Genomic DNA, 461,373 nt, shown 5'->3' on the forward strand with positions numbered 1-461,373 from the left:
TTCACACCATCATCAAGAAGCGTCAGTAACAGCGGGATCTGAGCGTCCGGAATCATCACTCGTCGGTGTCGATATCGGTGAACTATGTGGTGAAGGCAAATTTGATGTCGTTCTCACGGATGATCTTGCTAAAGACGTGGATAACTTTGATGTCATTATCGACTTTACTGCACCGGTAAGCACTTTGGCTAACCTTGAGCTTTGCAAACAGTATGGCAAAAGCATGGTGATTGGCACCACTGGTTTTAGTGATGAAGAACGTGCGCTTATTGATGAAGCGGCAAAGCAAGTCCCTGTGGTAATGGCTCCTAACTACTCTGTTGGTGTTAACCTAGTCTTCAAGCTGCTGGAAAAAGCAGCCAAAGTCATGGGTGACTACTGCGATATCGAGATTGTTGAAGCACATCATCGCCATAAAGTGGATGCACCATCAGGTACTGCCATTGGTATGGGAGAAGCGATTGCAGGAGCGATGGGTAACAATCTTAATGACGTAGCGGTGTATGCTCGTGAAGGCATTACGGGTGAGCGTACTAAAGATGAGATTGGTTTTGCCACTATTCGTGCTGGTGACATTGTTGGTGAACACACGGCGATGTTTGCTGATATTGGCGAGCGCGTTGAAATTACACACAAAGCAACGGATCGCATGACCTTTGCTAACGGTGCGGTGAAGGCTGCGGTTTGGTTGAGTGCTAAACCTGCAGGTTTTTATACCATGACCGATGTACTGGGTTTGAATGAACTCTAATTACATAATTATTCGCCGGCGTAAGCCGGCTTTTTTATATCTCTAGGTATAGATGTAAAATAAATGATTTAATAACGCTACTATTCTCACGTTAGTTTAGTTGTGTTTTTGGCAGTTTTGTTGTCTATGCTGTCTATATGGCTTAAAAAGTATAGTTATTTTTGGTTGGTTAACGTTTGCGTAAAAATCTCATCTGATTTTGTGATCTGTATAAAGTTCAAATTTGTAAAATTCACAAAAAAGTCATCCCTTCCCATGTAGAGATGTCTAAAACTTGTTGTTTTGGGGGTTATTCTACCTAAACGTCCTTACTTGCTAGAAAAGCATAATTTATTTTTAATTGCTTGTTGACAGGTTTCCTGTCCGTCTTTAGAATACCGCCAATTTGTCTGAAGTACCTATTTATGTAGATTTTATAGGTAAAGGAAGGCATGTTTGCACTTTGATTTATTTTTTTTGCATTTTTATTCTGGAGGTTGTCTTGGGTAAATTAGCACTGTTAGTCCTAGAAGATGGGACAGTGTTCCGCGGAGTGTCCATTGGGGCAGATGGCGTATCCGTCGGTGAAGTCGTTTTCAATACCTCTATGACGGGGTATCAAGAAATCCTCACTGATCCTTCCTATTCTCAGCAAATCGTTACTCTTACTTATCCTCACATTGGCAATACCGGAACCACTTCCGAAGATGAAGAATCCTCTTCTATTCATGCACAAGGCCTTGTGATTCGCGATCTTCCTCTTATCGCTTCTAACTTCCGTAATGAACAATCTCTTTCTGACTACCTTAAATCACAAAATATTGTTGGCATCGCTGACATTGATACGCGCAAACTGACTCGTATCTTGCGTGAGAAAGGTGCGCAGAATGGTTGTATTGTTGCAGGTGACAGCTTAGATGAAGCTTTGGCACTGGCGAAAGCAAAAGAATTCCCGGGTCTGAAAGGAATGGATCTTGCGAAAGTTGTGACAACAAAAGAAGCGTACCAGTGGAAGCAAGGCTCGTGGACGCTTGAAGGTGGACTGCCTGAAGCGAAAGATGACAGCGAGTTGCCATACCACGTTGTAGCATACGACTTTGGCGCAAAGCGAAACATCCTACGCATGTTGGTTGACCGTGGTTGCCGCTTGACGGTTGTACCTGCTGAAACTTCAGCAGAAGAAGTACTGGCTCTAAATCCAGATGGCGTTTTCCTATCAAACGGCCCTGGTGACCCAGAACCATGTACTTACGCGATTGAAGCAACAAAAGTGTTCCTAGAAAAAGGTTTACCTATCTTTGGTATCTGTCTGGGTCACCAAATCCTGGCGCTAGCGTCTGGTGCACAAACTGTGAAAATGAAGTTTGGTCACCACGGTGCGAACCACCCAGTTAAAGATTTAGATCGTAACGTTGTAATGATTACCTCTCAAAACCACGGTTTTGCAGCGGACGAAGCAACGCTACCGGAAAACCTACGTGCAACTCACGTATCTCTATTTGATGGCTCTCTGCAAGGTATCCACCGTACAGATAAGCCAGCATTTAGCTTCCAAGGTCACCCAGAAGCGAGCCCAGGTCCACATGACGCAGCACCGCTTTTTGACCACTTTATCGAACTAATCAAACAACACAGCGCTTAATTCGGAGTAGTAGATAATGCCAAAACGTACTGACATTCAAAGTATTCTAATTCTTGGTGCTGGTCCGATTGTTATCGGTCAGGCATGTGAGTTTGACTACTCTGGCGCACAAGCGTGTAAAGCCCTTCGTGAAGAAGGCTACCGAGTTATTCTGGTTAACTCGAACCCTGCGACAATCATGACTGACCCAGAGATGGCAGATGCGACTTACATCGAGCCAATCCAATGGGAAGTGGTACGCAAGATCATCGAAAAAGAGCGTCCAGATGCGGTTCTACCGACAATGGGTGGTCAGACTGCGCTTAACTGTGCTCTAGACCTAGAGAAGCACGGCGTTCTTGAAGAGTTCGGCGTAGAAATGATTGGTGCAACCGCTGACGCGATTGATAAAGCGGAAGACCGTTCTCGTTTCGATAAAGCAATGAAGTCTATCGGCCTTGAGTGTCCTCGCGCAGATACTGCGAAGAGCATGGAAGAAGCTTACAAAGTTTTAGACATGGTTGGCTTCCCTTGTATCATCCGTCCATCATTTACGATGGGTGGTACTGGTGGCGGTATCGCTTACAACAAAGAAGAATTCGAAGAAATCTGTCGTCGTGGTCTGGATCTTTCTCCGACTAACGAACTGCTTATCGATGAATCTCTAATCGGTTGGAAAGAGTACGAAATGGAAGTAGTTCGCGACAAAGCGGACAACTGTATCATCGTATGTTCAATCGAAAACTTCGACCCAATGGGCATCCACACGGGTGACTCAATCACTGTAGCTCCAGCACAAACACTGACTGACAAAGAATACCAGCTAATGCGTAACGCATCGCTAGCAGTTCTGCGTGAAATCGGTGTGGAAACAGGTGGTTCAAACGTACAGTTTGGTATCAACCCGAAAGATGGCCGTATGGTTATCATCGAGATGAACCCACGTGTATCTCGTTCTTCTGCTCTAGCGTCGAAAGCAACGGGTTTCCCAATCGCTAAGATTGCAGCGAAACTGGCTGTTGGCTTTACTCTGGACGAGCTACAAAACGACATCACTGGTGGTGCAACTCCAGCATCATTCGAACCAACTATCGACTACGTAGTAACTAAGATTCCTCGCTTTAACTTCGAGAAATTTGCAGGTGCTAACGACCGTCTGACAACACAGATGAAGTCAGTTGGTGAGGTGATGGCGATTGGTCGTAACCAACAAGAATCTCTTCACAAAGCTCTACGTGGCCTAGAAGTTGGCGCGACTGGCTTTGATGAGATGGTTGATCTAGAAGCGCCAGACGCACTGACTAAGATTCGTCACGAGCTGAAAGAAGCTGGTGCTGAGCGTATCTGGTACATTGCTGACGCATTCCGTGCGGGCATGTCTGTTGATGGTGTTTTCAATCTGACTAACATCGACCGCTGGTTCCTGGTTCAAATTGAAGAACTAGTGAAACTAGAAGAAGAAGTGAAAGCAGGCGGTTACGCTGGCTTGACCAAAGACGTTCTTCGTCAACTTAAGCGCAAAGGCTTCTCTGATGCTCGCCTGTCTAAATTACTTGGTGTTGCTGAAAGCGAAATTCGTCGCGCTCGTGAACAGTTCGACATTCACCCGGTTTACAAACGTGTGGACACGTGTGCAGCAGAATTCTCTTCTGACACGGCTTACATGTACTCATCTTACGATGAAGAGTGTGAAGCAAACCCAACAGACAAAGACAAGATCATGGTTCTTGGCGGCGGTCCAAACCGTATCGGCCAAGGTATAGAATTCGATTACTGTTGTGTACACGCATCGCTAGCACTGCGCGAAGACGGTTACGAAACCATTATGGTTAACTGTAACCCAGAAACGGTATCTACTGACTACGATACGTCTGACCGTTTGTACTTCGAACCAGTAACGCTGGAAGACGTATTGTCTATCGCTCGCGTTGAAAAGCCAAAAGGTGTGATTGTTCAGTACGGTGGTCAAACGCCACTTAAACTGGCTCGCGCACTAGAAGCTGCAGGCGTGCCAATCATTGGTACTAGCCCAGATGCAATCGACCGCGCAGAAGACCGTGAGCGTTTCCAAGCTGCTGTTGAGCGTCTAGGCCTTCTTCAACCACAAAACGCTACCGTTACAACGATGGAGCAAGCGGTTGAGAAGTCTAAAGAAATCGGCTTCCCATTGGTTGTTCGTCCATCTTACGTACTAGGTGGCCGTGCGATGGAAATCGTATACGACGAGCAAGACTTACGTCGCTACTTCAACGAAGCTGTAAGCGTATCGAACGAGTCTCCAGTTCTACTAGACCGTTTCCTTGATGATGCAACTGAAGTTGATATCGACGCTATCTGTGATGGTGAGCGTGTTGTTATCGGCGGTATCATGGAGCACATCGAGCAAGCAGGTGTTCACTCAGGTGACTCAGCATGTTCACTTCCAGCTTACACGCTAAGCCAGGAAATCCAGGATAAGATGCGTGAGCAAGTTGAGAAGTTAGCATTTGAACTAGGTGTACGCGGTCTGATGAACACTCAGTTTGCAGTGAAAGGCAACGACGTTTACCTAATCGAAGTTAACCCTCGTGCTGCGCGTACGGTACCATTCGTTTCGAAAGCTACAGGCGCACCACTAGCGAAAATCGCTGCACGTGTAATGGCGGGTCAATCTCTAGAGTCGCAAGGCTTTACTAAAGAGATTATTCCTCCTTACTACTCAGTGAAAGAAGTGGTTCTACCGTTCAACAAATTCCCTGGTGTTGACCCACTATTGGGCCCAGAAATGCGCTCAACAGGTGAAGTAATGGGTGTTGGTGCAACGTTTGCAGAAGCTTATGCAAAAGCAGAACTAGGCTGTGGCAGCGTTTACCCTGAAGGTGGCCGTGCGCTACTATCAGTACGTGAAGGCGATAAAGAGCGTGTGGTTGACCTGGCTTCTAAGCTAGTGAAACTAGGCTACCAGTTGGATGCGACACACGGTACAGCTGTAATTCTAGGTGAAGCGGGTATCAACCCTCGTCTAGTAAACAAAGTACACGAAGGTCGTCCTCACATTCTTGACCGTATTAAGAACAACGAATACACCTACATCGTGAACACGGCGGCAGGTCGTCAAGCGATTGAAGATTCGAAAGTTCTACGCCGTGGCGCATTGGCAGAGAAAGTGAACTACACAACAACGCTAAACGCAGCGTTCGCTACGTGTATGTCTCACACAGCTGATGCAAAAGCGTCTGTGACTTCTGTTCAAGAGCTACACGCTAAAGTGAAAGCGAGTCTAGAAGCGTAATAGATAAAAAATCAGTAAGCTCGTTAATGAGAGCTTATATGACAACCTCATTGCCCGCTCATTAGAGCGGGCTTTTTTATTTTTGACGTACGCAATTACAATTGATGAAAATCTGGAATAGGTTGGTGTCTTGCCTTTCCTTTTGCGCTTAGTCTGATTAATGCTACCGTTGCCTTCCTTTTGGTATCTCATTGACAAGGAAGCATAAGTGGAAATCACGTTTGAGGTTTTAGTCGCACTGTTTGTTGTAGCATCTGCAGCAGGCTTTATTGATGCTATGGCGGGTGGAGGCGGTTTGTTGACACTTCCTGCGTTACTGGCTGCAGGGCTTAGCCCGACTCAGGCGTTGGCAACGAACAAACTGCAAAGCTCATTCGGTAGTTTTTCCGCGAGTTGGTATTTTGTGCGCAATGGCATCGTCAGCCTAAAAGAGATGCGCATTGCTATCTTGTGTACTTTTGTTGGTTCTGCAATTGGCGCTGAGGCGGTGCAATTTGTCGATGCCGGCGTGCTGACCAGCTTAATTCCGGTCCTTCTCATTGCTATTTCACTCTATTTTTTACTTGCGCCAACAACGAAAAAAACAGGCGGCGAACCAAGGATTTCAGAGGCAATGTTTGCGCTTTGTATCGGTGGTGGCGTAGGTTTTTATGACGGATTTTTTGGCCCTGGAACCGGGTCTATCTTTACGGTTTGTTTTGTTGTTCTCGGCCATTTCTCTTTAGTTGATGCTACCGCACGGACCAAGATCCTCAACTTCACTTCTAATATTGCAGCACTGTTGTTTTTTGTACTAGCTGGTCTGCCCGTATGGGAGATAGGCTTAACTATGGCTGTTGGTGGTTTTATTGGTGCTCAACTTGGGGCAAAGGTGGTGGTGACGAAGGGACAAAAGTGGATTCGTCCCCTAGTGATCACCATGTCGATGTTGATGGCACTAAAACTTCTTTGGCAACAACATCAGCAATGGATTCTATCAGTGTTTTAACCCGTTGATTACGACAGGTGTTATGGCGCAGGCAAACGTGAATTGGGCGGATAAGGTGCGCTAGCTGTTCGAACTCAAAGCGGTATTTTTCGTCGATTTTGAGTGTGTTGATGATGGATTTTGGAATCAAAGCGGGTGCCATACCCGCTAATGCTAATTGTGCCGCCGCGGTATAGGAGTCCATTTCCATGATGGGTTCAATATTGTACTTAGACAGAATTGCTTGCTGATAAGTATTGGCCGGATTACTCAAATCATTAGTCAGCACTGCTGTTGGTAACGTGGTCAGTGGATGTTTACTAATGATCGAGAAGGGTTCATCGGCGAGGTGAAAACTCATCAGACCGTGATGAGGAGGCAAATAGCCGGCACAGAACCCAAGCGTTGCTTTGCCTGACTTTACATTTTCTATGATTCTTGGCGTATGGTTGGTAGAGATGCGCAGATAGGGATCGTCTGAAAATCGTTCTTCCATGATCAAACTCAGATAGCCCGCAACTAACGTTTCAGAGCAATCTAGCTTAATCAGCGACGTATCTTCGAGCACTTGTTGATCGTGGATTTGACCGATTAACTCATTGAAGGTTGGTTCAATGGTAGCAATGAGTGCAAGTGCGTCTGAGGTCAGTTTGATGTGCCTGCCGCTTGGCTCAATTAGCTTTTTCCCGATTTTCTTTTCCAGGTTGGCAATACGTTTACTCACCGCAGACTGGCTAATGTACAACTGACTGCCAGTTCGGCTCATGGTTTTTTCTCTACTCAGAACAAGTAACGTCTCAATGCCTTCTAGTAACATACCAATTGATGAAAATGAGGAATAGTAGAGCTAATTTAACCAAATATAGAACAGTAAGCGAGCATAACAGGACAAATAAAAAGAGCCGATGTTACGACCGGCTCTTAAAAGTGTTCTTGGTGAAGGGGAGTTAACGATTGATGGCGAACGTAGGCAAAGACAAGTGCCAGCGGATCGCACCAAGACGGATTATCAATGTTGAGCTTACACAAGCGATCAGCGCTGTTGAGTGGTCATAGCCCATTGCAATCGCGGTTGTATGGAATATCCCGCCAATAATACAGGCTGTTGCATACACTTCACTTCTTAGTACCATCGGTACCTCTCGCGCCAGTACATCACGTATGATGCCACCACCACATCCGGTTATCACGCCCATAATCACAGCGACCATTCCTGAAGCATTATAAGTCAGGGCTTTTTCTACTCCGATACCGACGAAGACAGCAAGACCAATAGCATCGCAAACGGGCAAAACCCACCAAGGAAGGCGCTTGGGACGGCGGACTATCAACATGGTTAATAGACAGGTGATAAAGATAACCCAGAGGTAGGTCGGGTCAGTGACCCAAAATACAGGTGTGGCACCCAGTGCCATATCTCGGATTGTTCCACCACCAATAGCGGTGACGCTACCGAGCACAATCACGCCGAATGGATCCATCTTTAACCGGCCAGCCAGTAATACACCTGAAATGGCGAATATAGCAGTGCCGAATAAGTCGATCATGTAAAGCAGCATGGAGTCCATGTTACTTGGTACCTTTAAGCAAAGTGATAAAAAATGGGCGCAAATTGTACGGTATTTGCCACGAAAACGTTAGCGTTTTTGGCGTACGCTTTCAAAGTAATCACACACTTCTGTGATGGCGTTAAGTGTTCTCGGTGTCGGACGGTTAATCCAGTCAGCATTCAATGACCAAATATGTCCATCTTTTAAAGCAGGCGCTTCATTCTTCCATTCAGACCACATCCCGTCACTACTCATGGCATGACGCGAAGTAAAAATGACGTCTGGTTGGCGAGTGATGATTTGCTCGATGCTGACCTGAGGGTAGGGAGAACCCGCACTGTAAAATATGTTTTCGCCGCCACAAAAGCTAAACACTTCACTCGGCCAGTTTTTTCCTGCGACCGTGATGATTGGTTTTTCACTGAGCTGGTAAAAATAACGGACCTTGTCTTCGGTGTTGTATTTGTCTTGCAAGACTTTCAACTGGGTTCGAAAGTCATCAGCGGCTTTCTGGCCTATTTGTGGATTTTCGCTGTACTGACTCAATTGTTCGATGTTGTTGGCGATGTCCATCAGTGAGCTGGAAGTAGAGTAATAAATGGGTACATCAAACTGAGCGAGCTTTTCCAATTCTTTGGCTGGATTACCTGAAGGCCAGGCAATGACCAAATCCGGACGCAGCGCAATGATACGTTCGAGCTTTATTCCCTGGTAATTAGAGACTTTCTCCAGCTTATTCGCTTGTTCAGGATAATCACTCATTTCGCTCACTGCGATTAATTTGTCCCCAAGCCCTGCGGCATAGGCAATCTCGGTTGCGTGTGGAGCTAAGCTAATTACACGTTGCGCTGGCTCGTTAGCCAGTACGATTGATGAAAACAAAATTGAAATTGATACGGCAATTTTAGACATCATAATCCTTGATAAATCAGTCCTAGAAGAAGGCTTTGGATAACAATCCAAGCAAAAATACGCCAAACCAAGAGAGCTTGGATCTGCGCGAGATGTATAGCAGACGGCGCAATACGCCCACCTATTTTAGCTCGCTCTGCTCGTGTTCCCTGGTAAAGAGCTGGGCCACCCAAAGAGAGTTGTAACTTGTTCCCGACACTACACAGTAACCACGCTGGTCCGGGTAACGGCCAGGATTGTGCTTGTTGGCTTATTCCGCTAATCACAGCCGACAAACTCTTCCCAGATGCGATAAACAGAGCGAACAAGCGCAACGGGATGATTTCAAGTGCAGCGAGAAGTTGAATGGCGGGTTTGCCAAATGGTGAGTATTGTTTTCGGCTCGGTGACCAGGTACGTGCAAGCTCTGCGATAAGTCGGTAGAGGAAAGCACCAATACCACCTGCAAGTGCGTACCAGAAGAGAACGCAGACAACATTTCGGCCGTAGCCCATTATGATCGTTTCCGCTCCCGCTTTTCCTATCCCTAACAGAGAAAGGCTGTTTGTATCACGATTGAGGTACGGTCTTAATCGTTGGCGACATAAAGGTTTGTCCTCATTGGACATAGCGCTAACGAGCTGTTTGGTTAACCTCTCGCTGCTTCGCCAATCTAACGCGAGCAGCAATAATGCTAACTCGTATAGTGGCGCTTTCCATACCAGAGGCTTTAAGGCAATCAATAGCACCAAACAAGGCAATATCATGATGAGAATGGAAAGGATGCCTGCCAGTATGCTTTGCGAATAGCTATGGTGTCGGTTCACCTTTATGGTCAGCTGCTCTGCTATTTTTCGCCATAAAGTGAAAGGATGAGCGGAGTTAGGGATAGGTAAAACGAGATGAAACAACAGTGCGCCCCACATTACAAGGAGCGCACCATTGGCGTAAAGTTGCTGAAAAGTTTCTTCCATGAATGGTTCGATTTATTTAACCGACTCGACTTACTTTACTAGCTCTAGCATTTTGAACACCATTTCTGAGGAGCTTTTCGCCGCTAACGGTAAAAACTCTTCGAAGCTCATTGGTGATTCTTTGTCTGCTACGTCTGAAATGGCACGTACCACCACAAATGGCGTATTGAACTGGTGGCAAGTCTGAGCAATTGCTGATGCTTCCATCTCTACTGCGATCACAGATGGGAAGTGCTCGCGGATAAATGCTTGACGTTCAGCGGTGCAAACGAAAGCATCACCAGTACAAATAAGGCCGCGTACCGCGTGTTTGTTTTCCATCTTAGCTAATGCTTTTTCTGCCAGCTCCATCAGCTTTTCGTCCGCTTTGAATGCCGCAGGTTGGCCAGCCATTTGGCCTATTTCGTAGCCGAATGCTGTTACGTCTGCATCGTGGTGACGAACTTCAGTTGAGATGACCACATCACCTAGGTTCAGGCTGGAGTCGAAACCACCAGCAGAGCCCGTGTTGATTACAACGTCAGGTTGGTATTCATCAAGTAAGATAGTCGTACCCACAGCAGCGGCTACTTTACCGATGCCCGATTGCAGAAGTACTACATCTACACCGTTAATTTGACCAGAGAAATACGTACAGCCTGCTTTGTTAACCGTCTGGCAGTTTGTCATTGCTTCTTTCAGGATGGTCACTTCTTGTTCCATCGCGCCGATGATACCAACTTTCATAACACTCTCTTTGGGTAATAAAATATTCATTCGGGCGAGAGTATAACACTCACCAGAGTCAGTTTTCTATTTGATGAGCCCTGCGTCAGAGAGTTCAGTGCGTAATTGTTTTGCTCGCTTTCTGTTGACGCCAAAATCGGAGTATCCAATACGCGATTCAGAGCGAACGATGAGCTTATCGTCACTGATTTTTAGCTCAAGATCATCAACAAAGCGCATGATTTTGGAAGTACATTCAATACGTAGGTAATCGCCTTCTTTTACCGCCGTTTTTGCCCCCGGCAGTTTGAGAGCCGCTTGCTCAATCGCATCGAGTGTTGCGGACTCTGTCAGCAGGAAAGGTTCAAGGTAGTGCTCTTCACGAGAATCTTGGGTTGATACGCAATTTGGCTTATTACCACATGGTGTTTGCGAGCGATCGGTCATGGTTGGTACTCCTTGGCTGCACGCAGTTAAGCTGAAAAGAACGATAGAAAGGAGAGCGAATTTTTTCATGGTATTGATTCCTTGTGGTAGGAATTTAGTCGTGCAAATTTTTTGTTATGTAATTATATGTAATAAAAGAAAAAAGGACCCAATAATCGGGTCCTTTTGAGAGATTTAACGTGTTGAACGTTAGACGTCCAGGTAGTCGAGGATACCTTCGGCTGCTTTTCGACCTTCGTCAATCGCGGTTACCACTAAGTCTGAGCCGCGTACCGCATCGCCACCAGCAAAGATTTTTTCGTTACTGGTTTGGTACTGAAACTCTTGCTTCAGAGGCGCTTTAATTCGGCCCCACTGGTCAAGATCAACATTGAAAGGTGTTAACCAATCCATTTGATGCGGTTGGAAACCAAATGCCATGATCACAGCGTCAGCAGCTAAAACATGCTCACTACCTTCAACAGGCTCAGGACGACGTCGGCCTGCTTCATCTGGTTCACCAAGTGCTGTTTTCACCACTTTCACGCCAGTTACATTACCCGATGCGTTGACTTCTAATCCCAAAGGTTGAAGGTTGAACATGAATTTCACGCCTTCTTCTTTGGCATTTTTGACTTCTCGGCGTGAGCCCGGCATGTTGGCTTCGTCACGACGATACGCACAGATTACGTTGGATGCACCCTGACGGATAGAAGTACGTACACAGTCCATTGCGGTATCACCACCACCAAGTACCACGACTTTTTTACCAGCCATATCGATATAAGGCTGGCTATTTTTCAGGTTCATCACTTTATAGGTGTTGGAAATCAAAAATGGCAGAGCGTCATAAACACCTGGTGCATCTTCATTTTCCAAACCCGCACGCATGTTTTTGTAGGTACCCACACCAAGGAAAACGGCATCGTAATCATCGATAAGTTCTTGCATCTGCACGTCTTTACCGACTTCTACGTTCATGCGGAACTCGACGCCCATCTCAGTGAAAACGCGGCGGCGATTTTCCATCACCCCTTTTTCGAGTTTGAAAGAAGGGATACCGAAGGTCAGCAGACCGCCAATCTCTGGATAACGGTCAAACACCACAGGCTTTACACCGTTACGGACTAAAATATCGGCAGCCGCCAAACCTGCTGGCCCAGCACCGATGATGGCGACTTTTTTGTCGGTCCATTCGACTTTAGACATATCCGGCTTCCAGCCCATTTCAAAGGCTTTGTCGGTGATGTACTTTTCTATGTTACCGATGGTTACCGCACCAAAGTCATCATTCAGTGTACAGGACCCTTCACACAAGCGGTCTTGTGGACAAACACGTCCACACACTTCTGGCAAACTATTGGTTTGATGTGACAGCTCTGCCGCTTCCAGAATACGTCCTTCGTTGGCCAGTTTTAGCCATTGAGGAATGTAGTTGTGTACCGGACATTTCCATTCACAGTATGGGTTACCGCAATCCAGACAACGGTCAGCTTGTGCCGTTGCCTGTTGTTTAGTAAACGGTTCGTAGATTTCGACAAACTCAATCTTACGAATTTTAATTGGCTTTTTCGCCGGATCTACGCGTTGAACATCGATAAATTGATAAACGTTCTGGCTCATGATTCAAACATCCTCCATGATTTATTGGGCTTGAACGCGCAGTTCAGCAGCGCTACGACTTTGGTGACCTAGCAGGGTATTCAAATCTGCCGCTTGAGGTTTCACCAAGTAGAACTTCGGAATCCATTCGTCAAAGTTCGCCAAAATATGCTCTGCATGGCTAGAGCCGGTTTCTTCTAAATGCTCTGCAATCAGACCGCGAAGATGTTCTTGATGTATATACAAGTCAGACAGCGAAATGGCTTCAACCGACTCGTTGTTTACACGGCCTTGGAAGCTTTGGTTTTCATCCAGCACATAGGCAAAGCCGCCTGTCATACCCGCACCAAAGTTCACGCCTGTCGCACCAAGAATCGCGACAATACCACCTGTCATGTATTCACAGGCGTTATCACCTGCACCTTCAATGACCGCGATGGTGCCAGAGTTACGGACACCAAAGCGTTCACCCGCTTTACCCGCCGCAAACAGTTTTCCGCCCGTTGCGCCATACAAACAGGTGTTACCGATGATGGTCGCTTCATTACATTTGAACGCAGTACCTAAGTGTGGCTTGATAGCAATCTTGCCTCCCGCCATACCTTTACCGACGTAGTCGTTGGCATCACCAGTAAGGTAAAGTTCTACACCACCAGCGTTCCATACACCAAATGACTGGCCTGCAGTGCCATCGAGATGCAGCTTAATCGGTGAGGCCGCCAGCCCTTGGTTACCGTAGCGTTTTGCAATTTCACCTGACAGGCGCGCGCCTACTGAGCGGTCGGTGTTGATCACATTGTAGTAGAAGCTGGCTGAACGGCCTTCTTCGACAGCATTAATAGCGTCATCAACGATGCGTTGGTTCAGCTCTGCTCTGTCAAATGGTGCATTTGGCTCGGTCCAGAACAGCGGATGTCCTTCTGGAGAAACTGGTGCTTCGAGAATATTGGACAGATCCAGTTTGGTTTGTTTTGCGGTGAAACCTTCAACAGCTTCAAGTAGGTCAGTACGACCAATCAAGTCAGTCAGCTTCTCGACGCCAAGCTCTGCAAGCAGACCACGTACTTCTTCAGCCAAACCGGTGAAGTAATTTATTACCATTTCAGGTAAGCCTTTGAAGTACTCTTTACGCAGGGTTTCATCCTGAGTTGCAACACCTGTCGCACAGTTGTTTAGGTGACAGATACGCAAGAATTTACAGCCCATTGCTACCATTGGCGCGGTACCAAAACCAAAGCTCTCAGCACCTAGAATAGCGGCTTTAACCACGTCTAAACCAGTTTTCAGACCACCGTCAACCTGCAAGCGAATTTTGTGACGCAGACCGTTGGCAACCAGAGCTTGTTGAGTTTCAGCTAGGCCTAGCTCCCAAGGGCTACCAGCGTATTTCACCGAGGTTAGTGGGCTTGCCGCTGTACCACCGTCATAACCAGAGATAGTGATAAGGTCAGCATAGGCTTTTGCCACACCTGTAGCGATAGTGCCAACGCCTGGTTCAGATACAAGCTTCACCGAAACCAATGCTTTCGGGTTAACTTGTTTCAGGTCGAAGATCAGCTGCGCCAAGTCCTCAATCGAGTAAATATCGTGGTGAGGAGGAGGGGAGATCAGCGTCACGCCTTGCACGGAATAACGCAACTTAGCGATTTCCGCCGTGACTTTATGTCCAGGAAGCTGGCCACCTTCACCCGGTTTTGCGCCTTGAGCTACTTTGATTTGCAGCACATCCGCGTTAGTTAAGTAATGTGGCGTTACACCAAAGCGACCCGAGGCAATCTGTTTAATACGCGAGTTACGCTCGGTACCAAAACGGCGAGGATCTTCACCACCTTCACCAGAGTTTGAGTAACCACCGAGTCGGTTCATCGCGGTTGCAAGTGCTTCGTGTGCTTCTGGACTCAATGCACCGATAGACATCGCAGCAGAGTCGAAACGTTTGAACAGGTCGTTTTTCGGTTCCACTTTATCCAGTGATAACGGGGTATCGGCTTTCTTCAGTGTCATTAAGTCACGCAGCATCGCAACCGGACGTTGGTTTACCTGCTTCGCGTAACTATGATAGTCATTGATATCGCCTGATTTCACTGCAGTTTGCAGCGTACCGACAACATCTGGGTTGTAGGCATGGTATTCACCATCGTGTACGTATTTCAGCAAGCCACCTTGTTCGAGTGATTTACGTTTCGTCCAAGCTTTACGGGAAAGGTTAGTCAGATCTTGCTGGAAGTCTTCAAAGTTCGCCCCGGCAATTCGAGTGGTCACACCTTTAAAGCACAGGTCTACGACTTGCTGGCTCAAACCTACAGCTTCAAAAAGCTGCGAGCAACGGTATGAGGCGATGGTCGAGATGCCCATTTTCGACATGATTTTGTACAGACCTTTATTGATGCCGTACTGGTAGTTCTGCATCACGTCGCGGTAGTCTTTGTTTAGTACGCCATCATCAACCAGCTTACCTAGCGCTTCATAAGCTAAGTATGGATAAACCGCCGTGGCACCGAAGCCAAGCAGTACTGCAAATTGATGTGGATCTCGTGCCGTTGCTGTTTCGACGACAATGTTTGCATCACAGCGCAAATTGGCATTAGCGAGGCGAGTTTGTACTGCCCCTACCGCCATTGCCGCAGGAATTGGTAGTCTGCCTTTTACTAAGGCGCGATCAGATAGGACGACCAGAACGGTACCTTCACGAACCACTTGCTCCGCTTGATCACACAGGAAATTGATGGCTTGTTCGAGGTCTCTTTCTTCCGGATCGTAATTGATATCGAGAATCGTATTGCGATAGTGATCGTCACTCAATCCCAGCAGTTGCTGCATATCCGAATAGAGCAGAACGGGTGAATCGAACGTCACACGATGTGCGTGCCCGTCGGTTTCACAGAAGACGTTCATCTCCTGACCGATGCTGGTTGCCAGCGACATGACGTGTTGCTCGCGTAGAGGATCGATTGGTGGGTTGGTGACCTGAGCAAATTTCTGACGGAAGTAATCGGTCACTAGACGCTCTTTTGACGACAGCACGGCCATCGGTGTGTCATCACCCATCGAGCCAACCGCTTCTTGTCCCATTTCACCAAGAACACGCAGTACTTGGTCGACTTCTTCGTTGGTCATGGCGAATTGCTTTTGATAAGTCTTAAGCAAGTCTTCATCAAAATTACGTTCACCAACCTGATCTTCAGACAGTTCTGAAAACGGCGTTAATTTGCGGACGTTGTTTGCCATCCATTCACGGTACGGGTGACGGCTTTTCAGATCGTTGTCGATCTCGCTTGATTGCCACAATTTACCTTTGCGGGTATCGACAACCAGCAGCTCACCCGGACCTACACGACCTTTTTGCGCCACTTCATCTGGCGCGTAATTCCAAATACCAACCTCTGAGGCAAGCGTGATCAACTTGTCTTTGGTGATCACATAACGAGCCGGACGCAAGCCGTTTCTATCTAAGTTACATGCAGCGTAACGGCCATCAGATAATACGATGCCCGCAGGGCCGTCCCATGGTTCCATGTGCTTCGAGTTGAAATCGTAGAAAGCACGCAGATCCTGATCCATATCTGGGTGATTCTGCCATGCTGGCGGCACAAGCATGCGCATCGCACGGAAGATATCCATACCACCTGCCAGGAATAGGTCCAGCATGTTATCTAAGCTGGAAGAATCTGAGCCTGTTTCATTAACAAATGGTGCAGCAGTTTGCAGATCGGGTAACAGCGGAGATGAGAATTTGTAAGCACGAGCTCTCGCCCACTGACGGTTACCTTCAATGGTATTGATCTCACCGTTATGTGCCAGATAGCGGAACGGTTGGGCTAATGGCCAACGAGGTTGCGTGTTAGTAGAAAAACGCTGGTGGAACAGACAAATCGCAGATTCCATACGAAGATCAGCAAGATCCAGATAGAAGCGCGGTAGATCCGCTGGCATGCAAAGTCCTTTATAGACTAACACTTGGGTTGATAAGCTACAGATATAAAAGTCAGGATCTTCCGTGATCTGCTTTTCAATGCGACGTCGAGCTATATATAGACGGCGTTCAATATCTCGCTCGCGCCATCCCGCTGGTGCGGAGATAAATACCTGTTGGATGTTTGGCACTGAGTGAAGGGCAATCGGGCCCAGCACTTCGGAATTTGTTGGTACTTCTCGCCAACCCGCAACAGTCAGAGTTTCTTGAGCGAGTTCTTTGTTAACGATTTCTCGCGCTTGCTGAGCTTTGATAGGATCTTGGCTAAAGAAAATCATCCCCACGGCATATTGCTTACCAAGGTTAAAACCATTTTCTTCGGCGACTAGGCGTAAGTAGGAATCGGGCTTTTGTAGTAGAAGACCACAACCATCACCAGTTTTACCATCGGCGGCAATACCACCACGGTGGGTCATACGGTCAAGCGCAGAAATTGCTGTACGAACCAGCTTGTGACTTTGCTCGCCTTCCATATGAGCGATCAAGCCAAATCCACAGTTGTCTTTCTCAAGACTTGGATCATAAAGAGCCATTGCAATTCTCCCTTTGCTTATCTGTCATCCCGACAGATACATCAACACTGCTTATGTTGATAGTGATGACTAACTATGCGTCATTTTTTTGTTTTTATGTATATTTATTCAATAAAAGGCGTGAAATATTTAACAATTTTAGACTGTTTTATTTTCATCAACTTCACAAGCTATAGGTTATTGTAAAAAAGGTCAAGTTATTAGTGGATAATCACGCTAATCAGGGATTTACCATTTAATTTGCTGAAATTATTCAATGATTTCAATTAGATATAAATTTGATTGTTACAATAAAGTAACATTTACTACTGGCTGGAATAAAAAAGACCAGCATAAAATGCTGGTCAAAATAAAAAGACTGGAAGGAATTGTTTTCTTTCTTGTTGAACAGCCAACAATATAATTATTGGCTGCTCGCACTCAGAAAGAGGGAGGAGTGTATCTCCTCCTATTATGCTGAAAGCATCAGCGAGTTTGCTTTTGCTTCTAGGTGTGTTCCGCCCATCAGGTATTCATCGATAGAGCGAGCACACTCACGGCCTTCGTTGATACAACGAACGACAAGTGATTGACCTGTACGCATATCGCCTGCAGCGAAAACACCTTCTTGGTTAGTCGCAAAGCCCTGAGTTGCTACATTGCCACGATCATCAAGAGCGATGTCTAGCTGAGCCAGCACACCTGTTGGTTCAGGGTGTAAGAAGCCCATTGCTAGGAAAGCCATGTCACATGGAATTACTCGCTCACTGCCTTCGACTTCTTTGAAGCTTGGGCGCTCGCCAGGTTTTGCATCTTCCCATACGATGTCAGCAATACGCAGACCCGTTACTTCACCTTTATCGTTACCAATGAACTCTTTAGTAAGGATGTTCCAGTGACGATCTACCCCTTCTTCGTGAGAAGTTGAAGTACGAAGGATCATTGGGTACTGAGGCCACGGCATATTCGCAGGGCGTTTTTCTGGTGGAATTGGCATGATCTCAACTTGAGTCACACTCGCTGCACCGTGACGGTTTGAGGTACCAACACAGTCAGAACCTGTATCACCACCACCGATAACTACCACATGCTTGCCTGCTGCGTGAATTTCTTCAGTTTTCAGGTCCATGTTGTTTGCACGGCGGTTGTTTTGACCAAGGAACTGCATTGCGAAGTAAACGCCGTTTAGTTCACGTCCTGGTACCGGAAGGTCACGAGGAACGGTCGAACCACCAGTCAGTAGTACCACATCGTATTCTTGACGTAACTGCTGAGCGTTCACGTCAACACCAACGTGTTGGTTCACTTTAAATTCAACACCCGCTTCAGCCATCAGGTTGATCTTACGATCAATCACTTCCATGCTGAGCTTAAAGTCAGGGATACCAAAACGTAGCAGACCACCGACTTTTTCGTCTCGTTCAAATACCGTCACTGAGTGACCCGCGCTGTTTAGCTGTTCAGCAGCAGCCAGACCCGCAGGGCCTGAACCGATGATTGCAACGGTTTTACCTGTACGAGAGCGTGGCGTTTTTGGCTTGGCGTATCCTTCACGATACGCCGTTTCCACGATGGTTTTCTCAATGTTACAAATGGTGATTGGGTCTTGGTTAATACCAAGTACACAAGAACTTTCACAAGGTGCAGGACATACACGACCCGTAAATTCAGGGAAGTTGTTGGTCGAGCTCAGAATGTTCCATGCTTCTTCCCAGCTATCGCGGTAAACCGCATCGTTAAATTCTGGGATGATGTTACCAATCGGGCAGCCGTTATGACAAAACGGCACGCCACAGTCCATACAGCGAGAAGCCTGAGTATTGATCTTGCTACCAAACTCCTCGTTCAGAACGAACTCTTTGTTGTTCTTGATACGTTCAGCGGGATCGATCTTCTGTGGAAGTTCACGACCATGCTCTAAAAATCCAGTAGGCTTACCCATTACACTGCCTCCGCTTCAGTTTGTTGTGCCTCAGCTTTACGCTTTTGAAGTACCGCTTTGTAATCGCGCGGCATGACCTTAACCATAGAGGCTAGGCTAGCTTCAAAGTTGTCTAGGAAAGACTGAGCAACTTCACTTCCTGTGAATTGAACATGCTTAGTTAACATGTCTAGTAACAGATCTTTGTCTTCTTGTTCGATAGGATCCAAGTCAACGAGTTCTGGGTTCAGTTTGGACTCGAAGTCACCTGATTTATCCCATACGTACGCTACACCACCACTCATACCAGCAGCAAAGTTGCGACCTGTTGAACCTAGGATGATAGCTGCACCACCAGTCATGTATTCACAGCCGTGGTCACCCACGCCTTCAACCACAACTTTCGCGCCAGAGTTACGAACACAGAAACGCTCACCAGCCATACCGCGGATGAAAGATTCACCAGACGTTGCACCATAGAAACATACGTTACCTACGATGATGTTGTCTTCAGCAACAATGCTAGAGTTCGCATCTGGGTACAATACTAAGGTACCGCCAGACAAGCCTTTACCCCAGTAATCGTTCGCGTCACCTTCAACTTCGAACTTCACACCTTTCGCAAGGAATGCACCGAAAGACTGACCAGCAGAGCCTTTGAACTTCACGTTCATTGGCTGTGGCAGACCTTGGTCTTTGTACACTTTCGAGATCTCGTTCGACAGCATAGTACCCGCAGAGCGGTCAGTGTTGACGATAGGGAACTCAGCGTTCACTGCTTCACCTTTCTCAAGCGCCGGAATAGCGGCTTGGATAAGTTTACGGTCTAGTACTGATTCAAGGTTGTGGTTCTGCACGGTTTGGTTGTAAACACCGTCGGCTTCACGTGGTTGCTCGATGTGTAGAACAGGAGACAGATCCAGGTTCTTGTATTTCCAGTGAGAAATGTCTTGGCGAACACGCAGTTTCTGGCCTTGGCCAACCATTTCATCGATAGTACGGAAACCAAGTTCCGCCATGATTTCGCGCAGACCCTGAGCCATGTACTGGAAGAAAGTGACTACGTCTTCTACGCGGCCATCAAAGCGCTCACGCAGAGTTTTGTTCTGAGTTGCGATACCAACAGGACAGGTGTTCTTATGACACTTACGCATCATTATACAGCCTTCAACAACCAATGCTGCTGTTGCCACGCCCCATTCTTCCGCACCTAGTAGAGTCGCGATTGCAAGGTCACGAGGTGTTTTCATCTGGCCGTCAGCCTGAACAACGATACGGTTACGCAGACCATTCTTCAGAAGTGTTTGGTGTGTTTCTGCCAAACCTAGTTCCCAAGGAAGACCAGTGTGACGAATCGAAGAAATTGGCGATGCACCTGTACCGCCATCGAAACCAGCGATCAGTACAACGTCTGCTTTTGCTTTCGCTACACCTGATGCGATGGTACCAACGCCTGCTTCAGATACCAGTTTCACGTTTACACGACCCGCACGGTTCGCGTTTTTCAAGTCGTAGATAAGCTGAGCCAAATCTTCGATTGAGTAGATATCGTGGTGTGGCGGTGGAGAAATCAAACCGACGCCCGGAGTTGAGTGACGAGTCGCACCGATCCAGTCATCGACTTTATCGCCAGGTAGCTGACCACCTTCACCTGGTTTCGCACCTTGAGCCATCTTGATTTGAAGCTCTTCTGCGTTAGTCAGGTAGTAAGACGTCACACCGAAACGACCTGATGCAACCTGTTTGATTGCAGAGCGTTCCCAGTCGCCGTTTTCTTTACGCTCGAAGCGAATTGGATCTTCACCACCTTCACCTGAGTTGGATTTTGCGCCTAAGCGGTTCATCGCAACAGCCAGTGTGGAGTGTGCTTCGTGAGAGATCGAGCCAAATGACATTGCACCCGTTGCAAAGCGTTTTACGATGCTCTCAATTGGTTCAACTTCGTCGATAGAGATAGAACCTGCTGGGTTCTTAATGAACTCAAGTTGGCTACGAAGCGTAACAGCATTGTCGCCTTGCTTATCTACTGCGCTCGCGTACTGCTTGAACTGAGAGTAGTCTTTGTTACGAGTCGATTGCTGAAGCAGAGAAATCGTTTCTGGGTTGAACAGGTGTTTCTCACCACGTTGTTTCCATTGGTAAACACCGCCAACATCAAGCATTTGAATTGGGATTTCACGTTGTGGGTAGCCAATACGGTGACGAACCACGACTTCTTTTGCGATGTCATCCAGAGTCAGACCCTGAATACGAGAAACCGTACCAGTAAAGTATTTGTCTACAACGGATTTGTGAATACCAAGCGCTTCGAAGATCTGTGCGCCGTGGTAAGACTGCAGCGTTGAGATACCCATCTTAGAGAAGATCTTCAGCAGACCACCGTTAACGGCTTTACGGTAGTTGTTGAACAAATCGCTTGGATTTGCTTCAGGATCGAGCTTTTTCGTACGCTGTAGTTCGATGATGCTTTCGATTACCAAGTAAGGGTTAACCGCGTTTGCACCATAACCAAGTAGAGTCGCGAAGTGGTGAGTTTCACGCGCGTCACCCGTCTCTACCACGATGTCACACTTAGCACGCAGACCTTTACGGATCAGGTGATGGTGAACTGCGCCAACCGCCAGCATTGCTGGGATAGCCGCGTGGTTAGAGTTTACTGCACGGTCTGTCAGTAGGATGATTGAGTAGCCGTCGATCACTGCGTCTTCTGCGTATTGGCAGATACGTTTAAGTGCGCGCTCAAGTTTTCCTTTTTCTTCGCTTGCCTGGAATACGATGTCCAGTGTCTTAGCTTGTAAGTGCTCGTTATCGATAGCACGTAGCTTCTCAAGCTCAGAGTTAGCCAGTACTGGAGATTCCAGTTCTACCTTTTGACAGTGAAGTGGTGTTTCTGTCAGTAGGTTTTGGTCTTTACCCAAGTAGGTGTTCAGGGACATAACCATACGCTCACGGATCGGGTCGATCGGCGGGTTAGTTACCTGAGCAAACAGCTGCTTGAAGTAGTTTGATAAATGCTGTGATTGGTGAGACAGAACGGCTAGCGGCCAGTCAGCACCCATTGCAGATAGTGGCTCTTTGCCATCGTTTGCCATTGGAACGATGATTTCGTTCACTTCTTCTGAGCTTACGCCAAATGCTTGTTGGCGGTGTAACAAACGCTCTGGAGAAGGTTGGCTAAACTGGTTACTTGCATCTGGCAAGTTTTTCAGACTGAGAAGGTTATCTTCAACCCATTTTTCGTATGGCTGAGAGGTAGCAATGGTATCTTTCACTTCTTCATCAGAAATGATACGACCTTGCTCTAGGTCAGCAACAAAGATACGACCAGGCTGTAGACGACCACGGAACTCAACGTTTTCTGGTGCAATGTCGACTACGCCAGACTCTGATGCCATAACCAGGAAGTTGTCTTTCGTTACTGTGTAGCGAGAAGGGCGCAGACCGTTACGGTCAAGCGTTGCACCTACTTGAACACCATCAGTAAAACATACAGAGGCAGGGCCATCCCATGGTTCCATAATGTTTGCGTGGTACTGATAGAATGCACGACGCTTAGGATCCATGTTTTTGTTTTCTTGCCATGCTTCAGGAATCATCATCATCAGCGCGTGAGGCAGGGTACGACCAGAAAGAACCAGCAGTTCCAGAGCCATATCAAAGTTTGCTGAGTCAGACATGCCTTCTTGACAGATAGGCAGCAGCATATCGATCTCAGCCTGCGTGAACAGGTCTGATTCAATAATCGCTTCACGGGCTTTCATCCAGTTCAGGTTACCGCGAACTGTATTGATTTCACCGTTGTGAGCAATGTAGCGGAAAGGCTGAGCCAGACGCCATCTTGGGAATGTATTGGTAGAGAAACGAGAGTGTACCAGTGCCAGTGCAGTCACCATGGTTGGGTTCTGCAGGTCAAGGAAGTACTGTGGTACCTGTTCTGTCGTCAGCTGGCCTTTATATACCAGAGTCTTGTACGACATAGAGTTAATATAAAACTCGTCTTTGATATTCGATACGCTTTCCAGGCAGACACGTACAGTGTAGTTACGCAGAACGTACAGTTTACGTTCCAGTTCCTCAGGTGTAACACCCGGGCCACCAGAGATAAATACGTGTTCGAATTGCGGCTCTGTGCTAAGCGGGTCGGCACCAAGCATAGAGTTATCTACTGGAAGTACGCGGTAGCCAATAACTTCAAGATCCAGGCGCTTGGCATTGCGCTCTAGAATGTCACGGCACTGTTCACGTTTGTATTCGTCTTTCGGGAAAAGAACGACACCAACACCATATTTTTCGAACGAAGGCAGTTTAATGCCCTGTTTAACGGCTTCTTCCAATAGAAATTCATGAGGTTTCTGCAGCAAGATACCAGCGCCGTCACCGCTACATGGGTCACAACCTTGACCACCACGGTGTTCCATACGCGCCAGCATATCCAATGCTTGCGTTACTACTTCATGAGATTTACGGTTTTTAAGGTGAGCAACAAAACCGATACCACAAGCGTCATGCTCCAGCTCTGGAGTGTACAGACCCTGTGAATTGTGCTCTCTATCTACCATAGATACATCCTTCCAGTTCAATGTAGACGCGAAAACCCCAGACAGACTAAGCCTGTCTAGCGAAATTTAATTTGCGTCTTGTCCTTTATATTTATGATTCGCCACCGGTCGAGGTTGACCAGTCTTGATTCCTTTCCGTATCTCGCAGGAAAAGTGTTGCGAGAAAAACATTCCTTGGTGTTATCTCTTTATTATTTGCCACTTATTGGTGACTTATATAGGTAGGAGTGGGATAACACCGATAATCCCCGCAGTCCGTGTTGTAATCAAAATGACAAAAACCACGTGGATACGTAAGTATCCTACAATTTTGTTACTTCGGAATGCAACGAAAAGTCGACGTTGTGACCCATTTTTTTTGTTTAATTATGCATATTTTGTTTAACAATTACGTAACATTGCCAGTTTTTGTATGTATTTATGCAGGTTTATTGATTTTGACTAGTCTGTGACTCGTTTGGATTGATTAAGATTCTGTGATTTTTCTTGCAGGGATGTAATTTATTTACACTAATCGTAGTGATATTGATTACGATTTTGGTTTGGTGGAATTTTATGCAGTTACATGAGTTGGTCAACACATTAGGCCAGGATCTTCAGCGCCGATATGGTGAAAAAGTTCATAAATTAACATTGCATGGTGGATTTAGCTGCCCAAACAGAGACGGTACGATCGGACGTGGAGGGTGCACATTCTGTAATGTTGCGTCTTTTTCTGACGAGGAAGTACAGGTTAAAAGCATTCATGAGCAACTGAACGATCGTGCCGGGGAGATCCAACGCGCGAAAAAGTATTTAGCCTATTTTCAGGCGTACACCAGTACTTATGCCGAAGTTCAAGTTCTCAAGAATATGTATGAAGAGACACTTAAAGCGGCGGATATCGTAGGTTTATGTGTCGGTACCCGACCTGACTGCGTTCCTGATGCCGTACTGGACTTACTCTCTGATTACGTCAAGCAAGGTTACGAAATCTGGTTAGAACTCGGTTTACAAACGGCTCATGACGACACGCTGAAGCGAATTAACCGCGGCCATAATTTCGAATGTTATGCGGAGATCACCAAGCGCGCGCGTGCTTTAGGTATTAAGGTGTGCACGCATTTGATCGTTGGTTTACCTAAAGAAACGCGCCAACATAACGTGGAAACCATGAGTAAAGTTCTTGAAGTGGGGACGGATGGCATCAAATTGCATGGTTTGCACATTGTTGAAGGCAGCACTATGGCTAAAGCGTGGCGAGCCGGGAAGCTGGAAGCACCTGAGCTAGAAGAGTATGTCGCCATTGCCAGTGAATTAATCCGCATGACGCCGGAGGAGATTGTTTATCACAGGGTTTCTTCTGCGGCACGTCGCCCGACGCTGTTGTCGCCACTCTGGTGTGAAAATCGCTGGTTGGCGATGACAGAGATTGGTCGTGCATTGGACATAGAAGGTGCTCAGGGGAGTTTAACCGGTAAGCCGTTTATCTATAAAAAGCCTGAGCTTAAACTTAAAGCATCTACTCATCTCTGATTTCTTACTGCTAGCATAAAATTCTACAGGCCCAAGTATTTTATTCCTACTTGGGTCTGTGGTTTACCATTCTACCCTTAGCGCTTCTCATCGCTTTTTAAGTCTTTTCCAATGTCTGTTTCATCGTTCATTATTAAACATACGAACGATGAAAGAGAAGTTATTGCCAACGCTTTGTGACCTCTTGCTCTAAGTTGATAGTGAGAAGTTTAAATCACCGTATCAAACACGTTAAACTGCTGGTACTTGGTGTTTTTCCATTATTACCCTGAAGTTGTATACCAAGGTTCATGTCTAATGTTCAGGGATGATATCTAGCTTTACGCCGTGGAGTCGTGAATGAAACCGATGAAAAATCTTGCCCAGTATTATGTCGACCTTCTGGTGAAACTGGGGATTGTCCGTTTTTCAATTTTGCTAGCACTTGCGCTGGTGGCGTTAGCTGTCGTGGTACAAGTTGGTATTACCTTGGCACTTAAGGGGCGAGTTGACGATATTGATATCGTACGCTCTGTGTTCTTTGGTCTGCTGATTACTCCTTGGGCGGTGTATTTTCTGTCGGTGGTGGTTGATCAGTTGGAAGAGTCTCGCCAAAGGTTAACTAAGCTGGTTTCCAAGCTGAAAGACATGCGCTCGCGCGACCAAGAACTGAACTTCCAGTTGCAACAGAATATTGAAAAGCTCAATCAAGAGATTGAAGAGCGTATTAAAGCCGAAGAAGCTCGCGAAGAAGCGATGAAGGATCTGGAAAATGAGGTCTTTCAGCGTGAACGCACACAGTTAGAGCTCGCGGAGAGAACCGCCTTATTGCGCTCCTTCATTGATGCGTCTCCGGATCTGATTTACTACCGAAATGCGGATGGTGTGTTCTCCGGTTGTAACCGAGCAATGGAAGAGCTGACGGGTAAGAAAGAGCATCAGTTGGTGGGCTTGAGCCCTTGGGATGTCTACAGCAAAGAAATCGCACAGCCAATCGTTGATACGGACCAGAAGGTTTTCACTGATAATCAAGCCATTACCTATGAGCAATGGCTGGAATACCCGGATGGTCGTAAACACTACTTCGAACTGCGTAAAGTTCCTTTTTACAGTAAGGACGGCCGTCATCTGGGCCTAGTTGGTTTTGGTCGTGATATCACCGAACGTAAACGCCATGAGGAGTCTCTGGAAAAAGCCAGCCGAGACAAAACCACCTTCATTTCTACCATCAGTCATGAACTTCGTACTCCACTCAACGGTATCGTCGGGTTGAGCCGAATGCTGCTTGATACTCAACTGACCGAAGAGCAGCGTAAGTACATGCAAACCATCAATGTCAGCGCGATTACGCTTGGAAATATTTTCAACGATATTATCGACATGGATAAGTTTGACCGTCGTAAACTAGAGTTATTACCTGAGCCACTTAATTTCGAAGACTTTGTCGCAGAAATAGAGAGTATCTCTGCGTTGATGGCTGAGCAGAAAGGTTTGCGCTTTGACTTAGAACGCTTGAGCGATTTACCGAAAGCGATTGAAGTTGATGCCACCCGTTTACGTCAGGTTATCTGGAACCTGGTCAACAACGCCATGAAGTTCACCAAAGAAGGCGGTGTGGTAATGACGGTGAGTGCGGATGTCGAAGATGATTTCGCGACGATTATTATCGAAGTGGAAGATACCGGTATCGGTATTCCTGAAGAAGAGCTGAATAAGATTTTTGCCATGTATTATCAAGTGAAGTCAGGCAAAGATAACTTGCATGCAGTTGGTACTGGCATTGGACTGGCTGTATCTAAACAGCTGATTAATATGATGGATGGTGATATTTCCGTAGCGAGTGAAGAGGGCTACGGCAGTACATTTACCGTTTCTATTCATGTTCCAGTCGTGGCTCTAGAAGAACCTATTATCGACGCGCAACGCGATAATGTTCACTTAAATATCTTTATGGTTGAAGATATCGAACTGAACGTGACCGTGGCGAAATCGCTATTGGAAAGCTTAGGCCATTCAGTCACAGTTGCCATGACGGGACAAGAGGCATTAGTCAATTTCGTGCCGGATCAGTATGACTTAGTCTTATTGGATATTCAGTTGCCTGATATGACTGGCTTCGATGTGGCGAAATACTACCGAGAGCACTACGACAACTTGCCACCGTTAGTCGCGTTGACGGCAAACGTACTGAAAGATCGTAGAGAATATCTGCAAAACGGCATGGATGATGCGATCAGTAAGCCGTTGGCTGTGCATGCTATTCAGTCTGTGATTGATAAGTTTTTTGTGCATAGAGTGGAAAAACCACAGCCGGTTGAGGTGCTTGAAGTTAAGGAAGAACCTGCGCCATCACCTGTGATTGAGACGCATCTGCTTGACCTCGATATGCTGGAGTCTTACGTTGATATTGTGGGGGCGAAGCCCGTTTATGACAGCATCAAAATGTTTGAAGATATGATGCCAGATTATATTGAAGTACTGGACTCCAATATGATCGCGAAAGATAAAGATGGCATCGTCTCTGAAGCGCACAAGATCAAAGGTGCAGCAGGTTCCATCGGTTTGAAACGTATCCAAAGTGTCGCGCAGAAAGCCCAGTCTCCGGATATGCCTGCCTGGTGGGAGAATATTTCAGATTGGGTTGAAGAAATAAAAAATGAATACCTCAACGATATCCAAGTACTAAAAAGTTGGTTAGAACAAAGGAAATAACATGAAGAAACTTGCATCAGTGGCCATTGCTACTGCACTGCTGTCGGGTTGTAGTGCTGTTCCTGAAGTGAACTGGAAACAAGACAGCCAGATAACAATTAATCAAGTCAATATTGAACTCAAGAGTAACCTGTGGGTAAATCTGATGCCGACAATAGGTGAGTCTCAGGAACCTAACCTTCACGGCTCTCTCTCTTTGGAAAGTGATACGGAGTTACCGGCCAATCTGACAGTAGAAGCTTTGATAATTAAACAAGGTGACGAGCAATGGATGCTGGACGAAGACGCTTTAGAAACTCGGACGCATAGCGAAAACCAGTGGGAAGTCGCGTTTACCTGGCAAAATCAACTTAACACTGAAAAGTGGGTTGAGCTGGCAATACTGCTGGATGATGCCGGTAAAAAACGTTGGCTGGTAGAAAAGTATGTAAAGGTAAACAAGGTCTACTAGCGCTTATTTTGCCTAAAAAAGCGGTATAGAAAAAGGGCTTGCTCCAATGAGCAAGCCCTTCATGTTTCTCGTGGAATGAAGAATTAGTCTTCTAAATCACCACAGAAGCGGTAACCTTCACCATGAATCGTTGCGATGATTTCTGGTGTACCTGATACAGATTCGAAGTGTTTACGAATACGACGAATGGTTACGTCAACAGTACGGTCGTGTGGTTTAAGTTCACGGCCTGTCATCTTCTTCAGAAGATCGGCACGTGTTTGGATTTTGCCTGGGTTCTCACAGAAGTGCAGTAGCGCACGGAATTCAGAACGAGGCAGTTTGTAGCTATCACCTGACGGGCTCACCAGTGAACGGCTATTGATATCTAGCACCCAACCGTTGAACTCGTATTTTTCTACCGAGCGTTTTTCTTCTTGAACAGCACTTGCGCTCATTGAGCGACTCAACAAGTTGCGCGCACGGATAGTCAACTCACGTGGGTTGAATGGTTTAGTGATGTAATCATCAGCACCAATCTCAAGGCCTAGAATCTTGTCCACTTCATTGTCACGGCCAGTCAAAAACATCAGTGCGATGTTTGCTTGTTCGCGCAATTCACGTGCAAGTAGAAGACCATTCTTGCCTGGAAGGTTAATGTCCATAATGACCAAGTTGACAGAGTTGTCTGATAATACTTGGTGCATCTCTTCACCGTCACTGGCTTCAAAAACAGCGTATCCCTCTGCTTCAAAAATACTCTTAAGAGTGTTACGAGTTACTTGCTCATCTTCAACGATCAGAATCTGCGGGGTTTGCATTGGCGGTACCTAAATTTGTGACAAAATTGTGCTAATAGAATAAATTCTAGGCAAAAATATAACATACAGGTAATGAAATTTTGATAATAAATCAAGTTAATCAAAATTACACTTCTTTCAGTTATCCGCCTTCCATGGAGATTTACCAGCTCACCTACATCCCGTGGCGACTTTTATTCTAATGGGATATTTACCTTTCATTTCCAGTTTCTTATTGGGGGAGGAAACGTAAACACCCTAGATATGGGGCGAATTTTATATTGTTAACAGCATGCTAACAATGCTCAAATGTTAATTCCATGCAGTTTGTTGATTTACATCAATTGATGAAATTTAACTGTTATTAATCATTTAAGAGTTATGATAGAAAAAAATAATACGAACATCGACGCATCGTTATGGAATGCTTATGCAAATTCTTTTTTTCGCTTTGAAACGAAATGGAATGTTTTGAGCTATGTTGTGATAACTGCTTGGAACCCATACAGTAATTTGCGGTCAAAAGAAGATAACTGCATAATTAATCAAAAGCTAGAAAAGCGTCTAAAACACGTTAACTATGTGCCAGTTACTGTAGGTGACCGTACCTTTGAATGGTACGAAGAGAGTTTTGCGGCGGAGATCTCAATAGATGACGCGATTACATTGGCAAACGAGTTTCAGCAGAATGCGATTTATTATATCTCTCATGACGACATCTACCTTATTGTCTGCGGTGATCCGAGCAATCGACACAAAGTAGCTAAAATGAGTGAGCGACTCGTATAACGAAAACAGGATACTACTCGTTGGAGCGTACTCGGACGAGAAAATTCACGGAGGAAATATGAACGATATAACACCAGATATATGTGACCAATTTGAAGACCAAGTAACGTTACTGAATCTGCCACTACAGAATTTTGGACAACGTTCCGCGTTTTTTGGCGAAATTGTCACAGTGCGCTGTTATCACGACAACTCCAAGGTAAGAGAAGTGCTTGGGCAGGACGGCACAGGAAAAGTGTTAATTGTTGATGGCCATGGTTCATGTCAAAAAGCGCTGCTCGGTGATCAATTGGCCATCCTTGGTATTGAGAATGGATGGGAAGGCATTATTGTCTATGGTGCGGTGCGTGATGTGGCGCAAATGTCACAAATGGATATTGGCATTCAAGCGCTTGGCACATGTCCGTTTAAAACAGAAAAGCGAGGCCTGGGTGAGGTCAATGTGACAGTAACGATGCAAAATCAGTTAGTGCAGCCGAAGCATTATGTTTATGCAGACTGGAATGGGGTGTTGATCTCAAAAGAGAAACTGGATTTTTAGAAGCGAAACCCTAACCCAACTTCAAAGCCTTGTTGCCAATCTTGATAATCTAACGTTGCGTGAATATCTAACTTGTCAGTAATTTTCACACGACTAGACACCTCGGCAGCAAGGCCCGTATCTTCTTCATCAACACGCTCGTTGGTGTCAGCTTTGTAAGAACGCAGCGTACTCTTAACAGTGACACGATCATTAAAGTGGTAGCTAACGCCACTTAAAAAGCCGCTTTGATTTTGGACTGGGGAGTTGTTGACGCGTGCACCAACATAGAGATCAACCGAATCAAATAACTCGTACGAATAGCCGCCGTCGATGTTCCATACATCGAAGCTATCAGTTTGATAACTGTCACTTGAGATAAATAACTTGTGTGGGGAAGTTATTGCTGCTCCAGGAAGGGTAGGTAGCTCAGTCGCTAAAGAAACACCAGGCATGACAAAAAGTAACAGAAAAAGCCATTTTTTCATGCTCACCACTCCTTGTGTTTCAGAACTTTTTATTGGTATGTGCTCAACGCTTCCCAATATTAAAGCATATAATATGAAATGCAGCTCATTTATTTCCCAAATAATTAACTCTCGTGGAGTGTGATCACACTTAAATTGTTGTGCAAGAGTGGTTGCTCTGCATTTTCTTTGATCTTTGCCGTTTTAGCCAAGATCGCCATGAATGTGGGTGGAATGTAACTTTTTCTATGCAAAGCTATTTCGGGAATGAAATACTAAGATAAATTTATTAAAAATTGAGTTTTAATTTATTTCTTTATTTTCAGTGATATATAGCAGGATTTATCTCTGTAAGACTGGGAAATAAACAATTTTTTTGTTGACTCTGTTACAGAAACTCGGTAAACGTAGAGTTAAGCAAACACACAATTCGTAGAATATTAATTTATGCCAGTTAACAGCCTCGTTGTAATGACCACCACCATTATTATTACCGACATTACAATTGTTGGGGCAGGCTGCTGAGCGAAAGAAATTCACAAGAAAGGCCTGTATCCAACAAGATACAGGCCTTTTTTTATGCTTTCTTAATACAAAATTTAGACAAGTTTAAGAAGATACACTGGAGGAAGGGATGCGAGTATTGAAGTTTGGCGGTTCATCATTGGCTGATGCAGATCGCTTTTTAAGAGCAGCAGATATCATTGCGAATAATGCTCAACAGGAAGAAGTCGCAGTCGTGCTTTCTGCACCGGGTAAAACAACTAATAAACTGGTTGCTGTGATTGAAGGCGCTTTACGAAATGGTGAAGCAGAATTACAAATTAACGAGTTAGAAGAATCGTTTAAAACGCTTTTTGCCGATATCCAAGCCTTGGTTCCTAATCTGGATGGGACTGGCTACGACAATCAAGTTAAAACCTCGCTCTCTCAATTACGTCAATTTGTCCATGGCATCAACCTGTTAGGCATGTGTCCAAACAATGTGAATGCGCGCATCATCAGTAAAGGTGAACGTGTTTCTATTCAACTAATGAAAGCGGTACTTGAAGCAAAAGGTCAAAAAGCCAGCCTAATTGATCCGGTTGAATACCTTTATGCTCAAGGCGATCATCTTGAAGCGATGGTTGATGTTGATATTTCTACACAAAACTTCCGCCAAAAGCCTCTTCCTCAAGGCCATGTCAACATCATGCCTGGTTTTACTGCCGGTAATGAGAAAGGAGAACTGGTTACTTTAGGTCGTAATGGTTCAGACTATTCGGCTGCGGTTTTGGCTGCTTGTCTTCGCGCCGATTGTTGTGAAATCTGGACTGACGTTGATGGCGTATACAACTGTGATCCTCGCTTGGTAGAAGATGCACGACTATTAAAATCACTGAGCTATCAGGAAGCGATGGAGTTGTCTTACTTCGGTGCGTCCGTTCTGCACCCGAAAACCATCGCTCCAATTGCTCAATTCCACATTCCATGCTTAATCAAGAACAGTTTTAACCCGCAAGGTGCAGGTACGCTGATTGGCCAAGATACCGGTGAAGATAACCTGGCTATCAAAGGTATTACTACACTGAATGACCTGACCATGGTGAACGTCTCTGGCCCAGGTATGAAAGGCATGGTTGGCATGGCGAGCCGTGTATTTGGGGCTATGTCTTCAGCGGGTGTTTCAATCGTACTGATCACTCAGTCATCATCAGAATACAGCATCAGCTTCTGTATCGAAGCTGAAGATAAAGCAAAAGCGCAGCAGACACTGGCAGAAGCATTTGAGCTGGAACTGAAAGACGGTCTGCTGGAACCAGTAGAGTTTATCGATGATGTCGCTATCGTGACATTGGTTGGTGATGGTATGCGTACATCTCGTGGTGTTGCGTCACGTTTCTTCTCATCTCTTGCTGAAGTGAACGTGAATATTGTTGCAATCGCACAGGGTTCTTCAGAGCGCGCTATCTCAGCGGTTATCCCTGAAGATAAGATCTCTGAGGCGATCAAAGCCTGTCACATGAACCTGTTCAATTCTAAACACTTCCTTGATGTTTTCGTCGTAGGCATCGGTGGTGTTGGTGGTGAGCTGGTGGATCAGATTGAACGTCAACAAGCCAAACTGGCTGAAAAAGGCATCATCATTCGCGTATGTGGTCTGGCAAACAGTAAGGGTCTGCTACTCGATAGTGAAGGGCTGCCACTGGAACACTGGCGTGACCGCATGTCTTCAGCTACTGAAGAGTTCAGCCTAGCGCGCCTGATTGCACTTGTGCAACGTAACCACATCATCAACCCTGTTTTGGTTGATTGTACTTCGAGCGAAGCCATTGCTAACCAGTACGCTGATTTCTTGGCGGCAGGTTTCCACGTTGTTACTCCAAATAAGAAAGCCAATACAGCAAGCATGGCGTACTACCATCAGCTTCGCGATGTGGCGCGCAACTCACGTCGTAAATTGATGTACGAGACGACAGTTGGTGCTGGTCTGCCGGTTATTGAAAACTTGCAGAACCTTATTTCGGCAGGTGATGAACTGGAGCGATTCAGCGGCATTCTGTCAGGTTCACTATCATACATCTTCGGTAAACTAGACGAAGGTATGAGCTTGAGCGAAGCGACAAACATCGCGAAAGAAAACGGCTTCACTGAACCAGATCCACGTGATGATCTATCGGGTATGGATGTGGCTCGTAAGCTTCTTATCTTAGCTCGTGAAGCAGGGATGTCGCTAGAGTTAGAAGACGTGGTGGTTGATCAGGCGCTACCACCAGGCTTTGATGATTCAGGCAGTGTTGATGAGTTTATGGCGAGACTACCTGAAGCCGATGCGTACTTTAAAGAGCAGGTCGCAAAAGCCGCTGAAGAGGGTAAAGTTTTGCGTTACGTTGGTGAAATCAGCGACGGCAAGTGCAAGGTAAGCATTGCAAGTGTTGATGAAAATGATCCGATGTTCAAAATTAAAGATGGTGAGAATGCACTGGCGTTTTACAGCCGTTACTACCAGCCAATCCCATTGGTACTACGTGGTTACGGTGCAGGTACTGAAGTTACCGCAGCAGGCGTATTTTCAGACGTAATGCGTACTTTAGGTTGGAAACTAGGGGTATAACAGTAATGAGTTCAAGTGATATGGATGTAGTGGTTTATGCCCCAGCATCAATTGGTAATGTAAGCGTAGGTTTTGATGTTTTGGGAGCGGCTGTCTCTCCTATCGATGGCACCTTATTGGGTGACCGAGTACAAGTGAAAGCGGGTTCTGAACCATTCAGCTTGAAAACAGCAGGTAACTTCGTCTCGAAGTTACCTACAGAACCAAAAGAGAACATCGTTTACGACTGTTGGGTTGTCTTTGCTCGCGAGTTGGACAGAAAAGGTGTAGCGCTGAAACCACTGGAAATGACGCTTGAGAAGAACATGCCGATTGGCTCAGGCTTAGGTTCCAGTGCTTGTTCTATCGTTGCAGCGTTAGACGCTTTGAACCGTTTCCATGGTCAACCTCTGAATGAAACTGAGCTATTAGCGCTAATGGGCGAAATGGAAGGTAAGATTTCGGGTGGTATCCATTATGACAATGTTGCGCCTTGTTACTTAGGTGGCGTGCAGTTAATGCTTGAAGAGCTAGGCATTATTAGCCAGGAAGTACCATGTTTTGATGAGTGGTACTGGGTAATGGCTTACCCGGGAATCAAAGTGTCTACTGCGGAAGCTCGAGAGATCCTACCATCTCAGTACCGCCGACAGGATATCATAGCTCATGGTCGCCACCTTGCAGGCTTTATTCACGCGTGTCATTCTGGTCAGCCAGAACTGGCGGCAAAAATGATCAAAGACGTGATCGCAGAACCGTATCGTGAGAAACTGCTGCCAGGTTTTGCGAACGCACGCCAGTACGCAGCATCTGCTGGTGCGCTATCTACCGGTATTTCTGGCAGTGGTCCGACACTGTTCAGTATTTGCAAAGAGAAAGATGTCGCTGAACGAGTTGCGCGTTGGTTAGAACAAAATTACGTACAAAATGAAGAAGGATTCGTCCACGTTTGTCGACTGGATAAGCAAGGTTCGAAAGTAACAGGAAGTGAGCTATGAAGCTTTACAATATAAAAGAAAATGATGAACAAGTTTCCTTTGGCCAAGCCGTTCGCCAAGGATTAGGTCGTAACCAAGGCCTGTTTTTTCCATCGGAATTACCAAAATTTGATGATATTGATGCGCTGCTAGAAGAAGACTTTGTCTCGCGTAGTACAAAAATTCTTTCTGCATTGATTGGTGATGAGCTGACAGAAGACCAAGTGAACTCTATGGTTGATGCGGCTTTCCAATTCCCAGCGCCTATCAAACAAGTAAAAGATGGCGTTTATGCGTTAGAGCTTTTCCATGGTCCGACACTGGCGTTTAAAGACTTCGGTGGTCGTTTTATGGCGCAATCACTGGCTGCGGTATCTACTGGCGGTAAGATCACGATTCTTACAGCAACATCCGGTGATACAGGTGCTGCGGTTGCACATGCTTTCTACGGTATGGAAGACATCAACGTTGTGATTCTTTACCCTAAAGGCAAAATCAGCCCGCTACAAGAAAAGCTGTTCTGTACGCTAGGTAAGAACATCCATACAGTAGCAATTAACGGTGACTTCGATGCTTGTCAGGCACTTGTTAAGCAGGCATTTGATGATGCCGCTCTGCGTGAAGAAATCGGACTAAACTCAGCGAACTCAATCAACATCAGCCGTTTGATGGCGCAAATCTGCTACTACTTTGAAGCAGCAGCGCAAATGAGTAAACAAGAGCGTGAGAACCTGGTTATCTCTGTACCAAGTGGTAACTTCGGTAACCTAACCGCTGGTTTGCTGGCAAAAGCGCTTGGTTTACCAATTAAACGTTTTATTGCCGCAACAAATGCGAACGATACAGTACCTCGCTACCTAGAAACAGGACAGTGGGATCCAAAACCAACGGTTGCAACGACATCTAACGCGATGGACGTAAGCCAACCAAACAACTGGCCACGTATCGAAGAGCTTTGCCGCGTAAAAGAGTGGGGCTTGGAAACGCTGGGTAAAGGTGCAGTTTCTGATGAGCAAAGTGCCGAGTCAGTAAAAGAGCTGAACTCACTGGGTTACCTATGCGAGCCGCATGGTGCAATCGCTTATCGCGTACTGGACGAGCAACTTCAAGCTGGTGAGACTGGTTTGTTCCTATGTACTGCTCACCCTGCGAAGTTCAAAGAAGTGGTGGATGATATCTTAGAATCTGATATCGACCTACCAGCACCACTGGCTAAGCATGCTGTAATGGACCTATTGTCTGAAGATTTAGATGCGGATTTTGATGCACTAAAAACAGTACTGCGTCGCGTGCAATAAGCTAAATACAAGCTAAATGAGAAGGTGGAGCTTAGTCTCCACCTTTTTTATTTTATAGAGGCAATAAAAAACGACGCTCAATGAGCGCCGCTTTCAAAACTTACCGGAGTGTGTCTCTCTTATAGAGACTCAGTAAACGTACGTGCGATTACATCACGTTGCTGTTCTGGAGTTAGTGAGTTGAAACGCACTGCGTAGCCAGAAACACGAATGGTTAGCTGAGGGTATTTTTCAGGGTTAGCGACTGCATCTTCTAGTGTTTCACGCTTAAGCACGTTCACGTTTAAGTGCTGACCACCTTCAATTTTAGGTGCCGTTTCGATTGCTACTTCGCGGCTTTCGTATTCACCTAGGTCGCTGATTGCAATAACTTGGTCAGCTTCATAGCCTGCTGATGCTGCAATACAACGAGCTTCGTTTTTTTCACCATCTAGTAGCCAGATAGAGTTTAGTAGTTCGTCATTCGCTGCTTTAGTAATTTGGATACCTTGGATCATCACTGTCTCCTAGTCCACTTACGTGGTGTTTATTGGTGTTAGTTTTCAAACTTTTATTGAGCTGAGTATTATATAGCTAATAACCACTATTTTAATATTGATTTAAGTCAAAAAACAACCAAAAACATTAATTTTATTAAGGTTGTTTTGTTGAGGTAAATCAATAAAGTGTTTAAAAACATACTGATTACACTATTTTTGATAAGATAAAAAATATTTTAAATGCAATTATGTTGTTAATTTACTACATATTGTTGATTTGAATTTAACCTGTGATGTGTAACTAATTGTATTTAGGTACGCACACTGAAAGTCTGAAGTGATTAAATGACAAACATGAAAAACAAGTTTGGTAACAAGATGATCGGTGCTCACGTCTCTGCGGCTGGTGGTGTCGATCAGGCCCCGTTACGTGCGCGTGAGATTGGCGCTAATGCTTTTGCTTTATTTACCAAAAACCAGCGTCAGTGGGTGGCAAAACCTCTTGAAGCTAAAACCATCAGTGCATTTAAAGCCAATTGCAAAATGCTCGGGTTTGGTACTGAAAGCATTTTACCGCATGACTCCTACCTGATTAACTTAGGTGCACCAGAAGAAGAGAAGCTTGATAAATCTCGAGCGGCATTCATCGATGAAATGGAGCGTTGTAATCAGCTTGGTCTGACACTTTTGAACTTTCACCCAGGAAGTCACTTAAAGAAAGTATCTGAACAAGAGTGTTTAGCGACGATTGCAGAATCAATTAATCTTGCGCATAAAGCAGTACCAGATGTTATTGCTGTTATTGAGAACACGGCGGGTCAGGGTACCAACCTAGGCTGGAAGTTTGAGCATCTCGCTGAAATCATTGATCAAGTGGACAATAAAGAGCGCGTGGGTGTGTGCATCGATACTTGTCATACTTTTACCGCAGGCTACGATTTAAGAACGAAAGAAGATTGCCAACACACGTTTGCGGAATTCGACCGTATCGTTGGTATGCACTATTTAAGGGCGATGCATTTAAATGATTCAAAAGTCGAATTTGCTAGTAGGGTTGATCGTCATCATTCTCTAGGGAAGGGTGAAATCGGTTGGGATTGTTTTGAGTATATTGCTCGCGACTCTCGTTTTGATGGTATCCCTCTGATTTTAGAGACAATTGACCCTGACATTTGGCATCGAGAAATTGATACTCTTCGTGGTTACCATTTGGAAGAATTCAACAAAAATTAATGCCGTTGTCATAGTTGGCACTTTTCTTTCTTAGTGGTTACTGGGGCCATACAAAGAAGGATTGCATTATGTCTCGACCAAACACTTTTACTCCTTTTTCACATACCAGACGTTCGGTTCGTTTACCTGCACCTAACCGTCATATCACGGGCCAAGGTCACTTCCGAACGCCGCAGAAACACTAAATTCGAATTACCGCTCTCAAGTTGGGGGAAGTTTTTGTCTGTTTAAGTGTTGCTGGTTAGAATAGAGCAACACTTTCGGACAGGAACTTTCTATGAATCAGTCACCGACATGGCACGATGTGATCGGCGAAGAAAAAAAACTCAGCTACTTTGTCGACACCTTAAACTTTGTTGAATCGGAACGTTCGGCGGGGAAAACGATCTATCCGCCAAGCAAAGATGTGTTTAATGCGTTTCGCTATACCGAGTTTAGCGATGTTAAGGTGGTGATTTTAGGCCAAGATCCTTATCACGGTCCGAATCAGGCGCACGGGTTGTGCTTTTCGGTTTTGCCAGGCGTGAGAACCCCGCCCTCATTGGTGAACATATACAAAGAGCTCGCTCAGGATATCGACGGTTTTGAAATCCCTCAACATGGATTCTTGCAAAGCTGGGCCGAGCAAGGTGTATTACTGCTTAATACCGTGCTGACGGTTGAGCAGGGCAAAGCACATTCACATTCGAAAACGGGATGGGAAGCGTTCACTGATAAAGTGATTGAAGCGATAAACATGCATCAGCAGGGGGTTGTGTTCCTGTTATGGGGCGCGCACGCGCAGAAAAAGGGAAGATTTATTGATCGTTCCAAGCATCATGTCCTTACTGCTCCTCATCCTTCTCCGCTCTCTGCTCATCGAGGCTTCCTAGGGTGTAAGCACTTCTCTCAAGCAAACCAACTACTTACAGCCCAAGGTAAAGAGCCGATCAATTGGCATTTGCCGATGACGGTGTAAAGCTAACAACAGCGATTAAGGTTTTCTTATCGCTGTTTTTTTGAGCAGGCTCAAGCTGGTAATGCATTTCTCATGTACACTTATTAGAAGCAGGTGTTAAGGAGAGACGCTATGATGATCGAAAGAATTCGACGCGAACACGGCTACATGGTTCGCCTGTTGGCTATATTGCGCCACAAACTTAATGAAATAAAACAAGAACATGCCATTAACTATGCGTTAGTGGGGGAGATTGTTGACTACCTCTCTACTCATTCAGAACAAGTTCACCATCCAAAAGAGGACATCCTCTACCATCACTTTCTAGAACATTATGGTAAGCAACGAACCATGGAGAACCTAGAGCAGGAACATAAAGATCTCGCCGAAAAGACCAAAGAATTCTCAACGGTGATCGAGATGATTCTGCAAGATGCTGTGGTACCTCAAGATGTGTTTATCTCACATTTAGAAGATTTCATTGATTCACAGAAACGCCACCTCGAACTTGAAGAGCGGAAGATCCTGCCGTTAATAGAAGAGCTGTTTACGACTGAAGACTGGCAGTACGTAGAAAGTCTCTGGAGTGAAAATGAGGATGATCCGGTATTTGGCGATACCATTGCTGACCGCTATAAACAGTTGGCGGAGCGTGTGCGTCAGAGCGATATGGAATACATCTAAAGTAACATTCGCCCGGGCAAATGTGGAATCTGCTCGGGTTTTCTCACCACTTTTCTTATTTAATAAGAATTAACGAGAAATAAAGTTAAGCCTGAATATGGGTTTAACGTGCTCAAAATTCTCAATAGATGAGAACGAAGGCCGAGTGCATTCTAAGTGCTCTTAGCCCCCTTGATGAATCACTCTTTTCTAAATAACAAAAGGCACCCGTAAGGTGCCTTTTGTTCGAATTAGAGTTTGATGTCGTCTAGGTTGTAATCGTTACAGACATCAAGTTCACGCAGCTCTTTTAATAAATTGCGTCTGTCGTTCATCTCTTCAATTTCTCGCCATTTACGTTTCATTGGTTTGGCACGAGATTTGGTTGTTGAGGTAGTATCCAGATTAAAAATGTCATCTAGTTGAAAGCCGTCCATAAGCCACCTTACCTTGTTTATCTAAACTGTTGTAACCAGTCCTTGTGGAGATTTTTAATTACCACAATAATTGTGAGAATAGCCATGACATATTTCGAATTTGTGTCTTTATCATGACATTTTCGTGCAAAAACACTTCCACAATCACACTTTAGTTTGTCTTTCCTGCATAAAAAATGCCCAAACGAGCCAGTGAAAACGATTAAATGAAGAGATTTTCTGTGTTAACGAGAAGGCTGGAATTAGAGCATAAAGCCAAGGTAAAAGTTGCATAAAACCACTTTGGTTAAATAGTGGTCGACTAACGATTTTATTAAGGAGGTAACTTTCTGTTACACCTTATGAATACTAGCCTTAAACCGAAAACATGGACTGAAACTCTATTGGTTATAAATTGAATATCATTGTTATCTTTAGGTAAGAGATATGTTGCGTTATGTGATGGTTGAGTCTTCTATTTATGTTATTTTTTGGTGACTTTATAGTGAAATATAACAATATTAAGCGTTAAGTTTCATATTGATTTTTGTGTCTCTAGGTTGCATTATCCGCCCGTCAAAAAATACGCTGGTACGTAAAATGGATGCATGAAGCGACATTTACGATTCTAGATTGCCCTTAAAAACAAACACTACTTAATTAGCTAAGCACACTTTGACACTTAGCAGGCAATCTGGTGGATGGCTAGGATGCATAGACCGGCGCAACTCACTTTGAGGTACGCATGACAGACTTAATCAATTTGATGAACGATCTCCTTTGGGGTTCGATTCTGGTTTATCTTCTTGTTGGTGTAGGTATTTACTTCACCTTTCGATTGGGATTCATCCAGTTCCGCCACTTCGGGCACATGTTTTCGGTTCTAAAGAACAGTCGCAAAGCAGACAAAGCTGGTATTTCTTCTTTCCAAGCACTTTGTACCAGTCTCGCAGCACGTGTTGGTACCGGTAATATGGCCGGTGTGGCAGTTGCGCTAACAGCGGGCGGACCAGGCGCTATCTTCTGGATGTGGCTGATCGCGATGCTTGGTATGGCAACATCGTTTGCAGAGAGTACTCTGGCACAGCTATACAAAACCAAAGATGATGATGGCAACTACCGTGGTGGTCCTGCTTACTACATGGAAAAAGGTTTGGGCATGCGCTGGATGGGCGTCTTGTTCTCGGTTTTCCTAATCATCGCTTTTGGTTTGGTATTCAATGCCGTTCAAGCTAACTCTATTGCTAATGCGATGAGTACGGCATTTGGCTGGAACTCTTTATACGTTGGTATTGGTGTTGTTGCCTTGTCTGCTGCGGTTATCTTTGGTGGTATCAAGCGTATCGCTAAAGTCGCGGAAATGATTGTTCCACTTATGGCACTGCTTTACCTTGCGCTCGCGCTAGTGGTTGTGTTTGCCAACATCGAGAAGCTTCCTGCGGTACTTGCTCTGATTGTTAAGAGTGCCTTTGGTCTGCAAGAAGCAGCGGCTGGTGGTTTAGGTTACGCTATCGCACAAGCGATGATTAACGGTGTAAAACGCGGCCTATTCTCGAACGAAGCTGGTATGGGTTCTGCGCCTAACGCAGCGGCATCTGCAACGCCGTACCCGCCGCATCCTGCGTCTCAGGGTTACGTTCAGATGCTGGGTGTGTTTATGGATACAATCGTGATCTGTTCTTCTACGGTAGCGATCATCCTGATGTCTGGTGAATACGTAGGTCAGGCGACAGAGGTTACCGGTATCGAACTGACACAGCGCGCATTGAGCTCGCAAGTGGGCGACTGGGGTGGCATTTTTGTTGCTGTCGCAATCTTCTTCTTCGCGTTTACTTCGATCATTGCAAACTACTCATACGCTGAGACTAACTTAGTCTTCCTTGAGCATAACCATAAAGCGGGTATCGGTATTTTCCGAATCATCTTCCTGGGTATGGTGATGTTTGGCGCGGTAGCTTCGTTACCAATGGTCTGGTCGTTGGCTGATGTGTCAATGGGTCTAATGGCGATTGTGAACTTGGTGGCAATTATTCTGCTATCGGGCATCGTTATCAAGCTGGCTAAAGACTACAACCGTCAGCTAGACGCTGGTAAGGTACCAACATTTGATGCTAACGATTTCCCAGAGCTGAAATCTCAGCTGGAAGAAGGCATCTGGTACAACGACAAAAAAGACTGAGTGTCATAGTTAAAAGCTATTAGCACGATTTATAAAGCCATGCAGACAATGCATGGCTTTTTTTGTACCCTTAACGGTATATAAAATTAAAAGGATAGAGTCAAAGTCATGCTTATCGTAGTTTCTCCTGCCAAGACACTGGATTATGAGTCTCCGTTAGCAACGGAAAAGTTTACTCAACCTGAGTTGATTGAATTCTCCAAAGAGCTGATCGAAGTTTGCCGTAAATTGACGCCTGCTGATGTTGCGTCGTTAATGAAGGTGAGCGACAAAATTGCAGATCTGAACGTAGGGCGATTCCAAGAGTGGAGTGAAACCTTCACGACTGAAAATTCACGTCAGGCGATCCTCGCGTTTAAAGGGGACGTTTATACGGGTCTTGAAGCGGAAACCTTGTCTGAAGCTGACTTTGATTACGCTCAGGATCATCTGCGTATGCTATCTGGCCTTTACGGTTTGTTGAAGCCATTGGATTTGATGCAGCCATACCGTCTGGAAATGGGTACTAAGCTTGTGAACGACAAGGGCACTAACTTGTACCAGTTCTGGGGCAATATCATCACTGACAAGCTTAATGAGGCGATTTCAGCGCAAGGTGACAATGTGCTTATTAACCTTGCATCAAATGAATACTTTAAAGCGGTGAAACCTAAGAACCTTGACGCTCAGGTTATTACGCCAATTTTTAAAGATTGTAAGAATGGCCAATACAAAGTGATCAGCTTCTACGCGAAAAAAGCGCGTGGCATGATGGCGCGTTACATTATCGAAAATCGTATTGAGAGTGTGGCTGACCTGACCAAGTTTGATACGGCGGGTTACTATTTTGTTGAAGAAGAGTCGACGCCAACTGAGTTGGTCTTCAAACGAGAAGAGCAGAACTAAGCTCAAACTCCGGACACAAAAAAGGGTTGGCATTGCCAACCCTTTCGCTATTTTAGACTTACAAGCTTACTTCTTTTTAGCGACTTTCTTTTTCGCAGTTTTCTTCTTATCGTCTTTTTTCTTTTTCTTCTTAAACACTGGTTTTTTGTGCTTTGGACGCATCTCTTTGATGAAGCGCTCTTTGATGTCTTCTTTAACGTAACGAGCGACGCGATCCATCATTGGCTGGTCGTGCGCTTCTACAATTGAGATAGCATTACCTTTTTTACCAGCACGAGCGGTACGGCCAATTCGGTGCAGGTAAACATCTGCTGTACGTGGCAAGTCGTAGTTGATCACGTGTGACACATCAGGAAGGTCGATACCACGAGCTGCAACGTCTGTTGCCAGTAGAACGTTAACTGTTCCATCACGGAAACGTGAAATCGCGTTGTTACGGCGGTCTTGTGGCATTTCACCTTGAATCCATGAACATGGAATCTGTGCGCTTTCAAGCTGGCTACGCAGTTCAGCCAGACGTTCACGCGTTTTCAGGAAGACGATTGTACGTTCTGCTTGCTCCGTGATGATGTGCTTGAGTAGCGCGAGTTTATGCTCTGCGTCGTCCGCTCGGTGATACCACTGTGCGATCTTCTTACGTTCGCGTAGCGGTGACTTCGCATCGATCTCTGCAGGTTCATTCAGCAGGTCCGCAGTAAAGCCTTCAACGCCTCTGCCTTCTAATGTTGCAGAGAACAGAAGGGTTTGCTTACGCCAGCGACACTCGTTCGATAGACGATCGACTGTTGGCGCAAAGCCCATGTCTAGCATGCGGTCAGCTTCGTCTAGGATTAACCATTCAATCGCACGACAATCAAAGCGCTCAGCTTCAATGTATTCGCGCAGACGACCTGGTGTCGCAACAACGATGTCTTGCGTGGTAGCAAGAATGTCAGCGTGCTCTTGGTACTGAACGCCACCGGTGATGGTAAAAATATTGAGCTTAGTATTTTTCGCCAGTGCACGGGCTTGATCCGCAACCTGCATCGCCAACTCACGCGTTGGGGTTAGGATAAGGATACGCGCAGGTCCAGGTTTACGACGTGGAAAATCCTGTAGGTATTGCAGAGCAGGCAATACGAATGCTGCTGTTTTACCTGTGCCAGTCGGTGCTGACGCTAGAATGTCACGACCATCCAACGCTTGTGGGATTGCTTCTGCCTGGACTTTTGTTGGGCGTTCGAAGCCCATTTCTTCAATGGCATCAAGTAAGTTTGAGTCTAGATCAAGTTCAGCAAAGGTTCTGATCACAATGAGTTCTCCACAAGCAAGGCTTGGTTAATGGTTCGCCGCAACAGCTTAAAATACGAAAAGGTCGCACATTATAAAGTGATTGGTGATAAGGATCACATGTTATTTCACATCTTAAGATAAAACTCACGGGTTAGCCGGACAAAATCGTCGCTGTACCCGCCTGATGAGTGAATGATCAAGTGAGATATTTGAGTGTCACAAGGCTGCTTCGCTAACTCAAACAGCACACGATGAACTGGCTTTCTCTCTGATGGCTGCACACGGCAAAGACGAGATAAATACCAGCCCTGTTGTAATGCTAACTCGATAAACTGCTCACCTTCGGTGACAGGTAACACAAAGCTGGCTTTTCCATCCTCTTCTAACAGTTGGTAACAACGATGCAGCAAGGCGTCATGGCGCAGAGAGTCTGTGTGTCTTGCTGTCGCTCGCTGACTCTGTTTGGATTGCTCGCCACTATTGAAATAGGGCGGGTTACAAATGATTCTCTGGAATAACTGAGATGGTGTGAAGGTCAGCACATCGGCATGAAAAACAGATAACCTTTCTTGCCATGAAGAGTGGGTAAAGTTTTTCTGAGCGGCATCGATTGCTGTGGCTTCAATATCTAAGGCCGTTATCTTCGCTCGGCTAAAGCGTTGGGCACACATTAATGCCAACAAACCTGTGCCTGTGCCTATATCGAGTATCTCAGCATCTTCAGGGCTTTCAACCCAGGCTCCTAGCATCACGCCATCTGTACTGACCGGCATGCCACTTTCACCACCTTCGATGAAAAACTGCTTAAACTTGAAGCTCTTAGTTTTATGTTTTTCGTTATTCATGTTTATTTTATATATGCTCTATATTTCAGTTCTTTCATCTAATGTTTATTAATTGTGTGGTTTGTTGTGTTGTAGGTTAGTAAATTGTATCGTTGTTTGATCGAGATAAATTTCTAGATTTTTGTTTTATATTGGTTAGATTAACTGGTTTTTAATTCTATATATAAATTAATATGGTGTTTTTTTCTCATAGGTTGCCAAATGATGATTCTTTCGTCATTATGCGGCGCTATTTTATAGATTGAACCACGAGTACTTGTTAATAACAAAGACTCCAAAAGTGGTCGATGCATAACACAACATTCACACATTTTTTAGACAAGGGTTATCTGTGAAACAGACATTAAAACTAACAGATATTATCGCAGTAGGCTTTATGCTGTTTGCGTTCTTTTTAGGTGCTGGCAACATCATCTTTCCACCGTTGGCTGGCCAATTGGCTGGTGAAAACCTAATGCCAGCGATGTTCGGTTTCTTGCTAACAGCGGTAGGTCTACCTCTTATTACTATCGTTGCTATCGCTGTAGCTGGCGGAACTTGGGATCATCTAACGCAAGATCTACCGAAAAAAGCAGCGGTTGTGATGGCAGCGTTGATCTTCATTATTATTGGCCCTGCATTTGCGGCTCCTCGTACAGGCCTTGTGGCCTACGAAATGGCTGTTAAACCATTTTTTATTGAAGCGTCTCAAACAAACCTGACGGCATTCTCAGTGCTGTTCTTTGTTGTCGCGATGCTATTCTCATGGTTCCAGGGACGTTTGATCGACCTGATTGGTAAGGTGCTGACTCCTGTCCTGTTCCTTGGTTTGATTGTTCTTGCTCTTGCAGTATTTATTGATCCTCAAGGTGAAATGATCGGTGCAACAGGCGAGTACTTAACTCAACCGCTAACGAAAGGCTTCCTAGAAGGTTACAACACCATGGATACCTTCGCGTCACTGATGTTCGGTATGCTGATGGTGGATGCGCTTCGTGGTAAAGGTATTACTGAGCGCGCGGCAACGACAAAATACCTGATTTTTGCTGGCTGTATTGCAGCAGCGGGTCTGGCGTTCGTATACATTTCGCTGTTCTACTTAGGCGCAACAAGTGCAACAGTAGCAGCGGGTGCTGATAATGGCGGTTTGGTTCTGAGCCAATACGTTCAGGCACTGTTTGGTCCTTACGGTCAAATCGTTCTTTCAGTGATCGTATTACTGGCATGTTTGACCACAGCGATCGGTCTTATCTCTGCGTGTTCTGATTTCTTCAGTTCTAAAACGTCGCTGTCTTACAAACACTGGGTTCTGATTAACGGTTCTGTGTGTGCGTTGGTTGCTAACGTTGGTCTTGCGCAGTTGATTTCTCTGTCTGTTCCAGTGTTGTTCGCACTGTACCCTGTAGCAATTGCATTGGTAGCGTTAACGTTTGTGCGTAGCAAACTGCCTAACACTCGCTTTGCTTACCGTGCAGTACTGCTTGTTTCTTTATTGTTTGCGTTACTAGATGCAGCAAAAGTAGCAGGTATGGATGTATCGGCTTTCAATATGCTGCCTCTGTTTGAAATCGGTATGGGTTGGGTTCTGCCAACGCTGGCTGCGATCATTTGTATGTTCTTCATTTCTAAGCCTCAGAATGAGCTGCTAGAAGAAACGGCGTAAGTTTATATAACGACGAATAACAAAAAGCCCGATGAAGTGATTCATCGGGCTTTTTATTTTGGAGTGGAAACGAATAGCGATTAAAGCGTATCGTGGAATTCGACCAGCACTTGTTCACACCACTTCTCAATGCGTTCGTCACTCAAGTCGTACTGAGAATCTTCATCTAGTGCCAGGCCTACAAATTGGCTGCCATCTTCAGTGAGTGCTTTAGAGGCTTCGAATTCATAGCCTTCATTAGGCCAGTAACCAATAAATTGTGCGCCAGTTTCTTTCAGCTCGTCATGGAGCAGGCCCATAGCATCCAGATACCATTCACCGTAGCCTTCTTGATCGCCCAAACCAAATAATGCGACCACTTTTCCTTTTAATGGCGTCGTTGCGATGTCTTGCCAAATAGCGCTCCAGTCCTCTTGGATTTCACCAAAGTCCCAGGTAGAAATACCAATGAGCAATAAATCGTAGTCAGCCATCAAAGCTAGCGGTGTCTCTTTCACATTGTGAATGTCGACAAGATCTTCTCCAATGATGGAACGAATTTTCTCTGCTGCCATTTCGGTATAGCAGGTCGTAGAGCCGTAAAAGAGTCCGATTTTCATTATATTCGTCGTGTTTTATGTTGCTGTTATAGAGGATTTTAACCTTAAACTGCCTGCGAATGCAGCGAATATCGTTAGATTAGCGCACGAAGCTATTTTTTTATGGCATTCAAACAGGGGCTGTCTTACCCTCAGAGGTTAATTACAAAAACAAAAAAGGAAGCGCGAATGACAGCACAGCTGCCTGTCAATCAACAAGATTTTGCTTTTGTGGAGCAATTCTTAGACGCGATGTGGATGGAGCGAGGACTGTCTGAGAACACGCTAGCTTCATACCGAAATGATCTAATTAAACTTCTTACCTGGATGGAGCAACAGCGTTACCGTCTCGATTTTATAAGCTTAGCTGGCCTTCAAGAGTATCAAAGCTACTTGGTCGATTTAGATTACAAACAGACTTCCCGTGCACGAATGTTATCGGCGATTCGCCGTCTGTTTCAGTATCTTCATCGCGAAAAAGTACGTGCCGATGACCCTAGTGCATTATTAGTCAGCCCTAAGCTACCACAGCGTTTACCGAAAGACATCAGCGAAGAGCAAGTCGATGCTTTGCTGGATGCGCCTGATCCTAATGACCCGGTAGAATTGCGCGACAAAGCGATGTTAGAGTTACTTTACGCGACAGGGCTTCGTGTTACTGAACTGGTAAGCCTGACGATGGAAAACGTCAGTTTGCGTCAGGGCGTGGTCCGAGTGACGGGTAAAGGCGGCAAAGAGCGCTTGGTACCGATGGGTGAGAACGCCGTGGACTGGATTGAAACTTTTATTCAGCAAGGTCGGCCAGCACTGCTGGGAGAGACCTCTTCGGATGTGGTGTTCCCAAGTAAACGCGCACGGCAAATGACTCGTCAGACGTTCTGGCATCGTATTAAATACTATGCTGTGATAGCGGGAATCGATACCGATCAATTATCGCCGCATGTGTTACGTCACGCTTTTGCAACACATTTACTGAACTATGGCGCAGATCTCAGGGTCGTACAGATGCTACTAGGGCATAGTGACTTATCGACCACGCAAATTTATACTCACGTGGCGACTGAACGACTGAAGCAGATCCACAGTCAACACCACCCAAGAGCATAGTGATGGTTTATTCATCCCTTCTCATTGGACGAAAGAACGTATTTTTAAGGTGATTTTAATGAGCGTATTACGCCGACTAACTCTGCTGACTTTACCATTTTTTGTTACCGCTTGTGGGGCGGAAGAAAGTCAGGCTAAAACGGAAACTCCAGCACAACAAGTTGCCCCAATGGCGCAACAACACTTTGATGAAGCAGCATTAAAAGCAAAGTTTTCAAAACTTGGCTTATCCATTGTGGATATCAAACCATCAGACGTCACAGGTTTGTTAGAAATCCAAACCAATGGTGGCATTTTATTCGCGTCTAATGATGGCAATCACTTTATCGCTGGCACCTTGTATGCGATTGATGAAAATGGTGGTTATAAAGATGTGCTGGCCGAGCGTCAGGCACCACTCAATGCTGCGAAGATTGCAGAATTTTCTGACAGCATGATTGAGTTCAAGGCTGATAATGAAAAGTATGCAGTGACCGTATTTACCGACATTACATGTGGTTACTGCGTGCGTCTGCATAACCAAATGCAGGGCTACAATGATTTAGGTATTACCGTCCGCTACATGGCTTACCCACGCCAAGGCGCGACGGGGCCAGTTGCTGATCAAATGGCAACAATTTGGTGTGCAGATGATCCGAAAGCCGCTATCCACAATGCGAAAGTAAATCGTACTTTTGACAACCCTGCGAAGGACTTGAATCAGTGTAAAGAAACGGTTCAGGCACATTACAATGTAGGTCGACAGCTTGGTATTTCTGGTACGCCAGCAATCTTCCTACCTGGCGGTGAAATGGTAGGTGGCTATCTGCCTCCTGCTGATCTACTAAACCGTTTAGAGCAACAATAATCCTTTAGGAGCAGAGCCAGCCGCACCGCTGGCTCTTTTCAAGCATGATAGAAATTCAACGACGTCCGGAACCGAATCTTTCCCTTCTGCCGGATTCCATCCCCCCGATTTTGAAGCGCATCTATATCAATCGTGGCATCACGGATATGGCTCAGCTGGAAACCTCAGCGCGTGGTTTACACTCGTATCAAAAACTGGGCGGTATTGATCAGGCGGTTGCACTTTTGTTCCAGGCCATTAAAGAACAAAAGCGCATTATCGTCGTAGGGGACTTTGATGCCGATGGCGCGACCAGTTCCGCATTGTCAGTGATGGCGTTACGCATGCTGGGTAGTGCCAATGTGGATTACTTGGTGCCAAACCGTTTTGAAGACGGTTACGGCCTTAGTCCGGAAGTGGTTGATCAAGCTCTGGAGCTTGGCGCTGAGATGATCATGACCGTGGACAATGGTGTCTCTTCGATTGAAGGGGTTCGCTATGCCAAAGAAAATGGCATCACGGTACTCGTCACTGACCACCACTTGCCAGGGCAAGTTCTTCCTGACGTGGATGCTATGGTCAACCCAAACTTGGAAAGCTGCGCGTTCCCATCTAAAGCGTTGGCAGGAGTTGGGGTTGCGTTCTATCTGATGATGGCGCTGTGCGTTCACATGCGCAAACTGAACTGGTTTGCCGAGCAAGGGATGCAAGAGCCTAAACTGATGGAACTGATTGATCTTGTTGCGTTAGGCACGGTGGCGGATGTTGTGCCACTGGATGAAAACAACCGCATTCTGGTTCATCAAGGTCTGCAACGCATTCGTGCTGGTAAAGCTCGTCCGGGAATTCAAGCGCTGATTGAAGTGGCTAAACGCGACGCCCGTCGTCTGGTTGCGTCGGATTTTGGATTTGCTCTTGGCCCGCGGATTAACGCGGCTGGTCGTTTGGACGACATGTCTTTCGGGGTCGAGCTGCTGATGTGTAACAACATCCATGCCGCACGCCGAATGGCTAGTGAACTTGATGGACTCAACCAAACCCGTAAAGAGATCGAAGAAGGAATGAAGCAGGAGGCGATGGCCTTTTGTGAGCGCCTGCAGTTTGGTGAAAACAGTGAGTTACCTTATGGCTTGGCTCTGTTTCAGCGCGACTGGCATCAGGGTGTGATTGGTATTCTTGCCTCGCGTATTAAAGAAAAATTCCATCGCCCAGTGATTGCCTTTGCCGACGGTGGTGAAGGGACGATCAAAGGGTCTTGCCGTTCGATCCCTGGTCTGCACATGCGTGATGCGCTCGATTTTATCGATACACAAAATCCGGGGTTGATCATCAAGTTCGGTGGCCATGCGATGGCGGCTGGATTAACCATTAAAGAGCAGGACTTTGAGCGCTTTAGCCGTTTATTCGATGAAGTGGTTAAGAAAGAGCTTGATGACGCCGCGTTAAAAGGCGTGATCCTTTCTGACGGCGAACTTAAGCCGGAAGAATTTTCGATGCATGTTGCTGAGCTTCTGCGCGCTGGTGGCCCGTTTGGACAGGCGTTCCCTGAACCGGTTTTTGATGGTGAGTTTAAGGTATTACATCAAAAGCTGGTGGGAGAAAAACACCTGAAATTAATGTTAGAGCCACTGCATAAAGGTCATCCAACCAACGTGATGATTGATGGAATCGCGTTCAATGTCGATTTGCGTCGCTGGCCGGATGCGTCGGTAAAAACGGTGCGTTTAGCATACAAATTGGATGTGAACGAATTCCGTGGAAATCAATCTCTGCAACTTATGATTGATCACATTGAAGCTAAGTAAGAACTAAGTTCTTCTCAGATATCGAGTACGGTCTCCTTTACGCGCGGGACCGTACTTTTTCTTGACTTAATCTGCCTTTCCATTCGAAATTTTCCTGTATCTCCGTCACATTTTTCAGTAGAATTCCTCGGTTAAATTCTATTCTAAAATGTTGAGTAAACATGTTTGAAATCAATCCAATTAAAAACCGTCTACAGGACGTGTCTGAGCGCACAAATGTCCTGAGGGGGTATCTTTGACTATGACGCTAAGAAAGAGCGTCTAGAAGAAGTAAACGCAGAACTAGAACAACCAGATGTATGGAACGAGCCTGAACGTGCGCAAGCACTAGGTAAAGAGCGTGCATCGCTAGAAGCGGTTGTTGAAACCATTGATCAACTTGAGCAAGGTGTCGAAGACGTTGAAGGTCTTCTGGAGCTGGCTGTTGAAGAAGAAGATCAAGAAACGTTTGACGAAATCGAACCAGAACTTGCTGAGCTAGAAGAGAAGCTAGAGCAGCTTGAGTTCCGTCGTATGTTCGCAGGCGATCACGACAGCTCTGATTGTTACATCGACTTGCAAGCTGGCTCGGGCGGTACAGAAGCTCAAGACTGGACCAACATGATGCTACGTATGTACTTACGTTGGGCTGAAGCAAAAGGCTTTAAAGCGGAAGTGATCGAAGTATCTGAAGGTGAAGTTGCGGGTCTGAAGTCAGCAACGGTTCGTATCTCTGGTGAGTACGCTTACGGTTGGTTACGCACAGAAACGGGCGTTCACCGTTTGGTTCGTAAATCGCCATTTGATTCAGGCGGCCGTCGTCATACATCATTTGCTTCTGCGTTTGTTTACCCAGAGATTGATGACAACATTGATATCGACATTAACCCGTCCGATCTACGTATCGACGTTTACCGAGCGTCTGGTGCGGGTGGTCAGCACGTTAACACCACAGAATCTGCGGTACGTATTACGCACGTTCCAACCAACACTGTGGTTCAGTGTCAGAATGACCGTTCTCAGCATAAGAACAAAGATCAAGCAATGAAGCAGCTTCGTGCAAAACTGTTTGAACTTGAACTTCAAAAACAGAATGCCGAGAAGCAAGCAAATGAAGATGCGAAATCTGACATCGGTTGGGGCAGCCAGATCCGTTCTTACGTACTGGATGACTCGCGTATCAAAGATTTACGCACAGGCGTTGAAAACCGTAACACTCAGGCGGTTCTTGACGGCGACCTAGACAAATTTATTGAAGCTAGCCTGAAGTCAGGTCTTTAAGCTTTTCACCGACACTCAAATCGAAACAGGATACATCGAAAAATGACTGATGCTGTTCAAAACGACAACGTACAAGAAGAAAACAAGCTGATTGCTGAACGCCGCGCGAAACTGGACGAGATTCGTAAGAGCTGCAAAGCAAACGGCCACCCAAACGACTTCCGTCGTGACGCACTAGCGGGCGACCTTCAAAAAGAGTTCGGTGAGAAGACTAAGGAAGAGCTAGAAGAGCTTAACCACGTTGTTGCAATCGCTGGCCGTATCATGGCGAAACGTGGTCCTTTCCTAGTAATTCAAGAGACTTCTGGCCGTATTCAAGCGTACGCTGCAAAAGACGTACAGAAAGAGCTTAAAGCTAAATACCAAGGTTTAGACATCGGTGACATCATCGGTGTGAAAGGTGCGCTGCACAAGTCTGGTAAAGGCGACCTATACGTAAACATGGAAGAGTACGAACTGCTAACTAAAGCGCTGCGTCCTCTACCAGAAAAATTCCACGGTCTGACTGACCAGGAAATGCGTTACCGTCAGCGTTACGTAGATCTAATCGTGAACGAAGATTCACGTAAAGCGTTCATCATTCGCTCTAAGCTAGTGTCTGCGATTCGTAACTTCATGAGCTCAAAAGGCTACCTAGAAGTGGAAACGCCGATGATGCACGTGATCCCTGGTGGTGCGACTGCGCGTCCATTCATTACTCACCACAACGCTCTGGACATCGACATGTTCCTACGTGTTGCTCCTGAGCTGTACCTGAAGCGTCTGGTTGTTGGTGGTTTTGATCGTGTATTCGAAATCAACCGTAACTTCCGTAACGAAGGTCTTTCTCCTCGTCACAACCCAGAATTCACAATGATGGAATTCTACCAAGCTTACGCTGACTACAAAGATCTGATGGATCTGACTGAAGAGATGCTAAGCACAGTGGCGATGGAAGTTCTGGGTTCAACATCAATGCCTTACGGCGAAGAGACTGTTGAATTTGGCGGTACTTACGCGCGCATGAGCATGTTTGAAGCAATCAAACACTACAACCCTGAGCATGCAGAAATCCAAGCACTAACAGAAGCGGATCTACAAGACCGTGAGAAGATGGTTGCGATTGCGAAATCAGTACACGTTGAAGTGGAAACATTCTGGACATGTGGTCAGCTTCTTGAAGAAATTTTTGGTGAAACGGCTGAGCCTCAACTGATTCAACCGACTTTCATCACTGGCTACCCAGCGGATATTTCTCCACTGGCACGTCGTAGCGATGACAACCCATTCTTCACTGACCGTTTCGAGTTCTTTATCGGTGGTCGTGAAGTGGCGAACGGTTTCTCTGAGCTTAACGATGCTGAAGACCAAGACGCACGCTTTAAAGCACAAGTTGACGCGAAAGACGCGGGCGATGACGAAGCAATGTTCTACGATGCAGACTACATCACTGCACTTGAGCACGGCCTTCCGCCAACAGCTGGTCAAGGTATCGGTATTGACCGTCTGGCAATGCTATTTACTAACACGCACACTATCCGTGACGTGATTTTATTCCCAGCGATGCGCCCACAAGCGTAATTGATTGAGAAATAAAATAAAAACCACCTTAGGGTGGTTTTTTTTTGCCTTTAATTTAAACAAAATCAGACAATTGCATTAAATTCTTTACAGGATATGCAAATAAACATTCGCCAAAACTCAATCTATTGCATAGTCTTAATATTGAGACAGACTTGAGCGATCGGAGTCTCGATAATGTTACCCGTTCGCACAGATGGGCTTTTCACAAATATTTTATCAACAATAAATAATAAGGGTTAGAGAATGGCTGGGCAGTTTAAGATGGATTCCATTCCGGGGTCGCTTGTCGTCGTCGGCGGCACGTATGAGCCTTGGTTATCAGTATTAGAGCAAGTTGGCTGGAAGTGTCACCAGGTAGGTGATTTACGTAAAGCTAATGCGTTGTTGGAAGATATTGGTCCCTGTATTGGTATCGTAGACCTTAGCCATGATGAGTTCAGCTTAAACGGTTTGGCTAACTTGGTGAGTTCTCATAAGCACGTGCGTTGGCTGGCATTTATCAGAGAGTCGCAGCTGGGGGCTGATACGATCTGCCAGTTTATCGTCAACTTTTGTATCGACTTCTTCACTGCTCCAATTCCTGACGCGCAACTATTAAGCACCATCGGTCACCAGCTTGGTATGCTGAAATTAGAAAAGAAAGTGTGGCCAAGTTTTGGTAACAGTCTTGATATGGGCCTGTTGGGAGAATCAATCCCAATGAAACGTTTGAGAGATCAGGTGAAGCGTATCGGTCCAACAGACGTCAGTATCCTTATTTCTGGAGAAAGCGGTACCGGAAAAGAAGCGGTCGCCCGAGCGATTCATAAGGTCTCTTCCCGTTCTCACAAACCGTTTATGTCGATTAATTGTCGAGCTTTGAACGAGCAGAGATTCCAAGCGGAAGTGTTTGGTATGGCAGCGAACAGTTCAATAGGTCCAAGCTTACTGGAACAGGCTGATGGTGGTACCGTTCTTTTTAATGACGTGCTTACCATCTCTAAGCAACAACAAATGAACTTGTTGAGGTTTTTGCAAGAAGGCACTGTCGAAACCGCTGACGGTGTGAAAAGTGTTAACGTTCGTATTCTTGCTGCGAACTCATCTGATGTAGAGAAAGCGCTGATTAACGGTGACTTCAACGAAGAGCTTTATCACTACATTAACGTGTTGCGAATTAGTGTTCCTAGCCTTAAAGAGCGTGCCAGCGACATTGCGTTATTGGCGCGTTTCTACTTGCAAGAGTTTTCAAAAGAGTACAACTCACAGGCGAAAAGCTTCTCAGAAGATGCCCTAAAAGCTCTGACGCGTTACTACTGGCCTGGCAATGTGCGCGAGCTAATGAATCAAGTCAAACGTGCAGTATTAATGTCTGACAGCGTTGTGATTGACGAGCATCATTTAGATCTGCCTCAACGCAATGACTCCAAACGAAGCCTGAAATCGATTCGCGAAAAGAGCGAACGTGATGCATTGCTTGTAGTTTTGGAGTCGCACTCAGGCCAAGTGTCGAATGCTGCTAAAGAGCTGGGTGTCTCGCGTGCAACCATGTACCGCCTTCTCAACAAGCATAATTTAATTTCAGACCAAACTATCTAAGCCATATGTCTTCATTGATTCGGAATAGATTGAAATAACAAGAGCGGCCAATGGTCGCTTTTGTTTTTCTATATTTATGATTTATAAAATTCGATGATTTATATATTCCCTAGATGAATATGTTATTCAAAAAAACATATGCAACTTGATTTCAGGTTATTGGTTTGTTTTTTATCGAGACGGCAAAAATTGTTTGATAAATAAACACCAGAGCTTACAATTTAACCGTAACTCAAAGAGTTATATCACTTCATAAACGGATTAATTTTTAGCTAGGAGGCGCAAGATGAAACATTACGTTGATAACACCATGACTTGCGCTGATTGTATTTCTATCGCACCGACACCTCTAAAATCGGCAGATATCAATACTACCACTGGCTCACGAGATAAAAATTAACCCGTAACCTATCTTATTTTTTACTAGGCTGCGGAAAAATGGCGGCTTAGTACCACAGTTCAATCTGTTTCTCTGCGCACTATTTTTCCCAGTCGACCTATATCGATACTTGGAGAAAATATTATGCGTCACTCTATTTACTTGAAACTTGCCACTCTACTTTTGAAAGCAGACTTAAGACGTGAAGAAAAGGAATGGCAACGCAAAGTTCGCCGCTCTGCTCATGATATTCCGTGGACTAATGTGCACTTATTGAAGGATATTGGTCTGGACCCAGAAGGTCGCTCTACACGCGTAAGTGTTCCTGACATTGTTATGGTTGAGCGTCGAGTTCGTCATCTTCGTCGTGTTTTAACTGCGCGAATACCGACATAATTTATAGCGTGTTGGGCTTTGTCTGTTGCTATCTATGAGACGTAAGTTCGGCACGCTATAAATACATAACTTTGAAAGAGTTAATCCAAATAGAACGAAACAGGCTGACCTTAGTGGTCAGCCTGTTTGCATTTATGGACAAGGGTTGGAATAGGTTGTGCCTATGGTTTGAATCTCAGTTAGCAGCTCTTCACTGAGTTGGAGATCAATACTATCAATGTTGGCTTTTAGCTGATCTAGGTTAGTGGCACCAATAATATTTGAAGCGACAAACGGACGCTGATTCACGAATGCTAATGCCATTTGAGCCGGATCTAAACCGTGCTCTCTCGCCAAATTCACATACGCTTCGGTTGCTTTGACGCCCTGAGGCGTAAAGTAACGAGCAAAGCGCTCCCATTTAGTACAGCGGGCGCCTTCTGGTTTCGCTCCGTTGAGATATTTACCGCTCAGACAACCAAATGCGAGAGGGGAATAGGCCAGTAGTTGGACGCCTTCGTAGTGGCTAATTTCGGATAAGCCCACTTCAAAGCTGCGGTTGAGTAAGTTATACGGGTTTTGAATGGATACGATACGTGGCAAGTCGTGCTTTTCTGCTAAGCGTAGCAACGACATTACGCCCCAAGGTGTTTCATTTGATACGCCGATATAGCGAACCTTACCCGCGTTGACCAGCTCGGTTAATGCTTCTAGTGTTTCGATTAAGGTCACTTCTTCTTGTTTGTCTGGGTAAGGGTAATTCAGTTGTCCGAAGCAGTTAGTTTGACGTTGTGGCCAGTGCAATTGGTATAGATCAACGTAATCCGTTTGTAGTCGTTCCAGGCTTGTATCAATGGCATCGTGAATATTACGACGATTCAGGCTCATGTTGTCGCGAATATAGGGAACGCTTCTCGGTCCGGCGACTTTTGTTGCCAGTACGACTTTTTCTCGTTTGCCTGATTTTGCTAGCCAGTTTCCAATGTATTGTTCGGTCAGTCCTTGTGTCGATGCTTGTGGTGGCACAGGGTACATCTCAGCGGTATCGATGAAGTTCACCCCATGATCCAGGGCGAAGTCGAGCTGCTCAAACGCTTCTTTTTCTGTATTTTGTTCACCGAACGTCATGGTCCCAAGACAAATCTTACTTATCTCGAGCGATGAGTGCGGTAGTTTGGTGTATTGCATTTCACTTCCTTGAGTTACCGACTTAATAAGTTCTTCCAATATAGGGGATTTTTAGGCGCTCTCGCAAATGATTTACGTTTAACCATATCGATGACTCGAAAGCTATTCATACCGTAACTACACTTAGAGCAAGTGGTAAAGGAGGTGAATCATGCAGAAGCATCAATTGGACATGTGGTTACATGGTCAGCACAAAGACAGCTATAAAATGCCTAAGGTCTTTGTGATAGGTTGCTCTGATGTCTCTGACTATTTGCTAGCAGTGGAATACAAACACCAACTGGAACCGATCAAAGATGGCGAAGAACCTATTCATTTCGGATCGTTAGAATTGGTGAAAGAAGAGCTGCTCAGGTTGGGGTTCGACAAAGCATATTTGAGGTTGCACAATGCGTACGACGAATGCGGCAGTGATGAGGTCGCTTCATATTGTGATATTGAATTGTCACTCATCACGCACTAAATGTCGGTAGCTGCCTTACTCCGATTGGGCGTTGATATAGTGCTTCAACAAAATCTGCTCGGTAAATTGTGTTCTGAGGTAGAAACCTCGGGGCAGAGTTTTTATCGGCTTGCCATTTGAGCTGTAAGCTTCTGTTTGGGCTTTGGCATTGGCGGCTTTTGGTCTCAGATGCAGTGCCTCTCCGTGTCTGGCGGATATTTGATCAAATTTGCCCAGTACGATCATTTCCATCAATTCTTCCCAGTCGCAACGTAAAATGCGCTCTTCTTCTTCATCGGGCGACCAAATCAGAGGGCTGCCGACACGACGCTCAGCAAGAGGAATTTCTCGCTCTCCTTCAACGGGCACCCAAAGTACACGAGAGAGCTTGTTTCGTACGTGGCTTGTTTCCCATGTCAGGCCTTGCACGCCAGTTAGGGGGGCGACACAGACGAACGTGGTTTCTAACGGTCTGCCTGAATAACCAATTGGAATACTTTTGAGTTCGATCCCCAGTTTGGAAAAGTCTTGTTGGGGTTTACTGCCCGCTGGTGCGCCTAAATGCCATTCAAGTAACTGACCCACCCAGCCTTTGTCCCTCTTTAAATTCTCAGGAACGATCATATCGGCTTCTGCTGCAAGTTCCTCAAAGCTGAGACCGGCGATATCGTGAGCACGCTCCATAAGCTCTGATTCTGTTTGTGGTTCTGGTTTCATAATGAATGGGGGTTATCTCAAAACATACAGTCTAACAAATTCCGAAAAAAAGCTCTGTTTAAGATTTCATCGAGGTGGATTAAGAATGATCAATTCATAACTTATCCACAGGTAGGTGGGGTGGTGATTGGATCTAAGCCGGTGCTGGATGAATTAACAGGGGTTTTAAACGGTTTTTAGGCTTGATTTTATTAGGATGTCGTGAAGCTACGCTGGATAAGTGTGGATAAATTGCAGGTTGGTGGATCTTTGACCGATCTGTTTTTGATGAAAAGATCATCAGTTGGTTTTTGATCATTTAATCATCGAGTTTGGATTTAAAGTGAAATTAATCAAGTGTTTATTTTTAGTTGTCATTAATATTAACCAAGTGGTTTGCGAATGTTTTGAACAGAAATACTTTTTGCTATCGAATTCTTCACAAAGTTATTCACAGAAAAGGTGAATAAATGTGGGCAATGTCTCACTCTTGTGTTGATAAAGTATTTTATGGCTAAAAGATATCCAATGATGGTGGAAAAGTAATAAATCTTGCTCATATCACATCAGTAAGTTTGCTAGTCATGGGGATATGTGGAAAAATCACGGTAATAAAAAATTATTCATAGAGGTTAGCCAGTGATAGATGGCGATGGTTACCGACTGAATGTTGGTATTGTGATATGTAATAACCATGGTCAGGTCTTCTGGGCTAAACGATACGGGCAACACTCATGGCAATTTCCACAAGGTGGAATTGACGAAGGTGAAACACCTGAGCAAGCAATGTTCAGGGAGTTATATGAAGAAGTCGGTTTAACGAAAAAAGACGTTAAAATCATTGCAACAAGTCGTCATTGGTTAAGATATAAGCTACCAAAGCGACTGGTGCGTTGGGACTCCAAGCCTGTTTGTATCGGCCAAAAACAGAAATGGTTTCTGTTGCGATTGGAATGCGATGAATCTCGCATTAATATGCAACGTGGGAAATCCCCTGAATTTGATGGTTGGCGGTGGGTAAGTTATTGGTACCCGGTTAGGCAAGTTGTTTCTTTCAAGCGAGACGTTTACCGTCGAGCAATGAAAGAGTTTGCTTCTTTAGCCATGCCTTTTCGAGAAAGAAAAGCGAAAGGGAAAAGAAAAAAGCAACGTAGAGGATAGTCATGCTCAGCCAGCTAAGGGAAATAGTTGAAAAAGTCTCCAGAGTCGACGATGTCCATCTGGCTCTCGATATATTGGTTAAAGAGACTTGTGCTGCCCTTCGCACAGAGTGTTGTACTATTTATCTTGCTAATGAAGAGATGCAGCGCCTTGAGTTAATGGCAACTCAAGGCCTGACTTTTGAAGGTGATAGCATCCATATCAACTTCGATGAAGGCTTGGTCGGGTTAGTAAAACGTAGCGCTGAGCCGCTCAACCTTGCTGAAGCGTCTAAACATCCCGAGTTTAAATTTTTCCCTCAGCTCGGAGAACAAATTTTCCACTCTTTCCTAGCCACTCCTATTATCCATCGCAAACAAGTTCTGGGTGTTTTAGTTATTCAACAGAAAACGCCGCGTTTGTTCAGCGAGATGGAAGAGTCATTCCTCGTGACGCTCTCCGCTCAGTTAGCGGTATTGATTGCTCATGCACAAAGTCTTGGTCATTGGCAGTTAGCTTCTAAACCTACTGTTCTGAAAGGCGTACCAGCGTCTACTGGCGTGGCGATTGGCGAGTTCTGGTTTGATAATACTCAACCTAGCTTGTCCGATGTTTTTCCTGCCTCTACGTTAGACAAAGAGCGAGAATATGAACTCTTGCTGGTGGCGATCGAACGCGCCTTAAATGACTTCCGCCGAATGCGTAAGAAGCTGGATAGTGAAATCAATAAAGACGCGTTAGCTATCTTCGATCTGTTTACTCACTTGTTGAACGATCCGATGTTGCGCGGTGATCTCAAGAAACAAATTGAGAAAGGCGACAGAGCTGATTGGGCATTGCGCCAAGTGGTGGAGTCGTATTCAAATCGATTTGCCCGAATGTCTGATGTGTATATGCGCGAGCGAGCGCAGGACATCAGAGAGTTGGGCCAAAGATTGCTTTATTTCTTGCACAATAGTGAGCAAGAGAATTCTGCCATTGACCGACCAGTCATTATGGTGGCGAATGAGCTTACCGCAACCTTACTTGCGTCGGTTCCTAAAGAACACTTATTGGCGGTGGTTTCGCTAGAAGGGGGAGCAAACTCTCACGCGGCGATTCTATCTCGCGCACTAGGTGTGCCTGCTGTTATGGGCGCAAACATCAACACAGAAGTGGTCAATGGTAAGTTGGGCATTGTTGATGGTTATACCGGAGAGATTTTCCTCGAGCCAAACCGTCAGTTATTACGTGAATACCGCAGTTTAGTCAGCGAAGAGACTGAGCTCGCCGCAATGGTGAACAAAGATCTCGCACTACCTGCGATTACGCAAGATAACCACCAGATTGAAGTGATGCTCAATGCGGGTCTTAGCGCGGACAGCAATATTGCGATCAACACAGGTGTGGATGGGGTAGGGTTATATCGAACTGAAATTGCATTTTTACTTCAGCATCACTTTCCATCTGAAGATGAGCAGTATCATCAATACAAAGCGATACTAAACAGTTACGCACATCAGCGTGTGGTAATGCGTACATTAGATATCGGTGGGGATAAACCACTGCCGTATTTACCTATCGATGAAGATAACCCATTTTTAGGTTGGCGCGGTATTCGCTTTACCTTAGATCACCCGGATATTTTTCTTATCCAGTTACGCGCGATGTTAAGAGCAAGCGCTGATAGCGGTAACTTAAGTATTTTGTTGCCAATGGTCTCTGGTGTGAAAGAGTTGGATGATGCGATTACTTTAATTAATCAGGCATATACTGAAGCCGTGTTGATTGATGAGCGTATTCAGGCACCGAAAGTCGGGGTTATGATCGAAGTGCCATCGATGGTGTACTTATTACCGACCATCGCACATCGCGTTGATTTCGTTTCCGTGGGTACCAACGACTTAACCCAGTATTTATTAGCCGTGGACCGGAACAATTCCCGTGTTTCTGATGTCTATGAATCCATGCACCCAGCCGTGTTGCTGGCGCTAAAGCAGATTCATGACGTTTGTCAGCAATATCACGTACCGGTTTGCATCTGTGGTGAGTTAGCTGGTGATCCGTTTGGTTCGCTCTTGTTATTGGGCTTAGGCTATACATGTCTGAGCATGAACACGTCTAACGTCGCTAAGGTTAAGTATTTGATTCGTCACAGCCAACAAGAAGAACTTAAAAAATTAGCGGAACAAGCTATGACACTTTCATATGGAGAAGAAATTCATCAAATGATGCATGATTTCTTTATCCAACAAGGATTCGCTGGCTTTATTAGGGCAGGCAAAAAGTAGTAGGTAATCGTGACTGTCTCTTTATTTTTGTTATTGCTGGCATTGGGCGCGTTTGTCGGTGTCATGGCGGGTCTGTTAGGTATCGGCGGCGGGTTAATTGTGGTACCTGCCTTGCTGTATCTTCTTCCTTTTGCGGGTATTTCGCCTGAGCTGAGTATGCATATTGCGCTGGCGACTTCACTGGCGAGCATTATTATTACCTCTGGCTCATCGGCCATGCATCATCTCAAACTCGGTAATGTCGATATGTTTGTGGTCAAGTGGTTGATGCCAGGAGTGGTAATTGGTGGTTTTGTCGGTGCCAGTTTAGCTGAATTAATTCCCACGCATTATTTGCCAAAGCTCTTTGGTGTGATTGTGCTGCTTCTTGCGGTACAAATGTTCCGCTCTATTAAAGTACTTAAATCCAAACCCATGCCGAGTAGCCCGGTTACCGTAATGTATGGCGCAGGCATTGGTGTCGTGTCCAGTTTGGCTGGGATTGGTGGTGGTTCGCTGTCCGTTCCTTTCCTCAACAAACATGGTGTTGAAATGCGAAAAGCGGTGGGCTCGTCTTCGGTGTGCGGCTGCGTCATCGCTATTTCAGGTATGATCGGTTTTATCTTGCACGGCTACAAAGCTGAGAATTTACCTGCGTACAGTATTGGGTATGTTTATCTTCCGGCTTTATTAGCGATTGCCATGACCTCTATGCTCACCACCAAAGTTGGCGCGAAGCTGGCGACCCGTCTTCCTACAGCAGTATTAAAAAGAGTTTTTGCCGTATTTTTGATTATCATTGCGGCGACCATGTTACTGTAAATTTTATCCGTTTTATTTGTATTAAGAAGAGAATGATTTATGTCTCAGGGATTCATCGAATTTCCCAATATTGATCCGGTTTTAATCTCTATTGGTCCTGTCTCAATCCGCTGGTACGGCTTAATGTATCTGGTTGGCTTTATCTTTGCCCTATGGCTGGCGAACCGCCGTGCTGATAAACCGAACAGTGGCTGGACGAGAGAGCAGGTGTCCGATCTATTGTTTGCGGGCTTTCTCGGCGTAGTGATTGGTGGCCGAGTGGGTTACGTGATTTTCTACAATTTTGAGTTGTTCTTGGCAGATCCTTTATACCTGTTTAAAGTCTGGACGGGTGGCATGTCATTCCATGGCGGCTTACTCGGCGTGATTACAGCAATGTTCTGGTACGCACGCAAAAACGGCCGTACTTTCTTTGGTGTGGCCGATTTTATTGCTCCACTTGTGCCGTTTGGTTTAGGAATGGGGCGTCTGGGTAACTTCATGAACAGTGAGCTGTGGGGGCGTGTCACCGATGTACCTTGGGCGATTATTTTCCCGAACGGTGGTCCTCTACCTCGTCACCCTTCCCAGTTGTATGAAATGGCGCTGGAAGGCGTGGTTCTATTCTTCATTTTGAACTGTTTTATCAAAAAGCCGCGTCCTCTCGGTTCAGTATCAGGGCTATTTTTAGCTGGATATGGTACATTCCGCTTCCTAGTAGAGTTTGTACGTGAACCGGATGCTCAGCTTGGTCTGTTTGGTGACTTTATTTCGATGGGACAAATCCTGTCTACGCCGATGATCGTGCTGGGAATCCTGATGATGGTTTGGGCGTACAAACGTGGTCTTTACCAAGATAAAGCTCCAGTTAAAACGAAGTAAGGTATTGGTGTGAAACAGTATTTAGATTTGTGTCAGCGTATCGTTGACCAAGGTGTTTGGGTTGAAAATGAGCGTACAGGCAAGCGTTGTCTGACGGTGATCAACGCGGATTTGACCTACGATGTTGCGAACAACCAATTTCCTTTAGTGACGACACGTAAAAGCTTCTGGAAAGCGGCTGTTGCTGAGCTACTGGGTTACATCCGTGGTTATGACAACGCAGAAGACTTTCGCAAATTAGGCACCAAAACCTGGGATGCAAATGCTAACCAGAATGACGCATGGCTGAATAACCCTTACCGTAAAGGTGAAGACGACATGGGCCGTGTATACGGCGTTCAAGGTCGTGCATGGGCTAAGCCTGATGGCGGCCACATTGACCAACTGCGTAAGATTGTTGATGATTTAACGCGCGGCATAGACGACCGTGGTGAGATCCTTAACTTTTACAACCCAGGTGAATTTCACATGGGTTGTTTACGTCCATGTATGTACAGCCATCACTTTTCACTTCTCGGTGACACGTTGTACCTCAACAGCACACAACGCTCATGTGATGTGCCGTTGGGGCTGAACTTCAACATGGTTCAGGTTTATGTTTTCCTGGCTATCATGGCGCAAATTACCGGTAAGAAGCCGGGTCAGGCGTATCATAAGATTGTGAATGCACATATTTATGAAGATCAGCTGGAGTTGATGCGTGATGTGCAACTAAAACGTGAACCACTTAAAGCACCAACTTTCCACATCAACCCTGAAATCAAATCTCTGGAAGATTTGGAAACTTGGGTCACGCTGGATGACTTCTGGGTCGAAGGCTACGAATATCATGACGCAATTCGCTACCCATTCTCTGTGTAGTCTGCTCTGTTGGTCATAAGATGAAAAAGCTCCGAATGGAGCTTTTTTCGTTTACGGCAATTATTTTAGCGCGCTGACTATATACCGGTGTATTGGGTCAGTTTGCTGAGGATGAGACAGTGCAGGGCTGATGAATTCTGGTTGGGCAAAGATGCCTTTGTTAACCAGTGAGCGAATCATATCGAAGTATTTCAGCTCTGTTTTACCACACAAGAGTAATGAGAAATCGTTCCCCAGATTATCGTAAGCGTTGAGCACTTCTCGAAACCCGCGTAGGTATAAGTAATCTTTCGTCAGGCCACCACCGCGGTAAACACGAGCGGTAATCGTGAAGGCTTGTGTATCTGAAGTATGATATTGCTCTTTAAGCAGCCTGAAGGTTTGGCGGAAATCACGTTCTTTGATCATTGATTCAACCGCTAACACACGCAGAGCCAGTGTACGTAATCGCTTGATGCTAAAGTGTCCGGAAAGGTACTCACATAAAATCGCTAAACCTTCCTGCGTATTGGTATTGGCAGGGCAACCTAAACTTAAGACGTTAAGAGGTTGTCTACGACCGTTAATGGTTGTCAGTAAATGGACCCCCATCTCGTGATGTGCCAATGCTTCTAGCTCATCAGTCGTGATGTACGCAGCACTGTTTATTTTTACGCGTAAGCCAGAAACAAGGGCATTTGCTAGCATGCCATCAAGCACCTGTATTTCACAGTCATAGCCATGTCTATCTGCAAAGCTCCCCATGAACTGAGCGATGGAATGGCTGTCATGCTCTGGTTGGCTTTCTTCTTCCGTTGGTAAGTGCAAAATGAAGTGCGCATTGGCGATATCCTTTGCACTCGGCTCACCGTAGTAACGCAACGAGTTATACAGAAAATCTTGGGTACCAATGGTATCTACCTGATCTAGCTTATCGGCATAGGATTGAATCACATCCGCATAAAGTTTTTGCAGTTGTGTATCCTTGATATTTTCTAATGGTAATTCATACAAAAGACGTTTGGATTGGTGGGTGATAAGAGGCGTCTTTTGGTATTCAAAGTTCGGCTCTTGAGAATACTTGTTGTTGATGAAGCTTTCTCTTTCTAATGCGTAATTGAGAGGGTTTACGCTACTGAGGATATCAATATCACTAACCAGTTGGGTTAGTTGTTCGTCTATTGCTAATAGCTGGCTGGAAATCGGTTCGTGAGCTTGAGCCATACTGTTTAACTCCGTGTAAAGGCAACACCAACCGTCATCGTGATTGATTCGAGTGGTAAGGCTCAAATTATCACCAGGCACGTGACTTGAACAACAAATATTTGTTGTTCATCCTCTTTAACGTTGAACAATACTTGTGAAAATGGCGGATACAAAAAAGGCTCCACGATGTGGAGCCTAAAGTAAAGCGATGGTAATTCGGTATTATTATGCTGTTAGAGCAAGAATCGCACCTGGCAAAATAATGAATACTGACATCAAGTAGCCACCAACAACGGCTTTGTTCTTAATTGCCATCTCTGAAATCATTTCAGCGCCTTTCAGTGGTAGTTCACGTAGGAACGGAATACCGAAGATAAGTAGCGTTGCTGCAATATTGAATACTAGGTGTACCAGAGCGATTTGTAGTGCAAATACTGCGAACTCACCAGATACAGCCGTTGCTGCCAGTAGAGCTGTGATACATGTACCAATGTTAGCACCTAGTGTAAATGGGTAGATATCACGTACTTTTAGTACGCCAGTACCCACTAGTGGAACCATCAAACTCGTGGTTGTTGAAGATGATTGCACAAGAACAGTAACGATAGAACCAGAAAGGATACCGTGGATTGGACCACGACCAATTGCGTTCTTAAGAATGTCACGAGCTCGGCCAACCATCAGGCTCTTCATCAGTTTACCCATCACAGTGATAGCAACGAAGATAGTTGCAATACCAAGGATGATAAGCATCACGCCACCAACTGTGTCACCGAATGTTGAAAGAGGCTCTTTGATTGCACTCACAACAGGTTTCGTCATTGGTTTAATGAAGTTAAAGCCTTTAATGCTCATGTCGCCAGTTGCAAGTAACGGCGAAACAAGCCAATGAGAAATCTTCTCTAAGATGCCGAACATCATTTCCAAAGGAAGGAAAATCGCCACAGCAAGTAAGTTGAAGAAGTCATGGATCGTTGCACTAGCAAATGCACGCTTGAACTCTTCTTTACAACGTACGTGACCTAGAGAAACAAGTGTATTAGTAACCGTTGTACCAATGTTGGCACCCATTACCATAGGAATCGCCGTCTCTACAGGCAAACCGCCCGCAACTAAGCCCACAATAATAGAAGTTACAGTACTAGAAGATTGGATTAGGGCTGTCGCTACCAGACCGATCATAAGACCAGCTACAGGGTGCGATGCAAATTCAAACAGTACTTTTGCTTGATCGCCAGTGGCCCATTTAAAGCCGCTACCAACCATAGATACTGCTAGAAGAAGCAGGTATAGCATGAATGCCAAGTTAGCCCAGCGTAACCAGCGAGTCGTACTCGAGATCGGCGCCGCTGTTGAAGTAGCTTGGTTCATCATAATTTTCTCCGTGACCTTTCAGTTCTTTCTTGGTCTTTAGTTGAAACTGAGGGCGATGTTAGAGAAGAAATATTTCAGTAATATTACAGATTGATGGCGGTTTGGATTTTTTATTGTCATTTTTGACAGTTGCAAGTTTGTGGTTGTTTTTGTTCTTTTAAGTTGCTGTTTTTAGATGGTTTTTATTTTTGATTTCTGGTGCCGTTATACGGGGTGAATTTCTTAAAAATGGGTTTTATCGCAAGTTTTATGACAATGTGAATATTACATATTCGGTAAAACCTGAGTTTAAATGATTATTTTGTCGGTTTTGCCGAGTTAATTGTCTATCCCTGTCACATTTGATATAAAAACATCACCATCATTTCGGGAAATGGGTATGTCACATCTAAATTATAATCATCTTTACTACTTCTGGATGGTCTGTAAACAAGGCTCTGTTACTAAAGCAGCAGATGCGCTCTTCCTCACACCGCAAACGGTGACCGGACAAATTAAAGCGTTCGAAGAGCGAATGAAAGGGAAGCTGACAAAGCGCAATGGGCGAACCGTTGAGCCCACAGAATTAGGACAGCTCGTGTTTAAATACGCCGACCGAATGTTCGGTTTGAGCTATGAGATGCTAGATATCGTGAATTATAGCCAGCACTCCAATATTTTGTTTGAGGTCGGTGTGGCTGATGCATTGTCAAAGCGTCTGGTTAGTAAAGTACTCATGACAACCGTTCCTGAAGATAACAGCATCCATTTGCGCTGTTATGAATCGACCCATGAACTCTTATTAGAAAGATTATCTCAACACAAACTGGATATGATCTTATCTGATTGCCCGGTCGACTCAACTCAAAGCCCAGGCCTCTATAGTAAGAAACTCGGGGAAAGCCGCATGAGTTTCTTTGCCTCGTTTGAAATTGGAGAGGTAAATTTCCCCGAAATATTGGAACAGAAAAAGCTGTTGATACCAGCTAGTCGCACAGCAATGGGGCGCAAAGTCATTCAGTGGTTTGACCGACAAGGTTTACAGCCTGATATTTTAGGCGAATTTGACGATGTTGCCTTGATGAAAGCCTTCGCACGATACCATGATGATGTGATATTTCTGGCTCCGACCATGTACATGTCCGAAATTGAAGACGACCGAAAGTTACAACTAATCGGTCATGTGGATGATTTAAAAGAAGAGTATTATGTTATTTTTGCGGAGCGGATGATCCAGCATCCCGCAGTAAAGAATGTTTGTGACGCTGATTTTAGCCAAATGTTTGAATAAACACGTATCGTTGCGCAAATAAATAGATTACTATCGACAAAAATATAAACCTAAATCTAAATGAGACTTAAATAACTTCGACTGGTTTTTTGAACGTGCAAATGGCGTATCGAGATAGGGTGAATTAACGCTGGTGGTTAAGACTTACTAGCTTTACCTACAATCGAGAACCTAGGTTAAAGTTATCAATATTGAGACTCTGATTATTTATCTGGATGTCACGAGAAAATTTTTGTATCACAACTAGCTAGCCCGAGTTGGAATGAGTAAGTTGTAGCTAGAGGTCCAACACATGAATTTACAAGACATGGAGAAAAACTCCGCTAAAGCTGTCGTATTGCTTAAAGCGATGGCGAACGAAAGACGCTTACAAATTCTTTGTATGCTGCATAACCAAGAGCTTTCTGTTGGAGAGCTGTGTGCAAAATTGGAGCTAAGCCAGTCGGCGTTGTCACAGCACCTTGCTTGGCTACGACGTGATGAGTTAGTCGCAACAAGAAAAGAAGCGCAAACGGTGTATTACACCTTGAAGAGTGACGAGGTCAAAACACTGATCAAAACGCTTCACGGCCTATACTGTGCCAATTAATCATTTTGATTAAAGAATGTGACATGGTGATTTCAGGCTGGCAGCGTTGAGAAGCCACTAGATTGGTCATCAGAAAAAGAAAAGCTGGCAGTGCCAGCTTTTTTTATCTTGATATCGATTTTGACGAATTTCAGATATAAAAAAACCGACATAAAGTCGGTTTTTTCTTCACTTTAAAATCAGGACTCTATTAAAGAGCTTTGATTTGTGCAGTGAAACGAGACTTATGGCGAGCTGCTTTATTCTTGTGAATAAGGCCTTTAGTTGCCATGCGGTCTAGGATAGGTGTAACTACAGCGAATGCAGCAGTTGCAGCTTCTTTGTCGCCTGCTTCGATAGCAGCAACAGTTTTCTTCATGTAAGTACGCATCATTGAGCGACGGCTAGCATTGTGCTGACGACGTTTCTCAGCTTGGATAGCGCGCTTCTTAGCAGATTTACTATTTGCCAAGGGTCTAACTCCCAAAAACTTAGTTCTGTGACAATTTAAGGGCGAGGAATATCCCTCATTTGCGCTTAAATGTCAAATGATTTGTGCAAAAACCGTTCTAAACCAAAACAAGTTTTGGTAAGAGAGGTCATCGCGGTTAAGATGGCGGGGATTCTAACAGCATTTTTATACCAATGCTAATAATTATCCACTCAGAACTAACAATAGGTGGATAAATTTTTGACGTCTATTTAGAGCCTCCACAAGCTTAACGGTATAGGGTTGGCTGTCTTATAGTGATATTCCGAGGTTACAGTGAGTAAACGACTACTCAAGTCAGGCATGATCGTCAGTGCTATGACTCTTATTTCGCGCGTTTTAGGCTTAGTCCGTGATGTGGTAGTGGCGAATTTAATGGGGGCAGGAGCAAGCGCAGACGTCTTTTTCTTTGCTAATAAAATTCCAAACTTCTTACGTCGTTTGTTTGCAGAAGGTGCATTTTCTCAAGCATTTGTACCAGTACTAACCGAAAGCCATGCTCAAGGCGATATGGACAAAACACGGGAGCTCATCGCCCGAGCCGCGGGGACTCTAGGGGTCATCGTTTCGGTAGTGACCCTGTTTGGCGTACTTGGCTCTGGCGTTGTCACCGCACTATTCGGCTTCGGCTGGTTTTTAGATTGGATGAACGGCGGGCCATCTGCCGAAAAGTTTGAGCTCGCTAGTATGATGCTCAAAATTACGTTCCCCTATTTATGGTTCATTACTTTCGTCGCACTGTCTGGCGCGATCCTCAATACACTCGGTAAGTTTGCCGTTTCGTCATTTACCCCCGTATTTTTGAACGTCATGATCATACTGTCGGCTTGGTTTATTTCGCCGCAGATGTCACAGCCTGAGATTGGCCTTGCGATTGGTGTTTTCTTAGGTGGCTTAGTTCAGTTCCTGTTTCAAATTCCTTTCCTTATTAAAGCAGGCGTGATGGTCAAACCTAAATGGGGTTGGCGCGATCCGGGGGTAGTAAAGATACGTACCTTGATGATCCCTGCTTTGTTTGGTGTTTCAGTCAGCCAGATCAACTTATTATTTGATACCTTTATTGCCAGTTTTCTACAAACAGGGTCAATCAGCTGGCTGTATTACTCAGACCGCTTGCTGGAGTTTCCTCTTGGGCTCTTTGGTATTGCTATTGCGACCGTGATTCTACCGGCACTTTCTCGTAAGCACGTTGATGCCCACAGCGAAGGATTTGCTCATACTATGGACTGGGGTGTACGCATGGTTACGCTACTCGGTATTCCAGCCATGTTGGGGTTGATGGTGTTGGCGAAACCAATGCTGATGGTGCTATTTATGCGTGGTGAGTTTTCGCCGCAGGACGTACACCAAGCTTCACTTTCTCTGTTAGCCTACGCATCTGGCTTACTGAACTTTATGTTGATCAAGGTACTCGCACCGGGCTACTACTCGCGTCAGGATACTAAAACGCCGGTGAAATACGGCATCATAGCTATGGTGACGAATATGGTATTTAATGCCATTTTCGCTTATTTCTATGGCTATGTTGGTTTGGCTATCGCAACCGCGTTATCTGCTCTCGTCAATATGGTGCTGCTATACCGAGGTTTGCACTTAGCTGAGGTTTATCAGATAACTAAGCGCACTATCTTCTTTATTCTACGCTTGGTGATTGCCGGGGCTGCGATGGTTGCAGCGATTTTGTGGCAATTGGAAGATATGTCTGTCTGGCTCGAGTGGAGTTTTGCATACCGTAGCGGTGTATTAGGAATGTTGATCGCGTTGGGAGCGGCGGTTTACCTTGTCGTTCTATTTTTAACAGGTGTGCGCTTAAAAGACCTAAAAGCTGGGACAGAGTAAGGGTGATTAGTATATAATCCGTCAGTTTCACACAGTGCAAAGTAAAAACAGAGGCAAAAAGCAGTATCCAATGGAACTGATCAGAGGCATTCACAATATCACATCGCGTCACTATGGGTGTGTTCTGACTATTGGCAATTTCGATGGTGTCCACAGAGGACATCAGCAAGTGTTGCAACAAGTGTCTGAACAGGCAAAGGAACTTTCGTTACCTTCGGTTGTGATGACCTTTGAACCTCAGCCAATGGAGCTGTTTGCTAAAGGCAAGGCACCAGCAAGGTTGACACGACTGCGCGATAAGTTTGTCCAGTTAAGTAAACTAGACATTGATCGATTGCTGTGTGTCAATTTTAATCGACATTTTGCCAACTTGACGGCGGAAGAGTTTATCCGTGACTTGTTGGTAGAGCGATTGGGTGTTAAGTTTCTTGTCGTTGGTGATGACTTCTGCTTTGGTAAAGGCCGCAGCGGGAGCTTTGCCATGTTGCAGGAAGCAGGGGAAAAGTACGGCTTTGAAGTCGTCAGTACCCAAAGCTTTTGTTTACAACGATTACGAGTGAGCAGTACCGCTATTCGGGAAGCCCTGGCTCGTGATGACTTGCATTCCGCACATGAGATGCTGGGAAGAAATTACAGCATCAGCGGTCGTGTTTCTCATGGAAGAAAGCTAGGCAGAACCATTGGTTTTCCTACTGCGAATATTCCTTTGAAACGCTGTGTATCTCCGGTATCCGGAGTCTTTGTTGTTCAAGCGCTAGGCATTGGTGATAAGCCAATTGGTGGCGTGGCTAACATTGGCCAAAGACCAACGGTAAATGGCGTTCGCCAACAGTTAGAAGTACACTTATTTGACTTTCATGCCAATTTGTATGGCAAGCAATTAGAAGTGGAACTTTTGCACAAACTTCGAGATGAGCAAAAGTTTGAGTCGTTTGAAGCACTTAAACAACAAATCGAATTGGATGCTGAAGCAGCAAGGGTGTGGCTGCGTCAGCTTAAGAGTTGAGCGGTTTATTCCACCGTTCAACATAATGTCTAATTTTCGCCCAATATAACGGAATTAAGAATCGATGAGTGAGTATAAAGATACCCTGAACTTACCTGAAACAGGGTTTCCAATGCGCGGCAACCTGGCCAATCGTGAGCCAGAAATGCTTAAGCGTTGGTACAAAGAAGATCTTTACGGTGAAATCCGTAAAGCTAAGAAAGGCAAAAAGTCATTCGTACTGCACGATGGCCCTCCTTACGCAAATGGTGACATTCACATTGGTCACGCACTAAACAAGATTCTTAAAGACATTATTATTAAATCCAAAACACTTTCAGGTTTTGACGCACCTTACATCCCAGGCTGGGACTGCCACGGTCTACCTATCGAATTGATGGTAGAGAAGAAAGTGGGCAAACCAGGCCAAAAAGTGACTGCAGCTGAATTCCGCGAAAAATGTCGTGAATACGCAGCAGGCCAGGTTGAAGGTCAAAAAGAGAGCTTCAAGCGTCTTGGTATCTTGGGTGAGTGGGATAAGCCATACCGCACTATGGATTTTGATACTGAAGCGAACATCATTCGTGCGCTTGGTAAAATCGCGAGCAAAGGTCACCTGCTAAAAGGTTTCAAACCGGTTCACTGGTGTACAGATTGTGGTTCTGCTCTTGCTGAAGCAGAAGTGGAATACAAAGATAAAGTTTCTCCGTCTATCGACGTACGTTTTAAAACTGCGGACGAAGCGGCACTTTTATCTAAGTTTGAGCTGACTGAAGGTCATGAAGGTAAAGGTGACATCTCTATTGTTATCTGGACGACAACACCTTGGACTCTGCCAGCAAACCGCGCTGTATGTCTACGTGATGATCTTGAGTACGTGCTAATCCAAGTTGAAGGTGACAACCCTGAGCGTATCATCGTTGCCGCTGAACTTGCGAAAGATGTCATGGATCGCGCTGGTATCGAGCATTTCCACAACCTTGGCTTTGCTAAAGGTGCGGATTTAGAGCTTTCTCAGTTCCAACACCCATTCTACGATTTCACTGTACCGGCGATCCTAGGCGATCACGTTACAACTGACTCAGGTACGGGTGTTGTTCACACTGCGCCTGGCCACGGTCAGGAAGACTTCGCAGTTGGTCAAAAATACGACCTAGAAGTAGCAAACCCAGTGGGCTCAAACGGCGTTTACCTGCCAGACACTGAGCTATTTGCTGGCCAGCACGTATTTAAAGCGAACGATGCTGTGGTTGAAACGCTAAAAGAAAAAGGCGCGCTACTGCATCACCACGCTTACGAGCACAGCTACCCACACTGCTGGCGTCATAAGACTCCAATCATTTTCCGTGCAACACCTCAATGGTTCGTTTCTATGGATCAGGCTGGTCTACGTGCAAAAGCACTAGAAGCAATCAAAGGCGTGCAATGGATGCCTGAATGGGGTCAAAGCCGTATTGAAGGTATGATCGAAGGTCGCCCTGAGTGGTGTATCTCTCGTCAACGTACCTGGGGTGTGCCAATCGCTCTGTTTGTACATAAAGAGACAGCAGAACTTCATCCAAACACGCTTGAGCTGATCGAAAAAGTAGCGAAGCTGGTTGAAGAAAAAGGCATTCAGGCATGGTGGGATGTAGACGCAGCAGAACTATTAGGCGACGAAGCAGAGCAGTACGAAAAAGTACTGGATACGCTAGACGTTTGGTTTGACTCTGGTGTTACGCACTTCTCAGTTGTTGATGCTCGTGAAGAGTACAACGGCCACAGTGCTGACCTATACCTAGAAGGTTCTGACCAACACCGTGGTTGGTTCCAGTCTTCTCTGATTTCATCTATCGCGATGAAAGACGAAGCGCCGTACAAACAAGTACTGACTCACGGTTTCGTTGTTGATGGCCATGGCCGCAAGATGTCGAAATCTATCGGTAACGTTGTTGCGCCAAAAGACGTAACTAACAAGCTAGGTGCAGATATCCTGCGTCTATGGGTTGCTTCTACAGACTACACTGGTGAAGTTGCGGTTTCTGATGAAATCCTAAAACGTAGTGCAGATGCGTACCGTCGTATCCGTAACACGTCACGTTTCTTCCTTGCTAACCTAAACGGCTTTAACCCAGAAACAGACATCGTTCCTGCAGAAGAGATGGTTGCGTTGGATCGTTGGGCTGTAGGTCGTGCACTTGCTGCTCAAGAAGAGATCGTAAAAGCGTACGGCGAGTACAACACGCATGCGGTAATGCAGCGTCTAATGCACTTCTGTTCAATCGAAATGGGTTCTTTCTACCTAGACGTTATTAAAGACCGTCAGTACACAGCAAAACGTGGCGGTCACGCTCAACGTAGCTGTCAGACTGCGCTTTACTACATCGTAGAAGCTTTGGTTCGCTGGATGGCGCCTATCATGTCGTTTACTGCTGACGAAATCTGGAACGAAATGCCAGGTAAGCGTGAGAAGTTTGTACTTTGCGATGAATGGTACGAAGGCTTGTTTGGTCTGAATGAAGGTGAAGAGCTAAACAACGACTTCTGGACTGAAATCCAGAAAGTTCGTGGTGCGGTAAACAAACTTCTAGAAGCAGCACGTGCAGAGAAAACCATCGGTGGTGCACTGCAAGCTGAGTTGACGCTGTTTGCTGATGACGCGCTAGAAGCGAAAATCAATAAGCTGGACGATGAACTACGTTTCGTACTACTAACTTCTGCAGCAACAGTGAAACCACTAAGCGAGAAGTCAGACGCAGCACAAGCGACGGATATCGAAGGCCTGTTCGTTGAAGTGAAAGCAACAGAGTCTGAGAAATGTGACCGTTGTTGGCACCACACTCCAGACGTAGGCACAATCGCTGGTCACGAGAAAATCTGTGGCCGTTGTGTATCGAACGTTGAAGGTGAAGGCGAAGTACGTAAGTTTGCATAATTAGCAAAGTAACGACTGAATTTTTTCACAATTTTATAGCCCCAGTATCTACTGGGGTTATTTTTATTGCCCAATTTCGCATTATCCTTGCAAGAGGATAACCAGCGAATTAAAACTCTTTGGTATTAGTGACGGATTAGGTTCCTTATCGTACTCGTTCTCTATTTAGGGGATGGTCTGAGTGCAATGGGTTAGTTGATTGAGATAGGGATAGAAATGAGTCATATTCCATTAAAGCAATCTGGTGTACGTTGGCTATGGCTGGCGATTGTGATTTTTTTAGCTGATATTGGCATCAAGTACGTTGTGATGAACAACATGGGGTTCGGTTGGGCAAACCGCATTGAAATTTTGCCTTTCTTTAACCTTCTATATGTCCATAACTATGGTGCAGCATTTAGCTTCTTGAGTGATCAAGCTGGCTGGCAACGTTGGTTCTTCACTGGCATTGCCTTCATCGTGTCAGGTCTGTTGACCTACTGGATGAGCAAGTTACCAGCGAATGAAAAGTGGAATAATATTGCGTATGCCATGATTATTGGTGGCGCGGTAGGCAATGTCTTCGACCGAGTGATTCATGGCTTTGTGGTTGATTATCTAGATTTCTACTGGGGTAATTACCATTGGCCAGCATTCAACCTTGCAGACATGGCGATCTGTATGGGGGCTGCGATGATCATTCTTGATGGTTTTCGTAAAAAAGATGCTGAGAAGTAACGCTTGCCGACAATATTAAAATAACCCTAAGCGTCGCCCGTTGATTCGAGCGGCGCTTTTTATTATGTTGGAGCGCAAACTAGCGCACCTTAATAAATAAAGTGAAAAGCGCTTAAACCGATCACAGTAAATAAGTGACCAGTTGTTTACCGTGGATTGGTATTATCCAAGAAAAAGGAAGCAGTAACGTGACAACAATTACTAAAGAATCTGTAGTAACTCTACACTTCACCATTAAAATGAAAGATGGTTCAGTTGCAGACAGCACCCATAACATGGGTAAGCCCGCTAAATTTGTAATGGGTGATGGTAGCCTGAGCGAAAACTTTGAACAATGTCTGGTTGGCCTGCAGTCTGGTGAGCAAAAAGCGATTGAACTAAAAGCGCAAGATGCGTTTGGTATGCCAAACCCAGATCATATCCACCACATGGATCGCACCAAATTTGTCGGTGACGCAGAAGTGGAAGTGGGTACCATCATGGCATTTAGTGGCCCTGATGGTATGGAAATCCCAGGCATCATCACTGAAATTGCAGGTGATTCAGTAACGGTTGACTTCAACCACCCTCTGGCAGGGCAAGACGTGACTTTCGAAGTTGAGATTTTGTCAGTAGAATAGCGAACCCAAGTAAAGATAACTTCCATGAGCAATGAAATGAAAATCCTATTAGCTAACCCACGCGGTTTTTGTGCTGGCGTTGACCGTGCGATTAGCATCGTAGAGCGTGCGCTTGAAATGTATCAGCCACCGATTTATGTCCGTCATGAAGTGGTGCACAACCGTTTTGTCGTTGAAGGGCTAAAACAACGTGGTGCGATCTTCGTAGAAGAGTTGCATGAAGTGCCTGATAACAACATTGTGATTTTTTCTGCTCATGGTGTATCGCAAGCGGTTCGCCAAGAAGCCAAACAACGTGACCTTACTGTGTTTGATGCAACGTGTCCGTTGGTGACTAAAGTTCATATGGAAGTGGCTCGCGCCAGCCGTCGTAATATGGAAGTGGTACTGATCGGCCACGCCGGTCACCCTGAAGTGGAAGGCACGATGGGTCAGTACGCGAGTGAAACTGGCGGTATGTACTTAGTGGAAACACCTGCTGATGTAGAGAAGCTAAAAGCGATCGTTAAAGATCCTTCCGATCTGCATTACGTAAGCCAAACCACGCTTTCTGTTGATGAGACGGCAGACGTGATTGAAGAGCTGCGCCGCGTATTTCCTGATATTCAGGGGCCGCGAAAAGATGACATCTGCTACGCGACTCAAAACCGTCAGGATGCCGTTCGAGAAATGGCAAGTGAAGTGGATGTGATGGTCGTCGTGGGTTCCAAGAACTCATCAAATTCGACCCGTCTAAAAGAACTGGCAGAGAAACTGGGTACACCAGGCTATTTGACGGATTGCCCTGAAGACATTAAACCTGAATGGTTTGATGGCAAAACGAAAGTCGGTGTTACTGCTGGTGCTTCAGCGCCTGAGGAACTGGTTAACCAAATCCTTGAGCGTATTAAAGAGATGGTCGGTGCGCGCGCTGTGGACGAGGTTTTAGGCCGCGAAGAGAACATGTTCTTTGAAGTACCAAAAGAGCTACAAATCAAGCAAGTAGACTGATATCCAGTTTTCGAATAGGCAAAAGGCGACCTCAGGGTCGCCTTTTTTGATTCAATAGCTTGGTGCTTAATGGCTGATACCGAGCATCTCTTTGAGTACTTTTAGATAGCGACGACTCACTGGGATCTCAAAGCCAGTTTTAGTGATGATTTCCGCTAAGCCATTTTCTAATAATTTTATTTCGCTAATCGCTTTGATACTGACTAGGTACTGACGGTGACATCGCACCAGTGGCGTTTTTTCTTCAATTGTTTTCAGTGTTAACTGCGTACTGGCAGTTTGGTTAATTGAGCGAACGTGTACACCGCTGATATCACTATAGGCGCATTCCACTGTGTCAGTTGCCATGATCACAATGCGGTTGTGACCAATACAAGGTATTTGGTCTAACGTATCAGGCGTTATCGCGGAGAGCTGTTGAGTCAGTGTCGACTGGCTAATGGTCTTATGCAGACGCTTCACTGTCTTGTTGAGTCGCTCCGGATCGACGGGTTTCAGCAAATAATCAAACGCGTTGTCTTCAAAAGCCTGAATAGCATACTGGTCATAAGCGGTCACAAAGACCACGTAGGGCATGGTTTCCGGATCAAGCATACCAAGCAGCTCAATGCCCGTGACTTGTGGCATTTGAATATCCAGGAACACCACGTCAGGTTTAAGCTCATTGATTTTCTTCAGGCCAAGAATGGCGTTTGAGGCATCACCTATCACCTCTACCTGGCCTGTTTCGGACAACAATTCGGCTAATTCTTCACGAGCAAATTGTTCATCATCAATGACGAGTGCGGTTAACATCCATTCTTACCTTGTAGTATTGCGACTGACCTTTACGAAGTTGTGGGAATAATAAAACTCATTTTAGTAAATTGATGCTTCTCGCACGCAATTTTTAGCGCTGAATCACGCCCAAACTGATTTGTGAGACGTTTGTCGACAATTTCCATACCTAAACCAGAGTGGTTATCTTTAGGTGGCTCAAAACTGCCTGCATTGTCTTCCACGGTAATCAGATGACCTTGTGGATGCGCTTGGCTGTATATTCTCACCTTGCCGCCTTCCAGCATATTAGAGACGCCGTGTTTAATGGCATTTTCTACCAAAGGCTGGAGTGTAAAGCTTGGTAACTTGATGTCCAGTAATTCTGGTTCAATATCTATCTCGACTTCGAGTCGGTCAGTAAAACGAGCCTTTTCAATACTTAGGTAAGAATTCACATGAGCAAGCTCTTCTTTTAGCGTGACCGTGTTGATGTTCTGTTTTAAGTTACTGCGGAAGAAGTGCGATAAGTTTTGGATCAGTTCACGAGCTTTATCCGGGTCACGTCGCGTAATCGCGCTGATAGTATTGAGCGCATTAAACAAGAAATGTGGATTAACCTGCGCGTGTAGCAATTTGATTTCTGCCTGAGCTAACAAGGTTTGTTGTTGCTGGTAGTCGCCATATAAAATCTGGCTGGATAACAGTTGTGCAATCCCTTCTGCCATCGACATGTTTGCCGTGGAAAACAGTTTTCGCTTTGGCTCGTAGAGTTTGATAGTACCGATTACTTCTTTACCCGCTCTTAGAGGAATAATAAGCGCTGAACCCAGTTTACAGTCTTTCGCAATGGAGCACTGATAAGGGCGCTCGGAGCCATCGAGATAAATAATGTCGTTCTTTTCCATCGAGTCTAAGGTACTTTGCGATGAAATCGGGGTGTTGGGTTTGTGGTGATCATCACCGATACCAACAAAGGCGAGGATTTTTTCCTGATCGGTAATCGCGACCGCGCCTACTTTTGTCTCTTCATAAATGATACGGGCGATTTTTTCTGCGTTTTCAGTGTTAAAACCGTTACTTAAAATGCCCACTGAGCGGTCGGCAATGGTTAACGCTCGGCGTGAAAAGGTTGCCGAGTACTTTTCAAAAATGGTTTTTCGGTCTTGAAGAATGCTCATGAACAGAGCAGCACCAAACGAGTTGGCAATGATCATCGGAGCAGCAATCGCTGATACCAGTTCATAAGCCTGGTCGAACGGTTTTGCGACCGCGAGCAGTAAGATCATTTGTACAACTTCAGCCACAAAAGTCACGCTGAACACGACGCTTGGGTTAAATAGCAGGGCACCTTTGTTGCGCTTGATTAGGTATACGTGAAGCAGGCCACCGATAACCCCTTCAGCCGTGGTTGAGATTGCACAAGCCAGATCGGTAAAACCACCGAGTGTGTAGCGGTGAATACCACCAGTAAGCCCTACCGCGAAACCAACCACGGGGCCACCAAATAGCCCCCCCATGACTGCACCGATAGCGCGAGTGTTAGCAATTGCATCGTTAATATGCAGACCAAAATAGGTGCCGAGAATACAGAAGCCCGAGAAAAGTACGTAACAAATTAAGCGATGGCTTAAGCGAGAAGAGATGCTCAACAGAGGCAATATAATGGGTGTTTTACTCAGCATGTACGCCAGTACTAAGTAAACACACATTTGCTGTAATAGAGAAATAACCAGTTCCATAGCGAACCTAACCTGAAATCAATGTTGTTATTGTATACCTAAGTAACCTCAAGATGCTTGGTTCAGCGACAATGCTCTAAGCCAGTATGTTGAAGTCACTTGGGTATAAAACAAAAAGAGCCTGCATTGGGCAGGCTCTCTATCTTAATCAGTCGATGAAAATGCGCTGATATTAAGCAGTTTCAGATACCGCTTGTGGTTTCTCTTCGTCAGCCAGTTCAGTTTCGCCTTTACCTTTAGAGGTTTTGATAACGTAACCCGTAACAACTAGTGAGAAGATGATACCTGCGATAGTCGACACTTGCATTGGCAGACCGAAACCTAGTGAGCTGTTGTTCAGAATGAACGTTACACACACCGTTGTCATGAACATTGCAGGGATAGTGGTAATCCAGTGCAGTTTGTTGTGACGTAGTAGGTAAGCCGACGCAGTCCAAAGCATCATTACTGCTGTAGTTTGGTTTGCGAAACCGAAGTAACGCCAGATGATACCGAAGTCAACTTGAGTCAGGATACCACCGATAACGAACAGTGGAAGCGCCATTAGTAGACGGTTGCGCAGTGTTTTCTGTTCCATGTTGAAGTATTCAGCAAGGATCAGACGGCTTGAACGGAACGCTGTGTCACCTGAAGTAATAGGTAGGATAACCACACCTAGGAACGCGATGATACCGCCGAACACACCTAGTAGACCAAATGATGCGCTGTAAACTACGTTACCTGGGCCGCCGTTCTTCACTGCTTCTGACAGTGCGTCTAGAGAGCCGAAGAAAGACAGTGCGATAGCACACCAGATTAGTGCGATAACACCTTCACCGATCATTGCGCCGTAGAATACGAAGCGACCGTTTTTCTCGTTTTCCATACAACGTGCCATCAGTGGAGACTGAGTCGCGTGGAAGCCAGAGATTGCACCACATGCGATAGTGATGAACAGTGCTGGCCATAGAGGCATGTCATTCGGGTTTAGGTTGCTGAACATGTCCGATACTTGGAAGTCACCCATTACTGTGTGCTCGCTAGAGAATGCTACAGCAGTCATCAGGCCAACAGACATGAAAATCAGTAGTGCGCCAAACAGTGGGTAGAAACGGCCGATGATCTTATCAACAGGAACGATAGTCGCAATGATGTAGTACGCAAAAATTGCGATAACCATTGTTGTCATGCTTACGTTTAGGCTTGTTTGATCGTTGATTAGGTTTGTGATCATGCCAGCTGGTGCTGATACGAATACCACACCAACAAGAAGCAGTAAGACAATGGCAAAAATGTTCATAAAGTGTTTTGCGCCATTACCCAGGTAACGTCCAGTAATGGTTGGTACAGAAGCACCGCCGTTACGAACAGATAGCATACCTGAGAAGTAATCGTGTACCGCACCTGCAAAAATACAGCCGATAACAATCCATAACATTGCCGCTGGGCCGTATAGCGCACCCATGATTGGGCCAAAGATAGGACCTACGCCAGCGATGTTAAGTAGCTGAACTAGGTAAACTTTCTTGGTTGACATTGGAACATAGTCAACACCATCTGCTTTAGTGTGAGCAGGCGTTTGGCGTTTTTCATTGATGCCGAAAATTTTCTCGACGAAAGCGCCGTAGATGAAGTATCCGCCGATTAGGGCTGCGACACAGGTTAGAAACCACATCATAACTATTGTCCTTGGTTAGTAGGATAGGGTAATTGTTTTAATTTCAGGATGCATGTTAAGGGCTGCTTTTGTTAATTGCATTCGCTTAGTCGGTAAGTGGTCGAATAGGACTACGAGTGGTCGATATGGCCTTTGAGTGGTTTTGGGCACCGCTCAGTGGTTGCTCTGAGCCGTGAATGGTATTTGGCTGGAATGAGTGGTTCTGATTTCACGTTTAGCGGTTGCTTACCACTGTCAGGGGTTAAATACGCAGATAAACGGTCAAAGTGAGAATTTAGTGGTAAGCTTATTTTGAAAACAAATTTTTAAAACAAAGAGTTAAGGGGAAATATGAAAAAGGCAACGTTAGGGTTAGCGCTGGCTTTACTGGCAGGGTGTTCCGCTACTACAGAAGATCTCGCTCAGTCAGGCGACTGGTATCAAATCGGTTATCAGGATGGCATCGCGGGTCATACATCACGCACAGTGAAAGAGCTAAGCGCAATGGGCAATGTAAAACAAGGAGATTACGACCAAGGTTATCTCGAAGGTTTGTCTGAATACTGTAACCCTGATTTTGCGTATCAGATTGGACTATCTGGTCAGTATTACGAAGGGGTATGCGAAGGGACTAAACAGGCCCAAAAATTCCGAATGGAATGGCAGCGTGGCTGGAACGAATACAGTAACTAACGCAGTTTCATAATCAAGACGACAGTCTGACTTGTTAATCTTCTGACAAATGGGGAGGGTTTGTTTGGTTTACTTTTGCCATTGAATTTTAATTCAGAGTGATTCCGACGATGAAAAAGTACCTCCTGCTCACCTTAGTTTTATTGCCGCTGACCGCCAGTGCATCTAATGCGCTAAAGGATACCATTAAAGCTAAACGTAAATACGAGCATAGCAAAAGCCATATTACTAATACGCTTGATAACACTAAGCGTGATATCGAAGAGATCACCAGTGGCACCTACGTCCAGAATCAGGCCAAACGTGAGGCCAAGAAAGCGACGAGCAAGTACACCAATAAAGTGGAAAACGTCAAAAACGCCACCGACCCCGAACATATTAAACGTAAAGCGAATAATGAGCTCAATCGCCAGTTTGATGAATGGCTCTATGAAGATTAATCAACGTTAAATAGACGAGTAAAGGTGACACGAAGTCACCTTTTTTATGCTTACCTGTTTGTGATTATTTCGGCTGGTGGTTTTCTACCGCTTTACGCAGGAAACCATCCTGATGCGCCAGCTGCTGGCGGGCTGAATCGATATCCAGATCTGTGAGGATCATTAATATCGCCAATTTTACCTCATAGTCTGTTTGTTTGAGCACGGCTGTTGCCTGCTCTTTACTGCAGTCCGTCGCTTGCATCACGATACGAGCGGCGCGTGCGACCAGTTTGTCATTGGTGGCTTTAACATCCACCATTAAGTTTTGGTAGCTCTTACCAATGCGGATCATGCTTGCTGTTGTCAGCATGTTCAGCACCAGTTTCTGTGCCGTTCCTGACTTAAGACGGGTAGAGCCTGTTAATGCTTCCGGACCGACAACCGGGCTGATCGCGATATCAGCGATGTCGGCAATAGGAGAGTCTGGGTTACAAGACAGTGCTACTGTTGTTGCGCCAATCTCATTGGCATACTCTAATCCACCAATCACATAAGGCGTTCTGCCACTTGCTGCGATGCCGACAACCACATCACTTTTATTGAAGTTGATATTCTTTAAATCTTGCTCGCCGAGCAAAGGAGAATCTTCAGCACCTTCTTTCGCTTTGAGGATAGCTTCTGGTCCGCCTGCTATTAAGCCAATGACCATTTTGTCTGATACCCCAAACGTTGGCGGGCACTCTGATGCATCCAAAACGCCTAAACGACCACTGGTACCAGCACCCATATAAACCAGCCTGCCACCCGCTTTAAATGCTGCTGTGATCTTATCGACCGCCAATGCTATCTCAGGAAGGACCTTTTCTACGGCAAGAGGAACCAGTTTGTCTTGCTGATTAATGCGCTGCACAATATCCAGTGAAGGCAGCAAGTCGATGTCCATTGTTTCTGGGTTACGACCTTCAGAAACGAGCTGTGATAAAGCAGCAATAAGTGCGTCGTTTGTCATAATTAAGCCTTCATTATTAATTTTTTGCATACAGTACACCGAGTGAAGCCAGTCGACTTGCTCCGGTGACTTCCGGTAAATTGCTCGGCAAACCGTGAATATGGCGCTGAGCTAACCACGCAAACGCCATTGCTTCCATATAGTCGCCATCAACGCCTTTTTCGTTGGTTGTGGTCACTTGCCATTGAGGCATTAATTCGCTTAAGCGTTGCATCAACAGTGGGTTTCTCGCTCCGCCACCACAAACCAGCAGTAGCGGAGATTTGCCGTAAGTAAATTTCTCTACTTCACTGGCGATGGTGACGGCGGAGTACTCACATAATGTGCGCTGAACATCTTCTGCAGAGAGTGAATGCCCAGTCAGTTGGGATTGTAACCAGTTGATATTGAACAGTTCGCGGCCGGTACTTTTGGGTGCTGCGCGTGTTAAATAAGGCTCTTGAAGTAATTGATTGAGCAGTGCCGGATTGACTGTACCTTGCAGTGCAAATTGTGCGTCTTTATCGAACCCTTGCGTCGTATGCTTCTCACACCAGGCATCCATCAACATATTACCAGGCCCTGTATCGTAACCAATCACCGGTTGCTGTGGGTGCAAAACGGAAACATTCGCAATGCCACCGATGTTTAAAACCACGGTTGTCGAGTCTTGCATCGCGAAGATACTTTTGTGGAAAGCTGGTACAAGAGGCGCGCCTTGACCGCCGAGTGCCATGTCCTTACGACGAAAATCCGCCACGGTGTCGATACCGGTTTTCACCGCGATAATATTGGCATCACCCAATTGAGTGGTAAATGGATACTCGCCAGTTGGCTGGTGGAAAACGGTTTGACCATGATTGCCAATAGCGCGGACTTGCTCAGCGGAATAGCCAGATTTATCCAACAGCTGGAGAACGGCATCGGCAAACAGGTTACCAAGCTGGTGGTCGAGTTCACCAATGGTTTTCAGGTTCGTCTCCTGACCAGTGCATACGGACAATAAAGCCTGTTTCAGCTGGGCAGGCATTGGATAATCATCGTGGGCAATAAGCTGAACGTGGTTTCCTTTAATCTCAACCAAAGCCGTATCGACACCATCCATACTCGTGCCAGACATCACGCCAATGTAAAGTTCGTTAAAATTCACAGCCGATCTCGTCAATTCTTCATTCGCTTATTGTAAAGCAAATCTGAAGCGAATAACCTCATTTGGTACCAGATATTTGAGGAGAAAACATGGGTCCGTTATGGGTTGACGTTGCAGGCTATGAGCTGACTGCTGAAGACAAAGAAATTTTGGAGCATCCAACGGTTGGTGGCTTGATTCTGTTTACACGGAATTATCATGATAGCGAGCAACTTCAGGCGCTTACCCAGTCTATCCGCAAAGCGGCGAAACGTCCGCTACTGATTGGTGTCGATCAGGAAGGAGGGCGAGTACAGCGATTTCGTGAGGGCTTTTCTCTTATCCCTGCTGCTGATGAATATGCAAAACATCAAAACAGTGAAGAGCTTGCTCGAATGGGCGGCTGGCTTATGGCTGCGGAGCTGATTGCTCATGACATTGATTTGAGCTTCGCCCCTGTATTGGATAAAGGCCATCAGTGCAAAGCGATTGGTAGCCGAGCCTTTGGGGAAGACGCCAATACCATCCTTCGTCATAGCACTGCCTACATGCAAGGGATGAAAAGCATCGGCATGGCGACAACAGGCAAACACTTTCCCGGACATGGTGGCGTGATTGCTGACTCTCATCTGGAAACGCCCTATGACGAGCGCAGTGATATTTTTGAGCAAGACATGGCGATTTTCAAAGCTCAAATCGAGGCGGGTATTTTGGATGCCATGATGCCAGCCCACGTCATTTTTCCGAACTACGACTCTCAACCTGCCAGCGGTTCCGAATATTGGCTGAAAACAATTCTGCGTCAGCAACTTGGTTTCAAAGGCTTGATCTTCTCTGATGATTTAACCATGGAAGGCGCAGTTATCATGGGCGGTCCTGCAGAACGCTCCATTCAGGCTTTGAATGCAGGGTGCGATATGCTGTTGATGTGCAATAAAAGAGAGGCTCAGGTCGAAGCTCTGGATAACTTACCTATCACGAGTGTGCCGCAAGCCAGCGCGTTACTGAAAAAACAGAGCTTTTCTCTGAGTGAGCTCAAGTTGTCACAAGAGTGGAAACAAGCCAGCGAAGCGATGAAGCGTTTAACTCCATAAACTTCAATACTTGTAAGCACGTAAACTGCTAAAAACACCGAACTCAAGCCAAACTTAAGTTAAGTTTGGCTTTTATTTTTTGTAAAATTATATTTACAGTAAATGTTTTTTAAAATGTACACTTGTTTTTATCGTTTAGCCTGTTATCTTGTCGTTAAAGCTTAGTTGTCTCACCAAGGATTTGGTTGGGTGTAAAAAATAATATACAGGTCAAGGTTATGAAAAAAAGTGAATTGAGCGACATTAACATCGTCGAAGAACAGGTTCTTATCACTCCAGATGAGTTAAAAGCGAAATTGCCTCTGAGTGACAAAGCACGCCGCTTTATCCAAGAATCTCGTCAAACTATTGCTGACATCATTCATAAGAAAGATCACCGTTTGCTTGTTGTGTGTGGACCTTGTTCTATCCACGATATTGATGCGGCGAAAGATTACGCAAAACGTCTTAAAGCGCTTTCAGAACAACTAAGTGACCAACTGTATATTGTAATGCGTGTTTACTTTGAAAAGCCTCGTACTACCGTTGGCTGGAAAGGTTTAGTTAACGACCCGCATCTGGATGGCAGTTTTGATATCGAACATGGTCTGCATGTTGGCCGTGAACTGCTGGTTGACCTGGCAGAGATGGAAATTCCGCTAGCGACAGAAGCTCTTGACCCAATCAGCCCGCAGTACATCGCAGATACCTTTAGTTGGGCTGCAATTGGTGCGCGTACTACCGAATCGCAAACTCACCGTGAAATGGCGAGTGGCTTGTCTATGCCAATTGGTTTTAAAAACGGTACTGATGGTAGCTTGGCGACAGCAATCAATGCGATGCAAGCAGCATCATCTAGCCACCGCTTCATGGGAATTAACCGTGAAGGACAAGTTGCACTGCTCACGACTCAGGGCAACGCGAATGGTCATGTGATTCTTCGTGGTGGTAAGCAGACGAACTACGATTCAGTATCCGTGACTGAGTGTGAACAAGAAATGGCGAAGTCAGGTCTTGACGCTTCACTGATGGTGGACTGTAGCCACGCGAACTCACGTAAAGACTACCGCCGTCAGCCACTGGTCGCTGAAGACGTGATCCATCAAATTCGTGAAGGCAACAAGTCTATTATCGGCCTGATGATTGAAAGCCACATCAACGAAGGCAATCAGTCTTCTGACCTGAAACTTGAAGAGATGGAATACGGTGTATCTATCACCGATGCATGTATCAATTGGGAGTCAACTGAGGCACTATTACGTCATGCACACGAAGAGCTGGTGCCTTTCTTAGAGAATCGCCTAAAAGGCTAAAAAACGGAACTTATTTAAAGGAACATCAATGGCAGTTGAACTTAACGCATTACGCGATCAGATTGATGCAGTCGACAAGCAAATGCTTGAGCTTCTAGCCCAGCGTTTATCGCTGGTAGAAAAAGTGGGTGAAGTAAAAAGCGAACACGGTTTGCCAATTTATGCCCCCGACCGAGAGGCCGCGATGTTAGCGTCTCGTCGAGCTGAAGCTGAAAAAATTGGGGTACCCCCACAGCTAATCGAAGACATTCTTCGTCGTACTATGCGTGAGTCTTATGCCAGTGAGAAAGATTCCGGATTTAAGTGCTTGAACCCAGAATTACGCTCAGTTGTGATTATCGGTGGTAATGGTCAACTGGGCGGTCTGTTTGGCCGCATGTTCAAATTGTCGGGCTACCAGGTCAAAGTTCTGGGCAGTAAAGATTGGGATCGTGCGGATGAAATCCTGGACAACGCGGGTTTAGTCGTGGTCACGGTACCGATTCATCTGACGGAAGGGGTTATCGAGAAGCTGGGTAACTTACCAGAAGATTGCATTTTGTGTGATTTAACCTCGATTAAGTCGAAGCCACTGCAAGCGATGCTCAAGGTGCACGCTGGCCCGGTTGTCGGTCTTCACCCGATGTTTGGCCCTGATGTTCCTAGCCTTGCGAAGCAGGTGATTGTGTACTGTGATGGCCGTGGTAACGAGCATTACCAATGGCTACTCCAACAATTTGGTATTTGGGGCGCAAGTTTGTGTCAGATTGACGCAGAAGAGCATGATCATGGCATGACACTGATTCAGGCTCTGAGACACTTTACGTCGTTTGCTTACGGCATGCACTTAAGTAAAGAGAACCCGAATATCGATCAGTTGCTGAAACTAAGCTCGCCAATCTACCGCCTTGAATTGGCGATGGTTGGACGACTGTTTGGTCAGGACCCGAATTTGTACGGTGATATCATTTTCTCTTCTCAAGAGAATATCGACATGATCAAGCGATTCCATCAGCGTTTGGGTGATGCGGTGGCGATCCTGGATAGCAAAGACAAAGCGCGATTCATCGAAAGTTTCAAGCAGGTGAGTGATTGGTTTGGTACTTACTCTCAACAATTTATGAATGAGAGCCAGAACCTGCTCAAGCAAGCCAATGATAATATTCATCGTGGCTAACAGCCTGATATAAAAAAGAGCAGCTTTGGCTGCTCTTTTTTTATTTGAAGAAAATCAGTTAACGGCTGTCTCGTTACCTTCTTCACTGGACACGGTGTTGATGCTGGTGTCTCGGTAAGGCGAATTAGTTAAGTTGATTTGCAGACGAACAACGTTGTCAATCAACTGAACTAATGGACCCCATTTGACTTTATTTTCTTTTTCAAACACGTAGTTGAAGTTCTCTGGCGTCCAGTCCATTAAGTATTGAGGGTTCAATGCTCGCCCGAGGAAGCGCACTTCATAATGCAGGTGAGGTCCGGTCGAATTACCAGAGTTACCACATTGAGCAATAACATCCCCTTTACTGACAAATTCCCCGCTTTTCACTTTGAATTTTTGCAGGTGCGCATAAGAACTCATAAAACCAAACGAATGGCGTAAAGTCAGGTAGTTGCCATAGCCTCGATTACCCGGACGAACCGTCTCTACAACCCCATCGGCAGGAGCCAGTACTTCTTCACCACGCTTACAGGTTAGGTCGATACCAGTATGAACGTGTTTCTTCCCTGAAATTGGGTTGATTCGAGTGCCATAAGAGGATGAGATGCGCTGATAAGTGATTGGGCTGTCGTTAGGAATAAGGCGGAACATGGTTGCACGTACGGCAGAATCTATTGCCGCAGCGTCAATTCTCTCTTCCAGTGCCAAATTGTTTTCATCAAGCATCAGCTCTTCGTCGGCTAATCCAAGTACCGACTCGACATCGAATACACGTTTACCCAGCAGCTGAATTTGGTTATTTCTGTCAGTCAAAGATTGAGACAACGAGTGGTTGGTATCAAGCTGTTCTTCGTAAAGTGCGGTGATTTCGTTTTTCTCACTCTCCAGTTTAGCGACGGCTTGAACCAGTACATCTTGATCATAGCGCTGTTGCTGGTTCATATACCATGCACCACCAATAACGGCAGGTAACGCGATGACCGAAGCCAACACGGTGACGACCGAAATGCGGCCAAAGTAAAATTGCTGATCGCCGTTTTTTGTCGGGATCTGAATGATGATTTTTTTAGACATAGTGATAGTTACTTAAGTAGGCATTTGTTTATTTATTTCCTAAAGCGAAAGCAGCGTTAACTTTCGTATGGAAGTTCGTTATTGCCTACATTCAATTCTGAAAATTACTTTTGTTGGCTGTACTTTCAATGAGCATCAGCCTAATTAGTTGGTTCGATGGGCAGAGGAGTTTGGTCGACAATTGATGAAAAAAGTCGTCTCCCCACTTTATTATTTTTCTTACCAATGACTCGAACGGACTGAATCATATATCAAAAAGCACAAAAAGTGTGCGAATATTATCTGAAAGTGTCGGGATGGCTAAAAAGTGATGTTGGTTCAGCCTTCAGAAAACGAAAGGCCGCTATGATAGCGGCCTTTGTTCAAATTACAATCGGACTTTCCTGACTGTGTCAGGTAGCGACCATGATTCTGGAGAGATTACTTCGCGATACGTTTGTATTTGATGCGATGAGGTTCTGCAGCTTCAGGACCAAGCGTCTTCTTCAACCAGTCCATGTACTCGGTGTAGTTACCTTCGTAGAAGTTAACCTGACCTTCGTCACGGTAGTCGATGATGTGCGTTGCGATACGGTCAAGGAACCAACGGTCGTGCGAGATAACCATTGCACAGCCTGGGAATTCAAGTAGCGCTTCTTCTAGTGCACGTAGCGTTTCAACGTCAAGGTCGTTGGTTGGTTCATCGAGTAACAGTACGTTGCCGCCCGCTTTCAGTAGTTTCGCAAGGTGTACACGGTTACGCTCACCACCAGATAGCTCACCGATTACTTTCTGTTGATCAGAGCCTTTGAAGTTGAAACGTGAACAGTATGCACGTGCAGGGATTTCGAAGTTGTTGATCTTAATGATATCAGCGCCTTCAGAAATCTCTTGGAATACAGTGTTCTTGTCGTTCATTGAGTCACGGAACTGCTCAACCGATGCCAGTTTCACAGTATCACCCAGTTCGATAGTGCCTGAATCTGGTTGCTCTGTGCCGCTTAGCATTTTGAATAGCGTTGACTTACCTGCACCGTTGGCACCGATAATACCGACGATTGCACCTTTAGGGATGCTGAATGACAAGTCATCAATCAGTACACGGCCGTCGAACGATTTCGTCAGGTTATTCACTTCGATAACCTTGTCACCTAAGCGCTCACCTGGTGGGATAAATAGTTCGTTGGTCTCGTTACGTTTTTGATGGTCAGTGTTTTGAAGCTCTTCAAAACGAGCCATACGCGCTTTCGATTTCGCCTGACGACCTTTAGGGTTTTTGCGTACCCACTCAAGTTCTTTCTCGATGGTCTTTTGACGAGCACTTTCTTGTGATGCTTCTTGCTGTAGACGTGCATCTTTTTGCTCTAGCCAAGAGGTGTAGTTACCTTCCCATGGAATACCTTCACCACGGTCAAGTTCAAGAATCCAGCCAGCAGCGTTATCAAGGAAGTAACGGTCGTGGGTAATCGCTACAACAGTACCTGTGTAATCAACCAGGAAGCGTTCTAGCCAAGCAACAGACTCAGCATCCAAGTGGTTGGTTGGTTCGTCGAGAAGAAGCATGTCTGGCTTTTCTAGTAGAAGACGACAAATAGCGACACGACGACGCTCACCACCTGACAGATGGGCAATCTTTTGATCCCACTCAGGAAGACGCAAAGCATCCGCTGCACGTTCCAGAGCATTATCAAGATTATGGCCATCTTTCGCTTGAATCAGAGCTTCCAGTTCGCCTTGTTCTTTTGCCAGAGCATCGAAATCCGCATCTGGTTCAGCGTATGCTGCATATACCGCGTCCAAACGTTGAAGCGCGCCTGCAACGTCTGATACCGCTTCTTCTACAATCTCACGAACGGTTTTTGATTCATCAAGTACTGGCTCCTGTGGAAGGTAGCCAACATTAAGCCCTGGTTGTGGGCGTGCTTCACCGTCGATATCCGTGTCGATACCCGCCATGATACGTAGCAGAGTTGATTTACCTGCACCGTTCAGACCTAAAACACCGATTTTCGCACCAGGGAAGAAGCTCAGAGAGATGTCTTTAAGAATTTGACGCTTAGGTGGCACAATTTTGCTCACCCGCGACATGGTATATACGTATTCAGCCATTGCCGATCGTTCCTAAATTAACTGTTATTCAAACCCACTATTTTATACCAACTGCCTGATATACCCAAATGACTTCAGGATACCCAATTCAGAGCCTTGTCACTGACTGGCATAAATCGTTTACCTGGGGCTATTTGTTACCGCGCTGCAAGAATTTTACCTGTTATACGATTTCTTATTCTCAGCTGACCGGAAACTTACATGGTTACGGTATACACTTTTGTTATTCGCTTGAAGTGAAGAATGGATTTCTTTGCACATTATGAACTTCTCGTCCTCATTGCTGCAAAAGTTAACGAGTATAAATTTTAATACATCAATTCACTTTACATTGGTTGCATATTTCTGTGTAAATGTATGCATATACTTAAAGTGCCTTTGAAACATAAACTCTAAGAAAACTAGGCTTTGAGGCAATAAATGTCTGGGGAAAAATATACAAATGAGATTCAACGTTACGGAATTGGCTAAAAGTGTATGCTGTGCTGCTGCTTTATGTGCGGTTAGTCTGACAGCGAACGCCGCGCTTAGCTTAGAAAAACAGCGCGAAGTGTATGAGCAGGCCCAAAATCTATTAGATAAAAATGACATCAACGGGTACTTAGTGATCCGTCCCAAAATTGCGGACTATCCGCTGACACCTTATGTGGACTACCGTACTTTCATTCGACAGTTACCGAGTAAGTCCCCAAAACAAGTTAATGACTTTATCTCCGAGTACGAGACTTTTCCCTTTTCTCGCCGTGTTAGCGCTCCTTATCTGAATCATCTCTACAAAGAGAAAGATTGGAAGGCCATTACTGAGTTTCAAAAAGTGATACCCAGTGGCGAGCGTTACCAGTGCATTTTTTACCAGGCGAATTTGAAGCAGGGTAAACAAGTTGCGGCGTTTAAAGGCGCGGAAGATATGTGGTTAAGCGGTTCAAGTATCGCTTCTGAGTGTGACCCACTATTTTCTGCCTGGGATAAAGCGGGCGGAAGAACTGACGATTTGATATTACAGCGAATGTTACTGGCGTTTGATGCACGTAACGGCAGCCTGATGAGTTATCTGCAAAAGCTACCAAAGTCGGCCAAAGCGAAACAACAAGCCCAAGATATGAAGGCGTTGTTTGATAAGCCTGCCTCGGTCGCTGAATTTGCCAAGAAAAAGCCCGCGAACGATATTAATCGTGCTCAGAGTCAATATGCATTAGAAAAGTTAGCTCGTATGAATATCGAGCAGGCACAACAAGCGTATGACTCGGTGGTAAAAGGGCAGAAATTCTCTCCTGAAAAAGCTCAGTCATTGGCAGATTACATTGCATTTAGGCTGACGCGTACAGAGTCGGCCAGTCTGGCTAAATGGCGAGATGACAAGACAAAAACCAGTCAGGACTTGCCACTCATCGAGACTCGTATTCGTCTCGCGGTGCAAAATGCAGACTGGAAAGGGGTTCAGGAGTGGATTGCGGTTCTTAACAAAGAAGAGCAGGCGACGCTGCGATGGCAATATTGGTTGGGCCGAAGTGAGATTGCACTCGGAGATGACATTGCGGGTAAGAAGCGTTTAGCAACATTGGTTGGAGAGCGTAACTTTTATAGTGTCGCAGCCGCAAACGCGATAGGGCAGTCGATCAAATATCCAAGTCACCGAATCAAATTAGACAGTAAGGCTGTTCAGCCTTATCACGATGCTTTGGCGCGTATTTCGGAGATGATTGCGACAGACAAGATTTCTGCAGCAAAGAGCGAGTGGGCGCATTTGCTCCGTCGGGTGAATAAAGACGACAAAGCCATGCTAGCGGCTTATGCCTCCTCGAAGCATTGGCATCACCTGACTGTTACCGCAAGTATTCAAGCTCAGATGTGGGACAATATTGAATTACGGTTCCCTGTTGCGCATCAATGGTGGTTTAATTTTTATGCGAAGAAGCATGATATCGACCCGGTTACCATGATGTCTTTGGCAAGGCAAGAAAGTGCGTTGGATGTAGAGGCTCGTTCACCCGTTGGTGCTCGCGGTATCATGCAGATAATGCCTGAAACTGCAAAATACACCGCACGTAAGTACAAGTTAAAGTATCAAGGGACTGAAGAGTTGTATAACGTCGGCAAAAATATCGAAATTGGCAGCCATTACCTGCAAGGTTTATTGGAGGATTACGATAATAATCGTATTTTTGCTCTAGCGGCTTATAATGCTGGCCCTAACAGAGTGAAAACGTGGCGAGAGCGAACCCAGGGAAAAGTGGATGCTTATGCCTTTATCGAGGCGATTCCATTTAAAGAAACACGTGGTTATGTTCAGAACATCTTAATGTTTGAAACTTACTACCGTGATCTTTTGGGTATCGATGGCGCGTTCTTGAATCAACATGAGATCAATACCAAGTATTGAGTGAGGTAACTTGATGTCACACGAACCCGAGTACACAGACTGGCAGCAGATTCTTGAGCTAATTCGAACAAGTGTCGATAGTCAGCAGCATGAAATGTTTTTAACGATGCTGATGACACCTGATGAACGAGATTCATTAATTGCCCGAGTGAACATTCTTAATGAACTGCTCAAAGGCGAGTTATCTCAACGTCAGATTAGCCAGATGCTGGGCGTGGGCATTGCAACCATCACACGTGGCTCAAATGAGTTGAAATCCAAATCGGATGAAGAGAAAGACCAGCTCAAGGCATTATTAGAGCCAACAGAGTAAAACAAAAGGGCGGAGATTCCGCCCTTTTTTATTATCACTAGAATAGGAACGTGAGCTTTAAAGATTCGCTGGAAAGTGCTCTGTGTTGGTAAAAGGAATCAAAGCCAGAATTAAGGCTTGATGATATACCGAGCTGCGCGTCAATTGGTTTTGGGTCAATAGACTGATTGCGCCACCTTTCTGTTTAATATTTTCTGTGCCAAACACACTGTCCATGACATCACCAAGTTCATTGGCATGTTCAAGTTGCGCCAACACTTCTGGCGGTAACATCAAACTTGCTGAGCGGGATTCGCCACGATGAGTCTGCGACTCGATCACCATCCAGGCGAAGGTAACATTGCCTTCGATACCAGCTTCTAGTCCAACATAAAAATCCCCGCCTAGAGCGTCGACTTTGGCATTTTTTACTCTATTCAATGCGCCTGTATACGTTTCTTCGTTGCTCATCGGCTGATCCGCAACTTCGCTGGGTACACTCACTCCCTCAAACTCAAAATCCTGATTTGGAAATGCACTTTGAAACGCACTCTTAACCGCATTGATTTTTGCTGGATTTAAAGAGGCAATAACGACTTTTTGGGTTGCCATGATCTTTTTGCTCACAGGTGTCTATTAACTCAATTTAACTTGGGTTGGTTTTACGTTTTCGCTAGGGTAACAACCTAGTACTTTCAGGTGCTTAGTGATCTTAGTGAGTTCTTGCAACGCTTGCTGCATCTCTTGCGAATCCAAATGAGATTCTAGGTCAACGTAGAACATTTCTTCCCATGGATTGCCCATAATAGGACGCGACTCAAGCTTAGTCATATTGATGCCATAGCGTTGCAGTACCAGTAGTGTTTCAACCAGTGAACCCGCTTGTTGAGACGTGGACATAATCAGCGTCGTCTTGGCTGGTATTTGCGTAGAAACCTCAACTGGTTTACGAGCTACTACGATAAAGCGAGTATGGTTTTCTGTTTGATTAGCGATATTGCCTTGAATCGCTTGTAGGCCGTACAACTTACCGCTTGATGCATTACCGATAGCCGCTACATCATCACGATTCAGTTCTTGGACTTTTTGCATAGCGTCGGCAGTGCTGGCGCAAGATTCCAGTTTTACGCCTTTCATGCGGCTTAGGAACTCACTGCATTGCTGATGAGGCTGAGGGTGAGAGTAAAGCGTTTTAATGTTTTCAAGACGAATGTCTTTTGTCGCTACCAGACAATGCTCAATCGGTTGTGTCAGCTCACCAACGATGTACAACGTGGTGTGTTGCAGCAAGTCATACACTTCGTTAATAGAGCCAGAACTCGTGTTTTCAATTGGTAGGACACCGTAGTCGGCGTGACCTGATTCTACCGTCTGAGTTACTTCCCTGAAGTGTTCACAGTTCAGTTCAATCAGTTCAGTATTTTTACGGCTAAAATATTCGCGGCTGGCCAGATGTGAATATGAGCCTTTCGCACCAAGGAAAGCAACACGTGCGAGAGGTTTACGGCTTTGTTGTGGATTAACTAGATTCTGGAGATAACTTTGCTGCAGAAGAACGGAGTCTTCAATAATTGTGTGGAAAAGTTTGGTGATGTACTGAGCGTCTAAATCATATTTTTCGCGGCCATTAGAAATGAGCTTCACCAATAACTGTTGTTCACGGACAGCATCGCGAACAGGCTTTGAGGTTTGTACTTTGCTCTTGGCGACTTCAATGCTGAGTCTGCGGCGTTCAGACAACAAGCTAAGTAGCTCGTCATCAAGTTCGTTTAAACGTACACGAATATCTTCCAGAGAAATGGGTTGGTCAGTCATCAATTCTTTCCTTATAAAAAAGCCTCCCGGTTTGGGAGGCTTTCTGTTTGTTTTTGACTTTTCTTTCACAAACGAGTTCGCCCCTCCATCTATGGGAGGAAAAAGAAGTCAAAAATAAACAGAGGGGTTAAATGCATAATTAGTGCGCAATTTATGAGTGTTTAAACACAATAAGCAAGCAGGCGTAGAGCGTCAAGCAAAAAAATAGCGCCTTACGGCGCTATTTCCTCAATCTGGTCTATTTACTCTTCTTCTACTTCAAGCTCTGGCTTGGTAGCTCTGCGAGCTTCAGGCTTGTGGGTCAGCTTATTCAATTGTCGTTCTAGTTTTTGCTCCACTTCGTTGATAGCTGCGTAAAGATCTTCGTGAGTCGCTGAGGCGATAAGTTGTCCTTTTGGAACCTTGATAACCGCTTCGAATTTTTTCTGTTTATTTGGTTCCTCACTGAAAGTTGCTTGGCATCCAATTAGGTCGACTTGCCATTTCTCCAGTTTTTTAAATTTGCTCTCAATATGAGCTCGGATTGCAGAGGTGATTTCGATGTTTTTGCCAGTGATATTCATTGTCATAAGTGTTTTTCCTCTGTTGCATCCCTCATGGGTTAAGTTCAGATTACTGCTTTATGGATAAATAAATGTGATCTATATCACCATTTGGTTCGAGGTTTTTAAAAGGAAAAATGAATGTGATCTCACTCAAGAAGTATCGAGATTTATCGTTAAATAGCTTGTTATCGGTTAGCAAATCATTAGATTGGATAGAGTACTCAGCTGAAAACCACCTCGTTTTTAGGGGCGTTGTACAGCCCATAATTTAGTTTGGTCAAAAATTAACTGAACAAAATACGTGATTGAAATCACGCTAGAGTATGTAATCAAAGAGAGTTTTGAAAAGCCGCTTAGTTAACAAGCGGCTTTTTGTTTTCTGGTGTTTGACTCACCTTGAGTAATGGGGTCATGAAAACCGGATCGTCCGGAGCCAACAAAACATTCTTTAACGATTTAGCGTGGTCCAAACTCTCTAATTGTTTGTATATGACGTAGTAACGGTTGATGGTGGTGACATAACCGACGGTTGCGCTGATGTTCTTTCTCATCACGACTTCAACATTATTGAACCACACATTTGGGTTATAGCCTTGTCTGGCGGCGAGCTTACGCATTCTCTCGACATTGCCCGGCCCAGCGTTATAGGCGGCCAAAGTGAAATAGATTTTGTTTTCGGCGGATATGGCTTTGTCGTTGAAGTATTGTCGCCGTAAAAACGCCATGTACTTCACGCCCGCATGAACGTTGTTTTCCAATTGTCGAACATTTTTGATGTTGATATTCGGATCTTGTGCGGTACTGGGTAGGATTTGCATAATGCCCACGGCGCCTCGACTGCCGACCAGGTTATTATTAAAGCCCGATTCTTTATAAGCGACGGCCGCTATCAGCAGATAATCAAAGTTGTACTTCTCCCCATAGCGCGAAAACAACGCGGACAGTTTTTCTAACTGAGCAATTTTTTTCGGGTTGAGCGCTTTGTTTAGCCAGTTGGTATTGTCAATGTACTTGCCGTAGATGACGTTTCCGAGCAGGGTGCCAGAGCGTGATTTCTTGATGAACTTATTGACCACAGCTTTCAGTTGCGGGCTGTCTTTACGCATTGCCCAGCCGATTTTGCCACTTTTACGCAGTGGAACCTTTTTGTGTACCCGAATGTCATCCATTACCTTGAGCCACAGGCTTGCTTTGTGGCTATCTAAAACGATGGCTTTGACATAGCCATTATTCAGCATGCCAACCAGTTCGTAGTCTTGGAGGGTTTCTTCAACGAAGTGGACAATGACCGGTGGTAAGCCTTTCTTGTTTAATGTTTTATTAAGATATTGAATGCTTTCAAAATAACTGGAGCTAGCTCGGACCCATATCTCTTTACCGCTCAGTTGCTCTAGCTTTGTGATGGCAGGTGTTTTTTTGTTGGTGACGATCCACTCTTGAATTCCCGAGATTATTGGGGAACTAAAATCGACTTTTTCTTTACGGCTATCAGTAATCGTCAGGTTTGCGACAATTAAGTCGCCAGAGCCTTTGTTTAGAGAGGGAATCAACTGGTCACGAGCAAGAGGGATAATTTGTACGTTTAGTTTCGGTTTGATTTTGCGTAAATCTTTCTCGAAATGAGCCAGAAGCTCTGCACCAATTCCTTTAGGAGTCCCGCCTTCAATGTAGTAAAAACCCAGGTCAGCAGAGACAAGCACGCGTAGTAAGTTCTTCTCTTTTATGACGTCTAAATCACCGGTATACGGTGGCTGTTTCAACGGTGAAATTTGTAATGCGCAAACGGATGCTGACAGCAGGATCAGTAATATTGCCCATAGCTTAGATAATCTCACGTTCACGTCCAGGTTAATGGTGGGAGAGCTTTAAGCATATATTGTGCTCAAAAAACCATCAAGTTAGGCGCGGGGAAGATGCTTTGATAGAAAAACGCCACAGTTGTTGAGACTGTGGCGAGAAGTTTTGCGGCAGTTTGCTTTAATCGACTGGATTAAGCTTAATCAACTCTTCCGTTCTGGCGATAGAGTCTTCCAGACCAAGCTGCTTGTAAGCTTCTAGCTGTATATCAAGCGACTTACGCGCTGCTTCTGTATCAGGGAAGGTCTTTTGCAGTTCTTGGCTGCGGTTGATCGCGGCAATCCACGCTTCACGGCGTAGGTAGAAATCTGCCGTTGCCAGATCATAATTGGCCAAACGGTTTTTCAAGGCTATCATGCGTTTTTGCGAATCTTCCGCATAATGGCTGTTTGGGTAACGTTGAAGTAGCTTTTTGAAATCATCAAAGGCTTGTTTAACTGGCTCTGGATCTCGGTCGCTACGATCAATATTAAACAGATCGTGCATAAAGTTACGATCTTGCGCCATATGAGTTAGGCCGCGCATGTACAACACCCAGTCCATTTTTTCGTGAGTTGGGTTTAGGCGCATAAAGCGTGAGATGGTTGCCAAACCAAGTGCTAGGTCGTCGTTTTTGTAGTACGCGTAAATGAGATCAAGTTGTACCTGCTCGGAGTACGCACCAAATGGGTAGCGTGAGTCTAATGCTTCCAGTTTTTCAATCGCAGTAAGCCAGTTGCCGGTTTGAAGCGAGGTTTGTGCGTCTGCATACAGTTCCGAAGGTGGCACATCAGGAACGATTTCTTCTTTGCTTGCACATCCAAACAGAAGGGATACCGCTAAAAGGCCTGTTAAAGTCTGACGTTTCATATCAGGAGTCTGTTCCTTGAATCTAAATATTTCTTAAGCTGCCGTTACTTTCTTTCCAGTAACAGATACAATGACGTAATAGTCTATTTTTCCACAGTCGTGAGCATTAGTCTCACAGTTTTTAAAAAAGTTCGATATGGCTCAGCAGATAGTATTAACAAATACCGTAAAAGATAGTCAATTAGGTCAGCGTTTAGACCAAGCTATCGCAGAATTATTCGCGGACTTCTCTCGCTCTCGCCTGAAAGAATGGCTTGTTGAGGGGAAAGTTCAAGTGAATGGTGAAGTTGTCACCAAACCTCGCACCAAAGTCATGGGCGGCGAGGAAATTACATTGCAAGCCGAGCTGGAAGATGAAGAACGCTGGGAAGCGCAAGATATCCCGCTAGATATCGTCTACGAAGATGATGACATCATCGTAATCAATAAGCCTCGTGATTTTGTCGTACACCCAGGTGCAGGTACGCCTGATGGTACGGTGCTAAATGCATTACTACATCATTACCCGGATATTGCTGAAGTACCGCGTGCAGGTATTGTTCACCGTCTCGATAAAGACACGACCGGTTTGATGGTGGTAGCGAAAACGGTACCAGCGCAAACGCGTTTAGTTCGTGCACTTCAAAAGCGTAATATCACTCGTGAATACGAGGCGATTGCTATTGGCCGTATGACAGCAGGTGGTAAAGTCGATCAACCGATTGGCCGTCACTCGACCAAGCGTACATTAATGGCTGTGGCTCCAATGGGTAAACCAGCGGTTACTCACTACCGTGTTGCAGAACACTTCCGTGAGCACACGCGCATTCGCCTGCGTCTTGAGACGGGTCGTACTCACCAGATCCGTGTTCATATGTCTTACCTGCAGCACCCACTGTTGGGCGATACGGCTTACGGTGGTCGCGCACGTATTCCTACTGGAGCATCGCAAGAGCTGACAGATATGATTCGTGGCTTTGATCGTCAAGCGCTTCACGCTGTGATGTTGCGTTTCGAACACCCTATCACTGGTGAAGAGCTGGAATTCCATGCTCCAGTGCCAGACGATATGGTGGCAATGACCGAAGCACTGCGTAAAGATACTGAAGAACACGGTTTACCGGACGAATTCTAATATGAAGATCATTGTTCCTAACTGGCCAGCGCCTAAAAATGTAAAAGCGTTTGCTTCCACGCGAGTGGGAGGCGTTTCGACGGGAGCCTATCAAGGGCTTAATCTTGGCGCTCACGTTGGGGACGATTTGTCATTAGTAGAACAAAACCGTGACTGGTTGATGAAGCAGGCCGAAATGCCAAGTGCGCCGGTTTGGTTGAATCAGACTCACTCTACCGTTGTCACTCAGGTTTCAGAGCCAACGTCTAAAGTGCTCGATGCCGATGGTGTGTTCACCAATTCTGGCTACGTTGTATGTTCTGCGATGACAGCAGATTGTCTGCCGGTGATTTTAACCAATAGCCAAGGCACACAAGTTGCGGCAGTCCATGCTGGCTGGCGAGGTTTAGCTAATGGCATTGTCGAAAATGCTTTAGAGATGTTTTCTGGTGAAGTGATGGCATGGCTTGGACCTGCTATCGGTCCAGAAGCATTTGAAGTCGGTGAAGATGTTCTGCAAGCTTTTGTTGATTTTGATCCTAAGGCTGAGCAAGCGTTTATTCCGCGAGACATTCAAGGCAAGTGGTTTGCTGATATGTCCAAGCTCGCAACGCAGCGTCTAAACAAAGCTGGAGTCTCCCAAGTGTTTGACTCGGGTTTGTGTACATACCAAAACGGTGATGATTTTTACTCTTATCGTCGTGACGGAGTGACCGGGCGCCAAGCGACCTTTATCTGGCTGGAAGATTAGGTTTTAACCAGTAATTAAAATGGGTGATGCATTCCCTGAGTTTGCATCACTGTTTATATTTATTTACATCCTCCCTTGAAATTCCCCTACTGAGTATCCATCTTTCTACTGTTATTAGTATTCTCTTATATGAGGTTAGGAAGGTCGATATGCGTCTTGATAGATTCACAAGTAAGTTTCAAATCGCTATCTCTGATGCTCAATCATTAGCGTTGGGGCGCGATCATCAATATATAGAGCCAGTTCACCTGATGGTGGCTTTGCTTGATCAAAATGGCAGTCCAATTCGTCCATTGCTGACAATGTTGGATGTGGACGTGACACATTTACGCTCTAAGTTGAGCGAAATCCTTGATCGATTACCAAAAGTCAGCGGCATTGGTGGTGATGTGCAGCTTTCGGGTGCAATGGGGACTTTGTTCAATCTTTGTGACAAAGTCGCTCAAAAACGCCAGGACTCGTATATTTCGTCTGAAATCTTCCTCCTAGCCGCCATTGAAGATAAAGGTCCGCTTGGTCAATTATTGAAAGAAGTCGGTTTAACCGAGCAGAAAGTAAGCCAGGCGATCGAAAAGATCAGAGGTGGTCAAAAGGTCGATGATCCGAATGCGGAAGAGCTTCGTCAGGCTTTGGAAAAGTTCACCATAGACCTTACCGAAAGAGCAGAGCAGGGTAAGTTGGATCCGGTGATTGGCCGTGATGATGAAATCCGTCGTACGATCCAAGTTCTGCAACGTCGCACCAAGAATAACCCGGTTATCATTGGTGAACCTGGTGTGGGTAAAACAGCGATCGTTGAAGGTCTGGCACAGCGCATTATTAACAATGAAGTGCCAGAAGGTTTACGTGGTCGTCGAGTGCTCGCGTTAGATATGGGCGCACTGGTTGCCGGTGCAAAATACCGAGGTGAGTTCGAAGAGCGCTTGAAATCAGTATTGAATGAGTTAGCCAAAGAAGAAGGCAACATCATTCTGTTTATTGATGAGCTGCATACCATGGTGGGCGCGGGTAAAGGTGAAGGGTCTATGGATGCGGGTAACATGCTGAAACCAGCATTGGCTCGCGGTGAACTTCACTGTGTTGGTGCGACAACATTGGACGAATACCGTAAGTACATTGAGAAAGACGCGGCATTAGAGCGTCGTTTCCAAAAAGTGCTGGTGGATGAGCCAACCGTTGAAGATACGGTCGCCATTTTACGTGGTTTGAAAGAGCGTTATGAGCTGCATCACCATGTAGAAATTACTGACCCGGCTATCGTTGCGGCAGCAAGTTTGTCACATCGATACGTTTCTGATCGTCAATTACCTGATAAGGCGATCGACTTAATCGATGAGGCGGCATCAAGCATTCGTCTGCAAATCGATTCGAAACCAGAGTCTTTGGATAAGCTTGAGCGTAAAATCATTCAGTTAAAAATTGAGCAGCAAGCGTTAAGTAACGAGCATGATGAAGCGAGTGAAAAGCGTCTGACGACTTTAAATGAAGAGTTGACTGAGAAAGAGCGCGAATATGCTGAGTTAGAAGAGGTATGGAATACAGAAAAAGCCGCACTATCGGGTACGCAACACATTAAATCCGAGCTTGAGCAAGCACGTATGGATATGGAGTTTGCTCGCCGTGCTGGTGATCTAAACCGTATGTCTGAGTTGCAATACGGTCGTATTCCTGAGTTGGAAAAACAGTTGGACTTGGCTGCACAAGCCGAAATGCAAGAGATGACGTTGTTGCGTAACAAAGTTACTGATAACGAAATCGCGGAAGTGCTGTCCAAACAAACGGGCATTCCGGTCTCGAAGATGCTCGAAGCAGAGAAAGAAAAACTGCTTCGCATGGAAGATGTATTGCATCAACGTGTTATTGGCCAGGTGGAAGCGGTTGAAGTGGTTGCGAATGCGATTCGCCGTAGCCGCGCCGGGTTGTCGGATCCAAACCGACCAATTGGCTCTTTCTTGTTCTTAGGTCCAACGGGTGTGGGTAAAACCGAGTTGTGTAAAACACTGGCAAACTTCATGTTTGATAGTGAAGACGCAATGGTGCGTATTGATATGTCTGAGTTTATGGAGAAACACTCTGTGGCGAGACTGGTTGGTGCGCCTCCGGGTTACGTTGGCTATGAAGAGGGCGGTTATCTGACAGAAGCGGTTCGTCGCAAACCTTATTCGGTCATTCTATTGGATGAGGTAGAAAAAGCGCACCCAGATGTGTTCAACATTCTGCTTCAAGTGCTGGATGACGGGCGTCTGACTGATGGCCAAGGTCGTACGGTTGATTTCCGTAACACTGTGGTGATCATGACTTCAAACTTAGGCTCTTCGAGAATTCAGGAAAACTTCGCAATACTGGATTATCAAGGCATTAAGAATGAAGTTATGGAAGTGGTCAGCAAACACTTCCGCCCTGAGTTCTTGAACCGTGTTGATGAAACCGTGGTATTCCATCCACTTGGTAAAGAGCACATTAAGTCGATTGCTTCCATTCAGTTGGAACGTCTGCATAAACGTCTGGCTGAGAAAGACTACGATCTGGAAGTCGGTGACGAGGCGTTAGAGTTGATCGCACAAGTCGGCTTTGACCCGGTGTATGGCGCACGTCCTTTGAAACGTGCAATTCAACAAAATGTTGAAAACCCACTAGCGAAATCGATTCTCTCTGGGCAGTTCTTGCCAGGAAAACCGATTGTGCTGGGTGTCAAAGACGGCAATATCATCGCCAACCAATAGTTTTTCACCAATAGAACCAAATAAAAGCCATGCATCTGCATGGCTTTTTCGTCTTCGGAGTATTGGAATTACAGGGCTCGAACTGTTATTCCAATTGCCGAACTCTTTAAGAGAAGTTCGCGTTAATGCGCATCTTTAAGTAGTCCTCAGCCGTAATCGGCTCGTAAACCTTCAGTGGACCCTGAATGATTTGGTCTCGGTTTGCTTGGCAGAAAAACGCCATGCTATAACGAGAGTCTTGGTTCTCTTCTTCTGTCGGCATACGCACGCGGTGCAGGGTTGATTTTAATAAGTCGTCACTCCAGCGCATCAGCATGTCGCCAATGTTGCAAGTGATGACACCTGCTTTTGGTTCAACCGTGCTCCACACCAAATTGTCTTTGGCGTCTTTCCCGGCAGCAGCTTGCAGACCACCCTGATTTTCCTGCTGGAATACCATCGTCAAGCAATCGAAATCGGTGTGTGCACCCGCACGCCAAAAAGAGCCTGTCTCTGGCACTTCTTTCATCGGCAGGTAATGCAACATACGTAAGGTGCTCAAATAGTTTTCTGACTCTCTTTGGTGTGCTTTAGTAAAAAAGTCACGTTCAAACCCCAACTTATCGGCAAAGCAGGAAAGAATCTTCATCCCGAGCTGCCACGCATGATGCTCGAATGACAACAAATGCGATTCAAAGTCTTCTACTTGATAGTTGCTTGGCCATAAGTCATCCATATGAGGAAGGGTAATTTGATACGACTCTTTTTGATCCGCTGTGCCAGTGGATGGGCGAACTTGTTGTTTAAACTCCCAGCCTGCGTTTAAGCCTTCTTTCAACGAAAAGTTTTGCTTTGTTTCCATTGGCAGGGCAAAGAATTGCTCACTGAGCTTAAAGGACTTTTCAATGTCCGCTAAGCTGATCCCGTGATCAGCCAGCTGGAAAAAACCGACTTGAGTGGCTGCCTCCCAGAGTTGTTCTGTGATCTCTTCGCGACGGTTTTCAAAATCGTGTAAGTTGATCAAAGGGATCGCGGTATCGTTTGATTCTAAACCTTGTCCACCAATGGTTGTTTCAAAGTTAAGCTCATCTAAAAGGTATGATTGAGTCATTGTTTTTCTCCAATTAACAATTAAATACGTGCTTGTTATTGGAGCAATGTCCAGCAATAGCTTGAGACTCTCAATGGCTCGCTATTACAGACCGCTTCTACTCCTAGTTAAGTTAACCTCAATGAACTCAACCCCTAAGCTGGAGTGAGTTCACCTTGTTCAATTTCTTATTAAACGCTGTCTTGTTTCCTCGCCTGGTGATTGTGAAAGCTCTTGCGTTACTAATTACGGTTTTCTATCTTTGCTTTTCTTCTTCGGTCAGGCTCCACGAGAAGCAAGCTCGTTGCACCCAGCTAACGGCTTTAAACAGCAACATACTCACCAGAGACAAGAACACCAGTGCAGCAAAAGCTTGAGGGATCTTGAAATACGACGTAGAGAATTGAACCAGATAGCCTAAGCCTTTTTCCGCAGCGACGAATTCAGCAATCACAGAGCCAATCACGGCTAAAGTAATAGCGACCTTTACACCACTGAAGATATGGGGAATGGCGTAAGGAAGGCGAATTTGCCAAATTGTTTTGCTGTTTTTTACGCTTAGCGAGCGAGATAGCTCAATCAACTCCGGTGGGGTTGCCAGCATTCCGGTTGTCGCGGATACCACAAGAGGAAAGAACGTGATCAGGCAGGTAATGGTGAGACGCGGCGCATCACCGGTCCCCAAAATAACAATCAACAGTGGAGCAATTGCCACTACGGGTGTTGACTGGATAACAACTAATATTGGAAACAGCGCTTTAGTGAGAAATTTAGAGTTCACCATCATGATGGCCAAAGGAATACTCACTAAAAATGAAATTCCAAAACCAAGCAGGGCGATGCGTAGTGTTGCCCATAAATTGTCTAACCACCTTTCCATCGGAACTTGGCTGAAAGCCAGTGCAATATCTGATGGCGCGGGGAGTATAAATGTTGGTACCGAGAAGATCCGGCACGTCGCTTCCCACATAGGAATGAGTGCTAGTATCGCGACGAGCGGAAGCCAGTTTTGTGACCATTGTGACAAATACTGTTTCATATCTATTCCTTTAGATAAATTCGATTACGCAACCGTTCTGCGTATTGGTTCAACGTTGCCTGTATCCTTGCTATCCGCCTCATTCTTTTTCTCTGAACGATAAAAGTATTCGCGGATTTTGTTGGTATAAGAGCCAAACGTTGGATCTTGCAGTGTGTGAATGTCACGTGGGCGAGGCAAGTCAATGTTGATTTCCTCTAACACCGTACTTGGTCGTGGGCCCATGACTAATACTTTATCGGCGAGTAGCACCGCTTCGGAGATCGAGTGAGTAATGAATAAAACGGTTTTCGGTTTCTCGATCCAAATTTTTTGCAATTCAAAGCCCATCTCTTCTCGGGTTAATGCATCAAGGGCGGAGAACGGCTCATCCATGATCAAAATATCCGGATTAAGTAGCAAAGCTCTGGCAATCCCGACTCGTTGTTGCATCCCCCCTGAAAGCTGGTTTGGCATGCTGTTTTCAAAGCCAGCCAGACCTACCGTGTCTAAAAGAACTTCGGCATGCTGCTTTTCTTTTTGACTGACATAATTGAACTTGTGCTTGAGCGGAAACAACACATTGTCGAGGATGTTTTTCCAAGGTAATAGCGTTGGCTTTTGAAACACGATGCCGATATCTTCTCTTGGCTCTGTCACTGGCTGACCAAAAACGGAAATCTCACCTTGGGTTGGCAATATCAGGCCTGACAGCAGGCGCAGCAAGGTAGACTTGCCGCAACCTGAAGGACCAACGATGGCAACAAATTCATGCTTATTAACATTGAAGTTGACATCGTTGAGAACCGTAACCGAATGTTTGTCAGAGTGATAGGTATGCCCTATGTTCTTGAACGAAACAAATGGCTGCATTAGTTCACCTCTTGGAAAAATTGACGAGCAACGGCGCTTTCAGGGTCTAACTTACCAATATCAAGGCCTTGAGCTTCCGCTGTCCACGCCCATGTTTCACTCAGGCGATCTGGAGTAAATACACCCACGCCATCTTTTTCCGAAACTTCGTTCATCACTAAACCACGAATGGATTTAATCGTATCGGTCGCTTGGGCAGCATCGACATCTGGAACGATTTTGTTAACGGCAGCGCCACTTTGCTCTGGATTTGCCCAGGTGTATTCAACGGCTTTCGCGTAAGCTTTTACGAATCGCTTCACCACGTCAGGACTTTGAGACATGAACTTATCGCTGGCGATAATAGATGATGAATAGAACTCAAGACCGGCGTCATACCAAGGCAGTACATTCAGCTTTTTACCCGCTTGTTCTGCCTGCTCCGTATTTTTCACTCGATCTGTCATCCAGGAAATCATCACATCGGACTGCCCCGTAATTAGCATTGGATTGAGTGCGCCTGGATCTGCTTTGAGGACTTTTACACTGTTTTCATCGATGCCATTTTTCTTAAGCATGATTGGCAGGAAAACGTTCGCAGAAGTGAAGGGAGAGGTGACGATGGTTTTGCCTGCGACGTCTTTAACCGACTCAACACCAGAATCATCCAGTGCGTAGAAAGCATAAGGTGCTTTATTGAAAATTGAGTAAATGGCTTTTACCGGCACATTATCATTCGCTTTTGCAACCATCAGAGCAACAATATCAGCCGAGCCAATGTCGGCGGTACCCGTCGCTACTTTGGTTATTGCATCTGTAGAACCTTTACCGCCAAGAATGGTGACATCCAGATCTTCTGCTGCAAAAAATCCTTGTTCAACCCCAACGAATACAGGTGCTTTGTCTCCCCCAGGTAACCAGTCGAGCTGGAAAGTTACTTTATCTGCTGCAAGGCTACTTCCTGAAGCGCATAACAAAGATAACGAAAGGGCAAGTTTGTTGAATTTTGAAATAGTTTTCATAGTTACTCCGTGTCTTCCTTTTCACTTCCCTAAAGATGCGACCGTATTGTTGGTTACACAGCTTTAGGTTAACTATGAGCAATGTCCCGACACCTTATGTTTAGGTATCTAACCGCTTCTACTCACGCTTTCAATTAACATTTAGCAAACACTGTGCCATTCGTTGATAACCTGTCATCTCATATGATGTAACCTGTAAGTAACGAATGATTAACCTTGGGTTTGAGTGAGAAATTACAAAATCAGTGTTGTATACAATAAATGCTAATCCGAGGGGGTGATATGGACTATGTTGCACTAAAGGTGTGCATTTTGGCCTCAAAAAAAATATTTTGGTGCATTTAAACGGTGCTAAACATTGAGGATTACATATTCTGAATATGGTTCAGTTATTGCATTGTATACAGAGTAGGGGGAGTGAGTTCTCATACCCTCATTATTAGTTGAGTAGAAGCGGTTAAGAGTTGAATCTCTGGGACATTGCTCAAAGGTTAATCCATTCTAGTTGTTTGAACTTAGATACCGATTGTTCATTAAAAAGGATCTTTATATGAACTACTTAATTAAAAATGCCAATAGTGTGTTTTCTCCTCAACAAAGTGTAAAAGACATTCGAATTCAGAATGGTGTCATTACTGAGCTGGGACAGAACTTACTTCCTAATGAAAGCGAAAAATTGGTCGATGCGACAAATTGTGTTGTTTACCCGGGTATGGTTAATACGCATCACCATATCGCTCAATCTATATTAAAAGGGATCCCAGCAGGCATTAATCATGGCTTAGGTGATTGGCTAGCGAGCGTTCCATATCGCTATTGGCCTCAAATTACACCGGAGATCATGTATTCCGCTGCTAAGTTGGGCTTCTATGAGTTACTTCGCTCTGGAGCAACAACCTGTGCTGACCACCACTATCTTTATCATGCGAGCTCAAGCCAAGAGTTAGAAGATGTTCTTTGGCAGGCAGCTGACGAAATGGGAATACGTTTGGTCTTATGTCGGGGAGGGGCAACAGTTAAAGGCACGCACAAAGGGTTAGCGAAAGCTGGTGTTGTTCCAGAATCTGCAGAGCAAATGATTTCACGTTTAGAGCATACTCGTAGTCGTTACCATCAAGAAGGTGGATCTGCGATGCGTAAGCTGGTGGTTGCACCAACCACAATCGCTCATTCTGCAACGCCTAGCGATCTCAAATTAATGGCTGAGTATGCCAGAAGTCAAAAATTGAGAATGCACTCCCATCTTCTAGAAGTGGACTTTGATAATGAGCAAGCATTCGCTAAGTACGGAATGAGTGCGGTTGAGTTTGCACAGAGCTGTGACTGGCTGGGTGATGATGTATGGTTTGCTCATTTGGTCCAAGCGAGTGAGGCTGATATTCAGCGGTTAGCGGAGGCGAAAACGGGAATCGCTCATTGCCCAACATCTAACTGCCGTCTGGGGAGTGGGATTGCACCAGTCATTGATATGGCCAAAGCGGGCATGCCTATTTCTCTGGGAGTGGATGGCTCCGCGTCTGCTGAATCAGGATCGATGCTGCAAGAGCTCAACCTGACTTGGTTAATACACAGAGCGCAACATGGACCAGATGCGACAACATTGGAACAAGTTCTGGAATGGGGGAGTAAAGGAGGCGCTGATATCTTAGGTCTTACCGATGTGGGGGAAATAAAAGAAGGTTACGCGGCAGACCTCGTCCTTTATGATCTCAATCAGCCTCGTTTGTCAGGCTGTCACTCTTCACTAATGGCTCCAATTATGTGCGGTGAACCTGCGTCGGTTAAAGTGAGCTTTGTAAATGGACGCATTGTCTATCAGCAAGAGCAAGATGCGCAGTACGGCTATTTAGTCGACGAAGTAAGAAATTCGATCGCTGAACTCAATCAACGAGTGGCGAAATTAGAGTCATAAGCCTATTAATCGGCTATACAATCCTCAAATTGATGCTTATTTAAACGTTCAGTCTAAAAATGTCTTTTTTAGGCTGAATTCCCCTTGCCAAGTTAAATTTTCTCCCTATAATTCGCCTCCGTTGTCTAGCAAAGCAATGCGAGATAACAAGACGGTTGAGTTAAAAAATAACTCACAGAGAAATAACTGAAAAAAGTGTTTGACACCAAAAGTTATCTCGCTAAAATGGCCGTCCGATTTGAGCAAGCCTCAGTCGAAACGCTCTTTAAAAATAAGAACCTATCAATCTGTGTGGGCACTCGTTGATGATAATCCAATTAGATACCTCGGTATCAAATTAGGTTTCAATGATACGAAGTGACCATTGAATCTTCGGATTCAGCACAGTCAATTCAAACATTACTTTATGTAATGTTCAGTATTCATTGAGCCGAACAAAATCTTAAATTGAAGAGTTTGATCATGGCTCAGATTGAACGCTGGCGGCAGGCCTAACACATGCAAGTCGAGCGGAAACGAGTTAACTGAACCTTCGGGGGACGTTAACGGCGTCGAGCGGCGGACGGGTGAGTAATGCCTAGGAAATTGCCCTGATGTGGGGGATAACCATTGGAAACGATGGCTAATACCGCATGATGCCTACGGGCCAAAGAGGGGGACCTTCGGGCCTCTCGCGTCAGGATATGCCTAGGTGGGATTAGCTAGTTGGTGAGGTAAGGGCTCACCAAGGCGACGATCCCTAGCTGGTCTGAGAGGATGATCAGCCACACTGGAACTGAGACACGGTCCAGACTCCTACGGGAGGCAGCAGTGGGGAATATTGCACAATGGGCGCAAGCCTGATGCAGCCATGCCGCGTGTGTGAAGAAGGCCTTCGGGTTGTAAAGCACTTTCAGTCGTGAGGAAGGTTTATACGTTAATAGCGTATAGATTTGACGTTAGCGACAGAAGAAGCACCGGCTAACTCCGTGCCAGCAGCCGCGGTAATACGGAGGGTGCGAGCGTTAATCGGAATTACTGGGCGTAAAGCGCATGCAGGTGGTTTGTTAAGTCAGATGTGAAAGCCCGGGGCTCAACCTCGGAATAGCATTTGAAACTGGCAGACTAGAGTACTGTAGAGGGGGGTAGAATTTCAGGTGTAGCGGTGAAATGCGTAGAGATCTGAAGGAATACCGGTGGCGAAGGCGGCCCCCTGGACAGATACTGACACTCAGATGCGAAAGCGTGGGGAGCAAACAGGATTAGATACCCTGGTAGTCCACGCCGTAAACGATGTCTACTTGGAGGTTGTGGCCTTGAGCCGTGGCTTTCGGAGCTAACGCGTTAAGTAGACCGCCTGGGGAGTACGGTCGCAAGATTAAAACTCAAATGAATTGACGGGGGCCCGCACAAGCGGTGGAGCATGTGGTTTAATTCGATGCAACGCGAAGAACCTTACCTACTCTTGACATCCAGAGAACTTTTCAGAGATGAATTGGTGCCTTCGGGAACTCTGAGACAGGTGCTGCATGGCTGTCGTCAGCTCGTGTTGTGAAATGTTGGGTTAAGTCCCGCAACGAGCGCAACCCTTATCCTTGTTTGCCAGCGAGTAATGTCGGGAACTCCAGGGAGACTGCCGGTGATAAACCGGAGGAAGGTGGGGACGACGTCAAGTCATCATGGCCCTTACGAGTAGGGCTACACACGTGCTACAATGGCGCATACAGAGGGCGGCCAACTTGCGAAAGTGAGCGAATCCCAAAAAGTGCGTCGTAGTCCGGATTGGAGTCTGCAACTCGACTCCATGAAGTCGGAATCGCTAGTAATCGTGGATCAGAATGCCACGGTGAATACGTTCCCGGGCCTTGTACACACCGCCCGTCACACCATGGGAGTGGGCTGCAAAAGAAGTAGGTAGTTTAACCTTCGGGGGGACGCTTACCACTTTGTGGTTCATGACTGGGGTGAAGTCGTAACAAGGTAGCGCTAGGGGAACCTGGCGCTGGATCACCTCCTTATACGATGATTACTCACGATGAGTGTCCACACAGATTGATATGGTTTTAATTCAGAGCAAAAAATTGGTTCTGCATAAAATGCAAAGCAATTTTATGTGGGGCTATAGCTCAGCTGGGAGAGCGCTTCGCTGGCAGCGAAGAGGTCATCGGTTCGATCCCGATTAGCTCCACCACTGACTTTCTGTGTCCCGTTCGTCTAGAGGCCTAGGACACCGCCCTTTCACGGCGGTAACAGGGGTTCGACTCCCCTACGGGATACCATCTTTAAGCGCATTTGCGATAGTGCTTTTAAAAATGGTTTTCATCAGAAAATCTAGCTCTTTAACAATTTGGAAAGCTGACAAAATAATCTTTAAGATTATTTGTAAAGTTCTCAAAGTATTCATGAATTTGAATACAACTAAAACACATTCAAGTGTTCTTGGCTTTTTGTTTTCACTTTTTATAAAAAAGTAAAATAAAAAGATATTTGAGTCCGGCAAAATCGAATGTCTCTCGCTCATTCAAATAATGAGAGACAACTTTGGTTGTTTAACATCAATTCGAAACTCCTTCGGGTTGTATGGTTAAGTGACTAAGCGTACACGGTGGATGCCTTGGCAGTCAGAGGCGATGAAGGACGTATTAACTTGCGATAAGCCCAGATTAGGCAGTAAAAGCCACTTGAGTCTGGGATTTCCGAATGGGGAAACCCACTTACATAAGTAAGTATCCTGTTGTGAATACATAGCAACAGGAGGCGAACCGGGGGAACTGAAACATCTAAGTACCCCGAGGAAAAGAAATCAACCGAGATTCCGAAAGTAGCGGCGAGCGAAATTGGACTAGCCCTTAAGCTTTACACACGTTAGACGAACGGTCTGGAAAGGCCGACGATACAGGGTGATAGTCCCGTAGTTGACGATGTGTGTTCAGTGAAATCGAGTAGGGCGGGACACGTGATATCCTGTCTGAATATGGGGGGACCATCCTCCAAGGCTAAATACTACTGACTGACCGATAGTGAACCAGTACCGTGAGGGAAAGGCGAAAAGAACCCCTGTGAGGGGAGTGAAATAGAACCTGAAACCGTGTACGTACAAGCAGTAGGAGCAGGCTTTGTCCTGTGACTGCGTACCTTTTGTATAATGGGTCAGCGACTTATATTCAGTGGCAAGGTTAACCATCTAGGGGAGCCGTAGGGAAACCGAGTCTTAACTGGGCGTTCAGTCTCTGGATATAGACCCGAAACCAGGTGATCTAGCCATGGGCAGGTTGAAGGTTGAGTAACATCAACTGGAGGACCGAACCGACTAATGTTGAAAAATTAGCGGATGACTTGTGGCTAGGGGTGAAAGGCCAATCAAACCTGGAGATAGCTGGTTCTCCCCGAAAGCTATTTAGGTAGCGCCTCGGACGAATACTACTGGGGGTAGAGCACTGTTAAGGCTAGGGGGTCATCCCGACTTACCAACCCTTTGCAAACTCCGAATACCAGTAAGTACTATCCGGGAGACACACGGCGGGTGCTAACGTCCGTCGTGGAGAGGGAAACAACCCAGACCGCCAGCTAAGGTCCCAAATTACTACTAAGTGGGAAACGATGTGGGAAGGCTCAGACAGCCAGGATGTTGGCTTAGAAGCAGCCATCATTTAAAGAAAGCGTAATAGCTCACTGGTCGAGTCGGCCTGCGCGGAAGATGTAACGGGGCTAAGTAGTAAACCGAAGCTGCGGCAATACTCTTTGAGTATTGGGTAGGGGAGCGTTCTGTAAGCGGTTGAAGGTGTGTGGTAACGCATGCTGGACGTATCAGAAGTGCGAATGCTGACATGAGTAACGATAAAGGGGGTGAAAAACCTCCTCGCCGGAAGACCAAGGGTTCCTGTCCAACGTTAATCGGGGCAGGGTAAGTCGACCCCTAAGGCGAGGCCGAAAGGCGTAGTCGATGGGAAACGGGTTAATATTCCCGTACTTCTTACAATTGCGATGGGGGGACGGAGAAGGCTAGGTGGGCCTGGCGACGGTTGTCCAGGTTCAAGTGCGTAGGCTTGAGAGTTAGGTAAATCCGGCTCTCTTTAAGGCTGAGACACGACGTCGAGCATCTACGGATGTGAAGTCATTGATGCCATGCTTCCAGGAAAAGCCTCTAAGCTTCAGATTGTAAGGAATCGTACCCCAAACCGACACAGGTGGTCGGGTAGAGAATACCAAGGCGCTTGAGAGAACTCGGGTGAAGGAACTAGGCAAAATGGTACCGTAACTTCGGGAGAAGGTACGCTCTCGACGGTGAAGTCCCTCGCGGATGGAGCTATTGAGAGTCGCAGATACCAGGTGGCTGCAACTGTTTATTAAAAACACAGCACTGTGCAAAATCGTAAGATGACGTATACGGTGTGACGCCTGCCCGGTGCCGGAAGGTTAATTGATGGGGTTAGACTTCGGTCGAAGCTCTTGATCGAAGCCCCGGTAAACGGCGGCCGTAACTATAACGGTCCTAAGGTAGCGAAATTCCTTGTCGGGTAAGTTCCGACCTGCACGAATGGCGTAATGATGGCCACGCTGTCTCCACCCGAGACTCAGTGAAATTGAAATCGCTGTGAAGATGCAGTGTACCCGCGGCTAGACGGAAAGACCCCGTGAACCTTTACTACAGCTTGGCACTGAACATTGACCCTACATGTGTAGGATAGGTGGGAGGCTTTGAAACGAGTACGCCAGTATTCGTGGAGCCGTCCTTGAAATACCACCCTTGTAGTGTTGATGTTCTAACGTCGACCCCTTATCGGGGTTGCGGACAGTGCCTGGTGGGTAGTTTGACTGGGGCGGTCTCCTCCCAAAGCGTAACGGAGGAGCACGAAGGTGGGCTAATCACGGTTGGACATCGTGAGGTTAGTGCAATGGCATAAGCCCGCTTGACTGCGAGAATGACAATTCGAGCAGGTGCGAAAGCAGGTCATAGTGATCCGGTGGTTCTGAATGGAAGGGCCATCGCTCAACGGATAAAAGGTACTCCGGGGATAACAGGCTGATACCGCCCAAGAGTTCATATCGACGGCGGTGTTTGGCACCTCGATGTCGGCTCATCACATCCTGGGGCTGAAGTCGGTCCCAAGGGTATGGCTGTTCGCCATTTAAAGTGGTACGCGAGCTGGGTTTAGAACGTCGTGAGACAGTTCGGTCCCTATCTGCCGTGGGCGTTGGAGAATTGAAAGGGGCTGCTCCTAGTACGAGAGGACCGGAGTGGACGAACCTCTGGTGTTCGGGTTGTGTCGCCAGACGCATTGCCCGGTAGCTAAGTTCGGGATCGATAACCGCTGAAAGCATCTAAGCGGGAAGCGAGCCTTGAGATGAGTTCTCCCTGATACTTTAAGTATCCTAAAGGGTTGTCGTAGACTACGACGTTGATAGGCAGGGTGTGTAAGCGTTGTGAGGCGTTGAGCTAACCTGTACTAATTGCCCGTGAGGCTTAACCATACAACACCCAAGGGGTTTTGATGGACTCAATGTAAGAACGTTGAATGTGTAAAAACGAGAATTAAGAAACAGCTTTCCAAGTTTTCTCTAGAAATAGAGAGTAAGAATTTGCTTGGCGACCATAGCGTTTTGGACCCACCTGACTTCCATTCCGAACTCAGAAGTGAAACGAAATAGCGCCGATGGTAGTGTGGGGTTTCCCCATGTGAGAGTAGGACATCGCCAGGCTTTAAATTTTGGACGTTCGCTTTAAAGCGGATGATACCACTGCGGAGTGGTAGTTCAGTTGGTTAGAATACCGGCCTGTCACGCCGGGGGTCGCGGGTTCGAGTCCCGTCCACTCCGCCACTTATTTGAAGGTTTCGACCTTCGGTCGAATGAGTCCCGCTTGAACGCAAGCCCGGCCATTCCGCCACTTATTTGAGAGTCGTCTCATTAAACACGAACTACAGGGGTGTAGCTCCAATTGGCAGAGCAGCGGATTCCAAATCCGCGTGTTGGGAGTTCGAATCTCTCCACCCCTGCCATTATTAAGAAGCCTCGTTCGAAAGAACGGGGCTTTTTTGCATCTGTAGTTTGGAGATTGTAGAGTCGCTCTAATTGGCAGAGTAGCGGATTCCGCTAATACCAAAAGATCAGCGCGTGTTGGGAGCTTGGAGGCAAGTCCCATCGAATCTCTCCACCCCTGCCATTATTAAGAGCCTCAGACTGGGCTTTTTACGTTTGTAGGTTGGGGATGTAGAGTCACTTACTGGGATGTCGAATATAGCTATTGTCAGAGCACTATTTCCCGACTAGCTGAACCAGGTATTACCGACAGTGTCCGAGCGGTTTAATCTCAACCTTTCTTCCTTTTGTTCTTCGCCATACTATCGATACCACGGTGGTTTCATTTCCCCTTTACCTAAATAGTTCTAAACTTAGTCTATTCCTTGCTCTACTTGGAGCTTGAATGAGACCATAGTGTGTGCCGGGTGATAAAAAACGGACTTCTTGTTATGATCACGGCTTAATTCTAATAATGGAAAGTACGTTTATGCCACATTTTCGATTTCGTGCTGTAGAGCCTCAGACGGTTCAGGCTCTATCAAAACCACTCACTGATGAACTGCAACCTCTGATGGAATGTCCACGTGAGGACTTTACTTTTGAATACATCTATACGACGTTTTTTAGTGAGGGAGAAGTTAGCGCGGCATACCCTTTTGTAGAAGTCCTTTGGTTTGACCGTGGCCAGAATGTTCAGGATAAAGTTGCTAAAACCATTACTCAGCAAGTCAGAGGTATCGTGGGTGAAGATATTGATGTCGCAGTGATATTTACAGCACTCTCTCCTAAGGCTTACTATGATAATGGTGAGCACTATTAAGGAGTGAGTTCCATGAAGCTGAGAGTTTTTTCCTGTTTGAGTTTGATTTTCTCAGCATCACTATATGCAACTCCGTGGGAGCGGGTGTCGACTCCCACTCATAATTCCTCTTCTGCTATAGGCAGCTATGCTAATGGCTGTTTGGATGGTGCCTATCCCTTACCTCTAGAGGGAACCGGGTATCAAGTCCTGCGCAGTAGAACGAACCGCTATTATGGTCATCCTAACACGATCTCATTTATTGAAAGCCTCGCCTTGAAAGCGAATAAAGAGTTAAACACTAATTTGTTGATCGGTGATTTATCGCTACCCCGAGGAGGGCGTTTCTCTTCTGGCCACTCTAGCCATCAAACTGGCTTAGATATTGATATATGGCTTCGTTTAGCCGACCAGCCGCTTTCTTATAATGAATTACAACTTCCCAAGCCAATGAGTGTGGTAGACCTTCAAGGGTACTCGATACTTGATCATCGCTGGGATGAACGACATTTTGAACTTATTCGTTATGCGGCTCAGAGTAAAGGCGTTGCACGTATCTTTGTACACCCTGTCATTAAAGAGCAACTATGTTCGCAGGAAGAGGGTAAAGATCGCTCTTGGCTGCGCAAGGTTCGCCCTTGGTGGGGGCACCACTATCACTTTCATGTCAGATTATCTTGCCCGGACTCCAGTCGAAACTGCGTTGACCAAGCTCCTCCGCCAGCTGGCGATGGTTGTGGCTATGAGTTAGCGAGCTGGAAACCTAAAGCGGTAGTGCCTGCAAAACCTTCGGCTAAAAATGTGGTGGTAAAGCCAAAACGTGAGAAAGTGATTCCATCGCAATGTCAGCCACTTATTCGCACTAATTAAAAGACTGTTTAGCTTCTTATGACCTTGAGCGAATCTCCGTTATGAAACTGGAGAAACATCATACTTTTGTCTACAGTGAATAATACGAATACAAAAATTAACCTAATTAGTTTGGGTGGCATGTTATAGGAATCTCGAATAAACAAAGGGTTATGGCTTTTACTAGTACCTCTGTTTTTTTAAGTTCTTTTGTCGCGATACTCTGATTTCTGTTCAATATGTCTGTCGCTGGTAAAACGAAAAATAGCAACGCAGACAATTGTATTGAGGTGGGCCTAGTGGTGTTACCCACCAATAGAGTTAATCAAGGATAAAACCATGACTATGATTTGTGCAAAAGAGTTTGCAGAGTGGTTAAGACACAGATTTAGCAGTGAGACCAAGGGAGTCTTCTTGACTCGAGAGGATTTGAATCACCTGACAGGACGTCAGCGTCTTGATCCGGGGTTTGTTAATGATGTGCATTACGAACTGATGCAATACGGGATGGCTTTCGTTACCGATACGAGCCGAGAGAATTTCTATTTAGTTCCGGTATCTCAAGCGGAAAACTGGCGTGAGAGGCTAGAGTATCATTTTGAGAAAGAGTTATTCTGCAATATCTATCCCATCGAAAAATCGGGCTAAAATTAAGGTTCAACTTTGAGAGCAAAGTTGAACCTTATTGATTTATGCCAACCCTTGGATAATCACGAACTTCTCTAACAATTGCTCTTCTGTTTCAACGTGATTCGGATCGGTGATAATGCATTTTGTTATAGGACAAACGGACTGACACGTCGGCTTATCATAATGACCCTTACACTCAGTGCATAAATCCGGGTCGATTTCGAAGATGCTGTCTCCCATGCTGATCGCGCCGTTTGGGCATTCTGGATCACACATGTCACAGTTAATGCATTTATCTGTAATGAGTAATGCCATGATTACTTACCAGTTGGGTTACGGGTATCCTGACCAGAGTTTAGGTTACGCATTAACAGGCCGTATTCTAAGTCCATATCTTCTGGTACTGGGATAAATACAAAGTGGCCGTTACCTTTTGCGTCTTCGATTGATTGTGACTTACGGTTTTCCATTGCTTCCAGAGTGAAAACAACGTTACCTTTTGGCGTCATTAGCTCAAGGCTATCACCAACAAGGAACTTGTTCTTCACTTCTACTTCAGCCATGTCGCCACGACGCTTACCTGTAAACTCACCAACAAACTGCTGAGCATCAGACACTGAGTAGCCGTAGTCGTAGTTTTGGTATGTGTCATGAGTATGACGGCGAAGGAAGCCTTCTGTGTAGCCGCGGTGAGCCAGGCTTTCTAGCGTGCCCATTAGGCTTTCATCGAATGGTTTGCCTGCAACAGCGTCATCAATGGCTTTACGGTAAACCTGAGCGGTACGAGCGCAGTAGTAGAACGATTTAGTACGGCCTTCAATCTTAAGAGAATGAACTCCCATCTTAGTCAGACGCTCAACGTGCTGGATGGCACGAAGGTCTTTAGAGTTCATGATGTAAGTGCCGTGCTCGTCTTCGTAAGCGGCCATTTTTTCTTCTGGGCGGTGAGCTTCAGAAAGAAGAACCACTTCGTCAGTTGGTTTACCACGACCGATCGTGGTTTCAGGGCGTTCGTCTTGAACTTCTACAGGCTGCGCTTCAGACGGATCAAATTTCTCAACGATATCGCCAGTGTCGTTTTCTTTGCCTTCTTCAACTTTGTACTCCCAACGACATGCATTAGTGCAAGTGCCTTGGTTCGGGTCACGTTTGTTGATGTAACCAGAAAGTAGACAACGGCCAGAGTAAGCCATACATAGCGCGCCGTGCACGAATACTTCGAGTTCAGTTTCAGGGCAGTGCTCACGAATTTCTTCGATTTCTTCCAGAGAAAGCTCACGAGATACAATTACGCGCTCTACGCCGTTTGCTGCCCAAAACTTAACCGTTGCCCAGTTAACTGCGTTAGCCTGAACTGAAAGGTGAATTGGCATTTCTGGGAAAGCTTCACGAACCATCATAATTAGACCAGGATCAGACATGATGAGTGCATCTGGGCCCATTTCTACGACTGGTTTTAGATCGCGAATGAAAGTTTTTAGCTTCGAGTTGTGCGGCTGAATGTTACATACCACGTAAAGCTTTTTGCCTAGGGCATGCGCTTCATCAATACCGATTTTTAGGTTGTCGTGGTTAAACTCGTTATTACGTACACGAAGGCTGTAGCGAGGTTGGCCAGCGTATACAGCATCAGCGCCATAGGCGAACGCGTAACGCATGTTTTTAAGGCTGCCCGCAGGAGACAGTAGCTCGGGTACGAATGCTTTCTCAGTTGTCATTGCTCAATTCTCTTATATCTGATCACAAGTCAGGCCAATTCCACCTTATGGAAATGGGGCGCAAATTTTACGTCAAAATGTGAACTGTGACTAGGGGAATTGTGCTTTTGGTGAACAAACGCCCCATAAAAAGTAGGGGCGTAGCGAGTGAAAAGTAGGGTTATTTTAGGCGTTCGGGTTTGGTAGTCCGCCTAGTGCGTCATACAGACTTGGTAGGAACGCACTGAATTCACCGCACATCAGTGAAAAGTCGGCATCGAATCGAGCGGCTTGATCTTCACGTGGGATGTCATCATTTTGGTCTTTCAACTCATCGGAGAATTTCAGACGTTTGATGCCTGAATCTTCTGCCATGATGAATTCGATTCGATCTTGCCAGTTAAGTGCAAGCTTAGTGACCACTTTGTCGGCTGCAATGTGATTGCGGATCTCATCCGTGGTTAGCTCTTGTTTCTTACAACGGATCACGCCGCCTTCTTCTAATACGGATTTCAGCTCTGCCTCGTCCATCATAGTGATGCCTTGTGGCGTATCACCGGTTTTCACCCATTCAGTCAATGTTGTTTCAATTGCTACTTCTGGAATAGCAGGAACAACTGGCAAGCTGCCCATGGTTTTACGTAGCAGTGCAAGAACATCTTCTGCTTTCTTGTAGCTGCTAGCATCAACAAGAATAAAACCTTCCTTTGGCATGATTAACACATGAGTGTGGCTGCTGCGGCTAAATGCACGAGGCAGTAAATCCATCACGATGTCATCTTTGAGGTTGTCTTTCTCTTTTTTCTTTAGCGGGCGACCTTCTTGCGCTTCCATCGCCTCTACTTTCGCATTCAAAGAATCTTTGATCACAGATGCTGGCAGCATCTTTTCTTCTTTCTTGGCGCAAATCAGAATGCGGTTTTCTGATACGTGAGTCATCATGTCGCCATGTCTACCCATTGCGCTGACCCAGCCAAACTTCTGCTTATCCTGGCTGCCACAAGGGGTGAATTGAAACTCAGCAAGTTGAGTTTCTAGTTGATCTGCATTGAAGTTAATCTCGCGGTTAACGCGGTATACCAGACAGTTTTTAAACCACATAAATCTTCTCTAGGCTTGATGACAAGGGACTAATCATAGGGAATTTTTTTGCTGATGTCTTAATAGAAATGAAAAATATCAGGATGAACCCCAAAAGAAAGTTATATGAAAATTTGTTTTCAAAGGTCACAAAAGTGTCATAATTGGTAGTGATAATGCTTATGCATCGAGGGGCGCTTTGTCTCTTAAAATTCATTAGCTCAACAAACATAAGGTTATTCAATTATGTCTAGAAGGATTCTGGTTGTTGAAGACGAAGCTCCGATTCGTGAAATGCTCTGCTTCGTACTTGAACAGAAAGGTTACCAAGCGGTGGAAGCAGAAGATTACGACACTGCAGTAACCAAACTGGCTGAACCCTTCCCTGATTTAGTTTTACTGGATTGGATGCTACCAGGCGGTAGCGGTATTAACTTTATCAAGCACATGAAACGTGAAGAGCTGACGCGCAATATTCCTGTAGTCATGCTGACGGCGCGTGGCGAAGAAGAAGACAAGGTTCGTGGTTTAGAAGTGGGCGCAGATGATTACATCACCAAGCCTTTCTCGCCTAAAGAGCTGGTCGCTCGTTTGAAAGCTGTCATCCGCCGTGTCACTCCAACTGCACTAGAAGACGTAATTGACGTACAAGGCTTGAAGCTTGATCCTGTATCACACCGTGTGACTGCTAATGACGGTGCTGTTGATATGGGTCCGACTGAATTCAAAATGTTGCACTTCTTCATGACACACCAAGAGCGTGTTTACAGTCGCGAACAGCTACTGAACAACGTATGGGGCACTAACGTGTATGTTGAAGATCGTACTGTTGATGTGCACATCCGTCGTCTACGTAAAGCTTTAGAAGCCGCAGGCCATGATAAATTGATTCAAACGGTTCGTGGTGCGGGTTACCGTTTCTCGACTAAGGCATAAGTTGGTAGTCAGCTGATCGGTCCCATTTTTGGAGTAATGAGTGGTTGAAAGATTAACGTGGAAAAAGCTGGCCTGGGAGCTGGCTTTTTTTTACACCCCCTGGGTGATAGTAGGTTGGATATTCGGTTATATGCCGTGGTTGCTATTAGCAGCGACGGCGTTGCAGCTTGTGTGGCATTTACATAATCAAGTTCGGTTGTCCTCTTGGTTATGGGACGAAAAGCGTCTTACGCCTCCTTCTGGTAGTGGCAATTGGGAGTCGCTCTTTAATGGCTTATACCGTTTGCAACAACGTCAACGCCGTAAGCGCAAAGAGCTAACTAACCTCATTCGTCGTTTTAGAAATGGTGCAGAATCACTGCCGGATGCTGTGGTGGTATTCCGTGCGGAAGGCAATATTGTCTGGTGTAACAAACTTGCACAGCACCTTTTGGGTTTTCACTGGCCAGAAGACTCCGGTCAACCGATTTCAAACCTGATTCGCACGCCCGACTTCATTAAGTACCTCAATAAACAAGATTTCTCTGATCCTCTAGAAATGCGTTCACCTATCAATGTGGAGCGTATGCTAGAGCTGCGTATCGTACCTTACACTGAAGGCGAGCACCTGATGGTCGTGCGTGATGTCAGTCAGTTAAAACAACTGGAAGGCATGCGCCGCAACTTTTTTGCCAATGTTTCTCATGAACTGCGCACGCCAATGACGGTTCTGCAAGGTTATCTGGAGATGACGGAAGATCCAGATATGATCGTAGGTCCAATGTGGACCAAAGCTCACGGTGTTATGACCGAACAGCTTAACCGCATGAACGCATTGGTTAATCAATTACTAACGTTATCGAAAATCGAAGCAGCACCGATGCATGAACTCGAAGATATCGTCAATGTTCCTGCAATGCTCGAAGTACTGGAAAAAGAAGCGGCAAGCTTAAGTGGCGACGATCATCATAAACTGAAGTTCGATGTAGACGAAAGCCTGCGCGTGTTCGGGGATGACGACCAGCTTCGCAGTGCAATTTCTAACTTAGTGTATAACGCCGTGAAATATACCCCTCCAGGCGCCAATATTAATGTGCGTTGGTATCAGAATGCTCAAGGAGCGTGTCTGGAAGTGGAAGACAGTGGTGATGGTATCGAGCCTCAACACTTACACCGACTGACGGAACGTTTTTATCGCGTAGACAAGGCCCGATCGCGTGATACGGGTGGCAGTGGTCTGGGCTTGGCGATTGTGAAGCATGCTCTCAGCCATCATGACTCTCATTTAGAAATCCAGAGTGAGATCGGCGTAGGGAGTAAGTTCTCGTTTGTACTTCCTGGCCGTTTGGTGGCGAAGTAATGGTATACCGAGTGAGTAAATTAGTACTTGTGGCGTTAATTGCATTGATGAGTTCAGGTGCGTCTTTAGCAAAAGATAAGCCGTTGCCTAGTTACCAGAAAACAACGGGTATTGTCGGCAATTTGCTGTCTGTTGGATCCGATACATTAGCGGGCATGACGACGCTTTGGGTCGAAGAGTTCAAGTCTATTTATCCAAACATTAATGCCCAGGTTCAAGCTTCAGGATCGTCAACTGCGCCACCCGCGTTAGCAGAACAAACTGCCCAGTTTGGGCCGATGAGTCGTCCTATGCGCTTAAGAGAAATTGAAGCGTTTGAAAGTGGGCACGGTTACAAGCCGACGGCTTTGCGTGTTGCGATTGACGCTATTGGTATCTTTGTCCATCAGGATAACCCAATATCGGGGCTGAACTTTAAGCAGCTGGATGCGATGTTTTCAGCAACGTTGCGTTGTGGTGAAAGCCAATTCATCACTAACTGGCAACAACTCGGAGTACAGGCGGAATGGGCCAAGCGTAATGTGCAACTATTTGGTCGTAACTCGGTGTCGGGTACTTATGGCTACTTTAAAAGTAACGCCTTGTGTGGTGGTGACTTTAAAACCCGTGTTAATGAGCAGCCAGGCTCTGCTTCTGTAGTGCAGTCTGTGGCATCCACAATAAGTGGCGTCGGTTATTCTGGTGTTGGATACCGAGTATCGGGAGTACGTCTGATACCTATCGCTAAAACGGGTACAGACTACATCAGTCCAACTCGGGATAACATCGTGACGGGTAAGTACCCACTTTCGCGCTTTCTCTATGTCTACGTAAACAAGCATCCGGATTTTCCGCTCTCACCTATCGAAGCAGAATTCATCCGGTTTATCTTCTCTGCTCAAGGGCAGGCGTTAGTTGAGAAAGATGGTTACGTGCCAATCACGGCTGATTTTGCAAAAGAAGAGTTAAAAAAAGTCGGCTTATAAGCCGACTTTTTAGTGATGAACTTTTTTTGTTTTAAAAGGTGAGTACCCACTTCGCATTTTCCCAACGCTGCTGCTCTTCCTGTAAGTCTGCATGAAGCAACTTGTTGTTTTCCAGCCACTCTTCATCCGTACAGGTTAACGTCCAGACATCATCTTTGATCGACAGAGTGATGTCGGGCAGTGGCTCGTCGTTGCGTTGGCCATTTAGCACGATAGAAATCCGCAGGATTTTAATCAAGCTAAGCACATCACTCTGTTTGTAAAGGTTAAACTCAGGCAATTCATTGAGCTTTAAAGCTTTGCGCTGAAAGCGAGCCAGCGTTGCTAACACCAACTGCTGCTCTCGGTTAAAGCCCTGCAGCGTCGAGTGCAAGAGAATATAAAAGGAGTGGCGATGAAAACTGCGTAGGTTAATACTCAGGCCGACTTCGTGTAGCAATGCTGCCCACTCTAACAAGTCAAACAGATCACTTTTCTTCTTAATACCCAGCTCGGAATGAACGTGCTCTAACATGTCTCTGGCATGGCCTTTAACACGTGCCGCATGTTCAAGGTCGACTCGATGTTTCTGAGCTAAGTTTTCAGTGGTGCGCATGCGAATGTCTGAACGGGCAAAGCGTTCTTCCATCTCATACAACAATCCTTCTCTTAGTGCCCCATCGGAAAAGAACATCTGTTCGATTTTTAATGCCTGAAAAATGGCGGTAAGAATCGCGACACCAGCTGCAAAAACGGGCTTACGCTCGTCAGTTAATCCGGTGAGTTCAATGTCGTCAATCGAGGAAAAGGCGCATAAAGCCTCAATAAGCTTGTTGAGGCGTTTTAACGTAATTAGGCCGTCTTCATAGCCCATACCAATCAATACTTCTTGAATGGCTTTTATCGTCCCCGATGAACCAAGCGCAATGTCCCAGCCTTTTTTGCGATACTTACTCGCGATAGATTCGAGCTTTTGTTCAGCAGCCAGCATGGCTTTGCTAAAGTTTTTCCCCGATAACTTACCGTTTTTGAAGAACTGTTCAGTAAAGCTGACACAGCCCATTTGTTTACTGTTGAGCAGCTCAGGTTCAAAGCCCTGACCGATGATCATCTCGGTACTGCCGCCACCGATATCAACAACGAGTTTAGAATTTGACTCGACCTGAGTATGTGCCACGCCTAAATAAATCAGGCGTGCTTCTTCCTCTCCCGGGATGATTTCAATCGGGAATGGCATCACCTCTTTGGCGCGGTTGATAAACAAGTGTGCGTTTTTGGCTCTTCTAAGCGTATGCGTCGCGGCAATACGCACGTTAGACTCGTCAAAGCCTTGCAGACGTTCGGCAAACATAGCCAGGCACTCAAGAGCGCGCTCCATCGATGCATGGCTTAAGTTCAGCTCACTGTCCAGGCCCGAAGCCATACGAACTCGTTGTTTGTGGCGGCTGACTAATTGCAGGTCAGTACCGACAACTTTTGCCACCACCATGTGGAAACTATTCGAGCCGAGATCAATCGCGGCAATATAACGTTCATCTTGTTCAAGTATCTGAGACATCTGGCCTTTGTCTTCTGGTTTGCTTTTCTATATTTTTAAGATAGTCATAGATGGCAACTTGTGAGCGAACTTTTTTGCGGTTACCGCGAGGTACGTAGCTATTGCTCATCTCTTTATCTATCAAGCGTGCCTTTACGGTATCAGTAAAGTGAATGTTAATTATATCAATAATTCTTTGTTTCAAGCGAGGATCGCGGATTGGGGTCGTGACCTCGATGCGGTGATCGATGTTACGAGTCATCCAGTCTGCCGACGAGATGTAAACCTGAGGATCACCATCGTTGTGGGCGATGATCACCCTTGGGTGTTCCAAAAAGCGGTCCACGATACTGATGATGCGGATATTATCACTCACTCCTTCGAGCCCCGGTACCAGAGAACACATGCCACGAATGATCATATTTATTTTTACGCCAGCATTACTTGCCGCATAAAGTCGGGTGACGATGCCCTTGTCGACTAGGTTGTTAATTTTGATCGTCAGGCTGGATTTTTTCCCTGCTTTTGCATTGGCGATTTCACCATCGATGAGACGATAAATTTGTGAACGCGAGTTTCGTGGAGACACCATCAGATGATTGAATTTTACCGGACGATACGGGTTCTCTATATAACCAAATACATTACGAACTTCTGTGGTGAGTTCTTGGTCAGCGGTAAGTAGCGCGAAGTCGGTATAAATTCGCGCCGTTTTTTCGTGGAAGTTACCCGTACCGATGTGTGCATAGCGAACGATGTCGTCATCTTCACGACGGCTGATGAGCAATAACTTAGAGTGTATCTTCAGGCCCGGAGCGCCAAAGATAACGTGCACGCCGGCTTCTGTGAGCACTTTAGACCATTCAATGTTGGCCTCTTCATCAAACCTTGCTTGCAGCTCAACAACCACGGTAACGTTCTTTCCGTTATGTACGGCGTCGATCAATGAGTTCATTAATCGTGAATCTTTAGCGACACGATACACATTGATTTTGATGCCAATGACTTTCGGATCGAACGATGCTTGGCGAACCAGTTCCGTGATGTGGTCGAAAGTATGATACGGGTAGTAAAGCAGAATATCTTTGGCTTTAATCGCCTCGAAACTGTTGGGATAACCTTCGAAATCAGCACACTTCATTGGCGGCATGGGTTTGTTTTCTAAGTAGTCACGTCCAACGTTAGGGAAGGATATAAAGTCTTTGAAGTTCTGGTAACGGCTGCCAGGAATAAGGTTATCGTAGCTCGAAATTCTCATCTTACTGCACAAAAAGTCGAGCATATTCTGGGGCATTTCCCGCTCATAGACAAAACGCACTGGCATTGCAGTAAGGCGCTGATTCACACCTTCTGACATCTGTTCCAGCAAGCTGTATTCGATCTCATTACGTAAGTCATACTCCGCATCCCGTGTCATCTTCATGGCATAGCCACTCAACTCGTCATAGTCGAAGAAGCCCTTAAACAGTTCGTCTAAGCAGTAGCGAATAATGTTATCGAGTAAAATGATGGTCTTACGGCGTTTGCCTTTTTGCTCAGGAACCATCACGAAGCGAGGCAAGTGATCGGTTGGAATTTCGATCAGTGCGTACTGTGAATGTTGTTCTTTGCGCAACTCTACGGCGATATAAGCGTATTCGTCCTTGAGGAATTGCAGGACGTCGATTTCGTCTTTCATCAGAAGCGGCGTAATATGTGGCATAACTTCGTTACGGAAGTATTTGGTTATCCACTTTTGTTGCACTTCATCAAGTTGCTGTTCGTTCACCAAGAAAATGCGACGTCGAGCCATTTCTCGTATTAAGTCACTGTAAAGTTCGTCGAATTTTTCGTTAAGCTTGAAGGCTTTCGCTTGCATCCTTGACAGCAGTCGTTTGGAACTGTCATTTCCTCCACGCTCCTGATTGATTAAGATCCTGCGTTTTACGTCCGCAAAACGGACTTTATAGAATTCATCAAGGTTGTTGGAAAAGATCCCCAGAAATCGAATTCGCTCGATCAATGGAACCGTTTTGTCTGCGGCTTCTTGCAATACTCGTTCATTAAAAGACAACCAACTAAGCTCTTTTTCTACATATAGTTTTTCAGTGCTCATTATCTTACCTAGCCAAAAGGTGAAATTTGCATATTCATCAAGGAAAATATAGTTGAATGAGAACATTATGAGATTTTTGTTACAGTTTTATTTCAACATGCTTGTTGGGTTCCAGAGTTGTTTTCTTTTCAGTTGGTTAATGTGATCTGTAATATAATTGTCATCTAAAAGACATATTCTGGTACTGAGTAAAAAAAGGTAGAGAGATAAATGGCACAAGCCGAGTTTTCATTGCAGGAAAAAGATAAGAAGCGACTGATTAAAGATCGTTTGGTCAGGCTTGCAGTGACGACAGGTGGAGTGGGCGTACTGGCTGCGCTGATTTTGATTTTTGTTTATCTCGCTATGGTTATTATTCCTCTGTTTTCGGATGCGAAAATAGAGACAAATCAAGCGTCCAGAAGCGTTCAGGTAGGTAAGCCGTTAGCGATTTCTGTTGATGATTATGCCCAACTGGCTTTTGTTCTTTCCGATGATGGTGTGGCTCAATTCCTCTCTATGGATGAGACTGCATCGTATCCAGTGTATTCGAAGAAACTCGTCACTCATCCTAATTCTTTTTCTCAATCAGCGCCGGGCCGAGGTTGGTACGGTCTGGTCGATGAAGAAGGGCAAGCACATATATTCAAACCTGAGTTTAATGCGACTTTAAAAGAGAATGCGCGTCCACCAGAGATCGTCGCGTTCCACACCAGTATGAATCTGGCTTTAACCGACGCCTCCGATCCAGTGGTTCAGTTTGCTTTCAGTGCTTCCGAACAAGCACCAACGATTGTCTGGCAAACACAAAGTGGCCAGGTTCACGCGCGTTGGCAGTTCTCATCTTCTTTGTTGGGTGACGAGCCAACTACGATTGATTTTACCTTTTCTGCCGGCTTCAACTCTCCCGATCAAATCTTGCTAACCCCAGGAGGGGAGACGCTGTATCTGCGAGATGGTTCAGAGCTGATCATTTTGAAGAAAGAAAAGTTCACGTTTGTAGTACGTGAGGTCATTGACCTGACACAAGGCGATAGCAAGCATTCGGTACGAAATATCGATTTGTTATCTGGCGCCTATTCTCTGCTCGTCACTCACAATGATGGCACGGTTTCTCAGTGGTTCGATACGCTTCAGGGAGACAATCGAACGCTGACTTACATTCGTAGTTTTAAGCTGGCTTCAGAACTCAAGTATTTGTTACCAGACTCTCACCGCAAAGGGTTCTATAGCTTTTACACCAATGGCACCGTGCAAAGTCATTACACCACCAGTGAAAAATTGGTGTTATTTAAGCGCGCCTACCAGCAAGCGCCCGCTTTAGCCGCGATGTCGAGTAATGAACGTTACTTAATTACTTGGCAAGATGATGAGCTTGATATTGCCGTTGTAGACAACCCATATCCGGAAGTGTCGCTCTCTTCTCTATGGCAAGAGGTGTGGTATGAAGGGTATCCCGAACCGGAATTTGTCTGGCAATCGACGTCGGCAAGTGATGACTTTGAAGCGAAGTTCAGTTTAGTACCCATCGCGTTTGGTACAATTAAAGCAGCGATGTTTGCCATGTTGTTCTCAGTGCCGCTGGCGGTATTAGGGGCAATTTATACCGCTTACTTTATGTCACCGCGCATGCGAAGAGTGGTTAAGCCGTCGATAGAACTAATGGAAGCGCTTCCGACCGTGATCATCGGTTTCCTTGCCGGACTCTGGTTTGCTCCAATTGTCGAAGACCATTTGATTACGGTTGTGGTGATGCTCTTTATATTGCCGCTGAGTACTATGATCATGGGTGGGCTTTGGGCTTTACTCCCGCAGTCGCTAAGAAACAGGCTGCCAAATGGTTGGCATGCTTTAGTACTGATGCCAGTATTGTTAGTGCTGATTGTATTGGGAGTATGGCTATCTCCAACTATCGAGCAGAGTTTCTTCGGTGGTGATATGCGCTTGTTCTTGACGGAGCATGGTATTGGTTTTGATCAGCGTAATGCATTGGTCGTCGGGCTTGCGATGGGGTTTGCGGTTATACCAACGATTTTCACTATTGCTGAGGATGCGATTTTCTCGGTGCCAAAGCACTTGTCGGATGGCTCTTTAGCCTTGGGAGCAACACCATGGCAGACCCTGATTTATGTGGTTCTGCTGACAGCGAGTCCTGGTATTTTCTCTGCCATTATGATGGGGTTAGGGCGTGCTGTAGGTGAAACCATGATCGTGCTAATGGCGACGGGCAACACACCACTAATGGATTGGAACATCTTAGAGGGAATGCGCAGCTTGTCGGCAACGATTGCGGTTGAGTTGCCAGAATCAGAAGTAGGCAGTACGCATTTCCGCCTGCTGTTCCTTGCAGCATTAATATTGTTTTTATTTACTTTTGCGGTGAATGCGCTTGCCGAGTTTGTCCGCCAAAGATTGAGAGATAAGTACCGTGCGTTGTAATAGTAGTTTGAACAAAGAGCGAGTAATCGCGTGTTAAATTGGATTCGTTCAGGCGCACCTTGGATATGGCTAACGGGTGGAGCGGTGAGTATCAGTTTGCTCTCCGTTTTAGGTTTGCTCCTGCTTATAGGCTGGAAAGGGTTAACCTTTTTCTGGCCTGCCCCCTTGTATCAATGGAATGTGGCGGCGCTGACACCTGTGCAGGGTGAAGTGCTGCAGGAAAACAGTAAACTCATTGGTCAGGTTTACGAGCGAAGCTTTGTTCCCAAAAGTTACCTACCAGAAGAGGCCGCGCAGAAACTCGATGAAGATGAGGATTTTGCCACTCGTCTGAGTATTAAAATTGCCAACCGAGAGCTTTATCCAGCGGACTTCATTTCAGTGTTACAAATGCAGTTGGATGAACCGACCACACCTGAAGAGTTAGCGGTTATCGAACGCAGCAGCGGGGGATATTTCTTTGGCAAAATGCTTGCCTTCCAGGATGGAGACAAGCGATATGACAAAGATATTCGGACGATACTTGACGAAAAGATAGATGACGCGGAAACATTGCGTCATGAGATTGATTCGCTGGTGGTCAATCAACTTCAGGATCTCGGCTGGCAGTTGGAACAATTACGCCTGAACAAGCGTAAGCATGAACTGAACAACTCTATTACCGATGCGTTTTTAGCGGATAACCAGAAGCAAAAGGAACAAATAGAGCAAGAGCTGGCTAGTCTGGACTTGCAGCTTGATGGTCTTCGTTTACAGCTATCTGGCTATGCTCTGATTGTCGAAGACATGACTGGTGAACAGGTCTCGATTCCACTCGAAGATATTCTGGACTACTGGTATCCAAACCAAATGTCGCTGCCAGGAAAAGTTGCGCACTGGGGCAAGCAGGTTTGGAAGTTTTTATCGGACGATCCGCGCGAGTCTAATTCGGAAGGCGGTGTTTTCCCTGCAATTTTTGGCACGGTTTTCTTAGTGCTCATTATGTCGATCATCGTTATGCCGTTGGGCGTGATTGCGGCGATCTACCTGCATGAATACGCCAAGAAAAATGCGTTGACACGAGTCATTCGGATTGCGGTTATTAACCTGGCTGGTGTTCCGTCGATTGTTTATGGCGTCTTTGGTTTAGGATTTTTCGTTTACACCATCGGTGGTTCGATCGATAACCTGTTCTATAGTGAGAAGTTACCAGCACCGACCTTTGGTACGCCAGGCTTGTTGTGGTCTGCGTTAACCTTAGCCGTATTAACGCTTCCAGTCGTGATTGTGACGACAGAAGAAGGATTAACTCGGATTCCAAGCTCTGTTCGTCATGGTTCATTAGCGCTAGGGGCAACCCAATTTGAAACGCTTTGGCGTGTGATTTTACCGATGGCGACGCCGGCGATTATTACCGGACTCATACTGGCAATCGCTCGTGCAGCGGGTGAGGTAGCACCATTGATGCTGGTGGGGGTCGTGAAGTTAGCGTCGAGCTTACCCGTTGATGGACAGTTTCCGTATGTACACTTAGACCGAAAGTTCATGCACTTGGGCTTCCATATTTATGATGTCGGCTTCCAGACCTCCAATATTGAAGCAGCGCGTCCGCTGGTGTACGCCACCTCTTTCCTGCTCATTACTGTGATTGTCGGACTAAACTTAACAGCAATCAGTATTCGTAATGACTTGCGTGAAAAATACAGAACGTTAGGACAAGATTAAGTATGTTTAATTTTGATAATACATTGGGTTATGAGCCACCGTTAGACGTGCATAACCTGACGGATGAACAGACAGCCATCTCAATAGAGAACCTTAATCTTTTCTACGGACAAACGCAGGCGTTACATGATATCTCAATGCGCATTCCTAAAGGCAGAGTAACGGCGTTTATCGGACCATCAGGCTGTGGTAAATCGACTCTGTTGCGTTGTATTAACCGCATGAACGATTTAGTTGAAGGTTGTAAGGTCACTGGAGAAGTGCGTCTGCATGGCAAGAATGTCTATCATCCTAATGTTGATGTAGCAACGCTCAGACGCCGCGTTGGTATGGTCTTCCAGCGACCAAATCCATTTCCTAAATCGATCTACGAAAATGTGGTCTATGGACTTCGCTTACAAGGAGTGAAGAATAGCCGCTCTTTGGATGACGCGGTTGAACGTTCTTTGCGTTCAGCGGCTTTGTGGGATGAAGTGAAAGACCGTTTGCATGAGAACGCATTTGGTTTGTCAGGCGGTCAGCAGCAACGTTTGGTCATCGCTCGTGCAATCGCGATTGAGCCAGAAGTCCTTTTATTGGATGAACCGACATCAGCACTTGATCCAATCTCCACTTTGACTATTGAGGAGCTTATCAATGAGCTAAAAACTCAATATACTGTGGTTATTGTTACCCACAACATGCAGCAAGCGGCGCGAGTTAGCGACCATACAGCATTCATTCACATGGGTAAGCTAATAGAGTATTCCGATGCCGACTCAATCTTCACGTCACCGGTCAAGACTCAGACTGAAGATTATATTACCGGTCGTTACGGCTAAGGCCTGCGACGAGATTAAACAGAAGGACAATTATGCACTTTGGACGTCATATTTCAGGACAATTTAACGTAGAGCTAGAATCGATTCGTACTCATGTTTTAACTATGGGTGGTTTGGTTGAGCAGCAGCTGTCGTATGCTGTTCAAGCCTTAAATAAAGAAGATATCGAGCTTGCGCGAAAGGTTGTGCGTGATGACCACAAAGTGAATGCGATGGAAGTGTCTATCGATGATGCGTGTACTCGTATTATCGCCAAACGTCAGCCGACAGCGAAAGACTTGCGCTTAATCATGGCCATCATCAAAACGATCACCGATTTAGAGCGCATTGGGGATGTAGCAACGCGCATTGCTTATGTCGCGATAGAAAGCCCTTCATCTAAAGAACGCCAGTTCCAGGTGTCGTTAGAGCCACTTTGCCGTCAGGCGATTCAAATGCTGCATCAGGTACTTGATGCGTTTGCACGTATGGATGTGGAAGCGGCAGCCGAAGTACACAAGCAGGATGATAAACTCGATGCGGAATATGAAGCGGTAATCCGTCAGTTAATGACTTATATGATGGAAGATCCAAAAAACATCCCACATATTCTGCAGGTGATGTGGTCAGCACGAGCTATCGAGCGAGTGGGAGACCGCTGTCAGAACATCTGTGAATACATCATCTACTTCGTAAAAGGTAAAGATGTGAGACACCTTGGTGATCAGAGCATTGATGATGTTTTGAAGTAAATGAAATCGAATCAACAAAAAGACCAGCATAGCGCTGGTCTTTTTTATCTTAACTGAAAGACTAATACTTATCTGGCACAAAGGTTTGATCGTCGATTGGCGCTCTGACGTAACCTTCTTTGTTGAGCTCTGGAAGCTCAACAGGTGGATATTCAAGTGATTTGTAATCGATCTGACTCAAAAGATGGCTGATGCAATTTAGCCGAGCTTTCTTTTTAGAATCCGACGGCACAACCCACCAAGGACAGTTTTTGGTGTCGGTATAGGCAAACATCTTATCTTTCGCTTCTGAGTATTCGGCCCAGCGGTGGCGGGATTCTAAATCCATCGGGCTGAACTTCCAGCGTTTTATCGGCGTGTTAATACGCCCAAGGAATCGCTTCTCCTGCTCTTCATCTGATACGGAGAACCAATATTTGATCAAGATGATGCCTGAGCGCTGCAGCATACGCTCAAACTCAGGACAGGAACGCAGGAATTCTTCGTATTCATCCGCAGAGCAAAAGCCCATTACTTTTTCAACGCCAGCGCGGTTATACCAACTGCGGTCAAATAAGACGATCTCCCCGGCGCAAGGCAAATGCGTGACATAACGTTGAAAATACCACTGTGTTTTTTCTTTCTCTGTTGGAGCAGGCAGAGCGACGACGCGACATACACGCGGGTTGAGCTTCTCGGTAATTCGCTTGATGACTCCACCTTTTCCCGCTGCATCTCGACCTTCGAACAGGACAACGACTTTTAATCCTTTGTGTTTCACCCATTCCTGAAGCTTAACCAGTTCGATTTGCAGCTTTTTGAGCTCTTTTTCGTATTCCTTGTTTTTCAGCTTAGACATAATTCATTCCTCAATCCTTGATTATCAATATGTTAGCATTCAATTGCGGGTGGTGGAGTATCTAGGCTTTTATTTGAGAGCTGAGACCACGCTGGCAATGGCGCCTACACTGGTAACAGGAATCGTAAAGTCATCAACATCGGATGCGCCCATTTTGCTCTGATCGGCGATAAAGTTCATCTCACTTGGGCGTGTACTCTTGCCTGAAAGGTGCACTTCTTGTACGAGAGTCCTCTCTACTAAAGCGCGTACGTTATCAGCATTAATGCCAGCGCCCGCCATGATATGAATACGTCCATTCGCTTGTCGTACTAATGATTTAATCACTTCGCTGCCTGCAGGCGCTGATGGTGCCAGCCCAGATGTCAATATACGCTCACAACCTAAGCTTATGACATCCTCCAGAGCTTGCTCTGCGTTACGGCACTGATCAAAAGCTCGGTGGAATGTAACGCCTAGTCCCAGTGCCCGCGCAAATTCACACAAAGCTGTCGCATACTGAATATGAATATCACCGTCTTGAGTCAGTACGCCGAGAACCACCCCGTTTAAGCCTGCCTGGTATGCCGCTTCGATATCCCAACGCATCATTTCGATTTCTTGTTGGTTATAGAGAAAGTCTCCCTGACGCGGGCGAATCATGGCGTAGACGGGAACCGTGGAAAGCTTTGCTGCTTGCTGCATAAAACCGCAACTCGGGGTTAGTCCGCCTAAAGCAAGTGAGGAGCAGAGTTCAATACGCGTAGCACCGCCAGAAATGGCATGGTGAAGAGATTCAATGTTGTCGATACAGACTTCTAATTGAGTAATCATGTGGTTTTCTCAAATGCATGTTCTCGATAAATAGTAACAAGGACAAGAGCGAGAATCTGTACGGTCGCTTCGGGAAATAGAGGTAAAGTTAGCGCTAGGGTATTACCTCGTTTGTGTTTATAAAGTGAAAAAAGAAAGCCCAGAGCAGATGCCCTGGGCTTTTATAAGACTTTACTTAGACTGATTGGCGTTTGCGGTTTTCCGCTATAGCTTTTGCTTTATATATATCCAACCATTTCACCCGTTGAGCTTGGGTGAGGTCTAGTTGATTACGCTAGGTCACCAGCGTACTCAGATAGGAACGCTGCAACACCTTTTGGAGATGCGTCCATACCTGCTTTACCTTCTTCCCACTGTGCAGGACATACTTCGCCGTGCTTCTGGTGGAAGTTAAGAGCGTCAACCATACGTAGCATTTCGTCGATGTTACGGCCTAGTGGTAGGTCGTTAACTACTTGGTGACGTACAGTACCTTCTTCGTCGATTAGGAAAGAACCACGGAAAGCAACGCCTGCTTCTGGGTGCTCAACGTCGTAAGCTTTACAGATTTCGTGCTTAACGTCAGCAACTAGTGGGTACTTAACTTGACCGATACCGCCATCTGCGATTGCAGTGTTACGCCATGCGTTGTGAGAGAACTGAGAATCGATAGAAACGCCGATTACTTCAACGCCTTTAGCTTGGAAATCAGCTAGACGGTTGTCGAATGCGATTAGCTCAGATGGGCAAACGAAAGTGAAATCTAGTGGGTAGAAGAACACAACGGCTTTCTTACCTTTAGTGAATTCTGCAAAGTTGAAGTTATCAACGATTTCACCGTTACCTAGAACAGCTGCAGCAGTAAAATCAGGGGCTTGACGACCTACTAGTACCATTTTTTTGCTCCTAAAAAGTATGGTTTGTTCCAAGACGAATAGAGTTATGCCGTCCTGGTCCGTATTAAATCGAGACAAACTATAGTACAGATTGTAGTATTGAAAAAAGCGAATTAAATAGATTGAGTTAATCGAAAAAAGCGATAATCACAAAACTCTTAACTTGATCACTTCCGTAGTGGTAGGTAGTAATAAAATTATGAATAAGTGGCCTAGTTTAAAGCAGCTGTATTATCTGGTGACATTACATGAAACACGTCATTTTAGCGATGCGGCTGTTCGTTGTTTTGTCAGCCAGTCTACCCTGAGTAAAGGCATTCAGAATCTAGAAGATTTGATTGGCTGTCCTTTATATGAAAAGAAAGATAAAAAAAGCCCGTTGGTTTTCACTCAAACCGGTGAAATGGTCGTGAAGCGCGGTCGTGAACTGTTGGCGAAAGGACAGGACTTAGTTGAGCTAGGACGGATGTGCCAGGGCGATGATATGCAGGGGCAGCTAAAAGTCGGTTGCATCCCAACCATTGCTCCCTTTTTGCTGAGTGATCTGGTTCAGGAAGTTAATTATCGTTTCCCACAACTCAACCTGTTACTGAGAGAAGATACGACAAGCAACTTGTTACAGGCCCTCAGGCATGGAGAGTTGGATGTGCTGATATTGGCGTTACCAGTAGAAATTGAGGGAATGGAAAGCCGAGTGGTCGGTAAAGACCCATTCAGAATGGTGATCAGTGCAAGCCAAGCGTCGTCAGTACCGGTACCTATTCGTTATGCGGATCTGCCAGATGAGTCGGTATTTCTTCTAGAGAAAGAACACTGTCTCACGGAACATGCGGTCTCTGCGTGTAAATTAACGGACAAAGAAAAAATCAATCCATTCACGGCGACAAGTCTACATACCTTGGTACAAATGGTGGCTAACGGTCTGGGGACGACTTTTATTCCTCAGATGGCCATTGAGCACGGACTGCTACATAACCAAAATTTAGTGGTTATCGACCCTCCAGGTACACAAGCCTATCGAGAAATTGGTTTGGTCTGGCGTCCAAGTTCGTCACGTACGAACACCTTTAATCAGCTTGCAGATGTCGTTTCTGAACTGCTTTAGCTATTAGTATTAGCCTAATCTGTCCTGATATCCTTCCAAAAGCACACTGTAAATGGTGTGCTTTTTAGCATTTTATTCTGTTCGTAAACTTTGACTTGTAAAATTTTACAGCTTTTCTTTGATGAAGATTTCATAAAATAGTGAAATTTTACAATGTTAATTTTACACATCTACTTATGCATAGTGTTTAATCTTTGTTTGAATTCTTAGCGCCCACCCTTGTGAATACAAGGATCTCCTCCCTACCAAACTATTCATACACCTGTTTGAAGTGACATTTGTATCAAAAAAATCATGTAATTTAATTACGTAATAACTTACAAAATACCATCAAAAATCAACCGTTTGATCCGCGCCGAATAAAACTTCGAATTTCAACTTTTGTTTATCTTGGGGGTTCCTCTAAACCCTTTGTTGATATAGCTTAATTAACGGCCAGTAAGACTTATGTCTAGATTGCAAACGCACTATTTTTTACGCAATCTCTAGACACGGCCTCAAGAGATGAACACAAATATTCAGGATGTAGTTTGTTGTTCGTAACTTACAAATGTAGCTTTTCGCTGACTGCCCAAGATTGATAAAGCACGTTAAGGATGAATGATTATGCTTGCTCAGACAGAACAAAAAACACAACCAACGAAGCAGACCCAAGGCATGCTTGAGGTTACTGGTGCACTTGCTCCGGAACATCAGGCAATTTTCCCTTCAGAGGCCCAAACCTTCTTATCACTGCTTTGTGAAAAATATGCCGGACGTGTAGAACAACTGCTGCAAGCTCGAGAAGAAAAACAAGCACGCATCGATGCGGGTGAACTGCCAGACTTTTTGCCAGAAACACAAGACATTCGCGAAGGAAGCTGGAAGATCTTAGGGATTCCGCAAGATCTGCAAGATCGCCGAGTAGAAATCACAGGTCCAACGGATCGTAAAATGGTGATTAACGCTCTGAATGCGAACGTAAAAGTATTTATGGCAGACTTCGAAGACTCGATGTCTCCAGCTTGGACCAAGGTATTGGATGGTCAGGTGAACCTGCGTGATGCCGTAAATGGCACCATCAGTTACACCAATCCTGGCAACGGTAAGCATTATCAGCTGGCAGACGACCCTGCGGTGTTGATCTGCCGTGTACGCGGCCTTCATTTAAAAGAAAAACACGTTACGTGGCACGGTCAGATCATTCCAGGCGCACTGTTTGACTTCGCGTTGTACTTCTACAACAACTACAAAGCGCTACTGCAAAAAGGCAGCGGCCCTTACTTCTACATTCCTAAGCTGCAATCTCACCACGAAGCGAAGTGGTGGAGTGAAGTGTTCCATTTCACCGAAGAATACTTTGGTCTAGAAACCGGAACGATCAAAGCGACGGTGCTTATCGAGACACTGCCTGCTGTGTTTGAAATGGATGAGATTCTGTTCTCGCTTAAAGAGCATATCGTAGGTCTGAACTGTGGCCGCTGGGATTACATTTTCAGCTACATCAAAACATTAAAGAACCACCCAGACCGCGTACTCCCAGACCGTCAGGTTGTGACGATGGATAAGCCGTTCCTAAATGCTTACTCACGACTACTGGTACGTACTTGTCATAAACGCGGTGCGTTTGCGATGGGCGGTATGGCAGCTTTCATTCCTGCAAAAGACCAGGAAGAGAACCAGAAGGTTCTGGATAAGATTCATAACGATAAGTCATTAGAAGCGAACAATGGCCACGACGGAACTTGGGTTGCTCACCCAGGCCTGGCAGATACTGCAATGGAAGTATTCAGCAATATCCTTGGCGAGCGTTCAAATCAGCTGGAAGTCAGCCGCTCTGAAGACGCGCCTATTACCGCTGCTGAATTGCTTGAGCCTTGTGAAGGCGAGCGTACAGAACAGGGCATGCGTCATAACATCCGTGTTGCGCTTCAGTACATCGAAGCTTGGATTTCAGGCAATGGTTGTGTGCCAATCTACGGCTTGATGGAAGATGCCGCTACCGCAGAGATTTCTCGCGCTTCGATCTGGCAGTGGATTCAACATGGTAAGTCGCTGGATAACGGCCAGCAAGTTACAAAAGAGCTGTTCGAATCCTACTTGAAAGAAGAAGTAGAAGTTGTGAAACAAGAAATCGGAGAAGAGCGTTATCAAGCCGGTCGCTTTGAGGAAGCTGCGCAATTGATGGCGAAGCTGACAACCAGTGATGAGCTAACGAACTTCTTAACCATTCCAGGTTATGACTACTTGGACTAAGAATACGAATACCAGAAAACAATACAAAACCAATAACGTGAAGAAATTTGACGGCAGATAAGGATGTACTGCCTGAGAACGAGAACTCAACGCACATACAAAAAGTGCAAATTATAAAGAGGGATAGACCAATGACATTAACTCGCCGCCAACAAATTGAAGCTCTAGAAAAAGACTGGGCAACGAATCCACGCTGGAAAAACGTGAAACGTACTTACACTGCTGAAGAAGTTGTTGAACTTCGTGGCTCTATGGTTCCTGCAAACACAATTGCACAGCGTGGTGCAGACAAATTGTGGTCACTGGTCAACGGTAGCGCGAAAAAGGGCTACGTAAACTGTCTGGGCGCGCTAACTGGCGGCCAAGCGGTTCAACAAGCAAAAGCAGGTATCGAAGCGATTTACCTTTCTGGCTGGCAGGTTGCTGCAGATAACAACACTGCATCGACAATGTACCCAGACCAATCGCTATACCCAGTAGATTCAGTGCCTTCTGTTGTTAAGCGTATCAACAACTCTTTCCGTCGTGCTGACCAAATCCAGTGGGCGGGCGGCAAGTCTCCAGAAGACGAAGGTGGTATCGATTACTTCCTACCTATCGTAGCGGATGCTGAAGCGGGCTTTGGTGGTGTACTAAATGCTTACGAACTGATGAAATCTATGATTGAAGCAGGTGCGGCGGGCGTTCACTTCGAAGACCAACTTGCTTCAGTGAAGAAGTGTGGTCACATGGGCGGTAAAGTACTGGTTCCGACTCAAGAAGCGGTTCAAAAACTGGTTGCGGCTCGTCTGGCTGCAGACGTAGCGGGTACAACAACACTCGTTATCGCTCGTACTGATGCGAACGCAGCTGACCTACTAACGTCAGATTGCGACCCATACGATAAAGACTTTATCGAAGGTGAGCGTACTCAAGAAGGTTTCTACCGTGTACGTGCTGGTATTGACCAAGCAATCTCTCGTGGTCTTGCTTACGCACCATACGCAGATTTGATCTGGTGTGAAACAGCAACACCTTGTCTGGAAGAAGCGCGTAAATTTGCAGAAGCGATTCACGCAGAGTACCCAGATCAGCTGCTAGCTTACAACTGTTCGCCATCGTTCAACTGGGAGAAAAACCTGGATGCAGAGACAATTGCTAAATTCCAGCAAGAGCTTGCAGACATGGGCTACAAGTACCAGTTCATTACTCTAGCGGGCATTCACAACATGTGGTTCAACATGTTTGAACTGGCACATGCTTATGCTCAAGGTGAAGGTATGCGTCACTACGTTGAGAAAGTACAGCGCCCAGAGTTCCAGGCTGCAGAAAAAGGTTACACTTTCGTAGCTCACCAGCAAGAAGTTGGTACAGGTTACTTCGACAGAATGACCAATACGATCCAAGGTGGTAACTCATCAGTTACGGCACTAACGGGTTCGACTGAAGAAGACCAATTTTAATTAGTTAGGCAAATTTCTTACTTAGGCAAAATTTCGATTTCCCAAAACGACGCCAGTAGTGGCATATTGAGCGGCATTAATTGCCGCTCTTTTTTTTAATTTATGAGCGGATCGATTCTCAGCCCCACCAACTTAGACACAATGCAGGTGTTATTGTGTTTCTTCGTCTGGCTCGATTTCTTCTGGTTCAACTTCTTCTTGAAGTTCGAGCAAATTAATTGCAATGGTCACAAAATCACTGTCTGTGATAATGCCGACTAATTGCCCTTTATTCACAACAGGTAAACAGCCAACTTTGTGCTTTTGCATATAGATAGCACTCTCTTTTAAACCGGCACGCGGTTCAGCAGTCATGATATTGGTGTGCATCATTTTTTCGAGAGGCGTATCGAGGGTAAAAGATTGTTCAGCCTGATCCGGGTGTAAACTAGATTCTTGAGCCGCAAGAATATCGCGTTGAGTTACCAAGCCTTGTAAATGTGTATTGGCATCAACAACCGGAATGTGTCGAATATCAAGCGCCTCCATCATCTCTTTTGCGTCACGCAAGGTATGCGCTTTCGACAGGGTATGAGGGTGGCGAGTCATCATGTCTTCAACCTTGATCATAGAAACCTCCAGCAGCATTGTCCTTACTTAAATATAGAGAATATTTTGCTGTATATCTGAGAGCCACCCCGTTTTTTATCAATTAAATAGAACGATGAAATAACATCATATTTTGGCTAAGCAATGGACGAATTATCTATAATTTTGTCACTTGCCGTTGGTTGATTTCTGTGCGACCGAGTTTGCATTTCTACCTGATATTGAATGTGCGGAAAATGTAATCCAATGAATTGAATCGCACATTTTTATTTGTCCGATGTTCCCTGTTAGGTCTGTCGAAGAAGATAAGCTCAGGCTTACTAAATTGAAGACGACTATGTACAAAAAACTATTAGCGATAGTGGCTACTGCACTAAGTGTGCAATCGGCGCATGCCATTATTCTGGGGCAAGAGGAAACCAATCCGGCTGATCGAGTGTCAATTCGCGCCAGCAATATGGCTGAGTTTCCGATTTGTGGTGGCACCCTGTTAACCGAGCAATGGGTGTTGACTGCAGCGCACTGCGTGGTGATGGGGGAGGGAGCCAACGAAGCGAGCTACTACGTTACTCAGCCAGGAGAACTCGCCGTTACCGCGAAGGTCCATGATCTAAACGACACCAGTATCGATAACTATTACTCGGTTTCTCACGTAGTCGTGCATCCCAAATACACTCGTATAGCGAAAGCTGAAATAGACAGTGATGGTGACACCAAACCTATTCAGACCGCATTAGACAGCGATATTGCGTTGTTGTATCTGACTCGTCCCGTTAACAACGCCACCTTTGCGAACTTGGCGACCAAAGAAGATATGGTCGACATAGAAGCTCGGCTTACGGCCGATTGGAACGACAACTATGAAACCAATCAGCGAACCGCCAATGTGCAAGTTTTTGGCTGGGGGGCGACAACGCCAATGGCAGATGAAGCTTCAATAACATTGAAAAAGACGGCGATTGGCTTTTTGCCAATGGATAAATGCTATGAACGTTTGGAAATTGGCAGCAGCTTCCCTGGGACCATTAACTCCCGCAAAAACGTTACAAAAATCTGTACGCTGCCCACTTTCAATACCGTTCTGGAAGAGGAGAGCCGTACTCAATATGGAAATTCGGCGTGTAAAGGGGATAGCGGCGGTCCGCTTGTGGATATTACAACTGGAAAACAAATTGGCATTGTGAGCGGTGCGCCGTTGATTTTGCCGACCTGTGGCTCACTGACTATTCCGAGCTTTTATACCAAAGTCAGTCAGTATTATGACTGGGTGCAGTCATACATTACGGCTGATGGCCCACCAAGCCGTTACATTATTGAACCTGAGTTTATTACTGATATGGAAGACGGTAATACCGATGACTGTAACGACGGTATTGCGACCAATAATTGTAACTTCAGAGACACGAGTGACGGCGGTGGTAGTCTCAACTTTGGCTTCTTATCCTTGTTGGGGCTGCTAGCATGGCGTAGAAAACAAAACACCTAAAGCTTGTTCTTCAAGCTTCAATAGAAAAGCAGCGATGAACGCTGCTTTTTTATTGCCTGCATACCTTCTAATTTCACTGTTTATTACACTCTTTAAGGCAGCTTTTACAGCGATATTCTGGGGATTCACTTGCTATTGCAGCATCTAACCATATACTAGTCTGCTGCGAAAAACTCGTCGCAATTTTATCGTCGTATTAGACGTGATTTGACCAATATATAAGACAAGTAACATGCAAGTATCAGATTTCCATTTCGACCTTCCAGATGAACTCATCGCTCGCTACCCACAGCCGGAGCGTACTGCCAGCCGACTACTACAAATGGACGGCAATACTGGTGAGATTGTTGATGGCACATTTACCGATGTGTTGGATCAAGTTCAACCGGGTGACCTAGTGGTTTTCAATAATACCCGTGTTATTCCTGCACGTATGTTTGGCCGTAAAGAGTCTGGCGGTAAGCTAGAGGTGCTGGTGGAGCGTATGCTGGATGAAAAGAGCATCTTAGCGCATGTTCGCTGCTCAAAGTCACCAAAGCCAGGCACAACCATTATTGTTGGCGAGAACGATGAATATGCTGCTGAAATGGTGGCTCGTCACGACGCACTATTTGAGCTGAAGTTTAACTCTGATAAGACGGTTCTGGAGATTCTGGAAGAAATCGGCCACATGCCGCTTCCACCGTACATCGACCGCCCAGATGAAGACGCCGATAAAGAACGCTACCAAACGGTTTATAACCAAAAGCCGGGTGCAGTAGCTGCGCCAACTGCAGGTCTACACTTTGATGATGTGCTTTTAGACAAAATCAAAGCAAAAGGTGCCGAGTTTGCGTATGTTACCTTGCATGTCGGTGCAGGTACGTTCCAGCCAGTTAAAGTCGACAATATCAATGATCACCACATGCATGCCGAGTATGTAGAAGTACCACAAGAAGTGGTGGATGCGATTCATGCAACTAAGGCTCGTGGCGGTCGCATCATTGCAGTGGGTACGACTTCAGTTCGCTCGCTAGAGAGTGCGGCGCAAGATGCGCTGAAAAAGGGTACCGAACTGGTTCCGTTCTTTGGTGATACCGAGATCTTTATCTACCCAGGTTACGAATACCAGCTGGTGGATTGTCTGATCACTAACTTCCACCTACCAGAATCAACCTTGATCATGTTGGTGAGTGCGTTTGCAGGCTATGACAACACCATGAATGCCTATAAGCATGCGGTAGAAAATAAATATCGCTTTTTCTCATACGGTGACTCAATGTTCATCAAGAAGAAAACTGCATAGTTAAAAATAGATTTACGAGTGCTAGCAGTAGGCTAGGAAATAAAGCAGAACATCTGCTTTGTCTCTCGCAAGGAAAGGCGACCGCTCCTTAGTGGGGATTACCCCGAAAATATCGTCAGACTGTTTCTCTGACATCCGGAGGCATCGTGAAATTAAAATTCGATCTTAAAAAGAAAAACGGCACTGCTCGTCGTGGTCAATTGACTTTCGAACGTGGCACTGTGCAAACTCCAGCGTTTATGCCAGTAGGTACATACGGTACCGTTAAAGGTATGACGCCTGAAGAAGTAAAAGGTACAGGCGCAGAAATTCTGCTAGGTAACACATTCCACTTATGGCTACGTCCTGGTCAAGAAGTAATGAAAATGCACGGTGACCTGCATGATTTCATGAACTGGCATGGTCCTATTCTTACTGATTCAGGCGGTTTCCAGGTATTCAGTCTGGGTAAAATGCGTACCATCACTGAACAAGGTGTGCATTTCCGTAACCCGGTAAACGGTGACAAAATTTTCATGGACGCAGAAAAGTCGATGGAAATCCAAAAAGACCTGGGCTCTGATATCGTGATGATCTTCGATGAGTGTACGCCATACCCAGCGACACACGACGAAGCGAAAAAATCGATGGAAATGTCACTTCGTTGGGCTCAACGTTCACGCGACCATTTCGATAAGCTAGAAAACCCGAATAACCTGTTCGGTATTGTTCAGGGCGGTGTTTACGAAGATTTGCGCGATGTTTCTGTAAAAGGCTTAACAGAAATCGGTTTTGATGGTTATGCGGTTGGTGGTCTTGCCGTTGGTGAGCCGAAAGAAGACATGCACCGTATTCTTGAGCATACTTGCCCACAATTGCCAGAAGACAAACCTCGTTACTTAATGGGTGTTGGCAAACCAGAAGATTTAGTAGAAGGTGTACGCCGCGGTATCGACATGTTTGACTGTGTAATGCCAACGCGTAACGCGCGTAATGGTCACCTGTTTGTGACTGGTGGTGTGATCAAGATCCGTAATGCGAAACATAAAACGGATACAACACCGCTAGATCCGCACTGTGACTGTTACACTTGTCAAAACTACAGCAAGTCGTATCTTCACCATCTGGAGCGTTGTAATGAAATTCTGGGTGCTCGTCTGAATACCATTCACAACCTGCGCTACTACCAGCGCTTGATGGAAAGTATTCGTAAGGCGATTGATGAAGATCGTTTCGATGAGTTCGTTGAAGAGTTTTACGCTCGTCGTGACCGTGAAGTTCCACCACTAAGCAAAGCTTAAAAGAATTAAAGCCTTTGGCATGTCGCCAAAGGCTTTTGCTAATAAAGTAGGCTAACGCACGTTATTTTTGAGAGAGTGATCTCTATTAGTCACTTTCAGACTTGAATCTTAACTGCGAAAGCCCAATTTGTTGGATTATCAATAAAATATAATGAGGATGTATTAATGTTTATTTCTCAGGCTCACGCAGCAGCAGAAGGCGCACCAGCAGGCGGCGGTTTTGAAATGCTAATCATGCTTGGCATGTTCGCAGTGATCTTTTACTTCATGATTTACCGCCCACAAAGCAAGCGTGTAAAAGAACACAAGAACCTAATGTCTTCAATGGGCAAAGGTGACGAAGTCCTAACAAGCGGTGGTCTAGTAGGTAAAATTACTAAGATTGCTGAAGACAATGATTTCATTTCAATCGAGCTTAATGCAAACAATGAAGTTGTAATCAAAAAAGACTTCGTAACTGCAGTGCTGCCTAAAGGTACGCTTAAGTCTCTATAAAACAGCTAAAGGGTCCTCGCTGTGCTAAACCGTTACCCATTATGGAAGTATTTGATGGTGTTTTTTGCCATCATTACCGCTGCATTATATGCACTTCCAAATATCTACGGTGAAGATCCGGCTATTCAAGTTACAGGGGCGCGTGGCGCCTCTGTAGATATGTCAACGCTGGATGCTGTCACTACTGCTCTTGATAAAGAGCAACTCTCTCATAAATCCATTGCTCTAGAGAATGGATCAATTCTTGTCCGTTTTACCGACACTGATACTCAGATTAGTGCCCGTGATGTCATCAGCGAAGCGCTTGGCAAAGACAAAATTGTTGCACTTAACCTTGCTCCTTCTACTCCAGACTGGTTAGAAGCGATTGGCGCGTCTCCACTGAAACTGGGTCTTGACCTGCGTGGTGGTGTTCACTTCTTAATGGAAGTGGATATGGATGCCGCTATGGAAAAACTGGTTGGTCAGCAAGAAGAAGCGTTTCGTAGCGAACTTCGCGATGCCAAGATTCGTTACCGTGCTATTCGCCCTTCAGGAAATGAATCAGTTGAAGTACTACTTCGTAATGAAGAGCAATTGGCTGAAGCGAAAAGTACATTAGAAAAGAATCACCCTGACATGAACTTTGTCGATTCTGATTCTAATGGTCGTTTTGCACTTGTCGCTACTTTCACTGAGCAACGTCTACAAGAGATTCGTAACTACGCAGTAGAACAAAACATTACTATTCTACGTAACCGTGTAAACGAACTCGGTGTTGCGGAGCCACTTGTTCAACGTCAAGGCGCAAGCCGTATCGTGGTTGAGCTTCCTGGTGTTCAGGATACCGCTCGTGCGAAAGAAATCTTGGGTGCGACTGCAACACTGGAATTCCGCGAAGTTGATGATAAAGCCGATTTATCAGCGGCAGCCAATGGTCGTGCGCCAGCTGGCAGCGAAATCAAACAAGATCGCGATGGTCGTCCTGTTGTATTGAAAAAGCGCGTTATCCTGGGTGGTTCAAGCATCACGGATGCAAGCTCAAGTGTTGATGAATATGGTCGTCCTCAAGTTAACATCTCGCTAGACAGCGAAGGTGGTAACAAGATGTCTGCGTTCTCGAAAAAGAACATCGGTAAGCTGATGGCTACCGTGTTTGCTGAGTACAAAGACAGCGGCCGTAAGACGCCTGAAGGCAAAGTGATCCTGACTAAGCACGAAGAAGTCATCAACCAGGCGACGATTCAGTCTGCGCTTGGCCGTAACTTCCGTATTACCGGTATCGACTCTGCGGCAGAAGCTCACAACCTTGCGCTACTACTGCGTGCAGGTGCTCTAATCGCACCTATTTCTATCGTTGAAGAGCGCACCATTGGTCCATCAATGGGTCAGCAAAACATCGATATGGGTATTCAGGCATGTATCTGGGGTATGGTAGCGGTAATGCTATTTACTCTGCTTTACTACCGTGGTTTTGGTCTGATTGCCAACATCGCACTGATGGCGAACTTAGTCCTAATTATCGGTGTGATGTCGATGATTCCAGGTGCGACCATGACCTTACCTGGTATCGCCGGTATCGTATTAACCGTTGGTATGGCTGTCGATGCAAACGTGCTGATCTTTGAACGTATCCGGGAAGAGATTCGCGATGGCCGCAATCCGCAGCAAGCGATTCACCAAGGTTACGCGAACGCGTTCAGTACCATTGCCGATGCGAACATCACGACACTTATAACTGCAATCATATTGTTTGCCGTCGGTACAGGTGCAGTGAAAGGTTTCGCGGTAACACTATCCATCGGTATCTTAACTTCAATGTTCACCGCTATCATTGGTACACGTTGTATCGTGAACCTACTGTATGGTGGCAAACGCGTTGATAAACTGTCGATCTAAGGCTGGGAATTAATATGTTTCAAATTCTAAAAGCAGAGAAGACGATCGGCTTTATGCGTTGGTCGAAAGTAGCCTTCGTATTCTCAATCTTTATGATTGCTGCTTCTATCTTCACGTTGTCAACCAAATGGCTGAACTGGGGTCTGGACTTCACAGGCGGTACGCTGATTGAAGTTGGTTTTGAAAAGCCAGCTAATCTGGAAAAAATCCGTACGGCTTTGGATGCACAAGGTTTCGGTGACGCAACAGTACAGAACTTTGGTAGTGCACGCGATGTGATGGTTCGTCTTCGTCCTCGTGATGATGTATCTGGTGAAACACTGGGTAACCAAATCATTGGTGCAATCAAAGATGGTACTGGTGAAAGCGTAGAGATGCGCCGAATTGAGTTCGTCGGTCCAAACGTTGGTGATGAGCTGACAGAAGCTGGTGGTCTGGCAATACTTGTGTCGCTGATCTGTATTCTGATCTACGTATCAATGCGTTTTGAATGGCGTCTAGCGGCGGGTGCAGTATTGGCACTGGCGCACGATATCATTATTACGCTTGGTGTGTTCTCGTTCATGCAAATCGAAGTTGACCTGACTATCGTTGCAGCACTACTAACGGTTGTCGGTTACTCGCTCAACGATACCATTGTTGTATTTGACCGTATTCGTGAGAACTTCCGCAAAATGCGTAAGGGTGAACCAGCTGACATTATGGACGCTTCCATCACCCAAACATTGAGCCGTACATTGATTACTTCTGGTACTACGTTGTTCGTAGTTATCGCACTGTTCGTTCAGGGCGGCGCTATGATTCACGGTTTCGCAACCGCATTGCTACTTGGTATCACGGTAGGTACTTACTCTTCTATCTACGTTGCATCGGCACTAGCGCTAAAACTGGGCATCCAGAAAGAGCACTTAATGCCACCTCAAGTAGAAAAAGAAGGTGCAGAGTTCGACGAAATGCCATAAGGCAGATTAAGAATCGAAGTTTAAAAACCGCTGAGCAATCAGCGGTTTTTTTATACTTAAAGGAAAAACTATTGGGGAAGCTTTTAGATGGCCAGCCCTAAATAGTGATATTCAGGTATAAAAAAGCCCCGCTCAAAGAGCAGGGCTATTCAAAGTCATCAGCGTGACGGGCTAGTATGACTTCAAAATCTATTACTTAAGGATCGCGCTGTTACCGTTTTCGCGAATGTGCTTAAGGATAGATTTCACGCCACGAGCGCTAGAAGCAACAATGTTGCCAGACTTCATGTAGTCAGTACCGCCAGAGAAGTCAGTTAGGATTGCACCAGCTTCACGAGCAATAAGCTCACCAGCAGCCATATCCCAAGGTTTTAGACCTAGCTCGAAGTAACCATCAACACGGCCAGCAGCCACGTAACATAGGTCAAGTGCAGCAGAGCCGCTACGACGGAAATCAGAACACTCAGTGAATAGAGAGCCAATGATCTTGATGAAAGACTCAGAGTGTTGCTTCTGCTTGAATGGGAAACCAGTTGCTAAAACAGTACCTTGAAGGTCTTTTAGCGGAGTAACACGGATACGTGCGCTGTTTAGCTGTGCACCAGCACCGCGTTGAGCCGTGAATAGCTCGTTTTGCATTGGATCGTATACACAAGCAACTTCAGTTTTGCCTTTGATACGAACTGCAATAGAAACAGCGAAGTGTGGGTAACCTTTTACAAAGTTATTAGTGCCATCCAGTGGGTCGATGATCCATTGTACGTCTTTATCTTTACCTTCGATAAGACCTTGTTCTTCAGCAACGATACAGTGCTCAGGGTAAGACTGCTTGATTGTATCGATGATGATGTATTCTGCTTCTTTGTCTACGTTAGTGACAAAGTCATTAGTGCCTTTAAGTGTAGATTCTACTTTATCTGTGTTTTCTAATGATTTAGCAATATGATTGCCTGCCTTTCGCGCAGCGCGAATAGCAATGTTTAGCATTGGATGCATACGAATTTCCCAACGGATGTTAAAGAACGAATAAAAGCGGCGGCGAGTATACCAAAGATAAACGAAAAAGGAAGTGGTTATTTTTTGCGCTAAAAAGCAACAGGGAAGAGTTGTTATTGTTTGGTATACGACATCAATTAACGAGAATGCGAATAGGGCACGGCTTCGCCCTAGGGTGTGTTAAAAAATTATGTTAATATCCTGCGGTTTTTAATTAGGTAGCAAACACAGATGTTGGATCAAGTAAAAATCGTACTCGTAGGTACCTCTCATTCAGGCAATATTGGCTCTGCAGCCCGTGCAATGAAAGTCATGGGGTTAAGCCAGCTTGTATTGGTTGATCCACAATGTGAAGTGGATGAACAAGCGTTGGCGTTAGCGGCCGGAGCCGGTGATATCGCTCAAAATGCGACGATTGTCAGCTCGCTGGATGAAGCCGTTCAAGATTGTGGACTGGTCGTAGGATCAAGTGCGCGCTCACGTACCTTAGAGTGGCCAATGTTGGAGCCGCGAGAGTGTGGTGAGATGTTCGCTATTGAAGGTCAAAAGCACCCAGTAGCGCTGGTATTTGGGCGTGAGAGAACAGGCTTGACCAACGAAGAGTTACAGAAATGTCACTATCATGTTTGCATTCCAGCTAATCCGGAATACAGTTCCTTGAACTTAGCTATGGCGGTGCAAACCCTCAGCTATGAAGTTCGCGTTGCTCATCTTAATCTGGAAAAAAGTCAGTTTTCTCCGGCTGAGCAAGAAGAGTACCCACGTCATAAAGAACTAGAAATGTTCTTTGAACACCTTGAAAAGGTGATCGTGGAAACCCAGTTTATTAGTAAAGAACAGCCGGGGCAGGTGATGAATAAACTGCGTCGCTTGTTCAATCGAGCTCGACCTGAAGCTCAAGAGCTTAATATTCTTCGAGGCATCCTGACCTCAATAGAGAAGAAGCGCTGAGTAAAAAATAGCCACCTATAGTGTAAGGGTAAATACCTGAGTAAAATGGTCAGATAAATACTTGACTAAAACACTCGGGTATGGAAAAATCATAATCATTACAAACCATGTGGATACGGTGTGGTATGAAACTTACATCTAAAGGAAGATATGCGGTGACAGCCATGCTGGATGTGGCACTGCATTCGCAACAAAACCCTGTACCTCTTGCTGATATTTCAGAACGTCAGGGGATCTCGCTCTCTTACTTAGAGCAGCTGTTTTCGAAATTGCGTAAAGCGGGCCTTGTTGCCAGTGTTCGCGGTCCTGGTGGTGGTTATCGACTTGGTACTGACGCAAACGACATCGCAATTGGTACTGTGATTGCAGCTGTAGATGAGTCAGTCGATGCAACTAAATGCCAAGGTAAAGGAGACTGCCAAGGCGGTACTCGTTGCCTTACTCATACACTTTGGCGTGACTTAAGCTCTCGTATCAGTGACTTCTTGAATAACATCACGCTCGGCGAGTTGATGAAAGACAACGAAGTACTAGAAATTTCTGATCGTCAGGATATTGATCTGGCGGTGACTAATGGGCTTTCCAACAAAAATACAACTACCGCGCCCATCGGTATCAACGTCCGCTCTTAGCGGTCAGCATTTTACATTGGAGTAGAGAATGAAACTGCCGATTTATCTTGATTATTCCGCTACATGTCCAGTTGATCCACGTGTTGCTGAAAAAATGGTTCAGTACATGACAATGGATGGCACATTTGGCAACCCAGCGTCTCGTTCGCACCGTTACGGCTGGCAGGCAGAAGAAGCAGTGGATACTGCTCGTGAGCAAATTGCTGACCTTCTAAATGCAGATCCACGCGAAATCGTATTCACATCTGGTGCGACTGAGTCTGATAACCTTGCAATCAAAGGTGCAGCTCACTTTTACTCTAAAAAGGGTAAGCACGTAATCACTTGTAAAACAGAACACAAAGCCGTTCTTGACCCATGTCGTCAACTAGAGCGCGAAGGTTTTGAAGTGACTTACCTAGAGCCAGAATCAAACGGCCTAATCGATCTAGAAAAACTTAAAGCAGCAATGCGTGATGACACCGTACTGGTTTCTATCATGCACGTGAACAACGAAATCGGCGTTATTCAAGACATCACTACCATCGGTGAGCTATGTCGTGAGCGTAAAATCGTATTCCACGTCGATGCGGCTCAATCTGCTGGTAAATTGCCAATCGACGTTCAAGAAATGAAAGTTGATTTGATTTCACTATCAGCTCACAAAATTTACGGCCCTAAAGGTATTGGTGCGCTTTACGTACGTCGTAAGCCACGTATTCGCCTTGAAGCGCAAATGCACGGTGGTGGTCACGAGCGTGGTTTCCGCTCTGGTACACTTGCGACTCACCAAATTGTTGGTATGGGTGAAGCTTTCCGCATTGCAAAAGAAGAAATGCAGAAAGACTACGATCACGCACTTGCACTTCGCAACCGTCTTCTGAATGGTGTGAAAGATCTAGAAGCTGTGACTGTGAACGGCGACCTAGAGCAACGTGTACCACAAAACCTGAACATCAGTTTTGCTTTCGTAGAAGGTGAATCACTGCTTATGTCGCTAAAAGATCTAGCGGTATCTTCTGGTAGTGCTTGTACTTCTGCGAGTCTAGAGCCATCTTACGTTCTACGTGCCCTGGGCATGGACGACGAATTGGCTCACAGCTCGGTTCGTTTCTCATTCGGTCGTTTCACGACGGAAGAAGAAATTGATTACGCAATTGAACAGATCCGCGTTGCAGTGACTAAGCTACGCGACATGTCTCCTCTATGGGATATGTACAAGGAAGGGGTTGATTTGAGCACAGTTGAATGGGCTCACCATTAATCTCAGGGATAGATAGAGGATTCGAGGTAATTTATCATGGCATACAGCGAAAAAGTAATTGATCACTACGAGAACCCACGTAACGTTGGTTCATTTGACAAAGAAGACCCATCAGTAGGTAGCGGCATGGTTGGCGCTCCAGCTTGTGGTGACGTGATGAAACTGCAAATCAAAGTGACACCAGAAGGTATCATTGAAGATGCGAAGTTCAAAACATACGGTTGTGGTAGTGCAATCGCATCAAGCTCACTAGTAACTGAATGGGTTAAAGGTAAGTCTGTTGATGAAGCAGCTGCAATCAAAAACTCTGAAATTGCAGAAGAGCTAGAACTTCCACCTGTGAAAGTTCACTGTTCAATTCTTGCTGAAGATGCAATCAAAGCAGCGGTTGCAGACTACAAGAAAAAACACCAACAATAATTATTCCGTAATATAATGGGAGCCTTTAACGCTCCCATTCCAATCGAAATTTAGACAGACTAAGGTGCAGTATGGCCATCACAATGACAGAAACAGCGGCAAGTCGCGTAAAAGCATTCCTGGATAACCGAGGTAAAGGTATCGGTTTACGTCTTGGAGTGAAGACGACTGGTTGTTCCGGTATGGCGTATGTGCTTGAGTTTGTTGACGAGCTTAATGCTGAAGAAGATGAAGTATTTGACCTCTCAGGGGTAAAGATCATCATCGACAAAAAGAGCTTAGTGTACCTAGACGGTACCGAATTGGATTACGTGAAAGAAGGGTTGAATGAAGGTTTTGAGTTCAACAACCCTAACGCGAAAAGTGAATGTGGTTGTGGTGAAAGCTTCAACGTCTAATTGATTGTCCTTCTGGGCAAACGAGTCCGGAAGGCTTTACTAGGACCCGAACTTAATGAATCACTTTGAATTATTTGGGCTACCAAGTCAGTTTAAGCTGGATGGTAGCCTTCTTTCTTCTCAGTTCCGAGAACTACAAAAACGTTTCCACCCGGATAACTTTGCTACTGCGTCTGAGCGTGATCGCTTGATGGCCGTGCAAAAAGCGGCGCAGATTAACGATGCGTACCAAGTCCTGAAAAACCCAATTTCTCGAGCGGAGTACATCTTGGCTGAGCAGGGTACGGAAATTCGTGGCGAACAACAAACCATGCAAGATCCTATGTTCTTAATGGAGCAAATGGAACTGCGTGAAGAACTGGAAGATATTGCTGGCGGCTCTGATCCTGAATCAGCGCTCTTTGACTTCGATTCTAAGGTCAGCAAAATGTACAAACAGCATTTGGCAAGCGTCGAGCAAGAGCTCAATGACGGTCTTTGGGCAGAAGCCGCAGACCGCGTCCGTAAGCTGAAATTCATTGCCAAACTAAAGAACGAAATTGAGCTGGCTGAAGAGAGACTCCTCGGCTAGTTAGTGTGACAAGGACCAATCATGGCACTACTTCAAATCGCAGAACCGGGCCAAAGCTCGGCACCTCATGAGCATAAGTTAGCTGCAGGTATCGACTTAGGCACGACCAACTCATTGGTTGCTTCCGTGCGCAGTGGCGATGCAACGACTTTACAGGATGAGCAGGGCCGCAGCATTCTGCCGTCCGTGGTGAACTACTCAGCAGAAGCGACCATCGTAGGTGATGACGCAAAATCGAAGGCAGAGTTTGAACCAGAAAATACCATTATCTCGGTAAAACGTTTAATCGGCCGTTCATTGAAAGACATTCAATCTCGTTACCCGTCGTTACCTTACCAGTTTAAAGAGAGCGATAACGGTCTACCAGTTCTACAAACGCCTCAAGGTGATAAAAACCCGATTGAAGTCTCTGCTGATATCCTAAAAGTTCTTGGTAAACGTGCTGAAGAATCATTAGGCGGTGAACTTGCTGGCGTGGTGATCACAGTGCCAGCATACTTTGATGATGCGCAGCGCGCGGGTACCAAAGATGCCGCTAAATTGGCTGGTCTGCACGTTCTTCGTCTTCTTAACGAACCAACCGCAGCAGCAATCGCCTACGGTCTCGACTCGGGTCAGGAAGGCGTGATTGCGGTTTACGATTTGGGTGGTGGTACCTTTGATATCTCTATCCTGCGTCTGTCTAAAGGTGTCTTTGAAGTATTGGCAACTGGTGGTGATTCAGCGCTAGGCGGTGATGACTTTGACCATCTGTTTGCTGACTTCCTAATGGAGCAAGCTGGTCTTGAAGCGCCTCTTTCTGCAGAGAAAAACCGCACACTGCTGAACATCGCAACCGCAACTAAAATTGCATTTTCCGAGCAAGACAGCGTAGAAGTTGATGTATTTGGCTGGAAAGGTACAGTGACTCGTGAGCAATTCGAAGAGCTGATCCGTCCGCTAGTGAAGAAGACACTCATGTCTTGCCGCCGTGCACTGAAAGATGCTGACGTTGATGCCGACGAAGTACTTGAAGTAGTCATGGTTGGTGGTTCAACTCGTACCCTATTGGTTCGCGATATGGTTGGCGAATTCTTTGGCCGTACACCTCTGACAAGCATTAACCCGGATGAAGTAGTCGCAATTGGCGCAGGTATTCAAGCGGATATTTTGGCAGGTAACAAGCCAGATTCTGAAATGCTGCTGCTGGACGTGATTCCATTGTCATTGGGCATTGAAACCATGGGCGGTTTGGTTGAAAAAATCATTCCTCGCAACACCACGATTCCTGTTGCACGCGCACAAGAATTTACCACATTCAAAGACGGTCAAACGGCAATGAGTGTGCATGTTGTGCAAGGTGAGCGTGAAATGGTTGATGATTGTCGTTCACTGGCTCGTTTCTCGCTTAAGGGCATTCCACCAATGGCGGCAGGTGCGGCGCACATCCGTGTAACCTACCAAGTCGACGCCGATGGCCTTCTTTCTGTTACGGCAATGGAAAAGAGCACTGGTGTACAATCTGAAATTCAAGTGAAGCCTTCATACGGCTTGAGCGACACAGAAGTGGCTAACATGTTGCGAGACTCAATGAGTCATGCGAAAGAAGACATGCAAGCACGTGCGTTAGCAGAGCAGCGCGTCGAAGCTGACCGCGTTATTGAAGGTCTGATCGCTGCAATGCAAGCTGATGGTGATGAACTACTATCAGAGCAAGAGAAACAAGATCTAATAAAAGCCATTGAAGCACTGATTGAGCTGCGCAATGGTGATAGTGCTGATGCGATAGAGCAGGGCATTAAAGACACCGATAAAGCGAGCCAAGACTTTGCATCGCGTCGTATGGATAAATCGATTCGAGCTGCGTTGTCAGGTCAATCAGTAGACGATATATAAGAGATAAGTAGTTATGCCTAAGATTATTGTATTACCACACGAAGATTTGTGCCCAGAGGGTGCTGTGCTGGAAGCTAATACTGGTGAAACGGTTCTAGACGTAGCGTTAAAGAATGGTATCGGTATTGAACACGCGTGTGAAAAATCCTGTGCTTGTACCACTTGCCACGTGATCATTCGTGAAGGTTTTGATTCTCTTGAAGAGAGTGAAGAGCTAGAAGATGACATGCTAGATAAAGCATGGGGTCTTGAGCCTGAATCTCGTCTTGGTTGTCAGGCGAGAATTGCGGATGAAGACTTAGTTGTAGAGATTCCTAAATACACGCTAAACCACGCGTCAGAAGATCACTAAAAACTATCCCTTAAGTTATAAGGGAAAGAAAAGGAAGATGAGCATGAAATGGACAGATTCTCGCGATATCGCGATTGAGCTTTGTGACAAGTTTCCAGATGTGGACCCACAAACCGTACGTTTTACCGACCTTCATCAATGGATCATGGAGCTGGATGAGTTTGAGGATGACCCAAACCATTGCAACGAAAAGATTCTGGAAGCCGTTATTATGTGCTGGATGGATGAAGCTGACTGATGCTCAATTCGGCGGTAAAACGCAGCCGAGTTAACAAATTTTACTAAAAAAAGCGGACCCTTCGGTCCGTTTTTTTATCATTTTGACATTTTTGCCCTACATAATGCTAACATCCGTGAGTTACTAAAAAACAAGCGGCGTAGGCAACGCCGTTATAAGACAAGGAGAAACCATGTCTACACAGATGTCTGTATTTTTAAGCCAAGATTCTGCAGCTCCACATTGGGGTGAAAAGGCCCTGCTTTCGTTCGCCGAGACTGGCGCGACTATTCATTTAGGTGAAGGCCATGATCTTGGTGCAATTCAACGCGCAGCTCGTCAGCTTGATGGTCAGGGAATTCATTCGATTCTACTTTCTGGTGACAACTGGGATCTGGAGAGTATCTGGGCTTTCCATCAAGGCTACCGTAACCCGAAAAAACACGGCTCTCTAGAGTGGGTTGCTTTATCTGAAGACGATCAAGCTGAACTTCAGGGGCGTATTACCGCTACTGATTTCACTCGCGATATCATCAACAAAACAGCCGAAGAGGTTGCACCTCGTCAACTTGCGACCATGGCGGCGGAATTTATTAAATCTGTCGCGCCAGAAGGCACCGTTACCGCACGTATCGTTAAAGACAAAGATCTTCTAGCAGAAGGCTGGGAAGGTATTTATGCCGTTGGCCGTGGCTCTGAGCGCACTTCTGCAATGCTACAGTTGGACTACAACCCAACTGGCGATGAAAACGCACCAGTATTCGCATGTTTAGTTGGTAAAGGCATCACTTTTGATTCGGGCGGCTACAGCCTGAAGCCTTCTAACTTTATGAGCGCAATGAAAGCGGATATGGGCGGCTCTGGTACCATCACCGGTGGTTTAGGCCTAGCGATTCTGCGTGGTTTGAATAAACGTGTGAAACTGATCCTTTGCTGTGCGGAAAACATGGTATCAGGTCGTGCCCTTAAACTGGGTGACATCATTACCTACAAAAATGGTAAAACCGTTGAGATCATGAATACCGATGCGGAAGGTCGTTTGGTGTTGGCGGATGGTCTAATCTACGCAAGCGAGCAGAACCCTGAACTAATTATTGACTGCGCAACATTGACTGGCGCGGCGAAAAACGCACTGGGTAATGATTACCACGCGCTAATGAGTTTTGATGACGAGCTGTCTCATCAAGCTCTGACGGCGGCAAATCAAGAGAAAGAAGGCTTATGGCCACTGCCTCTGGCTGATTTCCACCGTGGTATGCTGCCATCAAACTTCGCGGATTTATCAAACATCAGCTCTGGTGATTACTCACCTGGCGCAAGTACCGCTGCGGCATTCCTGTCTTACTTTGTTGAAGATTACAAGAAAGGCTGGCTGCACTTTGACTGCGCGGGTACGTACCGCAAATCAGCGTCTGAAAAATGGGCTGCTGGTGCAACTGGTATGGGTGTTCGCACTCTTGCTCGCCTTCTTAACGAGCAAGCTGACAAGTAATTAATGTGCGGCATTGGGCTTTCCGATGCCGCATTAATCAGTCACTTTGATACAAAACTATTATTACAAGTACAAAAAAGGAAACTTTATGGCTCTAGAAAGAACGTTTTCAATTGTTAAGCCTGACGCTGTGGAACGAAATCTAATCGGTGAAATCTACAACCGTATTGAAAAAGCGGGTCTGCGTATTGTGGCTGCAAAGATGGTTCATCTGACTGAAGAGCAGGCGAGCGGTTTTTACGCAGAACATGAAGGCAAAGAATTTTTCCCTCCTCTGAAAGAGTTTATGACCTCTGGTCCTATTATGGTTCAGGTTCTAGAAGGCGAAAATGCAATTGCACGTTACCGTGAACTGATGGGCAAAACTAACCCAGAAGAAGCGGCTGCTGGCACACTTCGTTGTGATTACGCGCTAAGCATGCGCCACAACTCAGTACATGGCTCTGATAGCCCTGAGTCGGCGGCTCGTGAGATCGAGTTCTTCTTCCCTGAGTCGGAGATTTGCCCACGTTAATCTTGGATTAACCTGTGCTCGTAAAGATAGTAAGCCTCGGATAATTCCGGGGCTTTTTAGTTTATGAAGGAAGACTCGCTCCAACAGTAAAGTTGTTTAAATTTTAATCAGAATAATTTTAATGCCTTAGCAAACTCAGGGTTTTAGACCCCTTGTTGTAGCTGCATAAAGGCTGTACAATTCGCGCCCTTATTCTTGTTTCAGTCATTGAGAGGCAACATGACTACTGAAAAAATTAATCTACTCGACTTTGATCGCAAAGGCATGCGTCAATTTTTCGCGGAAGAACTAGGCGAGAAAGCGTTTCGTGCTGATCAGGTTATGAAGTGGATCTACCATTTCGGTGTTGATGACTTCGACAACATGACGAACATCAACAAGAAACTACGTGAAAAACTGCAGCACAAGTGTGAAATCAAAGCACCAACTGTAGCTGAAGCGCAACACTCTTCTGATGGCACTATTAAATGGGCTATGAAGGTTGGCGATCAAGACGTAGAAACGGTTTACATCCCTGAAGATGATCGCGCTACATTGTGTGTGTCTTCTCAGGTTGGTTGTGCACTGGAATGTAAGTTCTGTTCAACGGCTCAACAAGGCTTTAACCGTAACCTTAAAGTGTCTGAAATCATTGGTCAGGTGTGGCGTGCTGCACGTGAAGTTGGCCTTGAGAAGGAAACAGGACGTCGTCCAATTACCAACGTGGTAATGATGGGCATGGGCGAGCCTCTTCTGAACATGAAGAACTTGATCCCTGCGCTGGAAATCATGTTGGATGACTTAGGCTTCGGTTTATCTAAGCGCCGTGTGACGGTATCGACATCGGGTGTTGTATCTGGTCTTGATCAGATGACAGGTAAAATCGATGTTGCATTGGCAATCTCTCTTCATGCGCCGAACGATAAGTTGCGCAGTGAAATCATGCCAATCAACGATCGTTGGGATATTCAAGATTTCTTAGCCTCTGTGCGTCGTTACATCGCTTCGTCTAACGCGAACCGTGGCAAAGTGACGGTAGAATACGTATTGCTTGATCATGTCAATGACGACATGGACCACGCGCGTGAGCTTGCTGAACTGATGAAAGACACGCCATGTAAGATCAACTTGATTCCGTTTAACCCGTACCCAGGTTCACCGTATAAGAAGCCAAGCAACTCTCGTATTGACCGCTTCCAAAAGACTCTGATGCAGTACGAGCATACTGTTACCATTCGTAAGACTCGTGGTGACGATATCGATGCGGCATGTGGTCAGCTTGTTGGTGACGTTATTGACCGTACCAAGCGTACCGCTGCGTTAAAAGCGGCACGTGGCGCGGATACCATTGAAGTCAAAGCAGTATAAGCTGTGTGAATTTTAAAATAGCCAGAGCCTTTTGCTCTGGCTATTTTGTTTAGAGAGATTGCGATAAGCAAATGGCTGTCATGAGAGGTGATGCATAGTTTTTTCAACTACATTGATAGTGGGAAAATAACGATGCTGAGGCGGTTACTGAAGGTTGTTTCGCATCATAACCCTGTGCTTAGAGTGGAATTGCGTATAATTTCCAATTACAGTGTCAAAGTTTGGACAAAAGCTTGAGCAATCTGTTAGTTTGAGTGGAAAGAGTTTTTGTCTTTGTTATACATTGTCTTATCATATTGTATAGCATTTACGACAGCATCGGGAAATCTCGGCTTATTCTCTCATACGTTTTGCAGATATCGGCAGGGCGAGTATTCACATTCAAAGCTCAGAGAATTTCTTAAAATTATTACTTTGGTTAACACGATTAGGCTGGCTATCTTTAAGCGAGTCTTAAGAAAAACAACGAAAATAAATAACAGTGTTAGCCACTAAAACAGACTAAAAACCATCATTATGACAGAACACGAAAACACAAATGAAGTACCGCTTTCCATTGAAGCGGGCACACTATTGAAAAACAAACGCGAATCTTTAGGAATGACACAAAAGCAAGTTGCTGATCGCCTGAGACTTCGCGTTTCTGTTATTGAAGATATTGAAAACAATCGATTTGAATCACAACAAGTAGCGACCTTTACTCGTGGTTACTTGCGCTCGTATGCCAAAGTGGTTGGTCTTGATGAAAAAGTAGTACTAACAGCACTAGAGCAAACCGCCGATATCCAGCCGAAAGATCAAGAAATCGAAATGCAGAGCTTTTCTCGCAAAACTAAGCATGAAAAGCACAACAGCCGCATTATGTTCCTGACCTGGGTTATCGCCATTGTGATTACCGGGATCTCTGCTGCCTGGTGGTGGCAGAACCAACAAGATAATAGCCTGACTCAGGTTGTGACGGATTCCAGTGTAGAAGGGCCAGAGCCTAGCGCACAAGAGTTGGCGGACATTGATCAGATGAGTGCCGATGAATTAATCGCAAGCGCTCCCGCTGATATTACAGTTTCCGCTGAACAGCCTGTAGCAGCAGATGAAGCGTTAAGTTCTGCTGAAGCAACGGACGTATTGCCTAGTGATCAACTGGCAAGTACAGATATTGAAGAGCCTGTAGCAGTGCTCGAAGAGGCTGAGGTCGTTGAAGAGCCAGCTATCATCGTGCCGGAGGGAATGAGCCTTCTCACTATGACATTTAAAGCAGACTGCTGGATTCAGGTGAAAGATACCAATGGCAAAACTCTGGTGAGCGGCACCCATAAACCAGGTCAGGATGTAGAACTTACCGGAAAAGCACCATTTAAAGTGATTTTGGGCGCACCGGAAGGGGTTACAATGACATTTGCGAGTGAACCTGTCGACCTTTCTGGGTATACTTCAGGCAAAGTCGCTAGATTCACTTTACCGTTATAAAAAATTATGCAACACGAATCTCCTATTATTCGTCGTAAATCGACGCGTATTTATGTGGGTGATGTGCCAATTGGTGATGGTGCTCCAATTGCTGTACAGTCAATGACCAACACTCGCACGACTGACGTGGAAGCGACAGTCGCACAAATCCGAGCACTAGAAAAAGTGGGCGCAGACATCGTCCGTGTTTCTGTACCTACAATGGATGCAGCTGAAGCCTTCAAACTGATCAAACAGCAAGTGTCTGTTCCGTTGGTTGCTGATATTCATTTCGATTATCGTATTGCGCTTAAAGTAGCAGAGTACGGTGTTGACTGTCTGCGTATCAACCCAGGTAACATCGGCAACGAAGAGCGTATTCGCGCCGTAGTTGATTGTGCCCGTGACAAAAACATTCCAATCCGTATCGGTGTCAACGGTGGTTCTTTAGAAAAAGATCTGCAGATGAAGTACGGTGAACCAACGCCAGAAGCGTTGGTTGAGTCGGCAATGCGTCATGTGGATCACCTAGATCGTCTTAACTTTGATCAATTCAAAGTGAGCGTGAAAGCATCCGATGTTTTCCTTGCGGTAGATTCATACCGTCTGTTAGCGAAGAAAATTGACCAACCACTGCACTTAGGCATTACCGAAGCCGGTGGTGCACGTGCAGGTGCCGTGAAGTCTTCTGTAGGCTTGGGCATGCTGCTGGCTGAAGGTATTGGCGATACTTTGCGTATCTCTCTTGCTGCAGATCCCGTCGAAGAAATCAAAGTTGGTTTCGATATTCTGAAGTCCCTACGCATTCGCTCACGTGGAATCAACTTCATTGCGTGTCCGAGTTGTTCTCGTCAGGAATTTGATGTTATCGGGACTGTGAACGCACTTGAAGAGCGTTTAGAAGATATCATCACCCCAATGGATGTTTCGATTATCGGTTGTGTCGTCAATGGCCCTGGTGAAGCGGAAGTTTCTCATTTAGGCTTGGCGGGTAGTAACAAGAAGAGTGCTTTTTATGAAGATGGTAAACGTCAGAAAGAGCGCTTTGATAACAACGACCTTGTGGATCAGCTAGAAGCTAAAATCCGTGCGAAAGCGTCTATGATGGACAGCGAAAGTCGCATCGAAGTAAAAGTACAAGATTAATCTCAACGAGAATTACGGTAAGTATTGTGGCAAAAACAATTCAAGCAATTCGAGGCATGAACGACTGCCTCCCAACTCAATCACCGCTGTGGCAAAAGCTAGAAAACACAGTGAAAAATGTAATTAGCGCGTACGGTTACAACGAAATGCGCATGCCAATCGTTGAGATGACCCATCTGTTCAGCCGCGCTGTTGGCGAAGAGACAGACGTGGTTTCGAAAGAGATGTACACGTTCGAAGATCGCAATGGCGATAGCCTGACGCTTCGTCCGGAAGGTACTGCAGGTTGTGTACGTGCTGGGATCGAAAACGGTCTACTGTACAATCAAGAACAACGCGTTTGGTACATGGGTCCAATGTTCCGTCACGAGCGTCCTCAAAAAGGTCGTTACCGTCAGTTCCACCAATGTGGCGTGGAAGTATTTGGCCTGAATGGACCTGATGTAGATGCTGAACTTATTATGATGACCGCTCGTCTGTGGCGTGAACTTAGCATCGACAAGCACGTTCGTCTTGAGCTGAACTCTATTGGTTCGCCTGAAGCTCGTGCAAACTACAATGAAGCTTTAGTGGCGTTTCTGGAACAACATATCGATGTACTGGATGACGATTGCAAACGTCGTATGCACACTAACCCTCTTCGTGTTCTTGATTCTAAAAACCCTGATGTTCAGGCTATTTTAGGTGACGCTCCTCGTCTTTCTGAGCACTTAGACGAAGAATCTAAGCAACATTTTGCAGGTCTGTGTGAACTTCTTGATGCTGCAGGCATCGAATACACTGTTAACGAACGTCTTGTTCGTGGTCTGGACTACTACAACCGTACTGTTTTCGAGTGGATCACTGAAAGCTTAGGTGCACAAGGTACAGTATGTGGTGGTGGTCGTTATGACGGTCTGGTTGAACAGCTAGGTGGTAAAGCAACGCCAGCAGTTGGTTTTGCTATGGGCCTTGAGCGCTTAGTGCTTATGCTGGAAACACTAGAGTTAACGGAAGTACGTCGTAGCGTTGACGTATACGTTGTGACCGCGGGCGAAGGTACCATGATGGCAGGGATGAAACTTGCCGAGCAGCTTCGTGAAGAAGTACCTGGCGTACGTGTGATGAATCACTTTGGTGGCGGTAACTTCAAGAAACAGTTTAAACGCGCAGATAAAGTTGGTGCTGTAGTAGCATTGGTTCTGGGTGAGAATGAAGTTGCGGATAACACCGTAGTATTGAAAGACTTGGCTGGTGGTGAGCAACACACTTACAACCAAGCAGAAGTTGCTGAAAAGATCGCAGCACTGATTTAAGTCTTTTAGTAAGCTAGTAATTTTATCCTGGTTCGTTATTTGAGGCTCCCACATGTGGAGCCTTTAAACGAGATGGGAACAATGGCAGCTTTGCTGCCATTTACATGTTTTAAGAGGACAGGAAGTGGAACTTTACGATACTGAAGAACAACAAGTTGAAGCCATTAAAGACTGGTGGAAAGAGAACGGTAAAGCCGTCATCATCGGTGCTGTTGTTGGTTTAGGTGGTCTATTTGGTTGGCGTTACTACCAGGATTCAGTGATTCAGGCGAGTGAAGCAGCTTCACAGAGCTACACAACAGCGATTAGTGCATTGCAAGAAAAAGGTGTTGATGCACAGGCTGAAGTTCAGGCATTCATCGATTCAAGCGAAGTAAAAGAATATTCAGTATTGGCCGCTCTGCAACTCGCGAAATCACAAGTTGAAGCACAGGATCTTTCTGCTGCGCTTGAGCAACTAAAGTGGGCACAAAGCAGCACTAAAGATGCAGCATTGTCACCACTTATCAGTTACCGCATTGCTCGTATTGAAGCGGAACTGGGTAACTTTGATGCAGCAACGTCTGAACTAAGCAAAGTAACCGATGCCGCATGGAATGGTCGTATTGCGGAGCTTCGAGGTGATATCGCGCTTCGTCAAGGTGACGAAGATGCCGCTTATGCCGCTTATACTGAAGCGCAGCAAGCGACAGATGCAAGCCCGACACTGCAAATGAAATTGGACGATCTGGCGAAATAAGGACCGCATTGGATGAAAAGAGTCTTTAAAAAAGCCTTGTTAGGCGCGTTAACGATGGGCATCCTCGCAGGTTGTGCGAGTGAAGAAGATACCATTGTTATGGCGCCGCTACCTCAAGTCGATAGTGAGTTTACGACTCATACAGAATGGAGCACGTCGGTGGGTGATGGCGTTGGTCATTACTTCTCTAAACTGTCTCCAGTTTATGCCAACGGCACTTTATTTGTTGCAAGTCGTGACGGTGTTGTCAAAGCGCTGGATCCAGAAAACGGCAAGCCGCTTTGGGAAGTTGATCTAGAAGAGAGCGTTGTAGCTCGTCTATCTGGAGGTATCACAGCCGCTTACGGAAGCCTATACATAGGTTCTGACAACGGTGATGTTATTGCACTTTCCCAAGAGACTGGTGAAGTGAACTGGCGTGTTAAGGTCGGCGGAGAAGTACTCGCAAAGCCGGTTGCTGACTCTGGTTTGATCATCATTAATACCAGCCGAGGCACGCTTGTAGCTCTTAACGAAAGCACTGGTGAGCAACGCTGGGCATTGAGCACTGAAGTTCCTAACCTGACTCTACGTGGTGACAGTACACCTGTGGCGATTGGTGGTGGTGTTTTCTGGGGCACGGCAAATGGCCGATTGGCAGCAGCGATTGTGGAACGTGGTCAGCTTATTTGGCAACAACCAATCGGTACGCCAAAAGGTGCAACGGAAATCGACCGTTTGGTTGACGTTGACGCTTCACCAATCGTACTTGGCGGCACTCTTTTCACCATCGGTTTTAATGGCCAGCTAGTTGCGGTTGACTTACGCTCTGCAAACCCGATTTGGAAGCGTAATTACTCATCGGCGAATGACATGGCAACGGATGGTAGCCGTCTGTTTGTCATTACTGAAAAAGATCATGTTGTTGCCGTTGATGCGCGAAGTGGCACTGAGTTGTGGGAAAACAGCTTGCTTGAGCACCGTCAACTGACGGCGCCGGTTGTGATAGGTAACTATCTGGTTGTTGGTGACACATTGGGTTACCTGCACTGGATGGATCGCTCAACTGGTGAATTCGTAGCACAGCAATATATTGACGACAGTGGTTTTGCTGTTGGTCCAACGTTGCTGTCTGATGGTTATGTCCTTACTACTCGCAACGGCGATGTAAAGAAACTAACCATTAACGAATAATATCGTGATATAATTCACATTCGGCTCCTGGCTGGTGACAGTTAGGAGCCGTTTTGTTGTTTGAAATTATTGTTTATTTATTAAAAGTTATTCCTGACGTGGTTATAGGTAAAACCTGGTTTGATTTGGCATTGGGCAAGTCGTTACCTATAACTACAGAAGAAAGATTATTGTAGAGGTTGTTATGGTACCTGTTGTGGCCCTAGTCGGGCGTCCGAATGTAGGTAAATCTACACTATTTAACCGATTGACACGCACTCGTGACGCTTTGGTTGCGGACTTTCCTGGCCTGACGCGAGACCGTAAATATGGCCAAGCTAAACTTGGTGAAGAGCACGAATTCATCGTCATTGATACTGGTGGTATTGATGGTACGGAAGAAGGCGTTGAAACAAAGATGGCCGAGCAGTCTTTAGCGGCCATTGATGAAGCTGACGTTGTGCTATTCCTAGTTGACGGTCGTGCTGGTCTTACGCCTTCTGATGAAGCGATTGCGGCGCACCTGCGTAAAATTGAAAAGCCAGCCATGCTGGTAGTAAACAAAATTGACGGTATTGATGCCGATGCTGCTTGTGCCGATTTCTGGCAGTTGGGTGTCGACGACATGTACCAGATCGCTGCCGCTCATGGCCGTGGTGTGACTGCGCTTCTTGAACGAGCTTTAGCGCCGTTCTTTGATGACTTGCTGGGCAGCGAGTCAGAAGAAGGTGAGATTGAAGATCTGACTGAATTTGAAGATGCGGAAATCCTAGAAGAAGAGTACAGCGAAGAAGAAGCGGAACAAGAGTTTCAACGTTTGCAAGATCAGCCAATCAAGCTTGCAATCATTGGCCGTCCAAACGTTGGTAAATCAACGTTGACCAACCGTATTTTGGGTGAAGAGCGTGTTGTTGTTTACGATATGCCAGGCACCACACGTGACTCTATCTACATTCCAATGGAACGTGATGGTCGTGAATACGTACTTATTGATACAGCGGGCGTACGTCGTCGTGGTCGTATCAATGAAACGGTTGAGAAATTCTCAGTAGTTAAAACGTTGAAAGCTGTAGAAGATGCCAACGTGGTTCTGCTGGTTATCGACGCGCGTGAAAACATTTCGGATCAAGACTTGAGCCTGCTTGGTTTTGCTCTGAACGCGGGTCGTTCTATCGTACTTGCTGTAAACAAGTGGGATGGTCTGGATAACGACGTGAAAGAGAACGTGAAGAAAGAGCTAGACCGTCGTCTGGGCTTTGTAGACTTCGCTCGTATTCACTTCATCTCAGCGTTGCACGGTACTGGTGTTGGTCACTTGTTTGAGTCAATTCAGGAAGCCTATAAATCGGCAACGACACGTGTCGGTACTTCAGTGCTGACTCGTATCATGAAAATGGCCGTTGATGATCACCAACCACCTATGATTCGCGGTCGCCGTATTAAATTGAAATACGCGCACGCTGGTGGTTATAACCCACCAATCGTGGTCATTCACGGTAATATGGTTCGTGAGCTACCAGATTCGTACAAGCGCTATCTGATGAACTATTTCCGCAAGTCTCTGGAAATCATGGGTACACCAATCCGTATTAACTTCCAGAACAGTGAGAACCCATTTGAGAACCGTACCAACAAACTTACTCTTTCTCAGGAACGTAAGCGCAAGCGTATGATGTCTGCGGTTAAAAACCGTAACAAATAATCGAGTTCAAAAATACCCAAGTTTTGCTTGGGTATTTTTTTATCTTCAAAACACAGAACAACAACTATGACGATTACTGCGACTAAAATTCGCTTCTGTCATCAGACATGGCAGCTAGAATCCTCTGTACAACTCATCGAGCATAACGATGATGTAAGCTATCTGGTGACTGAGACCACTCCTTTTCACCCCGTAAGCCACATTTGGCCCGATCACCCCGCTGATAAAGGCTCGATTGAGATAGACGGAACGTTATTCACGGTTCTCGACTGTCAGGTAGGTGCGGTAGAGCAAGCCACAAACATACTGTATGTTGGAACTGCAATTCCTGTAAAACGAGATACAGCAGGCTGGACGTTTGTTGTCGTGCATGTGCTACCAAAAGTCGACTCACTTGAGTCAGATATGATGGTCGCTTTGCAAGTGGATAAATCCTATCAGCTTTCTCTGAGTCGTGGCCACAGTGCCGGACATCTGGCTTACTTAGCATTAAATAAAGTTCTGGCCGATGGTTATTGGCGTAAAGACGCTGACCGTAAAGACCCTCATGGTTATTATGATTTTAACAGCTATGCTCAGGAGACAAGCTTCGTTACGCCGGACAAGTGCGTGGATACGTATCGTTTAGGTAAAACACTCCGAAAAAGAGGGCTAAACAGCGCAGATATGCTGTCGGACCTTAGTGACATAGAACATAAGGTCAATGCTCAGTTGTCAGAATGGCTTCAGCGCAAAGAGACGATCATTATAGAGTGTCATGGTGATAATCTTACCGATTCTCGCTATTGGAAGTGTGATCTGGGAGAAGGGGAAATCGCTGTGATCCCTTGTGGTGGAACGCATGCCAGTCATTTAAATGAGTTTGCCTCAATACAAGTAACCTTAATAGAATGTGACCCACAAACCATTGAAATGCACACCGAAGTAAAAGCGTTTTCAGATAATTAGATCTTTTTATTAAATTCTGTTTGTCTGGTGTTTTTACGTTACCTTTGGTTTTTTAATCTAATTTAAATTGAAATACAGAATATGTAACTTATGCTTTCGGTGTGTGGTTATATAAATATTCTTTTAGGGGGTGATCGCTGATCAAGTGGGTAATATCCGACGATCAGAATAAGATCTTTATATGTCCGAGCGAATGACGCATCAATCCGAGATCTCAAAAGCAGTGACGGCGATCATTGTTTAGCGTGGCAAATTTTGAATAATGAGATTAAGAAATGAGTAAGGTAAAGGCGTATGCAGCAGAATATTTGTCCGACTTGTGATGTTGAATTAGAGTGGACGGGTCAGTATCACTGTAACCAGTGTGAGTCCGATTTCAAAAAGGTAGGGTTTTGTCCCGATTGTGACGCTGAACTGGAAAAGCTTCAGGCTTGTGGTGCGGCGAATTACTTCTGTAATACTTGTAATGAACTCAAATCGAAATCTCGAGTTCGATTTGAGTTTCAAAAGATTGACTAACCCTAAACTGGGTTAGTTGACGGTCGAGCGAATCTCGCCATTTGCTAAACGGGTGACCAGACGGTCGCCCGTTTTCACATCTTCAGCTTGTGTAATCACCTTGCCTTGCTCTGTTTGCGTGATGGAATAGCCACGTTTGAGGGTTGCAAGTGGGCTCACTGCCTCCAGCTTTTCTGCAGCCATTGCCAATTGATGGCGCACAGTCAGTAATTTGCGATCCATGGCATCCAACAGCTTTTGCTCGACACGGTCTAGTCTCGATTTTTGCTGAGCTAAGTGTCTGACAGGAGAATTCAATTGCAGACGGTGGTGTTTACGCTCAATCGCTTGCTGACGAGTATCGATGAAGCGTTGCATTGCTCTGCGCAGTCGTACATCCAGTTCATCTAATTGCTGCGATTGACGCTGCAACTGATAGCTGGGATGTTGGCGCTCTAAACGGTGGAGAAGTTGCGCTGCTTGCTGCTTTTGTTCCGCCAAATAATAACGCATTGCGCTCGCCAATTTATGTTGACAAGTAATGAGGGCTTGACCTTTATGACTATTATCGCGACTCACCAGCTCCGCAGCTGCCGACGGCGTTGGTGCTCGAACGTCGGCAACAAAGTCAGCAATCGTTACATCGACTTCGTGGCCTACGGCACTAATGATTGGGATTTGGCTGGCCGAGATCGTACGCGCAAGGATCTCGTTGTTAAAGCACCATAAATCTTCTAATGAACCACCACCACGGCCAACAATAAGCACATCACACTCATTGCGGCTGTTTGCACGACCAATTGCTTGTGCGATTTGAATAGCGGCTTCTTCTCCCTGAACCATGGTCGGATAAATTACAACGGGAAGAGAAGGGTCACGGCGTTTTAATACATCGAGGATATCGTAAAGTGCCGCACCGGTTTTAGAGGTGATTACGCCCACGCGTTTTGGGTGCTCTGGCAAAATCTGTTTGTTCGTTTGGGCAAACAAACCTTCTGCTGCCAGTTTCATCTTGAGTTCTTCAAACTCTTGCTGCAGACGGCCATCGCCTTCTGGCTGCATACTTTCGATGATAAGTTGGTAGTCGCCACGAGGCTCATACAGAGACAGGCGTGCTTTTACTAATACTTGGTTACCGTTTGCAGGCTTGAAAGTCACACGACGATTGTTGCCACGAAACATGGCGCATTTAACTTGAGCGCGAGAGTCTTTTAGCGTGAGGTACCAATGACCAGAGACAGGGGCTGAGAAGTTTGAAATCTCTCCGACAAGCCAGACGATCCCCATTTCATTTTCCAACAGGAGGCGGACTTCTGCATTAAGACGAGAAACGGTGAAAATGTTTTGATTGGTCTGGGAGAGCACAGCTAATCTCGTAGACGTGAGTATGGAAATTAGCGGCAATATAATACATAGCAAGGGGGTAATTGCAAGAAAAAAATTAAAAAACTTGTAGTCAATCGATTGTCTTGAACGTATAATCCCTCCGCAATATCTAATCCAAATGTAACTCGTTGACCAAAACGGTTACCCTCATTATGCGAAACGATGAGACTTTGGATTGTTTTTTTTACTCCTCTAATTGTGAGATATTGCAAATGCTAAGAATTGCCAAAGAAGCGCTGACATTCGACGACGTACTGCTAGTGCCAGCACACTCCACCGTTCTCCCAAACACAGCTGATCTTCGCACTCAGCTAACGAAAAATATTGCTCTGAATATTCCAATGATTTCTGCGTCTATGGATACCGTGACGGAAGCTCGTCTCGCTATTGCACTTGCGCAGGAAGGTGGCATTGGCTTTATCCACAAAAACATGTCTATTGAGCAGCAGGCAGCTGAAGTTCGTAAAGTTAAAAAATTCGAATCAGGTGTTGTTACAGACCCTGTGACAGTAAACCCTGATGCAACCATCGCTGACGTAGTCGCACTGACTGAAAAACACGGTTTTGCTGGCTTCCCTGTTGTCACTGAGCACAATGAACTTGTTGGTATCATCACTGGCCGTGACGTTCGCTTTGTTACTGACCTTTCTAAGAAAGTATCTTCTGTTATGACGCCAAAAGAAAAATTGGCGGCTGTAGAAGAAGGTGCGACTCGTGAAGAAGTGCAGGAAAAAATGCACGAAGCACGTGTAGAGAAAGTACTGGTTGTAAATGATGATTTCAAACTGACTGGTATGATCACAGCGAAAGACTTCCACAAAGCAGAACGTAAACCAAATGCATGTAAAGATGGACGTGGTCGTCTACGCGTTGGTGCAGCAGTTGGTGCTGGTGCAGGTAACGAAGAACGTGTTGCTGCACTAGTTGAAGCTGGTGTTGACGTACTGCTAATCGACTCTTCTCACGGTCACTCTGAAGGCGTTCTACAACGTATTCGTGATACTCGTGCTGCTTACCCAGATCTAGATATCATCGGCGGTAACGTTGCAACAGGTGCTGGTGCGAAAGCTCTTATCGAAGCTGGCGTAAGCGCAGTAAAAGTTGGTATCGGCCCTGGTTCTATCTGTACGACTCGTATCGTAACTGGTGTTGGTGTTCCTCAAATTACAGCAATCGCAGATGCGGCTGAAGTAGCGAATGAATACGGTGTTCCTGTTATCGCAGATGGCGGTATCCGTTTCTCAGGTGACATCTGTAAAGCAATCGTAGCTGGCGCATCATGTGTGATGGTTGGTTCTATGTTTGCAGGTACAGAAGAAGCACCGGGCGAAGTGATTCTTTACAACGGCCGTTCTTACAAAGCTTACCGCGGCATGGGTTCTTTGGGTGCAATGTCTCAAGGTTCTTCTGACCGTTACTTCCAGTCTGACAACGCTGCAGACAAGCTTGTACCTGAAGGTATCGAAGGTCGTATCGCATACAAAGGTCGTCTGAAAGAGATCGTACACCAGCAAATGGGTGGTCTACGTTCAAGCATGGGGCTAACGGGTTCTGCAACTATCGAAGATATGCGTACTAAAGCTGAATTTGTACGTATCTCTGGTGCAGGTATGCAAGAGTCTCATGTACATGACGTTCAGATTACTAAGGAAGCGCCAAACTACCGCCTAGGTAACTAATTGCCTAGAGTAAACGTTTGCTTTTTCCTTGAAGCATTAAGAAGAGGCGAGTACACTCGCCTCGGTTTTAATCACTTAGCCTAAAAAGACTGCTCAAAATGACTAAAAATATCCATGACCAACGTATTCTGATCTTGGACTTCGGTTCTCAGTACACTCAATTAGTTGCTCGTCGCGTACGTGAAATCGGCGTTTACTGTGAACTATGGAGCTGGGACGTAGAAGAAGCGGATATTCGCGAATTCAACCCAGACGGCATCATCCTATCTGGCGGCCCTGAAAGCGTAACGGAAGAAAACTCTCCACGCGCTCCTCAATATGTATTTGACTCAGGTGTTCCTGTTCTTGGTGTATGTTACGGCATGCAGACCATGGCAGAGCAGCTAGGTGGTAAAGTCGCAGGCTCAAACGAGCGTGAGTTTGGCTACGCACAAGTTAAAGTTTCTGGCGAATCTGCACTATTCAAAGATCTTGAAGCAACTCAAGACGTATGGATGAGCCACGGTGACAAAGTAGTAGAAATCCCAGCAGACTTCGTAAAAGTAGGTGAGACAGATACATGTCCTTACGCTGCGATGGCGAATGAAGAGAAGAAATACTACGGCGTTCAGTTCCACCCAGAAGTAACGCACACAAAACAAGGCCTACAAATTCTAGAGAACTTTGTTCTTGGTGTATGTGGTTGTGAGCGTCTTTGGACTTCTGAATCTATCATCGAAGACGCAGTCGCTCGCATTAAAGAGCAAGTAGGTGACGACGAAGTTATCCTGGGTCTGTCTGGTGGTGTGGATTCATCGGTTGTTGCTATGTTGGTTCACCGCGCGATTGGCGATAAGCTAACGTGTGTATTCGTTGACAACGGTCTGCTTCGTCTAAACGAAGGTCAGCAAGTAATGGATATGTTTGGCGACAAGTTCGGTCTAAACATCATCAAAGTTGACGCAGAAGATCGTTTCCTTGACGCGCTAAAAGGCAAGTCTGACCCAGAAGATAAGCGTAAGACAATCGGTCACGTATTCGTAGACGTATTCGATGAAGAGTCTAAGAAACTGGCTAATGCAAAATGGCTAGCTCAGGGTACTATCTACCCAGACGTAATCGAATCAGCAGCTTCTAAAACTGGTAAAGCGCACGTGATTAAATCACACCACAACGTGGGCGGCCTACCAGAAGATATGGAAATGGGTCTGGTTGAACCTCTACGTGAGCTATTTAAAGATGAAGTTCGTAAGATTGGCCTTGAGTTAGGTCTTCCTTACAACATGCTTTACCGCCACCCATTCCCGGGTCCTGGTCTAGGTGTTCGTGTTCTTGGCGAGATCAAGAAAGAGTACTGTGATTTGCTACGTCGCGCTGACGCTATCTTTATTGAAGAGCTTCACGCAGCAGACCTATACAACAAAGTGTCTCAAGCGTTCACGGTATTCCTACCTGTACGTTCAGTTGGCGTAATGGGCGATGGCCGTAAGTACGATTGGGTTGTATCTCTGCGTGCAGTAGAAACCATCGACTTTATGACAGCGCATTGGGCACATTTACCATACGACTTCCTAGGTAAGGTTTCTAACCGTATTATCAACGAAGTTGATGGCATTTCACGTGTTGTTTACGACATTTCTGGTAAGCCACCAGCGACAATCGAGTGGGAATAATTCCCAAAGATTTTGTTTGATAGAACCAGCCTTCGGGCTGGTTTTTTTATATCTAAAATCTTCGAATCGAAATCGTCAGTTTTTTCTTAGCGATTATATACACCTAGTTAAAATGAATGTATATTCATATTTATTGTTTAATTATATGAATGGTATTGCTATGGAACAGGCTGAATTTACCTCTCTCATTCCCATCCTTATTACTCTTTTTCTCGCTCTGACTACGCGAAATGTTGTCGTTGGTTTATTCGCGGGTGTGGTTAGCGGTGTCGCTATGCTTGAAGGCACATTTGTTGAAAAAGGGCCGCTAGAATCGTTTAGTGCATTGATGAAAAGTTACCTACTCCCGCAACTTACCGACAGCTATAACGCTGGTGTGATTTTGTTATTAGTCTTTATCGGTGGTTTCGTCGCTTTAATGGAAAAGTCTGGCGGTGGTGTTGCCTTTGCTAAAAAGGTAACGCAATGGGTGGCGAGTAAATGCCAAGCTCAGATCTCTGCATGGTTTGGCGGTGTAGTAATATTCTTCTCAGACCTTGGTACGCCCTTGATTGTTGGCCCAGTGTTCCGACCTTTATTTGATAAGCTAAAAGTATCACGTCAAAAATTAGCTTTTATTATCGATTCCACTTCCTCTCCCGTCGCAATCTTGATTCCTTTTATCGGGTGGGGCGTTTACATCATGGGCTTAATCCAAAAAGAGTTCACTGCACTGAATGTGAGTATGAGTGATTGGGATGCTTTCATTGGAGCAATTCCTTACCAGTTTTATGCGTTCTTAGCGATTGCTATCGTACCCATCGTTTCCTTTTTTAAACTCGACTTCGGACCAATGGCCAAAGCAGAAAAACTCGCAGAGCAGGGCGATGATTTTGGGAAAGTTCAAGAGTCACTAAATGTGTTTACGCATAAAAATGCAAAATCTAGCTTTGTGTGGGCTCCACTCTTGGTGATGTTGCTTGTTCTGTGCACTATTCTCGTACCGCATGGTTTCCCTTTGCAAAAGGTAGCGGGTTCGACATTCCGTGCCGCGCTTTCATCAGCCTACTTTTTTGCCGCATTTACTCTTATTGCACTGATGGCACTTTATGGCGTTAGAAAGTTATCAGATGGCATTCAGGTGTACTTAAAAGGTATGTCGAACATGATGTCGGTTGCGGTAATACTAGTATTAGCATGGTCACTAAGCTCTGTTGGCAAAGAGCTTGGGGCTGCTGCTTATATTGCCGAGCAGGCACAAACGGGCTTTCCTAATTGGTTGCTACCTGCTGTTGCCTTCCTATTAGCGGGAATTATTTCATTTGCGACAGGTTCATCATGGGGAACATTTGCGATTATGATGCCTTTGGTGATTCCTACAGCCATCGCTATTGATGCCCCATTGTTAGTTTGTATTGGTGCAGTACTCTCTGGGGGCTTGTTTGGTGATCATTGCTCCCCAATATCTGAGACCACCATTCTATCTTCTACAGGGGCTGGATGTGAGCAATATGAGCACTTTAGAACTCAACTACCATACGCTTTATTGAATGGTGCTGTAGCGCTGGTGTGTTTTCTTATCGCAGGAATGGCCGCATCACCGATTATTGTATTGCTGGCAGTTGCTGCGCAATTTGCTATTTACTTTATCATCTCAAAACAGAATCAACACAGGGAAGCCGAGCCGCTTACCTCAGAGAGCTAGCGCAAAAGTCACCATAAATCGGGAGCTATCAAGCTCCCGCTTTTTTAGCCAACGATAAAGAAAGTTGAGCACGCTAACTTGAACCTTCAGTAACTCCCCCAGTAAACCTGTAGATGGTGGTTTCGTCTTTGTTATTAGGTTGTTTCTTAATCAGTGGGTGGTTATTTGTGAAATCTAAGTTTCCAGTAACGGCTTTTCTCTTTTGTGACTGCCTCCATTAAAATTTGCGCGCATTTTTTATCAACTTTTTTTAAAGGTATTTGTACATGTCGACAAAACTGGCTAACCCAGCACCGCTAGGTCTAATGGGTTTCGGTATGACCACGATTCTGCTAAACATTCATAATGCAGGATTTTTCCCACTGGACTCAATGATTCTAGCGATGGGCATCTTTTATGGTGGCCTTAGTCAAGTTATCGTTGGCATCATGTGCTTTAAGCGCGGTGACACGTTCGGTACAACTGCATTTACATCTTACGGCCTATTCTGGCTGACTCTAGTAGGTCTGATTGTTATGCCTCACATGGGACTACCAGCAAGCCCAGCGAGCTTCATGGGTTGGTACCTGGCACTATGGGGTATCTTTACTGGCTTTATGTTCATTGGCTCTCTTTGCTACCCAACAGCGAAACAGGTTGTGTTTGGTTCTCTGACTATTCTGTTCTTCTTGCTTGCTGCGCGCGATTTCACTGGTAGCGAGCTGATCGGTACAATTGCTGGCTTTGAAGGCATTTTCTGTGGTGCTAGTGCGGTTTACTTCGCAATGGCTCAAGTACTAAACAATGAGTTTGGGCGTGAAGTTCTACCTGTTGGCAAAGCTAAAATCGCTCGTAAAGTTGAAGCGGTTGCAATGGCTTAAACGCTATATTTTGCAGATTTCAAAAGCGGACCTCAGGTCCGCTTTTTTATTATCTGAACTTAACTGCATCACGTGAGAATTGTCTGATTTATATATTGTTGTGACATTACGCGAGCTTTTTCTCAAAGAATAATTCATTATTTACGTATCCATATACAACGAGTTACATTCTATGAAAAAGCATTTGTCAGTTATTCTCACATTCGCCTTTGCGGTGATCTCATCTCCACTCTTAGCTCAGAGTGGCGATCCATTACCTTCTTGGAATGAAGGCGAAACAAAACAAGCTATCATCCAATTTGTTAGCGAGGTTACCGACTCAGATTCTGCTAATTTTGTTGCTCCAGCGGATCGCATTGCTACGTTTGATAACGATGGAACGCTATGGTCCGAAAAGCCGATGTACTTCCAGGTACTGTTTGCTCTGGACCAAATTAAAGCACAAGCTGCGGACCATCCAGAGTGGAAAACCACTACGCCTTACTCCCTCGTATTGAACGACCAGTTGGATAAATTGACTGCAGACGATCTCATCAAATTAGTGCTGCAAACTCATACAGGTGTGATCAGTGATGAATTTACCGCTATGGTTAAAAGCTGGATCAATATGGCAAAACACCCAGTAACAGGCGCGCCATACACCGACATGGTTTTCCAGCCGATGTTAGAGCTTTTAGATTTCTTGGAAGATAATGGATTCAAAAACTTTATCGTTTCCGGCGGAGGAAATGCTTTTATGCGCGCTTGGGCTTCCGATGTCTATAACATTCCGTCGGAGCGAATTATTGGGACCCAACTTGCAACTGAGTTTGTGAATGTGGACGGAAGCTATCAAGTTAAGCGAATGCCGGGCGTTGTGGTGAATAATGACAAAGTAGAAAAACCACTGCAGATTTATCAACACATCGGTAAGCGTCCAATTGCTTCATTTGGCAACTCGGATGGTGACCTGCAAATGCTGCAGTGGACCACCTCTGGTCCGGGACCGCGTCTTGCAATGTATGTTCACCATACTGATGAGAAACGAGAGTGGAAGTACGATCGTGAGTCCAGCGTAGGCAAACTCGATAAGGGTCTCGACGAAGCAAAAGAGAAAGGCTGGTTAGTTGCGGATATGAAAAATGATTGGGTACAAATATATCCGTCGAAATAGCTTGTGCTATCTCTGTATAAGAAAGGGGTTATCCATAGGGTAACCCCTTTCTTTTTTTTATCAGTATGAGTTTTAGTTAATCTACTGCACTTTAGTTTTTATTTTGTGTTTTTGTTTATTTTGCTGTTTTTATTTTGCTTACACAGATTTTTCTTCTGTTGCTCTATTGGGTTTGCACCGTTCAAGAGCGCATGATCACTGAGCGATCATTTAGAAGAGTGTTTGTTTTTTATGTTTGGTTATGAGGATAACTTTTGGTTTGTGGTGAGGCTTCTTGTCTTGGCTATTATCTAGACAGTCAATGTCGAATGAGTCGCCATTAGTACAAGGAAGGGAAACCATGAGTAGCACACTATCAAGTTCACTAGAACCAGAATTGACCACCGTGGCTGGTCAAGCCGATAAGTCTTCTTCAGAACCTCGTAAAGCGATCTTTGCCATCTCACTTGGCAATGGATTAGAGATGTATGACTTTACGGTCTACAGCTTTTTTGCCGTCATTATTGGCGAGTTATTTTTTAACGTCGGTGGTGCAGCAGCCGGGTTATTGTTATCACTGGCTACGTTTGGCGTTGGGTTTGTTATGCGTCCACTCGGTGCGGTACTGATTGGTAACTATGCGGATAAACATGGACGCAAAGCCGCTCTGACCCTCACGATTGCTTTAATGACGATCGGTACTGGCATGATTGCACTGACGCCTACCTATGAAAGTATCGGTATAGCCGCAACCATTATTTTGGTGGTTGGACGCCTGTTACAGGGCTTGTCTGCTGGTGGTGAAATTGGCGCTGCGTCTGCGGCATTGATGGAGTCAAACAACTACAAGCGCCGTTGTTACATGGTGAGTTGGCAGCTTGCAAGCCAAGGTGCAGCTGCGCTGTTTGGTGCACTCGTTGCTTTTGCGGTAAATGGTCTGCTCACACCCGAGGACGTGCATAGCTGGGGTTGGCGTATTCCATTTATCCTTGGTTTATTGATCGGTCCTGTAGGTTGGTACATCCGTCGTCATCTAAAAGAGTCACATCAGGCAGATTCCCACGCGAAAGATACTCCATTTAAAACCGTTCTGCGTAAACAAGGCCGCACGATCTTAACTGGCATGTTAATGATTTGGGGTGGTACTGCATGTATGTATATTGAAGTGTTCTACATGCCAACTTACCTGATTAAAGAGTTGGGCTACGCGCCGACGACGGCTTTTGCGGTCGCGGTGATGGCGGGTTTTATGTTGATGATGCTGATGCCTTTATTTGGTAAATGGGCGGATCGTTTGCAAAGTCGTAAAACCTTGCCGCTGGTTGGTATGTTCGGTGCTTTTGTCTGTATTTATCCTGCGTTCGCGTTGCTTGGTGGTGAAGCCTCTCTACCTAAAGCATTACTGATCATCGGTGGTTTAATCACGTTATTTGCTCTGGCTAATGCATCGTTACTGGTGCTGATTATGGAAGCCTTTACTCAGCAGTACCGCGCGAGTGGCATCTCAATGATTTATGGCTTTGGCGTGACCGTTTTTGGTGGCTTCACTCCACTGTTAGTCGCTACTTTGATCGAGTTTAGCGGCAATAAAATGGCCCCTGCGTTTTATCTGATGACTGCGATTGTGGTGAGCTCTCTGGCCATGTGGCGTTTCCCTGCGAAAGCGCCTCAATAACCCTCTCTGCTAAAAGAACCGAATTAATAAAAGGAATTGATGATGACATTACCTGAATTATCGCTACTCAAAAACGCCGATTTTGTTGCCAGTTGTGAGCCATTTATTCAGACTCGCCATGCCATTCATGCCCATCCAGAGCTGGGAGCAGAAGTGCCTAACACGGCTAAGCTGGTGGCGGAACTGTTAACAGAGTGGGGCTATGAAACTCATACTGGTATTGGCGGATATGGTGTGGTCGGTGTGCTAAAGCAGGGCACTTCGCAACGCTGTATTGGTATCCGTGCGGATATGGATGCTCTGCCTATTCAGGAAGAAACAGGGTTACCTTACGCCAGTAAGATAGATGGACACATGCACGCTTGTGGTCATGATGGTCATACCGCAATCTTGCTGGCTGCGGCCCATTATATCGCGAAGCATGTTTCTTTTGACGGCACGATTAACCTCATCTTCCAGCCTGATGAAGAAGGGTTATCGGGAGCAAAAGCGATGATTGACGATGGTTTGTTTGATCGCTTCCCTTGTGATGCGGTTTTCGCTTTGCACAATATGCCGGGCAACGAGGTCGGGCAGGCAACCGTACGCAGTGGAGCATCATTAGCATCGTCAGATAAAGTCACCATTCGTCTGACAGGGAAAGGTGGTCATGCAGCAATGCCCCACCTATCAAATGATGTCACCATTGCCATTGGTCATATCATTCTTGGGCTGCAAAGTATTGTGTCGCGCAATATAAATCCGGCTGACCAAAGTATTATCAGTATTGGTCAGATTGAGGCAGGAAAAACAGCGAATGTGATTCCAAATGATGCGTTAATGAAGCTTTCAGTACGTAACTTCAGTGAAGCGAATCAGGATTTGATTGAGCAGCGAATTCGTGAGGTAGTGGCTGGACAGTGTCAGGCGTTTGGTATCCAGGGAGAAGTTGAATACCTACGTCAGGTGCCGTCAGTGTTCAATTCATCAGAGGAAACTCTGAGAGCTCGCAAAGTGGTCAAGGCTGTGCTTGGTGAAGACAATGTTGCTGGCGATGAATCACCAGTTGTTCCGGGCAGTGAAGATTTTGCCTGGATGCTGAAAGAACGTCCGGGATGTTATTTCTTCCTCGCTAATGGGGTAGGCGACTGGCATGGCTGTTCTGTACACAACCCTGGCTATGATTTTAATGATCAGCTAGTTACGATTGGTGCGGCTTGCTGGGTTGAGCTGGTGAGTGAATACCTGAGCACTGAATAAGTGGTGTAGAATGGCTTTGATTAAGGACAATGAGGGTATATAACAGATGAAGTTACATCAAGTTAGAGCATTTCTGGCTGTGAGTCAGGCGGGGAGCCTGAAAGCAGCAGCAGAACAACTGCATCTGACGCAGCCCGCCCTAAGCAAAGCCATTAAAGAACTGGAACAGCAATATGGTGTTGCTCTATTCGAGCGTTCTGCTGGTGGGTTAACTCTCACGCCATATGGTGAGCGCTTGATGGGATACGCACGTTTAATGAACGAAACCGCCCGACGAGCCAAGCAAGAGATTGACACCATGCGCGGGGTTCCCAACGGCAGCGTGACTATAGGAGTGACACCCGTTGCTTCACTACTTAAATCATTGGCTTCCAGTCTGAACACGTTCATGCAGCGTTATCCGGAAGTTTCTCTACGTATCGTAGAGTTGCGTCCTGCTCCTCTACTGACACATTTGCGTCAGGGAGAAGTGGATTTTGCTATCACATCGCAAATACCGGTGATTGATAGTGCGCTGGAGTGGCAAGCGGTTTGTCGTATCCCTAATGTCGTGGTGACCCGTAAGTCCCATCCGCTGTGTAATACTCGGTCGTTGAGGACATTACATCAGAGTGACTGGCTGACGCTGGACTCTCCCGATGATCCGAGTACCTATTTTTACCAGTTGTTTTCCGTTAATGGTCTACCATTGCCATCTCGTATTCGTGAATGTACTTCGATGACGTTAGCCCGTTCACTGATTCAAAACGCCGATTTTGCTGCCCTATTTTCTACGGAATCGCTTGATTTGGATTACATCAAAAATGAATTTGCGGCAGTGCCATTGCTGGATAATATCCCAGATAGCGTCATCTCAGTCGTACGTCCGAAGAGGGATATTATGACGCAGAGCGCGACAGCACTGTTTGATGGCATATTGCAGGATATGCGAGACATCTACCCCGACTTCTAGTCTGCCGTTTCTGATGAAGAAAATAAAAGGGCCAGCGAATTGCTGGCCCTTGTTGTTGTGTAATGCTGTATTTATTTTTGTAAATTTATAGAGACGTTTCTTCTGCTGTTTTTTGTGTCGCTTCAACAGCGGCAGTGTGAGCAGATTTACCTGTCTTACGTTTGTATTTCTCTTCCCAGTAATCAGCACCTTTGATACCAAGCGCTACTGGGTTGAACGTGTATTCAGTCACGCCTTCTTTCTGTTGTCTTTCGTAATCGGTCAGCGCTTTAAGTGCTGGCTTAGACATGAAGAAGATAATCAGAATACCGACGATGTTTAACCATGCCATCAAGCCTACGCCTACGTCACCCATCGCCCATGCCAGGTTTGCGGTTTTCACTGTTCCGTAGAATACCGCTGACAGAAGGATTAGCTTCAGAACAAACATTAGACCATCCACTTTAAACGTGCGGCGAATGTAAGCGATGTTTGTTTCTGCTATGTAGTAGTACGCCAGAATCGTTGTAAATGCGAAGAAGAACAGAGCAACAGCAATAAATGATTTGCCCACGCCCGGAAGCGCACTTTCAATCGCCATCTGAGTAAATACAGGACCGTTAGCGCCAATATCTGCTGGTAGGTTTTGTACCAGGAATGCACCTTCCACTGCACCGTGAACGTTGTAAGCACCAGTGATAAGAATCATGAATGCTGTTGCCGAACAAACAAGCAGTGTATCGATGTAGATAGAGAACGACTGAACAAGACCTTGTTGAGCTGGGTGCTCTACGCTTGCTGCTGCCGCTGCATGAGGACCAGTACCTTGACCAGCTTCGTTAGAGTAAACACCACGTTTTACACCCCAACCGATAGCTGCACCGATACCTGCCATTGGTGTGAACGCGTCACCAATGATCATACCGAAGATGCGTGGAACCTCACCGATGTTCAGAAGAATAATAACAAAGGCAGTAACGATGTAAGCCAGTGCCATAAACGGAACAACGATTTGAGTAAAGTTTGCAATACGTTTTACACCACCAAAGATGATGAAAGCAAGAATGACACAGACAACCGTACCAGTTAAAATTTTAGCAAAACTGATGGTACCGATAGCGGTTTCGATCATGTCACCAGTGCCGAATGCTGCTTCTACTGCGTTACCAATGCTGTTCGATTGAACGCCTGGAAGTAGAACACCACACGCAAAGATAGTCGAGATTGCGAAGATCCAAGCGTACCATTTTTGTCCCATTGCTTTTTCAATGTAGTAAGCAGGGCCACCACGGAATTCGCCTTCGTCTTCTTCTTTATAAATTTGAGCTAGTGTTGATTCTGCGTAAGCAGTTGCAGCACCGAAGAACGCAACTACCCACATCCAGAATACGGCACCTGGGCCACCAAAACCGATAGCGGCTGCAACACCGGCAATGTTACCTGTACCTACACGGCCAGATAGCGATACGGCAAGTGCCTGAAATGATGAAATCCCCTTTGTTGAACTCTTTCCTGATAACAATAAACGCCACATTTCGAAGAAATGACGAACTTGAACGAAACGAGTCATGATTGAATAGAATAAACCAGCACCAAGGCACAAGTAGATAAGTACTGGGCTCCAGATAATTCCATTCAGAAAATCAACTAATGACTGCATGAGTATTTTCCCTGTTAGTTGTGTTTGCGGTTATTTTCCCAACAACACATTACCTTTTTTTGTAACGTAATTGTTAACCTTTTTAGCTTAAAATCCTTGATAGCGTGACGGTGAACACAGAATGATAGACTACCATTCATATCTGGTTACCATTGCTTATTCAATGTATTTCCTAGCTAAGATTCCTTGTTTGACTAAGTATGCAGTATATCTTTATTAAAATTTACTCAAAAATGCAAAAGTTAATTATGCTAACGTAAATGCATATTGTGGTTTAATAGGCTATTTATTAATCAGGCGTAACGGAATAAGTTAAGCTCTGATTGTTCAATAACCTTGGAGTTTTCTTTCGTCATTATGCTTGCTAAAAGCTGGCCTGAACCACATGCCATTGTCCAGCCTAACGTACCATGTCCGGTATTCGTAAACAGGTTCTCGTACGGCGTTGCTCCAATGATTGGCGTGCCATCTGGTGTCATCGGTCTGAAACCTGTCCAGAATTCAGCTTGGCTAAAGTCTCCGCTACGAGGGAATAGATCACGAATGACCATTTCAATCGTGTTCTTTCTTTTCTGTGGGATAGAGCCATCAAAACCAGCAAGTTCTGCAGTGCCTGCAACACGAATTCTATCGTCAAAACGTGTCATAGCGACTTTGTACGTTTCATCCATTACCGTAGAGCGAGGTGCGTATTGCTCGTTTTCGATTGGAACCGTCAGTGAATAACCTTTGACTGGGTAAACCGGAATATTCACATCTAGCTGTTTAAGCAACGCTGTTGAATAGCTTCCTGAAGCCACGACAAATTGGTCCGCTTTGAACAGGCCACGGTTCGTTTGGACACCTGTGATCTTTTTGCCTTCAGTAACCCAATTGCTCACTTCAGTATTGAATTCAAATCTAACACCATGTGCTTTTGCCAGCTCAGTAAGCTGTTGGCAGAACTGGAAGCAGTCACCCGTCTCATCATCAGGAAGGTACAAACCACCCACGATCTTCTCTTGCACTAGAGCAAGCCCAGGTTCTTGTTTGATGCACTGTTCAACGTCCATCAACTGGAAACGTGTGCCGCTTTGCTCAAGTAGTTTCAGGTCTTTTTCAATAGCTTTTAGCTGCTGCTCTGTACGGAATACTTGTAGAGTACCGAACTGGCGACCTTGGTATTCAATTGCATGGTCTTTACGTAGCTGCTCAAGACAAGCGCGGCTGTGATTCGCGATAGAAAGCATACGCGCTTTGTTAACTTGATAACGTGGCAAAGTGCAGTTAGCGACCATTTTTGATGCCCAGCTGATCATGTCCGAGTTTAGCGTTGGCTTTATTTTCAGCGGAGCATGCTCTTCCATTAGCCATTTGATCGCTTTAAGCGGAATACCCGGCGCAGCCCAAGGCGAAGAGTAGCCATAAGAAATTTGCCCAGCGTTAGCAAAGCTGGTTTCCATAGCACTGCTTGCTTGACGGTCAATGACAGTTACTTGGTAACCTGCCTGAGATAAATACCAAGCCGATGTTAAACCGATAACGCCGCTGCCTAATACGATGACTTCCATTTTGCACTCCACACACAATAATTATTTGTCGCTAGTTTCTTTTGCTTACCTTTTGTTAACAATCGATATAAATTACATATAGAGTTTAGAAAAACTATAGGGTTGTGTATGAGAGGTAATCTAGTAAGCGGTTTGTGGTTATTTAGTCAAGTTGCTGAACATAGCAGTTTTACTGGTGCTGCAAAGTCTTTGCACCTGACGACGGGGGCAATTAGTCAACAAATTATTCACTTAGAAGAGACATTAGGTTTTAATCTATTTGAACGCCACTCTCGTGGTATCCGCTTAACGGCAAAGGGAGTTCAGTTGCAACAAGCGGCTCAGTTTCACTTTAATGAGCTGGGAAAACTGCTTGATGAGTTGAAAGTCGACAAGCAAAACAATGAAATTAAACTCAAACTGACGCCGTCGTTTGCCTTCAAATGGCTGGTGCCAAAGCTAGAGAGTTTCCATCTGGAACACCCAGATATCCAAGTGCAGATCTTTGCAGAAGTGGCATTGGTTAACAGCGATTTGAAAGATTACGACGTCGCTATCGATTACGGGTTACACCCTTACCGACATAAAGACGCTGAATTGCTTTTAGACGAACAGTTATTGCCAGTGATGAGCCCTAAATACCTTGAGGATCATGCATGGCTGAAAGCTACGTCAGATAAAAATAATGCTTTAGCTTCAAGTGCTCAGTGGAAAGAGGCGACGTTATTGCATGATGCTCTGCCGTGGGACAAGGCGACCCGTGATTATGAGTGGCTTTATTGGGCTTCGGCAATGGGGCTCGATTTTAAAACCGATGTCGGACACTTTTTTAACCGTACTGACATGGCCATGTCTGCGGCTGAAGCGGGGGTGGGAATCGCAATGGCAAGGATGGCGCTAATCGAAGATGAACTGGACACTCGACGCTTGGTATCGCCTTTTGACCCAATACCTGCCAACGCCGGTTACTATTTGATCACCAATACCAAAAATGACTCGACAGAAAAGTTTCGTCATTGGCTACTACAGCAAGTGGCTACTGGGTAAGTGATTTTCTGCCGCCCATTACCATAACAGTGACAGGGTTAATGATATGCATTGTGACCAATAGCGAGGTTCTTTGAGCGAAAAATAGGCATGATAAATACCGCTATTTTTAGAGATAACGCACAAGGAAGAACATGAAAGACGAAACGCTATCGATCCATTTTGGTTATGAAACGGATCCTACCACTAAGTCCGTGGCGACCCCAATTTACCAGACCGTCGCTTACGAATTTGATAACGCTCAGCATGGTGCGGATCTTTTTAACCTGGCAGTACCGGGCAATATTTACACGCGTATTATGAACCCAACCAATGATGTTCTGGAAAAGCGTATGGCCGCTTTGGAAGGTGGTATTGCAGGTTTGGTTGTGAGCGCAGGCAGTGCAGCGATTAACTATGCGATTCTGACCTTGGCACAGGCGGGCGATAACATCGTATCGACTCCGCAACTTTACGGTGGCACTTACACCTTGTTCGCTCACATGTTGCCTAATCAGGGCATCCAAGTGAAGTTTGCCAAAGACGACAAACCGGAAAGTCTGGCTGAACTTATCGATGAAAATACCAAAGCTGTGTACTGCGAAAGCATTGGTAACCCTGCTGGTAACATCATTGATTTAGAGCGCGTTGCCGATCTTGCTCACGCACAGGGTGTACCTGTGATAGTGGACAACACCGTTGCAACGCCGGTTCTGTGTAAGCCAATCGAATTTGGAGCCGATATTGTGGTGCACTCTTTGACCAAATATGTCGGTGGTCATGGTACGACATTAGGTGGAGTGATTGTCGATTCGGGTAGGTTCCCTTGGGCACTGCACAGCAACCGCTTCCCGGTGTTTAATCAACCTGAACCGTCCTATCATGGTGTGGTGTATACCGAAGCATTTGGTGATGCGGCCTTTATCGGTCGCGCGCGAACCGTTCCGTTACGAAATACGGGGTCGGCGCTTTCGCCAATGAATGCGTTTATGTTAATGCAGGGATTAGAAACCTTATCTTTACGTATGGAGCGCCACACCGAAAACGCGCTGAAAGTGGCGGAATATCTCAACCAGCATGAGAAAGTCAGTTGGGTCAGCTACGCAGGTTTGCCAGAATCAGAGCACCATGAATTAGCGCAGAAATATATGAAAGGCAAGCCTTCAGCGATTTTGTCGTTCGGGCTCAAAGACGGCTACGAAGCGGGTGTTCGTTTTTATGATGCACTAAAAATCTTTAAGCGCTTGGTCAATATCGGTGATGCCAAATCACTGGCTTGTCATCCGGCATCTACGACTCACCGCCAATTAAGCGAAGCAGAACAAAAGCAAGCCGGCGTGTCGCCAGAGATGATTCGCCTGTCAGTGGGTATTGAGCATATTGATGATATCTTGGCCGATTTAGAGCAGGCACTAAACGCCTAATATCGTACCTGAACAGAGCTTTTAGTCACCCATAGGCCAGCCTTTAGTAAAGCTGGCCTTTTTTTATTTTTATTTTTATTTTCAATGAATTAATGGCTTTTGGTTTCCTGTATTCCAAAAGCTCATGCCGGTCGAATTTTATTCCCTTGTGAGAATCTCGTTTGTTCAAGATGATGTGACGAGACGGCATTCACTTGAAGGAACTCACATGTCTTATGTTTTTCATCGTCATTGTCACAATACGTTGCCAGTAATCGACCGCGGAGAAGGGGTGTACTTGTTTGATAAACAAGGTAAACAATATTTAGATGCGTGTGGCGGCGCTGCGGTATCGAACCTCGGTCACAGCCATCAAGCGGTTAAACAAGCGATGCTAGCGCAGATAGAGCGAGTTCCTTTTGCTCATACGGGCTTTTTTACCAGCGAAAGCGGAGAGCAGCTTGCTGAGTTAATTTGCCAGCACATGCCAGAACAATTCAACCATGTTTACCTTGTTAGTGGTGGTTCTGAAGCGGTTGAATCGGCGCTAAAAATGGCGCGCCAGTACTTTGTCGAATCCGGCAAGCCAGAGAAAAAATATTTCATTGCCCGCCAACAGAGTTACCACGGCAATACCCTCGGGGCATTGTCGGTAGGAGGGAATGAGTGGCGACGTGAACCGTTTAGGCCAATTCTTCACTCTGGCCAACATATTGCGCCTTGTTACGCTTACCGCTATCAGAAAGCGGATGAGTCAGAGCTGGAATATTCACTGCGCGCTGCGAACGAGTTAGAAGTCAAAATTCTTCAACTGGGCGCGGAAAATGTGATGGCGTTTATCGCTGAGCCAATCGTGGGGGCGACTGCCGGGGCGGTACCTGCAACCGACGGTTACTTCAAACGTATTCGAGAAATCTGCGACCAATATGATGTGCTTCTGATCATGGATGAAGTCATGTGTGGCGTTGGTCGTAGTGGTAGCTTCTTCGCTTTTGAACAAGAGCAAGCCGAGCCAGATCTAGTCTGCATGGCAAAAGGGTTAGGTGCGGGCTATCAACCAATTGGTGCCGTTGTGGCTAACGACAGAGTGTACCGGGCGATTGAATCGGGGAGTGGTTTTTTCCAACACGGTCATACTTTTATGGCTCATCCCGTTGCTTGTGCCGCAGCAGTTGCGACGGTCAAAACGATCTTCGAGGAAGATCTATTAACAGCCGTGAATCGACAAGGTGCGTTATTGCGAAATGAGCTCAGCTTAGCGCTTTCTGAGTTGCCTTTTATCGGTGATATTCGAGGCAAAGGTCTATTCTTAGGGATTGAGCTGGTGGCGGATAAAGAGAGCAAAGCACCTTTAAACAAAGCCACGATGGCAGATAAGCGTATTAAACAGCGAGCGATGGAAAATGGCTTAATGTGCTATCCCATGGGCGGCACTATTGACGGCGTAAACGGACACCATATTTTGCTCGCTCCGGCTTTCATTTTTCAGCCAGCTCATGTCGATGAACTGATAGAAAAACTGACCCGCACGTTGAATGAGGTATCAAGTACATGGCTATAGATTCAGCACCTCATCGAGAGGCCGTCGCGATAATAGTTGCACCTAATGGCGCGAGAAAGACCAAGCAAGATCATGCCAGTTTGCCGATGACCACTGAGGAGTCGATTACTGAAGCGCGAGCCTGTCAGTCGGCAGGAGCTGCGATGATCCATTTGCATGCGCGTGATGGCCACGGCAAGCACTCGCTAGACATTGACGATAATGAGCCCCTTTATCACGCCGTGAAAGAAGCGGTTGGTGAGAACATGCTGGTTCAGTTAACCACAGAAGCGGTCGGTCAGTATTCCCCAAAGCAGCAGATAGCGTTGATTAAAGCGGTGCAGCCGGAAGCAGCTTCATTTGCATTAAGAGAGTTGTTTCCTGACAAGCAGAGTGAAAGAGAAGGAAGTGCCTTTTTCCACTGGGTTGCTGAGCAAAATATACTCGGCCAAATCATTCTCTACGATGAGGCGGATATTGAACGTTACTTTCACCTACGTAAATTGGGCGCATTGCCTAATTTTAATCAACATGCGCTTGTTGTACTGGGTCGGTACCATAAACAGCAACAGTCTTCACCGTGGGATTTACGAGGACTGAATTTAGAGCGATTTAAACAAGAGAGCATTCGCTGCGCCGTTTGTGCTTTTGGGGCAAAAGAGTTGGATTGTTTGACGTCTGCGATGCTGCTTGGTCTCGATGTTCGGGTTGGTTTTGAGAATAACCATCTCGACGCTAATGGAAGATTGGCCGAGAGTAATGCGGCTCAAGTCAGCCTGCTCAGCGAACTAAGCCAACACTTGAATATTCCTTTGGAAGATGCCTTTAGTTTGAGATCTTCTATCTGCAGTTAGGCAAAGATATTCTATCAGAATGAAAAAAGGCTCCTGTTGGAGCCTCTTCTGAATTTGTCGTTATTGTTCGGTTTGCGCTTCTGGCTGTCGAGCTTTGTGCTTAACAAATACTGCAGCAATAGCGGCAATGGCCAGTGCAAAACAGTAGTAAGAATTCGCTACCACTTCCAGCGGTGACAAATTAAATACTGAGCCTAGCAGCAGCACCTGCGCACCGTAAGGTAAGACACCTTGCACAACACACGAGAAAATATCCAACAAGCTTGCTGAGCGGCGAGGAGAGACATTGTTCTCTTCGGCTAACTGACGTGCAACGCTACCCGATACAATAATCGCCACCGTGTTGTTCGCGGTACAACCGTTAACCAGAGAAACCAGTCCAGCGATACCCAGTTCACTTGCACGGCTGTTTGCATGCTTAGAGTGGCTTGAACCAAAAGTCTTGATCATGCTGCTTACTAAGTTAGTCAAGAATGCAAGACCGCCTTGGCGACGCATCAGTTCACTCAGGCCACCAATAAGCATCGACAACAGGAAGATCTCCTGCATATTGCCGAAGCCAGTGTAAACATCTTGCGCCATATTCGTCAGGCCATAACCATCGATAGAGATAAGGCCAACACCACCCGCCAGTAAAATGCCGATAGTCAGAACCACAAATACATTCAGGCCAGATACCGCTAACACCAAAATAGTGACGTATGGCAGCACTTTCAGCCACTCAATTGGTCCCGCTTCTGGTACTTGTGTTGCTGTGCTGTTGTAAGCAAAAATCGCAATCGCAACCAGTGCCGCAGGCAGGGCAATACGGATGTTCTCTCTGAACTTGTCTTTCATTTCACAGCCTTGAGAGCGCGTTGCTGCAATAGTGGTATCAGAAATGATCGACAAGTTGTCACCAAACATAGCGCCACTGAGTACGACACCTGCCGTTAATGGCAAGCTCATTCCCGCCGATTCCGCAATACCTAACGCAACCGGAGCCACTGCCGCAATTGTACCCATCGAAGTACCCATTGACGTCGCAATGAATGCCGAGATCAGGAACAGACCCGGCAAGATCATGCTGGTCGGAATCGCTGACAAGCCCAGATTCACTGTTGCATCAACACCACCAGAGGCTTTAGCTACCGCCGCAAATGCGCCCGCAAGCAGGTAGATCATGCACATAGCAATGATGTCTTGGTGACCTATGCCACGCATAAAGTGTTCGATAGAGCGATTGAGCTTATCTTTACTCAACAAAAAGGCGATGATGATCGCTGGCAACACAGCGATTGGCGCTGGTAGTTGGTAGAACGCAAATTCTACGCCTTGTAGCGATAGGTAGGTACCTACACCAATAAATAGAGCAAGAAAGACAATAAGTGGAATGAGTGCGACCGCAGAAGGTGCAACTGCTTTAGTAGTGTGCTGAGAACCGGACATGTAAACGACAAATCTTAAAACGAGAAAGGCGTGAAGACTAATCTCACAGCCAAGAGAAGTCAACGTCTAGACGTCTAAATGGCTGGGTAAATGTGTGCTCCGAGAGAATAGAACATAAAGATTTGGGTTTTATCTTATTGATACTATTCGTTTTAATTATGAGTCTAATTATTCAACAGTTTTTGATTTTTTTCGTTTGATAATCCAGAGTACCATCCATACAAATAAGGCAGCAGTTATTACCCAGACAAAGTACTTGTATTGAGTATAAAGATGGCTGAGTGAACTCATGTGCTCAAACGCAAAGTGCGCAAGCAAGCTAAATACCATGACCCAAATGGTGGCTGCGAGTGCATTGCCAAGCAAGAACTCTTTACGGGGCATTTTGGCGATACCACAAGCCAACGGCATAAACTGCTTCATACCTTCAATAAATCGGCTGACGACCAGACAAGCAGGCCCGTATTTTAGTATCGCTCCCTCAAGTTTCTGCATTTTTGGCCCAGAGATGTAGCCTTTTTCATCTAACCAGCCTTCAAAGTAGTAGCCAATTAAGTAACCACAGGTATTACCGATAAAGCAGCTCAGCCAGGATACCGCCATCACTAAAGTGAGGTTCATCACTTGTTCTGAAGAGAGAATCGAAGCCGCGACCATGAGCGACTGACCGGGCATAGGAATTCCGATACCTTCAAGGAAAATACTGACAGAAAGCGCTAAGTAACCATACTGCTCAAGCAGGGGCTTCATAGAGATGAGTAGTTCGTTAATCTGTTCCAAAAGCTTTCCCGTACTGTCTCGGAATAAAGACAAAGGCCGCGAAGCCTTAGCGTCTGGTTGTCATAGTGTGTTGGCTTCGCGTCTCGAAGACAGGCCGATAAAGTTTGCAGAGAATATTCGCCAGCCGCTTTAAGTAAAAGAAGCTGGCGTAAGTTTGTTATTGATCTTTTGCTTTGGTAAAACCACCGTACAAATCCAGTCGGCGATGACGTAAGTTCGTCACTGAGCCTTCCGTATTGAGTTGCTTCAGCTTAGTTAAGTCTACATCTGCGAAAATGATCATTTCGGTATTCGCGCTTGCTTCTGTCAACGTTGCATCGTGTGGGAAGTAAATGTCAGAAGGTGAAAATACGGCTGACTGGGCGTATTGAATATCCACGTTGTCGACGCGAGGCAAATTACCCACACTGCCGCCAATCGCCACATAACACTCGTTTTCGATCGCACGAGACTGAGAACAAATTCGTACGCGCTGATAGCCGTTTTTGGTATCCGTCCAAAATGGCACAAATACGATTTGAGCGCCTTGCTCGGCCAACATTCGACCCAATTCCGGGAACTCACTGTCGTAGCAAATCAGAATGCCGACTTTACCTGCATCGGTTTCAAATACCTGAACATTGTCACCCCCGTCGATGACCCAGTCTTTTTGCTCGTGGGGGGTGATGTGAATTTTGTACTGGGCGTTTATCTCACCGTCGCGCTGAAGCAGGTAGGCGACATTGTAGAGTTTTCCGTCCTCTTCAATTACCGGCATGCTTCCCGCAATGATGTTGATGTTGTAGGTGACCGCCATTTGTGAGAAGCGATTTTTAATTTCTTCTGTGAAGCTGGCGAGAAAACGGATTGCCTCGACGGAGTTTTGATCTTTTTGTAGTCCCATCAGCGGAGCGTTAAAGAACTCCGGGAACAGTGCAAAGTCAGCTTTGTAATTAGCCAAAGAAGAGATGAAGAATTCCGCTTGATCCAGCAAATCTTCCAAATCGTTCATTGCGCGCATTTGCCATTGCACAACACCAATACGAATCAGCGTTTTTTCGACATCGTGGACAGACTGAATATCCTCTTCGTAGAAAAAGTTGTCCCATTCAAGTAGCGTTGCGTAGCCCATGGACGCATCGTCCTCCGGCAGATAACCACGCATAATACGCTTTACATCAAAATCGTTGGCCAGTTGGAATGACAGAATCGGATCGTGAAGTTCACGTCGCTTAACTTTATCGATGTACTCGGCAACGCTGAGTTCATCCGCGTATTTATGGTAATTAGGGATACGCCCACCGGCTAAAATTGCTTTAAAGTTTTTACTGCGACACAACTCTTTACGCGCATCATACAGACGGCGTCCTAAGCGCAATCCGCGATAATCCGGATGGACAAACACATCAAGCCCGTACATGGCATCGCCAGTGACTTTGTTTTGAATGACGTTGTTTTCAGTGATGATGTCACTGTAAAGGTGAGGGAGTGAGATTCGATTGTAATCGACTTTCATCGTCAGCGCTGCACCGACAATCTTACCGTTATCTTCAATACAAATTTGCCCATCAGGAAACTGATGAATAAGATCCATGATGGTCAGACGCGGCCACGATCCTCCAACATCCGGAAATACCAGGTCCATCAATTCCGCGAGCTCTGGGTAGTCCGTAGGCTCAATGGTGCGTAAAGAGAGTTTCGGCGTATTGCTGTCCATATACTACTTTCCATTTATCCTTTTCAAACTGTATGGATGAGAATGCCATATTTTTAACCATACATACACCCGACCACGGTTAAGGTTATGTAATCACTGCCTTCGCTTTTAGGCGTTGTGCATCAATTTACTTTTTAGCCATTCGTAGAACAGCGACACTTTTCTGGTGTTTAAGCGGTAACTTGGAATGACCACATAATAGCCGTACCCGCTTTGCAGGGTCATGTTCTGGATATGCTGAATGTCGCCGCGATGAATAGAAAATTGCGCCATAAAATCAGGCAACAGTGCCAGGCCTTTTTCCATCCTTACGGCTTCACAAGCTAAATAGAAATGCTCAAATCCGACCGAATGATAGGTAATCGGGTTTTCTAGTGCGTGTTCAATCTTGAATTGTTCCCAAAGCTGAGGGCGAGTGGTTTGGGGGATAAACGGATAATCACTTACCGCTTGTTGGCTTGGCAACGGTGGCATGTTGGTACTGCCAACCAGCAGTAAGGTTTCTTCACACAATAAGTAGCTGTAGTCATAGTGTGTTGAAAGCGGTAGGCACCTCACGTTGAGATCGCTGTCATTGTTGAGATTCGTGATGGCACCATCACCCGTGCGAATTTTGACTCTTATATTCGGATGTTGCTGGTGGAAGTCGTCAATGTTGGGTACGAGCCACAAACTGGCAAAAGAAGGCGTAACATCAACCGTCAACAGCTCCTGTTCCGTATTGAACTGAATAAGGCTTGCAGTGGCATGCTGAATGATCTCCAGCGCTTCCGTTATCTGTGGTAAGTACCGTTTACCTTCAGCAGTGAGTTCCACGCCACTCAGACCACGTTTGATCAATGGTAATCCCACGAGTTGTTCTAACGAGGCGATCTGTTTGCTTACCGCACCTTGTGTCAAACACAGTTCATCTGCAGCTTTGGAAAAGCTCAGGTGGTTAGCGACGGCAATAAAAGCTCTTAATGCTCGGATGGAAGGGTACTCACTGCCTTTTAACATGCCTTCAGGTCCATTGAGAGGTAATTATTCACAGAGTAGAGGATTTGTCTGTTGAAGCAAAGTAACTGAATCAGACATTGGAGTGTCAGTAGAGGTAAATAATGAGGGAGGCTAAAAAGCAAAGGTCTGGATAAATACCAGACCTTGCCCCCTACGCTTCAACGGATGTTGATGGTTTGCTCTTTGTGCCCCTTACATCACCAAGAGCCAACCTTTACACCTTATAGGTTGAATTCTTGCTTCAGGATTTCCATGTTTTCTTTAGTGACACCTTCTGGCTCATAACCTGCTGAGGTACACATCAGGTACAGCTTGGCACCTTTGTTTGCTACATCAATGTAATCAAATGCTTGTAGAACATCTGCGCCAGAAGCGGTTGCACCGTGTTTTTCCCAGATAGCGACATCATGTTCTTGCAGTGACGCGGTTGTGCCATCTGCCATCTCTTCTGAAGAAGGCAGGCAGTATGGAATCATACCGATACCACGAGGTACGAATGCACGTACTTCTGGCAGCATTTTCCAGCAGGTATGCGTGAACAGTTCGCTGCTCTTAGAGATATCTGGATGATGAGACAGGGCAATCAGTTCTAGTGGGTGAGTGTGAACCACTGATCTGTGGTCAGAGCCTGCTTTGATTTTATCAACCAAGATCTTGATGTGACTGATGAACTCAGAGGTCGGTGCGAAATCATCACTCGCTTTACCACCCCAAAGAATTTGGTAGCCGTTAGCTGCTGAGTTGATCTTAAGAACACAACCAGCATAGGCAGGATCACGTAATTCACGAATACGCTGACCGGTACCTTTTACGTAGTAAATGCGGTTCGCACTTTCGATTGGCAATTGCAGAGGCAGTGCTTTTTCTTGCACGTCTACTTGAGGAATTTCATCGAACAGATCAGTCACATCAACAGAGATATTACCACCGTTGCGCTCTGCCCATTCACGTTGCCAAAGGTATTGAGAAACTTCGCTGACTTTCTCTATTTCGAGCATTACTGCATCGTTTAATTGAATCATAGTATTAGCCTTTTATATCTAGTTAACCAAACAAGCCAGATAGTGAATCTGACTTGTTTGTTGTTGAGCGATTTGAATTAACGTGTTTCCAGAATGGTTGCTTCGTAGTCTTTCACGTCGTTGATCCAATCAAAGCCAACAGGGACTTCGTTTTGCAGGCAGTGGTAGTTCCATACTGCTGCCCATGGTAGAGAGTGTGTTTCTTCGATTAGACCCAAACGAGTGGTGTAGTCGAATGACTCTTCTGCCGCTTTTAATTGCGCTACTGGTTCTAGCAGGGCTTTTAGCAAAGCTTTTTGCGCGTTACGGGTGCCGATAACCCAAGCAGCGACGCGGTTGATTGATGCATCAAAGAAGTCCAGGCCGATAGCGACGCGGTCGAGCAGGTTGTTACGTACGATTTCACGCATAATCGCCTGAGTTTCGTCGTCGAAAGAAACTACGTGGTCTGAGTCCCAGCGTACCGGACGCGTAACGTGCAGTTGCAGGTCGTTTACGTACAGTGAACATGCGCTGATTTTGTCACTGATGACTTCTGTTGGGTGGAAGTGGCCCGCATCCAGACATAGAGCCGTTCCGCGAGTTGCTGCGTATGCTAAGTAGAACTCGTTGCTACCAACCGTATACGCTTCTGCGCCTATGCCGAACAGTTTGCTTTCTACTGCATCTTTATGGAATGCCGTGTCGATTTTCTCAGCCAGTGCTTTATCCAGAGAGTCTTGTAGACGAGCACGTGGAGACAGGCGGTCAACTGGTTGATCTTTCATGCCATCAGGAATCCAGATGTTCATGAATGATGCAGAGCCAAGCTCACGACCGAAGTATTCAGAAATCTTACGGCTCGCTTTTACGTGGTCGATCCAGAACTGACGGATCTCTTCATCTGGGTGAGACAGCGTCAGGCCGTCATCCGCTTTCGGGTGAGAGAACAAAGTCGGGTTAAAGTCCAGGCCAAGATCTTTCTCTTTTGCCCACTCAACCCAACGTGCAAAGTGTTCAGGTTTGATTTGATCACGTTCTACGTATTCATCAGCGTCGATGTAGATAGCGTGCAGGTTGACACGTTTTTTACCCGGAATCAGCGAGAAGGCTTTTTCCATATCTGCACGTAGTTGTGCAGGCGTTTTTGCCGCGCCAGGGTAGTTACCTGTTGCTTGGATACCGCCACTTAATGCCGTATCTGGAGATTCAAAACCACGTACATCGTCGCCTTGCCAGCAGTGCATAGAGATTGGCGTTTGGTTAAGTAGTTCTAGTGCTTTGTCTGTATCCACACCGTACTTTTCGAAAACCGCTTTTGCTTGCTCGTAAGCTGAAATGATCTGCTCTTTGCTCATGGTCAGGTACCTTATTTAGTAATTTGTTGGAATTGGGATTTGATTTGTTCCAATCCCTCAATATTGTTTGCAGTAAAGTTCTTCACATCAGAAGAGGCATCGATAATTTGGCGGCCTTCTTCCAGCGAGGTAATAATGTCGGACGCGATAAATTGGTTAATCACGTTGCCTAATGCGGAGGCTTCTGTCGGTTCGGTCGAAACCTTGATTTGACACACATCCGCACAAAGTTGGTTAAGGAACTGGTCTTGCGTGCCACCACCGACAATGCGCAATTCAGTAATTGGTTTGCCGGTGACTTCTGATAACTCAGTCAGTACCCTGTCGTACGCCAGAACTAAGCTGTCGTAGATACAGCGAATGACTTCGGACAGGGTTTCTGGCGCTTCAAGGTCACGTTTTTTAAACCAGTTTTTAATCGCTTGCGTCATGGATGACGGGTTTAAGAAATCGTTGTCATTAGGGTTCACGATGTACTTAAAGGGCTCGGCTTGACGTGCAAGACTGGCAATATCAGGAAAAGTCAGTGATGGGTTTTCTGCTTTAATACGCTGAATCAGCCATAAACCCATGATGTTCTTCAGCACGCGATAACGACCGTCGACACCACCTTCATTAGTCAGGTTGTATTGGTATGCGAGCTCACCGGTGTACGGTTCGAAGCTTTCAATACCCACCAGTGACCATGTACCTGAGCTCAGGTAGGCCATGGTGTCATGTGCGATAGGGGTCGCTGCTACCGCTGAAGCGGTGTCGTGACTTGCCACCGAACACACAGGGATTTGTACGTCGCCTACATGGTATTGGCCGATAATGCGGTTAGGCATTTTAGGTGGCAGGAACCACTCCATCTTCGCGCCACAAGCATCCAGTAATGGTTTGTTCCAGATCTTATCTTTGCATTCCAGTAATTGGCTGGTGGACGCATTGGTATACTCACAATGCTTAACGCCACTGAGCTTGTAGTTCAGATAATCTGGAATAAATAGCAACGTATCGATTTCTGAGAACCATTCCGGTTGCTGGTCAGCAATCGCTTTTAACTGGTAAAGTGTGTTGAACGGTAAAAACTGAATCCCAGTTTGCTGATAGATTTGCTCACGGGTAAGTTGACTGTCTTCAAGTAGTTTCTCTAACGTACCTTCAGTTCGTGCATCACGGTAGCTGACGAACTCGCCAAGGTGGCGGCCAAACTTGTCCAGCAAGACAAAATCTACGCCCCAGGTATCAATGCCCAGAGAAGTTATTTCTACACCCGTCGCGAGTACTTTATTGATGCCTACTTTAATCTCTTCCAAGATTGAGTAGAGATCCCAGCACGACTCATTACCATGCATCACTTGCTGGTTTTGAAAACGGTGAAACTCTTCGAGTTCGATTTTTCCGTTGTTCAGATAACCGACCATGACGCGTCCACTTGACGCCCCAAGGTCTATTGCAATCACAGCCTTCATCATGATTAACACCTCTTGTTCTTTAGAGGTATTACACCGTTTTTCCGCACTAAATAACTTCAAAAATCCCCCTGAAAAAACGTATTCGATGCGTTTTTCTCAAGAAGCTCTTGCGGTAATTCAAACTTTTGACAACTCGTGCGTTGAGGCCAGATAAAACCTGGGTTTAAGTGAAGTGGAGTAGGCGTGTAAAAGGTGTGGTTTTTCTTATTTATTCAAGCTATTTACTGTTTTAAATTACGGGGAGGGCGTAACATTTGGCTGGCTAAAAATAATAAGCCCCGCGAATTGCGGGGCTTGGTTATTAGAGTGTGTCTCAGGCAAGATAGAAAACGGAATCTAACTCAATCGATTGAGGAGAGTTGTCTGGGTTGGTTGCCATAATGTCCTGCATAAAGGACCACCATTTTTGACAGGCTTCTGTTTCGGCAACTTGCTGCCAGCGTTCCTCGTTCTCGATTTCGACATAGCCAAACAGTTGGTTGGTATCTTCATGGAGAAAGATGGAGTAATTGTGACCACCGTGACTTTTTAATACATCCACCAACTCTGGCCAGATCTCGTCATGTCTCTTTTTGTATTCCGCCTTACAGCCTTCATTTAACTGCATGACAAAGGCTTTTCGAATCAGATTTTCCACTAGCTGAGTCTCCTATGCTTTATCACGTAGCGTGATCCAGGTGGTTGCGGTGATAAAGTAAATGATGGTCGGGTAAATCGCGAAAGATTTAAAGGATTCGAAGGCGACTTGATAGTCAGCGCCAGCTCCCCACACGTTCAGCGCAGAAATCACGATGGCCGCCAAGGAAGCCAGAGCAACTGCGCCAGATACCTTCTCCAGCATACTGGCTGGTTTCGCTTCTGTTTGCTGTGCTTCTTCGCGTTTCGCTAGTTCCGCATGGTATGTTTCACGCTGTTTTAGCTCTTCTTGGTACTCCGCCTCCTGCTGAGTGTAGTCATCGCCTGCGCCCATTGATTTTGCTAGCATGATGTAGATCGCCATCGATAGCAGGTAAGTTGGGACGAATAGGAAGAACAGGTGCAAGAAGCCTAACTGTTCACAAGTCACGGCGAAGACGACGCCAATTGCCCAAGTGATAAGAGCGGCTTTGTTTAGGTCGTTACCTTGGTATTTTGACCATAGTGGCGTCAGACCAATTTTCTTAAATACCCAATGCTCCGAAACGATGATCGCGCCAACCGGTGCAAGCAATAAGCCCATGTAACCAACAAAGTCTAGTAGGCGAGTAAATACAAATGGGAAGCAAGCAATCACAGCGGTAACCACACCAACGATAGTCGTGATGTATGCACGCGATTTATTCGGGAAGATACTTTGAATTGCTAAGCCTGCACGATAGATAGTTGGGTTTGATGTTGTCCAGCCTGCGATAATTACAGCAATAATACCCGTTGAACCAAGCACAGCGTACGCGATACCGCCTGCGTCTAAGTTAGACATGCTGGTTTGCATCAGTAGCATGGCACCTGCGCCCATTACACCAGCACAAATCCATGCAATGTAGTGGCCGAAGAACATACCAAATGCTGAGAAGTAACCGTATTTTGCGCTTTTCGCAAAACGTAGCAGCGCCATATCACCCAGAGAACCGTGCATTGCCAGGTTACATACCCAAGCGAAAGCTGCGATCTGCCAGAACGTCATTGATGGTGAGCCATCTGGTGTTTGTCCTGTCCAGATGTATTGATCCGCCAGAGAAAGGAACTGACCAAACCCAGTAAAGGTTTCACCATTGCCAACGTTGCTCAGTGCTGGAAGGGCGACCATGCCACCAGTCACAAAGATAATCAGCAGCCAAGGTGAACAAACCGTTGCGAACTGAGCACATTTTTGAAAACCCAGTACCGCAATGGCGACAACGATGGCACCCACAGCGAGTGCAACTGCAATAAACGCAGCACTATTTGGATACCAGTGAGTTTGCGCTGGAATATCAAATAAAATACGTACTGCAGAGGCTGACACGGTAATCATTGCCCCGCCTAATGCACAGAACAACACGGCGTTGACCACGTTGTAGACTTTGTTAAATCCAGGGCCTGCCACTCTGCGCAGATATTCGTAAACTGTTAATCGAGATTGGGTTGCGATAGGCGCGGTGATCAATGCCCAGGTAAGTACTGCCATTAGGTTACCAACCAGCAGACCCATAAGGATATCAAAGGTACTTGCTCCCCATGCGACAAAAGCGGCACCGATAACAAATTCGGTACCCGCTACGTGTTCGCCGGAATAAGAGCCGAGAAAGTGCCGCCAACCAAGCAGTTTATGTTTGGGCACTCGCTCTTGTTCATATTCATTTAAGGCAGCTTCTGTTTCTTGTGTTTGTGTAGAGGTAATAGTTTCAGACATGATTGTCTCCTTGCTATTCGTAAGCTTTTGTTTCTTATGTCTTTATATTTATTGTTTAAACTTTTATTTTACGTTTCCCTCTGAAATGCTGACGTTCGTAATGTTTGTCATCAGAAGGATTAAGGTCAGCTTACAAACCTGGCAAATTTTAACCTTGGAGAATTAACATAGATAAGAGGGTATTTTGGTGAGTTTTTTAAGGTGAGCAACTTTGCCTTCACACTTTTGAAAATATCAATAAAAGAGTGAGCAAAAGTGAGATATTCGACTAGGTAAACAGAAGTCTAAGCCTCTACATTTAGCCCGTAGAATAAAGAGGTGTAAAATGATCTATCTTAAATCGAGAGAGTTCTTTATGAACTCAAATAGTCCGGTCACTACCGAGCTTAGAGCTCCTCAGGAACCTTATCCTGAGCATGCGCACTCCTTTGAAGAAATCATTATTGTTTCAGAGGGTTGTGGTACACATGTCATGAATGATGTGCCTATGAATCTGAGCAAAAATTACGTCTGCTTTGTTAAGAAAGAAGACCGTCACCTATTTGATTCAGTCGATGATCTTTATTTAAGTAATATCCTGTTTGAAAAGGAGAAACTCCAAGTTTGCTCGGAGCTTAAGCGATTTATGCCTAGTGAATCAGATAAAGAAACGGGCTGGTTTATTAATCAAAAGACGGCACAGCAAGTGAGCCAACTAATAGATCGATTGCATATTGAGTCTCATATTAATAGTGAAGAGTCGAGAATGATTGCTCAATTCATTTTCCAGCAGATTATTGTTGAGCTTTGGCGAGGAAAAATAAAAGACGTCGATCTGTTAAATAACAATGATAAAGTGATTTATGCTTTGTCCCATATTCAACAGCATTACGCTGGAGTGAATGAAATAGAAGAAGTAGCGGATGCCGTTAAGCTTTCATCGCGTCAATTAACAAACAGTATAAAAAAACTGACAGGGATGAACTTTAATCAGTACTTACATTATACGCGAACCAGCAAAGCGTTTTCAGATATTCTATACACTGATCAATCTATTACAGATATTGCTTTTGGGGTTGGGTATCAGGACAGTAATTACTTCTCGACTAAATTCAAGCAAGTCTTTAATCAGACACCACGAGAAGCACGAATGCGCCATTCCGGTAATTAATCTTTTATCCTAGCCTCTAATTGCATGGGCTTAATTATAAAATCCGGATGTAAGACAATGAACAAATAAAAAGACCACCCTAGGATGGTCTTTAGTTTATGTGGGCTAAATAATTGGAGCGGATTGTGATAGCCGGGGTAACTATCAAATGAAAATAGAATTGAGCGTCATTGCCTGACGCTCAGGTATCTTTACTCAAATGAGACACTTGACGGATTTGAACAGTTACCGCTTGATTGGTCACATACTTTATATGTGTACATGCCGAAGGCGTCACTTGTTAATGTATCTGTAAATGAACCATCATTACCAGTTGTAGATACAATCACACCGTTGCGGTAAACGTCTACTTTACGTGCTGTAGCGTTTGACCATTCTAGGTTAACTTTCTGACCCTGTTTTGCAGTGTAAGTTGACGTAGCCAGTTCAATGTACGCTGCTGCCTGTTGATCACAGCCATTCGCTAACAAGTATTCGTTAGCATCAGCAACTTTCACAATGCCATAACCGAAGTAGTTATCTCGGCCTGACGCACCTGCATCAAACGCAGTTTGTTTTAGTGCATCACGGATTTGAGTACCAGTACATTCCTGATGATTTGACCAAAGTAACGCAGCCATACCCGCTACGCCAGGTGTCGCCATTGACGTACCGCTCATAAAGCCGTAATCAGAAGTGCTAACCTCAACACCAATAGTCGAAGATGCATGCAATAGAGCGCGATCTTTTAGGTCGGTACCCACAGCTGGAATAGAGGTCGTGGTTGCCTCACCCAATGTACCGTTAAGCATGCCATCAACATTGTTTACTACAACGGCACCAATACCACCTGAGTTTTCACAGTTAAGTACTTTTTCATCAAAGGTGATTTCACCACGGTCCATCAAACAAATCTTGCCGTTAGCGTCGGTATCAACCGCGTTGCCTAGCCCCATGTAGTGAACTTCACCTGAAACATCACCCTGACCTGAAAAGGTAAAACTAGAGGAAGCAATGATTTGCTCACCCGCCGCTAAGACTGATGTAGAGGCCATGTTTGCCGGGTAAGTTGAAAGTGTGTTCACGCCGCCTGCTGTGACTTCAACACAGGTAGAATCAATGATTTCCTGGCTGTTTTTGCCTTTCTTGCCGTTGTACACGATGGTACATTCAGGGAACTGAGAAAATGCCGCGATTTGATCATTATTGTCGTTTGCACCGACCATCATGACTGACTGGTATCCTGCCGGGAATGAAAGAACATCATTACCAGAGTTACCTGCTGCTGCGAGTACTAAACCGCCGTCGTTAGTGAAGGCTTTGAACGCATTCTCTTCTGCCGTTGTTGGCGCACCGCCACCCAAACTCATGTTGATGATATTCGAACCAGCATCCGCACATTTTTCTGCGGCGTACGCCAGATCTGAAGAGTATCCCCAACCATCAGAGTTAAAGACTTTAACGATATGCATTGGTACGCCTGGTGCCATACCAATAATACCAAAGCCGTTGTCTGCCGCACCAATAGTACCAGCTACGTGCGTGCCGTGTGGACCGCCGTTTTCATCCCAGTTACCAGTGCCAGAGTCGTTGTCGCCAGTAATATTTGTCCACTCAAAGTCATTGTTTGAACGGTCTAAGCCCGAGTCAATAACACAAACTTTAATGAAGTCATTAGGCTGTAAAGTGAGTTGATCAGCTTGAGATTGGTATACGGCATATGGTGTTAGCTGAGTTTCACGTGCGTCACCGATGTCATCGCTGTAGCTAAGCAGCTTACGCTTAGCGTCTTCTTCGATAAGTTGGATATGTGGGTTGTTAAGCAGCCCTTTAACGGTTTCTAAGTCTTTGCCAGTGAAGGTAGCGGCAAAAAACTCTTCACCTTCGACATTGATATCTGCACCCAGTTTTTTGGCCAGGTTTTTAACAACGCCTTTATTTGCGCTATCAACTTGAATGATATAACGGTCATCGGCTGCATGCGCGCTAAAAGATAAACAAATACCCATTGCAATTAGCGACTTATTTAATATTTTCATAATCATCCCTAAAGATTGTAACGTCCAGTTATCCACTTGATCTTTAATCAAAGCGGTTTGGTGTGTTTCTTCTATTCATTACTCCTTTTCTAAGGAGTAATAAGGTGTCCGTCGAAATTATTTCTTTTGAAAAAGGTGGCTATCAATCTGTTAGCCACCTTGCTATTTCATCGTAAAATTAATCGTTTAGATGCTCACAGCGGCCAAATTCCGCGCCAGAGTTCATCTTGTTAATTAATCCGTTCGGGAAGCCTGTTTTGACAGAAGCACCGTTTTCACAAACGTATACGTGAGACATATCGACATGGAAAGCGACAGAATAACCAGTTACACCACCTGTCATTTTTGCGCCAGAGCCAGAAAGTGACATAGGGTTATCCATGTAGGCGTCTTGAGCTTCTAATACACCTTGTTTTGCGTAGAACTCATCCAGTTTCATCCAGCCTAGGCCTTTGATATAGATTGCACCTGTGAATCCAGTACGGATATCACCAGCACGGCCGATGATTACGTCGCCGTTGTCGCTCATGTCAGCAGGCATTAATCCAGTGTATTTACCAATCGCAGCATGAACCCAATCAATACCTCGCGTTTCACAGAAGTCACTGCCTAGCATGACTAGCGGTACATCTTTACACCATTCTAAGCCGCCAATATCAGTAAATGCTGCATCGCCTTCTTTAGTGTGATCCCACAACAGAACGTTACCTGTTCTCGTTTGTAGTGCTACTTGCTTGCCATCGTGAGAAGAGGTGTACGCGCCCATTGCACCAACAGCGTCATAAAGGTTGATCATTTCACCTTCATTGACCCATGCTACCGCTTTGTAGCCGCCAAGAGCGCCCATTACCACTTCACCGTTACCTGAAACAGCATGTGCACGAGCCCAAGCTGCATTTGACCAGTCAACATTTCTGGTATCTAGTTCGCGCATGCCTTCCTTAGGTGTCCAGATGAACGGCACAACATCACCGGTAAAGTAAGTAGTACAGGTTCCATTACCATCAGCATCTTTATAAGCGGTACCAACTACCGTATTTCCTGATGCATCAATATCCCAACCTGTTGCTGCTGATTTACCTTGCTCACTTGAACCACCACACGCATTGCCCGTAAGGTCACCTAATGGCATTACACCATTTGCATCCGTCCAGATAACTGGTGCGTTAATCCCGTTTCTGTCGTGATCAGAGTTGACCAGAAGTTTGTTACCATTCGCGCTCATTTTGGCTGAGCCAGTGCTTAGATAATCAGGAAGAAGCTTAAAGCCTTTACTTTCATCCCAAATAAATGGAGTACTGCCTGCCATACCTATTGAAGACTTACCATTTTTTGCTAAGTCACTTAGGTGTGCATAAACCACTTGTTTGAAGTCAACACCATCTTGATAGCCGTTAAACACTAAATCCGCTGTTTTGGTTTGGCCTGCTTCCGCAACGATTGGTGTTACGTCACATGGATCATCAGACGCTGGGTTGCTGCTTTCGTTGTCGTTCCAGTATTCCGCGACCGATAGGATCTCAGATGTAGCGGTAGGATAAGCACCGCTGTTGATTTCTTCGGTGTAAAGCACATAGCTTTGGCCTGGAGTCAGACCATTAATTTTAAAGTAGCCATCAGGACCGACTTTACCTTGTGTCAAGTTGCCTGACTGTGCTGATACCGCATCAAATAAAGGATCATCGATGTTACGAGCGATGATATTTACACCGCTGTATTCAGTAGAGCCGTCTTTTAAGCGAAGTGTACCTTCAATAGAGCCAAATTGGCTCAAGTACTCTTGAGTAGGGTAAAGGTTAGAGATCGCCACGCGATCATCAGTGATGTTAACGGTACTTTGTGCTACCGCTCCTGCACCGTGGTGACCGATGAACGGGTACATAGTCTCAATCACTTCTGGGTCGGCGCGGTTAATCTCACCTAAATACCAGTTACCCGTATCATGCGCATGAACTGCTTCTACGTTACAGCCTTTCACACCTGGGAATAATGGTGTAGAAGGGTTACTTCTGTAACCAATATGGCCATTCGTTTGAGAGTGAGATAAGTTAATTGCGTGCCCGATTTCATGAGTGAACACGCCAGCAATTTGGAGACCCGCATTATCGTTGGCGTACACGTTCCAGCCATTGATTACCGCTGTTGCTTCGATAATCACGTTGTTTCCGTCCGCAATCTCAGGGAAGGCGATACCCAGTACTGCTGTTTTAGGAACACCGAACACGTTTTCTAGGATGCTGCCATCTGTATCGTAAAGCATCCAGAAGCCGTAGCCATTCTGCTGAGTATAAAACTGAAGGGCGTTAGAGCCATCTACGTCAGCGATACCCGTTTGTTCTTCAATGGTGCCCGCTACATCTGCTTGGAATGTAGAAGTTTTAACATTATTCCATTGACTGAAAGCAAATTGAGTTATTTGCTGTGCTCGCTCAATCGATAAAAATACTGAACCGTCGTAGTCGTAAGTAAAAGCGTCGCCGCCGTCAACATAGACTGGAATAGAGCCATTAGACGTGTCCCATAGGAAAGGTGTCGGGTTACCATCCTCGGTCGTATATAGTGGACCACCTGCTTGAACGGCACCTGCAGAGAGTAGAGCGGCAATCCCAACTGTTAATGTACTGTGTTTCATTATTTCATCTTCCCATTGCTGATCCATTGCTCTGACACTGCTTTACCTAGCAGGCTCATGAAAGCCACTGCGTTGTAAGCACCTTCTGTATTCACCATTTGTTGCTCAGATGGAGCAAGCGCGCCTTCAGCAAACTCTAGGTTTTCGAAAATGCCTTGGTTATCAAACTCGTTTGATACTTTGCCACCTTGGATGACGAATTTACCGTTAGCCATGCCTGCCGTTGTTTGAAGACCAGTCAGTGATGCTGGTTTATGCATAAATACGACAACGACTTCATCTTGGTTCCAGCGAGGGAAGCCTTCTGGCGCTACCGCTAGCATTTGGTTGCCATTTGGCAGAGTACGAGGCTTTAGTAAGCCAAATTGACGAAACGTGTATTCAGAACCTTCGGCGTGTTTACCTAATGCCGCGTCGCTAACTTTGATAGTAACTTCTGTGTACGGTAAGCCCTGCTCAGAAATGCCATCAGTGACGGTTTGAACCTGACCTGAAATAATGCTTTCAGATTCGGCAATGAGTTGCTTAAGGTTTTGCGATTGGAGTTGGGCTGCTTGTGCGATAGGTGCAAACAGCGTAAACGCTGATAGCAGCACAGCCATCTTTGATCTGAGTTTCATTAGTTATCCTTGACTATATATTTTTTAGCAATTTATTCAGGTAGATCCTCTACCATCGAATCAAAATAGCGAATGGTATTAAATTGCGATATCAGGGATTCCCTGATTTTTTAAAAACTACAAAACCATGATGGCTTTATTTACAAAGGGATTGTTTGAAGGGGGGATGGGAATATTACGGGCTACATATGCACTGTTATTAGATATATGCTTGTTTTTGAAAGGGATAACCGTTATGGTGAATTTTCTCCTCTTTTTATCTGCTTTTTAAGGCTAGAGCTCTTGCTCAGATTTTACTCTACGCAAGTGTTGACCTTGCTTCCATAAAATAGCGATTACCAATTGAAATTTGAGTGTTATAAATATCTATTTTTCTCCCTATAATTAGTTGGAATTATCAAAAATTATTTATTTCAGGGAATAGTAGTTCGATAAAAATAGATTTATCACTACTTATTGCTGTGACAATAATGGTTCTTCTTCTATTTATTTAAGTTGATGTAAAAAAATAATGGTGTTATTCAAATGTTAATCAATGCATTAAAGGATTAATGCATCACTCTATAGATACATATAATTTGTAAGTGTACTAGCGCACTAGTTTAATAGAGTGTTAAGTTTTTTGCTAGTAAAATGGTTCTATGAATCGGGGTAAGAGCCACATGGATTGTGTAAGTTTTGAAGATCCAGATAGATGGATACGTTTTCTTAATCAAAAATTACAAAACAGTAAGGAGGAAGAAAGAGCAAGTATATCTAGGGAACTGCATGACGATCTCGGGCAGATATTAACCGCTATTCAAATCAACTTACAATTGCACCGGAAGGAGTGTTGTAATCGTAGTGACCGCGTCAATGACTCAATAGAGTTAATTGAAGACATTATAGAGAAAGTTCGCCATAAATCTGCCGAGTTAAGACCCGGTGTTATTAGTGAGCTATGTTTTATTGATGCAATTAAACGTCTTCTTGAAAAAATGTCTATATCTCAAGAGAATAAAATAGATTTTAAATATAGAAATAACTTCCCTGATGTCAGTCAACAATTAAAGGTTGACGTGTTCAGAATAATCCAAGAAGCCGTAAATAATGCAATCCGCCACGCTAACGCGACCAACATCTTCGTTAATTTAGACTTTGACAGAGAAAAAGTAACAGTATCTATCTCGGATAATGGTAATGGTTTTGAAATAACCAAAATAAAACGCAAAGTAAACACCAACCTACACCTAGGATTGCTGGGTATGGAGGAAAGGGCTGGGCGTCATAACGGAAAAATCCATATCCAATCAGAGTTAAATACTGGAACAAGAATATTGGCGGAATTTAAATATGATCTATAAGAGTAGAGTATTTATTGTTGATGACCATGATATCGTCAGAGCGGGTATATGCAGTATTTTAAACACCTTATCAAGTGTTGAAGTGGTTGGTGAAAGTGGAACGGGGCTCAACTTGATCCCAAATCTGAAAAAGTCTAAACCAGACCTACTTATTCTGGATGTCTCAATTAAAGGGATTAATGGAATAGAGCTGGTTAGCATGATCCGAAAGCACAAGATACCGATTAACATCCTTATGCTATCGATGCATAAAAATATTGAGTATGTTGCAAGGTGCTTAAGAAATGGTGCTCAAGGTTATTTACTTAAAGATTCTGCAGTGGAAGAGCTGGAGCTAGCGGTTGGATCCGTTATGAGTGGTGGAAGCTATATCAGCCAAAAAATCGACAAGCCTATGCTGAAGGACTTGCTAGGAAAAACGCAAGATGCAGTACCTTTGGATTTACTGACAAGCAGACAGCGGCAAATACTTCAGCTAATCGTCGAAGGGTATTCCACAAACAAAATAGCTGACGATACATGCATTAGTATCAAAACCGTTGAAACACACAGATCCAACATCATGAAGAAGTTGAATATTAAAGATATTCCAAATCTTGTTCGCTTTGCCATTGAGAACAAACTCTTGGTTCCAACAACGTGAGTACCAGGCTGTGAATCATTCCTCCTAATGCAAAGAGTATGATGCTTTTGGTAATAGAGGGAATGTTAAGAACAACAACGAAAAGGGCGCTACTGAGAGCAACGCTGCCACCCAGTGGATGCAGAGTATTTCGGTAACCCTTTTAGTTCAGTTGGCACAAAACAATAATAAAAAAACAAAAAGGGCGATAACTCTATGAGTTATCGCCCTTTCCAAACGTTTGGTGGAGCTGGGGGGAGTTGAACCCCCGTCCGAAAACCTTTCATCATTGGTACTACATGCTTAGTCGATCTTTAAATTCACCACCCACCTGCGAACCGACACGCTAATGAATGACTATCCTGAATTATAATTCGCCGTTCATCTCTCAGGCGGGAGAATCCGGGCTAGCTAGTTTGGGTTTGACTCTTTGTAATTCCCCGTCTTACAAGCGGAAGCTAGGGCAAAGAGGCTCTGAGCAGGGTATTAAGCTGCTAGTGCGTAGTTTTCGTCGTTTGCGACTATTTTTTTGCGGTTTGTTAACGAGGCCTACCGCACCTCGGCATGCACCTCAGACTTCTGAATTCCCGTCGAATCCTAAATCAGCCCCAAGGTATTGTTCGCATAGTAACAGAAAAGTATTAGCTGTCCAGCACTATGCGTTTAAGTGGTCAAGATTAACGCAGTGAACTCTTCATTACGCGCGCTTTTTCTCTTGCCCAATCTTTTTCTTTTAAATCCGTACGTTTATCGTGCAGCTTTTTACCTTTTGCTACGCCGATTTTTAGTTTCACCCAAGAGCGAGACCAGTACAGAGAGAGTGCCGTTAACGTCATACCTTCACGGTTAACACGTCCGAGTAGGTTATCAAGTTCGCGACGACTCATGAGTAGTTTACGCACACGAGTAGGGTTCGCCACTACGTGTGTCGATGCCTGATTCAAAGGAGTGATTGTCATGCCACTCACAAAGGCTTCACCGTCACGCATAAATACGTAACTTTCAGAAATATTGGCTTTACCTTGGCGAAGGGCTTTCACTTCCCAACCTTGGAGCTCCATGCCAGCTTCGATTTCATCTTCGATAAAATATTCGTGGCGAGCTTTTTTGTTCAGCGCGATAGTGTTACTACCCGCTTTTTGTTTTGATTTTTTCTTTGCCATAATGGCGTCATTATACGGCCTGGATATCGGTTAGGAAATCCTTTTATTTGCGCAATCGCGGAATAAAAGTAAAATTGGGGCTCGCTTTTCATCTGGACATGTATCGATAGGAGTAAGTATGAAGCAAATCAGCCGTTCTGCGTTGGTGTCGTTTAGTGCAGAGCAGATGTTTGATCTGGTCAATGATGTTGCTAAGTACCCAGAGTTTCTGCCTGGTTGTTCAGGTTCCAGAATCATTGACGCTTCTGGCGATGGTATGGTGGCTTCTGTGGATGTCGCGAAAGCTGGGATCAGTAAAACCTTTACCACGTCTAATGAACTTATTCCTGGTCAGTCCATTATGATGAATCTGGTCGATGGTCCTTTTAAGACGCTACGTGGTGGCTGGTTTTTTACTGCACTAGATGAGCAAGCATGTAAGGTTGAACTTAAGCTTGAATTTGAATTCTCTAGTAAAATGATTGAAATGGCTTTTGGTAAGATTTTTAATGAGTTAACCAGTAACATGGTCAATGCTTTTACAAAACGCGCGAAACAGGTATACGAGTGTTATGAGTATTGAATCAGACATGATTCATGTTGAGGTCGTTTACGCCTTACCGCATGAGCAACGTGTTTTCAATTTAGTTGTGAACAAACACGAAACGGTGGAAGAGATTATTAGTCAATCTGGCGTACTTGAGTTGTACCCTGAGATTGATTTATCGAAGAATAAAGTTGGTGTCTTTAGCCGAAATGTAAAATTGGATGCTACTGTACGCGACAGAGACCGTATAGAGATTTATCGTCCGCTTCTCGCCGATCCCAAAGAGATTCGCCGTAAACGTGCTGAACAAGCTAAAGCCGCAGGTAATGCTGATCCCGTTACAGGTGGCAAGCCTAACGCTATGCGTAAAAGCGATTAACTTGTAAATGCCAAACATTAAAAAACCTCCCAGATGGGAGGTTTTTTTGTATAAAGGTTTTGTTATTGAATTTGCTCGTAAAACGCGTCACTTTTCGGGAAGTCGCCAGCAATATCAGCAAGTGTGCCTTGATCATCAAAATTAACAACAAGGTCTTTTTGCACTGGATCGCCATGGCCCGGAGTATGGTGGTATATGTAATACCATGTGTTTGGATAGCCGTTTTCGATAAGCATTGGTGAGCCAAGTACGAAGCGAACTTGTGCTTTAGTCATCCCAAACTTTAATTTATCTACCGCACTTTGTTCTACATAGTTGCCTTGGTTGATATCAATGCGATAAACCAGTTTTTCTACTACCGAACATCCTGTAAGCAATGTCATTGCTAATGGTACGGCAACTAACCACTTCTTTAATTGCATAATAATTTCTTACTAACCTTTAAAATACTGCGCTGATAATAAACAAGCTCGACGCAGATGTAAAAAGCTATGCGTCGTATGGTAGGGAATCTGACAACGAATTTTGAGTTGAGTTGCATTTATTGGCAGATATTCATTTGTGTCTATTCTGTCAGATAACTTTGAATGCAAGACCAAACCAAAGTTCAAAGTGAGTAGAAAGCAAAAAGCCATGGATGTTTTCTCCATGGCTCCTGGGAATGTTTTTTAAGCGGCGATAAGTAGCTCTTTAGCATTTGCAAGGGTGGAGTCGGTGATCTGGCTGCCACCTAGCAGTCTGGCTAATTCTGCCACGCGTTGTTGTTCATCCAGAGCGTGCATCTGGGTTTCCGTCTGACCTTTTTTAGTCTGCTTCGCTACAAACATTTGCTGATGTCCACAGCCTGCCACTTGAGGAAGGTGAGTGACACACAGTACCTGAGTTGACTCTCCCAATTTACGCAGCATTTTACCTACTACGGCGGCGGTCGGGCCACTGATACCTACATCGACTTCATCGAAGATGAGGCTTGGAGTATCGACTTTCTGAGCGGTGATAACCTGAATCGCTAACGATATGCGTGATAGCTCACCACCGGACGCGACTTTAGCGATTGGTTGCAGTGGCTGGCCCGGGTTTGTTGAAACTAGGAAACAAACGCTGTCCATACCCAATGGAGAAGGATGGGCATTATCGTTATTGACTGCAATGCTGAACACGGCTTTTTCCATGCTTAGTTCGTGCATGCTTTGGCTAATTAGTTTATTCAGTTCTTTGGCGTAACGACTGCGTGATTTATGTAACTTTTCCGCTGCAGTTAAGAAGTTTTGATACTTTTGTTCCACTTCCTGTGCGAGTTCATCCAATCTTTCATCAGAACAATCTAAGGCTTCTATTTGGGCCAGAAGGTCTTGATGATGCTGGTAAAGTTCCTCTGGCATAACATGATGTTTACGTGCCATAGACATGACTTTGGAGAAACGTTCTTCCACATAAGCCATGCGACCCGGATCGACATCAATGCCGTCAAGGTAGCTGCGGAGTTCGTTTTTGGTTTCTTCCAACTGAATCATGGCTTCTGCCAGCATATTTGGCAGTTCTGCTAATTTTTCATCTAACTCAGCTAATTGAATCAGGGAGTGATTGGCCGATTGCAAAATACCAAGCGCATTGACTTCTTCACCTTCGTAAATAAGTTCGATGGCTTGCTGACAGGTAGCGGCGAGTTCACCGCTATTGGACAGTCGTTTGTGCTCTTGTTCGAGTTCTGCAAATTCTTCTTCACCTAGCGATAACTCATTCAGTTCTTTGATTTGGTATTCAAGCAACTGCTTTTGTGCCTGATTCTGTTGGCTGTTTTCCTTTAGTTGCTTGAGGTTGTTGTCAGCCTGACGCCAGTGCTGATAGGCACTGCGAGTACTTTTTAGTAGATTAAGGTGACCCGCATATTGATCCAGCATGGCCATTTGATGATCACTTTTCATCAACTGGTGATGGGCATGTTGACCATGAATATTGATCAGAAGCTGTCCGAGAGATTTGAGTTGTGAAAGTGGTACCGGACTGCCATTAATGAAGGCTCTTGAACGGCCTTCTTTTGTAATGATGCGACGTAAAATACACTCACTGCCATCGAGCAGATCATTATCTTCTAGCCAACGCGTTGCATGTAAGTTGTTATCCAGTAAAAAAGCGGCACTCACTTCGGTTTTTTCTTCACCTTGTCGAACCATGCCTGCATCAGCACGCCCACCTAAGCAGAGACCGAGCGCATCAATAGCAATAGATTTACCCGCACCCGTCTCACCCGTAATGGTGGTCATGCCCTTAGACAGCTCGAGTTGTAAAGACTTAACAATCGCAAAATTATTAACACTTAGATGAGCCAGCATTTTTATTTACCTGTATAACTGAACAATACTGTATAAGAAAACAGTATATACTGTTTGTTCATACAGTAAAGGTGGTCTTTAAATTTTTTGTTGGTGAAATGGATTTTTGTGATGGATTAGGAAAAACGAGTCGATGAGAGGCAACGACTTATTTAAATTGAAAGAGTTAGGGGGATATTGAATAAAAGGACTTCGGAAGATAGCCGACGGTAATTGGAAGGTTTTAATGCTTTCTAACTACAGAGATTAAAACGCAGGCATGTGGATACCTGCGTTTGTAAATAGAATAACAGGGGTTAAAAGAGCTTGCTCGACCAGCCTAGTTTGTTTCTCAGAACGTGGTAGTAACTGTAGTCTTTTGGATGAACAAGTTTTAGCACATTAGGGCTCTGGTAAATGTGGATCTCGTCGCCCGGAGAAACAGGCAAAGATACCTGGCCATCACAACTGACTTCTTGCGTGCCACGATTTTCTGGAGATACCAGCAGTTTGATACGGCGGTTACCATCGACGACCAAAGGTCGGCTGGAAAGTGTGTGCGGGAACATCGGTACCAAAGAGATCGCGTTCAAGCTTGGTGAAAGAATTGGACCTCCACCAGAAAGCGAGTAGGCGGTAGAACCTGTCGGAGTCGATACGATCAAACCATCTGCACGCAATGAAAAAGCGAAGCTTTCATCGATATAAACTTCAAATTCAATCATATGTGCGATTTGGCCAGGGTGGAGTACAGCTTCGTTTAAAGCGGCGTTGTGACTTTTAATTTGGCCATGTCGATGCACTTCAGCTTCAAGTAGAAAGCGCTCTTCTTCAATATACTCACCGTCCAGTACAGCTTTAAGGGCGGCTTGGAAATCATCTGGATTTAAATCCGTCAGAAAGCCTAAGTTACCTCTGTTGACACCAATTACGGGAACGTCAAAACGAGATAAAATTCGTGCGGCTCCGAGCATATTACCATCACCACCGACCACAATCGCCAGATCTGCGTTTTGTCCTAGCTCAACTAAGCTCGCAAACTGCTTTGGCGGGATCTCGTCTAAAATTGCAGTAAGACGATCGTCAATAAATACTTGGTAACCTTCTGATGTCAGCCATTGGTACAGCTCACTATGAGTCTGAATAGCTTGTTGATCTCTAGGTTTACCGATAATCGCGATCACGTTACATGGATTTTTCATAGCATTTCCGCATTAAAGAGGCTTGAATCAGGAATCTTCATCCCCATAATAATGGCAAGTTACCTAAATATGCGAATTTTTATGTGTTTAAAGCCCGCAAAAAACGCATGGCTTGAAGGGCATTACGTTGAATTCTGGAGATATCATGAGCAACGAAGAAAACAAAGTTACAGAAGAAGAGCTTGATCAAATCATCGAAGAGGCTGAGAAAGTGGAAGCAGCAGCTCAAGAAGCTGAAGCGGAGCTGGAAGAAGTTGGTGACGAGAAAGACGCTAAAATTGCTCAACTAGAAGCAGCACTACTGTCTAGCGAGACAAAAGTGAAAGATCAGCAAGACGCGGTTCTGCGTGCAAAAGCTGATGTCGAGAACATGCGTCGTCGTACTGAGCAAGAGATCGATAAAGCGCGTAAATACGCTCTGAACAAGTTCGCAGAGGAACTGCTTCCTGTTATTGACAACTTAGAGCGCGCAATTCAGGCGGCAGACACAGAAAATGAGGTCATTAAGCCGATCCTTGAAGGTGTGGAACTGACTCACAAAACCTTCGTTGATGTGGTTTCTAAATTTGGCCTGAAGGAAATTAATCCAGAAGGCGAGGCATTCAACCCTGAATTCCATCAGGCTATGTCTATCCAAGAGAGCCCGGATCACGAATCAAACACGGTTATGTTCGTTATGCAAAAAGGCTACGAACTAAACGGCCGTGTTGTTCGTCCAGCAATGGTTATGGTTGCTAAGTAAGCTTTAATACCGCTGAAAACAATTTGAAAATGCCCATCACATTAGTGATGGGCATTTTTTATTCCATCAATTGCACTATTTTGTTATTCACCCTAGAAATTGAAAGTTGATCTTCTTCAAATATTTTCTTATTGGGGATTATTTCTCTTATAGTGAAAAATTGTTCAGTTTTTATTCTGCGTTTCGAACTCAAGCTTCATAACTTCCTGTAATTACTTACTTTGTGAAAGCTTGTGCTGGATGTTGGGGAGGTATCTAGTGATTTTTGCTGATATTCAGTGTTAACAAATTTGTAAACTTTCACTTTATTTTGTAACTTCTCTGTGTATGATTTGCGACGAATGCTTTAAAAGTAAGCATATATAACTACAAAAGCGTTAATAGCAAACACAACATATCGGAGATTTACGATGGATAAATCGCTTTCTAGTAAGATTTTTGTCGGCTTGTTTGCCGGCCTCATTTTGGGAACTGCAATCCAATACTTGTTTAACGGTGTTGCGATTTTTGACACTTACTTACTTGGAACGGCAGAAGGTGTGGGCGGCATGTTCGTCTCGCTGATTAAATTGTTAGTTGTTCCTTTGGTTTATGTCTCAATCGTATGTGGCATTGTTGATCTTAAAGATATCAGCGCGTTTGGTCGCCTTGGTGGTAAAACCTTTGCGCTTTATATCGTTAACACAATTATTGCGATTACAGCTGCTTTGACAGTCGGCCTTATTTTCCAACCAGGTGCAGGTGCTAATTTAGCCGGTACCGTTGCTGAAACCGTTAAACTGACCACAACTGAAACGCCAGATATCTTTTCACTCGTAGTTAACATTGTTCCTAGCAATCCAGTTCAGGCATTTGCTAATGGCGACATGCTACAAATCATTTTTATGGCAATTCTGACCGGTTTGGCGATTCAAGCTTTGGATTCTCGTGGTGGTCCTGCTATCCGTACCTTTAAGATGGCTAATGAGATCATGATGAAGCTTGTTGGGTTGGTGATGAGCCTTGCGCCTTACGGTGTATTCGCACTGATGATTCAATTAGGTGCGACTCTGGATGCAAACACGCTAATGTCCGTTGCAGGTTATGTTGCTTTGGTTGTGACTATGCTTGTGTTCTGGATTTTCGTTTTCTATCCAATGGCGGTAGGTCTTGCTACAGGCACGTCTCCGAAGACATTTCTTCGTGCGACTCGCGAGCAGATTCTATTTTCTCTATCCACGGCAAGCTCAAACGCGACCATTCCTGTAACTATGCGTACTCTGACAGATAAGCTACAGGTGTCTAAATCAGTTGCTGGTTTTGGTGTGCCACTAGGCGCGACAATGAACATGTCAGGTGTGTCTATCTATATTGCTCTGGCTACATTGTTTGTCGCGAACGCTTTTGGTCAGCCTATTAATACTTCGGACATTTTCACCCTAGGCTTGACGATTCTTCTGTTATCGATTGGTGCAGGTGGCGTTCCTGGCGGTGGTGTTGTGATGGTTGGGGTTCTGCTTCACCAACTTGGTTTGCCACCAGAAGGCCTGGCAATTATTGCCGCGGTTGACCGTATTAATGACATGTTCTGTACCTCATCAAACGTGGTGGGTGATACCGCAGTCAACACTATTGTTGCAAAAACAGAAGGTGAGATTGGTAAAGAGGAGAGCGTTGATGCTGAGCCAGTACAGGCAAATGCATAGCAACGTTACTCAATAAACAAGAAAGCGAGCTATTACGGCTCGCTTTCTTGTTTTCTGGGCCATGAGTGCCCATTTTCTCTTGGTTAGTGTTGCTTTATTGAACGACAGTGATGTGACCTAATCCTAACTAATCAGAAAGAAAGCGATTAAATCAGAAAAAAAACGCTTTTTTTCAATTCTGCCCTTGAAAAGCATTTTACCGCCCTTATCTATGTGGCATAGAGAAGCAAACATTGATTATTTTTGTTTGTGAGCAAGGGTTGAAACCCGATTCTCCTCCCCCCACATTGGGGTTATAACCAAACGAAAATAGAATTTATTCGGAGATAGCCAGATGGGTAAAATCATTGGTATTGACTTAGGTACTACTAACTCATGTGTTGCTGTATTAGACGGCGACAAACCTCGTGTAATTGAAAACGCAGAGGGTGAACGTACTACTGCATCGGTTATTGCTTACACTGATGGTGAGACACTAGTAGGTCAGCCAGCAAAACGTCAAGCAGTAACTAACCCTGAAAACACGCTATTTGCAATTAAGCGTCTAATCGGTCGTCGTTTTGAAGACGAAGAAGTTCAGCGTGACATCGAAATCATGCCTTACAAAATCGTTAAGGCTGACAACGGTGACGCTTGGGTAGAAGCGAAAGGCCAAAAAATGGCTGCTCCTCAGGTTTCTGCTGAAGTTCTTAAGAAAATGAAGAAAACTGCTGAAGACTTCCTAGGTGAGGAAGTAACTGGCGCAGTTATCACAGTACCTGCTTACTTCAACGATGCTCAGCGTCAAGCAACAAAAGATGCGGGCCGTATCGCAGGTCTAGAAGTTAAACGTATCATCAACGAACCAACTGCAGCAGCGCTAGCTTACGGTCTAGACAAGAAAGGCGGTGACCGCACTATCGCTGTTTACGACCTTGGTGGTGGTACATTCGATATCTCAATCATCGAAATCGATGAAGTTGAAGGCGAGAAAACGTTCGAAGTTCTAGCAACTAACGGTGACACTCACCTAGGTGGTGAAGACTTTGATAACCGTCTGATCAACTACTTAGTTGACGAGTTCAACAAAGAGCAAGGTATCAACCTTAAGAACGATCCACTAGCAATGCAGCGTGTTAAAGAAGCAGCAGAAAAAGCGAAAATCGAGCTTTCTTCTACTACTCAAACTGACGTAAACCTACCTTACGTTACTGCAGATGCGACTGGTCCTAAGCACATGAACATCAAAGTGACTCGTGCGAAACTAGAATCTCTAGTTGAAGACCTAGTACAACGTTCTCTTGAGCCTCTAAAAGTAGCTCTAGCTGACGCTGACCTATCAGTAAGCGAAATCACTGACGTAATCCTAGTTGGTGGTCAGACTCGTATGCCTATGGTTCAAGCGAAAGTGGCTGAGTTCTTTGGTAAAGAAGCTCGCCGTGACGTGAACCCTGATGAAGCGGTAGCGATGGGTGCTGCAGTTCAAGGTGGTGTACTTGCTGGTGACGTTAAAGACGTACTGCTTCTAGACGTAACTCCACTGTCTCTAGGTATCGAGACAATGGGTGGCGTAATGACTAAGCTAGTTGAGAAGAACACAACTATCCCAACTAAAGCAAACCAAGTCTTCTCTACAGCAGAAGACAACCAGAGCGCGGTAACTATCCACGTTCTACAAGGTGAGCGTAAGCAAGCGATGTACAACAAGTCTCTAGGTCAATTCAACCTAGAAGGCATCCAGCCTGCACCACGTGGTATGCCACAAATCGAAGTAACTTTCGACCTTGATGCGGACGGTATCCTACACGTATCAGCGAAAGACAAGCAGACTGGTAAAGAGCAGAAGATCACTATTCAGGCTTCTGGCGGTCTAAGCGACGAAGACATCGAGAAAATGGTACAAGAAGCAGAAGCTAACAAAGAAGCGGACAAAAAGTTCGAAGAGCTAGCAACTGCACGTAACCAAGCAGACCAAATGATTCACGGTACTCGTAAGCAAGTGGAAGAAGCGGGTGAAGCACTTCCAGCTGAAGAGAAAGAGAAGATTGAAGCTGCAATTTCTGAGCTAGAAGAAGCGCGTAAAGGCGAAGATAAAGAAGCTATCGACGCTAAAGTTCAAGCGCTAATGACTGCTGCTCAAAAACTGATGGAAATCGCTCAGCAACAAGCTCAAGCACAACAAGGTGCTGAAGCTGGCGCTCAAAAGTCTGCAGATGACGATGTTGTAGATGCAGAGTTCGAAGAAGTTAAAGACGATAAGAAGTAATTCAACATTAGGGTAATTTGATACTCTGGTAGAAAATTACCATGTTGGAAACACTTATTGGAATCTTTGCGGGCGTTTGAGGTGACTCTAACGCCCGCATGTTTGTAAATAGCCCAGTCTTTCTAGCTAAGCGCTTTTCAGAGAAAGCTTTTATCTAAAACGATATTAACACCAAGCGGCAGCGGCCGTTTGCAGTACTACATTGGTGACGAAGAACATGTCAAAACGTGATTTTTACGAAGTATTAGGCGTAAGCCGTGATGCATCAGAACGTGATATCAAAAAGGCGTATAAGCGTCTTGCAATGAAATTCCACCCAGACCGTAATCAGGGTGATGATTCTGCTGCGGATAAGTTTAAAGAAGTAAAAGAAGCGTACGAAATTCTCACTGATCCTCAGAAGAAAGCGGCTTACGACCAGTACGGTCATGCTGCTTTTGAACAAGGCGGCGGTTTCGGTGGCGGCGGCTTTGGTGGCGGCGGTGCTGATTTCGGCGACATCTTTGGCGATGTATTCGGTGATATCTTTGGTGGCGGTCGCCGTGGTGGTGGCGGTGGTCATCGTGCACAACGTGGTGCTGACCTTCGTTACAACATGGAACTGACTCTAGAAGAAGCCGTTCGCGGTGTAACAAAAGAAATCGAAGTTCCAACACTGGTTCACTGTGATACTTGTGATGGTAGCGGCGCGAAAAAAGGCACGTCAGCTGAAACCTGTGGTACTTGTCATGGCCACGGCCAAGTACAAATGCGTCAAGGTTTCTTCGCGGTTCAGCAAACCTGTCCAACCTGTCATGGTAAAGGTAAGATCATCAAAGACCCTTGTAACGAGTGTCATGGTCAGGGCCGCAAACAGAAAACCAAAACACTTAACGTTAAGATCCCTGCCGGTGTGGATACGGGTGATCGCATTCGTCTGTCTGGCGAAGGTGAAGCGGGAGAAATGGGCGCACCAGCAGGTGACCTATATGTTCAGGTACACGTAAAAGACCACCATATTTTTGAGCGCGATGGCAACAATCTATACTGTGAAGTACCAGTAAGTTTTGCCATGGCAGCACTAGGTGGTGAAGTAGAAGTACCAACATTGGATGGCCGAGTTAGCCTGAAAGTACCATCAGAAACGCAAACTGGCCGTATGTTCCGTATGCGCGGTAAAGGTGTGAAAGGTGTTCGTGGCGGTGGTATCGGTGATCTCATCGTTAAGTTGGTTGTAGAAACCCCGGTGAACCTAAGTTCACGTCAGAAAGAGTTGCTAAAAGAGTTTGAAGAATCTTGTGGTGGCGAAGCGGCGACAAAACACAAGCCTAAGTCAGAAGGTTTCTTCAATGGCGTTAAAAAGTTCTTCGATGATCTGACGAGCTAAAGCGACCCACAATTCAAAATCACAAAGGCCTGCAGAGATGCAGGCCTTTTTGTTTTTAGACGAAGCTCAGTTCCAGCATGTACTTGGTGACTCAACATTGGTTGCAGTAAGTTTGAGTGCATTGATTCCTGAGGGGAAGCAACTGTCCTCATCTTGGCCAAGATCGGATTTCGCTGTTGCCGTGATGGTATAAGCCGTGGTTGCGGAACTCACGATAGAAAAAGTAAAGCGATCATTTGCAGAATCACAGATCGAGCAATTGCCTCCCGAAATAATAGAGCTCCAGTCATACCCTCCATCATAAGAGGTTTCCAAAGCCAGTTGGATACGGCTGATATCGCTCAGTGCCACCGTTCGGTGCGACTTAATGACATGATTTGTGTACGAGGGATAAGCGATAGCAGAAATGATCCCGACAATCACGACGGCTATCAGTAATTCGATCAATGTCATCCCGCTTAATCTTATTTTGTCTCTGTTACAACAATATATTCGAATCATTACGAGTAGTTCCCTTTTCACTTTTACGGCTATTTTTCGCAGGTGATAGCATCTGTGCAAGATGAATTACAGTTGACTAGATGTTTGCATAGGAATTTGGGAAATGCCTCGCGGGTTTACGTTATTGGAGCTACTTATTACGGTATCGGTGCTGAGTATTTTATTGGCAGTTGCGGCACCAAGATTTAGTCGTGTTTCACAAACAGTACAGATGCAAGGTCTTGCAACAGAACTCTTTGGTTTTCTGAATCAAAGTAGGTCAGAAGCGGTAATGAGAAATGAAAAGTTGTATGTACATTTTTCGATGGATAAAGGTAACACCATTAATAAAGGAAATTGGTCACTTAACTTGACGGATTCCTCCGTTGCTGGCGGAACGAGCATTTTACATTTATCCGGTTCACCTTATTCAGAGCTATCGATAAATCATAACTATGACGCGAAATATATAAGCTTTGAAGAAGTAAGAGGACGGCCGAACTCTGGGAATATAGAGTTCTTTTCGACTAACAATCAGAATTCCAAACTGAAAATCAAACTTTCTAACCCTCCTGGTCGTATTAAAGTTTGCAGTATGTCGGGAGCAAAATTATATGACTACTCTAAATGTTAGGCTGCGCTATCAAAGAGGCAGCTCTTTAATCGAGTTAATGATCAGTTCTTTAATTGGTTTAATTCTATTAGGTGTGATTGGCTCGGTCTTTCTTAGCTTGCAAAAAACAGCAAGAGATAAAAGTTTGGAGTTGCATCTCCTACAGGGGATTAACCTTACTTTTGCAATGATGAAAGAAGATATTCAACGAGCTGGTTACGATGGCGGAAACGGTAATTCGCTCAAGGTATCTGGCTCTATAAATACAATAACGTTGAGCGGCGCTTCTTCTGTTGGTTTTGTTTATTTCAAACAAGGCTCTCCGGATAACAAAGACTATCGAAATATTAAGTATGAGAAGCGCGATACTCGACTTTTAATATGCGAAAAAGGTGTGGTTTCACAAGCTCAAATATTAACTTTTGATGGTATAGATTTTTGTCGATCTTTATTTGATGAAGATATTTTGCACGTCACTCAATTTTCAGTGAGTTCAGGAACCGTTACGAATGGAAAAACGACAAGTGCATTAACCGACATCCAATTAGGTTTACAAACGGTTGATGGCTCTTTTAGCAAAGTGGAAACAGTCTCAATTAAGCAAAGGAACTGGCAATGAAATTTAAGTCTAATCAATCAGGCTATGTCGCACTGCTGGTGACTTCCATTCTTTTGCTGCTTGCTTTGATTGTGGTTCTTGCTTCATCAAAAGGTATCTTTTTTCAAATCAAAGTTGCTCAGAATGAGTTAAGAGCTCGACAGGCGCATTGGAAAGCTGAGGGTGGGCTGGAATGTGCATTTTCTAAAGCTAAACTAGAGAAAAAGATACCCGCCACGGTAGATGATTGTAAAACTGCAATGGAACTCAATGGATTAACTTTTTCTGCTGGAGAATTTAGTGTCGTTACTTCTGAATTAGAAAACGCAAGGCTTCGGAAAATCATCAAGTTTCCAGCTGTTGGCGGGGCTGGGGCTATAAAATCTACTTCTGATCTTGTTATTAATGGTTCCTATACGAGTTCTGCTGATCCCGGAAAAAGTCTCGGAAATAATTTATGGGAATGCACGTCGGTTCTCTACTCCAATTATTTCTATGCTACAAGCGTGAGCACACGTCATCCCTATCAAATGTCTAAAAAGCCTTACGCAAAATTTCCAGATAGCAATCCTGGACAATTGCAAGAATGTGCAACAACTCATTACAGTTGGGCAAAGAGTGTTGCTAACTCTGAAGATGACTATCGAAAATCTTCAAGCATGGATCCTTTTAAGGATGTATTTGATGTGCCACGAAGCGAATGGTTTGATGTGATGTCTAACAACTCGCTGTTTGGTTATGTGCCACTCTCATTAAACCCTGGCACTTTGGACTCTGAGAAAGATTTACCTAAGCCTAGTTTCAACGACAAGTGTGCGGAAAATATCGTAGACAACATTAAAACCGGCAAAGATCTGGTTTGGGTCTATGGCGGATGTGAAATAAATACGGCGGGCTTTTCCAGCATCAAATCTGCTATTGATAAACACTTAAGTGGTAGTGGCATTATTTTAGTCGTTCAAGACGGGATTTTATCTACGAGAGGAACTCAGGACTTTACTGGCATGCTCTATCACTTTATTTCCCCCCTATATGCTGATCCGAAGGGGGTTGTTCCGGACTTTGCTGGTTGGGATAAACTTGAGAACCATAAAGATTTAAAAGGGGTGATTTCTGCACTTGCTGCTACCGTACCAATGAAAAAGGAAAGAGTCGGCTACTTCCAACATGGCTCTTTTAACCCTCTAGGAGGTTTTGTAATGGATGCACCTGGCACTTTCGCTCTTTTCAACGCCGCATTAGATTTTCAGTACAATCGTGATGTGATTGATGAACCGTTGAAAAAGATCAAAAAAGTATATTGGAAAAAAGGCTCCTGGAATGATCTCTAAACAGCAAGGATTTAGTTTACTCGAAGTCTTGATTGCTTTTCTGCTTCTCGGAGTAGGAGCATTAGGTTTAACAAAGCTAAATGTGTACTTAGAGCGCGAATCGGACTATGCGATTCAAAGTATCGAGGCTCTTCGTCTGGCCGAAAACAAACTCGAATGGTTCCGCACCCGAGGTGCATCTTCTGCCGTTTCTGTAATACCTATCGCCGATTTCGATTCTATCGCGACTGGCTCTTCAATTTCAGGCGCTTACAGTCTTCAATGGCAGGTGCCTCCCGCAACGATCTCTGGGTCGCTTAAAACGATTACTGTTACTTCAAGCTGGGAAGACAGGATGGGGCAGACCCAGTCTGTTCAGTTGAAAACGATGATTTCTCGTTATAGTGAATTTGATAAGTAACGCTTCTCCAGTGCGTCATTATTGCTTTAAAAAGCATCGTCGCTTTTTTCCTACGTCCTTTTCAGGTTTATTTCCATCAGTTAATGGAGGGTTTTAGAACTGTTAACGTGAATGATGTGCTGCTGTTTTTATTATGTTTCATCCGGTTGCCATTTTTGCAAAATGTGTCTCCAAATATGAAAAAATACTAGCATCTTGTACTTTTTATCTTGGTTTTAACTAGAATACTTGGCTGAAAACAGGCCGCAATAAATTATTCCAAAAGGCCATAGCACCAACATCATTCATTATGGAGTTACCATGAGTAACCAAGCAATTAATAAGGCGCCATCTTCTAAGCCGAGTGGGATGGATCGCTTTCTAAACTTTATTGAGCGTGCAGGTAATAAAATTCCTGATCCTGCAATTTTGTTCTTTTGGGCACTAGTCATTACCTGGGCGGCATCTGCACTTTTATCGAATGTCTCTTTCGATCTTGTAAACCCTAGAACTGGTGAAACTTTAATCATCACTAACTTGTTGACAGGGGAAGCGTTGGCTAGCTTCCTTGCAAATATGGTGACGACATTCACTGGCTTTGCACCACTAGGTATCGTATTGGTCGCTATGTTAGGCGTAGGTGTTGCTGACTCTTCGGGCTTTATCACCACGGGCCTTAAGAAGATGCTGAGCTTTACACCTGCGAAGCTTCTTACTCCAATGCTTATTCTGGTTGCTATTGTATCGCATACTGCTGCAGATGCTGGCTACGTTCTGGTTATCCCTCTGGGTGGTATTATTTTCCATGCAGCAGGCCGTCATCCTCTAGCGGGTATTGCGGCAGCGTTCGCGGGTGTATCAGGTGGTTTCTCTGCAAACTTTATTCCTTCTGGTATCGACCCACTGTTGGCTGGTTTCACGCAAACAGCAGCACAAGTTCTCGATCCTGAATACGTTGTTAACCCTCTAGCAAACATCTTCTTTACTGGTATCTCATCAGTAATCATTGTGGCTATCGGTTGGTACGTTACTGAGAAAATTATTGAGCCACGTTTAGCGAAAACCCCAGTAGATGAAGATGCAGAAGCCGCTCCTGACCTAGGTTCATTCTCTGAAATTGAATCAAAAGCATTCCGCTACGCGGGTTGGTCGATGCTGGCTGGTATTGCTCTTCTTGTTGTGGCGTTAATTCCTGAAACCTCAGCATTACGCTCACCTGAAGGCGAGATTACTGCATTCTCAGCACCAATCATGAAGTCGATCGTTCCACTGATCTTCATTCTGTTTATCATCCCTGGTTACGTATACGGTAAAGTTTCTGGCACATTCAAATCCAGCAACGACATCATTAAGGCGATGGCAGACACCATGTCGACGATGGGTGCTTACATCGTTATGTCTTTCTTCTGTGCTCAGTTCCTATCAGCATTTGCTCAGTCAAACATTGGTACGATGCTGGCGCTATACGGCGCTGAAGGTCTGAAAGCAATGAACCTTCCGGGTGAAGCTACGATCATTGGTATGATTTTGCTAACGGCTTCGGTAAACCTGCTTATTGGTTCTGCGTCTGCGAAATGGGCTCTAATTGGTCCAATTCTGGTTCCTATGCTAATGGCGGTTGGCATCTCTCCTGAGTTGTCTCAGGCGGCATACCGTGTTGGTGACTCTGTATCGAACATCATTTCACCTCTGATGGTATTCTTCCCACTAGTGGTGGTGTACTGTCAGCGTTACGTGAAGTCGACCGGTATTGGTACGCTTGCATCACTGATGATGCCATTCTCGATCGCTATGCTGATCGGCTGGTCAATCTTCCTAATTGTTTACTGGATGATTGGTATTCCTCTAGGTATTCAAGCGCCGTACACTTACACCATGTAAGTCGTAACAGCTTAAATTTGAAAGCGCAGATCGCAAGGTCTGCGCTTTTTTTGTTCTTTCTTTTGGTTAGGAGACGGTAATCTCTAACGTGACTGTAGCGTGTCGAAAGTTAGTGGTAATATTGGCCCGTCGCACATTCACTAATCTGGAGTCCCTTTGTCAGACCTTCAATTTACTCCCCAAGACGAACAATTTATGCGTAGAGCCATCGAATTGGCTGAGCTGGCTGAAGCGGAAGGAGAGGTGCCTGTTGGAGCCGTCTTAGTAAAAGATGGAGAGGTTATTGCAGAGGGCTGGAACCGCTCTATTTGTACTCATGACGCGACTGCCCATGCAGAAATTCAGACTCTGCGCAAAGCGGGACAAGTATTAGAGAACTATCGTTTATTGGATACTACGCTTTATGTGACATTAGAACCTTGCCCGATGTGTGCTGGAGCGCTGTTACACAGCCGTGTTAAGAGAGTGGTATTCGGTGCGCCGGACCTGAAAGCCGGGGCTGCAGGGACAGTGTTAAACCTGTTCGAAAGTCAGGCAGCATACCATTATGCAATGGTTGAAAAAGGGCTGTTAGAAGCCGAGTGCCGAGATCAGCTCCAAGCTTTTTTTAAACGCCGCCGTAAAGAGATTAAGGCAAAGAAACAGGCTGAAAAAGCGTTACAGAGTGATCAGACAAAGAATGGGAATTGAGGAAGAGAGATTCAGCAAACATCTACGTTCGGGTAGATGTTTGCTTCTTGTATCAGTGATTCACTAAGTGAATGAAAACACGATGGCGTTCACTGATTTTCTTTTTCATGCTCGTCAGTTTGCGCTTACGACGAATTGCCGCCACTGTATTATGCAAACGCTTTGACTGAACCTTACGTCTTCTCATATTCTAAACCTCTAGCAGACAAGACTACGAACACCCTCAAGTAGACACTGATTGTGTCTAACTAACCTAAACTCATCGTTATCACGTCCAACAATTCACTTTTTCATGCACAACGTAATCAACCCCACTTACACAAAACGTGGTGTGTAGTCGGCGTCCAGTTAGGCATGGGAAATTGCAACACTGATAATGGGCCGAGCGTCATCGATGAAATTTTCAATCGCAAAGACGTTCATATCCCGACCTCAGATTAGTGGACAACCATTAGATGACATTCTAATAATCAGCGTCATGTTTAATCGGGAGAGGGTAGCCAGCCGAGTATATTGCGCTCAAAATATCTAACTAACGTTTTAATATTAAGGGGTTACAATATTGGTCATTAAGTTTGTTTGCACTTACTTTATGATGCTGACCGAACTCGGAAAGATCGATTCTAGATAAGTTTGTTCAAAGACTCAACAAAAAATGACGAGCTATTCACTCGCCATTTTTAATTCGATATTTGAGCCTTATTCGGGAATGACTTCTGACGTTGTTTGGTTTTCTTCTGTCGTACCAGAAGCGCCTGAAACCTCGGGTTTTTCATCCTCTATCTGCTCTGTTGTTGGTTCCGATACACTCTCAACTGCGCCCGATACTGTCTCAGCGATACTTTCTACTGCACCTGACGTGAGGGTGTCGGGATTAAGCGGTGGGATGACTTGCAGATCTTCAGTGCTTTCATCGGTAGCTGGCTTCTGACTGACGTGGCCGATAATTGACTGATAGTAACGACGAATATTTTCAACGTAATTACGCGCCTCATCTCCTCGGGCATAACCGTAACGCGTTTGGCTGTAGAAACGCTTTTGACGCAGTAATGGTAGCCTGTCTTTTACGTCCGCCCACGCATTTGGATCGCCGCCCTGAGCTTTTGTCAGGCGTCGAGCGTCCAGCATATGACCATAACCAATGTTATAAGACGCCAGTGCGAACCAAATCTTTTCGTGATCACTGATCGTTTCGGGTACGCGAGCGACAATCCGGCGCAGGTACTCGACACCACCACGGATAGACTGCTCAGGATCGAGACGGTTGGTCACGCCGACGCTTTTCGCCGTAGGTAAGGTGAGCATCATCATGCCGCGCACGCCAGTTGGAGACTTCGCTTTCGGTTTCCAGTGAGATTCTTGATAAGCCAACGCTGCGATTAAGCGCCAATCAAACTCTTCGCTGTACTTTTGGAATAGGGGAGACCATTTAGGGAGTTTGTCATCCAGTGCACGAATGAAGGCCCGAGTATCCACATAATCAAACGCTTCGATATGGCCGATGTACTTCTCTTCTAAGGAGGCGAGTTCACCCGACTGCTTGATGTTGCCGAAAAACTCTATCAGCATCGCGTATAAGCTTTCATCTTCGGAACGGCGGGTAAACCAAGACACCGGTTGGTCTTCCGTTAACTCAAATGCTAAAGCTAAATCTGGGTAAAGGCGCTGGGCCAGTGAAAGCTCAACTGAGTCCGTCACCGTGAAGCGCAATTCGCCTGTGGATACGCGATTCAGCAAATCTCTGGTATCTGCATTGCCAACGATTTCAAACTGTAGCTCAGGATACTGCTTTTTTAATGCCGTCAGTGTCGGAACATATTGTGATTGCTCGACGATTTGCAGTGTATTAGCTGCCGCGTTGCTATCGGCATCGGCTTCGTCAGCCTGAGTCGCTTGATATTTTATCAATCGCTCAATACTACGAGGCCTCAGCTGCCCCTTTTTATACACGACTTGCTGGCTGACATAGTAGTAGGCAGGGCCAGGTCGAAAACGCTTTACCGCTTGAGAAGTCTGGTTCAAACCTGTGGCAATAATATCAATGTCGCCTTTCTTGAGTGCCGGAAAAAGATCGGCTTGGCGAAAAGCGGGTTTAATTTCTAGCTTTACGCCGAGTTCTTCTGCGAACTGACGTGCAAGTTCATAGTCCAGGCCCGCAGGGCCATCAGGACCAATGTAATAAGAGAGCTGGTTATTCAGTGTGCCAACTCGAAGAACGCCACGTTCCTGGATTTTTTGGAATTCACTTTTTGGGGTCGACTCAATTTGGCAGGCAGAAAGTAGTAGCACAGAAGCGAAAAGTAGGACGCTGCGCTTAAGTCGGTTGAGCTGGCTAATTTGCATTAATTGGTACTTCTCGAGAAATTTCTAACTACCTTTATATCAAAGGGAAGTGGTGGGGCAAAGGGAATCGCACACATAGAGTGCGACATTGCGTGTTTTATCGACATTTTGGTTATAATTCAAATTTGATAAAAAAATTGACGCAAACGGTTGCTTTTGGTGTTACATCACAAAAACAATTGCTATATAATGCGCTCGCAAAGGAGAGGTGGAATCGGTATAAGTTCGGGTTTTTACGCCTAAGTGGCTGAATTTATTCCAATATCACCTTAATCAATTGCATAAGAGACCTAAGCACATGAGAATTTTGCGTGGCTCCCCAGCTCTTTCTGAGTTCCGTGTTAACAAACTATTGGAACTTTGTCGTGAACAAGATCTGCCTGTAACCGGCATTTACGCCGAGTTTATGCACTTTGCGGATCTAAAATCTGACCTTGATGACCAAGAGTTAGAAAAGCTTGAAAAGTTGCTGACTTACGGTCCAACGATCGAAGAGCACGAGCCTGAAGGTCTTCTACTTCTTGTTACGCCTCGTCCTGGCACTATTTCGCCTTGGTCTTCTAAATCTACCGATATTGCTATCAACTGTGGTCTGGACAATGTTAAGCGTCTGGAGCGTGGTACAGCGTACTACGTAGAAACGTCTGCGACACTTTCTGATGCTCAAATCGACACAGTTAAAGCCCTAATCCACGACCGCATGATGGAAACGGTGTTTACCGAGCTTGAAGCCGCTTCTGCACTATTTACTGTGGCAGAGCCAGCTCCAGTGGCGCACGTTGATATCTTAGCTGGTGGTCGTCTTGCGCTTGAAGAAGCAAACGTTTCACTTGGCTTAGCGCTAGCAGAAGATGAAATTGATTACTTAGTGGAGAACTTCACTAAGTTAGGTCGTAATCCAAACGACATCGAGCTGATGATGTTTGCTCAGGCGAACTCAGAGCACTGTCGTCATAAGATCTTTAATGCAGACTGGACTATCGATGGCGTAGACCAAGAGAAGTCTCTGTTTAAGATGATCAAAAACACATTTGAAACGACGCCAGACCACGTTCTGTCTGCTTACAAAGATAACGCAGCGGTAATGACAGGTTCTAAAGTGGGTCGTTTCTTCCCAGATCCTAAATCTCGTCAATACACTTACCACCATGAAGATGCGCACATCTTGATGAAGGTAGAGACGCACAACCACCCAACGGCTATCTCTCCATGGCCAGGCGCATCAACCGGTTCAGGTGGTGAAATCCGTGACGAAGGCGCGACAGGTATCGGTGGTAAGCCTAAAGCGGGTCTGGTTGGTTTTACAACGTCTAACTTGCGTATTCCTGGTTTTGAACAGCCTTGGGAAACAGACTTCGGTAAGCCGGGTCGTATCGTAAACGCGTTAGATATCATGCTTGAAGGCCCTCTGGGTGGCGCGGCATTCAACAACGAATTTGGTCGTCCAAACCTATTAGGTTACTTCCGTACTTACGAAGAGAAAGTGACTTCTCACGCAGGTGAAGAAATTCGTGGTTACCACAAGCCAATCATGATTGCTGGTGGTATGGGTAATATCCGTGACGAACACGTACAGAAGAAAGAGATCCCAGTAGGTGCGAGCCTAATCGTACTTGGTGGTCCGGCAATGAACATCGGTCTTGGTGGCGGCGCTGCGTCTTCAATGGCGTCTGGTCAGTCAGCAGAAGATCTGGACTTTGCTTCAGTACAGCGTGAAAACCCAGAGATGGAACGTCGTTGTCAGGAAGTTATCGACCGTTGTTGGCAGCTAGGTGAAGAGAACCCAATCGCATTTATCCACGATGTGGGCGCGGGCGGTATCTCTAACGCACTTCCTGAGCTTTGTGACGATGGCGAGCGTGGCGGTAAGTTCCAGCTACGTGATGTACCAAATGATGAATTGAGCATGAGCCCGCTGGAAATCTGGTGTAACGAATCTCAGGAACGTTACGTTCTTGCAGTTGCGCCAGAACATATGGAAGCATTCGATGCAATCTGTAAGCGTGAGCGTGCACCTTACGCAGTGGTTGGTGTGGCAACAGAAGAACGTCATCTGACACTAGAAGACTCTCACTTCGACAACACGCCAATTGATATGCCAATGGATATCTTGCTTGGTAAAACACCGAAGATGCACCGTGAAGCAACGACATTGAAAGTAGATAGCCCAGCGATTGCACGTGACGGTATTGAAATCAACGAAGCGGCAGATCGCGTTCTTCGTCTTCCAACTGTAGCTGAGAAAACGTTCCTGATTACTATCGGTGACCGCTCAGTAACAGGTTTGGTCGCTCGTGACCAGATGGTTGGTCCTTGGCAGGTTCCTGTAGCGAACTGTGCAGTTACGGCGGCAAGTTACGACACATACCACGGTGAAGCGATGTCGATGGGTGAGCGTACTCCGGTTGCTCTACTAGACTTCGGCGCGTCTGCTCGTCTGGCTGTTGGTGAGTCACTAACTAACATCGCGGCGACTGACATCGGTGATATCAAGCGCATTAAACTCTCTGCGAACTGGATGTCTCCAGCGGGTCACCCAGGTGAAGACGCAGGTCTTTACGAAGCAGTGAAAGCTGTGGGCGAAGAGCTATGTCCGGCGCTAGGTTTGACTATCCCTGTTGGTAAAGACTCAATGTCAATGAAGACCAAGTGGGAAGAAAATGGTGAAAGCAAAGAAGTGACTTCGCCACTATCGCTAGTAATCACTGCGTTTGGCCGTGTTGAAGACGTGCGTAAGACAGTAACGCCTCAGCTGCGTACTGACAAAGGTGATTCTTCACTTGTTCTTGTTGACCTGGGTAACGGCAAAAACCGTCTGGGTGCAACAGCACTGGCACAGGTTTACAAGCAGCTTGGTGACAAGCCGGCAGACGTAGACAACGCAGAACAGCTAAAAGGCTTCTTCGATGCAATGCAAACACTGGTTCGTGATGACAAGCTTGTTGCTTACCACGATAAAGGTGACGGCGGTCTGTTTGTAACACTTGCTGAGATGGCATTCGCTGGTCACTGTGGTGTGAAAGCGAACATCGAAGGTCTGGGCGAAGATGCGCTGGCAGTTCTATTTAACGAAGAGCTAGGTGCAGTTGTTCAGGTTAAGAACGAAGAGCTGGATTCAGTTCTGTCTACGCTAGCAGCGAATGGCTTAGAAGCATGTTCACATGTGATTGGTTCTGTTGAAGCTTCAGACGACTTTGTTATCACGTCTGGTGATGCAGTTGTACTTGAGCGTTCACGTACTGAACTACGTGTTATCTGGGCAGAAACAACGCACAAAATGCAGGCTCTACGTGATAACCCAGCATGTGCAGACCAAGAATTTGAAGCGAAGAAAGACAACACGGACCCAGGTCTGAACGTATCTCTAAGCTTTGATGTGAATGAAGATATCGCAGCACCTTACATTGCGAAAGGCGCGAAACCTAAGATGGCGATTCTTCGTGAGCAAGGTGTTAACTCTCACGTTGAAATGGCAGCAGCCTTTGACCGTGCTGGTTTTGAAGCAACTGATATTCACATGAGCGACATTCTGACAGGCCAAGCGGCACTGGATGAATACCAAGGTCTGGTAGCTTGTGGTGGTTTCTCTTACGGTGACGTACTAGGTGCGGGTGAAGGTTGGGCGAAGTCTATCCTGTTTAACGCACAAGCTCGTGAGCAGTTCCAAGCGTTCTTCAACCGTGAAGAGACATTCTCTCTAGGTGTGTGTAACGGCTGTCAGATGCTTTCTAACCTGAAAGAGCTTATCCCGGGTGCAGACTTGTGGCCACGTTTTGTTCGCAACGAATCTGAGCGTTTTGAAGCACGCTTTAGCCTGGTTGAAGTACAGAAGTCTGATTCTGTGTTCTTCGATGGCATGGCTGGCTCACGCATGCCTATCGCGGTTTCTCACGGTGAAGGTCGTGTAGAAGTACGTGACGGTGAGCACCTAAACGCAATTGAAGCGTCAGGTACTGTAGCACTACGTTACGTTGATAATAACGGTAACCCAACGCAACAATACCCGAACAACCCGAATGGTTCGCCAAATGCGATTACCGGTCTGACTACAGCAGATGGCCGTGTAACCATTATGATGCCTCACCCAGAGCGTGTATTCCGTACGGTTGCAAACTCTTGGTCTCCAGAAGGCTGGGGTGAAAACGGCGCTTGGATGCGTATGTTCCAAAACGCACGTAAGAACATCGGTTAATTCTGTTTTTTATATAAACAATAAACAAACCGTAAAGCGCAGATCGAAAGGTCTGCGCTTTTTGTTTTTACCAACCAAACTCTCACCAAGAGTATGCTCGATAGTGTCTTTGAAATTTTGATGGTGATGACTTCTGCTTCTGGGTATGAGTGACTGGTTTACAGCGTATTTTCTAGTTGTTACGCAATAAAAAATGCCAGTAAGCAATTGCTTACTGGCATTTAAACGCGGCTGTTAGCTAAATGGAGCGAAGGAAATCTAAGAGTAACTGTTTGTCTTCTTCAGTAAGCTCTATAAACGCTTGTTTAGCGGATTGCGCTTCTCCGCCATGCCACAAAATAGCACTTTGCAGATCTTCGGCGCGACCATCATGTAAAAATCGGCTCTGACCATCACCTTCGATAAGACCAAGTCCCCATAAGGGTGGGGTTTTCCATTCTGCTGGTTCTGCACTGCCTTCTTTCACACCATCGCTTAAGTCAGCTCCCATATCGTGCAATAACAAATCTGTATATGGATAGAAGGTTTGATTGCTTAAAATAGGGAAACGAGTGACTTCACCTGTCGTCAGTGACTCTCGATGGCAAGCGTTGCAGCCTACATCCATAAACAGCTTTCGACCTTGCTGGAAAGCAATGCTGCTTCCGTTGCGTCGTTCAGGCACTGCAAGAATGGTCAGGAAGTCATTAATTGCTTCGAGTGAAGCATCGGATACTTCCGGCGAACCGCCAGATGGCATCAATTCGCAAACCTCTTGTTGTTCAGTACAAGGCTCTGCAGGGTTGTAGCTGGATGTGAGTCCCATATCCTGATGGAAAGCACCTGCTACTTGGCTTTCTAAAGTACAGTGAACGCCTTTCCAGCCGAAACGTCCGATACATGTTTCTAGCTGATGTGCCCGTCCTGAAATACCATCAGAGTTACTGTCTTCGATATCTTGATAGTCAAGAATGACTGATTCTGGAACCAAATCCAGCAACCCCATGCCAATCAGCTGTGGTGAGAGGCGAGGCCCTAAAGACACCCCTTCCGCGAGAGGATTCATTGCATCATTTAGATGAAAGAGAATTTCGTCACTGCTGCCTTTAGTCCAAGTCACGGAGCCTTCTGGAGACCCATCGGCAGAAAAAGTTTGCAACTGTCCACCAAGGAATGGGTCGACGGCACCGTTTTTATCCGCCAAGCGGAATAAAATGCCGTCTCCTGTACTGCCATCACTTTTCAGTGATTCAGCTCTGGCTGATGTTTCATGACAACCTGTACATGAATCCGTTATTGCCAAAGGGCCGAAACCATCGAGCAGTTCACGGCTTCCGGGAGCAGGAAGCCATGTAGCGATGAACAGCTCCCTGCCTTGAGAGGCTCCGTGATAGTCTTGAATGTCCAATTCAGGAATAAATTGCAAAAAGCCGTTGTTTGCATCATAGCTAACAGTGGCTACGCCACCTGCAGGCCCAAGTTCAACGTATGCTGGCTGATCTTCTGATTGTGACGATGAACCGTCACAACCAAAAAGCCAAATACTGCACAGAAATAATAAAGACTTTTTCATCATTTCACTTTCTGTGGCAAAGAGTAGCCCCAAGCATTAATTGGATCAGGGATCCCTAATGACCCTTCAAAGCTCCAGCCCCAAGTGAACAATACGCTGTCGAACCTTAGAGCCACGGTGTGTAATGCGCCAGCACCGATGTCTAATACCGAAGACAGGTCTGTAATTGCAACCGTCGGAGCGATAGGGCTTTCATCAGTTTCTAGTCCTAATGTACCCATACCATTGTTACCCCACGGGTATATTTGGCCATCTGATCTTTCAACAAAGCTTTGGTTGCCGTTTGCCCAAACCATGACGCCATCTTCAACCCAAGGTAATACTGTTGCTTCATAAAGCTCTCTTGGCCATGATTCGTCCTCATCATTACCTAATTGATTGCTTGCGTTCAGACCCCAACCATAAAGCTGACCACTTGCCCCAATTGCAATGACATGTGCTTTACCCGCTGAAAATGAGGTGATTTTCTCAGGTAAGTTAATCAGAGTAGGGATAAGGATATCTTCAACATAGTCTTGTCCTTGTGCGAGCTGACCATTGTTGTTTTGCCCCCATCCGTATAGGTTGCCGTTAATATCCAGTGCGTAAGTACTATCTGATCCAGCTTCAATTTGAATAATATCTGATATCTCAACTTTTACCGGGAAGTCGGAGTCCTCTAGCGAGTTGTTACCTAATTGTCCTTTGTCGTTTTCACCAAAGGTATACACTTGGCCTAGTTCGTCGAGAACTACAGTGTGGTCATATCCACGAGCGACAGAAATAATATTCTCCAAAGAGGATATTTTTTGCGGACTTAATACATCTTCTTCGCTCAATATGTCATCGTCTTCACCCAAACCAAGTTGGCCTCCGTCGCCGTCACCCCAAGCCCAAACCTGACCTGTGCTATCAAGTGCAATAGAGGCATTTTGGTTGAATGCCAGTGATACAAATGAGACGGCTTGTTCCTCACTAATAACGGTCAGTTCCGTTGGAGTAGTTGGGTGGTTTTCTTCTTCAAGAGTACTGACATACCCGTGACCAGTTTGTCCTTTGTTATTACGACCCCAAGTCCATAGTTTTCCATCTAAGATAGCGCCACTATGAGCGCCGCCAGCAGATACTTGATGACCGAAATAGACTTGATCTTCCAATGACGTTTGATTGCCTAGCGAATCCGTTGCCGTCACGGTGTAGTTATTTAAGCCCGGTACCAAGTTGATCTTCAGTGAAAAGTTTTGGCCATCGAAGTCAGCATAATGAACAGTACCATTGATTGAAACGGTCACTGACTCCACACCGTCAGTGTCGCTACTGGTCCCGGAAACGGTTGTCTCCGAAGCATAGGTACTATGGGCATCCCACGATTTGGTTAGTTGAGTATCTGGTCCAGAGTTAGCAGTGGTCGCTTCGTCATTAGAATCGCAACCTGCAAGGGCAGTAACGAGTACTGCCAAAAGTGTCTTTGTTAATTTCATTTGATAATCTAACTGAGAATTGTTTTTATTACGGCTGGTTATATATGTTTTTTAGAGTAATTAATCCATATGGATGATGGTTTATTGTGTTTCTCTTCACATTTTTAACCTGCTCTTAACTCGGTTGGGTTAAATTTAACCGTGTCAGTCTTACTCGTATCTGCATATATTCCCTTGATTGCATCACTGCACTTGTATGGACACTGAGAATTTAAAGTGGTCAAAGTGAAATTACTTTGTGGGTTTTAAGCGGGGCGTATACGGAATTGCGGAGTGGCGTATTTCTTTGAAAAAATCAAATGAGCTTGAGTCGCGTTGTTATCATGGCTATTCCCCATGAATCGCTGAAGTTAAAAAAGTAAGGAAAAAATTTGCAGCCAACAACGGTGATTTATGCTCTAATACCGCGCTTACCAAGGGATGGTGTTAAACAGCTCAGCTTAGATGGAGTTATCAAGTTGACCGAATCCCTGATTAATCCCTTAGGAAATGAATTAAATGTCAAAAAATCAAAAATTTGCTATCCGCGTAACTGAAAAACGTAACGGCTGGAGCGCAGAGATCACTCGCCAAGTAACTTCTCGTAAAACTGTAGTATCAAAGCGTGAAACTGGTTTTGAAAGTGAAGAGAAAGCTCAAGCTTGGGCTGAACAAGAGCTGGCTGGTTTTGTTCAAAACCAAGTAGTTCGCAACGAACGTAAAGCAGCGCAACGTCAAGAGCGTGAAGCTGAGCAACTTGCAGCTAAAGTTCGTAAAGAAGAAGCTCGTAAAGCGCGTGATGCTGAAGCAGAAGCTGACGAAGAATAAGACTTCGATTTAGACAAGTTAACTTGTGATGTTAAAAAGCCCTGACGTATTGTTCAGGGCTTTTTTATAGGTGTTATGTTAGTCAAAAACAGTCCGATGAGATTGAAAGGCTGATTGAACCTTCTGATGGTGTCGAGAACTGCTGGTTGCCTGGCAATAAATTTGGCGAATTGGCATAAACGCGATGCGATACTTTTACATTGGGTGAATGTACTGGCGGTAAATCGAAATGATGTAAGCCATCGGACAGATCGGTCGCTTCACCGTAGTCAAAATTACCTGTAGCTGCAGGTCGGTTTTTAACATATTGACAGTGATCTGGTTTGCCATCTTCGCGCCAGATTACCCCTGTGGATTTAGCCTCTGTATCTAACTGCGCTGCAACGGGATGGGCGTAGTGATCGTCATAAGATGACTGCTGGTTTTGTTCTTGTAAGTATTGGGCAATAAGATCTGATGACTGGGCAAAACTGTACGTAGAGAATACGAAACTCATCAGAGTAATAGAAAAGGTTTTGTACATAGTATGAATGCAAGCAAAAGCAGGTATCATACAAATAAATAAAACACTGTGCAATTGTGTTTGTTTGTGGTGAGTAATCTCAGTCGGGAGTTGAGACCTAGTCAGAGGCTAACCTTCGTTTTAATAGCTTGGCAATCTGATGAGGAAGCATAGTTTTACTTTTGGGAGGGAAAAGCCCAGCGTTAACACAACTAGGCTTCGATTTTCTAACTTTGTACTTTACTGAACGTCGAGTGGGATTTGACCAGTCGTGACTTGTTCAACATCATACTCGTTCAGCTCTTCAATATAGTTTTCCACGGCTTGACCAACTTCATCGTCACCATGCTTGAAGTAAGACAGATGGAAAATAGCATCACCTTCATTTACTAAAGGTAGTGTGTGTTGGCCAATGACCAGACCGCTTTTAGGCGCAGTGAGTTCAAGCTCAATATGCCCGAGGGGAGAACTGATATAGGCGAGAGTTTCACCTTGTTCAACTTTATCTCCCAAATTCACCACAGTACGCAAAATGCCATTTCCTGGTGAACGAACCCAACTGGTGGATTTCGCGATCACTGGCTCTGGGAATTTTTTACGGCTTGCGCGCAACATACCTATTGCCTGCATGACACGGCGAATACCCAACACACCTGCACTGATTGAGAGTGGATCAAAGCGTAACGCTTCGCCCGCTTCGTAGGTGAGAACCGGAATATCACATTTTTCCGCTTCACTGCGCAAAGATCCGTCGCGCAATGCTGAGTCGATGATGACTGGAGTGGAAAAGGCTTTCGCTATTCGTAATGTTTCCGGGTTACTAAGATTCGCCCGTACTTGTGGCAGGTTGGTACGATGGATAGCACCAGTGTGTAAATCAATAATATAGTTGCAACGTTTCGCGATGTTATTAAAGAAGCCATATGCCATTCTCGATGCGAGCGCACCTTTCTCACTACCTGGAAAGCAACGGTTGAGATCGCGTCTGTCTGGTAAGTAACGAGACTTATGGATAAATCCGAATACGTTCACTATTGGAACAGCGATGACTGTGCCTTTCAGCTTCTGTGGATCTAATTGGTTAATCATCTGACGTACTATTTCAACGCCGTTGAGCTCATCGCCATGAATGGCAGCGTTAACCATCAGTACTGGGCCGTCTTGTTTTCCGTGGATGATTTCTACGGGAATCGACAAAGGAGAGTGCGTATAAAGCTGTGCGGCTTCGAATTCGATCTCTAATCGCTGACCTGGTTGTACTTGATATCCGAGGAGCTCAAAGGTTTTGCTTCTTTTACTTCTAACCATAAAACCATCTCTTTCCAATAGTTTTTCAACAATGTAACAATCGCGTCATAATCAAACTAATCATTTTGATTAAGGATACGACAAATTATTTTAATTAACGCGAGTAATCACTCTTGTGTGAGATTTATGTTGTAAATATGACGCCAGTTATAACGGTTTTATCTTGTTATTTCTATATATTGGCAGGTAACTATTTAGCCTCTAACTAATTGAGTCTTAAAAGTAATAATAAAACTTTTAGTGACAAAATATGGCTTTTTTCCTCATTTTTATTTAGCTAATATCCGCGCCGGATTTTGACCGAATAAACTCTACTCTGAGGTTTTGATGAAAAAGGCAATAGCTAAAATTGGCGTAATGACTGCTGTGGCAGTTGCGCTTTCAGGTTGTGTGGGCAGTAATGCAGTGACTGGTTATGTTATGGGCTTTAACTTAAAAGCTGTCGATAACCGTTATGCTCGTGGTGGTCTGAACATGCTTATGGCACCCGTTTATGGTGTAGCGATCGCAGCTGATTATATCGTATTTAACTCATTGGAATTTTGGACAGGTAAAAACCCGTTAAACGGTAAGCCGCATATTTTTGATTCTAAGGTGGACACTTACATTGATGTAAACCACCAATTAGATAAGTCTCTGACTACTGCTCCAATTAGCCCTCTTGCGAATAATCGCGTGATTGAGCAAGGCCAAATGGAACAAATCGACGAAAACACCATTCAAATGGACATTACTTACAGTAACGGTGACAAAGCTTTGTTGACTGGCGTACGTGAAGGCGACTTTGTTACTTACTACATTGATGGTGAAGTGGTAGCTAAGACTTCAATGGATGAGTTGGCAGCCTACGCACAAACGCGTGTGTAATCAGCTAGCATTATCTGCCATAAAAAAGGGTGCGATTGCACCCTTTTTTGACTTTATCTTATTTTCACGCAATAAGTGATTATGCTTTTTCAGGAATCGCTTCCAAAAGAGCGACCATTTGATCCCAAAATAGCTGAACGGTATCGATCTTCACTTTTTCGTCAGGAGAGTGAGGGAATTTGATCGTAGGACCAAAAGATACCATGTCCATATTAGGGTAAGGCTCTTTAAATAGGCCACACTCTAGACCTGCATGGATCACCATGATGTTTGGTTTGTGACCGTAGATACCTTCGTACATATCGCGGAAGATTGCCATGATCTCTGAATCCGCATCTGGTTTCCAGCCAGGGTAGGCACCTGAGAACTCGATTTGAGCGCCAGCCAGTTCCGCAACGGAATGCAACATACCAACCACTTGGCTACGGCCAGAATCAATCAAAGAACGGATTAGGCAAAGTACGGTTACTTTGTTCTCTTCGGTGGTGATGACACCAACGTTCAAAGAGGTTTCTACGACACCTTCGATCTCGTCACTCATACGAATAACGCCGTTTGGACATGCATTAAGCGCCGCGATGAAGCGCTGTTGGTCTGCAGAAGCAAACGCTTGAGCGTCGGTTGCAATCTCTTCGTTGAAAGTAACAATACCTGTTTCTACTTTACCTAGTTCAGCTTTCAGTAGCTCAGTGTAGTAGTTGAATAACTCTGCAAGCTTGTCTTGGTTTTCTGTTGGAAGTGCAACAGTAACGAATGCTTCACGAGGAATCGCATTACGCAAGCTACCACCGCGGAATTCAACCAAGCGAAGGTCTAATTCACGAGCGTGACCTGCCAGGAAGCGACCCAGTAATTTGTTGGCATTGCCGCGACCCGTGTGAATATCACAACCAGAGTGGCCGCCTTTTAAGCCTTTTAGTGTTAGTTGGCGAGTGACAAAGCCTGCTGGGATCGCATCACGAGTAATATCGAATGTCATTGCACCGTCGATACCGCCAGCACAACCCATGTAGACTTCACCTTCTTGCTCAGAGTCGGTGTTTAGCAGGATTTCACCTTCTAACCAGCCAGACTCAAGTCCGAATGCGCCTGTCATGCCTGCTTCTTCATCAATGGTCAGCAGCACTTCAATCGGGCCATGCTTAATGTCGGTAGAAGCAAGAACCGTAAGACAAGATGCCATACCGATGCCGTTGTCAGCACCGAGAGTAGTGCCTTTTGCGGTTACCCATTCACCATCGATGTATGGTTGAATTGGATCTTTAGTAAAGTCGTGGTCAGTGTCTTCGTTCTTTTGCGGCACCATGTCGATGTGTGCTTGAAGAACCACACCTTTTTTGTTTTCCATACCTGGAGTGGCTGGCTTTTTGATGAAGACGTTACCAGTAGGATCACGGCGTACGTCAAATCCTTGCTCTGTTGCCCAACCGATAATGTATTGTGCCAGTGCTTCCTCATGCTTCGATGGATGAGGGATAGAACAAATCTTATCGAAAAAGCGCCAAAGTGGAGTGGGTGACAAGGTACTGATTTCAGAATGGAATTCAGACACGGAAAGCTCCTTTTTATCTATATTTCCAGATATGCATTGTGAAAATTACATATGGTTAGCATAAACTGCTAGTGCCATCTGGCTTGAATAGCCCAAGGATACCACCTGAAGAACGCGACTAGTAGTCGGTGACCGCACGATTTCTTTCAGTATTGTCACAGTTTATGAATGAGAATCACGACACAATGAGATTTTTGTCATATTTCCTCACACGTTTATTTATAGAAGTGTAATTTAGTTACATTAATCGCAATTTACCTGTGTGTTGGACTAGTTTTTGTGATTTGAGTCACTAAAAGTCTTGTAATAAAATTTCTTGGTGGTATATTTATAACCATCTTCAGAGAGAAGAATAAAATGCTCAAAGGATGAGTCCGTTAATCGCCTCCAAGGAACTGAGAATCAACGACTGCATTAATTGATTAAGAAGGTGATAGTTATGAAAGGTTTACCAAGTACAATGTTCTGGAATAGCAAATCTGTATATACCGGTAACTTTGTATACCCAACAAGCTTTGGCTACTAAGTAAGTTGTCAACGCATGTGACTTGAACAGTTTGTTCACCCCTATAATTTGGAATTTTTTTTCAGTAATAGTTCTGACATGATTCGCCGCCACTCATTTTGAGTGGCGTTTTTTTATGTTCTTTTTCGTGGCTTGTCTAAAAATTCATCACTAAGTGCCAATTCCCTTATCGCTTGTCCTGTCTAATGCGATATCTTCACGCAATACGCTCTAAAAGCTAACTAGAAATCGAGCTTTCCTTTTGAAAGTTTAGAACATTGTTCAGTTTGTATTCTTTGTACGTTTTGTGTCCTAACTCGCTAGTCATTGTTTATTAAGTCTTAATTTTTTTTCGTGTGAGGAATCCTAGCGAATGGGTTTCATATCCTGCAAAAAAATCCATTTAGAGTGAAGATTCTATCTAGAATTTGCTATTTGATAACTTTATAATTCACACAATCGATTACGCAACCGTTTACTTTTTACCTTTAACAGGATTCGATCATGCTCGAAAGGCTCTTTAAGCTCAGTGAAAATGGCACAAATGTGCGCACTGAGATCATCGCAGGTGTTACTACCTTCCTGACCATGGCTTACATCATCTTTGTAAACCCAGCTATCCTATCTGATACAGGCATGGATCGTGGCGCTATTTTTGTAGCAACCTGTCTTGCTGCGGCCATTGGCTGTTTCATTATGGGTTTGGTAGCAAACTACCCAATCGCACAGGCTCCGGGTATGGGGCTTAACGCGTTCTTTACCTACTCTGTAGTATTGGGAATGGGTTACACATGGCAAGTGGCACTGGCTGCCGTATTTGTCTCTGGTGTTTTGTTCATTCTATTAAGTGTGTTCAAGATCCGCGAATGGATCATCAACTCAATTCCTCACTCTCTACGTACCGGTATTTCAGCGGGTATCGGTCTGTTCCTTGCGTTTATTGCACTAAAAAATGCAGGTATCGTAGTTGATAACCCAGCGACACTGGTTTCGATGGGTAATATTACGTCGTTACCATCAGTACTTGCTGCAATCGGCTTCTTCCTGACTATTTCGCTTGTTCACCGTGGTGTGAAAGGTGCGGTAATGATTGCCATTCTTGGTGTGACTGCATTAGGCCTACTTTTCGGTGACGTTCAGTGGGGCGGTGTGATGTCGACACCACCAAGTATTGCTCCTACGTTTTTACAACTAGACTTCTCTGGCTTGTTTGAAGTTGGCATGATCTCCGTTGTATTTGCTTTCCTATTCGTTGACTTGTTCGACACTGCAGGTACGCTGGTTGGCGTTTCTCAAAAAGCAGGTCTAACCGACGAAAACGGTAACATTCCTCGCCTGAATAAAGCTTTGCTTGCTGATTCAACTGCAACTTCGGTAGGTGCTCTACTGGGTACATCAAACACCACTTCTTACATTGAGAGTGTTGCGGGTGTAGCTGCGGGTGGTCGTACTGGTCTGACGGCTGTGGTCGTTGGCGTATTATTCCTACTGGCTCTATTCTTTTCACCTCTTGCAGGTATGATTCCAGCATACGCAACATCAGGCGCTCTATTTTACGTAGCGATCCTAATGCTGTCTGGCTTAGTAAGTATCGATTGGCGTGACCTGACTGAAGCGTCACCAGTGGTTGTTACTTGTCTGGTTATGCCACTGACTTTCTCAATTGCTGAAGGTATCACTCTAGGCTTTATCGCTTACTCTGCTATCAAGCTATTTAGTGGTAAAGGCCGTGATGTATCGCTAAGTGTTTGGGTGATGTCAGCCATCTTTATCGTGAAATACCTTGTAGGTTAATTCTATTTGGTTCCAAGCCAGTGAGGACATCTGTTCTTACTGGCTTTTTATTTTGATTTTGTTCACCGAAATCTATGTTTCTGCGCTCTATGTGGAGAAATTTGATATCACCATTGGTATTAATATTAGCTTTCGGTAGAATAATCGTTTGCGCTGCTTTAAGCCCCGCCTCAAATTTAGTTTGAGAGCTTAGTGAATATGTCGTTTATCCGCCTTTTTCACTGAATATTGGGGATACATATTTTTAAATTATTAGGTTATTACAATGAGTAAAAAATTCATTATCACTTGGGATGCGATGCAGACTTACTGTCGTGAACTGGCTGAAAAGCAAATGCCAGCTGAGCAGTGGAAAGGTATCTGGGCAGTAAGCCGTGGCGGTCTGGTTCCTGGTGCAATTCTGGCTCGCGAACTGGGCATTCGTTACGTTGATACTATCTGTATTTCAAGCTACGACCATGACCATCAGCGTGATATGTCTGTGCTTAAAGCACCAGAAGGTGACGGTGAAGGTTACCTAATCGTTGAAGACCTAGTAGATAGCGGTGATACAGCACGTCAATTGCGTGAAATGTACCCTAAAGCAAAAATGATTGCAGTATGCGCTAAGCCATCAGGTAAAGAGCTTCTTGATGACTACGTTGTTGATATTGAGCAAGATACTTGGATCGAGCAGCCGTGGGATATGTCTATCCAGTACGTTGAGCCGGTAAACCGCAAGCAAAAATAATTGCAGTCAAAGAATATTGAGAAATGCCCCTGTTTAGGGGCATTTTTTTTATTATCATTGTAAATATTGCAAATAGTCTAGAGCGCTTCGTATGCCGGAAGATATCAGTAAAAACCTATCCGAAACTTTGTTTGTCAAACACAAGCAAGCCAAAGAAACCTCGGCATTGACTCAGTACATGCCAACTAGCCAGAAAATCCTCGATGAAAGAGAAGAGCAGGGAGATAGTGCTTGGTATCGTCATTTACTCCGTCTGCAATGGGCATGGCAAGGTGTACCTCCTATCGATATAGAATCGGTATTATCTAAAATAGCGTCATCAAAGCACTCTCGTACTAAAGATGAATGGTTAGATACCGTTATGGGTTACCACAGTGGAAACTGGACGTTCGAGTGGATCAAGTTGGGCATGGAGCATCAAAAGCGCTCTGAAAATTTGCAAGGAGAAGCAGCTGCTGATGAGCTTTTTACTGCCTCTTTGTGTTTCAGTATCGCTGGCTACCCGCATTTAAAGAACGATAATTTAGCGTTGCAGGCTCAAGTACTGGCCAACAAAGCGTATTCGGAAGGGGCAGAGAAAACCCAATACACGATCAAACAAATCGAAGTGCCGTACCAGAATCGAAAAATTATCGCGAATTTACATCTGCCTAGAACGGATAAACAATTGCCTGTGGTGATGGTTAGTGCGGGGTTGGATAGTCTGCAAACTGACATGTGGCAACTGTTCCGTCATCATTTTGCGCCGAAAGATATTGCGATGCTAACGGTTGATATGCCTTCGATTGGACACAGTTCACACTGGCCTCTGACTGAAGACACGAGCTGTATCCATCAGGCAGTCCTGAATGAGCTCTATTCGATTCCTTACGTTGATCACCATAAAGTGGGTTTAGTTGGATTTCGCTTTGGCGGCAATGCAATGGTTCGTCTCTCATTTCTTGAGCAGGAAAAGATCAAAGCCTGCGTTGCGATGGGCGCGCCTGTACACGATCTTTTTACCTCGTCTCAAAAATTACAGCAGATGCCGAAAATGTACCTGGATTTATTGGCATCACGATTAGGCAAGAGTGCGGTAGATATCAACAGCATGGCAGGGCAAATGAAAGCTTGGTCGTTGAAAGTTCAGGGCTTTCTAACCAACCGTAGAACGAAGGTGCCAATTCTGGCATTGGGCTTGGAAGGCGATCCGGTCTCTCCACATAGTGATAACCAGTTAGTTGCACTGTTTAGTCAGTATGGACAGGCGAAAAAAATCAGCGCTAAGTCTATTTCAAAAGGTTATGAGCAATCCCTCGATTTGGCCATAAAGTGGTTGGAAGATGAATTATTAAGATGACAAACCTTCCCATTGAGTTAAAGTGAATACCTGAGCAAAAATTAAGCTCATGATAATCAAATAATAATCATTCTTGAGTATTCACTTTTTATTATGGAAACGGAGATTCATATGCCAGAGACGACTCAGGGGCCAACTCACTTTCGCTTGATGTCTAAGTTAAAGGCGATAGGGCCTTATCTACGAGAACCGCAATCAGAAGAAGGTCGTTACTATTTTGATTGTTTGTCGGTGTGCGTCGACGATAAGAAATCACCAGAAAAACGAGAGTTTTGGGGCTGGTGGATGGACTTAGAGGCCATCGAAGGGGGCTTTACTGCCAAATACCACATTGGCAAATACAATAAAGAAGGGCAATGGGACTCGGAAGCGTTGCCTAAAAAATCGGTAGAGGAAGTTTACTTAACACAAAGTACCTTCCATCAGAAACTGGTCGATACCCTCGAAGAGCATTTCAAATTAGAGGTTGAATACCATACAGAGTCGTTTGACTTTGCTTGATTCAGCCCTTTTTCTTCGCTGAAAAACAAAAAGGTGCGTTTTCGCACCTTTTCTCTTGTTAAATCCCAATTTGATTGTTAAAACTCTCCTTTAATTTGTTTTTCACTTCAGAAGACATCATGACAACGAATCAACAAAATGCAGTCGTTTCACATCCAAAAACCGTCGTTGTGAAACTGGGTACAAGTGTGCTTACAGGCGGGACACTCGCGCTAGACCGTGCTCATATGGTTGAGCTGGCGCGCCAGTGTGCTGAACTTAAGAAACAAGGCCATTCAGTGGTAATGGTTTCGTCTGGTGCAATTGCAGCAGGCCGTGAGCATCTTGGATACCCCGCATTGCCCAACGAAATGGCGAGTAAACAATTACTTGCTGCAGTAGGGCAAACTCGTTTGATTCAAACGTGGGAGTCTCTGTTTAGTATTTACGATATCAAGATCGGCCAAATGCTACTGACTCGTGCAGATCTGGAAGATCGTGAGCGCTTTCTAAACGCGCGCGATACGATTAACGCTTTAGTCGCAAACGATATCGTTCCGATCGTTAATGAAAATGACGCCGTAGCGACAAGCGAAATTAAAGTCGGAGATAACGACAACTTGTCGGCTCTAGTGGGAATTTTATGTGGTGCAGATAAATTACTGCTCCTTACAGACCAAAAAGGACTGTTTACTGCCGACCCACGTAAAGACCCAAATGCAGAGCTGATCAAAGAAGTTAAGACGATTGATGACACGCTACGCAAAATTGCGGGTGGCAGTGGCACGACGCTGGGTACTGGTGGTATGGCGACTAAGCTTCAAGCGGCAGATATCGCTCGTCGCGCAGGGATTGAAGTTATCATTGCTGCGGGTAGTGCCGTTAACGTGATTTTTGATTCATTGAGCCCACAGCCACATGGCACACGTTTCTTACCTTGTTCTGAAGCTCTGGAAAACCGTAAGCGTTGGATCTTGGCTGGTCCTGCTGCATCAGGCGATATTATTATCGATGATGGTGCAGTAAACGCAGTGATTGGCACAGGCAGCAGCTTGTTAGCCAAAGGGGTGACTAAGGTCAGTGGCGATTTTGCCCGTGGTGAGGTGGTACGTGTTACCAATACTCATGGTAAGTTAGTGGCTCGTGGTATTAGTGCTTACTCAAGCGAGGATTTAACTAAAATTTCTGGTAAGCACAGCAAAGATATCATCACTGTCTTGGGGCACGATTACGGCTCAGAAGTCATTCACCGCGATGATCTTGTCGTCATTCAGGAATAGAAATTAAGGGAAGCACAGTGGATTTAACGAACATGGGTAAAGCTGCTAAAGATGCAGCTTTTGAATTGGCGACAGCGTCAACATCACAGAAAAACCAAGCTCTAGCTATCATTGCCGATGAGCTGGAAGCAAACTCAGCGGCTATTCTGGCTGCGAATGCAAAAGACATCGAACTTGGCCGTGAAGCAGGTCTGACGGATGCATTACTGGACCGTCTGCTGCTGAATGAAGAGCGCTTAACGGGTATCGCGAATGACGTACGTAACGTGATCAGCCTTAACGATCCTGTTGGTAGCGAAATCGACAGTAAAGTGCTAGAAAATGGCATGTCTTTGGCTCGTCGCCGCGTTCCTCTTGGTGTGGTGGGTGTGATTTACGAAGCGCGTCCGAACGTAACGATTGATATCGCAGCCTTGTGTTTGAAAACCGGAAACGCAAGTATTTTGCGTGGCGGTAAAGAGACCTTCTTCTCTAACATGGAGCTGGTCAAAGTTATCCAGTCTGCATTAGCTAAAGCGAACCTGCCTGCGGCTTCCGTTCAATACATTGAAAAGCCAGACCGTGAGCTAGTTTCTCAATTGCTAAAATTGGACGACTACGTGGATATGATCATTCCACGTGGTGGTGCTGGCCTACACAAAATGTGTAAAGAAAACAGTACCATTCCCGTTATTATCGGTGGTTTTGGCATCAGCCATATTTTTGTTGATGAATCAGCGGATCTTGAGAAGTCACTTAATGTGGTTGAAAACTCAAAGGTACAGCGTCCATCGGCATGTAACTCACTTGATACCTTATTAGTGCACAAAAACGTGGCGGCTGAATTCTTGGCCTTGCTGGTTGAGCGCATGAACGAGAAGGTTACTTTTGTTGCTGAACCAAAAGCCAAAGCGCTGATGGCAAACGCGCAGCAAATTCGCGATGCGGGCGAAGGTGATTTTGATACAGAATGGTTGAGCTACACGCTTGGTGTGAAAGTCGTTGATGATGTAAAAGATGCCATTGACCACATGCGAGTACATAACGCCAGCCACTCAGATGCGATCATGACTAACAGCTTAGAAAATGCAGAGCTGTTCATCAACTCTGTGGGTTCTGCGGCAGTATACGTTAACGCGGCAACACGCTTTACCGATGGTGCACAATTTGGTCTCGGCGCTGAAGTTGCCGTTTCTACTCAGAAGCTTCATGCGCGTGGTCCAATGGGCTTAGAAGAGCTGACCAGCTACAAATGGGTAGGTAAAGCCAACTACTTAGTACGTAGTTAACATATTCCACTCGATATTGATTGAAAAAGGGGGCGATAAAGCCCCTTTTTGTTTTCTCTCGCATACCAATTCCGCTACACTAGTTTGGCTTTTAAGAGCGCATTGATTGGAGGTGATATGCATTGTCCTTTTTGTTCGGAAAACGAAACAAAAGTTATTGATTCTCGCTTGGTTGCAGATGGCCATCAGGTTCGTCGTCGTCGCCAGTGTTTGACTTGTAGTGAACGCTTTACGACGTTTGAAACCGCTGAGCTGGTGATGCCTAAGGTGATTAAATCCAATGGCAACCGCGAACCGTTTGACGAAGATAAAATGGTCGGTGGCATTCAGCGTGCATTAGAAAAACGTCCGGTCAGCGCTGATGCAATTGAGCTGGCGATCAGTATGATTAAATCCCAGCTACGCGCTACGGGTGAGCGTGAAGTACCAAGTGAGATGATTGGCAACTTGGTGATGGATCAGCTGAAAGAACTGGACAAAGTGGCTTACATCCGTTTTGCGTCTGTTTATCGCAGTTTCGAAGATATCCGCGAATTTGGCGAAGAGATTGCCCGTCTGGAAGACTGATTAAACATGGATCAAAACACGCCTCAAATTACCTTCTCCCCTCAAGATTTCTCAATGATGTCGCGCGCCATCAGGCTCGCTAAGCGCGGCATCTATACCACGGCTCCTAATCCAAATGTTGGTTGCGTCATCGTTCGTGATGGACAGATAGTCGGAGAAGGTTATCATCTCCGAGCCGGAGAACCACATGCCGAAGTCCATGCCCTGCGAATGGCTGAAGGTAAAGCCGAAGGCGCGACTGCCTACGTTACTCTCGAGCCTTGTTCTCACCATGGGCGAACGCCTCCTTGTGCTGAAGGGCTGATTAAAGCGAAGGTGGCGAGAGTTGTTTGCGCGATGCAAGACCCGAACCCCAAAGTCGCAGGGCGAGGTATTCAAATGCTTCGCGATGCAGGAATCGAGGTTCAGGTTGGCTTACTGGAAAGCGACGCTCTCGAGTTGAATCGAGGATTCATCAAATTTATGCAGACGGGTATGCCTTTCATCCAATTAAAGATGGCGGCCAGTCTCGATGGTCAAACCGCACTCAGTAATGGACAGAGCCAGTGGATTACCTCCCCACGGGCTCGTCAGGATGTTCAGCGTTATCGTGCTATGAGTGGTGGGATTTTATCGACCAGCAAAACGGTGATTGACGATAATGCCTCATTGAATGTTCGCTGGGACGATTTGCCTCAAACGATACGAGAGCAGTATCAACCCGAAGCAGTACGTCAGCCAGTACGCATCATTTTAGATCGCCAATGCCAGCTGACAGATGATCTCAAGTTGTTTAATACCGATGGTGAGCGCATCATTGTCAGTCAAGACGGTGATATCGCCCCTCAATTGAATGAAGATGGCCAGATTGACCTCGCGACGACGTTGAAAGCCGTTGCCAATCAGCATCAAGTCAATCATTTATGGGTTGAAGCGGGAGCGACGCTCGCGAGTGCACTCGTACAGGCTAATCTTGTAGATGAACTGATCGTTTATCTTGCTCCAAAGTTGATGGGCAGTGATGGTCGCGGGCTGATTGGGGCACTTGGTTTAACGTCGATGGATCACGTTATCGATCTGAACATTACCGATGCTCGTATGGTTGGGGTAGATATTCGAATTACCGCAACGCTTATACGAAAATAGATAGAAAAGAAGCAATTATGTTTACAGGCATTGTAGAAGCAGTAGGTAAACTTACTGCGATTACGCCGAAAGGCGAAGACATCACCGTAACCGTCGAAACGGGCAATTTAGATATGTCTGACGTTAAGTTAGGCGACAGTATCGCGACTAATGGCGTTTGCTTGACGGTTATTGATTTTGGCAGCAATTATTACAGTGCGGATCTGTCGTTAGAGACACTGAAAATGACGGGTTTTGCACAATATCAAGTCGGTGACAAGGTTAATCTAGAAAAAGCCATGCTGCCCACCACGCGCTTTGGTGGACATATCGTGTCTGGTCATGTTGACGGTGTTGGCGAAATTGTAGAACGTAATCAAGTTGGTCGAGCAATCGAGTTTTGGGTGGCGATGCCTGCCGAAATCAGCAAATATGTCGCAGGAAAAGGCTCGATCACCGTAGACGGTATTAGTCTTACGGTAAATGACTTACGTAAAAATGCATTCAAGTTAACGATTGTTCCTCACACGAGCGAAGAAACCACGATTGATCAATTTCAGGTCGGTCGCAAAGTTAACTTAGAAGTGGATGTATTAGCTCGTTATATGGAGCGATTACTTCAGGGGCAGCAAGAAGAGAAGCAAGAGTCGCGTATTACTATGGATTTCTTGCAGCAGAACGGATTCGCCTAAGACAGTATTCACAGAACATCCGTGGGGCAATTGACTTACCGTTTGTAAAGCTCAAACTATTGCCGTAAGTCTGCTTGTACTCAAGCCCCAACAAATTGTTGCCGAAAATAAATTTAGAATAACGGGAAACAGAATATGCCAATCAGTACACCACAAGAAATTATTGATGACATTCGCGCAGGTAAAATGGTCGTCTTGATGGATGACGAAGACCGCGAGAATGAGGGTGATTTGATCATGGCTGCCGAGCATATCACGCCGGAAGCGATCAATTTTATGGCTACCCATGGACGTGGCTTGATTTGTCTTACTATGACTAAGGAGCGTTGCTCAAGTCTTGGTTTGCCGCCAATGGTGCAAGACAATAACGCGCAATATACGACAAACTTTACGGTTTCTATTGAAGCAGCAGAAGGGGTAACAACGGGTATCTCAGCTGCGGATCGAGCACGCACTGTTCAAGCGGCTGTAGCGCCAAATGCAAAAGCAGCGGATTTAGTTCAACCAGGCCATATCTTCCCACTAGCGGCTCAAGACGGTGGTGTGTTAACTCGCGCTGGCCACACTGAGGCTGGTTGTGATTTAGCTCGTCTTGCTGGTCTGGAACCTGCGTCGGTTATTGTTGAGATTCTAAATGATGACGGCACGATGGCTCGCCGACCAGATCTTGAGATCTTCTGTGAAAAACACGGTATCAAGCTGGGTACGATCGCTGACTTAATCGAATACCGCAACAATACTGAGACAACCATTGAGCGCGTTGCTGAATGTAAGCTGCCGACCGAGTTTGGTGAGTTTAATCTGGTGACTTACAAAGACACGATTGATAACCAAGTCCATTACGCGATGTGTAAAGGCGATTTGAAAGCAAATACACCATTAGTTCGCGTACATCTTCAAGATGTGTTTACCGACTTACTTCGCAGTGACCGCAATGCTGAACGCAGCTGGACACTGGATAAAGCGATGAAGCGCATCGGCGAAGAAGGCGGTGTTTTAGTTGTGCTTGGTCATGAAGACTCCAGTGAGCTTCTTATCCATCGCGTGAAAATGTTTGAAGCGCAAGATAAAGGTGAAGCTCCGACGCTTGCGAAGAAACAAGGCACTTCTCGTCGTGTAGGGGTAGGTTCTCAAATTCTTGCTGACCTTGGCGTGAATGACATGCGTCTGTTATCGTCAAGCAATAAAAAATACCATGCGTTAGGCGGTTTTGGCCTAAACGTCGTTGAATACGTCTGTGAGTAACGACTGAACGATAAGTAACTGGTCTTGAATAGTCTTAGGCTGTCCTAGGCCAGTAACTCGTTGCTCCCGCCAATTTCCATTAGATATTGCTCACACAATTGTGCTAGAATCCGGCGATTCTCACTTGATGAACATATTTCACTTAAAAATAGAGTTAAAGGAAAGCTTATGAAAGTGATCGAGGGTGGCTTCCCAGCGCCAAATGCAAAAATTGCTATCGTTATTTCTCGTTTCAACAGTTTTATTAACGAAAGCCTACTTTCTGGTGCGATCGATACACTAAAGCGTCACGGGCAAGTAAGCGATGACAACATTACCGTTGTTCGTTGTCCAGGTGCCGTAGAACTACCTCTAGTAGCTCAACGTGTTGCTAAAACCGGTAAATTCGACGCTATCGTATCTTTAGGGTCAGTTATTCGCGGTGGAACGCCTCACTTTGACTATGTTTGTAGTGAAATGAACAAAGGTCTGGCACAAGTGTCTATGGAATACAGCATTCCAGTCGCATTTGGTGTTTTGACTGTTGATACTATCGATCAAGCGATTGAACGCGCAGGAACCAAGGCTGGTAATAAAGGTGCAGAGGCTGCACTAAGCGCACTTGAAATGATTAATGTACTATCTGAAATTGATTCCTAATGGGGGCCAGTGTGAAACCAGCCGCACGTCGTAATGCACGTCAATTCGCTCTACAAGCGATCTACTCATGGCAAATTACTAAAGAGAATGTTGCCAAGATTGAAGAACAGTTTTTGTCTGGTGACAAATACGATGAAGAAGAACTTCATGCATCAGAGCCAGCTCTAGCAGCGCCAGAAACTGACGTAGAGTACTTTCGTGAACTACTAGGCGGTGTTGTACTTAGCCACGCTGAGCTAGATAGTAAAATTCGTCCATACATTTCACGTCCAATGCAGGATCTGGATATGATGGAACTTGCTCTTCTTCGCCTTGCTATGTACGAGATGACTCGTCGCGAAGATGTGCCTTACAAAGTCGTGATCAACGAAGCGATTGAACTTGCAAAAGTGTTCGCTGCGGAAGACAGTCACAAGTTTGTGAATGGTGTGCTGGATAAAGCAGCACCTCACGTACGTAAGAAATAACGATTTCTTCAGTAAAAAGGTCAGCATATGCTGACCTTTTTTATATCAAAAGCGTTTATATAAAAAGAAAAACAAATTATGTCTGGTGAATTTAGCTTAATAGACAAGTACTTTGTTGGTCGTCAAAACCAACGAAAAGATGTTCACCTTGCTGCAGGGGATGATTGTGCACTGGTCAAAGCACCAGATAATGTGCATATTGCGATCAGCACCGATACCTTAGTTGCGGGGACACACTTTCTTCCTGACGCGAACCCTGCTTGGGTCGCGCACAAAGCACTCGCTTCAAACATCAGCGACTTAGCCGCGATGGGCGCGACGCCTGCGTGGGTGAGTTTTGCGTTAACGATGCCGGAGCCTGACGAAGAGTGGCTTGCGCCTTTCTGTGATGCCTTCTTTGAACTTGCTGATTATTTTGGTATTCAACTTATCGGCGGGGATACCACCAAAGGGCCTTTGAGTTTAACATTGACTGTGCAGGGATTTGTCCCGCAAGGAAAAGCGTTAACTCGTTCTGGGGCGAAAGTAGGCGACTGGGTTTATGTAACAGGCTGTCTTGGCGATGCGAAAGCTGGACTGGATGTTATCTTAGACAACTCTCTTCGTACTCGCGTAGGTGCGGAGAGTTTGGAAAAAGCGCATTACTTGAGTACGCCACGTGTTTTAGCGGGACAAGCACTAGTTGGTCTTGCATCTTCTGCTATCGATATCTCTGATGGCTTGATATCCGATATCAAGCACATACTGAAGCGGTCACAGGTCGGTGTCAGTATCGATGTCTCTCAATTGCCTATATCTTCGGATCTGGCGCAGTTTTTAGATGATAAGGTCAGCGCACAGCAGTATGCTTTATCGAGTGGTGAAGAATACGAGTTGTGTTTTACCGTCTCAGAGCAAAACCATGGCTCGTTACAAAGTACTCTGTCCCATATTGGCTGTAAGGTGACATGCATTGGTCAGATTCGACCGAATGGTACTTTTGAGCTTCACGATAACAATCAACCTCTTGACTGGGACTTAAGCGGTTTTGACCACTTTAAGTAACCACGATTGAAACCAAACTAGCAGTTATAGGTTTAAGGATATGACCAACCCTCTTTCTCTTATTTCGTTAAAGAATCCGTGGCATTTATTGGCAACAGGGTTTGGTAGCGGTTTATCGCCTGTTGTTCCGGGAACAATGGGGACATTAGCTGCGGTACCTTTCTTTTTGTTGTTAGCTCAACTGCCGTTTTCTGCTTATGTCGTCGTGGTACTCATATCATGCGTAATTGGCGTGAAAATCTGTCAGGTGACGTCTGATGACATGAAAGTTCACGATCATGGTTCGATCGTCTGGGATGAATTCGCTGGCTTTTGGATTACGATGAGTATTATGCCGGCACTGAATATTCCAATAACTGAATGGAAATGGCTGCTGACTGGTTTTATCTTGTTCCGTTTCTTCGACATGGTTAAGCCTTGGCCTATCGGCTGGCTCGATAAGCGAGTGCATGGTGGCTTAGGCATCATGATCGATGACATTGTCGCGGGAATTATGGCGGGTATTGTACTGTTTTTAGTTGCCCACTACGCAGGCTGGATGAACTAAAAAGCTTTAAACTACATCTGAGCAAAATAAAAAGGGATGCCATCATGCATCCCTTTTTAGTATCAGTAGGTTCACGTTAGTGAAGATTACTTCGCCAGATAATCGTTGATGGATTGTTCAATTCCTTTCGCATCCAGACCAAGCTCTTCATGCAGCTCATCCTGAGTGCCTTGATGAACAAACTTATCAGGTAAGCCAAGGTTGAGTACTGGCTTGATGATTTTTTCTTTCATCATGAATTCAAGAACACCTGCACCGGCACCGCCAGCAATCGCATTCTCTTCCAGTGTCACGAGTACATCGTGTTCGCTCGCTAGCTGACGAATCAACGTTTCATCTAGTGGCTTAACAAAGCGCATGTCAGCAACCGTTGCATTAAGGTTTTCAGCGGCTTCTAACGCATTCCCCAGGAAGGTACCAAAGCTCAGGATCGCGACTTTTTCGCCTTGACGTACAATTCGGCCTTTACCGATCTCAAGTGCGGTAAATTCACTTTCGATGTCGGTTCCCATACCGTTTCCACGAGGGTAACGAACTGCGCTCGGACCCGTGTGCTTGTGACCAGTGTATAGCATTTGACGACATTCATTCTCGTCGCTTGGTGCCATGATCACCATGTTTGGAATGCAGCGCATAAAGCTCAAGTCAAACGCACCTTGGTGAGTCTGACCATCAGCACCAACCAAACCTGCTCGGTCGATAGCGAACATGACTGGCAAATCCATAATTGCGATGTCGTGGATGAGCTGATCATAACCGCGTTGTAAGAAGGTCGAGTAAATGGCAACGATTGGGTTATTGCCAGCAATCGCCATACCGGTAGCGAGCGTCACTGCATGCTGCTCAGCGATAGCAACATCGAAATATTGTTCTGGGAACTCTTTCGAGAAACGCACCATGCCAGAACCTTCACGCATTGCTGGCGTAATCGCCATCAGCTTAGGATCTTGCGCGGCCATATCGCATAGGAAGTCACCAAAGATCTTTGAGAACGTTGGTTTACCACCGCTGCTCTTTGGCAAGCTGTTATTTGATGGTGCGAACTTTGGTACAGCATGGTAACCGATAGGGTCTTTCTCTGCTGGCTCATAACCTTTGCCTTTTTTGGTCATGATGTGCAGGAATTGAGGGCCTTTCAACTCACGCATGTTCTTCAGAGTCTGAACCAGTTCATTGACATCATGCCCATCAATTGGGCCGATGTAGTTAAATCCGAACTCTTCGAATAGTGTGCCAGGGACGACCATGCCTTTGAGGTGTTCTTCTGTACGACGAACCAGCTCTTTGATCGGCGGAACGCCAGAAAGCACTTTTTTACCGCCTTCGCGAATCGACGTATACAGGCTACCAGACAGTAATTTCGCTAAGTGGTTGTTTAGCGCACCAACGTTTTCTGAAATCGACATTTCGTTATCGTTCAGAATCACCAGCATATCTGGATGAACATCGCCAGCGTGGTTCATTGCTTCGAATGCCATACCCGCGGTAATGGCGCCGTCACCAATAACACTCACGACCTTACGCCCTTTACCTTCTTTCTGTGCACTGATGGCCATGCCAAGTCCAGCACTGATTGAAGTGGAAGAGTGACCAACCGACAGCGTGTCGTATTCGCTCTCTGAGCGCCAAGGGAATGGGTGAAGCCCACCTTTCTGACGGATGGTCGGCATTTTGTCACGACGTCCGGTCAGGATTTTATGTGGGTAAGCCTGATGACCAACATCCCAGATTAACTGGTCTACTGGTGTGTTATATACATAATGCAGGGCAACTGTGAGCTCTACTGTGCCTAAGCCAGACGCTAAGTGTCCGCTTGATTGGCTCACTGAATTTAGCAGATACGTTCGAAGCTCATCACACAGAGCAGGTAATGTTTCTTTAGGAAGAAGACGCAACTCTTCCGGTGTATTTGCTAACGCCAGTGTTGGGTACTTTGAAATATCAAGAGTCATATAAATGCGCGCTTATAGTGTTAATTTTTGCGCTCGATGACATATCGGGCGAACTCTTCAAGTAACTGAGTATTGTATGGGATAGCTTCCAATGCTTGAAGTGCTTCCTGTAACAGAGAGTGAGCTTTCTCTATCGCTCCCTCTAAACCCAGCAGGGAAGGGTAAGTGCTCTTATTGAGTTCTTGATCAGAACCCTGAGGCTTACCCAATGTTTCTGTGTCACTAATGATATCAAGAATATCGTCTTGAACCTGAAACGCCAAACCAATTGCTTTCGAATAGCGCTCTAAATGAGGTAAAACTGCGATACCCTTATCACCAGCGGCCAAAGCGCCTAATTTAACCGCACAGTCAATTAGGGCTCCGGTCTTTTTACGATGGATTTCTTCCATTTCTTCGAGAGAAATTTGACGATTCTCTGCACTTAAATCCAGTGCTTGTCCGACACACATGCCGTTAGAGCCAGACGAATGAGCCAGAGCTTTTATCATATTGATACGCTGGCTTTCAGCTTCTGGATTTAAAGAACCATCTGCCAAAATAGTAAAGGCGAGCGTTTGTAGAGCGTCACCAGTCAGTATTGCGGTCGCTTCATCGAACTTAATATGGCAAGTCGGTTGACCACGGCGTAACTCATCGTCATCCATCGCTGGCAGGTCATCATGAATAAGTGAGTAAGCGTGAATGCATTCAATCGCTGCGGCTGGTGTGTCCAGATCTTCAGGTTTACAACCGAACATTTGGCCTGTGATGTAAACAAGAAAAGGGCGAACGCGTTTCCCGCCTAGCAAAAGGCCATATTTCATTGCATCAATCAATGGAAGTTCTTGATAAGGAAGCTGTTCTAGCCACAAGTTTAATTGTTGATTGTTTCTTTGTTGGAAAGAAGTCAATGTCTGTTGCATCACATCGCTCACTACTAATAATTATTCTGAATCTGGATTGAAGTCACTCAGTGGTGCTTCATCATCTTCGCTGAGAAGAATACTTACGCGTTGTTCAGCGTCGCTTAGCTTTGTTTGGCCAGCACGAGCTAAGGCAATACCTCGTTCAAATTTACGTAAGGCATCATCTAGAGCAAGATCGCCATTTTCTAATTGATCAACCAAGCTATCAAGCTCTTCAATGGTTGCTTCGAAGGTCATGTTTTCTGGTTTCTTAACCGCCATCTCTTCTCTGCCTTAATTCAGCCTCTCATAAGATGCACGAAAGTTACCTTAGCCTAGTAACTTGGTCAAATTTAACCTTACATAATTGTCACAAAATTGGCTCTAAATGTGTCTAAGCGACGAAAGTACCCATTTTACTAAAGATTACTGGTATCAATTTGTGATCTGCTAGCTAAGATTTTTCTAAAAGTTCTCCGCAAGTTGTCGATACAAGGAGTAATTCGTTAGCAATAGATAAAAAGAGCGAGAGGAGTGCTTTGTGGATTTAGCAACCCTAATAGGTTTGATAGGCGGTATTGCATTCGTTGTGATGGCGATGGTGCTCGGTGGCAGCATCGGTATGTTCGTCGATGTGACATCAATCCTTATCGTTGTTGGCGGCTCTACCTTTGTCGTGCTGATGAAGTTCACCATCGGGCAGTTCTTTGGGGCGGCAAAAATTGCGGGTAAAGCATTTCTTTTCAAGGCGGACGAGCCAGAAGACTTGATTGCGAAAATTGTAGAGATGGCTGATGCGGCACGTAAAGGTGGCTTTCTCGCATTAGAAGAGATGGAAATAAATAACAGCTTTATGCAAAAAGGCATCGACCTGTTGGTGGATGGTCACGATGCTGACGTTGTTCGTGCTGCTTTAAAAAAAGATATTGCGCTGACTGGTGAGCGACACACACAAGGTACTGGCGTATTCCGTGCATTTGGTGATGTTACGCCAGCGATGGGAATGATTGGTACGTTAGTGGGTCTGGTAGCAATGCTTTCGAATATGGATGACCCTAAATCCATTGGACCCGCGATGGCCGTTGCGCTTTTGACCACGCTTTATGGCGCTATCTTATCCAACATGGTGTTTTTCCCGATAGCTGACAAACTCTCTTTACGACGTGACCAAGAAACGTTGAATCGTCGTCTTATTATGGATGGTGTTCTCGCCATACAGGACGGTCAGAACCCGCGAGTCATCGACAGTTACCTGAAGAACTATCTCAATGAAGGCAAGCGCGCCCTAGAGATAGGTGAGTAATCAGGAGCGTTGTGATGGATGATGAAGATAATAAATGTGATTGTCCGCCACCTGGGCTTCCCTTGTGGATGGGGACATTTGCTGACTTAATGTCACTATTGATGTGCTTCTTTGTACTGCTACTCTCGTTCTCAGAGATGGATGTGCTCAAATTTAAGCAGATTGCAGGCTCAATGAAATTCGCCTTTGGTGTACAAAGTCAGCTCGAAGTAAAAGATATCCCAAAAGGAACCAGCATTATTGCTCAGGAGTTCAGACCGGGACGTCCAGAACCAACGCCGATCGACGTGATTATGCAGCAAACCATGGACATCACGCAGCAAACATTGGAATTCCATGAAGGTGAATCGGATCGTTCAGGTGGAAGTAAGCGTGACCAAGGAAAATTAACCGGTGGCCAGTCACCGGAGACATCGACAAGAGACAACCAGGCGGCAGAATCTGACGTGCAACAGCAGCAGTCGCAAATGATGTCGCAAGAGATGGAAACCTTGATGGAGAGCATCAAGAAAGCGCTAGAGCGAGAGATCGATCAGGGGGCTATCGAAGTCGAAAACTTAGGTCAACAGATCGTTATTCGTATGCGTGAAAAGGGCGCTTTCCCAGAAGGTTCCGCGTTCTTACAGCCTAAATTCCGTCCTTTGGTACGCCAGATTGCTGAACTGGTTAAAGACGTGCCTGGCATAGTGAGAATCTCTGGCCACACTGATAACCAGGTGTTGGATTCTGAACTGTACCGCTCTAACTGGGATCTCTCCTCTCAGCGTGCAGTCTCTGTCGCGCAGGAGATGGAGAAGGTGAGAGGGTTTTCTCATCAACGTTTACGAGTGCGAGGAATGGCTGACACTGAACCGCTGGTTCCAAATGACTCCGATGATAATCGTGCCCTTAACCGTCGTGTGGAAATCAGTATTATGCAGGGTGAACCACTCTACAGCGATGAAGTGCCAGTTATTCAATAACTCGGCTTGGGTTTAAAGTCAGCAGAGAGATAAGAAAGCGAGCAGATTGCTCGCTTTTTTTGTCTTTCCAATCCGCTTGGATGTATACCCAAATGGCTTCAAGATACAGGTTTCAGAGCGTTGTCACTGACTCAAGTTCAAGGAAAATAACGCAGTGGAATAGCGAGCTCTTTCCTAGTTATTTGACACAGAAATTGTGTCCGTGACACGCTCCCGAAGGGCGAGCTGACTAGGTCCACAGACTTTGTTAACGCTTTTTGATTTAGAACCACTAGATCTTCAAATCGTTGCCGCGCCTGAGAACCAAGTCAATCTCGCTGAACCTAGCATCTTGAGGCTATTTGGGTATATAATCTTGCGCCTTTGAAGTGAGCTCAGACAATCTTTTGTGACCAAGACGTGGTTTTGCTGCGTATGAAGTATCGAAGTTGAGTATCACTCTCTGTTGATTGCGAAACTAACCTGCGAACAAGACTATGAAATTTATTGTAAAGCCCCATCCAGAAATTTTTGTAAAAAGTGAATCTGTGCGTAAGCGCTTCACAAAGATTTTAGAGTGTAACATTCGTAATATCGTCAAGAGCCGTACGGAATCTGTCGCAGTATTTAACCGTCGCGATCACATTGAAGTGACCTCTGAGAGCAACAAATACTACGCGGAAGTGCTAGAAATTCTGACTCACACTCCGGGCATTCACCATGTGCTGGAAGTAAAGCAGTCTGAGTTTAAAGATCTGCACGATATCTTTGAGCAAGTGCTTGAGCTAAGCCGTCCTCTGATTGAAAACAAAACCTTCGTGGTTCGCGCTAAGCGTCGTGGTAAACATGACTTTACCTCGATTGAGTTGGAACGTTACGTTGGTGGTGGTTTGAACCAAGCTGTCGAAAGCGCGAGCGTGAAACTGCGCAACCCAGACGTAACCGTGAAGGTTGAAGTGTCGGGTGACAAACTGAACCAGGTTCTTGCGCGTCATAAAGGTCTTGGTGGTTTCCCGCTAGGTACACAAGAAGATGTGTTAAGCCTGATCTCGGGTGGTTTTGACTCAGGCGTATCAAGCTACCTGCACATTAAGCGTGGCTCAAAAGTACATTACTGCTTCTTTAACTTAGGTGGTCCTGCGCACGAAATCGGTGTTAAACAGGTTTCTTACTACCTATGGAATAAGTACGGTTCTTCAGCAAAAGTTCGCTTTATCTCGATTGATTTCGAACCTGTTGTGGCTGAGATTCTTGAGAAAGTAGATGATGGCCAAATGGGCGTCATTCTGAAGCGTATGTTCATGCGTGCCGCAGGTATGGTTGCTCAGAAATTCAAGATTGAAGCTCTGGTAACAGGTGAAGCATTGGGTCAGGTTTCTAGCCAAACGCTAACTAACCTTCGCCACATTGATAACGTGACAGACACTCTGATTCTGCGTCCTCTGATTAACTGGGACAAAGAAGACATCATCAACCTTGCGCGTGAAATTGGTACTGAAGACTTCGCGAAGACGATGCCTGAATACTGTGGTGTCATTTCTAAGAAGCCGACAGTTAAAGCAGTCAAAGCGAAGCTGGAAGCGGAAGAAGCGAATTTTGATTTCACCATTTTGGAAAATGTGGTGAAAGAAGCGCGTGTTATGGATATTCGTGATATCGCGAAAGAATCTGAAAAAGCGGCACCAGAAGTCGAACAGGTTCAGGCTGTTGAAGAACATGCGATTGTTCTTGATATCCGTAGCCCTGAAGAGGAAGACGATAACCCTCTAGAAATTGACGGCGTTGATATCAAACACATCCCGTTCTACAAGCTGGGTACGCAATTTGGTGACTTGGACCAAGCTAAGACTTACCTGTTGTACTGTGACCGTGGTGTGATGAGCCGACTGCAAGCGCTTTACTTGCAAGAGCAGGGCTTTAACAACGTGAAGGTTTATCGCCCATAGTAAGGCGAAATCAAGAAGACTTTCTAAACGCAAACTGAGTGATCAGTTTGCGTTTTTTTATGTCTTTTATTCAGTCTTTGGAAAGGTTTCCGAGTCGTTAAATTGAAGTGACTCGCAATCTTTATGATGACTACTGATATAACGTTAATTAATCCGAACAGAGCGAAAAACGATGAGCTCTATTCCAAGGATGAAGTCGAGAGATTTTTATCTAGGTAGTAGAGATGCTAGGTTGTTCAGTATCTATCACAATGCTAGTTAGTGTAATGACGCTGTGGGGATAGTTGAAGTGTCACTAAGGCAGCCTTGCAAGGTTGAGTTGACCCGGCAGTGAATCAAACTGACATTATTTTATGGATTAGTTTGTTATTTTGTTAAACTTAGATAATTCAGATAAAAAAACACCGCCTAAACAGGCGGTGTAAGAAATTTGACAGACAGGTCAAAAATAAATACAGGAAGTATTGTTTTGTCCCAGGGATAGTAGACAAAACATTTTGGTAGAAATCTACCTAACTCGAAAAACGAGTTTGCAAACACAACATCGCAACAACGAAGCCAATTGATTTATAGAGAAATCAAGCCGTTCAGGCCCGTGTTGCGGGGTGAAATATAGAATTTATCTGGCTGTTCGGCAACGGAGATTTTATAATGTTTCAGATAAAAAAAACTAATCCTATTTGAGGTTCCTTATGTCTCGCAGATTGCCTCCTTTGAATTCTCTTCGAGTATTTGAAGCAGCAGCACGTCATCTTAGTTTTACTCGTGCGGCCGAAGAGCTTTTCGTCACCCAAGCTGCAGTGAGTCACCAGATCAAAGCGCTGGAAGAGTTTCTATCACTCAAGCTATTTCGCCGCAGAAACCGCTCTTTGCTACTCACGGAAGAAGGTCAAAGTTACTTTTTAGACATCAAGGATATTTTTACTTCTATTGCAGAAGCGACCGATAAAGTATTGGAACGCAGTGAAAAAGGTGCTTTGACGATCAGTTTGCCGCCAAGTTTTGCTATTCAGTGGCTCGTGCCACGGTTGGCCGACTTTAACGCTCAGGAGCCAGACATTGATGTCAGGATTAAAGCGGTAGACATGGATGAAGGCTCACTGACCGACGACGTCGATGTCGCTATCTATTACGGACGTGGTAACTGGCCTGGTTTACGTGCAGACAAGTTGTATCAAGAATTTTTGATTCCGCTTTGTTCGCCTTCATTACTATTGGGGACGAAGCCGTTAGAATCTCTCAATGACCTTAGATTACACACTTTGTTACATGATACTTCGCGTAAAGATTGGAAGCAGTTTACTCGCCACTACAACATCGAAGGCATCAATGTAAATCATGGCCCTATTTTTAGCCATTCAACAATGGTGTTACAGGCGGCTGTGCATGGACAAGGTGTTGCGCTAGGAAATAACGTGTTAGCTCAGCCAGAAATGGAAGCAGGACGACTTATCGCACCATTTGATGAGGTGTTGATATCGAAGAATGCGTTCTACGTGGTTTGTCATGAGCAGCAAGCGGACATGGGGCGTATCGCAACGTTCCGTGACTGGATGCTTGCAACAGCGAGAAAAGAACAAGAGGAAGTATTGGATGAGCCAGTGGATAGTTGAGGGGCCGGAAAGCGGACCGTTATTTATTTTTGCCCATGGCGCTGGGGCAGGGATGGAGCACGACTTCATGGCCGCAGTTGCTAAAGGATTAGTCGAACAGGGCATTCGTGTCGTCCGATTTAATTTCCCTTACATGATGAAACGTGCCGAAGATGGCAAAAAGCGTCCGCCAGATCGTGCGCCAAAGCTGATCGAAGCCTACGAAGAAGTGATCACTCACTTTGCGAGTACACCAGTTGTAATTGGCGGTAAATCTATGGGCGGGCGTATGTCGAGTTTGTTGGCTGAAAATACGCTGGTGGCGGGCATTGCCTGTTTAGGTTTTCCTTTTCACCCACCGGGCAAGCCAGAAAACTACAAAGGTGAACATCTGGCAACGCTTGAGAAACCAACACTGATTCTACAAGGCGAGCGGGATACCTTTGGAAAGCGTGAAGAGTTTGAAAACTTCACGTTATCTGAGCAGGTGTCAGTCACTTTTGTACCAGATGGTGACCACAGTTTTAAACCACGCAAGCGCTCGGGGTATACCGAAGAGGGCAATATTGCTTTAGCGGTTGAACACTTAGCGCGTTTTATTAACGAGGTGTACAGTGAAAAGTAAGTGGTTACTCTCCTTTACGGGTTTGTCTGGGTTAGTTTCTGTTGCGCTAGGGGCATTCGCTGCCCACGGTTTAAAAGCGACACTTGCGCCGTATCTTCTTGATGTATTTCAAACGGGTGTGCTGTATCAGTTCATCCATACTTTAGCGATCGCATTTTGTGCCATTCTACTGTTGGTGAATTTAGAACAAAAAGCGCAAAAGTATTTTTTCATCGCTGCAATTTGCTTTATCATCGGCATCTTTTGTTTTAGCGGCAGTCTATACGCGCTGGCGCTGACAGGCATTAAATGGTTTGGACCGATTACTCCGCTGGGAGGATTGATGTTCATGATCGGCTGGTGTTTGTTCTTTTTTGCTGCGTTTAATATCAAAGAGGTCTCCAAGTGAAACAACTAATGCTCTATTGCCGTTCAGGCTTTGAGAAAGAGTGTGCTGGTGAAATTCAGGACAAAGCGACACAGTTGGAAGTGTACGGCTTCCCTCGTGTGAAGAAAAACTCAGGTTATGTTGTCTTCGAGTGTTACCAGGATGGAGACGCAGACAAACTGGTAAAAGGTCTCGACTTCAGTTCGTTGATCTTTGCTCGCCAAATGTTTGCTGTTGCAGCCGAATGTGAATCATTGCCAAGCGAAGATCGTATCAGTCCAATTCTTGAGGCGTTGTCTGAAGTCGAAGACTTCCCTCGTTGTGGTGATCTGCGTATTGAAACGCCGGACACCAATGAAGCGAAAGAGTTACTGAAATTCTGCCGTAAGTTTACTGTGCCGATGCGTCAGGCTATGCGTGGAAAAGGCCTGATGTGGGATAAAGACAACGCTAAGAAGCCAGTATTACATATTTGCTTTGTTGCACCGGGTCATTGTTACGTGGGTTACTCATTCCCGGGTAATAACTCACAATTCTTCATGGGGATTCCTCGTCTGAAGTTCCCAGCAGATGCACCAAGCCGTTCAACGTTAAAGCTTGAAGAAGCCTTCCATGTATTTATTCCACGTGAAGAGTGGGATGAGCGTTTGGCTCCGGGCATGTGGGGTGTAGACTTAGGTGCGTGTCCGGGTGGCTGGACTTACCAACTGGTGAAGCGTTCGATGTTTGTGCACTGTGTTGATAATGGCATGATGGCAGACAGTCTGATGGAAACTGGCCAGATCAAACACCACATGGTGGATGGCTTTAAGTTTGAACCAGACCGCAAGAATGTCACTTGGATTGTATGTGACATGGTTGAGAAACCGGCGCGCGTGGCACATCTTATGGGACAGTGGTTACTAAAAGGTTGGGCAAAAGAAGCCATCTTTAACCTCAAGCTGCCAATGAAAGGTCGTTATGACGAGGTTTTGCAAGATCTTGAAAACCTGAAAATGTTCCTGATTGAGAACAAGGTGAAGTTCAAGCTGCAAGCTAAGCACCTGTACCATGACCGTGAAGAGATCACCATTCACATCCAGTGCTTATCGAACATCTCGCCATACTAATTAAGCGAGTTGAACAGATATTAAAAAAGCTCCTATTTTCAGGAGCTTTTTTATTGGCTGGAACAATTTTATTCGGCTTTGTTTGGCCCGGTAAAGCGAATATCTTGCAGATTGAAGCCAAGCTCAATATCGCATTTTAGTGCTGCGATCTTCTTACATAGGCGGGCCGACTCGATATGCTCGTCCAGTTTTTTTCGATACTTTGGTACTAATTCGTCACTGGCGTAAGCTGCTTCAATATCGTCGAATTGGGTCAGAATTTCTTTTGCGGCTTTAGGTCCGATACCCGGAATGCCCGGAACCTGACTAGAGCTGATGCCAGCCAGCCCCCAGTAATCAGCCAACTGACTTGGTTTAACCCCAAACTCTTTTTCAATGAATGGCTCATCTAACCAACGGTGCTGGAAGTAATCACGGATTTGTAATGTCGGAGAAAGCAGTTGGCAGTAGCCTTTGTCGGTCGAAACAATGGTGACCTTTTCTCCATGCCCAGCGACTTTGGTTGCCAGTGTTGCTACTAAGTCATCGGCTTCATCGCCGTCAGACAACAATGAGTCAATACCTTGTTCCCACCAAGCTTGCTGAATCGCATCGAGGCCCTGCATTAACGGCTCCGGCATTGGCTTACGGTTTTGTTTGTAGTCCGGCAGTATCTCGGCACGCCAACCTCGGTCTTGCTCATGATGATCAAATACCGCAATGATATGGGTTGGCTGCGCCTCAGACAGGATCCGAGTCAGCGTTCTTTGGGTAGTGGTAATGGTTCTTGCTATGTCAGTGGGATCGGGTTGAGCGGAGTGCACTCGACGGATCAGATTTAGGGCATCAATAATAACAAGATGAATAGACATAATGACTTAGCAATAAAAAAGGGGCGTAATGCCCCTAGTGTAACGAATGCTAGCCTGACTATCGACCATCATTTTCAGGATGAGCGATTCGGTAGCAAGGTTCATAATCGGTACCACCAGGTAATTTCATCCGATGTTGATCGACGAAGTCTTGCAGTAATTTGTCGAGCTTCTTCATCAGTATGGGTTCGCCATGGATGGTGAACGGACCTTTAGCTTCGATTTCTTTAATGCCTTCCGCTTTCACGTTACCTGCAACAATGCCTGAAAACGCCTGACGTAAGTTTGCTGCGAGAACTTGAGGTTCCTGATCCATATGCAGATCCAATTGCTCCATTGCGTCATGATTTGGCTCAAATGGTAACTGGAAGTGCGGCTCGATTTTTAGTGACCAGTTGAAACTGTAGGCATCGCCTTTTTCTTTTCTATGTGTGCGAACATCATCCATGCCGCGCTTCATAATCCGGGCAACTTCTGACGGATTATCAATCACGATCTGGTAATGTTTACGACCTTCTTCTCCAAGCGTGTCACGAATAAATTCATCGATCGCAAGGAAGTAGTCCTCACTTTCCTTAGGACCAGTCAGTACGATTGGCATTGGTTGATCGGCATTTTCTGGGTGCATCATAATACCCAGAATGTAGAGCAGCTCCTCTGCGGTTCCAGGACCACCCGGAAATATCACAATGCCATGTGCCATACGGACAAAGGCTTCCAGACGTTTTTCAATGTCTGGCATGATCACCAATTCATTCACGATCGGATTTGGCGGTTCAGCCGCGATGATAGACGGCTCGGTCAGGCCTAAGTAGCGCTGGTCGGTATAACGCTGTTTAGCATGGCCGATGGCTGCCCCTTTCATTGGGCCTTCCATCGCACCGGGTCCACAACCGGTACAAATATTCAGTTCTCGTAGGCCTAACTCGTTACCCACTTCTCGGGTGTATTGATACTCTACTGCGTTGATAGAGTGTCCACCCCAGCAAACCACCAGATTAGGGGCGATTCCGGGCGTAAGTGCTCTGGCATTGCGTAAGATACCAAATACCAGGTTAGTAATATGAACAGGATTCGTCAGGTTTAAACGTTGGCTATCAGCCAGGTGCATATTCACATACACGATATCGCGTAAGACTGAAAACAGATGCTCCTGTATCCCCTTAATCATTTCACCATCGACAAAAGCGTGCTCTGGTGGATCGGTCAACTCTAATTTGATGCCACGTTCACGGCGAAGCACATCAACATCAAAGGATTGGTATCGGTCTAGCAGCTCTTTTGAGTTATCGGTATGGCTGCCTGAGTTCAAGACCGCTAATGTACAGTTTCGGTAAAGTTGGTAAAGATCACTCGATGCGGTCTTTTTTAAACGCTCAACTTCCAGTTGGGATAGCAAATCCATGCTACCTGCGGGGCTGATATGGGTAATCATAGCGCCTCCTTGTTGTGATTATATTTGAGGTAAAGTACTCCATCACCTTTGGTTTATACGTGTCGTTTGTGAGTGGTGATTGGAAGGCTGGATAATTGAAGCTTAGCAGACTGGAATGGAAGAAATGTGATAACTCGTTGAAAAATGGTGGATATAAGTAAACTTAAGGGATGAAATCTGTTTGTTTGCTTATATTTTGAACGATTTAGCTCCAGTTGAGTTGGTTTTTTCCAAGCTTTTTAGTTTCGCGTACCATTTTTCCGAGACGACCGAGTACCTGCTCCGGAGAGTCAGACTCTCTAAATGAAGTAGAAACCGCGGTTAGGGTGATCATGATGCTTTGCTCTCGGAACTTAAACGGCAGCTGGCCGATTTCACGCTGGATGCTTTTCATTAATTCTAATGTGTACTCTTCCGACTGCTCCGGAATAAGCAAGATAAACTCTTCTCCGCCGAAGCGAGCAACCGTCTCTAATTCGGAGACTCGTTTACTGATGGTACGGGCAATGATTTTGAGTGCTTTGTCGCCGGCGGTATAGCCATAGCTATCGTTTACGGCTTTAAAGTTGTCGACATCAAACATGACCAGACGTAAGTTTCTTTGAGAACGTACCCAGCGTCGGTATTCCAGTTCGAGGCGATCGTTAAATGCGGTGCGGTTGTATACCTTAGTCAATGGATCAAGCAGCAGGCGCTGAGTTTGGTCATCCAAGCGGCGGCGGTAGTCTTGTGTGGTTTCAAAGACGGCTTCCAGCTGGTTTTTGCTGTAAGTCATTCGCTCTTGCAATGCTTGTTCACGAGCTTCCGTCATCTCCAAACGTTCTGACAGTGACGCCATTTTAGCCAGCAGTGGTGCCATCTCTTTCTTGAGCTCGGATAAATCCTGAGCTTGATTCAATGAGCGTTGACTGCGCTCAACCAAGTTATTCATTTCCGAGTTTAGCTCGTGACGGTGCTCAAAATAGGTTTGATGCTGATCGGCGTTTTGATGGATGGTTTTCAGGTTACTTGCAAGGGCTGTATTGAGTTGGTCGAGAAATTGACTGGAGGTTTCTCGTTCAAATTTAGTGGCTTCTACCACTAACTTTAACGTTACTAGGGTTAGTTCCACTAAAGACTCTGCATTCACTCCCATCAGGAGCTTAGCGCGGATATCGAGTAGTTTTTCGCCACACTCACCCTCAAAATCCAGTTCCGTAATGGTGTGCTGCAGATCGCTCGCAAGAGACTCAAGCTGAGACTTCTCTGGAGTATTCTCAAACTCAGTTAAATGCAAACGTGAGTTAGAAGCGATGATTTTCAGCGCACGTTCATAAATACTGAGCAGTTTGGTCGCTTGATCGACATTGGTCACAGAGTTCGCTTCAGAAAAGCTCATCAGATTACGCAGTTCGCGCTTTAGTTGGGCGGGTAAACCGGTCACTCGTTGCAGCGTTTCACCACTACGTTTGATTTGTTCGTCGAGATGGTCGCTCTGTTTTTCCATGGCTCTGGATTGCTGTTTAAGCTTTCTCTCTAATATCGCCAAACGAGGGATTAACGCACTGATATCCGTTTTATGCTGTAGCTCTTGCTGAATTTCTGATAAGTAGCTGGATAGTTGCGCATCAGAACCGGGACATGCAGACGACAAAGACGCCAGAACGCGTTTAAGGATTTGTTGCTCACGTTTAAACTTCAGCGAACTATCGCGATGTGTCAGTTTAAGTTGATCAAGTTGACAACTTAACTGATGCAGCTGTGCCTGAATATCGGATTCCAAGATTCCCATGAAACGACTACGTTTAAATCCATGTGAGATGACGGTCACTTGATAATAACAAAAAACCTTATAGCGTCATCAGTTATTAATCCTAAGTGGCGCTTAATTATCCATTTTTTAATATTTTCTTGATGTCATCCTCATTCTTGTATGAAGAGTGAATCTTGATTAACCCTTGATTGATAGCGTGCTGACACGCTTTTCTTATGTCGCCGGTTGCAAAGCTTGCTGCTGGCGCGTTATCAATGGCTTTGAGGAATACCCAATGGCTTTGTTTATCTTGCAAGCTGATTTCTCGCGCAATATGCGTTGCGAGTAGGAGTAAATCCAGCAGCTCTGCATCATTAATTGCCGTGTAGGCTCGTGGCAGGAACGGGTAGTCACTGATTCCCATGCGAATAGTACGATTAACATTATGCTGATTCGCAAAGTCATCCACCCAAGCCTGAAACTTATCAAACATCATTTCTGCTGACGCATCTCTATCAGCGTTGGGTTCGATGTAAAGCAAGTTCGCATCTGAGAAGTGATACAAACGAGCGGGCTTTTTGATCTTTTCTGCCAGGAACTCACCAAACGCTCGCTCTAACTCCAGCCCTGCTTTGTAACCATTTTGAACGTACATACTGCGTAAGAAAGGCAGGTCGATCATCACAAAGCGCAGACGGTCATTGAGAGGCTCGTGGATTAACTCACCAAGCTGCCACTGTTCGAAGGTGTCACTCGATTTCTTCAAAGAGCGCGACAGTTTTACATTCAACATGCGCAAGTTATTCAGGCGAGAGCGTGAGTGGGTGAACAGGTCATTTCGTAGTTTATCTATCTGACCTGACTGGCGCTGAATGATGACGCCACGGCGCATGATGAACAAAAACATCACTAAGACGGTAATAAATAGAGCGAAAGAGATTTTTTGGAATTTACGGTGCTCTCCTTCGACTTGTGCCAAGCGTTCAGTTAGTCCTACATAGTGAATAGTCTGCTCTGCGAACTCTTTTTGCTGACGGAATGCATCTTCGCTGATCTGGTTTAACTGCACCTGTTCTAGTTTTACTAAGTTGGTGTATTTTTTATACGCCTGTAGCGAAAGCTGGTATTCACCGGCTTGTTCATAACCGAGTCCAAGATAACGGTAAGACTGCTGCTTGATAAAGTTATTTCCTGTAGCCGTCGCATCAATGAACATGAGCGCTTTTTGCGCGTTTTCAATTACGCTTTTACTGTCATTCTGATGATAAGCAAGGCCAGAGTGAAGTAGGGCAGCTTTGGCCTTAAGCGCTGGAATGTCGGCATACTCGAGCAGTTCAGTCGAGCTATCCAGATATTGCCCCGCCAGAGCGTAGTTATAGAGTTGAAGGTAAGTCGCGGCAAGGCTCAGACGAATATTGATCATACGGTTGATACTTTTACTCGTGCTCTCGTGATCCAATACATTGAAGTAGTGGACCAGTGCCAAGTTAAATTTGCCCTGATAAAAGTAAATGTCACCCATCTGCTCAAGCACATCCGCCAGGATTGGTGAATTTGGGTAAGAGTCGTAAAAGTCTGCAGCCTGAGATAAGTACTCGACCGCTTTATCGTATACGCGTCGTTCTTGGAATAGTCTTGCCAGTAATCGGTTTACCTTGGCCAGTCGGGCACCACTATCGCTTTCAATCGATTGCCAGTAACCGTATAAAAGCTCAGAAAGCGCAAGGTTGTATTTTTTCTCGTTGAGGTAAAACTCGCCAACCGTGGTGTAGTAATCGATGAGTGCCAAGCTGGAGCGAGTTTGTTCCAGCATCTCTTTTGCTTCGGCATAATAACTTTCTGCTTTGACACTATCACCACGATAGGACGCTAAAAGCGCACGTTGCATGACCAAGCGATAACGAATGCTATCAGCACGCTGTAAAACGGCATCCTCTTGATTAAGCGTATTCTCTATTTGGTCCAGAGCTTCTTCCGCAGCAGCGTAATTTTTATTTCCAGTCCAGATCATCTGGTTTCGGATCAGTTGCACATCCAGATACAGGTATGGAAGCTCGTATTTTTGTGCCAGAGTTTGCGCTTCATTGAGGCTTTTGATTGCTGCACTGACATCCCCCAAAGCGAAGTTTGCTTGGGCAATAATTTTATGTGCTTCGATGGTGCTGTTTGGGGTTCGGATGCTACGGTCGGTTTCTTCACGGGACATGGCAGAAGGACCATCACTTTCACTGCGTTCTATCAACTCTCGCTGCAAAAGGTAGTTGGTTGCTGCTTGTCTTGCTTGTGAGGGATCGATTTCCGCCAGTTGTTGGGCTTCATTAAGTAAAGTTGAAGATAAAATGGTCGCGTGAAGCGGCTGTGCCAGCAGTAAGCAGAAAAAGCCAATCAATTTGAATAGACGCGATCTGTCCCAAAACATCCTTTCGTTCCCTCGAACTGGTTTAGATTTTTTGATAATACCATGCTTAGGTATTAAAAACGTTCGGCAATCCAATAGATTGCCGAACTTGTTTTTACCACTGAATAATTACTGACGAGCCATGCGGTGGTTGTGCTCTGGCTTGGCGTTCTCGGTGGAGCGGTAAGGGTTGATATCCAAACCACCACGGCGAGTATAGCGAGCAAACACGGTCAGTTTGCTTGGGTGACAATATTTCATCAGGTCAGTGAAAATACGCTCGACACATTGCTCATGAAACTCATTGTGCTCACGGAAAGAAACGAGGTAGCGCAGCAGCTTCTCACGGTCTAGCTTCGCACCCTGATAGCGAATTTCAACGCTGCCCCAGTCTGGCTGGTTGGTGATCAGGCAGTTTGATTTCAGCAAGTGGCTATGTAGCGTCTCTTCGACTTGCTCTTCACCAGCAGCGCCTTCCAGTAAGGATGCATCAAAATCGTAGCTGTTGATTTCGATGTCTTGATCATCAATACATTCACCGTCCATCGTGACGATAGGCTGATTGGTGTAATGAGTAACCGGATTTACTTCAACGATGACTTGTTCACCAGCGCAAGCCGAAAGATCCTGTACTAAACGCTCGGTCACGTCTTGCCAACTTGCAAAACGGGTTTGGTTGTAACTGTTCAGGTACAGCTTAAATGACTTGGACTCAATTAAGTTAGCGCTGGTCGCAGGAATGTACACTTCTGCAACGGCCACTTGTGGCAGGCCTTTGCTATTGAGCCACGACAGTTCATACAAGGTCCAGATGTCATGACCCATAAACGGCAGCGCTTCACCTAATTCAAGGTCATCGCGGTTAAGGCTACGCGGCACAGGTTGCAGCAAGCTCGCGTCATATTGGTTCGCGTACTCGGTCTTTTTACCCAGAGTCAGCCCTGCAAGCTCTTTAGCGTTGGAATATTTGCTCATACTTTGTGGTCGTTTTCGATTAGAATGGAGAGAATTTTACTGAATCCGCTGATTAATTGCTATCTGGCAAATATTGCAGGCAGATAAACAAGGAATAGGAGACCTTCATGACCCAAACCGTTACTCAGGCGCTACAAGATTTTAGCCTACGCTATCAACAAGCTTGGCAAAATAAGCACAATGAATTGCCACGCAGTGAAGAGCTTGCTGATCTTGTATCTCCATGTGTTGAAGAGAAACGAGATGGGGCGGTCTTATGGAAAGCGTGTCTGCGTGAAGAGCATGCGGATTTCACCAACGTGGAAAATGCGATTGAACTGACGTTGCATGATGACATTAAAGCTTTTTATGGTTCGCAATACAGCGCAGACATGGAAGCGACCTGGAAGGGTAACGAACTGACATTGTTGCAGGTGTGGAGCGATGATGATTTTGATCGTCTGCAAGAAAATATTCTTGGTCATCTGGTGACTCAGCGTCGTCTCAAGCTTAAACCAACCGTTTTTATTGCTGCAACAGACGCAGAGCTGGATGTTATTTCTATCTGTAACTTGACGGGCAATGTCATTCTTGAGCGTCTGGGTACTTCTCAGCGTGATGTTCTTGCCGATAATGTCAGTGAGTTCCTGACCAATTTAGAAGCTGCGGTGTAAACATGTACGTTGTTGAATTGCAGTTTGAGTGTTTTGATAACACTACCGTAAGCGCGGTTGATAAGGCGATTAATGGGTTAATGGACGCACTGCGTTATAACGGCCAGGTACTTGGTCGTGAGTTTCCTATTGTGATGGGCGATGGCGAGTTTTTTGTACGTGTGGTTTGCCCGGAGCAGGACAGCCTACACCCGCGTTACCATTCAGACTTTGTCAAAGTGTGTATGAATCGTTTGTCGGAAGCCTCTTTGCTCGCGCCGAAAATGCGCTTGCTTGGTCGTGATCTGAACTCTGAACAAGCAGCAGAAGATGAGACACCAAGCTGGCAGGTGCTTTATACCACTTACGTACATACTTGTTCGCCACTGCGAAGCGGTGAAACCTTATTACCAATCCCTTTGTACCGCAATGATCCAACACTAAACGGTGACCATAAAGCGGTCATTAAGTGGCAAACGGAATGGCAAGCGTGTGATGAAATCCAAATGGCGGGCGGATGCCGTGCTGAGCATGCCGCGCTGCACGAGATATGTGATGCTGACAGTGTCCTGTTTCGCCGTGGTTGGGATTTACGTGGCCGTATTGAATACATCACTAAAATTCCAACCTACTACTACCAATACCGCGTTGGTGGCCAGTCACTTGAAAGTGAAAAAGCGCGTAAGTGTCCTAAGTGTGGTGGTGACTGGCTATTAGACGAGCCCTTGCATGACATCTTCTACTTTAAGTGCGATGACTGCAGAATTGTTTCGAATATCTCTTGGGACCATCTCAAGTAACAGGTTTGTATCTCCTGCCGAATAGCAAAGAAAAAGGGCTGATGTTTTCACATCAGCCCTTTTTGCAATGGTCAGCAGAGATGTTTGCTAAGACGGGTGATATTACCAGCCTTTTACAACGCCGCCTTTGAATAGCTCTTTCGCTGCTTCGTAAACTTCTTCAGTTTGGTAAGCTTTAACGAAGTTTTGTACGTTCTCAGCGTTAACGTTCTCTTCACGTGCTACAACTAGGTTTACGTATGGAGATTCTTTGTCTTCAACGAACACACCGTCACGCTCTGGAGACAGATCGATAGAGCTTGCGTATGTTGTGTTGATGATAGATAGCGTTACATCGTCTAGTGAACGTGGAAGTTGTGGCGCTTCAAGTTCGATGATTTCGATGTTTTTAGGGTTGCCAACGATGTCACGTACCGTTGCAAGCAGACCAACGCCGTCACGTAGTTCAATCAAACCTTGTTGTTGTAGAAGGATCAGTGCGCGACCTAGGTTAGTTGGGTCGTTTGGTACTGCGATACGCGCGCCATCTTGGATTTCATCAACAGATTTAACTTGCTTTGAGTAACCAGCGATTGGGTAAACGAATGTGTTACCTGCGATAGCCAGTTTGTAGCCACGGTCTTTAATCTGTTGATCAAGGTATGGCTTGTGTTGGAATGCGTTAGCGTCAACTGAACCGTCGTCTAGCGCTGCGTTTGGTGTAACGTAATCAGTAAAAGTCACCAGCTCAACGTCTAGGTTGTACTTCTCTTTTGCGATTTTAGCTGCAACTTCCGCAACCTGTGCTTCAGCGCCAGCAATAACACCCACTTTTACTTTGTTCACATCAACTTCTTTATCACCACAACCCGTAAGTGCTAGAGCAGAAGCGGCTGTTATGACAGTCAAAAGACCTTTAAGGCTAAATTTCATCGGTATCTCCTTATAATTTATGTAATTTGATGCTTATCTGTGATCCACGCGGCGTACCACTGCGTCGCCGATAGACTGAATAATTTGTACTAGAACAATGAGCATGACGACGGTAACAGCCATGATTGTCACATCGTAACGGTGGAAACCGTAACGGATTGCAACGTCGCCCAGACCACCGCCGCCAACGGTACCTGCCATTGCAGAGTAGCTGACCAAGGTTACGAGTGTAATTGTCACTGAGTTAACAATAGTCGGCATTGCTTCAGGTAGCAGAACTTTTGTAATGATTTGTACAGGTGTTGCGCCCATAGATTGTGCCGCTTCAACTAAGCCAGTTGGTACCTCAAGTAGAGCACCTTCGATAAGGCGCGCAACAAACGGAATGGCACCAATGGTGAGCGGTACGATTGCTGCGGTTGTACCAATAAAGGTGCCGACCAGCATTTTAGTCACTGGGATAATCGCAACCATCAGTACAAGGAATGGCACAGAACGGCCCACGTTAACAATCGCGCCTAGAATGCTATTAAGCTTAGTATTCTCTAGCAGACCACCTTTTTTAGTGATGTGCAAAATAACGCCTAAAGGAATACCAATAGCAAAGCCGACAATACCCGCAACTGCAACCATGTATACCGTTTCCCAGGTTGCCCCAAGAAGTAGATTGCTATTTAGGCTCAGCCATTCAGAAGCCGTATTAAAGGACATAACCAAGTACCTCTACTTTCACGTTGTGTTCACGCAGGTATTCGATTGCTGCGTTGTCATCTTGTTCATTACCAAACAGTTCAGCGACCATCATGCCGAATTTCACGCCACCGGCGTAATCAAGATCTGAACTTAGGATACTCACATCAATATTGTATTTGCGTGAAATCTGAGACATCAATGGAGCGTCAACCGTTGCGCCAGTGAACTCCATACGGACTAGCGGGTAGCTGCCCTCAACACGGCTTGATTGAAGTCGAGCCTGGTAATCTTCAGGAATAGACAGATCCAGAGTCGAGCGAATGAACTCGTGCGCCAGTTCTGTTTTCGGGTGAGCAAAAATTTCACCCACGGTGCCTTTCTCAACCAGTTCGCCACCACCGATGATCGCCACTTCGTGACAGATGCTTTTAACCACTTCCATTTCATGAGTGATCAGCAAAATAGTGATGTTGAGTTTACGGTTGATCTTCTTTAATAACTCAAGGATTGATTGAGTCGTTGCCGGATCCAATGCGCTGGTGGCTTCGTCACAAAGTAGAACGCTTGGAGCAGAGGCTAATGCACGAGCAATGGCTACACGCTGCTTTTGGCCGCCACTTAAGTTCGCTGGGTAGCTTTCATGTTTGTCTTCTAATCCTACTAGTTTCAGTAGTTCAGTGACTTTCGCATTGATATGCGATTTATCTTTACCTGCGAGTTCAAGAGGTAGTGCAACGTTATCGAAAACGGTACGAGACGACAGCAGGTTAAAGTGCTGGAAAATCATGCCGATGTTACGACGTGTTTCTACTAGTTGTGTTTTGCTTAGTTTGGTCAGGTCAACGCCATCTACGATGATGGAGCCAGAGGTCGGAGCCTCTAACATGTTCACACAGCGAATCAGAGTACTTTTACCAGCACCTGACGAGCCGATCACCCCAAAGATGGTGCCCTTGGCGATATGTAGGTTAATGTCTTTCAGAGCCAGAATTTCTTTGCTGCCCTGGTAGAACACTTTATTGACGTTTTCTATTTCTATCATGTTTCAACCTGCATAGAGATATGGGGAACTTCGTTGTCAAAAACGGCTTTTGACAGAACTTAATTTTGAGCTCTATCTCAATTTTCAGTTGATGCTATGGGTTAAGAAGATTTAAGTCAATAGATATTTTTACGTCTAGACGTCTAAATGTGCAAACGTTCTGATATCGGAACTTGGTTCTGTCAGAGGTGTATTTTCGAACATAAGATGAAAGCCCCCGAGATTCAACGATTCTTGAGACGTAGCGTGCTGATTTGTCTCAATGTCAATCTAAATAGATAGTGTTGAAGCTTATAAGGTATGTAATAATCTGCTTAAACCGAGCTAATAGAGAAATACGTTTTGGCAAAACCTGCTGTTTTTATCGACCGTGATGGCGTGATTAACGTCGATCATGGTTACGTTCATGACGAACATGATTTTGAGTACATTGACGGTGTGTTTGAAGCGACGAAAGCGCTGAAAGACCAAGGTTACATGTTGGTTCTTGTGACGAATCAATCTGGTATCGCACGCGGTAAATTCAGTGAAGACCGATTTTTATCTCTGACTCAATGGATGGATTGGAACTTTGTTGATCACGGCGTTGAGTTTGACGGCTTCTATTACTGCCCGCATCACCCTGAAGAGGGGATTGGCGAATACAAGCAAGATTGCGACTGCCGTAAGCCAAAGCCGGGTATGTTCATTTCTGCACGTGACTTCCTGAAGATTGACATGGAAAAGTCGGTCATGATTGGCGATAAAGCGGAAGACATGATGGCAGCAGAAGCGGCTGGCGTAGGGACCAAGATTCTTGTACGTACCGGCAAACCAATTACTGAGCAGGGTGAAGCGCTAGCGACGGTAGTATTGGATAGCATTGCGGACGTTCCTGCATATTTAAACAAATAACATCATCGCTATATTTTTAGAGGGAAGCACTGGCTTCCCTTTTCTCTATTTGTTGTTAAAGTTCATTTACCTAAGTTTCTACCCACTTTAGTTTGATCACCTATGAACAAAAAACTCACCATTCTTGATATCGCAAAACTGGCTGGCGTTGGTAAGTCGACGGTAAGTCGTGTGCTCACGAACGATCCCAAGGTAAAGCCAGAAACGCGTGAGAAGGTTGAAAAAATCATTCGTGATTCAGGTTATGTTCCTTCCAAATCCGCTCAGTCGATGCGTGGAGGAAGTCAAAAGGTGGTGGGCGTGATCATTTCTCGTTTAGATTCACCATCAGAAAACCAAGCCGTAGGCACCATGCTTCGTGAGTTATATTCTGCTGGTTATGATGTGGTGATCATGGAAAGCCAGTTTGATCGCCAAAAAACCATTGAGCATCTTGAGGTTCTTAGACGTCGCAATGTAGATGGCGTGATTGTATTTGGTTTTACAGGTTGCGATGAGAAGGCCCTCGCTGAGTGGGGCAGTCGTATTGTGGTGATTGCCATGGATACGAATGAGGTTTCCTCTATTAATTATGATAACCAGGGCATTATCGATATGGCGCTTTCTCACTTAGAGCAGCAATCGCTTTCTCGTATTGCCTATATCGGTGTGGATTCTGATGACAGAACCACGGGGTTTGCCCGTTTGAATGCTTACCAGTTGTGGTGCCAGAGCAGAAATATCCTGCCATGCTTTAAGACCGGAGCTCTTAGCCATGAGAGTGCTTATCAGTTGGTCGATCACGTATTACAACAAGACACCCAAGCCATTGTTTGTGCCAGTGACACGCTTGCACTTGGGGTTATTAAACGTCTACAAGAGTTAGGGCGCGAAGATGTTGTCGTCACTGGCGTGGGCGGCAATGAACTCCTTTCTTTTCTTTTCCCGAATATCTTCAGTGTCGATCCTGGTTATACGCATGCAGGCAAAAAAGCCGCTAACATGCTGATTAATCAGTTGAGCGGCAATGACTCTTTACTCCACTTCACCCAGAAACCTGTCAGCCACCACGGTTAGATATATATGCCATAGTCGCATAATGAGTGTTCTGCTCTAGACTTAGTTTGTGATCCTTTTCAATTAATGGGACTGTTCCCATTTTGTTTTTTATCTTCAGGTGGCAATATAAAACCACTTCGTGGGAATGTTCCCACTAATAATAAATACAAAGAAAAGTTAAACATATCCAATACAGGGTGGGCAAAGTTATGAGTAAGATTGCGCGTCAAGATGTACAGCATCTTATTGAGCTGGTCGGTGGGCCAGACAATATTGCAAGTGTGAGTCACTGCTTAACTCGTTTACGTTTTGTACTTAATAATACTGAGCAAGCTGACATCAAGCAGTTAGAAGCTCTGTCTATAGTAAAAGGCTGTTTTACCAACGCAGGTCAATTCCAGGTCGTTATCGGTACTGAAGTCGATGAAGTGTACAAGGTGCTGATCGAGATGACGGGTAAAAGCGAAGCCAGCAAAGACGAATCGAAAAATGCCGCGCGTCAGAACATGAACATCGTTGAGCGTGGTATCTCTCACCTTGCTGAAATCTTCGTGCCTCTGCTACCAGCTATCATCACTGGTGGTCTGATTCTTGGTTTCCGTAATGTGATTGGCGATATCAAGATGTTTGATGGCCAAACGCTGACCGAAATCAGTCAGTTCTGGGCGACAGTCCATTCATTCCTATGGCTGATTGGTGAAGCGATCTTCTTCTTCCTGCCTGTTGGCGTCTGTTGGTCAACAGTGAGAAAGCTCGGTGGTACGCCGATTCTGGGGATCACGCTCGGTGTGACTCTGGTCTCTCCGCAGTTAATGAACGCCTATTTGATTGGTAAACAAGTACCGGAAGTGTGGGATTTCGGTTGGTTTGTGATTGAAAAAGTGGGTTATCAGGCACAGGTGATTCCTGCCATGCTCGCGGGTATCGCACTGGCGTATATCGAAAAATACCTTAAACGTATCACTCCGTCTTACTTGTATCTGGTTGTGGTGCCATTTGTTTCCATCATTATTTCGGTGATTCTTGCACACTCTATCATCGGTCCATTTGGCCGCATGTTAGGTAATGGTGTGGCATTCGCTGCCAAGGCTGCCATGACGGGAGACTTTGCCATCATTGGCTCGACAGTCTTCGGTTTCTTGTACGCGCCATTGGTTATCACCGGTATTCACCACACCACCAACGCCGTGGATTTACAGTTAATGCAAGAGCTTGGCGGCACCCCAATCTGGCCTTTGATTGCACTTTCAAACATTGCTCAGGCATCAGCAGTGGTTGGCATCATTATCATCAGTAAAAAACAAGATGAGCGTGAAATCTCCGTTCCGGCGGCAATCTCTGCTTATCTGGGTGTGACTGAGCCTGCAATGTACGGCATCAACCTGAAATACAAATTCCCAATGCTAAGCGCAATGATTGGTAGTGCTTGTGCGGCGGCAGTTTGTGGTAGCGCCGGCGTAATGGCGAACGGTATCGGTGTGGGTGGTTTGCCGGGCATCTTATCTATTCAGCCTCAGTTCTGGGGTGTGTTCGCATTAGCAATGTTGGTGGCGATAGTGGTTCCAGCTGGTTTGACGCTGATTCTTTATAAGCGCGCAAAAGCGAAAGGTGAACTTGAAACGGCAAACGCATAACAAACTTAAATCAGCGATGGCAATGGAGAATGTCATGCCATCGCTTGTTTCCCAATTTAAAACAGCCATTCCTGACTACGTCATTTTGAGCTCAGGAGTGCTTGAACTTTAACCATGATTGTCATGGTGACTTTTTAATTTAATGGTAAGTGGGTGTTAGAAATGGCAATGACCAAGCAAGATAACAGCTGGTGGAAAACCGCAACAATCTACCAAATTTACCCGAAGAGTTTTTGCGATAGTGACAGCAAAGGTACGGGTGATATCAAAGGGATCATTTCTAAACTGGATTATTTAAAGCACCTTGGTGTGGATGCGATTTGGCTAACGCCTGTGTATGCATCGCCAATGATCGACAACGGCTACGATATATCCGATTACTACTCGATCAATCCTGACTTCGGCACAATGGCTGACTTTGATGAGTTACTGGTGGAAGCGCACCAGCTGGGTATCCGAATTATCATGGATATCGTCGTCAATCATACCTCGACTGAGCACAAATGGTTCCAGTCTGCGCTGGGTGATAAAAACAGCCCATATCGTGATTATTACATCTGGAAAGATCCGGTAGAGGGGGCAGAGCCCAACAATTGGCAATCCAAGTTTGGTGGTAACGCATGGGAGCTGGATGAAGCAACTGGTCAGTACTACTTGCACCTGTTTGCCAAGGAGCAAGCGGATTTAAACTGGGAAAACCCAGTAGTGCGTGAAGAAGTCAAAGACGTGATCAGCTTTTGGGCAGAGAAGGGCGTGGATGGTTTCCGTCTTGATGTCATTAACCTGATATCTAAACAGCAAGACTTCCCGAATGATGAGCGTGGCGATGGACGTCGTTTTTATACCGATGGTCCACGAGTGCATGAGTATTTACAGGAAATCAGCCAAGCGGTATTTCAAAAGTACGGCAGTGTAACGGTTGGAGAAATGTCTTCGACAACCCTTGAGCACTGTCAGCAATACTCCTCTTTAGACGGCAAAGAGCTTTCTATGGTGTTCAATTTCCATCATTTGAAAGTAGATTACCCTAACGGTGAAAAGTGGACCAAAGCACCGTTTGACTTTCTTCAGCTCAAACAAATCTTTAATCACTGGCAGACAGGGTTAAACGGTAAAGGTTGGGGAGCGCTGTTCTGGTGTAACCACGATCAACCACGTGTGGTCAGCCGACTTGGTGATGATCAGCACTACCGTGTTGAATCGGCGAAGATGCTGGCTGCGTCTGTTCACATGATGCAGGGCACACCTTATGTTTATCAGGGTGAAGAGATTGGCATGACCAATCCGGGTTATACCGAGATCAGTCAATATCGCGATGTTGAAAGTACCAACATGTACGACATCATGGTGAATCGTGATGGTGTTCCACACCAAGAAATGATGGCTATTCTGGCTCAGAAGTCTCGTGATAACTCGCGAACACCTATGCAATGGAATGGCCAACCGCATGCTGGCTTCACCAAAGGAACGCCTTGGCTCGAGGTCGCGCAGAATTATCCGCAAATCAATGCCGAGTCTGCTGTAGCAGATTTAAACTCCGTATTTTATTTCTACAAGCGCTTGATTGAACTGCGCAAACAGATCCCGGTCATCACGGACGGCAGCTATGAAGATTTGCTGCCAGAGCATTTGCGTATTTTTGCTTACGCTCGCCAGAATGAATCCCAGACGTTGTTGTGTATCAATAATTACTATGGGGAAGAGGTGGAATGTGTCTTGCCAGAGCGTTTTGAGATGGCGAAAGCGAAGTGTTTGTTGTCCAACTACCATAATTCGGTAAGTTCGGTTGCCTCTCGACATCAGACACTGCGTCCGTATGAAACACGAATTTTATTGATTGAAGAGTAATTTAACTTTTCCTGAGATTATCTCCCCCACTAAAGGCTTTGGAATGCTCCCCAAAGCCTTTTTTCGTAGAGGTTACTGAGAGCCGTAGGTGACAGAGTATCGATGTGGTTTGTGGTTCATGGCGAGTACCAGATTGAGCGCAAACGCCCCTAAGGCTGACAAAGCGATAACCCAAGGTGAGACGAAGAACATCGACGCCAATACAATACACACATCAATCGCCATCTGGCTCTTGCCGACAGAAATGCCAAATTTATCCTGGATAAACAAACACAAAACATTAAAGCCGCCCAGGCTAGAGCGATGACGAAACAAGATTAGCATGCCTAACCCCATCAGTAGCCCACCCGCGACAGCACAATAGATTTCATTGACTGACTCTAATGAAATCAGTAAATAAAGATGATCGGCAAAAATTGAAACTAAAGCACCAGAAATAACACTATTGATGGCAAAGTGACGTCCAAAGCGTTTCCAAGCTAACAGATAAAAAGGGCAGTTAGTTAAAAAGTACAGCACACCAAAGGTAAAAGGTGTAAATTGGCTAATAAGCAAAGCCAACCCGGTGGTTCCTCCAGTAAGGAGTTGCGCGGATTGGAGAAAGAAAACGCCTTGAGCAACCAAAAAGGTACCTGTAAGAATTGCTATCCAGTCTTCTTTTAACGAGTGTTTTTCCATCAATTTGCAGTCATAGGTGAGAAATAAGGCTGGCATCATAGTAAAAAGATGATCTTTTCGGTAGCTAGAGGCTAAAATTTACGGTAAACCTATGTAATTGCTGTTTTACAGGGTGTAAAGCACAAAATTGACAGTAATGACTGTTGTTTAAATGATTGCAACATCGACATGATATTTATTACTTGTCATCATGAAGAAACTGCATGAGAAAAATTTAAATTTTCTCTTTATGACCCAGATCAAATTATGTAGAATGCGCGCCATTAGGGTGACGGAAACGTTTGCGCTCGGTCATTAAACAGTTTTTTTGCCAATTTCAGTACTAATCTGAGTCAGGAGATACAGATGCTTAAGCGTGATATGAACATCGCAGATTACGATGCGGAACTGTTCGCAGCTATCCAGGAAGAAACTCTTCGCCAGGAAGAACACATTGAACTTATCGCTTCTGAAAACTACACAAGCCCACGTGTAATGGAAGCTCAAGGTTCTCAGCTAACGAACAAATACGCTGAAGGCTACCCAGGCAAGCGTTACTACGGCGGTTGTGAGTACGTAGATAAAGCGGAACAATTAGCAATCGATCGTGCATGTGAACTATTCGGTTGTGAATACGCAAACGTACAGCCTCACTCTGGTTCTCAAGCAAACAGCGCAGTATACATGGCGCTTCTGAACCCAGGCGATACAGTATTAGGCATGAGCCTAGCACACGGTGGTCACCTGACTCACGGTTCACCAGTAAACTTCTCTGGTAAGCACTACAACGTTATCCCTTACGGTATCGACGAAGCTGGTCAAATCAACTACGACGAGATGGAAGCGCTTGCGATTGAGCACAAGCCTAAGATGATCATCGGTGGTTTCTCAGCTTACTCTCAAATCGTTGATTGGAAACGCATGCGTGAAATCGCAGACAAAGTTGATGCTTACCTATTCGTAGATATGGCTCACGTTGCTGGTCTTATCGCAGCAGGCGTTTACCCAACACCAGTACCATACGCACACGTTGTAACAACAACGACGCACAAAACACTAGCAGGTCCACGTGGTGGTCTTATCCTGTCTAACGCTGGCGAAGACATGTACAAAAAGCTGAACTCAGCTGTTTTCCCTGGTGGTCAAGGTGGCCCTCTAATGCACGTTATCGCTGGTAAAGCAGTAGCGTTCAAAGAAGCTATGGAACCTGAATTTAAAGCATACCAAGCTCGCGTAGTTGAAAACGCGAAAGCAATGGTTGCTCAGTTCCAAGAGCGCGGTTACAAAATCGTTTCTAATGGTACAGAAAACCACCTGTTCCTAGTTGATCTAATCGACAAGAACATTACTGGTAAAGAAGCTGACGCAGCACTAGGCGCAGCGAACATCACAGTAAACAAAAACTCAGTACCAAATGACCCACGTAGCCCATTCGTAACGTCTGGTATCCGTGTAGGTACGCCAGCAATCACTCGCCGTGGCTTCACAGTAGAAGACGCAAAAGAGCTAGCGAACTGGATGTGTGACGTTCTTGATAGCATCGACAACGAAGAAGTTATCGAAGCGACAAAACAGAAAGTGCTTGATATTTGTAAGCGTCTACCAGTTTACGCATAATTGTTCTTCATAGAGTGAGCCGATTTCGGTGTCGAACATACTCATTTGCTCGCGCAAACTCCGTGTGTTCTCCTAGAACTCGACTCATCTACTTTGAACATTGATATATTAAAGGTCCTCAATTTGAGGGCCTTTTTGTTTGTCTGGCGTTTGGAATGACTTTTTAGCATCATTTGCTAGATACAAAAAATGCCAGACACAAAAAAAGGTTGGCGAAGTGCCAACCTTTTTAACTCTCAGAATCAATGGATTACTTGATTTCGATACCTTGAGCCTGCATATCGGCATGGTATGAAGAGCGAACAAATGGACCACACGCTGCGTGTGTAAAACCAAGTTCCAGTGCGATCTCTTTAAGCTCATCAAACTCTGATGGTGGAACGTAACGTTCTACTGGCAGGTGGTGACGGCTTGGCGCTAGGTACTGACCAAGCGTTAGCATCGTTACGCCGTGTTCGCGAAGATCTTTCAGTACTTCGACGATCTCTTCTTTAGTCTCGCCAAGACCCATCATCAGACCTGACTTAGTCGGTACATCTGGGTGCTGTTCTTTGAATTTCTTCAACAGTTGTAGAGACCACTTGTAGTTTGCACCAGGACGAGCTTTGCGGTAAAGACGTGGCGCAGTTTCCAAGTTGTGGTTGAAAACATCTGGCGGGTTATCTTTCATCAGATCAAGAGCTACGTCCATACGACCACGGAAGTCAGGAACCAAAGTTTCAATCTTGATGTTAGGGTTCAACGCACGGATCTCGCGGTTACAGTCAGCGAAGTGTTGTGCACCACCGTCACGCAGATCATCACGGTCTACAGAAGTGATTACAACATACTTCAGCTTCATATCAGCGATGGTTTTCGCCAGCTTTTGTGGCTCTTCCGCTTCTGGTGGTAATGGACGGCCATGAGCAACATCACAGAAAGGACAGCGACGAGTACAGATTGCGCCCAGAATCATAAAGGTCGCAGTACCGTGGTTAAAACATTCAGCCAGGTTCGGGCAAGATGCTTCTTCACATACAGAGTGAAGCTTGTTCTTACGCATTGCTGCTTTGATGTCTTGGATTCGCTGGCTATCGGCTGGTAGCTTGATCTTCATCCAATCAGGCTTACGCAGCACTTGTTTCTGCTCTGTAGGCATGTTTTTTACTGGAATCAATGCCATTTTGTCGGCGTCACGATATTTAACGCCTTTTTCCATCTGGATTGGTTTGCTCATGCTTTATTACCTTGAGAAGGTGCTTCTGTGCTGAATTCCACTTGCTCGTAATCGAGCAAAGTAACGAGTTCTTCTATTAGTTGCTTTTCTACAGCTTCCACATCGTCCGGTCCACCAAATTGGCTTACCTGAACCATTTCCATGCCTTGATACCCGCAAGGGTTAATACGCAGGAATGGTGTTAAATCCATATTGACGTTTAAGGCGAGGCCATGAAAGGAACAGCCTTTACGAATACGTAAGCCGAGAGAGCATATTTTTTTACTATCGACGTAGACACCAGGAGCGTCTGGTCTTGCTGCAGAGTCGATATTGTATGCTTTTAGCGTGTTGATCACGAGGTTCTCTATGTTGGTAACGAGATCTCGTACTCCTAATTTTTTGCGACGCAGGTTAATCAGGAAGTATGCGACTAACTGGCCCGGACCATGGTAAGTCACTTGACCGCCGCGGTCGCTTTGCACGACAGGAATATCACCAGTGTTGATCAGATGCTCGGCTTTACCTGCCTGACCTTGAGTAAATACTGGGTTATGTTCTACCAACCAAACTTCATCAGGTGTTTCTTCTGTACGTTGGTCTGTGAACTCATGCATTGCCTTCCATACGGGCTCATAGTCCTGGCGGCCAAGTCGTTTTACAACAAGTTGGTGTTGCATGTCATTTCCTGTCGCGATTATATAAAGTGTTTGGATTATAAACTGGATAATCCTTCTACTCTACCATTGAGTAACAGTTTTTTAACTCAAAGGTAAGTGTTTTTCTACTATCTTGTTGATATGTAAAAATAAAGCAGCCGAAGCTGCTTTCAAAAAAAATTTAATTTATCAAATTTTTATAGAACCATACGAACGATGTCGATTTCGCCCAGTTCTTTATATAGGACTTCAACCTGCTCGATTGAGGTCGCTGTGATATTGATAGACACCGAGTGGTAGTTGCCCTTCGCACTAGGTTTTACTGTTGGGCTGTAGTCACCAGGTGCATGGCGCTGAATCACTTCAAGAACAAGTTCTGGAAGCTCAGGCTTTGCATGACCCATTACCTTGTAAGTAAAAGAACAAGGGAACTCAAGCAGGTCTTTTAATTTAGCATCAGAGTTGATGGTTAGCATATCGGTAACTCCAGTTGGTATTCGTTGCGGTGCGAAATAGTACAGTCAATTTAAGGTGAACTCAAGGCAAGGATTATTGACTTAAAAAGCCGCCATAATCGGCGGCTTAATGAATCGGTTTGTTAATCTTTAGCTGTCTTTAGAAGAAGCTCTTAACTAACAATACGATGTAATCCCACATACGGCTGAATAGGCTGCCTTGTTCTACGGTTTCCAGTGCCATTAGCGGGTATTCGGCAATATCTTCACCATCGATTTGATAGTATAGCTTACCAACTACATCACCTTTATTAATTGGGGCTTCTAGCTCTTTTTCAAGTACGAAGCTTGCTTTTAGATTCTTCGCTTCACCACGTGGAAGGGTTACGTAAGTATCTTTATCCAGGCCAAGTGCAACCGTGTCTTTGTTACCCATCCATACTTTTTCTTCTACGAACGTTTCGCCCGCTTTGTGTGGCGCAACAGTTTCGAAGAAGCGGAAGCCGTAACTTAGCAGCTTTTTACTCTCTGATTTACGAGCGTTAGCATCTTTAGTGCCCATCACTACCGCAACCAGACGCATTTGGCCTTCAGTTGCAGAGCTTACCAAGCTGTAACCAGCGTTACTTGTGTGGCCTGTCTTGATACCGTCAACGTTCATGCTCTTATCCCAAAGCAAGCCGTTACGGTTGTATTGGGTAATGCCGTTGTAGGTGAACTTCTTCTCAGCGTAAACGCGGTACTCGTTTGGTACATCACGGATAAGCGCTTTACCTAGCAGTGCCATGTCGTATGGCGTTGAGTAAAGTTCTGGGTTATCTAAACCGTGCACGTTGGCAAAATGAGAGTTACTCATACCCAGCGTGTTTGCCCATGCGTTCATTAGATCAACGAAAGCATCTTCCGAACCAGCGATGTGCTCTGCCATTGCCACACATGCATCGTTACCTGATTGGATGATAATGCCACGGTTCAGGTCTTTTACTTTTACAGTGGTGCCAACTTCGACGAACATCTTTGAAGAGTCCGGGAAGTTTTTCGCCCATGCGTTTTTACTGATGGTTACATCATCATCTTCTGAAATATTACCACGCGCTAGCTCTTGGCCAATAACGTAGCTGGTCATCATTTTGGTCAGACTAGCAGGAGACAACTTTGTGTTCATCTCTTTCTCTGCCAGTACTTTACCTGAATGGTAATCCATCAGTACGTAGCCTTTCGCTGCGATTTGAGGAGAGTCTGGTACCACGATCGGTGCGGCAAGAGCTGATTGAGCAAAGGTTGCTGAAAGAACAACGGATGAGACGAGAATAGATTTCACAAACTTATTTTTATTCATGGTAATTCAAATTTTTGGGTTTAACTGCGGACATCTTATCAGAATCCCCAGCGATAATCAGAGGGGATTCAATGAGAAATCCATGAACCTACGTCATTTTACAGTGTTGTGTTTTTTAATAAATGCAGACGAATAGCCGAGCAATTTTACTTTATCCAGTGTGGCTTGCGTCAGGGAATAGTCACTAAACGGGCCTAATAACAAGCGATACGACTCTTTCGCATTTTCAAGGAAAGTATCCGTATCCAGCTTTTGACCGAGTTCTGAGCCTAAAGTTCGGGCGCGATTTTCATTTTTTGAAGATGCGACCTGAATTACGTATTTAGGATGCTCGTCCAAAGACTTTTTGTCAGTCGGTTTATCTACGCTGATGACTTCAATTTTGACATTCGCGGTGCCAGTTTTAAGTACATCTAACTTATGTGCCGCCGCGTAGCTTAAATCAATAATTCGGCCATCATGGAATGGACCTCGGTCATTCACGCGTACTACCGTTGTTTTGCCGTTATCGGTGTTGGTCACTTTGACGTAGCTCGGCAGAGGCAGTGTTTTGTGTGCCGCTGTCATTGAGTACATGTCGTAGATCTCACCGTTGGACGTCAGATGACCCTGAAACTTCTTACCATACCAGGACGCTCGTCCTTGTTCGGTAAAGCCTTTCGCGTCGCGAACTATTTGGTAGTTCTTACCGAGGAGATGGTAGTCTCTGTTGCCGCCTAAGCTGTATGGTTCGTACTTAGGGTAGGCGTCTTCAATATGATCCACTGAAAGTGGTGTGTCTGGCGCGACATCAGACTCAAGTTCGTAGCGGCCATCTTGCTGAGTTTTCTGGCTGGTTGATGAACATCCAGCCAAAATAACTGCAGAAAAAACTAAGGAATATAAAGCGCGTTTTTGCATGTCTAGGTCGCCTTAGAGAATGCTTTTCTGTGCGTATGAATTGACATTAAAATACCAAAGCCAGCCATCAAGGTCACCATTGAAGTGCCACCGTAACTGATGAGAGGTAACGGTACGCCTACGACGGGCAGGATGCCACTTACCATGCCGATATTTACGAAAATATACACAAAAAAGCTAAGTACAATACTGCCTGCCATCATTCGTCCAAATGCAGTTTGCGCTTGGCTGGCAAGGTACAGACCTCGACCAATAATGAAGAGATAGATGGCTAATAAGCAAAGAAAACCAATCATACCCCATTCTTCAGCAATTACTGCAAAGATAAAGTCAGTGTGTCGCTCTGGCAAAAATTCCAGCTGAGATTGTGTCCCGTGTAACCAGCCCTTACCTGAAATACCACCAGAACCAATTGCAATTTTACTCTGGATGATATGATAGCCCGCACCTAAGGGGTCAGATTCTGGGTTAAACAAGGTTCGTACACGCGTTTTCTGATACTCACGCATCAGGAAGAACCACAGAATTGGAATAAAGCCACCTAGAGCAACAGCCGCTGCAGCAATGATTCTCCAACTGATCCCCGCAAGGAAGATAACGAAAATACCGGATGCCGCGATCAGGATCGAGGTGCCTAAATCAGGCTGTTTCGCAATCAATATGGTCGGCACACACACCATGACTAAGGCAACCATCAAGGTTTTGAAGGTTGGCGGAAGTGGCTGACGACCAATATAACGGGCCACCATTAGCGGCACGGCTAGCTTGAGTAATTCAGATGGCTGGAATCGGACGAAACCAAGGTTTAGCCAACGTTGGGCACCTTTGGACGCTTCACCAAAAAACAGCACGCCAAAAAGCAGGATGACTCCTGACGCAAACATCAAGGGCGCGAGACTCTCGTAGGTGCGTGGAGAAAGTTGTGCAAGCACTACCATCACCACAAGAGAGAGCATCATACGCATGGCCTGACGATCCATCATCGCTAGGCTTTGGCCGCTCGCGCTGTACATGATCACCAAGCCAAATGCCATCAACGCTAAAATACCGAGTAAGAGTGGCAAGTCGATATGGAAGCGTTCAAACAGGGCTCGGTTTTTACCTGTAGAGGGATCCATTTTCATTATTGCGTTGCCTCTTGCTTAACGTTGTTTTCATCTTCTTCAGGCTCGATTTTTTCCGGGCCAAGTACGACACGGTCAAAGATTTTTCTTGCTACAGGCGCACCATTACTTGAGCCGCCACCCGCGTTTTCAAGAACCACAGTCACGACCACTTTTGGATCATCAAACGGTGCAAAGCCAGTAAATAAGGCGTGGTCACGCAAATGTTCGGCGACTTCATCTGCCTTGTACTCTTCATCTTCTGCCAGTCCGAATACCTGTGCGGTACCGGATTTACCTGCGGTTTCGTAGCTCATGTCGTAAAACGAACGACGAGCTGTGCCTCGAACCCCATGGTTTACACGGCGCATGCCTTCTTTCGCCATATCCCAGTACTTTTTCGGTACGTCTTTAATCGGCGGATAACTCAGGTATTCCTCTGAGTGCTGCTCGTCGAAATCGCCACCATTGTTGATGGAAGCTTTAAGCAAGTGTGGGGCGGTAACGGCCCCGTCGTTGACCAGCACTGAGGTCGCTTTAGCGATTTGCATCGGCGTTGCAGTCCAGTAACCCTGACCAATACCTACCGGGATCGTATCGCCTTTATACCAAGGTGTTCTGTGGCGAGACATTTTCCACTCACGTGTCGGCATGTTGGCTTTACTTTCTTCGTAAATATCAATTCCGGTGTAATCACCAAAGCCAAACATCATCATCCAGCTGGAAATGCGATCGATGCCCATGTCGTAAGCCACTTGGTAGAAGAAGGTATCCACTGACTCTTCAATTGATTTGATGATATCAACACGGCCATGCCCCCAACGCAGCCAGTCACGGAAAGGGCGAGTGTCGGAATTTGGAATACGCCAGTAGCCTGGATCATTACGGGTTGTTTGTGGGGTCACAACACCTTCTTGCAGCGCGGCAACGGCCATAAATGGTTTGATGGTTGACGCTGGTGGATAAATACCTAATGTCGTTCGGTTTACCAGAGGTCGGTTTTTATCGTTAAGTAGCGCACGATAAGCCTTACCAGAAATACCATGAACGAAGGCATTAGGATCGTAGCTCGGGCTAGATACCATCGCTAGCACACCGTTATCTCTTGGGTCGATAACCACGGCACTGCCGCGACGACCATCAAGCAACTGGTGCACATAAAGCTGCAGATTAATGTCCAGGTTCAATACAATATCTTTGCCAGGAACGGGTGGGACATATTTCAGTGTGCGGATCACCCGACCACGACTGTTCACCTCTACCTCTTGATAGCCAGCAGTACCATGGAGTATATCTTCGTAATATTTCTCAATGCCGAGCTTGCCGATGTCACGGGTCGCTTGATAGTTCGAGGCTTTTTCTTCACGAATCAGGCGTTGTATGTCTCGATCGTTGATGCGAGAAACATAGCCAATCACGTGGGTAAGCACTTCACTAAATGGGTAGTAACGTTTTAGGGTCGCACTGATTTCTACGCCGGGAAAGCGATATTGGTTGACTGAAAATACGGCAACCTGCTTTTCATCCAGCTGAGTGAGAAGAGGAACAGATTTAAAGCGACGGGTACGCTTTCGCTCACGATGAAAGCGTTCAATTTGCTCTGGTGTGATTTCCAGAATAGTTTGCAGCTCTTTGATGGTCTCATCAATGTCTTTCACTTTTTCTGGAGTCAGCTCCAGGTTAAAGACAGGGCGGTTTTCCGCCAGTAACACACCGTTGCGATCGTAAATAAGCCCGCGGTTGGGCGCAATTGGTACGATTTTAATACGGTTGTCGTTAGAGCGAGTTTGGTAATCTTGGAACTGGTTCACCTGAATGTTGTACATGTTGGCGACCAGGGCTCCCATCAAAATGACGATACCGATAAATGCAACGATAGCGCGGCTGGCAAACAGGCGCGCTTCGGCTTGATAATCTCGAATTTGACTGCGGCGTCTATGAATCATTAACGCTTGGCTCTAAAGTTAAACAGCGATTATTCGCGATGGTAAGGGTGGTTAGCGGTAATGCTCCACGCTCGGTATAAGCTTTCAGCCATAACAATACGTACCAGAGGGTGTGGTAACGTTAAGGCTGATAATGACCAGCTTTGGTCTGCGGCTGCTTTACATGCTGGAGCCAGACCTTCAGGGCCGCCGATTAAAATCGATACGTCACGCCCATCGAGTTTCCAGGCTTCTAGTTGTTCAGCCAGTTGTGGGGTGTCCCACTTTTTGCCAGGGATATCAAGAGTGACGATACGGCTCCCTTTTGGCACTGCGGCCAGCATTGCTTCGCCTTCTTTTTGCAGAATGCGCGCTATGTCGGCGTTCTTGCCACGTTTTCCGGCAGGAATCTCCACGAGTTCAAGTGGCATATCGTGCGGGAAACGACGGCGATACTCTTGAAAGCCTTCCTCGACCCACTTTGGCATTTTTGTACCAACAGCAATGAGTTGAATTTTCAAAAGATTAACCCCAGAGTTTTTCTAGTTGGTACAGCTCGCGGTGTTCTTCTTGCATCACGTGCAGCATGGCATCGCCCATATCCAGAACCACCCATTCACCTTCGTTCTCACCTTCCATGCCTAAAGGTTCAAGACCTGCTTTTTTTACTTCAGTCGCAACGTGATCAGCGATGGATGAAACGTGGCGTTTAGATGTGCCCGTGCAGATGATCATGTAATCTGTCACGCTTGATTTGCCTTCCACATTCAGGATGATGATATCTTCCGCTTTCATATCGTCGGCTTTATCAGCTAGAAAGTCTTTCAGTTCTTCGCGAAGCACTCGGTTTTCCTCGGTTTGTCTCTTATCTCTAAATAGTTTTGCGCTAATCTGGCAAAACGGGTCGCGCACTATATCACGCTTTGGTTTTTAAATTGCCAGCTTAATATCAGGAGAGCAGGTTTCCAGGCTCAATTGATGCATAGTTGGCCAGACGGATTCGTCATATTGGGTTTTCGCTTTTATCTCTGCCTGAGTAAGAAGAGACACAAGCTTAAAGATTTTTCTGGCTGAAAGACGAGTCAAGGCTGCGTTATACAAAGGGCGTTTATTTTGCCACACACGGTATTTTTCAAACACTTGGTTTATGTTCATCTTGGCCAAATCCTGATGCATGCTCAGCAGTTGGTTGAACTCTTTTTGCACGCTACGAATAAGAATCACCGCCTCCACGCCTTCAGCTTCAAGCTGACGTAAGATACGTTGGGCACGGTTAGCTTTTCCGGCCAGCAAAGCATCAATCCAGTTGAACGTTGTAAAATGGTTGTGCCGACTTAACGCTTCCTCTAAACGCACGGTGGTGAGTTCGCCATCAGGGTAAAGTAGAGCGAGTTTCTCTAAGCTTTGCGACAGTGCAAACAGGTTGCCCTCATGCCACTGAGCGAGCATTTGCAGCGATTGCTGGTCTGGTTTTAATCCAAGTTTGCGACAACGAGCCTGAATGAACATTGGCAGGCGCTGGAGGTCTGGTGTCAGGCAACTTACCCAGTCACCTTTCGCGCTAAGCGATTTAAACCATTTACTGTTTTCCTGCGCCTTAGTCAGCTTACTGCCGATGATGACCAGCATGATGTCGTTATGCATCATGTCTGACAGTGCCTGCAGTTCTTTGCTTATTGCGGTGTTGATGCCACTTTCTGGTATTTCGAGCTCAATGAGTTGGCGACTGGAGAATAGACTAAGCGCCTGAAAGCAGTCATAAACCTGGTTCCAATCTAAGCTCGCATCAACCGCAAAGCGATGCTTTTCTTCAAAACCGTGTTGGAATGCGGTTTTTTGGATTGCTTGACGGCTTTCTTGAATTAATAGTGGTTCATTACCAAAGATCAGGTAAATCGGCTTGATGTGCTTGGCTAAATGATCCGCCAGCTTGTCAGCATATACTCGCATGTTACTTAAGAGTTCGTGTTCGCAGTTGGCTGATTAATTTCTCCAGACTCGTATTCAGCACGTACTCGTCCTAACTGACGCATCATTTGCTTGGCAGCTTGCAAGTGCATTTCATCTTTAATCACGTCGCGTTCAACCGACTTAGCCAAGGCTGTCAGTGGGTTATCCAGATAGTTGCGATTGACTGTAGTGGTGTAGTTCTTCGTGCCATAACCCGGGATCGTGACACGGTATTGTACAACGTAAGTCAGTTCTTTCTCTGCCGCACGGCTGTTTTGGTAAAGCGATAGCGTGCGCTCTTCAAGGCTTGTCTCAATCAGATGTAAGTTTGGTACGCTTGACGATGGTTGAACTAATTCTACTTTATTCAGCGTGAGCTGAGATTTCACGTAGCGGGTTAGCTGGTTGTATTCATCGTAACTGGTGAATGACATGGTGTGCAGCTCTTCCGGTACAGAGTATTCGCCGCGAAGGTGAAAACCACAGGCAGAGAGAAGTCCGGCTAATACCAATACCACAGGTAGTTTAATCAAAGAGAAAAAGCGCATTGATTGTATTCATCCTAAATTGCATAAGGGGGATATTTACCTTAAACCACTCAGTGGGAATGGTTTGAGGTAAATAAACAGGGTAGAGGACTACCCTGTTTAATGACTCTTGGTTAGCGAATAAGTTCGCTAAGCTGAGAGAAATTGCAGACTATGATTAGTTTGCAACGATGTTCAGAAGTTTACCCGGAACGTAAATGACTTTACGGATGGTTTTGTCTTCGGTGAACTTAGTTACGTTCTCATCGTTCAGACCAAGCTCTTCAACTTGCTCTTTAGTTGCGTCTGCTGCAACAGTCAGCTTCGCACGTAGCTTACCGTTAACTTGAACAACGATCGTTTTTTCGTCTTCAACCAGTGCTTTCTCATCGAAAGTTGGCCAAGCCGCGTTGTCGATGTCAGTCTCACCCAGTGCAGCCCATAGCTCGTATGAAATGTGCGGAGTGATAGGGTAAAGCATTGCAACTACTGCTTTCAGTGCTTCATCAAGGATAGCACGGTCTTGTGCTGATTCTTGAGGCGCTTTCGCTAGCTTGTTCATCAGTTCCATGATTGCTGCGATAGCCGTGTTGAATGTCTGGCGACGAGCCACATCATCGGTTACTTTCGCAATGGTCTTGTGAACGTCACGACGTAGTGCTTTTTGATCACCAGAAAGTGCATCTGCGTTAACCGCTTCTGCTGCACCTTTTGCTGTGTGCTCTTTCACTAGTTTCCAAACACGTTTCAGGAAGCGGTTTGCACCTTCTACGCCAGACTCTTGCCACTCAAGCGTCATGTCTGCTGGAGAAGCGAACATCATGAACAGACGTACTGTGTCAGCACCGTACTTGTCTACCATCTCTTGAGGGTCGATACCGTTGTTCTTCGACTTAGACATTTTGATCATGCCTGAGTGCTCAACGTTGCGACCTTCGTTATCGGTAGCTGAGGTGATACGGCCTTTACCGTCACGCTCAACTTTCACGTCTGTTGGTGCAACCCACTCTTTGCCGCCTTTTTCGTTCTCGAAGTAGAACGCGTCTGCCAGCACCATGCCTTGACATAGTAGCTGCTTGAACGGCTCATCAGACGTTACGTAGCCCGCATCACGCAGAAGCTTGTGGAAGAAGCGTGAGTACAATAGGTGCATACAAGCGTGCTCGATACCACCGATGTACTGGTCTACTGGTAGCCAGTAGTTTGCTTTTTCTGGATCCAGGATGTCGTCTGCTTGTGGTGAACAGTAACGCGCGTAGTACCAAGAAGATTCCATGAACGTATCGAACGTGTCAGTCTCACGTAGAGCTGGTTCGCCGTTGAATGTAGTCTTCGCCCATTCTTTGTCTGCTTTGATTGGGCTCGTTACGCCGTCCATCACCACGTCTTCTGGAAGAATCACTGGTAGTTGGTCAGCTGGTACTGGGTGAACTTCACCGTCTTCAGTCGTTACCATTGGGATTGGTGCACCCCAGTAGCGTTGACGAGATACACCCCAGTCACGTAGACGGAAGTTAACAGTCTTAGTGCCTTTACCTTCTGCTTCTAGTTTCGCTGCGATTGCATCGAATGCCGCTTGGAATTCAAGACCGTCGAACTCACCAGAATCGAACAGAACGCCTTTCTCTGTGTATGCTGCTTCAGAAACATCTAGCTCGCTACCGTCAACTGGTTTGATGACAGGAACGATGTCTAGGCCGTATTTGGTTGCAAATTCGTAGTCACGTTGGTCGTGAGCAGGTACAGCCATAACCGCGCCTGTGCCGTAGTCCATCAGTACGAAGTTTGCTACATATACTGGTACTTCACGGCCGTTCAATGGATGAATCGCAGTAAGGCCAGTCGCCATACCTTTCTTCTCCATTGTCGCTAGCTCAGCTTCAGCAACTTTGTTGTTCTTACATTCGTCGATAAATGCTGCAAGCTCTGGGTTGTTCTCTGCTGCTAATGCTGCAAGAGGATGGCCTGCTGCGATACCCACGTAAGTCACACCCATAAGTGTGTCAGGACGAGTTGTGTAAACTTCTAGATCTTGAGCTTGGTCTTTCACTTGGAACTTAAGCTCAACGCCTTCAGAGCGGCCAATCCAGTTACGCTGCATGGTTTTCACCATTTCAGGCCAGCCGTCAAGGTTGTCTAGATCATCCAGTAGCTCTTGTGCGTATTCAGTGATCTTAATGAACCACTGAGGGATCTCTTTTTGCTCTACAGGCGTGTCACAACGCCAGCAGCAGCCATCTTCAACCTGTTCATTCGCTAGAACGGTTTGGTCGTTTGGACACCAGTTCACTGATGAGGTCTTCTTGTAAACCAGGCCTTTTTCGTAAAGCTTAGTGAAGAACTCTTGTTCCCAACGGTAGTATTCTGGCGTACAGGTCGCGAATTCGCGGTTCCAGTCGTAACCAAAGCCTAGAAGCTTAAGCTGGTTCTTCATGTACTCAATGTTTTCGTAAGTCCATGGCGCTGGTGCGGTCTTGTTTTTTACTGCTGCGTTTTCTGCAGGCAGACCGAATGCATCCCAACCGATAGGTTGCATCACGTTTTTGCCTTGTAGGCGTTGGAAACGAGATACTACGTCACCGATGGTGTAGTTACGCACGTGACCCATGTGCAGTCGACCACTTGGGTAAGGGAACATAGATAGACAGTAGAATTTTTCTTTATTTGGGTCTTCACTTACAACAAAGGTCTTGTTGTCATCCCAGTGCTTTTGAACTTTCTGTTCAATGTCTTGTGGGTTGTATTGCTCTTGCATCGATGATATCCGGTTATCTTGGAATTTGTGAGTTCGGTTAGAACAGACTTAAATAGATCGTCATAGAATACCTAAAGCTAGGGATCACAACAATAGCCAATCTGTACCCTTGCGTACTCAAGTCACGCAGGTAGGAGAAAGATGGAGGTCAGTTATGCCTAAACGTAAAACAGGTTATGAGGAAATGCTCGAGGATGTGATCGAAACCTTGAAGCACAGTCCTGAAGAAGTTAACAAAGCGATAGAGACGTCAGGCAAAGTGGTGGAAGCCGCGAATGACCTGACCAAAGATGAGTTGGCTTTGATTAAAGCGTACGTCAAATCTGACTTAAAAGAGTTTTCAGAAAATTACGAAGACAGTAAAAGTGGTCCTTTTTACCTAACGATTGCAGATTCAATCTGGCAAGGATTGTTAGAAATTACTGACCGAACCAAGGTTGAATGGGTTGAGTTATTTGATGACCTCGAGCATCAAGGCCTGTATGAAGCTGGTGATGTGATTGGTTTGGGTACTTTAGTGTGTGATGAGTGTGGTCATAAAACCACGTATAACCATCCAACCGTTATTATTCCGTGTATCAAATGTGGTCATACTGGCTTTAGTCGCCGGTCTTTAAAACCTTAACAAGTATGAAAAAAGAGGCCGTTTGGCCTCTTTTTAGTTGATTAGTTTTTCTTTCTTGGTATCCACCAAGCGAGCATCAAACTTAATGCTACCCAAATATACAATGGCCAGGTGCCAACGAGTCGATAGGGCGTTTTCCCATCGGTTGGAGTCAGTTCTGCACGCAGCACTGCCGTTTTAAACTGCGGTACCTGCTCGATAATCTTACCTTTGTGGTCGGTGACGGCAGTTAATCCGTTATTCGTTGAGCGGATCAGAGGCTTGCCTAGCTCCAGTGCACGCATACGGGCGATTTCCATATGCTGAAGTGGACCAATCGAATGCCCAAACCACGCATCGTTAGAAAGCGTGAGGATGAAATCTGTTTCGTCGTTGACGTTTTGACGAACCTGCTCGTTAAAAATGATTTCATAACACAGCGCAGGTGCCATATGCATGCCATTAGCGACGATGTTTGGCTGCACAAAATCCCCACGACTGAATGAAGACATCGGCAAATTAAAGAAAGGCGCAAGTGGGCGTAAGATGTCCTCAAACGGCACAAACTCACCAAATGGCAGCAAATGATGCTTATGGTAACGTTCTGTTAAGTCAAAGCTGTAATCGCCATATGGCGTCGCTCCGAGAGAAAGAATGCTATTGTAGAACTGTCGGTCTTCGTCCTGATTCACCACACCAGTGATAATGGCGCTGTTATTCATTTTCGCAGCACTGTCTAAGTTCTGTAGAAATGAAGGCACTTCAATCTCAAACGCCGGAATCGCGGCTTCTGGCCAGACAATGATGTCCGCATCCCAGTTTTCACGAGTCAAATCGGTGTACTTCATAATGGTTGGCCAGCGCTGTGTTGGCAGCCATTTCAGTTTTTGGTCGACATTGCCTTGGATCAGCGCGACTTTGGTGACGTCCTGAGAACGAGGCGTCACCCAATCATACTGACGGATACCAAAACCTGTGCTCAAAAGTACAGCCGGTATTACCACCACTAGCCACTGTTTATTTAACCAAGCGTATGCCAATGCGCCAGCAGATATGATAATAAACAGAGTGAGAAGCTCTACACCGCCAATTGGAGCAAAGCTCGCCAGCGGGGCGTCAATCTGGCTGTATCCGAGCCATAGCCATGGGAAACCTGTCATTACCCAGCCACGTAGCCAATCGGTAATCAGCCAGAGAGCAGGCGCAGCGAGCAGTGCGGTAGTTAAGGTGAATTGAGGAAAGAACTTGTTTTTCAGCCAGGCAAACAGACCCGAGTAGATCGCCAGATAGGCAACTAACAGACCCATTAAGAATAGATTGGCAATCAGCGGCATACCGCCAAAGCCAGCAATACTGACGTATACCCAGCTGACGCCGGTAGCAAATTGACCAAGGCCCCATGAATAACCAATCCAAAGTGCGCGTTTAGGCGTTTGGTTGGCAAGAAGGATAAGCAGTATCGCAGGGCTAAGAATAGCGATAGGCCATAGTTGGTAAGGAGCAAAAGCCAGTGTTGTGGAAGCGCCAACAAAAGCGGCCACTAAAGGCCGCTTGAGGCGATGAAAGAGTACATTCATCATTATATTTTTCTGATATTCCCGGTAGGGTATCGCGTTACTCTTGAGTGGCTTCAACCAGTGTTTCTTCGTCTGGAATCGTCACTTGGAGTTGAATGACACGACGGTTATCGGCAGCGGTGACTTTGAAGTTATAGCCTTCAATTTCAACCAGTTCACCACGAGAAGGCAGGTGACCAAAGGCAGTCATTACCATACCACCAACGGTATCCACCTCTTCATCGCTGAAGTTGGTGCCGAATGTCTCATTAAACTCTTCAATCGTTGTCAGAGCTCTGACAGCAAACGTATGTTTGCTTAGCTTACGAATGTCAGTCTCTTCCGACTCGTCAAACTCATCTTCGATATCACCAACAATTTCTTCAAGGATATCTTCAATGGTTACGAGGCCTGAAACGCCGCCGAATTCATCGACAACAATCGCCATATGATAGCGTTCTTCGCGGAACTCTTTTAGCAGGCGGTCGACCCGTTTGCTTTCCGGAACCACGACTGCAGGTCGAATTACTTCTTCAATATCAAATGGGTTGCTGCCTGAGCCTAAGTATTTGAGTAAGTCCTTCGCAAGTAGAATGCCTTCCACATGGTCTTTATCCTCGCTGATAACAGGGTAACGCGAGTGTTGAGCATCCGTGATTAGCGCGATTAGCGTATCTAAATCGTAAGTGCGCTCAACAGTAACCATTTGCGAACGCGGGATCATAATGTCACGCACGCGCATTTCGGAGATTTCCATAACACCTTCGAGCATATCGCGGGTGTCGTGGTCAATCAGGTCATTTTCTTCTGAGTCGCGGATAACATCCACAAGCTCTTGGCGGTCTTTAGGATCGCCCTGGAAAAGTTGACCTAGACGTTCAAAGAAGGACTTTCTACTCGGACCTTCTGCCTTTTCTTTCTTACCTTCGCTAGAAGAGGGAGAATTATCTTCGTTCATTGTTTCTCAATTAAGTAACGCTATCAGAAGTGTGATAGCTCACGTAGAAAGGCGAACACGAGGGTAATGTAGGTGATTCGCCTTTCCCTGTTGAGCAACCGAGGTTACTCTTTTTCAGCAATGTAAGGGTCTTCATAACCCATACCCTGCATGATTTCTGTTTCGAGGGACTCCATCTCTTCGGCTTCGTCATCCTCGATATGATCATAACCTAGCAGATGCAAGCTGCCATGTACAACCATATGCGCCCAATGTGCTAACAGAGGTTTATTCTGTTCTATCGCCTCTTTTTCAACTACTTGACGACAAATAATCAAGTCACCAAGCAGATCCATTTCCATACCCGGAGGTACTTCAAATGGGAAAGATAGCACATTAGTCGGTTTATCTTTACCACGATAGTCGTGATTTAAAGTGTGACTCTCTTGCTCATCGACGATACGAATGGTGACTTCTGCCTGCGGCTGAAACAGAGGAATGGTCTTATCCAGCCACAGTTGAAAGTCTTCCTGAGAAGGCAAGCCTTCTTCGTTTTCGACTGCCAGTTGAAGATCAAGTTCAATCGCCATCTTTATTCCTTAGTCGCAGTAACTTGAGCGCTTAGCTCAGCTTTTGCCGCTTCAAGCAGTTTGGCATCACGCTCTTCACGGCGACGCTTTTCAAACTCTTTACGCTCTTTCTGGTCTTGCGCTTCCCATTTCTCGTACGCGTTAACAATACGAGCCACAACAGGGTGACGCACAACGTCATCTGCCTGGAAGAAGTTAAAGCTGATGTCGTCGACTTCACTCAGTACTTCGATTGCGTGACGAAGACCTGATTTTGCACCGCGCGGCAAGTCAATCTGAGTCACGTCACCAGTGATGACTGCACGTGAGTTAAAGCCAATACGCGTCAGGAACATTTTCATTTGTTCTACGGTAGTGTTTTGGCTTTCATCCAGAATGATAAAGGCATCATTCAGGGTACGACCACGCATGTAAGCCAGTGGTGCAACTTCAATCACGTTACGCTCAATCAGTTTTTCCACGCGCTCAAAGCCTAGCATCTCGAACAGTGCGTCGTACAGTGGACGAAGGTATGGGTCAACCTTTTGGCTGAGATCGCCAGGCAGGAAGCCCAGTTTCTCACCCGCTTCAACCGCTGGACGAGTCAAAAGAATACGACGGATTTCTTGACGCTCTAAAGCATCAACCGCTGCCGCTACTGCAAGGTAAGTCTTACCTGTACCTGCCGGGCCAATACCAAACGAGATATCGTGAGTCACCATGTTAACCAAGTATTGAGCCTGGTTAGGAGTACGTGGTTTGATCACACCTTTTTTGGTTCTCACGAACACTTCTTTACCGTGTTCAATGTTTGATTCAGTGTTTTGTTCTAAAACGCCTGATTCTTTAATCGATAAATGGATCTGCTCAGGTTCGATGTCTGGGATCTCGCCACGCACAGGTGCGGTATCGACATAAAGTGATTTCAGGATATCCAGTGCAGCAGCAGAAGTGTGTGGTTTACCAACAATGGTAAAGTGGTCACTACGGTGGTTGATTTCAACGCCCAGACGGCGTTCTAAATGCTTGATGTTGTCATCGAAAGGACCGCACAGGCTAGCTAGTCGGCGGTTGTCTGAAGGTTCTAGGTTGATTTCTAGAGTTACTATTTTATTGCTCAATGTTGCCTCTCATTTTTGCCATTTACTGAGAGCCTGATAACGACCAGGCTCTCCATGGCTATTTGTACGAGCTTAAGGCGTAAAAGTAGCTACACCCAGCTCATCTTCGCGACGTGTTTTCGCCATCATTTGCGTTGGTGAAATCACACTACGAAGGTCCATGTCTTTTTCAGTACGTACTAGCTCACCACGCAATGAGTTTGCAAATACGTCTACAATTTTCACGTCTACGAACTGACCAATTAGGTCGGCGTTACCTTCAAAGTTTACTACACGGTTGTTTTCTGTACGAGCGCGCAGTTCCATTAGGTTTTTCTTAGAAGGGCCTTCAACCAGTACACGCTGCTCTGTACCAAGCATTAAGCGAGAGTAACGCATAGCTTGTTGGTTAATCGTTTGTTGAAGTTCGTATAGACGCTCTTTCTTCTCTTGTTCAGATACATCACATGGGTAATCCGCTGCTGGTGTACCAGGACGTGGAGAGAAGATAAAGCTGAAGCTCATGTCAAAGTCTACGTCTTTGATCAGCTTCATTGTGTCTTGGAAGTCTTTGTCTGTTTCACCAGGGAAACCAACGATAAAGTCAGAACTGATCTGAATATCAGGACGCGCTTTACGCAATTTACGGATGATAGACTTGTACTCGATGCTTGTATGTGGACGCTTCATCATGGTTAGGATACGGTCACTACCACTTTGTACTGGCAAGTGCAGGAAGCTTACTAGCTCTGGTGTATCTTCATAAACAGCAATGATGTCGTCTGTAAACTCTAGCGGGTGGCTAGTTGTGAAACGAATACGGTCGATACCATCGATAGATGCAACCAGACGAAGCAGTTCAGCGAATGAACAAATCTCACCGTCGTGCATTGGGCCGCGGTATGCGTTTACGTTTTGACCTAGTAGGTTAACTTCACGTACGCCTTGTTCCGCTAACTGAGCGATCTCGAACAATACGTCATCCATCGGACGGCTAACTTCCTCACCACGTGTGTATGGTACTACGCAGTAAGTACAGTACTTAGAACAGCCTTCCATAATTGAAACGAATGCCGTTGCACCTTCCGCGCGTGGCTCAGGCAGGCGGTCGAACTTCTCAATTTCTGGGAAAGAAATGTCCATGACTGGAGCATCGTCAGATTGAGACTGTTTGATCATCTCTGGCAGGCGGTGCAGAGTTTGTGGACCAAAAATAACGTCAACGTACGGTGCACGTTCACGAATGTGGTCGCCTTCTTGTGTTGCTACACAACCACCCACGCCGATGACTACGCCAGGTTTTTTATCTTTTAGTGTTTTCCAACGGCCAAGCTGGTGGAAAACTTTTTCTTGCGCTTTTTCACGGATCGAACAGGTGTTAAGTAGAAGTACGTCTGCTTCCTCTGGCTCTTCCGTCAGCTCATAGCCGTTTGCAGCATTAAGCAGGTCGGCCATTTTTGATGAATCGTATTCGTTCATCTGGCAGCCCCAGGTTTTAATTAGCAGTTTCTTACTCATCTCACTTTCGCTCGTTCAGTTGTACTTAAATCGGAGAGCTATTGCTCAAATTATAGCCGCCATCACGGCGGTAAGCGGCGTATTGTACTGCTTTAAAAAGCACCTGACTAGTGATCTGGCTAATTCTCTGCAAAGCCTGATGAAATCTAGGCTTTTGCCTTATATCGAACAAGGTTTTTTAGCTCGCAAATCAGGCAGAAACACTCGGTTTACAAATGGGTAAATTTACGCAGAGCCCGCATCTTTAGGAAGAGGGAAAATAAACCGTTTTGTAAATGGATTGGCTGAAAGTACAATTGAAAAGGCAATTTAATCAAGATAATGAAGAACAAAAAATGAACAGATATGACATCGCCGTAATCGGTGGAGGCATGGTTGGAGCGGCAATCGCGATAGGGTTCGCACAGCAGGGCAGAAGTGTTGTTGTCGTCGAAGGCTCAGAGCCAAAGGCGTTTGAACCGTCACAAGCGATGGACATTCGTGTATCCGCCATCTCACACCAATCCGTTAAGTTGCTTGAATCACTAGGTGCATGGGCATCGATCCAAGCGATGCGTGTCTGTCCTTACCGTCGTTTGGAAACATGGGAGCATCCAGAGTGCCGCACGCGATTCCATTCCGATGAACTGTCTCTAGAGCAACTTGGTTATATTGTTGAAAACCGCCTGATTCAGTTAGGTTTATGGCAAGCCTTCGATAACCATGACAACCTCACTGTAGAGTGTCCTGAACGCCTAAAAACAATCGAATTTGGTGACGTTAATCGAGTGACTTTAGAGAGTGGTAAGCAATTTGAGGCCCAATGGGTGATTGGCGCCGATGGTGCTAACTCAAAAGTGCGTCAGCTTGCCGGAATCGGGATCACGGCTTGGGATTATCGCCAACACTGTATGCTGATCAACGTAAAGACCGAGTTGCCTCAACAAGATATTACCTGGCAACAGTTTACGCCAAGTGGTCCTCGCTCTTTCTTACCTTTATGTTCACTTACTGAAGATGGTCAGGAAGTAGGGCAAGGATCTCTGGTTTGGTATGATTCGCCAAAACGCATCAAGCAACTTGGTGCCATGACCAAGCCACAATTAAAAAACGAAATTATAAGTTACTTCCCGAAAGAGTTAGGGGATATAGAGGTTCTGCAGTTTGGTTCATTCCCTTTAACTCGCCGTCATGCTCAGTCATATTCGAATAGAGGCTGTGTACTCGTCGGAGATTCCGCTCATACCATTAACCCGTTAGCTGGGCAGGGTGTGAACCTAGGCTTTAAAGATGTTGATGTGTTGCTGTCGGTTACACAAGGTCAGGAAGAACTCACTGAGCCGCTTTTGGCCAAATATGAGCGAGCACGTCGTCCTGATAATCTGTTAATGCAAACGGGTATGGACTTTTTCTACAAAGGCTTTAGCAATGATTTAGGGCCTTTGAAGCTTGCACGCAATGCGGCATTAAAGTTGGCTGAACATTCAGGGCCAATTAAAGCGCAAGTGTTGAAATACGCGTTGGGTATGTGATCAGAAATAAATAGCAGATAGAAAAAAAGCGAGCCAAGAGCTCGCTTTTTTAATTCGACAAATCAGAGATTCATCGAGTCCAGAAACAGAAAAAAGAAAAAACCCAGCAAACTAATGCTGGGTTTTCCGATAATGGTGCGGAAGGAGAGACTTGAACTCTCACACCTTGCGGCGCCAGAACCTAAATCTGGTGCGTCTACCAATTCCGCCACTTCCGCAACTTAATCTGTAGATATCAAGATAATTGGTAAAATCTCAATATCATTTTGTATGGCAGGGCTACCTGGATTCGAACCAGGGAATGGCGGCATCAAAAGCCGCTGCCTTACCGCTTGGCGATAGCCCTACAGGTATAGTCATGAGACTATGTCTTTCTAAAAAGAAAGAATGGTGCGGAAGGAGAGACTTGAACTCTCACACCTTACGGCGCCAGAACCTAAATCTGGTGCGTCTACCAATTCCGCCACTTCCGCATATTTTGATATTGTAGATGAGTTTAAGATGGTGCGGAAGGAGAGACTTGAACTCTCACACCTTGCGGCGCCAGAACCTAAATCTGGTGCGTCTACCAATTCCGCCACTTCCGCATCTTAAATCTACATGACTGTAAGCTTAGGCTTTCAATCTAATCAATGGTGGCTACGACGGGATTCGAACCTGTGACCCCATCATTATGAGTGATGTGCTCTAACCAGCTGAGCTACGTAGCCATCTCAAATTGTTTAATCAAGAATGGTGCGGAAGGAGAGACTTGAACTCTCACACCTTGCGGCGCCAGAACCTAAATCTGGTGCGTCTACCAATTCCGCCACTTCCGCATCTTGATCTTTAGATATTCAGATAATTGGTAAAATCTCAATATCATTCCTGTATTTCAAGGAAAATAATGGCAGGGCTACCTGGATTCGAACCAGGGAATGGCGGCATCAAAAGCCGCTGCCTTACCGCTTGGCGATAGCCCTACAAATAAATAGTCAAAAACTACTTATTATGAATAAATGGTGCGGAAGGAGAGACTTGAACTCTCACACCTTGCGGCGCCAGAACCTAAATCTGGTGCGTCTACCAATTCCGCCACTTCCGCAACTTATTCTGTAGTTATAAAGGTAATTGGTAAAACCTAAATAACGTTATAAATGGTGGCTACGACGGGATTCGAACCTGTGACCCCATCATTATGAGTGATGTGCTCTAACCAGCTGAGCTACGTAGCCATCTCAAATTGTTTAATCAAGAATGGTGCGGAAGGAGAGACTTGAACTCTCACACCTTGCGGCGCCAGAACCTAAATCTGGTGCGTCTACCAATTCCGCCACTTCCGCATCTTGATCTTTAGATATTCAGATAATTGGTAAAATCTCAATATCGTTTTGTATGGCAGGGCTACCTGGATTCGAACCAGGGAATGGCGGCATCAAAAGCCGCTGCCTTACCGCTTGGCGATAGCCCTACAGGCAGTAGTTTTCACTACTTAAAATATGGTGCGGAAGGAGAGACTTGAACTCTCACACCTTACGGCGCCAGAACCTAAATCTGGTGCGTCTACCAATTCCGCCACTTCCGCAACTTAATCTATAGACATCAAGATAATTGGTAAAATCTCAACGTCGTTGTATATGGCAGGGCTACCTGGATTCGAACCAGGGAATGGCGGCATCAAAAGCCGCTGCCTTACCGCTTGGCGATAGCCCTACAGGCAGTAGTTTTCACTACTTAAAATATGGTGCGGAAGGAGAGACTTGAACTCTCACACCTTACGGCGCCAGAACCTAAATCTGGTGCGTCTACCAATTCCGCCACTTCCGCATAATTACTGAGAAAACTCAATAATTTAAATAGTGGCAGGTCTACCTGGATTCGAACCAGGGAATGGCGGCATCAAAAGCCGCTGCCTTACCGCTTGGCGATAGACCTGCAGGCAGTAGTTTTACAACTACTTAAAATATGGTGCGGAAAGAGAGACTTGAACTCTCACACCTTGCGGCGCCAGAACCTAAATCTGGTGCGTCTACCAATTCCGCCATTTCCGCATATATTCTTTAATAGAGTTAAATCAAGATGGTGCGGAAGGAGAGACTTGAACTCTCACACCTTGCGGCGCCAGAACCTAAATCTGGTGCGTCTACCAATTCCGCCACTTCCGCGTCTTGAACTCTATAAACCATCAGTTAATTGGTAAAAACTAATAGTTGTTTTTCTTTATCACAAAGATAGTTCTTTCAAAAAGAAAGAATGGTGGCTACGACGGGATTCGAACCTGTGACCCCATCATTATGAGTGATGTGCTCTAACCAGCTGAGCTACGTAGCCATCTTTTTGAGCGAGACAATATAAACCTTCGCGCTCTAAGTGACAACCCCTTTATCAAGGAATCTCCACTTTGAATAGTGGCAGGTCTACCTGGATTCGAACCAGGGAATGGCGGCATCAAAAGCCGCTGCCTTACCGCTTGGCGATAGACCTGCAGGCAGTAGTCTTACAACTACTTAAAATATGGTGCGGAAGGAGAGACTTGAACTCTCACACCTTGCGGCGCCAGAACCTAAATCTGGTGCGTCTACCAATTCCGCCACTTCCGCATCTATTCCTAATCACTCTTTCAAAGAGCATTTAGAAATGGTGGCTACGACGGGATTCGAACCTGTGACCCCATCATTATGAGTGATGTGCTCTAACCAGCTGAGCTACGTAGCCAAAACCATATTTTTCGTTCTCAACACTTCGTTGCCTTGTTGTCGGGAACGGCGCGCATTATGCGAAGTTGAGTAAGATCCGTCAACAGTTTTTTTAAATAAATCTCGGAAAAAACCTCGTTCGCTTCCTTTTTAAACAAAGAGGCGTGTTTATGATCTAAAACTGGAAAAAAAATCGCTTGCAGCTAGGTAGTTAACTTCAGGTCTTTTGTTGAAGGGATAAAAAAAGCCAGCAATCATGCTGGCTTTTTATGTAAATGAAGTGTTTAAAATTCATTCATTTAATTAAACGTTGAAGCGGAAGTGAATAACATCACCGTCTTTTACGATGTATTCTTTACCTTCTAGACGCCATTTACCTGCGTCTTTCGCACCACTTTCACCGTTGAATTCGATGAAGTCGTCGTAACCAACAACTTCCGCACGGATGAAGCCTTTTTCAAAGTCAGTGTGGATCTTCGCTGCTGCTTTTGGCGCGGTTGCACCGACAGGGATTGTCCATGCACGAACTTCTTTTACGCCAGCGGTAAAGTAAGTTTGTAGGTTTAGCAGTTCGTAACCTGCGCGAATCACGCGGTTCAGACCTGGCTCTTCGATGCCTAGGTCTGCCAGGAACTCTTCACGCTCGTCATCTTCTAGCTCAGCCATTTCTGACTCGATAGCCGCACATACAGGAACAACAACGTTGTTTTCTTTTGCTGCAAATTCACGTACAGCATCTAGGTATGCGTTGTCTTCAAAACCATCTTCGTTCACGTTAGCGATGTACATGGTTGGCTTTAGCGTTAGGAAGTTTAGGTAGCCAATTGCAGCTAGTTCTTCTTTAGCAAGCTCAACGGTACGTGCTGAACCGCCTTCTGTTAGCACTGGAAGAAGCTTTTCAAGCACAGTTAGCTCGAATTTCGCGTCTTTATCACCGCCTTTTGCTTTCTTTGCGTTACGCTGGATCGCGCGCTCACAAGAATCAAGGTCAGCCATTGCTAGCTCAAGGTTGATAACTTCAATATCTTCAATTGGAGATACTTTACCTGCTACGTGAACGATGTTGTCGTTTTCGAAACAACGTACAACGTGGCCGATCGCGTCAGTTTCACGGATGTTTGCCAGGAATTTGTTACCTAGACCTTCACCACGTGATGCACCCGCTACCAGACCGGCGATGTCGACGAATTCCATTGTAGTAGGCAGCACTTTCTGTGGGTTAACGATCTTTGCTAGTGCATCTAGACGTAGATCTGGCACAGGAACTACACCAGTGTTTGGTTCGATCGTACAGAACGGGAAGTTTGCTGCTTCGATGCCTGCTTTAGTTAGTGCGTTAAACAGAGTTGATTTACCAACGTTAGGTAGACCAACGATGCCACATTTAAAACCCATGATAGTAACCTTATTCAGCTTTGAACGTGTGGAGGCGATTTTGTGCTTTTGATAGGCCATCCTTGATCAGAATGTCTAGACAACGTACCGATTCATCGGTCGCGGCGTCCAAAAGCTCTTGTTCTTTAGCTGGAGCTTTACCTAGTACAAAACCTGCCACTTTATCTTTGTGTCCCGGATGGCCAATGCCGATACGAAGACGATAAAAATCTTTGTTGTTGCTTAATTTGCTTATTGTGTCACGCAGGCCATTGTGACCACCGTGACCGCCACCTTTTTTAAACTTAGCGACACCTGGCGGTAAGTCTAGCTCGTCATGAGCAACCATGATCTCTTCTGGTTTTATTTGGTAAAACTTCGCCATCGCGGCGATGGATTTTCCCGAAAGATTCATGAAAGTGGTTGGGATAAGCAAACGGAGATCCTGTCCGTTGACCATGATACGTCCGGTCAATCCGAAGAACTTTGGTTCGTTCTTCAGCGTAATGTTGTGAACGCGTGCTAATTCTTCTACAACCCAAGCGCCCGCATTATGGCGAGTTTTGGCGTATTCTGGTCCCGGATTAGCAAGACCAACGAGAAGTTTGATTGGTTGACTCAAGGTTAGGATCTCTCTGGAATCTCAAAAAGCGCAGTATGATAGCACAGAAAACTGACAGTGGGGGAACTCGGTTGAGATTGATCATTTCCTCAATGTGCCACCATTGGCTGTGTCCTGCGCACAAATAAAAAACACCCCAAAAGGGGTGTTTTAAAAATCAGTGTAACTGAAATGTCCGAATTAGTTGAACATTGCAGAAATTGACTCTTCGTTGCTGATACGACGAATCGCTTCAGCCAGCATGCGAGATAGGCTTAGTGTAGTTACTTTACCTGTCGCTTCCATCTCTTTAGACATAGTGATTGAGTCGGTTACGATCACTTGGTCTAGTACAGAGTTGCCGATGTTTTGTGCCGCGTTACCTGAGAATACAGCGTGAGTTGCGTAAGCGAATACACGCTTAGCACCGCGCTCTTTCAGCGCTTCTGCTGCTTTACATAGTGTGCCGCCAGTGTCGATCATGTCATCAACGATCACGCAGTCGCGACCTTCAACATCACCGATTAGGTTCATCACTTCAGAAACGTTTGCACGTGGACGACGCTTATCAACGATAGCGATATCGATATCACCTAGCGCTTTTGCCGTTGCACGAGCACGGACAACACCACCAAGGTCAGGAGAAACCACTACAGGGTTTTCCAGGCCACGAGCTTGCATGTCTTCTAGTAGTACTGGAGTACCGAAGATGTTGTCTACAGGTACATCGAAGAAGCCTTGAATCTGCTCTGCGTGTAGGTCGATAGTCAGAACGCGGTCAACACCAACGTTAGATAGGAAATCAGCAACAACTTTTGCAGTAATTGGCACACGAGAAGAACGTACACGACGGTCTTGACGAGCGTAACCAAAGTAAGGGATAACTGCAGTGATACGGCCTGCTGAAGCACGGCGCATTGCATCAATCATAACAACCAATTCCATTAGGTTGTCGTTAGTCGGTGCACAAGTGGATTGAATGATGAAAACATCGCTACCACGAACATTCTCATTGATTTGAACTGCAACTTCGCCATCAGAAAAGCGAGAAACAGATGCATCACCAAGAGAGATGTAAAGACGATCAGCAATACGTTGGGCTAGTTCAGGTGTTGCATTACCAGCAAATAGCTTCATATCAGGCACGGTGGAAACCTCGGGTTTGCGTCCAGTTTTAATTAGGTCGGTGTGTGGCTGATTGGTATTCAGCCAGAGTCTCTTTTAATGGCGAAATATTGCGCCCTTGAGCGACAAATGCCGAGACATCATCAGAGAGTTGCGCAAGGAGAGTTTCTGCTTCTGATTTGCTCGAAAATTCAGCAAAAACGCAAGATCCTGTCCCAGTCAATCTTGACGGCGCGTATTGTAGCAGCCAAGAAAGTTGCTTATCAACCTCCGGATAGAGCATTCGGACAATTTTTTCGCAATCGTTTACGTTTGGTGTGTCCAAAAGTGTGGCTAGATCTCGTTTTGCGGTGTTTCGTGTTAAATCTGGGTGACGAAATACGTCAACGGTCGCGATCGAGACGTTAGGTCTTACGACGAGGTACCACTTTTCTTCTGGATAAGCCGGAGAAAGCTTTTCTCCGACACCTTCAGCAAAGGCAGCAAACCCACGTACAAATACTGGCACGTCAGCGCCAAGTTTCAAGCCAATTTGAGCAAGTTCATCATCACTGAGATTCAGTTGCCAAAGGTAGTTAAGTGCCACCAGAGTTGTCGCGGCGTTCGATGATCCGCCACCAATCCCACCGCCCATCGGCAAAACTTTTTTAAGATCAATGTGCGCACCTAAATGACATTGTGCGTATTCTTGCAGCGCAGTCGCGGCCTTCCAAATCAAATTATCTTGAAGAGGAACACCTTCAATTTCCGGAGTTAGGGTGATGTTTCCAGTCTTATTGGCTTGAATGGTGAGTTCGTCACCATGATCCACGAATTGGAAAAGCGTTTGGAGTTCGTGATAACCGTTTTCGGTTCGGCCATTGATGTAAAGAAAGAGATTCAATTTCGCCGGTGAAGGCCAGCGGGTTGAAATGTCGATCATTGGGTGATGTTCCATTTGGTGATCAGGAGGTTTATTTTAACGTCCGACGTAGTCAGCTTTAATCGGTTTGGTAGCGGCAGTGCTTGCTCATGCCATTTTACATCGCTGTAGCGTTGGTAATCGATGTTCCAGTCGTTTAAGCCAATCTGCTTATTCAAGGCTTGCAGTGTATTGGTTGAGGAGAGTTTGAACGTGTCTGCGTTGGTTGGTAAACCGAGTAGCCAGTCAGGCATATGCTCTACCGGCATCATTAATCCGGTCAATTGGAATATTAGTTGGTTGGCATGACGCGCAGAAAGCACCTGGTCATCGTAAGTCTCTACCGTAGCACCGTCTGGAGTGATGGTTAGGTTTAATGCGGTTTGACCAAGAATCGTCGTCAAACGCAGTTGACTGAGTGCCGTTGAGTGTTTCCAGAAGAAATTAAGATTTTGTCTTTGGTCTGGCCCAATATAGCCAAGTTTGCCAGTTACTTGAAAATCATGAATCGCTTCAAGTTTTTTTTCGTGTGTTTGCCATTCCACGCTGGTGATACTTTCCGGAACAGAGCCACAGCCAGCGAGTATCAGACTCGACAAGACAAATATTATAAAGGGGCGTAAGGTCATGTTTGATGGCTTATTAATCAGTTTCATCGGTATTCGCTCACAACTATAGCATTGAAAAGTCGCAGTTAGGAAAACAAATCCGGCTTGCCCTTTCAATAAATGCGTGCTTACAGTAAAATTCTGAACCTATTTCATAATCGATCTCAGAGATACCACGTTAGATGTCCTTGCTTGCTATTGGAATTAATCACAATACAGCGTCTGTCGACTTGCGCGAGAAGGTGGCGTTTGGACCGGATAAACTCGGCCCGGCCCTCGAGCAACTTAGAAAGCACGAAGCGGTAAACGGCAGTGTTATTATTTCAACCTGTAACCGAACCGAGTTGTATTGCGACGTAAAGCAAGGGGCACGTAACAAGCTAATCGATTGGCTGGTTGAGTTTCATGACGTGAGCCGGGAAGAGCTGATGCCGAGTTTGTATGTGCATGAAGAGCAATCTGCTATCAAGCACTTAATGCGCGTCTCATGCGGTCTCGATTCTCTGGTATTGGGTGAGCCGCAGATTTTAGGACAAGTGAAGCAATCTTTTTCCGACTCGCGTGAACACCAAACGGTTGATGCGTCGATTGATAAGCTTTTCCAAAAAACTTTTTCTGTTGCGAAACGTGTGCGTACAGAGACGGATATTGGTGGCAATGCCGTGTCGGTGGCCTATGCGGCATGTACACTGGCGAAACATATTTTTGAATCACTGTCTGACTCTACGGTTCTTTTGGTTGGTGCGGGAGAAACCATTGAACTGGTTGCCAAACACTTAGCCTCTAACGGCTGCTCTAAAATGATTGTGGCTAACCGCACCAAAGAGCGCGCACAAGGATTAGCGGACCAGTTTGGAGCAGAGGTGATCAGCTTAAACGAAATTCCTGATCACCTTGCCAGAGCAGATATTGTTATTAGTTCTACGGCAAGCCCGCTGCCTATTATTGGCAAAGGTATGGTCGAAACGGCGCTGAAAAAACGTCGTCATCAACCTATCTTACTGGTTGATATCGCGGTACCGCGCGACGTAGAGCCTCAAGTTGGTGAGCTTAATGACGCTTACCTGTACTCTGTTGATGACCTGCAGTCGATTATTGACAGCAATATTGAGCAGAGAAAAGTAGAAGCCATTCAGGCAGAAGCGATTGTGAGTGAGGAAAGTGCTGCGTTTATGACGTGGTTGCGTTCACTACAAGCGGTCGACAGTATTCGCGATTATCGCGAGTCAGCAAACAATATACGTGAAGATTTATTGAGCAAAAGCTTGCAATCATTGGCGGCTGGCACAGACCCGGAAAAAGTTCTGCGCGAGCTCAGTAATAAACTCACCAATAAACTGATTCACGCCCCAACTCGAGCACTTCAGAGTGCAGCGGAGCAAGGCGAACCAGCAAAATTAACGATTATCCGCCAAACACTCGGTTTGGATGATCTATAACTCACGCTTTTTATTAAGAAAACGACACTATGAAAGCCTCTATTCTGACTAAGCTAGAAACGCTAGTAGAACGTTACGAAGAAGTTCAACATCTTCTTGGTGATCCTGACGTAATTGGAGATCAGGATAAATTCCGTGCTCTATCTAAAGAGTACTCTCAGCTAGAAGAAGTAACTAAGTGCTTCCAGGCTTATCAACAAGCGCAAGATGATCTTATCGCCGCTGAAGAGATGGCTAACGAAGACGACGAAGAAATGCGTGAAATGGCGCAAGAAGAGATCAAAGAAGCGAAAGCTACTATCGAGCGCCTTGCTGATGAACTGCAAATTCTTCTTCTGCCAAAAGATCCAAACGACGATCGCAACTGTTTCCTGGAAATTCGTGCAGGTGCCGGTGGTGATGAAGCGGGTATTTTCGCGGGTGATCTATTCCGTATGTACAGCAAGTACGCGGAGAAAAAAGGCTGGCGCATTGAAGTGATGTCTTCAAATGAAGCTGAGCACGGCGGTTACAAAGAGATGATTGCCAAAGTAAGCGGCGATGGTGCTTACGGTGTATTGAAATTTGAGTCAGGCGGCCACCGTGTACAGCGTGTTCCAGCAACTGAATCTCAAGGCCGAGTGCATACTTCTGCTTGTACCGTTGCGGTTATGGCTGAAATTCCTGAAGCTGAAATCCCAGAGATTAAAGCAGCAGACCTTAAAATCGATACTTTCCGTGCTTCTGGCGCGGGTGGTCAGCACGTTAACACCACCGATTCTGCAATCCGTATTACCCACTTACCAACGGGTACCGTGGTAGAGTGTCAGGACGAGCGTTCACAGCACAAAAACAAAGCGAAAGCGATGGCCGTTCTTGCTGCACGTATTATTCAGGCTGAAGAAGCGAAGCGCGCGGCTGAAGTGTCAGACACTCGTCGTAACTTGCTAGGTTCTGGTGACCGTAGTGACCGTATTCGCACTTACAACTACCCTCAAGGTCGCGTTTCAGACCATCGCATCAACCTGACGGTTTACCGTTTGAATGAAGTGATGGAAGGTGACCTGCAAAGCTTGATCGACCCTGTTGTTCAAGAGCACCAAGCAGACCAACTAGCGGCGCTAGCTGAGAACGCTTAATCGATGACTCAAGTTCAATCTATTGAGCAAGCACTGAAAAGTGCCACAGCAAAACTGACAGAGGGCGGCAAAGAGTCGCCTTCTCTCGATGCGGCAGTCCTGCTTTGTCATGTCCTTGGCAAACCAAGAAGTTATCTACTTACCTGGCCTGAACGAATCCTAGAAGCTGAACAACAAGTGCAGTTTGATGCTTTGCTTGAGAGACGTTTAGCGGGTGAACCGGTTGCCTATATTATTGGTGAGCGTGAGTTCTGGTCTTTGCCACTGAAAGTTTCCCCTTCTACTTTGATTCCAAGACCGGATACCGAGCGCTTGGTGGAAGTTGCCTTAGATAAAACCTTTGAGCAGAGTGGTTCTATCCTAGATTTGGGTACTGGAACGGGTGCTATCGCTTTAGCTTTGGCTTCTGAGATGCCGAATCGTCAGGTGATGGGTGTCGATCTTAAGCAAGAAGCGAAAGAGTTGGCCGAGTACAATGCTGAGCAACTCAATATCAAAAATGTGACGTTTGCTCAGGGAAGTTGGTTCGAACCTGTTGCTCCGGGAACAAAGTTTGCTCTTATTGTTTCTAATCCCCCGTATATCGATGAGAAAGATCCGCACTTAGCTCAAGGTGATGTGCGTTTTGAACCCAAATCTGCACTTGTGGCTGATGAAGGCGGGTTGGCGGATATTCGTCATATCTCTGATGCTGCTCGTCAGTACCTTGAAGAGGGCGGTTGGCTTGTTTTCGAGCACGGCTACGATCAGGGGCAAGCGGTGAGAGACATCATGTGTAGCTTTGGCTATCAACAAGTCGTTACTGAACAAGATTACGCTGGCAATGACCGGGTGACCCTTGGTTGTTTTGCCGCTGAACAATAACGAGAAAGTCAGCAAATTTAAACTAAGAGAAGAAAAATGTACGTAGCTCTAAAACATATTCACCTCGTGACCATTGCACTTAGTGCGACATTGTTGTCGATTCGCTTTGTGTTAATGATGATGAACTCGCCAAAACGTAACAACCGTTTTTTGAAAGTGTTCCCGCATATTGTTGATACTGCGCTACTCGTATCTGGTATCGCTCTGATCTTCGTAACAGGCTTCATTCCATTCACTGACGCAGCGCCTTGGTTAACCAACAAGATCACTTGCGTGTTAGCGTACATTGCTCTGGGCTTCTTCGCTTTGAAGTTAGCCAAAAACAAACTACTACAAATTTTCGGTTTCTTCGGCGCATTAGGCTGGTTAGTGATGGCCGCTAATATTGCAGTGTCTAAGAGTCCGACTTTATTTGGGTAACAGTCATGGTTGAGTTTTTTGACGAAGATTTTGACAATATGGCGTTGGTGGAAGGCGCGTTAGAGCTTAACAAGTCTGTCGATCCTGAGACGAATGTACATTGGGCAAAACAAGAGCTGGAACGCCTATACCAAGAAGCTGAAGTGGCTTTGGTTCATGAAACGAATGAAGAGCAGCGCTTCGATTCGTTTTTACGCCTATTCTTCCAGGAGTGGGGCTTTAAAGGCGATGACCAAGAGTATTTTAACTCTGATAACAGCTTTATCGATAAAGTGTTAGAGCGTAAAAAAGGCATTCCAGTCAGTTTGGGCTCGATTTTATTGTATCTGGGTAACAAGCTCGGTTTCCCGTTAAAAGGCATTACTTTTCCAACGCAGTTTTTGCTGAAAATTGATTGGATGCACAAGACGCCAGATTACATTAATCCGTTTAACGGCGAATACGTAGGCGAACGAATTCTTCAGGCTTGGTTAATTGGCCAAGACGGCCCACTAGCACAGCTCAAGCCGGAGCATTTCGAAGAAGCGGACAATCCGACAGTTATTGGCCGTTGGCTTGCGCTGATCAAAAGTGCCATGCTACGTGAAGAGCGCTACACGTTGGCACTACGTTGTACCAACCTCGCACTGACGTTTGTACCAGATGACCCATATGAGATTCGAGATCGCGGGTTTATCTTTCAGCAGTTAGAGTGCCATCAGGTCGCGGCGTCTGATTTCCAGTACTTTATTGACCAGTGCCCGGATGATCCGGCTTCAGAGCTACTAAAATCACAAGTAAACGTGATGACTGAGAAGCACACCACACTACACTAATGTTACCGATAGGCGCTCTGAAGCTTATCGTGAATAGAAAAAGAGAATCAAAATGGAACAGAAAATCGTTAATATTGGCGACATTCAGGTTGCTAACGACAAGCCATTCACCCTATTTGCAGGTATGAACGTTCTCGAGTCTCGTGATCTTGCGATGCAGATCTGTGAGCACTACGTAAAAGTAACTGAAAAACTGGGTATTCCTTACGTATTTAAGGCGTCGTTCGACAAAGCAAACCGCAGTTCTGTTCACTCATACCGTGGCCCTGGCCTTGAAGAAGGTATGAAGATCTTCCAGGAGCTTAAAGACACCTTTGGCGTGAAAATTATCACGGATGTTCACACTGAAGCTCAGGCACAGCCAGTTGCAGACGTAGTGGATGTTATTCAGCTTCCTGCGTTCCTAGCACGTCAAACTGACCTTGTTGAAGCGATGGCGAAAACAGGCGCGGTTATCAACGTGAAAAAACCTCAGTTTATGAGCCCTGGTCAGGTGGGTAACATCGTAGAGAAGTTTGCAGAGTGTGGTAACGATAAAATCATTCTATGTGAACGCGGTTCATGCCATGGTTACGACAACCTAGTGGTAGACATGCTTGGTTTTGGCGTTATGAAAAACGCTTCAAAAGGCAGCCCAATTATTTTTGACGTGACGCACTCTCTACAAATGCGTGACCCATCAGGCGCGGCATCTGGCGGTCGTCGTGAACAGACGGTTGAATTGGCAAAAGCAGGCCTTGCAACAGGCATTGCGGGCTTATTCATCGAAGCCCACCCGAACCCAGATCAAGCACGTTGTGATGGTCCTTCTGCGCTGCCACTGGACAAGCTAGAACCATTCTTGGCGCAAATGAAGTCACTTGACGACCTTATCAAGAGCTTTGCGGACATCGACATTAAATAAGTAATGTTACCAAACGAGAAAATAGCCAGCTCTATGTTGGCTATTTTTTTGTCTGGAATAACCGAAGTCTCAAACTGTCATTGTTAAATTTGAGATCAGATGACAATTGGCCATAATTAAAAATCAATACGTTAGAATAGCCCACTTGTCGTTTCGTACTTTCGTGAAGTGGCCGATAAACGTATTTAATAAAGTACAACAGCAGTGGATTCAGAAAAGAAAAGGTAAAACAATGAAGCAGCGTCTGATGGTAAAAACCGCCTTGAGTGCGGTCATTCTGGCTACTCTTGCCGGATGTGCAACCCAACCCGCCCATGAATGGAAAACAGATACCACTTACCGGTTAACGGTACTGCATACTAACGATCACCATGGTCGTTTTTGGCAGAACAAATATGCCGAATACGGTATGGCAGCACGTAAAACACTGATTGATGATTTACGTGAAGAGGTAGAAGCGGAGGGGGGAAGTCTTTTGCTTCTCTCTGGTGGTGATATCAACACGGGTGTTCCTGAGTCAGATTTACAAGATGCGGAACCTGACTTTAAAGGCATGAGCAAAATTGGCTATGATGCGATGGCACTCGGCAATCATGAGTTTGATAATCCGTTAGACGTTTTGTTTAAGCAGCAGGAATGGGCGACTTTCCCAATGTTGTCCGCCAATATCTATTCGAAAGAAACTGGTAAACGGATGTTCCAGCCTTATGCAATGTTCAATAAGCAAGGCATTAAGATCGCCGTTATTGGCCTGACAACAGAAGATACTGCGAAGTTAGGTAACCCTGAATACATAGGTCAAGTGGACTTCCGTGATCCAAAAGAGGAAGCGAAAAAACTGATCGCTGAGCTGAAAAAGACCGAATATCCTGATTTGATCTTTGCTGTCACTCATATGGGACACTATGAAAACGGCAACCGTGGCATTAATGCGCCGGGTGATGTAGCGTTAGCGCGTTATTTAAGTGAAGGTGATTTGGACATGATTGTCGGCGGCCACTCGCAAGAGCCTGTTTGTATGGAAGGCCCAAATGTCATGAAGCAAAACTTCAAGCCGGGTGATGAGTGCCAGCCAGATCAACAAAACGGGACTTACATCGTTCAAGCCTATGAGTGGGGTAAGTATGTCGGTCGTGCAGATTACGAGTTTCGTAACGGTGAGCTTTCGATGGTGAGTTACGACCTTATTCCGGTCAACTTGAAGAAGAAAGTGGAAATTAATGGGCAATCAGAGCGCGTTCTGGTTGAAGATGAAATTGCTCAGGATGAATCGATGCTGGAGTTCCTGCGTCCTTATCAAGAGAAAGGTCAGGGGCAGCTGAATGTAAAAATTGCGGAGTCAAATGGCAAGCTGGAAGGTGATCGTGATGTGGTGCGATTTAAGCAAACCAATCTTGGCCGTCTGATTGCAACTGCTCATATGGAACGCGCCAAAGCAGACTTTGCGGTGATGAACTCGGGTGGTGTTCGCGATTCGATTGAGAAAGGGGACATTACCTATAAAGACGTCCTGACGGTTCAACCATTCGGCAATATGGTGACTTACGTAGACATGTCGGGCCAAGAAGTTCTGGACTATCTGAATGTTGTCGCGACCAAACCTGTTGACTCGGGCGCATATGCTCAGTTTGCGGGCATCGCTTTAACTATTGAAAATGGCGAGGTGACCAACGTCTTTATTGGTGACCAACAGCTTCGCTTGGATGGCAACTATCGTTTTACGGTACCAAGTTATAACGCGGCGGGTGGTGATGGTTATCCGAAAATTGATAACCATGCAGGCTACGTGAATACGGGCTTTACCGATGCTGAAGTATTAAAATATTATCTCGAGTCTCACAGTCCGATCGATGTCAACCGTTACGCACCTACCGGGCAAATCAAATACGCAACTGACAATGTTATTTATCAATAACGCCAGATAGCGAAAAAGCGATTGACTCAAAATCGCTGATATCATTAACTAAAAACGCAGCTTCATTTATCGCAAGCTGCGTTTTTTATTTTGATAAGGAGAATCTTGATGACTCCGGCCATTAATCTTGCGAAAAAGAAAAAAGTGCCACATACCATACATCAGTATGAACATGATCCAAGAGCCGATAGCTACGGCTTGGAAGCTGCTGAAGTATTGGGACAAGATCCAAAAAAAGTATTTAAAACCTTGCTGTTTTGTTTAAACGGCGAGCCTAGAAATCTTGCAGTAGCCATCATTCCCGTTGACCAGAAATTGAATCTTAAGCTGGCAGCTAAAGCGGCAAAGGGAAAGAAGGCGGACATGGCAGACCCAGACATCGCTCAGAAAACAACGGGCTATGTGGTGGGCGGTATTAGCCCGCTTGGACAAAAGAAAGCGCTCCCCACTTTTTTACACGAAAGCGCCAAAGAGCAAGAAACCGTTTGTGTGAGTGCTGGTAAGCGTGGGTTGGAAATAGAGCTGACCCCACAAGATTTGCTGACCTTAACTCGTGGTCAATTTGCACCTTTGTGTTTATAAGTGGCAACCTAAGAGTGACAGATAAATAAAAAGGACGCACTGGCGTCCTTTCTGTTCTACATGCTGCGATAAATTATTTTTTCAAGCTTAATGTATTGCCACTACGTTTTACTGGTTGAGATGGCTTAGCCGCGTTTGGATTGTCGTAACGCACTTTTTGTTTCGTCGGTTTACGATCGGAGTCCTGCGCTTTCGCTTTAAAGCTCTCTTTGTTTGGACGAGAATGGTCATTGTCCGGACGTCGTCTTTGTTGACCTTTCTTAGAGTTAGGTGCATGACGGAACTCATCGGCATTGTTGCCACGGAAGGTACGCGGCTTTTGGTTACGACGAGCGGTTGAATCTTGGTTTTCGTCACGACTATCAAACAGTTTAGCGTCTGTTGCTTTTCGAATGTTACGCCCTTTAGAATCCACTTTAGAGGCTTCTTCAGTACCAACCGAACCATCACACATCGCCATGATTTCAGCGACTTCCGCATCTGTAAGGTAACGCCATTTACCGTTCGGAATACCATCTAGGGAGATATTCATAATACGCACGCGACGTAGTTTGTATACCTCATAACCCAGAGCTTCACACATACGGCGGATCTGACGGTTCAAACCCTGAGTCAGCACAATTCGAAACGAGAACTTGGTTTCTTTGGTCACTTTACAAGGAAGCGTTACCGTATCGAGGATTTTCACACCGCTCGACATCTGTTTAAGAAACTCACCAGTGATTGGTTTATCGACGCGCACCACGTACTCTTTTTCGTGGTTGTTACCTGCACGAAGAATTTTGTTAACGATGTCACCGTCGTTAGTCAAAAAGATCAGACCGTCAGACGGTTTATCTAGGCGACCAATAGGGAAAATGCGTTTTTTATGTCCAATAAAGTCGACAATGTTGCCCGGTACATCACGTTCTGTAGTACAGGTAATGCCGGTCGGTTTGTTTAACGCGATATAAACAGGTTTCTCTTTTGCAGCGACAGGTTTGCCATCGACACAAACATCATCGCCTGGTAAGACTTTTGTGCCCATTTCTGGTTGCTTACCATTAATCGTGACACGACCTTGCTCTATCAGTCTGTCAGCCTCTCGGCGTGAACAATAGCCTGTTTCACTAATAAACTTATTTAAGCGTTTAGAATTATCTTGTGACATGTTGTACTCCTAACGTTTCACAACGGCGGTGAATAAAGTATCCCAGCTAATGCTAGCGAAGGGGAAAATAAGGTCGGGCATTCTAGCACCGACAAGAAACTTAGCCTAACCGTTTTTGATGGCGTTCTCGGTTTTCCAGCTTCTTATCTGGACTCTTTCTTAACAACACGTAGACGGCTCCGCTACCACCGTGAAAGCGCTGCGCACTGTGAACACACTGCACTTCTTTAATTTGCTGTAGCCAACTGCTGACGAAGCTCTTCATTAACGCTGGTGGATTAGACCGTTCACCTCGACCATGAACAATGACAACCGTGCGAATGTCCATTGATATACATTGTTTCAGGAATTTTACGACTTCATCACGTGCTTCTTTCAGTGTTTTTCTGTGTAAGTCTAAACGTGCCTGAATCGGATACTTGCCTAAGCGTAGTTTGCGGTATACGCCGTCTTGCACACCATCACGTTTGAACTCGACAAAGTCGTCGGGCTTGAGCATTTCGGCATGATCGAGAGAGAGATACTCTGGGTCGTCCTCTGTTAACCATATAGCCGCTTCTCGCTTAGCAAGGTGTGCATCGGTTACTTGGTGAACTTTCTTGTGCTCTGCGGTGTCTTGAGTGATTGGCTTTACATCACCCATCATTTGTTGGAACAACTCAAAATCGTCATCGTGAGACATAGTGGCGATCTCATAAAGAACAGGATAGGTACAGGTGATTATATCAATGAGATGAGGGAAAAGATCAATAAAAAACCGGAGTAGGCAAGTAACCGACTCCGGTGCAAAGCGTTTATAGGGCTAAGCGAGATCTAGTGAGGAGATTTATCGTTCATGATCTTGTACATGAAGAAACCGCCATAAAACAACATTAGACCGATCGCTCCGAAGATTACTATCATCGATGATAGACCTACTGCATTACCAAATAGGAGATCAAGCCAAAAGTCCATATGTTTCCTCCAAGATATTCCCGATAGACACAAATTAATTGTTGGTGTTTTTTCGCACACTGATCTGGATCAATTATGTTGCTGAGGTTAATGAACTGTATTTTATTGTGGGTTGTCAGTCACATTTTGCGTGCTTGTGTTCAGTTATTCACCAAACGGATTAAGACATTACGTTTTTTTAGAAAAAGCACTTGCGTCTCGGATCAGAATCCGTAATATACCACCTCGTTGACGGGGACAAGTCCTCAGTTAAACATCTCGGTGAATAGCGCAGCTTGGTAGCGCATCTGGTTTGGGACCAGAGGGTCGGGGGTTCGAATCCCTCTTCACCGACCACATTAAGAAAGCCTGCTTTTAAAGCAGGCTTTCGTCGTTTTAGAGGTCATAAAATTCGTACTAACGGATTCGAACCAAAGCGGGGGTTCGCCTGAAGTTAGAATATGGCTCTTCACCGATTATTTTCTAAAAAAGGCTCTGTAGAAATACAGAGCCTTTTTTGCATTTTAAATGCGTGCTGGAGCATAGGGTCGTGGGCTGGAACGCCAGTCCGATCGAATTCCTCTTCACCGACCATATTAAGAAAGCCTGCTTTTAAAGCAGGCTTTCGTCGTTTTAGAGTTCATAAAATTCATACTAACGGATTCGAACCAAAGCGGGGGTTCGCCTGAAGTTAGAATATGGCTCTTCACCGATTATTTTCTAAAAAAGGCTCTGTAGAAATACAGAGCTTTTTTGCATTTTAAAGGCGTGTTGGAGCAAAGGGTCGTGGGCTGGAACGCCAGTCCGATCGAATTCCTCTCCAGCGACCATATTAAAAGAAGCCGCAGCAGAAATGTTGCGGCTTTTTGCATTGAGCTTACTGTATCTACAACTGTTGGATATTGCACTTCGCTTTGCGTGTATTACCAAGCGGTGTAATTTCAAAACCTCGCTCGGCCAGCAAATCTATTAGGTTATCTTTACCGACGAGATGCAGGCTGCCAACCACAACGGTATAGCGGCCTTGCTTTTGCGGGAGTATGCTGCCGATGTCGAGCTTTTCTGCCCAGTCTTTATTACGTGCATACAAAAAGGCCTCATTGAACTCTTCTGTTGCTTTGTCAGTTAAAGAGGCTTCTTCCAACATGCTACCATCGCCACTTTTCCAGCTTTCAATCAGGCATTCGACGAGCTCTTCTCCTGCTTCATATTCATTGATGGATGACAGCAGCATTTCTTTACCTTCATCAGGCTGACCAGTAATTAAATCGATTTGAAACTGTACGGTTTCGAGTGAAATGACAGGAATGCCGGTTTTGTCGGCCAAGCCAATTAAGTGCATATCGACGCCTTCTGTTGAGACATACCCCAGTTTGTTCACTAAAGCGAGTTGGATGGTGAGAGCGGTATTCCATGGTGGGGCATTCAGCAACTGAGTTTCTGGTATCTGCAAATCTTTTGCTATTTTGATCAGTTGTTGACGCTGCGTTTTGTTCAGTATCGTTTTGGTTCGCGTAGACACTGGCGGGTAAACAGCACCCTCACTACTTCTTACGTCCGCTTCAATGATCAGCCCCGAACTTTCGCTAAGGTGTTCCAGTAGGTTTTTAGGCAAGGGATACATGGTTTTATCCCCCACATGTACTGAGCCGATAATCATATATTCTGTCTCGCCTTTTTTGGCTAACCAATGTTGTGGCTCAGCGCTGGACGAAAAGGAAGTAAAAAGAACGAAAAACGATGATACAAAGGTCATTATGCGGAACATATTATTATCCTCGAACTGAATCCCGGATAACATTTTGTATCCAGCATCTTGAAAGCGCATCTGCACATCACTTTATACCGAAACTGGAGCAAGATGCCATATTGAGCATAGAACACGTTTTCAATAACTCGTGTGTATACGAGCCGCTTAATAGGGGGCAGATAGAATTGTCACGATAAACTCACCATTTTACGACGTGCTATTTATTTTTATGCGTAAATTAAGTGTGATCGAAATCTAATTATTTCGCTCTGATAAAAAAGATTGGGGTGAAAATTTAAATTAATAATGTGATCTTAATTGGTAAATCGTTCTGATTTATGTAGTTTGTTGTGATGTAGGTCGGATATGGATTTTTTGAAAGATTTTTTAGTCCAGTTGTAATTGACTGTATTTTATGGGTTTTATTTATTGTCTGGTTTCCCGTTTTGAACATGATCACTTTTTTAAAGGATTTATTTTTCATCGAAAATTAATTGTTTCAGTATTGCCTCCGCCCACTAAGGCAGATTCCAAATTTTGTTATGTAAAGGAACCTACGAGTCTGGAACCATCACATAACGTGAATAAATAAAGGCAGTAATTATGAAATACATTTTTGCACTGAGTGCTCTTTCTCTCGCTTTCGCGTCTAGCGCATTTGCTGGTTCTTCTTACGTAACAGGTAACGTTCAATTTCACGATGATGGCCGAATTCACGGCTCGGACGTGACTTCTACACTCGAAGCTGGTCATACTTTCGATAATTCATTTGGTGGCTTTACGGTTTACACTGAGTTTGATGGTATTCAACTTGGCAAACTAGAAAGTAAAAATGGTGGCGCAGGGAACATAACACCTTACATTACGGTAGGGGGTGAGCAGTCATTTAACATCACCGATCGTCTTTGGGTTGCAGCAGGTTACCAACACTTGTTCTCAGCGGGCGAAAACATTCAATACCGTCCACTGGTGAAAATTGGTTACAACTTCGATAACGGTATTTCTCTGAGCAACCGCACGCGTGCACACATTGATGCAACAGACGCAGATGCAGATACGGACTACCGCATGGATAACCGCATCGGTTACGTGATGAATGAAGATGTGACGCTAAGCTACAACAATGTATACATGATTGATGCCGATACAATGGACCACGAGTTCCGTGCGACATGGACTCGTAAAGGTGTTCAACCATACTTTGAACTTCGCTCTCAGGCTCATGGCGCAGAAAATGCGAATGGAGACAGCCTAGTGAACAACGCCTTTGTATTTGGTGCTTCTTACGGTTTCTAACGATTTCGTCTTAATTGTCCATTAAGTTGCTAAGAAAAAGCCCAGCATCTGTTTTAAGAGCTGGGCTTTATTTTATTTGTCGTTACCTTTGTGGTGACTAAAGGCCGAAACCTGTCCTTGTTCATTGAAAGCGTAAACGGTGTAACTGTCCTTTTTATCGCCATACTCCATGCCCGGCGAGCCTACTGGCATTCCAGGAACCGTCAGACCTTTCGCATTCTTCGGTGGGTTTTCCAAGAAGGCTTTAATATCGGCTGCTGGCACGTGTCCTTCAAACAGATAACCGTTTATTTCTGCCGTATGGCAAGAGTAGAGCTGTTGGTTTTTCATGCCTAATTCGCGTTTGATGGCATTCATATCATCATGCAGTTTTTCTTCGACCGTAAAGCCGTTCTCTTCCATGTGTTTTGTCCAGTCACCACAACAGCCACAATATGGCGACTTGTGGTTAATGACATCGGCTGCCAATACATTGGCGGATACGGTCGCAAGCATCGCAAAAGTTACAAGTTTCAATTTCATAATACCCTCAGAAAGAAGTCGTCATTTTACTGAAAACAGTCGTAGTCGGTTTGCATTACTAACGACAGTAATTGAAGACAGTGCCATCGCTGCTCCTGCAACTACGGGACTGAGTAAAAAGCCAAATGCTGGGTAAAGTACACCTGCCGCAACAGGTATGCCCAACGAGTTATAAACAAAGGCACCAAACAAGTTTTGTTTCATGTTTTTAAGTGTAGCGCGCGACAACTCTATTGCGTGCACCACGGCCATTGGTGAAGTGTTGAGAATCGTCATTTGCGCACTTTCTATCGCGACATCACTGCCGCTTCCCATTGCGATACCAAGGTTGGCAAGTGCAAGAGCAGGCGCATCGTTAATGCCGTCTCCGACCATCGCCACAATATGGCCTTTAGATTGAAGTTGCTCGATGTGCTGGGCTTTTTCATCTGGTAACACTTGGGCAATCACTTCATCGATACCGAGCTCTTTACCGATCGCATCAGCAACGTGCTGGTTATCACCCGTCAACATCACGGTTTTGATTCCCTGAGCTTTTAAAGCTGAAAGTGCTTCTTTAGCGTCTGATTTGATTGGATCGGCAATCGCAATCAGTCCGACTAACTCGTTATCCAGAGCCACAGCGACAGGTGTCCAAGCGTTTTTTGCACTCTCTTCTATCGCTTGTTTTAGGTTACTTGTGTCAATGTTCTCGGCTTGCATAAATTGCAAAGAACCGATCAGCAATGGTTTACCTTGGTAAGTCGCTAAGATGCCGCGTCCACGGACGTTTTCGAATTTATCTAATGTGACTTCTTGCGCGTTTTGTTGTTTCGCAAAATCACACACGGCTTTGGCAAGTGGATGCTCAGACTGACGCTCTGCCGAATAGGCCATAGCAAGCAGCTCATCTTGACTGGTCGCGTGAGTAAACACTTGTTGAACTGATGGTTTTCCTTGTGTCAACGTGCCGGTTTTATCGAAGACAACCGTATCGACTTTACTGGCTAACTGCAGTGCATCAGCGTCTTTAATTAAGATGCCCAACTCGGCGGCTTTGCCTACGCCAACCGTGACGGAAAGAGGTGTAGCCAAGCCAAGTGCACATGGGCAGGCGATGATGAGTACGGTTGTTGTCACCACGAGCATGTAGCTGGCTTTAGGCTCTGGGCCTACGGCAAACCAAACCAACGCAGCAAGTAAGGCAATACCAACCACGACAGGTACAAATACCGCTGAGATTTGGTCGGCTAATTTGGCGATGGCAGGTTTACTGCTTTGAGCGGTTCTAACCATACGAATGATGCGCGCAAGCATCGTATTTGCACCAATGCCAGTGGCTTCGATAACCAAGCTACCGTCGGTGTTTAGCGTACCAGCAGAGACTTCTGCATCCAGCCCTTTTAGTACCGGGACAGGCTCTCCGGTTAGCATTGACTCGTCTATATAGGATTCGCCTTCGAGTACGGTGCCATCTACTGGCACTTTCTCGCCGGGCTTAATTCTTAATTTCATTCCAAGCGTTATTTGCTCAACGCTGATGGTCTGATCGCCTTTCTCTGTAATAGCCGTCGCTTGTTGTGGTTGCAAGTTAATTAAAGCTTGTAATGATCGAGTAGTGTTGGCCTTGGCTTTGGCTTCTATATAGTGACCGAGAGAAATCAAACCAATGATCATGGCACTTGCTTCAAAATAGACGTGACGTGATGCGAGCGGGAACCAGTTTGGGAAAACCACGACGAGCATGGAGTAGAACCAAGCAGCACCTGTGCCCAATGCAACCAGTGTATCCATGGTTGCGCGTTTGTGAGTCGCCGCTAACCAAGCGTTGCTGAAGAAGTGGCGACCAGCAGTTGCCAGAAGCAGCAAACATAAAAGACCGACCGCGCCCCAAATGTACTGGTCACTGGTGTGGCGAATCATCATGTTACCTCCAGCCACACCCCACAGCATTAAGGGAGCACCCACCACTAAGCCAGCAATGGCATCAAATTTAAAGCGTTTTTGCTGTGCCAATTGCTGCTGCGCTTGCTTTTCTTGTTGTGTTGCGGCGTCTTGTAGGATTTCCGCTTGGTATCCTGCTTGTTTTACCGACTCTACAATCGCTTGGTGTAGGTCTTCAGAATCCTGAGTCGCGAACACTAAGGCACTTTGTTCAGCAAGATTTACCTGAGCTTTTTCTACACCTTCAACCTTAGTTAATGCTTTTTCGACTGAAGAAACGCAACTTGCGCAGGTCATTCCCTGGATTAGCATTTGCAGTTGAGTGCCGCTGGCTGGTGGAATGTCTTTCAGTGGGTTATCTGGTGCTTTGCTTTGTGCTGGTTGGGATTCATCTTCAGGCTTGGCACTTTTAGCTTCTGTACTTTCGGTGCCAGTGATGGCTTCTTTACTCGCGGTGTAGCCTAAGCTCGCGACAAGATCGATGACTTGCTGTTCAGAAAGAAGAGTTCGGATATTTAATTGCGTCGTCGAAGCTTTAAATGAGATAACGTCTGCATTTGAATCTAACAAAGCCGTGAGCTTTTTGACGCAGCCGCCACAGCTTAATCCGGATAAATTAAAGTCATAGGCGTGACCAGCCTGATAGCCTAAGGACTCAATAGACTCAACAATCTCGTTTAAAGAGGCATCGGTTTTGACTTCCACAGAGGTCGGGGACAAGTTGAGAATCTCAACACTATGATTTGCAAGTAAAGTTTTCTCCACTTTCCTTGCACAACCCATGCAGTTAAGCCCTGATAACGGTACTACAAACTGATTCATAACTTGTCCTCACTGATCGTAATATAGTGAGCTTAAACCTTACTGCAAGGGTAAGGTCAAGGTTTGTTATCAATGAAGTGAATTTCGTTGAACCCCGCATCGAGAGGTTATTTGGGTATATGAACACGGAAGGATTGTAGTATTGACTTACGATGGTAAAATGTCGCCACTTTTATCCTTGACAATACAACGAGAACCCTCTCGTTGAACATTAACCCTAAGGAACTCAAATGACGGTTAAAACTCGTTTTGCTCCTAGCCCAACTGGCTATCTACACGTTGGTGGTGCGCGTACGGCACTGTATTCTTGGCTATATGCTAAAAACCAAGGTGGTGAATTCGTTCTGCGTATCGAAGATACAGACCTTGAGCGTAACTCTAAAGAAGCGGTTGATGCGATTCTGGAAGGTATGGAATGGCTAGGTCTGGAGTGGGATGAAGGTCCTTACTACCAAACTCAACGTTTTGACCGTTACAACGAAATGGTTGATAAGCTGGTTGCTGAAGACAAAGCATACAAATGTTACGCATCTAAAGAGCTACTGGATGAAATTCGTGCAGAGCAAGAAGTGAACAAAGAAATGCCTCGCTACGATGCTAACCATCCTAAAATCAAAGCGGCAAACGATGCGGCGAAAGATGGTGATCCTTGCGTAATTCGTTTCCGCAACCCGAAAGAGGGTAGTGTTGTATTTGAAGACCAAATCCGTGGTCGTATCGAAATCCGTAATGAGCAGATGGATGACTTGATCATTCGCCGTACTGATGGTTCACCAACGTACAACTTCTGTGTTGTGGTTGATGACTGGGATATGGGCATCACACACGTTGTTCGTGGTGAGGATCACATCAACAACACACCTCGTCAGATCAACATTTACGAAGCACTAGGTGCACCAGTACCTACATTTGCTCACTGTGCAATGATTCTGGGTGACGACGGTGCGAAACTGTCTAAACGTCACGGCGCTGTGTCGGTAATGCAGTACCGCGATATGGGTTACCTACCAGCTGCTCTAAACAACTACCTTGTTCGTCTGGGTTGGTCTCACGGTGACCAAGAAATCTTCACTCAAGAAGAAATGATTAATCTGTTTAGTCTGGACGCCGTATCTAAGTCAGCGTCTGCATTTAACACAGATAAGCTGCAGTGGCTAAACAACCACTACATCAAGAGCTCTGATCCAGCGTACGTTGCAGAGCATTTACAATGGCACCTAGACCAACAGAAGCTGGACGTGACAAACGGCCCTGCAATCACTGAAGTGATCAAATTGGTTGGTGAGCGTTGTAATACACTTGTTGAACTGGCTGAGCAGATTCGCTACTTCTACGAAGATTTCTCTGAGTTTGAAGCAGGCGCTGCGAAGAAACACCTACGTGGTGTAGCAAAAGAGCCTCTAGAGCTTGCACTTGCAAAAGCAGAAGCGTTAACTGAGTGGACAACTGAAAGCATCAAAGATGGTGTAATTACAGCCGTTTGCGAAGAGCTAGAAATCGGCATGGGTAAAATTGGTATGCCGCTACGTGTCGCAGTAACAGGCGGTGGTCAGTCTCCATCTGTTGACGCAGTTATGGCTCTAATTGGTCAAGAGCGTTGTATTGCTCGTATTAAAATGGCCTTAGCGTTTATTGCTGAACGTGAAGCTAATGCATAATTAAATTGCGTAAATATTCAAAAGCCGCGGTAATTTCCGCGGTTTTTTTATGTCTAAAGAATGTAATAAAAGCGAAAGTAGTGAACAGATTTGACTGATGTACATGCTATGTCGGCGTGTTGATGTTTGTTTTTTGATAAATTTTTGTAATTAAAGATCGTGATTTTTAGTGCTTATTCAATGGCTGATTTTCAAACTATCCCTCTGATTAATATCTACTATCTATAAAGTTCCCCAAGTAGTATCTCAATAGTGAGACAAATATCTGCATTAGTTACTTTGTTGTGACTTTTAGCGCAAACGTTTGCGTCGTTGTCGCGATAGGCTTTTGGTGCTCTATGTCACATAATGTTTGCGGTTTTGATGACACTAAATTGACAGTTTTGGGATTTTTCTCGAGATTTCTTAGCGTTATAGTTCATCTCGTCAGTGGGACCCAAATAACGGTCCCGAATACTGTACAGGAATGATACCCGAGCAACTTTTGATAAATAATTTGCATGCATATGCACGAAGTTGGCTTCGGTAATACGCTCAAGGAATGAATCAAATTGGAATACAACGTCAGTCGGCGACGCATTTCGTGATCTAATAAAAGTAATTCTTAATAGGAATCAATAATGAAAAAACTAGCAGCGGTAATTTCAGCATCTTTACTTATGGCATCAGCGGCTCAAGCCGAAGTTTATGTTGGCGGTAAAATGGGTAAATCTTGGTTGGAAGATGCTTGTGTAGCAGGTCAATCTTGCGATAAAGATGACTCGACTCTTGGTGCTTTTGTTGGTTACGAATTCAATGACTACATTGCAGTTGAAGCAGGTTTTGACAATGTTGGTGATTTTGATAACACCTCTTTCGGTGGTCACGTAGAAGCTATCACCCTTGCGCCTAAATTCAGCCTACCAATCACTGAAGACATCGCACTTTACGGTAAAGTGGGTGGCGCTTACGTAATGTTCGATGGTAAAGACGATTACTCTTACCTTGGTGCGGCAGGTCTTGAGTTCAACCTAAGCCAAAATGTTACAGCTCGTGCGGAATACCAAACTATCACTGACATCAACAACGATGTAGTTCGCGCAACAGGCAATACAGCGACCCTAGGTGTTTCATTCAAGTTCGGTGGCAGCGAAGAGCCAGTTGTTGAAGAAGCGCCAATCGTTGAAGAAGTGGTTGTTGTAGAAGAGCCAGTCGTTGTAACGAAAACATTTGAAACTCAAACTATCGGTACTGGTGGCTTCGATCTAAACAGCACAACACTAAAACCTGAAAGCGCAGCTAAACTAGACAACTTGGTTGCTTTCCTAAACGAGCATCCACAAGCGAATGTTGAAGTGGTAGGCTACACAGATGCTTCTGGCGCTGCATCATACAACCAAAAAGTTTCTGAGAAACGCGCAGAATCTGTTGCTAACGCACTAGTAGAAAAAGGCATTGATGCATCACGCATCCACGCTCGTGGTGAAGGTGAAAACAACCCTATCGCATCAAACGAAACGCGTGAAGGTCGCCAACAAAACCGTCGCGTAGAAGTGATTGTTCCTGAATTTGAATACCAAGTTCAGCAATAAGATACTATTTAAACAAATAGAGTCCTGAATTTAAATGCCCCAAAGCGTTAGCGCTTTGGGGCATTTTTATATCTATTGTCGATGCAAAAAACAGTCTCACTCAAAAATGACTTAGTACATTGGGTTATTTAAGATCGATACTGTTTAGGCGTCCCATGAACGTAAGTATTTCCAGATTTTCCTTGTGAGCTTCCAACAGTGCTTTTTTGGTTTGCATGTATGCGGCAAGCTTGCCGTATTTACTGATTGAGCGCACAACCGTCTTGTACTTATATTCTCCATGTTCGTTAAACTCTCGCCACTTGGCAATGTAACAAGTGTCTCGATTGTCTGGATTCTCTAGAGTTGGATTGGGTTTATGAACGATTTTCGGTTCAACACTGTGCGGTAATCTTGTCATCAGATAGGGATCTTTCAAAAGGCGCCGCCAAAACTTGCCCCACATCTGCTGTCCCAATTCATTTCTCAATTTAATGGCTTTCTTTAGTCCCTTCTCCTCTCCAATGCGCACAAACCCTACAGAGCGGTGAAGTACCGTATCCTCTGGGGTGTGGATGTGGATCTTAAAGGCTGTCTTGCCTTTGGATATAAAACGGTGTCCGGTATTTGTAATTAAATTGCTCTTAGACATAGCGCTAACTAATATTCTTATTAATAGCCAAAAAGGGTAAGCAAAACTCATCAATAATTAAAGTCATAAAATATAAAACTGTAAATAGCTGCGTTTAAAATTGGTTTTGTGCCGTTAGTGAATGTTCTAGAAAAAGACGCTGAGTGAGCTTCTAATGAATCGTCTCAAGTGATGTCAGATCAAGGGAAAAGAAAAAAACCTTAGTTCAACCGCGAACTAAGGTTTTGATGTGGCGCCCCCAGTAGGATTCGAACCTACGACCTGTCCCTTAGGAGGGGACTGCGCTATCCAGCTGTGCCATGAGGGCGTAATACCAGCTACTGCAGTTGGTATAATCAAATAAGATGCGTCATCTATAATATTCAAAAGTACGCATATCTCAAGGGCTAATGTTGTCTTTTAGAGTATCTTGTTCATTACATCGCCAATTTGAACGCTTGATGACAGGTTGGGTTGATCGATGCTCAGTTCTGCTTCGTGTTCATAAACGCGCGACACGGTTAAGGTCACTTCACTTTGCGATACTTTGTTACGTGGTAAACCGCTTTGATCGATAAAAGACGCGGTGTGCCACAATTGCAATTTGTCGCCCTCTTTAACACCGTGCATACGGCCTAAATCCATAGTGACGGTGTTTCCGTAGACAGCCACTACTTCCGGCAAGGTTATCTTACAAGACAGTTCTGATTCCAAATCTAACATGATGTTACGGCTTACGCGCAGCATCATTTCACCATAAGTAGAGGCCCAGAATCGCGCGCTTCGTGTGTCGACCTGACTGGTTTTTGCAAACGGCCAGCGAGCGACTTCGCGGTAGGTTTTATAAAAGACTTCATGGCCAGTTTTACCATCATAAACTTTCATCTCTAAGGCAAACTGCCGGTTGATGATGTCATCTTTGAGTACTTTAGATTCAATCGTCGCGGTTAAGTCAGTAATGACGCCACCAATGATGTACTGTGCTCCATTGTCCTCGGCAATCATCTGAGTGCGAGCAGGGTAGTTGCGGCTAATTGAGTAGTCGGTAGTGCCGACAGAAACGAAACTGTGCGAGGTCTGATCGAGCTGACGATTCACTACGTGACTAAAGTCATCACCAACTTGATAAATTTGTCCCATCACGGCTTGTTGAGGAGAGGCGACATCAATATTCCCAACCAGGATGGTTTTTTTGTATTGAGCCGTGTGGCAACCCATTGCCGATGGGTAGATGTCGACACGGAGCTTTATCTCCATCTTACCACTTCGTTTTCGCTCAGATTCGACCAGGATGTAGCGTACTTCATGGTTAGTGAACTGATACTCTTTGCGGTTTTCTTCTAATAGCGGCATTAAATTACTGATGCTGCCAATATCTGCCCCCGAAAAGTTGACGGCTTTAAAAAGCGCATCCTCTAAGGCGTGTAGCCTTGCCGCATCGTCCGAAGATACGATCGTGGCAACGCCTGTCACTTCGTACCACGCGGCGACTGCGCGAAAAGGCAGAAGCAGAACGAAAGTGATTGATAATACGCTGATTAATATTTTTTTCATGGCTTGTAACCGTTCAGGTATAAATATTGCTAAAACAAACATCAGTGAAGTTTGGTAGCGCTTTCTAGTTTGGACAGGCAAAAGAAAAGCAAAGACTGTTCCAAGATTTCGTTTCTTGTCATGAATGACAAGGAACAGTGACACCCAAGATTATCTGGAGAATCAATCCATGAAAAAATGGCTTGCTGCCGCATCGATGATGACGCTTTTGACATCGTGCGCGTATTCACCAATTTACAATGGTAAAGAACCCTATTCAGGCAGTCAGTTCATGCTGATGGATAGCCCGCGTCATACGATGGACTTTTTTATTGAAAGCATGACGGAAGAGTTGATGGTTTCTAACGTCGCGGTCTCTGCGCGTACACCGATTGCGATCACATCATTCGTTGATTTACAGAATATGGATGCAACCAATTGGTTGGGTAACTCGGTATCTGAAGGATTCATCCATCAGTTCCAGCGTCGTGGATTTAAAGTGGTGGACTTTAAAACGACGGGCTCGATTCAAGTCACTCAACAAGGTGACTTTGCATTGAGCAGAGACTGGAGCGATCTCGCTCAAGAGCAGGAAATCCAATACGTATTAACTGGCACTATGCTACGCCAAGAAGGTGGTGTGCTTGTAAACGCTCGCGTGGTTGGGATGCAAAGCCGAATTGTTGTAGCAACGGCACAGGGCTTTTTGCCTGCGGATCGTATTGGCCGCGACTTAGATACGCTCAACAGTATTCGTACTCAAGATGGCGTCCTGATTCGTTCAGACCCGACGATTCGTCAGCCATACACTGTGATTCTCCGCCCATAGGACAGAGCCATGAAAAAATTATTATTTATTATCGCCACCTTGGTGCTGGTGGGTTGCCAACCATTACAGCAGATGCGTCAGGATGAGCTGCTCGTTGCCGTAGGTTATGCCAGCGTGAGTGAACAAACTGGTCGCACTGTAGAAGAAAAACGTGTTCGAGCAATGCGCGCATCGAAAATTGATGCTTACCGTGAACTGGCAGAGCAGGTCTATGGTATGCGTGTCAGTGGCCGAGCGGAGTTGCAAGATCAGCGTTTAGGGACGGAAAGCACAACCGGTGCGGTTGACGGCGTTATTCGCGGCGCGGAAGTGGTGAGAAGCTACTTGGTCGAAGACAGTTATGTAACAGAGCTTCGTCTGGATATCCGCAAAATGGATAAGCTACGAGACTATGGTGAAGTTCAGCAGGTACCTGAGAAGCGTCAGCAGACCCTGTTCTGACATCTAAATAGCGTCAGATAATCTCTTTAGCGGCTCATTGGTAACATTGGGTCGTTTTTTGTGCGTAAAACTTAGAGTAGATAAACGATAGGGGTATCACGAAGAGAAAAGTCAGGCTTTGATGTTGGTGCCTAAAGTCGAAATGGTGTGAGTTTGCCCACCGGCGTTGTAAGTCATACCGACTTTACCGTGGGTGCGTTGAAGCATGTTATTGAGCTTGGTGAAGCTCAGCTGCGCTCGATTGAGCGATTCACCGTTCATTTGATTAACTTGTTGGCAATCAATGACGATAGATTGAATCTGGTTTACCACCTGACTTAGGTGTTCATCTTCGGTAAGCTGATTGACATGCGGGTGAGAGGCGATTCGCTGATCAGTCATCTTTAATTGATCAATGAGTGTCATCTTTTGTTTGGCAATACTTTCGATATCAGCAGAAACACGCGCAGTGATGGCTTGTGTTTCCTGACGTAAAACGACAGAAAGTGCTTTTGCATTTTCTAGTTGGAAGTTTACGAGATCGACTAATGCTGCCATGAATACTTACCTTGAGCCTAAGTCAGTTAGATTTTGCCTTGCAATTCGCTTTCAAGCTTAATCATGTTGTCGGCCAGTTTTTCTGGATCAACTTTGTATGAGCCGTTTGCGATTGCTTCTTTGATTGCGGCCACTTTTGCGGTGTCATAAGCCGGTGAAGCTGCCATATCCTTTTGGAGTTTATTGACGTCTTTACTTTGTTGGCTCAAAGATACTGCATCTTGTTGCGCTGACACTTTATGCGAATCTGTTGTGTTGGTCGCATTCGATTCATTACGTGCAGGTGCGCGACTTTTATTAGTCGTCATTATCTGACCTGAACGTATATTGTCTATACCTGCCATGTTTTACCTTTGCCTTGTATCGTAATACTGGTACTCAGACTATCGACCAACGCCAAAATAACTTTAATCATTTTGTGCACTTTTATTGATCGATTTTCATCTCGTGCTGTTGTTCGCCGAAGGTCAAAAGTTGACGGTGATTTCTGCAATGCCAGTCACTATGCCTTCTATTATACGTTGTGACTTATCATTTTTCACTCTCACTTGATCACCTGCTGCACCGTCTTGCAATGCGGTGCCTTGGGTCGAGATCGTCATCCCCGCTTTTACCGCTTGAATTGTCACTCTCTCGTTACGACACACCACGCACACATCATTTCGCTCCACGACATCTCCAAGGCGAACACTACGCTTTAATTTCGCGCCCACGACTTGAGAAAGGTCGGTAAAGCCATCTTTGCGAAAGCGTTGTAACTCAATCATTGACGTGGTGACGTCTGAAGCACTGATGATTTCTCCTCGAACGAGTTGGCGAGTACTGACAAGCATCGGGACCGAAACTGACATACGCACTGGGACGTAGACTTTCCAGTCATCAGCAAAACATTCAACCAATACATTAATATTGCTGCGCGTGCTGCTGGTGGTAGAAGCCGATGTGTCGAGAGGCTTTGGGCAGTCAGTAGCTTTAATCCGTGAGTCGATATTTGCTGCATTGACGGTTAACTCACCGCCTGCAGGTTGCTCGACGGTGGCTAGAACATGTTGTTCTGCTGCCATTTTTATCTGTTCGAGCTGATTATCAGTGGCTGAATGAACAAAAAAGCTAAATATACTGAGCAAAATGCCGATAGCCTTAGCGTACTTTGTGAATACCGATCTACATATTGTTTTAGTCAATGTAGTCGAAGTGATAGTGAAATACGCCATAAGGTCTCCCTGGAACAATGCTTGCCAGTGGTAGAGTATCATTTAAAAACAAAAAGTTTGAGATGGAGATGAGCATATGACGGGGATTCTTGACTCAGTGAATCAGCGTACGCAACTCGTCGGTCAGAACCGATTGGAATTGTTGACCTTTAGATTGATGGGGCGGCAGCGTTATGGCATTAACGTATTTAAAGTTCGGGAAGTGCTGCAATGTCCAAAGCTGACAGTAATGCCAAATCTGCATCCGTTAGTAAAAGGTGTTGCTCATATTCGTGGCCATACCGTATCCGTTATTGATTTAAGCCTGGCAATTGGTGGCCGCCCAACCACGGAAATTGACAAGTGCTTTGTGGTGATTGCGGAGTTCAACCGCTCTATTCAGGCGTTCTTAGTATCGTCGGTTGAGCGTATTATAAACATGCACTGGGAAGCGATTTTGCCGCCTCCGGAAGGCGCGGGTAAAGCACATTACCTGACCGCGGTAACCAACATTGATAACGAGCTCGTTGAAATTCTCGATGTAGAAAAAGTTTTGGCTGAAATTGCGCCAGTGGATGAGACGATGGACGCTTCGATTGGTGAAGAAATCGCTCAGGCAGAGCAGGTGAAACCAATTGTACGCCGTATTATGATTGCCGATGACTCTACTGTTGCACGTAAACAACTCGAGCGAGCTATCCGTTCGATCGGTTTCGAGGTGTTGTCGGTGAAAGATGGTAAAGAGGCATACAACACCTTGCTTGAGATGGCTCGAGAGGGTGACATCTACGAGCAAATTTCTTTGGTGATTTCTGATATCGAAATGCCAGAGATGGACGGCTACACCCTAACCGCTGAAATTCGCAGAAATGCGGATTTGAAAGACCTTTATGTTATTCTCCACTCTTCCTTAAGTGGCGTATTTAACCAAGCTATGGTTGATCGCGTGGGAGCGAACACCTTCATTGCGAAATTTAATCCAGACGAACTGGGTAACGCGGTTAAAACTGCATTAATACAATAAAGAGACATGAATGACTGCTATTACAATTGGCGATCAAGAGTATCGTGACTTTAGCCGTTTTCTCGAAGCGCAATGTGGCATTGTGCTAGGCGATAGTAAGCAGTACTTAGTGCGCAGTCGATTAAGTCCGTTAGTGACCAAGTTTAAGCTCACTTCGTTGTCTGATTTACTGCGTGATGTGGTCTCAGGCCGCAATCGGGAACTACGTATTGCGGCTGTGGATGCGATGACAACCAATGAAACGCTGTGGTTTCGAGATACGTATCCGTTCACGGTTTTAGCTGAGAAATTATTGCCGGAAGTCGCGGCAAACAAACGCCCGATTAAAATCTGGTCAGCCGCCAGTTCATCGGGGCAAGAACCGTACTCCATCGCAATGACGATTTTGGAAACGCAGCAGCGTAAACCGGGATTGTTGCCAAGCGTTTCTATCACCGCAACCGACATTTCGAGCAGTATGCTGGAGATGTGTCGCGCTGGCGTGTATGACAATTTAGCGTTGGGGCGTGGTCTCTCTCCGGAACGTCGTCGTGTCTTTTTTGAAGACAACGGAGATGGCCGCACGAAAGTGAAAGACAATGTAAAGCGTCTGGTCAACTTTCGCCCGCAAAACTTGCTCGACAGCTACGCGCTGGTGGGTAAGTTTGACATTATCTTTTGCCGTAATGTCCTGATTTACTTCTCACCGGAGATGAAATCGAAAGTGCTCAATCAAATGGCAAACCAGCTCAATCCGGGTGGTTATCTACTGCTGGGGGCATCTGAGTCGTTAACCGGGCTGACGGATCGTTTTGAAATGGTGCGTTGTAATCCGGGTATCATTTATAAATTGAAATAGTTTAAAGATCCTAGGGTCAAGACCTAGGATCTCTCTTAACCCAATACCTGATCTTCCCCTTCATTTTTGCCTACTCCCTCAAACAAAGGTATCTTTACGCTTAAGCCGAGTGGATTGACACTGACATTCCATTAATCACCTTGGCTTACATATTGCGATTCAAAGCATCGATAACTTTTAGCCGTAAACGTGTGCCAATTTTTGGCATAGTAATTGCTTTTTAGTTATCTATACCGGTCAGTTCTAATTGTAGAGGCAAACATGGCTATATCTTTTGACAATGCACTAGGCATCCACCAACACACGGTGGGCGTACGTGAGCGCAATGCTGAGGTGATTTCCACCAACATCGCGCAAGCAAACACACCTGGTTACAAGGCAAGAGGTTTAGACTTTGCAAAGGAATTACAAGCGGCAACATCAGGGGCAAGTATTAGTCTTAATCGAACCGATGGTCGGCATATTCCTGCCACTACAACATTGACAGGAGACAAGCTATATCGTCTTCCTACCCAACCTGATACGGGTGATGGCAACACGGTAGATTTGGATTTAGAACGTAACCTGTTCATGCAGAACCAAATCAGACACCAGGCATCACTCGACTTTCTAGGTGGCAAATTTAAGAACTTAACCAAGGCAATCAAAGGGGATTAATTTAGATGAGCTTATTTAACGTTTTCAATGTGACAGGTTCCGCAATGAGCGCTGAGTCTGTTCGTCTGAATACTACCTCAAGCAACCTGGCGAATGCGGATAGTGTCAGCAGCTCTGCGAAAGACACTTACAAAGCGCGTCATGCTGTATTTGGTGCCGAGTTAGGTAACGCCATGCGTAACGGTAATACGGTGCCAGTAAAAGTGTTGGGAATTGTAGAAAGTGATAAACCGCTAAATGCGGAGTACAACCCTGATCATCCTCTTGCAAACGAACAAGGCTACATCTACAAGCCAAACGTTAATGTAATGGAAGAAATGGCAAACATGATTTCGGCTTCTCGCGCATATCAAACCAATGTTCAAGTTGCCGACTCAAGTAAACAAATGCTGCTGCGTACGCTGCAGATGGGTCAATAAGGATAAGGAGGTAGCGTATGGCCGGATTTAACAACGTTGGTCAAAGCGGCTTGTCCTACATCGACCAGCTCAAAAGCCTACAAGAGAACAAAAAAGCGGAAGAGAGTACAGGTAAGCAGGACCTGAAACAGGAAGACTTCCTATCTTTGCTCACCAAGCAATTGTCTCAGCAGGACCCGTTTAAGCCAGTCAGCAATGACCAGATGATCGCGCAGATGGCGTCATTTGCGACCGTTGATGGCATCGGCAAAATGAACACTCAATTTGAGAGTCTGAACTCGTCGATGACATCGAACCAAGCATTACAGGCTTCTTCTCTGGTTGGACGCGATGTGTTGGTCCCAGGCGCTGCGGGTGTGAAGCAAGACGAAGCCCCAATGGCAGCCATGGTTAAGCTTTCGCAGTCTATCGACAATTTATTTGTTCGTGTCGAAAACGAGGCTGGCCAACTGGTTCGTACTTTTGAGGTAGGAGCGAAACCAGCTGGTGACACCCGTGTACTCTGGGACGGTAATGATGAAAGCGGGAATCCATTGCCTGCCGGTAAATACAAAGTGAAAGCATCTGGCTTAGTTGATGGGGCGTCGCAAGAGTTCCCAGTCTCCACTTATGCCAATGTAAACAGCGTATTACTCGGTAAGGGCGACGGAAACGTATTACTTAATCTGGCGGGTTTTGAATCGCCAGTTCGACTTGCAGAAGTATTGGAAGTCGGCAAAGCGTAACGCATAACACGCGAGATCAGGAGACTTTGGAATGTCATATGTATCTTTAAGCGGTTTGTCCGCCGCTCAATTGGATTTAAACACCACCAGTAACAACATTGCGAACGCCAATACGTATGGCTTTAAAGAGTCTCGTGCCGAGTTTGCGGATGTCTACTCAAACTCTTTGTTCACCAACGCCAAAACCACACCAGGTGGCGGTGTTCAGGCTGGCCAGGTTGCTCAACAATTCCATGAAGGTTCAAGTGTTTACACCAATAACCCGATGGATTTGCGTGTGTCAGGAACGGGCTTCTTCGCCGTGGCGAAAGATCGTCTCGTGCCGCAGCAAAATGAAATGACACGTAACGGTGCGTTCCATTTGAACAGAGACAACTACATGGTAACGGCGAACGATGAGTTTCTGCTTGGTTATGAGGTAAATCCAGACTCTGGTGAGGTGTCATCTTACGAGCCACAGCCAATCAATATTCCAGCTGAGTTTGGTAAGCCAAAACAAACGGCGAACATTGAAGTGGGCGTAAACTTACCTGCTAATGGTGATTTGAAAGATCCGACTCAGTTTGATTTTTCAGATCCAGATACTTATAACCGTTCAACGTCTTCAACCATTTATGACTCAATGGGTCAGTCTTACAAGTTGACCACTTACTACCTGAAAGACCAGACTCAGCCAAATACCTGGAATACCTACTACACGGTAACGGACAAAGATGGTGAGAAGCCGGTTAACATTGCTCAAGGTGATGCAACAACCGCATCTGGCCATGTTGGTCACACGATGAGGTTCAACAATGATGGTACTCTGGCGAGCCTAAACGGTGGCAACCCTATTCGCTCAGTGGCGTTAGGTGCTTCGGTTGGTGAAGGTGGTGCGGCGGCAGAAAATGCCGGTATCAATCTTAACGGCGCTGATCCGATGCAAACTCTGAACTTTGGTTTAGATGCATCAACTCAGTTTGCGGCGCCATTTGAACTGACCAAGTTTGATGAAGATGGTGCTACGACGGGCTTCCTGACCAAAGTTGACTTTGATGAAAACGGCAGCGTGTTGGGCACATACTCAAACGGTGAAAACGTCACCCTGGGCCGCGTTGCGCTCGTCCGTGTTCCTAACGAACAAGGTCTGGATAAAAAAGGTGGCACTCAGTGGGATTCAACTCAGTTCTCTGGTGACAAAATCTGGGGCGAATCCAATAAAGGTTCGTTTGGTACCCTCAATAACGGTGTGCTTGAGCAGTCAAACATTGACATGACTCAGGAGCTGGTGGATCTGATTTCGGCTCAGCGTAACTTCCAGGCTAACTCGCGTTCGCTAGAAGTACATAACCAGCTACAACAAAATATTCTGCAGATCCGCTAGATCGCGAGCCGGATAATCTGCTTTATCAAGTGACGCTGCTTAGCGGCTCACTTGATTACTTTATGACATTCATCAGATACCTAGCCCTAAAAGTCTTCACTTTGGGCTAGGTATTATTTGATCTCTACGTTGCCGCCATTGCCGCTCAGAGGATCAAAAACTTGCCTCTTTCCGGATTTATCCTCGAAAATTTTCCTTTATCTGATTTGATTTCAAATCAACTCGTTGAATATTAAGTGTATTTTATTTTGGCATAAGTATTGCTTTTACTCTCAAGTACAGAGGACTTTAGGGAGTAATTTATGGATCGCGCACTGTTTCTCGCAATGAGCGGCGCCAAGCAAAACATGCAGGCTCTGCAATTGCGTGCCAACAACCTGGCCAACGTGAGCACCACGGGTTTTCGTGCGGATTTGACACAGGCTCGTTCGATGCAAGCGTATGGAGAAGGGCTCCCTTCACGTGTGTTTAGCATGACAGAGCGTCCGGGACATAACTTTGCTCAAGGCAGTGTGATCACCACTGGCCGCGATTTGGATATTACTATCGAAGGCAGCGGTTGGTTGTCTGTTTTAGACCACACTGGCAAAGAAGGGTTGACCCGTAACGGCAACTTAAAAGTCGATCAAAATGGTTTACTGACTAATGCGAGTGGCCATGCCGTATTGGGTGAGAATGACGCCCTGATTACTTTACCTATCCCTCTCTCTAAAATTGAAATCGGTCGTGATGGCACCATCTCTGTACTTCCACAAGGTGCTCCAGCAGAAGAATTACAAGTGGTTGATCGTATCAAGCTTGTGAAAACTGACGACCGCAATTTATTTAAAGACACCAATGGCTTATTTCGCCATAAAACTCCAAACCAGCCTTACGAAGCAGACGCAACCATCGGCATCCAGACCGGTGCTATTGAAGGAAGTAACGTCAATGCCGTGGGTGAAATGACGGCATTGATTGACCTTCAGCGTCAGTTTGAAATGCAAGTCAAGATGATGAGCACCGCTGAAGATATGGACAAGTCTTCAGATTCACTGCTTCGTATGAGTTAACAGAGTTAGAGGTTCACAATGCATCCAGCACTATGGGTTAGTAAAACCGGTTTAGACGCCCAACAAACCAACATCGCAACGATTTCAAACAACCTGGCGAACGCCTCAACGGTTGGCTACAAAAAGAGCCGTGCCGTATTTGAAGACTTGTTTTATCAGAACATTAATCAGCCAGGCGGTCAGTCTTCTCAGAACACAGAATTACCAAGTGGTTTGATGTTGGGTGCCGGTTCTAAAGTGGTTGCCACGCAAAAAGTGCACACTCACGGTAATGCGCAAACGACCACGAATGCGCTGGATATGATGGTGGAAGGCGATGGTTTCTTTCAGGTGACTTTGCCGGATGGCAACATCGGCTATACGCGTAATGGTCAATTCACGCTCAATGGTGAAGGTACGCTCGTGACATCAGGCTCTGGTTACCCGGTAGAGCCAGAAATCGTCATTCCTGAAGACGCAATCTCAATCACGGTGGGGACGGACGGGGAAGTGTCAGTTCGTGTTCGTGGTCAGCAAGACAACCAAGTCGTCGGTCAGCTCACCATTACCGACTTCGTCAACCCGGGAGGTCTAGAGCCAATCGGTCAGAACCTTTATTTGCCGACTGGCGCGAGTGGAGACCCACAAGAAGGGGTACCAGGGCTGGACGGTTTGGGTGAAATTCGCCAATCCATGCTGGAAGCATCGAACGTTAACGTGACCGAAGAGTTGGTCAATATGATCGAAGCGCAGCGTGTGTATGAAATGAACTCTAAAGTGATTTCATCCGTCGATAAGATGATGAGCTTCGTGAACCAGCAGCTGTAACGCTTAAGCATCGAGATTAAGGATCTTATGATGAAACGTATTTACCTGCTTGCACTTATCAGCACCATGTCTGGTTGTGCCATGCTAGAGCCAATTGAAACCGATGAAGTCTCTCAAGCAACCACGGTGGTTGATGCCGTTGAAGGCGACAAATCAGAAGACAGCAGCGGCATTGTGGACACTTTACGCGGCAGAACTGATCCGGTGGCTGGCGATCCTGCATGGGCTCCAATCCATCCCAAACAGAAACCGGAGCACTATGCTGCGGCAACCGGGTCATTATTCAGTCCCGAGCACATTACCGATCTTTACGACGACTCCAAACCTCGTGGTATTGGTGACATCATCACTGTTACGTTAGATGAAACCACAAGCGCGACTAAGAGTGCTAACGCGGATTTGTCGAAAAGTAATGACTCGACCATGGACCCGTTATCAGTCGGTGGTCAAGAGCTGCAAATCGGCGGCAATTACAACTTTTCTTATGACTTAAACAGCAGTAACAGCTTTGTGGGTGATTCGTCAGCGAAACAGAGTAACAGCATCAGCGGTTACATTACTGTCGAAGTGATTGAAGTGCTTGCCAACGGTAATCTGGTTATCCGTGGCGAGAAGTGGATGACTCTGAATACGGGCGATGAGTACATTCGTTTAAGTGGCACCATTCGCCCTGACGACATTAATTTTGACAATACGATTGCTTCCAATCGTGTATCGAATGCCCGCATTCAATATTCAGGCACCGGGTTGCAACAAGATATGCAAGAGCCTGGCTTCTTGGCACGATTCTTTAATGTAGCGCTTTAAGGTGCCGTACTGCGGCAATTTAATTGCGAGAGATAGGTAAGCATGAAAAAAATCTTTTTACTCCTACTGAGCGCTGCGCTGTTTTCAACTGCTGCTCAAGCCGCACGTATTAAAGACGTCGCGCAAGTGGCAGGGGTACGTAGCAACCAACTTGTAGGTTATGGTTTAGTTTCAGGCTTGCCGGGTACTGGGGAGTCTAACCCGTTTACGGAACAAAGCTTCGCGGCCATGCTGCAAAACTTCGGCATTCAACTGCCGCCGGGTACCAAGCCAAAAATCAAAAACGTTGCCGCTGTGATGGTAACGGCAACATTGCCGCCTTTTTCTAAGCCAGGTCAGCAAGTCGACGTCACGGTGTCATCCATCGGAAGCGCGAAAAGCCTGCGTGGTGGCACGCTACTGCAAACTTTCTTAAAAGGTTTAGATGGCCAGGTGTATGCCGTTGCACAAGGTAATCTGGTCGTTAGTGGCTTCAGTGCGGAAGGTGCCGATGGCTCAAAGATTGTCGGTAATAACCCAACCGTGGGTCTTATCTCTAGTGGTGCGACGGTAGAGCGTGAAATTCCTAACCCTTTTGGCCGTGGCGACTACATCACTTTCAACTTGCTAGAGTCTGATTTCACCACGGCGCAACGCATGGCCGATGCGGTTAATAATTTCCTAGGGCCTCAAATGGCGAGTCCGGTCGATGCGACATCCGTTCGTGTGCGCGCGCCGCGTGATGTGAGCCAACGTGTGGCGTTTCTGTCTGCGATTGAAAATCTGGAATTCGACCCAGCTGATAGTGCCGCAAAAATCATCGTAAATTCCCGTACGGGTACCATCGTTGTCGGCAAGCATGTGCGCCTTAAGCCAGCAGCAGTAACACATGGTGGTATGACGGTATCCATCAAAGAAAACCTCAGTGTGAGTCAGCCGAATGCCTTCTCGGGCGGCCAGACGGTCGTTGTTCCGGATTCTGACATTGAAGTGAACGAAGAGCAGGGCAAGATGTTCAAGTTTGAGCCGGGTCTGACGCTGGACGATTTGGTTCGCGCAGTCAATGAAGTCGGCGCTGCGCCTTCAGACTTGATGGCTATCTTACAGGCATTAAAGCAAGCTGGTGCGATTGAAGGCCAGTTGATCATCATCTAAGTCGTTAGGAGGCGGCAATGATTAAGAATCCTAACGATATCGGCTTTATCCACGACATCAGCTCACTCGATACTCTAAGACAAAAAGCAGTCAAAGAGGGCAAAGATGGTGAGCACGAAGCCTTGCGTGCAGCAGCGCGCCAGTTCGAATCCATTTTTACTTCAATGATGCTCAAGTCGATGCGTGAAGCAAACGAAGGTTTCGAATCGAACTTCATGAACAGTCAGAACGAAAAGTTTTACCGTCAAATGTTGGACGAGCAGATGGCGAGTGAACTGAGTGCTTCGGGCTCAATGGGCCTCGCTGATATGATTGTCGCTCAGTTGACAGCAGGACAGGGCAGCGATAAGAGTGAAACCGCTGTGCGTGATGCGGCAAATAATGCCGTGGAGTATCGCCGTGTTGACCCGCAAAAAGCACGTGAAACCGAACAACGTTTGATTGAATCTGGCGAGTTAGAACGTCCAAACCGTACTCTAGCTAACATTCAAGCACCGACTCGATTTGACTCTCCAGAATCTTTTGTCAGTTCAATGATGCCTTATGCAGAAAAGGCAGCTAAAGCGTTAGGGGTTGAGCCATCTCTGCTTCTTGCTCAAGCCGCGTTAGAAACAGGCTGGGGACAAAAAGTAGTTAAGAACGCACGTGGCAGCAGCAACAATCTGTTTAATATCAAAGCGGATCGCAGTTGGCAGGGGGAGAAAGTCACCACTCAGACATTAGAGTTTCATGACAATACGCCAGTGAAAGAAACTGCCGCGTTCCGCTCGTACTCAAGCTACCAAGACAGCTTCAACGATTACGTTCGATTCTTAAACGATAATCCGCGTTATGAGGTCGCTCTGCAAAGACGTGGCGATTCCGAATCGTTCATTCGTGACATTCAACATGCTGGTTACGCCACTGACCCTGACTACGCGGATAAAGTTCTGCAAGTGCAGCAGAAAATAGAAAGCATGTAGCCCCTCGTTATTTTTTCTCATCTTTAAGGCTTGCCATTGTGCAAGCCTTTATTTTATCGATAGTTCCTACTTGTTTCTTTGCTTGGCATACCTTTTGCTTTGTTTGTGTAGGCAATCGGACTTTTACCGATTTTTTCGTTTTTGGGGGCATGTATGGCGTCAGATCTTCTGAATGTAGGTACTCAAAGTGTGCTTACCGCTCAGAGACAATTGAATACCACTGGTCATAACATTTCTAATGTTAATACAGAGGGTTATAGCCGTCAGTCTGTGGTTCAAGGCACTAACGATCCGCGTCAGTTTGGCGGAGCCACTTATGGCATGGGCGTGCATGTGGAAAATGTTCGCCGCTCTTGGGATCAGTTTGCCGTTAATGAACTCAATATGGCATCGACCAACAATGCCAACAAAACCGATACCCAAGATAATCTCGACATGCTTTCAGGCATGCTGAGCTCGGTTGCCTCGAAGAAGATCCCTGAAAACCTCAATGAATGGTTTGATGCAGTTAAAACCATGTCTGACACCCCAAATGATTTAGGCGCGCGTAAAGTGGTGCTTGAGAAATCAAAAATCTTTTCTGACACATTGAACGATTTCCATGAAACGGTTCGATTACAGTCTGATGTAACCAACAAAAAGTTGGATATGGGGATAGAGCGCATTAACCAGATCGCGCTGGAGATTCGCGATACTCATCGTCTCATGATGCGTACTCCGGGGCCGCACAATGATTTGATGGACCAACATGAGAAGCTGATTAAGGAACTGTCTGAATACACCAAGGTCACAGTTACCCCGCGCAAAAATGCGGAAGGGTTTAACGTCCACATTGGTAATGGCCACACTTTAGTCTCAGGCACCGAAGCCAGTCAGTTAAAAATGATTGATGGGTATCCAGACGTTCTCCAGCGACGTTTGGCGATGGTGGAAGGTGGCGGCATCAAGGCGATTCAATCAGACGACATCGACGGAAAAATGGGCGCTCTACTCAATATGCGTGACCAGCACATTCCACAGTTACTTGATGAGATGGGCCGATTGGCTACCGGTTTTTCATACAAAGTGAATCAGTTGCAATCCCAAGGTTTGGATCTCAACGGCAAAATTGGTAAAGAGGTATTTACCGATATTAACTCGGAACTGGTCGCACAATCACGAGTGTTCGCCGCACCTGACTCTCAGGCAGAAGTCGCGGTTTATGTGGATGATATCTCTGCACTCAAAGGCGGGGAATATACGTTGCGCTATGATGGCGACCAGTACAGCGTCACGACCCCTAAGGGTGAGCAGCTTAAGCTGGATATCGATCAGTCGGATTCTTCCTTCGTGTTGGACGGTATGAACGTTCAAATTGGTGAAGGCCTTGCCACTGGCGAACGTGTACTTTTACGTCCTACCCGCAGCGGTGCCGCCATCATTAAAATGGAAACCAACGACGCAAAATCCATTGCGGCGCAAAGCTATGAAGCGTCTACCACGTTTGCTCAAGGCAGCGCCAAATTCAAAATTCATGAAGCCGGTGACGTTAGAGAGTTTGAGGTGACGGTACAGCCTGCGGACGAAAAACACGACAAAGCGTGGCTAAAAATTACCGATAACAAAGGCAATTTGTTGTCCGATAACTACGACTATCCGTTGGATAAAGACAATCCAATCATCGAAATTTCAGTGCCGAAGAACCATCCGTTGTATAAAAATGGTGATGTAACAATCTTTGAACTCACGGAAGGCGCACTGCTGAACGACAAATTTACAGCCAACTTAGTACCGTCGCCAGGTGGTAACGGCAACTTAAGGAAAATGCAGCAGTTGCAGACTGACAAAATGATGGATGGCAAGTCGAGCACTCTGATTGATGTTTACCACAATCTAAATACCGAGGTGGGGCTGAAATCGGCAACGGCTAACCGTTTGGCATCGGTTGCTCAGCTGGAACATGAATCCGCACAAGAACGTGTAGCGTCCATTTCTGGCGTCAACCTAGATGAAGAAGCCGCCAACATGATGAAATTTCAGCAGGCTTATATGGCGTCGTCACGTGTGATGCAGGCGGCGAATGATACCTTCAACACCATTTTACAACTGAGGTAAGGAGAAGAAATAAGTGTTAACCCGAATTTCTAGTTTCCATAACTATCAGTCCGTACAAAATGACTTGCGCCGCCAGGAGAACAAGGTTCATCACAATCAAGAACAACTTGCATCGGGTAAGAAGTTGCTTAAGCCAAGTGATGACCCTTTGGCTGCGCATTACGTTCAGAATATTGGTCAGCAGCAAGAGCAAATACAGCAGTATTTAAGCTCGATAACTTTGGTACGTAACCGACTAGAAAACCACGAAGTGAACATCGCCAACGCAGAGAGTTTCGCTGACGAATCAAAACGTCTCACGATGGAAATGATTAACGGTGCGCTCTCTGTCGAGGACAGGCAAGCCAAAAAGCGTGAACTGGAAGAAATTGCTAATAACTTTCTGAGCTTGGTGAATGCGCAAGATGAGTCGGGGAATTATGTATTTGCCGGTACAAAGTCGAAAAGTCAGCCTTTTTATCGCGACAAAGACGGCAGTGTGCACTACGCCGGTGATGACTATCAGCGCAAGATGAAAGTATCCAACATGCTTGAGATGCCGATGAACGACCCTGGCAGCAAATTGTTTATGGAAATCCCTAACCCATTTGGTGATTATCAGCCGAATTACGAGTTGCAGAACGGTTCAGAGTTGTTGTTAGGCAAAGCAACCAATGCTGACACAGAAGATACGGCTTCTTACCGGGTGACGTTTGTTGATATGAATAACGGTAAGTTTGGCTATCAGCTAGAGCGTAATGGTTCGGTCGTTAAAGCGGATGAATTTTCACCTGAGAAAGGCATTGAGTACAAAGAGTTAAAAATGCAGGTAAAAGGGCAGATTACGCCCGGCGACAGCATTGGTATTGAAAAGCGCGAATCTTTCAATATTTTCGACACCTTTAAGCAAGCCATGTCATGGTCTGAACAATCTGTTTCGGATACATCCTCGACAGCGAAATTACATCAAATGACCGAGGAATTTCAGGCGGCGTTTATTCATCTCAACAAGGCGCGCACCGATGTCGGGGCAAGGTTAAGTACTCTCGATATTCAGGAGCAAAACCACGAAGACTTTAATCTGTCGCTGGCCAAGGCAAAGAGCAATTTTGAAGATTTAGATTACTCGAAAGCCGTGATTGAATTCAGTGAGAATTCACGTGCTTTGCAAGCCTCACAACAAGCTTTTGGTAAAACTAAAGACCTGACGTTATTTAATTATATCTAGGTGCGATACTCAGCTTTATCTGAATGGTTTGGAAAGTTTTTAATGCCTTATGTGCCATGCCTTAAGTGCGAGAAATTTCCAATCAGCGTTAAGGTATTTGAGCGGCATATTGTTACCGAAAGCGGCAATCATACGTGACTCGTGTTCGCTACTGGGTGGATGGAGCTGGCGACTTTGTTGGTGTAACTGATTGTTTCAAATTGGATTGTTGTTTAATTTTTATGTGGCTTATAAGTTGGCATACAAATTGTATTGAGATTGTCAGTATGGATTTCTAAATTCTAAACCCTGCATCCAGGTAGATTTAGCGGGTAATTTTTACGGTCAGTGCTTATCCAAATGAGAGTAAAGCTGGCCGCTTCGCAAAAGCTTGCGAACTCAAAAGGAGAGCAAAATGGCTGTAACAGTTAGTACTAACGTCTCCGCGATGACCGCGCAGCGTTATTTAAACAAAGCGACTGACGAGTTAAATACTTCGATGGAGCGTTTATCTACAGGTCACAAGATTAACAGTGCGAAAGATGATGCGGCTGGTTTACAGATCTCGAACCGTCTTACTGCGCAATCTCGTGGTCTGGATGTGGCTATGCGTAACGCGAACGATGGTATTTCGATTGCGCAGACGGCTGAAGGTGCGATGAATGAAGCCTCATCCGTGATGCAACGTATGCGCGATCTTGCGATTCAATCATCGAACGGAACTAACTCTCCGGCAGAGCGCCAAGCTATTAACCAAGAATCTTCAGCTCTGATTGATGAGTTAAACCGAATTGCAGAAACGACCTCATTCGGTGGCCGTCGTCTACTTAACGGCTCATTTGGTGACGCGGCATTCCAGATAGGTGCTAGCTCGGGTGAAGCTATGATCATGGGCCTCACCAGTATCCGTGCTGACGATACGCGTATGGGTGGCGTAACCTTCTTCTCTGAATCTGGTAAGGGCAAAGATTGGAGTGTCGATCCGACTAAAGCAGATCTCAACATTACCCTGCCGGGTATGGGCAAGGATGAGAACGGAAATGTTGATGATCTAGACATTAGCATCAGCGCTAAAGCGGGTGACGACATTGAAGAGCTTGCGACGTATATCAACGGCCAGTCTGATATGATTAACGCGTCAGTGAGCGAAGATGGCAAGCTACAGATTTTTGTGGCTCATCCAAATGTTCAAGGCGATATTTCTATCTCCGGTGGCCTCGCATCTGAGTTAGGCTTAAACAGCGAACCAGTGAGAACGTCGGTACAAGATATTGATATGACGACGGTTCAGGGCTCTCAAAATGCGATTTCTGTATTGGATTCTGCGCTGAAGTATGTCGACTCGCAACGTGCTGATTTAGGCGCGAAACAGAACCGTTTGAGCCACAGTATCAATAACCTGGCGAACATCCAGGAAAATGTTGACGCTTCAAACAGCCGAATTAAAGATACTGATTTTGCGAAAGAAACCACGCAAATGACTAAAGCACAAATTTTGCAACAGGCAGGTACATCGATTCTTGCTCAAGCGAAACAGTTGCCAAACTCTGCAATGACACTATTGCAGTAGTTTATCGAGCCTGTATTCAACATATCCAGACGTGGATACGAGTATGGGCTTTTGGCAAGCAACTTTATAACAGAATGAGCGGCTCTCTCATCTCTCACCTGCCAATCATTTTCAATGTAAAGTTGCACCCGGTATGCCGGAAATGTGTTCATTTCTCTTGATCTCCACATAGGCTCTGGCAACCAACCTAGCCCCAGTTCTCTCAAAGGAAAAGGGGCTTTTTCTTTTCCCTCTCTTCGAAGTCCAATCAAAATAAGTCCGAATTATTCCCTGCTGGTTAACATCTCTGTCAGTCGCGATACCAATGTAAAGCGTGATAGGTTGCGGAGGAGGCTATGGGGTATGAATATCTGCAGTTTGATCTCAGCGCGAGAAGCTGACCATTTACTGTTCCTGTAGTCTGGAGTTACAGACCTGACGTAAATAGCAGGCAATAAAAAACGCTGCCATTTGGCAGCGTTTATCCGTGTTTGAACTTAAGTAATAATTACTTAGTTACACGTAGAACTGGAGTTTCACCAACAGTTACAGAACCAGAAAGCTTGTTCAGCTCTTTGATTTCGTCCATGTTAGAGATAACAACTGGAGTTAGCGTTGATTTCGCTTTCTCTTCAAGAAGAGCTAGATCGAATTCAATGATAGTGTCGCCAGCTTTAACTGATTGACCTTCTTCAGCGATACGTGTGAAGCCTTCGCCTTTAAGTTCAACTGTATCGATACCGAAGTGAACGAAAAGCTCAACACCGTCGTCAGACTCGATAGAGAATGCGTGGTTAGTTTCGAAGATCTTACCGATAGTACCGTTTACAGGAGCTACCATTTTGTCGCCTGCTGGCTTGATAGCAATACCGTCACCAACGATTTTCTCAGCGAAAACAACATCTGGCACATCTTCAATGTTTACGATTTCACCAGATAGTGGTGCGATGATTTCGATTGCACCAGCGTCAGCGCTGTCATCAGATACAAGCTTCTTAAGTTTGTCAAACAGACCCATTGTGTCATGCTCCTAAGGTTTAGTTTTATTCTGTCGAATTATAGTATACCAATATAGCTCATTAGACGACTTTTTTCGCCGTCTAATGGCCATTAAGTATTGAATTACTTGGTACTACGTATTACTGAACTTTCTCAGCAATGAACTTTTCAACGACTGCTTCAATCTCAGCAGCAGTTGGTAGAGAAAGTGCTTCTTCCGCCATTGCTTTCACTTCTGCGAAGTTAGAGTTACGGATAACTTTCTTCACTTTAGGGATTGAGATACCGCTCATAGAGAACTCATCCAGACCCATACCTAGAAGTAGCAGTGTTGCACGCTCATCACCTGCAAGCTCACCACACATACCAGTCCATTTACCTTCAGCGTGAGATGCATCAATAACTTGCTTGATCACTGTTAGTACCGCTGGTGATAGTGGGTTGTATAGGTGAGAAATCATCTCGTTACCACGGTCAACCGCTAGTGTGTACTGAGTCAGGTCGTTAGTACCGATAGAGAAGAATGACACTTCTTTCGCTAGGTGGTGCGCGATTGCAGCTGCTGCTGGAGTCTCAACCATTACACCGATTTCGATGTTTTCGTCGAAAGCATGACCTTCAGCACGTAGTTCTGCTTTGTACTCTTCGATTGCTTTCTTAAGCTCACGGATTTCTTCAACAGAGATGATCATTGGGAACATGATACGTAGTTTGCCGTGTGCAGATGCACGTAGGATACCACGTAGCTGGTCACGAAGGATTTCACGACGATCCAAGCTGATACGTACTGCACGCCAGCCTAGGAACGGGTTCATCTCTTGAGGTAGATCCATGTATGGTAGATCTTTGTCGCCGCCGATATCCATAGTACGGATGATCACAGCTTGACCGTTCATTGCTTCCGCAACTTCTTTGTACGCTTGGTACTGTTCGTCTTCAGTTGGTAGCGCAGTACGGTCCATAAATAGGAATTCTGTACGGTACAGACCAACGCCTTCACCACCGTTACGGATGATGCCGTCACAGTCTTTAACTGTACCGATGTTGCCGCAAACTTCTACACGGTGACCATCAGTCGTTTCTGCGTGCAGATCTTTCAGTTTAGCTAGCTCTTCTTTTTCAGCTAGGAATGCCGCTTTAACTGCTTTCGCTTCTTCTACTTCAGCTTCTGATGGATTAACAAGAATCTTGTTGTTCATCGCATCAAGAACCAGCATGTCGCCGTTCTTAACTTGTTTAGTGATGTCGTTAGTACCAACGATCGCTGGTAGCTCAAGAGAGCGAGCCATGATTGAAGTGTGCGAAGTACGACCACCGATATCACAAGCAAAACCAAGAACGTAGTCCAGGTTAATTTGCGCTGTTTCAGATGGAGTTAGGTCGTAAGCAACCAGGATAACTTCTTCATTGATGTCGCTTAGCGAAACAATGTTGATGCCTAGTGCGTTCTTAACAAAACGAGAACCGATATCACGGATGTCAGTTGCACGTTCTTTCAGGTATTCGTCGTCTAGAGACTCAAGAGCGCATGCTTGCTCTTCGATAACGGTGTGGATAGCGTTGTCTGCAGTCAGCTTGTCGTTTTTGATTAGTGCTAGGATTTCTTCTTCTAGCTCTTCGTCTTCAAGAAGCATGATGTGACCTTCAAAGATCGCTTCTTTTTCTTCACCAAACGTTTCAAGCGCTTTTTGCTTGATAGTCTCTAGTTGAGCGGAAGATTTTTCACGAGCGTCGAAGAAACGCTGAACTTCAGCTTCTACTTGATCATCAGAAATAGTGTTTGTGTTTAGGACAATTTCATCTTCTTGAAGTAGTAGTGCTTTACCGATTGCAATACCAGGAGATGCTAGGATGCCTGAAATCATAGCCTTACCTTAAGTTTGGTCAACTTTATAAAACGGGAGAATAATGGGTGTGCTAACGAATAGTTTTAGCTTAGTTTTGAGCCTATTTCCAACAAAGCCATTTTGTTTTCACAAAATGGCTTTTGGAGTAGGTGACACCGATTAGTGTAGCTGGTCCATTAGAGCAACTAGGTGATCAACTGCTTGTTGAGCTTGTGGGCCTTCAGCAGAGATAGTTACTTGAGTACCTTTTACTAGGCCTAGTGTTTGTAGTTTGAATAGGCTCTTCGCGCTAGCGCTTTTACCGTTAGAAGTCACAGTGATGTCTGCATCGAATGCTTTTGCTTCTTTTACAAACTGTGCAGCTGGACGAGTGTGAAGACCGTTTTCTGCTGTGATTTCTACTTGCTTCTCGTACATGTGATATACCCCAATAAATGTATTTTTTTGTTAGTAGTGACTAGTTTGAGCTTAACTGCTTTATACCTTGTGCGCTAGCACGGGAGAGTTCAAAGCGTGTTAGTTCTGATACTAGTCAAAAGATTTGCGATTGCGCAACTGTTTGCGTGCGTAATCACTTTGAAACCTTTTTGTGTTCTGTTTCTTTATTTTGAAGCTAGAAATAAAACGCCCTGATATTACCAAAGGTGGGGCAGGGATCAACAAAAAAGCCCCTGAACGGGGCTTTTTTAGACGAAAAATTGATTTGAACACATATTACTGTTCGTTCTCTTTTTCCGTAAAGATGCCAGCAAACAGTGCTGTACTTAGGTAACGTTCACCAGAGCTTGGTAGAATTGTTACGATAGTTTTTCCTTCAAATTCAGGAAGTTCTGCAATGCGGTTCGCTGCTACTACTGCCGCACCAGAAGAGATACCAGCAAGGATACCTTCCTCTTCCATTAGACGGCGAGCCATCTCAATCGCTTCTTCAGAAGTCACTGGCTCAACGCGGTCTAAAAGCTCTAAATCTAGGTTACCTGGGATGAAACCTGCGCCGATACCTTGAATTTTATGTGGTGCTGGTTGGATTTCTTCGCCTGCTAGCGCTTGTGCAATCACTGGTGATTCTGCAGGTTCTACAGCAACAGAAGTGATCGCTTTGCCTTTTTCGCCTTTGATGTAACGGCTTGTACCTGTAATCGTACCGCCAGTACCAACACCGGCTACAAGCACATCGATTTCACCGTCAGTTGCTTCCCAGATTTCTGGGCCAGTCGTCTTCTCGTGAATCTCTGGGTTCGCTGGGTTGTTGAACTGTTGAAGAAGTAGGTACTTGTCTGGGTTGCTAGCAACGATTTCTTCTGCTTTAGCAATCGCACCTTTCATGCCTTTTGCCGCTTCAGTCAGCTCTAGGTTTGCCCCAAGTGCTTTAAGTAGCTTACGACGCTCTAGGCTCATAGATTCAGGCATTGTCAAAGTCAGTTTGTAACCGCGAGCCGCTGCTACGAACGCTAATGCGATACCTGTGTTACCACTGGTTGGTTCCACTAGCTCTACGCCTGGCTTAAGCTTGCCTGACTTCTCTGCATCCCAAATCATGTTCGCACCGATACGGCACTTAACACTGAAGCTTGGGTTACGCGCTTCGATTTTTGCTAGAACGTTGCCTTTGCTCACTTTGTTTAAGCGAACTAGGGGAGTGTTACCAATAGTAAGAGAGTTATCTTCGTAGATCTTGCTCATAGTTATGTTCCTTCATTACACGTTTTGTGAATATAGTTAGAAGAATATTCGGTCTAAAAAAAAGGGGAAAGGATTAAAAAGTTATATCTTATTAGGTTGTCCAGATTTCAGCTAGGGAACCGGGAAAAGCAGAGGCCTTTCCCGTGCTTCAGGGAAAGCATAGCTTATCTTTGGTGCTTGAACTCAGCGACCCACATTGCAGTCGCACCGCATATCGCAACGGGCATGACGATAAGGTTCAAAATTGGGATGGTGGTGAACACAGAAACAAGAACGCCAAACCCATAAGCTTTGCCTTGTTTTTGTTTCAATTTGTAACGCATATCGTTGAATGGAATTTTGTGGTTATCAAACGGGTAATCACAGTACTGGATAGCTAACATCCAGGCTGTAAAGATAAACCAAAGTATTGGACCAACCGTTTGACCGAGCGCGGGTATCAACAGTAGCAAAAATAAACCAATCGCTTTAGGCAGCACATAAAGCAGTTTACGCCACTCTCGAGCTAAGACTCGAGGAACATCTTTGATCACAGCAGTGAAGCCGTCATCATTGATTTTTTGTCCGGTCAGGTATTCTTCTACTTTCTCAGCCAGCAGTCCGTTGAACGGCGCAGCGATAAAGTTTGCTAAAGTACTAAAGAAATACGAGAACGTGGCAAGTATGGTTAGCGCGAGCAGAGGCCAAAGCACATAAGTTAGCCAGGATAGAAACTCTGGCAATTGACCAATCCAGTTCTCAATCCATACATTTAGGTGAGAGAACAGATAAAAAATGGCACCACCGACAAGGAGAACGTTCGCTAATAGTGGTAATACAACAAAGCGTCTGATCTTTGGAGATAGTGCTAGCTTTATTCCATACAGGAAATAACCGAATCCGGTTCTTGGCTGATTGTTTAGCGTCATATCCATTTCGTGTTGAGAGAAAGAAAACTCATTGTACCTGTCGCGACTTTTCTTTCAATGCCTTAACAAAAGGCCTCTCGTAAAGTGGAATCGTGGCAAGAATCACAACAAAAAAGTGAACTTCTTGCATTAAGTTGTTCTAAACCTCCATATAGTTTTGGTAAAGTAAACGTATCATTCAGAATAATTACACTTGGGTTGCTGCTCAAGGAACTGCGAGTAGTACAAACAAGTATATTGAGAGTAAATAATGCAGGAATTGCGATTCGTACTCATTGTTGTTGGCGTTTTAGCCATTGCGGCATTACTGTTTCATGGTTTATGGAGCAGTAAGAAGGAAGGCAAAGCGAAATTTGGTAACAAGCCTCTGGGTAAATTAGAGGTTGACCAAGGGGATGCAGATTCAGTAGAGCAAGAGCGAAGCTTCGCCTCTGCTCCTGAAGACGATTTTGAAATTATTCGTAAAGACCGTAAAGAACCAGACTTCGGTATGGACAATGCGTTTGATTCGAAGTTTGAGGCGGATCCTTTGCTTGGCGGTGTCCCGGAAGACAAGCCATTTAAGCAAGAGCCGGAAGAGATCCCTTCATTTGTTGCGCAGAAGAGTCATGATGACGACGTCGTAGTTCAAGAACCTGTGATGCAAGAGCCAGTTCAGCCAGTAGTTGAGGAAACGGTACCTTCAGCGTTTGAAGAACCGCAGGCTGAAATGCATGTCGCAGAGCAACCTGCAGCAGTTTCTGAGCCGCAAGAAGAGCCTAAACCTGAGCCAGAAATGCAGGTAATTGTTCTCAATGTGCATTGTGCGGGTGAAGAACCATTCGTTGGCACTGAGCTATTTGATAGCATGAAGCAAAATGGCCTAATTTATGGCGAGATGGATATCTTCCATCGACACGTTGATCTGTCGGGTAACGGAAAAGTGTTGTTCAGCGTTGCTAATATGATGCAGCCGGGAACCTTAGAGCATGGAGACCCTGCGGAGTTTACGACTAAAGGCATCTCATTCTTTATGACGCTACCTTGTTTTGGTGAAGCGGAACAGAACTTCAACCTAATGCTTCGGACAGCACAACAGATTGCTGACGACATGGGAGGTAATGTGCTTGATGACCAAAGAAACTTGATGACTCCTGACCGATTAGCGGCTTATCGACGTCAAATAGTTGAGTTTAAGACGGCGAACGCATAATCTTAACACCAATTTATAAAAGGGCTCCGGTTGGAGCCCTTTTTCTTCGATTCCCAACCTCATCGATTGACAACACACGGGGCTTTAATATGTCTGAAACAGTACTTCAACGACTAGAAGAATTAAAAGAGTCGTTGCATTACCACGCCGTTCGTTACTACGTGGAAGATAACCCAGAGATTCCGGATGCTGAATATGATCGACTCATGCGTGAATTGCTGGATATTGAAGCTCAACACCCAGACCTAGTTACAGTAGATTCGCCTAGCCAGCGTGTTGGTGGAAAACCATTATCTGAATTTAGCGAAGTGAAGCATGAAGTTCCGATGTTGTCATTAGACAATGCTTTTGACGACAGCGAGCTGGATAGCTTCCACAAACGAGCACAAGACAGAGTTGGCAATCAAAGTGTTAAACAATACTGTTGTGAGCCAAAACTGGATGGCTTAGCAGTAAGCCTATTGTACGAAAACGGTGTTCTTGTCCAGGCCGCGACGCGTGGTGACGGTACAACCGGTGAAAACATTACTGAAAACGTTCGTACCATCAACGCCATCCCTCTCAAATTAAGAGGCAATGATTGGCCTGAGCGTCTTGAAGTTCGTGGTGAAGTTTTCATGCCTAAGGCGGGTTTTGAAAAACTCAACGAACTGGCTCGTCAAAAGGGAGACAAAGTTTTTGTTAACCCTCGTAATGCCGCAGCTGGTAGCTTACGTCAGTTAGATTCACGTGTTACCGCTTCACGCCCGCTTAGTTTCTATGCCTACAGTGTGGGCGTTGTTCAGGGAGCGGAATTAGCGTCGAGTCATTATGAACGATTTCTGCAAATTAAGTCATGGGGGCTGCCAATGTGCCCTGAGACTAAGCGTGTAGATAGCCTGGCGGATGTCAAAGCGTACTACCAAGATATTTTACAGCGACGTGATGCTTTGCCATATGAGATTGATGGTGTCGTTATAAAAATCGACGATATTGCGATCCAAGAAAGACTGGGCTTCGTTGCTAGAGCTCCTCGCTGGGCTATTGCTTATAAGTTCCCGGCGCAAGAAGAAATCACCACATTGAATGATGTGGAATTTCAGGTAGGGCGTACTGGTGCGATTACGCCAGTCGCTAAACTGGAACCTGTTTTTGTCGGCGGTGTGACGGTAAGTAATGCTACTCTGCATAACGCTGATGAAATTGAACGTCTTCAAGTAAAAATCGGTGATCAAGTTGTGATCCGCCGTGCAGGTGACGTGATTCCCCAAGTTGTCTCAGTGATCCGCGAGCGTCGTCCAGAAAACGCGCGCGAGATTGTGTTTCCATCGCTCTGTCCTGTTTGCGATTCTCATGTCGAACGAATTGAGGGAGAGGCTGTGACCCGTTGTACGGGTGGTTTGGTTTGCCAGGCGCAGCGTAAACAAGCGCTCAAGCATTTCGTGTCTCGTAAAGCGTTAGATGTCGATGGTCTTGGCGATAAAGTGATAGAACAGCTTGTTGATCGAGAAATGGTCGAAACTCCAGCGGATCTGTTTAAGTTGTCTGCAGGCATTTTGACGGTTTTAGAGCGTATGGGGCCAAAATCAGCGCAGAATATTGTGAATGCGTTAGACAAGTCGAAGTTAACCACATTACCTCGCTTTTTATACTCACTAGGCATTCGAGAAGTCGGCGAAGCGACAGCCGCTAACTTAGCGCAGCATTTCAAAACGCTAGAAGCGATTCAGGTTGCGACAGAAGAACAGTTGATTGAAGTTCAGGACATCGGCGTCATTGTTGCTAAGCATATCACCACCTTCTTTGGTGAAGAGCAAAACCAAGCAGTAGTGAAAGACTTACTAGAGCAAGGTATTCACTGGCCAGAAATTAGTGCTCCTGAACAAGGTGTTGAACTGCCGTTAGAAGGCAAAACGGTTGTACTAACTGGTACGCTTTCTCAACTAGGGCGATCCGAAGCAAAAGAGGCACTACAGGCGCTGGGTGCTAAAGTTACCGGCAGTGTTTCGAAGAAAACGGATATTTTATTCGCAGGTGAAAATGCGGGTTCTAAATTAGCAAAAGCGCAAGACTTGGGAATTGAAATTAAAACCGAACAAGACTTACTCGACTTAATGAATTAAGTTTAGCCAAAACCTAAATACCTTTCTAAAAAGCCCCAGTAGCTAAGCTTCTGGGGCTTTTTAATGCCTCTTATTAAGTTCTAATATTTCTATTATTAGAGTGATTTAATCTTTTCAGTGATCAAGATCTCCCCTTTGCGGATTGAAATTGTTTTGTTTCATACTCTGCGAGGCACTTCATGTTGAGTTTTGTGTTTGTATTTATATTATTGATTTATAAAGCTATTTTTCTTTATTGACGTAAGGGTTGTAAAAGTAAGATCTGGATCAATAACTTATATGGAACTTTGTTGTGGCTCATATTTTTTTAGAAAAAAAATAAGTTCCATTTGGATGTTTTTAGTCGCGAAGTTAGTCTTAATAACGTGTTATACACGGTGTGTATGCAGGAACTAAAAAAAGCCCAGTTAGAAATAACGAAGCTTTACCACGAAATTACTTCTCTCCTTCGGCGGCCAACTAAAGGTGAGATAAAAAAACAGCTATATCTATTTTTAGGAGTTTATCCATGGACAAATTTTTTAAGGTATCTGCCCTAACTGCGGCAATGATGGGGGCAGTAGTTGCAGCTCCTGCAATGGCTGAAGATCCAGTCGGCCCAGCCTACGCGGAATCAGTTTCAGAGTTTTTCTCTGAATCTACTATCAGCGGTAACGTTAACTTCTTTATGCGTGCACGTGACCGCGCGGGTATGGATGCAAACGGAAATGATACTTCTAAAGTTACAAACCTAGACCACGGCTCAATTTTTGCCAACCTCGGCTTCCACTCTGGCTACGTGGCTGACACAATCGGTTTCGATACAGTAATTTACTCTACATTCGACATGTGGGCTGGTGAAGATACAGGTGGTTCATTTGAACACGAAATGAACTTCTTTGACTGTGATTCTCCTTACGGTGCTGGTGATTCATGTGATTCATACAAAACTGACAACGGTGTATCTTTCGCGTCAGCGGCACTGAAATTCAAGTTCGGTGAAAACTTTAACGCTAAATTAGGTTATTTCCAACCATCTGTTCCTAGCACGCTAGGTGTGAACTGGTCATTTGCTCCAGGTACATACCGTGGTGGTCAAATTGGCGCGAACTTTGGCAAACTTGCTTTAGGCTTTGTTTACGCAGATGAATACAAGGCTCCATGGTTCAAAGAAACTTACGAGTTCAACGAAGGTACGTTCTGGGGTGGTGCAGGTAAAGACGTAGGCGATGCTTACTCATTCGGTGCTCGTTACGCGTTAGACAACGGCATCTCTTTTGACGCAGGTTACGGTGCCCTGACTGATGGCGACCGTAAGAACTTCCATTTCAAAGTGAAAGGTACAACAGACGGTGGTCTATACTGGTCTCCGCAATTGTATGTAGTTGATGATGACAACCAATACGACAGCACTGCATTCCAGGTAGCGCTTTTAACGTCTAAATCAATGGGTCAATACAGCTTCCGTGCTGACGCAACATACACATCAGCAGACTCTGATGACAAGCGTGGTCAAGTAGGTAACATGGCTTACCGTCTGACTGAGCAATACGGTGGTTCAAACGGTTCATACGACGTTTGGTGGAACAATCGTTCTGACTTTAACCACGATGGTGAGTACGCCTTCTTCCTATCTGCTTCTCGTGACTTTGCTGACATCGGTGGTAACGGGTTTAGCGCGGGTCTAAGCGGCGCATACGGTGCTGGAGCGAAAGCTTCAGGTTACGATGAGTTGGTAGAGTACGCATACAGCTTCTTCGCAAACTACGCTATTCAAGGTGGCGCGCTTAAAGATGCTAACATTAGCTTCTACTACACTAACTTCTACAATGATTCAGATGCGCCAGATTGGGGTCCATACTCAAACGCATTTAACGATGAGACAGACTTTAAACTAATTCTAACTATGCCATTCGGCGTAAAATAATTAGTGAATAAAGGAGAAGCTGGGCAATCGCCCAGCTTTTTTTGTTCTTAGCCATCAGTTTTTCACTGTACCTCTTCATTATGTAATTAGGTGGTTTTATGAAGAAAGTTCTTTTAGTTTCAGTCTTAGTTCTTACTCTACAAGCATGCAGCAGCAATCCTAAAACAGCCGAAGAATACTGGTATGGTCAAGGCGAGCGATTCGGAGCTAACGGATACTCGTATGACAACGGAATTTTAGAGACGCTCAAAGAGTCGGTGGCTTTTGATGAGCAGTCATATAAAAATGGCTATAAAGCGGGTAAAGCGGAGTATTGTGACCCGTTTAAAGCTTTTGAGAAGGGTAGACAAGGCATCCGCTATGATGGACAGTGTAGCGGTCAACCTCAAGAAATCATGATTAAAGCTGAGTGGCAGAGAGGTTGGGAAGCTTTTATAGGCTCTGACTTTTACAAGCTCTAGTTTACCCCTAACAATGAAGAGGTATTTTTGGCGAGTATGATGAAGTTTATCTGGGTGCCTTAGTTGCTCTCAGATAAACTTCGTATAATTAACATTCATCTTTATTTAAATACTCCACCATACATCTTGCACAATTCTCGAGGAAGTTGCTTAACCGTGCCGTCACTAAAAGTGCAGTCTACACCTGCACCAAATACATGACCGGCATTTTGAGCTAACGAAATAGGAGAAGAAAATACCAAGCAAGCAAAAATTAAAGTAATAATTCGTTTCATGGTAAACCTCATACTTATTAATGAGTATAGAGTCGTCTCTATACTATTAATTTATAACCAGATTAATTCTTAAAAGAAGACTAAGCTTGAATATAGCTTCGTTAGGATGTTAAGTACTCGTATTTCACTATAAGCATGCCATTGCATTAAGGGGTTGAACTAGTGCTTGTGTGATGATGTTTCTATCACGGCTATTGGTATATGCTCATGGTGACGAGTGGTACACATCGTTAAGCTAAAACAATATCATATTTCATAGTACATCTTTTACTTACCTAAAATATAAGCACTAAATGACAATGCTTATTCTTTAAGTATGTATGTAGACCAATAAAGATCAAAAAATTATTCATGATTAGTTAATTTTTTAATTTTAAAATAGAGTAAATATAGTAACGAGGCACTTTAATATCTATTTGATTTTATAACATAGACTAATGTTGATTTTTAATTTATAGATAGGATAATAATAGTAAACTTTAACTTAATTTTTATTGGGAATTAAATTAAGGTGATGAAATAAAAGAAGTAGTGAGAAAAATAATAATGGAGCCATGTAAGCTCCATTATTTTGACATAAATTAATCATCAACCGGTTCGATGACTAAAATAATACCCTTTACAGCAACGATTTTTACTCTGGTCCCTGCAGGAAGGGCTTGGTCACTTTGGGCTGACCAAGTGGTATCTGCAACATGGATTCTATTCACTCCAACAGAGAAGTCTTCGTCTATTGTGAGAGTTTGTCCGATCAGTTGCTTGTACTTCTGATTTAGATCTCTGGATAAATCATCTTGTTCGTCGTTTTTCCATTGACGTCGCCACCACAACCAAGTGGTGACAAGACTGAACGTGGCAAAAGACAACCATTGTAGCTGCCAGCTAATCGGCATCAGAGACAATAAAATACCAACCAACAGGGCAGACAGACCAAGCCAGAGAAAATAACCCGCGGTTCCGAGTAATTCTACAGCAAGTAGACCAAACCCCAGTGCGAGCCAATGCCAAAAGGTGATCCCATCAAGTAAGCTTATAAAATCCATAGGCAGGTCTTATTCTTTGTTTTGTTGTTTAAACATTTCAGCAATGCCCGCAACGGATCCCATTAGCCCCGTTGCTTCCAGAGGCAGCATGATGATCTTACCGTTTTCAGCCTGTCCAATGCTCTTAATTGCGTCTGTGTAGCCCTGAGCGATAAAATAATTCACAGCTTGCATGTCACCTTTTGCTATTGCTTCAGAAACCATGTAGGTCGCTTTGGCTTCTGCCTGTGCAGCGCGCTCACGAGCTTCTGCATGAAGAATAGCAGACTGCTTTTCGCCTTCAGCTTTCAGTATTTGTGATTGCTTGTGGCCTTCTGCTTTTAGGATCTCGGCTTGACGAACGCCCTCCGCTTCCAGGATTTCTGCACGTTTGTTCCGCTCGGCTTTCATTTGGGCGTTCATCGCGGCGGTCAGATCAGCTGGTGGCTGTACATCCTTTATCTCAATACGCGTCACTTTTACACCCCAAGGGTTGGTAGCCTGGTCAACAATGAGCAGGAGCTTTGAGTTGATCATATCGCGCTGGCTGAGCATCTCATCGAGTTCCATTGAGCCTAATACAGTACGAATATTAGTGAGAGTGAGGTTTCTAATCGCATGCTCCAGGTCGTTAACTTCATAGGCAGCTTTTGCGGCATCGACGACTTGTACGAAACAGACGGCATCAATAGTGACATTGGCGTTATCTTTACTAATAACCTCTTGTGCCGGGATATCTAATACGCGCTCCATCATACTTATTTTATGACCAACACGATCGATGAAAGGGATGATTAAATTTAACCCGGGTTTGAGTGTGTGGGTATAACGTCCAAATCGCTCAACGGTCCAGTTGCTCCCCTGAGGAACGGTTTTTATCGCGGATGAAAGAATAATAATAGCAAGGACAACAAAAATACCGATAGTAATCAACGAATCAATTGGCATGGAATATTCCCTTAAATGCATAAAGTCTGATTCATTTTTACTCATTTATCACGATTAGACAATTTAAGAAGTGAGAACAGGTGAAGTAGTTTGATGTGAGACAAAATAAAGGCCGAAATACTCCGGCCTTTATCTCAAATCTATATTTTGACGAACTTAGTATAAAATCGAGTACAGTTGACGGCGGTACTTACCCGCTAAAGCATTTCCTTGACCTAACGCGCTAAGAATATCCATAAAGGTTTTCTTCACTTCGCCATCCTGAGCTCCTAAGTTCACCTTAAGAATGTTCCAAAGGAGTTCTAATGCTTCTTCATCACGACCAACTTGGTTGTACTGAACGGCTAACTCACACGCCAGTTCCAGATTGTCTGTATTTGCTGCGTACTCTTGTTCTAAGCGTTGAAGTTCTGGGCTGTCAGCCGCTTGAAGATGCAATTCTAGCTTAGCGATTAAGCCCTTGTAGTAATTATCCTGATACTCAAGTGGAATAGAGCTTAAAAGCTCTTGAGCAACATCAAACTGTTTCGTTTCCAATAAGCAATCTGCCGTAGCAAGTTTGACATCGCCACGAGATTGCAGCTCTGCAGGCAATGTGTGGATGATACTCAGAGCTTCTGCGTGCTGACCTTGTTGCAATAGTTCAGTAACTTGTTTAAGTAGTTGCTCATCTGGGCTTGGCAGGTGCTTTTGAAGCATGGCTGCGATGGCGTCTATCGGTTGAGGGCCACCTAATCCATCGACAGCTTGACCATTAATAAACAATGCAATCGTCGGAAGTACCTGAACGCCAAACTGAGACGCTAAGGCTGGCTGGTCTTCACAGTTAAGTAGAGCAAGGGTAAAAGCACCATTGTACTGTTGAGCAAGCGTTTGTAACTCAGGGAGTATTTGTGCGCTTTCTGGCTGAGCATTAGCCCAAAAGTGGATCAGAACGGGCGTGTTCATTGATCCTTCAAGCGTTTCGCGAAAGTTCTGTTCTGTGATCTCAACGATAAATGGGGATTGCATCAGAGTATCCTTGCTTTTGTTTCTTGTCGTTGCTTGTAGATATGGAGTTGATTTAGTGGAAAATCAAGCAGTATCGCTAAATAACATCGAGATGTATGAATTGGTGAGATTTAGATTACGTAGAAAGGAAAAACGCTGCCCAAGCAGCGCTGTCCTAATAGCGTATTAAAGTGGCGATTCCTGCACTGTGATTATCGTTTTTATTATGCAGGGTGTGGTATCAGAATAGGATGAACAAGGTCACCACTACACCCACACTAAGCCAGTTAAGCTGATTTAATGTCATTATTGTCTCGCATTGGAACAAAGTATTGCTACAAAACAGATCGGGTGGCGATACCAAATCTAATCAAACCTGTACACAAAACGCATTCATTGTGGCGTGAGGTTTGCCTAGATATTGATTCGAACAGGTGAGGTTTTTTTAACCTACATGTTCATAATGACATCACATTGTTACGATGAAATTACACTACGACAAAAGAATTTTATGCTGATTGTCGCAAAATTTTATCGAGCAGTCGAGTTGGTAACACCCGCTTCAACACTGCGAACAGCTTGGTTGGTGTGGTAATACGGTAACGGATTTTGGGTGAATCGCTAGTGAGTGCATGTAGTACCGGGTTAATACATGCTTCTGCTGGTAGCACAAACTTATTGTTTGATTTGTCATTATCCAGGCGCTGTTTCTGAGCTTCATAGGCGACGCGATGTGGACTGGATTCTGTGTTGATCCACTTTTCAAAGGCGGCAAGCGCATTTTGTCTAAATTGAGTTTCGATTGGGCCCGGCTCTATAAGCGCAACTTTGATATTGGTGTCGGCCAGTTCAAGTCTTAAGGTATCTGTCCAACCTTCCAGAGCAAACTTTGACGCATTATAAGCCCCGCGATATTTCATAGCGGCAAAGCCAAGTACTGAGCTGTTTTGAATGATGCGGCCTTCGCCATGGGAGCGCATGTGTGGAAGTACCTCTTGTACCAGTTGATGCCAGCCGAAAAAGTTGGTTTGGAATTGAGCTTTGAGCGCTTCGGTTGGAAGGTCTTCTAATGCTCCTGGCTGGCCGTATGCGCCGTTGTTAAACAAAGCGTACAGTTTCCCCTGAGCTAAACTTATCGCCTGCTCAGCGCCTTGCGTGATGCTGATGGGGTCATTGAGGTCGAGTTGTATGCAGGTTAAGCCCTCGGCCTGCAATCGCTGGACATCGTCAGGGTTTCTGCACGAGGCAATAACATTAAAGCCTTGTGCTTTCAGGGCATGAGCGCACACATAACCAATACCGGTTGAGCAACCAGTGATAAGAATCGACTTGTTCATAAATTAAGCTCAGAATAAACGTATATTAACGTTTATCATTCAACAGCTTCGCTCATGAAGCAAGTGCTTAAGTGCGGGTTCAATTCTCGAATAGCTGAACTGGAAATCCAATTCTGTCAGTTTTTTCGGTTTTGCTCTAATGCTGTCAAACAACAAACAAGCTGATTCTCCCATCACCAACTCCATGAGCCACTGAGGTGTGAACAGTATGTGCGGTCGTTTCAGGGTTTTTGCTAATGTCGCACTGAAAATGCGATTGCTTACTGGATGCGGGGCACACATGTTAAACGCGCCATGGGCATGAGGGGTATTCAGTAAATACATGATGGCACGCACCATGTCCAGGATATGAATCCAGGGCAGGTATTGGTTGCCGTTTCCAAGTGGTCCGCCTAATCCTAGCTTATAAGGGAGTAACATTTTTGCCAAAGCGCCACCGTTAGGGCCGAGAACCACGCCAGTCCGCAATAAACACACTCGTGTATCCTCGGATTCTGCACGTTTAGCAATCTGTTCCCATTTTTCGCAAACAAGGTGCGTAAACGCTTCTCTGTTAACATGAAGGCATTCATCAAAAGGGTGCTCTTGTTGGTCGCCATAATAGCCCACAGCCGATCCACTAATGAACACGGATGGTGGTTTTGTGCTCGCATGGATAAGCTCGACAATTTGTTCGGTTATTTTCCAGCGGCTTTTACAAATTTTGTCTTTCTGCTTTTGAGTCCAACGCTTATCTGCGATTGGTTCACCCGCGAGATTGATGATCGCGTCAATGTGATTAAGATCGGCAAGTTGGTCAAGAGAGTCTATATACTCAATATTACCGACATCAGCATGCTGAAGATGCAGTTTCGCTTTTTGTGGTGAACGTGTTAATAGCACCACGTGATGAGTGGTGAGTAGCTTGAGCAACTCAGAGCCAATAAATCCTGTTCCGCCTGTTAATAATATCTTCATGGCGTCTCATTGAATGACAAAAACATGAAAACATTATAGTCACTTTGTTTGCTGCATGATCATATTCTCCCGTGTATTCGTCGTAAATCTCCTTTCGATTAGAAAGCTTTTGCTCCGCACCAACTTCACATATTGAAAAATTGTAACTAGTTGTTATTGGTGACATTGGTTCCTTCACATTTGCATCAAGAATTTTATGTCAGACTGATATGAGTCGGTTAAATCATTTCAGTTAATTATCGCTAGATTATTCAAAAGCATTCAATAAGGAGAAGATATGGAAGCATTTATTGCTCTTTTTCGAGCCCTCCTTAATAGTGCGCGCGATCTGATGCCCATCGTTCTTGTCATCACTTTTTTTCAACTGGTGGTATTACAGGAACCTTTGCCTAACCTAGTCTCTATTCTTTTTGGTTTACTGCTTGTCGTACTAGGATTGACGTTTTTTATTTTTGGATTAGAGCTTGGTCTTTTTCCGATAGGCGAGAGCATGGCTCAGGCGTTTGCGAAAAAAGGCAGCGTTTTTTGGCTTTTAGTCTTCGCGTTTTGTTTAGGGTTTGGCACCACAATTGCCGAGCCTGCACTGACTGCCGTAGCAGATAAAGCGGCTCGGGTGGCGGCTGAGGGAGGGATGATTAACAACTCGGAGTTGGCGATCCAGGAGTATGGTACTGGGCTTCGGGTAACTGTGGCGTTGTCTGTCGGCATCGCTATTGTGGTTGGTGTACTTCGTATTCTGAAAGGCTGGCCTATCCATTACATGATCATAGGCGGGTATGTGGGCGTCGTAGTGTTAACTTGGTTTGCACCTGAGTCGATTATTGGCGTGGCATACGACTCGGGAGGAGTAACGACATCGACGATTACCGTTCCATTGGTGACCGCGCTCGGAGTCGGTCTCGCTTCAGCAATTAAAGGACGCAACCCCATGGTCGATGGATTTGGGTTGATTGCTTTTGCCTCGTTGCTGCCAATGATGTTTGTCATGGTTTATGGGATGGTCGTGGCATGATTTCGTTCGAGCACTTTTTTGACACGCTTCTATCCACCATTCGCGATGTTATCCCAATTGCTGCCATCATTTTTGGTTTTCAACTCGCGGTACTTCGCCGTCCGGTGAATAACCTGAGAAAAGTGCTGTTTGGTTTTGCCTACGTCATTTTGGGTTTATCCCTGTTCTTGCTCGGGTTGGAAATGGCATTGTTTCCGCTTGGCGAAACCATGGCGGTACAACTTACCACCCCGGATTTTGTCAGAGAGTTCAAAGTATCAGTAGGGCAGCAACTGGAGTGGATCGACTATTATTGGGTGTACACCTTCGCATTTTTTATTGGTTTCAGTACAACGATTGCAGAGCCGTCATTAATTGCGGTAGCAATCAAGGCGAATCAAGTTTCCGGTGGCAGTATTAGCGTGAATGGTCTGCGTGTCGCGGTTGCATTAGGTGTGGCGATTGGTATTGCATTGGGCAGTTACCGGATTGTTGTCGGGGACCCTATTCACTATTACATCATGGCTGGTTACATCGTAGTCGTCGCCCAGACCTTTTATGCCCCTCAGATGATCGTCCCTTTGGCTTATGACTCTGGCGGTGTCACGACATCGACTGTTACTGTACCGCTCGTGACCGCTCTGGGATTAGGCCTGGCGTCTACTGTGCCCGGGAGAAACCCTATGATAGATGGCTTTGGTTTGATTGCCTTTGCCAGTTTGTTTCCGATGATATCCGTCATGGGATATGCGCAAATTACTCAATGGCTTAATAAAGACACCTCGGAGGACGAAGAAAATGCGCTTTAAATTGATACTTGCGTTTGTTGAGGATGCCAGAACAGATAAGGTGCTTGATGCTGCTCGGGATGCTGGAGCAACAGGTGCTACGGTAATTAATAATGCCAGAGGGCAAGGATTAAACCAGAAGCGAACTTTTTTTGGATTGACCTTGGAAGTACAAAAAGATGTTCTGCTATTTGTGGTCGAGGAGCATCTCTCTCGACACATTTTAGAAACCATCAGCGATGTCGGTGAATTTGACAAGGAATCCGGACAGGGCATTGCTATTCAAATTGATATTGAAGATGCGGTCGGCGTCGCCCATCAGGTAGAGACATTGGCTAAGGTTGTAGAGGACGAGTTATGAGTAATCAGGCGATAGTACGGGTTCGAGACGTCATGGCTGCAACTTACGTTATGGTAGATGGGCTGATGACGGTGTACGAAGGGATTACACTAGCCAAAAAATATCAAGTGAAAGCGCTGGTGGTTAAAAAGCGCGATGACAATGATGAATTCGGCATAGTATTAATGAATGATATTGCCAAAAAAGTGCTGGCGAATAACCGTGCACCTCAACGAACCAATATTTATGAGATTATGACCAAGCCAGCTCTGTGTGTTGGGCCGGACATGAACGTGAAATATTGCGCCAGATTGTTTGAACGGTTTGGCATTAGTCGCGCTCCGGTTATTGAAGACGGCGAGGTGATTGGTATGGTCAGTTACAACAATATCGTAATCAATGGCATGGTAAGAGATTAAGTCGAAAGGTAAATCGAGGCTCAGCTTTACTTCTCTCAGATCGGCGACAGTTATCCATCTATATTGCATTGATTACTTGTGATGTTGCATATGTGTCCGTTGGCACTTATCCTTTGTGCCTTACGCTTATAGTCGAGGATTTTTATCATGCCTTTAGTTGCTTGTCCGGTCTGTGAGAAACAGATTTCTAAACGAGCTCATACCTGTCCTGGGTGTGGGGAGCCGGATCCGCTGAATCACTTAGCAAAGTCGAAGTTTATCTCAATGGTTTTTTGGTTGTTGGTACTTGTAGGCGCTGGTTATGCTGCGTGGGTTTATTTACTGCCAATGCTGATCGAATTTGTTCGTAACCAGTAAGTTGAGCTGTAGTCAGAATGGCGTAGAATAGCCTCTGTTTTTATGAGGAGATAATGCTTTGAAACTATTTTTTGCCTCAGATTTGCATGGCTCTTTACCTGCGACGAGAGAAACCATCGATTTGTTTGTTGAATCTGGCGCGGATCATCTGGTTCTGTTGGGAGACATTCTCTACCACGGACCAAGAAACCCAATTCCAGAAGGTTATAACCCAGCAGAAGTGGCTGAGCTTTTAAATCAGTACAGCAAGCAGATTATTGCGGTTCGAGGTAACTGCGATAGTGAAGTGGATCAGATGCTACTAACCTTTCCTATGATGATGGATTATGCTTGGGTGTTGCTTGAATCCGGTCAGCGTCTGTTTTTAACTCATGGTCATATATACAACGGTAGCCATCGCCCGGAGCTGAAAGAAGGGGATGTGATCGCCCATGGTCACACTCACATACCTGTCGCAGAGTTACAAGATGGCGTTACTATCTTCAACCCTGGTTCTATGACGTTTCCGCGCAATGACTTACCTCGAAGCTACGGCTTGATGAATGGCAAGAAATTAACAGTACAGACGCCAGAGGGCGAAGTGTTGGCTCAGACAGAGATATAGTGTTTGAGATCCGACTGAGAGAATGGTTTTGTTTACATGATTAGGGGAGTACTGCACTCCCTTATTTTGTATCCGAATGTCCTAGATCTCTGTCCGGTGCAATAATGTCTCTGACTTTCTGTTTCAATACCTTTGCTTCCGGAAAACCACCATCTTTTTTACGCTCCCAGATTTGCTGTCCATTACAGAAGATTTCGAATCGACCACCGGTATCAGGATGCAAGGTAACAGATTCGATTTCTTCGCTGAACGTATGCAACAGCTCTTGCGAAAGCCAGGTTGAGCGTAACATCCAATTGCACTGACGACAGTAGTAGATGTTAATCACAGCTTTTTCCATTTTATTTTCCTTTTAACTAAAATAGCCCGTTAATTCCTAAGCCGGGCATTAAACCAGCAGCTTCAACCCAACGGCAAAGGTGAGAATTTCAAACGCAATTTTTATCACGCGGTTACTATATCGGGTGGCAGCCCAAGCGCCCAAGCTTCCGCCTAAAAAGGAACTTAACAGTAATACGGGTAACCATGCCCAGTGAATCGGGGCACCGGCTTGAACAACAGCGACGCCTCCAATGCCATTCCAAAACAACCCGACGCAAATCATGGTGTAAGCGACCGCCTGTTTATAATCAAACCCAAACCAGCGAACCAAAAATAGAGTAACCAGCAGTCCGGAACCAGCGGTGAGTGAACCATTAATGATTCCAATCAGCATGATGCCAAAACCACCAACGATCCAACCGGCTCGATCGCGATGCATCATCACCTCAGATTGTCCTAACTGCTTTTTAAGCCGTGAGTAAATACCCAGGGCAAGGATCATGGAGCCCAACATCTTCTCAGCAATACCATCAGGAATATGAACGATGATATTGGCACCAATAATGACCCCAATACTGCCGACCAATATTAAATACAGCGCTACGGGAAGTTTTATTGTGCCAGCTTTTAAATGCGTACTGGCTGCGCCTAAACCTAAGGCAACGGACGCGACTTTATGAGTGCCAAGAGCAACAGAAAAAGGCAAACCTAAAAAAATCAGTAGGGGGAATTGCAACAAACCTGCGCCGCCACCAGAAAGTGACGCTAACGTGTTTGCGATAAGAGAGCCCAAAAAGAGCGTGAGGGTATCTAGCCAGTCCATGTGCACAACAAAGGGGACATTTCGCCCCCTTTAATCAGAAAATCAGTTTCTAAACAGTACCGTAGAACCGTGATTCAGGCTAGTTAATAACAGCGTTTTCTCGTTAACCACATCAATACGGCGGCTTTGCTCGGCATCCAGCCTGAAAATTTGAGTGATCAAGCGAAGCTGTTCTTCAGAGAAGTCTCTCGACTGAGAAGATGAAATATCTTTGAATTCAGACGGTGAAACGAGCAGGTAATTATCGCTCACTTCCCAGCGACCTTTCTCTGAGATGTTGATGGTTGATTCCGCCGTAGAACCTTGAGCAAACAGCTTAATGTTCGCTACACGGATGTATTCGCCATTAGGCAAATATTTCACGTTGGACTCGACATTGACCTTACGCAGCGGACCTACCGTGTCATTCGGCAACTTATCAGTAATGAGTGTCACCATGGCAGATTGCCACTCGTTTGCAGTCAGAACCTGTTCAATTTTGAGGTCGCTGCCCCAGTATAACCAGCCACTGAAAAGCATGGATACGGCCAAAACCGCAGATGCAAATTTTATCTTCATATTGGCCTCCCCTTATTTACAGATATCGGCTGGGTCACTTTGACCAGAAACTATACGCAAAGTGACATTCTCATAAGAGTGGTCGATGTCATGGATATAGTTCAGCACCAGTTGGTTGTTCTGGCCACCGGTTGCGATGACCTGCACAGGCAATGAATCTTTTGTGTGATGGTCAACGTAGCGTTCCACACATTGCTTGATAGACGGCAACCAGTCATTAATTTGCGGGTGATTCACAGGCGTTAGCACAGGTACATTTTGATAAATATCTACCTGACGGAATTGGGACTCCGCGGGATTCGTGAATAGCAGTACACCAACTGGAAACAATATAGCTACCAATAAAATCAGCCGAGGCAACCACATATTTGGTTTCTTTTGAGGCTGAACCTGAGCTTGTTCACTACGAAACTCGTGCTCTACTTTTGTTTCGGAGATCGGCTCTGCTGGTGGCTCGTCAGAAATATCCGTGCTTTTTGCTTTATCTGTCTCAACGTCTGAAGCTAGCTCTTCAGAGTCTGAGTTAACAACAGAGGAAAGCGGATTCAATCGTTCTACAGAACAGATTAACTGGTAGCCACGCTTTGGTACGGTTTTTACATACTCTGGAGATTTTGTTGAGTCCTTCAACATCTTACGCAGGGTAGAGATCGCTTGAGTAAGGCTTGAGTCATCCACCTCAAAACCTTGCTCACGCCAGACAAACTCGTGGAGTTCGTTACGGGTTAACACTTCGTTGGGTCTTTCTGCCAACATCAGGAGAATGCGACTTTCGTTGCTTCCTAAACGTACAACGTCGTTGTCGTTTTGTTGGTCAGCAAGCGAATTACTATTTGGGTCAAAAGTAAACCTTTGAGCAAGTAGAAATTTGGTGCCAATGCTAGTCATTTAGTTCTTCTTAGATGGATGATGTTGAAATTATGGTGATTTATATCACAAATTCATGCTATGCGCGTAGGATATGCACGACGTTTTAGATGCTTTTAGCCGGGTAGGATAATTAAATTTTTGTAAAAAAACACTGTTTTTAGTTGGATTGACCTTGAATTTACATTTGTCAGCCACATGTTACATGACATATTAGAAACGCTATTTCTTGGAGTTGAGGTGTTTACTTTTCTCCATGAGATGGTTTGTTAGATTAGATGTTATGGAGCAAACATGAGCGAAACTGTATCTCAAAATAAAGAAACTCGTGGTTTTCAATCAGAAGTAAAACAACTACTGCATTTAATGATCCATTCTCTTTATTCCAACAAAGAGATCTTTTTGCGTGAGCTGATTTCTAACGCATCAGATGCATCAGACAAATTGCGATTTCAGGCGCTATCTAACCCAGATTTGTATCAGGGTAACGCTGACCTTGGCGTAAAACTGTCATTTGATGAGAGCGCAAATACCTTAACGATTTCTGACAATGGTATCGGCATGAGCCGTGATGATGTGATCGAGCATCTGGGTACTATTGCGAAATCTGGCACGGCAGATTTCTTCTCAAAACTGTCGGAAGATCAAAGCAAAGACTCACAATTGATTGGTCAGTTTGGTGTCGGCTTTTATTCTGCGTTTATCGTGGCAGATGCAGTTACGGTACGCACTCGTGCTGCAGGTGTTTCAGCAGAAGAGGCCGTGCAATGGCACTCTGCGGGTGAAGGTGAATACACGATTGAAAACATCGTAAAAGACGCTCGCGGTACCGACATCATTCTGCACATGCGTGAAGAAGGTAAAGAATTCCTGAGTGAATGGCGTCTGCGCGAAGTGATCAGTAAGTATTCTGACCATATCGGTATCCCGGTTTCTATTCAAACAGCGGTACGTGATGAAGAAGGCAATGAAACTGGCGAGAAAAAGTGGGAGCAAATTAACAAGGCTCAAGCGCTATGGACTCGCAATAAATCTGATATCTCAGAAGAAGAGTATCAAGAGTTTTACAAGCACGTTTCGCATGACTTCGCGGATCCACTGACCTGGAGTCATAACCGCGTGGAAGGTAAAAACGACTACACGAGTCTTCTTTACATCCCGTCTAAAGCACCATGGGACATGATGAACCGTGACCATAAATCTGGTCTGAAACTGTATGTTCAACGTGTATTCATCATGGATGACGCAGAGCAGTTTATGCCGTCTTACCTGCGTTTTGTGCGTGGTCTGATAGATTCAAACGATCTTCCGCTAAACGTATCGCGTGAGATTCTGCAAGATAACAAAGTGACTCAGTCATTGCGCAATGCTTGTACCAAGCGTGTATTGACGATGCTAGAGCGCATGGCAAAGAATGACTCAGAAAAATACCAGTCATTCTGGAAAGAGTTTGGCCTTGTACTGAAAGAGGGTCCGGCTGAAGACTTCGCAAACAAAGAGAAGATCGCTGGTCTGTTACGTTTCGTGTCTACTGAAGTTGACTCTGCTGAGCAAACTGTCGCACTGGCTGACTACGTTGAGCGCATGAAAGAAGGTCAGGACAAGATCTACTACCTGACAGCAGACAGCTACGCCGCAGCGAAAAACAGCCCGCACTTAGAGCAGTTCAAAGCAAAAGGCATCGAAGTTATCCTGATGTACGACCGCATTGATGAGTGGTTAATGAACTACCTGACTGAGTTCGACGGTAAGCAGTTCCAGTCAATCACTAAAGTGGGTCTGGATCTGAGCAACTTCGAAGATGAAGCCGAGAAAGAAAAGCAGAAAGAGACTGAGGAAGAGTTTAAGTCAGTTGTGGAACGCACTAAGTCTTACTTAGGCGATCGCGTAAAAGAAGTTCGCACAACGTTCAAATTGGCTTCAACACCGGCGGTTGTGGTGACGGATGATTACGAGATGGGGACTCAAATGGCGAAGCTTCTTGCGGCAGCAGGTCAGGCAGTGCCAGAAGTGAAGTACATCTTCGAAATCAACCCGGAGCATGAACTGGTTAAACGCATGGCTGATGAAGCTGACGAGGAAGCGTTTGGCCGCTGGGTTGAGGTACTTTTAGGGCAGGCGATGCTTGCTGAACGCGGTTCAATGGAAGACCCTGCGCAATTCTTAGGTGCGATCAACCAGCTTTTGACTAAGGTTTAATAGTCAATACACATTAAAAAGCTCGCGTATTGCGAGCTTTTTGTTTGTTATCGCATAAATTTGCATTATAGATGTTGAGTTAATAGTCAATAGCGGCATAAAGATGCGGTTGTTAACATTCTTTAGTCTTAATTCACTCTTTGCTCACATAACCTGTGGTAGAATCTGTGACTTGAATGTCAGTCACAAGGCGTGTATTTTTGCCGCCTAACGTTATACCGAAACTTATCGTTGCGATTGCTTCTTAGGTTTGAAACTTGAGTAGGCAGGCTATTGTGAGCTTCGGTATAAATCTTAAATATTAAAGAGGATAAATCATGCGCATCATTCTTCTAGGTGCTCCAGGTGCAGGTAAAGGCACACAAGCAAACTTCATCATGGATAAATACGGTATTCCACAAATCTCTACTGGTGATATGCTTCGTGCGGCGATCAAAGCAGGTACAGAGCTTGGTAAACAAGCGAAAGCTGTTATCGACGCTGGTCAGCTAGTTTCTGATGAAATCATCCTTGGCCTTATCAAAGAACGTATCGCTCAAGACGATTGCGCAAAAGGCTTCCTACTAGACGGTTTCCCTCGCACTATCCCTCAGGCTGATGGCCTAAAAGAAATGGGTGTTGACGTTGATTACGTTATTGAATTCGACGTTGCTGATGACGTGATCGTTGAGCGTATGGCTGGTCGTCGTGCTCACCTTCCTTCAGGTCGTACTTACCACGTTGTTTACAACCCACCTAAAGTGGAAGGTAAAGATGACGTAACTGGTGAAGATCTTGTTGTTCGTGATGACGACAAAGAAGAAACAGTACGTGCACGTCTAGGTGTTTACCATGAGCAAACTGCGCCACTTATCAACTACTACGGTAAAGAAGCAGAAGCTGGTAAAACTACGTACCTAAAATTCGATGGTACTAAGCAAGTTTCTGAAGTAAGTGCTGATATCGAGAAGGCATTAGCATAATAGGTAATACCTATTATCAAAATTTTTAAGAATTTTGTTATAGTTAAGCGACCGTAAGGTCGCTTTTTTTATACATTTTTATGATACCAATTCCAGTCATATCTTATCATTCTTGCTGGTTAAAATAGCTGGCATTGGTACACGCTGGAAACAAAGGGACGCTATGCAAAAAATAAAAAAACAAGGTGTGCTTCTGGTTAACTTGGGTACACCTGACGAACCAACTGCTCCTGCTGTAAAGCGCTTCTTGAGCCAGTTTCTTCATGATCACCGTGTGGTCGACATGACACGATGGCTTTGGTGTCCAATTTTGCACGGGGTTATTTTGCCAATACGTGCGCCAAAAGTTGCCAAGCTTTATGAGTCCGTTTGGATGGAAGAGGGTTCCCCTCTGATGGTGTACTCAAAGCGCCAAGCGAAGAAACTGGCTAAGCAGTTAGATATCCCCGTAGAGCTTGGCATGACTTATGGTAATCCAAGTTTACACGCGGGTTTTGAAGCCTTACTGTCGCAAGGGGTCGATGAGGTCATCGTATTGCCTTTGTATCCTCAGTATTCAGGTACAACAACAGCGGCGGTGTCTGATGGGATAACCAAAGCTTTTAAGAAATTACCCGTCATACCGGCATACAGCTTAATTCGTGATTATCACGACCATCCAATGTTCATTGATGCCTTGGCTCAATCCGTAAGAGCGTATTGGGCTGAACATGGACAAGGGGAGTATCTGTTATGTTCCTATCACGGCATACCGAAACGTTTTGCAGATAACGGTGACATTTATCCTCAACATTGTGAAACGACGACTCGCTTGCTGGGTGAAGCTCTTGGGTTGAATGAAACGCAGATAGGGATGGCTTATCAGTCCCGTTTTGGGCGTGAAGAGTGGTTACAGCCATACACTGATAAAACTCTGGAAACGTTGCCTGCCAAAGGTATTAAAAAGATTGATATCATGACACCAGCATTTTCTTCGGATTGTTTGGAAACGCTAGAAGAAATCGCGGGAGAAAACAAACACATTTTCTTAGAAGCAGGCGGTGAGCAGTTTAATTACATTCCTTGCCTGAATGATGATGATCGACATATTGAGATGATGGCGGAGTTAGTTCGCAATAAGCTATAATCGTTGTCATGAAATGTTCTTAACAAAAAGGGTCGCAAGTGCGACCCTTTTTAGTTTGAATGACGTATTAAGCCACTTGTACTTGTTGCTCTTCTACTTGTTCCGCGTTGCTCGCTGAACTTTCAGCACCGTGCATCCAGCGCACTAGCGTATTAGAGAACAACAGCAAAATTAGACCACTGACCGTCGCACTCGCTGCGATACCGCTAAAGATAGCCATCGCACCTAGCTCACCAACATGGGATCCCACATAGCCAGCTACGTAGTTTGCAATCGCATTACAGCCGAACCATGCACCCATCATTAATGATGCCAAACGCAGAGGCGCAAGTTTGGTTACCAGAGACAAGCCGATTGGAGATAGGCAAAGTTCACCCAGTGTATGGAAGAAGAAAGCACCCACTAACCACAGCATTGATGTTTTCACTGTGGTATCACCGCCTTGCTCAAGTACCGCACCAACCATACATAGGAAACCCAGAGCGAGGAAGAACATCGCCATTGCAAATTTCACTGGTGAATTTGGCTCACGTTTACCTAGCTTAACCCACAGTACCGCAAGCACAGGTGCAAGCGTAATAATAAAGAAAGGGTTAAGTGACTGGAACCAAGCCGCAGGAACTTCGAAGCTGCCAATCATACGGTCAGTGTATTGCTGAGTGTAGATATTCATCAGGCCACCTGCTTGCTCAAAGCCAGCCCAGAATACGATAGTGAAAAGACTCATGACCAGAATGACTTTAATGCGGTCCACTTCTTCTTTAGTAAGTGGCTGCTTCTTGGTTGATTTCTGATTTGCTAGTGCGCGTTTGGCTGCTGGTTCTCGGCCGATATCACCTAGCCAGGATTGAGCGAAGCTTATTTGCATCACAAGGCTCATAAGCATACCGATGCCCGCAGCAACGAAACCAGCTTTCCAGCCGAATGAGTTGGTCACCGAGCCAGAAACGACACCAGCGAGCAAAGCGCCAAGGTTGATACCCATGTAGAAGATGGTAAATGCGCCATCACGACGGTTGTCACCTTCGTTGTATAGGTCACCCACCATCGTTGAGATATTCGGCTTGAACAAGCCGTTACCTGAGATCAGAAGCGCAAGACCTAAATAAAAGGTGTGAAGAGAGCCAAGGCCCAGTGCATCGGCTGGCAATGCCAAGGTAAATTGACCAATAGCCATTAATGCACCACCGAGTAAAATGGAGCGGCGTTGGCCTAAGTAGTTATCTGCCAGGTAGCCACCGATCAGAGGTGTGATGTAAACAAGGCCAGTATAAATGCCGTATAGGTCTAGTGCGTCTTTAGTCGACCAGCCCAGACCTCCATTCATTGTGGTATCTGTGAGATAAAGTACGAGAATGGCACGCATTGCGTAGTAAGAGAAACGCTCCCACAATTCTGTGCCGAACAGTAAAAATAAGCCACGAGGGTGGCCAAAATATTGATGTTGGTTTGTCATAGGATCTTTTAATAATAGTTGTTACATTTTCCGGGGAAAATATATACCTTTAAATTTAACAATTAACAAACAAAAAATTTTATACAATTGCATCTACACCTGTATAAGTCTCTGTTTTTCATTTTATTTATGGAATAATTGAAGGATTGGCATGTAGTTAAAACTAATTTTTCATTTTTGGTTTTGTGTAATATTCATACAACCATCAAAGAGAAATTGGGTTATGCGAGCGATATTTATTTATAATTATATAGATGAATGAATTGCTCATGACTCATCTTTGGCTTAATGCTAGGATGCATGAAAAAGATAAATGGCTAGTAAAAAATGAAACGTTGGTATCTACTTTATTGTAAACGAGGAGAGCAGGTTAGGGCGAAGCAACACCTTGAAAATCAAGGGGTGGAGTGCTTTTATCCGACTGTCGAAGTCGAAAAAATATTACGTGGTAAAAGACAGAAAGTCGAAGAACCACTGTTCCCTTCTTATATGTTTGCTCGTTTTGATTACGAGGAAGGGCCGAACTTTACATCAGTTCGTTCCACCCGTGGGGTTATTGATTTTGTCCGCTTTGGCGCTCAGCCAAAAGAAATTCAGGGCGATTTGGTTTTTGAACTGAAGAAAATAGAAAAGTGCGTTCATGAAAAAGTGGCCTGTGAAGGCATGCCCAAGCGCGGTGATCAGATTCGGGTCAAAAGTGGTCAGTTTGCTGGTATTGATGCTATTTTCCAGGAGCAAGATGGGGAGAAGCGTTCAATTATGCTCGTGCAGATGATTACCAAACGTGTTCCAGTCAGTATTGACAATAATGATTTAGACTTAAAGTAACATGTTGATATATAAATAAAAGGGCTGGTTAAACCAGCCCTTTTGCTTTTCATTCGTGTCTTTTAATTAATTAGTAAGCGTCGTTGTGAACGGCCTGTACTGCTCGACCAGATGGGTCTACACAGTTTTGGAATGACTCATCCCATTCAATCGCTTTTGCTGAAGAACAAGCGACAGATGGGCCGCCCGGAACACATTCTGCTGCTGATGGCAGTGGGAATAGTTCTTCAAAGATTTCACGGTACACATAACCTTCTTTAGTGGTTGGCGTGTTGTAAGGGAAGCGGAATTTAGCCGTTTCCATTTGTTGCTCCGTTACTTTCTGTTCTGCTACTTCTTTCAATGTATCAATCCAGCTGTAACCTACACCGTCAGAGAACTGCTCTTTTTGGCGCCAAGCGATTGATTCTGGTAAGTAATGTTCAAAACACTCACGTAGGATGTGCTTTTCCATTTTACCGTTGCCACACATTTTGTCGGCTGGGTTCAGACGCATTGCTACATCAATGAACTCTTTATCTAGGAAAGGTACACGGCCTTCAACACCCCATGCTGCAAGTGATTTGTTTGCACGAGCGCAGTCAAACATGTTTAGAGCAAGCAGTTTACGAACGGTTTCTTCGTGGAACTCTTGCGCGTTTGGTGCTTTGTGGAAGTATAGGTAACCACCAAAGATCTCATCTGCGCCTTCGCCTGAAAGTACCATTTTGATACCCATCGCTTTGATTTTACGTCCCATCAGGAACATCGGCGTTGAAGCACGGATTGTGGTTACGTCATACGTTTCGATGTGGTAAATCACATCACGAATCGCATCAAGACCTTCCTGAATTGTGTAAGTCATTTCATGGTGTACAGTACCGATTTGGTCTGCAACTTCACGCGCAGCTTTCAAATCTGGTGCGCCTTCAAGGCCGACCGCAAAAGAGTGCAGTTGTGGCCACCAAGCTTCTGATTTTTCGTCATCTTCAATACGCATCGCCGCAAAACGTTTAGCGACCGCAGAAGTGATAGAAGAGTCTAAACCACCTGACAAAAGTACACCGTATGGTACATCAGTCATTAGCTGGCGTTTAACTGCTGCTTCAAGCGCTTCAGTTAGCTCTTCTTTACTTGTGCTATTCCCTTGAACTGCTGCGTATTCGTTCCAGTCACGAACGTAGTAGCGTTGTGGCTCTGCGTCTTTAGAGCTGTAGTGGCTACCTGGAGGGAATTCGCTCACTGTTTTACATACAGGCACTAGCGCTTTCATCTCAGAAGCCACGTAGTAGTTACCGTGCTCATCGTGACCTTGGTAAAGAGGAATAATACCGATGTGGTCACGGCCAACCAGATACTCGTCCTTCTCTTCATCGTACAGAACGAAGGCGAAGATACCGTTCAGTTCTTCAAGAAGATCTGCGCCCATGTCTTGGTAAAGCGCTAGAATAACTTCACAATCTGAATCCGTTTGGAATTCATATTTGCCTTCGTAGCGTGCGCGGATCTCTTTGTGGTTGTAGATTTCGCCGTTTACCGCAAGGATTAGCTTATTATCAGGGCTGTACAGTGGCTGAGCACCGCTATTTAGGCCAACAATTGCCAAGCGTTCATGAGCCAGAATCGCTCTATCTGAAGAGTAGATACCAGACCAGTCTGGGCCTCGGTGACGAAGCTTTTTCGACATTTCTAATGCGATAGGGCGTAACGCTGCTGCGTCACTTTTAATGTCTAAAATGCCAAATACTGAACACATACAACTTCCTTTTTAAACTAAACAATTTCTAATCGGTATGGCTTCAATTTGCCAGTTTGAGTAAAAAAAGCAACGCTTTGTGATGAAAAAATTTATAAAAGACCCTTGCTGGTGAATAATTTCTAATTATTTGTCCATTTTGATGAATGAAATTAAGGTTTGGTATAAAAAGAACACAAAAAAAGCCTTCTTTTTGAACGAAGGCTTTATTGCTTATTCACATGAGTGCTTATTTTATTGGTGTGAATTTAGGCTGCAATTGCTGACAAACATGTCTTGCGAAACCACTACCAGCCTCATTATAGATATTGAATGCGGCATGTACGCCGTTTTCCAGAAGGCCATCTAGTTGGTCTGGATACTCTGCAATCGCGGCTATCTGGCCTTTATAGTGACGGCGTTGCAGCTGTTCCAGTGCGGTCTGATTACCCTGGTGGTGAGGCATTGCCAGTAGCACCAGTTGGACGTGTCCTGTATCGAGAATTCGTTCCCAAAAATCTGGGTCAGTTGCGTCACCGGAAATGACATTACGACCTTCTTCACGATGCTTAATAGCGCCATCCTCGCGAATTTCGACCCCAAGCGATATCTTCCCGTAACGAGCGCATAACTCATCGTAAGCTCCCGTGCCAATGCGGCCCATACCAAGGATTAGTACCTGAGCATGCCCTGGATTGATCAACTGATCACGTTGATTCAGTTTCTCCGCGGCGGTCTCTTGTAGCCACTTGCCTGAGTGTTGATAAATTTTATTGCTCAAACGGTTGAGTGGCGCTGCGATAATAAATGAAAGTGACACAGCAACAGCAATGGCAGCGAGCATGTCACTTGGCATCCAGCCCATTTTATATGCGAGACCACCAACTATCAGGCCAAATTCGCTGTAGTTAAACAGGGATAGTGACGCGAGCAACGATGTGCGGACCCGAAAGTTAAAGTAGTTAATGGTTAAAAAGTACAGCAAGCCCTTAATCGGTAGCAGCAGAATGAATAAAATGGCGAGTGCGATACCAGTAAAACTTAGCGATGCCGATAAGCCAATATTCAAGAAGAAGCAAACTAAGAAGAGCTCTTTCATGTTAAACAGGGATTTTGAGAGCTCAGAGGCTTTTCGGTGACCAGCCAGTAACATGCCTAGAATCAGTGCACCAAGATCTGGCTTCATGCCTACTAGCTCAAACAGACCTGCTCCGACGACAAGCGCGAAGAATATACCGAATAGGACCAACATCTCACCGTGGCCTACTTTGTCTAGTAATTTGTAAAAAACTGGTCGAAGGAGGGGAAGACCGAACAGTGCTATGGCGTACCATTCAGGAATTTTACCGGTAGAAGCCGTCAGAAATACGACAGCGAAGATGTCTTGCATTACCAGAATACCGATCGCGATGGTGCCATAAGTGGCACTCATCTCACCTTTTTCTTGCAGTGTTTTAACTGCAAAAACGGTACTCGAAAATGACAAAGCAAACGCCAGTAAAAGAATCTGCCCAAGATCCATACCGGCCATAGAGGTAATGCCGAGTAGTTTTAAACCACCGAGTGTGATGGTGAACACCGCTGTGGAGAGGATGTTATGTGCGGTCGCACCTCCCCAGATTTCTTTTGATAGCAGTGTTTTTACATCGAGTTTTAGGCCGATAGTAAACAATAAAAGGGTAACGCCGAGGTCGGCTAGGTCAACGATCAGCTCATTACTTTGGTAGCCAAATGCGTGTAATCCGAATCCTGCGAGTAAGAAGCCAACGAGTGGAGGGAGTGAGCACTTTAGCGCAAGGAAGCCAGCCAAAAATGCTGTTGTTATTAGAATTATTTCCATACTGATAAGTAATACCTATGCCAGTAAATTATTGTCAGGTAATTGCGCAGGAAAAATCACTTAGAGCAAGGCTAATTTGCAGTAATTGGGTTGAGTTTCCTGATATGCAAAAACGGGCTGTGCAAGCACAGCCCGAGATTGTAACTCAACTGTTGGAATATACTTAGTCTTCCAATAACTTTTGTAACAAAACCCCGTTTAACATTGCACGCTTGATCATGGCGAATGCACCCATAGTTGGCTGCTTGTCGATTTGTGAGGCAACAATAGGAAGAGCGTTATGGAACGTTTTTAGCGATTGATTTTCAACGTTACGTTTAATGGCCGGGAATACAATTTCTTGCGCTGCGGTAATATCACCAGCGATAACAATTTTCTGTGGATTAAATAGGTTGATGGTGATAGCAATCGCTTTACCTAGCTGGTTACCAACACGAACTAAGCTTTGCTTGGCGAGTTCATCACCGTTAACTGCATGTTCGCACACATCCTGAATGGTGATATTTTCCAGCTCAGTTAGGCTAGATTCGTAACCTTGTGCGATTAACTGTTTTACACGGTGGATGATTGCTGGGTTTGCAGCAACCGTTTCTAAACAGCCAAAGTTACCGCATTGACACTGTTCACCCAATGGATCGATTTGAATATGACCAATTTCACCAACGTTACGGTTAAAGCCAAGAAACACCTGGCCATTAACAATGATACCTGCACCTGTACCGCGGTGGACACTGACCAAAATTGAATCCTGACAATCTTGGCTTGCGCCAAAGTAGTGTTCTGCTAGAGCCATTCCGCGAACGTCGTTACCAACGAAACAAGCGGTATTAAACTTCTCGCTAACAATTTCACCAAGGGCCAGGTTATCAACATCCGTATTTGGCATGTACTCAACCACACCGGTAGATGGGTTAACTAAGCCTGGTAGGGTAATGCCAATGGCAATTAACTGCTCGATTTTATCCTGATTGCGATTCATGAAACTTTTCAGTAAATCAATTAAACCAGCAATCAAGTCTTCCTGATTGGTGTAGTGCAGCTCATGCTGATCTTCGGCAAGTGCGGTACCGCCCAAGTCGTACAAGCAAAACTGAATGTAGTCACGTCCCAGACGAACGGCGACTGAATGAAAAGGTTTTACTTCAGTGGTCAGTGAGATAGCTCGGCGACCACCGGTAGAAGCTTGCTGCGCGACCTCTTTAATCAGGCCACGCTCTAAAAGTTGGCGGGTTATTTTGGTAACACTCGCGGGAGCCAGCTGGCTAACGTCCGCGACTTGAATACGGGAGATAGGACCTTGCTGATCTATCAGCCTGTATACCGCAGCGCTGTTAAGCTGTTTTACTAAATCTACATTACCAATTTGTCCGCCATTCATGCTTAATTGTGCTCGTATTGTCCGTTAACAACCGTCGCTTTTACATTGAAGTCACGATCGAAAACAGTCAGGTTTGCAACCATGCCTGTTCGAATTCGGCCAAGTTTATCTTCAACCCCAATAGCGGTTGCTGGATACAATGTGGCCATACGTAGAGCTTCGTCTAAAGCGATACCTGCGTGCTCAACCGTATTCTGAACTGCTTCAATCATAGTCAGGGCTGAGCCGCCTAGTGTGCCATTTTCATCAACACACTTACCATCTCGGTAATATACTTTCTTACCGACAAAAATAAAGTGATCAATGTTAGCACCTGCTGGAGCTGTGGCATCCGTCACCAAAACAAGCTTCTCACCTTTGATTTTATGAGCAATTCTGATGTTTGCGTAGTCTACGTGGAAACCATCGGCGATAATTCCAGCATAAACTTCTGGCGTGTCGTAAATTGCACCAACCACTCCAGGTTCGCGTCCAACCATCGGTGTCATCGCGTTAAACAGGTGAGTCGCAAAGGAAATACCAGCTTCAAAGCCTTGACGAGCTTCTTTATACGTAGCGTTAGTATGTCCGATAGAAACAACCACACCAGCCGCTTTTAAGCGTCGAATATGCTCAGGATCATTCTGCTCTGGTGCAAGCGTCACCTTCGCGATGATGTCACTATTAGCACAAATCAGATCAATCATGTCTTCATCTGAGGTGCGAATAAAGTCGACATTGTGGATGCCTTTTTTCGCGACGTTAAGATACGGTCCTTCCAAGTGTAGACCTAGTGATTGATTTTGGTATTTATCGTGGTATTCGCGAGCTGCCGTGATCGCGGCACGCATGTCTTCGTCTGAAGAGGTAATCAGTGTCGGCAAGTAACTAGTACAACCAGACTTGAGGTTTGCCTCATGCATGATTTGCATTGTTTTTGGTGTGATGTCGTCATTCAACATAACGCCGCCACAACCGTTTAGTTGAAGGTCAATGAATCCTGGACTTAGGTTCGCACCATTTAGATCTTTCACCTCGATGCCTTTTGGTAGTTCGGCAACTGGTACAACGGATTGAATTAGGTCGTTTTCGATGATGACCGCATGTTCTTGTAGAACATCACTACCGGTATAGATTTTACAGTTAGTTAGCGCGTACATAGTCAGCTAGTCCTTATAGTGAGAATTCATGTCTGTAATGCTATCTAAAGGATGACGATTTGAGTCATGTGGTTACTTAGTATTTACCAAGAAATTAGATAACGAGTTACATAAGGCAAGTTGTGTTTATTTCGACCATGGTGGAGTAACTAACTATAACGGACTGAAAAATGATAAATGAACTTTTTTACTGATTCTTTTTCAGAGCGAAGTTACCGTGGTTACTCGCTGTAGACTAAAATAACACTGATTCTTCCTTACATAAAGTGCGAGGATGTTATCTTGCAAATGCCATTTTTTTGTATGATAAAATAAGTTTTATGATCCCGCTAGCAAAAACCTCCTTTTAGGGTGAATTCTGGTGATTAGGATCACAAACAGTGAGCTTTTAATTTGCGGAGCAAAATTAATGTCATAAACTGAAGAGGACTAAATTGAACGACTAAAATAAGTTATTCAACATAACATCTAATCCTATAGGGGGAACTAAAGGTGAATATTCTCGGATACGCGCAGAAGTTGGGTAAAGCTCTTATGCTTCCTATCGCGACCTTGCCAATCGCAGGTTTGTTATTGCGTTTGGGCCAACCTGATGTACTTGATATTGCGTTTATGGCGCAAGCGGGTGGTTCAATCTTCTCTAACCTTCCATTACTGTTCGGTCTCGGCATCGCTATCGGTTTGTCAAAAGACGGCCAAGGTGCTGCAGGTCTTGCTGGTGCGGTTGCGTACTTCGTACTCACTGCTACAGCGTCAACAATTGATGCTTCAGTTAACATGTCATTCTTCGGCGGTATCATTGCAGGTATCATTGCCGGTCACTCTTACAATGCTTTTCATGCTACCCGTCTTCCTGAGTGGTTGGCATTCTTCTCTGGTAAACGTCTAGTGCCTATTATGGCGGGCCTTTTTGCTCTAGCCGCTGGTGCAGTTGGTGGTATTGTATGGCCAACGATCCAAGGTGGTCTGGACGCACTTGCTCACGCTATCTCTACATCTGGTGCTATCGGTCAGTTTGTATACGGTACGCTTAACCGTGCGCTGATTCCTGTCGGTCTACACCACGTACTAAACTCGTTCTTCTGGTTCGGTATGGGTTCATGTCAGGAAGTCCTAATTGCGGGTGCTTCTGCTGCAGGTCAAGCTCTGCCTACAGTACAGCAGCTTTGTGTAGACCCAGCTCTAGCTAAGACGCTTGTTGTTGGTCAAACTCACACATTTGAATTTGCTAACTCAGTAACACCTGAAATCACAGCAACAGTGAAAGAAGTGACAGAGACAATTAAATCTGGTGACCTACATCGCTTCTTTGGTGGCGACAAAGGTGCTGGTGCATTCATGAACGGCTTCTTCCCAATCATGATGTTCGGTCTTCCTGGTGCGGCACTTGCTATGTACTTTGCAGCGCCTGCTGAAAAACGTGGCCAAGTTGGTGGTGCACTGTTCTCAGTAGCATTCTGTGCATTCCTAACTGGTATCACAGAGCCACTAGAGTTCATGTTCATGTTCCTAGCTCCTGCACTTTACGCGATTCACGCAGTGTTCACTGGTCTGTCGCTAGTTGTTGCTAACATGCTTGGTACGCTACACGGCTTCACATTCTCTGCTGGTCTAATTGACTACGTGTTGAACTTCGGTCTAGCAACTAAACCTCTACTACTTGGTGCAGTTGGTCTTGGCTTTGGTGCTCTATACTTCTTCACTTTCACATTCGCTATCCGCGCTTTCAACCTGAAATCGCCTGGTCGTGAAGGTGATGAAGAGACAGCAGCTGCGCCATCTGGTGAAGCGAAGAGCGGTGACTTGGCTCGCCAATACCTAAAAGCTCTTGGTGGTCACGAGAACCTAACGGCAATCGATGCTTGTATCACTCGTCTACGTTTGACTCTGAAAGACCGTTCTGTAGCTGATGAAGCTGTACTGAAAAAACTTGGTGCTAAAGGTGTTGTGAAACTAGGTGAGAACAACCTTCAAGTTATCCTTGGTCCTCTAGCAGAAATCGTTGCTGGCGAAATGAAAGCAATCGGTGCTAACGAAGACCTTTCGAATGTGAAATTACCATAATCACATTGTACGAATGAATCGAAGAAGACCTCCCTTGGGAGGTCTTTTTTTATATTGTGGCTTCTATTCTGCTGCGGTTTCATGCTAACTCGATAAATATTGCCGATTTAGCACGAGTTCTTGTTGTCTAATTGCTTAGAATTGTGGATCATTAGAAGTAATTCACTCTGCATTTCCATACTTGGATGCAGAGTGCCGTTTTCTCTGACAATACTAATATTTTGAGGTGCTATAGATGAGTGAAGCTGATGCTCGTCCATCAAACTTTATTCGCCAGATCATTGATAAGGATCTAGCGGATGGTAAACACACTAGCGTGCATACTCGATTCCCGCCGGAGCCGAATGGCTACCTGCATATCGGTCATGCTAAGTCTATCTGTTTGAACTTCGGTATTGCTCAGGACTACCAGGGTCAATGTAACTTACGTTTTGATGATACAAACCCTGAAAAAGAAGACATCGAATACGTTGAGTCTATCAAGAAAGATGTAAACTGGTTAGGCTTCGAGTGGAGTGGTGAAGTATGTTACTCATCAAACTACTTCGATAAGCTTTACGAATATGCAATTGAATTGATTAATAAAGGCTTAGCGTATGTAGATGAGCTAAGTCCAGAGCAGATTCGCGAATACCGCGGCACACTAAAAGCGCCAGGTAAGCCTAGCCCGTACCGTGATCGCCCTGTAGAAGAAAACCTGGCGTTGTTTGAAAAAATGCGCGCGGGTGAGTTTGAAGAAGGTAAAGCTTGTCTTCGCGCTAAGATCGACATGGGTTCTTCATTCATGGTCATGCGTGATCCGGTACTTTACCGTGTTCGCTTTGCTACTCACCATCAAACAGGTGACAAGTGGTGCATTTACCCAATGTACGACTTTACCCACTGTATCTCAGATGCGTTAGAAGGCATCACTCACTCAATTTGTACGCTTGAGTTCATGGATAACCGTCGTCTTTACGACTGGGTACTAGACAACATCACCATTGATTGTCGCCCTCATCAGTACGAGTTCAGCCGCCTAAACCTAGAATACACAGTAATGTCTAAGCGTAAGCTGAACCAACTAGTGACTGAAAAGTTAGTAAACGGCTGGGATGATCCGCGTATGCCAACTGTTTCTGGTTTGCGTCGTCGTGGCTTTACGCCAGCATCTATTCGTGAGTTCTGTAAACGTATTGGTGTTACAAAACAAGACAACATGATTGAGTTTGGCTCACTAGAATCTTGTATTCGTGATGACCTGAACGAAAATGCACCGCGTGCAATGGCTGTACTTGATCCTGTAAAAGTTGTTATTGAGAACTTTGAAGAGGGTAAGGTAGAAAGCTTATCTCTTGCTAACCATCCGAATAAACCAGAAATGGGTGAGCGCGAAGTTCCGTTTACTCGTGAAGTTTGGATTGAGCGTGAAGACTTCCGCGAAGAAGCGAACAAGAAGTACAAGCGTTTGGTGCTAGGTAAAGAAGTGCGTCTGCGTGGTGCTTACGTGATCAAAGCTGAGCGTGTTGAAAAAGACGCAGAAGGCAACATCACTACAATTTTCTGTACTTACGATGCTGATACTCTGGGTAAGAACCCTGCTGACGGCCGTAAAGTAAAAGGTGTAATCCACTGGGTATCAGCGGACAAAGCATTACCAGCGGAAATTCGTCTATACGACCGTCTATTCACGGTTCCGAATCCTGCTGCTGCTGAAGATTTTGCTTCGACGATTAACCCTGACTCACTTGTTGTGATTAATGGTTTCGTTGAGCCAAGTCTAGCGTCTGCACAAGCAGAGGAAGGCTACCAATTTGAGCGTATGGGCTACTTCTGTGCTGATTCGAAAGATTCAAGCGCAGATAATCTAGTGTTCAACCGCACAGTTGGTCTTCGCGATACTTGGGCGAAAATTGAAGCTAAATAATTGAGCTAAAAATAAAAATGCCAGTCCTGAGACTGGCATTTTTTTATATTTAGTGAAGAGATAACCGTTAAAATAAAAGCGCTCATTGAGCGCTTTATTTATATTTAGTGATTATTTCTTTGGCTTGTGTGCGTTTGGATCGTCTTTACAGCTACCATCACCACATTTACCGTATAGGTAAAGGCTATGGTTAGTCAGAGTTACGTTGTATTTAGACGCAATTTCTTTTTGACGCTCTTCGATAAGATCGTCTGAAAACTCAATAACTTCACCACAGTCTAGACAAACTAGGTGGTCATGGTGGTGTTGAGTCGACAGTTCAAAAACTGATTTACCACCTTCGAAGTGGTGACGAGTGACGATACCTGCATCGTCGAATTGGTTGAGTACTCGATAAACGGTTGCTAGACCGATTTCTTCACCTAGATCAATCAACTTTTTGTACAAATCTTCAGCACTGATGTGCTGGCAGTCTGGCTGCTGAAGTACTTCTAGAATTTTTAGCCTTGGAAGGGTTACTTTTAAACCCGCATCCTTCAGCGCCTGATTATTATCTGACATATACTTTCCCGTTGGATCATCTGCAGCGATTTAACAGAATTCAATATTCCTACCATTATAGGCGAATGGCCAAAAACATTAAACCACGAACTTCAAAGGGTTAATATATTCTTTCTTTGTAAATTAGAAATTGGTCAATTATATTAGAGCTCTTACCAGTTACATTTTAGTAACATAAATCGCGCAGAGAGCAGGGATTGCAATGGATAAGCGGATTGCCAAAATTTATAAACCAGGAATCATAAAATTTGGGCTCAATCTTTGGCCCCCATTCTGGGGAGCTGGAATTAAAATCTTACATATTTCTGAAGACTTTCGTTTGGTGAAAGTACGTTTGAAATTGAGCTGGTGGAATAAGAACGCCAATCGGACTCAATATGGGGGAAGTATTTTTTCTCTTACAGATCCCATTTACTCAATGATGCTGATTGGGATTCTGCGGGAGGAATATTATGTGTGGGATAAAGAAGCCAGCATTAACTTCATTAAGCCCGGACACAGTGACTTGTACGCAGATTTTGAAATCTCAGAAGGGATGATTGAAGATATATTTGAAAAGACACGTAATGGAGACAAATGGTTTCCCGAGTTCATTATTCATATCAAGGATAAGGATGGGAACGTGGTGTCTGAGGTAAAACGCAAGCTCTATGTTCGTAAAAAGCCTCAGTACCGAGAGGAGGAGGTCGTAACGGAATCCTCGTAAACGTTACATACAAAAAGACCTCCAGAGCGGAGGTCTTAAATAAGATTTTGCGATTAGCCTTCAAGCTCAGCTAAACACATCTCTTCGTAAATCTGTTTTACCCAGTTCTCAACACGTTCATCGGTTAGCTCTGGTTGACGGTCTTCATCGATACACAGACCGACGAATTGACTATCGTCGCCTTCAACAAGCGCTTTAGACGCTTCGAATTCATAGCCTTCAGTTGATGTATGGCCAAGGATAGTGCCGCCTTTTGACTCAACGATGTCACGCACTGTGCCCATCGCATCACAGAAGTACTCTGCGTAGTCTTCTTGGTCACCACAACCAAAGATAGCAACTAACTTCGTAGAGAAGTCAATTTGCTCAAGCTCTGGGAAAAAGTCATCCCAATCACACTGAGCTTCACCATAGTACCAAGTCGGGATACCTAGAAGTAGAAGATCAAAGTTATCAATGTCTTCTTTGCTGCTTTTCGCGATGTCTTGAACGTGAACTAGTTGCTTGCCTAGTTGCTTTTGAATCATCTTTGCAACGGCTTCAGTATTACCTGTGTCGCTACCGAAGAAGATACCTACACTTGCCATAGAGTCTATACCTTTACATTGTTTGTTGTTGGCGATGGTACTAAGGGTTTAGCCTAACCCCGAGCCTTCCCACGTTAGCTGAATTATCCCTTTTGCGATAAAACCAGCGCAGCCTAGAAAAAGGACTAACCATACAATACGACGACCAAAAACAGGTACATTGCCTTGCTTTAGCACATCTTTTATTGCCATCCCGATGAAGAAGAAGATAGCAGCAAAAAGAAGATCGAGCCCGATAGATTCGAGCATATCCATGTAGTCGTAGAGCATTGTAGTCCTTCATGCCGAAAATTATTGCGCGCACTATACCACTGTTAACCAGTAAAGTTAATGCAATACCAGAGTGGTTATTCCAATAATCAATGGTTGTTGGTGAATTTGTTAAGCCGAAATGTGTTTCCTGATCACTCGCATGACTTCGGCTGGCTTTTCTGCATGTAACCAATGTCCTGTGTTGGCGATGATATGTGCTTTGGCACGCTTAAATTGTCTTTGTACGGCAGGCTGATGCTCTGGCATTAAATAATCTGAATCTCCACCCTTAATAAAGAGGGTTGGGATCTCGGTTGGTGTTATCTCTTGCCAGCCAATAATTTCCGCGTAATTTTTCAACAGGCCTTCTACGTTAAAGCGCCATGCCATTTTATCACCGTCTTTATATAGCGACTTCGAAAGAAACTGTCTCACGCCATCTATCTCAACGTGTTGCGCTAGCACATCCATCGCTTGCTGGCGGCTCGTTGGTTCTTGGGCTATGACCGCTTGAAGACCGTTAAAAACGTTGTCATGACGATTCGTCGTATAGGCGACCGGAGCGATGTCTAATACAACCAGTTGTTTGACAAATTGTGGGGCGATGTCGACAAGTTTCATCGCAACTTTACCACCCATCGAATGCCCAATAATGATGGCCGGATCAATGTTTAAGTGGTGAAGCAACTCGGCAACGTCTTGTGCCATATCGCTGTACGTGTGGGTATCCGAGTGGAAAGAGAGGCCATGGTTGCGAAGATCAATACTGATCACTGAGTAATCTTGGACAAGATCACGAGCCAAAAGGCCCAGATTACTTAAACTACCAAACAATCCATGAATCAAAACAACTGTTTGGCCTTGGCCTTCCTGCTTATAGTTGAGTAATGCTGACATTTTATCTTATTCGTGATGGGTTTAACGTGGAGTATCCGCAAGGATCTCATTGTATAGCCAAATGACTCCAAGTCATTCTCGCTGAACCTAGCTTCTTGAAGTTATTTGGGTATAATTCCACAGAGTTTAAACATTGAGAATGTGAAAAGCGAATGAAAACAATTGAGGTTGATGAGGATCTATACCGTTACATTGCTGGTCAAACTAAGCATATCGGCGAAAGTGCCTCGGATATTTTGCGACGCCTTTTAAACCTTGATGGTGAGTTGCAGGAAGCAAAAGTTGCGCCTGTAGTAGAGAAGCCACAAGGGATTGTAGTAAGTAAAGATGCAGGTAAAACAGAGCAAATAGATACAGTGAAAGAAATGCGTTCACTGCTAATATCTGATGAGTTTGCTGATCTTAAGAAAGCGATTGATCGCTTCATGTTGGTTCTATCAACATTACACAAATTAAATCCAGAAGGATTCGCACAAGCGACAAATGTGAAGGGACGCAAGCGCGTTTACTTTGCTGATAATGAAGAAACCCTGCTGGCTAACGGCAATACAACCAAACCTAAGGCCATTCCAGAAACACCGTTCTGGGTTATCACAAATAATAATACCAGCCGCAAGAGACAAATGGTTGAACAAGTGATGGCGCACATGGGATTCCAACCGGACTTGATAGAAAAAGTAACAGGTTCAATCTAAGAAACCTGATAGAAGCCTCATAATGTTTAGCATTTAGCGGATATTATGAGGCTTTTTAGTTTGTTATTTTTATAGAAAGGATGTCAGACATGGCTATGCACCCTCGTGCTGGGCAAAAAGCGCAGCAGGAAGATCTTCATAATATTCCGGCGTTAGTTGCGAATTATTTCTTACTTCAACCTGATTCGACTAACCCAGACCACAAGGTTCAATTCGGTACATCAGGTCACCGTGGTACTGCAGACAAGCATACCTTTAACGAAAATCATATATTGGCTATTGCACAAGCGGTTGCAGAAGTCCGTGCAGAGCAGGGCACGACTGGGCCACTGTTTGTCGGTAAAGATACGCACGCATTGTCAGAGCCTGCTTTTTCTAGTGTTATCGAAGTTTTGATTGCGAACGGTGTAAAAGTGATCGTTCAGCAAGATAATGGCTACACACCAACTCCAGGTATCTCACACGCAATTCTGACTTACAACATCAAACACGATGAGAAAGCAGATGGCATTGTGATCACTCCTTCGCACAACCCACCTCAAGACGGCGGTATCAAATACAACCCAACTCATGGTGGACCTGCGGAAGCGGAATTGACTCAAGCGATTGAAGACCGCGCTAATGCACTGATCGCCGAAGGGCTAACAGGCGTGAAACGTCTGCCTCTGCAAGAAGCAAAATCTTCTGACTTGTTTGTGGAAGTCGATTTAGTCAAACCATATATCGATGATCTGGTTAACGTGATCGATATGGAAGCTATCCAAAAAGCGAACCTAAAGATTGGTGTTGATCCATTAGGTGGTAGCGGTATCGATTACTGGCGTCAAATTGGCAAGGCTTACAACCTAGATCTGACTCTGGTTAGTGAAGCGATTGACCCATCATTCCAATTTATGTCACTGGATAAAGATGGCGTTGTTCGTATGGACTGCTCATCACCTTACGCGATGGCTGGTTTGTTGGCGCTGAAAGATGAATACGATTTGGCGTTTGGTAATGACCCAGACTATGATCGCCACGGTATTGTGACACCAAAAGGTTTGATGAATCCAAACCATTACCTGGCTGTATGTATCGACTACCTATACCGTCATCGTGATGCGTGGGGTAAAGACGTCGCGGTTGGTAAGACACTGGTTTCGAGCGCACTGATCGACCGTGTTGTAGCGGATCTTGGTCGCGAGTTATGTGAAGTACCAGTTGGTTTTAAATGGTTTGTTGATGGCCTTTACACGGGTAAGTTCGGCTTCGGTGGTGAAGAAAGTGCAGGTGCTTCTTTCCTACGCAAAGATGGCACACCGTGGTCAACCGATAAAGATGGCATCCTGCTTTGTCTACTAGCAGCAGAAATTACAGCAGTAACGGGTAAAAACCCTCAAGAGTACTACGAAGAGCTGGCGGCGAAGCATGGTGAATCTAAGTACAACCGAATTCAAGCAGTAGCAAACGGTCCTCAAAAAGACGTACTGAAAAAACTGTCTCCGGAAATGGTTGCTGCAGAAACACTGGCTGGTGATGCAATTACGGCACGCCTCACTCACGCTCCTGGTAACGGTGCGGCGATCGGCGGTCTAAAAGTCACCACTGAAAACGGTTGGTTTGCGGCTCGCCCATCTGGTACAGAAGACATCTACAAAATTTACTGCGAAAGCTTCAAGGGTGAAGAGCACCTAAAACAAATCGAAGCCGAAGCGCAAGAAATTGTTAATCAGGTATTTGCAGCAGCTGGCTTGTAAATGAGACAATTTTCTAAATCGTAAAGCTAAGGGTTGATGTGAAAGCATCAACCCTTTTTATTTTGATTTTTCATAGATTAAAGAAGATAGCGTTCAGCGCCTCAAAGCTAGTTTGGCCACTGATCCGGTACAATAAACCAGAACTCACCATCTTCAGTTTGTGCATGCTCAAATCGGCCCGACGGTTTCTCAATAGGGTGGGAAAAGTCATCGGTACCCGTTGCCCAGCAAGGTTTGCTCAGATGATAAAGTGGCTTTGGAATCAAGTCCCATTGACTTTGGTAGCACCAATATCCGCTTATTTGAGAGGCATTAAGCTCATAACCCAAACACTCCGTTGGCGTTGTCTCCGAAGAAAACGGATTAATATAGAGACGGCCTTGCATCAGCAATCGCTCTTTTGGTGGTGTATCTAGTGGGAGAATTTGCTGGAATTCAGGCCTTTCGCTCATTTTTAATTGATGAGTCAGCATTCTATCCAGTTTTTTATGTAATTGATCATGGGCATTGGGGCCGTACCAAACGCCTTGATGAAGCAGGTAGAACTTAATGGCAACTTCCCAATGTTCCAACTGACCTGACTCCGTATTTTGCAACACTAAATCCACTGCACCAATCGTTCTTCCAGTGTGGTCATTGAGTTGAATCTCCTCTGCGACAACTTGGTATCGTTCGGAATGAGAAAGCACAGCAGTACACAAATGCTGATATAAAAAGCCCAGTCTTGGATTACCACTATATTGTTCAGATTCGCATAACGGCGCTACGGATAAATCTTCAAGTGTTGCAAATGGTGGACGCAATTGGAAAAGTGGTGGCGATGTTGCGATCCAATCATAAAAGCGTTGCAATTGATTCATCCCGTTTCCTTTTAACCCTTAGCTTTAGCAATAAAGTGACGAAGCAGTATTATTGTAACGAAATTTGCCAACGATGGGGACACGATGTCTGGCATCAGTATCTAGGTTCGATATACACTTTAAACATGCATTAGAAATTGGAAGTGATGATGAATAACTTAAAGCTAGAACAGATTCTTAACGACAAACTATCACCACAGTTAATCAAAGATTACGCCCCGAATGGGCTGCAGGTCGAAGGAATTCCAACCGTAAACCGCATAGTTACCGGTGTTACGGCTTCACAGGCTTTGATTGATAAAGCGGTTGAACTTAATGCCGACGCATTGCTTGTCCATCATGGATACTTCTGGAAAGGTGAACCTGAACCAATTCGCGGTATGAAAGGAAAGCGAATCCGCAGTTTAATTAAAAATGATATTAATTTGTACGGTTATCATCTTCCTCTTGATATTCACCCTGAACTTGGCAACAACGCTGAGCTGGCAAAATTGTTGGAAATTGACGTTGAAGGCGGCCTAGAAGGTCATCCGCAGTCAGTCGCGATGTATGGACGTTTGAAAAAGCCGATGTCCGGTGCTGATTTTGCGAGCAAGATCAATCAAGTACTTGAGAGAGAACCGCTGCATATTGCACCAGAAAATGCAGATAAAATGATTGAGACCGTAGGCTGGTGCACCGGTGGCGGGCAAGACTTTATTGAATTGGCCGTGCAGCACGGGCTAGATGCCTTTATCTCAGGTGAAATATCTGAGCGCACAACGTACACTGCGAGAGAAATGGACATTCATTACTTCGCAGCGGGACATCATGCAACAGAGCGTTACGGTATCAAAGCGCTTGGTAAGTGGTTGGCTGATGAATACGGCTTACAAGTCGAGTTTGTGGATATTGATAATCCGGTCTAGCGCAGAACAATAAGCAAAAATAAAAAGGGTTGAGATTCACATCTCAACCCTTTTTTTAGCATTTCACTCAGTGATTATTCACGCTCATGAAGCGGAGAAAATTCACGTTGTGCCTCACCAGTATATAGCTGACGAGGACGACCAATGCGGTTTAGCGGATCGCTGTGCATTTCGTTCCAGTGAGCAATCCAACCAACGGTACGAGATAGAGCGAAGATAACCGTAAACATTGATACTGGAATACCGATCGCTTTAAGAATGATACCTGAGTAGAAATCTACGTTCGGGTACAGTTTCTTAGAAACGAAGTACTCATCAGAAAGAGCGATACGCTCAAGTTCCATCGCTACGTCTAGTAGAGGATCTTGGATGTTTAGCTCTTTTAGAACTTCGTGACACGTTTCACGCATTACGGTTGCACGTGGATCGTAGTTCTTGTAAACACGGTGACCGAAGCCCATCAAACGGAATGGGTCATCTTTATCTTTCGCACGTTCTACGTACTCTGGAATGTTATCGACGCTGCCGATTTCTTCCAGCATCTTCAGACATGCTTCGTTAGCACCACCGTGCGCTGGGCCCCAAAGAGATGCAATGCCAGCGGCAATACATGCAAATGGGTTAGCGCCAGAAGAACCAGCAAGACGTACTGTTGATGTTGACGCGTTTTGTTCGTGATCCGCGTGAAGTGTAAAGATTTTATCCATAGCACGTGCAACGACAGGGTTCACTTCATACTCTTCACATGGGTTTGCAAACATCATGTGTAGGTAGTTTTCCGCGTAGTTTAAATCGTTGCGTGGGTAGATAAATGGCTGGCCGACAGAGTATTTGTAACACATTGCCGCCAGTGTAGGCATTTTCGAAATTAGACGGTACGCCGCAATTTCGCGGTGTTCGTCGTTATTAATATCGAGCGAATCGTGGTAGAAGGCTGCTAATGCACCGACTACGCCACACATTACCGCCATTGGGTGAGCATCACGTCGGAAGCCGTGGAAGAAGCTTGCGATTTGCTCATGTACCATAGTATGACGAGTAACGGTTTTCTTGAATTGCTCGTATTGGTCTCGGGTAGGGGCTTCACCATAAAGAAGGATGTAACATACTTCTAGGTAATCTGCGTTATTGGCTAATTGATCAATCGGGTAACCGCGGTGCAAAAGAATACCTTTGCCGCCATCGATATATGTGATTGATGATTCACAAGATGCAGTGGCAAGAAAACCAGGGTCAAAAGTAAAGTAACCATTAGCTCCTAGTTTACGAACATCAATTACAGGAGTACCTAAAGTACCTTCCATAATTGGCAGTTCGATTGGCGCTTTGCCTTCAACATGAAGGGTCGCTTTCTTATCCGCCATAACAATCTCCTTTGTTTATTATTTAATCCGTCCAGGATGTTTGTGTGCAATGTTTTTACTGTTGTTAAGGCGTAAAGTCAATTTTTCTACATCTTTGTGTGCACTTGTTATGATTTTTTCTTTGAAAATCGTTAAAAATCTGTTCTATGTAGCATAATTTGTTACACCAATTGTATTAGAATGTTGCTCGCCGTATATTGGCAAAGAAAATTTTAGTTAAATCCTTATAAATTCGGGGCTATAACAAAGTGTGAGGTTTGGTGATGGCTCCCGGTGTTAACAACTTGTTTACAATATTCTCGGTGATTATCGGTCGTATCTGTTAAATAAATGTTAACTTTTGTACATTTGGACGCTGAAATTGGTTATAACAATAAATGCTCAATGGAGCTGAGTGAGCAAGCCCGTGAAAGAAAGAAAGTCAAGACCTGTTAATTTAGATTTACAGACCATCCGCTTTCCTATCACAGCAATCGCATCCATCCTGCACCGTGTGTCCGGGGTAATCACGTTTGTTGCGGTAGGTATACTACTTTGGTTACTGTCCATTTCTCTGTCATCCCCAATGGGTTTTATGGAAGCCGCCGATATCGTCGATAGCTTCTTCGTAAAATTCATCCTATGGGGCATTTTAACTGCACTTGCATACCACATTGCTGGTGGTATCCGTCACCTGATGATGGATCTAGGCTACTTTGAAGAGCTAGATTCAGGCACGATGAGCGCGAAAGCTGCTTTTGGTGCGACTGCAGTATTGTCACTATTGGCGGGGATAATGGTATGGTAAAACACGTTTCTTCATTTGGTCGTAACGGTGTACACGATTTCCTACTGATTCGTGCTACTGCCATCATTATGACTCTATACACGATTTATCTGGTTAGCTTCTGTGCATTCTCAGATATCTCTTACGCATCTTGGACCCAATTCTTTGGTGGCACTTTCACCAAAGTATTCACCATGTTGGCTCTTGTTTCTGTACTGATTCACGCTTGGGTTGGTATGTGGCAAGTGTTCACCGACTATATTAAGTGCGCGAAACTTCGTGGCGCATTACAACTTGGTGTTATTGCCGTTCTATTCGGTTATGTCTTCTCTGGTCTATTTATTTTGTGGGGTGCGTAAGTGTCTATTCCAGTTCGTGAGTTTGACGCCGTAGTAATCGGCGCTGGTGGTGCAGGTATGCGCGCTGCACTACAAATTTCAGAGCAAGGCCTTTCATGTGCTTTGCTATCTAAAGTATTCCCAACTCGTTCTCATACAGTATCTGCGCAAGGTGGTATCACCGTTGCTCTAGGTAACTCGCACAAGGATGATTGGCAGTGGCACATGTACGATACCGTAAAAGGTTCTGACTACATTGGTGACCAAAACGCTATCGAATACATGTGTAAGAATGGACCTGAGTCTGTTATCGAACTAGAAAAAATGGGTCTTCCATTCTCTCGTTTTGATAACGGTTCTATCTATCAGCGTCCATTTGGCGGTCAGTCAAAAGAATTTGGTGGTGAGCAGGCTGCACGTACAGCAGCAGCGGCAGACCGTACAGGTCACGCGCTTCTTCATACGCTTTACCAACAAAACGTTAAGCACAAGACAACCATTTTCTCTGAGTGGTATGCACTAGACTTGGTGAAAAACCAAGATGGCGCGATCATGGGTTGTACAGCGATTTGTATGGAAACAGGCGAAATCTGTTACTTCAAATCAAAAGCAACCATCCTTGCTACTGGTGGTGCAGGTCGTATCTACGCTTCAACAACTAACGCACACATCAACACTGGTGATGGTGTTGGTATGGCTCTACGTGCGGGCGTTCCGATGCAAGATATGGAAATGTGGCAGTTCCACCCGACGGGTATCGCTGGCGCCGGTGTTCTTGTAACAGAAGGTTGTCGTGGTGAAGGTGGTTATCTTCTGAACAAAGACGGCGAACGTTTCATGGAACGTTACGCTCCAAACGCGAAAGACCTTGCTGGTCGTGACGTGGTTGCGCGTTCAATGATGATCGAAATCCGTGAAGGTCGTGGTTGCGATGGCCCATGGGGTCCACACATTAAACTGAAACTGGATCACCTTGGTAAAGAAGTGCTTGAGTCACGTCTACCTGGTATCTGTGAACTGTCTCGTACATTCGCACACGTTGATCCAGTTAAAGAACCAATTCCTGTAATCCCAACCTGTCACTACATGATGGGTGGTGTTCCAACTCAGGTTTCTGGTCAAGCAATTAAACAGCTTGCTGATGGCAGCGAAGCGGAAGTTCAAGGTCTATTCGCTTGTGGTGAAATCGCTTCTGTATCGGTTCACGGTGCAAACCGTCTAGGTGGTAACTCACTACTAGACTTGGTGGTATTCGGCCGTGCTACAGGTCTTCACCTTGGTGAAACACTAGCAGCACAAGTTGAAGCTCGTCCTGCAACTGAATCAGACATCGAAGCTTCTCTGGCGCGTACTATGCGTTGGGAAAACAGCACAGGTGGCGAAGATCCAGTACAAATCCGTAAAGATCTGCAAAGCTGCATGCAAAACAGCTTCTCGGTATTCCGTGAAGGTGATGCGATGGCAACAGGTCTGGAAGAGCTTAAAGTTATCCGTGAACGTCTAAAAGATGCTCACCTAGCGGACAAGTCTTCAGAGTTCAACACTCAGCGTATTGAGTGTCTAGAGCTAGATAACTTGATGGAAACAGCGTTCTCAACAGCAGTTGCTGCGAACTACCGTACAGAAAGTCGCGGTGCGCACGCTCGTTTCGACTTCCCAGATCGTGATGACGAGAACTGGCTATGCCACTCAATCTACAACCCGGAAACTGAAGCGATGACTAAGCGTGATGTTAACATGACGCCAGTACACCGTGACGCGTTCCCGCCGAAAGTACGTACATACTAAGGGAGGATATGACTATGAAACTGAACTTCTCTTTGTACCGCTACAACCCGGATGTAGACACTAAGCCTTACATGAAAGACTACACACTTGATGTAGAAGAAGGCTCAGACATGATGGTTCTGGATGCGTTGATTCTGCTTAAAGAGCAAGATCCAAGCATCGCATTCCGTCGTTCATGCCGTGAAGGTGTTTGTGGCTCTGACGGCCTGAACATGAATGGTAAAAACGGCTTGGCATGTATCACGCCATTGTCTGCACTACAAGGCGATAAGATCGTAATTCGTCCACTACCAGGTCTACCTGTGGTACGTGATCTTATTGTTGACATGACGCAGTTCTATGATAACTATGCGAAAGTTAAGCCATTCTTGATCGATGATGGTGCATTACCACCTTCTCGTGAGAATCTGCAGTCACCAGACGACCGTGCTCATTTAGATGGTTTGTACGAATGTATCATGTGTGCATGTTGTACAACTTCTTGTCCGTCATTCTGGTGGAACCCGGACAAATTCATCGGCCCTGCAGGTCTTCTAGCGGCTTACCGTTGGTTAATTGATAGCCGCGATACGGCAACAGATGAACGTTTGTCTGATCTTGATGACGCATTTAGCGTTTTTCGTTGCCATGGCATCATGAATTGTGTAAGTGTTTGTCCGAAAGGACTTAACCCGACGAAAGCAATCGGCCATATCAAGTCGATGCTGGTAAATCGCTCGGTGTAATTTACTCGTAGATGAACCAGTTGCAGTGTTGTGTAACGTAAACCCCATCACTGCGCTGCAACTGCATAACTCGAGTAGACGAATATTAAAATTGCCGATTATTTTAGTCGGCTATTTATAGCTCGGCGTAGACCGAAGCAAACGTGAAAACTACTGGTTAAGGGAAAATATGCACAACGGCGTGATGAAGGCATGGCTCGAGTCTTCACACTTGGCTGGCGCCAATGCAACGTATGTAGAGGAACTCTACGAACTGTATCTAAGTGATCCCGATCTGGTAAGTGAGGAGTGGAAACGTGTTTTTGATGGCTTGCCTAAGCCTTCAAAAGAAGTGGCAGAACAGCCGCACTCACGTGTCCGTGACTACTTCCGACGACTCGCTCAAGAAACAAAGCATTACAATGTCCAAGTTAGTGACCCAGATGTCGATGCAAAACAAGTAAAAGTTCTACAGCTAATCAACGCATACCGTTTCCGCGGACACGAGGCTGCAGAATTAGATCCACTAGGTCTATGGCAACGTCCAACCGTTGCTGAGTTGGATCCAGCATTTCATAATCTTACCGAAGAAGATTTCGAAGAAACTTTCAACGTAGGTTCTTTTGCTATTGGGCAAGAAACCATGAAGTTGAGAGACATTTACGAAGCCCTCAAAAAAACTTACTGTGGTTCCATCGGTGCTGAATACATGCACATGACTGACACAGAGCAAAAGCGTTGGATTCAACAACGTCTTGAGTCTGTCGTAGGCCAGCCATCATTCAACAACGATGAGAAGCGTACTTTCCTAGAAGAGCTAACAGCAGCTGAAGGCCTTGAGCGTTACTTAGGCGCAAAATTCCCGGGTGCAAAACGCTTCTCTCTAGAGGGTGGTGACGCGCTTATCCCAATGACCAAAGAATTGATCCGTCATGCAGGTAACAGTGGCATGCGCGAAGTGGTTATTGGTATGGCACACCGTGGTCGTTTGAACATGTTGGTGAACGTACTCGGTAAGAAACCTCAAGATCTGTTTGATGAATTTGCAGGCAAGCATGATGAAACGTGGGGAACGGGTGATGTTAAATACCACCAAGGTTTCTCTGCCGACTTCGCGACTCCGGGTGGCGATGTTCACTTAGCGCTAGCATTTAACCCATCGCACTTAGAAATCGTAAACCCAGTGGTTATCGGTTCTGTGCGCGCTCGTCAAGACCGTTTGGGTGATAAAGAAGGCAGTAAAGTTCTTCCTATCACTATTCACGGTGACTCAGCTGTTGCTGGCCAGGGCGTGGTTGCGGAAACATTCAACATGTCTCTGTCGCGTGGTTTCTGCGTTGGTGGTACGGTTCGCGTTGTTGTTAACAACCAAGTAGGTTTCACGACATCTAACCCACGTGATACTCGCTCGACCATGTACTGTACTGATATCGCTAAGATGGTACAGGCACCGATTTTCCACGTTAATGCTGATGATCCAGAAGCGGTTGCGTTTGTTACGCGTATCGCATTGGATTACCGTAACGAGTTTAAACGTGATGTAGTTATTGACTTGGTATGTTACCGCCGCCATGGCCACAACGAGGCAGATGAGCCAAATGCAACTCAGCCTTTGATGTACCAAAAGATCAAGAAACACCCAACACCACGTAAGCTTTACGCCGATGTTTTGATCGACAAAAACGAATCAGATATTGAGACTGCAACTCAGTTAGTCAACGAATACCGTGATGCGCTTGACCGCGGTGAAGTTGTGGTGAAAGAGTGGCGTCCAATGGCATTGCACTCTGTTGACTGGTCTCCATACCTAGGTCACGAGTGGGACATGCAATGGGACTCTCAATACGACAAACAACGTTTGGTTGAACTTGGTACTCGTCTATGTCAGTACCCAGAAAGTCATAAGTTACAAAGTCGAGTAAACAAGCTTTACAACGACCGTTTGGCAATGATGACTGGTGAAAAAGCGATTGACTGGGGTATGGCTGAAACACTGGCTTACGCAACTTTGGTTGACGATGGCAAGCGTATCCGTATTTCTGGTCAGGACTCGGGTCGTGGTACTTTCTTCCACCGTCACTCGGTTCTTCACAACCAAACAGACGCAAGCACATACATTCCGTTAGCAAACGTTCATGACAAGCAAGGTCCTTTCCAGGTCTTCGACTCAGTATTGTCAGAAGAAGCGGTATTGGCGTTTGAATACGGCTACGCAACCGCAGAGCCAGGCGGCTTAACGATTTGGGAAGCACAGTTTGGTGATTTTGCGAACGGCGCTCAAGTGGTTATTGACCAATTTATCTCTTCTGGTGAACAGAAGTGGGCTCGTCTATGTGGCTTAACGATGCTTCTGCCTCACGGCTATGAAGGTCAGGGTCCTGAGCACTCATCTGCGCGTCTAGAGCGTTACCTACAGTTGTGTGCAGAGCAAAACATGCAGGTAGTTGTTCCTTCAACTCCAGCGCAGGTTTACCACATGATTCGACGTCAGGTTGTACGCCCAATGCGTCGACCACTGATTGTAATGTCTCCTAAATCATTGCTTCGTCATCCACTTTGTACGTCTACTATCGAAGACCTTGCAGAAGGTACTTTCCAGGCGGCTATTCCAGAAATCGATAATCTGGAAGCAAGCAAAGTGAAACGCGTTGTATTCTGTTCTGGTAAGGTTTACTTCGACCTACTTGAGCAGCGTCGCAACAACGAGCAAGAAGACGTCGCAATTGTGCGTATTGAACAGCTTTACCCATTCCCGATGGAAGAAGTACAAGCCGCTATTGCTCAATACACAAATGTTGAAGACTTTGTGTGGTGTCAGGAAGAGCCTCAGAACCAAGGTGCTTGGTACTGTAGCCAACATAACTTCCGTGCCGCTATTCCTGCAGGTGCAGATCTTAAATACGCAGGTCGCCCAGCTTCTGCTTCGCCAGCAGTTGGCTACATGTCGGTGCACTTGAAACAACAAAAAGCGTTGGTTGAAGACGCTCTGAACGTGAACTCAAAAACTTCGAATTAAGAACTAGAAGTTAAAGGAAGAAACAGATATGACAATTGAAATTCTGGTTCCAGATTTACCTGAATCAGTTGCAGATGCAACCGTTGCGACATGGCACAAACAACCAGGCGACGTTATTGAGCGTGATGAAGTACTGGTTGATATCGAAACAGATAAAGTAGTACTAGAAGTGCCAGCTCCAGAAGCTGGTGTTTTAGAAGCTATTGTTGAATTAGAAGGTGCGACGGTACTTTCAAAACAGCTTCTGGCTAAAATCAAGCCGGGTGCAGTTGCTGGTGAACCAACAGCAGATAAAACGGAAGGTACACAAGCATCTCCAGATAAGCGTCACAAAGCGGCACTTACTGAAGAGAGCAATGATGCGCTAAGCCCAGCAGTTCGTCGTCTTCTGGCTGAACACAACCTAGAAGCTGGCCAAGTGAAAGGCACTGGTGTTGGCGGTCGTATCACTCGTGAAGACATTGAAGCGCACCTAGCAAACGCAAAAGCTGCAACAAAAGCTGAAGCGCCAGTAGTTGAAGCTCCAGCAGCGGCACGTAGTGAAAAACGCGTACCGATGACTCGCCTACGTAAGACAGTTGCTAACCGTCTTCTAGAAGCGAAAAACAGCACAGCGATGCTAACGACGTTTAACGAAGTGAACATGAAACCAATCATGGATCTTCGTAAGCAGTACAAAGACCAGTTCGAAGAGCGTCACGGTACACGTCTAGGCTTCATGTCTTTCTACGTGAAAGCCGTAACTGAAGCGCTAAAACGTTACCCAGAAGTAAACGCGTCTATCGATGGCGATGATATCGTTTACCACAACTACTTCGACATCAGCATGGCGGTATCTACGCCACGTGGTCTGGTAACTCCAGTACTGAAAGACTGTGACACGCTAGGTTTTGCTGATATCGAAAAAGGTATCAAAGAGCTAGCGATTAAAGGTCGTGACGGCAAATTAACAGTAGATGAGCTAATGGGCGGTAACTTCACTATCACTAACGGTGGTGTGTTCGGTTCACTAATGTCTACGCCTATCATCAACCCACCGCAATCGGCGATTCTTGGTATGCACAAAATCCAAGAGCGTCCAATGGCTGTGAACGGTAAGGTTGAAATCCTGCCAATGATGTACCTAGCGCTATCTTACGATCACCGTTTAATCGATGGTCGTGAGTCAGTTGGCTTCCTAGTAACCATTAAAGAGCTACTAGAAGATCCAGCACGTCTCCTATTAGACGTTTAATATCGCTAAAACGTCTAGTTGCCTTGCGTAGCTAGACGTTAAAAATTTCAATGGCTAGACTAGCTCGACGTCTGGCCTTCATCTGAATCACTAAGTGATTGATTTGAGAAGACCCTACAGACGTACAAGCAGCCAAGACTGCAGCGTTATGGAAATAATAAATCCCTTTGGGAAAAAACAAACGGAATATCGAAATGAATTTGCATGAATACCAAGCCAAACAGCTGTTTGCAGAATTCGGTTTACCTGTGCCAGAAGGCTACGCGTGTGATACACCACAAGAAGCTTTTGAAGCAGCAGGCCGTATTAGTACAGCTAAGAAAGTCGTTAAGTGTCAGGTTCACGCTGGTGGCCGCGGTAAAGCGGGCGGCGTAGAGCTACACGATACAAAAGATGGCGTAAAAGAGTTTGCGCAAAAGTGGCTAGGTAAGAACCTAGTAACTTACCAAACAGATGCAAATGGTCAGCCTGTTACAAAAATCCTTGTTGAAGAAGCATCAAACATTGCAAACGAACTTTACCTAGGCGCGGTAGTTGACCGTGCTAGCCGTAAGATCGTTTTCATGGCTTCTACTGAAGGCGGTGTGGAAATCGAAAAAGTTGCGGAAGAAACTCCGGAGCTAATCCACAAAGCAGCAATCGATCCACTAGTAGGCCCACAAGCTTACCAAGGTCGTGAGCTTGCGTTCAAACTTGGTCTTGAAGGTGACCAAATCAAACAATTCGTTAAGATCTTCATGGGTCTTGGCACGATGTTCGCTCAGTACGACCTTGCTCTACTAGAGATCAACCCGCTTGTTGTTACTGGCGAAGGCAACCTGCTATGTCTTGATGGCAAAATCAACATCGACTCAAACGCACTATACCGTCAGCCTAAACTTCGTGAAATGCACGATCCATCACAAGAAGATGAGCGTGAAGCGCACGCAGCTCAGTGGGAACTGAACTACGTAGCACTAGACGGTAACGTTGGCTGTATGGTTAACGGTGCTGGCCTTGCAATGGGTACGATGGATATCGTAAACCTACACGGCGGCAAACCTGCTAACTTCCTAGACGTAGGTGGCGGTGCAACTAAAGAACGTGTTGCAGAAGCATTCAAGATCATCCTATCTGATGACAACGTGAAAGCAGTACTAGTAAACATCTTCGGTGGTATCGTACGTTGTGACATGATCGCAGAAGGTATTATCGGTGCGGTTAAAGAGGTAGGTGTAAACGTACCAGTTGTTGTTCGTCTAGAAGGTACTAACGCAGACCTAGGTCGCGAAGTTCTTGCTAATTCTGATGTTGATATCATTGCTGCTGAGTCGCTAACAGATGCTGCTCAGAAAGTTGTTGCTGCTGCGGAGGCTAAATAATGTCTGTATTAATTAACAAAGACACTAAAGTAATCTGTCAGGGTTTCACTGGTGGTCAAGGTACTTTCCACTCAGAGCAAGCTATCGCATACGGTACGCAAATGGTTGGTGGTGTGTCTCCAGGTAAAGGCGGCCAAACTCACCTAGGCCTACCTGTATTCAACACAGTTCGCGAAGCAGTAGAAGCAACTGGCGCAACAGCGACAGTAATCTACGTACCAGCACCTTTCTGTAAAGATGCAATCCTAGAAGCGATTGACGCAGGTATCGAGCTAATCGTAACTATCACGGAAGGTATCCCTACAACAGATATGATCGACGTAAAAGTGAAGCTAGAAGAAACTGGCGTTCGCATGATCGGTCCTAACTGTCCGGGTGTTATCACTCCTGATGAGTGTAAGATCGGTATCATGCCTGGTCACATCCACAAGAAAGGTAAAGTGGGTATCGTATCTCGTTCTGGTACACTTACTTACGAAGCAGTTAAGCAAACTACAGACGAAGGCTTCGGTCAGTCAACGTGTGTTGGTATTGGTGGTGACCCAATCCCAGGTTCAAACTTCATCGATATCCTGAAACTGTTCCAAGAAGACCCAGAAACTGAAGCGATCGTAATGATCGGTGAAATCGGTGGTACAGCAGAAGAAGAAGCGGCAGCGTTCATCAAAGAGAACGTGACTAAGCCAGTTGTTTCTTACATCGCTGGTGTAACTGCGCCTCCAGGTAAGCGTATGGGTCACGCTGGTGCGATCATCTCTGGTGGTAAAGGTACTGCTGAAGACAAGTTCGCTGCACTAGAAGAAGCTGGCGTTAAGACAGTTAAATCTCTAGCAGAGATCGGTAAAGGTCTACGCGAAGTAACAGGCTGGTAATTTCCAACTTGTTAGAATACAAAAGCCTGGCAATTGCCAGGCTTTTTTGATCGTGGAGTTTGGTTAAGAATGAAGACAAGAAAAGCGAGTGAAACTTCGCGATAATCAAACTCAAACAGACAACATTCTTATGCTTTACGTTGGATGATTTGGCTTAGCATAAACAGCGAAGTTGCACTTATCACAACGGAAGGGCCAGCTGGTGTGTCAAAGTGCCAGGACAGGCTTAACCCCATCAATACAGAAATCGAACCGATAATGGAGGCAAACAGCGCCATCTGTTCTGGTGTGGAAGACAGTTTTCGAGCCGTTGCCGCTGGGATAATAAGCAGTGATGTCATGATCAATGCACCGACAAACTTCATGCCCACCGCAATCACAACGCCTACCATCAACATCAGTACCAGACGTACAAGATCGGTATTCACGCCTTCCACTGCGGCAAGCTCTTCGCTGACCGTGCTCGATAGCAATGGGCGCCAGAAAATGTATAAACATGCACTAACGGCAACAACACCCGCATAAATAAATATCAGGTCCTGCAATGAAACAGCGAGCAAATCACCAAATAAGTAACTCATCAAGTCAACGCGCACATTATCCAGAAAGCTAACCGATACTAAGCCTACTGATAGTGAGCTGTGCGCTAGAATACCGAGTAAGGTGTCAGTGGCGACCAATTGTTGCTTTTGTAGTGTTACCAGCAGTACGGCGAGAGCCAAACAGCACACGAGTAGAGCCAGGTAAATGTTCACATTCAGCAAAAAACCTAGCGCCAGACCCATTAGAGAGGCATGGGCTAGCGTGTCACCAAAGTAGGCCATTTTCCGCCAGACGACGAATGAGCCCAATGGCCCTGCGATAATTGCGATGCCAATACCGGCAAGAATAGAGGGGAGCAGAAACTCAATCATGGTGATGGTGTCCGTGGTTATGCTTGGCGCAAGATGATGCATCACCGGAAACCGGATCACCGGACAGATCGTGATGGTGATGATGGTCGTGATGATAAAAGGCTAGTGATTCTCTACCCGCATTGCCAAATAAGGCGATGTAAGACGGATCCTGGGTAATTGTCGCAGGAGAACCGGAGCAGCAAACGTGGTGATGCAAGCAAATCACATCATCAGTTTTAGCCATCACCAAATGCAAATCATGGGAAACCATAAAAATAGCGCAATCAAAGCGGTGACGAATGCTTTCTATTAAATCATACAGGTCGATTTGTCCCTGAATATCCACGCCTTGAGCGGGTTCATCAAGAACAAGAAGCTCAGGACGCTGAAGCAAAGCTCGTGCGAGGAGGACACGCTGATTTTCACCACCAGACAGACTGTGCATATTGCTGCTGATTAGGTGCTCGGCGCCGACAAGCCTCAGTGCATCAATACACTCTTGCTTGCTGTATTTGCCTGCCAAATTTAAAAAGCGAGTGACATTTAATGGTAAAGAGTCATTTAGCTTTAACTTTTGTGGGACGTAACCAATATTTAATTTCTTTTTTTTAGATAATTTCCCACTAGTTGGCTTCTGGAGCCCTAAAATGACTTTTACTAGAGTTGATTTCCCAGCGCCGTTGGGGCCAATCAGGGTCGTTATTTTACCCTTGGTTAATTCCATGCTGATGTTGTCCAGAACTTTGCGCTCATCGAATTCGACGCATAAGTGTTCCAGATGGACTAATGAGGACATGAATGAAACTCGTTTGCAAATCAATAATGTTATAATGTAACATTATTGCACTTTCCACTCGATATCCCAAGTAAAACTATGAAAAGAGCTTTAATTCTTATTGCTTCGGCAATGCTAACGTTACCTGCGCAGGCGGTAACAGTGCTTACCAGTATAAAACCTATTCAATTGGTGGTGGCAGAGCTAACCCAAGGCGTGACGGAGCCAGAGGTATTGCTCCAGTCAAATACTTCCCCGCATGATTACGCTCTGCGACCTTCAGATGTGAAGAAAGTCGCTTCAGCTGATCTGGTCATTTGGTATGGACATGACTTAGAGCCTTTTCTTGAGAAAGTTGTGGCAGGCAAAGCAAATACAATGACGATCAGTGATATCCCTAATTTATCATTACGTGAATTTGATAATGAGCACAATCATGATCACGACGGGCATAACCATGGCTCTTACGACCCGCATTTTTGGCTTGGCGTTGAACCAGTCAAACAAGTCGCTAACGCATTGGCAGAAAAGCTTATCGAGATTGACTCTACTAACGCGAATAAATATAGAGAAAACCTTTCTCACTTTGAAGCGCAATTAGCTGCAACGGATAGTGAAATTAAGCGCAAGCTCGATACAGTAAAAGATAAAGGCTATTTTGTGTTTCATGATGCCTATGGCTACTTTGAACAGCGCTATCAACTGAATCAACTTGGTGCCTTTACTGTAAGCCCAGACCGCAAGCCAGGTGCAAAAACATTGATTGAAATACGTAAAGCGCTCAGTTCTGGAGATGTTGCCTGTGTGTTCTCGGAACCACAATTTACCCCAGCAGTCGTTGAAAGCGTAATGCGTGGCAGTAATGTGGCTAAAGGTGAGTTAGATCCGTTAGGCAGCGCAGTTGAATCTAAACCGGGAAGTTACTTCACTTTTCTGTCAGGCATGGCAGATAGCTTCGAGCAGTGTTTAGGCAATAAATAGTTATAGGGTTGTTATTCTCTGTGGGAATTTTCTTTTTTTACGTGATCCAGCAGTAAGAATTGCAACCTTTGGTAAGGCGAGCCTTTTATCAACAGCCAATTGAGATATTATTATCCAATAATTAGCGACTCGAAATAACCATGTCGAGGAAGACATGAAATGTGACGAGTCGGCATAAATTTAGATATTAAAGGTTTCGTCTTGCTACGCTATCTGGCTCTATTACTCGTTGGAGCCGTTATTTCATGTCATGCATTTGCGTTTAATAAAGCCAATGCGATTTTTTACCCTTTGCCTACGCAGGTGAAGGGGACTTTTGTTGCGGCGGAAAATTTGTATTTAGGCGAGCAAGGTGGCCTTTGGATACACGACGTTCATGGACGCGTTTTATTCTATGATGGCCAGAATATACTTCCTAAATCAGGCAGTTTTTTGAAGAGCCCTGTCAAGCAACTTGCCTACAATAAAGGTGCGTTTTGGACATTCGTTGAGAATGAAGTCTACCAAACCTATCCAAATCAAGAGCGGCGTTTAGTGTTCAGCCTTAACCCCGGCTCCCAAATCAGAAAGATCGGCGCTTCTAACCACTATATCTGGGTTAGTGATGGTGCACACTTTTATACTTACCATATAGAAACCAGTGAGTTAAAAACGTATTCATTGCTCCATCTTTATCATCATAGTAATAACAGTTACGTCTATATTAATGATGCGATTTTTATAGAAAATAAATGGGCACTTGCTACGACTTCGGGCTTCTATCTGTCTGAAGGAAACGCCTTTGACCATGTCGCTGAATCTGGTCAGAACTACATTGAAAAAATTTACTACTCTCCTACACGACGGGAAATATTGGTTGGGACGCTTCGGGGAGCGTTGGTTTTCAATATCAATGAGCCGAATAAGCAAGTTACCCAAGTCGGCGGATCACATGTATTAACGTTTGCTGAGACCAACCAAGAGTATTGGGTTGGGACGGAGCACGGGTTGTACTTATATTCGTTTTTGACTGGGGAGGTGACGGAAGTTGAATCCTCGAGTTTCCTAGAGTTAGAGCTGGACAGTAATAAGATTTTCTCACTGTTGAGTGACAACATGGGGGGGATGTGGATAGCAACGGGTCAGGGGATTCGTTACTACTCCATGTTCAGTAAAAAGTTTGAGCGGATTACCTTCAGTAGTTACGATTCACAAACACTATCGGGAAGAATCCGAAAAACAGTGACGGGACCTGATGGTGCCTTGTGGTTTGCAGATGATTACAAACTCTACCGGAGAGGATTGCACGGAAACGAAATAATCCTCGAGTCTCACACTCCAATCAATGATCTCGTGTTTCAAGAAGGATTGCTTTGGCTCGCAACCTCGGAAGGGTTGAAAGTATTCGATCTTGATGGTTTAAAAGAGGTCACTTTTCCTTACTTACAAGTAATGGCAGGACATGCGGTTGAACACCTTGCTGCTGATGATGCTTCACGTCTTTGGGTTGCGAGCGGCTATCAATTGTATAACGTTGATATCTCCAATCAACGGGTAAGGAACCTAGGCAGTGAATGGTTGGTTGGCCAGTACTTACCTGCAAAAATAACAAGCTTGTACGATACGCAAGATCGATTATTGATTGGTACTGATCACGGTGTTTATGAATATGACAATGAACAAATTCGCTTCAAGCGTTTCTCGGAAAAATTCGGTGAATCTCTAGATATTCTAACTGCCGCTGACGGAAACCTTTGGTTTGCTTCGTCTTATGGTTTATTTAAAACGGTTAATGTCGGTGATTCAGAGCAAGTTGTAGAGTTGAGCGTTTCTAATGCCAAACCTGCCTGCATGATCGGTGACGCTCAAGGTGTCTGGCTTGCTTCGTCTGTCGGGTTGAGCTACTACCATCTTTCTGGAGAGTTGGTAAAGCATTTCTCTTCTTCATCCGGTTTGATAAACAATGAGTTTCTGCCAGGAATATGTACTGTAATACAGGGAGATGAAAATCAGGATAGCGAGCTAGTGCTTGGCTCGAAGTATGGTCTGGTAAAAGCCAAAGCCTCAACTCTGAGGGTCTCCAACGCCCCTGAGTCCACGTTTATCGTTAGCCAGGTAGTGCATGAAAATGAAGTTATTCAGGTAGGAAGTGCCAACCTTGATGACGTTGAATTACCTTATGGCTCATCATTAAGCTTCCGCTTTGGCACCATGCCAAGGCCCGATAGCCAAAACTTGTATTATCGATTGAGTGATGGTGAGCCTTGGCAAACATTGGAAGGCGGACAACTTACCTTAGAACACCTTAATTCTGGCGAGTATCATCTTCAGGTAAGTAGCCAGTCTCAAGTTGCTGCGGGTCTGATTGGATTAGAGTCTCGCTTTAAGGTAAAGCAACCATGGTATTTATCTTCTCTGGCGATATTTGGTTTCCTAGCGGCCACGCTCATTATTATGGGTTTACTCACGTATTGGCGCTCTCGCTATATGGTGCAAGTCAATCGTGCATTGGCCGCACAAGTTACTCTCAAAACCAATCAGCTCAGACACCAAAGCCGTGTACTGCTAGCCAGTAACCAACAACTTCGCAAGCAGATCCAAGTGAGAAACCTGTTGGTTGATCATGTTGCTCAATCAATCAAATCAAGCGTTGATCATCTTGCTTCTAAATATCCCCAAGAAATTGATGCGTTAACGCAAGATCATTTTGCTAAAGCCTATTGGCAGTTAAATGAATTAAGAAGCGTTCCGGATGAATCTTGTGGCGGCAGCCAAAACTACAATTTGAGCCAAATAACCCAATCTGTAGTGGATGTATGGAAAGAAGACTTTTCGAAAGCGGGTATCCTGGTTGAGATTATTGACGAAAACAAATCGAGTAGAATCGCTCTGGAGAGCTTCAACCTAGACGTCATTTTTAACAGTATTTTTGCCAATATCATTAAGCGTTCATATCGCGGACAAACGGTCAAAATCATGCTGTCTGAAGGAAGTGAATCCGTATGGTTAAATTTTATCGATTACGGTAGCCAATTGACGAACAAGGTATCTTTAAGTCGGGCTTCAAGTGGGAATGCTAACGATCTGGGAATAGACAGCATCTCACAATTAGTCAGTGAGAGTGGGGGGCATTTAGCGGTATTTACTTCCGAGTCGCAGAACAAAATTGAGATCACATGGCCAGTCGCTCAAGAGCTTAGTCATGTAGATGAGCCTTTATCAGAGTTTGTGCCAGATAAAGAGCTTGAAGACTTAGTTAGCCCGGAAGATGAGTGGTTGCAAAAGGTTTACCAGCTTGTGGCTGAGCATTACCACGATGCTGAGTTCGGTACTGCATCAGCGGCAAAAATGTTATTTATGTCGGAACGCAGTTTGCAAAGGCGTTTCAAATCAGCCTCGTCAAGAACGTTAAAAGATTATCTAACAGAAGTACGCTTAGAAACCGCCTGTGAGCAGCTACTCGCCGGAGAGAAAATCAGTGAAGTTGCATTTAATTGTGGTTTCAACGACCCATCTTACTTTAGCCAGAAGTTCAGATTATATTTTGGCTTGCCTCCTTCTAAGTTTGCACTGACTCAAGAGAACCAATAAGTCACGTCATGCTACTTGCCGTTTTGGCTCCCGATAGCTCTCTGAGTTAAGTGGGCGATATTTATCTCTCGGTTCTTTTCCTGCGAAAATTAAAGCTAATTTTTGCCACTCAGAACTGTCCCCATTTTTCTTTCTTAAGCTCAGCGCTTCTCCCTATCTAGTAATTCAACTCAATGTCTTCACGGCTTGGCATCATACCGTCGTCGTTGGATGGTGTTGTCTTAGAAAGAGACATTATTGTGTCATTACGCTTTCCAACGCTCACTTGGTTAGTGCCAGATTATTTAAGTTGCTGACATGTCTAAAGCTAACGTGTGTCTTTGTCTATTAGTGTAAAGCTATATCGATTAGGGAAGTAAATGTGTGGTTTGAGTAGTGGTTTAAAAGGGAGGGAACAATGAAAAAAAATATCGTGGTATAGCCGGGGGGACTATACCACGGGTGTCAAGGACACCTTCGCTTGCTGCCGGAGTGGCATGAGACATGCCACCTCTGGAATACATTTGAGAGGTCGCCCTCTCGATGAGTTAACTATACGAGGGGTTACTTATTTTTCTTATAAAAATAACGACACATTAATGTGAAAAAAGCGACAATATTTGGGTGGTTAATTTAAGTTGATGATATATAAGAAATAATTATATTTTCAGCTTTGATTCTTATCGTTTTGATAAAGATAAAAAACGCCAATAAAGATAGTTTTGACGAAATTGACGTGTCCAAACTTGACGAAGTTGACGTTTAAAGGAGGGTGACAACAATTATGGTAACTTTGATTTCACACAATAAATCAATGGAGACATAGGAGTAATATTGCAGCATCAATTTATTAAATGAAAATATTTATCATTAGCAATAATCATGTTGGAGCCATAATGAAGCTATCAGAAATTATACCCGGCGATTCGGTGACTATTCGTTTATTAGATGGTCTTTCACCTGACGTAAGAAAAAAGCTAATGGTAATGGGGCTATTGCCTAACACAGTAGTCAAAGTTATTAGGCGAGCTCCAATGGGTGACCCATTACAAGTTGAAGTTCGTGGTGTGTCTGTTGCAGTAAGAGAGACGATTGCTCAAAAAATCGAAGTGGAGAGGGTGTAATGCAGTATCAAGTACTTACGGTAGGTAATCCTAATAGTGGCAAAACGACTCTTTTTAATGGTTTAACAGGCGCAAAGCAACAGGTCGGTAACTGGGCTGGTGTGACTGTCGAGAAAAAAACGGGTCAATTTAAACATGCCGGTGACCAGTTTTTGCTTACAGACCTTCCTGGCATTTACTCATTAGACAGCGGAAATGATAGCAACAGTATCGATGAATCAATTGCTTCACGTGCGGTACTGACTCATCCAGCAGATTTGATCATCAATGTTGTCGACGCCACAAGTTTGGAGCGCAGTCTATACATGACGCTGCAGCTTCGCGAGCTTGGGCGTCCGATGATTGTCGTTCTGAACAAGATGGATGCGCTAAAGCGCGAACGTCAAGTAATTAGCGTGGCCGAGTTAGAGAAGACATTGGGGTGCCCGGTTCTCAGTTTGTCGGCGACGGACAAAAAACAAGTCGCAGAATTTAAAGAACGATTGCACAAATCCATCATTCAGGGTGTTGCGCTTAAAGAGATGTCGTTGAACTATGGTCAACAAATGGAAGCGGCGATTGAAAAAGTCTCAACGCTTTTTAGTGATCAAACCGTCTCTCATCGTGCGCTTGCTATTCGTGCCTTAGAAAAAGACACTCTGGTTCTTAACAGTCTTTCAGAAAGTGATAGAAGCACGGTTTTAGAGTCGATTGCAAAGCTTGGTCTGGATATTGATTTACATGTTGCGGATATCAAATATACGCATTTGCATGAGAAGTGTAAGAAGATTCGCCGTAGTGAGGGCAAACTCAGTCGTAGTGTGACAGAAAAACTAGACCAATTTATCTTAAATAAGTGGGTAGGCATTCCGTTTTTCTTTGCTGTCATGTATTTGATGTTTATGTTCTCGATTAACATCGGCAGCGCATTTATTGACTTCTTTGATATCGGAGTCGGTGCGTTACTGGTTGATGGTGGCCATTACCTACTTGATGATCACTTACCTGTATGGCTAGTGACTGTGCTTGCAGATGGTATTGGTGGTGGTATTCAAACGGTCGCTACCTTTATTCCAGTCATTGCTTGTCTATATTTATTCCTCGCAGTACTAGAAAGCTCTGGTTACATGGCTCGCGCGGCGTTTGTTCTGGATAAAGTGATGCAGAAAATCGGCTTGCCAGGTAAAGCCTTTGTACCGCTTGTTTTAGGGTTTGGCTGTAATGTCCCGTCTATTATGGCTACCCGAACTCTTGATCAAGAACGTGAACGTAAGCTGGCAGCATCCATGGTTCCGTTTATGTCTTGTGGTGCTCGCCTACCTGTTTACGCATTGTTTGCAGCAGCATTCTTCCCTGATTCAGGTCAAAATGTTGTATTTGCGCTTTACCTGCTTGGTATTGTGGCTGCCATTTTCACCGGCCTGTTCCTTAAAAATACCCTTTACCCGGGTAGCAGTGACAGCTTTGTCATGGAAATGCCTAATTATGAGCTACCGACACTTCAGAATGTTGTGATTAAAACCTGGCAAAAGCTCAAGCGTTTTGTACTCGGGGCAGGTAAAACCATTGTTATTGTGGTGGCGCTGCTTAGCTTCCTAAACTCCCTTGGTACTGATGGCAGCTTTGGTAATGAAGATAGCGAGAAATCTGTACTTTCAAAAGCGTCACAGGTTGTCACCCCCGTGTTTGCGCCAATTGGTATTGAAAAGGATAACTGGCCTGCGACAGTGGGTATTATTACCGGTATCTTCGCTAAAGAAGCCGTAGTCGGTACGCTGAACAGCTTATATACCACGCCAACTGACGGTGACGAAGCGGAATACGACCTAATAGGTAGCTTAGAAGAAGCGGTCATGAGTATACCTGAGAACCTTGCCGGTCTTAGTTACTCAGATCCATTAGGCATCGAGGTTGGTGACTTAACCGATTCATATGCGGTAGCAGAAGAGCAAGAAATTGATGCCTCAATTTTTGGCAACATTAAATCTCAGTTTGTTTCTGGCCATGCTGCGTTTGCGTACTTAATTTTCATTCTGCTGTACACGCCATGTGTTGCTGCAATGGGGGCGTATGTGCGTGAATTTGGTAATAACTTTGCTCGTTTTATTGCGGTTTGGACAATGGGACTGGCTTACCTAACGGCAACTTTCTATCATCAAATGATGCACTTTGCGGACAGTCCAGTTACAAGCGGTATATGGATGGCAGTGATCGTGGCGATCTTCTTTGGTACTTATCGTGTCTTTAAGCGCATTGGTAAGAAGCAGCAAGGTTCGCTCGAGGTACAAGTGGCATGATCTTAAAACAGCTTTATAACTATATTGAAGACCACGGCGCGGTGTCGCAGTCAGAGTTGGCAAAACAGTTTGGCATGAGTGAAGATGGCGCCGACGCAATGCTGAGTGTGTGGATTAACAAAGGTCGTATTACCCGTTTGGTTGACACCAATAAAGCGCATCATGTGACTCGCGTGCGTTATGCGGTGACGCGGCAAGATGGACTATCACTGACAGTGACGATGTAAACCGTCGGACATAAAGAAGCCGCCATATTAACGGGCGGCTTTTTCGTCTCTGGAGTCTGTGCCAGATCTATACTTTTTGGAAAATAGAACTGAGTGACAATACATTCTGAATGCGCCCAAGGACTTCATCTTGCTCTTCGTCACTGCGGAACTCACCTTTGGTGTTGCCCCACACAGGCCCGGGCCAAGCGACGTCATCTTTAAAGCGTGCGATATGATGAATATGCAGTTGAGGCACCATGTTACCCAGTGCTCCCATATTGAGCTTGTCTGGAAGGAATGTCGCTTCAAGAGCTTGGCTCACCGCCTGAGACTCTAACAAGAACTGTCTCTGATCGTGCATGGGTAAGTGGTGCAACTCTTTTAAGTTTGCACGCTTGGGAACCAGAATTACCCAAGGTACGGCATTATCTTTATGTAGCAGAGCAACGCAAAGTGGAAAATGACCAATAACAGTAGTGTCTTTTGCTAGTTGAGGGTGCAGTTCAAAACTCATTTTGTTTTCCAATTCATTTTTAATTGTATTGATTGAATTCAGTATAAACAAAAAGGCTGACGCTCTCACGTCAGCCTTTGTTTTTAAGCGTTAGCTAAGATTCGCTTACATGCGCTCTAGCGTTTCGATACCTAGTAGAGACAGACCTTGCTTGATGGTCTTCGCTGTTAGTGCAGCAAGCTTCAGACGGCTTTGTTTAACAGCTTCGTCTTCTGCAACTAGGATAGGGCACGCTTCGTAGAAGCTTGAGAACTGGCCTGCTAGTTCAAATAGGTAGCTACACATAATGTGTGGTTGACCTTCGCGAGCGACAGATTGAACCGCTTCTTCGAACTGTAGAAGTTTTGCGATGAGCGCTTTTTCTTTCTCGTCAGTAACCTGGATATCACCTTGAAGGTCATCCATGGCAACCCCTGCTTTTGCAAAGATAGAAGCAACACGAGTGTATGCATACTGCATGTATGGTGCAGTATTGCCTTCGAACGCAAGCATGTTATCCCAGTCAAACACGTAGTCAGTCGTACGGTGCTTAGAAAGGTCTGAGTATTTAACTGCTGCCATCGCAACTGTTTTAGAGATCTTCTCTTTCTCTTCTGCATCTAGTTCTGGGTTCTTAGATTCGATCAGCTGCGCTGCACGAACTTCTGCTTCATCAAGAAGGTCCGCTAAACGTACTGTACCGCCCGCACGAGTCTTGAATGGCTTACCATCTTTACCTAGCATCATGCCGAATGCGTGGTGCTCAAGAGAAACTGACTCAGGCACGTAACCCGCTTTACGAACAATAGTCCAAGCCTGCATTAGGTGTTGGTGCTGACGAGAGTCAATGAAGTAAAGTACGCGGTTCGCACCCAGTTCTTCGTAACGGTATTTTGCACATGCGATATCTGTTGTGGTGTACAGGAAGCCGCCATCGCGTTTTTGAACGATAACGCCCATAGGCTCACCGTCTTTGTTCTTGTACTCGTCTAGGAAAACAACTTGCGCGCCGTCATCCTCAACCGCAAGACCTTGCTCTTTTAGGTCTGCAACAATCTTAGGTAGCATGTCGTTGTACATGCTTTCGCCCATAACGTCTTCACGAGTTAGTGAAACGTTTAGACGGTCGTAGTTGCGTTGGTTTTGGATCATGGTTACGTCAACCAGTTTCTTCCACATTTCTGCGCAGAACTCGTCGCCGCTTTGTAGTTTCACCACGTAGTTGCGCGCTTTAACTGCGAACTCTTCGTCTTCATCATAAAGCTTTTTAGATTCGCGGTAGAAGGCTTCAAGGTCAGCCAACTCCATAGACACTTCGCCAGACTCTTGTTGTACACGCTCAAGGTTAGCGATAAGCATACCGAACTGAGTACCCCAGTCACCGATGTGGTTCGCACGAATCACTTTATGACCTAAGAACTCAAGAGTACGTACAACAGCGTCACCAATGATGGTTGAACGCAGGTGACCAACGTGCATTTCTTTTGCAACGTTTGGAGCCGAGTAGTCAGCGACGATAGTTTGCGCTTCTTCTTCTGCTACACCCAGACGTGAATCTGCTAGTGCTGCATCCGCTTGTTTCGCCAAGAACTCTTCGCTTAGGAAAATGTTGATAAAACCAGGGCCAGCGATTTCTGTTTTGCTCGCGATACCGTCAAGGTCTAGAACATCCAGTACTTTCTGTGCAAATTCTCGTGGGTTAGTACCCAGTTTTTTAGCAACGCCCATTACGCCGTTTGCTTGGTAGTCACCAAATTGTGGCTTTGCTGATTGGCGAACGGCTGCAGGGCTGCCTGCAGGTGCGCCAGCGGCTTCTAGAGCCTGAGATACTTTGTCATTAATAAGTGCTTGGATATTCACACGAGTTTCCTTCAATTCGAGGACTAAGAACCCGTTATAATCGGAGTCGAGTTCTGTTGGAGTTCACAAAAATGGCGCTAATGATAACAACTTTATTGCTTTTCATACAGAGAGGATTTGGGGAAATTTATACTTTTTCGACTGAATGGAAATGTACATCCAAACAAGCCCTGCCTCGCTGAACCCATCATAGTGAAGCTATTTGGGTATAAGGCGCTTTAGGTTTACTATTGCGACTCTATAAAAGACAAAATCCTCCTTTCAGAGAATACCGATGACGACTGAATTAGTAGAAAAACGCTTAACACCCGAATTGATGCTCCAAGACTTGGACGCGTTTATGGAAAGAATTGAAGCACTGGCTTCAATGCTTCACTTGGATTTGAGTTTGGCTCAAGCTGACCATATTGCATTGCGTATCAACGACACTCAAATGGCGCAACACGCACATCAAGCATGGGTTCAGTACGGTAAAGTCATTTCTCAAGCGCAAATCAATGGCCGTCCAATCATCGTGATTGAATTAGAAAACATGCTAGAAAGCCGGGGCTGGAAAATTGAATGTTTGGAGTTACCGTATCCCGCAGAAGGCAAAATTTACTCAACAGAAGGTTGGGAGCACGTAGAGTTTGTCTTCCCGTCTCATGCGGATACGGCGGATGAGTTTCTTGCTGATCTAAGACACACTTACCCGGATTTCGGTGCGCAGTTTGAAAAGTTGGCAGAAATTGGCGTGAAAACCAAATTATCGAGTCCGAAAGGGGAAGGGGAACGCCTCAACAACCCAACGGTGGCATTTAAATACCAAGAGGTGTGTATCAAACTTCATCCGCATTCACTAAAGGCGATTGTCGAGTCTGAAGCATAAAAGCAAGAACGTTAGAGTTGAGAGGTTGGCTTGTTACTGCCGTCTCAACAAGTTCGTTGGTAATCTCCTCTGCTGTAGAAGATGAAAAGGGAGCTGAGGCTCCCTTTAAATTAGAGAATTACTTTTTAGTCAGTGACTTGCCCATTGGGTTTGAGATGGAAAGCTTTTTGCCTTGCAACTCTTCACCCAAAGGTAATGTGAAGGTCTTTGAAAACGGCATTCGTTTACAATGATCCATTTTGTCTCTGACGATGTTGACCAGAACCTCTGTTTGAGAATTTTGCTCCACTCTCAGGCTAAAGTCATCGTTTTGACTACAGCCGGTCGATTCGGCGATAAATGAAATCGTACTCTCACTCACTCGGTAAGCTTCAACCATCATTGCTTGGTGCTCAGATGTGAGACCTTCTTGCATCTCTGCATTCGCCGAGCAAGCGGCCAAGCCGATAGAACTCAAACCTAGCAATACTGTTTTGAATGCATATTTCATCTGATTATCCTCTTTTTCGGCGAAGGAATGAGCCAGCAGCCAGCAGCATTAACAGACCAATAGAGAAGCTGCCACCTGAGCTGGATTTGCTCTTAACACTGTTGTCGTTATCGTCATTGCTATCTGCACTAACTGACATTCTGATATTGCGAATATACGCTTGTGCGTTATAACCACCACTTGATGCACTGTTTTTCACGTAAGCCAACATAACCGTATTTGACTTTCTATAAAGATCGGCGGATACCTCGGTGTAATCGAGAAGCTGGTTGGTGTAATCGACCACCTGGCCATTGATTAAAACGACAAAATAGTCGCTGGTATTAGACAAAACTTTTAGATCTGCAGACAGTTTACCTTTCGGTAGATCGGTGAGATATAAGATGGATGCACCAGTATAAGTCCCCATATCTGCCGATTGAAGTTCTCCATTTACGGCTGTCCAAGCGTATTCATTAGTAAAGACCTTCGCGTTTGTCAGCGAAACAGCACTGCTCAACGAGTTGCTGGCCTTATCAACACCCATGTATTCAAAGGTGGTCGAGAGCATTGGTAGTTTCGGGTGATCGGTGGTGACTTCAATCGTTTCCACTGAAGCTGCATAAGTTGGGTAGTAGCCCACCGTAATTTGACAACTTTCAGAAGGACTCAGGGTCTCTATACAAGTGTTTTCGGCAATTGTTAGTCCGCTTGATAGGGTAACATCAGTGATGTTGAGTGGAGAATCTGCCTCGTCATTACGAATGGTAAAGGTCTCCTGCTGAGCTTTTCTTTCAACCAGACGAAGATCTCGATACTGGGTATAGCTGATGGTATTGCGATGGCTATCTATCCAGCCGTTGTGCTGAAAGTGGGCCACGTTGGCGTAAACGCCATAGGCCTCAGGTTGAGCACACCCTTCACCCCAACTAACCACACCCAGCAGTTTGTTGATGCCGTTATCATCGACAATGAGTGGTCCGCCGCTATCTCCTTGACAGCTGTCTTTTCCTCCCGAGATGTACCCAGCACAAATGCCATCATCTGATACATTGGAATAATTTCCCTCCAGATTTTGGCACGTAGCGCGGTCTACATATTCCAGATCCACTTGTTGTAGCACGGTTGGGAATACTGTACCTGTGGTCGAGGTATTGCCCCAGCCCGCGACATGGAGCTTGTCCCCTGCTTGCACACTATCTAATACTGTAGGCGTTGCTAATTCGATAGTCGCGCTATCGACACTATGTGCAAGTTCGATAAGGGCGATATCGTTGTTCGTTGTATAACTATTATAGGCGTGATGTGTATAGATATTTTGAACTGCGATACGCTGCGCTTGAGACTCATTTGTTTGGTCGTAGAGGCCAAGCACGATATCGATATCATCTGCATTGGTGTCTGCAACACAGTGCGCTGCGGTTAATACGTATTTTCCGCCAAGGAAACTACCACCACAGAAGTGGCCAAGGTAGGCTGGCTGGTCTTTATGTACGATTGAAGCAATAAATCTCCAGTCTGTTGTATTGGCTGGCTCTCCGCCAATAATTCGTGTGGATACATCATTCTGAAAAGGATTAAGAGTGTCAGTATCTGCCATTGTGGTTGCAGGTAAAGTCATCCCAATCAGAAAAGCCACTAACGTTTTTTTCATTTTAATTCCTCGTTATTAAATTGGTTTATTATAAGGAGCTTGATTTATAAACCAAATTATTCGTTAGGTAAATGATTGTAAGTAAATGGAAAAATTTCGGCGCAGATCGCTTCGTTAAAACGCTAAAAGCTCAGGATAGTGCTGAAAAGACAAAACCCGCCAATGAGGCGGGTTTATTTTTCGTTCTGGTATGTGACGGAAGAGCTTATTACAGAATCACGGTCTTATTGCCGTAGACAAAGACATGGTCATTCAACACTTTATTAAGCGCTTTACTTAAGACGTTCTTCTCGACATCACGACCTGCTTGCGCCATGTCCTGTGCACTAAAGTTGTGGTCGACAGGAATTACGTCCTGCTTAATGATCGGACCTTCGTCCAAATCATTGGTCACAAAGTGCGCTGTAGCACCGATGATCTTAACCCCACGGTCATAGGCTTGTTGGTAAGGCTTCGCACCAATAAACGCCGGCAAGAAACTGTGGTGAATGTTGATGATTTTGTGGTGGTATTTCTCAACAAATGACGGAGTTAATACGCGCATGTACTTCGCTAGAACGATGTAGTCCGCATCGTATTGGCCGATGACTTCGAGCATTTTTTGTTCGTGCTCTTCGCGGCTGAGATCCTCATGCGTCACATAGTGATAAGGAATATCAAATCGCTCAGTCAGCGTTTGCAGTTTGTCGTAGTTACCAATGACCGCCGCGATTTCAACATCCAAGCCACCATCGTAATTTTTCATCAGGATATCGCCCAGACAGTGCGCTTCTTTCGTTACCAAGATAACAATGCGCTTACGTCGGGAGCTAACCAGTGTGCGTTTTGCTCCGGTTGGTAACGCTTGATCCAAATCGGCGAGAAGAGTTTGATCGTTGAAGTAACCTTCCAACTCCGTTCGCATGAAAAAGTGCCCGCTGGTGTTATCAACAAACTCGTTATTGTGAATGATATTTAGTTGATGCTTGTAACAAATGTTAGTGATTTTTGAGATTAAACCCGGAGCGTCTGAACAATGGGTTAACAGGGTTTTCTTTTCCATAAACTAGGGACTTCCATGCAATAAAAATGAAGCGTACGAAAAGTGCGTTGGCTGACAGGAACCAACCGTACCGCAATGTTCCACCATAAATAATCTATTCTGGGACTGGTTTCAACAAAATATCTACGATGAGTAATAAGCAGGTCATATTGTAGGCTGATGTCTGCGCCAATCGTCTGTTATAATCTCGGCAATTTTTCTAATCAGACCCAGATATGATCGCAAAAACATTCTCCTCTGAGGGCGCTTTAGGTAAAGCTATACCGGGCTTTCAGGCTCGCCAGCCCCAAATTGATATGGCAGAAGCCGTCAGTAGTGCGATCAAAGATCAGAGTCAACTGGTAGTGGAAGCCGGGACAGGAACAGGCAAAACCTTTGCTTACCTAGTTCCTGCTCTGTTAAGCGGCAAGAAAGTCATCATCAGTACCGGTTCTAAAAACCTGCAGGAGCAGCTGTACCATCGAGATTTACCACTCATGGTGAATGCACTGGGCTTTTATGGTCAGGTAGCGCTGTTGAAAGGGCGCTCCAACTACCTTTGTCTGGATCGCCTTAGCCGTCAGATGGTGGAAAGCCACACTAACGAGTCTGATCCCACGTTGTTGACTCAATTAGTTAAGGTGAGATCGTGGTCTTCCGAAACCAAAACGGGTGACTTAGGTGACTGCGAAGATTTGCCGGAAGACAGCATGATCATTCCGACGATTACATCGACGAACGACAATTGTTTGGGCAAAGAATGCCCAAGCTATACCGACTGTTTTGTACTAAAAGCACGCAAACGAGCCATGGATTCCGATGTGGTTGTGGTGAACCATCACCTGTTTCTTGCTGACCTTGCGATTAAAGAAACCGGGTTTGGTGAGTTGATCCCAGAGGCGGACGTCTTTATTTTCGACGAAGCGCATCAGTTACCAGACATTGCCAGTGAATATTTTGGGCAGACGGTCTCTAGCCGTCAAATTCATGATTTGGCTAAAGACATTGAAATTGCTTACCGAACCGAAGCGAAAGACATGCGTCAATTGCAGAAGGTCGGGGATAAGTTATTGCAAAGTGCCATGGACATGAGAATTGTGCTTGGCGAACCTGGATTTCGTGGCAACTGGCGAGAAGCGATGCAGTCGGAATCCATCAAGCGTGAATTGGTCCGGCTGACCGACAGTCTCGATCTTGCCATTGATGTTCTCAAAATTGCATTAGGCCGTAGCCAACTGCTGGATGCCGCATTTGAACGTGCCAATTTAATTAAAGGTCGGATCAACCGTGTTTGTGACGTCGACATCACTGGTTATTCCTATTGGTATGACACTTCACCCCGTCATTTTGCGTTGCACATCACTCCGCTTTCTGTTGCCGATAAGTTTCATGAGCAAATTGAAATTAAGCAGGGGTCTTGGATCTTTACCTCCGCAACCTTGGCGGTGTCGGGAGATTTTAAACATTTTACCGAGCGTTTAGGTCTGAAGCCCAAACAGCAGTTTTCGTTGCCATCGCCGTTTGATTATGAAAAACAAGCGCGCTTATGTGTACCTCGTTATTTACCAGAACCAAACAGTCCAGGGCTCGCGGATAAACTGGTGAGAATGTTAGCGCCAGTCATTGAAGAGAACCAGGGACGCTGCTTCTTTCTGTGTACCTCTCACAGCATGATGCGTGAGTTGGGTGAACAGTTCCGTGAAACACTGGATTTGCCTGTTCTGATGCAAGGTGAAATGAGTAAGCAAAAAACCTTGGCAGAGTTTATGGAGCTCGGAAATGCGTTGCTGGTGGCAACGGGTGCGTTTTGGGAAGGGATCGATGTTAGAGGTGATGCACTGAGCTGTGTTATCATCGACAAATTACCGTTTACCGCCCCTGATGACCCGCTCCTCAAAGCCCGAATCGAAGATTGTCGACTGCGTGGCGGCGAGCCTTTTGCTGAAGTGCAAATTCCAGATGCGGTGATTACGTTAAAGCAGGGCGTAGGACGCTTGATTCGGGATCAGAAAGATCATGGAGCATTGATCATCTGTGATAATCGCTTGGTGACCCGAGATTATGGTGGCACCTTCTTGGGAAGCTTACCGCCGATTCCAAGAACACGGGATTTAGAACGAATCAAAGCTTTCCTTAAAGCAGGATAATCAGCCACAGACCTGTGTTGTGGCATAATCAAATCAATTAGAGTTGTAGAGAGTTAAATGAGCGCAAAAATTCTTGCCATCGATACATCAACTGAAAACTGTTCAGTTGCACTACTGGTTAATGATCAAGTGATTTCACGCAGTGAAGTTGCACCTCGTGACCATACGAAAAAAGTCTTACCTATGGTTGATGAAGTGTTGAAAGAAGCGGGTCTGACTCTACAAGAACTGGATGCACTGGCATTTGGTCGTGGTCCGGGTAGCTTCACAGGTGTTCGTATCGGTATCGGCATTGCACAAGGTTTAGCGTTTGGTGCTGAATTGCCGATGATTGGTGTGTCAACACTCGCTGCGATGGCACAAGCAAGCTACCGTCTTCATGGTTCGACTGAAGTTGCCGTTGCGATTGATGCACGTATGAGTGAAGTGTACTGGGCGCGTTATTCTCGCCAGGAAAATGGTGAGTGGGCAGGTATGGATGAAGAGTGTGTGATTCCTCCAGCACGTCTGGTTGAAGAAGCTCAAGCCGACGATAAAACCTGGACAACGGCAGGTACCGGTTGGAGTGCTTATCAGGAAGAGCTGGCCAATTTGCCATTCAGTGTTACTTCAAGTGACGTACTTTACCCTGATTCTCAAGACATCGTGATTCTGGCTAAGCAAGAGTTAGAAAAAGGCAACACGGTTCCGGTTGAAGAATCGAGCCCGGTTTATCTGCGCGATAATGTGACCTGGAAGAAACTTCCGGGCCGCGAATAATTTAGATTGAGATAAAAGCGGGGATTACCCCGCTTTTTTATGGAACGTTATGGCGTCGATTAATGGATTACCGCCCTCACTGATAGCAGGTTCGACTCGCACGAACAAAATCAGTAAAAAGAAGCAGGTAAAAGAATCTCAGATTAAGCAACCTGTCGGTCAGACGTCTAAAGTTGCTAATGCGGTCGCGCATTCCATAAAGCAAGTGGATGAATCCCAGATTCACAGAGCACAAGTGCAGTACGATCTTCCCGAGGGAAATGCACGAAAAGCGATGGAACAGTACATGGATGTCATGAATCGAGCGAAAAAAGAGGAACTGGCTCAATTGCTTGGTGTCGATATTTATGTGTAATGGACGAAACTCATTCGTTCCCGATAAATAGATTTCAATGGTAGCTTATGACATTTTCTCGACACATTTTTCTGGTTTTGTTAGCTGCATTTGGGCTGTCGGCGTGCAGTTCTCTTCCTGAAGAATTGAATGCAACAACTGAGCAAGTTCTTACAGACTATAAAACGTTTGCTGAGTCGCAAGGGCTTGTAAATAGTGATGTCCGTCTAGGGGGGATCATCGCTAAAGTCGACAACTTCAAAGACAAAACGCGCGTAGAAATCGTTAATTTACCCATTAGCGAGACGGGCAAGCCCGATATTAGTGCTGAACCAGCAGGCCGTTTTGCCGTTTACTTCGATGGTTATTTAGAGCCTGTGGCATTTAGCAAAGGGCGTTTAGTCACAGTGGTCGGAAAAAGTGCGGGTGAAGAAGAAGGGAAAATCGGCGAGCGTGAATACATCTTCCCTCTGATGAAAGGTCAGGGCTACCGTTTATGGACGATAGAAGAGCGAGTACGAACTTACGATACACCACTTTTCCTCTACCCTTGCTATTCAATTAACTGCCGTATGGAGCGTCACGATTTTCCGCAAGATGGCAGAATCATCAAACAGGTCAAATAATCTGCTATGCATGAGCGTCGATTTGAACTTGCTGCCGGAACAATGGCAGCCCTTGAAATAGGTAATGAAAAAACGGCTGACTTGTCAGTCGTTTTTCTTCATGGTTGGCTAGACAACGCAGGTAGCTTCAAAGCGTTGATGGGGCAAATGCATCAGCTCAACCCAACTCTCCATTTATTAGCCATTGATCACTTTGGGCATGGTTTGTCCAGCCACAAATCATCCGACAATTATTACCTCTTCCACGATTATATTGCCGACTTATATGAGTTGTTGGATGAATTATCGCCAAACAGGCTGGTGTTAGTAGGTCATTCACTTGGTGCTTTAGTCGCAAGTTGCTATAGTGCTGCGTTTCCTGAGCAGGTCGAAGCGTTAGTGCAAATCGAAGGTGCTGGTCCTCTTACCGAGGTGCCTTCCAATAGTTTGCAAAGACTTCGTGATGGCGTTTTGAGTCGACATCGGCAACAAAATAAGCCTGAACGATCCCTATCTTCTTTTGAACTGGCTCTAAAGTTACGCATGCAAGCCAACCAACTGACCGCTGAACAGCTTCTGCCAATCGTAGAACGTGGAACAGTACAGCGTGAAAATGTCTGGTTTTGGCGACATGACGCTAAGTTAAAATGCGCTTCGCTTTACCGAATGGCGCAAGAGCATGCGGACTCAATCACCAGCCAAATACGTTGTCCACACCTGATCGTATTGGGCGACCAAGGATTCAAAAATTTACCTTCCAGCCAAGCTGATTGGGGGCAGAATTCACCACAAGTGATTACTGTCTCGGGAGGTCATCACTGTCATTTAGAGCAAATACTCGAAGTTTCAGACGGAATTCTTGGTGTAGTTAACAAAATTTAAACAAGTGTTTGGGAGTTTCGTGCTCAAGCACCTTCGCTGTGCTGTAATGGCCCTCAAAATAAAAAGGCTGTTATCGTAAGACAGCGATGAACGAGGAGTAATATCGTGGATAAACCATGGCTTTCACGTTATCCAAGTGACGTACCTGAAACCATTAACCCAGACCAATATGAGTCTTTGGTTGAAATGTTTGAGCAGTCTGTACAAAAGTACGCAGACCAACCAGCATTTATGAACATGGGCTCGGTTATGACCTTCCGAAAGCTGGAAGAGCGTAGTCGTGCATTTGCCGCTTACCTACAAAATGAGTTAAAGCTAAAAAAGGGTGACCGAGTTGCTCTGATGATGCCTAACTTGCTTCAATACCCCGTTGCGCTATTTGGTATTTTGCGTGCAGGCTGCATCGCGGTAAACGTGAACCCGTTATACACTCCTCGTGAACTTGAACACCAGCTCAACGACTCTGGTGCAACAGCGATCGTGATTGTTTCTAACTTTGCTAACACGTTAGAACAAATTGTTGAGAACACCTCTGTAAAACATGTTGTGCTGACCAGCCTTGGGCAGATGTTGCCGCGAGCGAAGGGTACGATTGTCGATTTTGTCGTGAAATACGTTAAAGGTATGGTGCCAAAATATAACCTGCCTGGTGCAATTTCAATGCGTAAAGCGTTAGGCAAAGGTCGCCGTTTACAGTACGTGAAGCCATTTATGTCTGGCGATGATATTGCATTTTTACAATACACCGGCGGTACGACGGGGGTGGCGAAAGGCGCGATTCTGACCCATCGAAATATGATTGCAAACGTATTGCAGGCGAAAGGTGCGTATGGCCCGGTGCTGACTCCTGGTAGAGAACTGGTTGTGACCGCATTACCGCTTTATCACGTATTTGCATTAACCGTGAACTGCCTGCTGTTTATCGAAATGGGTGGCCGTAACCTGTTGATTACCAACCCACGTGATATTCCGGGCTTTGTAAAAGAGTTACAAAAGCATCCATTTACTGCTATCACCGGGGTTAATACGCTGTTTAACGCTCTGGTTAACAATGAAGACTTCCATGAGCTGGACTTTAGCAATCTGCGACTGTCTGTTGGTGGTGGCATGGCCGTTCAGCGCGCCGTTGCAGAAAAATGGCTGAAGACAACAGGTTGCTATCTGCTAGAAGGTTATGGCCTGACAGAATGTTCTCCTCTGGTGGCCGCTTACCCGCATGATCTTATCGAATACAATGGGTCTATTGGTTTGCCTGTTCCGTCGACAGAAGTTCGTATCGTTGATGAAGAGGGCAATGCTCTGCCAAATACTGAAACGGGTGAGCTTCAGGTTCGTGGCCCTCAAGTGATGCAAGGTTACTGGCAGCGTCCGGAGGCCAGCAAAGACACCATCAACCAAGAAGGTTGGTTATCAACCGGTGATATTGTTAAGTTTGACGACGAAGGCTTCCTGCATATTGTTGACCGTAAAAAAGATATGATTCTGGTCTCTGGCTTTAACGTTTATCCGAACGAAATCGAAGATGTTGTCGCATTGCACGGTAAAGTTCTGGAAGTTGCAGCGATTGGTCAGCCTAACGATGTTTCTGGTGAACTGGTGAAAATCTATGTCGTTAAACGCGATCCAAGCTTAACGAAAGATGAAGTGATTGCGCATTGTCGCGAACATTTAACGGGATACAAGGTGCCAAAACTGGTTGAATTCCGTGAAGAATTACCGAAGACTAACGTAGGTAAAATTCTGCGCCGTGTTCTTCGTGAAGAAAACGATGCAGAGCTTGCGAAGAAGAGCGCATAAGTCGATTTCGTGAAGTCGCCGGAATTAAAAAATGATAGAATGCCAGCGTTTTGCTGGCATTTTTTATAGCGAGAAGCATGTGAATTATAAGATTATTATTAAAAACAAAGACCTAGAACAAGTTTGCGCTCAAGCCAGAGACGCAGATGTCGTTATGTTGGATACGGAATTTGTACGGATCAGAACTTTCTATCCACAGCTAGGTTTGATTCAGCTTTTCGACGGCAATAATCTTTCCTTAATCGATCCGACAGAACTGACGGATATGTCACCCTTCGTTGAACTTTTGAAAGATACCTCGGTATTAAAAGTTCTGCATGCATGTGGTGAAGATCTCGAAGTGTTCCAGAATGCGTTTGGTTGCACGCCATTTCCGATGGTCGATACCCAGCTTATGGCAGCGTTTCTTGGGCATGGGCTATCAACAGGCTTTGCAACGCTAGTGGAAGAATATCTGGGTGTTGAACTGGATAAGAGCGAGTCTCGCACAGACTGGATGGCTCGCCCGCTGACGCAAAAGCAGCTTGATTATGCTGCGGCTGACGTACACTACTTGCTGCCGCTTTACGAAATTTTGCTCGATAAAGTCACCGAAGCTGGCTGGTGGCATGCGGTGCAGCAGGAGAGCGATTTACTGGTTTCGAAGCGTATTCGTGAAGTGAACGAAGAAAATGCGTACCTTGATATCAAAGGTGCATGGCAACTTAAACCGGCAGAGTTGGCTGTCTTAAAGCCGTTGGCCACTTGGCGTTACCGTCAGGCAATCAAACGTGACCTCGCTCTGAACTTTGTTTTCAAAGAAGGGGACTTATTAACGGTTGCCCGCCTTGGTTTAACAAGCTTTAAGAAAATGGAAGCGGAAGGCATTGATATCCGAGCCGTTAACCGTCACGGTGCAAAGATTGCTGATATCGTTAAAAAAGCCAAGCAGACACCTGCGGATGAATACCCTGAGAAAATTGAACGTCTTATGGACTACCCAGGCTATAAGCAGGTCTTCAAGAACATGAAAGATATTGTGAAAAGTGCATCACAGAAATCTGGCTTAGCTACTGAGTTCCTTGCCTCTAAAAAGCAGATCAATCAGTTGCTTAGCTGGGTATGGAAAAAGGACCGTGATCCGGCAAGAATGCCTGATGTGATGCAAAACTGGCGTCTTGAACTTATCGGCGAAAAAATGAATAAAGCGCTTAAGTAGCGCAAGATGTAGATAGAACAAGGTTGGCCATGTAGCCAACCTTTTTTATGCAGTGTGCAATGTAGAAATGTAGGTGTTTGTTAGTAAACCAATGACTGATTTCACTTCACAAACACCTAAATCCGAATTACTTTTCGTCGTCAGGCAGTTTTACATTTAACTCAAGCACCGAGATATCATCGTCTTTATGCTCAAATGTTAAATCAACCATGTTCGGGTCAATATCTACGTATTTGCCGATCACCTTCAGGATATCCTCTTTTAACTGAGGCAGATAAGACGGTGCCGGATCATCTTGGCTGCGGCGTTCTGCCACAATAATTTGCAAACGCTCTTTGGCTAGACTTGCGGATTTTTTCTTCTGTGGGCGGAAAAATTCTAATAGTGACATGTCTATCCTCCGAACAGTCGTTTAAAGAGCCCTTTCTTCTCCTCTGTAAGGAAACGAAAATCTACCTTGTTACCAAGTAAGCGGTCTACTGTGTCAGAGTAAGCCATGCCCGCGTCTGTCTCTTCATCAAACGTTACTGGCACACCTTTGTTTGATGCGTTAAGCACCGCCTGGCTTTCAGGAATCACGCCCAGAAGCGGGATGTGAAGGATCTCTTCAACGTCCTCAACACTCAGCATTTCACCTTGGTTTACGCGCATCGGGTTGTATCGAGTCAACAGAAGGTGTTGCTTCACAGGCTCTAAACCTTGCTCTGCTCGTAGCGACTTCGAATCCAGAATACCCAAAATACGGTCTGAGTCGCGTACAGATGAGACTTCAGGGTTGGTGGTCACAATGGCTTCATCCGCGTAGTAGAGCGCCATTAGAGCACCTTGCTCGATACCTGCTGGTGAATCGCAGATGATGAAATCAAAACCCATCTCGTCCAATTCGGTAAATACACGCTGTACGCCATCTTTCGTGAGTGCGTCTTTGTCGCGTGTCTGTGATGCAGGAAGAATAAATAAGTTTTCTGTGCGCTTATCTTTGATCAGCGCTTGGTTTAGTGTCGCTTCACCGTTAATGACGTTCACAAAGTCATAAACTACGCGACGCTCACAGCCCATAATAAGATCGAGGTTACGTAAACCGATATCGAAATCGATTACCGCAGTCTTATTGCCTTTTAAAGCCAAGCCAGAGGCGATGGCTGCGCTTGAAGTGGTCTTACCGACGCCACCTTTACCAGACGTTACTACAATAATGCGTGCCATTTGTTTTCCTTTTTATACTAAATCGTGAGTGTTTCGAGATGTAATGATTCTTCGGCTCTACTGATCATTACTTTCTGCTGCCAATACTCACTCTCAATTTGATCGCTTAACCAGTAATCTCCAGCAATAGATACTAGTTCTGCTTGTAAATCGTGGCAAATAATCCGCGCTTCATGCTGCCCACTAGCGCCTGCAATTGCGCGTCCGCGCAAAGTTCCGTGAATATGAATAGAACCATCGGCAATAACTTCTGCCCCAGCGCTAACATGTGCTAGTACCACTAAATCACCGTCTTTCGCATAGATTTGTTGGCCAGAGCGAACTGGTGTACGAACGAACTTCGTCGGCGCCATTTTCGCGGGTGCCTGGCTCGGCGATTTACTAGCAGACATGATGGCGAAGCCAGCTTCAGAAGCAAGGTTCTGTACACGTTTATCTTTGCAGCCCGTTACACCGACCGGAATGAACCCAGCGTCGGCAATACCTTGCTTGAGTTTAGGAAAATCAATGTCGCCTTCGACTTTCGATATATTGATAACTAAAGGTGCTGATGCAAAGAATGACGGTGCCTGAGACACTTTTTCTTGCAAAAATTCGATAGTTTTTTCTATCTTGCTGTCAGAAAGGTGTAAAACTGACAAAGTAAAGCTGCTACCTTTAAGGTCTGGTGAATGGGTCATCGTGGACTTCTTGCCTCTGTTGAAAGAGCGTTGCCTTAAACTAGGTCTATCATGTTATATTTCATCTTTTGGCGCAGCAAGTTCTCTAACAAGCAATTCGGTGAATTAATCTCAAATTTGCTATTAAGTTTGCGGCAATTTTACGTTTCCAACTAAATCCGTAATAAAAACGGCTAAATCAGCATAAAAGGCGTGTCATGCTTTGTTCTATTTATAAAAGCTCTAAAAAAGAAGGTACTTATCTCTATATTCCGAAAAAGGATGATTTTTCACAGGTTCCTGACACCTTGATGCAGATGTTCGGTAAGCCTATCGCTGTCATGACGATTAAACTTGATGGTCGTACATTGGCGCAGGTGGATATCGAGAAAGTGAAAGCCTCATTAATTAACGATGGTTTCTTCCTGCAGGTTCCGCCACCACCGGAAAATCTGTTAGAAAAATATAAAGAACAAAAAGCTCAGCAAAAAGACAGGAAATAATTCCATATCTTGCTGAGACTTCTGCCTTGCTCAAGGAGGGGAATATGAAAAAAATACTGGCTACACTGCTTAGCGTTGGCATGTGTGCCTCAGCCTTTGCAAGTAGTGAAGGTTTTGAGGAATACCTGGATAAGTTGCGTGCAGAAGCGCGTGCTCAAGGCATCTCCGAGCAGGTCATCAGCGCCGCTTTCGCTAATGTTGAATATAAGCCACGAGCAGTGAAAGCAGACCGAAACCAACCTGAGAAAAAACTGACGCTGGATGAGTACATTCCGCGTGCAGTCCCAGAGTGGAAGGTTAAGCAAGCGAAAGAATTATACAAAGAGCACTACACGGAACTTAAACGCATTGGTGAGACCTTCGGCGTTCAGCCACGTTTTATTGTCGCGTTGTGGGGCGTGGAAAGTAATTTCGGTAAGTTTACGGGTAACTTCCGTGTCATAGACGCGCTTTCTACCATGGCATTTGAAGGTCGCCGTGAAGAGTTCTTCCGTAAAGAAACCATGGCTGCCCTTCAGATTCTGGATCAAGGCCATATTGAATTGGAGAATTTTAAAGGTTCATGGGCGGGTGCGATGGGGCAGTGTCAGTTTATGCCAAGCTCCTTCCTTCGCTTTGCAGCGGATGGCAATGGCGATGGAAAGAAAGACATCTGGCAAACCAAAGCGGACGTGTTTGCTTCAACAGCGAATTACCTGAGCAAATCCGGCTGGGATGACAATTACACTTGGGGACGTCAGGTAAAAGTTCCGAAAGGCATTGATCATAACTTGGAAGGTCGAACCGAAGAGAAAGGTAAGTACCTGCAGGAGTGGAGCAAATTAGGTATCACCAAGTTTGATGGCAGCCCGTTACCTAAACTGGATGACGATATTAAAGCTTGGCTGATTATGCCTGACGATGAAAACGGTCGAACTTATCTGGTTTACAATAACTACAATGTGTTGATGAAGTGGAACCGCTCTTACTACTTCGCTCTAGCTGTTAGCCACTTAGCTGATCGCATCACATACTAGTTCCTGAATAAATTATCGTTGTTAAGGGCTCTTCGGAGCCCTTAGTTTTTACTGCATTTAAATCGAGGTAATTCGTGTTATCTGAACGTGCTGCTCAAATGGTCATTTTCTCTGCATTGATCAAACACAAAAGCTTTACGGCTGCAGCAAAAAGCCTCGGCGTATCCGTCTCCCATGTGAGTAAACAACTTAGCCAATTAGAGAACTCACTTGGTATTAAGCTGGTGCAACGCACAACGCGAAGTTTTACTCCGACTGAAGCGGGCAAAACCTTTTATCATCATTGTGAGCAGGTCGTTCAGGCTGTCAGCAGCGCGACGCTGGAAATGGAAAGCCAGAGAGATGAAGTGGCTGGGCTTGTGCGGTTGGGCATTTCGCAATCGTTCGGCACGTTACATATCATTCCTGCCATTCAGGAGCTAAGAGAACGGTATCCTCAACTTGAGGTTGAAGTGCACTTGTTCGACTACAAGGTGGACATGTTAGCTGAAGGCTTGGATTTATGGGTAACCAACAATGAACACTTGCCCGAAGGTTACATTGCCCAGCGATTAACGGATTGCCAGTTTGTTGTCGCGGCGTCTCCAGACTACCTGCTTAAACATGATAAGCCAGTGGAACCTGACGATCTATCGTTGCACAACTGCCTGATCTACAGAAGCTGGGAGCGTGATTACACCGGATGGGCATTTACAAAAGATCAGCAGGAACTTAACGTCAAAGTTTCCGGTAACTATTCTGTTGATCTTGCTGAAGCGGTTCGCGACGCTGCAATCGCAGGGTGGGGAATTGCTTATCTCGCGACGTATTTGCTTGGCGATGAATTCAGAACTGGGAAGTTAATTCAATTGCTGCCGGAATGGAAAGCCAGCCAGTCGATGCCTTTCTATGCGGTTTATCCGAGCCGACAGCACATGCCGAAAAAAATATCTGCGGTGATCAACTTTATAAAACAGAAGATCGGTAATCCGTGTCATTGGGATCAAAGATTAGCACCGTATATCTCCATTCCTAAGTCATGACGATCGTATACATAAGGTGATTTTTGTCACAAAAATTTTTCTGAATCTATAAACAATTTTTCCATGTGGAAATAATAACAAAAAGCAAACGTTTATCATTATTAAATTCAATGGTTTAATGTTTAGTTTAAATATTGACCACTGAAACTTTTCACACTGTTAACAACCTCAAGTTGCAGCATTTTGAGTCCGCTATACAATCCGACGCCTTTACCATTCCCCTTCTGTCGGACCCAATTTATGAACTCACTTATTGGTATCGTAGCCATACTCTTCGTAGCATGGCTACTTTCTACAAATAGAAAAAATATAAAGCTCAGAACCGTCTCACTTGCTTTTGCCTTACAGGTATTGTTTGCATTATTGGTTCTGTATGTACCAGCAGGGCGAGACGCTCTAAACTCAGTGAGCAGCGTAGTATCGAACTTAATCAACTATGGTCAGGAAGGCATCGCGTTTTTATTCGGCAATTTGGCGACAGGCGGATTCACTTTCGCTATTAATGTACTGGGCATTATTGTCTTCTTCTCTTCGCTTATTGCTGGCCTTTACCACATTGGTGTTATGCCAAGAATGATTAACTTTATCGGTGGTGGTATCCAAAAGCTGTTAGGCATTGGTCGTGCTGAGTCTTTATCTGCTACAGCCAATATCTTTGTTGGTACGATTGAAGCGCCATTAATGGTTAAACCTTATCTAAAGCACATGACGGATTCTCAGTTCTTTGCAGTAATGACTGGTGGTTTGGCTTCGGTTGCTGGTGGTACGTTGGTCGGTTATGCATCTTTGGGCGTAGACTTAAATTATCTGATCGCGGCGGCGTTTATGTCTGCTCCTGCCGGTTTGTTGATGGCTAAAATTCTGATGCCGGAAGACACAAACCAAGCTGAGGAAATCGATCTTAGCCAAGTTGAAATCCCACGAGCAACCAATGTAGTTGAAGCATTGGCAGATGGTGCGATGGCGGGTGTTCGTATCGCGGTTGCCGTTGGCGGCACGCTGTTGGCTTTCATCAGTGTGATTGCATTGCTTAACGGTATTTTGGGATGGTTTGGCGATCTTATTGGCACACCATTAAGCTTCGAACTCGTTTTGGGCTATGTATTTGCGCCAGTTGCATGGCTGTTAGGTGTCCCATGGGCAGAGGCGATAACGGCAGGGTCTCTGATCGGGAATAAAATCGTAGTAAATGAGTTTGTTGCTTTTATCCAACTTGCAGAAGTGAAGTCGCAGCTAAGTGCCCATTCTCAAGCGATTGTGACTTTTGCTCTATGTGGATTTGCGAACATCTCAAGCATGGCAATGCTCATTGGTGGTTTGGGCTCATTGGTGCCAGAGAAGCGTGCGTTTGTTTCTAAGCATGGATTCCGCGCGATTGTCGCGGGTGTGATGGCGAACTTGATGAGTGCATCCATTGCGGGTGTGATTTTGAGTCTTTAACGATTTAGACTAAATTTATACAACATAAAGAAAAAAGGCTCCGAGAGGAGCCTTTTTAGTATTTAGCGATCTGAGATTACTTGTCCGTATGGAACTGCTCACAAGCCAGCATTGTGTTTTCAATCAGGCTTGCTACTGTCATTGGACCAACGCCACCAGGTACTGGAGTAATGAAGCTCGCGCTTTCTCGTGCTTTATCGTATTCCACGTCGCCAACTAGCTTACCAGAGTCAAGACGGTTGATACCCACATCGACAACCACAGCGCCTTTCTTAATCCATTCGCCAGGAATGAAGTTTGGTTTACCTACTGCGACAACAACGACGTCGGCTTGACGAACGTAGCTCTCTAAGTCTTTAGTAAAGCGGTGACAAGTCGTCGTTGTGCAGCCCGCCAATAGCAGCTCAAGTGTCATTGGACGACCAACGATATTTGAAGCACCAACAACCACAGCGTGCTTACCACGAAGATTAATATTGTAGCGGTCGAGCAGGGTAATAATACCTTTCGGCGTACAAGAGCGTAGTTTAGGGATACGCTGAGCAAGACGACCTACGTTATAAGGGTGGAAGCCATCCACGTCTTTCTCTGGATGAATACGCTCTAAAACATGAGTGCTATCAATTCCAGCAGGAAGTGGAAGCTGAACTAAAATGCCATCAATTTCGTTGTCATTGTTCAACTCATCGATCAACGCTAGCAATTCTGCTTCAGTGGTTGATGCCGGAAGGTCAAAAGACTTGGAAACAAAACCCACTTCTTCACAAGCGCGGCGTTTACTGCCAACGTAAACTTGAGAAGCAGGGTCTTCACCAACTAGAACAACTGCAAGGCCAGGGGCACGTAATCCAGCTTCAACGCGAGCTTTTACTCGTGCTGCAACTTCAGAACGAACAGTTTGGGAAATGAGAGTCCCATCAATATTTTGAGCAGTCATGACTTTCCTTATAAATTTTAGAAGGCAGATAATCTGCGGCGCATTGTCGCAGAATTTCTATTTAACATCCATACGCAAACGTTTGCTCTGAGGTGTTTTTGAGCATTCATTGCTTCAGTGACCTTTTTTTAGGCATTCAGATCAGAATGTTACTAAAAGCCGTTGATTTACCCATTTTAACTCGTATAATCCTTTCCCTGTAGCGCGCCCTTAGCTCAGCTGGATAGAGCACGTCCCTTCTAAGGATGTGGTCATAGGTTCGAATCCTATAGGGCGTGCCATTCCTCCCCTCAGCACAGTCTTCCTCTCCAAAACCGTTAGGACTGTGCCATGTATTTAGTGAACAATCTCACAAAAAAACCACCACAAAACCTTAATTTAAACACCCCAATTCCGTCTTGTATAGACAGCTACGTTCAAATTCGTGCGCAATACCATAAAACTTACATTGGAACGTTAAAGTACCGATTAGAGCGAATCAGCCGCTACTTTTCTTCTTATTTAATCAAAGATCTCACCACAAGCCCTTATGCTAGGGATAACATCAACTCTTTCATCACTCATCGTCTATCTAGTGTTAAGCCAGGTACTGTTCGGAAGGATGCCGCAGCTCTGCAAGCGATGCTCAATTGGCTTCGTCGGGATATCGGCTTACAAATCCCAGATATTTTTAAACAGATACGGTTACCAAAAGATTACGGTGTTCGCCAATTCATTCCCACCCATGAACAAGTCGAGGCAGTAGTCGCCAAATTACCCACAGAAGAGCTGCGCGACATTTGTATGCTTTTGAGTGAAACAGCCTGTCGCAGGAATGAAGTCCTGAAGCTTCGAAGGTGCGATGTGTACCTAGAACACCGCTACATACAGCTATGGAACACAAAGAATGGGGAAGACCGTAAGGTTCCGCTTTCTACTATGGCAATGGCGATACTCGGTAAAAGGATGGAGTTAACCACGGACAGAGCGCCAACATACCCTGTCTTTAGCGCATTACCTGAATACGTCAGCAAGAAGTTTCGAAAAGCAGCCGATGAAGAAGGGCTACATGAGTTTGTCTTGCATTCGCTCAGGCATTACAGGTTATCCAAACTTATAGAAGCAGGGCATGACAGTGTGCTGGTGTCCAAGGTTTCAGGTCACCGAGATCACCGGGTATTGAGTCGGTACGTAAAGTTGGATGCCGAAGCTCTGGCGGAGAAGCTTTTCGATTAGGGTGGCAGATAGCATTAGGGACAGTTTCAGAGTTCAAAATTTAGATAAATTTCTGATGCCAATATATAGATGTGGGGGGAGGGGGGATAACGGTTGGGTTCACCCCACCCCTCGTTGGTAGTAGAGTTACTCACGTCTTAATGCGGAGTTAGCTTATTGAATATACAGACAACTTGACGTAACTATCTGACTTTTTTATTGTTCCAATTCAACTTTAAAAAATTAATTGACTAGGATAATTCGTACATGGAAAGGCTTAAATCTTGGATTCTCATACCATTACTGGGTTTAGTTAATCTACTTATAGGTTACTTCATGACAAAGTTGTTGGATTCATTAGTTGGAGATAACGTCAGTAAATTAAGTCATATCCCTATCTCCTCAGTGCACTGGATCCGTTATGTCCCTGCAATTTTAGTTGGAATACTAGTTAGTATCCTGTTGTTCTACTTATGTAAAAATCTCAAGGCGGCGGTATATACCAAGTGCTTAACTTATATTGCGTCCTCGTTTGTTGTTATTGGTGTGTTCCTATCGGGAAGCTGGTACAAAGACCCTGTCTATACACTAATTTTGCCTGAGGATGATTACTATACGGCAGAGAAAACCAATTTTGTAAGCTCTAATGGAACAATTGTTGCCTGGTCTGACGAATGTAATCAATCTGGGCGTGTGATCTATTGTTATGTAAGTCTCAAGAACGTATCTGAGAAAGATCAAGAGGTTTCGGTAGATATAGGTAACACTTACATAGTGACGGGTGAAAAAGCTCATGTGAGAGTAGATAATCTTGGTAAGCTTGGTAATCAGGCACAAAGCGCCTTATACAGAAAGGTTACAGCCCCAAAGAACATGACTATTATATATGGTCTAAAATTTGAGCTTCCAGAGCCGACAGCGTTTGACATCATTCCAAACCTTCGCGTTAGTATGAAGATCGCAGGCTATCTAGATACTTTTTCCATGAGCAATAGACCAATTAAAAGCATTAGCGGTCATAAATAATCTAACTACTGTTTAGACTGATCAGCAAAGCTCGGCATTTTTATTATGCGTTGCTTTGAGCGTTCAAGATGCTTGTGGAAGTCTCTCTGTTTGATTTCCCTTTAACAGAACCGTAGATAATTAACTCCAAGGATGGTCAAATGAAAAGTAACCTCGAAGCATTGATCGATAGAGGTCGGGCACAAAAAGAACAAGAATTTTGTTGCGATGAGGTTACCGAATGTGACCTCTGTGGCTGTGATTTACAAACGCAGCGATTTTTAATTGATGGTTCAATGAAGCCCAGTGGGTTTTCACCATGGGCATATATGTGCGAGAGTTGCTTTGAAACTGAAGGCGCTGGAATTGGATGGGGAATTGGTCAGCTTTATGAAAAAACTTCTGATAAAAGGTGGTTATTAGTTGCAGGATTCTCACTGGAGGAAAGTGGTGCTAGTACAGATGCATCTGACGCAGAATATTCATTAGACGTTTGCGATATTCTAAGCGAATTAAAAAAAATGTATTCGCACTGGTTAAAACCGGACATAGTAAAGGTTCAAATTGTACAAGATATTGAAACGGTATGGTTGGTTATTGTTCAATGTGACCACCTATATGGTAATGAAAATGAACAAGTTATTAACCGTTTAGACCTTGAATTTATAATCGGAGATGATTCTGAAGCGATGTTTTCACCACAGAGCCCAGTTTTTGAAAACGCTAAAAAATTTGTAGGTGAGCTTTGTCCTTTCAGTTTAATCAATACTACTGATTTATTTCATGAAGATGCATGTAGGGAAATTGACGCGACGTTGAATCCATATTGGTCAAAGGCCTAACCAACACTATAAGACGGTTTCGCAACGCTCGGCGGTTTTCAGGTTCAAAAATCAAATAAATTCCCGACTCCGATATATTGAAGTGGGGAAGGGGGTGTTAGTGTTTGGTCCATTCCCCTGATTATTTATAACCCTTCTCGTCTTAAAAGTTCTTTTATGTCGTTGGACATCTCTATCTGGCGAGCATGGTATCGGTCAAACCGCTTTGTCTGTGCATGCATAAATGTTTCCATCTGTTGTTCTAATACTTGATTGAAGTGCTCGACTGCGGAGGTTAACTGTTGCTGTGATGCTTCTATTTCGATTTTAAATTGCTCACTGTCCATATAGGCTTCATGATGTGATGGCGAATTTGCTCCCACTGCGAACGGTGTGAATGGCATTGTCATAATTAAGATAGAAGTCGGTACTAGTCTGTTTGAATGTTCCATAGAGGTCTCCTAAAACGAGAAAACCCCGCCGGAGCGAGGTTTATTGGGTATGTAGAAAGCGAAGGAATCTTGCGAGAAACCGCTACTTTCCAATATAAAAATTATGTCGCAATCCAATAGGAAGTCCATTGGTCTACTCAGTGATTTAGAGTGTGGTCACAACAAAAGTGTTGAAAATGGCGCTTTCGTTCGGGTTTTAAAACTCGCTCATTTATGCATGGTTTATGCATTTATTATTCAGCCATATTTGGTGACTAATCACCGGAAAATAGACGTTTCGTTGGACATTTTAAAATGGGCGGACTCGATTGGTGCAGATTAGGGTTATTATGTTAAGTGTGGCTGTTTTTTGAACAATTTACGGAAGTGGGGAAGCATCCTCTGCTTCTTTCGCAATATCTGCAAGAATAAAGGCGAGTGGGTTTTCTTTACTGCCTGACAGTTCAACCTGTTGACTCGGATTCCAATTACTACGATTACGACATTTAAGCCAAAACTCCATCGCTCGAATATCGGGTGGTAACTCTTCCTGGAACTCGACCACTTGTCCGGAACTTAACACCTTTTGCTTTGTCACTGTTACACCCATTGCTCTATTAAATAGGCTGTATGCTACTTCTGCATCGGCTGCGAGCTTCCCACGCTTTCTTGCTTCAGCGAACTCTGGATACAGGCTGACCCAGTGGAAGATAGTGTCTCTGTGAACTTCAAAAAATTCCGCTAAGTCCTGGTCACGAGTCCCCATCAAACAGAGCTTGTATACTTGTACGGCATATTCCTGTTGGTATTTGTTGTTGTTCTGGTTTCCTGTGGGGGCAGCCATGGTTTCGTCCTTATATTAGATTATTCTAATTCTAACACTGTATGTTAGTTACTTCTAATGTATGTAGGAGTTAACCTAAGTAATAGTAATATTGAATCAATATAGAGGGGTTAGGTTATTGAATGGTCTACTAAAATGGACTTTCTCTTTTTCTTATAGTTTTTGTTCTTAACATTACTTGTTATCCCACTTTGACCAATAATACGTAATAGGCAACTTATCAACACCAAAACCCAAACCTTTGCTGTATAAAAGCCACGCTAAAAAATAGTCATTTAATATGCCTTAAGTCACATTTGCTATTTATTTTATAGTACATTGGTTCATATTTAATAAAAGTTGACCTACATTTTACGCATCATGACCATAAAAATATAAGGGATTATATGAATAAATCTTTGTTAGTTGGTGCCTCTGTTGTATTTCTAGCGTTAACTCCTAAAATCTCAGCGGCAAGTGATTATCTCGATAATTACAATGATATGTATTTTGGTATTGGAGGTTCTTTCCTCAACATCGATGTAGATGCAACCTACTACGATAGCGGTTCAGTTTTTTCTGGAAGTGGAAGTGCGGATGGCGCTGGAATGATAGGTGCGTTTGCTGGGTATCAGTTTAACCCGTGGATCTCTGGTGAAGTAAGGGGTTATTTCGGTGTAAGTGACGGTGACTTTGAAGGCATAGATGTTGAAGTTAGTAAGTTCTTTGCAATATACGCTAGACCAACACTACCGATTCACGAATACTTTTCTCTATATGGGTTATTTGGTTATGGTGTCGGGACATTGAAATCGCTTGGTGAAAGTGATTCAGAAAGCGACTTTACATATGGTGCAGGTATCGAAGTAGGAAAAGGTACCAACGTAAAACTACAAATCGAATACGCAGTCTTCCATGATGAAGATTACTCGTACCGCTATTCAGATACTGAACGACTGTCTTACAACATAAAAGTAAGCGGTGTAAATGCTAACCTAGTTTGGTATTTTTAGTTCATGAATCAAAGGTATCCCTTTGGGATGCCTTTACTTTCTGATACTGATATTAAGCCCCTAATATTGAAATCTACTCTAACTCCCCCAGATAGCATAAGCAAAAACGAAAAAATATCACTTATCAAATGCTCGTGGTTGATCTTTCTCTCAATTGTCTGTGCGTAACTACGTGATAATGATTCATATAATAAAAATAACGACTCAGCTCCGGCGTTTTCTCGTAAACAGGCACGACTCAATAAACGCGGTGTCGTCGCGGGTGAGGGTGTGATGCTTTCTGATGACCTTAACCTCAGAGTCAACCAAATCCGTAAGATCGCCCTCGGGCTTTCTAAGGGCTGGCTGAACCGAGTTAAGTTTAAGATTGCGCCAACGGAGCACAAACTTCCTGATGAAGTAGAGTGATCCAATAACTAGAATGATAGTGATGGGGAGCCAAGAGTATAACGGTAGATCGTGCATTTCCTTTGCTTCCTTGTCAGGTGAATCTTCTTCTTGTTAAAAAGTGGGAAAGGTGGTGTTTTCGACACCACCTTTTTAACTTATATAAATATAGGTATGTTTAGGTTGTAATATTTTTCATTACAGAAAAGTATTATTAACTACATTAACCTTTACCACCTTGCGCTAAGCCGCCCCTTTGAATAAAACATCGTTTATGGTAGGGGTTTGGGATAACTCCATGTAGGTTTTGGTGTTGTTAGGTTTACTCGCTACATAACCACACATTTCCATATTTGACTCAAATTCTGTTTTCGAATAAGGTTTGATGCCCGTTGTGACACACCAGTCTTTGTAAATACTGTAAGCAATCGACAACTTAAGTGGTGGAATAGAAGTGCCTCGCTTACGCTCCACAATTCCGTTCTCACCAGAATCATTTAACCAACCTTTTACACTATCTGTTTCAGCTACCCACTTTGCCAAGTACTGTTCATGTGCTGGCGATAAGTAAAGACTATGATTGGCGTTTTCTCCAGAATCTAAGTCATAGCCTTGCTGTAGGTAGTCCTCTACACCTTCAATAGCCCATGTCAAAATCGCAGGCAGCTCGTTTTTTACGATCTTCTCTAGCAGGAAAGGGTCGCGTTCAGATACAGGTTTAGTGTTATGGAAATGAATAATTGCCCAGCGACGATAAAACCCCTCGGTATGGTCTGTAGTTTTAGGGAAAAAGTTGCCATTGAACCAGTTCGTAACATTCGGTGTAAAATTGAACGATTTGCCATAAGGCTCACGTGCATTAATTGTGTCACCACCAATAATTGCTTTAAAAGCCGCACTAGTGATGGGAATGTCTTTATCCAACTCAGGGACAAGATTAAATCGTTTTCCTGCTAAGGTTGCCACCTTGTAATCCTTATCCATTTGCATAGGCGAGACCGTCGCAATAGCATCGCTGGACAATAGGCTCTCTAATACCTTAAGAACCAGTGATTTACCTGAACCACCTGCACCATGCAGTAATACAGCAGTCTGGTGTTTTGGCATCAATCCAAAAAGCGACAAACCGAACAGCATTCGTAACTGACGGATTTGTTCTTCAGGATGGCACCCTTCGAACGCATCATTTAGCATGCTCAGGAATAGCTCTGGCTTAATACCCTTTGGCGCGGGTTCAAAACTTAAGCCGTGACGAGAGCGCTGTAGTGGGCCGAATGGCAACTTTTCAATGCCATCGTCACCCACGCATAAAAAGCCTGAAGGTATCGTGATACCGCTAGGAGCTTCATCAAAGAATTCCTGTTCTTCTTGTAAATCATACGCAAAGCCAGCGATAGCCTTATAGTCTGACACGCGTTTACATTTATCTTGAGTGTTAAAACGTCTTGCAATTACATCACCAAGAAGACTTAGTTTCATACTTGTCCATAGACCAGTAGAATCGTTATAGGTCCAAACACATCCATAAGCAGCTACCATGTCAACTGTTGTGAAACTCTCGATAAGAGCGTGAGCGATGTCACCTTGGCTCAGTTGTACTGGCTGTTCTTTCGATTTTAGTTGCGCGATACTCTCCTTCATGTCTTGGAAAGGTACATTCGTCAGTTCTTTCAGCTGCTTCATCATTTTAACTTTGCGCAATGACTCTGCATCTTTGATGAAACTAATCGCCACGTTGTAAGCCTCAACGTCGTTCGAGTCTGTAGCTAAGCTTTCGATCGCTTGCTCAAAGGTTGTAATCGGGGCTTTAGGCATAACCAACGCTTTTTGCATAGCATCGTGAAGCGTCTCGACACCGTATTCTAGTGCATAGTCGTTCCAGTCCGTACCAGCAGAACTTTCCTCAAATACAGGCAAAGTGTACGGTAAACTCTCTTGTTCAAACAATTCTTGAGCGATGTCTTTGCCTTTGTTGCCTTTGTTGCCTTTACCTTCCTGCTCTTTCTGGCTGTCGTTATCAGCGGCGACAATTACCAGTGAATCAGGGTTTAGCTCTTTCACCTGTGGTGCTACTGCCTTGAGATTGCTAGCGTTGAAAGCACACACGACAGTATGGCCAGTTGCTGCATGAATGCTAGCCGCTGTCGCAAACCCTTCTGCAACGAAAACCTGTTCGTCGTTACCTTTAAAAGTAAACATGCCGCCTTTCGTTGTACCACCAGACATAAACATCTTGTCACCACGTTCGTTAATGGCTTGTAGGGTAAGAAGCTTGCCTTCTTTGTCATACACAGGAATTAAGAGAACGTTACGCATTACTTTTGTATTCTCTGGGTTATCGAAAAAGAGTGAGCATGGGATTGATTCAAGTTCGAAAACCCCATCGACTGGCAAGTCACCTTTTTTCTGGATGTACGCATGGCTGTTCTTGGCTGGTTTAGCATTATTTAGAACACTTTTTGCAAACAGTGCTCGCTCAAAGAGAACCTTCTCAATTTCAAGCTGGGCATGACGACAGTTTTCCTCGATCTCCAGCTTTTCTGCGAGGGATAAACGAGTATGGCCTTTTGATGACCAGGAAGTCTGCTCTAGTGAGCGAAAGCAGCCAAATTTGCCAGCAAGTGACCCGTTTTTGTTTGAAAACAGAACGTAGTATCCAGCCTTGTCGCCAGACTTACCGTTTGAACTGAAACGGTGAAGTTTTCCATCAGCAATAACCTGTTTTGGCGGCACTAAACCATGTTGAATAAGTACTTCGACAAATTTCGGAGTGTGCTCATGAATAATTTTCATTATTTTCACCAATATTAAGTGTTGATAAAATGTTTCTTTTTGTGTTCTGTCCGGACAAGAACCATTGGATTAAATATTAAAAATGTCGCCGAAGTAAATTTGTTTTTTACTTACATTATTTTAACATTGAAGCGAAAAGGTTATTGGAATTTAAGAGATTTTGACTGGTTATTAAATACGCTATCACAATATAATCACTCGATTAGCGGGTGGCTTTTTGTTGATTATTTGTTTTGTAATTGTTTGTATTTTGTATTTTTTGGTTCTTTTGTGAATTTAGGTTTTTGTGAAGGTCTTCAAGCTTCTTCACTGAGATAAATTTGACTGACATGCTGAATTAAACAGCTAGGTGTTACTACATGAGTGTGAACGATGGTTGAGTTTTCAGGCACAGTCCTGTACGATTCATCCCCCGTGACTGTGCTCACGGTAGAAAGCGCCCTTAGCTCAGCTGGATAGAGCACGTCCCTTCTAAGGATGTGGTCATAGGTTCGAATCCTATAGGGCGTGCCATTTATTCAAAAGCCCCGATAACTCGATGAGTTGTCGGGGCTTTGTCGTTTATACGGCTAAAAAGTAGCGCCGCCATCGACTCTTAAATCATGCATGGTGATATGTCCTGATTTGTCGCTGAGCAGAAACTCGATCGCATTGGTGATATCTTTGGTTTCGGCTATTTTATTCAGCGGGATGCCAATTCGGTGGGATTCCAGATTGCCGCGAATCGTTTCTTTTTCTCCGTAAGACTCATTCCACATTTGCTCCTGCATTGGAGTTCTGGTTGACCCCGGACTGACGATATTGCAGCGAATACCATGCTCAGCCAATTCTAGCCCCAAACACTGCATCCACATATGGAGCCCAGCTTTCGATGTGCAGTAAGCCGACATATTGCTTCTTGGAGTATCGGCTGCATTTGATCCGACAGCTACGATAGCGCCTCTTTTCCCGTTTTTAACTAATAGCTTAGCCATATGCTGGGTTAAAAGTAGAGTACCTTTTAGGTTTACATCCAATGTTTTACTGAGTGCGTCCAAAGGCAGTTCAAGAATGGGGGAGAGGTGTAAGGTACCTGCGCAGGTCGCAATATATTCTGGAATGAGTTTGTCATTTTCTAAACGTTGGCAGGCAGATTGGATAGATTCAGGACTTGCCAGATCAAATGGTAAAAGGGTGGTTCTGACCTGTTGTTCGTCAGGAATCGAACTCATCAAATTCATTAGCGTCTGTTCACTCACATCACAGGCAATCACTTGTGCGCCTTGTGCTAATAAACTTTTGGCGCATGCGAGACCAATTCCCTGACCAGCGCCAGTGACCAGGCATAACTTGCCATTGAATTCTGAACGGTTTTCATTCATCTAAACATCCTTTTCGTGATACAGATGGGTAACTTTAATTATGTAAATGATAATTATTTTTGTTATCGTTGTCATCTTGTTAACTAGGAAATGATTAGGTCATGAGGAAATTAAGTCGAAAAATAAAGCCATGGCTACTAAGTGTAGGGCTCGTGAGTTTAGTTGGATGTGAGTATTTACCTCACTCGGCTAAGGTTGATTTACCACCAAGAGAAGTGGCGCAAGTGGTTAAGCAAGCAAAGTACGCAGATGATGCCATTTTGCAGGCCTTTGACACGCATAACTTTGTCGCGATTGGAGATTATCACTGGAATGACGCGTTTATTCGTTATGCGACCGAGTTAGTCTCTAAGCCAGAGTTTTCCGAGCAGGTGAATCATATCGTCGTGGAGTTTGGTAACGCTAAATACCAATCGATTCTGGATGATTACCTTGCTGGAGGGGAAGTCAGTGAGAGCCAATTGAATACGATGCTAAGAGGTTCGTTGTACTTTATGGCTTGGATGCCAGATGTCTATCGAGACTTTTTCAAAGCCGTAAAGCAGCGCAACGAAGCTTTACCTGAGGGAAAGAAAATTCAAGTGCATCTGGCTGAAGCGCCTTTTGACTGGGATGCCTTGCAGGATGTTACAGTTTGGAAGAAAGCAGCGAAGAATAAGACCGATCATTTCTATCAAGTCGCGTCTGAACGAATCAAGAATAATGAAAAAGCATTGATGATTTTTGGTGCGTTTCATTTGGTTAATGCGCCAGCAGATTATGTAAAGAAAACACAGGAAACAGACTGGCCGCTGGCAACGCGTCTGCAGCAAGCCTTTCCTGACAGCACTTATTTGATTTGGCCGATGACTGACCCCAAGGTAGTAAAGACGTTTAGTTCACTGAAATCACCAGCCGTATTGGAAGTGGATCAGGGACCAATGCGGGATCTACGTTTGATCGATTTTTTGCCAAAAGCACGTTACAAACTGGCCGCAATGGACGATATGGATGCACAGGTTGGTGACCTGTTTGATGCCTTTCTTTATCTAGGCGAAAACCAGAGAACCATGGTTCTTCCTCGTGACGTAGTCGCAGATCGTGACTGGGTTGAAGAGATGCAGCGTCGAGTTGATATCATCGGCGGCAAAATGCAAGAGAGCTTTAATGAGCTTATTGAACGCAGTGATGAACAGTACGGTTTTACCAGCAAGGGGTAGTGTTCAACCCTGTTATCTATACAAGTAGTACCAACGCAAGCGGCTGAGTAGTGACATCATCAGCCGTTTTTGTTTCTCCTTATATCTCAATGATGGTTTCCGAACTCTTTTCATATGTTACCAAAATGGAACAAACCTCTAATTTGCAAATAATACGAATGATAATAGTTATTAAAAGCATTTGATCAAATGTAACAGTATGTGTACTCTTACATCGCAATTGAGAGGGATTCTCATTTGTGGTCCTATGTTTAATATAATTTGAGAGATGATTATGCTTCGTAACTCAATGGGGAGCAGTACTATGCTCACAGAGTTTCTTAACGCTCATTCGGATGATGCTTCGTTTTTCTTCAGTTCACCGACTGTGACGTTACTGACACAAGGCATTGCTGCAGAGTTTTCCCAAAAAATCAGGTTCTCAGAATTAGATTCTTGTATTAGTCAGCTACTCGAATCGGTCAAGGAAGATGAAAGCGACAACCCTATTGCGGTTGGTGTCATCCCGTTTTCTGAGCACAATCCTGTGCATTTTATTGTGCCTGAACGTCTATGTACGACATCACCGATTCGTCCGGACAAAGTGGCAACCGTGGATGGTTCTAACCAGTGCGTTCCGTCTTCGATAAAGCCAATTCCAGCTCCTGAAGAATACATGCGCAGTGTCGCTCAAGCAGCGAATGCCTGTTCCCGAAAAGAGTTTGATTTGGAGAAGGTTGTTCTTTCACGAACAATGCAAGTGGATACCGAACAAGAGATAGATCGGGCTCAATTTCTTAAAACGCTGCTAAAACAAAATCCGGGCGGTTATACCTTTTCAACCCGTTTAGGGGGCGAAGGTTGTGATACTTACTTAATGGGCTCGAGCCCTGAACTATTGGTCTCACGCAAAGGGCCGCATGTTTGCGCCAACCCATTGGCTGGTTCACGCAGACGCAGTGATAACGAAACGATGAACCAGCAACAAGGCGAACTGATGATGGAGAGCAGTAAAGATCTCCATGAACATGCAGTGGTTGTTGATGCAGTAGAAAAAGCACTTCAGCCTTGGTGCCACAATCTTTATGTTCCAATGGTACCGTCGGTTATTGAAACCAAAGCGATGCTGCACCTGTCGACCCGCATCGAAGGTACGATTTCGGATTCTGCCACCAGTGTGCTTAAGCTTGCCAGTGCACTTCATCCAACGCCGGCTGTGTGTGGTTATCCGACGGCTCAGGCCTACGATTTTATCGAAAAAGTTGAGCCTTTTGATCGTGGTTACTTTACTGGCCTGGTCGGCTGGGTGGATGCCCGCGGTAATGGTGAATGGGTCGTAGTGATTCGCTGCGCGGAAGTGGAAAAAAAGCGTCTGCGCGTTTACGCCGGGGCGGGAATTGTCAGTGGTTCTGAGCCACAAAGTGAGCTAGAAGAAACGGGCAACAAAATGCGTACCGTACTGAATGCAATTGGCATTGAAGTTCAGGACAACATGGAGGTTGTGGTGTGAAACTGCCAAGCATGAAAGCGTCTGGGTTTACACCTTGGCCAGAAGAGGCTGTACGCCAGTATCAGGAAGCTGGCTATTGGACGGAGCAAACTATACCGGAGATGCTTGAAGTCAGCGCTCGAACCTATCCCGAACAGATTGCACTTGTATCCGGTGACCAGCAATGGACTTACCAAGCGTTAGCCGTTCAGGTTGATGAACTGGCAGCAGGCTTCCAACAAACGCTGAAACTGAAGGCTGGCGATAAAGCCGTCTTGCACTTACCTAATATCGGCGCGTTTTACCTGAGCTTTTTTGCTCTATTGAAAATTGGTGTTCAGCCTGTATTAGCTTTACCGGCCCACCGATATTATGAGATTCGATACTTTTGTCACTTTACTGAGGCAAAAGCGTTAATTACTGCGCCACAAATGGGTGTCGATACCGCCGATATTGCGCAAAAAGTCGCGAATGAATTACCAACGTTGGAGACCATTGTCTGGGCTGGTGAGAACAGCTTAAAACCAACGGGTAGTATTGATTTGGAATCACTTTTCTTATCGCACGCGGCAACTGAGCCAATGCCGGAACAAGACTTTGCCTTCTTCCAGTTATCTGGTGGGACAACCGGCACGCCAAAGTTGATTCCGCGTACCCACACGGATTACCTCTACAGCGTTCAAGCCAGCAATGATGTTTGCGAGTTTTCACCTCAAACTCGCTATTTGTGTGTGTTACCTGCTGCGCATAACTTTCCGTTGAGCTCGCCGGGTGCTTTAGGGTGTTTTATGGCTGGTGGCATGGTGGTGTTGTCGCCGGATCCAAGTCCGCAAACTGCGTTTCAATTGATTGAAAAGCACCGTATTACTGTTGCTGCACTGGTGCCACCTTTGGCGTTGTTGTGGCTAGATGAAGCGCCTCGGACCCAATATGACATCAGCTCGTTACAAGTGCTTCAGGTCGGTGGTGCGCGCTTTAGTGAAGCGGCTGCGAGACGTGTCAAACCGACATTAAACTGCACGTTGCAACAGGTATTCGGTATGGCTGAAGGGCTGGTGAACTACACAAGGTTGGACGATCCAGACTCCGTCATTGTGTCCACGCAAGGTCGGCCGATGTCACCCGCTGATGAGATACTCGTTGTTAACGAAATGGGCGAACCTGTGCTTCAGGGTACGGCTGGCATGTTATGCGCACGAGGCCCGTACACGATTCGCGGCTACTACAACGCACCGGAGCACAATCAACGTTCCTTTATTGCGGGGGGCTATTACCGAACAGGCGATGTGGTGGTGTTAACCAAAGAAGGGAACTTACAAGTCGTCGGGCGCGATAAAGAACAGATCAACCGCGGCGGAGAGAAAATCGCAGCACAAGAGATCGAAAATCATTTGATGGTGCATGACGCCGTCCATGATGCGGCTGTTATCGCGATACCAGATGATTATCTGGGTGAGCGCAGTTGTGCCGCATTAGTTTGTCTTGAAGATAAACCAAAACCGATCGAAATAAAGCGCTTCCTGAGAAATCGAGGGTTGGCCGAATTTAAGATCCCAGATCGCGTCATTTTCGTCGATGTATTGCCGAAAACCCCTGTCGGAAAGATCAACAAGAACAAACTCCTTGAGTTGGTTTAACCCACTCAATCAAACCAGACTTTTATCTACAAATTTTAGGAGAAATGCCTCATGGCAATTCCAGCTATTGCGGGTTATCCGTTATCTAAAGCGATCCCCCAAAATCGCGTATCTTGGTCGGTAGATCCAGAGCGTGCCGTATTACTGATCCACGATATGCAGCAGTATTTTCTGAATTTTTACGATTTGGACAGCGAGCTGATTCAAACCTTGACGCAGAACATCCAACAGATCAAACAAGCCTGTATTGAAGCGGGCATTCCAGTGGTATATACCGCGCAACCTGGCGATCAGTGTCAGGACGATCGAGCATTACTGACGGACTTCTGGGGGCCGGGTCTAAAAGCCGATGACACTATTACGAGAATTCTGCCTGCTCTTGCGCCAACAGAGCAAGACATCGTTTATACCAAATGGCGCTACAGTGCTTTCCAGCGCACGCCGCTTAAATCCATGATGGATGAAACCGGGCGAGACCAGCTGATCATCGTTGGTGTATACGCGCATATTGGTTGTTTACAGACCGCTTCTGAAGCGTTCATGACCGACATTCAAGCCTTTATGGTTTCGGATGCGGTAGCGGACTTTTCTGAGAGCGAGCATGAAATGGCACTGAATTATGTCGCGGGCCGATGTGGTTATGTTTTGGACAAACAACAGCTGCTGAGCCAGGTGAGCGATATGCCAATTACTCACGAGATTCCTCAATCTGAGCAAGAGTTAGCTCTGCAACTGGCGACTTTGCTTGACGTTCCTGCTGAAGAAATCGAACCACAGGATAGCTTGCTTGATTTCGGTCTGGATTCGGTTCGAATTATGTCTCTGGTCGGTGACTGGCAACAGGCGGGGCTGGATTTAAGTTTTATGGAGCTTGCTGCTCAGCCTTGTTTGGCTCACTGGTGGCAATTGATTGAGAAGAAGCGCACCTAGTGCCTGGCAAGGACAAGTAGTAAAGGAACGGAAATGTACGATTTACCTTATACGGCGGAGCAGTTGCTACCGCTAACGGATGCGCAAGCAGGGATTTGGTTTGCGCAGCTTCGAGATCCAGAAAACCCAATATATAAGACGGGCGAATATCTACTGATTGACGGTGCGGTAGATGAGCCGTGTTTCGTCGAGGCAGTCAAAGCCGCTATTGAAGAAGTTGACTCATTGCATGCTAAATTTGTCACGACGACCGAAGGGCCTCGCATGGTGATAGAGCGACAGCCTTGGCAAGTGGACCGATTTGATTTTTCTTCTGAATCAGAGCCTTTGAATGCCGCGATTGACTGGATGAAAGTGCAATTGAAACAACCCGTCAACCTAGAGCAGGGGCCACTTTTTTCTATGGCGCTGCTTAAGCTGGCGGAAGACAAATTCGTTTGGTTTTTATCACTGCACCATATCGCAATTGATGGTTACAGCATGTCATTAATTGTGTCCCGAGTCGCGCATATTTACAGCCAGCTTATCAAAGGCAAACCATTTGATAAGGTTGAGTTTGTTGACCAGCAAGCGATGCTAACAGAAGACGACAACTACAAAGCCTCAGAGAAATATCAAAACGATCGCGCTTTTTACTTACAACGCTATGCAGACCACTCAGACACGGTCAACTTAGCAGGTCAGCCAACGGTCACTTCCGATCACTTTCTGCGCCTCAAGGGTGTGATGCCAGTCAGCGATTTTCAGCAGATGGAATTATTGGCGAAGCAGTGCCGTACACACTGGTACAGTGTTCTTATCGCCTCTATTGCGGCGTATGTTCATCGTATGACTCGCTCGAAGGAAGTGGTGCTTGGTGTGCCACTCATGGGGCGGTTAGGCTCCGTGGCAATTCAAACGCCTGCAATGCGAGTGAATATTCTGCCAGTACGAGTCAGCTTTGATGACGGGCTGGATATCAAAACCTTGGTCAAGCAGGTCAACCAAGAGTTCTCTTCTGTACGTCGTCATCAAGGCTACCGTTATGAAGAGTTACACCGAGAACTTAATCTGGTCAAAGACAACCGTAACCTGTTTGGTCCGCTGGTGAACATTATGCCGTTTGAGTATGAGCATAAGTTTGGAGAGCTAAATTCTAAGGCACATAACCTTTCAGCAGGGCCTGTGGATGACATTTCTCTGTACTGTTATGAGCTTGGCGGCGAGTTGCATGTGGATATGGATGCCAACCCCGAGCTTTATTCAGAGAGTGAAATTCAAGAACACCAGCAGCGTCTGTTCCATTTTATGAGTGACTTTTTTGCGGCTGCTCGTGAGCAGGGTGCGAGTCAGTGTAAGATCAGTGATGTCAGCATTTTGCTTGCTGGTGAACGAGAAAAAGTGATCAATACCTGGAACGATACCGCTCATTCTGTTCCAGAAACCTCCTTATCAGCCTTGATGGCAAGACAACGAATCTTGACGCCTCATGCTCCGGCACTGATTTTTGAGAATCAAACACTCACCTATGAGCAGTTAAGTCGAAAGGTCTACTCTTTGATGAACTGGCTGTTTGCCCAAGGTGTGGAAGCAGGAGATCGCATTGCTGTTTGTGTACCGCGAAGTGAAGAGTTAATCGTTGTACAGCAAGCCATTCTTGCTGCTGGTGCGGTGTATGTGCCGATTGACCCGGACTACCCAGAAGGTCGCATTCATTACATGCTGGAATCTTCTGCACCTAAGCTCGTGTTCTCGACTTCGGCATTACAATCCAAGTTGCCACACGAGTGCGAGAGTAAACTTGTCGATGATGAAACACTTCCTGCTATTTATAAGAATGTAGAGCCGCTACCACCCCAAGTTCAGCCAGATCCACATTCGCCGGCTTATATGATTTATACCTCCGGCTCGACTGGTAAGCCCAAAGGCGTGGTGGTGAGCCATGATGCTATCGTGAACCGATTGCTATGGATGCACGATCAATATCCGATTGATGCTAATGATCGCGTGTTGCAAAAAACACCTGCGGGCTTTGATGTGTCAGTGTGGGAATTCTTCTGGCCAATGATTGTCGGCTCTTGTTTGGTGGTTGCAAAACCAGACGGACACAAAGATCCGGTTTATCTGCAGGAACTCATTCACAGTCAAAAGATCACCACATTGCATTTCGTTCCTTCGATGCTGCAGATTTTTGTTCAACAGGCGGATGCCCAGCGATGCGAAAGTTTGCGTCAGGTATTTTGTAGTGGGGAAGCCTTGCCGATTGAGTTAGTGAACCAATATTACCAATCTTTCGATGCGCCGCTGCATAATTTATATGGCCCAACTGAGGCAGCCGTCGATGTGACTTACTGGCCGAGTGAAGCTAATGCGCAAGGCAGCTCGACCCCAATAGGTCGCCCGGTTTGGAACACGCAAATCTATATTCTGGATGATGCGCTTAACCCAGTACCACTGGGCGTGGTTGGTCATCTTTACATTGCAGGTCGTCAGCTTGCTATCGGGTATCATGGCCAGCCAGAACTGACGGCAGAGCGGTTTATTGATAATCCGTTTGGTCCAACAGGAAGCAGAATGTATTTATCGGGCGATCTGGCTCGCTGGCGTGAAGATGGGGCGATAGAATACTGTGGTCGCAGTGATTTTCAGGTCAAAATTCGTGGTTTCCGAATCGAGCTGGAGGAGATCGAAAATGCCCTAGCAAGCCACCCTAATGTGGCGCAAGTTGCGGTGTTGGCTCAAGAATACAGCGATGGCGATAAACGTCTGGTAGCCTACGTGACAGCTGAAGGTGCTGAGCAACCTATCGATGTTGCGCAGCTACAGAAGTATCTTGCTGATCCTCTGCCTGAATACATGGTACCGAGCTATTTTGTTGAACTGGAAGCGTTTCCGTTAACGCCAAACGGAAAGCTCGATCGCAATGCGTTACCAAAACCCGATTTGTCTGGTCAGGTCGGTACAAAAGGACCAAGTAACTTAGTCGAGGAGCGTTTGTGTAAGCTGTTCTGCCAGTTACTTGAGCTGCCTGCGGTAGGCGTTGACGATAACTTCTTTGAGCTCGGCGGACACTCTCTGTTAGCGGCGCAGCTTATTGCGCATGTTAAAGAGATCATGGGAATCGAACTATCGCTGGCAGCAGTCTTTGAGTCTCCGACCGTCGCGGGCATTGCAGCCAAACTAAATGGTAGCGAAAGTGATGAAGCGCTTAATATGCTATTGCCACTGCGTAAACGCGAGGGTAAAGCCGCCATATTCTGTGTTCACCCTGCAGGTGGTCTAAGCTGGTGTTATGCGGCGCTGACGCCAATTATTCCATCTAACATTCCTCTATATGGTGTGCAGGCTCGTAACCTTGGCGATCCTTCTTTGGCTTTGCCGAAAACGATGAAGGAGATGGCAGAAGATTATGTCGCTGCTATCCGTGAAGAACAGCCTTTCGGTCCTTACCATCTACTTGGCTGGTCTATTGGTGGCATGATTGCGCACTTGATGGCGGGTATCTTGCAACAGCAGGGACAAGAAGTCGGTTTACTTACTTTGCTTGACTCCTACCCTACAGAGCAGTGGCAGACCATGAATCCACCTGGTGAAGAGCAAGCTCTGGGGGCATTGATTCGAATGGCGGGTGTTGAGTTTGATGAATCAGCGCATAGCAGCATTACTAAGCCAGAAGTTATCGACATCTTACAAGATGCGGGATCGTCGATGGCTCACCTGAGCTCCGAGACCATATCTGCGATGATCGAAGTGGTGATCAACAACAACCATCGCGTACGAGATTCGGTAGATTATCGTTATCAGGGTGATATGTTGTTCTTCAATGCTGAGAAGCCACCAGAAGAGTCATTCTTGGATCGCAATGGTTGGTTTAATTACATGGATGGTGAAATCAATGTCGTGGATGTTGATTGTATTCACCGAGATATGATGCGACCAGACATGTTACGTCTGATTGGAACCCGAATGGTTGAAGAGCTGAGAGCGAAATTCGATGTTTAATTCTGGTCATCCGTTGTTACCAGAGAATAAGTGGGAGGGGAGCATTTCCCCTCTGACTTTCTTCAAAGGCAAACTGGAGTCGGGCTCTGTTTTGGCTATTGGTGAAGCCCACTGGTATGCGGACCTTTTTGAGCAAATGACGCAGGTTTTGCTTTCGACAGAACTGGATGGTGTGTTTACTCATCTGTTTGTCGAGTTTGGTAACGCCAAGCATCAAAAAATGTTGGCTGATTATCTGTCAGGAGGTGACATTTCTGACGATGAGCTGGCTGCGGTCTGGCTCGACTCCATCGCTTTTCCTGCCTGGATGCACCCTTGCTATGGCGAGTTTTTCCGACGCTTAAAGCAAGTAAACGCCCAGCGTAACACTCCTATCAAAGTTGTACTGACCGAGCCTCCGTTCGATTGGCAAGAGCTTCGTCATCCTTCACAGCTTGCCCAGCTTAATGCAGAGCGAGATCAGGCTCTGGTTGAAGGTATTGAAGTCATCAAGCGCCAAAATGACAAAGGTGTGGTCGTGCTCGTCGGCGCAAGGCATATTCTCAAGCGTTCTCCTACATTTGGCTCAACTCGCCATCATCCTTTCGGGGTGTTAGCCGCGCAGAGATTTGGTGTCCAATACGTTTCAGTATGGCCACATATGTTGCCGACAACGCTTGAACAAGACTCGCTGGAATGGGGTATCTATTCGACCCAACAGCCAAGGTTTAGCCAGATGAACTTCGCCGATCTGGTTCCTAACAAACCTACGGTGAATCCTTACGCTGAGACACCCGTTGATCAGTTGGTGGATGCTTACTGGTATTTAGGCCCACAAACCCGGCAGTTGAGTGCGGCTGGCGTTGAAATTCCCCAGAAGTGGAAAGCGCAGCTAAAGAAGAGGCTACCGCTTGTGAATCAGCGCCAGAGAGTGGTAATTCAAAAGGTTATTGAATAGGGACTCTTGGTAATTCAAGGAGTAAAAAAGCACAGCGAGAAAACGGTTTGTTCGGTAAAGCAATAATAACCGTGAAACGTTAGATCTGGCAGGGCGGATTGGAGATCCCTTCGGTTATCTCCAATCAACTCAAACTGAAACTGTCCGCTGTTTTCCGTCTCGGGGTGCAGCGCAATTTCGGCATCTAAAAAGTCAAAATATACCCTCACGAATGGAAACAGACATTTGAATAAACTCTCTTTGATGCTGAATATCAGCACGTTTGGGATGGTGTCTGATTTCTGTAGGTGATGTTGTTCATTGGCTGTGTAAATCGCAGGAAGAAGGTGAGCGGCAAGATTTTGATTGTTTTCAACATCAATCCCAATACTTGGCACATCATTTTTAACCGCACACGCCGCCAAACACAGGGAGTCTGTATGACTAATACTGCCGCTAACAGTGTTAGGGAAAACGGGTTCTCTAGATGCGCCAACCAAAATGGGGGATTGATCCGCAAAAGCATTGTCTGAAGTCAGTTTTCTGATTGCGGCACGTGCGGCGTGACGCCCAGCTCTAAATTCTTCCTGCCGTTTGGGTACTGATTTCTGAATATGTTCCTCTTCTAAAGGTAAGCCTGCTTTGGCGTACATATCTGATGTGGCTTTCACCATCTGAATCAGCGGACTGGTTGTCCCAAAGTGGAAGCAGTTAGGGGAGAGAATTTCATCTAACTTAATATTTTTCAAACTCTTGTTATTCACAGTAAAAACCAACCAAAAAATACAAATGATAATGCAACTGATAATTATTGCTATTTATACAGTTATTTATTAAAGTTGGCGAGCCTAATTAATACAAAAAATAGATATAAGGATATGCAGTGAATACTCAAGTGAAAAAGCCTTCGTTTATGCCTTCCATTTTGGCCGCAGCAGTAGTGACTGCTTTTAGCGGTCAAGCTAATGCAGCGCAGCAGAATGAAAATCCAGAAATTGAACGAGTGGTTGTTACCGCGTCATTAACTCAACATTCTGAGCTTACTGCTCCTGCATCTGTGTCGGTTATTACTGCGGAAGACATCGCAAAGATGCCAGTGAAAGACATCTCTGAAGCAGTACGTAGTGCTACAGGCGTCAGTGTTTTAAGCAGCGCCGCGTACGGTCGTAACACCATTCGTATTCGTGGTCTTGAGTCAAAGCATACTCTGATCCTGATTAATGGCCGTCGTATCAATTCTCAAGATGCATTAATTCGTGGTAACGACTTTGATCTATCGACGATTCCTTTGACGGCAATTGAACGTATCGAAGTGGTGCGCGGCCCGGTTTCTTCTCTGTACGGCTCAGAGGCGATGGGTGGCGTAGTAAACGTGATTCTAAAAACACCAACAGAAGAGATGGCTGGCTCGCTAGGGCTTGAATATGAAAGTTTGCTAGAAGGTAACGGCG

395 protein-coding genes, 29 tRNA genes, 3 rRNA genes, 1 other RNA gene and 2 other annotated features (2 of these 430 cut by a window edge) are annotated in these 461,373 nt (G+C 45.3%); of the genes, 243 read left to right on the forward strand and 185 right to left on the reverse strand.

Translation table 11 applies throughout. The features are described from left to right. From dapB to DBX26_RS02210, 4 genes are all read left to right on the forward strand, one after another. Positions 1-751, forward strand: partial view of a 4-hydroxy-tetrahydrodipicolinate reductase gene (dapB, locus tag DBX26_RS02195; RefSeq protein ID WP_014230811.1) — the 3' portion only. The gene continues 59 nt to the left of window position 1, outside the view; the window shows 751 of its 810 coding nt (coding positions 60-810); its start codon lies beyond the left edge, outside the window; the stop codon is at positions 749-751. 481 nt (positions 752-1,232) lie between these two features. Then, entirely contained in the window at positions 1,233-2,372 is a 1,140-nt protein-coding gene (carA, locus tag DBX26_RS02200; RefSeq protein WP_014230812.1) for a glutamine-hydrolyzing carbamoyl-phosphate synthase small subunit, read from the forward strand. 16 nt (positions 2,373-2,388) lie between these two features. After that, positions 2,389-5,622: a carbamoyl-phosphate synthase large subunit gene (carB, locus tag DBX26_RS02205; RefSeq protein ID WP_014230813.1), complete on the forward strand. Its 3,234-nt coding sequence runs from the start codon at positions 2,389-2,391 to the stop codon at positions 5,620-5,622. 208 nt (positions 5,623-5,830) lie between these two features. After that, a complete protein-coding gene (locus DBX26_RS02210; RefSeq protein WP_014230814.1) occupies positions 5,831-6,610 on the forward strand; it encodes a TSUP family transporter in 780 nt (259 codons plus the stop codon). On the opposite strand, the gene DBX26_RS02215 is transcribed toward DBX26_RS02210, so the two are convergent. The 10 genes from DBX26_RS02215 to gltB (DBX26_RS02260) all read right to left on the reverse strand — a co-directional run bounded on the left by DBX26_RS02215 (position 6,537) and on the right by gltB (DBX26_RS02260) (position 23,702). Next, entirely contained in the window at positions 6,537-7,406 is an 870-nt protein-coding gene (locus tag DBX26_RS02215) for a LysR family transcriptional regulator (protein WP_118117712.1), read from the reverse strand. The two genes, DBX26_RS02210 and DBX26_RS02215, sit on opposite strands and share 74 nt — an antisense overlap. A 130-nt stretch (positions 7,407-7,536) precedes the next feature. Then, a complete protein-coding gene (locus tag DBX26_RS02220; protein WP_065296344.1) occupies positions 7,537-8,157 on the reverse strand; it encodes a TRIC cation channel family protein in 621 nt (206 codons plus the stop codon). Positions 8,158-8,226: 69 nt separating this feature from the next. Further along, complete coding sequence (btuF, locus tag DBX26_RS02225; RefSeq protein ID WP_162889716.1) at positions 8,227-9,051, reverse strand: vitamin B12 ABC transporter substrate-binding protein BtuF; 825 nt, start codon at positions 9,049-9,051, stop codon at positions 8,227-8,229. After that, on the reverse strand, positions 9,051-10,004 hold the full coding sequence (locus DBX26_RS02230) for a cobalamin biosynthesis family protein (RefSeq protein WP_118117716.1): 954 nt from the start codon (positions 10,002-10,004) through the stop codon (positions 9,051-9,053). Before DBX26_RS02230 ends, btuF begins: the two co-directional genes overlap by 1 nt. A gap of 30 nt (positions 10,005-10,034) precedes the next feature. Beyond that, positions 10,035-10,730, reverse strand: a complete 696-nt coding sequence (gene mtnN, locus DBX26_RS02235; protein WP_014230819.1) for a 5'-methylthioadenosine/S-adenosylhomocysteine nucleosidase — start codon at positions 10,728-10,730, stop codon at positions 10,035-10,037. Between the two features lie 66 nt (positions 10,731-10,796). Further along, positions 10,797-11,225, reverse strand: a complete 429-nt coding sequence (locus DBX26_RS02240) for a DUF1499 domain-containing protein (RefSeq protein WP_020335900.1) — start codon at positions 11,223-11,225, stop codon at positions 10,797-10,799. A 120-nt stretch (positions 11,226-11,345) separates the two neighbouring features. Beyond that, on the reverse strand, positions 11,346-12,758 hold the full coding sequence (locus tag DBX26_RS02245) for an FAD-dependent oxidoreductase (protein ID WP_014230821.1): 1,413 nt from the start codon (positions 12,756-12,758) through the stop codon (positions 11,346-11,348). A 21-nt stretch (positions 12,759-12,779) separates the two neighbouring features. After that, positions 12,780-17,243, reverse strand: a complete 4,464-nt coding sequence (gltB, locus tag DBX26_RS02250; protein ID WP_118117718.1) for a glutamate synthase large subunit — start codon at positions 17,241-17,243, stop codon at positions 12,780-12,782. Between the two features lie 451 nt (positions 17,244-17,694). After that, positions 17,695-19,164, reverse strand: a complete 1,470-nt coding sequence (locus tag DBX26_RS02255; RefSeq protein ID WP_014230823.1) for a glutamate synthase subunit beta — start codon at positions 19,162-19,164, stop codon at positions 17,695-17,697. After that, complete coding sequence (gene gltB / locus DBX26_RS02260; protein ID WP_014230824.1) at positions 19,164-23,702, reverse strand: glutamate synthase large subunit; 4,539 nt, start codon at positions 23,700-23,702, stop codon at positions 19,164-19,166. Before gltB (DBX26_RS02260) ends, DBX26_RS02255 begins: the two co-directional genes overlap by 1 nt. 555 nt (positions 23,703-24,257) lie before the next feature. Between gltB (DBX26_RS02260) and DBX26_RS02265 the strand changes: the two genes are divergently transcribed. The 3 genes from DBX26_RS02265 (at position 24,258) to DBX26_RS02275 (ending at position 28,359) form a co-directional block, all read left to right on the forward strand. Then, positions 24,258-25,217, forward strand: coding sequence for a TIGR01212 family radical SAM protein (locus DBX26_RS02265; protein WP_118117721.1), 960 nt, complete (start codon positions 24,258-24,260; stop codon positions 25,215-25,217). 339 nt (positions 25,218-25,556) lie between these two features. After that, positions 25,557-27,908, forward strand: coding sequence for an aerobic respiration two-component sensor histidine kinase ArcB (gene arcB / locus DBX26_RS02270; protein WP_014230826.1), 2,352 nt, complete (start codon positions 25,557-25,559; stop codon positions 27,906-27,908). 1 nt (position 27,909) lies between these two features. Then, positions 27,910-28,359 carry a membrane lipoprotein lipid attachment site-containing protein gene (locus DBX26_RS02275; protein WP_014230827.1) on the forward strand — a complete coding sequence of 150 codons (450 nt, stop codon included), beginning with the start codon at positions 27,910-27,912 and terminating at the stop codon, positions 28,357-28,359. A gap of 83 nt (positions 28,360-28,442) precedes the next feature. Here the strand turns inward: DBX26_RS02275 and arcA are convergent, their stop codons facing one another. Next, on the reverse strand, positions 28,443-29,159 hold the full coding sequence (arcA, locus tag DBX26_RS02280; RefSeq protein WP_020335906.1) for a two-component system response regulator ArcA: 717 nt from the start codon (positions 29,157-29,159) through the stop codon (positions 28,443-28,445). Between the two features lie 360 nt (positions 29,160-29,519). Here arcA and DBX26_RS02290 point away from each other — a divergent pair, with 360 nt between their 5' ends. Both DBX26_RS02290 and DBX26_RS02295 read left to right on the forward strand, forming a co-directional pair. Continuing rightward, on the forward strand, positions 29,520-29,927 hold the full coding sequence (locus DBX26_RS02290; RefSeq protein ID WP_020335907.1) for a DUF3293 domain-containing protein: 408 nt from the start codon (positions 29,520-29,522) through the stop codon (positions 29,925-29,927). Between the two features lie 58 nt (positions 29,928-29,985). Continuing rightward, complete coding sequence (locus DBX26_RS02295; protein ID WP_020335908.1) at positions 29,986-30,468, forward strand: putative 4-hydroxy-4-methyl-2-oxoglutarate aldolase; 483 nt, start codon at positions 29,986-29,988, stop codon at positions 30,466-30,468. On the opposite strand, the gene DBX26_RS02300 is transcribed toward DBX26_RS02295, so the two are convergent. Beyond that, positions 30,465-30,935 carry a ribonuclease regulator gene (locus tag DBX26_RS02300; protein WP_162889656.1) on the reverse strand — a complete coding sequence of 157 codons (471 nt, stop codon included), beginning with the start codon at positions 30,933-30,935 and terminating at the stop codon, positions 30,465-30,467. The two genes, DBX26_RS02295 and DBX26_RS02300, sit on opposite strands and share 4 nt — an antisense overlap. Before the next feature lie 439 nt (positions 30,936-31,374). Next, positions 31,375-31,494: a sequence feature (Thr leader region), on the forward strand. A gap of 54 nt (positions 31,495-31,548) precedes the next feature. On the opposite strand from DBX26_RS02300, the gene thrA reads away from it, so the two are divergent. Genes thrA through thrC form a run of 3 tightly spaced genes read left to right on the forward strand, consistent with a single transcriptional unit; the run spans position 31,549 to position 36,262 of the window. Beyond that, entirely contained in the window at positions 31,549-34,008 is a 2,460-nt protein-coding gene (thrA, locus tag DBX26_RS02305; RefSeq protein ID WP_118117724.1) for a bifunctional aspartate kinase/homoserine dehydrogenase I, read from the forward strand. 20 nt (positions 34,009-34,028) lie between these two features. Next, positions 34,029-34,985, forward strand: a complete 957-nt coding sequence (thrB, locus tag DBX26_RS02310; protein ID WP_118117726.1) for a homoserine kinase — start codon at positions 34,029-34,031, stop codon at positions 34,983-34,985. Next, positions 34,982-36,262, forward strand: a complete 1,281-nt coding sequence (gene thrC, locus DBX26_RS02315) for a threonine synthase (protein WP_014230834.1) — start codon at positions 34,982-34,984, stop codon at positions 36,260-36,262. The genes thrB and thrC overlap by 4 nt, the downstream gene beginning before the upstream one ends. Positions 36,263-36,381: 119 nt before the next feature. Here thrC and grcA read toward each other — a convergent pair whose 3' ends face one another. Beyond that, positions 36,382-36,759, reverse strand: a complete 378-nt coding sequence (gene grcA / locus DBX26_RS02320) for an autonomous glycyl radical cofactor GrcA (protein ID WP_014230835.1) — start codon at positions 36,757-36,759, stop codon at positions 36,382-36,384. Positions 36,760-37,086: 327 nt separating this feature from the next. Here grcA and nfo point away from each other — a divergent pair, with 327 nt between their 5' ends. From nfo to DBX26_RS02335, 3 genes are all read left to right on the forward strand, one after another. Then, positions 37,087-37,974 carry a deoxyribonuclease IV gene (nfo, locus tag DBX26_RS02325; RefSeq protein ID WP_118117728.1) on the forward strand — a complete coding sequence of 296 codons (888 nt, stop codon included), beginning with the start codon at positions 37,087-37,089 and terminating at the stop codon, positions 37,972-37,974. Positions 37,975-38,251: 277 nt separating this feature from the next. After that, complete coding sequence (gene ung / locus DBX26_RS02330) at positions 38,252-38,932, forward strand: uracil-DNA glycosylase (RefSeq protein ID WP_020335913.1); 681 nt, start codon at positions 38,252-38,254, stop codon at positions 38,930-38,932. 111 nt (positions 38,933-39,043) lie between these two features. Further along, positions 39,044-39,595: a hemerythrin domain-containing protein gene (locus tag DBX26_RS02335; protein WP_162889657.1), complete on the forward strand. Its 552-nt coding sequence runs from the start codon at positions 39,044-39,046 to the stop codon at positions 39,593-39,595. Positions 39,596-39,825: 230 nt separating this feature from the next. Here DBX26_RS02335 and DBX26_RS02340 read toward each other — a convergent pair whose 3' ends face one another. Beyond that, positions 39,826-40,011 carry a DUF3545 family protein gene (locus DBX26_RS02340; protein ID WP_014230839.1) on the reverse strand — a complete coding sequence of 62 codons (186 nt, stop codon included), beginning with the start codon at positions 40,009-40,011 and terminating at the stop codon, positions 39,826-39,828. Between the two features lie 724 nt (positions 40,012-40,735). On the opposite strand from DBX26_RS02340, the gene DBX26_RS02345 reads away from it, so the two are divergent. Both DBX26_RS02345 and yaaA read left to right on the forward strand, forming a co-directional pair. After that, positions 40,736-42,169, forward strand: coding sequence for a sodium:alanine symporter family protein (locus tag DBX26_RS02345; protein WP_014230840.1), 1,434 nt, complete (start codon positions 40,736-40,738; stop codon positions 42,167-42,169). 108 nt (positions 42,170-42,277) lie between these two features. Beyond that, positions 42,278-43,054, forward strand: coding sequence for a peroxide stress protein YaaA (gene yaaA, locus DBX26_RS02350; protein WP_118117731.1), 777 nt, complete (start codon positions 42,278-42,280; stop codon positions 43,052-43,054). A gap of 66 nt (positions 43,055-43,120) precedes the next feature. On the opposite strand, the gene srmB is transcribed toward yaaA, so the two are convergent. Then, positions 43,121-44,344, reverse strand: a complete 1,224-nt coding sequence (gene srmB, locus DBX26_RS02355) for an ATP-dependent RNA helicase SrmB (protein WP_065296356.1) — start codon at positions 44,342-44,344, stop codon at positions 43,121-43,123. Between the two features lie 107 nt (positions 44,345-44,451). Then, positions 44,452-45,171, reverse strand: coding sequence for a tRNA1(Val) (adenine(37)-N6)-methyltransferase (locus DBX26_RS02360; RefSeq protein ID WP_118117733.1), 720 nt, complete (start codon positions 45,169-45,171; stop codon positions 44,452-44,454). A 331-nt stretch (positions 45,172-45,502) separates the two neighbouring features. On the opposite strand from DBX26_RS02360, the gene brnQ reads away from it, so the two are divergent. Then, entirely contained in the window at positions 45,503-46,813 is a 1,311-nt protein-coding gene (brnQ, locus tag DBX26_RS02365; protein WP_118117735.1) for a branched-chain amino acid transport system II carrier protein, read from the forward strand. An 80-nt stretch (positions 46,814-46,893) separates the two neighbouring features. Here brnQ and fldB read toward each other — a convergent pair whose 3' ends face one another. Further along, entirely contained in the window at positions 46,894-47,412 is a 519-nt protein-coding gene (gene fldB, locus DBX26_RS02370; protein ID WP_014230845.1) for a flavodoxin FldB, read from the reverse strand. A gap of 168 nt (positions 47,413-47,580) precedes the next feature. Here fldB and xerD point away from each other — a divergent pair, with 168 nt between their 5' ends. The 7 genes from xerD to DBX26_RS02405 all read left to right on the forward strand — a co-directional run bounded on the left by xerD (position 47,581) and on the right by DBX26_RS02405 (position 56,305). Beyond that, complete coding sequence (xerD, locus tag DBX26_RS02375) at positions 47,581-48,498, forward strand: site-specific tyrosine recombinase XerD (RefSeq protein ID WP_014230846.1); 918 nt, start codon at positions 47,581-47,583, stop codon at positions 48,496-48,498. Positions 48,499-48,556: 58 nt separating this feature from the next. Beyond that, positions 48,557-49,345: a bifunctional protein-disulfide isomerase/oxidoreductase DsbC gene (dsbC, locus tag DBX26_RS02380; protein ID WP_020335915.1), complete on the forward strand. Its 789-nt coding sequence runs from the start codon at positions 48,557-48,559 to the stop codon at positions 49,343-49,345. 44 nt (positions 49,346-49,389) lie between these two features. Next, positions 49,390-51,129: a single-stranded-DNA-specific exonuclease RecJ gene (gene recJ / locus DBX26_RS02385; protein ID WP_118117737.1), complete on the forward strand. Its 1,740-nt coding sequence runs from the start codon at positions 49,390-49,392 to the stop codon at positions 51,127-51,129. 161 nt (positions 51,130-51,290) lie between these two features. After that, positions 51,291-52,389 (forward strand): peptide chain release factor 2 gene (prfB, locus tag DBX26_RS02390; RefSeq protein ID WP_118117739.1). Its coding sequence is split into 2 segments (ribosomal slippage): positions 51,291-51,365 and positions 51,367-52,389, totalling 1,098 coding nucleotides; the frame shifts between segments, so codons are not numbered across the junction. 42 nt (positions 52,390-52,431) lie between these two features. Beyond that, positions 52,432-53,949 carry a lysine--tRNA ligase gene (gene lysS, locus DBX26_RS02395; protein ID WP_014230850.1) on the forward strand — a complete coding sequence of 506 codons (1,518 nt, stop codon included), beginning with the start codon at positions 52,432-52,434 and terminating at the stop codon, positions 53,947-53,949. 246 nt (positions 53,950-54,195) lie between these two features. Then, positions 54,196-55,530 carry a cyclic-di-GMP-binding transcriptional regulator VpsR gene (vpsR, locus tag DBX26_RS02400; RefSeq protein WP_014230851.1) on the forward strand — a complete coding sequence of 445 codons (1,335 nt, stop codon included), beginning with the start codon at positions 54,196-54,198 and terminating at the stop codon, positions 55,528-55,530. A 523-nt stretch (positions 55,531-56,053) separates the two neighbouring features. Then, a complete protein-coding gene (locus DBX26_RS02405) occupies positions 56,054-56,305 on the forward strand; it encodes a DUF1127 domain-containing protein (RefSeq protein ID WP_118117741.1) in 252 nt (83 codons plus the stop codon). A gap of 132 nt (positions 56,306-56,437) precedes the next feature. Here DBX26_RS02405 and DBX26_RS02410 read toward each other — a convergent pair whose 3' ends face one another. Then, positions 56,438-57,472: an NADP(H)-dependent aldo-keto reductase gene (locus tag DBX26_RS02410; protein WP_065296363.1), complete on the reverse strand. Its 1,035-nt coding sequence runs from the start codon at positions 57,470-57,472 to the stop codon at positions 56,438-56,440. Between the two features lie 151 nt (positions 57,473-57,623). Here DBX26_RS02410 and DBX26_RS02415 point away from each other — a divergent pair, with 151 nt between their 5' ends. Continuing rightward, on the forward strand, positions 57,624-57,935 hold the full coding sequence (locus DBX26_RS02415; RefSeq protein WP_014230854.1) for a DUF6482 family protein: 312 nt from the start codon (positions 57,624-57,626) through the stop codon (positions 57,933-57,935). A 15-nt stretch (positions 57,936-57,950) separates the two neighbouring features. On the opposite strand, the gene mutH is transcribed toward DBX26_RS02415, so the two are convergent. Then, complete coding sequence (gene mutH / locus DBX26_RS02420; protein ID WP_118117743.1) at positions 57,951-58,631, reverse strand: DNA mismatch repair endonuclease MutH; 681 nt, start codon at positions 58,629-58,631, stop codon at positions 57,951-57,953. 618 nt (positions 58,632-59,249) lie between these two features. Between mutH and rppH the strand changes: the two genes are divergently transcribed. From rppH to DBX26_RS02445, 5 genes are read left to right on the forward strand one after another with little or no spacing between them, the layout of a single operon-like run. Further along, positions 59,250-59,771, forward strand: coding sequence for an RNA pyrophosphohydrolase (gene rppH, locus DBX26_RS02425; RefSeq protein WP_005381953.1), 522 nt, complete (start codon positions 59,250-59,252; stop codon positions 59,769-59,771). 2 nt (positions 59,772-59,773) lie between these two features. Next, the gene (ptsP, locus tag DBX26_RS02430) at positions 59,774-62,020 is read left to right on the forward strand and encodes a phosphoenolpyruvate--protein phosphotransferase (RefSeq protein ID WP_118117745.1); all 2,247 of its coding nucleotides are present in this window, start codon (positions 59,774-59,776) and stop codon (positions 62,018-62,020) included. 9 nt (positions 62,021-62,029) lie between these two features. Then, the gene (locus DBX26_RS02435) at positions 62,030-62,821 is read left to right on the forward strand and encodes a sulfite exporter TauE/SafE family protein (protein WP_014230857.1); all 792 of its coding nucleotides are present in this window, start codon (positions 62,030-62,032) and stop codon (positions 62,819-62,821) included. Positions 62,822-62,860: 39 nt separating this feature from the next. Next, positions 62,861-63,682, forward strand: coding sequence for a prolipoprotein diacylglyceryl transferase (lgt, locus tag DBX26_RS02440; protein WP_118117747.1), 822 nt, complete (start codon positions 62,861-62,863; stop codon positions 63,680-63,682). Between the two features lie 9 nt (positions 63,683-63,691). Continuing rightward, complete coding sequence (locus DBX26_RS02445; protein WP_014230859.1) at positions 63,692-64,543, forward strand: thymidylate synthase; 852 nt, start codon at positions 63,692-63,694, stop codon at positions 64,541-64,543. A gap of 60 nt (positions 64,544-64,603) precedes the next feature. On the opposite strand, the gene DBX26_RS02450 is transcribed toward DBX26_RS02445, so the two are convergent. Both DBX26_RS02450 and DBX26_RS02455 read right to left on the reverse strand, forming a co-directional pair. Then, on the reverse strand, positions 64,604-65,746 hold the full coding sequence (locus tag DBX26_RS02450; RefSeq protein WP_014230860.1) for a flavohemoglobin expression-modulating QEGLA motif protein: 1,143 nt from the start codon (positions 65,744-65,746) through the stop codon (positions 64,604-64,606). Positions 65,747-65,953: 207 nt separating this feature from the next. Continuing rightward, positions 65,954-67,102: a Na/Pi symporter gene (locus DBX26_RS02455; RefSeq protein ID WP_014230861.1), complete on the reverse strand. Its 1,149-nt coding sequence runs from the start codon at positions 67,100-67,102 to the stop codon at positions 65,954-65,956. A gap of 379 nt (positions 67,103-67,481) precedes the next feature. Between DBX26_RS02455 and nhaR the strand changes: the two genes are divergently transcribed. Beyond that, positions 67,482-68,372 (forward strand): transcriptional activator NhaR, encoded by an 891-nt coding sequence (nhaR, locus tag DBX26_RS02460; protein WP_014230862.1) that lies wholly within the window; start codon positions 67,482-67,484, stop codon positions 68,370-68,372. Positions 68,373-68,664: 292 nt separating this feature from the next. After that, positions 68,665-68,961: a metalloregulator ArsR/SmtB family transcription factor gene (locus DBX26_RS02465; RefSeq protein ID WP_014230863.1), complete on the forward strand. Its 297-nt coding sequence runs from the start codon at positions 68,665-68,667 to the stop codon at positions 68,959-68,961. A gap of 190 nt (positions 68,962-69,151) precedes the next feature. Here DBX26_RS02465 and rpsT read toward each other — a convergent pair whose 3' ends face one another. Then, a complete protein-coding gene (gene rpsT / locus DBX26_RS02470; protein WP_014230864.1) occupies positions 69,152-69,412 on the reverse strand; it encodes a 30S ribosomal protein S20 in 261 nt (86 codons plus the stop codon). A 294-nt stretch (positions 69,413-69,706) separates the two neighbouring features. On the opposite strand from rpsT, the gene murJ reads away from it, so the two are divergent. The 6 genes from murJ to ispH all read left to right on the forward strand — a co-directional run bounded on the left by murJ (position 69,707) and on the right by ispH (position 77,495). Then, positions 69,707-71,269 (forward strand): murein biosynthesis integral membrane protein MurJ, encoded by a 1,563-nt coding sequence (murJ, locus tag DBX26_RS02475; protein WP_014230865.1) that lies wholly within the window; start codon positions 69,707-69,709, stop codon positions 71,267-71,269. 70 nt (positions 71,270-71,339) lie between these two features. After that, complete coding sequence (gene ribF, locus DBX26_RS02480) at positions 71,340-72,275, forward strand: bifunctional riboflavin kinase/FAD synthetase (protein ID WP_118117749.1); 936 nt, start codon at positions 71,340-71,342, stop codon at positions 72,273-72,275. A gap of 64 nt (positions 72,276-72,339) precedes the next feature. Continuing rightward, entirely contained in the window at positions 72,340-75,168 is a 2,829-nt protein-coding gene (ileS, locus tag DBX26_RS02485) for an isoleucine--tRNA ligase (protein WP_014230867.1), read from the forward strand. 216 nt (positions 75,169-75,384) lie between these two features. Beyond that, positions 75,385-75,885, forward strand: coding sequence for a signal peptidase II (gene lspA / locus DBX26_RS02490; protein ID WP_014230868.1), 501 nt, complete (start codon positions 75,385-75,387; stop codon positions 75,883-75,885). A 188-nt stretch (positions 75,886-76,073) separates the two neighbouring features. Beyond that, complete coding sequence (fkpB, locus tag DBX26_RS02495) at positions 76,074-76,505, forward strand: FKBP-type peptidyl-prolyl cis-trans isomerase (protein WP_118117751.1); 432 nt, start codon at positions 76,074-76,076, stop codon at positions 76,503-76,505. Positions 76,506-76,529: 24 nt separating this feature from the next. Then, a complete protein-coding gene (gene ispH, locus DBX26_RS02500) occupies positions 76,530-77,495 on the forward strand; it encodes a 4-hydroxy-3-methylbut-2-enyl diphosphate reductase (protein WP_020335931.1) in 966 nt (321 codons plus the stop codon). A 66-nt stretch (positions 77,496-77,561) separates the two neighbouring features. On the opposite strand, the gene btsR is transcribed toward ispH, so the two are convergent. The 3 genes from btsR to DBX26_RS02515 all read right to left on the reverse strand — a co-directional run bounded on the left by btsR (position 77,562) and on the right by DBX26_RS02515 (position 81,650). Continuing rightward, a complete protein-coding gene (gene btsR / locus DBX26_RS02505; RefSeq protein ID WP_014230871.1) occupies positions 77,562-78,290 on the reverse strand; it encodes a two-component system response regulator BtsR in 729 nt (242 codons plus the stop codon). 32 nt (positions 78,291-78,322) lie between these two features. Next, a complete protein-coding gene (locus DBX26_RS02510; RefSeq protein WP_014230872.1) occupies positions 78,323-79,993 on the reverse strand; it encodes a sensor histidine kinase in 1,671 nt (556 codons plus the stop codon). A gap of 172 nt (positions 79,994-80,165) precedes the next feature. Next, positions 80,166-81,650 carry a carbon starvation protein A gene (locus tag DBX26_RS02515; protein ID WP_020335932.1) on the reverse strand — a complete coding sequence of 495 codons (1,485 nt, stop codon included), beginning with the start codon at positions 81,648-81,650 and terminating at the stop codon, positions 80,166-80,168. Positions 81,651-81,980: 330 nt separating this feature from the next. Between DBX26_RS02515 and DBX26_RS02520 the strand changes: the two genes are divergently transcribed. After that, positions 81,981-82,322, forward strand: a complete 342-nt coding sequence (locus DBX26_RS02520) for a DUF2799 domain-containing protein (protein ID WP_014230874.1) — start codon at positions 81,981-81,983, stop codon at positions 82,320-82,322. Positions 82,323-82,432: 110 nt separating this feature from the next. Then, complete coding sequence (locus DBX26_RS02525; RefSeq protein ID WP_014230875.1) at positions 82,433-82,762, forward strand: hypothetical protein; 330 nt, start codon at positions 82,433-82,435, stop codon at positions 82,760-82,762. Positions 82,763-82,826: 64 nt separating this feature from the next. On the opposite strand, the gene murQ is transcribed toward DBX26_RS02525, so the two are convergent. Together murQ and DBX26_RS02535 are read right to left on the reverse strand one after the other, a co-directional pair. Further along, positions 82,827-83,753 (reverse strand): N-acetylmuramic acid 6-phosphate etherase, encoded by a 927-nt coding sequence (murQ, locus tag DBX26_RS02530; RefSeq protein WP_118119739.1) that lies wholly within the window; start codon positions 83,751-83,753, stop codon positions 82,827-82,829. A 16-nt stretch (positions 83,754-83,769) separates the two neighbouring features. Continuing rightward, complete coding sequence (locus tag DBX26_RS02535) at positions 83,770-84,882, reverse strand: anhydro-N-acetylmuramic acid kinase (protein ID WP_118117753.1); 1,113 nt, start codon at positions 84,880-84,882, stop codon at positions 83,770-83,772. An 89-nt stretch (positions 84,883-84,971) separates the two neighbouring features. On the opposite strand from DBX26_RS02535, the gene nagZ reads away from it, so the two are divergent. The 3 genes from nagZ to tyrA all read left to right on the forward strand — a co-directional run bounded on the left by nagZ (position 84,972) and on the right by tyrA (position 88,403). Then, entirely contained in the window at positions 84,972-85,955 is a 984-nt protein-coding gene (gene nagZ / locus DBX26_RS02540) for a beta-N-acetylhexosaminidase (protein WP_118117755.1), read from the forward strand. Between the two features lie 218 nt (positions 85,956-86,173). Beyond that, positions 86,174-87,247 carry a 3-deoxy-7-phosphoheptulonate synthase gene (locus DBX26_RS02545; protein WP_020335936.1) on the forward strand — a complete coding sequence of 358 codons (1,074 nt, stop codon included), beginning with the start codon at positions 86,174-86,176 and terminating at the stop codon, positions 87,245-87,247. A 28-nt stretch (positions 87,248-87,275) separates the two neighbouring features. Next, positions 87,276-88,403, forward strand: coding sequence for a bifunctional chorismate mutase/prephenate dehydrogenase (gene tyrA / locus DBX26_RS02550; RefSeq protein WP_014230880.1), 1,128 nt, complete (start codon positions 87,276-87,278; stop codon positions 88,401-88,403). Positions 88,404-88,457: 54 nt separating this feature from the next. Here the strand turns inward: tyrA and DBX26_RS02555 are convergent, their stop codons facing one another. Further along, entirely contained in the window at positions 88,458-89,459 is a 1,002-nt protein-coding gene (locus tag DBX26_RS02555; RefSeq protein WP_014230881.1) for a M23 family metallopeptidase, read from the reverse strand. A gap of 420 nt (positions 89,460-89,879) precedes the next feature. Continuing rightward, the gene (gene ettA / locus DBX26_RS02560; RefSeq protein WP_020335937.1) at positions 89,880-91,547 is read right to left on the reverse strand and encodes an energy-dependent translational throttle protein EttA; all 1,668 of its coding nucleotides are present in this window, start codon (positions 91,545-91,547) and stop codon (positions 89,880-89,882) included. A 442-nt stretch (positions 91,548-91,989) separates the two neighbouring features. On the opposite strand from ettA, the gene DBX26_RS02565 reads away from it, so the two are divergent. Both DBX26_RS02565 and trpR read left to right on the forward strand, forming a co-directional pair. Beyond that, positions 91,990-93,927, forward strand: coding sequence for a transglycosylase SLT domain-containing protein (locus tag DBX26_RS02565; RefSeq protein WP_118117757.1), 1,938 nt, complete (start codon positions 91,990-91,992; stop codon positions 93,925-93,927). A gap of 13 nt (positions 93,928-93,940) precedes the next feature. Continuing rightward, a complete protein-coding gene (gene trpR, locus DBX26_RS02570) occupies positions 93,941-94,240 on the forward strand; it encodes a trp operon repressor (protein WP_020335939.1) in 300 nt (99 codons plus the stop codon). Between the two features lie 57 nt (positions 94,241-94,297). Here trpR and yjjX read toward each other — a convergent pair whose 3' ends face one another. The 5 genes from yjjX to DBX26_RS02595 form a co-directional block, all read right to left on the reverse strand. Further along, a complete protein-coding gene (yjjX, locus tag DBX26_RS02575; RefSeq protein ID WP_065299145.1) occupies positions 94,298-94,831 on the reverse strand; it encodes an inosine/xanthosine triphosphatase in 534 nt (177 codons plus the stop codon). A gap of 24 nt (positions 94,832-94,855) precedes the next feature. Continuing rightward, positions 94,856-96,034, reverse strand: coding sequence for a prephenate dehydratase (gene pheA, locus DBX26_RS02580; protein ID WP_014230886.1), 1,179 nt, complete (start codon positions 96,032-96,034; stop codon positions 94,856-94,858). Positions 96,035-96,046: 12 nt separating this feature from the next. Further along, positions 96,047-96,168: a sequence feature (Phe leader region), on the reverse strand. A gap of 108 nt (positions 96,169-96,276) precedes the next feature. After that, positions 96,277-96,603 carry a ribosome-associated translation inhibitor RaiA gene (raiA, locus tag DBX26_RS02585; protein WP_020335943.1) on the reverse strand — a complete coding sequence of 109 codons (327 nt, stop codon included), beginning with the start codon at positions 96,601-96,603 and terminating at the stop codon, positions 96,277-96,279. Positions 96,604-96,932: 329 nt separating this feature from the next. Next, a complete protein-coding gene (locus tag DBX26_RS02590; protein ID WP_162889658.1) occupies positions 96,933-98,414 on the reverse strand; it encodes a lytic transglycosylase F in 1,482 nt (493 codons plus the stop codon). 142 nt (positions 98,415-98,556) lie between these two features. Next, the gene (locus tag DBX26_RS02595; protein ID WP_020335945.1) at positions 98,557-99,285 is read right to left on the reverse strand and encodes an outer membrane protein assembly factor BamD; all 729 of its coding nucleotides are present in this window, start codon (positions 99,283-99,285) and stop codon (positions 98,557-98,559) included. 136 nt (positions 99,286-99,421) lie between these two features. Between DBX26_RS02595 and rluD the strand changes: the two genes are divergently transcribed. The 3 genes from rluD to clpB all read left to right on the forward strand — a co-directional run bounded on the left by rluD (position 99,422) and on the right by clpB (position 103,852). Then, positions 99,422-100,399, forward strand: a complete 978-nt coding sequence (gene rluD, locus DBX26_RS02600; protein ID WP_118117762.1) for a 23S rRNA pseudouridine(1911/1915/1917) synthase RluD — start codon at positions 99,422-99,424, stop codon at positions 100,397-100,399. Between the two features lies 1 nt (position 100,400). Further along, positions 100,401-101,129 carry a peptidoglycan editing factor PgeF gene (gene pgeF / locus DBX26_RS02605; protein ID WP_014230891.1) on the forward strand — a complete coding sequence of 243 codons (729 nt, stop codon included), beginning with the start codon at positions 100,401-100,403 and terminating at the stop codon, positions 101,127-101,129. A 149-nt stretch (positions 101,130-101,278) separates the two neighbouring features. Beyond that, positions 101,279-103,852 (forward strand): ATP-dependent chaperone ClpB, encoded by a 2,574-nt coding sequence (gene clpB / locus DBX26_RS02610; RefSeq protein WP_014230892.1) that lies wholly within the window; start codon positions 101,279-101,281, stop codon positions 103,850-103,852. Positions 103,853-103,958: 106 nt separating this feature from the next. Here the strand turns inward: clpB and DBX26_RS02615 are convergent, their stop codons facing one another. The 4 genes from DBX26_RS02615 to DBX26_RS02630 form a co-directional block, all read right to left on the reverse strand. Next, positions 103,959-104,942 (reverse strand): isopenicillin N synthase family oxygenase, encoded by a 984-nt coding sequence (locus DBX26_RS02615; RefSeq protein WP_118117764.1) that lies wholly within the window; start codon positions 104,940-104,942, stop codon positions 103,959-103,961. A 235-nt stretch (positions 104,943-105,177) separates the two neighbouring features. Further along, positions 105,178-105,960, reverse strand: coding sequence for an ABC transporter permease (locus tag DBX26_RS02620; RefSeq protein ID WP_014230894.1), 783 nt, complete (start codon positions 105,958-105,960; stop codon positions 105,178-105,180). 24 nt (positions 105,961-105,984) lie between these two features. Continuing rightward, on the reverse strand, positions 105,985-106,812 hold the full coding sequence (locus DBX26_RS02625) for an ABC transporter ATP-binding protein (protein ID WP_118117766.1): 828 nt from the start codon (positions 106,810-106,812) through the stop codon (positions 105,985-105,987). Next, on the reverse strand, positions 106,812-107,813 hold the full coding sequence (locus DBX26_RS02630) for an ABC transporter substrate-binding protein (RefSeq protein WP_065299150.1): 1,002 nt from the start codon (positions 107,811-107,813) through the stop codon (positions 106,812-106,814). The genes DBX26_RS02625 and DBX26_RS02630 overlap by 1 nt, the downstream gene beginning before the upstream one ends. 550 nt (positions 107,814-108,363) lie before the next feature. Here DBX26_RS02630 and DBX26_RS02635 point away from each other — a divergent pair. From DBX26_RS02635 to DBX26_RS02690, 11 genes are all read left to right on the forward strand, one after another. Continuing rightward, positions 108,364-109,725 (forward strand): amidohydrolase family protein, encoded by a 1,362-nt coding sequence (locus tag DBX26_RS02635; protein ID WP_118117768.1) that lies wholly within the window; start codon positions 108,364-108,366, stop codon positions 109,723-109,725. Between the two features lie 444 nt (positions 109,726-110,169). Then, positions 110,170-111,722, forward strand: a 16S ribosomal RNA gene (locus DBX26_RS02645). Between the two features lie 97 nt (positions 111,723-111,819). Continuing rightward, a tRNA-Ala gene (locus DBX26_RS02650) sits at positions 111,820-111,895 on the forward strand. Positions 111,896-111,907: 12 nt separating this feature from the next. Next, a tRNA-Glu gene (locus tag DBX26_RS02655) sits at positions 111,908-111,983 on the forward strand. Positions 111,984-112,286: 303 nt separating this feature from the next. After that, a 23S ribosomal RNA gene (locus DBX26_RS02660) occupies positions 112,287-115,176 on the forward strand. A gap of 111 nt (positions 115,177-115,287) precedes the next feature. Beyond that, a 5S ribosomal RNA gene (gene rrf, locus DBX26_RS02665) occupies positions 115,288-115,404 on the forward strand. Together the 16S, 23S and 5S rRNA genes with 4 tRNA genes alongside form the textbook arrangement of a ribosomal RNA operon. 43 nt (positions 115,405-115,447) lie before the next feature. Beyond that, positions 115,448-115,524: transfer RNA gene (locus DBX26_RS02670), tRNA-Asp, on the forward strand. 102 nt (positions 115,525-115,626) lie between these two features. Further along, a tRNA-Trp gene (locus tag DBX26_RS02675) sits at positions 115,627-115,703 on the forward strand. A gap of 509 nt (positions 115,704-116,212) precedes the next feature. After that, the gene (locus DBX26_RS02680; RefSeq protein WP_014230898.1) at positions 116,213-116,545 is read left to right on the forward strand and encodes a DUF1904 domain-containing protein; all 333 of its coding nucleotides are present in this window, start codon (positions 116,213-116,215) and stop codon (positions 116,543-116,545) included. Between the two features lie 12 nt (positions 116,546-116,557). Next, the gene (mepA, locus tag DBX26_RS02685) at positions 116,558-117,394 is read left to right on the forward strand and encodes a penicillin-insensitive murein endopeptidase (protein ID WP_118117770.1); all 837 of its coding nucleotides are present in this window, start codon (positions 116,558-116,560) and stop codon (positions 117,392-117,394) included. A 318-nt stretch (positions 117,395-117,712) separates the two neighbouring features. Beyond that, entirely contained in the window at positions 117,713-118,021 is a 309-nt protein-coding gene (locus DBX26_RS02690) for a hypothetical protein (protein WP_014230900.1), read from the forward strand. A gap of 42 nt (positions 118,022-118,063) precedes the next feature. Here the strand turns inward: DBX26_RS02690 and DBX26_RS02695 are convergent, their stop codons facing one another. The 3 genes from DBX26_RS02695 to rdgC all read right to left on the reverse strand — a co-directional run bounded on the left by DBX26_RS02695 (position 118,064) and on the right by rdgC (position 120,801). After that, positions 118,064-118,318 (reverse strand): YfhL family 4Fe-4S dicluster ferredoxin, encoded by a 255-nt coding sequence (locus tag DBX26_RS02695; protein WP_014230901.1) that lies wholly within the window; start codon positions 118,316-118,318, stop codon positions 118,064-118,066. Between the two features lie 2 nt (positions 118,319-118,320). After that, positions 118,321-119,721, reverse strand: coding sequence for a tRNA 5-hydroxyuridine modification protein YegQ (gene yegQ, locus DBX26_RS02700; RefSeq protein WP_014230902.1), 1,401 nt, complete (start codon positions 119,719-119,721; stop codon positions 118,321-118,323). 165 nt (positions 119,722-119,886) lie between these two features. Next, the gene (gene rdgC / locus DBX26_RS02705) at positions 119,887-120,801 is read right to left on the reverse strand and encodes a recombination-associated protein RdgC (RefSeq protein ID WP_020333628.1); all 915 of its coding nucleotides are present in this window, start codon (positions 120,799-120,801) and stop codon (positions 119,887-119,889) included. A 225-nt stretch (positions 120,802-121,026) separates the two neighbouring features. Between rdgC and phoB the strand changes: the two genes are divergently transcribed. Genes phoB through DBX26_RS02725 form a run of 3 tightly spaced genes read left to right on the forward strand, consistent with a single transcriptional unit; the run spans position 121,027 to position 124,020 of the window. Beyond that, positions 121,027-121,716 carry a phosphate regulon transcriptional regulator PhoB gene (gene phoB, locus DBX26_RS02715; RefSeq protein ID WP_014230905.1) on the forward strand — a complete coding sequence of 230 codons (690 nt, stop codon included), beginning with the start codon at positions 121,027-121,029 and terminating at the stop codon, positions 121,714-121,716. Between the two features lie 40 nt (positions 121,717-121,756). Beyond that, a complete protein-coding gene (phoR, locus tag DBX26_RS02720; protein WP_118117772.1) occupies positions 121,757-123,055 on the forward strand; it encodes a phosphate regulon sensor histidine kinase PhoR in 1,299 nt (432 codons plus the stop codon). After that, positions 123,055-124,020, forward strand: coding sequence for a PstS family phosphate ABC transporter substrate-binding protein (locus tag DBX26_RS02725; protein WP_065299153.1), 966 nt, complete (start codon positions 123,055-123,057; stop codon positions 124,018-124,020). Before phoR ends, DBX26_RS02725 begins: the two co-directional genes overlap by 1 nt. Before the next feature lie 31 nt (positions 124,021-124,051). Here DBX26_RS02725 and ppx read toward each other — a convergent pair whose 3' ends face one another. Both ppx and ppk1 read right to left on the reverse strand, forming a co-directional pair. Beyond that, positions 124,052-125,557 (reverse strand): exopolyphosphatase, encoded by a 1,506-nt coding sequence (ppx, locus tag DBX26_RS02730; RefSeq protein ID WP_118117774.1) that lies wholly within the window; start codon positions 125,555-125,557, stop codon positions 124,052-124,054. Then, entirely contained in the window at positions 125,541-127,631 is a 2,091-nt protein-coding gene (gene ppk1, locus DBX26_RS02735) for a polyphosphate kinase 1 (RefSeq protein WP_118117776.1), read from the reverse strand. The genes ppx and ppk1 overlap by 17 nt, the downstream gene beginning before the upstream one ends. A gap of 210 nt (positions 127,632-127,841) precedes the next feature. On the opposite strand from ppk1, the gene DBX26_RS02740 reads away from it, so the two are divergent. From DBX26_RS02740 to phoU, 4 genes are read left to right on the forward strand one after another with little or no spacing between them, the layout of a single operon-like run. Beyond that, the gene (locus DBX26_RS02740; RefSeq protein ID WP_118117778.1) at positions 127,842-130,049 is read left to right on the forward strand and encodes an ABC transporter permease subunit; all 2,208 of its coding nucleotides are present in this window, start codon (positions 127,842-127,844) and stop codon (positions 130,047-130,049) included. A 30-nt stretch (positions 130,050-130,079) separates the two neighbouring features. Beyond that, positions 130,080-131,753, forward strand: coding sequence for a phosphate ABC transporter permease PstA (pstA, locus tag DBX26_RS02745; protein ID WP_118117779.1), 1,674 nt, complete (start codon positions 130,080-130,082; stop codon positions 131,751-131,753). Positions 131,754-131,755: 2 nt separating this feature from the next. After that, positions 131,756-132,574 carry a phosphate ABC transporter ATP-binding protein PstB gene (gene pstB / locus DBX26_RS02750; RefSeq protein ID WP_020333633.1) on the forward strand — a complete coding sequence of 273 codons (819 nt, stop codon included), beginning with the start codon at positions 131,756-131,758 and terminating at the stop codon, positions 132,572-132,574. Positions 132,575-132,606: 32 nt separating this feature from the next. After that, positions 132,607-133,305 carry a phosphate signaling complex protein PhoU gene (gene phoU, locus DBX26_RS02755; RefSeq protein WP_118117781.1) on the forward strand — a complete coding sequence of 233 codons (699 nt, stop codon included), beginning with the start codon at positions 132,607-132,609 and terminating at the stop codon, positions 133,303-133,305. A 61-nt stretch (positions 133,306-133,366) separates the two neighbouring features. Here the strand turns inward: phoU and ppk2 are convergent, their stop codons facing one another. The 3 genes from ppk2 to DBX26_RS02770 form a co-directional block, all read right to left on the reverse strand. Continuing rightward, complete coding sequence (ppk2, locus tag DBX26_RS02760; protein WP_014230914.1) at positions 133,367-134,143, reverse strand: polyphosphate kinase 2; 777 nt, start codon at positions 134,141-134,143, stop codon at positions 133,367-133,369. A 69-nt stretch (positions 134,144-134,212) separates the two neighbouring features. Then, positions 134,213-134,956, reverse strand: a complete 744-nt coding sequence (locus tag DBX26_RS02765; RefSeq protein ID WP_118117783.1) for a copper homeostasis protein CutC — start codon at positions 134,954-134,956, stop codon at positions 134,213-134,215. Between the two features lie 269 nt (positions 134,957-135,225). Continuing rightward, positions 135,226-135,831 (reverse strand): peroxiredoxin C, encoded by a 606-nt coding sequence (locus DBX26_RS02770; RefSeq protein ID WP_014230916.1) that lies wholly within the window; start codon positions 135,829-135,831, stop codon positions 135,226-135,228. 199 nt (positions 135,832-136,030) lie between these two features. On the opposite strand from DBX26_RS02770, the gene DBX26_RS02775 reads away from it, so the two are divergent. The 3 genes from DBX26_RS02775 (at position 136,031) to aceA (ending at position 140,613) form a co-directional block, all read left to right on the forward strand. Next, a complete protein-coding gene (locus DBX26_RS02775) occupies positions 136,031-136,936 on the forward strand; it encodes a hydrogen peroxide-inducible genes activator (protein ID WP_014230917.1) in 906 nt (301 codons plus the stop codon). A gap of 606 nt (positions 136,937-137,542) precedes the next feature. Beyond that, positions 137,543-139,171, forward strand: a complete 1,629-nt coding sequence (gene aceB, locus DBX26_RS02780; protein ID WP_162889659.1) for a malate synthase A — start codon at positions 137,543-137,545, stop codon at positions 139,169-139,171. A gap of 131 nt (positions 139,172-139,302) precedes the next feature. Continuing rightward, the gene (gene aceA, locus DBX26_RS02785) at positions 139,303-140,613 is read left to right on the forward strand and encodes an isocitrate lyase (RefSeq protein WP_020333635.1); all 1,311 of its coding nucleotides are present in this window, start codon (positions 139,303-139,305) and stop codon (positions 140,611-140,613) included. A gap of 150 nt (positions 140,614-140,763) precedes the next feature. Here aceA and DBX26_RS02790 read toward each other — a convergent pair whose 3' ends face one another. Next, entirely contained in the window at positions 140,764-141,222 is a 459-nt protein-coding gene (locus tag DBX26_RS02790) for a CBS domain-containing protein (protein ID WP_014230920.1), read from the reverse strand. A gap of 316 nt (positions 141,223-141,538) precedes the next feature. On the opposite strand from DBX26_RS02790, the gene DBX26_RS02795 reads away from it, so the two are divergent. The 6 genes from DBX26_RS02795 (at position 141,539) to secF (ending at position 148,587) form a co-directional block, all read left to right on the forward strand. Further along, a complete protein-coding gene (locus tag DBX26_RS02795) occupies positions 141,539-142,687 on the forward strand; it encodes a trypsin-like serine protease (RefSeq protein WP_118117787.1) in 1,149 nt (382 codons plus the stop codon). Between the two features lie 232 nt (positions 142,688-142,919). Further along, positions 142,920-143,972 (forward strand): tRNA preQ1(34) S-adenosylmethionine ribosyltransferase-isomerase QueA, encoded by a 1,053-nt coding sequence (gene queA / locus DBX26_RS02800; protein ID WP_014230922.1) that lies wholly within the window; start codon positions 142,920-142,922, stop codon positions 143,970-143,972. A 146-nt stretch (positions 143,973-144,118) separates the two neighbouring features. Beyond that, positions 144,119-145,252 (forward strand): tRNA guanosine(34) transglycosylase Tgt, encoded by a 1,134-nt coding sequence (gene tgt / locus DBX26_RS02805; protein WP_020333638.1) that lies wholly within the window; start codon positions 144,119-144,121, stop codon positions 145,250-145,252. A gap of 165 nt (positions 145,253-145,417) precedes the next feature. Continuing rightward, positions 145,418-145,747, forward strand: a complete 330-nt coding sequence (gene yajC, locus DBX26_RS02810; RefSeq protein WP_005424903.1) for a preprotein translocase subunit YajC — start codon at positions 145,418-145,420, stop codon at positions 145,745-145,747. 21 nt (positions 145,748-145,768) lie between these two features. Continuing rightward, positions 145,769-147,625, forward strand: a complete 1,857-nt coding sequence (secD, locus tag DBX26_RS02815; RefSeq protein WP_076633417.1) for a protein translocase subunit SecD — start codon at positions 145,769-145,771, stop codon at positions 147,623-147,625. A 14-nt stretch (positions 147,626-147,639) separates the two neighbouring features. Further along, positions 147,640-148,587, forward strand: a complete 948-nt coding sequence (gene secF, locus DBX26_RS02820) for a protein translocase subunit SecF (RefSeq protein WP_014230925.1) — start codon at positions 147,640-147,642, stop codon at positions 148,585-148,587. Between the two features lie 192 nt (positions 148,588-148,779). Here the strand turns inward: secF and suhB are convergent, their stop codons facing one another. After that, on the reverse strand, positions 148,780-149,583 hold the full coding sequence (gene suhB / locus DBX26_RS02825; RefSeq protein ID WP_014230926.1) for an inositol-1-monophosphatase: 804 nt from the start codon (positions 149,581-149,583) through the stop codon (positions 148,780-148,782). Positions 149,584-149,814: 231 nt separating this feature from the next. Here suhB and trmJ point away from each other — a divergent pair, with 231 nt between their 5' ends. From trmJ to DBX26_RS02925, 20 genes are all read left to right on the forward strand, one after another. Continuing rightward, complete coding sequence (gene trmJ / locus DBX26_RS02830) at positions 149,815-150,534, forward strand: tRNA (cytosine(32)/uridine(32)-2'-O)-methyltransferase TrmJ (RefSeq protein ID WP_020333642.1); 720 nt, start codon at positions 149,815-149,817, stop codon at positions 150,532-150,534. Between the two features lie 125 nt (positions 150,535-150,659). Next, positions 150,660-151,166 carry a Fe-S cluster assembly transcriptional regulator IscR gene (gene iscR / locus DBX26_RS02835; RefSeq protein WP_014230928.1) on the forward strand — a complete coding sequence of 169 codons (507 nt, stop codon included), beginning with the start codon at positions 150,660-150,662 and terminating at the stop codon, positions 151,164-151,166. Positions 151,167-151,194: 28 nt separating this feature from the next. Beyond that, positions 151,195-152,409, forward strand: a complete 1,215-nt coding sequence (locus tag DBX26_RS02840; protein WP_014230929.1) for an IscS subfamily cysteine desulfurase — start codon at positions 151,195-151,197, stop codon at positions 152,407-152,409. A 36-nt stretch (positions 152,410-152,445) separates the two neighbouring features. Further along, positions 152,446-152,829 carry a Fe-S cluster assembly scaffold IscU gene (iscU, locus tag DBX26_RS02845; RefSeq protein ID WP_014230930.1) on the forward strand — a complete coding sequence of 128 codons (384 nt, stop codon included), beginning with the start codon at positions 152,446-152,448 and terminating at the stop codon, positions 152,827-152,829. Between the two features lie 71 nt (positions 152,830-152,900). Then, positions 152,901-153,227 (forward strand): iron-sulfur cluster assembly protein IscA, encoded by a 327-nt coding sequence (iscA, locus tag DBX26_RS02850; RefSeq protein WP_014230931.1) that lies wholly within the window; start codon positions 152,901-152,903, stop codon positions 153,225-153,227. Between the two features lie 55 nt (positions 153,228-153,282). Beyond that, positions 153,283-153,798 (forward strand): co-chaperone HscB, encoded by a 516-nt coding sequence (gene hscB, locus DBX26_RS02855; protein WP_014230932.1) that lies wholly within the window; start codon positions 153,283-153,285, stop codon positions 153,796-153,798. A 21-nt stretch (positions 153,799-153,819) separates the two neighbouring features. Further along, positions 153,820-155,673, forward strand: a complete 1,854-nt coding sequence (gene hscA, locus DBX26_RS02860; protein ID WP_014230933.1) for a Fe-S protein assembly chaperone HscA — start codon at positions 153,820-153,822, stop codon at positions 155,671-155,673. Positions 155,674-155,686: 13 nt separating this feature from the next. Next, positions 155,687-156,025 carry an ISC system 2Fe-2S type ferredoxin gene (gene fdx / locus DBX26_RS02865; RefSeq protein ID WP_014230934.1) on the forward strand — a complete coding sequence of 113 codons (339 nt, stop codon included), beginning with the start codon at positions 155,687-155,689 and terminating at the stop codon, positions 156,023-156,025. A gap of 43 nt (positions 156,026-156,068) precedes the next feature. Beyond that, a complete protein-coding gene (gene iscX / locus DBX26_RS02870) occupies positions 156,069-156,263 on the forward strand; it encodes a Fe-S cluster assembly protein IscX (RefSeq protein ID WP_005391546.1) in 195 nt (64 codons plus the stop codon). Between the two features lie 172 nt (positions 156,264-156,435). Beyond that, complete coding sequence (gene pepB / locus DBX26_RS02875) at positions 156,436-157,734, forward strand: aminopeptidase PepB (RefSeq protein WP_014230936.1); 1,299 nt, start codon at positions 156,436-156,438, stop codon at positions 157,732-157,734. A gap of 88 nt (positions 157,735-157,822) precedes the next feature. After that, the gene (gene ndk, locus DBX26_RS02880) at positions 157,823-158,248 is read left to right on the forward strand and encodes a nucleoside-diphosphate kinase (protein ID WP_014230937.1); all 426 of its coding nucleotides are present in this window, start codon (positions 157,823-157,825) and stop codon (positions 158,246-158,248) included. A 219-nt stretch (positions 158,249-158,467) separates the two neighbouring features. Beyond that, the gene (locus DBX26_RS02885) at positions 158,468-159,595 is read left to right on the forward strand and encodes a bifunctional tRNA (adenosine(37)-C2)-methyltransferase TrmG/ribosomal RNA large subunit methyltransferase RlmN (protein WP_014230938.1); all 1,128 of its coding nucleotides are present in this window, start codon (positions 158,468-158,470) and stop codon (positions 159,593-159,595) included. 516 nt (positions 159,596-160,111) lie between these two features. Continuing rightward, positions 160,112-161,062 (forward strand): cytoskeleton protein RodZ, encoded by a 951-nt coding sequence (gene rodZ / locus DBX26_RS02890; protein WP_118117788.1) that lies wholly within the window; start codon positions 160,112-160,114, stop codon positions 161,060-161,062. A 6-nt stretch (positions 161,063-161,068) separates the two neighbouring features. Beyond that, a complete protein-coding gene (ispG, locus tag DBX26_RS02895) occupies positions 161,069-162,187 on the forward strand; it encodes a flavodoxin-dependent (E)-4-hydroxy-3-methylbut-2-enyl-diphosphate synthase (RefSeq protein WP_118117790.1) in 1,119 nt (372 codons plus the stop codon). A 26-nt stretch (positions 162,188-162,213) separates the two neighbouring features. Then, positions 162,214-163,482 carry a histidine--tRNA ligase gene (gene hisS / locus DBX26_RS02900; protein ID WP_014230941.1) on the forward strand — a complete coding sequence of 423 codons (1,269 nt, stop codon included), beginning with the start codon at positions 162,214-162,216 and terminating at the stop codon, positions 163,480-163,482. A 124-nt stretch (positions 163,483-163,606) separates the two neighbouring features. Continuing rightward, a complete protein-coding gene (locus DBX26_RS02905; protein ID WP_065296388.1) occupies positions 163,607-164,221 on the forward strand; it encodes a YfgM family protein in 615 nt (204 codons plus the stop codon). 12 nt (positions 164,222-164,233) lie between these two features. After that, positions 164,234-165,394, forward strand: a complete 1,161-nt coding sequence (gene bamB / locus DBX26_RS02910; protein ID WP_014230943.1) for an outer membrane protein assembly factor BamB — start codon at positions 164,234-164,236, stop codon at positions 165,392-165,394. Positions 165,395-165,578: 184 nt separating this feature from the next. Continuing rightward, positions 165,579-167,075, forward strand: coding sequence for a ribosome biogenesis GTPase Der (gene der, locus DBX26_RS02915; RefSeq protein ID WP_014230944.1), 1,497 nt, complete (start codon positions 165,579-165,581; stop codon positions 167,073-167,075). A gap of 66 nt (positions 167,076-167,141) precedes the next feature. Next, complete coding sequence (locus DBX26_RS02920; RefSeq protein ID WP_118117792.1) at positions 167,142-168,023, forward strand: alanyl-tRNA editing protein; 882 nt, start codon at positions 167,142-167,144, stop codon at positions 168,021-168,023. Between the two features lie 294 nt (positions 168,024-168,317). Next, complete coding sequence (locus tag DBX26_RS02925; protein ID WP_014230946.1) at positions 168,318-168,542, forward strand: zinc ribbon domain-containing protein; 225 nt, start codon at positions 168,318-168,320, stop codon at positions 168,540-168,542. A 12-nt stretch (positions 168,543-168,554) separates the two neighbouring features. On the opposite strand, the gene xseA is transcribed toward DBX26_RS02925, so the two are convergent. Next, positions 168,555-169,886: an exodeoxyribonuclease VII large subunit gene (xseA, locus tag DBX26_RS02930; RefSeq protein ID WP_118117794.1), complete on the reverse strand. Its 1,332-nt coding sequence runs from the start codon at positions 169,884-169,886 to the stop codon at positions 168,555-168,557. Positions 169,887-170,119: 233 nt separating this feature from the next. Between xseA and guaB the strand changes: the two genes are divergently transcribed. The 8 genes from guaB (at position 170,120) to DBX26_RS02970 (ending at position 180,780) form a co-directional block, all read left to right on the forward strand. Continuing rightward, a complete protein-coding gene (gene guaB, locus DBX26_RS02935) occupies positions 170,120-171,586 on the forward strand; it encodes an IMP dehydrogenase (RefSeq protein WP_020333650.1) in 1,467 nt (488 codons plus the stop codon). Positions 171,587-171,684: 98 nt separating this feature from the next. Then, positions 171,685-173,238, forward strand: coding sequence for a glutamine-hydrolyzing GMP synthase (gene guaA, locus DBX26_RS02940; RefSeq protein ID WP_014230949.1), 1,554 nt, complete (start codon positions 171,685-171,687; stop codon positions 173,236-173,238). Between the two features lie 160 nt (positions 173,239-173,398). Beyond that, positions 173,399-174,922 (forward strand): Na+/H+ antiporter NhaC family protein, encoded by a 1,524-nt coding sequence (locus tag DBX26_RS02945; protein ID WP_118117796.1) that lies wholly within the window; start codon positions 173,399-173,401, stop codon positions 174,920-174,922. 266 nt (positions 174,923-175,188) lie between these two features. Then, complete coding sequence (locus tag DBX26_RS02950; protein WP_014230950.1) at positions 175,189-175,782, forward strand: GPR1/FUN34/YaaH family transporter; 594 nt, start codon at positions 175,189-175,191, stop codon at positions 175,780-175,782. 172 nt (positions 175,783-175,954) lie between these two features. Next, entirely contained in the window at positions 175,955-176,935 is a 981-nt protein-coding gene (locus DBX26_RS02955; RefSeq protein ID WP_118117798.1) for an HAD family phosphatase, read from the forward strand. A gap of 340 nt (positions 176,936-177,275) precedes the next feature. Beyond that, positions 177,276-178,589, forward strand: coding sequence for an MFS transporter (locus DBX26_RS02960; protein WP_014230952.1), 1,314 nt, complete (start codon positions 177,276-177,278; stop codon positions 178,587-178,589). 39 nt (positions 178,590-178,628) lie between these two features. Further along, positions 178,629-179,828, forward strand: a complete 1,200-nt coding sequence (locus DBX26_RS02965) for a M20 aminoacylase family protein (protein ID WP_254063500.1) — start codon at positions 178,629-178,631, stop codon at positions 179,826-179,828. A 46-nt stretch (positions 179,829-179,874) separates the two neighbouring features. Next, entirely contained in the window at positions 179,875-180,780 is a 906-nt protein-coding gene (locus DBX26_RS02970) for a LysR family transcriptional regulator (protein WP_118117801.1), read from the forward strand. A gap of 85 nt (positions 180,781-180,865) precedes the next feature. On the opposite strand, the gene DBX26_RS02975 is transcribed toward DBX26_RS02970, so the two are convergent. Both DBX26_RS02975 and DBX26_RS02980 read right to left on the reverse strand, forming a co-directional pair. Continuing rightward, complete coding sequence (locus tag DBX26_RS02975; protein ID WP_065296394.1) at positions 180,866-182,419, reverse strand: sodium:alanine symporter family protein; 1,554 nt, start codon at positions 182,417-182,419, stop codon at positions 180,866-180,868. A gap of 293 nt (positions 182,420-182,712) precedes the next feature. Beyond that, entirely contained in the window at positions 182,713-183,969 is a 1,257-nt protein-coding gene (locus DBX26_RS02980; RefSeq protein WP_020333659.1) for a D-amino acid dehydrogenase, read from the reverse strand. Positions 183,970-184,077: 108 nt separating this feature from the next. Here DBX26_RS02980 and DBX26_RS02985 point away from each other — a divergent pair, with 108 nt between their 5' ends. The 4 genes from DBX26_RS02985 (at position 184,078) to DBX26_RS03000 (ending at position 188,771) form a co-directional block, all read left to right on the forward strand. Continuing rightward, entirely contained in the window at positions 184,078-184,995 is a 918-nt protein-coding gene (locus DBX26_RS02985) for a LysR substrate-binding domain-containing protein (protein ID WP_014230957.1), read from the forward strand. A 134-nt stretch (positions 184,996-185,129) separates the two neighbouring features. Continuing rightward, a complete protein-coding gene (locus tag DBX26_RS02990; protein ID WP_118117803.1) occupies positions 185,130-186,398 on the forward strand; it encodes an O-acetylhomoserine aminocarboxypropyltransferase/cysteine synthase family protein in 1,269 nt (422 codons plus the stop codon). Between the two features lie 208 nt (positions 186,399-186,606). Beyond that, positions 186,607-187,938 carry an aspartate aminotransferase family protein gene (locus DBX26_RS02995; protein WP_118117805.1) on the forward strand — a complete coding sequence of 444 codons (1,332 nt, stop codon included), beginning with the start codon at positions 186,607-186,609 and terminating at the stop codon, positions 187,936-187,938. Then, a complete protein-coding gene (locus tag DBX26_RS03000; RefSeq protein WP_118117807.1) occupies positions 187,929-188,771 on the forward strand; it encodes a 3-keto-5-aminohexanoate cleavage protein in 843 nt (280 codons plus the stop codon). The genes DBX26_RS02995 and DBX26_RS03000 overlap by 10 nt, the downstream gene beginning before the upstream one ends. Positions 188,772-188,831: 60 nt before the next feature. Here the strand turns inward: DBX26_RS03000 and DBX26_RS03005 are convergent, their stop codons facing one another. The 9 genes from DBX26_RS03005 to DBX26_RS03045 form a co-directional block, all read right to left on the reverse strand. Further along, complete coding sequence (locus DBX26_RS03005; RefSeq protein WP_162889660.1) at positions 188,832-190,199, reverse strand: Na+/H+ antiporter NhaC family protein; 1,368 nt, start codon at positions 190,197-190,199, stop codon at positions 188,832-188,834. Positions 190,200-190,367: 168 nt separating this feature from the next. Further along, positions 190,368-190,955: a DedA family protein gene (locus DBX26_RS03010; protein ID WP_162889717.1), complete on the reverse strand. Its 588-nt coding sequence runs from the start codon at positions 190,953-190,955 to the stop codon at positions 190,368-190,370. A 181-nt stretch (positions 190,956-191,136) separates the two neighbouring features. Continuing rightward, positions 191,137-192,675: a bifunctional GNAT family N-acetyltransferase/carbon-nitrogen hydrolase family protein gene (locus DBX26_RS03015; RefSeq protein WP_014230963.1), complete on the reverse strand. Its 1,539-nt coding sequence runs from the start codon at positions 192,673-192,675 to the stop codon at positions 191,137-191,139. A gap of 108 nt (positions 192,676-192,783) precedes the next feature. Further along, positions 192,784-193,674 carry a LysR family transcriptional regulator gene (locus DBX26_RS03020; protein WP_118117813.1) on the reverse strand — a complete coding sequence of 297 codons (891 nt, stop codon included), beginning with the start codon at positions 193,672-193,674 and terminating at the stop codon, positions 192,784-192,786. Between the two features lie 221 nt (positions 193,675-193,895). Further along, the gene (rhaD, locus tag DBX26_RS03025; RefSeq protein WP_118117815.1) at positions 193,896-194,696 is read right to left on the reverse strand and encodes a rhamnulose-1-phosphate aldolase; all 801 of its coding nucleotides are present in this window, start codon (positions 194,694-194,696) and stop codon (positions 193,896-193,898) included. Between the two features lie 77 nt (positions 194,697-194,773). Beyond that, entirely contained in the window at positions 194,774-196,033 is a 1,260-nt protein-coding gene (locus DBX26_RS03030; protein WP_065296401.1) for an L-rhamnose isomerase, read from the reverse strand. Positions 196,034-196,044: 11 nt separating this feature from the next. Further along, positions 196,045-197,490 carry a rhamnulokinase gene (rhaB, locus tag DBX26_RS03035; RefSeq protein ID WP_118117817.1) on the reverse strand — a complete coding sequence of 482 codons (1,446 nt, stop codon included), beginning with the start codon at positions 197,488-197,490 and terminating at the stop codon, positions 196,045-196,047. A 313-nt stretch (positions 197,491-197,803) separates the two neighbouring features. Then, a complete protein-coding gene (rhaM, locus tag DBX26_RS03040) occupies positions 197,804-198,127 on the reverse strand; it encodes an L-rhamnose mutarotase (RefSeq protein WP_014230968.1) in 324 nt (107 codons plus the stop codon). Positions 198,128-198,139: 12 nt separating this feature from the next. Continuing rightward, a complete protein-coding gene (locus tag DBX26_RS03045; RefSeq protein WP_014230969.1) occupies positions 198,140-199,861 on the reverse strand; it encodes a cytosine permease in 1,722 nt (573 codons plus the stop codon). A gap of 355 nt (positions 199,862-200,216) precedes the next feature. Between DBX26_RS03045 and DBX26_RS03050 the strand changes: the two genes are divergently transcribed. After that, entirely contained in the window at positions 200,217-201,011 is a 795-nt protein-coding gene (locus tag DBX26_RS03050; RefSeq protein ID WP_049794657.1) for a helix-turn-helix domain-containing protein, read from the forward strand. Positions 201,012-201,202: 191 nt separating this feature from the next. Here DBX26_RS03050 and DBX26_RS03055 read toward each other — a convergent pair whose 3' ends face one another. From DBX26_RS03055 to DBX26_RS03065, 3 genes are all read right to left on the reverse strand, one after another. After that, positions 201,203-203,029 carry a S8 family serine peptidase gene (locus DBX26_RS03055; protein ID WP_024372693.1) on the reverse strand — a complete coding sequence of 609 codons (1,827 nt, stop codon included), beginning with the start codon at positions 203,027-203,029 and terminating at the stop codon, positions 201,203-201,205. Between the two features lie 178 nt (positions 203,030-203,207). Further along, entirely contained in the window at positions 203,208-205,661 is a 2,454-nt protein-coding gene (locus tag DBX26_RS03060) for a hypothetical protein (protein ID WP_118117821.1), read from the reverse strand. Continuing rightward, a complete protein-coding gene (locus DBX26_RS03065) occupies positions 205,661-206,281 on the reverse strand; it encodes a hypothetical protein (RefSeq protein WP_014230973.1) in 621 nt (206 codons plus the stop codon). Before DBX26_RS03065 ends, DBX26_RS03060 begins: the two co-directional genes overlap by 1 nt. 662 nt (positions 206,282-206,943) lie before the next feature. Here DBX26_RS03065 and DBX26_RS03070 point away from each other — a divergent pair. Further along, entirely contained in the window at positions 206,944-207,624 is a 681-nt protein-coding gene (locus tag DBX26_RS03070; RefSeq protein ID WP_118117823.1) for a sensor histidine kinase, read from the forward strand. Next, on the forward strand, positions 207,614-208,267 hold the full coding sequence (locus tag DBX26_RS03075; RefSeq protein ID WP_014230975.1) for a response regulator transcription factor: 654 nt from the start codon (positions 207,614-207,616) through the stop codon (positions 208,265-208,267). The genes DBX26_RS03070 and DBX26_RS03075 overlap by 11 nt, the downstream gene beginning before the upstream one ends. Before the next feature lie 221 nt (positions 208,268-208,488). On the opposite strand, the gene ssrA is transcribed toward DBX26_RS03075, so the two are convergent. Next, positions 208,489-208,856: a transfer-messenger RNA gene (gene ssrA / locus DBX26_RS03080) on the reverse strand. A gap of 67 nt (positions 208,857-208,923) precedes the next feature. Further along, entirely contained in the window at positions 208,924-209,409 is a 486-nt protein-coding gene (gene smpB / locus DBX26_RS03085; protein ID WP_014230976.1) for an SsrA-binding protein SmpB, read from the reverse strand. 118 nt (positions 209,410-209,527) lie between these two features. Between smpB and DBX26_RS03090 the strand changes: the two genes are divergently transcribed. Both DBX26_RS03090 and DBX26_RS03095 read left to right on the forward strand, forming a co-directional pair. After that, a complete protein-coding gene (locus tag DBX26_RS03090; protein WP_014230977.1) occupies positions 209,528-209,971 on the forward strand; it encodes an SRPBCC family protein in 444 nt (147 codons plus the stop codon). Beyond that, positions 209,961-210,314, forward strand: a complete 354-nt coding sequence (locus DBX26_RS03095) for an RnfH family protein (RefSeq protein ID WP_014230978.1) — start codon at positions 209,961-209,963, stop codon at positions 210,312-210,314. Before DBX26_RS03090 ends, DBX26_RS03095 begins: the two co-directional genes overlap by 11 nt. Before the next feature lie 62 nt (positions 210,315-210,376). Here the strand turns inward: DBX26_RS03095 and bamE are convergent, their stop codons facing one another. From bamE to nadK, 3 genes are all read right to left on the reverse strand, one after another. Then, a complete protein-coding gene (bamE, locus tag DBX26_RS03100) occupies positions 210,377-210,736 on the reverse strand; it encodes an outer membrane protein assembly factor BamE (RefSeq protein WP_014230979.1) in 360 nt (119 codons plus the stop codon). A gap of 246 nt (positions 210,737-210,982) precedes the next feature. Next, the gene (gene recN, locus DBX26_RS03105) at positions 210,983-212,647 is read right to left on the reverse strand and encodes a DNA repair protein RecN (RefSeq protein ID WP_118117825.1); all 1,665 of its coding nucleotides are present in this window, start codon (positions 212,645-212,647) and stop codon (positions 210,983-210,985) included. 296 nt (positions 212,648-212,943) lie between these two features. Beyond that, positions 212,944-213,828: an NAD(+) kinase gene (nadK, locus tag DBX26_RS03110; RefSeq protein ID WP_014230981.1), complete on the reverse strand. Its 885-nt coding sequence runs from the start codon at positions 213,826-213,828 to the stop codon at positions 212,944-212,946. Between the two features lie 145 nt (positions 213,829-213,973). Between nadK and grpE the strand changes: the two genes are divergently transcribed. From grpE to dnaJ, 4 genes are all read left to right on the forward strand, one after another. Continuing rightward, on the forward strand, positions 213,974-214,570 hold the full coding sequence (gene grpE / locus DBX26_RS03115) for a nucleotide exchange factor GrpE (protein ID WP_020333678.1): 597 nt from the start codon (positions 213,974-213,976) through the stop codon (positions 214,568-214,570). A 410-nt stretch (positions 214,571-214,980) separates the two neighbouring features. Then, complete coding sequence (locus DBX26_RS03120) at positions 214,981-216,255, forward strand: dicarboxylate/amino acid:cation symporter (protein ID WP_014230983.1); 1,275 nt, start codon at positions 214,981-214,983, stop codon at positions 216,253-216,255. Between the two features lie 334 nt (positions 216,256-216,589). Further along, positions 216,590-218,500, forward strand: coding sequence for a molecular chaperone DnaK (dnaK, locus tag DBX26_RS03125; protein WP_014230984.1), 1,911 nt, complete (start codon positions 216,590-216,592; stop codon positions 218,498-218,500). Positions 218,501-218,717: 217 nt separating this feature from the next. Next, positions 218,718-219,866 (forward strand): molecular chaperone DnaJ, encoded by a 1,149-nt coding sequence (gene dnaJ / locus DBX26_RS03130; protein WP_020333682.1) that lies wholly within the window; start codon positions 218,718-218,720, stop codon positions 219,864-219,866. 66 nt (positions 219,867-219,932) lie between these two features. On the opposite strand, the gene DBX26_RS03135 is transcribed toward dnaJ, so the two are convergent. Beyond that, complete coding sequence (locus DBX26_RS03135; protein ID WP_118117827.1) at positions 219,933-220,367, reverse strand: type IV pilin protein; 435 nt, start codon at positions 220,365-220,367, stop codon at positions 219,933-219,935. 103 nt (positions 220,368-220,470) lie between these two features. On the opposite strand from DBX26_RS03135, the gene DBX26_RS03140 reads away from it, so the two are divergent. From DBX26_RS03140 to tadA, 6 genes are all read left to right on the forward strand, one after another. Next, positions 220,471-220,980 carry a GspH/FimT family pseudopilin gene (locus DBX26_RS03140; protein ID WP_118117829.1) on the forward strand — a complete coding sequence of 170 codons (510 nt, stop codon included), beginning with the start codon at positions 220,471-220,473 and terminating at the stop codon, positions 220,978-220,980. Continuing rightward, positions 220,961-221,578, forward strand: coding sequence for a PilW family protein (locus DBX26_RS03145; protein WP_118117831.1), 618 nt, complete (start codon positions 220,961-220,963; stop codon positions 221,576-221,578). Before DBX26_RS03140 ends, DBX26_RS03145 begins: the two co-directional genes overlap by 20 nt. Further along, on the forward strand, positions 221,575-222,888 hold the full coding sequence (locus DBX26_RS03150) for a hypothetical protein (protein WP_118117833.1): 1,314 nt from the start codon (positions 221,575-221,577) through the stop codon (positions 222,886-222,888). The genes DBX26_RS03145 and DBX26_RS03150 overlap by 4 nt, the downstream gene beginning before the upstream one ends. Then, entirely contained in the window at positions 222,878-223,288 is a 411-nt protein-coding gene (locus DBX26_RS03155; protein ID WP_065296412.1) for a prepilin-type N-terminal cleavage/methylation domain-containing protein, read from the forward strand. Before DBX26_RS03150 ends, DBX26_RS03155 begins: the two co-directional genes overlap by 11 nt. Positions 223,289-223,588: 300 nt before the next feature. Beyond that, a complete protein-coding gene (locus tag DBX26_RS03160; RefSeq protein WP_014230991.1) occupies positions 223,589-225,148 on the forward strand; it encodes an AbgT family transporter in 1,560 nt (519 codons plus the stop codon). A 156-nt stretch (positions 225,149-225,304) separates the two neighbouring features. After that, the gene (gene tadA, locus DBX26_RS03165) at positions 225,305-225,838 is read left to right on the forward strand and encodes a tRNA adenosine(34) deaminase TadA (protein WP_014230992.1); all 534 of its coding nucleotides are present in this window, start codon (positions 225,305-225,307) and stop codon (positions 225,836-225,838) included. A gap of 52 nt (positions 225,839-225,890) precedes the next feature. On the opposite strand, the gene DBX26_RS25720 is transcribed toward tadA, so the two are convergent. Together DBX26_RS25720 and mltF are read right to left on the reverse strand one after the other, a co-directional pair. Further along, positions 225,891-226,025 carry a hypothetical protein gene (locus tag DBX26_RS25720; protein ID WP_086027116.1) on the reverse strand — a complete coding sequence of 45 codons (135 nt, stop codon included), beginning with the start codon at positions 226,023-226,025 and terminating at the stop codon, positions 225,891-225,893. A gap of 512 nt (positions 226,026-226,537) precedes the next feature. Then, positions 226,538-228,181, reverse strand: a complete 1,644-nt coding sequence (mltF, locus tag DBX26_RS03175) for a membrane-bound lytic murein transglycosylase MltF (RefSeq protein ID WP_118117835.1) — start codon at positions 228,179-228,181, stop codon at positions 226,538-226,540. 298 nt (positions 228,182-228,479) lie between these two features. Here mltF and purL point away from each other — a divergent pair, with 298 nt between their 5' ends. Further along, positions 228,480-232,373, forward strand: coding sequence for a phosphoribosylformylglycinamidine synthase (gene purL, locus DBX26_RS03180; protein WP_118117837.1), 3,894 nt, complete (start codon positions 228,480-228,482; stop codon positions 232,371-232,373). A gap of 238 nt (positions 232,374-232,611) precedes the next feature. On the opposite strand, the gene DBX26_RS03185 is transcribed toward purL, so the two are convergent. Beyond that, positions 232,612-233,928 (reverse strand): di-heme oxidoredictase family protein, encoded by a 1,317-nt coding sequence (locus DBX26_RS03185; protein ID WP_254063502.1) that lies wholly within the window; start codon positions 233,926-233,928, stop codon positions 232,612-232,614. Then, positions 233,925-235,385 (reverse strand): chromosome condensation regulator RCC1, encoded by a 1,461-nt coding sequence (locus tag DBX26_RS03190; protein ID WP_065302030.1) that lies wholly within the window; start codon positions 235,383-235,385, stop codon positions 233,925-233,927. The genes DBX26_RS03185 and DBX26_RS03190 overlap by 4 nt, the downstream gene beginning before the upstream one ends. Before the next feature lie 498 nt (positions 235,386-235,883). Between DBX26_RS03190 and DBX26_RS03195 the strand changes: the two genes are divergently transcribed. Next, positions 235,884-236,192 carry a DUF3622 domain-containing protein gene (locus tag DBX26_RS03195; protein ID WP_014230997.1) on the forward strand — a complete coding sequence of 103 codons (309 nt, stop codon included), beginning with the start codon at positions 235,884-235,886 and terminating at the stop codon, positions 236,190-236,192. 82 nt (positions 236,193-236,274) lie between these two features. On the opposite strand, the gene DBX26_RS03200 is transcribed toward DBX26_RS03195, so the two are convergent. Then, a complete protein-coding gene (locus DBX26_RS03200) occupies positions 236,275-236,715 on the reverse strand; it encodes a DNA-directed RNA polymerase subunit beta (protein WP_118117841.1) in 441 nt (146 codons plus the stop codon). A gap of 219 nt (positions 236,716-236,934) precedes the next feature. Then, positions 236,935-238,002, reverse strand: a complete 1,068-nt coding sequence (locus tag DBX26_RS03205; RefSeq protein WP_014230999.1) for a succinylglutamate desuccinylase/aspartoacylase family protein — start codon at positions 238,000-238,002, stop codon at positions 236,935-236,937. A gap of 327 nt (positions 238,003-238,329) precedes the next feature. Between DBX26_RS03205 and DBX26_RS03210 the strand changes: the two genes are divergently transcribed. After that, the gene (locus DBX26_RS03210; RefSeq protein ID WP_014231000.1) at positions 238,330-238,869 is read left to right on the forward strand and encodes a DUF3332 domain-containing protein; all 540 of its coding nucleotides are present in this window, start codon (positions 238,330-238,332) and stop codon (positions 238,867-238,869) included. Positions 238,870-238,948: 79 nt separating this feature from the next. Here DBX26_RS03210 and DBX26_RS03215 read toward each other — a convergent pair whose 3' ends face one another. Further along, a complete protein-coding gene (locus DBX26_RS03215) occupies positions 238,949-240,421 on the reverse strand; it encodes an aminoacyl-histidine dipeptidase (protein WP_118117843.1) in 1,473 nt (490 codons plus the stop codon). Positions 240,422-241,430: 1,009 nt separating this feature from the next. Here DBX26_RS03215 and DBX26_RS03220 point away from each other — a divergent pair. The 14 genes from DBX26_RS03220 to pgpA all read left to right on the forward strand — a co-directional run bounded on the left by DBX26_RS03220 (position 241,431) and on the right by pgpA (position 254,122). Then, positions 241,431-242,720 carry an NCS2 family permease gene (locus tag DBX26_RS03220; RefSeq protein ID WP_014231002.1) on the forward strand — a complete coding sequence of 430 codons (1,290 nt, stop codon included), beginning with the start codon at positions 241,431-241,433 and terminating at the stop codon, positions 242,718-242,720. A 265-nt stretch (positions 242,721-242,985) separates the two neighbouring features. Further along, entirely contained in the window at positions 242,986-243,450 is a 465-nt protein-coding gene (gene tet(34), locus DBX26_RS03225) for an oxytetracycline resistance phosphoribosyltransferase domain-containing protein Tet(34) (protein ID WP_014231003.1), read from the forward strand. A 91-nt stretch (positions 243,451-243,541) separates the two neighbouring features. Continuing rightward, positions 243,542-244,789, forward strand: coding sequence for an esterase FrsA (frsA, locus tag DBX26_RS03230; protein ID WP_014231004.1), 1,248 nt, complete (start codon positions 243,542-243,544; stop codon positions 244,787-244,789). A gap of 111 nt (positions 244,790-244,900) precedes the next feature. Further along, positions 244,901-245,290: a sigma factor-binding protein Crl gene (gene crl / locus DBX26_RS03235; protein WP_014231005.1), complete on the forward strand. Its 390-nt coding sequence runs from the start codon at positions 244,901-244,903 to the stop codon at positions 245,288-245,290. Positions 245,291-245,409: 119 nt separating this feature from the next. Further along, entirely contained in the window at positions 245,410-246,549 is a 1,140-nt protein-coding gene (gene proB / locus DBX26_RS03240) for a glutamate 5-kinase (RefSeq protein WP_014231006.1), read from the forward strand. A gap of 17 nt (positions 246,550-246,566) precedes the next feature. Beyond that, positions 246,567-247,817, forward strand: a complete 1,251-nt coding sequence (locus DBX26_RS03245) for a glutamate-5-semialdehyde dehydrogenase (protein ID WP_118117845.1) — start codon at positions 246,567-246,569, stop codon at positions 247,815-247,817. Positions 247,818-247,934: 117 nt separating this feature from the next. After that, the gene (gene nrdR / locus DBX26_RS03250; protein WP_014231008.1) at positions 247,935-248,384 is read left to right on the forward strand and encodes a transcriptional regulator NrdR; all 450 of its coding nucleotides are present in this window, start codon (positions 247,935-247,937) and stop codon (positions 248,382-248,384) included. 6 nt (positions 248,385-248,390) lie between these two features. Further along, positions 248,391-249,509, forward strand: coding sequence for a bifunctional diaminohydroxyphosphoribosylaminopyrimidine deaminase/5-amino-6-(5-phosphoribosylamino)uracil reductase RibD (ribD, locus tag DBX26_RS03255; RefSeq protein WP_118117847.1), 1,119 nt, complete (start codon positions 248,391-248,393; stop codon positions 249,507-249,509). A gap of 17 nt (positions 249,510-249,526) precedes the next feature. Then, a complete protein-coding gene (locus DBX26_RS03260; protein WP_020333699.1) occupies positions 249,527-250,180 on the forward strand; it encodes a riboflavin synthase in 654 nt (217 codons plus the stop codon). A gap of 135 nt (positions 250,181-250,315) precedes the next feature. Then, positions 250,316-251,425 carry a bifunctional 3,4-dihydroxy-2-butanone-4-phosphate synthase/GTP cyclohydrolase II gene (gene ribBA / locus DBX26_RS03265; RefSeq protein ID WP_014231011.1) on the forward strand — a complete coding sequence of 370 codons (1,110 nt, stop codon included), beginning with the start codon at positions 250,316-250,318 and terminating at the stop codon, positions 251,423-251,425. A 168-nt stretch (positions 251,426-251,593) separates the two neighbouring features. Next, a complete protein-coding gene (gene ribE / locus DBX26_RS03270) occupies positions 251,594-252,064 on the forward strand; it encodes a 6,7-dimethyl-8-ribityllumazine synthase (protein ID WP_014231012.1) in 471 nt (156 codons plus the stop codon). Further along, entirely contained in the window at positions 252,064-252,531 is a 468-nt protein-coding gene (nusB, locus tag DBX26_RS03275) for a transcription antitermination factor NusB (RefSeq protein WP_020333700.1), read from the forward strand. Before ribE ends, nusB begins: the two co-directional genes overlap by 1 nt. A gap of 78 nt (positions 252,532-252,609) precedes the next feature. Next, positions 252,610-253,575, forward strand: a complete 966-nt coding sequence (gene thiL / locus DBX26_RS03280; RefSeq protein ID WP_020333701.1) for a thiamine-phosphate kinase — start codon at positions 252,610-252,612, stop codon at positions 253,573-253,575. 40 nt (positions 253,576-253,615) lie between these two features. Continuing rightward, positions 253,616-254,122 carry a phosphatidylglycerophosphatase A gene (gene pgpA, locus DBX26_RS03285; RefSeq protein ID WP_118117849.1) on the forward strand — a complete coding sequence of 169 codons (507 nt, stop codon included), beginning with the start codon at positions 253,616-253,618 and terminating at the stop codon, positions 254,120-254,122. An 86-nt stretch (positions 254,123-254,208) separates the two neighbouring features. On the opposite strand, the gene dxs is transcribed toward pgpA, so the two are convergent. Genes dxs through xseB form a run of 3 tightly spaced genes read right to left on the reverse strand, consistent with a single transcriptional unit; the run spans position 254,209 to position 257,243 of the window. Further along, positions 254,209-256,074 (reverse strand): 1-deoxy-D-xylulose-5-phosphate synthase, encoded by a 1,866-nt coding sequence (gene dxs / locus DBX26_RS03290; RefSeq protein ID WP_118117851.1) that lies wholly within the window; start codon positions 256,072-256,074, stop codon positions 254,209-254,211. 20 nt (positions 256,075-256,094) lie between these two features. After that, entirely contained in the window at positions 256,095-256,979 is an 885-nt protein-coding gene (gene ispA / locus DBX26_RS03295) for a (2E,6E)-farnesyl diphosphate synthase (protein ID WP_118117853.1), read from the reverse strand. A gap of 21 nt (positions 256,980-257,000) precedes the next feature. Further along, positions 257,001-257,243, reverse strand: coding sequence for an exodeoxyribonuclease VII small subunit (gene xseB, locus DBX26_RS03300; protein WP_014231018.1), 243 nt, complete (start codon positions 257,241-257,243; stop codon positions 257,001-257,003). Positions 257,244-257,502: 259 nt separating this feature from the next. Here xseB and pomA point away from each other — a divergent pair, with 259 nt between their 5' ends. The 7 genes from pomA (at position 257,503) to rlmM (ending at position 264,844) form a co-directional block, all read left to right on the forward strand. Beyond that, on the forward strand, positions 257,503-258,264 hold the full coding sequence (pomA, locus tag DBX26_RS03305) for a flagellar motor protein PomA (protein ID WP_020333703.1): 762 nt from the start codon (positions 257,503-257,505) through the stop codon (positions 258,262-258,264). Between the two features lie 14 nt (positions 258,265-258,278). Then, positions 258,279-259,226, forward strand: coding sequence for a flagellar motor protein MotB (locus tag DBX26_RS03310; protein WP_014231020.1), 948 nt, complete (start codon positions 258,279-258,281; stop codon positions 259,224-259,226). 476 nt (positions 259,227-259,702) lie between these two features. Next, positions 259,703-261,151 (forward strand): tRNA uracil 4-sulfurtransferase ThiI, encoded by a 1,449-nt coding sequence (gene thiI / locus DBX26_RS03315; protein ID WP_118117855.1) that lies wholly within the window; start codon positions 259,703-259,705, stop codon positions 261,149-261,151. Positions 261,152-261,843: 692 nt separating this feature from the next. Beyond that, positions 261,844-262,764 carry a transcriptional regulator GcvA gene (locus tag DBX26_RS03325; protein ID WP_014231022.1) on the forward strand — a complete coding sequence of 307 codons (921 nt, stop codon included), beginning with the start codon at positions 261,844-261,846 and terminating at the stop codon, positions 262,762-262,764. Next, positions 262,745-263,368 carry an alpha/beta fold hydrolase gene (locus DBX26_RS03330; RefSeq protein WP_118117856.1) on the forward strand — a complete coding sequence of 208 codons (624 nt, stop codon included), beginning with the start codon at positions 262,745-262,747 and terminating at the stop codon, positions 263,366-263,368. The genes DBX26_RS03325 and DBX26_RS03330 overlap by 20 nt, the downstream gene beginning before the upstream one ends. Then, positions 263,358-263,756, forward strand: a complete 399-nt coding sequence (locus DBX26_RS03335; protein WP_014231024.1) for a DUF423 domain-containing protein — start codon at positions 263,358-263,360, stop codon at positions 263,754-263,756. The genes DBX26_RS03330 and DBX26_RS03335 overlap by 11 nt, the downstream gene beginning before the upstream one ends. After that, complete coding sequence (gene rlmM, locus DBX26_RS03340) at positions 263,753-264,844, forward strand: 23S rRNA (cytidine(2498)-2'-O)-methyltransferase RlmM (protein WP_020333708.1); 1,092 nt, start codon at positions 263,753-263,755, stop codon at positions 264,842-264,844. Before DBX26_RS03335 ends, rlmM begins: the two co-directional genes overlap by 4 nt. 68 nt (positions 264,845-264,912) lie before the next feature. Here the strand turns inward: rlmM and xni are convergent, their stop codons facing one another. From xni to queF, 5 genes are all read right to left on the reverse strand, one after another. Further along, positions 264,913-265,695 (reverse strand): flap endonuclease Xni, encoded by a 783-nt coding sequence (gene xni / locus DBX26_RS03345; RefSeq protein ID WP_065299218.1) that lies wholly within the window; start codon positions 265,693-265,695, stop codon positions 264,913-264,915. Between the two features lie 58 nt (positions 265,696-265,753). Continuing rightward, entirely contained in the window at positions 265,754-267,130 is a 1,377-nt protein-coding gene (gene ppnN, locus DBX26_RS03350; protein ID WP_065299219.1) for a nucleotide 5'-monophosphate nucleosidase PpnN, read from the reverse strand. A gap of 205 nt (positions 267,131-267,335) precedes the next feature. Continuing rightward, positions 267,336-268,901, reverse strand: a complete 1,566-nt coding sequence (locus DBX26_RS03355) for a GGDEF domain-containing protein (RefSeq protein ID WP_118117858.1) — start codon at positions 268,899-268,901, stop codon at positions 267,336-267,338. Positions 268,902-268,998: 97 nt separating this feature from the next. Continuing rightward, complete coding sequence (locus tag DBX26_RS03360; protein ID WP_065296431.1) at positions 268,999-271,281, reverse strand: tetratricopeptide repeat protein; 2,283 nt, start codon at positions 271,279-271,281, stop codon at positions 268,999-269,001. A gap of 108 nt (positions 271,282-271,389) precedes the next feature. Next, on the reverse strand, positions 271,390-272,235 hold the full coding sequence (queF, locus tag DBX26_RS03365) for an NADPH-dependent 7-cyano-7-deazaguanine reductase QueF (RefSeq protein ID WP_014231030.1): 846 nt from the start codon (positions 272,233-272,235) through the stop codon (positions 271,390-271,392). Positions 272,236-272,342: 107 nt separating this feature from the next. On the opposite strand from queF, the gene syd reads away from it, so the two are divergent. Both syd and DBX26_RS03375 read left to right on the forward strand, forming a co-directional pair. Then, a complete protein-coding gene (gene syd, locus DBX26_RS03370) occupies positions 272,343-272,888 on the forward strand; it encodes a SecY-interacting protein (RefSeq protein WP_065302046.1) in 546 nt (181 codons plus the stop codon). Positions 272,889-272,890: 2 nt separating this feature from the next. Then, a complete protein-coding gene (locus DBX26_RS03375; RefSeq protein ID WP_065296433.1) occupies positions 272,891-273,667 on the forward strand; it encodes a Zn-ribbon-containing protein in 777 nt (258 codons plus the stop codon). Positions 273,668-273,769: 102 nt separating this feature from the next. Here the strand turns inward: DBX26_RS03375 and DBX26_RS03380 are convergent, their stop codons facing one another. From DBX26_RS03380 to metN, 3 genes are read right to left on the reverse strand one after another with little or no spacing between them, the layout of a single operon-like run. After that, entirely contained in the window at positions 273,770-274,579 is an 810-nt protein-coding gene (locus DBX26_RS03380) for a MetQ/NlpA family lipoprotein (RefSeq protein WP_118117860.1), read from the reverse strand. 33 nt (positions 274,580-274,612) lie between these two features. Then, positions 274,613-275,290 carry a methionine ABC transporter permease gene (locus tag DBX26_RS03385; RefSeq protein ID WP_014231034.1) on the reverse strand — a complete coding sequence of 226 codons (678 nt, stop codon included), beginning with the start codon at positions 275,288-275,290 and terminating at the stop codon, positions 274,613-274,615. Further along, a complete protein-coding gene (gene metN / locus DBX26_RS03390) occupies positions 275,280-276,314 on the reverse strand; it encodes a methionine ABC transporter ATP-binding protein MetN (RefSeq protein WP_118117862.1) in 1,035 nt (344 codons plus the stop codon). The genes DBX26_RS03385 and metN overlap by 11 nt, the downstream gene beginning before the upstream one ends. A 342-nt stretch (positions 276,315-276,656) precedes the next feature. Between metN and gmhB the strand changes: the two genes are divergently transcribed. From gmhB to treC, 4 genes are all read left to right on the forward strand, one after another. Then, on the forward strand, positions 276,657-277,208 hold the full coding sequence (gene gmhB, locus DBX26_RS03395; RefSeq protein WP_014231036.1) for a D-glycero-beta-D-manno-heptose 1,7-bisphosphate 7-phosphatase: 552 nt from the start codon (positions 276,657-276,659) through the stop codon (positions 277,206-277,208). Between the two features lie 102 nt (positions 277,209-277,310). Then, positions 277,311-278,264, forward strand: coding sequence for a trehalose operon repressor TreR (treR, locus tag DBX26_RS03400; protein WP_065302047.1), 954 nt, complete (start codon positions 277,311-277,313; stop codon positions 278,262-278,264). A 191-nt stretch (positions 278,265-278,455) separates the two neighbouring features. Next, a complete protein-coding gene (treB, locus tag DBX26_RS03405) occupies positions 278,456-279,880 on the forward strand; it encodes a PTS trehalose transporter subunit IIBC (RefSeq protein WP_118117863.1) in 1,425 nt (474 codons plus the stop codon). A gap of 162 nt (positions 279,881-280,042) precedes the next feature. After that, the gene (gene treC / locus DBX26_RS03410; protein WP_118117865.1) at positions 280,043-281,728 is read left to right on the forward strand and encodes an alpha,alpha-phosphotrehalase; all 1,686 of its coding nucleotides are present in this window, start codon (positions 280,043-280,045) and stop codon (positions 281,726-281,728) included. 72 nt (positions 281,729-281,800) lie between these two features. Here treC and DBX26_RS03415 read toward each other — a convergent pair whose 3' ends face one another. After that, entirely contained in the window at positions 281,801-282,406 is a 606-nt protein-coding gene (locus DBX26_RS03415) for a YitT family protein (RefSeq protein ID WP_014231040.1), read from the reverse strand. 345 nt (positions 282,407-282,751) lie between these two features. On the opposite strand from DBX26_RS03415, the gene glyA reads away from it, so the two are divergent. Continuing rightward, on the forward strand, positions 282,752-284,002 hold the full coding sequence (gene glyA / locus DBX26_RS03420) for a serine hydroxymethyltransferase (RefSeq protein WP_014231041.1): 1,251 nt from the start codon (positions 282,752-282,754) through the stop codon (positions 284,000-284,002). A 250-nt stretch (positions 284,003-284,252) separates the two neighbouring features. Here glyA and lipA read toward each other — a convergent pair whose 3' ends face one another. The 12 genes from lipA to leuS all read right to left on the reverse strand — a co-directional run bounded on the left by lipA (position 284,253) and on the right by leuS (position 296,810). Continuing rightward, positions 284,253-285,218, reverse strand: a complete 966-nt coding sequence (gene lipA / locus DBX26_RS03425) for a lipoyl synthase (protein ID WP_014231042.1) — start codon at positions 285,216-285,218, stop codon at positions 284,253-284,255. Continuing rightward, on the reverse strand, positions 285,215-285,877 hold the full coding sequence (gene lipB / locus DBX26_RS03430; protein ID WP_014231043.1) for a lipoyl(octanoyl) transferase LipB: 663 nt from the start codon (positions 285,875-285,877) through the stop codon (positions 285,215-285,217). The genes lipA and lipB overlap by 4 nt, the downstream gene beginning before the upstream one ends. 176 nt (positions 285,878-286,053) lie before the next feature. Beyond that, positions 286,054-286,332 (reverse strand): DUF493 family protein YbeD, encoded by a 279-nt coding sequence (gene ybeD / locus DBX26_RS03435; protein WP_014231044.1) that lies wholly within the window; start codon positions 286,330-286,332, stop codon positions 286,054-286,056. 139 nt (positions 286,333-286,471) lie between these two features. Further along, positions 286,472-287,650, reverse strand: a complete 1,179-nt coding sequence (locus DBX26_RS03440; RefSeq protein ID WP_014231045.1) for a serine hydrolase — start codon at positions 287,648-287,650, stop codon at positions 286,472-286,474. A 93-nt stretch (positions 287,651-287,743) separates the two neighbouring features. Beyond that, complete coding sequence (locus DBX26_RS03445; RefSeq protein WP_014231046.1) at positions 287,744-288,550, reverse strand: septal ring lytic transglycosylase RlpA family protein; 807 nt, start codon at positions 288,548-288,550, stop codon at positions 287,744-287,746. 2 nt (positions 288,551-288,552) lie between these two features. Then, on the reverse strand, positions 288,553-289,674 hold the full coding sequence (gene rodA / locus DBX26_RS03450; protein WP_118117867.1) for a rod shape-determining protein RodA: 1,122 nt from the start codon (positions 289,672-289,674) through the stop codon (positions 288,553-288,555). Further along, positions 289,674-291,599, reverse strand: coding sequence for a penicillin-binding protein 2 (mrdA, locus tag DBX26_RS03455; protein ID WP_014231048.1), 1,926 nt, complete (start codon positions 291,597-291,599; stop codon positions 289,674-289,676). The genes rodA and mrdA overlap by 1 nt, the downstream gene beginning before the upstream one ends. A 29-nt stretch (positions 291,600-291,628) precedes the next feature. Further along, positions 291,629-292,099: a 23S rRNA (pseudouridine(1915)-N(3))-methyltransferase RlmH gene (gene rlmH / locus DBX26_RS03460; protein WP_010446437.1), complete on the reverse strand. Its 471-nt coding sequence runs from the start codon at positions 292,097-292,099 to the stop codon at positions 291,629-291,631. Between the two features lie 4 nt (positions 292,100-292,103). Beyond that, on the reverse strand, positions 292,104-292,421 hold the full coding sequence (rsfS, locus tag DBX26_RS03465; RefSeq protein ID WP_020333722.1) for a ribosome silencing factor: 318 nt from the start codon (positions 292,419-292,421) through the stop codon (positions 292,104-292,106). 87 nt (positions 292,422-292,508) lie between these two features. Continuing rightward, positions 292,509-293,528: a DNA polymerase III subunit delta gene (gene holA, locus DBX26_RS03470; RefSeq protein ID WP_118117869.1), complete on the reverse strand. Its 1,020-nt coding sequence runs from the start codon at positions 293,526-293,528 to the stop codon at positions 292,509-292,511. Positions 293,529-293,533: 5 nt separating this feature from the next. Then, positions 293,534-294,076 carry an LPS assembly lipoprotein LptE gene (gene lptE, locus DBX26_RS03475; protein WP_014231051.1) on the reverse strand — a complete coding sequence of 181 codons (543 nt, stop codon included), beginning with the start codon at positions 294,074-294,076 and terminating at the stop codon, positions 293,534-293,536. 157 nt (positions 294,077-294,233) lie between these two features. Further along, entirely contained in the window at positions 294,234-296,810 is a 2,577-nt protein-coding gene (gene leuS, locus DBX26_RS03480) for a leucine--tRNA ligase (protein WP_118117871.1), read from the reverse strand. Between the two features lie 154 nt (positions 296,811-296,964). Here leuS and DBX26_RS03485 point away from each other — a divergent pair, with 154 nt between their 5' ends. Continuing rightward, the gene (locus DBX26_RS03485) at positions 296,965-297,435 is read left to right on the forward strand and encodes a zinc ribbon-containing protein (protein ID WP_118117874.1); all 471 of its coding nucleotides are present in this window, start codon (positions 296,965-296,967) and stop codon (positions 297,433-297,435) included. Positions 297,436-297,476: 41 nt separating this feature from the next. Here the strand turns inward: DBX26_RS03485 and lnt are convergent, their stop codons facing one another. The 5 genes from lnt to miaB all read right to left on the reverse strand — a co-directional run bounded on the left by lnt (position 297,477) and on the right by miaB (position 303,094). Next, a complete protein-coding gene (gene lnt / locus DBX26_RS03490) occupies positions 297,477-298,994 on the reverse strand; it encodes an apolipoprotein N-acyltransferase (RefSeq protein ID WP_118117876.1) in 1,518 nt (505 codons plus the stop codon). Between the two features lie 34 nt (positions 298,995-299,028). Further along, positions 299,029-299,928, reverse strand: coding sequence for a CNNM family magnesium/cobalt transport protein CorC (gene corC, locus DBX26_RS03495; RefSeq protein ID WP_014231055.1), 900 nt, complete (start codon positions 299,926-299,928; stop codon positions 299,029-299,031). A gap of 104 nt (positions 299,929-300,032) precedes the next feature. Continuing rightward, the gene (gene ybeY, locus DBX26_RS03500; protein WP_014231056.1) at positions 300,033-300,497 is read right to left on the reverse strand and encodes an rRNA maturation RNase YbeY; all 465 of its coding nucleotides are present in this window, start codon (positions 300,495-300,497) and stop codon (positions 300,033-300,035) included. A gap of 2 nt (positions 300,498-300,499) precedes the next feature. Continuing rightward, entirely contained in the window at positions 300,500-301,597 is a 1,098-nt protein-coding gene (locus tag DBX26_RS03505; RefSeq protein WP_014231057.1) for a PhoH family protein, read from the reverse strand. Between the two features lie 72 nt (positions 301,598-301,669). Then, positions 301,670-303,094 carry a tRNA (N6-isopentenyl adenosine(37)-C2)-methylthiotransferase MiaB gene (gene miaB / locus DBX26_RS03510; protein ID WP_118117878.1) on the reverse strand — a complete coding sequence of 475 codons (1,425 nt, stop codon included), beginning with the start codon at positions 303,092-303,094 and terminating at the stop codon, positions 301,670-301,672. A 335-nt stretch (positions 303,095-303,429) separates the two neighbouring features. Here miaB and DBX26_RS03520 point away from each other — a divergent pair, with 335 nt between their 5' ends. Beyond that, on the forward strand, positions 303,430-304,605 hold the full coding sequence (locus tag DBX26_RS03520) for a 2-octaprenyl-3-methyl-6-methoxy-1,4-benzoquinol hydroxylase (protein WP_118119741.1): 1,176 nt from the start codon (positions 303,430-303,432) through the stop codon (positions 304,603-304,605). Positions 304,606-304,738: 133 nt separating this feature from the next. Here the strand turns inward: DBX26_RS03520 and DBX26_RS03525 are convergent. The 26 genes from DBX26_RS03525 to lolB all read right to left on the reverse strand — a co-directional run bounded on the left by DBX26_RS03525 (position 304,739) and on the right by lolB (position 311,937). After that, a tRNA-Leu gene (locus DBX26_RS03525) sits at positions 304,739-304,823 on the reverse strand. 53 nt (positions 304,824-304,876) lie between these two features. Continuing rightward, positions 304,877-304,951, reverse strand: a tRNA-Gln gene (locus DBX26_RS03530). Positions 304,952-304,993: 42 nt separating this feature from the next. Then, positions 304,994-305,078, reverse strand: a tRNA-Leu gene (locus DBX26_RS03535). 29 nt (positions 305,079-305,107) lie between these two features. Further along, positions 305,108-305,192 (reverse strand) — tRNA-Leu (locus DBX26_RS03540). Positions 305,193-305,238: 46 nt separating this feature from the next. Continuing rightward, positions 305,239-305,315 (reverse strand) — tRNA-Met (locus DBX26_RS03545). 23 nt (positions 305,316-305,338) lie between these two features. After that, positions 305,339-305,423 (reverse strand) — tRNA-Leu (locus tag DBX26_RS03550). 69 nt (positions 305,424-305,492) lie between these two features. Continuing rightward, a tRNA-Gln gene (locus DBX26_RS03555) sits at positions 305,493-305,567 on the reverse strand. 37 nt (positions 305,568-305,604) lie between these two features. Next, positions 305,605-305,689 (reverse strand) — tRNA-Leu (locus DBX26_RS03560). Positions 305,690-305,742: 53 nt separating this feature from the next. Continuing rightward, a tRNA-Met gene (locus DBX26_RS03565) sits at positions 305,743-305,819 on the reverse strand. 23 nt (positions 305,820-305,842) lie between these two features. Then, positions 305,843-305,927, reverse strand: a tRNA-Leu gene (locus tag DBX26_RS03570). Between the two features lie 53 nt (positions 305,928-305,980). Continuing rightward, a tRNA-Gln gene (locus tag DBX26_RS03575) sits at positions 305,981-306,055 on the reverse strand. Between the two features lie 29 nt (positions 306,056-306,084). Then, positions 306,085-306,169 (reverse strand) — tRNA-Leu (locus DBX26_RS03580). Between the two features lie 53 nt (positions 306,170-306,222). Beyond that, positions 306,223-306,297, reverse strand: a tRNA-Gln gene (locus DBX26_RS03585). 29 nt (positions 306,298-306,326) lie between these two features. After that, a tRNA-Leu gene (locus DBX26_RS03590) sits at positions 306,327-306,411 on the reverse strand. A gap of 33 nt (positions 306,412-306,444) precedes the next feature. Further along, positions 306,445-306,519, reverse strand: a tRNA-Gln gene (locus tag DBX26_RS03595). Between the two features lie 31 nt (positions 306,520-306,550). Further along, positions 306,551-306,635: transfer RNA gene (locus DBX26_RS03600), tRNA-Leu, on the reverse strand. Positions 306,636-306,664: 29 nt separating this feature from the next. Continuing rightward, positions 306,665-306,749, reverse strand: a tRNA-Leu gene (locus DBX26_RS03605). Positions 306,750-306,838: 89 nt separating this feature from the next. Then, positions 306,839-306,915: transfer RNA gene (locus tag DBX26_RS03610), tRNA-Met, on the reverse strand. A gap of 78 nt (positions 306,916-306,993) precedes the next feature. Continuing rightward, positions 306,994-307,068: transfer RNA gene (locus tag DBX26_RS03615), tRNA-Gln, on the reverse strand. Between the two features lie 31 nt (positions 307,069-307,099). Beyond that, positions 307,100-307,184 (reverse strand) — tRNA-Leu (locus DBX26_RS03620). Between the two features lie 38 nt (positions 307,185-307,222). Beyond that, a tRNA-Met gene (locus DBX26_RS03625) sits at positions 307,223-307,299 on the reverse strand. Positions 307,300-307,583: 284 nt separating this feature from the next. Continuing rightward, positions 307,584-308,675, reverse strand: coding sequence for a redox-regulated ATPase YchF (gene ychF / locus DBX26_RS03630; protein WP_014231060.1), 1,092 nt, complete (start codon positions 308,673-308,675; stop codon positions 307,584-307,586). Positions 308,676-308,685: 10 nt separating this feature from the next. Continuing rightward, positions 308,686-309,276 (reverse strand): aminoacyl-tRNA hydrolase, encoded by a 591-nt coding sequence (gene pth, locus DBX26_RS03635; RefSeq protein ID WP_014231061.1) that lies wholly within the window; start codon positions 309,274-309,276, stop codon positions 308,686-308,688. A 180-nt stretch (positions 309,277-309,456) separates the two neighbouring features. After that, positions 309,457-310,401 carry a ribose-phosphate pyrophosphokinase gene (locus tag DBX26_RS03640; RefSeq protein ID WP_014231062.1) on the reverse strand — a complete coding sequence of 315 codons (945 nt, stop codon included), beginning with the start codon at positions 310,399-310,401 and terminating at the stop codon, positions 309,457-309,459. 28 nt (positions 310,402-310,429) lie between these two features. After that, on the reverse strand, positions 310,430-311,302 hold the full coding sequence (gene ispE, locus DBX26_RS03645) for a 4-(cytidine 5'-diphospho)-2-C-methyl-D-erythritol kinase (RefSeq protein WP_020333321.1): 873 nt from the start codon (positions 311,300-311,302) through the stop codon (positions 310,430-310,432). Next, a complete protein-coding gene (gene lolB / locus DBX26_RS03650) occupies positions 311,299-311,937 on the reverse strand; it encodes a lipoprotein insertase outer membrane protein LolB (protein ID WP_118117882.1) in 639 nt (212 codons plus the stop codon). The genes ispE and lolB overlap by 4 nt, the downstream gene beginning before the upstream one ends. 134 nt (positions 311,938-312,071) lie before the next feature. Between lolB and hemA the strand changes: the two genes are divergently transcribed. The 8 genes from hemA to ybaK all read left to right on the forward strand — a co-directional run bounded on the left by hemA (position 312,072) and on the right by ybaK (position 319,946). After that, entirely contained in the window at positions 312,072-313,328 is a 1,257-nt protein-coding gene (hemA, locus tag DBX26_RS03655) for a glutamyl-tRNA reductase (RefSeq protein WP_014231065.1), read from the forward strand. A gap of 29 nt (positions 313,329-313,357) precedes the next feature. Next, on the forward strand, positions 313,358-314,446 hold the full coding sequence (gene prfA, locus DBX26_RS03660) for a peptide chain release factor 1 (protein ID WP_014231066.1): 1,089 nt from the start codon (positions 313,358-313,360) through the stop codon (positions 314,444-314,446). Between the two features lie 3 nt (positions 314,447-314,449). Beyond that, on the forward strand, positions 314,450-315,310 hold the full coding sequence (gene prmC, locus DBX26_RS03665; protein ID WP_118117884.1) for a peptide chain release factor N(5)-glutamine methyltransferase: 861 nt from the start codon (positions 314,450-314,452) through the stop codon (positions 315,308-315,310). 36 nt (positions 315,311-315,346) lie between these two features. Further along, complete coding sequence (locus DBX26_RS03670; protein WP_014231068.1) at positions 315,347-315,730, forward strand: SirB2 family protein; 384 nt, start codon at positions 315,347-315,349, stop codon at positions 315,728-315,730. Positions 315,731-315,735: 5 nt separating this feature from the next. Further along, complete coding sequence (locus tag DBX26_RS03675) at positions 315,736-316,545, forward strand: SirB1 family protein (protein WP_014231069.1); 810 nt, start codon at positions 315,736-315,738, stop codon at positions 316,543-316,545. Between the two features lie 52 nt (positions 316,546-316,597). Further along, complete coding sequence (kdsA, locus tag DBX26_RS03680) at positions 316,598-317,449, forward strand: 3-deoxy-8-phosphooctulonate synthase (protein WP_005384095.1); 852 nt, start codon at positions 316,598-316,600, stop codon at positions 317,447-317,449. A gap of 232 nt (positions 317,450-317,681) precedes the next feature. Beyond that, positions 317,682-319,364: a bifunctional UDP-sugar hydrolase/5'-nucleotidase UshA gene (gene ushA / locus DBX26_RS03685; protein ID WP_118117886.1), complete on the forward strand. Its 1,683-nt coding sequence runs from the start codon at positions 317,682-317,684 to the stop codon at positions 319,362-319,364. 108 nt (positions 319,365-319,472) lie between these two features. After that, positions 319,473-319,946, forward strand: a complete 474-nt coding sequence (ybaK, locus tag DBX26_RS03690) for a Cys-tRNA(Pro) deacylase (protein WP_065296447.1) — start codon at positions 319,473-319,475, stop codon at positions 319,944-319,946. Between the two features lie 73 nt (positions 319,947-320,019). On the opposite strand, the gene rluF is transcribed toward ybaK, so the two are convergent. The 3 genes from rluF to DBX26_RS03705 all read right to left on the reverse strand — a co-directional run bounded on the left by rluF (position 320,020) and on the right by DBX26_RS03705 (position 322,050). Then, positions 320,020-321,096: a 23S rRNA pseudouridine(2604) synthase RluF gene (gene rluF / locus DBX26_RS03695; protein WP_118117889.1), complete on the reverse strand. Its 1,077-nt coding sequence runs from the start codon at positions 321,094-321,096 to the stop codon at positions 320,020-320,022. A gap of 100 nt (positions 321,097-321,196) precedes the next feature. Next, entirely contained in the window at positions 321,197-321,778 is a 582-nt protein-coding gene (gene smrA, locus DBX26_RS03700; RefSeq protein ID WP_014231073.1) for a DNA endonuclease SmrA, read from the reverse strand. 131 nt (positions 321,779-321,909) lie between these two features. Continuing rightward, positions 321,910-322,050 (reverse strand): DUF3149 domain-containing protein, encoded by a 141-nt coding sequence (locus DBX26_RS03705; protein ID WP_014231074.1) that lies wholly within the window; start codon positions 322,048-322,050, stop codon positions 321,910-321,912. 259 nt (positions 322,051-322,309) lie between these two features. Between DBX26_RS03705 and DBX26_RS03710 the strand changes: the two genes are divergently transcribed. After that, positions 322,310-322,386: transfer RNA gene (locus tag DBX26_RS03710), tRNA-Pro, on the forward strand. Positions 322,387-322,915: 529 nt separating this feature from the next. Here the strand turns inward: DBX26_RS03710 and DBX26_RS03715 are convergent. Next, positions 322,916-323,797 (reverse strand): TraB/GumN family protein, encoded by an 882-nt coding sequence (locus DBX26_RS03715; RefSeq protein WP_118119743.1) that lies wholly within the window; start codon positions 323,795-323,797, stop codon positions 322,916-322,918. A gap of 585 nt (positions 323,798-324,382) precedes the next feature. Between DBX26_RS03715 and DBX26_RS03720 the strand changes: the two genes are divergently transcribed. Beyond that, positions 324,383-325,075 carry an oligogalacturonate-specific porin KdgM family protein gene (locus tag DBX26_RS03720; RefSeq protein ID WP_014231077.1) on the forward strand — a complete coding sequence of 231 codons (693 nt, stop codon included), beginning with the start codon at positions 324,383-324,385 and terminating at the stop codon, positions 325,073-325,075. Positions 325,076-325,147: 72 nt separating this feature from the next. Here DBX26_RS03720 and DBX26_RS03725 read toward each other — a convergent pair whose 3' ends face one another. Then, positions 325,148-325,597: a DUF411 domain-containing protein gene (locus DBX26_RS03725; RefSeq protein ID WP_014231078.1), complete on the reverse strand. Its 450-nt coding sequence runs from the start codon at positions 325,595-325,597 to the stop codon at positions 325,148-325,150. A 21-nt stretch (positions 325,598-325,618) separates the two neighbouring features. Then, positions 325,619-328,342, reverse strand: coding sequence for a heavy metal translocating P-type ATPase (locus tag DBX26_RS03730; protein WP_118117891.1), 2,724 nt, complete (start codon positions 328,340-328,342; stop codon positions 325,619-325,621). A gap of 230 nt (positions 328,343-328,572) precedes the next feature. Here DBX26_RS03730 and gltX point away from each other — a divergent pair, with 230 nt between their 5' ends. Both gltX and DBX26_RS03740 read left to right on the forward strand, forming a co-directional pair. Next, positions 328,573-330,000 (forward strand): glutamate--tRNA ligase, encoded by a 1,428-nt coding sequence (gene gltX / locus DBX26_RS03735; protein ID WP_020333333.1) that lies wholly within the window; start codon positions 328,573-328,575, stop codon positions 329,998-330,000. Positions 330,001-330,620: 620 nt separating this feature from the next. Beyond that, the gene (locus DBX26_RS03740) at positions 330,621-331,571 is read left to right on the forward strand and encodes an OmpA family protein (protein ID WP_014231081.1); all 951 of its coding nucleotides are present in this window, start codon (positions 330,621-330,623) and stop codon (positions 331,569-331,571) included. Between the two features lie 124 nt (positions 331,572-331,695). On the opposite strand, the gene DBX26_RS03745 is transcribed toward DBX26_RS03740, so the two are convergent. The 3 genes from DBX26_RS03745 to DBX26_RS03755 form a co-directional block, all read right to left on the reverse strand. Continuing rightward, positions 331,696-332,202, reverse strand: a complete 507-nt coding sequence (locus DBX26_RS03745) for a hypothetical protein (RefSeq protein ID WP_014231082.1) — start codon at positions 332,200-332,202, stop codon at positions 331,696-331,698. 230 nt (positions 332,203-332,432) lie between these two features. Next, positions 332,433-332,509, reverse strand: a tRNA-Arg gene (locus DBX26_RS03750). A 92-nt stretch (positions 332,510-332,601) separates the two neighbouring features. Next, a complete protein-coding gene (locus DBX26_RS03755; protein WP_020333336.1) occupies positions 332,602-333,735 on the reverse strand; it encodes a flagellar assembly protein FlgT in 1,134 nt (377 codons plus the stop codon). A gap of 169 nt (positions 333,736-333,904) precedes the next feature. On the opposite strand from DBX26_RS03755, the gene DBX26_RS03760 reads away from it, so the two are divergent. Beyond that, the gene (locus DBX26_RS03760; RefSeq protein WP_014231084.1) at positions 333,905-334,543 is read left to right on the forward strand and encodes a FlgO family outer membrane protein; all 639 of its coding nucleotides are present in this window, start codon (positions 333,905-333,907) and stop codon (positions 334,541-334,543) included. 9 nt (positions 334,544-334,552) lie between these two features. Further along, positions 334,553-334,984 carry a flagellar assembly lipoprotein FlgP gene (gene flgP / locus DBX26_RS03765; protein ID WP_014231085.1) on the forward strand — a complete coding sequence of 144 codons (432 nt, stop codon included), beginning with the start codon at positions 334,553-334,555 and terminating at the stop codon, positions 334,982-334,984. Between the two features lie 111 nt (positions 334,985-335,095). On the opposite strand, the gene flgN is transcribed toward flgP, so the two are convergent. The 3 genes from flgN to flgA form a co-directional block, all read right to left on the reverse strand. Continuing rightward, complete coding sequence (gene flgN, locus DBX26_RS03770) at positions 335,096-335,521, reverse strand: flagella synthesis protein FlgN (protein WP_065302065.1); 426 nt, start codon at positions 335,519-335,521, stop codon at positions 335,096-335,098. 26 nt (positions 335,522-335,547) lie between these two features. After that, on the reverse strand, positions 335,548-335,865 hold the full coding sequence (gene flgM / locus DBX26_RS03775) for a flagellar biosynthesis anti-sigma factor FlgM (RefSeq protein WP_020333337.1): 318 nt from the start codon (positions 335,863-335,865) through the stop codon (positions 335,548-335,550). A gap of 123 nt (positions 335,866-335,988) precedes the next feature. After that, positions 335,989-336,735 (reverse strand): flagellar basal body P-ring formation chaperone FlgA, encoded by a 747-nt coding sequence (gene flgA / locus DBX26_RS03780; RefSeq protein WP_118117893.1) that lies wholly within the window; start codon positions 336,733-336,735, stop codon positions 335,989-335,991. A 76-nt stretch (positions 336,736-336,811) separates the two neighbouring features. Here flgA and DBX26_RS03785 point away from each other — a divergent pair, with 76 nt between their 5' ends. The 14 genes from DBX26_RS03785 (at position 336,812) to DBX26_RS03850 (ending at position 351,352) form a co-directional block, all read left to right on the forward strand. Further along, on the forward strand, positions 336,812-337,738 hold the full coding sequence (locus DBX26_RS03785) for a chemotaxis protein (protein ID WP_014231089.1): 927 nt from the start codon (positions 336,812-336,814) through the stop codon (positions 337,736-337,738). Positions 337,739-337,748: 10 nt separating this feature from the next. Continuing rightward, on the forward strand, positions 337,749-338,576 hold the full coding sequence (locus DBX26_RS03790; RefSeq protein WP_118117895.1) for a protein-glutamate O-methyltransferase: 828 nt from the start codon (positions 337,749-337,751) through the stop codon (positions 338,574-338,576). A 261-nt stretch (positions 338,577-338,837) separates the two neighbouring features. Beyond that, positions 338,838-339,233, forward strand: coding sequence for a flagellar basal body rod protein FlgB (gene flgB, locus DBX26_RS03795; RefSeq protein ID WP_014231091.1), 396 nt, complete (start codon positions 338,838-338,840; stop codon positions 339,231-339,233). Between the two features lie 5 nt (positions 339,234-339,238). Next, the gene (gene flgC, locus DBX26_RS03800) at positions 339,239-339,652 is read left to right on the forward strand and encodes a flagellar basal body rod protein FlgC (protein ID WP_014231092.1); all 414 of its coding nucleotides are present in this window, start codon (positions 339,239-339,241) and stop codon (positions 339,650-339,652) included. A 17-nt stretch (positions 339,653-339,669) separates the two neighbouring features. Then, the gene (gene flgD, locus DBX26_RS03805; RefSeq protein ID WP_014231093.1) at positions 339,670-340,377 is read left to right on the forward strand and encodes a flagellar hook assembly protein FlgD; all 708 of its coding nucleotides are present in this window, start codon (positions 339,670-339,672) and stop codon (positions 340,375-340,377) included. A gap of 31 nt (positions 340,378-340,408) precedes the next feature. Next, a complete protein-coding gene (gene flgE / locus DBX26_RS03810) occupies positions 340,409-341,740 on the forward strand; it encodes a flagellar hook protein FlgE (RefSeq protein WP_020333340.1) in 1,332 nt (443 codons plus the stop codon). Between the two features lie 302 nt (positions 341,741-342,042). Then, positions 342,043-342,792, forward strand: coding sequence for a flagellar basal body rod protein FlgF (locus DBX26_RS03815; RefSeq protein WP_118117897.1), 750 nt, complete (start codon positions 342,043-342,045; stop codon positions 342,790-342,792). Between the two features lie 18 nt (positions 342,793-342,810). Then, complete coding sequence (gene flgG / locus DBX26_RS03820; protein ID WP_005382032.1) at positions 342,811-343,599, forward strand: flagellar basal-body rod protein FlgG; 789 nt, start codon at positions 342,811-342,813, stop codon at positions 343,597-343,599. 30 nt (positions 343,600-343,629) lie between these two features. Further along, on the forward strand, positions 343,630-344,406 hold the full coding sequence (flgH, locus tag DBX26_RS03825; RefSeq protein ID WP_014231096.1) for a flagellar basal body L-ring protein FlgH: 777 nt from the start codon (positions 343,630-343,632) through the stop codon (positions 344,404-344,406). A 42-nt stretch (positions 344,407-344,448) separates the two neighbouring features. Next, positions 344,449-345,540, forward strand: a complete 1,092-nt coding sequence (locus DBX26_RS03830) for a flagellar basal body P-ring protein FlgI (protein WP_020333342.1) — start codon at positions 344,449-344,451, stop codon at positions 345,538-345,540. Between the two features lie 17 nt (positions 345,541-345,557). After that, complete coding sequence (gene flgJ, locus DBX26_RS03835) at positions 345,558-346,502, forward strand: flagellar assembly peptidoglycan hydrolase FlgJ (RefSeq protein WP_118117899.1); 945 nt, start codon at positions 345,558-345,560, stop codon at positions 346,500-346,502. A gap of 153 nt (positions 346,503-346,655) precedes the next feature. Beyond that, complete coding sequence (gene flgK / locus DBX26_RS03840; protein WP_118117901.1) at positions 346,656-348,596, forward strand: flagellar hook-associated protein FlgK; 1,941 nt, start codon at positions 346,656-346,658, stop codon at positions 348,594-348,596. Positions 348,597-348,609: 13 nt separating this feature from the next. Continuing rightward, entirely contained in the window at positions 348,610-349,803 is a 1,194-nt protein-coding gene (gene flgL / locus DBX26_RS03845; protein ID WP_118117902.1) for a flagellar hook-associated protein FlgL, read from the forward strand. A 394-nt stretch (positions 349,804-350,197) separates the two neighbouring features. Then, positions 350,198-351,352 carry a flagellin gene (locus DBX26_RS03850; RefSeq protein ID WP_118117904.1) on the forward strand — a complete coding sequence of 385 codons (1,155 nt, stop codon included), beginning with the start codon at positions 350,198-350,200 and terminating at the stop codon, positions 351,350-351,352. Between the two features lie 487 nt (positions 351,353-351,839). Here the strand turns inward: DBX26_RS03850 and crr are convergent, their stop codons facing one another. The 5 genes from crr to cysZ all read right to left on the reverse strand — a co-directional run bounded on the left by crr (position 351,840) and on the right by cysZ (position 356,768). Beyond that, a complete protein-coding gene (gene crr / locus DBX26_RS03855; protein ID WP_014231102.1) occupies positions 351,840-352,349 on the reverse strand; it encodes a PTS glucose transporter subunit IIA in 510 nt (169 codons plus the stop codon). Positions 352,350-352,470: 121 nt separating this feature from the next. After that, positions 352,471-354,195: a phosphoenolpyruvate-protein phosphotransferase PtsI gene (ptsI, locus tag DBX26_RS03860; protein ID WP_014231103.1), complete on the reverse strand. Its 1,725-nt coding sequence runs from the start codon at positions 354,193-354,195 to the stop codon at positions 352,471-352,473. A 141-nt stretch (positions 354,196-354,336) separates the two neighbouring features. Then, positions 354,337-354,594 (reverse strand): HPr family phosphocarrier protein, encoded by a 258-nt coding sequence (locus tag DBX26_RS03865; protein WP_005382043.1) that lies wholly within the window; start codon positions 354,592-354,594, stop codon positions 354,337-354,339. 297 nt (positions 354,595-354,891) lie between these two features. Further along, on the reverse strand, positions 354,892-355,860 hold the full coding sequence (cysK, locus tag DBX26_RS03875) for a cysteine synthase A (RefSeq protein WP_061778637.1): 969 nt from the start codon (positions 355,858-355,860) through the stop codon (positions 354,892-354,894). 164 nt (positions 355,861-356,024) lie between these two features. After that, on the reverse strand, positions 356,025-356,768 hold the full coding sequence (gene cysZ / locus DBX26_RS03880) for a sulfate transporter CysZ (RefSeq protein WP_118119745.1): 744 nt from the start codon (positions 356,766-356,768) through the stop codon (positions 356,025-356,027). 250 nt (positions 356,769-357,018) lie between these two features. Here cysZ and zipA point away from each other — a divergent pair, with 250 nt between their 5' ends. The 4 genes from zipA to DBX26_RS03900 all read left to right on the forward strand — a co-directional run bounded on the left by zipA (position 357,019) and on the right by DBX26_RS03900 (position 362,429). Beyond that, entirely contained in the window at positions 357,019-357,960 is a 942-nt protein-coding gene (zipA, locus tag DBX26_RS03885) for a cell division protein ZipA (RefSeq protein WP_014231106.1), read from the forward strand. Positions 357,961-358,049: 89 nt separating this feature from the next. Continuing rightward, positions 358,050-360,062 carry an NAD-dependent DNA ligase LigA gene (ligA, locus tag DBX26_RS03890; protein ID WP_118117906.1) on the forward strand — a complete coding sequence of 671 codons (2,013 nt, stop codon included), beginning with the start codon at positions 358,050-358,052 and terminating at the stop codon, positions 360,060-360,062. Positions 360,063-360,570: 508 nt separating this feature from the next. Next, positions 360,571-361,968, forward strand: a complete 1,398-nt coding sequence (locus DBX26_RS03895) for a multidrug transporter (RefSeq protein ID WP_014231108.1) — start codon at positions 360,571-360,573, stop codon at positions 361,966-361,968. 98 nt (positions 361,969-362,066) lie between these two features. Next, entirely contained in the window at positions 362,067-362,429 is a 363-nt protein-coding gene (locus DBX26_RS03900) for a DUF2799 domain-containing protein (protein WP_065299245.1), read from the forward strand. A gap of 101 nt (positions 362,430-362,530) precedes the next feature. Here DBX26_RS03900 and DBX26_RS25400 read toward each other — a convergent pair whose 3' ends face one another. The 6 genes from DBX26_RS25400 to DBX26_RS03930 all read right to left on the reverse strand — a co-directional run bounded on the left by DBX26_RS25400 (position 362,531) and on the right by DBX26_RS03930 (position 367,958). Continuing rightward, positions 362,531-362,704 (reverse strand): hypothetical protein, encoded by a 174-nt coding sequence (locus tag DBX26_RS25400; RefSeq protein ID WP_014231110.1) that lies wholly within the window; start codon positions 362,702-362,704, stop codon positions 362,531-362,533. A gap of 581 nt (positions 362,705-363,285) precedes the next feature. Next, positions 363,286-363,747, reverse strand: coding sequence for an NfeD family protein (locus DBX26_RS03905; protein ID WP_065299246.1), 462 nt, complete (start codon positions 363,745-363,747; stop codon positions 363,286-363,288). Positions 363,748-363,756: 9 nt separating this feature from the next. Further along, positions 363,757-364,674, reverse strand: a complete 918-nt coding sequence (locus DBX26_RS03910) for an SPFH domain-containing protein (RefSeq protein WP_014231112.1) — start codon at positions 364,672-364,674, stop codon at positions 363,757-363,759. A 156-nt stretch (positions 364,675-364,830) separates the two neighbouring features. Continuing rightward, positions 364,831-365,685 (reverse strand): co-chaperone YbbN, encoded by an 855-nt coding sequence (locus tag DBX26_RS03915; RefSeq protein WP_065296479.1) that lies wholly within the window; start codon positions 365,683-365,685, stop codon positions 364,831-364,833. 488 nt (positions 365,686-366,173) lie between these two features. After that, the gene (locus DBX26_RS03925) at positions 366,174-367,001 is read right to left on the reverse strand and encodes an SDR family oxidoreductase (RefSeq protein ID WP_118117908.1); all 828 of its coding nucleotides are present in this window, start codon (positions 366,999-367,001) and stop codon (positions 366,174-366,176) included. A gap of 39 nt (positions 367,002-367,040) precedes the next feature. After that, positions 367,041-367,958, reverse strand: a complete 918-nt coding sequence (locus tag DBX26_RS03930; RefSeq protein WP_118117910.1) for a TIGR01777 family oxidoreductase — start codon at positions 367,956-367,958, stop codon at positions 367,041-367,043. 277 nt (positions 367,959-368,235) lie between these two features. Between DBX26_RS03930 and DBX26_RS03935 the strand changes: the two genes are divergently transcribed. From DBX26_RS03935 to yfcE, 6 genes are all read left to right on the forward strand, one after another. After that, entirely contained in the window at positions 368,236-368,970 is a 735-nt protein-coding gene (locus DBX26_RS03935) for a DUF1538 domain-containing protein (RefSeq protein ID WP_014231116.1), read from the forward strand. Next, on the forward strand, positions 368,967-369,758 hold the full coding sequence (locus DBX26_RS03940) for a DUF1538 domain-containing protein (RefSeq protein WP_014231117.1): 792 nt from the start codon (positions 368,967-368,969) through the stop codon (positions 369,756-369,758). The genes DBX26_RS03935 and DBX26_RS03940 overlap by 4 nt, the downstream gene beginning before the upstream one ends. Further along, a complete protein-coding gene (locus DBX26_RS03945) occupies positions 369,748-370,098 on the forward strand; it encodes a P-II family nitrogen regulator (RefSeq protein ID WP_014231118.1) in 351 nt (116 codons plus the stop codon). Before DBX26_RS03940 ends, DBX26_RS03945 begins: the two co-directional genes overlap by 11 nt. Beyond that, positions 370,095-370,496: a CBS domain-containing protein gene (locus tag DBX26_RS03950; protein ID WP_014231119.1), complete on the forward strand. Its 402-nt coding sequence runs from the start codon at positions 370,095-370,097 to the stop codon at positions 370,494-370,496. Before DBX26_RS03945 ends, DBX26_RS03950 begins: the two co-directional genes overlap by 4 nt. 147 nt (positions 370,497-370,643) lie before the next feature. After that, positions 370,644-370,853, forward strand: coding sequence for a hypothetical protein (locus tag DBX26_RS03955; RefSeq protein ID WP_118117912.1), 210 nt, complete (start codon positions 370,644-370,646; stop codon positions 370,851-370,853). A 58-nt stretch (positions 370,854-370,911) separates the two neighbouring features. Continuing rightward, complete coding sequence (gene yfcE, locus DBX26_RS03960; protein ID WP_118117914.1) at positions 370,912-371,457, forward strand: phosphodiesterase; 546 nt, start codon at positions 370,912-370,914, stop codon at positions 371,455-371,457. 61 nt (positions 371,458-371,518) lie between these two features. Here yfcE and DBX26_RS03965 read toward each other — a convergent pair whose 3' ends face one another. From DBX26_RS03965 to DBX26_RS03980, 4 genes are read right to left on the reverse strand one after another with little or no spacing between them, the layout of a single operon-like run. Next, entirely contained in the window at positions 371,519-371,797 is a 279-nt protein-coding gene (locus tag DBX26_RS03965) for a SelT/SelW/SelH family protein (RefSeq protein ID WP_020333362.1), read from the reverse strand. A gap of 48 nt (positions 371,798-371,845) precedes the next feature. Further along, on the reverse strand, positions 371,846-372,601 hold the full coding sequence (locus DBX26_RS03970) for a sulfite exporter TauE/SafE family protein (protein WP_118117916.1): 756 nt from the start codon (positions 372,599-372,601) through the stop codon (positions 371,846-371,848). 42 nt (positions 372,602-372,643) lie between these two features. After that, positions 372,644-373,159, reverse strand: a complete 516-nt coding sequence (locus DBX26_RS03975) for a regulatory protein ToxS (RefSeq protein ID WP_014231124.1) — start codon at positions 373,157-373,159, stop codon at positions 372,644-372,646. A 12-nt stretch (positions 373,160-373,171) separates the two neighbouring features. After that, positions 373,172-374,047, reverse strand: coding sequence for a transcriptional regulator (locus DBX26_RS03980; protein ID WP_118117918.1), 876 nt, complete (start codon positions 374,045-374,047; stop codon positions 373,172-373,174). Positions 374,048-374,320: 273 nt separating this feature from the next. On the opposite strand from DBX26_RS03980, the gene htpG reads away from it, so the two are divergent. The 3 genes from htpG to hemH all read left to right on the forward strand — a co-directional run bounded on the left by htpG (position 374,321) and on the right by hemH (position 378,313). After that, positions 374,321-376,225 carry a molecular chaperone HtpG gene (gene htpG, locus DBX26_RS03985; protein ID WP_118117920.1) on the forward strand — a complete coding sequence of 635 codons (1,905 nt, stop codon included), beginning with the start codon at positions 374,321-374,323 and terminating at the stop codon, positions 376,223-376,225. Between the two features lie 317 nt (positions 376,226-376,542). Further along, a complete protein-coding gene (gene adk, locus DBX26_RS03990; protein ID WP_014231127.1) occupies positions 376,543-377,187 on the forward strand; it encodes an adenylate kinase in 645 nt (214 codons plus the stop codon). Between the two features lie 163 nt (positions 377,188-377,350). After that, a complete protein-coding gene (gene hemH / locus DBX26_RS03995; protein ID WP_014231128.1) occupies positions 377,351-378,313 on the forward strand; it encodes a ferrochelatase in 963 nt (320 codons plus the stop codon). Between the two features lie 67 nt (positions 378,314-378,380). Here the strand turns inward: hemH and DBX26_RS04000 are convergent, their stop codons facing one another. After that, the gene (locus DBX26_RS04000; protein WP_014231129.1) at positions 378,381-379,769 is read right to left on the reverse strand and encodes a peptide MFS transporter; all 1,389 of its coding nucleotides are present in this window, start codon (positions 379,767-379,769) and stop codon (positions 378,381-378,383) included. 327 nt (positions 379,770-380,096) lie between these two features. On the opposite strand from DBX26_RS04000, the gene rfaH reads away from it, so the two are divergent. Next, a complete protein-coding gene (rfaH, locus tag DBX26_RS04005; protein ID WP_014231130.1) occupies positions 380,097-380,597 on the forward strand; it encodes a transcription/translation regulatory transformer protein RfaH in 501 nt (166 codons plus the stop codon). 70 nt (positions 380,598-380,667) lie between these two features. Here the strand turns inward: rfaH and asnB are convergent, their stop codons facing one another. The 4 genes from asnB to nagA all read right to left on the reverse strand — a co-directional run bounded on the left by asnB (position 380,668) and on the right by nagA (position 386,668). Continuing rightward, a complete protein-coding gene (gene asnB, locus DBX26_RS04010; protein ID WP_065296488.1) occupies positions 380,668-382,332 on the reverse strand; it encodes an asparagine synthase B in 1,665 nt (554 codons plus the stop codon). Between the two features lie 229 nt (positions 382,333-382,561). Continuing rightward, positions 382,562-384,151, reverse strand: a complete 1,590-nt coding sequence (locus DBX26_RS04015) for a cation:proton antiporter family protein (RefSeq protein ID WP_118117922.1) — start codon at positions 384,149-384,151, stop codon at positions 382,562-382,564. A gap of 163 nt (positions 384,152-384,314) precedes the next feature. After that, positions 384,315-385,529, reverse strand: coding sequence for an ROK family protein (locus tag DBX26_RS04020; protein ID WP_020333369.1), 1,215 nt, complete (start codon positions 385,527-385,529; stop codon positions 384,315-384,317). 2 nt (positions 385,530-385,531) lie between these two features. Further along, positions 385,532-386,668 (reverse strand): N-acetylglucosamine-6-phosphate deacetylase, encoded by a 1,137-nt coding sequence (gene nagA / locus DBX26_RS04025; protein WP_014231134.1) that lies wholly within the window; start codon positions 386,666-386,668, stop codon positions 385,532-385,534. Positions 386,669-387,160: 492 nt separating this feature from the next. Between nagA and nagE the strand changes: the two genes are divergently transcribed. Both nagE and glnS read left to right on the forward strand, forming a co-directional pair. Further along, positions 387,161-388,732, forward strand: coding sequence for an N-acetylglucosamine-specific PTS transporter subunit IIBC (gene nagE / locus DBX26_RS04030; protein ID WP_014231135.1), 1,572 nt, complete (start codon positions 387,161-387,163; stop codon positions 388,730-388,732). Positions 388,733-388,967: 235 nt separating this feature from the next. Next, positions 388,968-390,638, forward strand: a complete 1,671-nt coding sequence (gene glnS, locus DBX26_RS04035; protein ID WP_020333370.1) for a glutamine--tRNA ligase — start codon at positions 388,968-388,970, stop codon at positions 390,636-390,638. Between the two features lie 111 nt (positions 390,639-390,749). Here the strand turns inward: glnS and fcrX are convergent, their stop codons facing one another. Continuing rightward, positions 390,750-391,199 (reverse strand): ferric iron uptake transcriptional regulator FcrX, encoded by a 450-nt coding sequence (fcrX, locus tag DBX26_RS04040; protein WP_014231137.1) that lies wholly within the window; start codon positions 391,197-391,199, stop codon positions 390,750-390,752. A 202-nt stretch (positions 391,200-391,401) separates the two neighbouring features. On the opposite strand from fcrX, the gene DBX26_RS04045 reads away from it, so the two are divergent. Next, on the forward strand, positions 391,402-391,905 hold the full coding sequence (locus tag DBX26_RS04045; RefSeq protein WP_014231138.1) for a DUF4442 domain-containing protein: 504 nt from the start codon (positions 391,402-391,404) through the stop codon (positions 391,903-391,905). A gap of 53 nt (positions 391,906-391,958) precedes the next feature. Here the strand turns inward: DBX26_RS04045 and fldA are convergent, their stop codons facing one another. The 3 genes from fldA to DBX26_RS04060 all read right to left on the reverse strand — a co-directional run bounded on the left by fldA (position 391,959) and on the right by DBX26_RS04060 (position 393,641). After that, the gene (fldA, locus tag DBX26_RS04050) at positions 391,959-392,492 is read right to left on the reverse strand and encodes a flavodoxin FldA (RefSeq protein WP_014231139.1); all 534 of its coding nucleotides are present in this window, start codon (positions 392,490-392,492) and stop codon (positions 391,959-391,961) included. A 48-nt stretch (positions 392,493-392,540) separates the two neighbouring features. Then, on the reverse strand, positions 392,541-392,762 hold the full coding sequence (locus tag DBX26_RS04055) for a DUF2788 domain-containing protein (RefSeq protein WP_005461613.1): 222 nt from the start codon (positions 392,760-392,762) through the stop codon (positions 392,541-392,543). A gap of 111 nt (positions 392,763-392,873) precedes the next feature. Further along, a complete protein-coding gene (locus tag DBX26_RS04060; RefSeq protein WP_014231140.1) occupies positions 392,874-393,641 on the reverse strand; it encodes an alpha/beta fold hydrolase in 768 nt (255 codons plus the stop codon). A gap of 152 nt (positions 393,642-393,793) precedes the next feature. Between DBX26_RS04060 and seqA the strand changes: the two genes are divergently transcribed. Both seqA and pgm read left to right on the forward strand, forming a co-directional pair. Then, positions 393,794-394,336, forward strand: a complete 543-nt coding sequence (seqA, locus tag DBX26_RS04065; RefSeq protein WP_020333373.1) for a replication initiation negative regulator SeqA — start codon at positions 393,794-393,796, stop codon at positions 394,334-394,336. An 89-nt stretch (positions 394,337-394,425) separates the two neighbouring features. Continuing rightward, positions 394,426-396,072 (forward strand): phosphoglucomutase (alpha-D-glucose-1,6-bisphosphate-dependent), encoded by a 1,647-nt coding sequence (gene pgm, locus DBX26_RS04070; protein WP_118117924.1) that lies wholly within the window; start codon positions 394,426-394,428, stop codon positions 396,070-396,072. Between the two features lie 107 nt (positions 396,073-396,179). Here the strand turns inward: pgm and DBX26_RS04075 are convergent, their stop codons facing one another. Then, positions 396,180-396,932, reverse strand: a complete 753-nt coding sequence (locus DBX26_RS04075) for a DUF1853 family protein (protein ID WP_118117926.1) — start codon at positions 396,930-396,932, stop codon at positions 396,180-396,182. 149 nt (positions 396,933-397,081) lie between these two features. Here DBX26_RS04075 and DBX26_RS04080 point away from each other — a divergent pair, with 149 nt between their 5' ends. Next, a complete protein-coding gene (locus tag DBX26_RS04080) occupies positions 397,082-397,840 on the forward strand; it encodes a Nif3-like dinuclear metal center hexameric protein (RefSeq protein ID WP_014231144.1) in 759 nt (252 codons plus the stop codon). Between the two features lie 74 nt (positions 397,841-397,914). On the opposite strand, the gene DBX26_RS04085 is transcribed toward DBX26_RS04080, so the two are convergent. Further along, positions 397,915-399,204, reverse strand: coding sequence for a citrate synthase (locus tag DBX26_RS04085; protein WP_065299261.1), 1,290 nt, complete (start codon positions 399,202-399,204; stop codon positions 397,915-397,917). Positions 399,205-399,598: 394 nt separating this feature from the next. Between DBX26_RS04085 and sdhC the strand changes: the two genes are divergently transcribed. From sdhC to sucD, 8 genes are all read left to right on the forward strand, one after another. Continuing rightward, the gene (gene sdhC, locus DBX26_RS04090; RefSeq protein ID WP_014231146.1) at positions 399,599-399,991 is read left to right on the forward strand and encodes a succinate dehydrogenase cytochrome b556 subunit; all 393 of its coding nucleotides are present in this window, start codon (positions 399,599-399,601) and stop codon (positions 399,989-399,991) included. Next, positions 399,985-400,329: a succinate dehydrogenase, hydrophobic membrane anchor protein gene (sdhD, locus tag DBX26_RS04095; protein WP_014231147.1), complete on the forward strand. Its 345-nt coding sequence runs from the start codon at positions 399,985-399,987 to the stop codon at positions 400,327-400,329. The genes sdhC and sdhD overlap by 7 nt, the downstream gene beginning before the upstream one ends. Continuing rightward, positions 400,330-402,096, forward strand: a complete 1,767-nt coding sequence (gene sdhA, locus DBX26_RS04100; RefSeq protein ID WP_014231148.1) for a succinate dehydrogenase flavoprotein subunit — start codon at positions 400,330-400,332, stop codon at positions 402,094-402,096. 14 nt (positions 402,097-402,110) lie between these two features. Beyond that, entirely contained in the window at positions 402,111-402,821 is a 711-nt protein-coding gene (locus DBX26_RS04105; RefSeq protein WP_014231149.1) for a succinate dehydrogenase iron-sulfur subunit, read from the forward strand. A gap of 169 nt (positions 402,822-402,990) precedes the next feature. Next, positions 402,991-405,816, forward strand: coding sequence for a 2-oxoglutarate dehydrogenase E1 component (sucA, locus tag DBX26_RS04110; protein ID WP_020336307.1), 2,826 nt, complete (start codon positions 402,991-402,993; stop codon positions 405,814-405,816). A 28-nt stretch (positions 405,817-405,844) separates the two neighbouring features. Next, positions 405,845-407,050 (forward strand): 2-oxoglutarate dehydrogenase complex dihydrolipoyllysine-residue succinyltransferase, encoded by a 1,206-nt coding sequence (gene odhB / locus DBX26_RS04115; protein ID WP_014231151.1) that lies wholly within the window; start codon positions 405,845-405,847, stop codon positions 407,048-407,050. 194 nt (positions 407,051-407,244) lie between these two features. Beyond that, the gene (sucC, locus tag DBX26_RS04120) at positions 407,245-408,411 is read left to right on the forward strand and encodes an ADP-forming succinate--CoA ligase subunit beta (protein ID WP_014231152.1); all 1,167 of its coding nucleotides are present in this window, start codon (positions 407,245-407,247) and stop codon (positions 408,409-408,411) included. Next, positions 408,411-409,283 carry a succinate--CoA ligase subunit alpha gene (sucD, locus tag DBX26_RS04125; protein ID WP_014231153.1) on the forward strand — a complete coding sequence of 291 codons (873 nt, stop codon included), beginning with the start codon at positions 408,411-408,413 and terminating at the stop codon, positions 409,281-409,283. Before sucC ends, sucD begins: the two co-directional genes overlap by 1 nt. Before the next feature lie 128 nt (positions 409,284-409,411). On the opposite strand, the gene znuB is transcribed toward sucD, so the two are convergent. Further along, positions 409,412-410,197: a zinc ABC transporter permease subunit ZnuB gene (gene znuB, locus DBX26_RS04130; RefSeq protein WP_020336308.1), complete on the reverse strand. Its 786-nt coding sequence runs from the start codon at positions 410,195-410,197 to the stop codon at positions 409,412-409,414. Further along, positions 410,190-410,975, reverse strand: coding sequence for a zinc ABC transporter ATP-binding protein ZnuC (znuC, locus tag DBX26_RS04135; protein ID WP_118117928.1), 786 nt, complete (start codon positions 410,973-410,975; stop codon positions 410,190-410,192). Before znuC ends, znuB begins: the two co-directional genes overlap by 8 nt. A 78-nt stretch (positions 410,976-411,053) precedes the next feature. Here znuC and znuA point away from each other — a divergent pair, with 78 nt between their 5' ends. The 5 genes from znuA to DBX26_RS04160 all read left to right on the forward strand — a co-directional run bounded on the left by znuA (position 411,054) and on the right by DBX26_RS04160 (position 419,111). Further along, complete coding sequence (gene znuA, locus DBX26_RS04140) at positions 411,054-411,935, forward strand: zinc ABC transporter substrate-binding protein ZnuA (RefSeq protein ID WP_065296497.1); 882 nt, start codon at positions 411,054-411,056, stop codon at positions 411,933-411,935. A 201-nt stretch (positions 411,936-412,136) separates the two neighbouring features. Then, positions 412,137-415,505 (forward strand): helix-turn-helix domain-containing protein, encoded by a 3,369-nt coding sequence (locus DBX26_RS04145; RefSeq protein WP_162889661.1) that lies wholly within the window; start codon positions 412,137-412,139, stop codon positions 415,503-415,505. An 875-nt stretch (positions 415,506-416,380) separates the two neighbouring features. Beyond that, positions 416,381-416,608, forward strand: a complete 228-nt coding sequence (locus DBX26_RS04150) for a FeoA family protein (RefSeq protein WP_014231158.1) — start codon at positions 416,381-416,383, stop codon at positions 416,606-416,608. Further along, the gene (feoB, locus tag DBX26_RS04155) at positions 416,608-418,884 is read left to right on the forward strand and encodes a Fe(2+) transporter permease subunit FeoB (RefSeq protein WP_118117932.1); all 2,277 of its coding nucleotides are present in this window, start codon (positions 416,608-416,610) and stop codon (positions 418,882-418,884) included. Before DBX26_RS04150 ends, feoB begins: the two co-directional genes overlap by 1 nt. After that, the gene (locus DBX26_RS04160) at positions 418,881-419,111 is read left to right on the forward strand and encodes a FeoC-like transcriptional regulator (protein ID WP_065299267.1); all 231 of its coding nucleotides are present in this window, start codon (positions 418,881-418,883) and stop codon (positions 419,109-419,111) included. Before feoB ends, DBX26_RS04160 begins: the two co-directional genes overlap by 4 nt. 67 nt (positions 419,112-419,178) lie before the next feature. On the opposite strand, the gene DBX26_RS04165 is transcribed toward DBX26_RS04160, so the two are convergent. Both DBX26_RS04165 and argS read right to left on the reverse strand, forming a co-directional pair. Continuing rightward, positions 419,179-419,607 carry an HIT domain-containing protein gene (locus tag DBX26_RS04165; RefSeq protein ID WP_014231161.1) on the reverse strand — a complete coding sequence of 143 codons (429 nt, stop codon included), beginning with the start codon at positions 419,605-419,607 and terminating at the stop codon, positions 419,179-419,181. A 105-nt stretch (positions 419,608-419,712) separates the two neighbouring features. Beyond that, a complete protein-coding gene (argS, locus tag DBX26_RS04170) occupies positions 419,713-421,446 on the reverse strand; it encodes an arginine--tRNA ligase (protein WP_014231162.1) in 1,734 nt (577 codons plus the stop codon). Positions 421,447-421,720: 274 nt separating this feature from the next. On the opposite strand from argS, the gene DBX26_RS04175 reads away from it, so the two are divergent. After that, positions 421,721-422,314 (forward strand): VOC family protein, encoded by a 594-nt coding sequence (locus tag DBX26_RS04175; protein ID WP_118117934.1) that lies wholly within the window; start codon positions 421,721-421,723, stop codon positions 422,312-422,314. Between the two features lie 118 nt (positions 422,315-422,432). Here the strand turns inward: DBX26_RS04175 and DBX26_RS04180 are convergent, their stop codons facing one another. The 3 genes from DBX26_RS04180 to purU all read right to left on the reverse strand — a co-directional run bounded on the left by DBX26_RS04180 (position 422,433) and on the right by purU (position 425,479). After that, positions 422,433-422,804: a hypothetical protein gene (locus DBX26_RS04180; protein WP_118117936.1), complete on the reverse strand. Its 372-nt coding sequence runs from the start codon at positions 422,802-422,804 to the stop codon at positions 422,433-422,435. A 4-nt stretch (positions 422,805-422,808) separates the two neighbouring features. After that, complete coding sequence (locus DBX26_RS04185) at positions 422,809-424,437, reverse strand: trypsin-like serine protease (RefSeq protein WP_118117937.1); 1,629 nt, start codon at positions 424,435-424,437, stop codon at positions 422,809-422,811. A 208-nt stretch (positions 424,438-424,645) separates the two neighbouring features. Beyond that, positions 424,646-425,479, reverse strand: a complete 834-nt coding sequence (purU, locus tag DBX26_RS04190; protein ID WP_118117939.1) for a formyltetrahydrofolate deformylase — start codon at positions 425,477-425,479, stop codon at positions 424,646-424,648. A gap of 215 nt (positions 425,480-425,694) precedes the next feature. Between purU and DBX26_RS04195 the strand changes: the two genes are divergently transcribed. The 7 genes from DBX26_RS04195 to rnd all read left to right on the forward strand — a co-directional run bounded on the left by DBX26_RS04195 (position 425,695) and on the right by rnd (position 433,180). Next, positions 425,695-427,605, forward strand: a complete 1,911-nt coding sequence (locus DBX26_RS04195) for an ATP-dependent DNA helicase (protein WP_014231167.1) — start codon at positions 425,695-425,697, stop codon at positions 427,603-427,605. A 57-nt stretch (positions 427,606-427,662) separates the two neighbouring features. Next, positions 427,663-428,364 carry a tRNA (adenosine(37)-N6)-threonylcarbamoyltransferase complex dimerization subunit type 1 TsaB gene (gene tsaB / locus DBX26_RS04200; RefSeq protein WP_118117941.1) on the forward strand — a complete coding sequence of 234 codons (702 nt, stop codon included), beginning with the start codon at positions 427,663-427,665 and terminating at the stop codon, positions 428,362-428,364. A gap of 49 nt (positions 428,365-428,413) precedes the next feature. Then, entirely contained in the window at positions 428,414-428,719 is a 306-nt protein-coding gene (locus DBX26_RS04205) for a chromosome partitioning protein ParA (protein ID WP_118117943.1), read from the forward strand. A gap of 47 nt (positions 428,720-428,766) precedes the next feature. Further along, positions 428,767-429,324 carry a Slp family lipoprotein gene (locus DBX26_RS04210; RefSeq protein ID WP_020336109.1) on the forward strand — a complete coding sequence of 186 codons (558 nt, stop codon included), beginning with the start codon at positions 428,767-428,769 and terminating at the stop codon, positions 429,322-429,324. Positions 429,325-429,330: 6 nt separating this feature from the next. Beyond that, a complete protein-coding gene (locus tag DBX26_RS04215; RefSeq protein WP_020336110.1) occupies positions 429,331-430,185 on the forward strand; it encodes an alpha/beta hydrolase in 855 nt (284 codons plus the stop codon). 105 nt (positions 430,186-430,290) lie between these two features. Next, positions 430,291-431,982, forward strand: coding sequence for a long-chain-fatty-acid--CoA ligase FadD (gene fadD / locus DBX26_RS04220; protein WP_020336111.1), 1,692 nt, complete (start codon positions 430,291-430,293; stop codon positions 431,980-431,982). A gap of 79 nt (positions 431,983-432,061) precedes the next feature. Beyond that, positions 432,062-433,180 (forward strand): ribonuclease D, encoded by a 1,119-nt coding sequence (gene rnd, locus DBX26_RS04225; protein ID WP_041170305.1) that lies wholly within the window; start codon positions 432,062-432,064, stop codon positions 433,178-433,180. A 127-nt stretch (positions 433,181-433,307) separates the two neighbouring features. Here the strand turns inward: rnd and minE are convergent, their stop codons facing one another. From minE to minC, 3 genes are read right to left on the reverse strand one after another with little or no spacing between them, the layout of a single operon-like run. Further along, entirely contained in the window at positions 433,308-433,571 is a 264-nt protein-coding gene (gene minE / locus DBX26_RS04230; protein ID WP_014231174.1) for a cell division topological specificity factor MinE, read from the reverse strand. Positions 433,572-433,573: 2 nt separating this feature from the next. Further along, on the reverse strand, positions 433,574-434,386 hold the full coding sequence (gene minD, locus DBX26_RS04235; protein ID WP_014231175.1) for a septum site-determining protein MinD: 813 nt from the start codon (positions 434,384-434,386) through the stop codon (positions 433,574-433,576). Between the two features lie 17 nt (positions 434,387-434,403). Further along, entirely contained in the window at positions 434,404-435,066 is a 663-nt protein-coding gene (gene minC / locus DBX26_RS04240) for a septum site-determining protein MinC (RefSeq protein ID WP_020336114.1), read from the reverse strand. Positions 435,067-435,263: 197 nt separating this feature from the next. On the opposite strand from minC, the gene DBX26_RS04245 reads away from it, so the two are divergent. The 4 genes from DBX26_RS04245 to DBX26_RS04260 all read left to right on the forward strand — a co-directional run bounded on the left by DBX26_RS04245 (position 435,264) and on the right by DBX26_RS04260 (position 439,026). Then, on the forward strand, positions 435,264-435,548 hold the full coding sequence (locus DBX26_RS04245; RefSeq protein WP_014231177.1) for a YcgL domain-containing protein: 285 nt from the start codon (positions 435,264-435,266) through the stop codon (positions 435,546-435,548). Positions 435,549-435,592: 44 nt separating this feature from the next. Then, complete coding sequence (locus DBX26_RS04250) at positions 435,593-436,564, forward strand: lytic transglycosylase domain-containing protein (RefSeq protein WP_014231178.1); 972 nt, start codon at positions 435,593-435,595, stop codon at positions 436,562-436,564. Positions 436,565-436,638: 74 nt separating this feature from the next. After that, positions 436,639-437,586 carry a LysR family transcriptional regulator gene (locus tag DBX26_RS04255; protein ID WP_014231179.1) on the forward strand — a complete coding sequence of 316 codons (948 nt, stop codon included), beginning with the start codon at positions 436,639-436,641 and terminating at the stop codon, positions 437,584-437,586. A 240-nt stretch (positions 437,587-437,826) separates the two neighbouring features. After that, a complete protein-coding gene (locus DBX26_RS04260) occupies positions 437,827-439,026 on the forward strand; it encodes a NupC/NupG family nucleoside CNT transporter (protein ID WP_014231180.1) in 1,200 nt (399 codons plus the stop codon). Positions 439,027-439,102: 76 nt separating this feature from the next. Here DBX26_RS04260 and folD read toward each other — a convergent pair whose 3' ends face one another. Further along, a complete protein-coding gene (folD, locus tag DBX26_RS04265; protein WP_014231181.1) occupies positions 439,103-439,963 on the reverse strand; it encodes a bifunctional methylenetetrahydrofolate dehydrogenase/methenyltetrahydrofolate cyclohydrolase FolD in 861 nt (286 codons plus the stop codon). 204 nt (positions 439,964-440,167) lie between these two features. Between folD and DBX26_RS04270 the strand changes: the two genes are divergently transcribed. The 4 genes from DBX26_RS04270 to DBX26_RS04285 all read left to right on the forward strand — a co-directional run bounded on the left by DBX26_RS04270 (position 440,168) and on the right by DBX26_RS04285 (position 443,004). Next, positions 440,168-440,244: transfer RNA gene (locus DBX26_RS04270), tRNA-Arg, on the forward strand. Positions 440,245-440,293: 49 nt separating this feature from the next. Continuing rightward, the gene (locus DBX26_RS04275; RefSeq protein WP_118117945.1) at positions 440,294-441,178 is read left to right on the forward strand and encodes a site-specific integrase; all 885 of its coding nucleotides are present in this window, start codon (positions 440,294-440,296) and stop codon (positions 441,176-441,178) included. A gap of 315 nt (positions 441,179-441,493) precedes the next feature. Continuing rightward, entirely contained in the window at positions 441,494-442,183 is a 690-nt protein-coding gene (locus DBX26_RS04280) for a hypothetical protein (protein WP_162889662.1), read from the forward strand. Between the two features lie 140 nt (positions 442,184-442,323). After that, positions 442,324-443,004 carry a hypothetical protein gene (locus DBX26_RS04285; RefSeq protein WP_118117949.1) on the forward strand — a complete coding sequence of 227 codons (681 nt, stop codon included), beginning with the start codon at positions 442,324-442,326 and terminating at the stop codon, positions 443,002-443,004. A gap of 125 nt (positions 443,005-443,129) precedes the next feature. Here DBX26_RS04285 and DBX26_RS04290 read toward each other — a convergent pair whose 3' ends face one another. Together DBX26_RS04290 and DBX26_RS04295 are read right to left on the reverse strand one after the other, a co-directional pair. Continuing rightward, entirely contained in the window at positions 443,130-443,435 is a 306-nt protein-coding gene (locus DBX26_RS04290) for a hypothetical protein (RefSeq protein WP_118117951.1), read from the reverse strand. 358 nt (positions 443,436-443,793) lie between these two features. Beyond that, a complete protein-coding gene (locus tag DBX26_RS04295; protein ID WP_118117953.1) occupies positions 443,794-444,258 on the reverse strand; it encodes a hypothetical protein in 465 nt (154 codons plus the stop codon). 386 nt (positions 444,259-444,644) lie between these two features. Here DBX26_RS04295 and DBX26_RS04300 point away from each other — a divergent pair, with 386 nt between their 5' ends. Together DBX26_RS04300 and DBX26_RS25405 are read left to right on the forward strand one after the other, a co-directional pair. After that, on the forward strand, positions 444,645-445,250 hold the full coding sequence (locus DBX26_RS04300; protein WP_118117955.1) for a porin family protein: 606 nt from the start codon (positions 444,645-444,647) through the stop codon (positions 445,248-445,250). A 270-nt stretch (positions 445,251-445,520) separates the two neighbouring features. Beyond that, positions 445,521-445,658 carry a hypothetical protein gene (locus DBX26_RS25405; RefSeq protein ID WP_162889663.1) on the forward strand — a complete coding sequence of 46 codons (138 nt, stop codon included), beginning with the start codon at positions 445,521-445,523 and terminating at the stop codon, positions 445,656-445,658. A gap of 222 nt (positions 445,659-445,880) precedes the next feature. Here the strand turns inward: DBX26_RS25405 and DBX26_RS04310 are convergent, their stop codons facing one another. Further along, the gene (locus DBX26_RS04310; RefSeq protein WP_118117959.1) at positions 445,881-448,430 is read right to left on the reverse strand and encodes a phage/plasmid primase, P4 family; all 2,550 of its coding nucleotides are present in this window, start codon (positions 448,428-448,430) and stop codon (positions 445,881-445,883) included. A gap of 436 nt (positions 448,431-448,866) precedes the next feature. Between DBX26_RS04310 and DBX26_RS04315 the strand changes: the two genes are divergently transcribed. Next, positions 448,867-448,943, forward strand: a tRNA-Arg gene (locus tag DBX26_RS04315). 56 nt (positions 448,944-448,999) lie between these two features. Here the strand turns inward: DBX26_RS04315 and DBX26_RS04320 are convergent. Next, positions 449,000-449,791: a 2,3-dihydro-2,3-dihydroxybenzoate dehydrogenase gene (locus DBX26_RS04320; protein WP_118117961.1), complete on the reverse strand. Its 792-nt coding sequence runs from the start codon at positions 449,789-449,791 to the stop codon at positions 449,000-449,002. 101 nt (positions 449,792-449,892) lie between these two features. On the opposite strand from DBX26_RS04320, the gene DBX26_RS04325 reads away from it, so the two are divergent. From DBX26_RS04325 to DBX26_RS04350, 6 genes are all read left to right on the forward strand, one after another. After that, positions 449,893-450,990 carry a hypothetical protein gene (locus DBX26_RS04325; protein ID WP_118117963.1) on the forward strand — a complete coding sequence of 366 codons (1,098 nt, stop codon included), beginning with the start codon at positions 449,893-449,895 and terminating at the stop codon, positions 450,988-450,990. 304 nt (positions 450,991-451,294) lie between these two features. Beyond that, positions 451,295-452,479 carry an isochorismate synthase gene (locus DBX26_RS04330; RefSeq protein ID WP_254063505.1) on the forward strand — a complete coding sequence of 395 codons (1,185 nt, stop codon included), beginning with the start codon at positions 451,295-451,297 and terminating at the stop codon, positions 452,477-452,479. Positions 452,480-452,490: 11 nt separating this feature from the next. Continuing rightward, positions 452,491-454,095, forward strand: a complete 1,605-nt coding sequence (locus DBX26_RS04335; protein ID WP_301951774.1) for a (2,3-dihydroxybenzoyl)adenylate synthase — start codon at positions 452,491-452,493, stop codon at positions 454,093-454,095. Between the two features lie 51 nt (positions 454,096-454,146). After that, positions 454,147-455,025 carry an isochorismatase family protein gene (locus tag DBX26_RS04340; protein ID WP_118117969.1) on the forward strand — a complete coding sequence of 293 codons (879 nt, stop codon included), beginning with the start codon at positions 454,147-454,149 and terminating at the stop codon, positions 455,023-455,025. Between the two features lie 33 nt (positions 455,026-455,058). After that, a complete protein-coding gene (locus DBX26_RS04345) occupies positions 455,059-459,006 on the forward strand; it encodes an enterobactin synthase subunit F (protein ID WP_118117971.1) in 3,948 nt (1,315 codons plus the stop codon). Continuing rightward, positions 458,999-459,943: a hypothetical protein gene (locus DBX26_RS04350; protein WP_118117973.1), complete on the forward strand. Its 945-nt coding sequence runs from the start codon at positions 458,999-459,001 to the stop codon at positions 459,941-459,943. The genes DBX26_RS04345 and DBX26_RS04350 overlap by 8 nt, the downstream gene beginning before the upstream one ends. A 14-nt stretch (positions 459,944-459,957) precedes the next feature. Here DBX26_RS04350 and DBX26_RS04355 read toward each other — a convergent pair whose 3' ends face one another. After that, positions 459,958-460,686 (reverse strand): 4'-phosphopantetheinyl transferase, encoded by a 729-nt coding sequence (locus DBX26_RS04355; RefSeq protein ID WP_118117975.1) that lies wholly within the window; start codon positions 460,684-460,686, stop codon positions 459,958-459,960. A 119-nt stretch (positions 460,687-460,805) separates the two neighbouring features. Here DBX26_RS04355 and DBX26_RS04360 point away from each other — a divergent pair, with 119 nt between their 5' ends. Continuing rightward, positions 460,806-461,373, forward strand: the 5' end (the start) of a protein-coding gene (locus DBX26_RS04360; protein ID WP_118117977.1) for a TonB-dependent receptor. 1,394 nt of this gene lie beyond the right edge of the window; 568 of the gene's 1,962 nt are visible here — the first part of the coding sequence; it begins with the start codon at positions 460,806-460,808; its stop codon lies off the right edge, out of view.

The sequence above is a fragment of the Vibrio sp. dhg genome (assembly GCF_003443775.1).
Lineage (GTDB): Bacteria > Pseudomonadota > Gammaproteobacteria > Enterobacterales > Vibrionaceae > Vibrio > Vibrio natriegens.

Bases quoted from the DNA above. Each gene is read 5' to 3' on its own strand.
- rodA (WP_118117867.1), bottom strand. From the start codon at position 289,674: ATGAAAATGGATCCCTCTACAGGTAAAAACCGAGCCCTGTTTGAACGC.
- dnaJ (WP_020333682.1), top strand. From the start codon at position 218,718: ATGTCAAAACGTGATTTTTACGAAGTATTAGGCGTAAGCCGTGATGCA.
- der (WP_014230944.1), top strand. From the start codon at position 165,579: ATGGTACCTGTTGTGGCCCTAGTCGGGCGTCCGAATGTAGGTAAATCT.
- mutH (WP_118117743.1), bottom strand. From the start codon at position 58,631: ATGAAACCAGAACCACAAACAGAATCAGAGCTTATGGAGCGTGCTCAC.
- DBX26_RS04295 (WP_118117953.1), bottom strand. From the start codon at position 444,258: ATGGCTGCCCCCACAGGAAACCAGAACAACAACAAATACCAACAGGAA.
- DBX26_RS03830 (WP_020333342.1), top strand. From the start codon at position 344,449: ATGAAAAAAATCTTTTTACTCCTACTGAGCGCTGCGCTGTTTTCAACT.
- ribBA (WP_014231011.1), top strand. From the start codon at position 250,316: ATGCCAATCAGTACACCACAAGAAATTATTGATGACATTCGCGCAGGT.
- DBX26_RS02595 (WP_020335945.1), bottom strand. From the start codon at position 99,285: ATGAAACGTCAGACTTTAACAGGCCTTTTAGCGGTATCCCTTCTGTTT.
- ybeY (WP_014231056.1), bottom strand. From the start codon at position 300,497: ATGGCGATTGAACTTGATCTTCAACTGGCAGTCGAAAACGAAGAAGGC.
- DBX26_RS03355 (WP_118117858.1), bottom strand. From the start codon at position 268,901: ATGGGAATCTTGGAATCCGATATTCAGGCACAGCTGCATCAGTTAAGT.
- odhB (WP_014231151.1), top strand. From the start codon at position 405,845: ATGACAATTGAAATTCTGGTTCCAGATTTACCTGAATCAGTTGCAGAT.
- DBX26_RS02245 (WP_014230821.1), bottom strand. From the start codon at position 12,758: ATGAGCCAGAACGTTTATCAATTTATCGATGTTCAACGCGTAGATCCG.
- grcA (WP_014230835.1), bottom strand. From the start codon at position 36,759: ATGATCCAAGGTATCCAAATTACTAAAGCAGCGAATGACGAACTACTA.
- btsR (WP_014230871.1), bottom strand. From the start codon at position 78,290: ATGTTAACCGCACTCGTCATTGATGATGAACAATTTGCTCGTGAAGAA.
- yaaA (WP_118117731.1), top strand. From the start codon at position 42,278: ATGCTTATCGTAGTTTCTCCTGCCAAGACACTGGATTATGAGTCTCCG.
- DBX26_RS03935 (WP_014231116.1), top strand. From the start codon at position 368,236: ATGGAAGCATTTATTGCTCTTTTTCGAGCCCTCCTTAATAGTGCGCGC.
- vpsR (WP_014230851.1), top strand. From the start codon at position 54,196: ATGGCTGGGCAGTTTAAGATGGATTCCATTCCGGGGTCGCTTGTCGTC.
- aceA (WP_020333635.1), top strand. From the start codon at position 139,303: ATGACATTAACTCGCCGCCAACAAATTGAAGCTCTAGAAAAAGACTGG.
- iscU (WP_014230930.1), top strand. From the start codon at position 152,446: ATGGCATACAGCGAAAAAGTAATTGATCACTACGAGAACCCACGTAAC.
- DBX26_RS02510 (WP_014230872.1), bottom strand. From the start codon at position 79,993: ATGGAACTGGTTATTTCTCTATTACAGCAAATGTGTGTTTACTTAGTA.
- gltB (WP_118117718.1), bottom strand. From the start codon at position 17,243: ATGGCTCTTTATGATCCAAGTCTTGAGAAAGACAACTGTGGATTTGGC.
- arcB (WP_014230826.1), top strand. From the start codon at position 25,557: ATGAAACCGATGAAAAATCTTGCCCAGTATTATGTCGACCTTCTGGTG.
- ndk (WP_014230937.1), top strand. From the start codon at position 157,823: ATGGCTCTAGAAAGAACGTTTTCAATTGTTAAGCCTGACGCTGTGGAA.
- DBX26_RS02775 (WP_014230917.1), top strand. From the start codon at position 136,031: ATGAATAAGTGGCCTAGTTTAAAGCAGCTGTATTATCTGGTGACATTA.
- DBX26_RS03190 (WP_065302030.1), bottom strand. From the start codon at position 235,385: ATGAAATTAACAAAGACACTTTTGGCAGTACTCGTTACTGCCCTTGCA.
- syd (WP_065302046.1), top strand. From the start codon at position 272,343: ATGACCCAAACCGTTACTCAGGCGCTACAAGATTTTAGCCTACGCTAT.
- sucD (WP_014231153.1), top strand. From the start codon at position 408,411: ATGTCTGTATTAATTAACAAAGACACTAAAGTAATCTGTCAGGGTTTC.
- DBX26_RS03330 (WP_118117856.1), top strand. From the start codon at position 262,745: ATGAGCCAGTGGATAGTTGAGGGGCCGGAAAGCGGACCGTTATTTATT.
- nfo (WP_118117728.1), top strand. From the start codon at position 37,087: ATGACAAACATGAAAAACAAGTTTGGTAACAAGATGATCGGTGCTCAC.
- yjjX (WP_065299145.1), bottom strand. From the start codon at position 94,831: ATGGCAACCCAAAAAGTCGTTATTGCCTCTTTAAATCCAGCAAAAATC.
- DBX26_RS02885 (WP_014230938.1), top strand. From the start codon at position 158,468: ATGACTACTGAAAAAATTAATCTACTCGACTTTGATCGCAAAGGCATG.
- iscX (WP_005391546.1), top strand. From the start codon at position 156,069: ATGAAATGGACAGATTCTCGCGATATCGCGATTGAGCTTTGTGACAAG.
- DBX26_RS04245 (WP_014231177.1), top strand. From the start codon at position 435,264: ATGCTTTGTTCTATTTATAAAAGCTCTAAAAAAGAAGGTACTTATCTC.
- prfA (WP_014231066.1), top strand. From the start codon at position 313,358: ATGAAAGCCTCTATTCTGACTAAGCTAGAAACGCTAGTAGAACGTTAC.
- DBX26_RS04290 (WP_118117951.1), bottom strand. From the start codon at position 443,435: ATGGAACATTCAAACAGACTAGTACCGACTTCTATCTTAATTATGACA.
- DBX26_RS03375 (WP_065296433.1), top strand. From the start codon at position 272,891: ATGTACGTTGTTGAATTGCAGTTTGAGTGTTTTGATAACACTACCGTA.
- DBX26_RS02230 (WP_118117716.1), bottom strand. From the start codon at position 10,004: ATGGAAGAAACTTTTCAGCAACTTTACGCCAATGGTGCGCTCCTTGTA.
- thrA (WP_118117724.1), top strand. From the start codon at position 31,549: ATGCGAGTATTGAAGTTTGGCGGTTCATCATTGGCTGATGCAGATCGC.
- DBX26_RS04215 (WP_020336110.1), top strand. From the start codon at position 429,331: ATGCATGAGCGTCGATTTGAACTTGCTGCCGGAACAATGGCAGCCCTT.
- DBX26_RS03445 (WP_014231046.1), bottom strand. From the start codon at position 288,550: ATGCAAAAACGCGCTTTATATTCCTTAGTTTTTTCTGCAGTTATTTTG.
- mltF (WP_118117835.1), bottom strand. From the start codon at position 228,181: ATGCAAATTAGCCAGCTCAACCGACTTAAGCGCAGCGTCCTACTTTTC.
- leuS (WP_118117871.1), bottom strand. From the start codon at position 296,810: ATGCAAGAGCAATACAACCCACAAGACATTGAACAGAAAGTTCAAAAG.
- flgB (WP_014231091.1), top strand. From the start codon at position 338,838: ATGGCTATATCTTTTGACAATGCACTAGGCATCCACCAACACACGGTG.
- DBX26_RS02690 (WP_014230900.1), top strand. From the start codon at position 117,713: ATGACTATGATTTGTGCAAAAGAGTTTGCAGAGTGGTTAAGACACAGA.
- ribF (WP_118117749.1), top strand. From the start codon at position 71,340: ATGGAACTGATCAGAGGCATTCACAATATCACATCGCGTCACTATGGG.
- DBX26_RS03385 (WP_014231034.1), bottom strand. From the start codon at position 275,290: ATGTCCTTTAATACGGCTTCTGAATGGCTGAGCCTAAATAGCAATCTA.
- flgD (WP_014231093.1), top strand. From the start codon at position 339,670: ATGGCCGGATTTAACAACGTTGGTCAAAGCGGCTTGTCCTACATCGAC.
- pgeF (WP_014230891.1), top strand. From the start codon at position 100,401: ATGAAGATCATTGTTCCTAACTGGCCAGCGCCTAAAAATGTAAAAGCG.
- aceB (WP_162889659.1), top strand. From the start codon at position 137,543: ATGCTTGCTCAGACAGAACAAAAAACACAACCAACGAAGCAGACCCAA.
- DBX26_RS03755 (WP_020333336.1), bottom strand. From the start codon at position 333,735: ATGAAAAAAATATTAATCAGCGTATTATCAATCACTTTCGTTCTGCTT.
- DBX26_RS03145 (WP_118117831.1), top strand. From the start codon at position 220,961: ATGACTACTCTAAATGTTAGGCTGCGCTATCAAAGAGGCAGCTCTTTA.
- pstB (WP_020333633.1), top strand. From the start codon at position 131,756: ATGTTTAATTTTGATAATACATTGGGTTATGAGCCACCGTTAGACGTG.
- DBX26_RS02515 (WP_020335932.1), bottom strand. From the start codon at position 81,650: ATGATGTGGTTTCTAACCTGTGTCGCAGCCCTAATCGGCGGATACTTC.
- DBX26_RS02415 (WP_014230854.1), top strand. From the start codon at position 57,624: ATGCAGAAGCATCAATTGGACATGTGGTTACATGGTCAGCACAAAGAC.
- DBX26_RS04105 (WP_014231149.1), top strand. From the start codon at position 402,111: ATGAAACTGAACTTCTCTTTGTACCGCTACAACCCGGATGTAGACACT.
- DBX26_RS04165 (WP_014231161.1), bottom strand. From the start codon at position 419,607: ATGAGTTTTGAACTGCACCCTCAACTAGCAAAAGACACTACTGTTATT.
- recJ (WP_118117737.1), top strand. From the start codon at position 49,390: ATGATAGAAATTCAACGACGTCCGGAACCGAATCTTTCCCTTCTGCCG.
- thrB (WP_118117726.1), top strand. From the start codon at position 34,029: ATGGATGTAGTGGTTTATGCCCCAGCATCAATTGGTAATGTAAGCGTA.
- nagA (WP_014231134.1), bottom strand. From the start codon at position 386,668: ATGTACGCGCTAACTAACTGTAAAATCTATACCGGTAGTGATGTTCTA.
- hscA (WP_014230933.1), top strand. From the start codon at position 153,820: ATGGCACTACTTCAAATCGCAGAACCGGGCCAAAGCTCGGCACCTCAT.
- glyA (WP_014231041.1), top strand. From the start codon at position 282,752: ATGCTTAAGCGTGATATGAACATCGCAGATTACGATGCGGAACTGTTC.
- lipB (WP_014231043.1), bottom strand. From the start codon at position 285,877: ATGCAACACCAACTTGTTGTAAAACGACTTGGCCGCCAGGACTATGAG.
- DBX26_RS03005 (WP_162889660.1), bottom strand. From the start codon at position 190,199: ATGTCCGGTTCTCAGCACACTACTAAAGCAGTTGCACCTTCTGCGGTC.
- rdgC (WP_020333628.1), bottom strand. From the start codon at position 120,801: ATGTGGTTTAAAAACTGTCTGGTATACCGCGTTAACCGCGAGATTAAC.
- fldA (WP_014231139.1), bottom strand. From the start codon at position 392,492: ATGGCAAGTGTAGGTATCTTCTTCGGTAGCGACACAGGTAATACTGAA.
- proB (WP_014231006.1), top strand. From the start codon at position 245,410: ATGACAACGAATCAACAAAATGCAGTCGTTTCACATCCAAAAACCGTC.
- secF (WP_014230925.1), top strand. From the start codon at position 147,640: ATGTTTCAAATTCTAAAAGCAGAGAAGACGATCGGCTTTATGCGTTGG.
- DBX26_RS02565 (WP_118117757.1), top strand. From the start codon at position 91,990: ATGAGATTCAACGTTACGGAATTGGCTAAAAGTGTATGCTGTGCTGCT.
- mtnN (WP_014230819.1), bottom strand. From the start codon at position 10,730: ATGAAAGTTGGTATCATCGGCGCGATGGAACAAGAAGTGACCATCCTG.
- guaA (WP_014230949.1), top strand. From the start codon at position 171,685: ATGACTAAAAATATCCATGACCAACGTATTCTGATCTTGGACTTCGGT.
- DBX26_RS02405 (WP_118117741.1), top strand. From the start codon at position 56,054: ATGCGTCACTCTATTTACTTGAAACTTGCCACTCTACTTTTGAAAGCA.
- holA (WP_118117869.1), bottom strand. From the start codon at position 293,528: ATGCGAGTATATGCTGACAAGCTGGCGGATCATTTAGCCAAGCACATC.
- trmJ (WP_020333642.1), top strand. From the start codon at position 149,815: ATGTTGGATCAAGTAAAAATCGTACTCGTAGGTACCTCTCATTCAGGC.
- DBX26_RS02955 (WP_118117798.1), top strand. From the start codon at position 175,955: ATGAAAAAGCATTTGTCAGTTATTCTCACATTCGCCTTTGCGGTGATC.
- DBX26_RS03865 (WP_005382043.1), bottom strand. From the start codon at position 354,594: ATGTACGAGAAGCAAGTAGAAATCACAGCAGAAAACGGTCTTCACACT.
- DBX26_RS03055 (WP_024372693.1), bottom strand. From the start codon at position 203,029: ATGAAAATATTAAATAAGTCGCTAATTGCAATGGGTATTTGTTTATCT.
- rhaD (WP_118117815.1), bottom strand. From the start codon at position 194,696: ATGATTCAATTAAACGATGCAGTAATGCTCGAAATAGAGAAAGTCAGC.
- DBX26_RS04075 (WP_118117926.1), bottom strand. From the start codon at position 396,932: ATGAATCAATTGCAACGCTTTTATGATTGGATCGCAACATCGCCACCA.
- queA (WP_014230922.1), top strand. From the start codon at position 142,920: ATGCAAGTATCAGATTTCCATTTCGACCTTCCAGATGAACTCATCGCT.
- DBX26_RS02290 (WP_020335907.1), top strand. From the start codon at position 29,520: ATGATAGAAAAAAATAATACGAACATCGACGCATCGTTATGGAATGCT.
- DBX26_RS03150 (WP_118117833.1), top strand. From the start codon at position 221,575: ATGAAATTTAAGTCTAATCAATCAGGCTATGTCGCACTGCTGGTGACT.
- flgG (WP_005382032.1), top strand. From the start codon at position 342,811: ATGCATCCAGCACTATGGGTTAGTAAAACCGGTTTAGACGCCCAACAA.
- DBX26_RS02300 (WP_162889656.1), bottom strand. From the start codon at position 30,935: ATGAAAAAATGGCTTTTTCTGTTACTTTTTGTCATGCCTGGTGTTTCT.
- DBX26_RS03045 (WP_014230969.1), bottom strand. From the start codon at position 199,861: ATGTCTGAAACTATTACCTCTACACAAACACAAGAAACAGAAGCTGCC.
- yajC (WP_005424903.1), top strand. From the start codon at position 145,418: ATGTTTATTTCTCAGGCTCACGCAGCAGCAGAAGGCGCACCAGCAGGC.
- DBX26_RS03325 (WP_014231022.1), top strand. From the start codon at position 261,844: ATGTCTCGCAGATTGCCTCCTTTGAATTCTCTTCGAGTATTTGAAGCA.
- DBX26_RS02630 (WP_065299150.1), bottom strand. From the start codon at position 107,813: ATGAAAACTATTTCAAAATTCAACAAACTTGCCCTTTCGTTATCTTTG.
- DBX26_RS03785 (WP_014231089.1), top strand. From the start codon at position 336,812: ATGACGGGGATTCTTGACTCAGTGAATCAGCGTACGCAACTCGTCGGT.
- flgH (WP_014231096.1), top strand. From the start codon at position 343,630: ATGAAACGTATTTACCTGCTTGCACTTATCAGCACCATGTCTGGTTGT.
- DBX26_RS02980 (WP_020333659.1), bottom strand. From the start codon at position 183,969: ATGGAAGTCATCGTATTAGGCAGCGGCGTTATCGGTTTAACATCGGCT.
- DBX26_RS03815 (WP_118117897.1), top strand. From the start codon at position 342,043: ATGGATCGCGCACTGTTTCTCGCAATGAGCGGCGCCAAGCAAAACATG.
- treB (WP_118117863.1), top strand. From the start codon at position 278,456: ATGAGTAAGATTGCGCGTCAAGATGTACAGCATCTTATTGAGCTGGTC.
- DBX26_RS04285 (WP_118117949.1), top strand. From the start codon at position 442,324: ATGAAAAGTAACCTCGAAGCATTGATCGATAGAGGTCGGGCACAAAAA.
- DBX26_RS04015 (WP_118117922.1), bottom strand. From the start codon at position 384,151: ATGGAAATAATTCTAATAACAACAGCATTTTTGGCTGGCTTCCTTGCG.
- DBX26_RS02765 (WP_118117783.1), bottom strand. From the start codon at position 134,956: ATGATTACTCAATTAGAAGTCTGTATCGACAACATTGAATCTCTTCAC.
- nhaR (WP_014230862.1), top strand. From the start codon at position 67,482: ATGTCACATCTAAATTATAATCATCTTTACTACTTCTGGATGGTCTGT.
- DBX26_RS03705 (WP_014231074.1), bottom strand. From the start codon at position 322,050: ATGGACTTTTGGCTTGATCTCCTATTTGGTAATGCAGTAGGTCTATCA.
- DBX26_RS03070 (WP_118117823.1), top strand. From the start codon at position 206,944: ATGGATTGTGTAAGTTTTGAAGATCCAGATAGATGGATACGTTTTCTT.
- DBX26_RS04330 (WP_254063505.1), top strand. From the start codon at position 451,295: ATGCTCACAGAGTTTCTTAACGCTCATTCGGATGATGCTTCGTTTTTC.
- DBX26_RS02920 (WP_118117792.1), top strand. From the start codon at position 167,142: ATGACGATTACTGCGACTAAAATTCGCTTCTGTCATCAGACATGGCAG.
- DBX26_RS02615 (WP_118117764.1), bottom strand. From the start codon at position 104,942: ATGACTCAATCATACCTTTTAGATGAGCTTAACTTTGAAACAACCATT.
- DBX26_RS03905 (WP_065299246.1), bottom strand. From the start codon at position 363,747: ATGGATTTTATAAGCTTACTTGATGGGATCACCTTTTGGCATTGGCTC.
- DBX26_RS03195 (WP_014230997.1), top strand. From the start codon at position 235,884: ATGTCAAAAAATCAAAAATTTGCTATCCGCGTAACTGAAAAACGTAAC.
- dnaK (WP_014230984.1), top strand. From the start codon at position 216,590: ATGGGTAAAATCATTGGTATTGACTTAGGTACTACTAACTCATGTGTT.
- DBX26_RS02335 (WP_162889657.1), top strand. From the start codon at position 39,044: ATGATGATCGAAAGAATTCGACGCGAACACGGCTACATGGTTCGCCTG.
- fcrX (WP_014231137.1), bottom strand. From the start codon at position 391,199: ATGTCAGATAATAATCAGGCGCTGAAGGATGCGGGTTTAAAAGTAACC.
- DBX26_RS03940 (WP_014231117.1), top strand. From the start codon at position 368,967: ATGATTTCGTTCGAGCACTTTTTTGACACGCTTCTATCCACCATTCGC.
- rhaB (WP_118117817.1), bottom strand. From the start codon at position 197,490: ATGATGAAGGCTGTGATTGCAATAGACCTTGGGGCGTCAAGTGGACGC.
- nrdR (WP_014231008.1), top strand. From the start codon at position 247,935: ATGCATTGTCCTTTTTGTTCGGAAAACGAAACAAAAGTTATTGATTCT.
- rluD (WP_118117762.1), top strand. From the start codon at position 99,422: ATGGCTCAGCAGATAGTATTAACAAATACCGTAAAAGATAGTCAATTA.
- DBX26_RS02840 (WP_014230929.1), top strand. From the start codon at position 151,195: ATGAAACTGCCGATTTATCTTGATTATTCCGCTACATGTCCAGTTGAT.
- flgK (WP_118117901.1), top strand. From the start codon at position 346,656: ATGGCGTCAGATCTTCTGAATGTAGGTACTCAAAGTGTGCTTACCGCT.
- xseB (WP_014231018.1), bottom strand. From the start codon at position 257,243: ATGGCGGTTAAGAAACCAGAAAACATGACCTTCGAAGCAACCATTGAA.
- phoB (WP_014230905.1), top strand. From the start codon at position 121,027: ATGTCTAGAAGGATTCTGGTTGTTGAAGACGAAGCTCCGATTCGTGAA.
- tsaB (WP_118117941.1), top strand. From the start codon at position 427,663: ATGAGCGCAAAAATTCTTGCCATCGATACATCAACTGAAAACTGTTCA.
- raiA (WP_020335943.1), bottom strand. From the start codon at position 96,603: ATGACAATGAATATCACTGGCAAAAACATCGAAATCACCTCTGCAATC.
- DBX26_RS03380 (WP_118117860.1), bottom strand. From the start codon at position 274,579: ATGAAATTTAGCCTTAAAGGTCTTTTGACTGTCATAACAGCCGCTTCT.
- kdsA (WP_005384095.1), top strand. From the start codon at position 316,598: ATGGAACAGAAAATCGTTAATATTGGCGACATTCAGGTTGCTAACGAC.
- DBX26_RS03850 (WP_118117904.1), top strand. From the start codon at position 350,198: ATGGCTGTAACAGTTAGTACTAACGTCTCCGCGATGACCGCGCAGCGT.
- DBX26_RS04185 (WP_118117937.1), bottom strand. From the start codon at position 424,437: ATGAAAAAAACGTTAGTGGCTTTTCTGATTGGGATGACTTTACCTGCA.
- DBX26_RS03220 (WP_014231002.1), top strand. From the start codon at position 241,431: ATGCTCGAAAGGCTCTTTAAGCTCAGTGAAAATGGCACAAATGTGCGC.
- iscR (WP_014230928.1), top strand. From the start codon at position 150,660: ATGAAACTTACATCTAAAGGAAGATATGCGGTGACAGCCATGCTGGAT.
- adk (WP_014231127.1), top strand. From the start codon at position 376,543: ATGCGCATCATTCTTCTAGGTGCTCCAGGTGCAGGTAAAGGCACACAA.
- cysZ (WP_118119745.1), bottom strand. From the start codon at position 356,768: ATGACGCTAAACAATCAGCCAAGAACCGGATTCGGTTATTTCCTGTAT.
- thrC (WP_014230834.1), top strand. From the start codon at position 34,982: ATGAAGCTTTACAATATAAAAGAAAATGATGAACAAGTTTCCTTTGGC.
- DBX26_RS03090 (WP_014230977.1), top strand. From the start codon at position 209,528: ATGAAGCAAATCAGCCGTTCTGCGTTGGTGTCGTTTAGTGCAGAGCAG.
- btuF (WP_162889716.1), bottom strand. From the start codon at position 9,051: ATGTCTAAAATTGCCGTATCAATTTCAATTTTGTTTTCATCAATCGTA.
- DBX26_RS02620 (WP_014230894.1), bottom strand. From the start codon at position 105,960: ATGAAACAGTATTTGTCACAATGGTCACAAAACTGGCTTCCGCTCGTC.
- bamB (WP_014230943.1), top strand. From the start codon at position 164,234: ATGAAAAGAGTCTTTAAAAAAGCCTTGTTAGGCGCGTTAACGATGGGC.
- hemH (WP_014231128.1), top strand. From the start codon at position 377,351: ATGCAAAAAATAAAAAAACAAGGTGTGCTTCTGGTTAACTTGGGTACA.
- ushA (WP_118117886.1), top strand. From the start codon at position 317,682: ATGAAGCAGCGTCTGATGGTAAAAACCGCCTTGAGTGCGGTCATTCTG.
- DBX26_RS03210 (WP_014231000.1), top strand. From the start codon at position 238,330: ATGAAAAAGGCAATAGCTAAAATTGGCGTAATGACTGCTGTGGCAGTT.
- DBX26_RS03135 (WP_118117827.1), bottom strand. From the start codon at position 220,367: ATGATTCGAATATATTGTTGTAACAGAGACAAAATAAGATTAAGCGGG.
- DBX26_RS02725 (WP_065299153.1), top strand. From the start codon at position 123,055: ATGGTATACCGAGTGAGTAAATTAGTACTTGTGGCGTTAATTGCATTG.
- DBX26_RS04310 (WP_118117959.1), bottom strand. From the start codon at position 448,430: ATGAAAATTATTCATGAGCACACTCCGAAATTTGTCGAAGTACTTATT.
- flgC (WP_014231092.1), top strand. From the start codon at position 339,239: ATGAGCTTATTTAACGTTTTCAATGTGACAGGTTCCGCAATGAGCGCT.
- arcA (WP_020335906.1), bottom strand. From the start codon at position 29,159: ATGCAAACCCCGCAGATTCTGATCGTTGAAGATGAGCAAGTAACTCGT.
- ribE (WP_014231012.1), top strand. From the start codon at position 251,594: ATGAAAGTGATCGAGGGTGGCTTCCCAGCGCCAAATGCAAAAATTGCT.
- DBX26_RS03185 (WP_254063502.1), bottom strand. From the start codon at position 233,928: ATGATGAAAAAGTCTTTATTATTTCTGTGCAGTATTTGGCTTTTTGGT.
- treR (WP_065302047.1), top strand. From the start codon at position 277,311: ATGAACAAAAAACTCACCATTCTTGATATCGCAAAACTGGCTGGCGTT.
- DBX26_RS03200 (WP_118117841.1), bottom strand. From the start codon at position 236,715: ATGTACAAAACCTTTTCTATTACTCTGATGAGTTTCGTATTCTCTACG.
- ispH (WP_020335931.1), top strand. From the start codon at position 76,530: ATGAGCAATGAAATGAAAATCCTATTAGCTAACCCACGCGGTTTTTGT.
- hscB (WP_014230932.1), top strand. From the start codon at position 153,283: ATGAATCACTTTGAATTATTTGGGCTACCAAGTCAGTTTAAGCTGGAT.
- ileS (WP_014230867.1), top strand. From the start codon at position 72,340: ATGAGTGAGTATAAAGATACCCTGAACTTACCTGAAACAGGGTTTCCA.
- DBX26_RS02965 (WP_254063500.1), top strand. From the start codon at position 178,629: ATGATGACATTACCTGAATTATCGCTACTCAAAAACGCCGATTTTGTT.
- DBX26_RS04180 (WP_118117936.1), bottom strand. From the start codon at position 422,804: ATGAAATATGCATTCAAAACAGTATTGCTAGGTTTGAGTTCTATCGGC.
- DBX26_RS02215 (WP_118117712.1), bottom strand. From the start codon at position 7,406: ATGTTACTAGAAGGCATTGAGACGTTACTTGTTCTGAGTAGAGAAAAA.
- DBX26_RS02545 (WP_020335936.1), top strand. From the start codon at position 86,174: ATGAAAAAAAGTGAATTGAGCGACATTAACATCGTCGAAGAACAGGTT.
- bamE (WP_014230979.1), bottom strand. From the start codon at position 210,736: ATGCAATTAAAGAAGTGGTTAGTTGCCGTACCATTAGCAATGACATTG.
- yegQ (WP_014230902.1), bottom strand. From the start codon at position 119,721: ATGACAACTGAGAAAGCATTCGTACCCGAGCTACTGTCTCCTGCGGGC.
- DBX26_RS04175 (WP_118117934.1), top strand. From the start codon at position 421,721: ATGACGACTGAATTAGTAGAAAAACGCTTAACACCCGAATTGATGCTC.
- treC (WP_118117865.1), top strand. From the start codon at position 280,043: ATGGCAATGACCAAGCAAGATAACAGCTGGTGGAAAACCGCAACAATC.
- DBX26_RS03745 (WP_014231082.1), bottom strand. From the start codon at position 332,202: ATGTCTAAGAGCAATTTAATTACAAATACCGGACACCGTTTTATATCC.
- DBX26_RS03915 (WP_065296479.1), bottom strand. From the start codon at position 365,685: ATGCAATCCCCATTTATCGTTGAGATCACAGAACAGAACTTTCGCGAA.
- DBX26_RS02970 (WP_118117801.1), top strand. From the start codon at position 179,875: ATGAAGTTACATCAAGTTAGAGCATTTCTGGCTGTGAGTCAGGCGGGG.
- DBX26_RS02680 (WP_014230898.1), top strand. From the start codon at position 116,213: ATGCCACATTTTCGATTTCGTGCTGTAGAGCCTCAGACGGTTCAGGCT.
- DBX26_RS04335 (WP_301951774.1), top strand. From the start codon at position 452,491: ATGAAAGCGTCTGGGTTTACACCTTGGCCAGAAGAGGCTGTACGCCAG.
- DBX26_RS03740 (WP_014231081.1), top strand. From the start codon at position 330,621: ATGAAAAAACTAGCAGCGGTAATTTCAGCATCTTTACTTATGGCATCA.
- pheA (WP_014230886.1), bottom strand. From the start codon at position 96,034: ATGACTGACCAACCCATTTCTCTGGAAGATATTCGTGTACGTTTAAAC.
- grpE (WP_020333678.1), top strand. From the start codon at position 213,974: ATGAGCAACGAAGAAAACAAAGTTACAGAAGAAGAGCTTGATCAAATC.
- DBX26_RS04020 (WP_020333369.1), bottom strand. From the start codon at position 385,529: ATGAATGGCGGACAAATTGGTAATGTAGATTTAGTAAAACAGCTTAAC.
- DBX26_RS04280 (WP_162889662.1), top strand. From the start codon at position 441,494: ATGACAAAGTTGTTGGATTCATTAGTTGGAGATAACGTCAGTAAATTA.
- sucA (WP_020336307.1), top strand. From the start codon at position 402,991: ATGCACAACGGCGTGATGAAGGCATGGCTCGAGTCTTCACACTTGGCT.
- DBX26_RS04210 (WP_020336109.1), top strand. From the start codon at position 428,767: ATGACATTTTCTCGACACATTTTTCTGGTTTTGTTAGCTGCATTTGGG.
- DBX26_RS02520 (WP_014230874.1), top strand. From the start codon at position 81,981: ATGAAAAAGGCAACGTTAGGGTTAGCGCTGGCTTTACTGGCAGGGTGT.
- miaB (WP_118117878.1), bottom strand. From the start codon at position 303,094: ATGAGTAAGAAACTGCTAATTAAAACCTGGGGCTGCCAGATGAACGAA.
- DBX26_RS04150 (WP_014231158.1), top strand. From the start codon at position 416,381: ATGAAGCTATCAGAAATTATACCCGGCGATTCGGTGACTATTCGTTTA.
- DBX26_RS02255 (WP_014230823.1), bottom strand. From the start codon at position 19,164: ATGGGTAAGCCTACTGGATTTTTAGAGCATGGTCGTGAACTTCCACAG.
- lolB (WP_118117882.1), bottom strand. From the start codon at position 311,937: ATGAAACTGATTAATAAGCCATCAAACATGACCTTACGCCCCTTTATA.
- DBX26_RS04340 (WP_118117969.1), top strand. From the start codon at position 454,147: ATGGCAATTCCAGCTATTGCGGGTTATCCGTTATCTAAAGCGATCCCC.
- DBX26_RS03155 (WP_065296412.1), top strand. From the start codon at position 222,878: ATGATCTCTAAACAGCAAGGATTTAGTTTACTCGAAGTCTTGATTGCT.
- rodZ (WP_118117788.1), top strand. From the start codon at position 160,112: ATGACAGAACACGAAAACACAAATGAAGTACCGCTTTCCATTGAAGCG.
- smrA (WP_014231073.1), bottom strand. From the start codon at position 321,778: ATGTCTCACGATGACGATTTTGAGTTGTTCCAACAAATGATGGGTGAT.
- DBX26_RS04055 (WP_005461613.1), bottom strand. From the start codon at position 392,762: ATGCTCTACGACTACATGGATATGCTCGAATCTATCGGGCTCGATCTT.
- DBX26_RS04060 (WP_014231140.1), bottom strand. From the start codon at position 393,641: ATGTCAGCATTACTCAACTATAAGCAGGAAGGCCAAGGCCAAACAGTT.
- purU (WP_118117939.1), bottom strand. From the start codon at position 425,479: ATGGAAAAGAAAACCCTGTTAACCCATTGTTCAGACGCTCCGGGTTTA.
- mepA (WP_118117770.1), top strand. From the start codon at position 116,558: ATGAAGCTGAGAGTTTTTTCCTGTTTGAGTTTGATTTTCTCAGCATCA.
- DBX26_RS02220 (WP_065296344.1), bottom strand. From the start codon at position 8,157: ATGGACTCCATGCTGCTTTACATGATCGACTTATTCGGCACTGCTATA.
- hemA (WP_014231065.1), top strand. From the start codon at position 312,072: ATGTCCTTGCTTGCTATTGGAATTAATCACAATACAGCGTCTGTCGAC.
- DBX26_RS02975 (WP_065296394.1), bottom strand. From the start codon at position 182,419: ATGCAGTCATTAGTTGATTTTCTGAATGGAATTATCTGGAGCCCAGTA.
- flgM (WP_020333337.1), bottom strand. From the start codon at position 335,865: ATGGCAGGTATAGACAATATACGTTCAGGTCAGATAATGACGACTAAT.
- DBX26_RS03790 (WP_118117895.1), top strand. From the start codon at position 337,749: ATGACTGCTATTACAATTGGCGATCAAGAGTATCGTGACTTTAGCCGT.
- pgpA (WP_118117849.1), top strand. From the start codon at position 253,616: ATGACCAACCCTCTTTCTCTTATTTCGTTAAAGAATCCGTGGCATTTA.
- DBX26_RS02770 (WP_014230916.1), bottom strand. From the start codon at position 135,831: ATGGTACTAGTAGGTCGTCAAGCCCCTGATTTTACTGCTGCAGCTGTT.
- DBX26_RS04080 (WP_014231144.1), top strand. From the start codon at position 397,082: ATGAATAACTTAAAGCTAGAACAGATTCTTAACGACAAACTATCACCA.
- DBX26_RS02525 (WP_014230875.1), top strand. From the start codon at position 82,433: ATGAAAAAGTACCTCCTGCTCACCTTAGTTTTATTGCCGCTGACCGCC.
- ybeD (WP_014231044.1), bottom strand. From the start codon at position 286,332: ATGCTAACCATCAACTCTGATGCTAAATTAAAAGACCTGCTTGAGTTC.
- glnS (WP_020333370.1), top strand. From the start codon at position 388,968: ATGAGTGAAGCTGATGCTCGTCCATCAAACTTTATTCGCCAGATCATT.
- flgN (WP_065302065.1), bottom strand. From the start codon at position 335,521: ATGGCAGCATTAGTCGATCTCGTAAACTTCCAACTAGAAAATGCAAAA.
- DBX26_RS03965 (WP_020333362.1), bottom strand. From the start codon at position 371,797: ATGGAAAAAGCTGTGATTAACATCTACTACTGTCGTCAGTGCAATTGG.
- asnB (WP_065296488.1), bottom strand. From the start codon at position 382,332: ATGTGTTCAGTATTTGGCATTTTAGACATTAAAAGTGACGCAGCAGCG.
- tyrA (WP_014230880.1), top strand. From the start codon at position 87,276: ATGGCAGTTGAACTTAACGCATTACGCGATCAGATTGATGCAGTCGAC.
- DBX26_RS04320 (WP_118117961.1), bottom strand. From the start codon at position 449,791: ATGAATGAAAACCGTTCAGAATTCAATGGCAAGTTATGCCTGGTCACT.
- DBX26_RS03980 (WP_118117918.1), bottom strand. From the start codon at position 374,047: ATGACTAGCATTGGCACCAAATTTCTACTTGCTCAAAGGTTTACTTTT.
- DBX26_RS03675 (WP_014231069.1), top strand. From the start codon at position 315,736: ATGGTTGAGTTTTTTGACGAAGATTTTGACAATATGGCGTTGGTGGAA.
- DBX26_RS03725 (WP_014231078.1), bottom strand. From the start codon at position 325,597: ATGAAATTGAAACTTGTAACTTTTGCGATGCTTGCGACCGTATCCGCC.
- DBX26_RS04045 (WP_014231138.1), top strand. From the start codon at position 391,402: ATGGATAAGCGGATTGCCAAAATTTATAAACCAGGAATCATAAAATTT.
- smpB (WP_014230976.1), bottom strand. From the start codon at position 209,409: ATGGCAAAGAAAAAATCAAAACAAAAAGCGGGTAGTAACACTATCGCG.
- DBX26_RS02340 (WP_014230839.1), bottom strand. From the start codon at position 40,011: ATGGACGGCTTTCAACTAGATGACATTTTTAATCTGGATACTACCTCA.
- DBX26_RS02465 (WP_014230863.1), top strand. From the start codon at position 68,665: ATGAATTTACAAGACATGGAGAAAAACTCCGCTAAAGCTGTCGTATTG.
- DBX26_RS03260 (WP_020333699.1), top strand. From the start codon at position 249,527: ATGTTTACAGGCATTGTAGAAGCAGTAGGTAAACTTACTGCGATTACG.
- DBX26_RS02625 (WP_118117766.1), bottom strand. From the start codon at position 106,812: ATGCAGCCATTTGTTTCGTTCAAGAACATAGGGCATACCTATCACTCT.
- ung (WP_020335913.1), top strand. From the start codon at position 38,252: ATGAATCAGTCACCGACATGGCACGATGTGATCGGCGAAGAAAAAAAA.
- DBX26_RS03720 (WP_014231077.1), top strand. From the start codon at position 324,383: ATGAAATACATTTTTGCACTGAGTGCTCTTTCTCTCGCTTTCGCGTCT.
- DBX26_RS04250 (WP_014231178.1), top strand. From the start codon at position 435,593: ATGAAAAAAATACTGGCTACACTGCTTAGCGTTGGCATGTGTGCCTCA.
- cysK (WP_061778637.1), bottom strand. From the start codon at position 355,860: ATGAGCAAGATCTACGAAGATAACTCTCTTACTATTGGTAACACTCCC.
- DBX26_RS02240 (WP_020335900.1), bottom strand. From the start codon at position 11,225: ATGAAAAAATTCGCTCTCCTTTCTATCGTTCTTTTCAGCTTAACTGCG.
- DBX26_RS02455 (WP_014230861.1), bottom strand. From the start codon at position 67,102: ATGATGAACCAAGCTACTTCAACAGCGGCGCCGATCTCGAGTACGACT.
- carB (WP_014230813.1), top strand. From the start codon at position 2,389: ATGCCAAAACGTACTGACATTCAAAGTATTCTAATTCTTGGTGCTGGT.
- fldB (WP_014230845.1), bottom strand. From the start codon at position 47,412: ATGAAAATCGGACTCTTTTACGGCTCTACGACCTGCTATACCGAAATG.
- sdhD (WP_014231147.1), top strand. From the start codon at position 399,985: ATGGTAAAACACGTTTCTTCATTTGGTCGTAACGGTGTACACGATTTC.
- DBX26_RS03440 (WP_014231045.1), bottom strand. From the start codon at position 287,650: ATGAATAAAAATAAGTTTGTGAAATCTATTCTCGTCTCATCCGTTGTT.
- sucC (WP_014231152.1), top strand. From the start codon at position 407,245: ATGAATTTGCATGAATACCAAGCCAAACAGCTGTTTGCAGAATTCGGT.
- DBX26_RS03020 (WP_118117813.1), bottom strand. From the start codon at position 193,674: ATGTTAAAAGGCAGTGAGTACCCTTCCATCCGAGCATTAAGAGCTTTT.
- ispA (WP_118117853.1), bottom strand. From the start codon at position 256,979: ATGCAACAGACATTGACTTCTTTCCAACAAAGAAACAATCAACAATTA.
- iscA (WP_014230931.1), top strand. From the start codon at position 152,901: ATGGCCATCACAATGACAGAAACAGCGGCAAGTCGCGTAAAAGCATTC.
- DBX26_RS04085 (WP_065299261.1), bottom strand. From the start codon at position 399,204: ATGGCGGATAAGAAAGCGACCCTTCATGTTGAAGGCAAAGCGCCAATC.
- ettA (WP_020335937.1), bottom strand. From the start codon at position 91,547: ATGGCTGAATACGTATATACCATGTCGCGGGTGAGCAAAATTGTGCCA.
- flgP (WP_014231085.1), top strand. From the start codon at position 334,553: ATGAAAAAATTATTATTTATTATCGCCACCTTGGTGCTGGTGGGTTGC.
- nadK (WP_014230981.1), bottom strand. From the start codon at position 213,828: ATGAAAAATCCATGTAACGTGATCGCGATTATCGGTAAACCTAGAGAT.
- crl (WP_014231005.1), top strand. From the start codon at position 244,901: ATGCCAGAGACGACTCAGGGGCCAACTCACTTTCGCTTGATGTCTAAG.
- DBX26_RS04275 (WP_118117945.1), top strand. From the start codon at position 440,294: ATGTATTTAGTGAACAATCTCACAAAAAAACCACCACAAAACCTTAAT.
- DBX26_RS02950 (WP_014230950.1), top strand. From the start codon at position 175,189: ATGTCGACAAAACTGGCTAACCCAGCACCGCTAGGTCTAATGGGTTTC.
- ppnN (WP_065299219.1), bottom strand. From the start codon at position 267,130: ATGATTACCCATATCAGCCCCGCAGGTAGCATGGATTTGCTATCCCAA.
- znuB (WP_020336308.1), bottom strand. From the start codon at position 410,197: ATGATTGAGTTTCTGCTCCCCTCTATTCTTGCCGGTATTGGCATCGCA.
- rfaH (WP_014231130.1), top strand. From the start codon at position 380,097: ATGAAACGTTGGTATCTACTTTATTGTAAACGAGGAGAGCAGGTTAGG.
- DBX26_RS25720 (WP_086027116.1), bottom strand. From the start codon at position 226,025: ATGAGAAGACGTAAGGTTCAGTCAAAGCGTTTGCATAATACAGTGGCG.
- gltX (WP_020333333.1), top strand. From the start codon at position 328,573: ATGACGGTTAAAACTCGTTTTGCTCCTAGCCCAACTGGCTATCTACAC.
- ispG (WP_118117790.1), top strand. From the start codon at position 161,069: ATGCAACACGAATCTCCTATTATTCGTCGTAAATCGACGCGTATTTAT.
- rluF (WP_118117889.1), bottom strand. From the start codon at position 321,096: ATGTCACAAGATAATTCTAAACGCTTAAATAAGTTTATTAGTGAAACA.
- DBX26_RS04350 (WP_118117973.1), top strand. From the start codon at position 458,999: ATGTTTAATTCTGGTCATCCGTTGTTACCAGAGAATAAGTGGGAGGGG.
- DBX26_RS02450 (WP_014230860.1), bottom strand. From the start codon at position 65,746: ATGGCTCAAGCTCACGAACCGATTTCCAGCCAGCTATTAGCAATAGAC.
- DBX26_RS03970 (WP_118117916.1), bottom strand. From the start codon at position 372,601: ATGGACTGGCTAGATACCCTCACGCTCTTTTTGGGCTCTCTTATCGCA.
- DBX26_RS03910 (WP_014231112.1), bottom strand. From the start codon at position 364,674: ATGCCAATTGATTCGTTGATTACTATCGGTATTTTTGTTGTCCTTGCT.
- DBX26_RS03950 (WP_014231119.1), top strand. From the start codon at position 370,095: ATGAGTAATCAGGCGATAGTACGGGTTCGAGACGTCATGGCTGCAACT.
- guaB (WP_020333650.1), top strand. From the start codon at position 170,120: ATGCTAAGAATTGCCAAAGAAGCGCTGACATTCGACGACGTACTGCTA.
- DBX26_RS02555 (WP_014230881.1), bottom strand. From the start codon at position 89,459: ATGTCTAAAAAAATCATCATTCAGATCCCGACAAAAAACGGCGATCAG.
- DBX26_RS02635 (WP_118117768.1), top strand. From the start codon at position 108,364: ATGAACTACTTAATTAAAAATGCCAATAGTGTGTTTTCTCCTCAACAA.
- DBX26_RS03120 (WP_014230983.1), top strand. From the start codon at position 214,981: ATGGATAAATCGCTTTCTAGTAAGATTTTTGTCGGCTTGTTTGCCGGC.
- frsA (WP_014231004.1), top strand. From the start codon at position 243,542: ATGCCGGAAGATATCAGTAAAAACCTATCCGAAACTTTGTTTGTCAAA.
- ppk2 (WP_014230914.1), bottom strand. From the start codon at position 134,143: ATGTCTAAGCTGAAAAACAAGGAATACGAAAAAGAGCTCAAAAAGCTG.
- DBX26_RS03895 (WP_014231108.1), top strand. From the start codon at position 360,571: ATGGACAAATTTTTTAAGGTATCTGCCCTAACTGCGGCAATGATGGGG.
- queF (WP_014231030.1), bottom strand. From the start codon at position 272,235: ATGAGCAAATATTCCAACGCTAAAGAGCTTGCAGGGCTGACTCTGGGT.
- DBX26_RS03095 (WP_014230978.1), top strand. From the start codon at position 209,961: ATGAGTATTGAATCAGACATGATTCATGTTGAGGTCGTTTACGCCTTA.
- ispE (WP_020333321.1), bottom strand. From the start codon at position 311,302: ATGATCGACATTTCAACCCGCTGGCCTTCACCGGCGAAATTGAATCTC.
- ppx (WP_118117774.1), bottom strand. From the start codon at position 125,557: ATGTCTCAGATACTTGAACAAGATGAACGTTATATTGCCGCGATTGAT.
- DBX26_RS02410 (WP_065296363.1), bottom strand. From the start codon at position 57,472: ATGCAATACACCAAACTACCGCACTCATCGCTCGAGATAAGTAAGATT.
- lptE (WP_014231051.1), bottom strand. From the start codon at position 294,076: ATGCGCTTTTTCTCTTTGATTAAACTACCTGTGGTATTGGTATTAGCC.
- recN (WP_118117825.1), bottom strand. From the start codon at position 212,647: ATGCTGGCTCATCTAAGTGTTAATAATTTTGCGATTGTTAAGTCTTTA.
- dxs (WP_118117851.1), bottom strand. From the start codon at position 256,074: ATGACTCTTGATATTTCAAAGTACCCAACACTGGCGTTAGCAAATACA.
- fdx (WP_014230934.1), top strand. From the start codon at position 155,687: ATGCCTAAGATTATTGTATTACCACACGAAGATTTGTGCCCAGAGGGT.
- lgt (WP_118117747.1), top strand. From the start codon at position 62,861: ATGTCTCAGGGATTCATCGAATTTCCCAATATTGATCCGGTTTTAATC.
- DBX26_RS04160 (WP_065299267.1), top strand. From the start codon at position 418,881: ATGATCTTAAAACAGCTTTATAACTATATTGAAGACCACGGCGCGGTG.
- DBX26_RS03730 (WP_118117891.1), bottom strand. From the start codon at position 328,342: ATGAATCAGTTTGTAGTACCGTTATCAGGGCTTAACTGCATGGGTTGT.
- gltB (WP_014230824.1), bottom strand. From the start codon at position 23,702: ATGGTAGATAGAGAGCACAATTCACAGGGTCTGTACACTCCAGAGCTG.
- znuC (WP_118117928.1), bottom strand. From the start codon at position 410,975: ATGTCCTCATTAGTCCATCTGGAACACTTATGCGTCGAATTCGATGAG.
- DBX26_RS04195 (WP_014231167.1), top strand. From the start codon at position 425,695: ATGATCGCAAAAACATTCTCCTCTGAGGGCGCTTTAGGTAAAGCTATA.
- DBX26_RS04205 (WP_118117943.1), top strand. From the start codon at position 428,414: ATGGCGTCGATTAATGGATTACCGCCCTCACTGATAGCAGGTTCGACT.
- DBX26_RS04345 (WP_118117971.1), top strand. From the start codon at position 455,059: ATGTACGATTTACCTTATACGGCGGAGCAGTTGCTACCGCTAACGGAT.
- ychF (WP_014231060.1), bottom strand. From the start codon at position 308,675: ATGGGTTTTAAATGTGGCATCGTTGGTCTACCTAACGTTGGTAAATCA.
- DBX26_RS03670 (WP_014231068.1), top strand. From the start codon at position 315,347: ATGTACGTAGCTCTAAAACATATTCACCTCGTGACCATTGCACTTAGT.
- DBX26_RS02360 (WP_118117733.1), bottom strand. From the start codon at position 45,171: ATGAATAACGAAAAACATAAAACTAAGAGCTTCAAGTTTAAGCAGTTT.
- dsbC (WP_020335915.1), top strand. From the start codon at position 48,557: ATGAGCGTATTACGCCGACTAACTCTGCTGACTTTACCATTTTTTGTT.
- flgA (WP_118117893.1), bottom strand. From the start codon at position 336,735: ATGGCGTATTTCACTATCACTTCGACTACATTGACTAAAACAATATGT.
- thiL (WP_020333701.1), top strand. From the start codon at position 252,610: ATGTCTGGTGAATTTAGCTTAATAGACAAGTACTTTGTTGGTCGTCAA.
- prmC (WP_118117884.1), top strand. From the start codon at position 314,450: ATGACTCAAGTTCAATCTATTGAGCAAGCACTGAAAAGTGCCACAGCA.
- ptsI (WP_014231103.1), bottom strand. From the start codon at position 354,195: ATGATTTCAGGCATCCTAGCATCTCCTGGTATTGCAATCGGTAAAGCA.
- DBX26_RS02795 (WP_118117787.1), top strand. From the start codon at position 141,539: ATGTACAAAAAACTATTAGCGATAGTGGCTACTGCACTAAGTGTGCAA.
- crr (WP_014231102.1), bottom strand. From the start codon at position 352,349: ATGGGTCTGTTTGACAAACTTAAGAAGCTTGTATCTGATGACAGCGCT.
- znuA (WP_065296497.1), top strand. From the start codon at position 411,054: ATGAAAAGAGCTTTAATTCTTATTGCTTCGGCAATGCTAACGTTACCT.
- minE (WP_014231174.1), bottom strand. From the start codon at position 433,571: ATGTCACTATTAGAATTTTTCCGCCCACAGAAGAAAAAATCCGCAAGT.
- suhB (WP_014230926.1), bottom strand. From the start codon at position 149,583: ATGCATCCAATGCTAAACATTGCTATTCGCGCTGCGCGAAAGGCAGGC.
- flgE (WP_020333340.1), top strand. From the start codon at position 340,409: ATGTCATATGTATCTTTAAGCGGTTTGTCCGCCGCTCAATTGGATTTA.
- DBX26_RS03360 (WP_065296431.1), bottom strand. From the start codon at position 271,281: ATGTTTTGGGACAGATCGCGTCTATTCAAATTGATTGGCTTTTTCTGC.
- DBX26_RS03050 (WP_049794657.1), top strand. From the start codon at position 200,217: ATGAACTCAAATAGTCCGGTCACTACCGAGCTTAGAGCTCCTCAGGAA.
- DBX26_RS03060 (WP_118117821.1), bottom strand. From the start codon at position 205,661: ATGAAACACAGTACATTAACAGTTGGGATTGCCGCTCTACTCTCTGCA.
- DBX26_RS02945 (WP_118117796.1), top strand. From the start codon at position 173,399: ATGGAACAGGCTGAATTTACCTCTCTCATTCCCATCCTTATTACTCTT.
- DBX26_RS03015 (WP_014230963.1), bottom strand. From the start codon at position 192,675: ATGGACAGCAATACGCCGAAACTCTCTTTACGCACCATTGAGCCTACG.
- DBX26_RS03205 (WP_014230999.1), bottom strand. From the start codon at position 238,002: ATGGTTAGAAGTAAAAGAAGCAAAACCTTTGAGCTCCTCGGATATCAA.
- thiI (WP_118117855.1), top strand. From the start codon at position 259,703: ATGAAATTTATTGTAAAGCCCCATCCAGAAATTTTTGTAAAAAGTGAA.
- DBX26_RS02990 (WP_118117803.1), top strand. From the start codon at position 185,130: ATGAAAGACGAAACGCTATCGATCCATTTTGGTTATGAAACGGATCCT.
- DBX26_RS03000 (WP_118117807.1), top strand. From the start codon at position 187,929: ATGGCTATAGATTCAGCACCTCATCGAGAGGCCGTCGCGATAATAGTT.
- DBX26_RS02695 (WP_014230901.1), bottom strand. From the start codon at position 118,318: ATGGCATTACTCATTACAGATAAATGCATTAACTGTGACATGTGTGAT.
- phoU (WP_118117781.1), top strand. From the start codon at position 132,607: ATGCACTTTGGACGTCATATTTCAGGACAATTTAACGTAGAGCTAGAA.
- DBX26_RS02295 (WP_020335908.1), top strand. From the start codon at position 29,986: ATGAACGATATAACACCAGATATATGTGACCAATTTGAAGACCAAGTA.
- lspA (WP_014230868.1), top strand. From the start codon at position 75,385: ATGAGTCATATTCCATTAAAGCAATCTGGTGTACGTTGGCTATGGCTG.
- DBX26_RS03945 (WP_014231118.1), top strand. From the start codon at position 369,748: ATGCGCTTTAAATTGATACTTGCGTTTGTTGAGGATGCCAGAACAGAT.
- DBX26_RS02995 (WP_118117805.1), top strand. From the start codon at position 186,607: ATGTCTTATGTTTTTCATCGTCATTGTCACAATACGTTGCCAGTAATC.
- metN (WP_118117862.1), bottom strand. From the start codon at position 276,314: ATGATAGAAATAGAAAACGTCAATAAAGTGTTCTACCAGGGCAGCAAA.
- DBX26_RS04300 (WP_118117955.1), top strand. From the start codon at position 444,645: ATGAATAAATCTTTGTTAGTTGGTGCCTCTGTTGTATTTCTAGCGTTA.
- murQ (WP_118119739.1), bottom strand. From the start codon at position 83,753: ATGACAAACGACGCACTTATTGCTGCTTTATCACAGCTCGTTTCTGAA.
- xerD (WP_014230846.1), top strand. From the start codon at position 47,581: ATGACAGCACAGCTGCCTGTCAATCAACAAGATTTTGCTTTTGTGGAG.
- DBX26_RS03140 (WP_118117829.1), top strand. From the start codon at position 220,471: ATGCCTCGCGGGTTTACGTTATTGGAGCTACTTATTACGGTATCGGTG.
- DBX26_RS03975 (WP_014231124.1), bottom strand. From the start codon at position 373,159: ATGAAGATAAAATTTGCATCTGCGGTTTTGGCCGTATCCATGCTTTTC.
- htpG (WP_118117920.1), top strand. From the start codon at position 374,321: ATGAGCGAAACTGTATCTCAAAATAAAGAAACTCGTGGTTTTCAATCA.
- DBX26_RS03485 (WP_118117874.1), top strand. From the start codon at position 296,965: ATGCCTAAACGTAAAACAGGTTATGAGGAAATGCTCGAGGATGTGATC.
- DBX26_RS03065 (WP_014230973.1), bottom strand. From the start codon at position 206,281: ATGAAACTCAGATCAAAGATGGCTGTGCTGCTATCAGCGTTTACGCTG.
- nagZ (WP_118117755.1), top strand. From the start codon at position 84,972: ATGGGTCCGTTATGGGTTGACGTTGCAGGCTATGAGCTGACTGCTGAA.
- DBX26_RS02265 (WP_118117721.1), top strand. From the start codon at position 24,258: ATGCAGTTACATGAGTTGGTCAACACATTAGGCCAGGATCTTCAGCGC.
- seqA (WP_020333373.1), top strand. From the start codon at position 393,794: ATGAAAACAATTGAGGTTGATGAGGATCTATACCGTTACATTGCTGGT.
- DBX26_RS03715 (WP_118119743.1), bottom strand. From the start codon at position 323,797: ATGTTCCGCATAATGACCTTTGTATCATCGTTTTTCGTTCTTTTTACT.
- ribD (WP_118117847.1), top strand. From the start codon at position 248,391: ATGGATCAAAACACGCCTCAAATTACCTTCTCCCCTCAAGATTTCTCA.
- DBX26_RS25400 (WP_014231110.1), bottom strand. From the start codon at position 362,704: ATGAAACGAATTATTACTTTAATTTTTGCTTGCTTGGTATTTTCTTCT.
- DBX26_RS03310 (WP_014231020.1), top strand. From the start codon at position 258,279: ATGGATGATGAAGATAATAAATGTGATTGTCCGCCACCTGGGCTTCCC.
- DBX26_RS04325 (WP_118117963.1), top strand. From the start codon at position 449,893: ATGAGGAAATTAAGTCGAAAAATAAAGCCATGGCTACTAAGTGTAGGG.
- DBX26_RS04000 (WP_014231129.1), bottom strand. From the start codon at position 379,769: ATGACAAACCAACATCAATATTTTGGCCACCCTCGTGGCTTATTTTTA.
- DBX26_RS02790 (WP_014230920.1), bottom strand. From the start codon at position 141,222: ATGATCAAGGTTGAAGACATGATGACTCGCCACCCTCATACCCTGTCG.
- DBX26_RS03955 (WP_118117912.1), top strand. From the start codon at position 370,644: ATGCCTTTAGTTGCTTGTCCGGTCTGTGAGAAACAGATTTCTAAACGA.
- DBX26_RS03925 (WP_118117908.1), bottom strand. From the start codon at position 367,001: ATGAACAAGTCGATTCTTATCACTGGTTGCTCAACCGGTATTGGTTAT.
- DBX26_RS02925 (WP_014230946.1), top strand. From the start codon at position 168,318: ATGCAGCAGAATATTTGTCCGACTTGTGATGTTGAATTAGAGTGGACG.
- ptsP (WP_118117745.1), top strand. From the start codon at position 59,774: ATGCTCAGCCAGCTAAGGGAAATAGTTGAAAAAGTCTCCAGAGTCGAC.
- ppk1 (WP_118117776.1), bottom strand. From the start codon at position 127,631: ATGAGCACTGAAAAACTATATGTAGAAAAAGAGCTTAGTTGGTTGTCT.
- DBX26_RS03520 (WP_118119741.1), top strand. From the start codon at position 303,430: ATGAACAGATATGACATCGCCGTAATCGGTGGAGGCATGGTTGGAGCG.
- minC (WP_020336114.1), bottom strand. From the start codon at position 435,066: ATGACCCATTCACCAGACCTTAAAGGTAGCAGCTTTACTTTGTCAGTT.
- lnt (WP_118117876.1), bottom strand. From the start codon at position 298,994: ATGATGAATGTACTCTTTCATCGCCTCAAGCGGCCTTTAGTGGCCGCT.
- zipA (WP_014231106.1), top strand. From the start codon at position 357,019: ATGCAGGAATTGCGATTCGTACTCATTGTTGTTGGCGTTTTAGCCATT.
- pgm (WP_118117924.1), top strand. From the start codon at position 394,426: ATGGCTATGCACCCTCGTGCTGGGCAAAAAGCGCAGCAGGAAGATCTT.
- lipA (WP_014231042.1), bottom strand. From the start codon at position 285,218: ATGAGCAAACCAATCCAGATGGAAAAAGGCGTTAAATATCGTGACGCC.
- ligA (WP_118117906.1), top strand. From the start codon at position 358,050: ATGTCTGAAACAGTACTTCAACGACTAGAAGAATTAAAAGAGTCGTTG.
- feoB (WP_118117932.1), top strand. From the start codon at position 416,608: ATGCAGTATCAAGTACTTACGGTAGGTAATCCTAATAGTGGCAAAACG.
- nusB (WP_020333700.1), top strand. From the start codon at position 252,064: ATGGGGGCCAGTGTGAAACCAGCCGCACGTCGTAATGCACGTCAATTC.
- purL (WP_118117837.1), top strand. From the start codon at position 228,480: ATGAGAATTTTGCGTGGCTCCCCAGCTCTTTCTGAGTTCCGTGTTAAC.
- clpB (WP_014230892.1), top strand. From the start codon at position 101,279: ATGCGTCTTGATAGATTCACAAGTAAGTTTCAAATCGCTATCTCTGAT.
- minD (WP_014231175.1), bottom strand. From the start codon at position 434,386: ATGGCACGCATTATTGTAGTAACGTCTGGTAAAGGTGGCGTCGGTAAG.
- DBX26_RS02740 (WP_118117778.1), top strand. From the start codon at position 127,842: ATGGCACAAGCCGAGTTTTCATTGCAGGAAAAAGATAAGAAGCGACTG.
- DBX26_RS02985 (WP_014230957.1), top strand. From the start codon at position 184,078: ATGAGAGGTAATCTAGTAAGCGGTTTGTGGTTATTTAGTCAAGTTGCT.
- corC (WP_014231055.1), bottom strand. From the start codon at position 299,928: ATGAACGAAGATAATTCTCCCTCTTCTAGCGAAGGTAAGAAAGAAAAG.
- DBX26_RS02960 (WP_014230952.1), top strand. From the start codon at position 177,276: ATGAGTAGCACACTATCAAGTTCACTAGAACCAGAATTGACCACCGTG.
- DBX26_RS03930 (WP_118117910.1), bottom strand. From the start codon at position 367,958: ATGAAGATATTATTAACAGGCGGAACAGGATTTATTGGCTCTGAGTTG.
- DBX26_RS03075 (WP_014230975.1), top strand. From the start codon at position 207,614: ATGATCTATAAGAGTAGAGTATTTATTGTTGATGACCATGATATCGTC.
- DBX26_RS03900 (WP_065299245.1), top strand. From the start codon at position 362,067: ATGAAGAAAGTTCTTTTAGTTTCAGTCTTAGTTCTTACTCTACAAGCA.
- pepB (WP_014230936.1), top strand. From the start codon at position 156,436: ATGTCTACACAGATGTCTGTATTTTTAAGCCAAGATTCTGCAGCTCCA.
- DBX26_RS03760 (WP_014231084.1), top strand. From the start codon at position 333,905: ATGAAAAAATGGCTTGCTGCCGCATCGATGATGACGCTTTTGACATCG.
- DBX26_RS03415 (WP_014231040.1), bottom strand. From the start codon at position 282,406: ATGGAAAAACACTCGTTAAAAGAAGACTGGATAGCAATTCTTACAGGT.
- ybaK (WP_065296447.1), top strand. From the start codon at position 319,473: ATGACTCCGGCCATTAATCTTGCGAAAAAGAAAAAAGTGCCACATACC.
- trpR (WP_020335939.1), top strand. From the start codon at position 93,941: ATGTCACACGAACCCGAGTACACAGACTGGCAGCAGATTCTTGAGCTA.
- folD (WP_014231181.1), bottom strand. From the start codon at position 439,963: ATGACTGCTCAAAATATTGATGGGACTCTCATTTCCCAAACTGTTCGT.
- DBX26_RS02275 (WP_014230827.1), top strand. From the start codon at position 27,910: ATGAAGAAACTTGCATCAGTGGCCATTGCTACTGCACTGCTGTCGGGT.
- lysS (WP_014230850.1), top strand. From the start codon at position 52,432: ATGACTGATGCTGTTCAAAACGACAACGTACAAGAAGAAAACAAGCTG.
- xni (WP_065299218.1), bottom strand. From the start codon at position 265,695: ATGTCTATTCATCTTGTTATTATTGATGCCCTAAATCTGATCCGTCGA.
- DBX26_RS02345 (WP_014230840.1), top strand. From the start codon at position 40,736: ATGACAGACTTAATCAATTTGATGAACGATCTCCTTTGGGGTTCGATT.
- DBX26_RS03160 (WP_014230991.1), top strand. From the start codon at position 223,589: ATGAGTAACCAAGCAATTAATAAGGCGCCATCTTCTAAGCCGAGTGGG.
- mrdA (WP_014231048.1), bottom strand. From the start codon at position 291,599: ATGATTCATAGACGCCGCAGTCAAATTCGAGATTATCAAGCCGAAGCG.
- DBX26_RS04260 (WP_014231180.1), top strand. From the start codon at position 437,827: ATGAACTCACTTATTGGTATCGTAGCCATACTCTTCGTAGCATGGCTA.
- DBX26_RS03030 (WP_065296401.1), bottom strand. From the start codon at position 196,033: ATGAGCAAAGAGCAGATCATTTCAGCTTACGAGCAAGCAAAAGCGGTT.
- flgJ (WP_118117899.1), top strand. From the start codon at position 345,558: ATGATTAAGAATCCTAACGATATCGGCTTTATCCACGACATCAGCTCA.